The following is a 328221-nucleotide window of genomic DNA, read 5'->3' as shown; positions in this document are numbered from 1 at the left end:
GCGGACTCGGCGCTGTCAACGCCGAACTCACCCTCGCCGCGGCGGTGACCAACCTCCAACGACTGTTCACCACCAAGAACATCACCCGAGGCGCACTGCTCGCCTGATCGGCACGGGCCCTGCGGGCCCCCGGGCACCCGATGACAGGAAATACACCCCCCATCGGGCACCGAAACACCGCAGCCCTGCCGCAGGATCCATCACCGACAAAATAATTCAGCAACAGGCTCCCTGGGACGTATTTCCACTCACATGCGGCGAAGCCGCATTACTTGAACGCCGGCCTCGCGTAGAAGCACACTGCAACCGTGCCGATCACGAGGACGGCCGCAGGCAGGATCAGCGATTGCGCCATCGCCGTGGTGAATCCGTCGCGCAGCATCTCCGGAACCCGGCCGCTGAATTCGCTCGAACCCGACGATGCCGATCCCGGAATTTCGGCAGCAAGACGAGACTGGATGAGAGCACCGATTCCGGCGCTACCGAGGACCGAGCCGATCACGCGAGTCGTGTTGTAAATACCCGCGCCCGCGCCCGCCTGCGACATCGGCAGATTACGAGTCGCTGTGGCGGCCAACGGGGACCAGATCAACGCATTCGCGACGCCCATGAGCGCAACCGGCAGCAGCAACTTCCAGATCGCGGTGGTCGGGGTCATCACCGCAGCGAACGCAAGCAGCGCCACCGCCAACAGAAACAGGCCCGATCCCGCGATGTACCGCGGGTGCATTCGGTCGACCAGTTTGCCGACGTTCGGCGCCAAGGCACCTGTCAGCACAGCCATCGGTACGAACAGCAAAGCCGAACGCGTCGGGCTCAGCCCCGTGACGCTCTGCGCATAGAACATCACCGGAAGCAGCATCCCTGACATCGCGAAACCCATTGCAGCGATACCGACATTGGATATCGAGAAGTTCCGATCGCGGAACAGCGCAAGAGGGACGAGCGGCTCGTTCTTGTTCTTTGCCTGCCAGTAGAGAAACACCGCGAAGACGATGACGCCCGCGATGATCAGGGACCAGATGCGGCCGTCCCAGTCGTACTTCTGCCCTTCCTGAATTCCGAACACGACACAGAACAGGCCGACGGCGCTGAGGACGACGCCGGGGATGTCGAACTTGTGCTCGTTGGTCGGCAGCACGGGAACGAATTTGAGCGCCAACACAATCGCGACGACACCGACCGGCAAGTTGATGAAGAAGATCCATTCCCAGCCGAGCGAATCGACCAGGACGCCACCGAGAATCGGCCCGACGAGGGTGGCCACTCCGGCAACGGCACCCCACGCGCCCATCGCGGTGCCGCGCTTCTCGGCCGGGAAGACCCGAGTGATGACGGCCATCGTCTGCGGGGTGATCATCGCAGCGCCGATGCCTTGCACTGCACGGGCGGCGATGAGCATTTCGATCGAACCCGACAGCCCGCACCACGCCGACGCGAGCGTGAACACGACGAGGCCTGCGATATAGAGGTTGCGGGGTCCGAATCGATCACCGAGACGTCCCGTCACCAACAGCGGTACCGCATACGCCAGCAGGTAAGCGCTGGTCACCCAGATGACGTTGTTGATATCAGTCTGCAGGCCGGCGAGGATCGCCGGTTGTGCGACGGCAACGATCGTGGTGTCGACGAGAATCATGAAGAATCCGAGACACAACGCCCACAGCGCAGGCCACGGCTTGATCTCGGTATCACGTACTGCGACTTCGGCTTTCACAAGGCTCCCCCACTATCGATTCAATGATGGCCGGCCACGTCGGTAGCGCAGCACGCACGGGCGTCGGAGCCGCAGACAGCACAAAGGCCGGATATCAGGAGATTGCTCTCCGTCTATCCGGCCTTTGTTGGTACCTGAACTGAAGACAGCGTCAAGCCGTCAGCAATTTCGGGTGGCGATCCTTGAGGGGATCAGATAGCGCGAACGCCTGTGGCCTGGGGGCCCTTCTGGCCCTGGCCGACCTCGAACTCCACGCGCTGACCTTCGTCGAGCGACTTGAAGCCAGTTCCCTGGATCTCCGAGTAATGAACGAACACGTCAGGTCCGCCACCGTCCTGCTCGATGAAGCCGAAGCCCTTTTCGCCGTTGAACCACTTAACACTGCCCTGCGTCATACTGTAAACCTTCTGTAAGCGAGCTAGATCTTCACGTCGAAGCTCTAATCTCAAAAGCGATACTGCCATTGATCACGCCTCAGCGAAACACCGGGGCGAAAAAAGTCCAAAAGCTTGGTTTCAGAGGGCTCGTTATAGCCTTGTCACGGTGGATTCCCATCATCACGACATCATTCGCCTGGCGTGGTCCAGGCGCCTCGGCCTCGACGACTCTGCGTTGCGCCCGGGTTCCCGGCACATCGCCATCACCCCAGATGAGACCTCCGTCACATTCGTGCGTCTCGGCGACTCCAGCGTGCTGATCGGACCCGAGCGGGGCGTCGAATCGGCAAACAAATACACCGACGGAGAGCTCGCCGCGCGAGGGCGTCCCGGCCATGATCACTCTGTGCTGCATTTCGCGGGCGACATCAGTACCACCATCGCTCGGCACGACCCGCTGATCTCTCACGAACTGGCTCACGTGCTGGCCCTCGAAACCCTGTGCGCACCCGACGAGGTCGCCGTCGCGGATCTGACCCGCAGGCGATCTTGGTTCACTTTGCTCGACGACGACCGACCAGCCGATTCCGCAGCACCGTTGTCTTGCGCCGCGTATCTCGAATGGGAAGGCGTGTTGGCGGATGTAGGCGTACTGACCGCACCCGGCGCCCGGCGGCATGGAAATGCCCAGGTCGTCGGCCGCCTCGTTACCAACGACGCGTTCGACGAGGGAATGATTCCGCAGTGGCGTACGAGCTCCGAAAACGGAACCGCTCGACGACTCGCGGCACGACTGGGCTATCAGGAATGGGGCGTACAGGTCTCGATCGACGTCGACACATAGATCACCGCAGACGGTCGAGCCGGACGAGGCCGTGCCCGCACATCACGGGGTTCCCGCGTAGGTTCCCAGGCTCCAATGGACGCCCTCCGGGTCGCGGCAGGTGAAGCCGCGGCTCCCGTAGTCCTCCTCGCGCATCTCCCGCGTCAGGCGCCACCCGGCAGCGGTCACGCGGGCATATACGGCGTCGGGATCGTCGGTGACGATGTAGATCGACCCGACGCCTGCAGGCAGATCGTCGATTGCGCTGTCGTCACGAGATGCGCTCCCCAGCATCACTCCGCCACCCTCGGGCCAGCGCAGTTCGGCATGATCGACGCGGTCGCCGTCGCCATACGCAGCTTTCTCGGTAAATCCGAGCACGTCGACGAGGTATCGAATAGCGGCGTGGGCGTCGACGTACCGGAGTGTGGGCCAGATTTTCGTTGTGGTCATGGCACCGAATTGTGCTCGGGCTCCTCGTCCGCGTCTTGGACGAATGCGAACTTCTCCTCACGGCGCCACCGCGACGGCGACGCCCCCGCCAGATCCCGCCAGTCACGAGCCATGTGGGCCTGGTCGTAGTAGCCGCAGCGCGCCGCCACATCCGACAACCGCGGCATCTCGATCCTCCGAAGAAGCTGATGCGAGCGGTCGAACCGTGCGATTCTCGCGGAATCCTTCGGCGTGACCCCGAACTCGGCGGTGAACCGGTTGATCAGATGCCGACGGCTCCACCCGACCTCACGCGCTACGTCCCCGACACGTGCCGACCCACCGGCGTCGACAAGTCGGCTCCACGCCTCCGACAGCTGTGGATCCACATCCTGCTCGCGAAGAGACCGGCAGAGAATCTCGTCGACGATATCGAACCGTGAGTTCCAATCCGACCGATCGGCGACGCGATCGACCAGCTCCTTGGCGTCGGGAAGCACGTCGGAGAGATCGACCATCCAGTCGCCGAGCGCCGCAGCAGGGATTCCGAACAACGCCCGTGCGCCCGCGGGCGTGAAAGACAACTGGATACCGTGCTGATTGCCGTCGTGCGCAATGGTGACCGGCGCTACCGAGATCCCGCTGGCGAGAGTTTCGAACGCGCACGCACCCTGTCGCGGCGAACTGACTATCTCCACCTTCGAGTCGATCGCCAGAATGACGGTCAACCTCGGGCTCGGCATTCCGATGTGTGTGCCTGCTTCGAATCCGGCCATCCGGTATCCGTCGTACGACGCCAGGTACGGTCGCAAGCGCGCAGCAGGTAGAGCCCGCGCGCCTTCGGATCGACCCACACGATCGGTACCGGCCATCTACGCAGGGTAGAACCGTAGGCGAACGGGTACCAGCACTATGGCCGGGAATCGGCACGGACACGGATCGGAGCGCCGATGGCCAAGAAGAACGACAATGAGGTCGACGTCATCAAGGAAGGCGGGCGTCTGGAGAAGGCACTCGTCAGCATCCTCGACAACGGCAGCCGCATTCAAGGACCCGCCATCGAGAAATACGTCGCGTACATGCGTCGGGCACACCCGAAAGACACCCCGGCGCAGTTGATCGAACGCCTTGAGAATCGCTTCCTTCTCGCCGTGACCAGCAGTGGCAGCGCTGTCGGCGGCGCGGCAGCCGTACCGGCCATCGGAACGGTCGCCTCGCTTGCCGCAGTCGGCGCCGAGACGGCATTCTTCATCGAGTCCTCTGCCCTTCTGACGTTGTCGGTTGCTTCGGTGCACGGCATTCCGGTGCACGACCATCAGCAGCGGCGCGCATTGGTTCTCGCGGTAGCCCTGGGCGAATCCGGTATGCAGATCGTGGAGAAAACCGTCGGAACGTCCGCCAAGAACTGGGGCACTCTCGTCACGTCCCGGATTCCGGGCGGCGCGATGACGACGATGAACAAGTCCCTCGTCAAGAAGTTCGTCCAGAAGTACTTGGCCAAGCGCAGCGCCCTGTTGTTCGGGAAACTGCTCCCCGCGGGCATCGGTGCGGTCATCGGCGGCGCAGGCAATCGCATGATCGGCAAGGGCGTCATCCGCAACGCGCGTGATGCGTTCGGGCCTGCACCGAGAACCTGGCCCGAAACCAGGATCATCGAACCCGATGCCGATGGAATTCTCGAGCAATGACCCGGCGTTGACCCCGAGCATGACGACCGACACACCTGACCTCGGCACGCTCGGCATCTGGCGACACCACTCGGGAATTGCGCCCGAACTAGCCAGACTTATCGAATCGGCCGGCTACGGCACGATCTGGCTCGGTGGATCCCCTCCCGCCGATCTGACAACGTCGGAGGAGATTCTGGACGCCACCGAATCCGTCGTCGTCGCGACCGGCATCGTCAACATCTGGTCGGCTGCAGCTCCCGAGATCGCCGAGTCCTATCACCGCATCGAGAAGAAACATCCGGGACGATTCGTGCTCGGAATCGGTGCAGGACATCCGGAAGCCGTTCAGGAATACCAGAAACCGTACGACGCGCTGGTCGCCTACCTCGATGCGCTCGACGAGGGTGGCGTCCCAGTCGGTAGACGCGTGCTCGCAGCACTCGGCCCGAGGGTGCTGAAATTGTCCGCCGACCGAACGGCAGGCGCGCACCCCTACCTGACGACTCCGGAACACACAGCAGAAGCACGTGAGATCCTCGGCCCCGGCAAGGTGCTCGCACCCGAACACAAGGTGGTACTCGAAGCCGACCCTCAAAAGGCACGCGAGATCGGCCGTCCGCCCGTGAACAACCCCTACCTGCATCTGCGTAACTACACGAACAATCTGAAACGACTCGGATACTCGGACGAGGAAATCGGCGACGGTGGCAGCGACAGGCTCATCGACGCTCTCGTCGCACACGGCGATGCCGCTGCCATCGCCGCTCGGCTACGCCAGCACATCGACGCCGGTGCGTCGCACGTCACGCTGCATTCACTGCCCGACGACGCCGATCCCTCGGTCACCTACCGCGAAGTCGCCGCAGCGTTCCTGAACTGAGGGCAGGTTCCTGAACTGAGGGCAGGTTCCTGAACTGAGCGCAGCCAGGCGCCGAGACTGATACAGCCTGCGCAGGCATAATCTCGTACCGGGCCGGGGTTCATCCGGTCCGGTACTTTTTGTCGACGTCCCGGGGGAATCGCTGCATGACATACGGCTTCGGTATGAACGCGTTGGAAGCGCACGGCCTGACGAAGACCTTCGGAACGGTTCGAGCCGTGTCAGATCTGACATTCGCCGTTCCGCGCGGGTCGATCACGGGCTTCCTCGGACCGAACGGCTCAGGCAAGACCACAACTCTGCGTCTGTTGCTCGGGCTGGCGAAGCCGACCGCGGGCCTCGCACTCGTCGCGGGCGCCCCGTTCTCCAACCTCACACATCCGGCACGGACCGTCGGTGCCGTTCTCGACTCGCGGAGTCTTCACCCCAAACGGACCGCACTCGGGCACCTGCGAATCTTCACCTCGGCGATCGGCGTTGCCGACAGCCTGGCCGAGGAGGTGCTGCGGGTCGTGGGTCTGGCAGACGCCGCCAAGCGCAACGTCGGCGAGTTCTCGCTAGGCATGCGTCAACGCCTTGCGCTCGCGACAGCACTGCTGGGAGACCCCGAGATCCTGGTGCTCGACGAACCGGCCAACGGCCTCGACCCGGAAGGAATCGCGTGGCTGCGCGACTTCCTCAAATCGTTCGCTGCCGGGGGCCGCACCGTACTGATATCGAGTCACCTGCTCCGTGAGGTCGAAGCGACCGTGGACAATCTCGTCATCGTCAGTAGCGGCGCCCTTGTCTACCAGGGCACCATCGAGCAGCTGCGGTCGTCGCGGCCGAGCCGGACGCTCGTCGCGGTATCCGACCCTGCAGCCCTCGCGCTGGCACTCGCATCGAATGGAATCACCAACAGCCAACTGCTGCCCGACGGCAGACTCGGTGTCGCCGAGAGCAACGCCGACACGATCACCCGAATCGCACAGGAAAGCGAGCTGACGGTGTTCGGCACGAGTTACGAACACGTCGACCTCGAACAGGTCTTTCTCTCCATGACGGCCGGCCAGTACGCCGCACCGGTTCCTGGACAATTCCCGCCGCAGAGTTACGGTCCGCCTCCTGGATACGGACCACCACCTGGATACGGACCACCGCCGACGCAGTCCTACTGGGAGGGTGAACGACGATGACAACACTGCTCACCGCCGAGATCCGCAAAGTCACCACCCTCAACTTTTGGTGGGCACTCGCGCTACCGCCGATTTTCGTCGGTATCTGTGCGAGCGCTATTTCCTCGGCGGTCGCGAACGGAACCGAAGACCTGACCGGCGAACTCGACGGAGTCGCCGTCGTCGGACTGTTCGTCGCTCTGATGTTTTCGATGCTGTTCGCTGCCGTGTTCTCGGCCGTCAACACCGGAACCGAGTTCAGGCATGACACGATCACGACGTCGTTTCTCACAGCATCGAGTCGAGATCGCGTGATCGCCGCAAAAATCGCCGTTACCGCGCTGTTTTCGCTCGGCTACGGACTGATCGTTGCGATCTGCAGCCTCACGTGCCTTCTGCTGTTCACCGCAGGCTCGTTCTCGCTCGACAGCGAGACGATGGCATCGGTGGCATCGGGTCTGTTCGCGGTTGTCCTGTGGTCCCTCATCGGATCTGGGCTCGGGCTGCTGTTCGGGTCGCCGACGTGGCCGTCGATCGTCATCGTCGCGTGGTTCCCTTTCGGCGAGTTGATCGCGATCGGGATCCTGTCGGGCATCGGAATCGACGGAGCCTGGCACGTCACACCATCGGCACTGACCTTCTCCCTCGTCGCAGCAGGCCAGATCAACGACGACGGGGTTGTCACGTCGTGGGTACTGGCGGCCGTCGGCCTTTCGTTGTGGGCGGCAGTCTTGGTTGCCGCCGGCTGGCTTCGTACCCGCGAACGCGACATCAGCTGACGTTGGTGTCGGTGCCGAGGACTAGCGTTCGGTGGTGATGGTGAGACAAGGTAACGACAACCGCGAGACGGGGTGGATTTCTCGCCTCGTCGCTCAGTGCTGGATTCACCGCAAGACTGCACTCGGCGCCCTGACGGTCACGCTCGTAGCAGCCGTCATCGATATTTCGTTTCCACTGCTCACGCGCATCGCCGTCGACGATGCGAGCGCGGGAGAGAACGGCAAGATTCTCACGGTCGCCGTCGCAATCGGCGCGCTCGGGATCGTCCGGTTCGGGTGTCAATTCGGTCGAAGGCTTCTTGCCGGGCGCCTGTCGATCGACGTTCAGCACGACCTCCGGTTGGCACTGCTGGGGTCACTGCAGCGTCTCGACGGACGACGTCAGGACGAAATCAGAACCGGCCAGGTCGTGTCGCGGTCGATCACCGACCTTCAGCTCGTCCAGGGTCTGCTCGCCATGGTGCCACTGTCGGCAGGCGCGCTTCTGCAATTCGTGCTCGCCCTCATCGTGATGGCGTACCTTTCGCCGCTCCTGACGATCGTCGCACTGCTCATAGTTCCTGGGGTGTCGATGGTGGTCTACCGCGTCAGGCCCAGGCTGTACGCGGCTACCTGGTCGGCTCAACAACGGGCCGCCGACCTGGCGCAGCACGTCGAGGAGACCGTCACCGGAGTCCGCGTCGTCAAAGGCTTCGGCCAGGAGGCCCGCGCGGTGGACCTGCTGGAGAAACTCGGCCGCACTCTGTTCGCCGAGCGGATGCGCGCCGCCAAGATCAACTCCCGATTCGCACCGTCCATGGCGGCCATTCCGCAACTCGGACTCGTCGGCGTCATCGCGCTCGGTGGCTACCTGGCCATGCACGGACACATCACTGTCGGTACTTTTCTGGCGTTCGCCACCTACGTCGCAACGCTGTCCGCCGTCACTCGCACCCTGTCCTCGGTCGTGATCATGGCTCAGCTCTCGCGCGCCGCCGTCGAACGTGTCTATGCCGTTGTCGACACAGAGCCCGTCGTCCCGGAACCACACCAGCCACTGCATCTACCCGACGGTCCACTCGGCCTGGATTTCGACAGCGTCGTCTTCGGATTCGAACCGACGCGGGACGTACTCCGATCGCTCGACCTCAGCGTTGCCCCCGGCGAGTGCATCGCGATCGTCGGGCACGCAGGCTCTGGCAAGACCGCGCTGTCGCTGCTCCTCCCCCGCTTCTACAGCCCCGAGTCCGGCACGGTCGCGCTGACCTCGGACGGCCGACGATTCGACGTCGATCGGGTGAGCGCACAGCAGCTGCGGGGTGCCGTGGGGCTGGTGTTCGACGAACCGTTCCTGTTCTCCGACACCATCGCAGCGAATATCGCGCTCGGACGGCCCGATGCCACCTCCGAGGAGATCGAGCGTGCCGCAGGTCTGGCCGAGGCCGCGAAATTCGTCGAGGCATTACCCGACGGATACGACTCCATCGTCGGAGAACGCGGACTGACATTGTCCGGTGGCCAGAGGCAACGCATCGCCCTTGCCCGTGCGCTGCTCACCGACCCACGGGTGCTCGTGCTGGACGACGCCACCTCCGCCGTCGACGCTGCAACCGAAGCCAAGATTTTCGACGCCCTTCGTCGTCTCCGCGACCGCACCACCGTGGTTCTCGCACACCGCCGGTCCACGTTGACGCTCGCCGACCGCGTCGCCGTCCTCGACGGCGGTCGGATCATCGACGCAGGAACCGTCGCCGAGCTCGACGAACGGTGTCCTCTCTTCCGGCAACTTCTCGCGGGCGGCGATTCTGACGACACCTCGACTCCCGACGTCCTCCGTGTCCAGGACGAGCCCGCGCCTGAACCCGACGAAGCCACTTTGTGGCCCGAGGAAACGCCGCAGGGCGTCGATTCACGGAAGGTGAGCACCGCGGCGCCCGCACGGGCTCCCGGGGGTGGTGGCGGTGGTGGTGGCGGACACATTGCCGGCGCACTCGGCAGCACAGCATCGACCCCGCAGATGTCCGCAGCCGTCGACGCACTGCCACCGGCCACCGAGGACCCGCAGACGTCGGGCCCCGCGCTACGCGCAGCAGATCCGAACTTCCGCCTGTCACGGCTGCTCGCTCCCGTGCGCGCCCTGCTGATCGCCGTCGTCGTGTTGCTCGCGCTCGACTCCCTCTCATCGATCGCGTTTCCCTCCATCGTTCGATTCGCAGTCGACGACGGCGTGTCCGGTGGCGACTCCGGCGCGCTGTGGACGGCAACCGGCATCGGCATCGCGCTGGCCGTTGCTGGGTGGTTCGTCATTGCGGCGACGACCACCATCACTGCCCGTGCAGGCGAACGCGTGCTCTTCGGGCTCAGGGTCAAGAGCTATGCCCACATCCAGCGGCTCGGGCTCGACTACTACGAACGCGAACTGTCCGGCCGCATCATGACCCGCATGACCACCGATGTCGACGCCCTCTCGGCGTTCATCCAGACTGGGGCTTCGACAGCCGTGGTCAGCCTGCTCACTGTTCTCGGGATCGCTACGGCCCTGCTCGTCACCGATCTCTCGCTGGGGCTCGTGGCCCTCGCTGTAGTACCGCCGCTGATCATCGCGACCGTCGTTTTCCGCAGGATCTCGTCCGCGGCCTACTCCACCTCACGCGAGCGCATCTCGACGGTCAACGCCGACTTCCAGGAGAACATCGCAGGCCTCCGCTCGGCGCAGGCGTATCGGCGCGAGGAGTTCGCCGCCGACCGATTCGCCGAACGCGCCGATCACTATCGGGTCAGCCGAATGCGGTCGCAGCGCGCGATCTCCGTGTTCTTCCCGTTCATCACGCTTCTGTCCGACCTCGCCCTCGCTTTCGTCGTCTTCGTCGGTGCGCATCAAGTCGCGACAGGATCGACCTCGGCGGGCACCCTCATCGCGTTCGTGCTCTACCTCGGCCTGCTGTTCGGGCCGATCCAGCAGCTCTCCCAGGTGTTCGACGGATACCAACAGGCAAGGGTCGGCGTCAGCCGTATCGGCGATCTTCTCCGCACCCCGAGTTCGATCGAAACGGCTTCGAATTCGGAACTCGTACCTATTCGTGACGGACATCTCCGTAGTGATATCGAACTGAGAAACGTCGGTTTCCGCTATGCCGGAGCCGACACCGATGCACTCACTGAGGTCAATCTCACAGTGCCTCACGGGACCACCGTTGCACTCGTCGGGCACACCGGCGCAGGCAAGTCGACCGTCGTGAAACTGCTTGCTCGTTTTTACGATCCGACGTCCGGTTCGGTGCGTGTGGACGGAACGGATCTGCGCGATTATCGGCTCTCCGAGTACCGCCAGAGATTGGGCGTCGTGCCTCAGGAAGCGCATCTTTTCACCGGCGACGTCGCGAGCAACATCGCCTTCGGCAAACCCGATGCTTCCCGCGCCGAGATCGAGGCCGCAGCGCGGGCAGTGGGCGCCCTGGACACCATCGCCGCACTTCGCGGGGGTATGAGACAGCCGGTGGGTGAGCGTGGACAGGGTCTGTCGGCGGGTCAACGACAGCTGATCGCACTAGCCCGAGCAGAGCTCGTCGACCCCGACTTACTCCTTCTCGACGAGGCAACCGCGACGCTCGACCCCGCCACCGAACGCAAGGTTCTCGCCGCCAGTGACGCGGTACTCCACAAGAGAACTGCGGTGGTTGTCGCGCACCGGTTGGCCACTGCGGCACGGGCCGATCTGATCGTCGTCATCGACGGCGGACGGATAGTCGAGACCGGTACGCACGACCGATTGAGGGCCGCGGGTAGCTTCTACGCACAGTTGTGGGATGCGGCAGAAACGCCGAACGGGAATAATTCGATAGTCCAAGGAGTCGTCAGCACAGAAGCTGATAGTTACTCGTGAGTACATACCACAGCTTCGTCCCGGGCGTCGGTCTCCCCCGCCAGAGGTCTAGCCTGGATGTGTACGCGCGTTTGATCGGGAACGAAGAGAAGAATCGAGGCGAACTACTGCCGTGAGCAGCAGCTCTACTACCCAATTCGGACAAAACCAATGGCTTGTCGACGAGATGTACGAACGTTTCAAGGACGATCCGTCCTCTGTCGATGCCAGTTGGCACGAATTTCTCACCGATTACGACCCGGACGCACCGGTAGGTGACGGCACGGCGTCAGTTCCGAACGGGAGTAAAGCTCCGTCGAACGGTACGTCCGCGACCAACCCGAAGTCCGCAGCAACTGCCGCGCCGAAGGCAACTCCCAAGGCTGAGGCCCCCCCGGCTGACGTCCCCGAGACTGAGGCACGCAAGCCTGCCGCAGCTGCGACCAAGCCTGCTCCCACCTCGAAGCCCGCGACCTCGAAGGCCGCTGGAGCCGCTCCGGCCACCGCCAAGGCGAAGCCTGCCTCAGCGGCGACCCCGGCCGAAGAGTCGAACAAGGTTCTGCGCGGCGCCGCTGCTGCCGTCGCGAAGAACATGTCGGCCTCGCTTTTGATTCCCACCGCGACCAGCGTTCGCGCGATTCCGGCCAAGCTCATGGTCGACAACCGCCTGGTGATCAACAACCACCTCGCCCGCACGCGCGGCGGAAAGATCTCGTTCACTCACCTTCTCGGCTACGCCATCGTGCAGGCCGTGAAGGCGTTCCCGAACATGAACCGCCACTTCGCCGAGATCGACGGCAAGCCGAATGCAGTGACACCCGCTGCCACCAACCTCGGTCTCGCCATCGACCTTCCCGGCAAGGACGGCAACCGCACGCTCGTCGTCGCCGCGATCAAGAACACCCAGGAATACACGTTCACGCAGTTCTACAACGCGTACGAGGACATCGTTCGTCGTGCACGTGACGGCAAGCTGACCGGTGAGGACTTCCAGGGCGTCACGCTGTCGCTGACCAACCCCGGTGGCATCGGAACCGTGCACTCCGTCCCTCGTCTGATGCAGGGCCAGGGCGCCATCATCGGTGCAGGCGCAATGGAGTACCCGGCCGAGTTCCAGGGTTCGAGCGACGAGCGCCTCGCAGACCTCGGCGTCGGCAAGCTCATGACCCTGACCTCGACGTACGACCACCGCATCATCCAGGGTGCCGAATCGGGCGATTTCCTACGCACGATCCACAACCTGCTGATCAGCGACGAGTTCTACGACGAGATCTTCCACTCGCTGAAGATTCCGTACGAGCCCATCCGCTGGCGCAAGGACCTGCCCGAGGGCACCGTCGACAAGAACACCCGCGTGCTGGAGTTGATCGCGGCCTACCGAAACCGTGGCCATCTCATGGCCGACACGGATCCGTTGCAGTTCACCAAGGACAAGTTCCGGATGCACCCGGACCTCGACGTGATCAGCCACGATCTGACGCTGTGGGACCTCGACCGCGAATTCAAGGTCGGCGGATTCCACGGTAAGGACAAGATGCGTCTGCGCGACGTACTCAGCGTCCTGCGTGATTCGTATTGCCGGCACATGGGCATCGAGTACACCCACATCCTCGAAACCGATCAGGTCGCGTGGCTGCAGGAGCGCGTCGAGGCCACCCACGTCAAACCGACCGTGGCGCAGCAGAAGTACATCCTGAGCAAGCTCAACGCTGCCGAAGCGTTCGAGACCTTCCTGCAGACCAAGTACGTCGGGCAGAAGCGTTTCTCTCTCGAAGGTGCAGAGTCCGTCATCCCGATGATGGACGCGGTCATCGACCAGAGCGCCGAGCATTCGCTCGACGAGGTCGTCATCGGCATGCCTCACCGTGGTCGGCTGAACGTACTGGCGAACATCGTGGGCAAGCCCTACTCGAAGATCTTCACCGAGTTCGAGGGCAACATGAACCCGGCAGCCGCTCACGGCTCCGGCGACGTGAAGTACCACCTGGGCGCCGAGGGCACCTACATCCAAATGTTCGGGGAGAACGACATCGCAGTCTCGCTGACCGCGAACCCGTCGCACCTCGAAGCAGTCGACCCGGTTCTCGAAGGCCTGGTTCGTGCCAAGCAGGATCTCCTCGACAAGGGTGCAGGCGACGGCGGCTTCTCCGTGCTTCCGCTGATGCTCCACGGCGACGCGGCGTTCGCGGGCCAGGGCGTCGTGGCAGAAACGCTGAACCTCGCGCAGCTGCGCGGCTACCGCACCGGCGGCACCGTGCACATCGTCGTCAACAACCAGGTCGGCTTCACCACCGCTCCCGAGCACTCGCGCTCGTCCGAGTACTGCACCGATGTGGCGAAGATGATCGGCGCGCCGATCTTCCACGTCAACGGTGACGACCCGGAGGCTTGTGTTCGCGTTGCTCAGCTCGCCGTCGACTTCCGCGAGACGTTCAACAAGGACGTCATCATCGACATGATCTGCTACCGCAGGCGTGGACACAACGAGGGCGACGACCCCTCGATGACGCAGCCGGCGATGTACGACGTCATCGACACCAAGCGCAGCGTGCGCAAGAGCTACACCGAATCCCTGATCGGCCGCGGCGACATCTCCCTCAAAGAGGCCGAGGACGCACTTCGCGACTACCAGGGACAGCTCGAGCGAGTCTTCAACGAGGTGCGCGAGCTCGAGAAGTACACCCCCGAGCCCAGTGAGTCGGTCGAGCTCGACCAGCAGTTGCCTGCCAAGCTCACCACCGCAGTCGACAAGTCGGTCCTTCACCGCATCGGCGACGCCTTCCTCGAGGTTCCCGAGGGCTTCAACGTGCACCCGCGCGTCAAGCCGGTTCTCGAGAAGCGCCGCGAGATGGCATACGAGGGCAAGGTCGACTGGGCCTTCGGCGAGCTGCTCGCACTCGGATCGCTCGTGGACGAAGGGCGCAACGTGCGCCTCTCCGGCCAGGACACGCGCCGCGGAACGTTCACCCAGCGCCACTCGGTCATCATCGACCGCAAGACCGGCGCCGAGTACACCCCGCTGCACAACATCGGCAGTGCCGAGCCCGGCAAGTTCATGGTCTACGACTCCGCCCTCAGCGAGTTCGCGGCCGTCGGCTTCGAATACGGCTACTCGGTGGGCAACCCGGAAGCTCTGGTGCTCTGGGAAGCGCAGTTCGGCGATTTCGTCAACGGCGCGCAGCCCATCATCGACGAGTTCATCTCGTCCGGTGAAGCCAAGTGGGGACAGCTCTCCGACGTCGTGCTGCTGCTGCCGCACGGCCACGAGGGCCAGGGACCGGACCACACGTCCGGTCGTATCGAGCGCTTCCTGACGCTGTGCGCCGAGGGCTCGATGACCGTGTCCGTTCCGTCGACCCCGGCGAACTACTTCCACCTGCTGCGTCGTCATGCACGCGATGGAATCCGTCGTCCGCTCATCGTCTTCACACCGAAGTCGATGCTGCGCAACAAGGCCGCGGTCTCCAACATCGAGGACTTCACCGACGGCAAGTTCCACTCGGTGTTCGACGAGCCGACCTACGACTCCGGCACCGGTGATCGCAGCAAGGTCAAGCGCGTCCTGATGGTGAGCGGCAAGCTCTACTACGAGCTCCTCGCTCGCAAGCAGAAGGACAACCGCGAGGACGTCGCCATCGTCCGGATCGAGCAGCTGTACCCGGTCCCGACTCGTCGGATCACCGATGCAATCAACAGCTATCCGAACGCAACCGAGTTCCGCTGGGTCCAGGAGGAGCCGGCGAACCAGGGTGCGTGGCCGTTCTTCGGTCTGGCGCTTCCCGAACTGCTGCCCGACATCCTCAGTGGGATCAAGCGCGTGTCGCGTCGTGCGATGTCCGCCCCGTCCTCGGGATCGAGCAAGGTCCACGCCGTCGAGCAGCTCGAAATCATCGACGAAGCCTTCTCGGCAGTCGGCGAAGGCTAGATTTTCAGGCGCACCAGCCAATGGCGCATTCGGTCACATGGGTTTACAAGCCCACGGTGAGCGAATGCGCCATTTGGTATTTCAGGGCCACCCCGGCCCGGCATGAATGGACCCTTGAAGCCGTCTAACCGTTGCCATGGTCCATTCATGCGGAAGGCACGGAACTACTCGGTGGACGCACCGGCACCCAGGAGGGCGGCAATCATCCCCGGGGCAAGAGCGACAGCGGGGAGCGCACCCACATTCAGCTCGATCAATTCGTCGCGGGTGATCTGAGGGTCGCGAAGCCATGAGATCGTGGCTTCCTCGACGAAGGCGATCCAACCGCGAACGGCAAGTTGTGTGGCTGCGGTGGTCTCGACCTGCAGTAGGTGCAAATTCGCGACGGTGCGGTCCGCCATTGTCGTGCGCGTCTGCTCGAAGACCCCTCGCATATCGGGATCGCCGGTCGCCGAGCCGCGTAGTAGCGCGATAAAGGTTTCTCTGTTCTCGGAGACGTAGTCCACGTAATTCGCGATGGAATCGCGCAAGACCTCGTAGGGTCCACCCAAGGATGGGTCGGGAGCCGTGCGTTCGAGCATCGTCTGACTGGCTTCCTGCACGATGGCCAGGTGAAAGTCCTGCTTCGACGAGAAATAGTGAAAGAGCAGCCCCCGCGACACTCCGGCCTGGTCGGCGATGTCTTCGACGGACACCTGTTCGAGCGGCCGGTCGGTCAGCATCTCGGTGCCGAGCGCGATCAGCTGGGCACGCCGCTCTGCGGGGCTCATCCGAGTACGCCTGGCAGGACCGGAGCCTGCAGATCGACCGGATGTGGTGGTAACCGGGTTGTTCACACTGGCCATCAGAACACTCTACTGAATAGTAGTCAATAACTATTGACTCACACTCAATAAGCTTCTAGTCTCGTTTGCATGAGTCTTTCCGTAACAGATACTTCGGAGCGCGTGATTGCGCCGCGCCAGGTCGACACCGTGATCATCGGCAGTGGCTTCGCCGGCCTCGGCCTCGCGGTCAAGCTGACCCAGCAGGGCAAGACGAACTTCCTCGTGCTCGAACGCGGCGGCGACGTCGGCGGCACCTGGCGCGACAACACCTATCCCGGTGCTGCCTGCGACGTTCCGTCACACCTGTACTCGTACTCGTTCGCGCTCAACCCGGACTGGACGCGCTCGTTCTCCACCCAACCGGAGATCCAGAAGTACATCTCATCGGTTGCCCGCAAGTACAACGTGCTGGACAGGCACGTGTTCGGTTCGGATGTCACGTCGGTGACCTGGAACGAGAGCACCCACCGCTGGGATATCGTCGCCAGCACCGGCGAGTACACCGCAAAGGTCGTCGTCACGGCGGTCGGTGCATTGTGCGAGCCCAATCTGCCCCCCATTGCAGGTATCGAAGGTTTCGAGGGCGAGATCTTCCACTCCGCCCAGTGGAACCACGACGTCAGCCTCGACGGCAAGCGTGTCGCAGTCATCGGCACCGGAGCCTCCGCGATCCAGATCGTCCCGGCAATCGCCGGGCAGGTGAAACACCTCGACGTGTACCAGCGCACCGCCCCGTGGATCCTTCCTCGTTTCGACCGTGCGTACACCGGCATCGAGAAGTTCGCGTTCAAGCACATCCCCGGATTCCAGCGCTTGTCGCGAACGGGCATTTACGCAGCGCGTGAGACTCAGGTCGTCGGCCTCGCCAAGCAGCCGAAGTTGATGCGAATCCTCGAGGTCGTGGCCCGTCAGCAAATCACCAAGGGCATCAAGGACAAGTCGCTTCGCAAGAAGGTCACGCCGAACTTCCGCATCGGGTGCAAGCGAATGCTCATCTCGAACGCGTACTACCCGGCCCTGGATCGCCCGAACGTCGACCTTGTCACCGACGGTATCGCCGAGGTGCGCGCCAACTCGATCGTCAGCGCCGACGGGACCGAGCGTGAGATCGACGCACTGGTGGTCGCCACCGGTTTCCACGTCACGGATTCGCCTGCCTACCAGGGTATCTACGGCAAGGGCGGCAAGACCCTCGCGCAGACGTTCGACGAAGAGGGCCAGCAGGGCTACAAGGGCGCGGCCGTCGCGAACTTCCCTAACATGTTCTTCCTCGTCGGACCCAACACAGGCCTCGGCCACACCTCGATGGTCTTCATGATCGAGTCGCAGCTCAACTACGTGGTCGACGCGCTGAACACGATCGAGAAGCACGACATCGGCGTCATCGAGGTTCGCAAGGACGTGCAGGACGACTACAACGCGGACCTTCAGGATCGCATGTCGAAAAGCGTCTGGATGAACGGCGGCTGCGCCAGCTGGTATCTCGACAAGCACGGAAACAACACCACCCTGTGGCCCGACTTCACGTTCCGGTTCCGCAGCATGACCAAGAAGTTCGACCTTGCAGCGTACCGAAGCGTTGCTACAGGCGATCTTTCCATCAGCGGCAGCGCCGTAGCGTCCGCATCCGACAGCAAGGTCGTGGCACAGTGATGTCGAAAAGCACAGTGAGTTCCAACAGCGCGAGCGCATTCGCAGGCAAAGTCGCCGTCGTCACCGGTGCGGGCTCCGGTATCGGGCGCGCGCTCGCCCTCAACCTCGCGCAGCGCGGCGCCAAACTCGCACTGTCGGACGTCGACGTCGCAGGACTCGAAGAGACCGTGCGCCAGGTGGAAGCACTGGGCGGAGAGGTGAAGTCGGATTTCCTTGACGTCACCCAGCGCGAAACCGTTCTCGATTACGCCGACGCCGTCAAGGAGCGGTTCGGCAAGGTCAACCAGATCTACAACAACGCCGGAATCGCCTACCACGGTGACGTCTCGGAGTCGTCGTTCAAGGACATCGAGCGCATCATCGACGTGGACTTCTGGGGAGTCGTCAACGGCACCAAGGCATTTATGCCGCACATCGAGGCGTCCGGTGACGGCCACATCGTAAACATCTCCAGCCTGTTCGGTTTGCTCGCGATGCCGTCGCAGGCCGCCTACAACGCTGCGAAGTTTGCCGTCCGCGGTTTCAGCGAGGCACTGCGCATGGAGCTGCTCATCTCCAAGGCGCCCGTCAAGATGACCGTGGTTCACCCCGGTGGCATCAAGACTGCCATTGCGCGCAACGCAACCGTCGCCGAGAACTACGACCAGCAGTCCGTCGCCAAGTTCTTCGATGCGAAGCTCGCCAAAACCACACCGGATCAGGCCGCGAAGACGATCCTCAAGGGCGTGGAAAAGGGCAAGGGCCGCGTGCTGATCGGATCCGACGCAGTTGCACTCGATCTGTTCCAGCGGATCACCGGGTCGAAGTACCAGCGAGTGGTCGCGCTCATCGCCAACCGCGCGATGCCGCGAAAGAAGTGACGCAATGAAGACTGTGTACCTGCCGTTGCCGCTCGTCTCCGCTGCGTTGAAGCCGTTCTATCGGCTCGCCCTCGATGCCAGGCTTCCGTTCACCGTGCAGCGCAAGCTTCTCGACCTCGGTGCACCGCTGCAGACGATGCCGGAAGGCGCTGTGGTGCAGCGGCTTACCCTTGGTGGACGGCGGGCCGAACGCGTCACCGTCGGGGCCACCGAGCGCGACACAGCGGTGCTGTACCTGCACGGGGGCGCGTACACCATCGGGTCGATGGCAACGCACCGTTCGCTCGCAGCTCACCTCGCGCGCGAATCGGCAAGTGCCGTCTACGTTCTCGACTACCGCCTGGCACCGGAAAACCCCTATCCCGCCGGTCTGACCGATGCCGTCGCGGCCTACCGTGAACTGCTCAAGTCGCACGGTTTCACGGCGGATCGGGTTGCCATCGCCGGAGACTCGGCTGGCGGCGGACTCTCGGTCGCCACCGCTCGTCACCTCGTCGACGACGGTGTGAAACCTGCCGCCCTCGGCCTCATTTCACCCTGGGTCGATCCCGGTGCTCGTGATGCCCAGTTCGAACGCGATCTGGTGGTGAACACCGCATGGTCGTACACCTCGGCCGAGGCCTACCTGGGCGACGGCGACCCACTCGACCAGGGATTCGCACCGCTCCAGGGCGATCTCACCGGATTGCCGCCGGTCGTTCTGCACGTCGGAACGTCGGAGGTTCTCTACCCGCAGATCGTCGCGTTCCACGAAAAGCTTCTGCTCTCCGGTGTCGAGGTCGATTACGTCGAGTACGAGAAACTGTGGCACGTAGCGCATCTGCAGGCATCGATCCTGCGTGAAGCTGCGGACGCAGTGCACCACCTCGGCGCCTTCATCGGTGCCAGGGTCAGGGCCGGTTCAGAGGTTGTGCTCGCCGAGCCAACGAGCAGCGACATCGCCTGAGTCACCACCACTGCGGACCTCGCCGATCATATCGGCGAGGTCCGCAGTGGTCAGTTCGCCTGCCACGACACTGAGCGTCGCAAGAGCCGTGTCGTTCAACGAACCGTTTCGTAGCAACGGGACCACGTTCTGAGCCGGAAACACACTTTCGGTGTCCTCCAGCGTCACCAGATCGGCTGCTTCAGGCCCGAACGAGACTGTCGTGAAGGCCAGGACGTCGATCTCTCCCGACGCCAGAGCATCCACCGCGGTTCGCGCGTCGAGATATAAGACGACGTCGGTGAACCCGTCTCCGATTCCAGGTTCGAGCCGAGCGACAACTTCCTGTGGATCCGGCTTGGGAGGGTTCCCGAGAACGCCCATCCGCCGACCGTATAGGTCTGATTCGACGTCCGAGAGGGACGACGCATCCGCGAACGGCCCTGCCGGCGATACCGCGATAGCCGTTCGATCCTCGGCCAGCGCGTAGTCCCCCACCGTCAGCCCCTCGGGCAACGACCTGTTCAGATCGACGAACACGTCCTCCGATTCGGTTGCCCGCGACGTCGAGTCGAACTCGGACAGCAGTGCACCGGTGAAGTCCGGAATCAATGTGATGTCGCCGCGGTCGAGGGATTCGAGGTAGTCCGCCCGGCCGCCCAACCCGGACTCGACCTCCACTGCGGTACCTGCGGAGCGAATCGCGCCCGCGTAGATCTGAGCTAGCAGCCGGCTCTCGGCACTGTCACCCGCCCCGACTTTCACGTCGGTGGAATCGGTTGACTGCGCGCTGCAACCGGCCAGGACGACGACGCCTATCGCGGCTACGAGTGCCTTCGGACCCGACGCGAACACTCATACTCCATCCCACCCGTGGCACCACAGGTTTACCGGTTCCGGTCGCCGGGAACAAAGGCGAACGAGATGATCAACAAGCCAACCTTATGACTATGCTGTTTTTTCAGCACAATCCGAGTGCGGCCGAGAGATACCGGTTCGTCCATGCCGGAGCAGCCGAACCGATGTCATGCACCAGAGGCTCTGGAAAGGCCCCAATGAATCTCACCCGAACCACCCGCGCCCTTGCCGTTTTGTCCCTCTCGGTTCTGGCGCTGACGGCGTGCGGCGGCAACAGCGATCCGTTGTCCTCCGGCGGAGGTGAAACCAACACCGACCCCAACACGATTGTCGTCGGCTCGGCCAACTTTCCCGAGTCCGAGACAGTGGCGAACATCTACGCCGAGGCTCTACGAGCCAACGGCTTCGATGTGAGCACCAAGCTCAACATCGGCAGTCGTGAGGCGTACATCCCCGCGGTCAAAGACGGATCGATCGACATGATCCCCGACTACACGGGCAATCTTCTGCAGTACTTGGACGAATCGGCCACCGCGACTTCGTCCGCGGACGTCCTCGCAGCGCTGCCTGCAGCACTCGGCTCCGACCTCGCCGTGACGGCTCAGGCACCAGGTGAGGACAAGGACGCCGTCGTCGTAACGCGTGCCACGGCAACCGAACGCAACTTGAAAACGATCGGCGACCTCGCGCCGTTCTCGGCCGACGTCAAGTTCGGTGGCACCCCCGAGTTCCAGGAACGCGTCGGAGGCCTGCCCGGTCTGAGCTCGAAGTACGGCCTCGATATCGCTGCGAGCAACTACGTTCCGATCTCCGATGGCGGTGGCCCTGCCACAGTCGAGGCGCTCGTCTCCGGCCAGGTCAGCGCGGCCGACATCTTCACCACCTCCCCCGCCATCGCGGCCAACGACCTTGTCGTCCTCGACGATCCCGAGAACAACTTCGCCGCTCAGAACATCATTCCGGTGTTCAACAAGGCCAAGGCGTCGGACAAGCTCACCAAGGTGCTCGACGCGGTGTCCGCGCAGATCACCACCGAAGAACTGATTGCGCTCAACACCTCGGTGTCCGGGGACTCGAAGACCGAGCCTGCGGCCGCAGCGAAGGCATGGGTGGCAGACAAGGGCCTGGACAAGCCGGTCAGTTGATTCTCACGCACACGAACGACAGGGACCCACTGCAGTGATCACTTTCGAACGTGTCAGCAAGACGTATCCCGACGGAACCACCGCAGTCGATGCGTTGAATCTCGTGATCGAGCCCCAGTCCTTCACGGTGTTCGTCGGGCCGTCCGGCTGCGGCAAGACGACATCGATGCGGATGATCAACAGAATGATCACGCCCACCTCGGGCACGATCACCGTCGACGGGCAGGACATCGCCGAGACCGATGCCGTGAAGCTACGGCGCGGAATCGGATACGTCATTCAGAGCGCCGGGCTGCTGCCCCACCGGACCGTGGTGGACAACGTCGCCACGGTGCCGGTGCTTCGCGGTCAGTCGAGACGTGCGGCACGCAAGGCTGCACTCGGTGTGCTCGAGCGCGTCGGACTCGACCCGGCATTCGCCTCGCGCTACCCGGCACAGCTGTCGGGCGGTCAGCAGCAACGAGTAGGGGTTGCCCGAGCGTTGGCTGCCGATCCCCCGATCCTGTTGATGGACGAGCCGTTCAGTGCCGTCGACCCCGTGGTTCGCGAGGATCTACAGACCGAGATGCTGCGACTTCAGGCCGAGTTGAAGAAGACGATTGTATTCGTAACTCACGATATCGACGAAGCCGTGCGGCTCGGTGATCACATTGCCGTCTTCGGTCCTCAGGGACGACTTCAGCAGTACGACAGGCCCGAGACAATTTTGTCCGCTCCTGCAACGCCGTTCGTGGCGTCGTTCGTCGGCCGCGATCGTGGTTACCGAGGTCTGTCTTTCCGCTCGGCGGAGGCAGTCACCATGCACTCGATCGACACGGCCACCGAGAGCCAGATCGCGGATCTACGCTTGGGCCAGGGACAGTGGATACTCGTGGTGGACTCCGCCAGGCGTCCACTCGGTTGGATCGACGCCACCGGCGTCGAAAAGGTACGCGGCGGTGGAACTCTCGCTGACAGCACTGCAGCGGGTGGGTCATTGTTCCTCGAAGGTGGCGACCTTCGCCAAGCGCTCGACGCGGCGATCTCCTCACCCTCGGGCATCGGCGTCGCGGTCGATTCCACCGGAGCAGCGGTCGGCAGCGTCGATGCCGCGGAAATCCTCGAACATCTTGCCGTTCAACGTAAAGCCGAGGACGAAGAACGCAACCGCCACCACTTCACCACAGCGCGCCTCGGCAAGGACGACACCCAGTGAAATGGCTGGTCGACAACTTCGACGTCGTCCTCGGTTACACCAAGACACATCTTTATCTCTCGCTCGTGCCGCTCCTGATCGGGCTGATCATTGCGATACCGGTCGGCACCCTCATCCGCAACGTTCGCTGGGTGCGGCGAATCACGCTGACGGTGGCCAGCATCGCGTTCACCCTGCCCTCGCTCGCTTTGTTCGTCATGATTCCGGCGATCGTGGGTCTGCCCGTTCTGGATCCGCTCAACGTCGTCATTGCGCTGGCCGTGTACTCGACGGCTCTGCTGATCAGAGCGGTGCCCGAGGCGCTGGACTCGGTGCCGTTCGCAGTGATCGATTCTGCCGAGGCCATGGGTTATTCATCGCTACGGCGGGCAGTCTCCGTCGAGCTGCCACTGTCGCTTCCGGTTCTGATCGCCAACATCAGGGTCGTCGCCGTCACCAACATCTCGCTGGTGTCGGTGGGTTCGGTGATCGGCATCGGCGGTCTCGGCCAGTTGTTCACGCAGGGATACCAGCGTGACTATCCGGACCAGATCGTCGCGGGCATCATCTCGATCGTCTTCCTGGCGTTGGTGTTCGACGCCGCACTGTATCTACTCGGCCGCTGGCTGACGCCGTGGACTCGCCTCGGGACCACATCGAAGAGGACAAAGGTGCGAGCATGAATCTGTTCTCGCAGGCATTCAGCTATATCTTCGACGGTGGAAACTGGGCTGGGCCTACAGGAATCGGCGCCCGAATCATCGAACACATCTGGTACAGCCTGTTGGCGGTGGCCATCTCGGCCGCGATCGCCATTCCGATCGGCCTGCTCATCGGACATCTCAAGAAGGGCGAGGCCGTCATCGTCGGGCTTGTCAACGCACTTCGGTCCTTACCGACACTCGGCATCCTGGTTTTCCTGGTACTGGTGATCGGGCTTGGTCTGATACCCCCGATCATCGCGCTCGTCCTTCTCGGAATTCCGCCGCTGCTCGCCGGAACATACTCCGGCATAGCGAATGTCGACGCGTTGGTGGTGGACGCTGCGCGCGCGATGGGGATGACCGAGCTGCAAGTGCTCTTTCGCGTGGAAATCCCGAACGCGTTGCCGCTCATCCTCGGTGGACTGCGCAACACGACGCTGCAGATCATCGCTACCGCGACCGTCGCCGCCTACGTCAACCTGGGCGGGCTCGGGCGCTACATTTTCGACGGGCTTGCACTCTACGACTACGGACGGGTGCTCGTCGGCGCAATTCTGGTGGCAGTGTTGACTCTGATCGTCGACAGCTTTCTGGCCCTTGCCGTCTGGGCATCGGTTCCGGGGACGGCCCGCCTCAGGCGCATGCCGTCGCCGACGTCGCGAAAGAACGCACAAGGCCGGCTGGCGAAAACCGAAAGCCAGTAACAGAAAAACACCCCGAACCTTGCCCTGGTAGGGCAGGTTCGGGGTGTTTCTTTTCCCTGTTTCCTACGCGACACCCTCGGCTCGCGCTGCTGCCGCAACTGCGTCCGCAACGGCCGGGGCTACGCGAGGGTCGAGCGGGCTCGGCACAATCTTGTCCGCAGCCAGCTCGTCACCGAGAACCGAGAGGATTGCCTCGGCAGCGGCGAGTTTCATGCCTTCGGTGATGCGGCGTGCTCCGGCGTCGAGTGCGCCCTTGAACACGCCGGGGAAGGCGAGCACATTGTTGATCTGATTCGGAAAGTCACTTCGCCCGGTCGCGACGATCGCCGCGTACTTCGCCGCCCGTTCCGGGTGGATCTCCGGGTCGGGGTTGGACAGAGCGAAAACGATGGACTCCGGCGCCATCGAGGCGATGTAGGTCTCGTCGATCTGGCCCGCGGAGACACCGAGGAATACGTCCGCTCCCACGAGGGCGTCCGCCGCACTCCCGGTCAACGCCCTTGGATTGGTGCGGACTGCCAGATCTGCCTTCACGCTGTTGAGGTCGGTGCGATCGCTCGAGACGATGCCCTTGGAGTCCAGAACGACAACGTCCGGAGTGCCCGCCGCCAGAAGAATGTTGGCACAGGCGACGCCGGCAGCACCAGCTCCGGAAATGACGATCTTCAGTCCCGCGGTGCTTCGCCCCTGTACCTTCGCAGCACCGTTGAGCGCAGCGAGGACCACGATCGCGGTGCCATGCTGATCATCGTGCATGACCGGGCAGTCCAGGGCCTCGATGACACGCTTCTCGATCTCGAAGCATCGGGGCGCGGAGATGTCTTCGAGGTTGACGGCACCGAAGCTGTGACGCAGGTGCACGATGGTCTGGACGATCTCGTCGACGTCATTGGTGTCGAGGACGATCGGGATGGAATTGAGGCCGGCGAAGTTCTTGAACAGTGCCGCTTTGCCTTCCATCACAGGCAGCGATGCGCGCGGGCCGATGTCGCCGAGGCCGAGAACGGCAGACCCGTCGGTGATGACGGCGACGAGACGATTGGTCCAGGTGTACTGCTTGGCGAGCGAGGCATCCTGCGCGATAGCGCGGCTGACCTGGGCGACACCCGGGGTGTACGCGATGGAGAGGTCCCGCTGCGTCTCGAGCGGTGAGGTGAGTTCGACCGAAAGCTTGCCTCCGATATGGCCGAGGAAGATCTCCTCGTCCGTGATGGCGGACAGGTTGGCTGTGTTGCTCGGCGGTTCGGTCACAGTCGTCACGTTATAGCTCCTCAGACACAATCCGGTTGCAACCGGTAGGCAATTCGAAGAAGATGCCCGGAGCGCGCCCTTTCAATGGCTGCGACTGCCGGAAAACCTACGATGACGTGAGGCAGGTGAGCGTCACAGTCGAGCGTGGCGCTGTGGCGTCACCGCTGCATTGGCGCCAGTCTGCCACTGCACCAGCGCTACACGCAAACCCCTGTCCCCCATCGAGCCTCATCCCCACCATTGCGTCCACAGCAGCACCCCGGCAACGACCAACACCAGCAGTGACGCCCCCGCGGACAGCACCCGCCGACGGTGATCGGCGAAATGTTGGATGACGAGTGCCAGCACGGCAGCACCGATGTGCGCGGCAACCGACACCGTGCCCGGGCCGGGAAATCCTCGCTGAGATCCGAGGTACTGCGCCCCGGTAACGACGATCGCCAGCACGACAAGACCGGCTGCGACGGCTCCGCTCAAACCTCGTAGCACGGTAGTCAGCCTCCTGTGATGAATCCGCGGACGGAGTCCGCTATGAGCTGCACTGCGATCGCAGCCAGCAGCAGACCCGCGATCCTGGCCAGTAGCGTGATGCCACCTTCGCCGAGGATACGAATCAATACCGTCGAGAATCTGAGTACGAGAAAGAAGACCAGGTGGATGGTCACGATGGCGAGGGCAATGGCAATCAGCGAACCGACATTTCCATCGGCCTGGCTGACGTAGACGATGACTGCGGCGATTGCTCCAGGACCCGCCATCAGCGGTGTTCCGAGGGGTACGAGTGCGACGTTGACGTCCTCTGCCTCCGATCCCCCGCCCGCTCCGCGACCGGTGAGCAGCGAGAGCGCGATGATCAGCAACAGGAGCCCGCCTGCTCCCTGCAGCGCGGGGATGCCAATGTGCAGGTAATTGAGAATCGCCTGCCCGCCGATGGCGAAGACGGTGATGACCGTCAGCGATACCGCAGGCGCCTGCCAGGCTGCTTTGTTCCGCGCTTCCTTGCTCTTTCGCCCGACGAGCGAGAGGAACACCGGGATGGCCCCAGGAGGATCCATGATCACGAACAACGTGATGAGGACCGTCAGGTACAGAGTCGTATCGAAGATCACGCGGGCACGCCCGAGGCCTCGTCGAGGAGTCGCTCGTATTGGGCGACGGCCGTCGTGTGCTCGCCGAGTTTCAGCAGTTTGTTGCTGCCGTGATAGTCCGACGACCCGGTAGCGATCAGGTCGAGTTCGACTGCCAGTTCACGCATGAACAGGGTGTCCGCGGCGTCATGGTCCGCGTGCTCCACCTCGACACCGCCGAGACCGTGCGCGGCGAGTTCCCTGATGTGATCCGGATCGAGGAGTCGACCGCGCGTGCGAGCACGGGCGTGGGCGAGCACGCTCACGCCTCCCGCTGTTTTGATCATCTCGACCGCCCGCTCGAGCGGAGTGTCGATCTTGGCAACGTAATAGGGACTTTTCGTCGAAAGGTACCCATCGAATGCTTCCTGCACGCTGCGGACGGCGCCGATGTCGACGAGAGCCCGCGCCAGATGCGGACGGCCGGCGGATTCGCCCGTTGCCGCAAGGATCTCGTCGGGCACGATCTCAGGATGGTCGACGGCGAGGAGCTCGGCCATCACCCGGATACGGCCGGTCCGCTCACCGCGCAGCCGTTCCAACTCCTGAGCGAAGACCTCGTCTTTCGGGTCGAACAGGTAAGCCAGGAGGTGAACGGGCACCGGGTTTCCATCCACTCCGCGGCCGACGCAGGACATTTCCATCCCTCGCACCACAGTGAGTCCGGCAGGGGCAGCGCTCACGGCCTCGTCCCACCCCGCGGTCGTATCGTGGTCGGTGATGGCAACGACGTCCAGGCCCGTCTCGCGCGCGGCACGAACCAGCTCGGCCGGGGTGTCGGTGCCGTCGGAGACCGACGAATGGGTATGAAGGTCGATGAGCACGGAAGCCAGTGTCTCAGGCGCTCCGTGTGTTCGTAGCGCAGGCGTACCATTGCCGCCCGCACGCCCGAGAATTTTTTACAGACGTACACGTCAGGAGCGCAGCATGCCGTCACTGCCACCGAGGCCTTCGCTGCCGTCGCTGCATTCACTGCGCCCGTCGCAGAAGCCGCATGCCACCGGACCCAAGGTCCCGGTTCCGACCGCTCGCGCGATCGTCGACTGCGCTGTCTACGTCGACGGTGTTCGCCTGCACGGCAAGTTCACCCACTCCGCTGCGATCGCGGAGGTGCGCAGACGCGGCGAGGGGTTTGTCTGGCTAGGCCTTCATGCACCCGACGAGGGCCAGATGGACGGAGTCGCCGACAGCTACGGACTGCACGAACTGATGGTCGAGGACGCCGTCCAAGCTCACCAACGCCCGAAGCTCGAACGGTACGACGACGTCGCATTTCTCGTGCTCCGGACGGTCAGTTACGTCGAACACGAATCGGTGTCGACGGCCAACGAGATCGTCGAGAGCGGCGAGATCATGGTGTTCCTCGGCCGCGATTTCGTCATTACCGTCCGCCATGGCGAACATTCGGGACTGTCTGGGGTTCGCCGGTGGCTCGAGGACAATCCGGAACGTCTCGCGCTCGGGCCGTCCGCCGTTCTGCACGCTGTCGCCGACCACGTCGTCGACGAATATCTGGCGGTGACGTCCTCGATCGAACGCGATGTCGACGTCATGGAAGAGGAGGTGTTCTCGCCGAATCATCACGTGCCGATCGAGAACATCTATCTACTCAAGCGCGAGGTGGTCGAACTACGTCGTTCGGTCACTCCCCTCTCGACGCCACTGAGCAACCTGGTTCAGGGCGTGGACACTCCCGTCCCGAAAGCGGTGCGGCGCTATCTCCGCGACGTGCAAGACCATCACACGACCGTCGCGGAACGGGTTGCCGAATTCGACGAAGTGCTCAGCTCGCTCGTCGACGCTGCGCTCGCGAGGGTGACCATGCAGCAGAACATGGACATGAGGAAGATTTCGTCATGGGTCGCCATCGCCGCCGTGCCGACGATGGTGGCCGGCATCTATGGCATGAACTTCGACAACATGCCCGAACTGCATTGGCAGTACGGGTACTACATTGTCGGCGCGATCGTCGCCGTGGTGTGCACCGGATTGTTCGCTACGTTTCGCCGCAATCACTGGCTCTAGAGGTTGACGGCCGACCTGCCGGGGTCACGCACGTCGATGCCTGCTTCCTTCCAGGCGTCGCGCAATGCGTCGGCGCCGCGCAAGCGTACCCACGCAGCTTCGGTTCCGGTGATGGGAACGATTTCGAGAAACTCGACTGGATCGGCCGGCTCGGGTAACGGTAGATCCGAGATCTCGCTCGCCCCGAGCAACACTGCGGTGAAGGGCGAACCTAGCCACAGCGGTTCCCCCAGATCGAGAAGCAGATCTTTGCGTAGTACGACGCCTTCGACCGACGGTGTCGCCGCCAACTTCGCGATGTTCTGCAGGAAAGGTTTGTCGATGCCATCGAACACCCGACTGACGAGCATCAACTCCGCGCGAGGCCCACGGGTTGCATCGGCAATCATTTCGCTGGGGTCCGACATCGGATATCGCGAGCAGCCGAGGGTCGCGAACCTGATGAAGGGATCCTCACGCGGTAAGAACGTCAATACCTCCAGGGATTCGAGCCCCAGGAATGTCACCGAGTAGAGAGTTGGATTTTCGTCCCCGATCGCTGAGATCACATGTGCCCGGACCTCAGAAACGACCCTGTCACTGCCGCTGTCGCTCACGAAGTCCATCCAACACCACCGTTGCCCGGTAGCGTCGTCCGCGTGGTCTCCGTCCTTGCCGTTGCCGACGAAACAATCGAATCCTTGTGGAGTACACAGGTTCGATCACTCGACGTCGATCTGATTCTCGGAGCTGGCGACCTGCCGTTCGACTACCTCGAATATTTGACGGACGCCCTCAATGCCCCGTGCGTGTTCGTGCCGGGCAATCACGACGCCGACCTGACCGGTTATTCCGCAGGCCGCGCGGGCTGGATGCGCGCGGGGCTGCCGAGCACCTGGCCCGGCCCCGTCGGCGCCGTCAACGCCGACCGCAAGATCGTCTCGGCGGCCGGACTACGCATCGCCGGCCTCGGTGGCTCGATCCGCTACAACGGGGGACCGAACCAGTGGACGCAACGTCAACAGCGTCGCCGCTCGCGGTCGCTCACCCGAACCAAGGCCTGGGCCGAACGGGTGCGCGGCGATCAGCGGGGCATCGACATTCTGCTGACGCACAGCCCCCCGCTGGGGATCGGCGACGACACCGACACCGCTCACGTCGGCTTCGACTGCCTCGGTGACGTCGTCCAATCCCTGTCACCGCAGCTGATGCTGCACGGTCACATTCATCCGCACGGGCAGACGCCCGAGGACCTGGAGCTGCACGGAACGGCGATCATCAACACCGTCGGATACACGTTGCTGGAGATCGAACCCACCGGCGGCGCTGGCGAGTCTGCGGCTCCCACGATCCTGAGGCGACGCCATGGCACGTGACACCGGTTTCCCCGCGGCCGATGCAGAAAACGACTTCACCCGCCAACGCAGGCGTGCGGACATCGCTCGCCTGGTGGGATGGCTCCGCCGCCAGCCTGACGACGTCAACACGATCTTGCCGTTCGACGAGGTGGTCGCCGCTCTCGGCAAAGTGGGCGAGCGCCAACTCGGTGTGCAGGTGATTCGCGTCGACTCGATCGTCGGAAGCGTGGACCGCACACGGGACTTCGACCGTTTCTTCAGACCGACGTCGACGCGGATTCGTGAGCGCTGGCAGCGTCTTGCTGCGGCTCAGCGCCGCGGCGAATCCATGCCGCCGATCCAGGTTTATCGCATCGGGTCGATGCACTTCGTTCTCGACGGACACCATCGTGTGTCGATCGCGTTCGCGATGCACCGCACGACGATCGACGCGCTGGTCACCGAGATCATCACACGTATATCGCCGGAGGGAATCAATCGTCGCGGCGACCTCCTGATCAAGGATCACCGCAGAATCTTTCTGTCGAGGGTGCCCCTCGTCGGCAAGGCGCGCGAAGCGGTCACCGTCACCGATCCGTTCCAGTACGCGGAGCTCAGCGAATGCGTCGAGGCGTGGGGATTTCGGCTGATGCAGGAACTGTGTGAGTTCGTCGACCGTGCGACAGTGGCGCGACGCTGGTTCGGCGAGGAGTTTCTGCCGGTCGTTCGAATGGTGCGAGCCGCCGATATTCTCGAGGGTCAGACCGATGCCGAAGCATATCTATGGATGATTCGCGAACGGTATCGCCTGGTGCGCGAACACGTGTGGAACGACGAGATCGTCTCCGAGCTACGCGAACGGGCGAAAACTACACGGCCTCGGTGAAGGTGACGTCGTGCACCGCAGCTGTTGGGTTCGCAAATTTCGACATTCGGCGGCCTTCGGCCGCGACGGCCGCCAAGTGCGCTTTGGACAACTTTCGATAGGGCGTCACCACGACCGTCGACACGTCCTTGTTCACTTGTTGTTTCACCTGGCCTACCACCTGCCCATCAACGAGTACTACGGGCGGGAAGACTCCATTCGGCGTGAACAGCTTCGCGCGCGCTTCCGCCGATATGACACGAGAGCGATCCGCGTGCGAGAGCAGAAGATTGTCGAAGGCCGCGACGATCCGCACCGGGAGCCTGGTGTCGGCGTCGGGACGCGGCGCATCGGGTAGATCGAAGAGCAGTGCGCCGGCCTCGGAGGTGAAGGTGACCAGCTGTGGTCGCAGTCGATCCATCACCTCGCCGAGTCTGGTGAGTCCGGACCACGCCTGCACATCCGCCACCGATGCGGGCCCGAATGCCGTCAGATAGCGGAGCACCATCATCGAATGGGAGGGATTGCGCTCCAGAGCGAGGCCCGTCCACTGCTCTAACGTGCACAGCCGAACATGACCCGATTTTCCCCACACTGCGCGCGGCGGAACCTGGACGAGCGGAAGAAGGTTCCTCGCTGCATGCACGAGGGATGCAGGCGGGACACCGTCGAATGCCTCGGCCAGCACAGGTCCGAGATCGGCGGGAGCCAGAGGCCCTTCGCTCAGAATTTGCCGGGCCCGTGCTGCCACCGCGGCCGCGTCGACGTCGGCCAATGCCCGGCCGTGCAGAGGGTTCTGGGTGAGGTCCCGATCCATGATGGGCTGCACCAATGGTCGCAGGAAGGCCGCATCCTCGGCCGTCACCAGATGCACCGTTCCGCGCATCAGCACGATGCGGACCAGATTCCGGTGTTCGAGCAACGCGGAGAGGCTCTCGGGCCGAAACTTCTCGATCCGCGACCACAAACCGAAGTAGGGCGGGAACGGAGCCTGCGCCTGCATTCCCACCAGATGAGACACCATGTCCTCGGCGGGGAACTCCGCACGCTCGATCAGATGCTGACGCGCGAGAGTGGCGACGCACACAGCACGGTTGGACATCAGTGGTGAGAGGCCGTGTTGCTGCATCGTTGCCTTTCCCGTGCGCCTCGAACCTGATAAGTACTTAGGTGCAGACATCAATTTTTTTGCCTAGTGCGTAATAACGAAATGTAACGAGGTTTTTCTCCATGTCGACGGCGGCCCGCTCGAGCCAGCTCAATCCTGGACCGCTACTGCTTCCCGGACTGTGTTTCGTGGTCATGACTCTCGCGGTGCTGCAAACGATGGTGATCCCGATCGTCGGGACGATCGGAACCCAACTCGACGTCACCACCACCGCTGCCGGCTGGGTTCTGACAGCCAACCTGCTCGCCGCCGTCATCGCGACACCCGTGATCGGACGGCTGGCCGACCTGCACGGAAAACGCCCCGTACTGATGGCGGTACTTGCGCTGGTCCTCGTCGGATCCCTGATCGCTGCACTCACCCACTCTCTTGCATTGCTACTCCTGGGACGCATACTGCAGGGCGTCTCCTACGCACTCTTCCCCATCGCGCTTGCCGTCCTCCGTGACGAGATGCCACCCCGCAAACTCGTCGGGGCCATGGCCATTCTGTCCGGCACTCTGGGAGTCGGCGGTGGCTTCGGACTGGTCCTCACCGGTCTGCTGACCTCAGACGGGGCCGACTACCACCGAGTGTTCTGGCTGACAGCGGCGTTCGTCGCGCTCGCGATGACACTCGGATGGTTCGGGGTTCCGCGGCGTCCGCGCAGCGCCGAGGGCTCGGTCGATTGGTGGGGCGCCATCCTGCTGGCCGCCGCGCTGGTACTGCTGTTCCTCGCGCTCACCCAAGGCCGCTCCTGGGGCTGGGGATCGGCCGCAACGCTCGGGTGCGCCGTCATCGGGGCCGTCGTCCTTGCCCTGTGGTGGATCTTCGAGAACCGCACAGCAGCACCACTCGTCGCCCCGCGCATGCTCACCCACGGTCCGCTCCTGGCGACGAATATTGCCACCCTCTTCGTCGGCATCGGGATGTTCGTCAACTTCCTCGCCTGCTCATACTTCGTGCAAACGCCCCGCGAGGTTGCCGGCTACGGTTTCAGCGCCGACGTTCTCTCCGCCAGCGTCGTCTACCTTCTCCCCGGCGCCGTCGTCGGCGTTGTAGCGGCCACCCTGAGCGGTGGGCTGATCCGGCGCGTCGGTCCGCGTCCTGTCCTGGTGACAGGCGGAATCGTCGGCGTCGTCGGATTCACTGTCTTCGTCTTCTTCCACAACGCCACGTGGCAGGTCATCCTGGCGTCGGCAGTGATCAATGTGTTCGTGTCGCTGGCATTCGCGGCCATCCCGAATCTGCTGATGGCCGAGGTGACCGCGCAGGACACCGGAGTGGCGAACAGCGTCAACTCCATCGTCCGAACCGTCGGAACCTCGATCGCCAGCGCAGTATTGACCACGATGCTTGCCACGTACACGATCGCCGCGACGTCTATCCCACGCGAATCCGTCTACACCGCGGCGTTCATTGTGGGAGCCCTGGCCTGCGCAACAGTGACCTTGTCCGCGTTGGCGATTCGGATCACCCCCGCGCCGACGACTGTGGTGGCCACGTCGCGGCGTGCCGACCCGAGCGGACTCACAGACAACTGTGTGGATGGGGCGCGGATCCGCCCAGGGGAAACTCCAGCTCAGAGCGTGCTGGCAGAGGACTGCTGAGGTTCTGGGAGAAGCCGCCGGCGCTACAGCGTCAGATTGTCACCCGACGCCTGATCGAACACCGAGATCTTGGCCGGATCGAACCACAACTCGACGTCTCCGCCCTCGTGGGCCTTCGATTCTGCTGCCAGACGCGCAACCACCTGAGCGCCACCGGCATCGGTGAGCCCGGACTCGGCTGCGAGTTCCTGCAGTTCCGCCGACTGCACCTTGTCGCCCCTGGACTCGAAGTAGACGTACTTGTCGCTGCCCATCGACTCGAGTACCTCCACCTTGGCAGTGAACGTTGCGCCGCTGAGCTTCTGGTACGAATCGATGAGGCCTGCATCCTCGAAGTGCTCGGGTCTGATGCCGACCACGACATCCTTGCCCGAGTTCTTGTTCGCAATGGCGGCCCGCCGCTCCCGGGGAAGTTCGAACGTCCCGAGGTCGGTCGCAACACCATCGGCCGTCAGAGTTCCCGGCACGAAGTTCATCGACGGCGATCCGATGAAGCCTGCGACGAACAGGTTGCGAGGCTTGTCGTAGAGCTCCTGCGGCGATCCGATTTGCTGAACCAGGCCACCGCGCAACACGACGACGCGGTCGCCGAGTGTCATGGCCTCGGTCTGATCGTGCGTGACATAGACGGTCGTCGTGCCGAGACGCTTCTGCAGCCTCGAGATCTCGGCACGCGTCTGCACGCGCAGCTTGGCGTCGAGGTTGGACAGCGGCTCGTCCATGAGGAACGCCTTGGGCGTACGAACGATGGCTCGGCCCATCGCAACCCGCTGACGCTGACCACCGGAGAGGTTCGCTGGCTTGCGGTCGAGGTGCTGAGTCAGGTCGAGGATCTTCGCCGCCTCTTCGACCTTCTCGTTGATCTCGTTCTTGCTGAGCTTGGCGAGAGTCAACGGGAACGCGATGTTCTGGCGCACCGTCATGTGCGGGTACAGCGCGTAGGACTGGAACACCATGGCGATGTCGCGATCCTTGGGGGCACGCTCGTTGACACGCTCGCCCGCAATGCGCAGTTCCCCGGACGAGATGTCCTCCAGACCGGCGATCATATTGAGCGTCGTGGACTTTCCGCAGCCCGACGGTCCGACGAGAATGATGAACTCGCCGTCCGCGATGGTGATGTCGACATCGCTGACCGCTGCGGCGCCGTCCGGATAGAGCTTGGTTACTTTGTCGAGAACGATTTCGGCCATGACGGTTATCCCTTCACTGCGCCGGACGTCAAGCCCGCCACGATACGTCGTTGGAAGAAGAGCACGAAGATGATGATCGGAATGGTGATGACCACTGCCGCTGCGGCGATCGATCCGGTGGGCTCCTCGAACTGCGAGCTACCGGTGAACTGCGAGATCGCGGCAGGCACCGTGATGGATCGTTCGGTCGCTGTCAACGAGATGGCGAGCAGTAGGTCGTTCCACGCGAAGATGAACACCAGAATCGCGGCGGTGACGATGCCTGGTGCCGCGAGCGGGGCGATGACCTTACGAAATGCCTGGGCCGGTGTTGCGCCGTCCATCTTCGCGGCTTTCTCCAGCTCCCACGGGATCTCACGGAAGAACGCGGAGAGCGTGTAGATGGCGAGCGGCAGGGCGAACGTGATGTACGGGATGATCAGACCCAGCCACGTGTCGAACAGTCCGATCGCACGCTCGATGTCGAACAATGGCGTGACGAGCGAGATCTGCGGGAACATCGCGATGAGCAGCGCCGCGCCGACGAGCGCCTTCTTACCGGGAAATTCGAGCCTGGCAACCGCGTAGGCGGCCATGGTTCCGATTACGACGGCGATGACCGTGGTGATGAGGCCGATACCGATCGAGTTGATCAGCGCCGAGGTGAACTGGTTGGTGGAGAAGATGCCCTTGTAGTTGTCGAACGTGATCGACGTGGGGATGAAGTTGCCGTCCGCGATGGTCGCAGTCGACTTGAACGAGAGGCTGATGATCCAGGCCAGCGGGACGAGCGCGTACAGAAGTACGAGCGCGTTGATGACGGTCCAACCGACCTTCTTGCGGGGCGTCACGGTCGTCATTACTTACGGCCTCCGTCGTCCGAGCCCGGTGCGGATGCACCGAACAACTTGATGAACACGAACGCGATGATCGCAACGCAGAAGAAGATCAGAACGCTGATCGCCGAGCCGAGTCCGAGATTGAATGCACCGAACAGGTTGTCGTAGCCGAGAATCGACACCGAACCGGTGCCGTTGCTGCCCTTGGTCAACACGTAGATGTTGTCGAAGATGCGGAAGGCATCGAGAGTGCGGAACAGCACCGCTACCAGAATCGCCGGCTTCATCAGCGGAATCGTGATGCGCAACAATCGCGTCCATGCACCTGCACCGTCGACCTCCGCTGCCTTGAGCAGATCGTCGGGCACCAGTGCGAGCCCGGCGAGAAGAAGCAGCGCCATGAACGGCGTCGTCTTCCACACCTCGGCGAGTACGACGATCGCGAGCGACGGAAATTGCTCGGTGAGCGGCGCACTCCCGTCGGGCAGCAGGTTGGCGAGGTAACCCGTACCTGGTGTCCACGCGTAGTACCAGCTGTAGGCCGCGGCGACGGTCACGATGCCGTACGGGATGAGCACGACAGTTCGGATCAGACCGCGACCGAAGATGGTGCGGTGCATGATGAGTGCGACCGCGAGGCCGAGCACGAACTCGATGATCACCGAGATGATCGTGATGCCTGCGGTGACCCCGAATGCCGTCCACCAGTAATTGTCGGACAGCACGGTGATGTAGTTGGAGATGCCGACGAATTCACGGTCGTCCGGGAATGCCAGGTTGTACTTCTGCAAGCTGAGCCAGAACGCGTAGATGATCGGGTATCCGGTGACGGCCACCATCATGATCGCCGCGGGTGCGATCAACATCAGACCGAGCCTGCGTTCGGCCTTCTTGCCGTCGGAGACGTTCTTCAGTATTGCTTGTTTGTCCACTGTCTCGGTCCGAGTCGTTTCACTCATGGAATCAGCCCTTCGGAATTGACTGCCTTGGAGACGAGATCGGCGAGCTTGTCCACATCTGCCACCGGATCGATGTTCTGAGGTGGATTGAGAGCGTCGGCGAGAAGTATCGAAATACTCTGGTAAGCCGGGGAAACCGGTCGGACCGCGGCATTCTCGATCGAGTCGAGCACGCCCTCCCATGCTGGGTACACAGCCTGAAATTCGGGGTCCTGGTAGAGCTGCTTCAGGACTGGGGGCACGCCGCCGTCGACTGCGTTGTTGCGCTGATTCTGCTCGTTGGTGAGGCAGGCGACGGCTTCCCATGCCAAATCCTCGTGCTCAGTGGTCTTGGCGACCCCGATGTTGAATCCGCCGATCGTGACCTTGGCGGGCTTGTCTGGGTCCACCGCCGGGTACGGAGCGCTGCGGAACACCTCGGCGATCTTTGCATCCTGTTGATCGGCGGGCACATTGGTCAGGTCGAGGAACGGGACGGCACCTGCTGCCGCGTTCTCCTTGATGCCTGGAAGCACGAAGGGGTAGTTGACCTGGAACGCGGAGGTGCCCGCTTCCATACCCAAACGCGCGGTCGCCTCGTCGGTCTGCGAGATCGAGGGATCGCGGCCATCAGCGGTAGCGACCCGCTTCATGATCTCGAGCGTCTTCTCGGTTGCGGCACGGTGTTCCGGGGTGTCGTTGAGCGCGACGGTCGTACCGTCCTCACCGACGACTGCGCCGCCCGCACTGACGAGAAGGCTGTTGAACCACACCATCAGACCTTCGTACTGCTTGGCCTGAACTCCGATGTACGCGGGTTTGCCCTCGGCAGCATTGGATTCGGCCATGTCGATCATCTCGGTCCACGTCTGCGGCGGCTGGCCTCCGGGAACTTCGTCGGGGCGATACCACAGAAGCTGCGTGTTCGAGTTCAGCGGAACGGCGTAGAGCTGGTCCTGCCATTCGGCTGTCGCCAGTGGACCTTCGAGAGTGGAACCGTCCTTCAGCTTGGCGACGAGATCGTCCGGGACCGGCAACGCCCATCCTGCTTCGGCGAACTCGGCTGTCCACACGACGTCGAGCGTCATCAAATCGAGTGAATTGTCGTTACCCGCCAAACGCCGCGCGAGCTGCAGGCGCTGATCGTTGGCGCTCTTGGGGAGAGTTCTCTGTTCGACCTTGTATCGGCCACCCGATGCCGCCGAACACGCATCGGCCGCTGCCGCATACTGTTCGGCGCCGTCCGCTGCGGTGTAAAAACTCAACACCGGCGCGGCGCTGTCGGACGATCCGCAGGCCGCCAGCAACGGACTGGCGACCAGTGCCACCGCGGCCAACACGCCTATCCTGGTTGCGTTTGCCGGCCTCGGACCTCGTTGTCTCGGCACTTTCAGCCTCCGTATTTTCGATTACCTGTGTAGGGCCCCTTCTACTACTGCCCTACACGTCAAGAAACGTAACCGAACTACACGGACCAATGGGGATATTGGGACTATTCCGTAATCAATACCGATCAGATCGACAATTTTGCGAGCATGTCGCGAGCGGTTTCTGCGCTTTTCGGCTCGCAGAGAACGTCGTAGCGGCCCGCAACCAACTGCATGCTCGACGCGAAATCGCGCTGCCCGCGGGTGGCCGCGTACGGGATCGCCGTGGAGATCAGCCCGAAGATGATGCCACCGATGATGCCGATGATCAGTGCGCCGAGGATGTTTCCGTTGGTGAAGATGCCGAGCACGAGACCGAGGAACAATCCCAGCCACGCTCCCGAAACCACGCCGCCGCCAATAACTTTGGCCCACGTCAGTCGTCCGAGGACACGTTCTACCTGCATGAGGTCTACGCCGACGATGGTGACATCTTGAACCGAGAACTCTTGATCGGAAAGGTAGTCGACCGCCTTCTGCGCCTCGGCATACGTTGGGTAGGAGCCTATCGGCCAGCCGGACGGCGGCGTCGGGAGACCCTGGCCGCCGCGGCCGGGCTGCGAAAGTGGATTCGTCATTTCCCCATTGTGCCTGGCTCAGCCCCTGTTGGGAACGAACAACCCGCCGAGAGCGTCATTGTGTTTGGTCACTACGCAGCAAGCCTGCCGCCCGACCCTTCCCCGATATCACCAACGCCATCTTGCGACTTGCCTCGTCGATCATCTCTTCGCCGAGCATTACCGCGCCTCGGCCACCACCGGACTCGGAGGTGTGAAACTCGTAGGCCTCGAGAATCTGTTCGGCTTTGTCGAAATCTGCTTGGCGCGGACTGAAAATTTCGTTGGCCGCATCGATCTGCGTCGGGTGCAGCACCCACTTACCGTCGAACCCGAGCCCGGCCGTGCGCCCCGCGGCCCGGCGGAACGCATCGAGATCGCGAATCTGAAGGTAGGGACCGTCGATTGCCTGCAGACCGTGCGTACGTGCCGCGAGCAGAATCGTCATCAGTATGTGGTGGTAGGCGTCTCCGGTGTCGTACCCCTCCGGTTGCTCCCCGACCACGAGCGTGCGCATATTGACGCTCGCCATCATGTCCGCCGGCCCGAAGACGAGACTTTGCACGCGCGGGCTCGCCGTTGCGATCTCGTCGATGTTGCGCAGGCTCCGCGCACTCTCTATCTGTGGTTCGATTCCGATGGCCCCGATGGGAAGCCCGCTGATCTTCTCGACCTGTGTCAGTAAGAGATCGAGCGCCTGCACGTGCGAGGCGTCCTCGACTTTCGGGAGCAGAATCGCGTCCAGGTTCGCGCCTGCGCCACCGACCACATCGATCACGTCGCCGTGCGTCCAGGGCGTCGTCCAGTCGTTGACACGCACTACCTTGAGCTTGTCTCCCCACCCGCCGGAGTTGAGTGCCGACACGATTCGGCCGCGGGCCTCGGCCTTCGCGATCGGCGCTACTGCGTCCTCGAGATCGAGGAAGATCGCATCGGCGTCGAGTCCCTTCGCCTTCTCGATCATTTTGTCGGAACTGCCGGGAACGGCCAGTACCGATCGGCGAGGACGGGCGTGATCCACCGAACTCATGAGGTCCTTACTGCTTGTCGATTGTTTGGTTGGTACTTCGACGCTCTAACCTTGCCATCATGGCAGCTCTGAGCAAGGTATTCGCGGCCAGGCTCGCAGGTCTGGTCGTACTCGGCCCCGACGGCGAATCCATCGGTCGCGTGCGTGACGTCGTGGTCACCATGCGGATCGGTCGCGCCCAGCCGCGAGTGCTCGGCATCGTGGTCGAACTTGCCACGCGCAGAAGAATTTTCGTGCCGATGCTGCGCGTCACCAGCATCGAGCCCAACTCCGTGCAGTTGACCACCGGAAACGTCAGTCTCCGTCGATTCTCGCAGCGCGCCAACGAAATCCTGGTGTTCGCGCAGATCCTCGATTCCAAGGTGCGCGTCGACGATCCCGAACTCGAAGAGCTGCACGAGACCGATTCGATCGTGGTAGACCTCGGCATCGAGCTGACTCGAACGAGGGACTGGCTCGTTGCTCGCGTCGCGGTTCGCCGTCAGCGCGGCAGGCTCGCACGCCGCGGGGCCATCCATGTCATCGACTGGCAGCACGTGCAAGGTCTCACGCAGAACGAGCTCTCGATGCCGGGCCAGGGCGTCGCGCAACTGTTGATGCAGTTCGAGGACCTCCGCGCCGCGGACGTCGCCAACGCCATGCGCGAACTGCCCGTCAAACGACGGATGGAAGTTGCACTGGCCCTCGACGACGAGCGCCTCGCCGACATCGTTCAGGAACTTCCCGACGACGATCAGGTCGAGATGATGCACTACCTGGGCGTCGAGCGCGGTGCCGATGTGCTCGAAGCGATGGATCCCGACGACGCCGCGGACCTACTGGGCGAGCTGCCCGAACCCGAGGCCGAGTCACTGCTTCGCCTCATGGACCCGGAAGACTCGGCGCCGGTTCGCCGGTTGCTCGAGCACTCCCCCGATACAGCCGGTGGTCTGATGACGACCGAGCCCGTGGTTCTCAATGCCTCGACTACCGTCGCCGAGGCATTGGCACGTGTCCGCAACCCCGATCTGACGCCCGCTTTGTCGTCACTGGTGTTCGTCGTGCGACCGCCCACCGCGACGCCGACGGGCGCCTATCTCGGGTGTGTCCACTTGCAGCAACTACTCCGCGAACCGCCCGCGAGCCTGGTCGGAGGCATCATGGACAAACAACTTCCGCGGCTCGGTCCCGACGACAGCCTGACGGCTGTCACACGATATTTCGCAACGTACAACCTCGTGTGTGGCCCCGTGGTCGACGACGAGGATCATCTGGTCGGCGCGGTCACCGTCGACGACGTCCTCGATCATCTTCTCCCGGAGGACTGGCGAGATCAGGAGGTGGCAGGACAGTGAAGGACACAGCACGGCAGCGCATGGACACCCCGCAGGGATCCCGCCTGTTCAATTTCCACCTCGATGTCGACCTCGGCAAGTCGGGCGAGCGTGCGGCCCGGTTCCTCGGCACCGGCCGCTACCTGGCCATCCAAACGATGATCGTCATCGTCTGGATCTTCATCAACGTCACAGTCGTCGCTCTGCGGTGGGACCCCTACCCCTTCATCCTGCTGAACCTCGCGTTCTCGACCCAGGCTGCCTACGCAGCCCCGCTGATCCTGCTCGCGCAGAATCGTCAGGACGACCGTGACCGGGTCTCGCTGGAGGAGGATCGCTCCCGCGCACAGCAGACCAAAGCGGACACCGAGTTCCTGGCACGCGAACTGGCATCGCTTCGTATCGCGGTCGGCGAGGTCGCGACGCGCGATTACCTGCGCCGCGAGCTGGAGGAAATTCGAGAGTTGCTGGAACAGGCGACCGGACAGACCTCGACGCCGTCGAAGAAGTCACGAAAGAAGTCACGTCCGGCCCCCGTCGACGATTTCGAGGAATCCGAACCTGATCCGGATACCAAAATGTAACGTGTGCCACATGCGGCCAAGGCGACGGGCAGGAGTGCCACTCCTGGTATCCACCGTCGTCGTCACGGGTATTGCCGCCGCCGTGGCCGCGGCATCCCTACCGGCACAGTCATCGGTACCCGCGCAGCCATCGGCTGTCGTGCTGGCCCAACCCGCGCCTCTGCCGTCGTCGATGACCATCCCCGGTCTCGCGACCCCGGTGGAGACGCCTCCGCAGACGTTCAACACTGCCGCACCCGAGCCCGTACCCGAGCCCGCGACGCAGGAACCGGTTGTCCCGGTCGAGATCCCCACCCCTGTAATCGGCTCGCTCGGAATTCCCGAATCCGTGCTCGCCGCCTACCGGGCAGCCGAGTCTGCGATGGCCGAGCAGTCCCCGGCGTGCGGCCTGCCGTGGAACCTGCTCGCCGGGATCGGTCGAATCGAATCCGGGCACGCGCACGGCGGCCAGGTCGACGCCGCCGGTACGGCGGCGCCGATCCTCGGACCCGTCCTCGACGGCCATCTCGCCGGCAACACTGTGATTCGCGACACCGACGCCGGAAATCACGACGGCGATGCCGACCACGACCGAGCCGTCGGGCCGATGCAGTTCATTCCCGGCACGTGGGCGAAGTACGCATCGGACGGCAACGACGATGGGATCTTCGAGCCCAACAACATTTACGACGCCACGCTCGCTGCCGGAAAGTACCTGTGCTCCGGAGGGCTCGATTTGCGCGATCCGGCCGCCGAGAGCGCGGCAGTGTTTCGCTACAACAATTCTCCCGCCTACGTGGCCGACGTCCTGGCGTGGTCGGCCGCGTACGGTCGCGGCGCGCAAGCAGTGACCGATGCGCCGGTGACGGCGGTGAGCGCTCCCGTCAACGGCGCACCTACACCCGAACCACGGTCTCCCTCGAACACACCGTCTCCCTCGAACACACCGTCTCCTTCGAATACACCGTCTCCTTCGAATACACCGACGACACCTCCCATGCCACCCTTCGTGCTGCCGTCGCTGCCACCTTTGCCGTGCGTGATTTTCTGTCCCTCGGCACCGCCCGCGTAGCGCAAGGTCGGTTTGGATAACAGCCCGGTAACGGAAGCGTCTCGAATCAGGTACCCTCGACTCCGGTTCTAGTACGGAGGCCTCCAGATGTGGGGGCAACAGGAGGTATCAAGGCGTGGGACGTCACAGAAAAGCATCGAATTCCAAAGTTCGCCGGAACTCGGTGATCGCTCTGACCGGCCTCATCCCCGCTGGGCTCGTCACCGCAGCCACAAGCGCAGGCGCGACCGAGTACATCCCGTTCATGAACGCCGGTTCCACCACGCAGGCAGCCGATACAGTCGTCGAAACGCCGGAACCCATCGCGGACCAGACCGACGCGCAACCCGTCGCCGCCGCCGAGGCGCCTCTCGCCCAAGCAGCGCCCATCCCCGCGCCCGAGATTGCACCGACACCCGAGCTTCCGACGAACCTGGCAGCAAGCCCCATTGCAATTCCAACCGTCAACGTCGCCGCATACAAGAACGCCGAGAAGCTCCTCGCCGTGGCCCAGCCACAATGCGGGATCAGTTGGACCCTCATTGCGGGTATCGGCCGAGTCGAGTCCACCCATGCCAACAACGGCAAGGCCGACGACCTGGGCAAGCTCTTGGAACCCATTCTCGGGCCCCGGCTCGACGGCAGTCTCGCGGGCAACAACGTCATCGCCGACACCGACGGCGGAGCTCTCGACGGCGATCCGAACTTCGATCGCGCGGTCGGCCCTATGCAGTTCCTGCCCGAGACCTGGAATCGCTATCACGCCGACGGCAACGGCGACGGACTATCCGATCCGCAGAACTTGTACGACGCAGCACTGACCACCGGCGACTACTTGTGCGACGGCGGCCTGAACCTTCGCGACCTCGGACAGACCACGAAAGCAATCCTGCGCTACAACAACTCGATGGCCTACGTCGCCAACGTCCTCGCGTGGTCGACGGGTTACGCCACCGGAATCGTCCCCACCTCCGACGAGCTCCCACGTATTCACTAACATGACGCCCATGGCAGTACTGACGGAATCCGACGTTCGAAGCGCGCTCTCGAAGGTCATCGATCCGGAAATTCGTAAACCGATCACCGACCTCGGCATGGTCAAAGGCGTCACCATCGGGGACGGCGGCTCGGTCGACGTCGGGATCTACCTCACCACCTCGGGCTGCCCGATGAAGACCGAGATCAGCGACCGCGTCACCAAGGCCGTCGCCGACGTCCCCGGCGTCGGCACCATCACCGTCGAACTCGACGTCATGAACGACGAGCAGCGCACCGAGCTACGGAAGTCGCTGCGCGGCGATTCGGCAGAACCGATCATCCCATTCGCTCAACCCGGTTCGCTGACGCGTGTGTACGCCGTCGCGTCAGGCAAAGGCGGCGTCGGAAAATCCTCCGTCACCGTCAACCTCGCCGCATCGCTTGCTGCGCGCGGCCTTTCGGTAGGCGTGCTCGACGCCGATATCTACGGCCACTCGGTGCCCCGCATGCTCGGCAACGACGCCAAACCCACTCAGGTCGAGAAGATGATCATGCCGCCGCAGGCGTACGGCGTGAAGTTCATCTCGATTGCGCAGTTCACCACCGGCAATACACCGGTTGTCTGGCGCGGACCGATGCTGCACCGCGCGCTGCAGCAGTTCCTCGCGGACGTGTTCTGGGGCGATCTGGATGTGTTGCTACTCGACCTCCCACCAGGCACCGGTGACATCGCCATCTCGGTGGCACAGCTCATTCCCAGCGCCGAAATTCTCGTCGTCACCACTCCACAGCAGGCGGCGGCCGAGGTTGCCGAACGCGCAGGCGCCATCGCATTGCAGACCCGTCAGCGCATCGCCGGTGTCGTGGAGAACATGTCCTGGCTCGAACTGCCTGACGGAACCCGCATGGACATCTTCGGATCCGGTGGCGGACAAGACGTCTCGGATCGCCTGACCAAGGCCGTCGGCGCCAAAGTCCCTCTGCTGGGCCAGATTCCGCTGGACACCGCAGTGCGCGAGGGCGGAGATGCGGGCACGCCCATCGTGCTGACACACCCGGAAACTCCGGCTGCCCAAGCGCTGGAATCGGTTGCGAAGAAGCTCGCCGTACGTGAGCGAGGACTCGTCGGAATGTCGTTGAGCATAGATTCCTCGAGAAAATGATTGGTTCCACCAGAAAGTAGCGGTACCACCCGAACGTAAGTGTGTCGAGGGTTGGAGTCTTATGATTTGCCAAGAATCCAGTCCTCGATAGAGAGTGTCCTGCATGAAGAAGCCGCAACGGAGCAGGCCGGTACTCGTACCGATCGTGCTCGCACTGTTCGTCACCTTGCTGGGAGCGCTGCTCGGGCCTGGGGTCGCGTCCGCGCAACCAACCCCGTCCGGTCAGAACTACTCGATCGCAACCGATACAACGTTCGCTCCCTTCGAATTTCAGGACGAGTCCGGCAAACTCGTCGGAATCGACATGGATCTGCTGGCGGCGATCGCTGCTGACCAAGGCTTCACCTACGACGTCGAGCAGGTCGGATTCGACACCGCGCTGCAGGGCGTCACAAGTGGCCAGTTCAACGGCATGATCGCGGGAATGTCCATCACGGACGCACGCAAGGCGACATTCGATTTCTCGGAACCGTACTTCGACTCCGGCGTCCAGATGGCAATCCTGGACAGCAACAACGACATCGAAGGCTACGAGGACTTGCGCGGCAAGTCCGTGGCCGTCAAGAACGGCACCGAGGGTGCAACGTTCGCGACATCGATCGCCGACCAGTACGGCTTCACAATCCGCAGTTTCGACGACTCGGCGACGATGTTCGAGGAGGTCAAGACCGGCAACTCGGCCGCGGCGTTCGAGGACTACCCAGTGCTGGCCTACGGCATCAAGCAGGGCAATGGGTTCAAGACCGTGACCGACAAGGAGTCGGGTGCCAGCTATGGTTTCGCCGTCGCCAAGGGCACCAACGCTCAGCTGCTCGAGCAGTTCAATACGGGACTCGAAAATCTCCGTGCAAACGGCCAGTACGACGAGATCCTGAATACCTACCTCAGCGCGGACGCCTCGACATCCGACAACTCGATCCCCGGTCTGATCGCGAGCAGCTGGCAGTTGCTCCTCAAAGGTCTCTGGCTGACGATCGTTCTGACGGTCATCTCCATCGCGATCGCACTGATTCTCGGTGCGATCTTCGGCTTGTTTCGGGTCTCGACCAACATCGTCCTTCGCGGCATCGGCACCACCTACGTAGACATTTTCCGCGGCACACCGCTTCTGGTACAGGCCTTCTTCATCTACTTCGGCGTTCCGGCGGCGCTCGGCTTCCAGATGGGCGCATTCACCGCAGGCATCATCACGCTCTCGCTCAACGCGGGCGCTTACATGGCCGAGATCGTCCGCGGCGGCATCCTCGCCGTCGACAAGGGCCAGATGGAAGCGTCGCGGAGCCTCGGCATCAGCTACCTCAAGTCGATGCGTCGCGTCGTGATGCCACAGGCTATTCGCACGATGATTCCGTCATACATCAATCAGTTCGTCATCACGCTCAAGGACACGTCACTGTTGTCGGTCATCGGCATCGCCGAGCTGACCCAGACCGGCCGCCTCATCATCGCTCGCAACTTCGAGTCGTTCAACATGTGGCTGATCATCGGCGTCATGTACTTCATCATCATCATGGCTCTCACCAAGCTGTCGAACCGGCTCGAGAAGAGGATCAACAAGTGAGCAGTCAACCAGTGAACACTTCGGTCAAGATTTCGATCAAGGCGCTCGAAAAGGCTTTTGGCGACAACACTGTCTTGAAGGGCATCGACGCCGAGGTCGCCAACGGTGAGGTCGTCTGCGTGATCGGGCCGTCGGGCAGCGGCAAGAGCACGTTCCTGCGGTGTCTGAACAAGCTGGAGGACATCACTGCCGGGCACGTCGTCGTCGACGGCATGGACCTGACCGACAAAACCGTCGATCTGGACAAGGTGCGTCAGAACATCGGAATGGTGTTCCAGCACTTCAACTTGTTCCCGCACATGAGTGCGATCGAGAACGTCATGCTCGCGCCGGTAGAGACCAAGAAGATGTCGAAGTCTCAGGCCAAGGAAACCGCAGTGAAGCTGCTCGAGCAAGTCGGACTGTCCGATCGCGCGAACTACAAGCCCGCCAACCTGTCCGGTGGACAAAAGCAGCGCGTAGCTATCGCTCGGGCGCTCGCGATGAGCCCGTCGATCATGCTGTTCGACGAGGCCACTTCTGCGCTCGATCCCGAGATGGTCGGGGAGGTGCTCCAGGTGCTGCGCGATCTCGCCAAGGGCGGTATGACGATGGTCGTCGTGACGCACGAGATGGGCTTCGCCCGCGAAGTGGCGGACCGCGTCATCTTCATGGCCGAGGGCGTCATCGTCGAAGAGGGAACGCCGGAGCAGATCTTCGGGAACCCGCAGAACTCGCGGACTCAGGATTTCTTGAACAAGGTGCTCTAGCTCGCCCCCCCAACTTCAGCATGAATGGACCATCGCAACGGCTAGACAGTTGCGATGGTCCATTCATGCGTTCGGGGGCATCGGCATCAATGGCCCATAGCAAGGGTTAGACGGTTGCGATGGTCCATTCATGCGGGAAAAATACGGCCTACGTCGCGTCCGAATCGATCGGCGGCGTCTGGCCCGACGGAAGAGCGGTGTCCGACGGCTTCTTCTCCATCGACGGCTTCTTCTCCATCGACGGCTTCTGGACGGTGGGGCCACCCTCATTCTGCTTCTTCGTGTCGAAGTTGCCGGTGAAGATGGAGTCGTCGCCGTCGAGAAGGTGCTTGGTGATGACCGCGCGCGGAGTCATACCGCGCAGCTGGTTGAGATCGGCCAGCGGCTTACGCAGGTCCTCGAAATCGGTACCGAGCTCGTCCTTGAGTTGCTGGCTCGCGCCGTTGGCGTACTCCTTGACCTGACGGATCGACTTGGTGACCCAGGTGATGGCGCCGGGAAGGCGGTCGGGCCCGAGGATGACGAGTGCTGCTACCAGAAGAATGACGAGTTCTCCCCAGCCAATGTTGCCGAACACGTGCCTCAGCCTACTTCGGAAGTCCGGGAACCGGCGGTGCAAGTACTCGCAGCGCGCTCCGGAAGGTTGTCTGCGGCGTGAAGGTTGTCTGCGGCGTGGCCACGCACGTTGGCGGCCACCCTCAGTCCGACACAGGCGTCACGGTCACGTCGACCAGTCGACCCGAGCGCACGAGCTGCACGGGCGTGGATTCGCCGATCTTGCTGGACTGCACGGCAACGACGAGTTCGTCGGCGCTGGTGACCGCCCTGTCCCCCATTTTGGTGATGACGTCACCTTCGACGATCCCTGCCCGTTGTGCGGGGCCGTCCGCGCGGACGTTCGCCACTTCGGCGCCGGAGGTGGCGTCGTTGATAACCGAACGCGCGTTGATGCCGATGTCGGGGTGCTTCATCTCGCCGGTCTCGATGAGCGACTGGGCAACCTTGGTCACGTCGTCGATCGGGATGGCGAAGCCCAGTCCGACCGATCCGCCGCTCTCGCTGCGGATTGCCGAGTTGATGCCGATGACTCGGCCCTCGGCGTCGATGAGTGGTCCGCCCGAGTTACCGGGGTTGATGGCGGCGTCGGTCTGGACGGCGTCGATCACGGCGTCGGTGTCCGTTCCTTCGCCGGAGAGCCGCACCGGGCGGTCGAGGGCGCTGACGATGCCACGCGTGACGGTCTTGTTCAGCCCCAGAGGCGATCCGACGGCCACGACGTCCTCGCCGACCTGAACATCGGCCGAGTTGCCGAGCTGGGCCTCCGTGAGGTTTCCGACGTCGGTCTTGATGACTGCGAGGTCGGTCTTGATGTCGCGGCCGACGATCTTGGCGGGGACTTTGGTGCCGTCGGAGAACGTGACCTGCAGCGTGGCACGATCCGGATTGGTCGCTGCCATGGAGATGACGTGATTGTTCGTCACGATGTAGCCGGCTCCGTCGATGACGACACCCGAACCAGTTCCCGCATTCTCGCCCAGGGTCACTTGAATGGACACCACGGACGGGAGAACGGCGTCGGCGACCTTCGCTACCTGGCCCTGAGGCAGATCCTCTCCTGTCGCCTGCGTCAGATTCACTTTCTGGCTGGTGAGAGCACCTGTCACCTCGGCGGTTTCGCGGCCGATCAGACCACCGACAAGGCCGATTGCCAACGCCACCACAGCCAGAACGATCAGTGCCTTCGGCGCCACCTTTTCACCGAAGAGGACCTCGCGGACTCCGAGTTTCGGACCGACGGGCAGTACTGGAGAAGCGGGCGTTTCTGCGGCGGCGCCGCCGAGACGGACCTGCGACGACGGATCGCGCCATGGGTCCTCGGGCTCGGGTTCCGGCTGTGGGGGCCCGGCAGGAGCGTCGGGATCGCGCTGCAGTGTTTCCACCGCGTCATCGGGGCGACCGAATGCTTCGGCAAGAACCGGATCGGGTGCACGCGAGGTGATTTTCGGCGACGGCTGGACGCGCTTGTCCCTGGGGGTGAAGGAACCCTCTACATCGGACGGGCGCCCGAACGCTGCAGCCGATGCTGGATCCACCACAGGCCGATACACCGGCCGCGGCGGAAGCCTCGGTGCTTCCGGATCCCTTGGCGCATCCGAAACGGGCCCGTCTGGATCAGTAGATGTACTCACGCGTTCCCGGTACCCCTCGCTAACGTCGGTCACAGCGGCCAAGGTTACACAGCGGTGCGCTATCGGCGGCGTCTGCGAAGTCCTACAACCGACGTGACGATCACTCGACGCCGGCGTTCGGCGTCTTCCTTGGCGGAAGCCTGGGGTTCGCACATCGGAATCTGGCTGAGAAGTCCCAACAGGGACGTCGGCATCGATACGTCACCGGACTCCTTGAGAGCGGCACGGGCTTGCTGCTGGGCGTCGACTTCGGCGGCGCATTCGGGGCACTCGGCGATGTGGCGGGCGGCACGCAGATAGGCAGCCATCCGCAGTTCGCCGTCGGCGAAGGCTGCGACGGCCTCACTGGCCAGATGTTCGGTGGAGTTGAACCGCCGTGGCTCGTGGGCCTGCGCCATCCAACCCTCCTTGTAGCTAGTGGACACTTGCGTGACCCGAGTCGACCTTCCCGTGAACTCGAAGGTACTCGCGAAGCGCCGCACGTCCACGGTGGATACGGCTGCGGACCGTTCCGAGCTTCACCCCCAGTGTCGCACCGATCTCTTCGTATGACAGCCCTTCGATGTCGCACAGCACAATTGCTGCGCGAAACTCCGGTGCGAGCGAATCGAGAGCTGACTGTAGGTCGGGGTCGAGCCGTGCGTCGTGGTAGATCTGCTCGGGATTGGGAGTTTCCGACGGGACACGGTCGTAGTCCTCGGGCAGCGCTTCCATCCGAATGCGGTTGCGTCGACGGACCATGTCGAGAAACAGGTTGGTGGTGATGCGGTGGAGCCATCCTTCGAAGGTGCCGGGCTGGTAATTCGACAGCGACCTGAAGACACGGATGAACGTGTCCTGGGTCAGATCCTCGGCGTCCTGCGCGTTGCCGGACAGACGGTAGGCAAGCCGGTACACACGATCGCCGTGTTCACGGACCAGCTCGTCCCACGACGGCATGGTTGCCTCTTCACCGGTAGCGTCGAACGCGGCGGTACCAGTCAGGTCCTGCAGCGACTCGGTCTCGGGCGGCACAGCGGCGGTGACGGGCAAGCTCGGCGTGGCGAGATCTCCGTTGATCTTGTAGATGGCTGGATCCTCCTGCTCAGGAACACGTGCTGGTGCGTCCCTCGGTTACCGTGTACAACCATCGGCACCGCCGAGATGTTCCTCTTCGTGTTGCTTCTCGATCAAGCGATCACAAGTAGCTTCTCGCACCTGCGTGTGCCGCGCGTGTGAATATCCTGAGGTCCCGCTGAGAATGTAACCCGCGATCGACCGAGTCGCTCCGCGGCTCAGGCTGTGATCGCGATAACCTCGCTTCGTGCCGACAAATGCCGAGAAGATGCTCAGCTACGCCGAGGAATCCACCCAGGAAGACGAGGTACTCGTCGCGGCCCGTGAGCGAGCGATAGATCTGGGCGCAGCACCCGTGCCGCCGTCCGTCGGATCATTGCTCAGCATCTTCACTCAGATGCTCGGAGCGAAGACCGTCGTCGAGATCGGAACCGGCGCGGGCATCAGCGGTCTCTGGCTGCTCGACGGCATGCGCGACGACGGCGTCCTGACGACCATCGACACCGAGCCCGAACACCAGCGCGCGGCGAAGCAAGCATTCCGGGCAGCGGGCATCGCACCGTCTCGTACTCGGTTGATCAACGGCTGGGCACTCGATGTGCTCCCCCGGCTCGCCGACGAAGCCTACGATCTGGTGTTCGTCGACGCCAGCCCGGTCGACCACCTGCATTTCGTGCAGGAGAGCGTCAGATTGCTCAGGCCCGGCGGCGTGCTGGTGCTGCACAATGCACTGTTGGGCGGTCGGGTACCGGACTCCAATCAGCGCGACGCCACCACGGTGGCCGTGAGGGCCGCAGCCCGTGCAATCGCCGAGGACGAGCGTCTGACGACGGTACTGCTGCCGCTCGGCGATGGATTGATCTGCGCTTCGCGCATGTGAGTGGGAATACGTCCCCTGGGACGTATTTCCACTCACATGCGGCGGAGCCGCATCAGATCCAGACGCCCTTACCGACGGACACCACGCCGCCGGCGGAGACGTTGAAGCGTTCCTTGTCGCGTTCGAGGTCGACACCGATGATCTCGCCGTCGCCCACCACCACGTTCTTGTCGAGGATCGCGCGGCGCACCACCGCGCCCTTACCGATCTTGACGCCCGGCATCAGCACGCTGCCCTCGACGGTTGCTCCACTGTCGATCATCACGTTGGACGAGAGCACCGAGTTCCGTACGGTCGCGGCCGACAAAATACAGCCGGCTCCGACAACGGATTCTTGAGCGAGACCGCCCTGGACGAACTTGGCGGGCGGCAGGTTCTCGGCGGCGCCGCGAATCGGCCACCGGCGGTTGTACAGGTTGAAGATCGGATGAACGGACACGAGATCCATGTGTGCGTCGTAGAACGCGTCGATGGTCCCTACGTCACGCCAGTACCCGCGATCACGTTCGGTCGCACCCGGCACGACGTTGTCGTTGAAGTCGTAGACCGATGCGACGCCTGCCTCGACGAGGGCGGGGATGATGTCGCCGCCCATGTCGTGATCGGAATCGGTGTTCTCGGCATCGGCTTTGATGGCGTCGATGAGTACCTTGGTGGTGAAGACGTAGTTACCCATCGAGGCGTAGGTGACGTTGGGGTCGTCGGGGGTTCCCGGAGGTTGTGCAGGCTTCTCCAGGAACTGGGTGATGTTGCCGTTCTCGTCGCTGTCGATGCACCCGAACGCAAAAGCTTCGCTTCGCGGCACGCGAATCCCGGCGACCGTGACGCCTGCCCCCGAATCGATGTGCTGCTGCACCATCTGTTCCGGATCCATGCGGTACACGTGATCGGCACCGAATACGACGATGTATTCGGGATCCTCGTCGTACACGAGGTTGAGCGACTGGAAGATGGCGTCGGCGCTACCGGTGTACCAACGCGGGCCGAGGCGCTGCTGCGCCGGCACGGGCGTGATGTACTCACCCGCGAATCCGGACAGACGCCACGTCTGCGAAATGTGTCGGTCGAGCGAGTGCGACTTGTACTGAGTAAGCACGCACAGCCGGAGGTAACCGGCGTTGACGAGATTGCTCAACACGAAGTCGATCAGTCGATATGCGCCGCCGAACGGGACGGCTGGCTTAGCTCGGTCCGCGGTCATCGGGTAAAGACGTTTACCCTCACCGCCGGCAAGCACGATCCCAAGTACGTGCGGTTGTGTCCTCACACCGTAAACCTATCCGCACCGGGTGAACCTTGCTAGCAGTACACGCGTTTCGCCGAAGGAATGTAGGTTGACAGATGTGCGCGTGGCAATGATGACAAGGGAATATCCGCCTGAGGTCTACGGCGGCGCAGGTGTACACGTCACTGAACTCGCAGCGCAGTTGAAAGCGTTGTGCGAGGTGGACATCCACTGTATGGGCGCGCCGAGGGACACAGCGCAGGTCCACGATCCGGACCCGGCATTGCGCGGGGCAAACGCGGCACTGACCACACTGTCCGCCGAATTGCGCATGGCGAATGCCGCTGCAGGCGCCGACGTGGTCCACTCACACACCTGGTACACCGGCCTCGCCGGGCATCTGGCAGCCGAACTCTACGGAGTGCCGCATATTCTGACGGCCCACTCGCTGGAACCGAGACGACCGTGGAAGGCCGAGCAACTCGGCGGCGGTTACCGCATCTCGTCGTGGTCGGAAAAGAACGCGGTCGAGTACGCCGATGCCGTCATCGCGGTCAGCGAGGGCATGGCGAAGGATGTACTCGACGCCTACCCTCGCCTGGACCCGAAGCGTGTTCATGTGGTGCGCAACGGAATCGACACCCAGAATTGGCACAGCGGACCGGCAGCGGACCCGGACGATTCTGCGCTCGCTGCGATCGGCGTCGATCCGAGCCAGCCGATCGTTGCATTCGTCGGGCGAATTACACGGCAGAAGGGCGTCGGGCACCTCATCGCAGCGGCGCACATGTTCGATCCGGCGATTCAATTGGTTCTGTGCGCCGGTGCCCCTGACACCCCCGAGATCGCTGCCGAAACAGAGCGCGCGGTCGAGAAACTTCAGCAGACCCGCACCGGCGTGTTCTGGGTCAGAGAGATGCTCCCTACCGAAAAAATTCGCGAAATACTATCCGCAGCACAGGTATTCGTGTGCCCCTCTGTATACGAACCGCTGGGAATCGTCAATTTGGAGGCGATGGCCTCCGAGACCGCGGTGGTCGCGTCCGACGTCGGCGGAATCCCCGAGGTCGTCGACGACGGTGTCACCGGGCGACTCGTTCACTACAACTCGTACGAGCCCGACGTGTTCGAGCGCTCTCTGGCGAAGGCGGTGAACGAGGTCGCGCTCGACAGCGCAACCGCGACAGCCATGGGCAAAGCAGGACGCACACGCGCCGTTGCCGAATTCTCTTGGGCCGCTATCGCGCAGCAGACTCTCGACGTCTACCAGGCAGCCCTCGCACGCAGAGGCTGACCTCAGAGTGCGATGTAGCTCCCGACGACCACCGATGCCGTCACCTCGACCGATTCGGGGAGCTGAGCGATCGATTCTCTTCGCGACGCATCGGTGGAGTGCCTGGCTGACGGTCCCATCTCGACAAGGCTCGTGATACCGGAGTGCCCGAGTCTCATCGGGAACTCGACGGCCGTTCGGCTCTTCTGTTCGAACCGTCCGGCCAACGAGTCACCGAGCCGCCGGGCTTTGTCCTCGTCGACCCCGATGAGTCCGAGTGTGCCGATCAGTTCCTGCTGATGCCGCTGCGTCGGCGTCACCACCACGAGCGTGCCACCCGGTTCCAGAACGCGATGCAGCTCGGAGGCGTTCCTCGGCGAAAACACACACGTGACCGCGCCCAGTGAGCCTGAACGGACCGGGAGGCCGTGCCAGACGTCGGCGACCACCGATCCGATTCTCGGGTGTGCACGCGCTACCCGCCGCGCCGCCGCTTTCGAAACGTCGATACCGATGCCTCGTGCCCCGCTTGCCCGGACAACGGCGGCGAGGTAGTGCCCCGTCCCCGCACCGACCTCTAGGACGCTCGACCGATCACCCACCGCGTCTGTCACCGCGTGAACGATGGGATCGAAATGCCCGCCGCCCAAGAACTCGGCTCTGGCCGCGATCATCTCTGCCGAGTCGCCGACGATCTTTCCGGCGCCGCCAGGCAGCAGGCTGACGTACCCCTGCCTGGCGACGTCGAAGGTGTGCCCACGATCGCACAGCACAGCGCCATCCCCGAGGTCCAGGTCCGATGAGCAATGCGGGCAGCTCAGCAGATCGATCACGTCAGCGAGCACGACGTTGCCGTCCGGCACGGCCAACCATGGCGGGCATCACAAAGCCCCGCCTGTCCAGGACAGGCGGGGCTTGGCAGAGAAAACGAACGAGCAGTTAACCGGTGACGCCTTTCAGCTCTTCACCGAGTGCAGCTGCCTCGTCAGGGGTGAGTTCGACGACCAGGCGTCCTCCGCCTTCCAGCGGCACCCTCATCACGATCCCTCGTCCCTCTTTGGTTGCTTCGAGGGGACCGTCCCCGGTCCGGGGCTTCATCGCCGCCATCCTCTGCTCCCTCCAGATCTGCGCCGCCCAGCTCTGCGCCTCGGTCAAAAAAGATGTTCCCACCGCGGGGCGGCGGGGTTCTAGAGTCCTATTCTTCCCTATCGAGGTCGATACCGGGAACTGGAGTCGGTATTCGGGGCCGTCACGAAGCAACCCGACAGGTGATCGTCCACCATTCCGGTGGCCTGCATCAGCGCATACGCCGTGGTCGGACCGAAAAATCGCAGTCCACGGCGTTTCAGTTCCTTCGCCATGGCCGTCGATTCTGCGGTCACCGCGGGTACATCTGATATGTGATCGAGACGCATTGTTCGGGGCGTCGGCGCAAAAGACCAGAGCACGGCGTCGAGGTCGAAATTGTCGAGGACACGGGCGTTTCCGATCGCAGCCTCGATCTTGGCTCGGTTGCGGACGATCGACGCGTCGTTCATGAGGCGTTCGACGTCGACTGCACCGAAGTGCGCTACCTTTTCCGGATCGAACCCGGCGAACGCGGATCGGAAATTGTCACGTTTGCGCAGAATCGTGATCCAGGACAGCCCAGATTGAAACGCTTCGAGGCAGAGCCTCTCGTACAGCGCGTCACGGCCGTGAAGTTCGCGGCCCCATTCGGTGTCGTGATAGTCGCGATACAGCTCGTCGCCGGTGGCTCCCCACGGACAGCGCAGCAGGCCGTCGGGGCCCGGGACTGCAGTCATTTGTCGTCGGCTCGGTCGGAAGCTGAGAGATCAGAAATCTGGGCCGCAGAAAGCCTGGACCGCAGGAGGTCGATCTCCGCGCCCAGCCGATCGAGGACCCAATCGACCTCACTCTGCTTGTACCCCCTCAGCGTCTGCTGGAACCGAAGGACATCGACGTCTGCACCCGTCACACCTTCAGCGGGTAGAACCGTGGCCGTGGTTCCCTCCGGCAGGGGTTCGAGTTCCTCACCGCGTCCGAAGACAGCACTTGCCACGAAGAAAAGCAGGGCTGCAATGACGGCAATGATGACGACGTAGAGAAGAAGCGTCAGCATCGCGCAATGGTCTCATGCAGCCCCGCTCCTGATCCCCTACGGTCCCGTAATCACTACAGGGTGTTGATGGCCGGCCGATCCTCGAGCGAAACCTCGGTCGAGAACGGTACGAAAGAGTCGCCGTCGACACGGAACTGCATGAGCCCCGCTCCGGAATCGGCCATTCCGCACCGATTCAACATTGTCCCGACGATCTGGCGGCTCATCGCCCCCAGTTCGACGAGCGGGCGATTGCGGTGTTTACGAACGCCGAGGTTGACCTGGCCGATGGCGTTCAAGCCGAGGCGGTCGTATGTATCGAGCAGCAACCCGATCTCGACGCCGTATCCCGGCGCGAACGGAACTGCCGAGAGCAGTTCGCGGGTGCCCGCGTACTCGCCACCGAGAGGCTGGATGACGCCGGAGAGTTCGGGGCGCATCGCGGCCAACAGGGGGCGTGCGACGAGTTCGGTGACCCGCCCGCCTCCGTTGGCATCCTCGGTGCCGCTCGTACGCAGTGGACGGCGGTAATACCCCTTCACGAGGTGGATACCGTCACCCGTGAGCAGAGGCCCCAACAGTTTCGGGACGAAGGCCGGATCCGGGTTGATGAGATCGGAGTCGACGAAAGCGATGAGGTCGCCCGTCGAAGCTGCGACGGATCGCCACAGCACCTCTCCTTTGCCTTTCACCGGCGCGAGCCCGGGAATGGCTTCCTCGCGACTGATGACACGGGCACCTGCTGCCCTCGCGCGCTCGGCGGTGGCATCGGTCGACCCGGAGTCCAGGACGATCAGCTCGTCCACGAGTCCGCCGAGCAGGGGGTGGATGGTGTCCACCACCGCGGCGACGGTCTCTTCCTCGTTGAGTGCCGGAAGCACGACGGAGACCGTGCGCCCTCGCTTAGCCGCCTCGAGTTCTGCCAGCGACCAGGACGGAGTGTCCCAGCTGTTGGAGTCGGCCCACGATGTGTTCACCGATGTTCGATCTGCGAGCGTCATGCGAGCCCCCTTACAGTCCAGGCCGGAATCCTCGTCCCCTGTATTGCCGCCACCATGTCGACGACTCTTCTGGTCGACGCAACCTCGTGCACCCGGAACATTCGGGCGCCGCCTGCTGCGGCCAATGCTGTCGCTGCCAATGTTCCCTCCAACCGGTCGGCGAGTTCTACACCTAGAGTCTCCCCGATGAAGTCCTTGTTGCTCAGCGCCATAAGGACTGGCCATCCGGTGTTTACAAGAACGTCCACGCGACGCAACAACTCGAGCCCGTGATAGGTGTTTTTTCCGAAATCGTGGGTCGGATCGATGAGAATCGAGTCCTGGCGAACGCCGGCAGCAACAGCTTTTTCGGCCGCAGCGGTCACCTCGTCGACCACATCCGCGACTACATCGTTGTAGCGAACTCGGTGAGGGCGCGTCCTGGGGACGGCCCCGCCGGTGTGCGAGCAGACGATGCCAACGCCTTCTTCGGCGGCAACCGTCACCAGTTCCGGATCGGCGCCGGCCCAGGTGTCGTTGATCAGATCGGCCCCGACTCTGCACGCGAGGCGGGCGACTTCACTGCGCCAGGTGTCCACGGAGATGAGTAGCTCCGGGTATTGCCCCCGAATGGCTTCGACGAACGGAACGACACGCCTGATCTCCTCGGCAGCGTCGACAAGGTCGCCGGGGCCCGCCTTGACGCCGCCGATGTCGACGACGTCGGCTCCTTCGGCTACGGCACGATGAACCGACGCCATCGCGGCGTCATCGGTGAAATTTCTTCCCTTGTCGTAGAACGAATCGGGAGTGCGGTTGACGATCGCCATGACCAGGGCACGATCATCGGCGACCGGCTTACCGCAGAGAGTGCTCATGAATTCAATACTGGCACGGCGGCCGCCGGCACCTTATTTGCTGCTGGGGGCCTTGCCTGCCGCGACCTCGTCGACGTAGCCGTCGTAGGCCTTGTCGTAGCCGCCCGACTTACCGCGCAGCACGTACAGTTCGCTGTCCTCGTTGTCGCCGTACCCGAGCTTGCGCAATGCGACCTTCTGACTCTTGAACGTCGACGTCTGCTCCAGGGTCTCGACGACCCGCACGAACAGTGGCACCGCGTAGGTCGGCAGCTTGTCGTAGAGATGAGCCGCGACGGCCTTGCCGTCGAACGTCTCGCCTTCGCGAAGCGTGACCGCCGCCATGCCCGCCTTTCCGTCCGTGCCGTCGATGTCGACGCCGTAGACAACCGCACCGTCGACCGCCGGGTGGCCACCGAGAGCACCCTCGACCTGAGTCGTCGCGACATTCTCGCCCTTCCAGCGGAAGGTGTCGCCGAGACGGTCGACGAATGCGACGTGCATCCACCCCTGCTTACGGACCAGGTCACCGGTATCGAACCAGCAGTCGCCATCCTTGAAGCCGTCGCGAATCAGCTTCTTCTCGCTGGCGTCGTCGTCGGAGTAGCCGTCGAACGGAGCCCGGTCGGTGACCTTCGAGAGCAGCAGACCGACCTCGCCCGATCCGACCTTGAGGAGCTTGCCGTTCTTGCCGCGCTTGGCTTTGCCACTCTCCTCGTCGTATTCGACGACAGCGTACGGAAGCGGGCAGATCCCGGCGGTCTTCTTCATGTTCAGCGCGTTGACGAACGCGATGTTGCACTCGCTCGCGCCGTAGAACTCGGCGACGCGTTCGATGCCGAATCTTTCGGTGAACTCGTCCCAGATTTCCGGGCGCAGACCGTTGCCGACGACCAGCTTGATCGTGTTGTCGCGGTCGGAGTCCTTCTTCGGCTGGGTCAGCAGGTATCGGCAGAGCTCACCGATGTAGGTGAATGCCGTTGCCTTGTTGATCCGAACGTCTTCCCAGAAGTTACTGACCGAGAACTGCTTTCCGATGGCCATCGTCGCGCCGCCCGCGAGCACCGAAGACAGCGTCACCGTCAGCGCATTGTTGTGATAGAGCGGCAGCGCGCAGTAGATGACGTCGTCGCCGCGCAGTCGCACGCCCATGTTGCCGAGTCCCGACATGGACTTGAGCCAACGGAAGTGGCTCATCAGGCTGGCCTTGGGCATACCGGTGGTGCCCGAGGTGAAGATGTAGAACGCCTTCTCCTTGGCCAAGATCTCGGCGGTGACCGAAGGGTTGCTAGTCGACTGCTTCTTCGCGAGTTCGGCGAGCTTCTTCATGGGGAGAGCCTCGGGCGCGGTGTCCAGGGAATCGAGAGCGTCGTGCGCGCTCTCGTCGAGGACCAGTACCTTGGCCGACAGGATTTCGAGACTGTGTTCGAGGACGTCGCCGCGCTGGTTGTAGTTGAGCATCCCAGCGGTAGCGCCGAGTTTGACGGCGGCGAGTGCTGCAAACAGTGCTTCGGGGCGATTCTTGCTCAAGACTCCGACGACGTCTCCGCGCTGAACCCCAAGGTCCTCGAAGACGTGGGCGTACTGGTTGACCAGTGCGTTCGCATCCGCATAGGACGTGGACTCGCCTTCGAATCGCACGAAAGCGTGGCTACCGCGCTTAGCCGCGACGTCCTGGAAAACCTTGCCGATCGATGCTTTGTGAGTCGGCTTTCGGGTGAAGCCGGCAACCCCGCGTAGCAGGCTCGGCACCTCCGTCACCATTTTCGGTAACGCGATCGCGAGATCGGTTACACCAATTTTCTGACGGGCATCGACAGCCATGAACTCCCCTTGTGTACGGTGTGACAAAAATTACCCTACTCCAGAGTAACCTCTGTGCAAATGGTCACTCCACAGGCTCCGCTCCCGGCCATCAATGGTCACTCCGCAGGCTCCGCTCCCGGACCGGGCGAGGGCGAACAAGCGTCGAGCGCCTCCCCCACCGAAGTAGTTCTCACCAGTGCGTCCAGTGCCCGTTGTTGAACGAATCCCGTGGAGCTGAGCCCGTCGATCCACTGTAATAAACCGGCGTAATGGTCGACGGGATCGAGCAGGACGATGGGCTTGGCGTGCATCCCCAAATACCCGGCCGTCCAGGTTTCGAACAACTCCTCCAGCGTTCCGATACCGCCGGGCAGAGTGATGAACGCGTCCGCCCGATCCTCCATGATCTTCTTTCGCTCACGCATGGTGTCGGTGACGATCAATTCGTCGGCATCGACGTCGGCGACCTCACGATGGACCAACGCCTTCGGGATGACGCCGACGGTGAAGGCACCCGCTGCGCGCGCGGACTCGGCGACGGCGCCCATCATCGAGACGTTGCCACCGCCTGAGACAAGCTGCCATCCCCGCGCTCCGATTTCGGTTCCCAGTTCGCGGGCCAAGTCGATGAACGACGCGTCCACCGGACCGGACGCGCAGTAGACACAGACACTCAGACTCACAATGATTCCCCCGTAGTGCTCGTCACGATGCGGACTGCCTCCTCGACGCTGTCGGTGCAGTGGATCAGTTCCAGATCTGCCGGCGACACCTTGCCCTCGGTGACCAGAGTGTCCTTGATCCAGTCCAGCAGACCCGACCAGAATTCGGTGCCCAGCAGAACGATCGGGAACTTCGTGACCTTGCCCGTCTGCACCAGAGTGAGCGCCTCGAACAACTCGTCGAGCGTACCGAACCCACCGGGTAGACAAACGAACGCCTGGGAGTACTTGACGAACATCGTCTTTCGAACGAAGAAGTACCGAAAGTTGATTCCCAGATCCACCCAGTCGTTGAGTCCCTGCTCGAACGGAAGCTCGATTCCGAGACCGATGGAGAAGCCGTCGGCGCTGCTCGCGCCGCGATTGGCACCCTCCATCACGCCGGGCCCGCCGCCGGTGATGACTGCGAAACCTGCCTCGGCCAAGGCAGTTCCGAGTTCGCGGCTGCGCTGGTAGTCGACATGATCTCGGGGCGTACGCGCAGAACCGAAAACGGTGACCGCTTTGGGCACCTCGGCGAGAGCGCCGAACCCCTCGACGAATTCGCTCTGGATGCGCAGCACTCGCCAGGTATCGGAGTGAATCCAGTTGCCCGGCCCGCGCTGGTCGAGCAATCTCTGATCGGACGTGGTGGACTCGGAGTTGCGTCCGCGACGTAGAACAACCGGGCCCTTGTGCTTTACTGCCTTCTCCTCATCCATGCCGACAAGGCTATCCGGCGGTCGAGTTATCGAGTTGCAGATAACCCCTGAGGACGCGGGTGACGTCGGTGATCTGCGCCGTCGGCACTCGCTCGTCACGCTTGTGAGCAAGGTTCGGATCGCCTGGGCCATAGTTCACGGCGGGGATCCCGAGCGCGGAGAACCGCGATACGTCGGTCCAGCCGTACTTGGCCCGGAACTGCCCGCCCGCAGCCTCGATCAGTGCAGCTGCCGCAGGCGCCGACAAGCCGGGCAGCGCACCGGGAGAGGAATCGGTGACGTCGAATCCCAGATCCAGACCGTCGACAACCTCATGGACATGCTCGACGGCCTGCTCCACACTCCGGTCGGGAGCGAACCGAAAGTTCACATCGAGTTCGGCCGCATCGGGAACGACGTTGCCCGCAACGCCGCCGGAGATTCGGACCGCCTGCAATCCCTCGCGATATACACAACCGTCGATGTCGACTTGCCGTGCCCGATACGCCGCGAGCCTGTTCAGCACCGCCCCGAACTTGTGAATAGCGTTGTCTCCCAACCACGAACGCGCGCTGTGCGCACGAGTTCCCTTGGCCGAGAGCCGAACTCGCAAAGTACCCTGACAACCGGCTTCGATGTATCCGCCCGTCGGTTCACCCAGGATCGCAACGTCGGCCTTCAGCCACTCGGGAAGTTCGCGTTCGATCCGGCCGAGGCCGTTCTTGGCAGCCTCGATCTCCTCGCAGTCGTAGAACACGAGGGTCATATCGTGCACCGGTTCGGCGATGGTCGCCGCGAGATGCAGAAAGACAGCATCCCCTGACTTCATGTCCACGGTGCCACACCCGTGGATGACGTCGCCGTCGGAGTGTCCGGGTTCCCGGCGGCTCGGCACGTTGTCGGCGATCGGGACAGTGTCGAGGTGGCCTGCGAGCATGACACGACTGCCCAGTCCGCGGTTCGTCCGAGCAAGCACCACGTTGCCGTTGCGCACGATCTCGAATCCGGTGGTCTGGCCGCGAAGTGCCGCTTCCACGGCGTCGGCAATGACGGACTCGTCCTCCGAGACCGAGGGAATGTCGACCAGCGCAGCGGTCAGATCGATCGGGTCGGAATGCAGATCAAGCTCGGGAAAACTCACTCAGGCAGCTTAAATCCTTCCACCCGGGATCTCGTACACCGCGCCGTCGAAGCCTGCCCGGAACAACCGTCCGGCAGAGAATCCCTGGTCACCGCGCCCGTAGATGACCACGCTCGAGGTCGGGATACCGCTGCCGAGGACGCAGTACTGCCCTGGCGCCTCGATGCGGACGATCTGGCCGCGGACATTGAACGGAACGACCGCCTTACCCGCGGGATCGATGGTGAGACCATCGGGAGCACTCAGCGATTCGAGCCCGTCCAGATCGAGAATGCTCTCGGGAGCCGACGGGTTGGCGATCGGGATTCTGCTGACCCCCGAGTTCACGAACGTCCGGGACACGTAGAGGTACTGGCCCGCCTCGTCGAGCACGGCGCCGTTTGCACTGGGGAATCGAGCCCACGCCGGATTCACCGTGCCGTCGGGCTTGATCTGACCGATGAGACTACCGAAATCATTTGTGGCGTAGACGGTTCCATCTCTTGCAACCGCGAGCCCATTGGCCGCACTGAGCCCGGTGGCGAAGGTACTCGTCGCAAGGGTATCGACGTTCAACCGGACGATTCCTGCAGCCTTCACGACATCGCCGACGAGAACGAGCGGGTTGGCGCCGTAGCCGACGAGCAGGGTGCCGTCGGGCATCCAGGCGAGCGCTCCGCCTCCGCCGGGGACCGTCGCGATCGGATAGGGCGTAAGGCCAGGGGCGTCGATTCGGTAGACGCGGCTACTGAAAATGTCGGTGGTGTACATCCGGCCGAGCCCGTCGACCGCGAGGCCTTCCAGTGCAGCGCCGCCGATCTGCGCAACCTTCACCGGGGTCGCGCCCGCTCCGGCGCAGGTGGGCGCCGCCGACGCTACCGGAGACTGCACCACCGCCGCCCCAGCGCAGAGCATTGCAACAACGGCCGACCGTCGAATTATGGTCGAGATTTTCACAGCTGATCCCCCGGATCGATTAGGTTCCCCACTACCTCCCTCATGTCTACACCCCAACCCCGTATTCTCGTTTCCTGTGAGCGCACAGGGAGCATCTGCAATTGGAATTGCCAACATCACCACCGGCGGTGTCGTTCTCGACACCTGGTACCCGAGCCCCGAGCTCGGTGAATACGCCGAAAGCGGCACCGTACGGCTGAGCGGTTCGGACATCCCGACCGAGTTCGCCGAGCTGATCGGACCGGACGAAGCCCGTGGGGTCGACGTCGTCGCGGTGCGCACCACCATCGCGTCCCTCGACGACGCCCCGACCGACGCCCATGACGTCTACCTTCGCCTGCATCTGCTGTCCCACCGCCTGATCCAGCCGCACGGCCTGAATCTGGACGGCCAGTTCGGCTTCCTCGCCAATGTGGTCTGGACCAACTTCGGACCCGCTGCGGTCGAGGGATTCGAGACCGTCCGCGCCCGCCTCCGCGCACGCGGACAGGTCACCGTCTCCAGCATCGACAAGTTTCCTCGCCTGGTCGACTACGTCGTGCCTTCCGGTGTTCGCATTGCCGACGCCGACCGTGTCCGCCTGGGTGCGCACCTGGCCAGCGGAACTACGGTCATGCACGAGGGATTCGTCAATTTCAACGCCGGAACCCTCGGCAACTCGATGGTCGAGGGGCGGATCTCCGCCGGTGTCGTCGTCGGTGACGGATCCGACGTCGGCGGCGGAGCATCGATCATGGGCACTCTGTCCGGCGGCGGCAAGAACGTCATCTCCGTCGGTAAGAGCTGCCTGCTCGGCGCCAACTCCGGCCTCGGCATCTCTCTCGGCGACGACTGCGTCGTCGAGGCCGGCCTCTACATCACCGCAGGTACCAAGGTCAGCGGCCCCGACGGCACTGTCGTCAAGGCCGCCACCCTCAGCGGAAACAGCAACCTGCTGTTCCGTCGTAACTCCGTATCGGGTGCCGTCGAGGTCGTGCCGTGGAAGGGCACGGGCGTCGAGTTGAACGCCGCATTGCACGCGAACGACTGACCCCACCTGGCCGGGAGTCGGTCGAACCTCAATGTCATGAGGCATGATAAACATGTGAACATACCGACTCCCCGCTTTCGGTTACCGGTGTTCGGCGACGTCATCGACGAGAACTTGCGGCCGTGGCCGTCGGCGCCCACCTGCTTCCGAAAGGCCCGCAAGGACATCTCCCTCGCGTCCGGCACGGGTGTATGGAGGTGCATCGGACGCCAATTCGCGTTGCACGAATCGGTGTCGACTCTTGCAGAGTTGATGCGCGCGTTCGAATTCGAACTCGAGGATGGCTACCGACTGGATATCCAGGAGTCATTGACACTGAAACCGCAGAACACGCGGATGAAGGTGCAGCGGCGATGAGCGCCTCGCAGCCGGAGTGGGTTTTGATCGAGACACTGGTACCGGGCGAGATGAATATCGTCGCCAAGGGCGGAAGTCCCAGAAGCCTCGACGAATCTCTGTCCGTTCAGCGACTCTCGCCGGACTCGAAGATCGTGGTCGATGCTTTTTTGCAGCGCGCCTACGACGCTGCCACGCGCTACGAGGAAGTCGTCGACATTCGGCGCCGCAACGGGACGACGCCGATCAGACTCCTCGCGCACCCGGTAGTCGGGCCGACGGGGGCAACCCATGCTCTACAACTGTGGATCGGCCAGGCAGATCTCGATCCTGGCTTCCCGCGCACGGTCTCAGCAGTGAGTTGGCTGTTGGAGAAGGGTGTCATTGCGCAGACGCTGGAGGCCTCGATGATGTCGGGAGTCGAACCGGTCGCACACGTTCCGGAGCGAACTCCCGCCGAGTACTACGCGAAATCCATTCGGTTCGATGACACAGCGGGATTGTTCGCCCTGTGCCTGGCCCCCGCCGAGGGTGGTTTTTGGGAAGGCTCGTTCAGCGTCCTGCACGCCGACGGCCGAATCATGCGGTGGCACTGCCATGCTCGCGCGTGCCTCGATCCGGGTGAGATCGGTGTTCGGGTTCTCTGGCACGACGTCACCGACACCATCGAGCCGGACAAGCCGATCCTCGATGTCCTCGCACGGCAGCGGGGAATGGAGGCCCTCGGCATCTACCCGGCGCTGCTGGTCCCGGCCCGCGGGTATCTGGCGATGTGGCTCTGCGACACGACACCGCCGTGGGTGCAGTGGCGCGACGTCTCCTCCGGGGAGGACGTGTTCCACCCCGACGACCGACCTCTCATCGCGGCAGCGCACCAACGACTCCACAGAGGCAACGACCACGATGTGGTGGGTAACGACCACGAAGAGATCGCCGTGCGAACAAGGTCTCGCGAAGAGCCAGGCGGTTGGGCGCCGACGCGCATGCGCATCTCGTCCTATCCGGGAGACCTCGGTCGGTATCTCGCCGTGGTCGACATGTACCGCGACTAGCCGATCTTTGCGAGGGACTCCAGGGTGCGGGCGACGGCTCGCGCGGCCTCGGTGCCCTTCTTCTCCAGGTGGGACGAGAAGAACTCGTTGTGGTCGGCGTGCTCGTGGAAGTGGTGCGGCGTCAGGACGACGGAGAACACCGGCACATCGGTATCGAGCTGAACTCGCATGAGTCCGTCGATAACCGCAGTCTCCACGAACTCGTGACGGTAGATTCCGCCGTCGACCACGAGTGCTGCGGCGACGATCGCCGAGTACCGGCCGGTGCGCGCGAGACGCTGCGCATGCAGCGGTATCTCGAATGCACCCGGTACCTCGTACACGTCGACATCACCGTCGAATTCTGCGACAAATCCCTGACGGGCGCGATCGACGAGGTCGCTGTGCCAAGTAGCTTGGATGAAGGCAACTGTTCCAGAGGCAGGGGTTCGAGTAACAACAGTTTCGGGCATGGCGTTGGTCATTCCTTGACTTTAGTCATTCCAATAGGTCGAGAGTTCTTTCGTCCGGCACTGCGCCGAAGTATTTGTTCAGAACCCTGCCGAACACCGCGATGCCGGGTCCTGCCTCCGCGAAGAGCGTCATCGACGAGTGCAATTTCAGATCGTCGGGATACCCGAAAATCTCGCTGACCGTCTTCCCCTCGATCTTGTCCACCAGGTTCGCGGCCTGCTGCAGTCGCGGTCCGAGAACCTCGTGCGAAAGATATAGTTTCGCCTCGGTGAGGTCCGCGATCCCGTAATGCTGGGCGGTGGCGCTGAGGCCGAGACCGGACAGCTGCGGAAACACGAACCACATCCAATGAGTCTGCTTCTGCCCGGCTTTCAACTCTTTCCGCACAGCGGGCCACACGGCATCCTGCGCGTCGACGAATCGCTGCAGATCGTAGTCGGGCACGTCAGCGCGTCCGTCGGGAGTCGATGACACCCGTATCGAACCCAGCGAGGTGAAGCCCGCCGTGGAACCGCGCGTGCTCGATCTTGAGACACCTGTCCATGACGACGTTCAGTCCCGCGGCCTCGGCATCGTGCGCCACCTGCTCGTGCCAGAGCCCGAGCTGCAGCCAGATCGTTTTCGCCTCGGCCGCGATCACCTCTTCGAGCACCGCGGGGAGATCGTCGTACTTCCGGAAGACGTCCACCAGGTCCGGCGCCTCCGGCAGAGCTGCGAGCGTCGGGTACACGGTGGTTCCCTCGATCTCACTGACCGTCGGGTTGACCAGGAAAATCCGATAATCACTCGTCGACGAAAGGTACTTGTTGACGAAATAGCTTGCCCGCGAGGGGTTCTTGGACGCGCCGACAATCGCCACGGACTTGGTGGCACGGAGGATCTTCAGCCGCTCCGGAGCCGAAGGACCCTGCCATGTACGTTCGCTCATGATCGCTCCCGTCCTGTCGCCGCGCGAAGTGCCTGATCGAGATCCCACAAGATGTCCTCGACGTCTTCGAGACCGACGCTGATACGGACCAGTTCCGGCCCCACTCCTGCGCCGTGCAGTTGCTCGTCGGTGAGCTGACGGTGAGTGGTGCTTCCCGGGTGGATGACCAGCGTGCGCACATCACCGATATTCGCGACGTGACTGGCGATCTGCACGCTTTCGACGAACTTCTGACCTGCCTCCCGGCCACCGTCGATTCCAAATGCGAACACCGCGCCCGGACCAGCAGGAAGGTAGTGTTTCGCTCGATGAAAGTGCGGATGGTCCTGCAGACCAGCCCATTTGACGTACTCGATACGCGAGTCCGCCTCCAGCCATTCTGCGACGACCTGAGCATTGGCCGCATGGGCGTCCATTCGCTGCGGCAGCGTCTCGACGCCCTGAATCAGCGTGAACGCCGACTGCGCTGGAAGCGAACCACCGATATCACGTAGCTGCTCGCTGCGCAGCTTGGTGAGGAATCCGTACTCACCGAAATTGCCCCACCACGACAAACCTCCGTACGACGGCACCGGATCGGTCATCTGAGGGAACTTGCCGGAGCCCCAATCGAATCGGCCGGACTCCACGACCACGCCCCCGAGCGTCGAACCGTGACCACCGAGAAACTTCGTCGCCGAGTGAACCACGATGTCGGCGCCGAACTCGATCGGCCTACACAGCCACGGCGTCGCCATTGTCGCGTCGACCACCAACGGAATCCCGTTGTCGTGGGCGACCTTTGCAAGACCCTCCAGGTCTGCGATCTCACCCGACGGGTTGCCGATGACCTCGACATAAATCAGCTTGGTCCGGTCCGTTACCGCCGCGGCGTAGTCCGCCGGGTCGGTGCCGCCGACGAAGGATGTCTCGACGCCGAACCGCCGCAGGGTCACATCCAACTGTGTGACGGTTCCGCCGTACAGACCGGCGGCGGCGACGATGTGGTCGCCGCTACCGGCCAACGCTGCGAACACCGCGAATTCTGCCGCGAGACCGCTCGCGAATGCCACGGCCCCGATGCCGCCCTCGAGGCTCGCAATGCGTTCCTCCAGGGCAGCGACCGTGGGATTGGCGATGCGGCTGTACACATTTCCGTACTTCTGCAGAGCGAAGAGATCACCCGCATCCGCTGAGTTCTCGAACACGTACCCGGCCGTCTGATAGATCGGCACGGCACGCGAGCCGGTCGACGGGTCGGGGCGTGCACCTGCGTGGATCGCACGAGTACGCAGGCCGAATGATCTCTCGCTCACGCGTCAGTCCGTTTCGAGGGTTGTGTGGACGGGGGTCTGGTTACGGGTGAGGTCCAGAACCGGGCAGTGTGCATCGACTGCCTCGTGCAGCTCCACGTACTTCTCACGCGTTTCCGGGCCTGTCACCTTCACGACGACGCGAACCTCACCGAACCCGGCGCGCACGCTCTCGTCGAAGCCGAAGAAGCCACGTACGTCGAGGTCACCCTCTGCCCTGGCCTTGATGTCATCGACGACGATGCCGAGCTTGTCGGCCCAGACACGGTAGGTTACGACCTGGCACGACAACAGTGAGGCGAGGTAGAACTCGACCGGGTTGGGTGCCGTGTTCTCGCCGCCGAGGGCCGGCGGCTCGTCGACCTCGACACTGAACTTGCCGATGCCGATTGTGCTGGCAACCGCGTCGTGTGCCGTCGCGGTGGCCCTGAACACTGCGTGCGCGTTCTTGGAGTCTGCGTCGACGGCGTCCTTGGTGCCCGAAATGACCGATCCGAGATGGGATACAGCTGTAGACATGAAAGTGCCTTCCTGCGTTGATGAGCCTGGCCTGATTGGTTGGATCAGGTAAGGCGACAACGAGAAGCGCAGACGAACCCATAATCGATGGTGCGCCGCCGAATCAGCACGGAGGCTCTCACGTGGGTAGCGGTCACTCATCCGACAGTAGCAGCCTCGCCTGTCGCACCGGCCTTTCGGCATGAATGGACCATTGAAGCCGTCCAGCCGTTGTGGTGGTCCATTCATGCCGGGTCGGGAGATCCGGGGACCGTACCGAACCACCCGGTACATTCGAGCCGGTACATTTCAAGAATGAGCATCGAGTCCCCCACCCGTCCGCGCCGCCACATCGGCCGCTGGATCGCAGGGATCCTCGCCGCGGTGATCGTGGTGGCAGGCGCGGTGTTCTGGATCGCCCCCAGCCGCTACTTCCCGTGGGACACGACAGCATTTCCCGAAGTCGACACGGCATCGTTGACCCCGTCCCAGGCGCAGGTGGTAGATCTGTTGCGCGCCGAGCACGAGAAGCAGCGCCCGGGGACCTTCTACTCCGAGGGGGTCGACGAGGCTTGGTGCGCGAACTTCGTCAGCTGGATCATGCGTGAGGCAGGTCAGCCGCTCAGCAATCCGAACTCTGGCAGTTGGCGAATTCCTGGTGTCTACACGCTCACCGAGTACTACCAGCAGCAGGGCCGGTTCGAGCCCAAGGGGTATTCCCCGAAAGTCGGCGACGTGGTGTTGTACGACAACAGCAGCTGGATCGGCCAGCACACCAACATTGTCGTCGCAGTCGACGGCGACACCGCAACAACAGTCGGCGGCAACGAGTCCGGAAAGGTTCGAGTGCACACCGTCGATGTCGAATCGGATTCCGCGATAGTCGGTTTCGGCAGTCAAGCGTAGCCCGGCCGAACCAACTCAGCGCTCGACCCAACTAGCCCAGCTGTTTCTTCAGCACCTTACCCATTGCGTTTCGCGGCAAAGAATCGACGACGCGAACTTCCCGCGGGCGCTTGTGGTTCGAGAGCGCCCCGGCCACCAGGTCGATCAGGACCTGCTCGTCGATGTCGGTGCCGACCACGAACGCCACTATTCGTTGCCCGAGGTCGTCGTCCGCAATCCCGACGACGGCAACTTCGTCGACCGATGAATGACCGAGCAGCACCGTCTCGATCTCGCCTGCACCGACGCGGTATCCACCGGTCTTGATCAGATCCGTCGAGGCGCGACCGACGATCCAGTGGAAGCCGTCCGGTTCGATCGATGCGACGTCACCGGTGTCGAACCAACCGTCCTCGGTGAACGACTTCGCTGTCGCTTCCGGATTGTTCAGGTAGCCGTCGAACAGCATGGGGCCGCGGACCTGGAGTGCCCCGATCGCCTCGCCGTCGTGCGGCAGGATTTCCCCGGTCTCCCCGCACAACCGGGTTTCGACGCCCGCGACGGGCACTCCGACCGAGCCCGGCCTGCGGTCTCCGTCGGCACGGGTACTGAGGGTAATGAGGGTTTCGCTCATCCCGTATCGCTCGACCGGTGCCTGCCCGGTGAGTTCGCGAAGCTTGTCGAACACGGGAACCGGCAGCGCTGCACTACCGGATACCAGCAGCCGTGCTCCGCTGAGGGCACGGGCCGATTCTTCGTCGTCCGCGATGCGAGACCACACCGTCGGGACACCGAAATACAGTGTTCCGCGAGCGGCGGCATAACGCTCCGGCGTCGGTTTCACGGTGTGGATCACGGGGCTTCCGATGCGCAGCGGGCCGAGCAGTCCGAGAATGAGCCCGTGGACGTGAAACAGCGGAAGACCGTGGACCAGAGTGTCTTTCCAGGTCCACTGCCACGCCTGAGCGAGCGCGTCGATTCCCGCAGCGATGGCATCACGAGAAATGAGCACGCCCTTCGGCGGCCCTGTCGTTCCCGAGGTGTACAGCACGAAAGCGATCGACGACGGATGCGGATCGGGGTAACTGTGCCAGGACCGCGCATGCTGCCGGACCGGGAGAACCTGCAGTCCGGCGGTGTCCTCGGGCGCTTCGCCCAGCCAAGCCTGCGCACCGGAGTCGCGCAGGATGTGCTCACGCTCAACCTGCCCGGCGTCGGGAGGAATCGGCACCACCGTCACACCGGCGATGAGACAGCCGACAACAGCGAGAACCGTCTTGACCGACGGAGTCGCCAGCACGGCGAGCCGATCGGCTTGCGACACCCGCTCCGCAACCGACGTCGCAGCGCCGAGAATGTCGCCGCGGGAGAGCGAGACGTCGCCGATGGTGACGGCGTTGGGGATATCGTCGCCGCGCGCGACGGCAAGTGGGTTCAATGAACGAAGCAGCACATGGTTACCGTACATACATGGATGCGGATGGAATCGACACCGGCGATTACGCCGAATACATGACGGTCCCCGCCGGCGACCTGCAACCAGGGGTCTATCTGATCGGCACCGACGCCGAGCAGGACGCCGACACCGAGGAAGAACTGGATGACGATCTGGAGAACGACGACGACGTCGAGCATGTGACCGACGGCGCGCCCCGTTTGGTGTACTCGGTGCAATCGGACGACTTCTGGACGCGCGTCGAGCTGGCCGACCTCCGTGCGACGCAGATCTACGAAGAAGGCCACGCAGTGAATCCGAGCTCGAACGCCGAACCGAAACGATTCACCACTGTCGAGGCCTTCGGTAGCAGCGAACTGGTCTACATTCTGAGGATCAGGCGAGGAGGCTGGGACATCGGCTGACTCCGCCCCACGTGACGGTTCAGCGCCTGAGCAACTCGGTCAGCTCCTCCGCGTACGACAGCTTTGTGCGCAGGTTCTCGCAGGCGGCCAGCGCTTTGGCATGACACTGCTCGACGAATCCGGCGGCAGCGGCGATCCCCTCTCCCCCGGCCTCGATGATGTCGAGTGAATCGAGCAACCGTTTCATCTCGTCGAGAGTGAATTCGAGCGGCTTCATCCGGCGAATGACCATGAGCCGGGCGATGTCGACCTCGGTGTACAACCTGTACCCGCCTGCACTGCGCTCCGACGGCGGCACGAGAGAAACCTCGTCATAGTGCCGGAGCGTGCGAATCGACAGTCCGGTGCGCTCGGCCACTTCACCGATCTGCATGTGATTGGCCACGTCTTCAGCTCTCTTCGCCGAACTGGCCCGTCAAACGCTCGTGGCGTTCCTTGCTCGGTCCGCCTAGTCCCACGATGGAGACCTCGGTGCCGTACTTGGCGTACTTGGTCGTCACGGCATCGAGGGTAGCGACGGTCGACGCGTCCCAGACGTGCGCCTGCGACAGGTCGAGGACCACGTTGGCTGGGGCACTCACATAGTCGAATTGGTGGATCAGGTCGTTGCTGGAGGCGAAGAACAATTCGCCGCGAACCCCGTAGACGCGGGTGTTCTCGTCCGGATGGGCGATCTCGACTACTTCGGTGACATGCGCGACGCGGCGTGCGAACAGGATCATCGCGATGACGACTCCTGCGATGACACCGTACGCCAGATTGTCCGTCGCGACGGTCACCGCCACTGTCGCCACCATGACTGCTGTTTCACTGAACGGCATGCGCCGCAACGTCTTCGGTTTGATCGAGTGCCAGTCGAATGTGGCAAGACACACCATGATCATGACGGCGCCGAGTACCGCCATCGGGATCTGGGCGACGACATCGCCGAACACCACGACGAGCACGAGCAGGAAGACTCCCGACAAAAAGGTCGAGATACGAGTCCTGGCACCGGATATCTTGACATTGATCATCGTCTGACCGATCAGCGCACAGCCGCCCATTCCGCCGAACGCGCCGGTGACGATGTTCGCGATACCGAGGCCCGCCCCCTCTCGGGTCTTGTTCGACGGCGTATCGGTCACATCGTCGACAAGTTTTGCGGTCAGCAGAGATTCGAGCAGCCCGACGAGTGCCATCGCGAAAGCGAACGGCGCGATGATCTCCAGAGTGTCGAGGTTCCACGGAATATCGGGGGTGAACAGCGAAGGCAACGACGTCGGAAGTGCGCCCTCGTCACCGACATTGGGAACTGGCAGTCCGAACACGATGGTCACCAGTGTCAACGCGGCGACGGCAACGAGTGGAGCGGGAACGGCGGCGGTCAGTTTGGGAAGCACGATCATCACCATGATCGCGACCCCGGCAATCGGGAAGACGAGCCACGACACACCGATGAAGTACCGGATCTGCGCGATGAAGATCAGAATCGCGAGCGCGTTGACGAAGCCCACCATGACGCTGCGCGGAATGAAGCGCATCAGCTTGACCGCGCCCAAGGCCGTCAGCGCGATCTGGATCAGTCCTCCGAGCAGGACCGTCACGACGAGGTAGTCGAGCCCGTACTGGGGGACGATCGGAGCGATGACGAGGGCAACCGATCCAGTTGCCGCCGAGATCATGGCCGTGCGTCCGCCCACGATGGCGATGGTGACGGCCATGGTGAACGCCGAGAACAGGCCGACACTGGGGTCGACGCCAGCGATGATCGAGAACGAGATCGCCTCGGGAATCAGCGCAAGTGCGACGACGAGGCCGGCGAGAATCTCGGTCGCGAGAAGCTTCGGGGAACGCAGCGCCGTCAGAACATTCAGAGCGGCCGGAAAGTCGTTGGACACGTTGCGCAACCCTACCCTGACGTGAGGGTAGGGTTGCGGTCGATCGCTACTGGATGGACGACGCAACCGTCCCGATTCCGAGTGCAGCAAGGATTCCGGCACTGATGCGGTCGAGCCAATCGGTCACCTTCGGCCGCCGCAGCATGTCGACGGCTTTCGATGCCGCGACCGAGAACAATCCCATGACGATCGCTGCCACACACACTTCCACCATGCCGAGCGTCATCGCTCCGGCGAACGTGACGACGGTCAAGAACTGAGGCACCACCGCGAGGTAGAACAAGCCCACCTTGGGATTGAGGGCGCACGAGAGTATTCCCGCGCCGAACGCGGACAACGCCGACGCGGCAACCGGCTTCATCGGCTCGCCCTCGATCTTGTTCTTGCGCCGTGCCATGAACGCCCGAACACCGAGGTAGAGCAGGTAAAGGCCACCCAGGATCTTGATGATGCGGTAGGCCGTCGCCGACTGCTCGACGAGTGCGGCCAGCCCGACGGCAACCAGAACCGCCCAGAACAACCCGCCGATCGCGACGCCCATCGCGGCAGCAATACCCGGCTTGAGCCCGCCGATGCTGTAGCGCAACACAAGGAAGGAATCTGGTCCCGGCAGGATCGCCAGCAGGAAGCACACACCGGCGAAGCTGAGCAGCAGGGGCAGGGTCATGGGTGTATGAGAACACTATGGCCAGGATTTGCGCAAAGGGAATCGACCAAGCGAGCTTCAAAGCCGGTCTACGACGCTGTGAGACGCTCCGCCGCAGCGTGGATCCGCTCGTCGGTAGCGGTGAGCGCGATACGCACGTGCTGAGAACCCGAAGGACCGTAGAACTCCCCGGGCGCAGTGAGGATGCCCAGCTCGGCCAGCCAGTCCACGGTGTCGCGGCACGGCTGCCCGCGAGTTGCCCACAGGTATAGGCCTGCTTCGGAATGATCGACGGTGAAGCCTGCTTTTTCGACGGCAGCCTTCAACTCGGTGCGCCGTGCGCGATAGCGCTCACGCTGCAACTTTTCGTGTTCGTCGTCGGTCAGCGCGACGGTCATCGCTGCCTGGACCGGCAGCGGCACAATCATGCCTGCATGCTTGCGCACCTCGAGGAGATCCTTCACCAGGATCGGATCGCCTGCGACGAATCCCGCACGGTAGCTCGCGAGGTTCGAAGTCTTGGAAAGCGAATGCACGGCAAGCAAATTCGTGTGATCGCCATCGCTCACGCGCGGGTCGAGAATCGAAACTGCTTCTGCCTCCCAGGTCAACCCCAGGTAGCACTCGTCGGAGACCACGACGGCTCCGCGTTCCCGAGCCCACGCAACCACCTTGCGCAGGTGATCGATCGGCAGGACCTTGCCCGTCGGATTCGACGGCGAGTTGACGAACACCAGCGATGCGTTCTCGGGCCCGAGGCGGTTGAGTCCGTCGGCGCGGACGACTCGGGCGCCTGCCAGCAGCGCGCCCACCTCATAGGTGGGGTATGCGAGCTCGGGGATGACGACGAGATCGTCGCTGCCCAGACCCAGCAGGCTCGGAAGCCACGCGATCATCTCTTTGGTTCCGATGGCGGGAAGGACAGCATCGACGGAAATGTCGGTGACCGAGTACCTACGTGCGAGAGCCGCAACGGCTGCTTCTCTCAACGCACGAGTACCGACGGTGGTCGGGTAGCCCGGTTCGTCCGAAACCGAGGCAAGACCGTCACGAATGAGCTGCGCTACCGGGTCGACGGGCGTGCCGACCGACAGGTTGACGATCCCGTCGGGATGAGACTGGGCCTTTTCCTTGGCTGCGGTGAGCGAGTCCCACGGGAAGTCGGGGAGCCCGGACGCAACTGAGATTCGAGCCAAGGTCAGTGCTCGGCCATGGGAGGCAGCGCTTTGATGAACGGCGGGTCGTAGTCGGTCTTGCCGAGCTTTGCGGCACCACCGGGCGAACCGAGGTCGTCGAAGAAATCGACATTCGCGCTGACGTATCCGCTCCACTGATCTGGAACGTCGTCCTCGTAGAAGATCGCCTCGACGGGGCAGACCGGCTCACAGGCGCCGCAGTCGACGCACTCGTCGGGGTGGATATAGAGCATTCGATTGCCCTCGTAGATGCAGTCCACCGGGCATTCTTCGATGCATGCCTTGTCCAGCACATCCACGCACGGTTCTGCAATCGAGTAGGTCACTGCTGCTCTCCCTCCCTTTCGAAAAGTCGACATCGAGGCCCTGTCGATCGTGCCTCGAACGCCGAAGAGAATCCTAGTATCGCGTCGAAGTATTACGACAATCCGCGCAGGGTGGCCTCACTTGCGCAGAGTCGCCGGGTAATCCGACACGTCCGAGCGTACGGGGCGGATGGCTTTCTGGTCGGCCTCGACCCATCGGCGGCCCTCCTTCGCGGCTCGTGAGAGCGCACCACGTTCGCCGATGTAGCTCGCCACCGCTCCGAGCAGCGGGATCGCTGAGATCGCGCGGAAAACCGCTCGGCTGCGTGGTCGTTTCGCCAGCTCACCCGACACCTCCCGAAGCACCGTTGCGACGTCCCACATCGCGTGAAGCAGCGCGAAGGGACCACTCTGGCGCTCGGTCGTCGGTTCCGATTTCGGTTTCGATTCCGAGAGATCGATGTCACGTTCGCACAGCACGGATGCGAGCATCCGAACGTGCACGGACCTGTCGGTGACGCCGTTCTCGCGGGCTACGGCCACCAGAACCATCGCCTGGTTGGCAAAGCCCAGGAGGTCTTGCAGTGGCAGTCGATTGACCAGCACTCCGAAGACGCCCGGAAATGCGACCGCGACCGTATTCAACGCACCGATCCGGGCAACCCACCACTCCGACCGGGCGTTGCCGTCGAGCTTCTCCCACGCCTCGGTGCCGGGAAAATCGGTGACGTTCAGCGCTTTGGCCAGCGAGTCGAGGACCTTGTCCAGGACCGTGTCTTCCTCGGTCGGCCTACGGAACGTCCGAGCTTTCAGACCGACCGGATCCCGGTTGGCAAGTACGTCGAGGACAGGGTCGATGATGGCGACGGCTTTGGCAAGCGCCGACGCGACAGTACGATCTTCCATGCTCAGACGAGCCCCACTGTTGCTGGGACCTCGTCGACGAAACCGTAGGTCGTGGTGCGTTCGCGTGCAGGCCGTCCTATCCCGTTCGCAATGTCGTGCAGCTCGGCCACACTCTTCTCGGAACCGTTCTCCGATCCTGCCATCCGCGAAATCGTCTCCTCCATCAACGTGCCACCCAGATCGTTGGCACCACCATTGAGCATCACCTGTGTACCCGTGATCCCCAACTTCACCCACGACGTCTGAATGCTGTCGATACGCCCGTGCAGCATGATGCGCGCCAGAGCGTGCACCGCACGATTGTCACGGTTCGTCGGACCCGGACGCGACGCCCCTGCCAGATACAGCGGTGAGGACTGATGCACGAACGGCAACGGCACGAACTCGGTGAACCCACCCGTCTTGTCCTGAATACCCTTGAGCACATTCATGTGTCCGACCCAGTGCGAGGGATTGTCGACGTGCCCATACATCATCGTCGAGCTCGAGCGCAGGCCTACTTCGTGCGCGGTGGTGACCACTTCGATCCACTCCGCCGCCGGCAACTTCCCCTTCGTCAGCACCCACCGGACCTCGTCATCGAGAATTTCCGCTGCCGTACCGGGGATGGTGTCCAATCCCGCGGCACGCAGCTCGGTCAACCATTCTCGGATCGACTGCCCGCCGCGTGAGGCACCGTTGACGATCTCCATCGGCGAGAACGCGTGCACGTGCATCGACGGCACCCGCGCCTTGACCGCGCGGACCAGATCCGCGTAGCCCGTGACAGGCAGTTCGGGGTCGATTCCGCCCTGCATGCACACCTCGGAGGCACCCGCGACGTGCGCTTCCCATGCACGATCGGCTACGTCGGCCGTGGACAGCGTGAACGCGTCGGCGTCGCCCTTGCGCTGGGCGAACGCGCAGAACCGGCAGCCGGTGTAGCAGATGTTGGTGAAGTTGATGTTCCGGTTCACCACATAGGTGACGGTGTCGCCGTTGACCTGCTTACGCAGATCGTCCGCCAGAGCGGCGACGGCGTCCATTCCTGCACCCTCCGCGGTCGCCAGGGCCAGATACTGCTCGTCGGAACACCCCGCCGGATCGTTCTCCGCGGCCTTCAGAGCGGCTACCAGATCCCGGTCGACGCGCTCGAGACCGGCCAGATCGCGGACCTGCTCACGGATCGAGTCCCAGTCGCCGAACGCGTTCGCGAGATCGCTGCGTGTTTCGGTGTTGCGGCCCTCGGTATCGATCTCGGTGTTCAGATCGACACGCCCCGAGGACTCCCACTCCTCGTCCGGTTCCTGCCACGGCAGGCCCGACGGCTTGACCTCTACCCTGGCCATCCCGGTGTCCGGGTCCGCGAGGGCGCGCACGTGCGCGGAGATCCGCGGGTCGATCCACGGCGCGCCGGCGAGCACGTACTGCGGCTGGGCCGCCGTGCGCTCGACGAGGGTGTAGCCGGCAGCCTGCGACAGTTCCGCCAGCGTGTCCAGGTTCGGCCACGGACGCTCGGGATTGACGTGGTCGGGTGTCAGCGGCGACACACCACCCCAATCGTCGACGCCTGCGCCGAGCAGCGCTGCCGTCTCGCTTGCCTCCACCAGGTTCGGTGGAGCCTGGATACGCATCGAAGGCCCGACAAGAATACGTGTCACCGCGATGGTCGCGAGAAATTCCTCCATGCCCGCGTTGGGCGCCGTCCGCATGGCGGTGTCGTCCTTGGCGATGAAGTTCTGCACGATAATTTCCTGCACGTGCCCGAATGCCTTGTGTACTTTACGAATTGCCATGATGGACTCGGCGCGGTCACGAATGGTCTCGCCGATCCCGACGAGGATTCCGGTGGTGAACGGGATTGTGAGTCGACCGGCGTCGGTCAACGTCCGCAGACGGACTTCGGGGTCCTTGTCCGGGCTGCCGTAATGCGCTTGGCCCTTCTCCTCGAACAATCGACGGGACGTGGTCTCGAGCATCATGCCCATCGACGGCGCAACCGGCTTGAGCCTCGAAAGCTCCTGCCAGGACATGACTCCGGGGTTGAGATGCGGCAGCAAACCTGTCTCTTCGAGCACCCGGATCGACATCGCCCGAACGTAATCCAACGTCGAGTCATAGCCGCGGGAGTCGAGCCATTCCTTGGCCTCGGGCCAGCGCTCCTCGGGACGGTCACCGAGAGTGAACAGTGCTTCCTTGCAACCGAGTTCGGCACCCCGGCGCGCGACCTCGATGATCTCGTCGGGGTCCATGAACAATCCATGACCCTCGGCTTTGAGTTTGCCCGGCACCGTGACGAACGTGCAGTAATGGCACTTGTCGCGGCACAGACGAGTGATCGGAATGAACACCTTCCGCGAGTAGCTGACCGTCTTCGGCCGCCCCGCCGATTCGAGACCGGCATCACGGACCCGAGACGCCGACGCCATCACATCCACCAAGTCGTCGCCGCGCGCATGCAGCAGCACGGTCGCTTCGTCGACATTGAGACTGACACCGTCACGGGCACGTCGCAGAACTCTGCGCATGGCGGACGGGGCGGGTACTTTCTCGAGCGGGAGAGCAGTTGCAGCGGGATCAGGCAGCATGGTCACTACTCGATCATGCTCCTTCGACGCGTGCGCGTGCCACCGCAGGGTGTTCGGGCGCTGCTGAGCCGCCGCAACGCGGGAGGTAGAGCTGGAGGAACGGCACCGTTAGGTTTGTAGCCATGATCACGATGACCGATCCAGCGTGGCGTCCGAGTCCTCGAGCACAGCAGCTGTGGGCAATCAATGCGAGTCTGATGTGGATTCCGGCGTTCATCGCTCAGATAGTCTGGGCCGTCATCGCCGGAGCGTGGACGAGCTGGCCACACATCATGGTTTTCGTAGTCTCGGTCGTGCTGGCAGCCGTGCACATCGTCGCGGTTCCGCTGTGGCGATATCGGGTGCACCGCTGGGAAATCAGCGACACTGCCGTCTACACCTTGACCGGTTGGTTCGACCAGGAGCGGCGCATCGCCCCGATTTCCCGGATCCAGACGGTCGATACCGAGCGCGGTCCGATCGACCGGATGCTCGGGCTCTCCACCGTGACCGTCACGACGGCGTCGTCGGCCGGCGCCGTGAAGATCACGGCGCTCGACAAGGACGTCGCGGACAAGACTGTCGCGCAGCTCACCGAGATCGCCGGACGAACGCTCGGGGACGCAACATGAGTCCCGAGCAGCGCGACACGAGTTCGGATACCGAGCTGCTGGCCAGCGAGGAACAGCAGCCCTGGCTGCGTCTGGACAAACGAATGCTGCTCGTGCACCCGGTGAACGAGGCGGTCAAGGTGCTGCCGGTGCTGCTGGTGTCGTTCGTCCTGGGCAGCCAAAGTGGCAACCACTACTGGGGTTCGATCATCGTCGCCGCCGTGGTGGTGTTCGCGATACTGCGCTGGTTCACCACGAGCTATCGCATTGGACCCGTCCACGTTCAACTCCGAACCGGGGTGTTTCAGAAGAAGCTGCTGTCGGTACCGCGCAGCAGAATCCGGTCCGTCGACATCGAAGCCGGTGTGCTGCACCGGGTTCTCGGATTGTCGATCCTGCGTATCGGAACCGGGCAACAGGCGGGTAAGGGTGAGAAGTTCGAACTCAACGCTCTCGACGCCGGGGCCGTACCTGCGCTACGCGAGGAGTTGCTGCAGCGAGCGACAAGGACAGTGGATGCCCCAGGTTCGCCGCCGCCCGCGGAAACCGAGATCGCGCACTGGCGCACCTCGTGGGTTCGGTACGCACCCTTTTCGTTCACCGGGGTGGTCACCATCGCGGCGGCGGTCGGCGTGCTGTTCCAGTACGGGCTCGGCCAGAGACTCGCAGACTCGTCCGTCGTCTCGAACAGCATCGATTCGGCAGAGCATCTCGGCATCGTGGTGATCGTCGTCGTCGGGTTGGTGATCCTGCTGATCATCGCGAGCCTGTTCGCCTGCGCTCGATATCTGATTGCCTATGGCAATCTGACGGTCACCGACGACGGCACTCGCCTTCACGTCGACCACGGCTTGCTGAGAACGCGTTCGACCACGTTGGATCGCAAGCGTCTTCGCGGCACGTCACTCTCGGAACCGTTGCTTCTCCGCATCGCGAGAGGCGCAAAGCTCGACGCGATCATGACGGGAGTCAGCGCCGAGAAGAAAGAATCCTCACTGTTGCTGCCGCAGGCACCCGCGGCCGAGGCCCTGCGAATGATGACTGTCGTTCTCGGCGACGCAGGGTTGCACGCCGACGCTCAGAAACCGTTGCAGTCGCATGGCCCGGCGGCACGACGCAGGCGGTATACCCGAGCAGTCGGCCCCGCAGCAGCCGTGGGTGTGGCCGTCGGAGTAGCCGAGACGCTGGGCGCACCGATTCCGGCACTGGTGTGGGCGGCAGTCGTCGTGCTGGTCCTCGGAGCCGTGTTCGTCGCCTGGGACCGCTACCGCGGACTCGGTCACGCCGTCCTCCCCGGCTGGCTGATCACCCGCCACGGGTCACTGGACCGCACGCGCCACAGCCTCGAAGCCGCTGGAATCGTCGGCTGGACCGTCTCGCAGACCTTCTTTCAGCGCCGCGCGGGCGTCGCGACCATCATCGCCGCCACGCCCGCCGGAACCGGGCACTACGAGGTGCTCGACATCCCCATCGAACAAGCATGGGCACTCGTCGAGGCCGTCACCCCGGGAGCAGGCGACATATGGGCTCGATGAAGACGATCGACGAACTCGATCGCGCAGTCATCTCGTGCCGGGCATGTCCACGGCTCGTCCGATGGCGAGAGAAGGTCGCGGTCGAGAAAAAAGCCGAGTTTCGAGACGAACCCTATTGGGGCCGAGCAGTTCCTGCGTTCGGACCCGCGGATGCGCGGGTGCTGATCGTCGGGCTGGCCCCGGCCGCGCACGGCGCAAACCGAACAGGACGCATGTTCACCGGCGATCGCAGCGGCGATGTGCTCTACGCCGCGCTGAACGCCGTCGGCCTGTCCAACATGCCCACTTCGACGCACATCGGTGACGGCCTGACGTTGCGTGGTGTGCGAATCACAGCTCCGGTGCACTGCGCTCCACCGGACAACAAGCCGACCACGACCGAACGCGATCGCTGCCGAGGGTGGCTCGACATCGAACTCGAACTGCTGAAACCGACACTGCGATCGATCGTCGTTCTCGGTGGCTTCGGTTGGCAAGCCTTGCTGCCCGTACTGGAGAAGAATGGATGGCAGATTCCGCGACCGCGGCGGAAGTTCGGACACGGCATCGAAGTAGATCTGGGAAGCGTCCGACTGTTCGGCAGCTACCACGTGAGTCAGCGAAATACATTCACAGGGAGGCTGACTCCGACGATGATCGAGAATGTGCTCCGGGCTGCGGGTTCGCATGCAGGTTTGTCAGTGACTTCAGCCGCCAGCTGAACAGCAGGACTCCCGGGGGCACCAGACCGCCGACCAACAAAAAGGCAGTACGCCAGTCTGCGAGCAGTAGAACGTCGCCGCCAGGACCGCCGAACATGCACACCAGGACCGCCACACCCCAGCCGATCAGCGGGGACGCGATGGCGAGGGGCCGTTCAGCGACTTTTCGGGCGGCGAACAAGAGCATCACGTTGGCAATGCCCGCGAGAAGCGCACTGACCGGCATTTGCACGTAGCCCACATACGTGGGCAGGAAAACTACCGCCAGAATGCCGCACAGGAAACCGTCGAAGATCAGTACTGCAAGTGTTGCCCTCGAGACGAGGACGACAGTATTGGATGCGGCCTTCGAGATCATGCAACCAATACTGACGTATCCCTCTGGCGGTCAGGAGACCGGAGGGTATCCCAAAGAAGTCAGAAGCGAACTCAGCGCGGACGCGAGGTCGGTCAAGCCGTTCTGGTAGAGCATTTCCTGACGCGGAAAGTCCGGCATCAACGAGTTGACGAACGCAACGATGGCGTCCTGCACGATCCAGTTGTACATAGCTGTCCCACCCAATACTCGGCCGACCCGATGGATCTAGTGATCCAGCTCATACCTTAGTACGCCGGAAAACAGGTCGCACTCCCTACCCGACTCATCGAGCTCTCCGGGTTCTCCGCGGACCAGCACGTACTGCTCGTCGGCCAGGATGGGCTGCACGATGTTGTTCGACAGCGCGTACTCGGCGCCCGACGGCGCGACGGTCACCTGCGTGGCGTGCGCGCGCAGTGCCTCGCGCTTCTGCTCCAACACTTCCCGGATGTCCAGTGACGCGGTGACGACACTCTCGGGGACGCTCGGGAGCTCGCCGGGCACGGGCATCCGCCAATCGGACGGAAGATCCGCGATCGCCTCGATGCCTTCGGTCAGCTGACGCTCACCGGTGACGGTCCAGTAGAACTTCTGTGGCGCCCACGGCTGTCCTGCTTCGGGATAGCGATCGGTGCCCGCGACATCGAAAGCCTCGGTCACGAGAGTGTGTACCTGTTGGTGATCGGGATGGCCGTAGCCCCCCTCCGGGTCGTAGCCGACGATCACGTGCGGCCGCACCTCGCGCACGACGGACACCATCGCCGCCAAGGCCTCGTCGCGGTCGGCATTGACGAATGCGCGTGGGTTCAGCGAAGCAGGCGTTCCTGCCATGCCGGAGTCACGCCACCGTCCGGCACCACCGAGAAAACGAGGTTTTTCCGACCCGAGAACCTCCAGCGCCCTGTGCAATTCGAGTATCCGGTAACCCCCGAGCTGGTCGGCCTCGTCTGCGACGAGGCCGGCCCACCGGGGCCCGATGACCTCGCCTTCCTCACCGAGCGAGCAGGTCAGTACCGTGACTGTGGCGCCTGCACGCGCGTAATGCGCGATGGTGCCGCCGGTGGTGATGGTCTCGTCGTCGGGGTGGGCATGAACGAGCAGCAATCTCACTTGGTCTTGACTCTCATCCACTCGGCTGCATCACCGAAGATACCGACCTCGATCGGCCCTGCCAGCGATACTCCATCCACACCGTTGCCGACGGCAACGACCGACGAATCCTGCATGATCGGCAGCACTGCGGACAGCGCCCACAGTTTCGGTTCCGCTTCGGCAGTGAACTCCTGAGCCGTGAGTTCACCCCGCAGCGCACGATCGATCGACTGCTCGAGGTCGGGGACACACAGACCTGACAGGTTGCTGGGGGTGGGCGGCACGCTGTCGTTGCTCGACGACTCCACCGTTGGAGCAGCTGATTCCGTTGCTGCGCAACCGAACCTGGATGCGGCAACTGTCCCCGCATCGAGCCCGACGCTCGACCACCCGACAACAGCATCGACCGCAGGCGCGGTGAGAGCAGTGCCATACAACTCGTCCGGCGGCACAGGTGTCACGGTGGTGGTTATCCCTGCCCCGGTCAGTTGATCGGCAGCGGTATTGGCCACCGCCAGTGCCGTCGCATCGTTCTCCACCGCGCCGATCACGAACTCCACCGGCACATTTGCTCGTTGAAGGACACCCTCGGGCGTTGCCGTATAGCCGCTGCGCGCGAGTAGTGCCAGTGCGGCCTCACGACCGATCGGGGCGGGAGCCGTGGGCGCATACCCGCGATCCGACGGACTGGACAGCTGGGCGCGCGCAGGATGATCGACCGCGCCGGAACCTGCAGCAACCGTCGAGAGCAGTGAACTGTCCAGCAGACCCATCACGCCTTGTCGCACAACGGGATCGGCCAGCATGGGGGCTCGGCCGTTGAGCGTCAGGTCGAGAACGCGCGGCTGGAGCCGCATACCGGTGCGGACACCTGGTATCGCCGCAAGCTGAGCCTCGGTGGCCGTGCTGGACCGAACCTGTGCCGCCTGAGCATCTTTCGAGCGCAAGGAGTCGGCGAGTTGCGCGGCCGTGCCGCCGCGACGCATCAAAATACCGTCGGGACGTGCTGGTTCGTCCCAGAACCTGTCGTTGCGCTCGAGCAGAATCTCGTCGCGCCCCTGATCGATCGACTTGATGTTGAATTGCCCACCGGACACGGGAACGTTTTCGCTCAGACCGGTCTGGAACCCGCCTGGCGAATCCTTGAGCAGGTGGCTCGGCAGGAGATCGGTGAACAGCCTCTGCCAGTTGGGATACGGCGCACTCAACGTCACGTTCACCGTCTTACCGCCGCCGGAGGAGGCGACGTTGTCGATCAGTGCGTATCCGGCCGGATCGATCACGCCGGGCTGGGTGATCATCTGCTGCCAGAGGTAGCGGAAGTCCTCGGCGGCGATGGGAGCGCCGTCGGACCATTGGGCTTCGTTGCGGAGTTGGTACCTGATGACGAAGGGGTTCTGCGACGCCACCTCGGCCGAGATCAGCACCGTCGAATCGGGCATCCACACCGTGTTCGGCGGGTCTTCCTGATCGAGGGCGGGCCGGAACGGACTCGGCAGAACCAGCGAACTCACGGCCGAATTGGCGGGCGACTGGTCGGCGAGCAGATGAGGGTTGAATCCGATCCCCACGTCGTCGATCCCCACCACAACGGGATCACCCGTCTGGACCGGTGGCGCCGTCGTCGTCGTGAGAGGGGTCGGCTCGCTCTCGACGGGAGGGGGCGGGTTAGCGGTACACGCTGCGAGAACCAGTGCAATGGCTCCGATGCCCAGCACGTGAACCTGCCGCAATTGCCACTCCTTCGCGTCGAAACCCGTGTGCGTGTAGCAACACAGTGCTACACGCACACGGGTGAGTAGAACGTCTTTACAGAGCAGCCTTGTCACGCGACTTGCTGCGCGAACGCTCACGAGCGCGCTCGTTCGAATCGAGGTGCACCTTACGGACGCGTACGACCTCGGGGGTCACCTCGACGCACTCGTCGCCTGCGCAGAATTCCATGGCCATTTCCAGGTCCATCTTCTTCGGCTTGGCCAGAGTCTCCATGACGTCGGCGGAAGACTGACGCATGTTGGTCAGCTTCTTCTCGCGGGTGACGTTGATGTCGAGGTCTTCCTGACGCGGGTTGATGCCCACGACCATGCCCTCGTACGTATCGACACCCGGCTCGACGAAGAACGTCCCGCGGTCCGCGAGCTGGATCATCGCGAACGGCGTCACACTGCCGTGTCGGTCCGAGACGAGCGAGCCTGTGTGGCGCGCACGGATCTCCCCTGCCCACGGCGCGTAGCCGTGGAAGACGGCGTTGGCGATACCGGTGCCGCGGGTGTCGGTGAGGAAGTCGGTGCGGAAGCCGATGAGACCTCGCGAGGGAACGATGAACTCCATGCGAACCCAGCCTGCGCCGTGGTTCGTCATCTGAACCATCTTGCCCTTGCGAGCTGCGAGCAGCTGCGTGACGCTACCGAGGAATTCCTCGGGGGTGTCGATCGTCAGCTCTTCGAACGGCTCGTGGAGCTTGCCGTCGACCTGGCGGGTGACCACCTGAGGCTTGCCCACGGTCAGCTCGAAGCCTTCGCGACGCATCTGCTCGACGAGGATGGCGAGCGCGAGCTCGCCACGACCCTGGACCTCCCAGGCGTCGGGACGCCCGATGTCGAGGACCTTGAGCGAGACGTTACCGACCAATTCCTGGTCGAGACGGCTCTTGACCATGCGAGAGGTGAGCTTGTGTCCACTGACGCGTCCGACGAGCGGACTCGTGTTGGTGCCGATGGTGACCGAGATGGCCGGCTGGTCGACGGTGATACGAGGCAGCGCGACAGGATTCTCCAGATCGGCGAGGGTGTCGCCGATCATGATGTCCGGGAATCCTGCGACGGCGACGATGTCTCCGGCGACACCCTTCTCGCCGGGGACGCGCTCGACACCGATGGTGTTGAGCAGCTCGGTGATCTTGGCCTTCTGAACGACGGGCTCGCCGTCGACCTCACGCATCCAGCTGACCGTCTGGCCCTTGTTGAGCTCGCCGTTGTGGATACGAACCAGCGCGAGACGGCCGAGGAAGGCCGAAGCGTCGAGGTTGGTGACGTGTGCCTGCAGCGGTGCGTCGACGGTGCCCTTGGGGGCCGGGACGTAGCTCAGCAGTACCTCGAACAGCTCGTCGAGGTTCTCCGCGTCAGGTGCGTTGCCGTTCTCGGGCTGAACCTTGGACGCCTTGCCCTCACGGCCGGAGGCGTAGAGGACGGGAAGGTCGAGTGCGAGCTCGGCAGCTTCGGAGGCCTCGTCGTCGAGATCCGACGCGAGGTCGAGCAGCAGGTCGTGGCTCTCCGAGACGACCTCTTCGATACGCGCGTCGGGGCGGTCGGTCTTGTTCACGACCAAGATGACCGGCAGTGACGCGGCAAGTGCCTTGCGCAGCACGAAGCGGGTCTGAGGAAGCGGGCCCTCGGATGCGTCGACGAGAAGGACGACGCCGTCGACCATGGACAGGCCGCGCTCGACCTCACCACCGAAGTCGGCGTGGCCGGGGGTGTCGATGACGTTGATGACGGTCATGGTGCCGTCGGCGTTACGTCGGTGGACGGCCGTGTTCTTGGCCAGAATCGTGATGCCTTTTTCTTTTTCCAGGTCACCCGAGTCCATGACGCGGTCGATAGCTTCGGCGCGTTCCTCGAACGCTCCTGATTGACGCAACATGGCGTCGACCAGCGTGGTCTTACCATGGTCGACGTGTGCAACGATTGCTACGTTGCGAAACGTTGTGGTGCTGTCGATGTTGTCTGCACTGCTTGGGGCGCTCACGCGAAAAATTCTCCTGGGTCGAATGCGGGCTCTTGTTCGCTAGCGGGCTTATGTCGCTAGAGAGAAGCGCGCTGCACCGCGAGGTTCTCGCGACTGACCGAGTTTACCCGCTGCCGCAGGGTGACCTGCACCACGCAGTAGTCTTGGCTCTTAATTCACCTGAAATTCGACAAAACGCGGAGCAACTACATGGGCAAAATCAAGGCCAAGAACGTCTCGGGCCTCAAGCCCAAGAAGAAGTGCTGCCGCAAGAAAACGCGTTGCATCAAGTGCCCGGTCGTCATCATGCGGATGAAGAAGTTGGAGGATGCGGGCGTCAGTGGCAAGGACCTCAAAAAGGGTCTGGAGAAAGCTAGAGCGTCCTGAGCATTCCGCTCAGCTCGGGCAGCCATTCACGGTCTGCGTCCACGAGATCCATCTCGGACAGCTCCCGGGCGTCGACCCACCTCAGAGCCGAATGATCCAGCGCCACAGGCGTTCCCGAGATCAACTCGGCCCGGTACGCGCGCAGCGTCAAGCCCGAGGATAGCTCGACGTCGCCGAACAGCGCATCGCCGACGCTCGTCTCGACACCGAGCTCTTCGCGTAGCTCACGCACCAGGGCAGTTTCGGGCGTTTCGCCGGGTTCAACTTTCCCGCCGGGAAGCTCCCACAGGCCGGCGAGCTCGGGGGGCCGGGACCGCTGGGCGAGTAGCAGCAGCCCGTCGCGCACCAGGGCGCCTGCGACAACTACCCGACGCCGACTGTGTTTCACGCCACCCCCTACGGGCCATCCTTGATTCCATGAGTGAACTTCTATCCAACTCCGACATCGACGATGCCCTGTCAGGTCTACCCGAGTGGTCGCTGACGGGAACCTCGATCACCCGAACCGTCGAGTTGCCGACGTTTCCAGTGGCGATCTCCTTCGTCGCACGTATAGCCGAGGCCGCAGAGTCGGCCGACCATCACCCCGACATAGACATCCGCTGGCGAAAGCTCACCTTCACGCTGACCACGCATTCCGACGGGGGGATCACGAAGAAGGACGTGGCTCTGGCTCACGAGATCGACGGCCTTCTGCCCGACGACTGAGCCGGCCTCGCCCGAGGTAGATGATCCATCCGTAAACGAGAGCAACGCCGACAACGTCGACGGCTCCGAGCCAGGCCAACACGCCGGGACGTGACACGAGCCAGATCGATTCCTGGAAGAAGCTCAACACCCACGGAACTCCGACGACCGTGGTGACCAGCCAGTATCCGGCAACCAGCCGAGTGCCGAGGCGGCCACCATCGGGTCCGTGCAGCAGCCAGACCAGCAGCGGCAGAACCCAGACCCAATGGTGCGACCACGAGATCGGTGAGACGAGCAGGCCGAAGAGCTGTACGACGAGCAGAATGCCGAGTCGATCCGCGGACCGCAGCGCTCGCCACGCCGCGAACGCAAGAGCGGCCGCGATCAGCACGCAGACGATCAGCAACGGGCCGGATTCGACGTCGTGGCCGGCGATTCGGCTCAGCGCACCGCGAAGTGACTGATTCCAGACCGACCCGACGGGGCCGATACGGTCGGCGTCGCCCAGCAGGGTGGTGAAGTAGGTGCCGGCCTGATGGCCAAGGACGAGGTAGCTGATCGCCACCGTCGCAGCGAACGCGACCGCGGAGAACACCGCGGCCGTCCACCGCTTCGTCGCAAGGAAGTACAGCCCGGCGATCGCAGGGGTCAACTTGATGCCCGCGATGAAACCGATGATCCCACCGGCCACCCACCACCGGGAACTGCGGACGGCAACCAGTGCACCGAGCGCGAGGAAGACGTTCACCTGGCCGTAGTCGAGTGTCGTGCGGACCGGCTCGGTCCACAGAGCCAGCGCGGTCCATGCCATCGCGATCGAAGTCCACCGGGGTGATCGTCCCGTTGTTTCTCCCACGACCAGACACAGGCTGAGCCTGATCAGCATGAACATCGCGGCCATCGTCGCGATCTGCCAGCAGACGCCGACGAGCGTGAACGGCAGGTAATGCAGTGGAAAGAACACCAGGGCGGCGAACGGGGGGTAGGTGAACGGGAGCGGGAAGTCCGGGGTTTCCTCGGCGTAGGTGAAGTCGTACAGGTCGCCCTTCAGAAGCGACGCGGAACCGTCGACGTAGACGTGCAGGTCTACGAGGTTCATCCCGTTCTTCGTGCCGAAGGCCCAGGCAAATCTGGCGATCACCGAGAGGGCCAACAGAACGGGGGCGTACCGAACCATGCGGTTCACGTTGCGTCTGCTCCCGTTCGGTTCCGCCGGAATCGGGTGTTCGATTTCGGGTCGACCGCCGAGCTTATAGGGCTGGCCGAGAGGGCCCGAATCCATGCCTCACAAGGCAACCGATAGAAACTGATGCTTACTCACAAATAACATTTGCATCACCAACCACACTATTCACTTGCGTAACGCGCTAATCTCCGTTGGCGGTGAATGGCGAGACCGGCTGTACAAGCAACAGCCGGGTACATAGAGTGACCCCTCGAGCCAGCAACCGCCTCACGGCGAGCTTGACGATCAGGATGGGGAATATCAGTGTTTTTATCCGGGGTAACGCGGTCAAGTTTCGGCGTGACACGAAAAGTCGTCACCGCTGCTGCAGTCGTAGCAGCAGCCGCTCTCGCTGTGCCGACTGCCGCATCCGCAGAGCCGGCACCGGCTCCCGCGGTTCCACATTCCGACGTACCTCCCTTCTTCCTCCCTACGCCTGATCAGCCGCTCCCCGACTACGCGCAGATCCAGGCACTCGCGTCGTTCGCACCGGCAATCCTCGGTGCCGCGGCCGGCCCGACGGATGTAGCGGCCGGCCCGCAGGCAGACCTACTCGCTCAGGCACGCGCGTTCCTCGAGAACGCCGCGCTCCCCGACCAGGTCAAGTCCACGCTCGAAACCGTCATCACATTCCTCGACGGATCCGGTGGCGGCGGACCTGAACTGCCTCCCGCGGACGGACCGGTCATCGCTCAGTTCCTCTACCCGACCATCGGCAAGGCCTGCATCTCCGACAGTGCGGACTCGGTCGGAACCGCGCTCGCCGTACCAGGCCCCGCGACATTGCCTCCGCCCGGACCCGCAGCAGGCCAGACCGGCTTCGTGTTCACCGCGCTCGGAACATCGCCCATTGCCGCCGTGCAGGAATCCCCGCTGACGGCCACCTGGCTCAACCTCGACAACCGTCGTTCTGGCGCCGTCGACCTGACCGGGGCGTCCAACATCAACCCCGGCGGGCCCGCCACTGTCTCGGCCATCGCCGACACCGGCCCCGGCCGCGTTCTCGCTGTCGTCTCGGGATCGATCACCACCCAGTCGAAGGAAGATCCCGCTGCGCCCGCGCGCTCGTGTGGTTTCCTGCCGACCATCGGGACCGTCTACGTCCCCTGACTCAACTTCATGGTTGGTGCCGGAGGTGAGTAAGGTCTGCTCGTGAGCAGACCTCTGGCGTTCGTCGCGATCACCTATTCGTTCGCGATAGTCATGATGGGCACGACAATGCCCACTCCCGTGTACTCGCTGTACCAGGCGAAGTTCGGGTTCTCGGTCCTATTGGTCACCGTCATCTACGCCGTGTACGCGATCGGCGTGTTGACCGCCCTCCTCGCGTTCGGACGGTGGTCGGACTCGTTGGGTCGACGTCCGATGCTGCTGGCAGGCATTGCATTCGGGATCGCGAGCGCGGTGGTGTTCATCTCCGCGGATTCGGTCACCATGCTGCTGATCGGCCGCGTCCTGTCGGGCCTGTCGGCGGGAATCTTCGTCGGTACCGCGACAGTCACCCTCGTCGAGATGGTGCCGGAAAAATGGCGACCACAAGCTCCGGCCATCGCCACCGCGGCCAACATCGGCGGCCTCGGACTCGGCCCGCTGGTCGCAGGTCTGCTGGTCCAGTACCTGCCCCAACCACTGCATCTCACATTCGCAGTCGACATCGCACTGCTGTTCCTCGCAGCAGTGGTCGTGGTACTCGCGCCGGAGACTGTCGCCGTGGCGAAGGGCGCACGCCCGCACATGCAACGGCTGTCGCTACCCGCGCCGATCCGTGGAACGTTTCTGCGCGCCGCGACCGGTGGGTTCGCGGGCTTCGCGGTTCTCGGCCTGTTCACGGCCGTGTCTCCCGGCTTCATGAGTGGGGTTCTCGGCATCGACAACCATGCAGTCGACGGCGCCGTCGTATCCGTGATGTTCGCATCCTCGGCGGTCGCCCAGATCGCGTTACGCGGACTCGGAGCGTCCTTCGCGATGCGCGCCGGCTGCGCCGTCCTCGTGGTCGGCGTGGCCTTGCTGGGCTCGGCTCTTCTTGCCGCCTCATTTGCCGTACTGGTTGCCAGCGCAATCGTGTGCGGCATCGGCCAAGGAATCACCTTCAGCAAGGGAATCGCATCGGTGACAGCCGAGTTGCCCGCGGACCGCAGGGCGGAGGTGACGTCGACGTTCTTCGTCGTGCTCTACATCGCTATCTCGGTGCCGGTCATCGGGGCAGGCGAGGCGGCGAGCGCCTGGGGCCTCGTTACCGCCGGAGTGGTGTTCTCGGCCGCCGTCGCCGCGCTGGCGTTGATTGCTCTCGTTCTATTGGCAATAGAATCGCGCGGGAATCACGCGACAATCGGGTAGATTACATCGATGAAATTCAAGGTGTTCTCTTCACCAATTCACGACGGCTTTTCGGTCATTCAGGCGAGCGACCATTGGCCGTAATCCGGCTTCAGAATTACATTGATGTCGACGGCAATTCCGTCGATTTTCCCTTTGTCGATCTGCACCTGATGCAGATGCGCCGCAGGATGGCGGAAGCCTTTCGGGGTACCCCAATTGTGCTGCCAATACCACTGACCGAGGCCTGCGATGGAGGCGAGCTCGATGGTCGGTGAGTTGGCGTAGATACCGGTGTTCTCCGGTCCGACCACCGATTGCCAACCCAGAATGTACGGCGCGATCAGCGTTGCGAACTGGACGGCCGTCGGATTGTCGTCGATGGACGCGTAGATCGGACGATTCTCTGGCCCACCAGCAGCAAGGTGCAGTTCCAGACCGCGTTGTGCGTGTTTGACTCCGGCCGCGTAGCCGCCCTTCCAGTCCGAGGTGTCACCCTTGCCGAACTGGTAGTTGGACACGAGTTCGAGTCCTTCCCCGGTGAGCGCATCGGCCTCGTCGCGCTTCACGGGCTTGCCGAGCATCCATTCCGCGCCGGGACGACGATCGGACACATACCGAATTGCTCCGATGTGGCCGGCGGCCCGAATCGACTCGGCAGAGGGCACGCCGCCCGAATAGTCGACGAGAGTCCCGAGTTCATCTGCCTGCGCAACCGTCGAATTCACCGCGGCCAGGCCGAGGGCGGCAGCCGATCCCACGGCGGCGTACTTGAACAGTTCTCGTCGCGATACGTGCACGTGCAGTCCCCACATCAGATTTCGACTTCAGGCGGTCGGTGTTCGGCGTGTCGCTGGCATTTCAAGCCACCACGCTGATAGCTTTTCTCGTTTCGGTATTCCACCACACTCACTCCGGTACCGCTAGTCACATCATTCACTGCGGCGACTCTCGCCCCATCTTCACCAGGGACACCCCAAGCTCGCCATGACGCGAGCGGTACGGGTTCACCTACTGTGGGGTGCACGAGCACACACGAGTGAAGGAGATTTCTCTTATGGGCGTCACCCTTGCCAAGGGCGGAAATGTCTCACTGTCGAAACAAGCCCCCAACCTCACCGCCGTCACGATCGGCCTCGGCTGGGATGTTCGCAATACAACGGGCGGCGACTTCGACCTCGATGCGAGCGCTATCGGACTCGGAAGCGACAAGAAGTCTTTCGGCGACCTGTTCTTCGTCTTCTACAACAACCTGCGGTCGCCCGACGGCGCGATCGAGCACACCGGCGACAACAGGACCGGCGAGGGCGAGGGCGACGACGAGAGCATCAACATCGACCTGGCGGCACTGTCCCCCGAGGTCGAGTCCATCGTGTTTCCGGTGTCCATCCACGACGCAGACGCACTCGGCCAGAATTTCGGGCAGGTCGTCAACGCGTTCATTCGAGTGGTCGATCGCGCCGACGGCCGCGAATTGGCGCGCTTCGACCTCAGCGAGGACGCATCGACCGAGACTGCAATGGTGTTCGGCGAACTGTACCGACGGGGTCAGGAATGGAAGTTCCGAGCCATCGGGCAGGGGTACGCATCAGGCCTCTCGGGCATCGTTCGAGACTTCGGAATCAACGCAAGCTGACGTATCGATTGAATAACCGTGGCTCCCAGGGCTTGAGAAACCGACCAGACATGTGGTCGGATCACCACATTCGTAACTTTGGTCTCATCAGTCACAGGAGTCACACATGTCTCGTCGAATCAGTCGGGTAGCAGGAGCAGTCGCGCTGTCTTGCGCCGCGCTTCTCGCCGTTCCGGCGACGGCGACCGCGGATCCCGCACCCGCAGATCCGCTGTCCACCGCCGTCGCCAACCTTCAAGGCCAGGGCGCGTCCACCGCACTCTCCGCAGCCGAGGCCATTGCGGCATCGCGCACCGGCGTCGCCGAAACGACCGACGCGAACCCACTCGCAGCCTTGGATGCTGCGAACAAGATCTTGAGCGATCTCGGAATCACGCCGTTCTTCTACCCGACGGCGTCGATCAACTGCGCTGCAATCCCGGGCATCCCACTCGGCATTGCACCCGCCGTCGCCGGTGCGGCGGGCGGACCGTGGCCCAACATCAAGATTCCGCTGCTGCCGCAGCTGCCTGCATTGAACGCGGTGGAGAAGGGCGAAACCATGTTTGCCTTCGTCCCGGCAGGAGTCGTCGACGATTCGGCGAACAAGTCCGGCATGCAGGTCGCCTGGTTCAACGTCAACACGCTGAAGGGCGGATTCGCCGACATGGGCGGGGCCACCACCACTTTCGTGGATTCGGTGCTCTCCAACGCCAACCTCGATCCGTTCGTAGCCGAGATCGCTCGGACGGCCCTGAACTCCGTCGTCGCCCAACTGCCCGCCGCAGGCGCCCGCCTCGCGCCCGTCGAGACCGGTTCCGGCACCGTGCTGGCCGCGATCTTCGGTAACGTCACCCACAACACGGCTGAAGGCGAGAAGACCTGCTTCTTCTTCCCGACGGTCGGTCTGGCCAACGTCGGCTGACGGATCTCACTTCTCGAAAAGACTGTGCCACAAGATCGGCGCTTCCGATCTTGTGGCACAGTCTTGTGTGCAGTGGCCATTCGAACAGGCCTCCGATAGTCTCGCCCGATGCGAAGCAGGCTGCATCCAACCGACGCCCAGTCGTACTGGATGTCCGCGAAAATCCCCAACGACCAGTTTCTCCTGTTCTGCTTCGAGACCGACGCAGCGTTCGCATCGGTACGCGAGCCAATTCTTCACAACGCCCTCCTCGTCGAGGACCTGAACATCAGAATCGCCGATGTTCCGCTGACGCTCGGCTATCCACGCATCGTTCCCATGGCGGTGGGCACCGCCCACATCATCGATCACGATCCCCCTGGTACCTGGGACGCATGCACCGCTGCCGTTGCCGGATTGTTCGAGAAACAACTCGACCAACACGAGAGTCCCTGGCGACTACATCTTTTCGCGCAGGTGCAGGGCGCGCCTCGCTGCACCGGCTCCGCGTTGGTGGCGGTACTGCAGATCTCGCATGCACTCGGCGACGGCAGAGTTGCCACGTCGCTTGCTCGGCGACTGTTCGGCGACACCCGAGAACCTGCTCTTCATTTGCCCGAGCGCGCACGATGCACTCCCCGCGAAGCGATCGGACGAGCCCGTAGCGCCCGAGAACTCGACAAGCGACTAGCCGACGATGTCAGTGCGGGCCTCGTTCCACCCCAGGCTCCCGGCCGACCGAAAATCCGGGTCAACGTTGCACCGAGCGGGCCGACTTCCATCCGCACCATTGTCAGGCCGAGGTCGGACTTCACTGGCGTCAGCGTGACCGTGGGCGCGATCACCGCTGTCTCGCTTGCACTCTCGCGATACCTGGCGATGCTCGGCGACGGCGTGCCAACCGACCTCGGCGCCGAACTGACCCTCGGCAAGACGGGTGAACGACGCTCACGCAACCACTTTCGCAATGCTGGCATCGGCTTGCACCCCGATACACCGAACCTCGTCGACCGCGCCGAGCGAATCGCCGGCGATATCGCCGACCGCCGCGCTCGCGGCGATCATCCAGCACAGGCGGCACAATCACTCGCAACCGAGCTAGTTCCAGCGGCACTCCTCCATTGGGGAGTTCGGCAACTCGACACCACCGCAGTACCGGACACCGTCACCGGCAACACTGTTGTGTCCAGCGTGTCGCGCGGTGATGCGGATCTGTACCTCGGCGACGGGCCCGTTCGTTTCACCGCAGGATTTCCCGGCCTCTCCCCCATCATGGGCCTCACGCACGGTGTTCACGGCATCGGGAGCACGATGACATTGAGCGTCACCTCGTCGGAATCGGCAATCCCCGATCCCGATGTCTACGACGGATTGCTCCGGGCAGCGGTGGACGAAGTGAGCACGGCCCTGCAGCACTGAGCCCTGCAGTGTTGGGTCTGGTCAGCACGCTCCGGTCAGCTGTCCCTTGGCGGGTGCGCACGGTTCGCGCTCGCTCGACCGACAGTGCCAGAGTGTTCTCAGCATTCTTCGGGTATCTGTCTCAGACTCGCTGGGCATGATGGTTCCCATGACACAGGTGACGGTTCTGGCAGTCGGTGGCACCGGGGAATCCCACCCCGACGACCATCGGAATGTGGTGACCGGTCTCCTGAGCGGTGTCACCGACAATCTGGACAGCAGGTTTGCTGCACGGTGGGTCGGTTACCCGGCGTCGTACGGGCCTGTCGCGATCGGCGGATTGAGTTACCGGCAGAGTACGGACGTTGGGGTCAGGCGCTTGATTGCGGCGATCCGCGCGGTCGCAGGTCCAGTGGCGGTGATCGGGTACTCGCAGGGGTGCTCGGTGATTCGGGAAGTTCTCGGGAAAATCGAGGCCGGTGAGGTGTCGCTGCCCTCGGTTGTTGCTGCCGGGTTGATCTCCGATCCGCAGCAGCCTGCGGAAGCGGTGCCCGGGTGCACCGGCCGAGGCGTCGCCGGTACCGGTCCTGCACTTCCGAGTCAGGTTTCGGTGATGTGGGTCGGTCATCCGAGGGACATGATCTGCAATGCCAGCGACGACAGCTTGATCCGCGACATCGCCGATCTCACTCGGTGGATGTCGTTTCGCACTCCCAAGCTGTGGCTGCGCCAACTGTGGGCACTTATGCGCAGCAATGGATTTCAGAATGCTGCCAAAACCCGCCTCTCACCGAAGCAGTGGGTTCGCGATGCGGGGCGGCTACGCATCGCGGCGATCGAGCTCGGCGGTTACCTCCCTCGCACGCTGGTGTGGCGGCACGTTCGAGTGTCCAATCCGTCCGGTGACCGCCACATCGCGTATGCGAGCGAACCGCTCGACGACAGTGGACTGACCGGCTGCCAGATCATGGCCCAGTGGCTTCAGGTGCAGGCCACCTTCGGACCCTACGAGCTGGCCGCCTGACGTCAGGGCTTCTCGGCCTCGGTCTTCAGCTGAGCAAGCCCCTTCTCGAAATCTTTGCCGACGACCTTGTCCATGGAGAAGACCTTGCCCACGAGACGGAAGAGCAGGTTGTTCTGCCCCGTCATCGACCAGGTGACCTCGGATCCATCGGCGTCAGGATCGATGGTGAACGTGGTGAGGTTCTCTGCTTTGAACGGCTTGGTGAACACGAGGTCGAGCACGACGATCTGCCCGGGCTTCGAATCGGTGATGGTCATGTTGCCCGAGCCGGCCTTGCGGATTCCGGACCACGCGTAGGACGCTCCGACCCCTGCGTCGGGACCGCTGTAGGTGCGCTTCATATCGGGATCGGCACCTTCCCAGGGAGACCACAGTGTCCAGTTGCGGAAGTCTGCGATCAGCGCGTGAATCTTCTCCGGCGGCGCGGAGATCGTCGTTTTACGCTCGACGAGGAAGCTGTTGTCCTGTGGCATGGCGAAATCCTAGTCAGCTGCGCCGACACAGGCAGAACACATGACCGACCGGATCTCGGAACACCGTGAATCCCTGGTGATCCTCGTTTCCCTCGATTTTTGTAGCCCCAATTCCGAGAACATAGTGCTCGGCGGCATCCATGTCGTCGACGACGAGGTCGAGGTGAATTTTGATTCCGTCGGACGGCCAGTCGAGGGGCACGAAGTCGGTGGCCTGCTGAAATGCCAATCTCAGTTCCCCTGGTCCCTGGAGGGTGACCCAATCACTCTCGGATCGGCCCAAGTCCCAGCCGAGAACCTTGCTGTAGAACTCCGCCAGCGCCGCGGGGTCCGGGCAGTCGAGAACGGTGTAGTCCATCGCGATGTTGGGTGCGCTGTCAGGGCTGGGAGTTGTCATGGCGTCCAGTCTTTCCGCATGAATGGACCATGGCAACGCCTAGACGGCTTGAATGCGCCATTCATGCCGAAAGTGTTTCGAAAATTACTGCCCGAAAGCCGGGGCGAATGTGGTGAACCACGCGTCGTGCAGGTGCTCTTCCCAGAAGTTCCACCAGTGCGTGCCGGTTCCGGTGATCCGGACATCGGGGTTGACTCCGGCGGTGCGCAGCGCTGCGACGTAGGCGCGGCTGCTCAGTCCCGATGCTGTTTCCAGCGGAACCATCTGCGCGAACTTGACTGGGTCGAAGCGTGCACTGACCGGGTTGACGGTCGGGTCGGTCAGCGGGGAGCCGGTTCCTGCGGAAACGAAGACCTTGGTGTTGCGGAGTGCACCGACATTGAGCAGCGGGTCGTTGGCGAGCCACGTCGCCGATGGCCATGCGCCCCACATGTTGCGCGCATTTCCGCCCATTTCGCCGACGGACACCTGGATGCCCTGTGCGTACCCGGGGCTGCTGGCCGAAGGGTAACCGCTGAACGATGCAACTGCCTTGTAGAAGTCGGGGTGGTGCGCTGCCAGGTTGAGAGCCGAAGTGCCGCTCATCGACAGGCCGGCGACGGCATTGTTGACGCCGTCGCTACCGAACTGACCGGCCATGACGGGAGGCAGTTCCTGTGTGAGGAAGGTCTCCCATTTGACGACGCCGAGCTTCGGGTCCGGGCGTTCCCAGTCGGTGTAGAACGTGCCGCCGCCGCCGAACGGGATGACCACGTTGACGTGCTTGTCGGCAAAGAACTGCTCGACGTCGGTCTCGATGAGCCAGCCGTTGTTGTCCTCAGGTGCACGGAGTCCGTCGAGCAGGTAGATCGTTGGAGCGGGGCCTCCGCCTGCAGCCTGCAGGACCTTGACCGGGATGTCTTTGTTCATGGCGTCCGAGTGGACGTAGACCAGCGCTGAGTCTGCTTGCGCGACGCCGGTGCCCACGAATGTGGCGGCGAACGCCGCAATCAACACGGTCACGAGTCCCAGTACGAGGCTGCGGGCACGAGAAAACATCAAGAAATCCCTATCGTCCGATTCAGATCGACCTTCGTCGAGGCAGGGTAACAGGAAAATAACGAAGGTGCGCTTCGTCGTCAGATGATCCACCACGCGGCGTACGGCGGGATCCACTGTGTGCCGTCGCGAGCGAGAAGATCGTGCTCGGACAGCACCTCATGTGGGTCGTCGAGCCCGAGATCCGCCAACAAAGCATCTGAGAATGACCGATATTCATTCGTGACATTGAAGACTGCGACGAGGGTTCCGCTCGGGTGCCTGCGCACCAGAACCAACAGACCGTCGTCGGTATCGGTGAGAACCTGCACCGGCGCTTCCGAGTGAAGCATCGGTAGGCCCTTGCGCACGCGAGCGATGCGGGCGATGCCGTCGAACACCCGCTGGGCGTCGCTCCCCGGTTCGAATCGGCCTGCACGGTCGGCGTCGGTCACGGCCGGCCGGTGAACCCACCGGTTGTCGCCTTCGTGACCCTGCTCGCTCGCCCACCCCTGGTCTCCCGGCGACCCGAGTTCGTCGCCGCTCCAGACCACTGGGATTCCTCCCCAGGCCGCAACGATCGCGTGAGCGAGAAAAATTCTGGCAAACCCTCCGTCGGGATCCTTCCGTGTCGGGCCGAGGCCGCTCAGCGCAGCGGCGGTGCCACTGATTCTGCGGTCCCCGGAATCCGGATTATGTTGAAAGACAAGTCCTTCCGCCCATGATCCTTCGAATTCCCCCGCGTACCAATCGGCCAGAAAATGACGATGCCCGACGCCGGTGATACCGCGACCCGCCGCATCGCCGTCGTCGATCGCCCAGCCGATGTCATCGTGGCAGCGCACGTACGTCACCCACGTTCCACTCGGCGGGGTCGGCGGCAGGTTCGCGAGCGAATGTCGAGCCAAATCGGTACTGCCGGAGGCCAACATCGACCAAATATGGACCATCAGACTGTTGTGGTAGGCGATATCGGACACTCGGCCGGTGTGCCGCCCGAGCCCCAGGTACGGCATCAAATCCCGTGGACCGACGATCGCCTCGGCTTTGAACAACGTCGCGGGCGCGGCGAGCCTGCACGTACTGCGCAGCGCCTGAGTGACGGCGTGTACCTCGGGCTGATTCTGGCAGTTGGTGCCGAGCCGTTTCCACAGGAACGCGATGGCGTCGAGCCGGAGTACTTCGATACCGAGGTTCGCAAGGTGCATCACGATCTCAGCGAACTCCAGCAGTACGGCAGGATTGGACCAGTTCAAGTCCCACTGCCACTCGTTGAACGTCGTCCACACCCACCCACCGAGCTCCTCGTCGAAGCTGAAACTCCCCGGCGCGAAGTCCGGGAACACCTCGGGCAGGGTTCGCTCGTAGGCGTCGGGTGTCTCGCGGTCGGGATAGATATGGAAGTAGTCGCGGTACGCCGGATCACCGGATCGCGCCTCGATAGCCCAGTTATGTTCGCGTGCAACATGATTGAGTACCAGATCCACCACCAAGCTGATCCCACGCGCACGCAGATCCGTCGCGAGGTCTCGTAGATCCTCGTTGGTACCCAGATCCGCGCGCACCGCGCGGTAATCCATCACCGCATAGCCCCCGTCGTTGTCGCCGGGACGAGGCTCGAGCAGCGGCATCAGATGAAGGTAGGTAACGCCCAGGTCGGTGAGGTGATCCAACCGATCCCCCACTCCTTTCACAGTGGTGCCGTAGCGGTCGACGTAACACGCATAGCCGAACATCTCCGGTCGCTGGAACCAATCGGGCTGCAGGAGCCTACGTTCATCGAGCCGATGCAGCTCGTCGGGGCGGGCGGCAAACCCGCGGGCCGCGATGGCGACGAGGGCCGCAGCGACCTCGTCGGGATTCGGATACAAGGCCGTCACGGCGTCGTGCAGATCCGGCCACCACTGCTCCAGGCGAAGCTCGAAGCTGTCGCGGCGATGCGGCGGAACGGTGGCCAGAATCTCGCGATGCGCATCGGGTAAAGCCATGGTCGAATCATGGCATGGTTGATAACGGCCGAGGCCAGGTATAGAGGAGACATGACCTCCGTGACGAGCATCCTCGACAATCTCCTCGACCGAGCAGTGGTTCCCGGCTACTCACGGATCGGCGCGACCGTGCGAAGCAGGTTCTGGGGCGCTGACCCGGCGCCGTTCCCGGTGCCGATCGACATCGTCGTCACCGGTGGTAGCTCCGGCCTCGGCGCGGCGACGGCCACTGCATTGGCCAAGCTGGGCGCGCGCGTGCACCTCGTCGGACGATCCACCGAGAGGCTCGAGAAGTCGGCGGGACTGATCCGGCAAGCCGCGAGCGAGGCAACGATCGTCGTGCACGAGTGCGATGTGAGTGATCTCGATTCGGTCGCCCGATTGGTCACCGATCTGACATCGGAGCTGACCGGTATTCATGCTCTTGTGCACTGCGCAGGCGTCATGCCGCCCGAACGCACGGTCACTGCCCAAGGGCACGAGGCCGCGTTAGCGACGCACGTGCTCGGACCGGTTGCGCTGACCGTGGGACTTCGAGAATTGTTCGACGCCGGTTCTCGTGTGATCTTCGTATCGAGCGGCGGTATGTACCCCGTCCCGCTGCACACTCAGGATTTCGAGTTCTCGTCGGGCAAATATTCGGCAATGACGGCATATGCGCGGACGAAGCGGATGCAGGTGGTGGTTACCGAGCAGCTCGCCGAGCACCTCATAGAAGAGAACGATCCTGTCGTCCACAGCATGCATCCGGGTTGGGCTGCAACGCCAGGCGTGACGGATTCGATTCCGCTGTTCGGCAACATCATGAAACCGATTCTTCGCAGTGCCGAACAGGGCGCTGACACCATCGTGTGGCTTGCCGCAGGCGACGAGGCGCTGACCTGCACAGGGAGGTTTTGGCACGACCGCGCAACCCGTCCCACGCATTACCCGTCGTGGCGCAAGGATTCGCCGCAGGCGCGAGATTCGTTGTGGTCGAAGGTGGTCGAGGCGACGTCGGTCGAACTCTGATATTCGCGGAGCTGCGAATTGTTGACAGTTCGAATCCCCCAGCAGTCGCTAGCTCGGCGATACCTTCCGGATAGGGCGGGTCACCTGCTTCGCGACGCACGACGGGATACCCGCGGCGTCCTCGGATGCCAGGCGTTTGTAGGTGCTCGGCGGCATACCGAGCAATTCGGTGAACCGTGAGCTGAACGTGCCGAGCGAGGAGCACCCGACCTCGAAGCACACCTCGGTGACACTGAGATCGCCACGACGCAACAGTGCCATGGCGCGCTCGATACGCCTGGTCATCAAATAGGAATAAGGCGACTCACCGTATGCCAGCTTGAACTGACGACTGAGATAACCGGCGGAGACGTTGATCTCGCGCGCAAGCGCTTCGACGTCCAACGGCTGCGCGTAGTCGCGATCCATCCGGTCCCGAACGCGGCGGAGGCGCGCGAGGTCCCTCAGTCGCCCAAGATCCTTCGGTTGCCCAAGATCCTTCGGTTGCCCAGTTGAGGTCACGTGAGTGATCGTTCCACGGCCTGACGGGGTTGGCCAGGGTGCGTCAGACTGTCGGGGTGAAGATCACCGACGCGCAGCGCCGAGCCCACCTTGTCGCTCGGCATTTCGCGGACTCCCCCACTGTCGAAGATGTCGTGACGTCGTTGTTGGCGTTGCACGCAACTGACCCGGCGACGGTGTATCTCTCGGTTCTGGCGCGTGGTCGGTCGCTGTCGATCGAGGATGTGCGCGCCTCGATGTACGATCGCCGAAGCCTGGTGCGGCTCATGGCAATGCGGCGCACATTGTTCGTCGTCGCGCACGAGGATGTTCCGACAATTCATGCGGCTGCCAGCCTCGGAGTGGCCCGGACCATGCGCGCGAGGCTGATCAAGGAGGTCACGACGCTGCCGACGGAACCCGAGATCGACGACGTCGAGCAGTGGATCGCAGCGGTCGAGAACGCCACGGAGGCGGCGCTGCGTAAGGCAGGAACTGCGACGGGCGCAGAACTGTCCGCTTCGGTTCCGTTGCTGCGGACCGCGTTGCTCCCAACCACCGACAAGGCCTACGACGTCAAGCGATACGTGACGTCGCAGGTTCTGTCGATGATGGCCGCCGAGGGGCGAATGGTGCGCGTCGAACCCCGCGGCGCCTGGACATCGCGGCGGCACGCATGGGCTCCGATAGACCAGTGGTGGCCGGGCGGGATTCCGGAGGTCGACGAGAACGAGAGCAGGCGAGAGCTTGCGCGACGGTGGCTCGAGGTGTTCGGGCCCGCGACGTCAGAGGATCTTCAGTGGTGGACCGGGTGGAACAAGACTCAGACGCGGACGGCGCTTGCGGGGCTCGATACCGTCGACGTCTCGTTGGAGGTAGGTGCAGGAATCATGCTGGCGGACACTACCCTTCAGGAAGGCGGTTCGAGCGTGATGCTGCTACCTGCACTGGATCCGACGCCAATGGGCTGGAAGCAGCGCGAGTGGTATCTCGGCGAGCACAAGGCTCCACTGTTCGACACGTTCGGCAATGTCGGCCCGACAATCTGGTCCGACGGCCGCATTGTCGGCGGGTGGGCGGTGGGCCCGGAAGGCAGAGTGGCGACGGAGGTGTTCGACAAAGTCGGGCGGTCGGTTGTAGCTGAGGCGAAAGCCGAGGCCGGGCGGATCACGGACCTGCTCGACGGACGCGCGATCACCCCAAGCTTCCCGACACCGTTGGAGAAGCGGTTGCGCAAGGGACAATAGTTGGTAACTCGCAGGTGTCCTGCAGTAACATCAAAACATGACGATCAGTCTAGTTTCAGTCATCATACCGGTATACAACGGTGTACCCCACCTCGAAACTCAACTCGCGGCCTTGGCCGCGCAGGACTACACGGGCGAGTTCGAGGTAATCGTCAGTGACAACGGTTCCACTGACGGCACACGCGAATACGTGAGCCATGCCGCTTCTCCGTTTCCCCTGCGCTGGGTCGACGCTTCCGCAACAAGGGGTGTCTCCTACGCCAGGAACGTAGGCATCGATGCCTCGGAAGGAGAGTTTCTGGCAGTCACCGATCATGATGATGCTGTCCATCCAGGCTGGCTCACAGCGCTGACCCGCGAAGCCGAGAACTATGACGCAGTCGGCGGTTCGATCGAAGTGCATTCGCTCAATTCCAGCGAAGTGGCGTTGTGGCGAACCATTCCCCGGCCCGAACAACGGTTCGGATCCTATTATCTTCCCTGGGCACACGGTAACAATTTCGCCTTCTGGCGCAGGGTCGTGGACGAGGTCGGATATTTCGACGAAGACCTCATCGGGGGCGGCGAAGACGTCGACTACTCGTGGCGCATTCAGGAGGCAGGAATGACATTGGGCCACGTACCGGATGCCGTTGTCGCGTACCGCTTGAGGACTACCGTGCGCGCCTCATTTCGTCAGGGCAGCAACTACGGTGGAACAGCGTGCATGCTGACACGAAAACACCACTCGCTCGGCTGCCCCGATCCCTCCCATTTCCTGCAGATTCCTGCGCATCTGGCGACGATTGCATACCTTGCAACCATCAGGAATCCTTGGCTTCCGGGATGGCTCAACCCGCCACCGCGTGGGCTGTGGGCTCACCACATCGGCCTGCAACACGGCGCGCTGACGATGCGCCTACATTTCCTCGATCCTCGGACGCCACACCGACGCAGATCGTCCGGCATGATCGCCTCATGACGCAGCTGGCACTCGAATCGATACGGCGCGAGACTCTTGCGGTGATGAGGCGTCATACGGCCCCGGGAGATCGAATAGCCCTGCTGGACTTCCCCAGCCACCACAACGCGGGCGACTCACTCATCTATGCCGGCCAGGCAGCTTATCTCGACCAGCTGAAGGTCGGAGTCGACTATGTGTCCGATCTGCACACTCATTCCGACGCACTTCTCCGGGAACGGTTGACCGACCGGACCATTTTTCTGCACGGCGGCGGCAACTTCGGTGACCGGTGGCCCGCACATCAGGCGTTTCGCGAACGGATCGTCGCGCGGTTCCCGAACAACAAGATCGTCGCACTCCCCCAGGGCATCGACTACGCCGATCCCGATGCCTTGGCGAAGACCGCGGCGATGTATGCGAAGCACTCAGATCTCACGCTGATGCTGCGCGAGCAACGTTCGTACGACATCGCACGCGCCAACTTCCCGAGCAACAATGTCGAGTACTGCCCAGACATGGCATTCGGTGCGGAGATCGAGAAGAGCGTCGACGGTTCGGCCGTGGACGTCGTCAAACTCCTTCGCGTCGATTCCGAAGGGCTCGATCACGGAGCCGTCGACATCGACTACTCGTCCGTCCAGTACGACTGGGGCGTGCGCGGCAAGGACCTGGCCCTGTGGCAGGTGATCACGCTTCCAACGAGAATTGCCAACAACTATCCCAACACCACCCGGTTGCTCTATCCGGCGCTCGCCCGCTCCTATCGTCAGATCGCGGCACTCAATCTCCGTGTCGCTCAACGCATCCTGAACAAGGCTCCGGTTGTTCTGACGGACCGGCTGCACGCCGCGGTACTGGCCGCCATGATGGGCAAGCGGGTCGTCGCCATGGACAACGCGAACAAGAAGGTGTCGGGGATCTACAGCGCGTACCTGCACCGGTTCGACAACGTGCGCTTCGCAGCGACGAGCGCCGAGGCGGCCGATCTGGTCGCGCAGGCGGTGTTGGACGGGCGATAGCCGTCAGTCGCCACGGACCGAGGCTCCAGCGCACGCGAAGGCACGTGTGTTTACGATACATTTGAGACGTTACCCAAACCCACTGGCCCGTGTCATCGTGCAGGAGCGGCCCCCGCAAGCAACTCCCCGATCAACGTTCGGGCATGCACTGCGACTTCGCTTTGCTGCAACCAGAGTTCGATCGCAAGGTCCCTCACCTTCTCTGCCGAACTTCCGGCCAAAACTTCACCCATAACTTCAAAGACGAGTTGGTGTGACGCGCGACCCGCAACTTCCAGTCCGATACGAAGATCAGACACGGAAACGTGGAGCCGTTCCGCTGCAATCGATTCGGCTGATCGGAGACTGTCGAGGAGATCAATTTCAGGAACGCCCGCGCCCGGCAGAAAAAGCACACACTCAGTCGTGTACTTGCCCCTCTGATCGCCATCCAGCACCGCCATGGCGCGCAGCCGCTGGGAATTTTTGAATAGTCCTGCGCCGCGCACGGCGATATCCTTGCCGCCACTATCGATGACATCGAACTTATCGACGTCGTCCGGCGCAAGCAGGTTCATCATCGCTCGAACCACAGTGGATGCGAGAGCATCTTCGACGAAGACCAGCGCGCAAACCGGAACCCGCTCACGGCCCAGCGCGCGAAGCAATGCTCCTGTACCCGCAACCTCGGAAACGATCGCGCCATTGGAACTCTGTGTGACCTGCAGAAGAAGGGAGGACGGAATTCGTCGGACCATCGTGTCGGAGTGCGTGGCAATGATTGTCTGGCACCCCGCCGCCAATGTAAGGCGCGCGATCTCGTCGATAAATGCGCGATGACCCGGCTGCGCCAAGAAGGACTCTGGTTCATCGATGAGCACAACCGCGTCTTTGTCCGCAATGCGCAGATGTGCCAAGACGAAGTGAACCCAGAACTCTGACGCGCTCATCGAAAACATGTCGACCTCGTGCGACTGGCGGATGCCTCGGAAGAACGGTGCGTAGCCGTCGGGGCCGTCGATTCGGCCGTACTCCAAGGATTGGTACTCGTGACCGGTAATGTCGCGCACGGCATTGAGTCCGCCGCGCGTAATGTCCGTGAAGTCGACAAGTTTAGACCGGAAATTGTCTGTAGCGAAGGATAATTCGCTCAATGCCATGTACGGCGACAACGTCGTCAACCACAGCGGCTCCAGTATTGCATCGAATGCTTCGCGTTCTTCCCGATCGACAGGTCGCGTATAGCCGACTTCTCGCGGTCCATCCCCTGGTCTGAGGGTCAGTCCATACTTGCCACGTAGTTCGTCGACGTGACCATCCGATTCGATAGGCAGCTGCAGCTTTACTTGCCAGCCTGGAAGACCTGCCGCGAGCGTCGACAGCATGTAGCTTTTACCCGCGCCGTGCAGGCCGACCAGCGCAGTCAGTTGGCCGAACCGAACACACTGCGGCGCGAGCACAGGGGACGAATGGATCTGGAGTTGCTCCAGCGGGCCACTCCCTGCGCGGAGTTGTTCCCACACTGCCAGCCGAGGATCAGAATGTTTCGAAGTCACCGATGTATTCTCCCCTGCCACAGCCGATATCGAGCAAACTGAGGTTTACATCCTGATGTTCGATTCAGACGCAACCGGGACGTAGATTTGGGAGCACCCGGTCGCCACCGGATCTACGCCCCCGATTTGCGCCCGACGGCTCACTCCGCGCACAACCGGGTCTTGGATTTCGTCCGGGATCAGACGTTGAAGCGGAACTCCACGACATCCCCATCGGCCATGACGTAATCCTTGCCCTCGATACGCACCTTGCCCGCAGCCTTCGCTGCAGCCATGGAGCCTGTCTCGATGAGGTCGTCGAAACTGACGACTTCAGCCTTGATGAAGCCACGCTCGAAGTCGGTGTGAATGACGCCCGCTGCCTGAGGAGCGGTGTCTCCCTTGTGAATCGTCCACGCACGAGCCTCTTTCGGCCCCGCCGTGAGGTAGGTCTGCAATCCGAGAGTATGGAAGCCTGCGCGGGCCAGGGCGTCGAGACCCGGCTCTGTCTGCCCGACGCTCTCGAGGAGCTCGGCTGCAGACTCAGCGTCGAGTTCGAGGAGCTCGGACTCGATCTTTGCATCCAAGAACACTGCATCCGCCGGTGCGACGGAGCGAGCAAGCTCGCCGACCTTGACGTCGTCGGTGAGGATGGACTCGTCCGCGTTGAATACGTAGAGGAACGGTTTCGTCGTCAGGAGCTGGAATTCTTTCAGCAGCTCGAAGTCCAGCTTGCTCCGCTGAGAGAACAGCGTCTTGCCCTCGTTCAGTACAGCCTGAGCGGCGATGGCTGCGTCGAGCGCAGGCTTGCGGTCCTTCTTGATCCGCGCTTCCTTCTCGACGCGCGGAATCGCCTTCTCCAATGTCTGGAGGTCGGCAATTGCGAGCTCGGTCTCGATGACCTCGATGTCCGCAGCGGGGTCGACACGGCCGTCGACATGCACCACATCGTCATCGGCGAACACACGAACAACCTGGCAGATGGCATCGGCTTCACGAATGTTGGCCAGGAACTTGTTGCCGAGACCTGCACCTTCGGAAGCGCCCTTCACGATGCCGGCGATGTCCACGAACGATACAAGCGCAGGCACCAACTTCTCCGAGCTGAAGACCTCGGCGAGTTTGCCGAGCCGCGGATCGGGCAGCGGAACCACACCGACATTGGGCTCGATAGTGGCGAACGGGTAGTTCGCCGCCAGCACATCATTCTTGGTCAGCGCGTTGAAGAGGGTGGACTTGCCGACGTTGGGCAATCCGACGATTCCGAGGGTAAGGCTCACGGTCTATGGAGTCTACTTTGGCGCGACCACCAGCTCCGACAGCGCCCGGCCCGCGACCAGAGCCGTTGTCGCCAGCGGCGCGAGTACAACGTGGTCGGCACCGGCATCGAAGAACTGCTGAACGCGTCGACTGATGTCGTCGACGCTTCCCCACGCCACGACGGCGTCGACGAGTCTGTCGGCGAGTTGATCGACGTCCTCGCTGGTGAAGCCCATACGAAGGAAGTTCTGGCGGTAACCGGGAACCGACGCGAGGAAGGACAGTGGCTTTCGGGCGAACGCGCGGGCACGCTCCTGATTGGTTTCGAGAACGACGAAAAGATCGATCGCCAGGGACGCGTCGCCCAGGATCTTTCTGGCCTCGGCTGCGTACGCCGGCGTCACGAGCAGTGCGACGGCTCCTGCGGCTCTCTGACCCGCCAGCTCGAGCTTTCGCGGGCCGAGGGCGGCGAGGATCAAACGATCGGAAGGCACGTCGAGCTCGTCGAGATACGTGTTCAACCCGGCCAGCGGCTTCGCCGACTGAGGCCCGCCGAGCCCGACGACGAATCGGCCGGTCCCCTCGAGATCACGAAACAGTGCGCCCACCGAAGCGGCGTCGTAGACATCGACCGGCACGATCCCCGGTACGACGGTCACCGTCTCGGTCGCCAGCACCAGATCCGACAGCCTGGTCAAGCTGTCGATCTGACCTCCCGCCAGCCACAGCGACGTGTAGCCCAACGCTTCCAGCTCGCGTGCGTCGTCGAGGTACGAGTGGCTGACGTCGATCGAGATGCCGATTCTGCCGAGTCCGAGTGTGTCCATGAACCGACGATAAAACCTCGAGTTATCTCGAGGTCAAGGAGCTACGGACAGGCACGTGAGCGGAAATACGTCCCCTGCGACGTACTTTGGCTCACCTGCCACTCAGGCGCCCGACAATTCCGACGCCGCCCGCGCCAGATCGGCAACCGCATCCCAGTCCTCGTTCGCCAATAAGGCTGCGGGCGTGATCCACGATCCGCCGACACAGCCGACGTTCGGCAATGCCAGGTACGACGCCACGTTCGCCGGCGAGATTCCACCCGTCGGGCAGAAGCGGGCAGCCGGAACCGGCGCGTGAATGGACTTCAGGAAGTTGGCACCACCCGACGCCTCGGCCGGGAAGAACTTCAGTTCGGTGTATCCCGCTTCGAGCAGCGCAAGCACCTCGGAGACGGTCGCGGCGCCCGGAAGGTGCGGGAGTCCGGTTTCGCGCATCGCCTGTGTCAACGATTGCGTGCTGCCCGGCGACACAAGGAACTGCGCGCCTGCATCGGCGGCCTGCTTCGCCTGGCCCGGCGTGACGATTGTGCCGGCGCCGAGCAGGATCTCGGGAACCTCCGCAGCGATGCGTTCGATGGCGTCGAGTGCCACCGGGGTGCGCAGAGTCAGTTCGATGACGGGTAGGCCGCCTTTGACCAGTGCACGGGCGATCGGGACTGCGTGGTCGAGATTCTCGATCACGACGACCGGAATCACGGGTACGCGGTCGATGAGGGATTCGGTCATGACTTTCCTTTTCCGGCGCTACCGCGCCCGTGAGTGGTTGGAGACAGTTGGGTGTACCGAAACGCGCACGGGCAGTTCAGCGCATCACGAACATCGCACCCTCGTCGGCAGGGCCGACCAGAGCTCGCATTCCGGAGAACAGGTCGCGTCCGGTGCCCGCCCATTCGTCGTTCGTGAGCACTCGGCCGGTGACGGGCCGAGCCTCGAACTCGACTGTCGGCACGTCGATGTCGAGAGTCCCGGTCAACGAGTCGAGCGTGATCGTGTCGCCGTCGATAATCTTCGCGATGGGCCCGCCACTGGCCGCCTCCGGCGTGAGATGAATTGCTGCGGGCACCTTTCCGGATGCGCCGGACATGCGGCCGTCCGTGATCAACGCGACGCGGTAGCCGCGGTCCTGCAGGATCCCGAGCGCGGGCGTCAGCTTGTGCAGCTCCGGCATGCCGTTCGCCTGCGGACCCTGGTAGCGCAGCACGGCGACGAGGTCTCCTTCGAGCTGCCCGGCCTCGAACGCGGCGAGGAAGTCGGCTTGATCGTCGAACACCCGTGCCGGACCCGTCACCACACGGTGCTCGGAAGCAATCGCCGAGGTCTTGATGACGCACTTGCCGATCGGCCCGGTCAGCATCTTCAATCCGCCTTCGGCGCTGAACGCGTCTTCGGCGCCGCGCAGGACGGTGTTGTCGCCGCTGATTCGGGTGCCCTCGTGCCACAGAACTCCGTCACCGTCGAGCTTGGGCTCCTGCGTGTAACGCGCAAGGCCAGGCCCGGCAACAGTGTTGACATCCTCGTGCAGAAGTCCGGCGTCGAGCAGCGATCCGATCACGAAGCCGAGTCCGCCTGCGGCGTGAAAGTGATTCACGTCGGCTGTGCCGTTCGGGTAGATCCGCGCCATCAAGGGCACGACCGCCGACAGCTCGGACAGATCCTCCCAGGTCAGAGTAATTCCGGCTGCCTTCGCGATGGCGACGAGGTGCATCGTGTGATTTGTCGATCCGCCGGTGGCCAGCAGCGCGACGCATCCGTTGACGATTGCCTTCTCGTCGACCAACTCCCCTACCGGGGTGTAGTTGTCGCCGAGTGCGGTCAATCCCGTTACGACGTGCGCAGCTTCACGAGTCAGGGCTTCGCGCAACGGAGTTCCGGGGTTCACGAAGGAAGATCCCGGCAGATGTAGGCCCATGACCTCCATCAACAACTGGTTCGAGTTCGCGGTTCCGAAGAAGGTGCAAGTGCCACTTCCGTGGTAAGACGCCGCCTCGGCATCGAGCAATACCTCGCGTCCCACCTTCCCCTCGGCATAGAGCTGACGCGCCTTGGCTTTCTCACCATTGGGAAGTCCCGACGTCATCGGGCCCGCAGGGACGAACACCGCCGGCAAATGACCGAAGCTCAATGCACCGATGAGCATGCCTGGGACGATCTTGTCGCACACTCCGAGCATCAGGGTGGCGTCGAACATGTCGTGGGACAACGCAATTGCGGTCGACATGGCGATGATGTCGCGACTGAAAAGCGAGAGCTCCATGCCTGCTCGGCCCTGGGTGATGCCGTCGCACATGGCAGGGACTCCGCCAGCGAACTGAGCGATCCCGCCGGCGTCGATCACGGCGGCCTTCAGCGCTTTCGGGTACGTCTCGAACGGCTTGTGCGCGGAAAGCATGTCGTTGTATGCGGACACGATCGCGATGTTGGGCTTGACCATGCCGCGCAGGGCTTGCTTGTCGGCCTTGCCTGATGCGGCGAAGCCGTGGGCAATGTTGGCGCAGGCGAGGCGGCCACGGGCGGGGCCTCGGTCCCCCTCTGCGGCGATTCGATCGAGGTAGGTGGCCCGGGCGGACTGGCTGCGGGCTGCGATTCGGTCGGTGACCTGACGCAGAACCGGGTGGATCGTGTCCATGAGGTGTCTCCCTGTTCGGTCTCTCGTGAACTCAGCTTAGAGCCACTTACGTGGTTCGACAACCCAACTTAGGTATTTCAAAGTTATAAGTAGAGATTCTTGCGCTGTTGCCGCAAGGGTTGCGAGTTGGTTGAATGGCGTATATGCAACCGCCACGTCCGAGTGCGCCACCTGCGACAGCAGGCGAGATCTTCGCGCTCGTTCGGGACGGCGAAGCCGACACCCGCGCCGAACTCGGCAAGATCACCGGACTCTCCCGATCCGCCGTTGCATCCCGAGTTGCCTCACTGACCAGCCTCGGGTTGGTCATCGAAGCCGAGGACGCGCAATCGACCGGCGGCCGCCCGCCCGCACGGCTGTCGTTCGACGTCGACGCCGGCATCGTGCTCGCCGCAGCCATCGGGCGCAGCCGCTCACAACTCGGCGTGTTCACCCTCGGCGGCGAATTCCTGGCAAGCGACTCGGTCGACCAGGAAATCGGCATCGGCCCCGATGAGCTGATGCCTCAGATCACCAAACGCCTCGAAGCTCTGATCGACGACGTCGACCGCTCCGGCCATCGGATCCTCGGTGTCGGGCTGAGCATCCCCGGCACGGCCGACACCACCCGCGGCTGCAGTCTCGATTCGCCGATCATGCACGGCTGGGACGGTGTTCCCCTTGCCCCGTATTTCGCGGCTACGACTCCGGCTCCGGTATTTCTCGACAACGACGCCAACGCAATGGTGCTCGCCGAACGTCGCGACAACCGCGACCGTTTCCAGAACGCTCTGCTGGTCAAGGCATCGACCGGACTCGGAGCCGGCATCGTCGCCGGAGGCGTCCTTCAACGCGGATCACTCGGAGCGGCAGGAGAGTTCGGCCATACCAAAACGGCGGCAGCGGCAGGAGTCGCCTGCCGGTGCGGAGACAGCGGTTGCCTCGAGGCCATCGCGGGCGGCTGGGCACTCGTCCGATCCCTCCAAGAACAGGGGCGCAGCGTCGGTCACGTCCGGGGCGTCGTCGAGTTGGCAGTGAGCGGTGACCCCGAAGCACGTCGCCTCATCCGCGACAGTGGTCGTCAGATCGGCGAAACCCTCGCAGGAGCCGTCAACCTGCTCAATCCCGAAGTCTTGATCGTCGGCGGCGACATGGCCAAGGCCTACGACATCTTCGTCGCGGGGCTCCGCGAGACCGTCTACGGCAACGCAACGGCACTGGCCACCCGCGCGCTGACGATTCAAGCCACCACCCACGGCGACCACTCCGCCGTCATCGGCAGCGCAGCAATGGTATTGGACCGAGTTCTGAGTGAGCGAGCGGTGGACGAGGCACTGGGCGGCTGACACTCACGTCACTTGCGTACCACTCGACGCAAATCGATAACCTTTGACCGCATCGACCGGTAATGGGTGCCAAGCCGTCACCCCCAAGGCTTACAGTGATCGCTGTCACATAACGCGTCGGTCGAAAGCGGTTCCCCACATGACATTGAAAGCGGCGAACGATCCGCACATAGAGCTATTGAAGACGGACCCAGAACTACCCCCGGTCGGGGTCGTCGACAAGAGTCCGATGACGCCGACCAAGCGCGTCCTGTTGATCATCATCGGCCTGCTCGGCGGGATTGCCTGGACGGTTGTCGCCATCGTTCGCGGCGAAAATCCCAACGCCGTCTGGTTCGTCATCGCCGCAGTCTGCACGTACATCCTTGCGTTCCGGTTCTACGCCAGACTGATTGAGAACAAGATCATCCACCCGCGCGACGACCGCGCAACACCTGCCGAAATCCTCGAGAACGGCAAGGACTACATGCCGACGGATCGTCGGGTGCTGTTCGGCCATCACTTCGCCGCCATCGCAGGCGCAGGGCCATTGGTGGGACCCGTTCTCGCAGCCCAGATGGGCTACCTTCCCGGCACGATGTGGATCATCATTGGCGTCGTGTTCGCCGGAGCGGTCCAGGACTTCCTCGTTCTGTGGATCTCGACGCGCAGGCGTGGACGCAGCCTCGGTCAGATGGCTCGCGACGAACTCGGAGTCGTCGGCGGCACCGCTGCACTGATCGGTGTCTTCGTCATCATGATCATCATCATCGCCGTGCTCGCACTCGTCGTGGTGAACGCACTGGCCGAAAGCCCGTGGGGCGTCTTCTCGATCGCGCTGACCATTCCGATCGCACTCTTCATGGGTATCTACCTCCGCTACCTGCGCCCCGGCAAGGTATCGGAGGTCTCGCTCATCGGCGTCGCCCTGCTGTTGCTCGCGATTATTTCCGGCGGCTGGGTCGCCGACACCGAATGGGGCACCGACTGGTTCACCCTGTCCAAGGTCACCGTCGCCTGGTGCCTCATCGGCTACGGCCTCGCCGCATCGGTTCTTCCGGTGTGGTTGCTTCTCGCGCCGCGCGATTACCTGTCGACCTTCATGAAAGTCGGCACCATTGCCTTGCTCGCCATCGGCATTCTCATCGCCAGGCCCGAGATTCAGATGCCCGCGATGACAACCTTCGCGACCGAGGGCAACGGCCCAGCCTTCTCCGGTTCTCTGTTCCCGTTCCTGTTCATCACCATCGCCTGCGGTGCGCTGTCCGGCTTCCACGCTTTGATTGCCTCGGGAACCACACCGAAGCTGCTGGAGAAGGAAAAGCAGATGCGGATGATCGGCTACGGGGCAATGCTCACCGAATCCTTCGTCGCGATCATGGCCCTCATCACCGCGTGCGTCCTCGACCAGCACCTCTACTTCGCGCTCAATGCGCCGGCCTCGTTGACCGGCGGCACGCCGGAAACCGCAGCGGAATACCTCAACAACCTCGGACTCAGTGGTGGAGATGTTTCCGCCGAAGAACTTCGACAGGCAGCCGAAGCCGTCGGCGAAGAAACGATCATTTCCCGCACCGGCGGCGCACCGACCCTCGCCTTCGGTATGTCCGAGGTGCTGCACCAAGTGTTCGGCGGCACCGGACTCAAATCGTTCTGGTACCACTTCGCGATCATGTTCGAGGCACTGTTCATCCTCACCACGGTCGACGCCGGTACTCGTGTCGCGCGGTTCATGCTCTCCGACAGCATCGGCAACCTGCCCGGGCCCACCGCGAAGAAGTTCAAGGATCCGTCGTGGCGTCCCGGCGCCTGGGTATGCTCGCTCGTCGTGGTCGCCGCCTGGGGCGCAATCCTTCTCATGGGTGTGACCGACCCGCTCGGCGGGATCAACACCCTGTTCCCACTGTTCGGAATCGCCAACCAGTTGCTGGCTGCCATCGCATTGTCGGTCGTTCTGACGATTGTCATGAAACGCGGGCTCTTCAAATGGGCGTGGATCCCCGGCGTCCCGTTGGTGTGGGATCTGATCGTCACGATGACGGCGTCGTATCAGAAGATCTTCTCCTCGGTGCCTGCCATCGGTTACTGGAAGCAGCACAGCATCTTCGTCGACGCGAAGAATAAGGGCCTCACCGAGTTCCAGAGCGCCAAGACCTCCGAGGCAATCGATGCCGTCATTCGGAACACCTTCATCCAGGGCACACTGTCGATCATCTTCGCCGTGCTCGTGTTGATCGTCGCCGTGGCCGCACTGCTGGTGTGTATCAAAGCATTCCGGGCAGGGGGGCTCCCGGACAACGAGGAACCCGAAGTGCCGTCGAAGATCTTCGGACCCGCGGGCTTCATCCCGACCGCCGCCGAGAGGGAGATCCAGGGCGAGTGGGACAAACTCATCGCCGACGGCACCGTCCGCGCTCCCGGCGCCGCGCACGCAGGTCATCACTGACATGCGTGGTCTCTGGTGGTGGATCACCTCGGTGATGGGCGACAAGGACTACGAGCGGTACCTCGCGCACATGCGACGCGTCCATCCGGGCGAGCCTGTCCCATCGGAACGTCAGTTCTGGCGGGACCGGTACGCCGAAGCCGACACCAACCCGAGCGCCCGCTGCTGCTGACCGCCCGAAACCTACCTGTCTCGAGACACTGCCTGTCTCGATGCACCCCGCAGGCTGCGCGCACTGTGTCCGATTTCCGCTAGCACCGGACTCGGACCGGTGACACAGTGGAGCCCATGGAGTTGGATTTCGAACGGTGCTACCGGGCCGTATCAGCGCGAGACACTCGCTTCGACGGGCAGTTCTTCACAGCCGTACGCACGACGGGCATCTATTGCCGCCCGTCGTGCCCGGCCACCACGCCGAAAGCGAAGAACGTCACGTTCGTGCCCACTGCCGCCGCCGCTCAGCAGGAGGGTTACCGTGCGTGCCGTCGCTGCCAGCCCGACGCCACCCCCGGGTCACCGCGCTGGAACATCAATTCCGACTTGACTTCTCGGGCAATGCGGCTCATCTCGGACGGTGCCGTCGAACGCGGTGGCGTCGACTCCCTCGCCGATACTCTCGGCTATTCCACTCGGCAACTCACCCGAGTACTCACGAGCGAGATCGGCGCCGGACCGCTCGCACTGGCACGCGCCCACCGTGCACACACCGCCCGGACGCTGATCCAGACCACGGACATGCCGATGAGCGACATCGCATTCGCCTCCGGCTTCGCCAGCGTTCGACAGTTCAACGACACCGTGCGAGAAGTGTTCGCCGTCAACCCGACCACGTTGCGCGAGGAGGCCACCAGAAAGAAAACCATGTCATCGAACGGCACGGTCGTCGTGCGACTGCCCTACCGACAACCGATCGACAAGCAGTGGCTCAACTGGTTCCTCCAGGGTCACGCCGTCCCAGGAATCGAGTCGTTCATCGACGGTACCTACCGGCGTTCGCTCAGGTTGCCGCATGGCCATGCCGTCGTCGGCCTCCGCATCGAGGACGGGTATGTCGAGACAACTCTGAGCCTGAAGGACATGCGCGATCTCGCACCCGCGGTTGCTCGTATTCGTCATCTCCTCGATCTCGATGCCGACCCCGACGCAGTGGATACCGCGTTGAGCGAAGATCCCGCACTCGCGCCGAACGTGGCGCTTCACCGAGGAATTCGAGCGCCGGGAAACGTAGACGGCGAAGAATTGCTGCTACGCACAATGATCGGTCAGCAGATATCGTTACGCGCTGCAGCAACACACACCACACGACTGGTCGAGACGCTGGGAACCCCGATCGAGGACCCACTCGGCGGCGACATCACCAGGTTGTTCCCCGAGTCCTCCGTCATCGCCGAGCGCGGCCACGAAGTACTCGCCGGTCCGGTCGCCCGCGTGAACTCCATCATCGGAGTTGCCGACGCCTTGGCGTCGGGCAAGATCGTCCTGCACACGGCACGGCCAGCCGACGAACTCGAACGAGACCTGCTCGCACTCAAAGGAATCGGACCCTGGACGGCCCGGTACGTCGTCATGCGGATGCTCGCCGATCCCGACGTTCTGCTCGACACCGACCTCGTCGTCCGTCAGGGCGCCGAAGCACTGGACATTTCACTGACCGATTCGCACCGCTGGGCGCCGTGGCGTTCCTACGTCTCGATGCACCTGTGGAACGTTGCACTCGAAAGAAGGAGATCATGACCGGTATTTTCGCCACCACCGATACCCCGATCGGACCGTTCACGACCATCGTCGACGACGGCGGATCCGTATTGGCCTCGGGATGGACCGCCAATGTCCACGATCTCGTTCCGCTGATTCACAGGTCACTGCGGCCTGCGGACTTCTCCCCGGCGAAGCGCCTCGGCAGCATCACCGACGCCGTCGACGCCTACCACCGCGGTGAGCTCGGGGCCATCGAGGACGTGCCCGTTTCACAGCAGTCCGGAGAATTCCTCATGCACGCCTGGAAAATTCTGCGTGAGGTCCCCGCGGGCGAACCCGTGACGTACTCGGAGTTCGCTGCGCTGGCGGGGCGCCCGGCCGCGATCCGCGGGGCCGCGTCGGCCTGCGCGCGCAACGCTGCCGCCCTCTTCGTGCCCTGCCACCGGGTCTTTCGCATCGGCGGCGCGCTCGGCGGGTTTCGGTGGGGGTTGCCGGCGAAGACATGGCTCCTAGCGCACGAGGCCGTCGGAAGGTGAACGAGGCCGTCGGAAGGTAGCCACGGTTGAGGGAGTCGCCGGGCGGGTAGATCGGTGGTTCGAGAAGTTAGAGTCACTCGAGTACAGCGGGTGTCGGGCCCACTGACGGCTGCGAGAGCAGACGCGGAGAGAAGGACTTGTTACGTGACAGAGCAGGCAGTGCCCGATGTAAAGCCCGAACGTGATCGGGGTGACCTTATCGGAGTCGGCGGAGTGTGGTTGGCCAAGTGGTCACTCATTCTGGTGGCTGTGGCCGCCGGTGCGTGGGTTCTCGGCTGGCTGATTTCGGCACTGTGGGTGGTGATTCTGCCAGCACTGTTGGCGATCATCGTCGCGACCGTACTGTGGCCGCCGACCAAGTGGATGATGCGTGTCGGTCTTCCGCCTGCGGTGTCCGCTGCCGCGTCGCTCATCGTGTTCTTTCTCGTCATCGGCGGCATCATCACTTTGATCGTCCCGTCCGTCGTCGATTCCGCTCCTGAGCTCGTCGACAAGGCGTCCGCCGGTGTGTCTCAGGTTCAGGACTGGTTGAAGGGGCCGCCGGTCAATCTTCAGGACGACCAGATCGACAATGCCGTCTCCTCGATCACCTCGCGCTTGCAGGACAGTGGCACCGCGATCGCGTCGGGTGTGTTCAGCGGGGTTTCCGCTGCCGGCTCGATTCTGGTGACCCTCGCGCTGGTGCTGGTACTGACGTTCTTCTTCGTCAAGGACGGTCTCAAGTTCATCCCGTGGCTGCACGGATTCGTCGGCGGTCGCGCTGGAAGTCACCTTTCCGAGATTCTTGCGCGGATGTGGGCGACACTCGGCGGATTCATACGCACGCAGGCAATCGTCAGTCTCATCGACGCGTTCTTCATCGGTCTCGGATTGGTAATTCTGGGTGTGCCGTTGGCACTTGTCCTCGCAACCTTGACGTTCCTCGGTGGCTTCATTCCGATCGTCGGTGCCTTCGTGGCCGGGGCCCTGGCAGTGCTTGTCGCGCTGGTCGCTAACGGACCGACCACGGCGTTGATCGTGCTGGTCATCATCTTCGCGGTACAGCAGCTGGAAGGCAATGTGCTGCAGCCGCTCCTGCAGAGTCGCAGCATGAACCTGCATCCGGCGATCGTCCTGCTCGCCGTAACCGGCGGCAGCTCGGTATTCGGCATCATCGGCGCTTTCCTGGCGGTGCCCGCAACCGCGGTCGCAGCGGTGTTGATTCGGTATGTCTCCGAGCAGATCGACAAGCGCTCTAGCGAGGCAAACCAGGCCGTGCTGGAAAACGAAGCACCGGATGCCAAGGACCTTGCAACCGATGACGACGGCGACTACAAGGATTCGAAGAAAGCTCAGGACAAGACTGATCAGGATGCGGCGAAGAGCTGAAGTCTCGACCCATCCCGCTCGCGGATCACGTGCAGGCGGCTGGGAATGCGTTGGCGCATTTCGTCGACGTGACTGACGATACCGACCACTCGTCCGCCTGCACGTAGTTCGTCGAGCACGCCCATCACCGATTCGAGAGTGTCGGCGTCGAGCGTGCCGAAGCCTTCGTCGATGAACATCGTGTCCAGCACCACGCCGCCGGATTCCGCGGCGACTACATCGGCGAGGCCCAGAGCCAACGCCAGCGAAGCGAGGAACGACTCGCCTCCCGACAACGTCTTCGCCGACCGAACAACGCCGGTGTAGTCGTCGCGGATGTCGAGGCCCAGTCCACCTCGTCTCCCGCGGGATTCGGCATCGTCGGAATGCACGAACTCGTACCGCCCCGCGGACATTCGGCCCAGACGCGCCGACGCCGACTCGGCGACATCTTCCAACCGCGACGCCAGTACGTAGGAACGAAGCGACATCTTGCGTGCATTCTGCCCGCGCCCGGCAACGACGTCGGCGAGTGCGGCTAGCTCGTCGTGCTTGGCCTGCATCGGAGCAGCCCGATCGACAGCCGCCCACAGCTGCGCCGTCAGACCTTCGAGTTGCTCTGCGCGGCGCTTACGTTCGGCATGCGTCGCCACGGCAGCATGCAGTTCGGTTGCTGCGGCATCGACGGCCTCTGTCGGCGCTGACGTGTCGACGGGATCGGTGCCAGCGACGGCGGCGATCGCGGGTTCTGCGAGAACCTGTTCCGCATGCGCGCGACGATCGTTGGCCGAGCTCAGCAGCGTGTCGATCGCGTGCACTCTCGCCGGTGTCACCACGGCTCGCGCCGCCTCGTCGGCGGACTCGAACCCCGACTCCGCGATTCGAGCATCAAGCTGGCCGTTGATGGACCGAACATCCGCGGCGGTGTTCGCCTTGTCGGCGCGTCGATCCAACAGTTCCGTCGACAACGACATCAGCTTCTCGAGCCTGCCCGTTCGCTCGTCGATGGACTCCGTGCCCACGATGGCCGCAGCAATCCTGGCTCGCATCTCGTCGACGGACTTGCGCACCTGCGCGGCACGAGCCGACAGACCCGCGGCGGCGGCCTGCTGTTCACCGATGACAATGGACAGTCGCTCGTCCTCGGTACGCAGGTGACCAAGTTTGCTCCGCAGCGTCTCCAGCTGCGCTGACTCGGCGCGTGCAGCTGACAAAGCAGAGGTGACCGCGTCGAGGGCGCGGGCCAGCTCGGCGCTGTCCCGATCACCCGATTGCTGCGCGAGCACGTCATGAGTACGGACGAGTGCCGCGAGTTCTGCGGCCTTCTTCTCCAAGGCAGAAGCCGCCTTGTGCTCGCGCGCCGAGGCGTTCTCCTCGTCGTGCTTGGTGACGGAGGACTCGGATGCGTGAGCCGGATCGGGATGCGACGGCGACCCACACACGTCGCAGGGTTCTCCGGCGATGAGCCGGGCAGCCAGCTCGGCAGCCATCCCGGACAAGCGTTGCTCGCGGAGGTTCAGTGTGTGTGCCCGCGCATCGTTGTGCACTGCGCGCGCACTCTCGTGCGCCTTCTCCGCAGCCGTGATTCTCGTGCGGGTTTTCGCCAGTTCGATTGCAGCTTCGGCAGCCTGGGCAGTACGGGTCGATTCCGCTTCGAGGGCCGTGATTCCCGCGGCCGCATGTACCGAACCGTGCACAGCCTTCTCGACGGACACGATGGCGGCGGGCAGCGCGGATCGCTCCGCTTGGAGACTGACGACCAGTTTCTCGACGGATGCCTGCTCGGCGGCGAGCGTCGCCGCAGTGCGTTCCTCGGCTCCCGCACGCCGTGTGAGAGTTCGGAGTTCGTCGAGGGCACCGACCTCGGTGGTCCACTTGCGAACCGCACCGGCGACGACAGCACGATCGGCGAGAGTCTCCGCGCCGGACGCGGACAATCCGTCCAGTACCGCTTGCGCACCGCCGTGTTGCGCGAGTGCCGCGCGCGCACGGTCGGCGGCGCCGGCGGCAACCGTGTGCTTTGAAGTTGCGGCGTCGAGATCGGTGTCCAACGCTGCGATGGGACCGGCCGCAGCCGACCGTTCCAGCTCCAGGCGCATCGCCTCTCGCTCGGACGCACCCGCCTGAAACTCTGTGAGTTGTTCCAGCGCAGCGCTTCTGCGCCGTTGACAGTCAAGTGTGGTTTCGAGTGCCTTGAGCGTGGCGACCGCGGTGTCGGACGCTGTCCTTGCTGCGTTCAACGTGGCAGTGGCCTCAGCGAATGACTCACGAGCGGAATCGAGAACGTCGGATGCCCAGTCCATCGGCACCCGATCGAGCTGCTCGTCTTGACCCGAGGCCGTCGAAATTTGGCCCAGCAGTTTGTCGATCGAGATGCGACTCGATTCCAGTGTGACTGCACTGGTCCGTCGTGCGTCGGCGAACCATTCCTCGATATCGCCGAACCGGCTCGTGTCGAACAGCCTCTCTAGTAGGTTTCCGCGCTCGTCACTGTCGGCGCGCAGAAATTTCGCGAACTCACCCTGAGGTAGCAGGACGACCTGAAAGAACTGGTCTGCACTCATGCCAAGTGCTGCGCCGACGGCATCGCCGATTTCGTCGAGGCGCGTGAGGTTCTGGCCTACACCGTCGAGCCACGTCAGCGATGCTTTGGCATTCTGCTTCGTCGTTCCGGTCCCCCGCTTCTTCGGCCTGGAGAACTCGGGACTGCGGACGATGCGGACCCTCCGACCTCCGAGAGTCGCCTCCAGGGCAACCGTCGGGACGGACCCAGGTCCGGCGTGATCCGAGAGCAGACGTTTGCCCTCCTTGCGAGCACCGGGGACCGTGCCGTACAACGCGAATGCGACGGCGTCGAGGATGGTGGTCTTGCCTGCGCCCGTCTGACCGTGCAGCAGAAACAGGCCATCCGAGCCGAGAGCGTCGAAGTCCACGGAGTGCGAACCAGCGAACGGACCGAAGGCCGTGATCTCGAGCGTATGAAGTCTCACGCGGACTTCCCGAACAGTTCGTACTGCTCGGAGACGCTGTCAGCAGCGACCTCATCGGCCTGGACGCTCGTCAATGCGCGTTCGAGTAGACGAACCTCACTGGGCGACGGCGTACTACGCATATCGGTGACGAACGATGCCAGGATCTCACTGTCGGTCCGACCGCGAACCCTGTCGCGGTAGCGCAGAGTCGAATCACCGGCGGGACGATTCCATTCGAGGTGAACGGCGTGCGGGAACCTGGTGCGCAGCGAACGCATCGCATCGACCGGACGAACTGCATCGGTCAGTACAGCGGAGACGTAGTGCTCTTCCGCACCGGCGAAACGCTCCTCGCTCAACAACTCTTCTACTGTGCCCTCGATCCTGCTGAGCCCACGCACGACCGGCAGCTCGACACGATCCACCGCCGTCAGACCGTCCGCGTCGAGTTCCAGAATCCACACAGCCTTGCGATGACTGCGTTCGCCGAACGAATACGGAAGTGGTGAACCCGAATACCGGACCCGCTCGCTCAACGTCTGCGGAGAATGCAAGTGCCCCAACGCAACGTAATCCACGCCGTCGAACGCAGACGCAGGCGCAGTCTCGACGCCGCCGACCGAGATGGAACGCTCCGAGCCCGTCGCCTCGCCGCCGACGACGAAAGCGTGTGCCAGAACAACGGATCTCACCGTGGAACCATCGGCACGGCGATCATCCAGATCGGCAGTGACCCGGCCCATCGCAGCGGTGAGCACCTCGGCATGGGTGCGCGCCGAGGGAATGTCGAGTTCGGCTCTCGTGGTTTCCGGCTCCAGATAAGGGATTCCGTAGAACGCGACAGTACCGAACTCGTCGTCGATCACAACGGGACGACCCACGTCTGCGACCCGCGTCATCAAGTGAAGCCCGCCGGCAGCGGCGAACGCTGCGCCTGCACCGAGCCGTGCAGGAGAATCATGATTGCCCGACGTCGCGACGATGACTGCCCCCGCTGCACGGATGGCCTCCAGACCTCTGTTGCACACGAGAACGGCGTCCGCGCTGGGAACTGCGCGGTCGTAGATGTCACCGGGAACCACGACGACGTCGATGCCGTGCGCCGCAACCAGATCCGCGACGGCAGCCAACGCGGCAGCCTGGTCGGCCAGCAGATCGACGCCGTGGAACGTGCGTCCGATGTGCCAGTCCGAGGTGTGCAGGATCTTCATGTCCACGACGCTAACGCGAGCCACCGACAAACTCGTCCAGGCTCGCCTGCCGTCACCCGAGTGGCACCAAAAGGTCTGGCGAAATCGTCCGCATCCCCCGACCGTGTCGGTGCTCTCGTGCATCATCGTCGCTCATGAACGCACTTACTGCTCTGGGCATGGTTTTCGCCCTGTTGGTCGGCGGCGCCATGGGGTGGTTGCTGCACGCGTCGAGGGTCGGCGACCGGGCCGTGCGCGCCGAAGCGCAGTTGGCTGCACTGCGCGACAACGAGGCTTTGCTGAGGCGGTCGTTGGCCGCGGTCAACGAGGACTCCGCGCGCAGGCATTCGGGCGCCATCGGGCAACAGGTGTCGCATCTCGTCGAACCACTGCACGATGCAGTCGACGCACTCACCGAACACGTACGGCAGGTCGAACACAACCGCATCCGCGCCTACGCGGGCCTCACCGAACAGGTCTCGGGGATGCATCGCGCATCGGTCCAGCTGTCCACTCAAACGTCGCAATTGGTGACGGCACTTCGAGCCCCCCAGATCAGGGGCCGGTGGGGCGAGATGCAGTTGGAGCGCGTCGTGGAACTCGCGGGCATGGTCAAGCACTGTGATTTCGACACTCAGGTCACCAAGAACGGGATCAGGCCGGACATGATCGTGCGTCTCGCGGGCGGCCGACAGATCGTCGTGGACGCCAAAGTACCGTTCGCGGCCTACCTGGACGCCGCCCAGGAAGAGGATGCCGACCTGCGCGCCAAACAGCTCACACGGCACGCACGCCATCTGCGCACCCATGTGGACCAGCTCGCTGCCAAGGAGTACTGGCGATCGTTCGAGCCGACGCCGGAATTCGTCGTCCTGTTCGTACCGGGAGACCCGTTTCTCGACGCGGCACTCACGTCCGATTCGGCGTTGCTCGAATACGCATTCACGAGAAACGTGATTCTTGCCACCCCTACCACTCTGGTCGCACTTCTACGGACCGTGGCATACACCTGGAAGCAGGAGTCTCTCGCCGAGGACGCCGCTCGTATCCAACAACTGGGCCGCGAGTTGTACACGCGGCTGGGTGTGGTGTCTTCGCACCTCGACAAGCTCGGAGGCCATATCGGCAAGGCCGTGGAGTCGTTCAACGCCACGGTGTCCTCGGTCGACACACGGGTGGGAGTCACTGCACGCAAGCTGCACGAACTCGAGTTGTTCGACGCGGACGTGGTGGAGGTCAACCGGGTCGACACATGGCCGAGAACGTCCGATTCGTCGTACTCGTCGCGACAGTTCGGTCATGTCAACGACGCGGTGGGGTGAGCAGCCGCTAACCTCGAAGGGTGTCTACCTCCCAACGCGCCCGTTCCGGGGTACCGCTGGATCAACGTTCAGCTCTCGCATCCGTGCCCGGCGTCCCTGCTTGGGGGGCAGTGGCCATCGCCGTCGGCGCGAGTTTTCTCGGATTCGTCATCGACGCTGCCCGCGGGACCGAGCTGACGATTGCGTTCGCGTGCTTCTACATCATCGGAGTCGTCGCGGCTGCCGTGCTGGTCCGATACCGCGGACTGTTCACCGCGATGGTGCAAGCACCGTTGATCTTGTTCGCCGCCGTGCCGCTGTCGTACCAGTACTTCACCGAGAACCCTGGCACGAGCCTCAAAGACATTCTGCTCAATGTCGCGATCCCGCTGGTGAACCGCTTTCCGCTGATGCTTCTGGCGACGTTGCTGGCGGTGGCGATCGGCGCTGCCCGCGTATTCCTGAAGAGGCAGGCGAGCCACACACCTGCAAGCTCGGGCAAGCGCTCCGTCCGTGAGCGCGCCAAGGACACCCGCGACCGCGCCCAAGAGAACCGGGCCAAGTCTCAGAAGAACCGCGCCAAGGCCAAGCAGACTCGGGTTCGGGCAGCGGAGTCGCAACCACGGCGTGCGACCACGGAGCCCCGTGCAGGAGCCACCCAATCTCGCGCAGCCCACAGCAGAACCGCCGATCCGGCGCCCCGGTCACGCCGAGCAGATCGTCTGGACGCACCGGACGGTCGTCGGGCACGACGTGAGCGCGCAGAACCTCAGTTCGACAGGCCATCGGCCGATCCGTACCGCGCCGACCGCCGCGCAGCGTCGGAACCACCGCGGAGGCAGGCTCCACGCCCACAGACACCACGTGTGCCGCGACCACCCGAGGTGGACCCGTACTCGGCTCCCCGCGGCAGCACTCCCAGTTCGGTGGCCCCCGCCAGCACTCACATTCCGCCGCATCCGGTACCCCAGGTGAGATACCGGGACCGCGGGGACGCGTAAGTAGCCGTCAGGCTTTGGCGGGGCGCAATTCGCGTGGCAGCGAGAACACCAAGGTCTCGTTGGCGGTGGTGACCGGTTGGACGTCCCCGAATCCGTGCTCGGCCAGCAGTTCGATGACACCCTGAACCAAGATTTCGGGAACGGATGCGCCCGAGGTGATACCGACCGTCTTGATGCCGTCGAGCCAGGCGACGTCGACCTCTTTGGCGTAGTCGACGAGGTAGCTTGCCGCAGCGCCCGCAGTGAGGGCGACCTCGACCAGCCGAACCGAATTGGACGAGTTCTGCGATCCGACGACGATGACGAGATCGCATTCGGGCGCCATCGCCTTCACCGCTACCTGGCGGTTCTGCGTGGCATAGCAGATGTCGTCGCTCGGTGGATCCTGCAGCGTCGGGAACTTCTCACGCAGACGAGCGACCGTAAGCATGGTCTCGTCGACACTCAGTGTCGTCTGTGACAGCCAGATGACCTTGTTGGCATCGCGCACGGTGACGTTGTCCACTGCGTCCGGGCCATCGACGAGCTGTACGTGATCAGGAGCCTCACCTGCGGTTCCCTCGACCTCCTCGTGGCCCTCGTGACCGATCAGAAGGATGTCGTAGTCGTCGCGCGCGAATCGCTTCGCTTCCTGGTGCACCTTCGTGACGAGGGGGCACGTCGCATCGATTGTGCGTAGCTGGCGCTCGGCAGCCGATGCGTGGACTGCGGGCGAGACTCCGTGCGCGGAGAAGACCAGCAGCGAGCCCTCCGGAACCTCGTCGGTCTCCTCGACGAACACGGCGCCGCGGTCCGCAAGAGTCTCCACGACGTGCCTGTTGTGGACGATCTCCTTGCGCACGTATACCGGCGCACCGTGCTTCTCCAGGGCCTTTTCGACCGTTTCGACGGCACGGTCCACGCCTGCGCAGTAGCCGCGTGGCTCGGCGAGGAGAACTCGTTTGGCACCCGAGTACGAGGGCGCACCCGCGCCCGAGGGACGTGCAATACCAAGGTTCAGTGGAACAGCCGAAGACATGCCTACAGGATACGGGTCCAGAGCGACACACCTTCCATCTCGGAGCTCTCAGCTACCCAAACGCGTCGTCATCAGGCAGGCTGGAGACCATGACTCGTGTCCCGTTTGCTGCACGCGTGGCTGCTGGTGTGGCGGTGACGGTCGTCGAAGAGGCGCGCAAGCTGCCCAAAACCACCGTCATGTTCCCCATGACAGTCGTCAGCGAAGTCCTCGCCAGCTCGATGCGGTTCCAACAGCAGGTCACTGCCCTCGCCATCAAGGGCGACCAGGTGTTCGCGTCGCTGCCGCTCGTCGGAACTCCCGATCAGGAACAGCCGTCGTGGGCTGTCTTCGAGGAAGACACGGCCGGAACCGAAGGCGATGTCGACATCCCAGACCACGACAGCCCAGATCGCGACGCACCGCCTGCCAGCGGACGTTTTGCGCTGTACTCGACGCCTCCGGCCGAGAGTTCGGCTGCAACCGCCACCAATGCCGCGCCCGCCGCCCGCCCCGACACCGCTGATCGTCCGGACATCATCGACCTGGTGGACTACGACACACTCGCACTCGCGCAACTCCGCGCGCGGCTTCGGACGCTGTCGCTGGACGACCTGGAGACCCTGCGCGAATACGAGAGCGATTCGCTGCATCGTGCACCGTTCCTGACCATGCTGGAGAACCGGATCACCACAGCGAAAGCCAAGTGACAGCCAGCCACGTGACCTCCAGTACAGCCGAAGAGCCGTGGCCCGTACGCACCGTCGCGATGAAGGTCGCGGGGTGGATCGACCGGCTCGGCAGCATTTGGGTCGAGGGGCAGCTGACGCAGATCAATGCGAGGCCTGGCACCAGAACAGCTTTTCTGACCCTGCGTGATCCGTCCGCGGACATGTCGCTGTCGGTCACCTGTTCGCCGCAGTTACTCGAACGCTCCCCCATACCGTTGACCGAGGGCGCTCAGGTCATTCTGTATGGCAAGCTGTCGTACTACACCGGCCGCGGGACTATCTCGTTGCGTGCCACCGATATTCGTGCGGTCGGCGTCGGCGAACTGCTGGCCCGGATCGAACGTCTTCGGGCGTTGCTGGCAGCCGAGGGCCTGTTCGATCCACGACTGAAGCGGCCGCTTCCCTTCTTGCCGCGCACGATCGGACTCATCACCGCACGCGCGTCCGCTGCCGAGAAGGACGTCCTGACCGTCGCGCAGAGACGGTGGCCCGCAGTGCACTTCGAGGTCAGACACACGCCGGTGCAAGGCCCGACTGCCGTACCGGCGATTCTCGAGGCGCTGGGGGATCTCGACGGCAACGTCGACGTCATCATCCTGGCTCGCGGCGGCGGCAGCGTCGAGGACCTGCTTCCGTTCTCCGACGAGACCCTGTGCCGCGCGATCTCGAAAGCGACGACACCGATCGTCAGCGCGATCGGCCACGAACCCGACAGCCCGCTGACCGACCATGTCGCCGATCTGCGAGCCGCAACGCCGACAGATGCCGCCAAACTCGTGGTGCCCGATGCCGTCGCCGAGCAGAATCTTGTCTCCGATCTGCGCACCAGAACAGCTGCTGCCTTGCGTAACTGGGTCGCGCGCGAAGCCAGAGGGCTCGAAATGATCCGGCACCGGCCTGTTCTCGCCGATCCGATCGCCGGAATCGATTTCCGTAGCGAGGAGATAACCCGTCTCGTCGACGCCGGTCGTCGAGACGTAATGCGAGAACTCACGAAGCAAGACACCCTTCTCGAACATCTCCGCGCGCGGCTGCAGACACTCGGCCCCGCGGCGACGCTGGCGAGGGGCTACGCCGTCGTGCAGCGTATGGTCACCGGCGGCGATCCCGAGGTGCTGCGTTCGGTCGAGGACGCGCCCCCGGGAACCCAGATCCGAGTACGAGTGGCCGACGGCGCGATAACTGCTGCGGTCATGGGCAAAGTTCGATAGGAGGATCTCTTGAGCGAAACACCGATTACCGAGATGGGATACGAGGCTGCACGCGACGAATTGGTCGACGTGGTCAAGGTTCTCGAACAAGGCGGGCTGGATCTGGATGCGTCCCTTGCACTGTGGGAGCGCGGGGAACTCCTCGCCACCAGGTGCGAGGAGCACCTAGCCGGCGCACGCAAGCGCGTGGAGAACGCGCTTGCGCACATAGCCGAAGAGGGTTAGGGATTCAGGGCTTCAGGGGCTTCGCATTGGTCGTCGCCTCGGCCAGCGTCGTGAATTCATCGGTGGTTCCGCTACCGGTGATCAGCAGGCGTACGTCGCCGAGATCGGTGACCCACACCGATTCGCTGCCCTGCTGCTCGTAGAGGACCCAGTCGTAACCGTCGACCGGTTGCGCTCCTGACGCATAGCGCGTGCCACCGACCGCGAACGGCACGAGCACATCCTCGGTCGCGTTCGACTGGGCCAGCCTGATGAAGCGGCCTGCGCCGGAGATGAAGCCGACATTACTGACGTCTCCGCCCTGGTCCCCCGCTATGGACTTTCTGCTGCCCGAGTTGGGTGTCCAGTCCTCGGGGACGGCCGGATCACGGATCGGAAAGCTCAGCTCGGATGCGTCGTACTGCAGCGCGGCGTCGGCGTCGAAGTTCGGGATGGGGCCCTGCGTCGGGCCTCCAGGACTGAGCGTGCACTGGCTGGCGATGGCAGCGATAATCAAACACGCGACCACGAGCGGTATGAGCGACCACACCATGTCACGGTTGTTGTTCAAGATCCTGGGTTTGCTGTTCGCCACGACTCCAGTATCCCCGCTACGCGCGGGTGCACCGTCGGCGCATGCCCTCCGTCCCACGACCTGGCTGCCAATGAGATAATCGGCCCTGGGTAAGACCCCCATCTACCAGGAGGCTACAAACCGATGACGGCCAGCACCGAGTCCACTCGCGCCATGGCGCCAGATCGCAACCTCGCCCTCGAGCTCGTACGCGTCACCGAGGCCGGCGCTCTCGCCTCCGGTCGCTGGGTTGGCCGCGGCGACAAGGAAGGCGGCGACGGAGCGGCAGTAGACGCCATGCGTCAGCTGGTCAGCTCGGTATCGATGCGCGGCGTCGTCGTCATCGGCGAGGGCGAGAAAGACGAAGCCCCGATGCTCTACAACGGTGAGCAGGTCGGCAACGGCAACGGTCCCGACTGCGACTTCGCCGTCGACCCCGTCGACGGCACGACGCTGATGGCCAAAGGCATGCCCAACGCCATCTCCGTGCTCGCCGTCGCCGAGCGCGGCGCCATGTTCGACCCTTCCGCGGTGTTCTACATGGAGAAGATCGCCGTCGGCCCGGACTACGCCGACGTCATCGACATCACCGCGCCGGTCGCCGAGAACATCGCCCGCATTGCCAAGATCAAGAAGGGGTCCGCCTCCGACGTGACGGTGTGCATCCTCGATCGTCCCCGTCACGCCGAGCTCATCCAGCAGGTGCGCGACGCCGGATCCCGCATTCGCCTCATCTCCGACGGTGACGTCGCAGGCGCGATCGCCGCCGCTCGCCCCGACTCGGGTACTGATCTGCTCATCGGCATCGGAGGCACCCCCGAGGGCATCATCGCCGCCGCCGCGATGCGCTGTATGGACGGCGCAATCCAGGGCCGTCTCGCACCGACCGACGACACCGAGCGCCAGAAGGCCATCGACGCGGGCCACGATCTCGATCGCGTCCTCGACACCAAGGACCTCGTCTCCGGCGAGAACGTCTTCTTCACCGCCACCGGCGTCACCGACGGAGACTTGCTGCGCGGCGTCCGCTACTCGGGCGGCGGCGCCCACACCCAGTCGATCGTCATGCGCTCCAAGTCCGGCACCGTGCGCATGATCGATGCCTACCACCGCCTAGAGAAGCTGCGTGAGTACTCCTCGGTGGACTTCGACGCCGACGAATCCGGTCAAGCACCTTCGTTCTGATCCGCCCCTGACCTACCTCCCAATACCGAAACGACGACTGGCAAAGTAAGGCTCATGACGCAGACTGACGAACAGCAGTACCGGATCGAGCACGACACCATGGGAGAGGTTCGCGTCCCCATCAACGCGCTGTGGCGTGCACAGACGCAGCGCGCAGTGGAGAACTTCCCGATCTCCGGCCGCCCGCTCGAGCGCACCCAGATCCGAGCGATGGGCCTACTGAAGGCAGCCTGCGCACAGGTCAACAAGGATCTCGGGCTGCTCGACGGGGCACTCGCCGACGCCATCATCTCGGCTGCGAACGAAATCGCCGAAGGCAAGCACGACGATCAGTTCCCGATCGACGTCTTCCAGACCGGCTCGGGTACCAGCTCGAACATGAACGCCAACGAGGTCATCGCGTCGATCGCCAAGGCTGCCGGGGTCGAGGTTCACCCCAACGATCACGTCAACATGTCGCAGTCCTCCAACGACACGTTCCCGACGGCCACTCACCTCGCCGCTACCGAGGCTGCTGTCACCTCACTGGTGCCTGCTCTGAAGCACCTGCACGAAGCACTCGCGGCAAAGTCCGTCGAGTGGAAGACCGTCGTGAAGTCCGGCCGAACCCACCTGATGGACGCGGTTCCGGTCACGCTCGGTCAGGAGTTCGGCGGCTATGCCCGTCAGATCGAAGCAGGCATCGAGCGTGTCGAAGCAACGTTGCCGCGCCTGGGTGAACTGCCGATCGGCGGCACCGCCGTCGGCACCGGCCTCAACGCTCCCGACGGATTCGGACCGAAAGTCGTTGCCGCACTGGTGACGTCGACTGGTATCGACGCTCTCACAGCAGCGAAGGACTCCTTCGAGGCTCAGGCCGCACGCGACGGACTGGTCGAGGCATCGGGCGCACTGCGCACCATCGCAGTGTCGCTGACCAAGATCGCCAACGACGTTCGCTGGATGGGATCGGGACCGCTCACCGGTCTCGGCGAGCTCGCGCTCCCCGACCTTCAGCCCGGCAGCTCCATCATGCCCGGCAAAGTCAATCCCGTTCTGCCCGAAGCAGTCACCCAGGTTGCCGCACAGGTCATCGGCAACGACGCCGCCACCGCGTTCGGTGGAGCATCGGGCGCATTCGAGCTCAACGTCTACATCCCGATGATGGCGCGAAACGTGCTCGAGTCGTTCAAGCTACTCGCCAACGTCTCGGTGCTGTTCGCCGACAAGTGCATCAGCGGTCTCGTCGCCAACGTCGACCACCTCAAGACCCTCGCCGAGTCCTCGCCGTCCATCGTGACGCCGTTGAACTCCGTGATCGGCTACGAGGAAGCAGCAGCCGTCGCCAAGCAGGCGCTCAAGGAGAAGAAGACGATCCGCCAGACCGTCATCGACCGCGGCCTCATCGGCGACAAGCTGAGTGAAGAAGAGTTGGACAAGCGTCTCGACGTCCTCGCGATGGCGAAGGTCAAGGACTAACTACCTTCGGCAGGAGAACGGCCGACATGAATGGGCCATCGCAACGGTTAGACGGTTGCGATGGCACATTCATGCGTTCCCAGGGTGGATATCAAGCGAGATGCGCGAGCTCGTCCCGCGCCTTGTTGCCCTCGTCGCCGAGGTCGTCGCGGCTGAAGAAGTTCCAGCGCTCCAGTAGCGGCTTGAACACCTTCTCGCGCTGCTGATCCTCGTCGTAGATTCCCGCTTCTTTCAAGGCTTCAGTGCTGTTGGCCTTACTCGGCAGGTCGACGACCGGAATGGCGAAGCCCGTGACGCGGTCCGCGATGGCACGCGCGACCTGATCGGGCGCAACCCCGAACGCCTCGTTGACGACGTTCACGTAGAACGTTGCCTGCAGCGTGTCATCGGCCGCGATCTTGGTGAAGATCTTCGCCAGCACCTCATCGCCTCCGAGCGCGACGGTGTTGGTGTTACGCAGCGCCGCGGCGGTCTCGTCGATCGCAAAATGCGCGATGATGTCGAGGACGTGCAGGCTCGGGGCGTCGTAACCCTTGGTCATTTCTTCCATGCGCACACGCTCGAGCGCGACCGGATCGACCGCGCGGGTCAAGACCATATAGTCACGGAGAACGATTGCTTGACGGTTTTCCTCCGACGTCCAGCGACCGGTCCACTTCCACCAGGCGCCGAGGTCGGTGAGGGCGCGGGCCAGCTCGCGGTGGTACGCAGGCAGATTGTCGGCGACGAGAACGCCGACGGTTGCCGACAGGATCTCGACGTCGCTGAGGTGCGACTGCTCGGGAGACCAGTCCTCGCCGCCGAGAAATGCGAAGTTCTTACCCTCGCTCCAGGGCGCGAAGTCGTGAGGATGCCAGTCCTCGGCTTCCGCGATGTGTCGGTTCAGGTTTTCTTCGACGGCGGGCTCCAACCGGAGCAGCAGGTCACCGTCCGTCATATTCGTAGGCATTCCTCAACCGTAGCGTCTCGTTCTGCGCGGCCGACCGCGCGCCCCTGACCTCTGTGAATTCTCCCAAACCCCTGGACTCGCAGGTCTAGACTGATCCACCATCTACTCGGTCCACGGAAAGGACGCGAAAATGTTGCGGTCGGGTTGAAAAAGGACGTATTCCGGCGTCGCCGCGTCTGTGAAAGCTCTGGTCGGATACGCGTCCGGCACCGATGATTCGTCGAGCTGGCCGACGGGCACTTCGTGCGAGCTGACTCATTGCGACAGTGATATCTTCACGTTCGATCCGACCGGTGAGACGCACCGAAATCAACGTTCGGCGGCAACACGGCGCTGGAGAACTTCGACAACGATGGATTGGGGCGATTCACCAAGTGACCGATACCAAGCAGGCAACGGCAGTCGTGACGGAGATGTTCGATGCACTCGAAGATCGACGGATCGAGGACGTGATCGCACGTCTCGACGACACCGTGATCTGGCACAACGTCGGACTACCGAAGGTTCGCGGGATCAGCCGCGTCGGGAAGTTCATGAAGATGCTCGCCAAGCCGGGCTACGGATTCGACGTCACCATCCACAACATCGCGGCCAACGGCGACATCGTCCTCACCGAACGCACTGACGTCCTGATCTGGCGTCGGCTCCGCATCGAATTCTGGGTGTGCGGGACGTTCGAACTACGCGACGGCAAGATCGCGGTGTGGCGGGACTACTTCGACAATGTCGATTTTTTCAAGGGGTTTCTGAAGGGTGTGCTGCGCGCGCTTGTGAGTGGGAATACCTAGCCTGTCGTGCATTCCCACTCACGTGCGCGAAGCGCCTACGCCCCTGCCGGACCGAACTCTTCGAGCATCTCCGTCACGAGGGCGGCAATCGGTGAACGCTCGCTTCGCGTGAGGGTGATATGCGCGAAAAGCGGGTGACCCTTGAGCTTTTCGATGACCGCGGCAACTCCGTCGTGACGGCCGACGCGCAAGTTGTCACGCTGAGCGACATCGTGCGTGAGCACCACCCGTGAGCCGCTACCGAGCCGTGAAAGAACCGTCAGGAGAACATTGCGTTCGAGGGACTGGGCTTCGTCGACGATCACGAACGAGTCGTGCAGCGAACGTCCTCGAATGTGCGTGAGCGGCAAGACTTCCAGCATTCCGCGGGCAATGACCTCTTCCATCACCTCGGGACTGGCGAGGCCGTCGAGTGTATCGAAGACCGCCTGAGCCCACGGGCCCATCTTCTCGCTCTCACTGCCGGGAAGGTAACCGAGTTCCTGGCCACCGACAGCGTAAAGGGGCCGGAACACAACGACTTTCCGATGCGTACGACGCTCCAATACTGCTTCGAGTCCCGCCGTGAGTGCGAGCGCCGATTTACCGGTACCGGCCTTGCCGCCGAGCGAGACGATGCCGATGCTCTCGTCGAGCAGAAGGTCGAGAGCTACACGCTGTTCGGCAGAGCGACCATGCAGCCCGAACGCCTCACGCTCGCCGCGCACAAGCTGAACCTGCTTGTCCGGAGTAACTCGGCCGAGTGCGCTGGACCGTCCGCCAAGAAGGCGAACACCCGTGTGACACGGCATTTCCCGAGCTCCGTCGAGATCGATGACGCCCTCGGAGAAGAGCTGGTCGATGTCGGAGGCCTGCACCTCGAGTTCCGCCATTCCGGTCCAACCCGAATTGACGACGTCGTGGGCGTGGTATTCGTCGGCGGGGAGTCCGACGGCACCCGCCTTGACTCGCAGTGGGATGTCCTTGCTGACCAGGACCACGTCTTTGCCTTCTGCCGCGAGATTGAGCGCGCAGGCAAGGATGCGGGAGTCGTTGGAATCGGTACGGAAACCGACAGGCAGAACAGCTGGATCGGTGTGGTTCAGCTCGACTTGCAGTGTGCCACCGTCGGATCCGATGGGAACGGGCTGGTCGAGGCGACCGTACTCGACACGCAGATCGTCGAGCATGCGCAGTGATTCCCGTGCGAACCATCCCAGTTCGTGGTGATGCCGTTTGCCCTCCAACTCGCTGATGACTACCAGCGGGAGAACCACATTGTGCTCGGCGAAGCGAATGACAGCCCAGGGATCCGAGAGCAGAACCGAGGTGTCAAGCACGAATGTCCGAAGGGGGGCGGAAACGGAGCGTGAAGTGGTCACGTGGGGCTCCTATGTCTGGCGCGGCACCGCGCAGACGTGTCGCTCGGCCGGTCGGATTCGACGTGTCAGGTGACACGAGGACCGCGTACCGGCCCTCTCGCACTCACTAGCTCAGTCACGTATCAGAACCTCCCGCACAGACAGCTTCCCCGCTGCCTGTTATTGCCGACGGTACAGCCGAAATCAGCGGTTGGCTCGCCGAGTGAGGGGCGTGTCGGTGAACAACGCGTTAACCCGCCGGGGCTGCATCAGTGGCCTGAACGCGGCTGAATGAGGCGTGTCCGCCAGTGAAATGCGGCGCCCACAGGGCCAACATTCGTCGCGAATGCGTGCGAATGTTCCTCCTGCATTCTTACCACCGATCGCGGCCCGGCCGCGGGAATTTCCGGCCGACCCCCGAACGCATGAATGGACCATGGCAACCGTCTAACCGTTGCGATGGTCCATTCATGCGGAAAGGGGGCGGATAAAAATCAGCCCAGCAAACCCCAGTCTTCGAGCCCGTCATACAATGGCTTGCTCTGCGCGACCTTGACGACGCGCTCCTTGAGCGAATCGCTGGCCTCACCGGTGGCGAGGGCGGTTCCGATGATGTCGGCAACCTCGGTGAACTCGGCCTCGCCGAAGCCACGCGTCGCGAGCGCGGCGGTGCCGATCCGCAGGCCGGACGTGACCATCGGAGGACGGGGGTCGAACGGGACCGCATTGCGGTTGACGGTGATGCCGACCTCGTGCAGTAGATCCTCGGCCTGCTGCCCGTCGAGCTGACTGTTACGCAGGTCCACCAGGGCGAGGTGGACGTCGGTGCCGCCGGTGAGAACGGAGATCCCCTTGTCGGCGACGTCGCTGCCGTTGAGACGTTCCGCGAGAAGCGATGCACCGAGGACGGTGCGCTCCTGACGCTCCTTGAACTCGGGCGTCGCCGCGATCTTGAACGCGACGGCCTTGGCTGCGATGGCATGCATGAGCGGTCCACCCTGCTGGCCGGGGAAGACGGCGGAGTTGAGCTTCTTCGCCCACTCCTTCTTCGCGAGGATCAGGCCGGAGCGAGGTCCACCGAGCGTCTTGTGCACCGTCGAGGACACCACGTCGGCGTACGGCACGGGTGACGGGTGAACACCGGCGGCAACCAGGCCCGCGAAGTGAGCCATGTCGACCCAGAGCAGAGCACCGACCTCGTCGGCGATCGAGCGGAACGCGGCGAAATCCTGGTGACGCGGGTACGCGGACCAACCGGCGATCAGCACCTGCGGCTTGGACGCGATGGCCTGCTTGCGCACCTCGTCCATATCGATGCGGTGGTCTTCCTTGCTGACCCCGTAGGACTCGACCTCGTACAGTTTGCCGGAGAAATTGAGCTTCATGCCGTGCGTGAGGTGGCCGCCGTGGGCGAGGTCGAGGCCCATGATCTTGTCGCCCGGGTTGATGAGCGCCATCAGTACTGCGGCGTTGGCCTGCGCACCCGCATGCGGCTGCACGTTGGCGAACTCGGCACCGAACAGCTCCTTGGCGCGGTTTCGTGCCAGGTCCTCGACTACGTCGACGTGTTCGCAGCCGCCGTAGTAACGGCGTCCCGGGTAGCCTTCGGCGTACTTGTTGGTGAGGACGCTTCCCTGTGCCTGCAGGACTGCACGCGGCACGAAATTCTCCGACGCGATCATCTCGAGAGTGTCGCGTTGACGACCGAGTTCGCCCGCCATGGCTTCGGCGACCTCGGGGTCGAGTTCGGCCAGAGACAGGTTGTTGACATCGGTCATTTCAAAAATCTCCAAGGAATGCAGCGACGTGGGCGTATACAGCTTAGAAGACCCGGGCTAGGCCACCCGAAGTGCACTGGGAATCAGCGGTTCGTCGAGCAATCGGCCGAACAATGCCGTCCTCTCGGTGACCGTTGTGCCCTGATCCAGCCAACCGCCGAGAAGCTTGTATCCCTCGACGTAGGTGCTGATATATGCGCGCCACAGCGGCGAGGAAAGGAACTTGAGACTCTGACGTGCTCGTTTGGACGACGTCAGCGACCACTTCTCCAGATACGCGGCGACGTCGTCCTGACTCTTGTGCTGATCGTGCAGCAACAGCGCCGCATCTTGGCGCACGCCGAGCAGTTGACCCGACGCCGCGGACAATCTCTCGGCCTTCTCCCCGTCGAATCGAAGCCCCAGGTCCGCGTAGATCTCCTGCGCCCACAATCCCCATCCCGGCCCGACGATCGACTTCAACGCCAGATCGGCCAGCCCCTCCGCCATCAGGCACTGCGGGGTGTTGACCAGGAACAGTGTTTGTTCGAGCTGCCCGGTGGAGACCAATCCGGCTTCCTTCCTGCAGTGCTCGGTGTGGTGGCCGGGATACGCCTCGTGCGCAATGAGATGCGGCAGGTTGGCCATCTGCTGCTCGAGATCGGCGTTGATAGCCACCGTCGAGGAATAGTCGCCGAGGTAGTAATTGAAGCCAGACCACGGTTTGTCACCGACGACCTCGTAGTTCACCTGCTCGGACTCGGGCAATGTGTACTCGGCGCGCACCAGGTCGCGCAATGCGCTGGAAAATGCGTCGACGCAGTCCTGCAACCGGTCGGCGGGAATGACGTCGGACGAGCGGTGTGCGGCGAGTCTCTCAGCCAACGAGCCAGGTCCTGCGAGCACCTCGTCCATCTTTCGGTGCGCTTGCCGGTAGCCGTCCTGATCGCCGGGCTCGATGCGGACGTCGAAGTACGCGAACACCTCGTCGACGAATCCGATGTCATCGCCCGCGAACTTGCGCCCCGAACACTCGAGGGCACGCAGATGCACGTCGATGAACTCCGCGCGCTGGGCAGGTAGATCCGTGTTCGCCAGTTCACCGCGAAGCTCGGCGGCACGGCGAGCCAGCGCGTGAGGTTCGGGGGCCGGGGCATTCTCGACGGCTCGCCGCAACTCGGGGTCACCGGTGAAGGCGTCGACGAACCCTTCTTCGAGTCGGTCGAAACTCAGGCCGAGTGAGAGGTATTCACGGACGAAGGAATCGGCGTTCATGAAAGTCGACGATAGTGCGCACGCACAGGTGAACGTACGGTGAACCACCCCGCCCGTGCGAGTCGTTGTCGCACCGAGCACAATCTGAAGCCATGCGACTCGCGCTCCTCCGGAGCTCACGACTGCTGGGTCACTGCGTCCTGCGCTCGGCGCGGTATCGCGAATGAGCGAATCCAGCCCGTACGTCGAGTTCGATCGCGCACAATGGCGAACGTTGCGACAGTCCACTCCCCTCGTTCTGACCGAGGAAGAACTCGTCGGACTTCGCGGACTCGGTGAGCAGATCGACCTCGACGAGGTCGCCGAGGTGTACCTCCCGCTCGCTCGTCTGATCCACCTGCAGGTCGCCGCGCGTCAGCGGCTGTTCGCGGCGACGGCGACGTTCCTCGGCGAGAAGCACCCCGACCGTCAGGTCCCGTTCGTCATCGGCGTGGCGGGAAGCGTCGCCGTCGGAAAATCGACGACGGCTCGTGTGCTGCAAGCCCTTCTCGCTCGGTGGGAACACCATCCTCGGGTCGACCTGGTGACGACCGACGGATTCCTCTATTCGACAGCGGAGCTGATGCGGCGCGGAATCCTGCATCGCAAAGGTTTCCCCGAGAGCTACGACCGACGCAAGCTGCTGCGCTTCGTCACCGAGGTCAAGTCCGGCGCCGAAGAGGTTGCTGCTCCGGTGTATTCGCACGTGTCGTACGACATCGTCAAAGGCCAGTTCCACATGGTCCGCCAACCCGACATTCTCATCGTCGAGGGACTGAACGTGCTACAGACCGGTTCCAGATTGATGGTGTCCGATCTGTTCGACTTCTCGATCTACGTCGACGCCAGGATCGAGGACATCGAGGGCTGGTACGTCAAACGCTTTCTCGCACTGCGCAAGACGTCGTTCCAGGACCCTACCTCGCATTTCCACCACTACGCAGGCCTGTCCGACGAGCATGCCCGCATCGCCGCCGAGGACTTGTGGCACTCGATCAACCTGCCGAACCTCGTGGAGAACATTCTGCCAACGAGACCGCGCGCGACGATGGTGCTGCGCAAGGACAACGATCACGCCATCAACAGGTTGCGGCTACGGAAGCTGTGAGCGCCGCGCGCACGTGAGCAGAACTACGTCCCAGGGGACGTATTTCCACTCACAGGCGTCGAGGGCGCCTAGATCCCGAACCTCCGATGCCGCGCGGCGTAGTCACGCAGCGCACGCAGGAAGTCGACGCGGCGGAACTCGGGCCAGTAGGCCTCGGTGAACCAGATCTCGGAGTACGCGCTCTGCCAGAGCAGAAATCCCGACAGCCGCTGCTCTCCCGAAGTGCGGATCACGAGGTCGGGGTCGGGCTGACCCGAGGTGTAGAGGTGATTGTCGATCCCGTCGACGTTGATCGACGAGATCAGCTCGTCGCCGGTGACGCCTGCTGCGATCTTCTCGCTCAGCAGCGACTGGACGGCATCGGCGATCTCCTGCCGTCCGCCGTATCCGACCGCGACGTTGACGTGAGTTCCGGTTCGTCCGGCCGTGAGACCGGCAGCTTCCTTCAAGCGGCGAGCCGTCGGCGCGGGCAGAAGATCGAGAGTGCCGACGATCTTGACGCCCCAGTTCTGCTCAGGTCCGCAGATCTCCTCGACGACGTCAGTGATGATCTCGAGCAGGGATTCGAGCTCGTCGGGGTCCCGTCGCAGATTTTCGGTGGACAGCAGGTAGATCGTTGCCATCTCGATGCCGGCGGCGTCACACCAGCCGAGCATCTCGGCGATCTTGAGCGCCCCCATGCGATGTCCGTGCGCGACATCGGTGAAACCGTTCTCTCGCGCCCAGCGGCGATTTCCGTCACACATGACGGCAACGTGGCGCGGATGCGCCACGCCTTCGAGTTGGGAGAGCAAGCGCCGCTCGTACACGTTGTAGAGGACACTGCGCACCTTGGTCGGGAGAATCTTCACCGAGACATCACCACGGAGCACAACCTTACGCCGACACTCGATAGCTACTCGCCGGTACAGTGAGCACTGAACCTACGGTGCCGTAGGTTTCCCAGTACAGGAGGTTATGCGGATGACGATGTTCGGAATCGACGAGCTCCCCGTCAAACCACGGATGCGGGGATGGATTCATCTGTACGCCTTCGGTGTTGCCGTGGTCTCCGGCATCGTCCTGGTAACACTGGCGTTCGCCATGGTGTCGGTCAGTGCGGGAATCGCGACCGCGGTGTATGCAATCACCGTGTGCGGTGTCTTCGGAGTCAGCGCCACCTATCACCGCGTGCACTGGGACAACCCTGCTCACCGAACGTGGATGAAGCGGGCCGACCACTCGATGATCTTTCTGTTCATCGCAGGCAGCTACACGCCGTTCGCAATTCTCGGGCTCCCCACGAACACCGGCCGCACTCTGCTGATCGTCGTCTGGATCGGCGCGCTCGGCGGCGTCGCACTGAAGATGCTGTGGCCGGAGGCTCCGCGCTGGGTCGGGGTTCCGTTGTATCTGATGCTCGGGTGGGCCATCGTTCCCGTCGCGCCGACACTGATCGACCACGTCGGCTACGCACCGTTCGTATTACTGCTGGTCGGCGGCATCCTCTACAGCGTCGGCGCGGTGCTGTACGCGACCAAATGGCCCAACCCGTGGCCGAGGACCTTCGGCCATCACGAGTTCTTTCACGCCGCTACGGTTCTCGCAGCAATCTGCCATCTCGTCGCGGTGTGGTTGGTTCTGTTCTAGCCGACCGACCCCTACCCGGCCCCTGACCCGGTGCCCCTCGAACCTGCTTTGTCTCGGTACATCAGTGCGTCGGCTCGATTCACAAGGTCGCGGCTGTCCTCGCCGTCTCGCCGCTCCACCGCTCCGATACTGACCGAGACGACGAGCTGTTCCGTCGCCCACGGCACAGGTTCGCTGCACACGGCGCTGCGTAGGCTCGCCGTCAATCGCTCGGCCGACATCTTGTCTCCGGAGCAAGCAACGACGAACTCGTCGCCCGAGAATCGACCGACGACGGCCCAGGACGGTGCCCACGATCGCAAACGCCGAGCGGCAGCCTCCAGCACCAGGTCCCCAGCCCGGTGACCGTAGGTGTCGTTGATCGCCTTGAGTCGGTCGACGTCTACGAACGCCAGTGTCATCGGCAGATCGCGCTGCACCCACGCGTCGACCCGATCGAGAAAGGCTGCACGGCGCAACAAACCGGTGAGATCGTCACGCTCGGCCCGCTCGCGCCACCACCTGCTGTCACCGTCGACCGGATTGACCAGGTCGATGCACGCGACGATCACGCGCAGGCCTGCCAGATGCGCGATGCCGATCTGCATCCAGCACGATATGACCGAGCCGTCGCGTCGCACTACCCGCCGCCTGGCGATGATCGGGCGACCAGAGGCGGGCGATTCCGCCGGATACGCGTCGCCGAGCAAACCTGCCAATTCGCGAGCGGAGTCCCGATCCTCCGTAGGAATGAAATCGGCGACGAGCCGGCTGAGCATCTCCTCCGTCGTGTAACCGAGAACGTCCTCGCACAACCGATTTGCCGCCACCACCTGAAAGTCCATCGTGTGGACCAGGACGGCAGCAGGCACCGCATCGACGAAATTGGCCAGAATCGCTCCCTCTGCTGCAGAGATAGTCGTCATCGCGCAGTCACCGCCCCCTGTGATCGCACGCGGCCTGTCCGCAGAGTGCGATTGCGTCGGCAGTGACCATGCCACAACTTCTCGATTCGAGGACGAAAGTGCGACTATCGGCGCAGTTCCTCGATCAGATCGCGCTCGGTCGTGACCGGCGTGTGGCATACGGATCCCCGGCACACGTAGGCGGCGTCGCGACCGTCGACCGTCGGGCGGCCCTCGAACAACGGTGAGGAGTCGACGGCACCGGCCACCACCGTTGCCCCTCCCGGCGCGTGCGCGCGAGCGACCGCCAGCAGCGAACCGTCACCACTCGTCGCAATCGCCACCTGCAGCGGACCGTGCAGGGATGCCTCCGCAACAGCGAGCCAATGCCCGCCGGAACGCGGAGCGCGTTCGAGTATTGCTGCCGATCGGGCCAGACCGGCCGACGCCAGTTCGCCGTACCGCACCGCGCTCTGAACAGGAACAAGACCTTCTGCCGTGTGCAACGCCTCGGTGATGGTCGACGCGCCGGACGGTGTCGCGTTGTCCAACGGATCACGCGGCCTGCTTACCAGCATTTCTGCGTCGTCTGCGGTGTCGAACCAACTGCCGGGGTGATCGGGATCGGCGAAATGGTCCGCGGCCGAGTCGAGGATCCGCTGCGCTCGCCCCAGCCACACGGTCTCGCCCGTCGCCTGGAACAACGACAGCGAACCCACGGCAAGGCAGGCGTAGTCCTCCAGCACTCCGATCGCCTCGCCCACGTGGGAGCCGAGCGATGCCCGACGCACCCTGCCGTTCTCCTCGTGAGTAGCAAAGATCTGTTCCGCGCATTCGACTGCCGCGTCGACCCACTCGGATCGGCCGAGGCCTGCACCCGCTTCGGCGAGCGCGGTGATCGCCAGTCCGTTCCAGGCGGTGACAACTTTGTCGTCGCGGCCCGGTTGAGAACGCCGATCGCGCACGGCCTTCAACTCGGCGCACACTCGCTCGAAGCGACGTGCGTCGTCCGGATCCTCGGGCAGTTGCAGTACCGACATTCCGGACTCGAAAGTGCCCGCAGAGTCGACGGCGAACAATCCCGTTGCCCACACGCCGTCCTCGAAGCCCAACACCTCCACGAGCTGCTCGGGCGACCACGCGTACGTCAGACCTTCGACGCCCTCGGTGTCTGCGTCGAGCGCCGATGCGAAACAGCCTGTCTCGGTTCGCAGTTCCCGCAACATGAAACTTGCGGTGGCGTCGGCGACCCGGATTGCCAACGGGTCGCCGGTGACCCGGGCCAGGTGCCCGTAGAACCTCAGAAGCAACGCATTGTCGTAGAGCATCTTCTCGAAGTGCGGCACGACCCATTCGTCGTCGACCGAGTAGCGCGCGAAGCCACCGCCGATCTGGTCGTGGATTCCACCCCGCGCCATCGCGGCCGCGGTGCGATGTACCGCAGCGAGCACCTCAGCCGAGCCGGTGCGTTCGTAGTGCCTCAGCAGACCTTCGAGCAGCGCGCTCGGCGGAAACTTGGGGGCACCACCGAAGCCGCCACGATCGACGTCCTCGTCGCGCAGTACCGCTGCGACGGCGTCACCGAGCAGCTCGGCGTCGACCGGTCTCGCGGAGACCGGCAACTGACCAGAATTGCTGCGCAATGCATCGACGATCACAGCCGAGGCATCGAACACCTCGCTGCGACGAAGGGTCCACGTGTCCGAAATAGCCTCCAGCAGCTGGGGAAACGACGGAGTCCCTGCGCGTGGACGCGGAGGGAAGTACGTGCCGCAGTAGAACGGTTCGCCGTCGGGAGTCAGGAAGCAGGTCATCGGCCAACCGCCCTGCCCGGTCATCGCTACGGTTGCGTTCATGTAGACCGCGTCGAGATCGGGACGCTCCTCACGATCGACCTTAATGCAGACGAACCCGGCGTTCATCAGGGCAGCCGTCGCCTCGTCCTCGAACGATTCGTGGGCCATGACGTGACACCAGTGACAGGCCGAATATCCGATGGACAGCAATATCGGAACGTCGCGGTCACGCGCGGATTCCAAGACCTCCGGTGTCCACTGCTGCCAATGAACCGGGTTGTCCGCATGCTGGAGGAGATAAGGACTGGTCGCGCCAGCGAGCGCATTGGTGCCGAGCACAATCAGCTTTCGCCGGTCTTCGGTTCCTCGGCATTGTGTACAGCACCGTTTTCACGAACAGCACCGTTGTCACGAACAGCGCCGTTTTCACGAACAGCGCCGCGATCCGTGCCCTCGTCGAGTTCCTGGTCAGGGCCGGGATCTGCTTTTTCGAACGTCTCGGGCAGCTTCTTGATCTGCTTGTTCATCGACCAGATCAAGAGTGCGGTACCGACGAGCAGCGCCACGATGATGACCAAACCGATCGGAGACGACTTACCGAACTCCGGACCCGGCGCTCCCTGGGCGACAATCGAAACGATCACGCACTTTTCTCCGATTCGATACCTGCGAAGAGTTCCGTTTCCGGAATCGACGTCTTCACGCGTGTCCTCGCCAACTCGTATTCCTCGGTGGGCCACAGCTTGCGCTGGACTTCGACGGGCACTGCGAAGAAGGAACCGTTGGGGTCGATCTGTGTCGCATGGGCGCGCAGTGCGTCGTCACGCTGTTCGAAGTAATCCCCGACCGACACCTGGGTGGTGATGCGTTCCATGATCTCGTCGCGCTCGGTAGTCCACCGCTTCAGCCACTCCACAAAAGGGCTTTCTTCGCCGCGGTCGATGAACCAGTCGTGGAAGAGTTGCATCTTCTTCCGCAGAAATCCGTGGGAGTAGTACAGCTTGAGGGGGGTCCACGGCTCGCCCGCGTCCGGGAATTTCTCCGGGTCACCGGCGGCCTCGTACGCCGCCACCGACACTTCGTGGCACCGAATGTGATCGGGGTGCGGGTATCCGCCCTTCTCGTCGTACGTGGTGATCACGTGCGGCTTGAATTCGCGGATGACCTTGACCAGCGCCTCCGTGGACTCTTCGAGCGGAACCAATGCGAAGCAGCCCTCGGGGAGAGGAGGAAGTGGGTCGCCCTCGGGAAGACCGGAGTCGACGTATCCGAGCCAGGTCTGCCGAACGCCGAGGATCCTTGCGGCCTCGGCCATTTCCTCGCGCCTGACCTCGTTGATTCGATCCTTCACGCCCGGGATGTCCATCGCGGGATTGAGAATGTCTCCTCGCTCACCGCCGGTGAGCGTCACGACCAGAACATCGTTTCCCTCGGCCGCGTATCGAGCCGTGGTTGCGGCACCCTTGCTCGACTCGTCGTCAGGATGGGCGTGTACCGCCATGAGCCGTAGTCCGGACACGTTCTTTCCTCACCTCAGCTTCGACTGCTTCTTTCCCTGCCCCTATAGTTCCACTTGGCGCCGACACAGCTCGCACCGGCTGCCGTAGATCTCTCGCTGCTCCGCCTCTGACGAAAGCTCGGACGAAAACTCGTATGACTGCCACGCTCCCCGAAGGCCGATATCCCGCATCTTCGTCGCGTAACGGTGTCTCACGCCGAACCAGAAACATCCTGTTGGTCGTCGTGCTGATCGTCGGTCTCGGAGTCGCATACCTCGGTTACCTGCGATTCTCGGTCAAGGACGTCGAGGGGACTGCACTCTCGTTCGACCTCGTGAACGACACGACAGTGTCCATCCGACTCAGCGTCACCCGCGCAAACCCCGAGGACGACGCCGTTTGCATCATCCGAGCCCGCTCGCGCGACGGATCGGAAACCGGACGACGCGAGCTGCTCGTTCCCGGTGGGTCCGCGAAGGAAGTCGATGTGACGTCGGTAGTGCGAACCTCGCAACCTCCCGCCATCGGCGAGGTGTACGGATGCAGCCTGAACGTCCCCGACTATTTGCGCGCAGGCTGACCCACCTTCGCTTCGTGGTAAGATTCGTTTGTACACGGTTCCGCACTGGAACCGTGTATTGCTGCATTGACGGCCGGAGTGGCAGCTGACAGGCAGAGAAGTACATTCGTCGCTGCAACGGTTCATGAACTGCAGCGGATCAGTAACTGCAGCGGCTCAGGAATCGGGCAGGCTCAGAAACTGTGGGCATCAGAGGGGATCCACGAGGATTCCCTCTAATTGCGCGAGCCCGCCGTCAGCACAGACCGGGAGTCCACTACGGCTTCGACTACAAGGGAGTGATCGAGATGACCGAGACCCAGGTGACCTGGCTTACCCAGGAATCACACGACAGGCTCAAGAGCGAACTCGACCAACTCATTTCCAATCGCCCGGTCATCGCCGCCGAAATCAACGAGCGACGCGAAGAGGGCGATCTGAAGGAGAACGGCGGTTACCACGCCGCTCGCGAGGATCAGGGACAGCAGGAAGCCCGCATTCGCCAGCTCCAGGAGCTGCTGAACTCCGCGAAGGTCGGCGAGGCCCCCACACAGTCCGGCGTCGCGCTGCCAGGATCCGTCGTGAAGGTCTACTACGACGGCGACGAGTCCGACACCGAGACGTTCCTCATCGCCACCCGCGAAGAGGGTGCACGCGACGCCAAGCTCGAGGTCTACTCCCCCAGCTCGCCCCTGGGTGGCGCGCTCATCGACGCCACGGTCGGTGACACGCGTCAGTACACGCTCCCCAACGGCAAGACCATGAAGGTCACGCTGCTCAGCGCGGAGCCGTACCACAACTGACGGAAGAGTCTCTCGAAAGCCCCCGGTCGAATCAACGGCCGGGGGCTTTCGCTCTTCATCCCTGCTTCAAATTCTCCACCCTGAGTGTTCCGGAATCTCAGGCCGTGAGGGTTCTCTCGTATTTGCGCACCGACAGCGGGACGAAGATTACGAGAAGCAACACAACCCAGATCAAGGTGTACAGCACTGGATTCTGCAGCGGCCACGCCGTGGGCGGCGGTGCCATCGGATTGGTGTTACCGAACAACTCTCGCACCGCGAGTGTCACCGACGAAATCGGATTCCACTCCGCGATCGTCTTGAGGACCGGCGGAAACCCGTCGATCGGCACGAAGGTGTTGGCGATGAACGTCAGCGGGAAAATCACGATGAACGATGCATTGTTGAAGATCTCCGGTGAACGCACCGTCAGACCGACGAACGCCATCACCCACGAGATCGAGTAGGCGAACAGCAACAGCAGCAAGTACCCGGCCACTGCTTCGAAGAACGACGACGTGATGCGCCAGCCGACGATGAGTCCGGTGAGCGACATGATGGTGATGGTGACGATGTTGTTGCCGACATCTGCTGCGGTGCGTCCGATGACAACGGCCGAACGCGCCATGGGCAACGAACGGAACCGGTCCATAACGCCCTTTTGCAGATCCTCCGCGAGGGAAGACCCCGTGATCGATGCGCCGAAGACCATGGTCTGGACGAAAATCCCGCCCATGAGAAAGCTCTTGTAGTCGACCCCCGGGATATCGATGGCACTGCCGAACACGTACGCGAACAGCAACACGAACATGATCGGCGACAGTGTCGCGAAGAACAGCAGATCCGGAACTCGCTTGAGCTTGATCAGGTTCCGCTTGGTGATGATGAGGGAATCGTGAAGAACGCTCATTTCTCTTCCTCCACTGCTGCTGCTTCGTTTTCGGTGGCATGGCCGGTGAGGGTGAGAAATACATCGTCGAGATTGGGTCGTCGTAGGCCTACGTCGATGACGCGAATGTTCGCTTCCTTGAACTGGACCAGGACCGTCGTCAAATCGTCTGCACCGCCGCTGACCGGGACGCCGACGCGGCGCGTCTGCTCGTCATAAGACGGCGCGTCCAATCCTATGGGCGTCAAAATCTCCAGTGCCCGTCCCCTGTCCGAAGCATCGGTCAGTACGAATTCCAGACGCTCACCGCCGACCTGCGCCTTGAGTTGATCGGCCGTTCCCTCAGCGATGATGGACCCCTTGTCCAGCACGATGATCGAGTCGGCCAGGCGGTCGGCCTCCTCCAGGTACTGCGTTGTCAACAGAATGGTCGTGCCGTCTTTGACCAGGTCGGAGATGAAGTCCCACATAGTGTTTCGGCTGCGTGGATCCAGTCCGGTCGTAGGTTCGTCGAGGAACACCACTTTCGGTCTTCCGATGAGGCTGGCAGCGATGTCGAGTCTGCGACGCATACCTCCCGAGTACTGCTTGGCCGTCCGGTCGCGTGCATACTCCAGATCGAATCGGGAGAGCAGCTCGCCGGCGCGCTGGCGTGCCTCGGACTTCTTCAGACCGAAGAGCCGGCCGACCATCTCCAGATTTTCGTATCCGGTGAGGTACTCGTCCACTGCGGCGAACTGTCCGGTGAGACCGATGCTCTTTCGAACCTCGTTGGGTTTCTTCGCGACGTCGATTCCGTGCACGCGCGCCGTACCCGACGTGGCTCGTAGCAACGTGGCCAGAATGCGGACAGCCGTCGTCTTTCCGGCACCGTTCGGACCGAGCACGCCGAGGACCGATCCCTCGGGCACCTGGAAACTGATGCCGTCGAGGGCGACGTTCTTGCCGTATTCGAGTACCAAGTTTTCGACTTCGATGGCATTCGCCATGTTCTGTTTCCCCATTCGTTCGATGTGGTCGCAGAAAGAGACCCCAAACCCATCGAAGATTAACCGGTTGCGCCCGTACCGGCTGACCTCACGAGGGAAGACTACGTGCCGCTACCGACAGAAATGACCGGCATCACATCGTAATCGGGGCCCAGATGGTCGACCCGACGCGATCGGACACGACCAGTACGCCTGCATTGCTCGACACCGACATCTCCCGAGGGTCGACACCCTCGGGCCACAGGACCGACCACATCATCTGGCCGTCGGATGCGCGGAGCGCATGCATGCCGGTGTAGTCCCCGAACACGTAATGCTCCCCGTCCGTTACTCCCGATCTTGCCCAGTACGCGTCCTGCCACGGGGTTGTCCATGTTGTCTTTCCTGACGCGATGTCTATGCCCGAGAACGTCCTGGTTTCGGACGAACGCACGACGACGGTGCGGCCCACGACAGCCAGTACAGCAGAGTTGAGGCCTCCGTTGATCTCCAGTGTCTGGATTTCGCCAGAGCTCGGCGCCGGTCCTGGGGTCGTAGGCGCCGTCGCCCAGGAATTTCGGCAGGTCGTCGTCACCCAGATTCGGCCACGGTACGGGCGAGAGACCTGAGGTGGGCACGGCAACAACGGTGAGGGTCTTGCCGGTTCCGTCGAGGACCTCCTCCGTCAGCGACCCTTCCGGCGATCGTGTCACGTTGACGTACAGATCGTTCCCCAGGGGCAGGGGGTTTTCACCTGCAAATCGAAACCTCGGATCACCGGTGAAGATGTCGGCGATCAGATGTGCACCCGCGGAGTACACATCGACGATGTCGCGATCGGGAAGCACCGCCGGTGACGCAGGCTGCCCCGGAGTGGGTGAGTCGAAGGTCTTGTGCCAGTGCGTATCGAGTTCGGTGAACGACCCGCTGTACACGTCCGATACCAGCATGTCCTCACTACGTCCGGACACATAGCCGACGCCGTTCGCTGCTCGGACGTGATAGACGTAGAAGTCCGTCGAAATGTCACCGAGTATGCGGCCGTCGGCGACATCGATGTACACGACGCGGTGGTCGCCATAGCAGGCAAGGACATGGTCGTCGATCTCCTCGGCGCATTGTCTGATCGGTCCGATGTCGCGGAGCCACAGCCGTTCTCCGCTGTTCGGGTCGAGCGCCATCACTCGCAGCCCGCGCGGATTCTTGGAGTAGTCGCCGTCGCCGAGGCCGACCAGCATCGGCGCGTCATCTCCCGGAATCGAGGGAAGTGAGAACTGCAAGCCATGCGTGACGGTGCCGAGCGCGGCAGCGTCGAGAGACCATGCAGGCATCGGTGCTAACGCGAAATCACCGGTGCCGAACCGCGCGTCCACGGGTGGATCCGGCGGCGGACTCGAACTGCACCCGACGGCCAGAAATGCCAGCGCCACCACACTCGCCGACCACCTCGCATGCCTCATCAGGGCCACATTACGGGTCTTGTGCCGGCTCACCCGCGTGGTTGCTGTTGTCGGCGAGCCCCCGATGGGCCTGGAACAAAATGGTCAGTCCATGCCGATCACGTTCGATCACAACATCATTGCGCTTCCTCGACCCGGGCGGTAACTACCTGGGCTGAGCACATCACCGTACTTCTAACTTTCGACTGTGACCGAATATCCGCTGGCACCGAGCGCATCGAGCACGTCCTGACGGTGCGTCGGGCCGCGGGTTTCCACTGTCAACATCACGTCGACCTCCTCTAGCCCCAACTGCCCACCGGTGCGTGAATGAACCACGTCGACCACGCTGGCACCGAGCTTGCGGACGACGCCGAGCAGGTTGAGCAATCCACCCGGTCGATCCGACACCGTTACACGCACGGCGAGATAGCGACCCGCGGCACGCAGTCCGTGAGTGATGACGTGCGTCAACAATAACGGGTCGATGTTGCCGCCGGACAGGATGGCGCACACCGGGCCGTCGAGTAACAGATCGTCACGCGTCATCAACGCAGCGACAGCGGCCGCCCCCGCCGGCTCGACGATAAGCTTGGCACGCTCGATGCACAGCAGCAGCGCACGCGAGAGTGCGTCCTCGGACACGGTGACGACGTCGTCGACCCAGCTCGCCACGTGGTCGAACGGCACACTGCCCGGCAGCCCGACGGCGATGCCGTCGGCCATCGTCGACATCGACTCGGCCGCGATCGGGTGACCCGCCCTCAACGATGCAGGCCAGGCCGCCGCACCTTCGGCCTGCACGCCGATCACCCGCACGCCAGGCTTGTGCAGGTGCACCGCCGCTGCCACACCGGCGAGCAGACCCCCGCCGCCGGTGGGCACAACGATGGTTCCGACATCGGGCATCTGACCGAGCAGTTCGGTCCCCAACGTCGCTTGTCCGGCAACGATATCCGCGTGGTCGAACGGGTGAATGAGCACTGCGCCGGTCCGCGCCGCAAATTCACGCGCGTGAGCGAGCGCCTCGTCGACGGTCTGGCCGACGAGAGTGACATCCGCACCGTAAGATTTCGTGGCAACGAGCTTGGGTAGCGATACCCCCGTCGGCATGAACACCGTCGATGGAATCCCCAATTGTGTTGCAGCCCAAGCCACACCCTGGGCATGATTACCTGCGCTCGCGGCCACCACACCGAATTTGCGCTCGGCATCGGACAACCGTGCGATCCGGTTGTAGGCGCCACGCGGCTTGAAGGATCCCGTTCGCTGCAGGTTCTCGCATTTGAGCCGCACCTCGTGACCGGTGAGGTCGGAGAGGATTCGAGATGCGACGACGGGTGTGCGCCGCATGACGGGCTCCAGCAGAACTTCCGCGTCGGAAATGTCCGCTGCAGTCAACAACGTTCTATTCACGCAGGCTGGCCGATCTTCGCACGCATCTTCATGACCGCCCCCGCTTTACCCGCCCCGACAACTGCCGTAAGAATTCCGTCACGAACGTAGTATGCCAGGAACTTTCTGCCGTCGTCCTCATGGATCACGACGGAATCGTCAGGAGATGGCGTACCCAATGCCTGGATCTTGAGATCGAACTGGTCGCTCCAGAAGTACGGGACCACCGGACGCGACGCCCCTGGATCGACACCGAGCAGAGCAGGGGCCATGACGCGAACCTGGTCTCCGACATTGCTCCAGTGCTCGACGCGCTTCGGCTCGTTTCCTCTGGCCCAGGCTGCGACGTCGCCGACCGCCCACACGTGCCGATCGCTGGTTCGACCGACGGCGTCGGCGTGAACACCGTTGCCGACCTCGATCCCCGAACCTTCCAGCCAATCGACCACCGGCGTCGAGCCGATACCGATGACCACTGTGTCCGATTCGATCTCGGCGCCGTCGCTCGCGACCACGTGGGTCACCCGCCCGGACCCGCGCAACGTGTCCACCCCTACCCCGGTTCGAAGGTCGACTCCCTCGATGAGGTGCAACCTACCGATCAGCGCGCCGACCTCGGTGCCGAGCACCGACGCAAGCGGAGTCGGCTGCGGTTCCAGAACAGTGACATCGACGCCGAGGTGGCGGAACCCCGCCGCCAGTTCGCAACCGATGAAGCCTGCTCCGATGATCACCGCGTGCGTGGTACCGACGGCAGCGCTGCGCAGCGCCTCGGCGTCGTCGCGCGAGCGAAGCACGTGCACACCCTCCAACTCCGGCAGCGACGGCAGCCGCCGCGGCGTCAGTCCGGTGGCAACGACGAGATCGTCGTATTCCAGCGACGTGCCGTCGGCAAGCTGCAGAGTCCGCTGTGCGGGATCGACCGAGACTGCAGCCGAGCCCAGACGCAGCTCGATACGGTGCTCGGCGAAGTACTCCTCGTTCTCGAACGTCGTGTCTTCACGCTCCCCCCGAATGACCTCCTTCGACAACGGGGGTCGGTCGTAGGGCAGATGCTTCTCTTCGCCGACGAGGATCACCTCACCGTCGTATCCCAGCTTCCGCACTTCCTGTGCCGTCCGCAGCCCGGCAAGTCCAGCTCCTACGATCACGATGGTCATGAAAAGATCTCTACCAGAGAAAGAACCTGATCCAGTGAGGTACCTTCACTCGGCTGCGCGTCTACGATCTACACCATGAGTAGTGACCCCAGCTTCGCCGGTTCTTCTCGCACGGATGTGCCGGGTTCGGCTGCGCTGACAACCACGCAGGGTCGAACCATCGTCGCCGACGCGGTCGTTGCCAAGATCGCCGGTATCGCCACGCGCGAGATCAACGGCGTCTACGACGTCGGCGGCGGGACGGCACGCGCCGTCGGTGCATTGCGCGACCGCATCCCTGGCGCCCGGGTCAACCACAGCCAAGGCGTCGCCGTCCAGGTCGGCGAGAAGCAGGCCGCGATCGACATCGGCATCGTCGCCAACTACGGAGTCGCACTCCACGAACTCGCCGTCGGTATCCGGCGGAACATCATCACAGCGGTCGAACGGATGACCGGGCTCGAAGTCACCGAGGTCCACATCACCGTCCACGACGTAGCACTGTTCGACGAGGGCGACCATAGCGTCGACGCGGCTGTCCGGCCGCGCGTCCAGTGAACGCCGACGTGGACCTCGCCGACACGATCGCTGCTGCCGCACTGAGCGTCGCCGGTGTCGCTGCACTGCACGGTGGTGAATTCGGCGAGATCGCAACCTATTTACCGGGTCGCAAAGTTCTCGGTGTTCGCGTCGATGCGGTGCACTGCGACATCCACATCAGCGCCGAATATCCCAGTGACGTGAACGGCGTCGCCCGGGGAGTCCGGGCCGCCGTCCAACCACTTGTTTCGGTCCCGGTATCGGTGACCGTGGAAGACGTGATCGCCCCCAACGCAGGAGAATCGTCATGACCTACACGTTCGTCGGTCTGTTGACCGGCCTCCTTCTCGCGCTTGCCGGAATCATGGGCGGATTCGGCGGATTCGTTCTCGCACTGTTTCTCGGCGCCATCGGCCTCGCCATCGGTGCGCACTTCGACGGTCGCCTCGACCTGACCTCACTGTTGCGCAGCCGCGGCCGTGGTTGATATTGCCGTGGTTGATAGTGCTGGGGTTGATACTGCCGGGGTTGATAGTGCTGGGGTTGATACTGCCGGGGTCGACAACGGTGGTCCCGGCACCCTCGTCATCAAAGAGCGTGCCATCGAGCGGGTGGCCGTCACCGCAGCGTTGACGGTGCCCGCCGTCGTTCGCACCGTCGGCGGGATTTCTCGTCTGACCGGCCGGGAACTGCCTCGCGCCGACGTGTCGGTAGGCGAGCACTCGGTGTCGATCAATCTGTACGTGAGCGTTGCGTGGCCGAGCACCATTTCCGACGTGGCGGCGTCTGTGCACGCGGAAGTCGCACGCGCGCTCGGCGCCATCATCGGACTACCGCTGCATCGACTCAACGTCGTCATAGCAGCCACTACTCCCAGTACAGCTGGAACGCACCACGTCTCGGGCCAGGGCGCCGCGCCTGCACCGAGGCCGCGTCCCCCTACTGCCAGTCCAGCCGCACTACCCGTCGCGCTTGTCCTCGCCCTCGCTCTCCTCGGGGTTGCGTTCGTCGCCGGACGCGAATTTCTGATTGCACGCGAGACCATCGTCGGGGCGCCGTGGATCGGCAACGCCGTCGACTGGATTGCGCAACTCCACTGGGCCACCTGGATGATCCCCGCAGCCGCGGGAGCAGTGATCGCCGGATTGCTCCTCGTGGCGATCGGCCTCAAACCCCGAACCAAGACGCACACCGGAGCAATGTCTGCGACATCCCCCTCGCCGATGGTCTGGCTGCGCCCAACCGACGTGGCGCGCCTTTGCAGCGACCACGCAGGCGATGTCCAGGGGGCTGACTCGGCGCGCACGACAGTGACCAAGAAGCACGTCACGATCGAGGTGCGGAAGACGAGAGACGCCGACGAGGCCGCCATGACCGAATCGGTGCGCGACGCCGTAGCACCCACGCTGGCGGCGCTCGCCGACACGAGGAAGACCCGGATCCGCATTCGACAGGCCCGCTCGTGAAGCGCGCGACGGCGGTCGTCGACCGCCTGCTCGTCCTACTGCTCGGCATCGTCCTCTTGGGCGGAGGCGCCTTCGCGCTGGCCTGGCACTTCGACGTACCGATCGCGAAGGACACGCTGTCGCGATTCGATCGGGCGGTCTTCGCGGGGCTTCCGGCACAGAGCTGGTGGGAACCTGCGCTCGCGGGCACTGCCGTCGCCGCCACGCTCGCAGCGATAGCACTGCTCATCGGCAACCTGTCTCCGCGTCACACAGGGACGGTGCAGATCTCGACGGGAGAAGTGCTCGCGGTCCGCGTCGACCTCGGCGCGCTCGCCCGCGGCGTTGCTGCCGATCTGGCGACGTTCCCCGGCGTCGAATCCTCACGTGGGCGAGCAATCGACGACCGCGGAACCGCGACGCTGGCCGTCACGGTGTCGACGTCCCCGCACATCGACATCGACACCTTCACCCGCGTCGTCGAGACTGCGGCAGGGTTCGTTGCCGAAGCACTGGAGGGCGCACCCGTCGCCGTACGGGTTCAGGTGCACGCCAGTGCTCACAAACGCGGATCCACCGGCTCCGACTCCAACGCCAGCACAGCAAAGACCGCCTGATGCACACGCCACAGCGGCTCGCCGGCGACGTAGCGCTGCAGCGCTTCGATACCGAGCGCGTACTCGCGTAGCGCCATGGACTGCTTGTGAGCCAAGTTGCGCTCACGCAATACCTCGAGCTGCGCCGGCTCGGTGTAGTCCGGTCCGTAGATCAGTCGCAGGTAGTCACGCCCGCGAACCTTGATGCCCGGCTGCACCTTTCCGGTCGGACTATTGGCCGCAGGCTTGACCACCATCCCTTCTCCACCTCCCACGGTGAGGTTCTCCCACCACAGCGCACCCTCGCGTGCCGACTCGTCCGAGCCGAGGTCGACCGTGACACGTCGTGTTCTGGTGAACAGCGTCGGTACTGCGTCGGCCAACCGATCGGCGATACCGAGGTGCCACTCGTGTGGGCGATCGACGTGCACTCCCTTCGACGTGGCCAGAATCTGGAACGGTGCAAGCGTGACTCCTTCCAGACCCGTCGTCTCCCAGATATATCCGCGATAGGCGTCGGCGAACTCCGTGATGCTCGCCGATCGCCTGGAGTTCCGGTCGAGACGATCCTGTACCGGAAGTCCGCGTGCCGCAGCCCTGTTCAGAAGCGCTCCCTCGGCGGTGAGGTCGGCACCCGCTGCTGCCGCTACCGCCGCATACTGGGTCCGAATCAGACCTTCCGCCTTTGCGGACCACGGCATCAGTTCACTGTCGACGATGACCCACGAGGAATCGAGCTCGTCCCAGAGACCTGCTTTCTCGAACGCCGCCGATGCCGATGTGACGAGATCGCTGGTCAGATTCTCGTCGAACACCCTTCTGCCGGTGCGCGTGTGAGCCATCGAAGTCCCGTCGCGGTTCAGCACCAGCACGACCCTAGATCCCATGTGCTTCTCCTCGCACACGACAGCCTGAACTCCGACCTTGCGGTAGGCATCGAATGCCTCGGTCGGGTATTCGAGGTAGCCGTCCCGCGCCGAGGATGGACATGGCGCCATCGTCGGAGGAAGGTACCGTAGCCATTGTGGTGCCACCGCGAACCGGCTCATCACCTCGAGCGCACCCGCAGCGTTCTCGGCCCGGATGCTGACTCGCCCGCGAAGAGAAGTCTCGACACCCGTCGGCCCGATCACATCCGTCAGATCGAGCGAATCTTCCTCTCGAACATACTGATTCAGCGGCTTCGCCGGTGCATACCATTCCTTCTGCGCGGGAACCGACGTGATCTCCCGTTCCGGATATCTCAGCGCCGTCAGCTTCCCGCCGAAGACGCATCCCGTGTCGAGGCACAGGGTGTTGTTCAACCACTCCGGCTCAGGGATCGGAGTGTGGCCATACAGAACCATCGCAGTACCGCGATAGTCCTGCGCCCACGGGTACCGCACCGGAAGTCCGAATTCGTCCGTCTCGCCGGTGGTGTCACCGTAGAGCGCAAAGCTACGAACTCTGCCCGACGCCCGATTGTGGTACTTCTCGATCAGCCCCGCGTGCGCGAGCACGAGACGACCCTCGTCGAGCACCAGGTGCGCGACGAGGCCGTCACAGAATGTGAGGACCTCCCCTCGGAATTCCTCGGTTTCGGTATCGAGCTGCGCCAGCGTCTCCGCGAGACCGTGGGTGACGTTGACCTTTCTTCCGCGCAGTGCCTGCACCATCTTGTGTTCGTGGTTGCCAGGAACCGCGAGCGCCTCGCCTGCACCGACCATCCCCATGACGAGTCGCAGCACGCCCGCGGAATCGGGACCGCGGTCGACGAAGTCGCCGAGGAACACCGCTGTTCTGCCCGGTGGCGGGACTGCACCGACAACTCGGTCTTCGTCATCTCGACGGATCGAGTAGCCGAGAGTGACCAGTAGGGTCTCCAGCTCACCGAAACACCCGTGGATGTCGCCTATGACGTCGAAAGGCCCCCGTAGGTCGCGTCGATCGCTGCGCAGTGGTACACGGGTGAAGCTGGCCTCCTCGACTTCTTCGGTCCCCTCCAGCAGATGAACGGTGCGGAAGCCCTCCTTGGCCAACCCGCGCATCGACCTCGTCAGCTGCTGGTGCTGACGCCTGAGCACGTCCCTGCCGAAACTCCGGTCTTCCCGGCCGGCGTTGCGCCCCGCACAGACCGGTTCGGGAACATCGAGCACGACGGCCACGGGCAGCACATCGTTGTCCCTGGCGAGCTTCACCAGCGCCTTCCGAGCAGCGGGTTGCACATTGGTGGCATCGACCACCGTCAGTCGTCCAGCAGCAAGGCGCTTGGCGACGATGAACTCCAGCAACTCGAAGGCGTCCTTCGTCGCGCTCTGCAGATTCGGGTCATCGCTGACAATGCCACGGCACACGTCGCTCGACACCGTCTCGTACGGGCCGAAATGTTGTGCAGCGAAGGATGTTTTACCCGATCCGCTGATTCCGACCAGCACGATCAGCGCGAGGTCGGGAAGTTCGTACTGTGTCATGCCTTTACCTCTCGTCTGGTGAAGATTGCCATCTGAGTCGGTGCCCCGAGGGCGTCGTCGACAGGGCCGATGGTGCCGTGGCGGACGTCGTAGTCCGCTCGTTCGGCAACGGCCGCTGCCCACTCCGCGAATTGCGCACGGGTGAACTCGAATCGGTGATCGGGGTGCCGGAACTCGCCGTGTGCGAGCCCGTCGTAGAGGATGTTGTATTCGCTGTTGGGTGTTGTCACGAGCACCTTGGTGGGTCTGGCCTCCCGGAACACCGATCGTTCCAGCGCCGGAAGGCGATCTGGTTCGACGTGTTCGATCACCTCCATCAGCACCATGGCGTCGAAACCGCTCAGTCTGCTGTCGCGATAGGTGGCCGAGGACTGCCGAAGCTGAATTCTCGTTCGCTGTCTGTCGGGCAGATCCTGCAGCCTGAGCCGTTTTTCTGCCGTGGCCAGAGCCCGTGCGCTGACGTCCACGCCGACAATCGATTCGAACGAGCTGTCCGCGAACAATTCTCGGAGCAGACGGCCCTCACCACAGCCGAGGTCGACGACACTCTTGGCGCCCTGCAGTTCAGCGACGACAGCCTGCGCCCTTGACTCGCTCAGTCTCGGATCGCGTGGCGCCCGCTCGTCCGCCGCAGCGCCAGGAACAAGCCTGTCCACTACCGACGCTACGAGTTCGCGGCGGTGCTTGAGGTATCGCCCGGCAATGAGGTCGATCTGCGGGTGATCGCCGAGCCAATCCCCCGCTGCTCGCACTAGTTTGTCGGCTTCGTCCTCGCCAACCCAGTAGTGCTTGACGTCGTCGAGAACCGGAAGAAGAACGTACAGGTGCCTCAGCGCTGCCGAGACGGTGAACGTTCCGGTAAGTGTCAGATCGAGGTAGACCGAGTCGCCCCACCGTTCGATACGTGCGTCCAACGGGATCGGACGGGCATCGACAGTCCATCCCAACGGCTCGAAAAGTTCTGCAGCAAGCTCACTTCCACCGCGGCACGGCACCGACGGTAGATTCACCGTCATACTCAACGCCAGGTCGGGGAGTTCGGGCCGCGCGGTACAGGTCCCCGTCATCGCCTGCTTGAATACCCGCGAGAGCGCCACCGCCAGCAGCGAAGCCCCGGCATACGGCCTGTCGTTGACATAGCGACCGAGTGCGAATTCGCTCGACGAGTACCGCGGTTGGGTCTTGCCGAGTTCCGCCGAATCGACGTCGAGAATCAGCGCTACGCAGGTGGACTCGGGAGACGCCTCTGGATAGAGAACCGTCGCCGATCCGACCGAGAGCCCGAAGGCCTGCACCTTGTCGGGGTGCTTGTGCAACAGATACCCGAGATCGGTGGTGTCCGGGAAATCGTGTGTTGCAGCAACGGTCAGGGTCATGAGCATTGCGGCGACGTTACTTCACTGTCCGATGTGGCGCGCGGGGTTTTCGCTGGCTCCCCTGATGGCATGAATGGCGCATTCAAGCCGTCTAGGCGTTGCGATGGTCCATTCATGCCGGCGCAAGCAAAAGGGCGCCCACCTCCTTGCGGAGATGGGCGCCCTTTCAGGGTGAAGCTAGATCACTTGATGATCGCCGTAGGCGGAGCCTGCGGAGACTACTTGATGATCTTGGTGACGCGACCGGCGCCGACGGTACGACCACCCTCACGGATAGCGAAACGCAGGCCCTCGTCCATGGCGACCGGCTGGATCAGCGCGACGGTCATCTCGGTGTTGTCACCGGGCATAACCATCTCGGTGCCCTCGGGGAGGGTCACGACGCCCGTAACGTCCGTGGTGCGGAAGTAGAACTGCGGGCGGTAGTTGTTGAAGAACGGCGTGTGGCGGCCGCCTTCGTCCTTGGACAGGATGTAAGCGTTGCCCTCGAACTCCGTGTGGGGAGTCGTGGTGCCCGGCTTGATGATGACCTGTCCACGCTCGACATCTTCGCGCTTGATGCCGCGAACGAGCAGACCGACGTTGTCGCCTGCCTGGCCCGAGTCGAGCAGCTTGCGGAACATCTCGATGCCGGTGACCGTGGTCTTGGTCGAGCCGGGGCGGATGCCGACGATCTCGACCTCTTCGTTGACGTTGACCGAGCCGCGCTCGATACGTCCGGTGACGACAGTTCCACGACCGGTGATGGTGAAGACGTCCTCGACGGGCATGAGGAACGGCTTGTCCGTCTCACGGACGGGGTCCGGGACGGAATCGTCGACGGCCTGCATGAGCTCGAGAACGCTCTCGCCCCACTTCTCGTCGCCTTCGAGAGCCTTCAGTGCGGAGACCTTGATGACGGGGGCATCCTCGTCGAAGTCCTGCGCAGCGAGAAGCTCACGGACCTCCATCTCGACAAGCTCGATGATTTCTTCGTCGTCGACCATGTCGGCCTTGTTGAGTGCAACAAGGATGTACGGAACGCCGACCTGCTTGGCGAGGAGCACATGCTCACGCGTCTGCGGCATCGGGCCATCGGTAGCTGCAACGACCAGGATTGCGCCGTCCATCTGCGCAGCACCCGTGATCATGTTCTTGATGTAGTCAGCGTGGCCGGGAGCATCGACGTGAGCGTAGTGACGCTTCTCCGTCTGGTACTCGACGTGGGAGATGTTGATCGTGATACCACGAGCCTTCTCCTCCGGCGCCTTGTCGATCTCGTCGAAAGCCGAAGCTTCGTTGAGGTCCGGGTACTTGTCGTGCAGAACCTTGGTGATTGCTGCCGTCAGCGTCGTTTTGCCGTGGTCAACGTGACCGATGGTCCCGATGTTGACGTGCGGCTTCGTCCGCTCGAACTTCGCCTTCGCCACTGTGTGTCCTCCTGGACTGATCTGTGCGTGCCCCGAAAGGGCAGCACGTGTATGTGTTGATTCTTATTACAGGTCTAGCGTGGTCCAGCTTCGGCAGAGAATTATTCTCCGGTCGCCTTCGCGATGATTTCCTTTGCGACGTTCACGGGAACCTCGGCGTAGGAATCGAACACCATGGAGTAGTTAGCGCGGCCCTGTGTCTTCGACCGAAGGTCTCCGATGTAGCCGAACATCTCCGACAGCGGAACCAGTGCCTTGACGATACGGGCACCGCTGCGTTCCTCCATGGCCTGAATCTGACCACGGCGGGAGTTCAGGTCGCCGATGACCTCACCCATGTAATCCTCGGGCGTGATGACCTCAACGGCCATGACGGGCTCGAGAATGACGGGGCTGGCCTTGCGAGCGGCTTCCTTGAACGCTTGTGAGCCGGCGACCTTGAAGGCCATTTCCGACGAGTCGACGTCGTGGTACGCACCGTCGAGGAGCGTGAGCTTGACGTTGACCAGCGGGTATCCGGCAAGAACGCCGTACTGCATGGCGTCCTGTGCTCCGGCGTCGACCGAAGGGATGTACTCCCTCGGCACACGACCACCACTGACCTTGTTCTCGAACTCGTACGTCGCGCCGTCTTCGCCTTCGAAAGGCTCGAGCTTGATGACGACCTTCGCGAACTGGCCGGAGCCACCGGTCTGCTTCTTGTGGGTGTAGTCGTGCTTCTCGACCGTCTTGCGGATGGTCTCGCGGTACGCAACCTGCGGCTTGCCGACGTTGGCCTCGACCTTGAACTCGCGACGCATACGGTCCACGAGGATGTCGAGGTGAAGCTCGCCCATACCGCCGATGACGGTCTGGCCGGTGTCTTCGTCCTGCTTGACCGAGAAGGTGGGATCTTCCTCGGCGAGCTTCTGGATTGCTGTTCCCAGCTTCTCCTGGTCGGACTTGGTCTTGGGCTCGATCGAGACCTGAATGACCGGGTCCGGGAAGCTCATCGACTCGAGGATGATCTGATTCTGCGGATCGCAGAGCGTGTCACCCGTCGTCGTGTCCTTGAGACCGATGACGGCGTAGATGTGACCGGCCGAAGCCGCCGCGATTGCGTTCTCCTTGTTGGAGTGCATCTGGAAGAGCTTGCCCAGACGCTCCTTCTTGCCCTTGGTCGAGTTGATGACCTGAGCGCCGGAGTCGACCTTGCCCGAGTACACGCGGACATACGTCAGCTTGCCGAAGAAGGGGTGAGTCGCAATCTTGAACGCAAGAGCTGCGAACGGCTCGTCTGCGGACGGCTTGCGAGTGATCTCCTTCTCCTCGTCGCCGACGGCGTGACCGATTGTCTCGGCAACGTCGAGGGGAGACGGGAGGTAGTCGACAACCGCGTCGAGCATGGGCTGAACGCCCTTGTTCTTGAACGCGGAACCACACAGGATCGGGTACAGCTCGCTGTTGACCGTCATCTTGCGGATGGCGCCCTTGACCTCTTCGATCGTGAGCTCTTCGCCGCCGAAGTGCTTCTCCAGAAGCGCTTCGTCCGACTCGGCCACGGTCTCGAGGAGCATCGTGCGGTACTCGTCTGCACGCTCTTTGAGGTTTTCCGGGATCTCCTGGATCTCGTACTTCTCACCGAGCTTGGTCTCACCGCTCCACACGAGAGCCTTCATCTGCACGAGGTCGATTACACCCTCGAAATCGTTCTCGGCGCCGATCGGCAGCTGGATGACCAGCGGCGTGGCACCGAGACGATCCTTGATGGTCTGGACGGTGTAGTAGAAGTCAGCGCCCAGCTTGTCCATCTTGTTGACGAAGCAGATACGCGGAACGTCGTACTTGTCGGCCTGACGCCACACCTGCTCCGACTGCGGCTCGACGCCTTCTTTGCCGTCGAACACGGCAACGGCGCCATCGAGCACGCGAAGCGAACGCTCGACCTCGACCGTGAAGTCGACGTGGCCGGGCGTATCGATGATGTTGATCTGGTTGTCGTTCCAGAAGCACGTCGTGGCAGCAGAGGTGATCGTGATGCCACGCTCCTGCTCCTGCTCCATCCAGTCCATGGTGGCTGCGCCGTCGTGAACTTCACCGATCTTGTACGAGATACCGGTGTAGAAGAGGATGCGCTCGGTAGTGGTGGTTTTACCAGCATCGATGTGGGCCATGATGCCGATGTTGCGGACCTTGTTGAGGTCGGTCAGCACGTCCTGTGCCACGGAATTCATCCCGCCTTGTAAGTCGAAGAAGTGGGGCTGGTCGAGCTCCGAAAGGTGATCGGGGCAGGCCAGGTGCTACGTACAACGCCGGGTGGGTACCGAAAGTTTCTCAGTACCCCCGACAGGCAATCACCAGCGGTAGTGCGCGAACGCCTTGTTGGCTTCAGCCATCTTGTGGGTGTCCTCGCGACGCTTCACAGCGGCGCCGAGGCCGTTGCTGGCGTCGAGCAGCTCGTTGGCGAGACGCTCGACCATGGTCTTCTCACGACGTGCGCGAGAGAACGTGACCAACCAACGCAATGCCAGCGTGGTGGAACGGCCGGGACGAACCTCGACGGGCACCTGGTAGGTGGCGCCACCGACGCGACGGCTGCGAACCTCGAGGGCCGGCTTGACGTTGTCGAGGGCACGCTTGAGCGTGACGACGGGGTCGGTGCCGGTCTTCTCGCGAGCCTGCTCGAGCGCCTGGTAGACGATGCGCTCTGCAGTGGACTTCTTGCCGTCCATGAGGATCTTGTTGACGAGCTGCGTGACCAACGGCGATCCGTAGACCGGGTCGTTGATCAGCGGCCGCTTGGGTGCTGGGCCCTTGCGTGGCATATCAGCTCTTCTCCTTCTTGGCGCCGTACTTGCTGCGTGCCTGCTTGCGGTTCTTGACGCCCTGAGTATCGAGCGAGCCGCGAATGATCTTGTAACGCACACCCGGGAGGTCCTTCACACGACCACCGCGAACGAGCACCATGGAGTGCTCCTGCAGGTTGTGGGCTTCACCGGGGATGTAGGCAGTGACCTCCACCGACGTGGTCAAGCGCACGCGCGCGACCTTACGGAGAGCGGAGTTCGGCTTCTTCGGGGTGGTTGTGTACACGCGAGTGCACACGCCACGACGCTGTGGGCTTCCCTTGAGGGCAGCGGTCTTGAGCTTGCGCACCTTGTCGGTGCGACCCTTGCGGACCAGCTGGTTGATAGTTGGCATGAACCGGCTTTCTTCGTGTTGAAAATCAGGGATCTAGCAGTTGGAGCAAGAGAACACTGCTCCTCACCCGGTACTGCTACCGCAACACTGCAACTGCATTTCTGCCGCTCCGGTGCTGCTATCGCGGGTCTCTTGCACCCCGCGGTCGGGTGTGTCGCATACCCCCACACGTGCAGCCGATTACTCGCTCGTCAGTCGAGCGTGCGCACGGCTGTACCTCGCATAGGCACACAAACGGTCCGGTCAGCCCGGACACGACCTGTAACGATACCCGGCGGCGCGGCCTCGGGTCAAAACGCCCCCGGTCGTGCTACCTGCTGAGGTTGATCGTCAGGTCCATCAGTGTGGTTGCGGCCTCGCACGGGTCCGGGTGACCCGGCGACGGCAGATACTGCACCCACCACCCGACGATGCCGGACTCCGGCGACCCGGCGGTCACCCCGCACGACGCAGGATCATCTCGCGGCTGGCTTCGAATTGCCTTGCGACCCTGCACCGTTATGTCCGAGATCGTGTACATCATCTTCTCGTTCGTCTCCCGCTCGACGCCGAGGGATCCGTTCTCGAACCAGTTGAACGACACCTTCACAATGCCGTTGGGTCCCGCCACATCCCACCGGCAGATGGCCCCGAAGAAGCCGCGTTCGATGGCGTCGCCGCCCACCGTTGCAGCGATCTGGTCATCGGCGACGGCGTCGCATTCGGTGAGAAGGTCCCGAAGTTCCGAGTCGTCGGTTCCGTCGAACGACTCGGCGACAGGAGTGCCTGCCACCGTGGTACTGCACCCCGCGACGAGCAGCACCGACGCGAGAACGAGTGCTTTTCTCACTGGGCACGCTCCACCGTGAGCTCGGCGAGTTGCTTCGCCACTGCGCAGGGATCTGCCGGAGGCGGTTGGTCGCCGTACGTAACCGACCAGTGCATGAAATCCTTCCCGAACTGAACGCCCACCTCGCACAGGTAGCTCTCGGTTGCAGCGGAGAAACCGGGATGGCCGTCGAGCTCGATGTCTTCGGCGGGCCTACCGATCAGTTCCGATCCTGAACGCTCCCGCGCAATGGGGCTGCCCCGGTACCAGGAGAAGCTGACCGACGGCCCCGAGAAGCCGGCCACTTCCCATTCGCAGCCGATGGAGTTTCGAGTGATCATCGTGAATGCCGGGACCGCGAATGCCTTGACGACCTCGTCGTCGGTGACCGATCCGCACTGGCCGAAGAATGGTCCGGGGGCACCGGGATCGGCGGACGTACTGGTGGACTGATCCTGCGCGTCGCCGCCGGACCCGCACCCGACCAGCAGCGCCGCAAGGACCACCCCGAGTAGCACTGTCGCCCGCATGCCAAGGACTCTACTAGTCGAGATAGTCCCAGAACTGGAGCCACTTGATGGACGCGAAGACCGTCAACGTGAGGGCATAGACGAGCACCACCGTGAGCGCGCCGATCAGCGAGAGCCTCCGGCCTGCACCGTCGATCGGGTCGAGCCAGCGCCGAAACCAGCCGGTGACCGCGGGCATGAAGAAGTACGTCATAAGGCCGACGCTGAGGATCTGGCTCAGCCACATCGACAGCCACGGCGGGGCACCGACGTCGTCGAGTATCGGTCCGACGAATCTCGACAGCGTCATCACCGTCGGGTACAGCACGAGGAGGACGAGCATTGCCGTCTTCCAGTCCGGGGTGACCTGAGTCCGACCGTCCTCGACGCGGACGAGGGAACCGAACGGGGTGCTGTGGCTGATGGCCGAGAAGTCTCCGGTCAGCTGCTTGCGGGGTTCCGGCAGAGCGGCGCTCCTGACGTCCGATTGCATCCACGCCCACTCGAAGGACTGTGCCTCCGGCGCCGATATCCGCGCGCTGTCGAACCCTGGAGCGTTCTCCGCTCGGGCATGAAGCTCGGCTACCCACGACGCGAAGTTCTCCCCCACATCTTCTCGATGGAAGATGCTGACGGCGGTGGCGGGCGCGCTGAGCATCACGCAGTCCCGATGCGCCGGCCCTGGACATAGACCGCGGCGATCGCCGGTTCACGCATCGCCATCAACAGTGCGAACAGTGTCTGATCACGGGCGAGATTGGGGTCTTCGGCGCGGAAACCCTTGTCCATCAGACCACCCAGCGGCGGCCACGCGGCCGGATCGACGACGATGAAATCGGCTTCTTTGCCGACGTCGAAGTTGCCGATACGGTCTTCCATATCCAGCGCCCGCGCTCCGGCCAGGGTGCCGGTGAACAATAATTCTGCTGGGTGCAGCGAGATGCCGTCGTCGCCCGCCTCGGAGATGTGCACCTTGAAGGCGTCGCCCAGGACCCGTGTCAGCAGAAACTCGTCGCCGCCGCCGTAGTCCGAACCGATGGCGATGTTCACACCTGCCGCGACGGTCCGCTTCCACGGCATGGTGCCCGAGCCGAGGAACTGCTGCGACGTCGGGCAATGCGAGATCGACGTTCCGGTCTCGGCCATGCGAGCGAGTTCGGCGTCCTGGCAGTGGACCGCGTGCGCGAGGATGCTGCGTTTGCCGAGGAAGCTCTTCCCACCGACCTTCGAACCGGGGAGGAACTTGCCGTCGTAGGTGTCGAGGTAGGAATCGACTTGATACATCTGTTTGGTGGTTGCTACCTCGCCTGTTCCCGGTCGGTCGTTCTCGTTGAGGTGGCTGTGAAAGTACACCCCGCGGTGACGGACCGAGTCGTACAGCTCGCCCAGATTCTTCAAGGTCTCGGTAGTGACGGCCAGGGAGAACCGAGGTATGACAGCGACGTGCAGCAATGCCGTCGCGGCATCACCGGTGTCGGCGCCGTGCCACTTCTCGATTTCCTCGGAGACGAGGCGGATCGCGTCGTCCTCGCTGCTGATCAAGGCCGCTGCGGATTCCGGGCCGGTCGTCTGGACGCCGCGTCCGCTGACGACTCGCAGACCTCGCCTGCGGGTTTCCTCGAACAGTGCGTCCTGAGCGTGGGGGAACGCCGAACCGAACACCATCGCCTGCGTAGTACCCGCGGCGATGCGCCGATCGCAGAAGGCCACGGCAGCATCGGACGCGAAATCAGGGTCGGCGAACAGACTTTCGGAAGGAAAGATGCACGCATTGAGCCACTCGAGCAGCTGACCGCCGCCGTAGGCGTCGCCGATGAAAGTCTGCGGAAAGTGAACGTGGGTGTCCACGAAGCCAGGTAGAAGGAAGCCAGGCCGATGGTCGACGACGGTCCCGCGCAGACCCGGATCGAATTCTCCGACGTAGGTGATGACGCCGGAATCGTCGACGACGATCGCACCGTCGGGGATCGACACGAGCGCCGCGGCTGCACCTTCCACTGTCGGCGATCCTGCGATATGAAAGACATGTCCCCGGTGTGTTTTGCGGGAAGAACTGTGTGTCTGACTCACGTGAATCAGCGAACCACGGACGAACACTTCTCGCTCACCGAACGCCGCGGCTCACAAGCGGTGGGCCGCGATGTCGCCCTGATGAATCTTCAAGCTCGAGTCGAGTACGCCCGCCCAGGCACGCACGATTTCGCTGCGTCTGCGGGAATCGTCGCTCAGCACGTCGGCGAGTCCGAGTCCGCGGGCCAAGTCGAGAGTGGCCTGCACGAGCCGGTGAGTCTGAGGATCGCGATCATCGGCACCCAACTGTTCGACGGCCATTCGGTGCGCGACTCGGCCGAACTTGTCTTCGAGCGGCAACACCCGTGACCGCATCTCTGGATCGGCGGCTGCGGCCGTCCACACCTGCAGAGCCGCCTTGAACATCGGACCCGTGTAGTACTCGACGATCCGCTGCACGACAGCTTCCGTGCGGGCCGGGCCGAGCGGGAGACCCGTGGACTCGCGCCGCGCCTCGTCCATCCTTGTGTCGAACATGTAGTCCAGCGCCGCCGTGATCAGATCCTCACGCGTCGGGAAGTGGTGCTGTGTCGCGCCGCGAGAGACTCCGGCTTTCTCAGCGACCACGCCGACCGTCGTCGCTACCCAGCCTTGATAGGCGAGGGAGGAAATGGTGGCTTCGAGAAGTCGTTGGCGCGTGGCCCTACTTCGGTCCTGCTTGGGTTCACGCGCCGTCACCATCGTTGTCTACTTCTCCCAACTGGGTTGTCTCTTCTGCAGAAAGGACATCATCCCCTCTCGCGCCTCCTCCGATGCAAACAGCCTGGCCGACTGCGCCGCGAGTTCCTCCCCGCGCTCGTCGAGGCCGGCAAGGACTGCCGCTGTGACCAACTTCTTCGACTCGGCCAGGCCCTGCGGCGACGACGGTCTGAGGGAGGCGAGGATCTCCTCGACGGTGGACTCCGGTTCGGCGCTCGCCTCACTGATCAGCCCGATGGCCTCCGCCTCGTGCGCACCGAACTTCTCGCCGGTGACGAAGTAACGACTCGCGGCCCGAGAGTTCATCCGAGGGAGAAGAGTCAGCGACACGATCGACGGGGCAAGACCGAGCCTCGCCTCGGTCAGCGCGAAGGTCGACGCCGGGCCTGCGACGACGATGTCACAGGCCCCGACGAGGCCCATTCCGCCTGCCCGGACGTGACCGTCGATTCTGCCGATGACGGGTTTGGGGGTTTCGAGGATCGCCCGCAGCAATCCGAGCATCTCAGAAGTGCGACGCTCGATCGAACCACCCGCCTCGGTGAGGTCGGCACCTGCGCAGAACGTGCCGCCGCTGTGGGTGAGGACGATGGCACGGACGCCGGGATCCTTGCCTGCCTCGGCGAGGCCCGCAGTCAATTCCTGCACCAACTGCGTCGACAACGCGTTCCTGTTGCGCGGGGTGTCGAGCGTAAGTGTGGTGACCCGGTCGACGGTGGTTGTGGTGACTGCGGTGACGCCGACTGCCATCAGTAGGACCTCGGCAGCCCCAGCGAATGCTGAGAGACGAAGTTGAGGATCATCTCGCGACTGACCGGTGCGACGCGGGCGATCCGAGCGGCACCGAGCATCGCAGCCAATCCGTACTCCTCGGTGAGTCCTGCGCCACCGTGGGTCTGAATCGCCTGATCGAGCGCCTTGATGCTTGCTTCGGCAGCGGCGTATTTGGCCATGTTGGCGGCCTCGGCGGCACCGAAGTCGTCGCCGTTGTCGTACAGAACCGCGGCCTTCTGCATCATCAGCTTGGCGAGTTCGAGTTCGATCTTCACCTGCGCGAGCGGATGCGAAATACCCTGGTGCGCACCGATCGGCGCCTTCCAGACCGTGCGCTCGTTGGCGTACTTCACCGCGGCGTCGAGCGCGTACCGGCCCATCCCGACTGCCATGGCCGCACCCAGAATGCGCTCGGGATTGAGTCCGGCGAACAGCTGCATGAGGGCCGCGTCCGCTTCACCCACCAAGGCTTCCGCGGGCAACCGGACGTCGTCGAGGAACAGCGTGAACTGGTGGTCCGGCTCGATGATGTCCATCTCCATCCGAGTTTTCTGAAAACCCTCGGAGTCGGTCGGAACGATGAACAGCGCCGGCTTGAGCTTGCCGGTCTTGGAGTCTTCCGTTCTGGCCACGATCAGAACTGCGTCCGCCTGGTCGACGCCGGAGATGTAGATCTTGCTTCCCTTGACGATCCAGTTGTCACCGTCGCGTCTGGCTGTCGTGGTGATTTGGTGGGAGTTGGATCCGGCGTCGGGTTCGGTGATGCCGAAGGCCATGATCTTCGAGCCGTCGGCGAGCGCAGTGAGCCAGTTCTGCTTCTGATCCGCGGTGCCGTATTTACCGATGATGGTGCCGCAGATTGCCGGGCTGACCACCACGAGCAGCAGACCCGCGCCATGGGCTGCAAGCTCTTCCTGGACGAGAGCGAGTTCGTAGATACCTGCACCGCCGCCGCCGTACTCCTCGGGGAGGTTGACGCCCAGGAATCCGAGTTTTCCTGCCTCGTTCCACAATTCGGTGAGCGGCTCACCTTTTCGGGCGCGCGGTAGCACGTAGTCGATGTAGTTGTACCGCTTGCCGAGCGAGGAAACTGCGGCGCGCAGGCCCTTCTGCTCTTCGGTTTCGATGAAACTCATTCCTGGTCTCCTTCGTGACTTACCACTGCGAGCACTGCTCCGACTTCCACTTGCTGTCCGGCTACTACATTCAGCTCGGCGAGGACGCCATCGGCGGGCGCGGTGACGGTGTGCTCCATCTTCATCGCTTCGAGCCACAGGATCGGCTGCCCGGCCGTGACATTGTCACCCAGCGCTACTGCCACCCGGACGACACTGCCTGGCATCGGTGCAAGCAGTGAACCCGCAGCGACCTCCTCGGTGGGGTCGGTGAAGCGCGGCGCGCGTTCGAGCCGTACCGGGCCGAGCGGCGAGTCGACGAACACCTGGGAGCCGTACCGGCTCACAACGAAGGTTCGGCGAATCTTGTTGTCGTCGAGAACAACTCGCTCTGGGGTGTGCACCACCAGGGAGACTCCATCCAGATCCGTCGTCAGTCCGTAGCGCCCGAGCGTGTATTCGACGGTGACATCGCCGTACTGTTTGCGCTGGGGCTGAGACGGCAGGTTGCGCCAGCCGCTCGGCAGGCCCCTGTTCACCTTCGCGCTTTCTCGGTTGGCCGCGGCGTCGGACAACGCTGCCGCGAGCGCCGACAACTCGAGTGCCCGCCCCTGGGCAATCGGCTGTGACAGAACCGCGAGACCGTGCGTCTCGAAGAAGGCGGTGTCGGTGTCGCCCGCAAGGAACGACGGGTGCCTCAGGATGTTGACGAGCAAGTCGCGATTGGTGATCAGTCCGTGGATCGTGGCCTTCTGCAACGACTTCGCCAGCAGGTTCGCGGCTTGTTCCCGGGTCGGCGCAAATGAAATGACCTTTGCGAGCATCGGGTCGTAGTGCACACCGACGACGCTTCCGGTCTCGACGCCCGAGTCGACCCTGATGCCGGTCTTGTCGAGAACCTCGAACTGCGCACCCGGGATCTCGAACCGGTGAACGGTGCCACTCTGCGGCTGCCATTCCTGCGACGGGTCCTCGGCGTACAGACGCACCTCGATGGAGTGCCCGCGCGTCTGCGGCTGTTCGGCAGGCAGTGCGCCACCGCCGGCGACATGGATCTGCAGCGCTACGAGGTCGAGTCCCGTCGTGCATTCGGTGACAGGGTGCTCCACCTGCAGTCGAGTGTTCATCTCGAGGAAGAAGAAATTGCCCTTCTCATCGGCGAGGAATTCGACAGTGCCTGCGCCTTCGTACCCGATGGCTTCGGTGGCGAGCCTGGCGGCGTCGAACAGTCGGTCTCGCATGCCGGAGATACGTTCGACGAGGGGTGAGGGCGCTTCCTCGACGACCTTCTGATGTCGCCGCTGAATCGAGCACTCGCGCTCGCCCACCGTCCACACCGTGCCGTGACGGTCCGCCATGACCTGAACCTCGATGTGGCGTCCGGTTTCGATGTACCGCTCGACGAACACTGTGGAATCACCGAATGCAGACAACGATTCTCGCTGCGCTGCTTCGATTTCGGAGTTCAGGTCGGCGAGCGTCCTGACGATCCGCATGCCGCGGCCCCCACCGCCTGCCGAGGCTTTGATCAGCACCGGCAATTCGTTCTCGGTGATCGTCTCGGGATCGAGCTGGGTCAGGACCGGCACTCCGGCATCGGCCATCATCTTCTTGGACTCGACTTTGGAGCCCATCAGCTCGATGGCCTTCGTGGGCGGCCCGATCCACGTCAACCCGGCATTCTGGACCTGCTGCGCAAATTCGGCGTTCTCGGAGAGAAATCCGTATCCGGGGTGGATCGCGTCGGCTCCGGCCTGGACTGCGGCGGCGATGACGAGTTCCCCCCGCAGGTAGGTCTCCGACGAGGCATTGCCCGGCAAGCGGACTGCGGCGTCGGCGTCACGCACGTGGGGTGAGTCGGCATCGGCGTCGGAGAAGACGGCGACGGTGTCGATTCCCTCGCTGCGGCAGGAAGCGAAGACTCGGCGGGCGATTTCACCGCGGTTGGCAACTAGCACTGAGGTGATCATGCATCACATCCGGAAGACACCGAAGTTCGCGGTGCCTTCGATCGGGGCAGAAGCAATGGCCGAGAGGCACATTCCCACTACCGTGCGGGTGTCACGGGGGTCGATGACGCCGTCGTCGTACAGGCGTCCGGAGAGAAACATCGGCAGCGACTCGGCTTCGATCTGATTCTCGATCATCGCACGAAGTCCGGCATCGGCCTCCTCGTCGAACACCTGGCCCCTGCCTTCGGCCGCGGCCCGTCCGACGATCGAGATCACGCCCGCGAGCTGCGCACCGCCCATGACCGCTGATTTGCTCGACGGCCAGGCGAACAGAAATCGCGGATCGAACGCCCTGCCGCACATGCCGTAGTGGCCTGCACCGTAGGACGCGCCGAGCAGGATCGAGATGTGCGGGACCTTCGAGTTGGACACGGCATTGATCATCATCGAGCCGTGCTTGATCATGCCGCCTTCTTCGTATTCCTTGCCCACCATGTAGCCGGTGGTGTTGTGCAGGAACAGCAGCGGAGTATTCGAGCGATTGGCGAGCTGAATGAACTGCGTCGCCTTCTGCGATTCTTCGCTGAAGAGGACGCCGCGGGCGTTGGCCAGGATGCCGATCGGGTAGCCGTGCAGCTCTGCCCAGCCGGTGACCAACGATCCGCCGTACATCGGCTTGAACTCGTCGAAGTCCGATCCGTCGACGATGCGTGCGATGACCTCGTGCGGATCGAACGGGATCTTCAGATCCGTCGGGACGATACCGAGTAGATCCTCGGGGTCGGCAAGAGGCTCGATGACCTCGGCACGCGGTTTGGGGCCCTTCTTCGTCCAGTTCAGTCGCTTGACAATGCTGCGTCCGATGCGAATCGCATCCTGCTCGTCGACAGCGAAATAGTCGGCGAGACCGGACTTTCGGGCGTGCATCTCGGCACCGCCGAGTGATTCGTCGTCGGAATCCTCACCCGTCGCCATCTTCACCAGTGGCGGCCCAGCAAGGAACACCTTGGAGCGTTCCTTGATCATGACGACGTGATCGGACATGCCGGGAATGTAGGCACCGCCCGCGGTGGAGTTGCCGAAAACCAGTGCGATCGTTGGGATCCCTTGTGCTGAGAGCTGCGTCAGATCGCGGAACATCCGACCGCCGGGGATGAACACTTCCTTCTGAGTCGGTAGATCGGCGCCACCGGACTCGACGAGCGAGATGACCGGGAGACGGTTCTGCGTCGCGATGTCGTTGGCGCGAAACCCCTTCTTGAGCGTCCACGGATTGCTGGCACCGCCGCGCACCGTCGGGTCGTTCGCGACGATGAGGCATTCGGTTCCGCTGATCACACCGATACCCATCACGGTGCTTGCCCCGACCGGGAAGTCGCTGCCCCAGGCCGCAAGCGGGCACAGTTCCAGGAAGGCGGAGTCCTCGTCGATCAGCAGTTCGATGCGCTCGCGCGCAAGCAGTTTGCCGCGCTTGCGGTGTCGCTCGACGTACTTCTCGCCGCCACCGATCAGCGCCTTGCCGTGCTCGGCGTCGATTTCGGCGAGTTTCGTGTTCATCGCCTCGGTGGCACCGGTGAACTGCTCCGATGCGGTGTCGAGGGTGGACTTCAGCACACTCATGCCTGGTACCCCAATCGTTTTGCTGCCAGTCCGGTCAGAATTTCGGTGGTGCCTCCGCCGATCCCGAGGATGCGCATGTCACGGTACTGGCGTTCGACTTCGCTTTCACGCATATACCCGAGACCTCCGAAAAGTTGAACGGCTTGGTTGGCAACCCACTCGCCGGATTCGACAGCCGTGTTCTTGGCGAAGCAGACCTCGGCGATGAAGTCGTTGTCCGATTCGAGGGATCGCTCGACGAGGTAGCGCGTGTAGACCCGGGCCGTGTCGATCTTGCGGGCCATCTCGGTGACGGTGTTCTGCACGGATTGCCGCTTGATCAAGGGCTTTCCGAACGTTTCGCGGTCGCGGACCCACTGCAAGGTGAGGTCGAGGCACCGCTGCGCGCTCGCGTACGCCTGTGCAGCGAGGGCAATGCGTTCGGTCAGGAAAGCCTGGGCGATCTGCGCGAAGCCGGAGTTCTCGGCGCCGACGAGGTTCGCCACCGGGACACGGGCATCCGTGAACGACAACTCGGCAGTATCGGACGCGCGCCAGCCCATCTTGTCGAGCTTGCTCGTCACCTCGAATCCCTCGGTTCCCTTCTCGATCACCAGAAGGGAGACACCTCCCGCGCCGTCGCCACCCGTCCGCACCGCAGTGACGACGAAGTCAGCTCGGCAGCCGGAGGTGATGTACGTCTTCGAGCCGTTGACGACGTAGTGGTCGCCGTCCTTGACCGCCTTGGTGCGCAAGTGCCCGACATCGGAGCCGCCGCCCGGCTCGGTGATCGCGAGGGAACCGATCTTGGTTCCCGCCAAGGTGGGCCTGACCCACTTGTCGATCTGATCCTTGTCCCCCGCTGCGACGATGTGCGGTAACGCAATTCCGGAGGTGAACAGCGAAGCGAACAGCCCACCCGATGCCCCTGCCTCATGCATTTCCTCGCAGATGACAACAGCATCCGCGAGATCTCCACCGTCACCGCCGACCTCTTCGGGGAAACCTGCACCGAGAAGTCCGAGAGCTGCTGCTTTGGTGTGCAGATCGCGAGGGAGCTCGCCGTCGCGCTCCCAGTCGTTCAGGTAGGGCGCGATGTCCTGCTCGACGAAGCTGCGCACCGTCTTGCGGAGCTGCAGCCGCTCGGGAGTGGTCCAGATTGTCATGTGAAGTCCCCCTGGAAGATCAGTGTTTCGGGAATGTCGATGTGGCGAGACCGCAGCCATTCACCGAGTCCCTTGGCCTGTGGATCGAATCGAGCCTGGGATGCGACGCCTTGCCCGAGGATGCCCTCGATGACGAAGTTGACGGCACGCAGGTGCGGCAGGACATGCCGGGTGACGGTGAGGTCTCTCGTCTCCGGCAGTAGTTTCTTCAGCGCGTCGACGGTGAGAGCATGTACGAGCCAAGCGAACTCGTCGTCGGTGCGCACCCACACGCCGACATTCGCATTGCCGCCCTTGTCGCCGCTGCGTGCGGCCGCGATGGTGCCGAGGGGGACGCGGATGGTCGCCTCGTCGGGACGCGTTTTCGGGAGGTCGGGCTGCTGGAGGGGTTCGAGCTCCCTGGTGTCTTCGGCCGGCGCGATGTCATGACGCGATCCGTCGGGCAGCACTGCGATATGCGGAACCTCCACGACCGGCACGTAACCGGCGGTGAACACTCCGTACGGCGCTCCGTGCCCTGGAGGTGCCGTCAGCGAGAATCCCGGGTAGCTGGCCAGAGCAAGTTCCACTGCCACCGAGGAGAACTGACGGCCTACGATGTTCGCGTCACTGTCCCGAGCAACGCACCGCAGCAACGCGCTGGCAGTTTCCTCCGTCGGCGAATCGGGCTTGTCGGTGCGGACGAGTGTCCAGTCGAGTTCAGCAGGACGTACCGGCAACCAGGATTCGAACTGCTTCTGCACAAGTTCGGCTTTGGCGTCGATGTCGAGGCCCGTCAAGATCAACGTGAACTCGTTTCGAAAGCCCCCGAGGGAGTTCAGCGAGACCTTCGAAGTGGGAGGTGGGGCCTCACCCTTCACCCGAGAGATCCCGATGCGGTTACTGGATTCCCGAGTCAGTACCGCGGTGTCGATACGGGCGGTGACATCGGGGTTCGCGTACCGGCCGCCGGTGATCTCGTAGAGCAACTGCGCGGTGACGGTGCCGACGCTGACTGCTCCCCCGGTGCCGTCGTGCTTGGTGATGACCGAGGAACCGTCGGAGGAAATCTCGGCGATCGGGAACCCCGGGCGCGCCATGTCGGCGATCTCGGTGAAGAACGAGTAGTTTCCGCCGGTTGCCTGGGTGCCGCATTCGATTACGTGGCCTGCGACGACTGCGCCAGCCAGAGCATCGTAATCGGTTCTTGCCCAACCGAAATGATGCGCCGCGGGCCCGACGATGACGGACGCATCGGTGACCCTGCCGGTGACCACGACGTCGGCGCCGGACTCGAGGCACCGGGCGATCCCCCAGGCGCCGAGGTAGGCATTGGCCGTCAGGGGGCTGCCGAGCCCGAGTTCCTGCACCCGCCCCAGAAGATCGTCGCCTTCGACGTAAGCGATCTTCGCACCCGAGCCGAGCTTGTCGAGAGCCTCGGCCAAACCCGCCGGATTCAAACCGCCTGCGTTGGCAACGATCTTCACACCTTTGTCGAGCGCAAGTCCGAGGCAGTCCTCAGCTTGGCGGAGAAAGGTTTTCGCGTATCCGCGGGACGCATCTTTCATGCGATCGCGTCCGAGGATGAGCATCGTCAGCTCGGCCAGATAGTCGCCGGTGAGGTAGTCGAGTTCACCGCCTTCGAGCATCTCGCGCATTGCGACAAGCCGGTCGCCGTAAAAGCCGGAACAGTTGCCGATTCTGACGGCCGCATCGTGTGGTGTCACTGTTTTTCTCGTCCTGCTCCGGGAGGGCCTGCAAAGGCCTGGGCGATGGTGATCCAGTACTGCGCGTCGGGGCCTTCGGCGGTGATGTCGAGGTCGTCACGGTGGGCTCGCTGCGTGACGAGGCGACAAAAATCAGCAGCCGAACCGGTGACGCGCTGTGACGCGTCACCGGGGCCCCAGGTCCAGATCTCACCCGAGGGGGAGGTCAGCTCTATCCGGAACGGCTCGGTCGGCGGAGTCTGTTGGTTCACCGCGTAGGCGAAGTCGCGGGTGCGGACGCCGATGTGGGCGACGCCCTTGATGCGTTCGGTGGGCTCGGCGGTGATGCCGAGCGCGTCGGCGACGTCCTGGCCGTGCGCCCAGGTTTCCATCAACCTGGCGGTGGCCATGGACGCCGCGCTCATCGGCGGTCCGAACCATGTGATCTTCACACCCTGCGGCACGGCCACCAGCGCGTCGGCCATGGCGTGCCTGCGCGCGCGCCAGGTCGTCAGCAGCCCGGGAGCCCGCGATTCTTCCTCGGCGGCAACGGCGACGAAGCCGGTCGGATCGCTCCACGCCTGCTTCAGCACGACGTCGAATTGGGCGCTCGCCACGGAGTCTCCGGCGGCACCGGACGTAGTGCGTTCAGCGACGTTGTCGGTCCACGAGAGGTGCCCGATCTGGTGCGCTATGGTCCAGCCTTCGGCTGGGGTGGGCGTTGCCCATTGGTCTTCGGTCAGGTCTGCGACGAGCGCATCGAGTGCGTCGCCTTCAGCCCGAAGGTCATCGACGATCGAGTCGAGGTCGGCCATGCACATAGCTTCACATCCGCCATTCAAAAAAGCAAGCACGCCTGCTTGTTAATGCTGGACAGATTTTCGCGAAGTGTCCAAAGGGTCGATGTAAATGCGTTACCGTGTCGGCATTCCGATCGCCTTCAGTGCCGATCGGTCGGGGATGGGGAATCGTCGTATGCAAATCGGATCGAAAATCAGCGCGGTCGTATCCGCCGTCGTCGTGATTGTGGCGGCGCCCGGAGCGACGGCGACCGCCGACATCCAACAGTTCCTCGATGTCGGCACAGTCTCAGTCCCCCGCGCCGAGTGCGGCCCCGGCTCCAATCCCGAGACCGGACTTCAGGGCGACGTTCCCGCCGAGGATCGCAACTCTGGTCGCAGCGCTCAGGGATACAGCTGCAACACGCACCTCGTCGGCGGCTTTCGAGGACAGGGCGGCGCGATCACGTCGACGACGTTCGAGCACTGCTCGTACACGGGCTCGTTCTTTCCCGGAGATTTGCTCGGCCAGAACCGAGGCGTCCAGGTGGTCGACGCGTCCGATCCCACCCAGCCAGTGGTCACCACGAGCCTTACCGAGCCTGCGATGATCGGCGGCACCTGGGAGACTCTGAAGGTCAACCGATCGCGCAAGTTACTCGCTGCCACGGCCGTTCCCTTCGTCGCCGGTGGCGGCTACATCTCGGTGTACGACATCAGCGATTGCGCTCACCCTCGGCTGCTCAACCCTGGCCCCGGCACCAACCCGGCGATGCCGCTAGCCTTTCTCTCCCACGAGGGAGGCTTCTCACCGGACGGCAACACCTACTGGGCGGCCTCGAACGGCGGAGGAATGCTGACCGCGATCGATCTCGCCGACCCGTCGAACCCTCACGTGATCTGGCAGGGACTGACCGGCATCGAGAACCATGGCTTCGGCGTCTCCCCCGACGGAAACAGCCTGTATCTGTCGGCGGCTGCGGGAATCACGGTCCTCGACGTCAGCTCGGTGCAACGCCGCGACGCGTATCCGCAGGTTCCGCACATCGGCCGGATCTTCTGGACGGACGGGATTTTCACTCAACACAGTGTGCCGGTGACGTACGACGGTGTCCCGCACCTGTTCACCGTCGACGAGGCAGGTTCCGGCGGTGTGAAGCTCCTCGACGTATCGGACGTGGACGACATCGCGATCGACGCGAAGATCAAACTTGAAATCAATCTCCCTCAGAATGCCGAAGCAAACCTGCGGTCTTCGCAAGGCGGATCGTTGTTCGCATACGAATCGCACTACTGCGCGGCCGATCGGCCCGACAACCCGACCGCACTGGCCTGTGGCTGGATCTCGTCGGGCATCAGAGTGTTCGACGTGCGCGATCCCGACGCGATCCGAGAGATCGCCTACTACAACCCACCTGCACTCACCGGCCAGAACACCGCGTTGACCAACTCGGCGCATGCGATGGCGTCGATCATCGGAATCCCGGCCCTGAGCTTCCTCAGTCAAGGTAGAGCCGCGTTGGAGGGAGATTCGAATCCGGCGAACACCATTACTCGACGATCGGGGCAGGTGCTGTTCGGTGACCTGTCCTCCGACTGGTGTTTCTCCCCGCCTGAATGGCACGGCAACCAGCTCTGGACCTCCTGTAGCGACAACGGGTTCATGATTGTCCAACTCGATAACGACGTGTATTCCGTTCCGGCGGATCAGCAATCGACCGTGGGATCCTGAGCGATGCCACCTCGCTTGTATGCCCTGTTGATCTGCGCGGCGGCCTGCATGCTCCTGGTTGTCGGCGCAGCACTGCGGCCCGTGTTCGATTCGCCTGCACCTCCGCCGACGATGCTGAGTTTCGGCGAAATCGGTTTCGCCCAGGACATGGCGGTGCACCATGCACAGGCCCGCTCGATCGCCGCGAGCCTCTCGCCAAAGGCATCTTCCGAGGTAAAATCGCTCGCCCAGCAGATCGAAGCATCGCAGAGCATCGAGATCGGCATACTCCACGGCTGGTTGATGCTGCTCGACCAACCACTGGCATCGGATAGCCCCATGCAGTGGATGAGTCACGCCGACAGTCACTCTCACACCGTCGAGGAGAATTCGCCGATGCCAGGTCTGGCATCGTGGGACGAGGTCAACGCACTATCTACTCTGACCGGCGACGACGCCGAGATACGCTTCCTGCAGTTGATGATCCGTCACCACCGCGGCGGAATCGAGATGGCGACGGCAGGGGCAGCGATGGCCACCTCCGATGCCGTCGCTCGCGCGGCCCGCTCGATGGCCGACGAGCAGACCAAAGACCTCGGGTACATGACGCTGATGCTGGAGCAGCGCAGTGCCGCAGCTCTGCCGTATCCGTGAATCCGAGTTCCGAAACTGCGGTCGTGGTACCGCCGTCGCCGAGCCGGTTCTGATCCGCCACCGAGTGGAGCATTTCCGACGATGCACAAGTCGTTCGACGCCTGCAATCAACCTGATGGCCGGGTACACCTAGCCGGTGTAGCCGCTCATGTCGTAGACCGTCACTCCGTCGACGGTCATGGACGTGAAGTTCGTTGCGACCCACTCGGCAATCTCGGACGACGTGCCGTCCGAGCCACCTCCCATTCCGCCGCCCTGGCCACCGGAGATGTAGTATTTCACCTGGTGGTTGCTGACGTAGGAGATGAACTGGTCGAGAGTCGGAGCCGGGTCGCTGCTCCAGCCACCGATAGCGATGACGGCCGTGTCGGTGTTCAGCTCATAGGTAGACGCTGACTGTGAGCCGTTGACTGCTGCCGACCAGGTAGTGTCAGCCGATTCCAGAAGGGTGTTCAGCTGGTCGCTGGATTCGGAGGAGCTGTCTCCCGTGCCGCCGCCGTCGGTCGGGGCTGTGCCGTCGGCCGGTACCTCTCCGGTGGGGGCTTGGCCGCCGCCGCTCGGACCACCACTGCCCGTGCCCCCTCCACCCATGCCGCTGGAGTCCGAGGCTGCGCCGGTGGGGCCTGCTGTCGGAATCGACCCGCCGTGGGCGGTTGCGGACGTGGCGATGGCGTACGAGGCCCCTCCGCCGAGGCCCGCGATGGCTCCGACAATGATTGCCACTGCTGCGAGCTTCTTGTAGCGACCCGCTGCGAGGATCAATACCGCTGCGATCACAGTTCCGGCCAGGAGTACCCACTTCAGCGCGGGCAGCCAATCGGTGTTGCGATGCAGGAGAACCCAACTCCAGGCCCCTGCGGCGAGCATCATAGAGGCAAGTCCTATACGGCCCCAATTGGATTCGCGCTTCAGCCACAATGCGTAGCCGCCGGTTCCAACGAGCCCGGCGATGGCCGGGGCCAATGCAACCGTGTAATAAGGGTGGATGGTGCCGGACATGTAGCTGAAGATCAGAGCCGTCACCAAGAACCAACCGCCCCAGAGAATCAGCGACGCGCGCAGCAGGTCGGTACGCGGCGCGCGTCCCCGAGCGATCAAGCCGAAGACAAGTGCAACGAGCGCCGCCGGGATGAGCCACGAAATCTGGATGCCCATCTCGCTGCCGAACAGTCGGTCGAGACCGGTGCTACCACCGAAGCTCGATCCTGCCGAACCGCCGCTCATTCCGCCGCCGCCACCGCCGTTTCCGTCGGAACCAAAGATGCGTCCGAGTCCGTTGTAACCGAGGACCAGGTCCATCACCGTATTGTCGGTCGAGCCGCCGATGTACGGACGTGCGCTGGCCGGCCACAGGGCGACCGTCAGCACCCACCAGCCTGCGCCTGCGATCAACGCTGCGAAGGCTCCGGCGAGGTGCAGCAACCGAGCGCGAAGTCGTGCTTGTCCAGCAACGAGATAGGTAAGGCCGAACGCCGGCAGCACGAGAAGACCCTGGAGCATCTTCGTCAAGAATGCGAATCCCAGTGCGACACCAGCGAACGCGAGCCACATTGCCGCGCGACGCCCCGCCTTGGTCTGGAGCGCCCGGACGACGAAGTAGCCGCCGATCGACATGAGCAGCACCAGTAGTGCGTCCGGGTTGTCGAACTTGAACATCAGGGCAGCTGCGGGAGTTGCCGCGAGTGCTGCTCCGGCGAGCAATCCGGCCGTAGGCGTCGCAACCCTCTTGACCGCGGCGTACACCGTTGCGACGGCGCCGACGCCCATCAGGGCCTGCGGTAGGAGAAGGGAAAAGCTGGAGAATCCGAAGATACGAGCCGACAGACCCATCACCCACAGCGAGGCAGGCGGTTTGTCGACGGTGATGAAGTTCTCCAAGTCGAGTGACCCGAAAAACCACGCAGTCCAGTCCTTGGAACCGGCTTGCACGGCAGCGGCATAGAACGTGTTGGCGTAGCCGCTGGCTGTGAGGTCCCACAGATAGAGGACTGCCGTCACGGCGAGCAATGCGCCGAACAACAGAGTGTTGCGGTTCGGCCCGAACCTGCTGGTACGCCGATGTTTGGGCTGCGGGCTCGGCTGCGAGTTCGCAGACCGAGGTGGCAGAAGTGTTGTAGTCACAGTGGTCCTCCAAGACCTTTGAAAAGTTGGAGAAGATGTCGGGTACCACAGTGACTAGCGAGGTTCCGGCCACCCTGGGAGCAGGCTGCGTGGTTGCTGTGAACGTCTCCCGTCACAGCTCGGGCGCACTGAAGTGGTGGTTGCCGAGCGGATCAGTGAGGTGGACGACACCCTCGGGCAGGCGTTCGGTGGACCAGGCCTTGGCGGTTTTCAAGTTGTGATGCAGCCTGCAGAACGGACCGAGGTTGGTGCGGATGGTCCACCCGCCCGCGGCGGGATCGTCATGGTCGAACTCGACGATATGGTCCAGATCGCACCGAGCCGACGGTACCGAGCACCGTGGATGCAGGCACACCGGATGTTCGGCTCGCACCAGGGCAGCCAGCGTCGCTCCGGGCGCGTAAGTGAGGGCGCCAGGCGGTGGAGTGCGGTGGCCGCCATGCCCGTCCGGGTACACCGCGTGACTTTTGCTCGGATTCTTTTCGACGACCTTTCGCCAGTAGTCGATGAGTTTGCCTGCCCCTCGCCGCCTTTCGCTCGACGGGGTCAGGTCGGAGGGAAGGAACCCGGCCGGAATTTTTCGCGTACGCCCCAGCACGAGATCGCATTCGGTACCTGCTTTCTTCGCCTGTTCGTTCGCGAGTTCTCGGAGCCGCTGGATGTCCTCGCGTATCTGTTGCGCGGTGGGCGTGGTCACTCCGTCGGGAAATTCGGCAGCGGTATCGTTCTCGCGCCGCATCGCCTGGTCGAGAAAGTACGCGACGCGATCGTCGAACTCGGTCGCGGTGCAGTCGTGATCGCAGCAAGTGCATTCGCATGCTGCGGGTTGATCGGTATCCGGCGGAGGGTCTGGTCGATCCCAGTCGGAGTGGTCGTCGAGGCAGTCCTCTCCCCCGGTGAGTAGGTCGAGGTATTTTCGCGAAGCCGTGAAAGTAATCTGCCAGGTGGAGTCGGCCGCCATGGCCCTAGCCGTTGCAGCATCCACCGGGCCGTAACCATGCAGGTGCGCAGCGCGGTTCCCGATGCCGAGGATCGTCTCGAGGTCAGCTGAAATGTGGATGACGTAGGCGGTCGTCGGTGCACGGCGGCCGGCGGCGGCACCGGTGCAGCCCTGACTGGGCCCAGCAGCATTACCGGGCCGCGCCGAATCGCACGAACCAACCCCGGAGGTCGGCCCATCGCTTCCCGGCCCATCACCTCCCGGAGAGTCGGATGTCTTACGCTGTGCGACATCAGTTTTCGCGTCCGGAGACTTGCCTGGCTCTGCGTCGTCGTCTGGGACCGGGCTACCGGCGGCCCTGTCAGTCACCGGTTCGGAGAGTGTCAGCACGCAACCAGGCTCACCGCACTCGCAGCTCAGCGACCCCTTACGGAAGAGCTCGACTACCGCCTGCGCACGGAGTTGGTCGAGCGACCGTGGATCCCGAGGGCACACCTTTTTCAGTTCAGCTTCGATTCGATCGGCCATTTCGACACTCTCGGCACCGGTGACAGTGGTCGAGACACGACCCATTCCGCGCGCCAGTGGGGTAATCCGCACCTTTCGCTCGGTCGCAGCCGCGCGCTTCCGCGATTCCCGATCCCAATCGGGGTCCGCGTCGTTGAGCAAGCGGTCGATTTCGCGACCAAGTTCGGGTGGAGCGAGAGCGACCGCGCACCTGACGAACTCGGATTCCAGTTCGAAAATCAGCTCCGATCGCGCACCCAGTGTGTGTTCGCGGATCTTCCTGACCTCGGCCAAACCGATCCGGCCGTCGGCGAAGGCGTCGCGGACGAGCGGCGTGATCGACCACCACTGGCGGAGTAATTCATCGACCGTCTGATAGGTGGTAGCCAGTGCTGCGGCCAGCTCGGCGATTGCCGACGTGTGCACCGTCCGGTGGTCGAACTGTGCATCAGCAGCCGCTTCAGGGTATTCCGAACGAGACTCGTAGTAGCGGGCCATATCAGCCAGCGATGCCGCTACTGCTGCGTTCGCCGCACGGCCGGCGGCAAGCACGTCGGCAAGCACGGCTCTATCGTCGACGATTGTCATGCCACCCCCCGGTGTCGCGATTCCCAGCTACTCGAACTGATGTTCGAATATCAAGAGACTACCGCGGGCCACCGACAGGTTTCTTCGACGATCTCTAACCCTCCGCACTCGACACTTCGACTGCGTTGCTTGCTTCCCAGCCACCCCTCCGGCGTCGTCCATCTCGTGCCAACCAGCAGGACAGAACGGTCGCTTTCTTCCCGTGGATTCCTACCCGACGCCGTCGCATATGCCGTCGAACCTGCAAGAAAGTGTGCCCTCGACGGAAGATCAGAAATACTTCATTGTGAGTGCGAATACACACCCTGCTGTGTATTCCCACGCACACGCGGCGGAGCCGTCTACTCCAGGTCCTTCTTCTCGGCAGCGCTAGCGGCCTCGGCGTCTCGTTCCTGCTTGGCCGCGGCCAAGCCGGACATCGTTCGCAGCGGAACCTCCTTGACGAAGAGGACCAGTACGAAACCGACGACCATCAAGATCGACACCGCGAGGAAGACGTAGTCCATTGCGTCGGAGAATCCGATCCGGAACGGTTCGGCGAGCGCCGAGTCCAGTTTCTGGATGAACGACGAATCCACCAAAGCGCTACCGGCGATCGAGGGATCACGAGCAATCAACGCATTGGCGAACCCTGTTTCCAGGGGATCGCCGCTTGTCGACGCTGCCTTCACCGCGGCCTGAAACTCGGGCTTCTCCGCAGCAGCGGTCAGTGCGTCGGTTGTCTTCGGAGTGAGCTGCGTGAACAGCATCGACAGGAAAACGGCGACACCGAGGGTCGCACCGATCTGCCGGAAGAATGTCGCCGCGGACGTCGAGACACCCATGTCCTTCGGGGGCATCGCGTTCTGAATCGCAAGTGTCAGCGGCTGCATCATCGAACCGAGCCCGGCGCCGAACACACCCATGACGACCATGGTCTGCCAGAGCGGAGTATCGGCGTGCACGTAGTGGAAGGTGAACATTGCTATCGCCATCAGAGCGGTGCCGACGATCGGAAAGATTTTGTAGCGACCGGTTTTGGAGATCATCCGGCCGGACACGATCGAGCTGACCATCAGTGCACCGACGAGAGGAAGCGTCTGGTACCCGGCCAGTGTGGGCGACGAGCCTTTGACGACCTGGAGATACTGCGGCAGCAGGGATATCCCACCGAACATCGCGGCACCGGCGATGACGCTCACTGCGATACACAATGCAAACAATCGGTTGCGGAAGAACCGCATCGGGATGAGGGCGTCGTCGCCCATTTTGATCTCGGCCAGCACGAACGCGATGACGCCGACGATGCCGATCCCGAAGCAGGCGAGCGCGCGTGTCGAACCCCAGCCCCACACACGGCCTTGCTCGGCGATGATCAGCAGCGGCACCAGACCCACGCTCAGCAGCACCGCACCCCACCAGTCGACGCGGGCATCGCGGCGGTTCACCGGGAGGTTGAGCACTCGCCACACCACCGCGAGCGCGAGGATGCCGAGGGGAACGTTGATGTAGAAAACCCAGCGCCAACCGGTGATGCCGAGGATCGATGACTGGCCGGCGAGCAATCCGCCGACGACCGGGCCGAGCACGCTCGACGTGCCGAAGACTGCCAGAAAGTAACCCTGGTATTTCGCGCGTTCGCGGGGCGGAACGATGTCGCCGACGATGGCCAGCGCCATCGACATCAGACCACCGGCCCCTAGACCCTGCACTGCGCGGAAGGCGGCAAGCTCGTACATCGACGTCGAGATTCCGCAGAGCATCGAGCCGATCACGAAGATCGAGATCGCCGTCATGAAGAACGGTTTGCGTCCGTACAGGTCGGACAGCTTGCCGTACAGCGGCGTCGAGACGGTCGAGGTGATCAGGTACGCCGTGGTTACCCACGCGAGCACCGAGAAGCCGTTCAGATCGTCGGCGATCGTGCGCACCGACGTGGCAACGATCGTCTGATCGAGAGCCGCGAGGAACATTCCCATCATCAGCCCCGACAGGATCGTCATGATCTCCCGGTGGCTGTACTCGCCTGTCTCGGTCTTCGTCACATCAGATTGGGATACCACCGCTTGGTCACACCTTTACGATATGTTTGCTTACCGCACACAACTAAATTCGGACTACCAGCATGCGCGTCGGCACGTGAGAAATGCAACGTGGTTTCAGCGGTTCCTGAATCGGTGCAAAATTTCACGCATCGTGTGCGGATGGATGCCTTCATCGGCCAGTTGCCTTCGGGTCTTGCGACGAGTCAGCAGAACGCCGGTGATCGCAACGATCCACACCGGATATTGCACAAGAAACGCGACCCTGAACGCGTCGAAGGTGTACCCGCCCATGGCCTGGAGTACCCAGCCGATGGACGCGATCACCAGCAGCGATGCGAGGAATCCGCCGATATTGACCATGCCCTGCGCAGTGCCGAGGTTCGCACTCGGATTGAACGTGCGCGCGTAGTCGAATCCGATCACCGAGCCGGGACCGCCCACTGAAATGACCACGACCAGAAGCACGAGCAACCAGAGCGGCGCAGGCCCCGGCAGCGCCAGCACGATCGCCCACATCACGGCATTACTGACCATGACCGTCAGCACCATCCACGACCGCCTCATCGGATAGCGACCCGTCAGAATTCCCAGACCGATGCCGGACAAGATCGCCGACACGACCGACACCGAGAGCAGAGCACCCGCCGTCGATGCCGACAATCCCTGCGCCGACGTCAGATACGGAATCCCCCACAGCAACGCGAACACCGTGATGGAGAATTGCGTACCCATGTGGCTGAAGAATCCCAACCGCGTGCCATGACGCTTCCAGACCTGGCCGATCGTCGCCAACGTCTCGCGCAGCGAAGTCCTGTTCTCGACGATGTCCATCCCGGCGGGCACGTCGCGGATCAACGCCAATGCCAGTACGAACGCGACGAGACCGAGCGAGGCAGCGGTACCGAACGCGAACGTCCACCCGGGCCCGTTCAACAGAATGAGAAACGGAACCGCCGACAGTATCTGCCCCATCTGACCGAGCAGACCCGTCAACTGGGACACGATCGGTACCTGGCGAGGCTTGAACCAGCGAGGTACGAGTCGCAGCACCGAGATGAACGTCAGCGCATCACCGACTCCCACCAGCGCACGCGCCGCGACCGCCAACGGCAGCGACTCCGTCACCGCGAGCGTGACCTGCGCAATCGTCATCAGCAGGGCGCCGAGTGCGATCATCTTGCGCGAACCGACCCGGTCGAGAACTACCCCGGCAGGAATCTGCATCGCTGCGTAGACGATCACCTGCAGGACGACGAACGAGGACAGCAACGATGGGCTGATCGAGAACCGGTCGGCTGCATCGAGGCCCGCGACACCGAATGATGTCCGGTGGAGAACCCCGACGATGTAGGCGAAGACACCGGCGCCCCAGACCACCCACACAGTTCTCACTGGGGACATTCTGCCAAGGCCGCTGTGAAAAGATTGCACCCGGCAGTAATCGATCACCAGGAAAGTGAGCAATGACATGGCTGGACACATCTTGGTGATCAACGGACCGAATCTGAACATGCTCGGCACCCGGCAACCCGAGGTGTACGGCCACGAGACGCTCGACGACGTAGTCGCGCTATGCGAGAAGACCGCAGCCAAGCATGGCCGAACCATCCGCGCCGAGCAGTCAAACCACGAAGGCCAGATCATCGACTGGATCCACGAGGCACGTGGTCAGGCATCGGGCATCGTCATCAACCCGGGTGGATTGACTCACACCTCGGTCGCGCTCCGAGACGCTCTCGTCATCCCCGAGGTGCCGATCATCGAAGTCCACATCAGCAACGTTCACGCTCGCGAGGAGTTCCGCCACCACTCGTTCGTCTCCCCCATCGCCAGCGGAGTCATCGCAGGCCTGGGCATTGCCGGGTACGGGTTTGCCGTCGAACGGCTCGTTGCCCTCACCTGAGAGCGTCCGAGCACTCAGCTTGACCTCAGGCTTACCTGCCTATGCTGGCCGAGGACTTTTCGGCAGGCGAGCGAGGGACGACGCAGTGAGCGACAGCAGCAAGAAGAAGGCGCAGGCGGCCGCAGCCGCACTCCAAGGCAAGAAGGACAAGCAGCGCCGGACCCTCATCCAGGTTGCCGTCGCCGTCGTGCTGATCGCGCTGGTTGCCGTCGTCGGATTCAATATCGCGTCGAAAGACTCCGACGACACCACCGCAACACCGGCTGGCACGGCCACCGCCCCTGCCGTTACGCCCTCCTCGGTCACCGCGGACGGCGCCATCCGAGTCGGGGCAGCGGACGCGAAGGTTGTCGTCACGGTCGTCGAAGATTTCCAATGCCCGGCCTGCAAGCAGTTCGAATCCATCAGCGGTGAGACTCTCACCGATCTCGTCGCCGACGGGACCATCGCGATCGACTACAAGCCGATCGCGATCCTCGACCGCATGTCCTCGACCCAGTACTCCACGCGAGCGGCGAACGCGAGCATCTGCGTCGCCGACTCCAACAAGGACGTATGGCCCGCCTGGCACACGGCGATGTTCGAGCAGCAGCCCGCCGAGGGCGGCGATGGCCTGACCGACGACGAACTCGTCGCCATCGCCACGGCAGCGGGAGCCGACAGCCCGGAGGTGGCAAGCTGCATCACCGGCGGCACCTACATCGACTACGTCGCCAGCCAGACACAGTCCGTCATCGACGGCGGCGTCACCGGCACGCCGTCGGTGTCGGTGAACGGCACCGCAGTCTCCAACCCGACGCCCGACGGCCTGCGCGCAGCAATCACCGCAGCGCAGTGATCGAGACAGCACAGTGATCGAGACAGCACAGTGATCGAGGCAGCACAGTGAAGGCGACCCGGACCACCGCCTGGGTTCTGACCATCGGCGGCCTCTTCGGATTGACTGCGGCCCTGACGCTGACCATCGAACGCATCGAACTGTTGATGGATGCGTCGTACGTTCCGTCGTGCAGCCTCGATCCGGTGCTCTCGTGTGGCTCTGTGATGACGACCGATCAGGCGGCGTTGTTCGGATTCCCCAACCCGATCATCGGTATCGTCGCGTTCACCGTCGTGGTCGTCACCGGAATCCTGACGCTCGCGAAGATCGAACTTCCGCACTGGTACTGGCTCGGACTGTCTCTCGGAACACTGCTCGGTGAAGTGTTCATTCACTGGTTGATCGACCAAAGCCTCTATCAAATCGGCGCACTCTGCCCGTACTGCATGGTCGTGTGGGTTGTGACGATGCCGATCTTCATAGTGTCACTGTCACAGCTGGTCGACCGCGATCACAGCTCGAAGATCCCGCGGCTGCTTCTGGAATGGCGCTGGACCATCCTCGCCGTCTGGTACGCCATTGTCATCGCCCTGATCGGTATCAGATTCTCCGACTACTGGGCGTCCCTTTTTTAGAGAACAGCTACAGCGTCGATCTCGATCAATAATTCCGGCATCGCGAGACGAGAGACCTCGACGACGGTCTGTGCAGGCCTGGTCTCGGGAAACAACTCTCCGAGGATTCCGGTGTATGTGTCGAGGTTGCTCAGGTCCGCGAAGTAGACCGTCAGCTTGACCACGCCTTCGAGAGTTCCACCCGCGGCGTCCAGGATCAGACGAATGTTCTCGAACGACAGTCGAATCTGCGCCTCGACGTCCGAGGTACCCTCGAACTGCCCGTCAGCCGAGATCGCGGTCTGGCCGGACAGGTACAGCGTCTTGGCTGCGTTCTCCACGACGACGCACTGCGACAGCAACTGTGCGCCAGGATCCCACACAGTGTCGGGCGAGACGACATACTTCTTCATCGGGCTCCTTGGGCTGTCACAGTTGCACCGTAAACCTTCGCGCGTAAAACAGGTATGGACCCCACTCACCTTGTCGACCCGCGACGCCCTCGCGGCCGGCGTCACCGAGCGCGAATTCCGAGGTGACCATGCACATCGGCAGCTCGTTCGAATCCGCCGTGGGGCGTATCTGGCTGCATCGACTGCAGGAACGGTGGCACAGTCCCGAGGTGCCGGGTTCTGCACGCCACTTGGCAAAGAACGCGCCGTGGGCGCGATCCGTAGATGAGGTACGCGAATTCGAGACCACGGACCGCACCGACAGTGCATGATGATGTGAGTCAGCTCATGTGGGGATGAGCGGGCACGGAACGTTGGGGAGAGGTCCGAGCACCGGGAGTTGTTTTATGGCAGGTGATCCGATCGCAGTCATCGTCGCAGTGGTGATGTCTGCAGCAGGAGTAGCAGCAGGATCCGATCTACCCCCGCAGATACAGGACGGAGTCGCCGGAGCCGCGACAGCGGCCGAGGATTCCGTACCCGGTCTGCAGAAGCAACTCGACGACTTGCTCAAAGGGCTGCCCGCACCCGCGGCCGAGACTGCGAGCACCATGCTCGACGACGCAGCCACAGCGATCGAAACTGCAGCGGAGCCGATGCTGCCGCCGACGGCCGACAAAGCCGAGACACCCGAGGCAGCTGCGGCCGACGCTGCCGGTGCTGCAGTAGCGGCGGCAGCAGCAACGGCAGCGCTTCCGACCGTCTCCACTGCGGGACCCGTCGCCAGTACCTCGATTTCGTCGCTGATTCCGAGCTTCGGTGGGGCCCTTCAGTTCGGTGCATCGTCGTTTTCGCTCAGCGATCTGGCTTCCCAGACCGCGTTCATGCCCGCCGCGGAAGCACTGCGACGTGCTCTGTTCCCCGGAATGCCAGCGACATTCACCGGGGTGTCCAATTCGCCGATGGGCGCCATCACTGCATTCGTGCCGTGGCTGATGAAGGCCGGGGCGATCTGCGGCGGCGTGAAGGCACCTACCATCGCTGCCCTCTACGCCGCCGAGAACGGCTTCCGCTTCGGACCGACCTCACCGGTGTCGAGTACTGGAGCCCGCGGGCCGGGACAGTTCATGCCCGGCACCTGGAAGACCTACGGCAAGGACGCCGACGGGGACGGCATTGCCGACGTCAACGGCATAGCCGACTCGGTGATGGCATCAGGGAACCTACTGTGCGACATCAACGGCCAGGTCGAGCAGTGGAAGAAGGAAGGGAAGGTCTCCGGCGACTCGCTCGACCTGACGATCGCGGGCTACAACGCGGGCGCGGGAGCAGTGCTGCGATCAGGCGGAATGCCCTCGGGGACCGTAGATTACGAGACACAGACCAAGCCTTACGTGGCCCGCATCCGCGCAACGGAAACGCAGTTCTCCGCGATCATGAACCCGTTCGCCGGCCTCGATCTCGCCGGAGTCGGTTCACGCGCAGTCAAATCGGCGATGGACTACCTCGGGCTTCCCTACGTGTGGGGTGGCGGCAACATCAACGGGCCCTCCGGCGGCGGGTTCGACTGCTCGGGTCTGACGTCGTACGCCATCTTCAAGGCGTCGGACGGAAAGGTAACTCTCCCACGCACATCGGAGACCCAGTGGAACGTCGGCACCGAGATCCCACTGTCGATGACGCAACCCGGAGATCTCCTGTTCGGAAACTGGCAGGCAGGCGGCCCAGGCCACGTCGCCATCTACATGGGCAACGGGCAAATGGTGCACGCGCCGACCACGGGCGATGTCGTCCGCGTCGCGGAGGTGTTCGACGGCATGAAGGCGCGTCGAGTGCTCTGACGCGCGCCTCAGAGTTGATGGACGCGAGTGTGGGGGTAGGTTCGGAACCGACCGAATACAGCGCACGAGCAGAGGGGCCGAACCAAGTGGCACACGGAGCCGGCACTGAACCATTGGGCTTCGACGACGCGTTGGCTCCGGCTCCACCCGAGGGCGAGGGCTTCGAGACCGGGTGGACGGTGCGCACCGGTGACGTCGACCCTGGCAACCGTCTCCGGTTCGACGGCATCGCGCGTTATTTGCAGGACATCGGCTCGGACAACCTCGATGCGACGGCGCTCGGCGTCACCGACCCGTTCTGGATCGTGCGTCGCACCGTGATCGACGTGCACCGACCCGTCGAGTTCCCCGATCGCGTTCAACTGCGGCGTTGGTGTTCCTCGATGTCGACACGATGGTCGAACATGCGCGTGCAGATCACCAGCGACAAAGGTGCGTCGATCGAGACCGAAGGGTTCTGGATCAACATCAGCGCCACCACCGGCATGCCGACGCGTATCAGCGACGAAGCATTGGAGTTGCTGGCACGCACCACCGAACAGCACCGCCTCCGCTGGAAGCCTTGGCTCACCGAACCCGCCCCGTCGGAATCGCACACGGACATCCATTTTCCGTTGCGCGCCACCGATATCGACTCGTTCAACCACGTCAACAATGCCGCGTACTGGCATGCTGTCGAGGAGCTACTCGTCGATCAGCGTCCGCTGGTGACCGCCCCGCACCGGGCCGTCATCGAATACCTGTCACCGGTCCTCGGAGGCGAGCACGTCGCTATCCGGCACCGCTACGACAATGGGGCGCTCACACTCTGGTTCGTGGTCGACGGCGCCGTCCGCTCGGTCGCGAAGGTGGCGCCGAGAGCCTGACGGTCGAGCTTTCCTCGCGCCGTCCGAGGAAGCTGCGCGAGAGCGGTGATCACGGCCGGCATACTCGGACTCGGCAGCGAGTCGCGAAGCGCACGGCGAATCGCGTTCGAAGAGAGTGCATCCCCGTCGAGCACCACCGCAAGCGCTGGTACTTCGCCCATTCTGGCGTCAGGAATCGCGACGCACGCAGCCTCGGTGATTCCCGGAATCGCCAGTGCGGCAGCCTCGATCGGTGCAAGCTCCACATTGAGTCCGGATCGGATCAATGTCTCTACCTCGCGGCCGAACAGGGTCAGCTGCCGGCCGTCCAGGGAACCCCTGTCCCCCACCGCCATCCATCCGTCGACCGGGCCACCCGCGACGCCGCCTGAGGTGAGGTAACCGTCGAAGAGCATGTCGCTACGCACGTGCACGATGCCGCCGCGGACCTCGACGTCGACGCCGTCGAACAGCGTGCCTGCCGCGGGTTCGACGCCTCGATCGTAGGACACGAAACTCAGCTCGGACGCACCGTAGAAGTGCACGAGCGAGGCGTGCGGCAACACCTGCTGGAGCGCTTCGCGGCCCGCCGACGGCCAACGGGCGGCGCTGGAGAGCACTTCACGGACGCTCAGGAACGGGCCGGCGCCCGATCGTGCGATGTCCCAGGCGATCGTCGGAACCGAATAGAGGTGAGTGGCACCACTCCCGAGAGCATCCACCGCGGGACGCAGATCGATGGCGGCTCCTCGGGTCAGTCCGTGCACCGCGCCGTACAGAAAGTGGGTGTGATCGAGTGCGCCGGGAGCGGAGATTCGATCGCCCGTCCGCACATCGAACACTTCATCGCTGCGATCGAGTGTTTGCGCCCACGAATGCTGTTTTCGGACGAACAGTTTCGGCTCACCGGTGGTGCCCGAGGTGACTCCGACCAGAAGCTCCGAATCACTCTCGGCGCCGAAATGGCTGCCGTCGGCATCGAGTCGCTCGATCGGGTTCGTGCAGCCGAGCCGACGCATTCGCCGATGCTGGCTCGCCGACGCGACCACGGCGCCAGGGCCGGCGACCTCGATCACCTGTGCGTACTGCTCCGGCAGTAGGTGCCGATGCAGCAGCACAACCGACACACCCGCCGACATCGCCGCCACGACGGTAACGAGCGACCCGACATCCGACGTCGGGAGCACTGCAACGCGGCGCAGCCCTCGCATCCCCGCCGCCGACCGCTCTACCTGCGACCAGAACTCCCTGTACGACACCGATTCACGACGGTCGATCACGGCGACCGAATCTGGGACGTCCCTGACGCTGCGGGCGATCCGGTCGGCGATCAGCTCAGTCATCGTCGACCCCTCGCGCCACGAGGGCATCGCCGAGAGCGTCGGCGGTGCGCAGCGCCCGCACTATCACCGGGGTCGCGAGCGCGGTCATCGACCACTGCAGTCCACGGGCCTTCCGAGCCTCGGACACCTCGTGGACGATCGTTGCCAGGATCGGGATGCACCGGATCGCGAGGGCGAGCATCAGACCGATCCGCTCGGGGTCGACACCGAGGCGCCGAGTTGGACCCAAAGCACGCGTGACGGTGTCGAGCATGTCGGTCACACGGGTCGTCAACGTGACGAGCGCTGCGAGGGCCACCGAGATCAACAGCACCCCGCACACCACGATCGCCCGTTGCCACGTGGTGATGATGATCTGGAAGACACCGATGATCAAGAGCATCCACAGCACGGGACGCAGCTGCGCCAGAGCTATTTTCACCGGGATCCGAGCAACGCCGAAGAGGGCGGCGACCACCAGGGCCACCGCCGCGACCTCGATCGGTGTCCTGGCGAAGATGGTCGCGCACAGGATCGAGACGATCAGCAGCAGCAGTTTCAGACCGGCGGGCATCCGGTGCAGAAGGGATGTGCCGGGACGATACAGCCCGATCACGAGGTCCCTCCGGAGATCAGCGGGACCACAGGCTTGGTCTCGGGAACAACGAGTCCGATCACGAGGTCCCTCCGGAGACCGGCCTGATCACAGCACGAGTTCCCGATAGGCGGGCACGGCATCCGCCGGGGTGCCATCGAACGCAACGACGCCCTGGTCGATGACGACGACTCGCTCGAAGCTCTCCAGCAGCGCCAGCTGGTGCGTCACGACGATCACCTGCTGGTCGAGCGAATCCAGGGCTTCGGAGACGACGCGCGCATTCCGTAGGTCGAGCAGCGTCGTCGGTTCGTCGGCGATGACCACCTCGGGGCGTCGGATCAGCACGGCACCGATTGCCAACAATTGCTTCTGACCACCGGACAGCAGATGAGAGGGGTGCTCGGCATGCCCGTCGAGCCTGAAGCGCACCATAATTTCCTGCACGCGTTCCGCGATTTCCTGCTTGTCCAGCCCGGATCGACGAAGCGAGAATGCGAGATCCTCGGCCACCGTGGGCATCACGATCTGGGTGTCCGGGTCGGTGAAGACGAAGCCGACCTTCTTACGGACCTGCGCGCCCTTCTTCGACGCGTTCACTCCGTCGACCATCACGGTGCCGGAGGTCGGGGTAAGGAGTCCGTTGATCGTCCGTGCCAGCGTCGATTTTCCGGACCCGTTCGAACCGATGATGCCCACTCGCCGCTCGGTGATCGACAAGTCGATCCCTCGCAGTACTTCTCGTTCACCGAACGCATGTCGCACCGATTCGAACACGATCTCGCTCACCACGCACGCTCCACGATCATCGCAATACCCTGTCCGCCGCCGATGGCACACGCGGCAAGACCCAGCTCCGGGCCGCCGCCGGTGAGCATCTGAGCAGCCAAGCGCACCAACAGTATTGCCCCGGATGCTCCCCACGGATGCCCCATCGCGATCGCGCCGCCCTGCGGGCACAGCACGCCCTCATCGATACCCAGCTCGTCGGACACAGCGAGCACGACGGACGCGAAGGCCTCGGTGATCTCGATGATGCCGATGTCGGACAGGCCGACTCCGGTGCGCCGCAGAACCTTCTCGATGGCGGGCACCGGCCCAAGCCCCGGCAGCGCAGGATCGGATCCCGCGACGGCGCAGCCGAGCACCCGAAGCGCAGGCAGTTCCTTCGCACGCTTTTCGGTCGTCACTGCGAGTACTGCTGCGCCATCGGAGATGCCACAGGAGTTGCCTGCAGTCGCAGTGCCGTCGGAAGTGAAGCTCGGCCGCAGCCGCGCCAACCGCTCCCGCGTCATGTTCGGCCGGATGCGTTGGTCACGCTCGATGCCGCCGACCGCGACGATCTCGCTGCTGAAGTCGTGGGCCGCGGCCAGCGAATGCGAACGCGCCGCATAGGCATCCTGACGCTCTCGCGAGATGCCACGGATGCGCGCCAGATCGTCAGCGGCGACGCCCATATCCGGGTCGGGAAAATTGTTCGGCGCGAATGGTGCTCGCGTGTAGCGCACCGGATCGGAGTCGCCGAGCGGGGGCCAGAACCGCCACGGTGCAGTGCTGGCCGACTCGACCCCACCAGCGAGAATCAGCTGATCGTCACCGCTCCTCACGCGCAGGGCTGCCTGCATCACCGCATCCAGTCCGGAACCGCACTGACGATCGACTGTCACACCCGGCACGTCAATGCCGAGTCCTGCCGCCAGGGCTGAGATACGCGCAGGATCTCCGCCTGGACCGAGGCAGTTTCCCAATACGACGTCGTCGACCCCATCGGAGCAGCCCGACTCCCGCAGCGTTGTTGCTACCGCGCGTAGAACAGGCGCAGCCAGATCCGTCGTCGTCAGACCGGCGAAGCCGTGTCCTGCATTGCCGATCGGCGTCCTCCACGGAGCAACGAGCACCGGTGCGCTGCTGCTAGTCATTCAACGAGTCTTTCACCCGACCGCGAGCAACCTTTCCGCTGCCCGTACGCGGGAGTGTCTCCACGATCATCCAGCGACGTGGTATCGCCTCCTTGACCAGTCCGCTGCGCGCGTGGGCCTTGATCGCGGCCAGTTCGGCGTCAGGGTCGAGTTCGAGCACTGCCGTCACAGTCTCGCCGAGCACATCGTGTGGTGTTCCGATCACGGCGGCGCCGCGGACACCGGGAAACGATTCGAGAATCTGCTCGACGTCCTCGGCGATGACGGTAGTGCCTCCGACGTTGACGGCAGCACTGCCTCGGCCGAACACGACCAGCTCCCTGCCCTCATGAAGCTCGGCCAGATCCCCCACACCAACCCATTCATCGGTCCCGAGAACTGTGTACGGCGAGCGCACCCACAGCAATCCGCCCCTGATCTCGGCATCGATGCCGCGCAAGAGGCGCAGCGGCTGGGCGCCCCTGCGGGCGGCGACCAAAGACAACTCTGCGGCTCCGTAATACTCGACGATATCCATGCCACCGAGAAGTTGCTCGGCGCCGCCGCGGAGAGCTGTGCCTGCGACGACGGCCAGCCGGAGGTGCGGAGCGTGCTCGACAAGTGTCCGCAGAACACTAGGCACGGCATGGGCGACCGTGGCGTCGAGCTCGTTGTCGGTGACACAGGCTCCGAGCGTCAGGGCATGAACTGCGCCGAAGAGGTGCATCGTTGCGTGTAGCGGACCGGTGACGAGCACACGGTCGGACGCACCGATCTCGGTGATATTCGTGAACTCGGCGAAACTGTCGGTCCACGATCTCCAGGTGCGAGCCAGTGGCCTAGGCCTACCGGTGGACCCCGACGTGGCGACGAGCAACTCTGCTCCGCTGGGAACATCCGCACGCTCGGGACGCGCAGCAGGGTCCTCGACGTGGACCGGGACTCCCTGCCGCGCCGCGGCGAATACACACACCAACGCCTCGGGGACGGATAGAGCCGAGGCATCGTGCATCGGTGCATGCGGCCACCGACGAACCTCGCGCTCGACGTCGGCGTAGGTGAGAACAGTCCCGTGCCAGTCGATCGCGGGTTGCGACCCCGATCCGCCGAGCAGCAGGTTCATCAAAAAAACAGGGTCATCGAAAAATCAGGGTCACTTCGACATCAGGCCGGGATACGCCCGGTGCACCGATTTCGCGACGACGGTAGCGATGACGACCTTGACCAGGTCACCGGGGATGAAAGCGAAGTTCGTGGAGATCGCTGCCCACACCGACAAGTCGGTGCGCAGAAGCAGCCCGATGGTTCCGAAGATGTAGACGACCACGATGCCGCCGAGGATGTTGATCAGCAGACCGAGCACAATCGAGTACTTCGGGAGGACGCGCGCGGTGAGCAGGCCGATGACGAACGCGGCTGGGATCCAGCCGATCAGGTAACCGGCGCTGGGTCCTGCCATCGCGGTCAGACCGGTTCGTCCACCCGAGAGCAGCGGTAGTCCGATGAGCGTCAGGGCGATGAACACAACCACCGCAGCGGTGCCTTTTCGCGCTCCGAGGATTGCACCGGCAAGCATTACTCCGAGTGTCTGCAGCGTGATCGGCACGCCGCTGAATCCGACGGTGATGGCACCCGGCAGGCCGAGGGCGGCGATCAGTGCGGCGAAGACTGCGATCTGCGCCATGTCGCGAGCCGAGATTCGCATACCTGACATCCGTGCACCGGACAACGTGGACTCCTGTGTGCCGCCGAGACCTGTCATGACTACTCCTGAGTGTTTCCAACTTGAACGGCGTTCAAGGTAGCAGGTCGCAGGGCTCCGGCACAGCTCAGGCCTCCTTGGGCTGAACCAACCGACCGACACGTCACGGGAGAATGCCCGATACGGTGTCGACCATGACTCGAACCCTGGTACTGATGCGACACGGTAAGTCCGGATACCCCGAGGGCACCCCCGATCACGATCGGCCTCTCGCCGAACGAGGACAGCGTGAGGCAGCCCTCGGCGGGGAGTGGATCAGGAGCACGGTCGGCACGATCGATGCAGTGATCTGTTCGACGGCAGTTCGAACGCGCGAAACACTGGGGGCCACTGGCATCGACACACATGTTCGGTTCGAGCAGCGAATCTACGGTGGCGCGCCCGAGGAGATCGTCGAGGAGGTCGGATTCACCGATGATGCCGTATCCACCCTGCTGGTCGTCGGACACGCACCGGGAATCCCTTTCACTGCAGTGGAACTGGCAGTTGATCCGGACTCCGAGGTCGCCCAGGAGATCAGCCGACGGTTTCCGACGTCGGCGATCGCAGTGTTGACATTCGACGGGCCGTGGGAAGCGTTGGGACCAGGCACCGCCTCACTGACTGCGTTTCACATCCCACGCTAGCTGCGCATTTTGGCGACAACGAAACCGACGACGCCGAGTGCGATGAGCAGCAGCAACGCGGTACCGAAACCTGCCAACCACCAGACCACTGCAAAGACGACCAACGCAGGGGCGGCCGCGACGAGCGCGATGGCCGGGCTCTCACGCACCGTCTCGAGCGCTGACTGTGCACGAACCCTGTCGATCTTCTTGCCTGCCATGAGAGCCCCTTCCGATATGTCTGCTTCTACTGCTCCACAGTAGCGCGCATCGACTGGGTACCGATGACCCTGAGCAGGTCGAACTTCGCGCGCGCGTCGGTCCCCGGCAGCGGTGTGTAGACAAGTAGATGCTGACCTTGCTTCTGGGTCACGAGGGTCTCGCAGTGCACCGACACGAGTCCGACGTCCGCGTGCACGAAACGCTTCACCGCCGACGTCTTGAATGCGACGCGGTGCTCGCTCCAGATGTCCTCGAACTCCTGACTGTCTGCCCGGAGACGATCCACCAACGTGGCCACTTCGGCATCGCCCGCCCGCCTTGCCGACACTGCGCGCAGGTCCGCGACATGCTTGTGTCCCAGACGCTTCCAGTCGTCTTCCGGGAACAATGTGCGCGCCGATGGATGGGTGAACCAGCGCCACACGATGTACCGGTCGAGACCCGAGTACACGGGCGGCCCGCCGCACAATGCCACGTACATCTCGTTGTGCGCGAGGATCTCGCCGAGATCGGTCACCACACACGCCGGAGTGTCGTCCAGTTTGGTCAACAGGTGCATCAACCCTGGTCCGACGTGTTTGTCCGCTCCGACCCTCGTGGGGGGTGATTGCCCGGCCAGGATGTAGAGGTGATCGCGTTCGTCGTCGTCCAGCCGTAGCGCGCGGGCCAGCGAACTCAGGATCTGCGTAGACGGATGCGGTCCGCGGCGCTGCTCCAGTCGTGTGTAGTAGTCCGTCGACATCCCTGCCAGCAGCGCGACCTCGTCGCGGCGCAACCCTGGAGTACGGCGTCGGACTCCCAAAGAGATGCCGACGTCGGCAGGGGTGAGCACCTCTCGGCGTCGCCGCAGAAAATCCGCCAGTTCGTCTCGTTCCACACTCTCAGTGTGCGCTCTTACGCCGCGTCCCAGCCAGGGATCGGCAGTCCCCCGACAAGCGGTCTCTGCCGGTCGCCGCCGAAAGAGCCGACTGTGGGGTGCATGAACAAGACACAGCTGGGAACCACTGGTCCATCCGTATCGCGCATCGGCCTCGGCGGCATGGGCATGTCGGGCGCCTACGGCGCCTCCGACGAGAAGGAGTCGATCAGGACTATTCATGCGGCGATCGATGCAGGCGTCGACCTGATCGACACTGGAGACTTCTATGGGGCCGGCCACAACGAGATGCTGATCGGGCGAGCACTGAAAGAACGCAACCGCGAGGACGTCACACTGTCGGTGAAGTTCGGCGCGCTGCGATCCCCCGACGGCGGATGGCTCGGGTTCGATTCGAGCCCCCGCGCCGTCAAGAGCGCCGTGGCGTACAGCATGGCGCGACTCGGCGTCGAGTACATCGACATCTACCGTCCGGCCCGGCTCGACAGCGCCGTGCCCATCGAGGACACCGTCGGTGCGATAACCGAAATGATCGAGGCCGGATACGTTCGGCACATCGGTCTCTCCGAAGTAGGAAGCGCGACACTACGCAGAGCGGCTGCTGTACATCCGATCTCGGATCTCCAGATCGAATACGCACTGATCTCCCGCGGAATCGAGGCGGACATCCTGCCGACCGCACGGGAGCTGGGAATCGGCATCACCGCGTACGGAGTGTTGTCACGCGGATTGCTGAGCGACGGGTTCCTGACGCCGAAAACGTTCGAAGCCGATGACTTTCGTGCACACAGCCCTCGGTTCCAAGGCGACAATCTGGACCGGAATCGCGAGATCGTCCGGGTGCTCGCATCACTCGCGGACGAACGAGGCGTCGCCACCGCACAATTGGCGATCGCCTGGGTACTGAGCCGAGGCGAGGACATCGTTCCGGTGATCGGTGCACGCACCACCTCACGACTGTCCGAAACGATCGCGGCGCTCGACATCGAGCTGTCGGACGAGGACGTCGCTCGGATCGAGAAGGCAGTTCCCGCCCACTCCGCAGCCGGAGCGAGGTACGCCGACGCGCAGATGGCCCAGCTCGACAGCGAGGCCTGACCGCTAAGGCTAGAACAGTTCGATGAGTGCGGCATCGGCGTCGAGCAATGCACCGCGGTCGTACGTCGACGTCGATGCCAAAATCTCGTCGGCGCCGGTGCGCACGATCAATTCCTCCAACATGGCCAGCACGTGACCGGGTGTGCCGTGCACGGCTGTTGCGATCGATCGCTGGACACGGTCCCGAACCCGCTGCGGAGCCGCATCCAGATCGATGTCGGACGCCTGTTCCAGCGGAGGGAACTCCCCGGTTCTCCGCGACTGAGCCATCGCCCAAGCTTCGGACAACACGAGCTCGGCCGCATCTTCGGCGGTGTCGGCGATGGTGATGTCGAGCGAGACGATCACGGTCGGCTGCGGATTCTTCGCGGTGGCGCGGAAATTCTTGCGATAGATGTCGAGTGCAGCGCCGTCGCTCTTCAGCAGCGGACCCCCGACGACGACGGGCAGGCCCGCCTTCGACGCGATCGCGAGCCCCTGCCCGGTCGCGAGGAGATAGACCGGAGGCGCGGGGACGGCGGGGCGGACCTTCACCGGGCCGGTTCCGTCGAGAAAACCTCGAAGCTCGTCGAGATCGGCCACGAACGTGTCGGGGGCATCTCGCCGAGTGCGGAGTGCGGCGCGAACAGGCTCGGTGAACCCGAGCGATCGGCCGACACCGGCGTCGATGCGACCCGGGTACAACGCTTCGAGCATCGCGAACTGCTCGGCGACGACGAACGGCTGATGGTTCGGCAGCATCACGCCACCCGAACCGAGCCTGATCCGGGAGGTGCGGGCACCGATCGCGGCGAGAAGGATCGAGGGCGCACCACTCGCGATCCCGGGGACGCCATGATGCTCGGCGACCCAGAAACGGTGATAGCCCAGCCGTTCCGCGTTGATCGCCCGGTCGACCGTCGCGGTGAGAGCCGCGGCGTCGTCGAAACCCGTTCGGGTTCGGGAGCGGTCGAGGATGGACAAGAGCACCCCTGAGCCAACCACGGATCTGCTATGCATATTTCGTGTTCGGAAATTGGCCATTAGGACCGAAACTGTCCGCAATGAGGGGCAGTCTCGAACGCATGGACATCAAACTCGAGCTCGTCATCATCCCCGTCAGTGACGTCGACCGCGCTAAAGCGTTCTACACCGGAATCGGCTTCAATGCCGACTTCGACGAGAGCCCGTCGGAGGGCATCCGGTTCGTGCAGCTGACACCGCCCGGTTCGGCATGCTCGATTGCCCTCGGTCAAGGCATCACCACGGCGACCCCCGGCAGCGTGGAGGGCCTGCAGGTGGTGGTCGCGAGCGCCGAGGAAGCTCGCCGTCACCTTCTCGCCGCGGGACTGGAAATTGCTGAGGTCACAGACCTGGGGTGGGGAAAATTCGTGTTCTTCGCCGATCCCGACGGCAACAAGTGGGCAGTGCAGGAACTACCAAAGCATTAGGGCGTCAGAGAAGGAGGGAAGCTCGGATGCCGCGGTGATCCGAGCCGGGAAGGTCGACCAGGCCTACCTCGGTCACCGCCGCATCTCGAACCAGAATATGGTCGATAGCGATCAGGGGTGGTATCCGCAAGTCGGCGTGATAAGTCGCCAAGTGCCCGGCGCCGACTTCGATCGCGGCGTCCCGGTACCGGCCTGACACCAGGTCTCGATAACGCTTGTGGTCGAACGTGGCGTTGAAGTCACCGGCGACGACCACCGGACCGTCGTCATCGGGGACCTTGGCGAGCATCTGGCGGATCGCCGCCAACTCTCGCACCCACGCCTCCGGATGCCGCGGCCACGGCGGAACCGGATGCACCGCGAACACGAGCGGCTTCGGGCCCCCCGGCACCGCGACCCGACTCGACAGCAGTTCGGTGACGTAACCGTCGTGACGCTCCTCATCGGTAAGAGGATGCCGCGAGTAGATACCGGTGCCGTTGCCTCCGGCTGCAGTGCTGACGAACGAATAGGGGAGCCGCTCCCTCAGACCCGCATCGAGTAGTCCCCGGTGCGCGTGAGGTGTCAGCTCCACGATCGTCAGAACATCCGGTTCGTGGCGATCGACGAGAGCGACGATCGCGTCTGTGTCTGCCTTGCCGAGCAGAACGTTGGCGTGCAGGACCGTGAAGGGAATCTCGCCCACCTGCTTCGGTCGGAACCGATGCCTCCAGAGCGGAACCTGCGTCCCCGCGGCTGCTGCCAGGGCGGCCGCGCCGACCATACCGCCGATCCATCCGGCCGCCAGTGCGAGCAGAACCGCGCCCGGTACCGACATGAGCAGCAGTGGCCGCGCAAGCGCACCGGCCACGATCACGGCCTGATGCCTCGAGTCGACGATGTGAGATGCCGCTCCGAGGAGAGCAACTGTCACAAAAATGATGCCGAGGACGATGATCATTCGGTCGAGTCTCCCACCGCCACCTGTGGAGGACCTGGGAGAACTCACCGTTTCCAAACACTCGGTCGCTTTTCGGGCACCGAATGAGGAATGATGGCGCTCGAATGAAGAATGATGACTGTCGGGGTCGGGATCGGGATCAGGGGATATTGACAACGTGAAGCGCAGGCAACTGCTCCAATTGGCAGCCGCAGGTTTTGTTGGACTCACAGCTCCGTCGCTGGTTTCGGCGTCGCGTGCTGGAGCACTACCCATCGGTGTGGGGTCCATCCGGTCCCTCGTTCCCGAACTGTTCGCAGATCCGCCGCGCCCTCCCGATCACTCCCCCGTCATCGTCATCGGATCTGGATTCGGCGCCAGCGCCGCCGCGCTGCGTCTGGCGCAGTCCGGCAGCCAGGTCACGATCCTCGAACGCGGACTCCGCTGGCCGCGCGATCCGTTCCGCGAGATCTTCACCCCCGACATGACTGCGGACGGTCGCGGACTGTGGCGTCAAGGATCATTCACCAACATCACCGGCTTGCCTGTCGGGCCGGTCGATCATTTCGGCGGAGTACTCGACACCACTCGCTACGAGAATCTGTCCGTCTGGCGCGCAGCTGCCGTCGGCGGTGGCTCGGTGGTCTACACGGGCGTCACCATCGCCCCTGAGCGACGCTTCTTCGACCTGTCGTTCGGCGGCAGACTCGGCTACGACGAGATGGCGAGCACCTGGTACCCGAAGGCGCGCTCGGTCCTGCTGCCGTCCACCATGCCTGCCGACATCTACAACAGCCCCAATTTTGCGCACTCGCGCACCTGGGACGACCATGCTCGTCGCGCCGGCTACACACCGGAGGCCGTCGACGGCAACTGGAACTGGAACGTGCTGCGCGACGAGATGTCCGGACGGTCGCGTCCGTCCGCGACTGTCGGTGCCAGCACCTTCGGCAACTCGAACGGGGCGAAGCACGACCTCACCCAGAACTACATCCCGCAGGCAGAAGCAACCGGTCGCGCGATGGTATGCCACAGCCACGAAGTGGCGTCCATTGGAACCGAGTCCGGAGGGCGCTACCGCGTCGAAGTCAGGCGCGTCGATCCCGAAGGCAACGTCGTCGAAACCAGGACCCTGACGTGCGACAAGCTCGTGCTCGGTGCCGGTTCCATCGGCACCACGGAGCTGCTGCTGCGCGCCCAGGCCACCGGGGCTCTCGGGAACCTCAACGAGTTCGTCGGCCGCGGTTGGGGAACCAACGGCGACGCCTCGATGACGCGCTCGCTCGGACCCGCCGCCGGCACCCCTCAGGGCGCGCCGTGTGCGTCCCGCATCGTCGACGAATCGGGACTCCCGCTGACCGTCGAGAACTGGTACGTGCCGGGCGTTCCCTGGGACCTCGGCTTCCTCGGCTCACTCGGAATGACCATCGATCCGCTCCGCGCCGACTTCCGCTACGACGCGGGAACCGACGGCATCACGCTCAGTTGGCCGAAGGGCGGCAGCCGCGACACCGTCGAGGCACTGCGCGCCGTGCAGAACAAGATGGCCGCAGCGGGCGGAACCGTCGTCGCCGCAGAACCGTTCACTCGCGACGTCGACGACACCTTCACCGCGCACCCCCTCGGCGGTGCTGTGCTCGGCGACGTCACCGACTCCTATGGCCGGGTCAAGGGTCATGAGGGGCTCTACGTCATGGACGGTGCCCTCGTTCCAGGTAGCACCGGCGCGGCCAACCCGTCGCTCACCATCACCGCGCTGGCCGAACGTAACGTCGCACAGATCATTTCGCAGGGGCGGTAGCGCACCGTGAGTGATCAGTTACGTCGGGACGTAACGAATCACTCACGGTCAGCTCAGCTGGATTTCCGGGCGTCCGCTCGGGACGGTGACGGTCTGCGCCGTCCGGACAGCCGCACCCGGCGTCGATACTGCATCGAGAACTCTTACTTCTGAACGCCATTCGTTCGGAGTGAGACTTGCTCGCAGGTATCCGCGGCGCGCGTTGCCGTACTGCACGTGCGGTGACGCCGCCACGATGGCTGCACCCGCCGAGTCGACATCGGCCCCGTCCTTACCCGACGCGATCGACGTCGTCGCGATCTCGACGCCCACTACCGGCGACACCTGATCCTGGTAGTCGCGCCGAAGTTCCGAGACGATCGTGCGGTGGATGTCGCCGACGATGGACGCCACGTTGGTGACACCTCGATCCCTCGCGCCGTCCAGGATTCGGTGGCGCGACGCCTCGTAGCCGCTCCACGGATCCATCCCGACCTTCCGATCGCCCTCCAGCCCCTGGGCCAGATCGGAGATGACCGTCTGGTGCGCAAGGAAATTCCACGTCGACGGTGAATCGAACCCGTCGAGAATCCACTTCTCCTGCTCGGGACCGGTGATGGTCCGCGACGGATCCGCCGTCTCCGAGTCCTGCGCGTGTTGGCCGTCCCCGTGCGCCTGATCGCTGCGGTACTGACGGGTGTCCAGCACCGAGAAGTCGACGAGATCGCCGAACGAGAACCTGCGATAGACCGACATATCCGGGCCCTTCGGCCGCAGGTTGCCGCGCACCGGTGTATTTTCCCACCAAGCCTTGAAGGCATCCGCTCTGCGCAGCAGGAACTCTCGTGGATCGTCGTCGTCCTGGCTGATCTGCGATGCCCAGTTGTTGTCGACTTCATGGTCGTCGAACGTCGAGATCCACGGCGCCGACGCATGCGCGGCCGCTAGATTCTCGTCGGCCTTGTACATCGCGTAGCGATCGCGATAGTCGCCGAGCACCATGGTCTCCCGGTTCGCCGCATCGGGCCTCGGCTGGCCTTTGCGGGCACCCTCGTCCTTGATTGCGTACTCGTAGATGTAATCGCCGAGAAAGAACACGACGTCCAGATCGGACGCTGCGAGATCCTTGTAGGCCCCGAAATATCCGTCCTCCCATTTCTGGCACGACGCCCACGCGAAATCCAACTTCGGCAGCGGCTTTCCTACAGCGGGTGCTGTCTTGGTACGGCCTACCGTGCTCGCGTGTGGGCCGACGAGGAAGCGGTAGAAGTACTCGCGGCCGGGTTCGAGGCCCGCCGCGTCGACGTGAACGGACCAGCCGTCGAACTCGGTCGCCAGTTCCACCCCCTGAGCCGTGACGGACCGGAAGTTTTCGTCGGGCGCGATCTGCCACCGGACCGGAACCACACCGGGTCTCATGCCGCCGGCAGGGGCGAAGGGGTCGGTCGCGAGCCGCGTCCACAGCACCACTGAATCCGGGAGCGGATCGCCCGAGGCAACACCGAGACGGAACGGATAGTCCGGCGGAACAGAAGATTGTGCGTGCGCGACGGCACCGCTCAGTTCGGGAGTGAACGCCAGCGCACCCACCAGCGCACTCCACGTCAGAAACTGTCTGCGAGTGCTTCCCCCTCGCAACGAAATGTCGCCGCCGATTCGTATGTCGTTGCCTCGTCTCACCATTCTTCGAGACTTTCGCGCCGGTACCAACGGCACTTGTCGAGGGGCTGGAGTTCGGATGAACGGAGTGCGGCTAGGGCAGGGTGGTCGGTCTGCCCCAACTGACGACACGAAAAAGCCCCGCACCCAGGTGGGTGCGGGGCTCTTTGCGCTACTGGCTAGCGGTATTCGTTGGAGAAACCGTAGTCGTCGAGCGGCACTGCGGCACCGGTGTTCTGGCCGAAGCCGTCCGGGCTGTAGTACTGATCGTCGTACGACGGCACCGCGTATGCGGCGGCGCGTGCTTCCTCGGTCGGCTGCACCGTGATGTTCCGGTACCGGTTGATGCCGGTACCAGCCGGGATGAGCTTACCGATGATGACGTTCTCCTTGAGACCGATGAGCTTGTCGCTGCGGGTGTTGATCGCCGCATCAGTGAGCACACGAGTGGTCTCCTGGAAGGAAGCCGCCGACAGCCACGAATCGGTTGCCAGCGAAGCCTTGGTGATACCCATCAGGACCGGACGACCGGCTGCGGGCTCGCCACCTTCGGACACGACGCGACGGTTCGACGCCTCGAATTCGCTGCGCTCGGTAAGTGAACCGGGCAGGAACTCGGTGGAGCCGGAGTCGATGATCGTGACACGACGGAGCATCTGGCGAACGATCGTCTCGATGTGCTTGTCGTGAATCGACACACCCTGCGACCGGTACACCTCCTGGACCTCGTTGACGAGGTGGATCTGAACCTGACGGGGACCCATCACGCGCAGAACCTCGTGCGGATCGGCAGCACCTTCCATGAGCTGCTGTCCGACCTCGACGTGGTCACCGTCGGCGAGCAGACGCTCGCTGCCGTCCTCATGCTTGAAGACACGCAGACGCTGACGCTTGGAGAGCTTGTCATAGACAACCTCTTCGCCGCCGTCGTCCGGGACGATGGTGATCTTGTAGAAACGATCTCCGTCCTCGAGCTGAATGCGTCCCGACACGTCCGCGATCGGAGCCTTGCCCTTCGGCACACGTGCCTCGAACAGCTCCTGCACGCGAGGCAGACCGCCGGTGATGTCATCTCCGGCGACACCACCCTGGTGGAAGGTACGCATGGTCAGCTGAGTACCGGGCTCACCGATCGACTGAGCCGCGACGATACCGACGGCCTCACCGATGTCGACGAGCTTGCCGGTAGCCATCGAGCGGCCGTAGCAGGTTGCACAGACGCCGGTACCGGTGGTGCAGGTGAGCACCGAACGGACCTTGACGTTCGTGACACCTGCTGCGAGCAGTGCGTCGATTGCCGGGTCACCCAGATCGTGGCCGCGAGCGACAACGATGTTGCCGTTTCCGTCCACTGCGTCGGAGGCCAGCGTACGAGCGTAGGTGCTGGTCTGGACGTGTGCGTCCGGGATCATCGTGCCGTCGGCGAGCTTCTCGGCGATGGTCGTGTTGATACCGCGCTCGGTGCCACAGTCGGTCTCGCGAACGATGACGTCCTGCGACACGTCGACGAGACGACGTGTCAGGTAGCCCGAGTCGGCGGTACGAAGCGCCGTATCGGCCAGACCCTTACGAGCACCGTGCGTGTTGATGAAGTACTCGAGGACCGTCAGGCCTTCCTTGAAGGAAGACTTGATCGGACGCGGGATGAACTCACCCTTCGGGTTGGTCACGAGGCCCTTCATACCGGCGAGCGACCGCACCTGAGTCATGTTTCCGGCTGCGCCGGACTTCACGATCATCGGGATGGGGTTGTCGTCGGGGAAGTGAGCCTCCATGGCCTTACCGACCTGCTCGGTAGCGTCCTGCCAGATCTTGACCAACGCGGAGTTGCGCTCGACCTTGTCGAGTGCGCCACGCTGGTACTTCTTCTCGATCTGATCGGCCTGAGCCTCGAAGGTCTCCATGATCTGCGGCTTCTCCGGCGGCACGAGGACGTCGGAGATCGAGATGGTGACACCCGAACGCGTGGCCCAGTAGAAGCCTGCGTCCTTGAGCTTGTCGACCGTCTGTGCGACGACGATCATCGGGTAGCGCTCGGCGAGATCGTTGATGATCGTTGCCTGACGCTTCTTCGGCATCTGCTCGTTGACGAACGGGTAGTCCGCCGGCAGCAGCTCGTTGAAGAGGACACGTCCGAGAGTGGTCTCGGCGTTCCATGCCTCGCCGCGGTTCCAGCCGTTGGGGAACAGCTCCGTCTCGATGTCACGAGGCGGGCGCTGCGTCAGCAAACGGACACGAATCAGCGACTGCACGGTCAGCGAACCGCGGTCCACTGCCATCTGAGCCTCGGCCGGGCTGGAGTAAGCCCCGAACTCGGCGTGGTCGGTCTTGGCGTCGGCACGTTCACCGGTGGCACCGGCATCGAGACGAGTCAGGTGGAACAGACCCGTCACCATGTCCAGACGCGGCATGGCGAGCGGACGGCCCGATGCAGGCGAGAGGATGTTGTTCGAGGACAACATCAGCACGCGTGCCTCGGCCTGAGCCTCGGCCGACAGCGGGAGGTGGACAGCCATCTGGTCACCGTCGAAGTCGGCGTTGAACGCCTCACAGACGAGCGGGTGCAGCTGGATGGCCTTGCCCTCGACGAGCTGAGGCTCGAACGCCTGGATGCCCAACCGGTGCAGGGTAGGTGCACGGTTCAGCAACACGGGGTGCTCGGCGATGACCTCTTCGAGAACGTCCCACACCTGCGGACGCTGACGCTCGACCATGCGCTTGGCGGACTTGATGTTCTGCGCGTGGTTCAGATCGACCAGACGCTTCATCACGAACGGCTTGAACAGCTCGAGAGCCATCAGCTTGGGCAGACCACACTGGTGCAGCTTCAGCTGCGGGCCGACGACGATGACCGAACGGCCCGAGTAGTCGACGCGCTTGCCCAGAAGGTTCTGACGGAATCGACCCTGCTTGCCCTTGAGCAAGTCCGAGAGCGACTTGAGCGGTCGGTTGCCAGGTCCGGTGACCGGACGTCCACGACGACCGTTGTCGAACAGGGCGTCGACCGACTCCTGCAACATCCGCTTCTCGTTGTTGACGATGATCTCGGGAGCACCGAGGTCGATCAGACGCTTGAGGCGGTTGTTGCGGTTGATGACGCGGCGGTACAGGTCGTTGAGGTCGGACGTAGCGAAACGTCCACCGTCGAGCTGCACCATCGGGCGAAGCTCCGGTGGGATGACCGGAACGGCGTCCAGAACCATGCCCATCGGCGAGTTACGGCCTGCCTGGAACGCTGCGACGACCTTCAGACGCTTCAATGCGCGAAGCTTCTTCTGGCCCTTGCCGCTGCGAATGGTTTCGCGCAGGTTCTCGGCTTCGGCGTCGACGTCGAAGGTCTGCATGAGCTTCTGGATCGACTCGGCACCCATGGCGCCGGTGAAGTACTCGCCGTACCGGTCGATGAGCTCGCGGTAGATGAGCTCGTCGACGATCAGCTGCTTCTTGGCCAGCTTGGTGAAGGTGGTCCAGATCTCGTCGAGACGATCCAGCTCACGCTGCGAGCGGTCACGGAGCTGACGCATCTCGCGCTCGCCGCCGTCCTTGACCTTGCGCCGCACGTCGGACTTGGCACCCTCGGCCTCGAGCTCGGCGATGTCCGCTTCGAGCTTCTGGGCACGGGCCTCCAGGTCGGCGTCGCGCTGATCTGCGACGGACTTCTTCTCGACCTCCATCTCGGCTTCGAGAGTGGAGAGCTCGTTGTGACGCAACTCGTCGTCCACCGAGGTGATGACGTAGGCAGCGAAGTAAATGATCTTCTCTAGATCCTTCGGAGCCAAGTCGAGCAGGTAGCCCAACCGTGACGGCACACCCTTGAAGTACCAGATGTGGGTGACAGGAGCGGCCAGTTCGATGTGACCCATGCGCTCACGACGAACCTTGGCACGAGTGACCTCGACGCCACAGCGCTCACAGATGATGCCCTTGAAGCGGACGCGCTTGTACTTACCGCAGTAGCACTCCCAATCCCGAGTGGGGCCGAAGATCTTCTCGCAGAAGAGGCCGTCCTTCTCGGGCTTGAGCGTGCGGTAGTTGATGGTTTCCGGCTTCTTGACCTCGCCGTAGGACCACTGACGGATGTCGTCCGCAGTGGCCAGGCCAATGCGAAGTTCATCGAAGAAGTTGACGTCGAGCACGTAACTTCCTTTCCCCGTTATGGGTGTTGTGCCGAATCAAAACAAGAGTTACTCGCCCCGGTGGCCTGCAGCGATGCAGGCCACCGGGACCGTAGTACTACTGAGCTGGCTTCATGAACGCATTCACTGCGCTCACTGAGCCAAGTCGTCGACGGTTGCTGCCTCGTTGCGGGAGAGGTTGATACCCAGGTTCGCCGCGGCGCGCTCGAGATCCTCGTCGTCACCGTCGGCCATCGTGATGGCTGCGCCGTCCGAGGACAGCACCTCCACGTTGAGGCACAGCGACTGGAGCTCCTTGAGGAGCACCTTGAAGGATTCGGGAATGCCGGGCTCCGGGATGTTCTCGCCCTTGACGATGGCCTCGTACACCTTCACGCGGCCGACGACGTCGTCCGACTTGATGGTGAGGAGCTCCTGCAGCGTGTATGCAGCGCCGTACGCCTGCATGGCCCAGCACTCCATCTCACCGAAGCGCTGTCCACCGAACTGAGCCTTACCACCGAGGGGCTGCTGCGTGATCATCGAGTACGGCCCGGTCGAACGAGCGTGGATCTTGTCGTCGACCAAGTGGTGCAGCTTGATGATGTACATGTAGCCCACCGAAACCGGGTACGGGAACGGCTCGCCGGAGCGGCCGTCGAACAACGTGGCCTTTCCGTCGGTGCCGACCATCTGCTCGCCGTCGCGGTTGGGAATCGTGCTGGCCAGCAGGCCGGTCAGCTGATTCTCCTTGGCGCCGTCGAACACCGGGGTGGCGATGTTGCTGTCCGCAGGTGCCGAGAGCATTTCCTCCGGCAGACGCTCGGCCCAATCAGGCCTCGTGCCGTCCGTCGCGACTTGAACATTCCAGCCGGTCTTGCCGATCCACCCCAGGTGGGTCTCCAAGATCTGACCGATGTTCATACGACGCGGAACACCGTGGGTGTTCAGGATGATGTCGATCGGGGTGCCGTCGGACATGAACGGCATGTCCTCCTGCGGGAGGATCTTGCCGATGACGCCCTTGTTGCCGTGGCGGCCGGCCAGCTTGTCGCCGTCCTGAATCTTTCGCTTCTGAGCGACGTAGACGCGCACGAGCTCGTTGACTCCGGGAGGCAGATCGTCGTCGTCGTCGCGCGAGAACACGCGAATGCCGATGACCTTTCCGTTCTCGCCGTGCGGAACCTTGAGCGACGTATCGCGAACCTCACGTGCCTTCTCACCGAAGATGGCGCGCAGCAGGCGCTCTTCGGGGGTCAGCTCGGTCTCGCCCTTCGGCGTGACCTTTCCGACCAGCACGTCGCCGTCACGAACCTCGGCACCGATACGGATAATGCCGCGCTCGTCGAGGTCGGCAAGGACCTCGTCGGAGACGTTCGGGATGTCACGAGTGATTTCCTCGGCACCGAGCTTGGTGTCGCGGGCATCGATCTCGTGCTCCTCGATGTGGATCGAGGTGAGAACGTCCTCTTCCACGAGGCGCTGCGACAGAATGATCGCGTCCTCGTAGTTGTGACCTTCCCACGGCATGATTGCCACGAGCAGGTTCTTGCCGAGCGCCATTTCACCGTCTTCGGTGCATGGGCCGTCCGCGAGTACCTGGCCGGACTCGACGCGCTGACCCTCGTCCACGATCGGACGCTGGTTGGCACACGTGCCCTGGTTCGAGCGAGCGAACTTGCGCATCCGGTAGGTCTTGCGCGATCCGTCGTCGGCCATGACCGTGACGTAGTCGGCGGAAACCTCTTCGACGACACCAGTCTTCTCGCTGATGACGACGTCACCGGCGTCGACAGCGGCACGGAGTTCCATGCCGGTTCCGACGAGCGGCGATTCGCTGCGCACCAGCGGGACAGCCTGACGCTGCATGTTGGCACCCATGAGGGCACGGTTTGCATCGTCGTGCTCGAGGAACGGAATCATCGCGGTAGCGACCGAGACCATCTGACGAGGCGAGACGTCCATGTAGTCGATGTCGGAGGACGAGACGAACTCGACCTCTCCACCCTTACGACGGACGAGAATCTTGTCCTCGGTGAAGTGACCACCGTCGTCGACGATCGAGTTGGCCTGCGCGAGCGTGTGGCGATCCTCTTCGTCGGCGGTGAGGTAATCGACATCGTCGGTGACCTGGCCGTCGACGACCTTGCGGTACGGGGTCTCGATGAAGCCGAACGGGTTGACCCGCGCGTACACCGACAGCGAACCGATCAGGCCGATGTTCGGGCCTTCAGGGGTCTCGATGGGGCACATGCGGCCGTAGTGCGACGGGTGAACGTCGCGGACCTCAAGGCCTGCACGCTCACGCGAAAGACCACCGGGGCCTAGGGCGGACAGACGACGCTTGTGCGTCAGCCCCGACAACGGGTTGTTCTGGTCCATGAACTGCGACAGCTGGGAGGTTCCGAAGAACTCCTTGATCGCGGCGACGACGGGACGAATGTTGATCAGGGTCTGCGGCGTGATGGCCTCGACGTCCTGAGTGGTCATGCGTTCACGAACGACGCGCTCCATGCGGGACAGGCCCACGCGGATCTGGTTCTGGATCAGCTCGCCGACAGTACGAAGACGACGGTTACCGAAGTGGTCGATGTCGTCGACCTCGACGGGAACCTCGACGCCGTTGGGCGCGGTCATCGATGTTTCACCTGCATGCAGACGCACGAGGTACTCGATGGTCGCGACGATGTCTTCTTCGGCGAGAGTCGACGCCACGATCGGCTGGCCCGAGTTCAGGCCGAGCTTCTTGTTGATCTTGTAGCGGCCCACGCGGGCGAGGTCGTAACGCTTGTCCTTGAAGAACAGGTTCTCCAGGAGCGTCTGCGCGCTCTCCTTGGTCGGCGGCTCGCCTGGACGCAACTTGCGGTAGATGTCGAGGAGCGCCTCGTCGGTACCGGCAGTGTTGTCCTTCTCCAGCGTGGCCATGAGGATCTCGGAGAAGCCGAAGCGTTCCGTGATCTGCTCGGTGGTCCAGCCGAGTGCCTTCAACAGCACCGTGACGGGCTGACGACGCTTGCGATCGATACGGACACCAACGGTGTCGCGCTTGTCGACGTCGAACTCGAGCCATGCACCGCGGCCAGGAATAACCTTGACGCTGTGCAGATCCTTCTCCGTCGTCTTGTCGACCGAATGATCGAAGTAGACGCCGGGAGAACGAACGAGCTGCGAGACGACTACGCGCTCGGTTCCGTTGATGATGAAGGTGCCCTTGCCGGTCATCATGGGGAAATCGCCCATGAAGACCGTCTGGCTCTTGATCTCACCGGTGTTGTTGTTGATGAACTCGGCGGTGACGAAGAGCGGCGCCGCGTACGTCATGTCCTTGTCCTTGCACTCGTCCATCGAGGCCTTGACCTCGTCGAACCGTGGATCGGAGAAGGAGAGCGACATCGAGCCCGAGAAGTCCTCGATTGGGGAAAGCTCGGTCAGGATGTCTTCTAGACCGCCGGAGACATTGCTGTCTCCGCGCGCGGCGGCTTGGTCACGCCAACTCTGCGCACCTACCAGCCATGCAAAAGAATCCGTCTGTACATCGAGGAGACCGGGTACCTCCAACGGTTCGCGAATGTTCGCGAACGAAACCCTCCTCGGGGCTCCCGGTGTTCCGACAACTGCCTTGGTCTGGCTAGAGACTGCCAAGATGCGTCCTTCCAGCACCTCACGCGGGCCGCTCGTGCAGTGCGACCGCCGCTATATCTGCTTGCTTAATGTGGGGCGAATTCGCTGGTTACAACCAGACCGAATCCCCATCGCAATTTCTCCGAAGCAATCGCTTCACAGACACGGCAATCGAGAGGTGGACAGGAGGCAGCCAGCGCAACGTCCAAAGATACCCCAAATGTGCACAGGGGGCAACAGGGGCATCAAAAGTAGCACCCGGGATCAGAACCTGCGGCGCCTTCGAAAGCGGCGTGTCGCGGGTCGAGCGATCGAGTGTGACGATCGCTGCGGGGGTGCCTTCCGAGGACAAGACTGAACCTTGCACGCCCATGCGTCAAGAGGGAAGGCCCGGTAATTCCTGCGGCGTGCCGGTTTGCCGCGGTTGAGCGAAACCACCGAACCGGTCGGTCCTCGATGCGTGCCCGCGCCCCCGAGTCACACTCCCCCGACGGTCGTGCCGGCGCGACCCCTGAGGCCATCGTCCGCCGCCGGCCGCGCAGGTTCCAGGCGTTCGCGCCGTCTGCAACCTGCGCGGTCAGCTGGAACGTGCGCCGCACCCAACCGCCCCAGCCTCCTCACTACCCCAGCCTCCAACCGCGCAGGTTCCAGGCGTTCGCGCCGTCTGCAGTCTGCGCGGCCAGCTGCAACGTGCGCGAAATATACTGCCTACCAGACGATTCAGCTGAACTAAGACTTTTGGGATGCGAAACATACTGTGCAGCAACTCCTTCGAACACTCTCAGAATCCATCGGGCAAGCAGAGCGCTGGACATGGACCACGGCATAACTGCGAAAACTATTGAAAAATTGACCTTGTCATCGTTCGTTGAAACAACCGAAAATGACTGACAAGTATCGAAATTCACTATGGCGGTTCGCGGTCGAGTCTGGTTGTATTCATTCAGCGCAGGGGGCTCCGCGAACACAAGATCTCGCCACACGTGTCGATGTCGATTGGGTCGGCGCCCTCCGCGCATCACGGCGTTTCGGGGGGAACACGACGATCAGACCGCTCGAACAGAGCGCACGGTCGGCGATCTGTGGCCGCCCGAGGTCGCGAATCATCAGGCCGGCGGAGGATCAGGGGAGAGTCATGGTCGAGATTGCACTAGTCGGTATCGGGTGCCGGTTCCCGGGCGGAGTACACGACGGGAAGAGTTTCTGGGAGTTCATGATCTCGAAGGGTGACGGAATTGTCGACATCCCCGAGGACCGATGGAACGCCGACAGATTCTACGATCCAGACCCAGACGCACCAGGACGCATGTACACCCGCAAGGGTGGCTTTCTGACGCAGTCGCTGTGGGACTTCGACCCCGAGTTCTTCGGAATTTCTCCGCGCGAAGCATCGGTCACCGATCCGCAGCAACGGCTTCTGCTCGAAGTTGCGTGGGAAGCCCTCGACGACGGCGGCCATGCAGGACGCGTGTCCGGCCAGCCCGTCGGCGTCTACATCGGCGGATTCACCAACGACTCCGCAGGCCTGCGCGCGTCGTCGACAGGTCGCCCGTTCATCAACGCACACAGCGCAACCAGCAGCTCGCACACTCTGCTGTCCAACCGAATCTCCTACTGCCTCGACCTCGTCGGGCCGTCGATGACCATCGATACCGCGTGCTCGTCCTCCCTGGTTGCCGTGCACGAGGCAGTGCGCGCGCTCGAGCGAGGCGAGTGCGAAATGGCTCTCGTCGGCGGCGCCAACACGATGATCAGGCCCGAGACGTTCATCTCGATGTGCAAGGGTCGTTTCCTGGCCTTCGACGGCCGGTCCAAATCCTTCGACGCCGCAGCCGACGGATACGGCCGTGGTGAAGGCGCTGGAATGGTGTTGCTGCGTCCGCTTGCCGACGCGATCCGCGACGGCGATCGCATCTACTCGGTCATCCGCGGCTCCGGCGTCAACCAAGACGGCCGCACCATCGCCATCCCGGTCCCCAACCCGGTGTCGCAGCGAGCTCTCGCCGAGCGCGTGTGCGCCGAGGCAGGGATAAACCCCAAGGACGTCGGATACGTCGAAGCCCACGGCACCGGCACGTCCGTCGGCGATCCGCTCGAATTGGAGGCCCTCGGCGGCGCCTACGGCGCCGTCGACGGCCGCGAGAGTGCGTTGATCGTCGGCTCCATCAAGGCATCGATCGGGCATACGGAAGCGGCAGCGGGCATCGCGAGCCTCATCAAGAGCGCACTGTCCATCCACCACCGCACCATCGCTCCGCAGGCGTGGCTCGACACGTTGAACCCAGCGATTCCATTCGACGACCTGGCCATCCGCATTCCCACCGAAGTCGAACCGTTCCCCGACCACTACGACCGGCCGATCATTGCCATCAACGGATTCGGCTACGGCGGCACCAACGCACACGTCGTGATGGAGACTGCACCGGCAGCCGAGTCGCCGGCAGTCCGGCCACTCCCCGTGCGCCTGTTCCCTCTCTCGGCCCGCACCGATGCCGCGGTGCGCACACTGGCGACCTCGTTGGCGGACTCCCTCGACTCGCTCCTGGCAGGGACGGAACCGGACGACGTCGAACCGGACGACGTCGACCGCACTCTCAGGGGCTTCACGGCGGCCGCATGGACCAGGCGAGCCCACCACCCCGTCCGCGCATCACTGAGCTTCACTGACAGCACTGATCTTCTGTCGAAACTCCGTGACTTCGCAGCCGGCACCGGAACGACGTCGCACGTGGTGGATACCGCGGGCGCGGCCCCGGTCTTCGTCTTCAGCGGAATGGGACCCCAATGGTGGGGAATGGCACGTGAACTCCTGCACGCCGGTGGCGAATTCGCTCGCACCGCACAGATCGTCGACGACGCGTTCATCGAGATTGCCGGCTGGTCCATCATCGAAGAGCTGTGCCGGGACGAGGAACACTCACGTGTCACCAACACCGAAGTGGCACAGCCTGCCAACTTTCTCGTGCAGGTTTCCCTCGTCGCCGAACTCCGAGCAGCGGGAATCGAACCCGAGACGGTCGTCGGCCACAGCGTCGGTGAGGTCAGCGCAGCCTATGTCAGCGGCGCATTGAGTCTGCACGACGCCTTGCTTGTCAGTTGCCATCGCGCACGCTTGCAAGCGAGGACGGCGGGCAGTGGTTCGATGTTGGCCGTGGGCCTCTCAGAAGCCGACGCCGTCGCATATCTGGCGGCGGCGGGCGAGGACATGGTCGCGCACGTTTCGGTCGCCGCTATCAACAGTCCGACGGCGGTGACACTCGCGGGTGACGTCGAGCACCTCACAGTGTTGGCCGACAAACTCACCGACGGCGGCTACTTCGCCAAGCGGCTGCAGGTCGAGGTCCCGTATCACAGCCACCTGATGGATCCGATTCTCGCGGACGTGGCAACCAGCTTGAACGAGCTCGATCCCCGCGTTCCGAAACTGGCCTTGTTCTCGACGGTTACCGCCCACGAGGTCACCGATGCGAGTTGGGGCGCGGCCTACTGGTGCGACAACGTCCGCAAACCGGTGCGGTTCGCCGACACCGTCAGCGAACTGATCGGACGCGGACATCGGGTGTTCCTCGAGATCGGACCGCACCCCGTGCTGTCCGGCAACATTCGCGAAATTATCATTCGCACCGGCGATCCGGGCACCTCGATCGGCACATTGGTCCGCCGAGAGAGCGACGCGGTCTCGTTGAACATCGCCCTGTCGAATCTGTACTGCGCCGGTTCCTTCGACGGCCGAGTCTTCGCGGCCGAGAGTGCACTCGCATCGCCACACGTGTCGTTGCCTGCCTACCCCTGGCAGAAGACTCGGGTCTGGACCGAGGATGCAGCCTCGATTGCCGACCGGATGGGCTCGAACACCGTCTACCCGATGCTCGGTGACAGAACAAGCGCAGCAGCATCGGAATGGCAAGCCGAACTTGCTGTTTCGCAGTTGCCCTGGCTGCAGGACCACGTCGTCGACGGTCTCGTACTGCTCCCGGGCACCGCCTACCTCGATGCCGCACTCAGCGCGGCAGCTGTCCGGTCGGGTCGCGGCGAAGTCGGGCTAGAGCACGTCGAGTTCGTTGCACCGCTCGTCGTCGACAAGCACGACGTCCCGGTTCTTCAGGTCGCGGTCGAGGACAGCACCCGACGCTTCGTCATCCGCTCTCGATCTGCCGCCGACACCGTATGGACCACCAACGCGATCGGCCGACTCGTCGAAGGCCACTTCGATGCGCCCTTCGTCGATTCTTCGACGACCGATATGACCGCCGATATCACCGATATCACCGGAGACATTCTCTATCCACTGCTGAGCGCGGCGGGCCTGCAGTACGGACCGGCGTTCCAGGGCATCGAAACAGCACGAATCGGCGCAGACGTCGTGGTGGCCACCATCGACAGCTCACGCCACACGGGCAGTCGGCACCTCGTGCATCCCGCTGTCCTCGACACCGCACTCCAGTGTGTTGCGACGTTGGCCTCGCCGAACGCCGTGTCGGGTGCGGTCGTTCCGTTCTCCATCGCAGCGGTGCGCAGATTCGGGCCGATACCGCGCCGCGCCACCGTGATCGTCAGACGGACCAGCACCTACCCGATGCGAGCGGACATCGCCGTGACCGACGCCGAAGGACGTGCCGCAGTCACCCTCGGAAGCGTCGAATTCCGGCCGATCGCGCCACCGCAGTCGCTGCACACCAGGTTGGGCACAGTGTTCTACGAACCGACCTGGGAACTTCGGGACAATCGTGACGCAGACGCGATCGGAACCGAGGCAGCTCGCGACTTCGCACTCGTCGTGACGCTCGGAACACCGGATCCGAGTGCACAGCAGCGTGCCGAGGCCATCGCAGCGTCTCGGCCGGCCTCGAACATTGTGAACGCCGAAGGCACAACGGTGCCCGAACTCGTTGCAGCACTGCGCGAAGGAATGGCCATCGACGGCATCGACCGGGCCACGGTGATCGCCGTCGCGGGTACCTTCACCGACCCGGCGAGCGCAGTCTTATCGCTCCTCACCGTCGCGCGCACCGTGCATGTCGCCATCTACGGCGACGACACCGGGCCGGCCACCGAGCCGGGCAGCGTCTCGGCCGTGGTGGTCACTCAGCGAGCATTCTGCATGCCGGGCGACGTCGACGGAGCCGACCTGGCACACGCGAGTCTTGTCGGTGCCAGGCGGTCACTGCGCAACGAACAGTCCCCCGCTGCATGGCGATTCATCGACACCGAACCCTCGACAGCGGTGTCCGAGATCGCCGCCGAGACGTTCGCCTTCGGACCGTTCGGGTCCGACGTGGTCGATGAGGTCGCCCTCCGTCAGGGCTCTCGCTGGGTTGTCATCCTGCAGAACAACCTGAGTGAGCACCTCGCCGTCAGGGATCAGCCGACCGTGTCGAAGGACCCCGAGCAATCGTTCGCGGTGGAGGTACCGTCGACGAAGTTGCTGTCCGATCTGGCATTTCGCGTCCACGCGCGCCGCGCTCCCGGACACGGCGAGATCGAGGTGCGAATGGAAGCTGTGGGGCTGAACTACAAAGATCCGCTCAAGGTGATGGGCGTGCTCACCGACAAGGAGCTGTCGGGCACCTACTTCGGTACCACTCTCGGATTGGAAGGCGCGGGCACCGTCACCAGAATCGGAGACGGTGTCACCGATGTCGCGGTGGGTGACAAGATGGGGGTGTGCGCGCGCGAGATGATGCGCCGCTACATCACTCTCGGCGTCGACGAGGGCGGCACCATGAAGATTCCTTCCCGTTGGGAGTCCGGTTGGTGCTCCTCGATTCTGCCGTTCCTGTGCGCGGAGTACGGACTGGTGTACCTGGCCCGCGTGCAGCCGGGTGAAACGGTGTTGATTCACGGCGCAGCAGGAGGCATGGGTCTGGCTGCAGTCCAGGTTGCCCGGCTCATGGGCGCTCGGGTCATCGCAACCGCAGGCACCGAGGAGCGCCGAGAGGTAGCACGCGCGGCCGGTGCACACGAGGTGCTCGCGTCGAGGTCGCTCAACTATTCCGAAGAGGTGATGGCGCTGACCGACGGCCGCGGCGTCGACGTGGTCTTCAACTCGTCGCCCGGAGAGATCATGGCCCAGAACCTGCACGTGGCAGGCGAATTCGCGCGGATCATCGAACTCGGCAAAGCCGACATCTATTTCGGCGGCGTCATGGACCTGAAGCCGTTCGACCGCAACATCACCTTCTATGCGGTCGACATGGACCGTATGTTCGAACACAAACCCGATCTCGCTAGGCAGGTCACCCGCGAGGTACTCGACAAGATGTCGGCAGGCACATACCGGCATCTCCCGTACACGACGTACACGCTCGACCGCGTCGGCGAGGCATTCGACTCGGTGATCCGGTCCTCGCACACCGGACGAGTCGTGCTGAGCTTCACCGAGGACTCCCCCGTCGTCCGCCCCGAAATTCCGACCGTCGAGATCGACCCCGAGGCAACCTATGTCGTCACGGGAGGTTTCGGAGCATTCGGTACCGCGATCGCCAAGTGGCTCGTCGACGAAGGTGCTCGCACCCTGGTTCTGGTCGGAAGGAGCGGACCGACCACGGACCGCGCAAGGCAGACTCTCGCGGAGTTCGCCGAAGCCGGAGTGACCGTCGTACAGGAATTGCTCGACATCTCCGACTACGACGGGGTCCGCGGGCTACTCATCCGAGCGCAGGACAGCAATGCCCCTGTACGCGGCATCTTCCATACAGCCGGTCTGGTGGACAACTTCGCCATCAACGACATCACCGACGAGTCACTGCGAAACATATTCCTTCCCAAGGTCGACGGTGCCGTTCACCTCGACCGCGCACTCGACGAGCTGGGGATCGATTCGGACATCTTCGTGATGTTCTCCTCGATGAGCAGCCTCACCGGCGGCGCACCCCAGGTGTCGTACTCGGCAGCCAACTCGGTTCTCGACGCGCTGGCCTGGTCGCGGCGCCAGCGCGGCAAGGCTGCATTCACGGTCAGCTGGGGCTCCATGTCGGGCGGTGGCATGGCCGAGGCGAAACAACAAGTGGTCCGGTACCTGGACATGCTGGGGTTCAAGAATATCGACATGGATGAGGCGACGCGCTTCCTGCGCGAATGCCTCACCCTCGACATTCCACATGTCGCGCTCGTGGGCATCGACTGGGAGCAGTGGGGCCTCGCGAACCCCGCGTCCGCGTCGATTCCACGGTTCGCGGCCCACATCGCGGCCGCCAGCACCGGCGGATCCGGAATCTCCGCACTGCACGCCGAGATCCTCGCGCTTCCAGAGGATCAGCGGGCCGAGGTTCTCACGTTCATCCTGGCCGAACAGCTTGCGCTGGTGATGGACGTCGAGGCAGAAGCCGTCGACGTACAGACCCCTCTCCCCGAGCTGGGTCTCGACTCGCTCATGGCAGTCGAGTTCGCTGCCCGCGTCGGCAAGACCGTCGGGCTCGAACTCTCGGTTCTCGAGTTCGGGCGAGGACATGGGCTCGCCGCAATCGGCGCGAAGCTGGCCGCGGGCCTCACCGCACGCGGCGACGGCGCGGCGACGGCCGCGCCGGCAGCCGCTGCACCTGCAGGCGAACTGCTTGCCGTCGAGGTGATTCCGGCCTCGGACACCATCCTTGCCTCCGGCGTGCCCGCTTTGTCCTCGTCTGACTCTGCGGGAGGCAATTGAGATGACCACTGACTCGCGTGAGATAGCCAGGCGACTTCTGTCCAGGACCGGGTATTCGACGGTTCCGCTCGAGGATCCGGGTCCCGCGGCGGTCGCTTCGTCCAGTCCTGCGGTCACGGTTGCCAAGACTGGAGCGCACGGTTTGCTGGACCATCCGGATATCGTCTCGACCGTCGCGCAGTTCGACGGTGTGGACGCGATGTTCAGCGGTTTGGGTGTACCCAATCCGCTGTACCTGCCGCACGAGGGCAAGAGTGGCCCGATCATCAGGCAACTCGATCGCGACATGATCAACTTCGGGAGTTTCAACTACCTGGGGCTCAGCGCAGACACCCGCCTCGCCGACGCCGCCAAGGACGCGATCGATCGATACGGAACCTCCGTCTCCGCCAGTCGCATCGTGTCGGGAGAGATCCCGTTGTACGCGGACTTCGAGTCACGAATCGCGGGAATTTACGACGTCGACGACGCAGTGATCACAACGAGTGGGTACCTCACCAACGCAGCGGCGGTCGGATACCTGCTCGGCCAGGGTGACCTTGCGGTATGCGACGCGTTGGTGCACAGCAGCATCGTCTCCGGCACCGAATGGGCAGGGTGCCGCCGGGTGACGTTCCGGCACAACGATCCGGCCGCGCTCGAAGCGATCCTCAAGATGTCACGCGGCAGCTTCAAGCGTGCACTCGTAATTCTCGAAAGTCACTACAGCATGGACGGCGACGTCGCTCTGCTGCCGCAGTTGATTGCAGTCGCTCGCCAGTACGACTGCGCGGTGATGATCGACGAGGCCCATGCCTTCGGTGTGCTCGGCGAACACGGCCACGGAATCCGCGATCTGTACGGCCTCGACGGTGACGCCGTCGACGTATGGATGGGAACCATGTCGAAGGCACTCGGCAGCGTCGGGGGGTTCGTTGCCGGTAGCCGTGAGTTGATCCGCGCGTTCAAGTATTCGGCGCCGGGGCTGAGTATGTTCGCAACGGCCCCTGCGCCCGCGTCGATCGCCGCTGCACTCACCGCACTCGACATCATCGATGCCGAACCGGATCGCGTTGCTCGGTTGCAATCCAACGCGAAACGGGCATTCGCTCAGGCGCAATCACTCGGTCTACACACAGGATTGGCCGAGGGGACCCCCATTCTGCCGATCATCGTCGGGGACACCCAGAAAGCGGTGATCGCGGCCGTCACTCTGCTCGATGCGGGGATCAACCTCAATGCCATCACGTATCCGTCGGTGCCTGCGGGCGAGGAGCGGTTGAGGCTGTTCGTCTCCAGTGAGCACACGGTCGAGCAGATCGATCGAGCGATCACCGAGGTGGCGGGGGTATTGGAGCAGCTGTAGCACACCGCTGTAATGGTCCATTCATGTTACCCGACAGCATGAATGGACCATTCAGGTGTTTCAGGTCAGGTCAGGTCAGGTCAGGTCAGGTCAGTGAACCAGCACCATTGCACCCCAGATGAACCCTGCACCGATTGCCGCGATCACCGTCACTTTTCCTGCGCCGATCTTGCCCTCGCGCGACAGCTGCGCGAGAACTGTGAAAATACTCGCTGCTCCCGTATTTCCAAGTTTGTCGAGCGTGATGAGGGCGCGGGATCGATCGAGACCGAGCGTGTCCATCACATCCTCGATGATGTTCCGGTTCGCCTGGTGAAAGACGAAGTTGTCGATCTCGTCCACAACCAATCCTGCATCCTCAGCGGACTGACGAACCACCTCCGGCAGCAATGTGGTCGCCAATTTCCACACGCGCGGGCCATCCATGTAGATGTAATGATCGCCGCGAGCGACCGCATCGACAGTGAAGGGGTTGCGCGATCCACCGCCGCTGATTCCGACGGACATGTCGAACTCGGAGGCGAGCACCACCGACCGAATCCCCCTGTCTGCGTGAGTTTCCTGCACAACCAACGCTGCTCCGGCTGCATCGCCGAAGAAAACCCTGGTGGTCCTGTCTCGCGGATCGGTCTGCCGCGAGAACACTTCGACAGCGATCACGAGGATGGTCCTGTATCGATTGCCGATCATCGTGGACGCCACTTCCAACGCCAACAGTCCGCCGGCGCAGGCCGCCTGCGTCAGGTCGATGGGAAGCGCACGGCTCGCACCGAGGCCGTGCGCGACGGTGAGGGCCGTGGACGGAAACGGTTGGTCGGGATTCGCCGTGGCAAGCACGATTGCATCGATATCGATTGCAGCAGTGCCGCTCTCGTCGAGGACGCGTTTCGCGGCTTCGAGCGCAAGGTCCGACGCCGCACGCTGCGGTTCGAGGAATCGCCTGGTCGAGATTCCAGTCCTCGTCTCGATCCAGTTCTCGTTCGTATCGAGGTCGCGGCACAACTCCTCGTTGGTCACCACTCTCGAAGGCAGTGCGTCGACGAAGAATCGAGCGGTAGACGAGAGGGTTCGATGTCGATCCACGTGTATCCATCCTGGAGCAGTTGAATTGTTGACCATAGACGACCGAAAAACCAAGGAGGAGAACGACTTGCAACCACTGAGGCCGGACCAAGCCGTGGCCGATAGCGTAGCCGAACCTCGTACCGGTCGGCACCCTCGACGCCCTGCACAGATCGGTGTAATGTCACGGCGTCGAGGCTGCTCAGCGGCGCCACAGGGGGCTCGTTCGTCACCGCCGGGCAGGCCACGTCACGGTTCGTATTCTTCGCATGCCATTCGAGAGATCTGCGTTCGTCGACCGAAGAGGATTCTGCTTTGTCCACAGCACGCGACCGAGTCGTCGACGCCATCATCACGCACGCCCGGTACGTCCTCGCGACATGCGTGGTGGTCATTGTCGCCGCGGGCATATGGGGCGTCGAAGTCGTCTCGACCCTCAGCCTCGGCGGATACTCCGATCCCCATAGTCAAGCCGCGCAGGTCGATGACATCGTCGACGCGCAATTCGGGCGCACCGTCCCGGACGTTGCCATCGTTTACACCCCCACCGACGGCCGCGGCGTCGACGACATCGGTGATGTCGTCGCGGACAACCTCGCCCGGATCGACCCGGGGTTGCTCGTGCGTGCGCCGACGACCTACTGGAACGTGCCACCCGCGTTCACAACGGGGTTGGTGTCGTTCGACCGGCGTTCCGCTCTTGCAGTGCTGACGTTCAACGGCGACGAGGGCACCCGCATCAAGGCGTATCGCGATATCGCAGAGGCTCGTTCGATCGACGGAATCGACGTGCAGTTCGGCGGATTCTCCGTGATCGCCAACGCGTACAACACCGAAGCACGCGCCGACCTCATTCGCGCCGAGACCATCACGTTCCCGGTGTTGATGGTGCTGCTGCTGCTGATCTTCGGCGGAGTAACCGCAGCGGCGATACCGCTGTGCATCGGCGGGCTCAGCATCCTCGGCTCGCTCGCCGTGATGCGGGTCCTCACCATGTTCACCGAAGTGAGTGTCTTCGCCACCAACATCGCCACACTCGTCAGTCTCGGCATGGCGGTGGACTACAGCCTGTTCGTACTCACACGCTTTCGAGAAGAAATCCGCGACGGTGCATCGACAGCGGACGCGGTCCGTCGCACCATGAGAACCGCAGGCCGAACCGTCGCCTTCTCCGGATTGCTGCTGGTGTGCGGGTTCATCGGAATGCTCATCTTCCCGCAGGCGATGGTCCGGTCGCTCGGCTACGGCGGTATGGCAGCAGTGGCCGCAGCAGCATTCGTCTCTCTCACAGCACTTCCCGCTGCGCTTGCGCTGCTCGGCCCCAGAATCAACTCGCTCAGCTGGCGCTCAGGTGCCATCGAGCGCGGTGACGCACGCGCAGAACGATTCTGGGGTTCGGTGGCCTCGGCAGTGATGCGGAGGCCGGTCGTCGTCGCGGTCGCGATCATCGCGTTCCTGGCCTTGCTCAGCGCCCCCGTGTTCGGGGCAACACTGGGCGACCTCGACCACAAGGGCCTTCCGCAAGATTCACCGGCTCGAGTCGCTACGGACACATTGTTCTCGGACTTTCCCCTCGCCAATTCCGGAGTCACCGTGATGATTCAGTCGACCGACGGCGGGCAGCCGGATTCGCGTTCGGTCCAACTGGTGGTCGACGAGGTGAGCGACGTCGACGGCATCGCGGCCGCGGCCCCGGGCGGAGTTGCGGACGACTATGCCGTCGTACGCGCAATTCTGACATCACCGGACCGCACGCAGGGTGCGCTCGCCACCGTGGATTCGATACGCGAGATCGCTCCACCGGAGGGCACCGTCATCATGATCGGTGGACCCACTGCGCTGAGTCAGGACGGAATCGATTCCATCTACGGCACCGTGCCCTGGATGTTCGCCATCATGATCGCCGCAACATTCGTCGTGACCACCGCTGCGTTCCGGTCGATCGTGTTGTCCATCAAGGCAATCGTGATGGCAATGATCAGCCTTGCAGCAACATTCGGAGTACTGACCTGGATATTCGTCGACGGGCATGGTGCCGGTGCGGTGGGTATCACGCGCGGTCCACTTCAAGCGACGATGAGCATCCTGATACTTGCAGTGGTGTTCGGGCTCTCCACCGACTACGAGATCTTCCTTCTCTCACGGATCGTCGAAGCACACGATCGAGGCGCGAGTACACGCGACGCCGTCCGCATCGGCGCCTCCAGGACAGGGCGCGTGGTCACCGCTGCAGCTTTGCTGCTCATCACCGTCACGGCGGCGTTCTCACTGTCCGAGTTGGCGATGATGCGCTTGCTCGGCATCGGCGTCATCGTTGGGCTGATCCTCGACGCGACGGTGGTCCGAATGCTGCTCGTACCGGCGCTCGTGACACTGATGGGTGAGGCCAACTGGTGGCTGCACCCGAAAAAGTCTGTCCCCGAATCCGATACCACCGCCCGAGACAAGGACACTCAGAATGTCGGTTGATATCAGACTTGCCACCAAGGCAGACATACGAGAGATGTCGGCGATGATGGCCCGCGCCTTCCAATCCGACGACCCTGTCAGCGGATATTTCTTTCCAAAGGAGAAACGAAGGCCTACCATGCAGCGGAGAATGATGGCTGCGCTCATTCGGCACCGCTATCTACCGGTCGGCGGCGCAGATGTGGCGTTGCAGGCCGGACGGATCGTCGGCGTCAGCCTGTGGCATCCACACGGAGCGCGTCAGGGTCCGTGGTGGCGGGGGCTCGTCGCAGGCCCACATTTGCTGTGGGCGATGAAGCGCGGTGTTCGGGCCGGCATTCAGATGGATCGAATGCTGGACGATGGCGCTCCGAACGAGGACGCCGTGCTGTGGGTCTATCTGGGAGTGGAACCGAGCCTGCACCGCTCCGGTGTCGGCGCAGCGTTGACGAAAACCATCTTCGATCGCATGGACAGCCAGGGACGAACCACTTACGGCATTTGCAAGGACGGCAACATTCCGTTCTGGACCGCAATGGGATTCGAGGAGGCCGGAACCGCGACCATCGGACCGAAAGGACCACACGTGTACCGCATGAACCGCCCGCCGGCCCGCGTGAGCGGCGGGCCGGCGGAACGAACCGGTACCCAGGTCTAGCGCTGAGCCTCGCGCCAACGGGTAGCCTCTGCCAACTCGAACCCGTAGCGATCGGCAAGGAGTCCGAGCTGCTCGACGTTGGAGCTGTCGAGTGCCGTTCCGATACTGCGCAGCTCGAAGCGCTCCGACAGTGACAGCAACATGGTTTCGGCCATGCAGGCGTAGGTGAGACCCGGAGCCAGACCATATTCCAGCCCGAAGTCCGAACCTGCAGGCAACCGGACGATGCCGCCGTCGAACACCGTCACGTCGCGGCGAATCCGACCGACATCGTGCGGGATGTTCGGCGGCTGCGCCACATCGCACACGATGGCGTTCGGTGCCAGATCGGTTGCATCGATCAGCGAGCGTGGCGCGGACGTTGCGGCAATGACAACGTGCGCCTGCGCCACTCCCACGGCCGGATCATCGAAGAATTCGAGATGCCCGGAGGCGACCAGGTCGTCGACGGAGCCCCCCGAACGCTCGGCAGCAGCGGCGAATTCACCGGAGCCGCCTCGGGCGGCGGCCACGATTTCGCCTGCGGCAGCCCACAACTTGGGCGCTATCTGCCCGTGCTCGCCCGGACGCCCGACGAGTGTCACCGTGCCGACGTCCGGTGCCAATGCCCGAGCGATGGTCCGGCCGATGGCACCGGCCGCACCCAGGATGGTTACCCGAACGTCCTTCAGATCCATTCCTCGCTCCGAGCACACTCGTCGAACCGCACGGATGCTGGCCGCAGCCGTGAACGAGTTGCCGGTCGTGAGGACCCCTGCCATCTCACCGAGTGCAAGACCGTTTGCGGTGACCACGGACGAGTATCCGCCGAGACCCACGACAGCTGCGCCACGCTCGAACGCGAGGTTCGCCGCCGCTGTGACCGCGGCGACGGCTGCTTCGGCAGGGAGCATCAGCAGCGACTTCGACGTGAACGGAAGCCCGATCAGTGTGCCGTGCGCACTTCCGTCACGCACCGACACCGTCCGGCCGCTGCCGATCACGAGCGGCGACGGATTGACTTCGGAGGTACCGAAAGCGAAGCGGTTCAACAGTTCCGCACGTTCGGAATGCGATAGCTCGCGCAGCTCGGGGTCGAATGCCTCGAACACGTCGAGGTCCAACGGGTGTGCGATGAACGCGAAGAAGCGGTCGCCCGCGACCGGCGTTACGTGTGGCCGCCTCCGCGGCGTAGTCGGCACGGCCTTCGGTGCATTTTTCGGCGCCTTCCCAAGGAGATGGCCGATCAGGCCGATGAGATCGCCCGCCGCCGCGAATCCGAGTGCACGGTCGAGCGCCGCGACCAGGCGACGGCATTCGGAGTCGGTCACCGTGAGAGGCGGCTCGACCCGAAGCACACGAGCACCGAACAAGGTCGGCGCAATGCGGATGCCTTCGACCGCAGATAGATACGAGGACATCATTGCGGCTAGATTCAACTGAACCGCAATGGAGCCCAGCAATGCTTGCCTGCCGACGAAGTTGATGTCGTCGGTCAGTTCGACACCGAGAAGCAGACCCCTGCCCCGCACGTCGGTGACTACGGTCGGATACTTCAGCGCAAGCTTCTGCAATTCCATCTTCAGCATCTCACCGACGTCGGCCACCCGAGTGACCAGAGCGCTCTCATTCGCGGTGAGCTCGTCGAGCACTGCAATCCCGACTCGGGCAGTGAGCGCGTTACCCGCGAACGTGGACGTGTGGCGCAATGCAAAACTCTCGCCGACCAGCTCCGGTTTGCAGAGAACGGCACCGCTTGGCAGGACACCGCCGCCGAGTGCCTTTGCCAACGCCAGGATGTCGGGCACGACATCTTCGTGCTCACATGCGAACAGTCTTCCAGTCCGCCCAAGCCCGGTCTGAACCTCGTCGACGGCCAGGAGAACGCCGTGGGCGGTACAGATTTCCCGTACGCGGGCGAGGTAGCCCTCGGGCGGCGCCACGACTCCCCCTTCACCCTGGATCGGCTCGACGACGAAGACCGCGAACTCCCCGGGGGCTGCGGTCAACGCCTCATCGAGCGCACCGCTGTCTCCGAACGCAATGCTCTCGAAGCCGGCAACGGGCGCCCCGAATCCGTTTTGATACACGCTGTTTCCGGTCGCCGACAGTGCACCGAGGGTCTTGCCGTGGAAACTGTTGCGCGTACTCAGAACCCCGAGCCTGCCAGTGGCCGACCTGGCGATCTTGATAGCGATCTCCATCGCCTCGGCGCCGCTGTTCACGAACGTCACACGCCCGAGCCCGGACGGTGCAACCGCCACCAGTCTGCGTGCCAACTCCCCCGCCGGGAACAGCACCGACGGTTGAACGAACACCGCTTCGCCACGTTCGCGTACCTCGTCCATCGCACGCCAGACGCACGGAGGATTGTGGCCGAAGGGAAGCGCGCCATAGGCACCGGCGAAGTCGAGATGTGTCCGCCCCAAGGCGTCGTACAACTCGGTGCCCATTCCCGAGACGTATTCGACGTCCAGATCTACCGCGCCGAGGAGCCGAAACAATTCAGGATTGACATTTTCCGCGTACCCCTCGCGGCCGGGCGAAAATCGAGTTGTGATGTCTCCGATAGTGGTGCCGGTCATGTGTGCTCCGTATTCTCGCGAAACCGGCTCCGGCGACGCGAGCGGCCAGGAGGCGGATCTCGCGCAACCAGAGCTCGCCCCACAGTGGGACGCAAGCGCGATGTTAACTGCCACATCGGCCGCTATCCGAGCACGAACCAACTACGCATTATGAATAACGCGCAATAAACCACACCTACGGTCGGTTTATATAGTTTCTTACCCTCACGAGGTGTATCGGATATCACACTTCGATCAGCGAGGATCGATCGCCGACAGAAGCCATTTCCCGTCGACTTTCTCCATATTCACGATCAACGGAAGAGTGACGCTTCCCCGAGCGACGCCTTGCTGGGTGGTGCTGACGTTCATGTTGATGATCAACTCGGCACTATCGGACTCCAACCGACTGACGCCGATATCCATCATGTCGACCTCGGTCGCGGCCTGAGTCTGACGCGCCGAGGACTTGATCGTCTCGGCCTGGCTGTCGAACTCCTGAGCCATTTTCTCGGTCAGGAAAGCATCGACGCCGGAGAACTGATCATCCACGGTGTCGTAGCTGTAGCCGTAGATCGCAGTCAATGCATCCGTCGCCGACCGTGTCACCTCCGACGTCGCGCCCTGATCGACCCACGCCTCATTGTCGTTCCCGGTACCGGGCTTCAGGGCAGCCACCACCGCGAACACGACGAGGGCAAGCGCCACGAAAACCATCAGCAACGCGGGAGCCCAACCGATTCGGCGAGCGTGCGCACGAGGAGCAGCAGCCTCCGGCTGGGACGAAGACGTGCTCTTCGTCAGTGATGGCCCAGTACCATCCGAAGACACAGCCGCATCCGAAGACACAGCGGCAGGCTCGGTTGTGTCGGGCGCGGCAGGAAACTCTGTCGTCGGCTCGACGCCGGTATCGACTGCCTCTGACGCGGGGTCGACACCTGCAGCTTCAGGTGACGGTTTGCGCGTCGACCCCGCCATCTTCTTGCGAGACTGGCTCGTGGTGTTCGGGGGAACGATTTTCCGGCGCTGTGGGGGCACTGCGGAACTCCTCTGTTGCTACTGACGACCTCACCGAGGTGCGTCAGAAAATCACGTATGGCTGAACTGGGACTCGGCCTGGTCCTCTAGGGGCCTGCGGACGTGTCGGGAACCGCGGCAGGGGCGCTCGGATCAGCGGTCGCATTCGGGTCAGCGGGCGCGCTCGGGTCAGCGGGCGCGCTCGGGTCAGCGGGCGCGCTCGGGTCAGCGGTCGCATTCGGGTCTGTCGCAGTACCATCCGCAGGCTGGTTGTAGACCCTGGCGTTGTCGTCACCGATCGGTGCCCGGTCACCCACGGGGAGAAGCTTGTTGACCTTCCACGTGCCGTCGACGTCCTGCAGGAACATCCGCATCACTGCGCGACTCCGCTCGGGCGCTGTGTCGTCGGGACCCGTGGTGAGGTTGGCGACGATCAACACAGCCGTAGCTGTCTTGTCGTCGACGTTGAGTTCGGTGAGCGAGGATCCGATCACCTCGGCGGTGATCTTGCGCCCCGAGTTACGTTGCTCGTCGCTGATCGACGACCGAGTCTCGTCGAGGTAGTTGGTCATCTCGTCGCCGGTGACCGACGACATCATCGTGTCCAGCGAACCGTCGAGATTCGCAGAGTCCACCGAACTCAGATTGATAGCTGCCTGCTGGGCTCCCGCCAACGCTGAATCTCGTACATCGGCGATGTTCTGGTCGGTGGCGGCGGACTTCCACCCGATGCCGAACCACACGCTCGCGGCAAGTGCGATCACCGCAACAATGGAAGCGCCGATCAACACTGGTTTGGCTGGATTCTTCTTCGATTCTGGGTCCGTGAATTCCGGATCCCGAGCTTCGGTGTTTGACGTCACAGTACAACCTTACTCTTCGGTAACACGGGCACTTTCGAGTCCGAGGACCGAAGCTTCTATTCGAACGACGAGTGGCGACAATCCTCGCGTTCGACCAGGATTGTCGCCACCCGCACAGTCAGTGCTGTTCGTGGATCAGCTTTACTTCGGAGTCACCCCGAGCAGCGGCGCAAGCTGCGACGCGATCGGGTTGAGGTTGAGCTTCTCCGGATCTACCTTGGGCTTGCTGTCCCACGGCTGCGGAGTCTCCGGATCAGCGAAGACGATGCGATTTGCGCTGCGAACGCCCGTCACACTGCCCTCGGGTGTTGCGCAGTTGGCCTGAAGATTCAGCGGGTAGTTCTCCTCGGTGAGATCGAAGTTGGGGTTCTTCGCCTTCTCCTCGTCGAGAATCGCCTGCGAGCCTTCGTAGCCGACGGTGCACGGCGGCGGGTTGTTCGTCTCCAGCAACAGTCCCTGGTGAATCGTTCCGTCGCCCGGCACGAGCGTGCTTGCGCCGGCAGCAAGGGCAGGCAGGAAGATCAGCAGCGGCTTGAGCGCGAGCGCTCTCGGAGCAGCAAGCTCGGTAACCGAGTTGATGTTCGTCAAATCGGTCGTCAGTGCAGGTCCACCCTCGGCGATCAATGCACCGATCTGGTCACTGGCCGCAGTGCCCGTGTTGATGAGCCGCCTGATATCCGGATCACTGTTGCGCAGCTGGGCCGTCACCGAGTTCAGATCGGCACTGAACTGGCGGATGGCCGAAGATTGCTCGGATTGCGTGTCGAGCACCGTCCTGCTGTCCCTGATCAGAGCAAGCGTCTCTGGCAGCGCCTCGTTGCCAGTCTCCGACAGCGACCCGAGCGAATCGACCAGAACCTGCAGATCGTCGCCCTTACCATCGAATGCAGCGCCAAGTTCCTGAACCACCGTGGTCAGATTCTTCAGGGGAACCGTCTTCACGAGTTGATTGGTACTGGCGAGAACTTCCTCGACGGGTACAGGCGTTTGGGTGTTTGCCGTTGCGATCGTCGAACCGTCGACGAGGTACGGACCCTCGTCGCTTGTCGGCTGCAGATCGACGTACTGCTCACCGATTGCAGACCGGTTGGCGACGACAGCTTTCGCCGAATCCGGAATGTCCAGACCACCGCTGTCCAACAGCAGTTCCACGTTGATGCCGCTCTGGGTCAACGAGAGCTCACCGACGGTGCCGACGGGCACACCGCGGTAGGTGACCTCTGCGTTGGAGAAAATGCCACCGGAATCGGCGAACTCGGCGTTGACCCGATACTGACCGAACCCGAGCAGATTGTCGAGCCGAACGTATTTTCCGCCGACGTACACGATGCCCACGATGGCAACGATGACGAATGCAATGAGCTGAATCTTGACCAGCCGCGATCTCACAGCCCACCTCCGAGTTGCTCGAGTAGATCGTTCAGAGGTGCAAACGGAGTCGGAGCCGGAGCTGCCCCAGGTTCGCCTGCGACCGGTTCGACTCCCGGCGCGACCGGTACGCCCGGTGCCGGAACCGGTTTGGGAATGATCGGCGGCAATGGCAGCAGCGAGATCGTCGGCCAACCCGGACGCGGTCCGTTGCCGTTGTAGTAGGGATTCGACGGATCCACCAGCGGCAACGAGTCACCGTACTTCGGCGGAATGTAGACCGGATCGCCCTCTCCCACACCGAAGTTACGGAGTGCAGTACCAATGGACAGGTCGAGTGAGAGGAAGAGGTTCGCCGAGTCGCCCTGGGTGACCTCCTCGATGCCATCCGGGAACGGGAGCGTCGGAATCAGCGGCAACGTGGTGACGATGTCGTCACCCGATGCTGCCAGCGCCTGCAGAGTCGGCCGGAGTGCGCGAAGATCGGCGATCAGATCGTCTCTGGACTGATCGATCACGTTGGTGCCGACTGCGCCCAGACGGTCGAGCTGTCCGAGCATCTGAGTCAACTGCGGACGCTGTTCTTCCAGCACACCGGTAGCGATCGGAAGATCCTGCAGTACGCGATCAATCTTGTCCGTCTGCGCGCTCACCTGAGTGGTCAACACGTCGAGTCCGTCGAGTGCCCGTGTGATGTCGTTCTTTTGCTCTTCGAGGCCGCCGATCAGAGTGTTGGCCTCCTCCAACAGATTCCGAGTCGTGCCCTCGCGGCCTGAGAACGCAGCGTTCAACTCCTTGACGATCGGAGCCAGCTGACCGACGCCACCACCGTTGAGAAGCAACGAGAGCGCACCGAGCACCTGTTCGATATTGGTGGTTACACGCGTGCGGTCGAGCGGGATGGTGTCACCGTCGGCAAGCCTCTTCGGATCGGAATCACCCTCCGGGACCGTCAACTGGATGAACTTCTCACCCAGAATCGAGGTCTGTTCGACGGCTGCGGTGGCGTTCGCCGGAAGGTTCACCGAGTCGTTGACGATGACACCGACGTTCGCGGTCCATTCACCGTCGGGCACCGAAATCGAGTCGACCCTACCGACCTCGACACCGTCGACCTTGACTGTCGACTGCGGAACGAGATCGAGAACGTCCTGAAACTGAATCGTCAACCGAAGGGGATTGCTACCGGTGTCGGCACCGCCGGGGAGCGGAATGCCGTACACACCTTGTGAACACGCGGTGGCCGACAGTGCGATAACCGTGGCGCCGACGATGGCGGTCAAGTGCCGCCGCCGCGCAGCGGCCTGCGGAGCAACCCGACCCGCTTTGCTCGTCGGCGATGTCCTGATCGACAAGATCACTGTCCCCCTCCAAGCGTTTGCTGCAGACCGGGCATCTTGTTGTTTTCGCCGAGTCGTGGTGAGACGTTGCCGGGCACCGTGCCCGGGACGACGTTGCCCTGCTGGGTCTCGTTCGTCAGCACACCGAACGGAAGTACCAGTCCGGAGTCGCGAACCGGCCCCTGAATCAGCGAAGTGATCTCGCCGCATCGATCGATGACGGGTTGGATCTGCGCACCGAGCTGTTGGAAACGCGGATCTCCCGGGACCAGTTTGCCGAGGTCGATCAATCGGCAGACTGTTCCGAGCGGATCCTGAGTTTCGTTCTGCAGGTTCGCCCGCGATGCGAGAGTTCCGGACTCTGCGTCGTAGGAGTTCACCAGGTTGCTGATAGCGAGCGGAAGAATCGTCAGAGTTTCCACGATGGAATCCTTTCGATCCGACAGCGTCTGAGTCGGCTGTACCAGACCGTTTGCGGCCTGCACCAACTGATCTCGGTTGTCCGCCACGAATCCGGCGACATCACCGAGCGAAATGGACAGCTGGTTGAGCGCCGCTCCCAAATCGTCACGTTCCCCGTTGAGGAAACCCGTCAGATCGGCCAGCTGGTTGTTGAACTCCCTGACCTGCTGATCGTTCGCTGCGAGCGCAGAGACGAACGTCTGCAAATTCTTGACGGTGTCGAACAGGTCGCCGCGCGAGTCACTGAGCGTGCGCGAGGCGGCAGTCAGCTCGGTGATGGTGTCGCCTAGAGCCGCACCGTTGCCATCGAGGTTGGCAGCGCCGGTGTTCACCAGGTCGGTGAGTGCGCCGTTGGCATTTGCACCGTTGGGCCCGAGCGCGGTCGAGAGCTCGTCGATACTGGCGTAGATCTGATCGACCTCTACCGGGGTTGCCGTTCGTTCTCGCGGGATGACGGTATCGCCCGACATCTTGTCCCCGCCGGAGTAGGCCGGAGCGAGTTGCACGTACCGATCGGAGACGAGTGACGGGGTGATCTGAGCGGCCTTGGCGTCCGAGGGGATGTCGACGCCGCGCTGGACGCGCATCTTGACCTCGACCTGGTCACCCTGGGGCACCACCGAGGTCACATTGCCGACGGACACACCGAGAACGCGGACATCGGATCCTTCGTAGATACCGACGGACTTGTCGAAGTACGCGGTGATATTGGTTGCACCCGCACGGGTGAACACCCACCACAGTCCGCCGGCGATGACGAGTGCGGCGATGACGATACCCGCGATGACGGCACGGCGGCCGCCGGTCTTCTTCACGGTTTCTCCCGAATCACTCATCAGTTGCCTCCCAGGTCACGCGCAGGTTGGCGATAGCCCGGAATCAATGGCAAACCGGGGGGTGTGAGGTTGGCCAAGGTTATGTCCAACCAGCGGCCGTTTCCGACGACGTTGGAGTACAGCCGGACGAACGGCGCGTAGAGCTCCAAGCCCCGCGAGAGTGCGTCGTTGTTCTTGTTGAGAATGTCGATGACTCCGTTCAACTGCTCGAGCATCGGAGTGATCTGCTGCTCGTTGTCGCGAACCAATCCTGTGAGCTGCTGAGAGAGCCGTTGCACGCCTGTCAGCAGCTGCGAGATCGACTGCTGACGATTGTTCAACTCTTCGAGCAGCGGCCCTGCGTCGGTAATCAGGCGATTGAACTCCTCGTTCCTGTCCGCCAACACCTTCGTCGTCTTACCGGTTGCTTCGAACAGCTTCTGCAGTTCGTCGTCGCGGCTCGAGATGCTCTCGGAGAGTCGGCTGACTCCATCGAGGGAAGAGCGAATGTCCGCCGGAGTCTCCGAGAACGCCTGCGAAAGTGTCTCGAAGCTCGACGCCAGCTGGTTGGTGTCGATGTCTTCGATGGTCGATGCGGCATCGGAGAACGCATCGATGACGTCGTACGGAGATGTGGTGCGCTCCACCGGGATCGGCTCCTTCGGCTTCAGTACATCGTCACCACGAGGGTCGATCGCGAGGTACTTCTGTCCGAGCAGCGTCTTGATCTGAATCGACGCCGTCGAGTTGTTGCCAACCCACGCGTCCTGTACTCGAAAGTCGACATCGACCTTGTCCCCGTCGAGTTCCACGGAGCTGACCTGACCGACTTTGACACCTGCGATGCGAACTTCGTTGCCCGGCTTGAGACCTGCGGCTTCGGTGAACTCAGCGGTAAAGGTCGATCCGGCACCGACGATCGGAAGTTTGTCGAGAAAGAACACCGATATCGTGGCCAGCAGCACGATGGCAATGCCGAGTGCGCCGAGAACCACGGGGCTACGCTTCTTCATTCTTTGATCCCCCCAGCTTTGCAACGCGAAGCCGAATTCGTGTACAGCGGTTGATTCACGGTCGGCAAACCCGTCGGCAGATTGAGATTGGGCGAGGTTCCAGGTCCTGCCACAATGTCGATGCCGCATATGTAGAACGTGAACCACGAGCCCTGCTGCGCTGTGCGCACCAGTTTGTCCAGCTTCTTCGGCAATGTCTGAAGGACCTTGTTGACATCATCTTCACGCCTGTTCAACGTTGTTGCCAACGTGTTCAGAGCTGCGATCGAACCCTGGATGGACGGCCGCGTCGGCTCCAGGAGGCCCGCTGTGGCATCGGTGAGACCTGCCAGCGAGGTGACCGCAGAACCGACGACGTCGCGGTCCGCGGACAGACCGGAGACCAACTGCTGAGTGTTGACGATCAACGAGTCCAACTGGTCGTCGTTCTGATTGACCGTTTGCAGCACCGTGTTGAGGTTGGTGATGACAGCCCCGATCACAGCGTCCTTGTCGGCCACCGTGTTGGTGAGGCTCGCAGTGTTGCGCACTAGCTCCGAGATAGTTCCCGATTCCCCCTGAAACACCTGGATGATCTGGTACGACAATTTATTCACGTCGTCGGCGCTGAGCGTCTGGAAGAGCGGACGGAAACCGTCGAACAGGGTAGTGAGATTGACTGCGGGCTTGGTCTGCGACAGTGGAATCGTGTCACCGGGATTGATCTTGCCGCCCTGCTCTCCGACACCTTGCTCGATGGCAACGTACCGCTGGCCGACGAGATTTCGGTACCGCAGGTTCGCGGTGACGGTCGATGGAAGGTAGTCGCGGCCGTCGACCGAGAATTCGATCTTGGCCTCGCGCTCGTTGACGATCTCGATGTTCTTCACGTCTCCGACACGAACGCCTGCGATTCGAACCTCGTCGCCTTTGTTGAGCGAGGCGACATCACTGAAGATCGCGCTGTACGTCTTGCCGCCACCGCCACTGATGTTCGCGATGGAGAACGCCAGCGTCGCGGTAGCGAGAATTGTTATTACTGCGAACACGATCAGCTTGACGAGCGGAGCGATTAGTCCCCTCATTTGATGGTTACCTCCGCACCCCTGAGCGCCGGCGCACCGACGGACGTCAACCAGGAAGGAACATCATCGGGCGAAGTTCCTGTTGCCTCGCCGTAGATCACGGCAAGAGTGTCACGCTCGAAATCCGAACCCTCGTAATTTACAGGCGTCGACTCTGTTATCCCGGGCAACGGCGAGTACTGCGGCGCCGGAAGGTCCGGAATATCCTGCGGCCCTGGGTTTCTGGACGGAACCTGGTACGAGCCGTCGTTTGCCGAACCACCCGGATACTGAGGGAAGTACTCCCCGGCATCGGTGTTGGCCGGGGTGTAGCACCGAGGCCCGCGATTGTCGAACAGTCGCGGCTCGTCCTGATTGGGCAAGTAGCGTCCCTTGGGATTGACAAACGATGCCGTCACGTTGATGGCTCGGTATTCGTCGCCGACACCGATGACCTCCTGTGCACGTTCCACGACCGGAACGAACTGAGCAAAGGCGCACCCGAACGACGGTGAGTACTGCGCCAACAACTCCAGAGTCTCTCGTGAATCGGCCGAGATACGAATCAAATTGTTCGAGTTGGCCTGCAGGAAATCCGCCGTCGAGCTGCTCGTCGCCGTCAGGGACGAAATCAACGTGTCCACTGCAGGACGCTGCTCCACCAACGTATTTCCGGTGACGGAAAGGTTGTCCAACGCGTCGATCAACTGCGGACCGGCGTCGGCGTATGTTTGCGAGAAGTCGGCTAGACCACGCAGATCCTCCTGGATGTTCGGCAACTCGGTGTTCAGTCCCTTGAATATGTTGTCGAGCCGATCGATCGTCAGCCCCAATTCCTGACCGCGGCCGCTGACTCCCTGCGCCAGCGCGCCAAGCGTATTCGCCAGGTCCTGCGGCGGAATCGCCTCCAGAAGCGGAAGCAGGTTGTCCAGCAGTTCGCCGACCTCGATGGCACTGCCGCTGGTGTCCTGCTTCAGTACGGTGCCGTTGACGATCGGCGACGCGGTGTTGTTCTCGGGAATCATCAACGCCACATAGCGCTCACCGAACAGCGTCTTCGGCAGCAACCGCGCCGTGGCGTTCGACGGAATAAGTTCCGCCTTGTCCGGCTCGATGGCCAGATGGGCGGTAACGACACCGTCGTCGGTCGAGGCAGAGCGAACCTCACCGACGATCAGACCGCGCACTTTCACATCGGCATTGGACGGCAACGCATTTCCCACCGTGTCCGTGATCAGGTCGATGCTGACAACCTTCTTGAAGGTCTTGTTGAACGAGGTGATCGACCATCCTAGAAAGAGGATCAGCACCAGGAAGAACGCAAGACCGAGCAGCAGTCTCCTCAATCGCGACGTCGAGTCGATCATCCAGCAACCCTCACTGTGGTGGTGGTCCCCCAAATTGCGAGGCTGAGGAAGAAGTCCAGAACAGCTACCGTCACGATGGCTGTTCGCACGGCACTACCCACGGCCACACCCACACCTGCGGGTCCGCCGGAGGCGTGAAATCCGTAGTAGCAATGGATCATGATCAATACAAAAGCGAAGATCAACACCTTGAGGAACGAATAGAGAACGTCTTCCGGTGGCAGGAAGAGGTTGAAGTAGTGGTCATATGACCCGCTGGACTGCCCGTTGAAAATCGTGCTGATTCCCCGTGAGGCGATGTACGACGCGAGCAGACCGACGATATAGAGCGGGATGACGGCAACGAAGCCTGCGATCATGCGAGTCGTTACCAGGAACGGCACGCTGGGCACTGCCATGACCTCCAGGGCGTCGATCTCCTCCGAAATTCGCATAGCACCGAGCTGCGCCGTGAACCCCGCTCCGACGGTGGCCGACAGCGCAAGACCAGCCACGACGGGCGCGATCTCCCGGGTGTTGATGTATGCCGACAGGAAGCCCGTGAGAACCGAGCTGCCGAGCTGCTCGAGCGCCGCGTAGCCCTGTAGACCGACGACCACACCGGTTGCGCCGGAAAGCATCACGATGACGCCGATGGTGCCGCCGATGACTGCGAGAGCGCCGCTACCGAAGGTGACTTCGGCGAGTAGCCGTAGTACTTCCTTCTTGTAGTGGACCAGAGTGCGCGGGATCCACCCGATGGCGCGCACATAGAAGGACATCTGCTCGCCCGCGGTGTCGAGCACGGTCAGCGGAGCACTCACAATGCGCTTGGCGCGCATCAGAGTACGGTCGCCACGACTTTTGGCGATGGTCATTGCGGGTCAGCTTCCCTTCGCTGGCACAACCTGGAGGTACACCAGGGTGAGAATGAGGTTCGCGAAAAACAGCAGCAGGAAGGTGATGACAACCGTCTGGTTCACCGCTTCACCGACGCCCTTGGGTCCCGGGTTGGGATTGAGTCCCTTGTAGGACGCGATGATTCCGGCGATCACACCAAAGATCGCGGCTTTGAGTTCTGCGACATACAGGTCGGGCAGCTGCGCCAGCGCCGAGAACGACGCCAGGTAGGCACCGGGCGTACCGCCTTGAAGCACGACGTTGAAGAAGTAGCCACCCGCAATACCGACGACGGACACGAGGCCGTTGAGCAACAGTGCGATGAGGATCATCGCGAGAACGCGCGGAACGACGAGGCGATGCACCGGGTCGATACCCAGCACGCGCATGGCGTCTATTTCCTCGCGGATGGTGCGCGATCCGAGGTCGGCGGTCACAGCAGAGCCTGCGGCGCCTGCAATCAACAGTGCAGTCACGATTGGGCTGCCCTGTTGAATGACAGCGAGCACGCTGGCTGCACCGGTGAACGATTCGGCGCCGAGTTGCTTGATCAACGAACCGGTCTGTAGCGACACGACAGCACCGAAAGGAATGGCGACCAGCGCCGTCGGCAGAATCGTGACGCTGGCAATGAACCAGGCCTGCTCGATGAACTCACGGAACTGGAATGGACGACGGAACGTTGCCCGCGCGACCTCTACCAGTAGTTCGACGATATTTCCGGCTTGCGAAAGTGCTGCGCTCGCCGGTGCGAGAGCGGATTTCTTGGAACCTCCCATAGCCCTTACTGTCCCCGCCCTTGCGAAGGGCCGTGGCCCTGGTCGCTATATCCCGAATTGTCATAGCCGGAGTTGTCGTGGCCGGAGTTGTCGTACCCCGAATTGTCGTAACCGGAGTTGTCGTAACCGGAGTTGGTGTGGCCCGAGTTGTCCTGCTCCTGCTGGCCGGCATCACTGTAGGCCGGAGTGTGGTGACCCGGGTCGGTCGAATCAAGGCTTTCCTGAATAGCGACCTGTGCATTCTGCGGCAGCGTGTGCATGATCTGACGCACCCGCTCCTGCCGACGACCCACAGCCTGACGAACCGGAGTACCGGGCGTCGCCTTCATCTGCGGCACGATCCCCTCGACGTCCTCGACGCCACCCGCATGGTGACCTGCATCGACGAGGGCCTGTTCGTGCGCCATCTGCGCCTCGTCCTTCTCCTCCGACATACCGATCGGCCCGATCATCGTGCCGTTCAAGAACTGCTTGACCACAGGCTCGTCACTGGTCAACAACACCTCACGAGGACCGAACATCACCAACTGGCGACGGAAGAGCATCCCGATGTTGTCCGGCACTGTGCGCGCCAGATTGATGTTGTGGGACACGATCAGAATCGTCGCGTCGATCTCGGCGTTGATGTCGATCAACGTCTGCGAAATGTACGTGGTGCGAACAGGATCCAGACCGGAGTCGGGCTCGTCCACCAGGATGATCTCCGGATCGAGCACCAGCGCACGGGCCAACCCGGCGCGCTTACGCATACCGCCGGAGATCTCACCGGGAAGTTTGGTCTCGGCACCGATCAGACCGGTGAGCTCGAGCTTCTCCATGACGATCTTGCGAACATCGGATTCCGATTTCTTCGTGTGCTCACGAAGTGGGAACGCGACGTTGTCGTACAAGTTCATCGAGCCGAACAGTGCGCCATCCTGGAACAACACTCCGAACAATTTGCGGATCTCATAGAGATCACGCGAGGAGCACTCGAGGATGTCTGTGCCGTCGATGAAGATCTTGCCCTGCTCTGGACGCAGTAGCCCGATCAACGACTTCAAAAACACCGACTTGCCCGTACCCGAAGGCCCGAGCAATGCGCTGACCTCCCCCGAGGGCAACGTCAGAGAGACATCCTGCCAAATCTTCTGAACTCCGAAAGACTTGGTCAATCCCTCGACCGAAACCTCGACTCCCACGCTGACCTCCACAGTTCGTACACATCGACCCGGATGTGGGTTGGGTCACTCTATCGCACACGAGTGTCCGCTCCGACATAGGAGCTTACTGCCCGGTAAGAAGTCCCCCGACCCGGGCTGCGGTCCTGGACACAGTGTGGCGCATTTCACCGCGACACGCGTAGGACTCGCCCGATTTGTGACAGAACCCAATCTTCGAATGCTGTGAACCGGCACGAAAAAAACCTCGAACATAGAAGTTTCACGCTCCCGAGAACACACGAAGGGCCACCCCCAAAGCGGGGATGGCCCTTCGCGGTAGAACAGAAGAACTGACCGAAATCGGTCCGGCAAGAATTACTTGACGGAGACCTTCGCGCCGGCTGCTTCCAGCTTCTCCTTGGCAGCCTCGGCTGCGTCCTTGGCGACCTTCTCGAGGATTGCCTTCGGAGCGCTCTCGACGAGATCCTTGGCTTCCTTCAGGCCCAGGCCGGAAACGACCTCACGGACGACCTTGATGACCTGGATCTTCTTGTCGCCGGCCGACTCGAGGACGACGTCGAACTCGTCCTGCTCTTCGGCTGCCTCAGCCGGAGCGCCTGCTCCGCCTGCTGCGGCAACGGCGACGGGAGCAGCCGCGGTGACCTCGAAGGTCTCCTCGAATGCCTTCACGAACTCGCTGAGCTCGAGGAGTGTGAGCTCCTTGAACTGGTCGAGCAATTCATCGGTGCTGAGCTTCGCCATGGTGGCGGGTCCTTCCTATAAGTACTCCAGTCGCTGATCCGCGACATGGTGTGGGGTTGAGCTGTTCGCTAATGCCAGCGGATCAGCTTTCGGCGGGAGCTTCCGCCGGTGCTTCTGCTTCTGCAGGCGCCTCGGCTGCGGCGGGAGCGCCAGCAGCCTTCTTCTCCTGCAATGCAAACGCCAAACGGGCGAACTGCGATGCGGGAGCATTGAACAGGCCTGCAGCCTTCGACAAGTTGCCCTTCATGGCGCCTGCGAGCTTTGCCAGCAAGATCTCGCGGGACTCGAGGTCCGCGATCTTGTTGATCTCGTCCACGGACAGCGTCAAGCCGTCCATGTAGCCGCCCTTGACGACCAAGGCCTTGTTGTCCTTAGCGAAAGCCTTGATGGCCTTCGCAGCGTCGACCGGCTCGCCCTTGATGAATGCAATGGCGGTGGGTCCGACGAACAACTCGTCCAGCCCGGTGATGCCGGCTTCGGCAGCAGCGCGCTTGACCAGGGTGTTCTTGGCGACGGAGTAGGTTGCACTGTCTCCGAGCGCACGCCGGAGCTGTGTCAGACCGGACACCGACAGTCCGCGGTATTCCGTGACGACGGCAGCCGTCGATCCTTTGAACTGTTCGGTGATCTCCGCAACTGCGGAGATCTTTTCGGGCTTTGCCATACTTCGCCTCCTCTCGTGGGAAGTTATGTCGATCGCGAGAGGTCCTGAAAAACGACAAACGCCCCGGTGCAGAAGCACACGGGGCGTAGACATGGATGACAACCGCTGGTCTGATTAAGCACCGATAGGCGTCGAACAGGTCCCTTACCTCGTTCTCCTGCGTGGGCCGTCCGAACACTTCTCGAACCTTCAACCGCATACCTGTCGGGACTTCCTGCTAACAGGAGACCCTCGAAATTGCGGTGACCAACGGTCTTGGGTAGAACTTGATTGGGCGGTTCCGAACCGAACTTCCGATTCAGAGCCGTGGAGTACCGTACCCCAGGCCTACAGAGAATTCCAAAACGTCTCAGATGCGGGAACCGAACGCCACAAGATTCCGGCTGTAACTTCCCACGGCAGAATCGAAGTCGCCGGAACACGTGATCAGTCGGATTCGGTCGGCCGACGTAGCTCCGAAGACGTCCACCGTGGGAAAGTCACTCTTGGAGAGATCCCCCAGCGTTTCCACACGATAGTGCGCGGAATCTCCCGCGCTGCTCGTCACCGTCACCACGTCCCCGGCGTTCAGTTGACGCAGCTTGTCGAACACGGCTGGGCCGGTAACCGAATCGACATGGCCCGCAAGAACTGTGGGGCCGATTCCCCCCGGCCGTCCTCCTTCACTGAACCAGCCCACGTCCGAAATCCGATGGGACTTCCATCTGCAGTGGGAGCTGGAACGGTTCTAGGCGTCGACGCCGCTACCGACCGTCCCGCAACCGGACCTCCCGGCACCCTCGGCGCATTCGAACAGATCGAATTCATCGGCACGCCGGCAGGGACCGACATCGAAGGTGGACTCGTCGCACACACATGGGGTACCGAGACCGTCCTCGAAATGGACGGTGTTCCGGTCGCCGGTACCTACGAGGTGTACGTCGTCGATGGCTCCGGAGTCGAGCGCGCGTCCGGCACCTTCTTCGGCAGTGCCGTCGCCATCGACTGCCGAATGAACGCCGCAGTGATGCGCGAGAACGTGGACGGCATCGAAATCCGGAATGCCGATGGTTCCGTCTTGGCATTCGCAGACGTCCCGGACGCACTGTGACGGTGTGACCGACCACGAAATGTAGCGCCGCCTCCTGTCAGGTGGGACAACAATCGTGTCCCACCGGACAAACAAGCCTCGATGACTGTTCAATTAGATGTATGACGGCAGCGCAGCCACACCCTCTCCTGCGTCCGGGGCGTGACCCGAGCGGCGGTGAGGCAGCGCTGAGCTGGAGCAACATAGCCCGAGAACAGCCGCGCTACCCGAAAGTACTGGTCGCGGCCGACGTCCGGATTCCGATGAGTGACGGTGTGATTCTTCGGGCATACGTGATTCGTCCCGCCGACGCGTCCGGCCGAGCAATCGCGGGCGACTTTCCGACAGTCCTCAACATCACGCCCTACAACAAACTGCTGATCAAGAGCGTCGACACGATCCTCAATGCCCCCGTCGTCGGGCCGCTGCTCCGAGTCCTCTCGCGGCGCTTCGATCTGTCGGGGACGCCGTTCGATGGGATCACCGAGATCACCCGGGTCGTCGCGGGCGGTGCCGCCGATCTCCTGGCAGTCAACAGGCACCTTGTACGCAGTGGCTACGTACAGCTGTTGGTCGACGTCCGAGGCACCGGTTCTTCCACCGGAACCTGGAATGTTCTCGGACCACGTGAGCAACAGGATTCGTTGGAGGTGATCGAGTGGGCGGCCTCCCAACCGTGGTGCAACGGCCGCATCGGCATGTCCGGCATCTCGTACTCGGCAATAAACGCACTACAGACCGCAGCGAAGCGCCCTGATGGTCTCGACGCCGTGTTCGCCGTCGAAGGTTCGGTCGACATCGTTCGCGAGATCTTCGCGACCGGCGGCGCACCCTCGTTGTTCATTCCGCTGTGGCTCACGGCGGTCAACGGTCTCAAATGGGTTCCCTCCCTTCGGGATCTCGACGTTGCGACCTGGCTGCGCGACCGCCTCTCCTCCCCCGCCACCAACCTCCTCGATCTCGCCAAAGGCTTTGTCACCGGCGGTGATCGGAGGATCTACGACGATCCCTACTACGCCGAGATCGACGCCGAGATCGAGGAGATCACAGCTCCCACGTTCGTGTACGGATGCTGGCACGACATTTTCGGTGGTTCGGCCCCCGATATCTACAACCGCCTGTCCCTCGAGCGTGGCCACAAGCAACTCCTTGTAGGCGATGGCTACCATGGAAATCCAGGAATCGGATTTGGCGACCCTGGGTTCCCCCCTCGGCTCGACGTCCTCGAGCGCGCATGGTTCGATCGCTGGCTTCGCGACGAGGACAACGGAATCGAGAACTACGGCCCGGTGACGTTGAGGAGGCAGGGCGGCGGTTGGACTGCGCACGGCCGATTCCCCGCGCCGCAAGCGGAGCCAACCCGTTTGTATCTGTCGGCGGCATCGTCGGGTACAGCTCGCCACGCCGTTGCAGACGGAAGCCTCGAGACCCAGAACGACGGGTCCAGCGGCCACCTCTCGGTACGCCCGACGTTGCGGTCGGTCGTCTCTCGCGATACGACGCAGGTCCTCGCGGGGCTGCCTGCAGTGTTGGGCGGCGGCTTCACCTACGACAACCGCTTCGCCGAGAAAGGCGCGGTCAGCTTCACCACCGGACCTGCGCACTCGCCTACTGTCCTCTCCGGTCCGATGAATCTGCATCTGAGAGTGATTTGCCATGCACCCGAGGCGCTTTGGGCGATCATGGTGTGCGACGTAGCTCCAGAAGGTAAGTCGACCGTACTGACGAACGGTGCACTTCTCGCCACTCGGCGGGCAGTCGACGACGAACTGTCTCTCTTCGCCCCGAACGGGGACTACACCCGTCCGTACCACCCGCTGACCGAAGAGTCGCTCGAGTCGGTGCCACTGGGCGAACCCATCGAACTCGACATCGACCTGCTCACCACGGAAGCAGTGTTCGAGATAGGCCATCGACTGCGAGTCGACATATTCGCCACCGACGCACCGCGTTTCATGCCCATCCTTCCTGACTTGCTGCGCACTCGCGGGCGTAGGCAGGATATCGATATCGACACCGAGAACCCCAGCTACCTCGTCGCACCTCTGGTCGGCGATCCGGGCTGGTGAGGAGAAAAATGCAGTCACGCACGGGCTTCGCGCCGTCGAACGATATCGAACTCGCCTACGAGGACATGGGCAACCCCGAAGATCCGGTGGTTCTGATGATCATGGGTCTGAGCGCCCAGATGACACTGTGGCCGCGGGAGTTCTGCGAACGGATCGTCGAACAGGGTTTCCGTGTCATCAGATTCGACAACCGAGACATCGGATTGTCGACAAAGATGGACGGTCAACGCATCGAAGGCTCGTCGCTACTGCGGCTGCTCCGAACCGGACTCGGGGCGTCGAGCAGGGTTCCGTACACCCTGGAGGACATGGCCCTCGACACCAAGGGACTCCTCGACTATCTGGAGATTCCGCAGGTCCACGTCGTCGGCGCGTCGATGGGCGGAATGATCGCCCAAATCTTCGCTGGGCTGTACCCCGAGCGCGTGCTGAGCACTGCCGTCATCTTCTCCAGCACCAACGAAGCATTTCTGCCGCCGCCCGATCCACGGGCGCTGCTGCCCCTGATGAAGGGACCGGGCCCGACGGCGACGCGAGAACAGATCGTCGCGCACTCGGCCAACACTCGACGCATCATCGGCAGTCCCGCGTATCCGACACCGATGGACGAACTACTCGTCACCGCGGGCGAAATGTACGACAGGAACTACAACCCCGCCGGTTCGCTCCGCCAGATGGCTGCGGTGACAGGCACAGGAAGTCTTCGTCGCATCGCGGCGCAGATCGCGTCGCCTACCGTTGTGATCCACGGCCGCGCGGACCGTCTGATGCGCCCGTCCGGAGGCAAGGCGATCGCACGAGCGGTAAAGGGATCTTCACTGCACCTCATCGGCGGCATGGGCCACGATCTCCCGCGGCCGCTGTGGGACGAAATCCTCGGCGAGTTGGGGTCGAACTTCGCACGAGCGTGAGGTTGAGGTTCCCGGGCGGGTGACCGGATGGGGGATTCGGTCAGGGGCTCGGGCATCCGCACACAACAGAAAAGGCCGGCTCCCCGGGGCGCCGGCCGTGTCTGTTACCTGTTGCTTACGCGTCCGCGTCGTCCTCTAGGAGGTTACGGGTGCGGTTCGGATCGATCTGGATTCCGGGTCCGGTCGTCGTCGAGACGGTGACCTTCTTGACGTAGCGGCCCTTGGCCGAAGACGGCTTCGCACGCAGGATCTCGTCCAGCGCTGCGCCGTAGTTCTCCACCAGCTTGGTGTCGTCGAACGATGCCTTGCCGATGACAAAGTGCAGGTTGGACTGCTTGTCGACACGGAAGTTGATCTTTCCGCCCTTGATATCGTTGACGGCCTTGGTCACATCGTTGGTGACGGTGCCCGTCTTCGGGTTCGGCATCAGGCCACGCGGTCCGAGGACGCGGGCGATCCGGCCGACCTTGGCCATCTGGTCGGGGGTGGCGATCGCAGCGTCGAAGTCCAGGAAGCCGCCCTGGATGCGCTCGATCAGATCTTCTGCGCCGACGACGTCGGCTCCTGCTGCCTCAGCTTCGGCAGCCTTCTCACCAGCGGCGAAAACGATGACCCGAGCGGTCTTGCCGGTGCCGTGGGGAAGGTTGACGGTGCCGCGCACCATCTGATCTGCCTTGCGAGGATCGACGCCGAGTCGCACTGCGATCTCGACGGTTGCGTCGAACTTGCTCGACGCGGTGTCCTTGGCCAACTTCGCTGCTTCGAGCGGCGAGTACAGGTTGTCGGCGTTGATCTTTGCGGCCTGCTCGAGGTAGGCCTTGCTGCGCTTTGCCATGTGTTGCTGTCCTTTTTGTGAGTTCAGTGTGGTTGACGGGCCAGGCGGGCCCTCCCACGTCGTGCATGTGGTGGCTGAATCAGCCTTCGATCGTGATGCCCATCGAACGAGCAGTACCGGCGATGATCTTCGCGGCCTGATCGATGTCGTTGGCGTTGAGGTCTTCTGCCTTGGTCTTGGCGATCTCGCGGACCTGATCCATGGTCACCTTGGCGACCTTGGTCTTGTGCGGCTCGCCGGAGCCCTTGGCAACGCCTGCAGCCTTGAGGAGCAGCTTGGCGGCCGGAGGAGTCTTCAGCTTGAAGTCGAACGTACGGTCCTCGTAGACCGAGATCTCGACCGGCACGACGTTTCCGCGCTGCGACTCGGTCGCGGCGTTGTACGCCTTGCAGAACTCCATGATGTTGACGCCGTGCTGACCCAGTGCTGGGCCGACGGGTGGTGCCGGGTTTGCGGCACCGGCCTGGATCTGAAGCTTGATGATCCCGGCTAGCTTCTTCTTCTTCGGGGGCATTTCTTTTTCCTTGTATTCGCTCGGGTTTCTTGCGGTTACTACTGCAAGTTCTGTGCGGGCTCTAGATCTTTGCGACCTGGGTGAAGCCCAGTTCGACCGGAGTTTCACGGCCGAAGATGGATACCAACACCTTGAGCTTCTGCTGCTCGGCGTTGACCTCGCTGATGCTGGCCGGCAATGTCGCGAACGGACCGTCCATGACGGTGACCGACTCGCCGACCTCGAAGTCGACCTCGATGGTCGGCTTCGACGTGGACTCGGTGCCGTTCTCGCCGCCGGTGCCTGCAGCCTTGGCGTCCTTCTTCTGGCCCTGCTGCGGCATCAGGAATTTGACGACCTCGTTGATCGTCAACGGCGACGGACGCGAAGTGGCACCGACGAAGCCGGTGACACCGGGGGTGTTCCGGACAGCGCCCCACGACTCGTCGTTGAGTTCCATACGGACCAGGATGTAGCCAGGCAATACCTTGCGGTTGACCTGCTTGCGCTGGCCGTTCTTGATCTCGGTGACCTCTTCGATCGGAACCTCGACCTGGAAGATGTAGTCGCCGACGTCGAGGTTCTGAACGCGAGTTTCGAGGTTGGCCTTCACCTTGTTCTCGTACCCTGCGTACGAGTGGATGACGTACCAGTCACCGGGCGCGCGGCGCAGCGCAGCCTTCATGTCGGCGACGGGATCCTCGGACTCGGCGGAGATGTCGACGCCCTCTTCAGCGGTTGCGTCACCGGCTTCGTCAGGTGTCGAATCCTCACCAGCGGCAGCGGCAACGTCGGCTGCAATGGCCTCGTCGGTCGCGCGGTCCTGAGCGGCCTGCTCCGCCTCGAGGCCCTGTTTGGTCGCCTCGACATCGGCGTCGAATGCGGCCACTTCGGTGGCGTCGTTGTGCGGCGTGCTCACAGCAGGCACCCTTTCTGTCGTTTCATGCATGTCGAAATGTCATCCATGTCGAAAATTCACCGATTCCGGTAGACGAGAAGCGTCAGCCGAACAGCCAGCCGACACCCTTGATGAACGCCAGGTCCAGTCCACTGATGAAGGCGACCATGAACGCCACGAACACGAGCACGACGCTGGTGTAGGTGACCATCTGTTTCCTGTTCGGCCAGATGACCTTGCGCAGCTCCGCGATGACCTCGCGTAGAAACTTGCGAAGGCGCTTGAAGATGTTCATCCGCTTCGGCTCGCGCGACTTCTCGCGAGTAGCCACTGCAGACTTGCCAGATCCTGACGACTTGGTCATCGACACCGTGCCGGCTGAAGTGCTCGGCGACGTGGCTGATCGTGATCGGCGTGCTGCTCGCTTGCCGGACGGCCGTGCAGAAGTCTCCGAAGAAGAGGCGTCGTCGGTGCGGGCTGCAGCATCCTCGGACGTCGCCGAGTCTGACGCGTCGACGCCCTCGGACGTCTCGTCGCGCTTACCGCGCTCCTCGCTCACCGTCGTTCCTCTCAGTAGCTGACACCGTCGCCTCACCTCGCCGATCGACGAGGCATTGGCAACATGGGCAGGGGCGACAGGACTTGAACCTGCAACCTACGGTTTTGGAGACCGTTGCTCTACCAATTGAGCTACGCCCCTTCGGTCCGATCCGTCGTCGCAATCGGTCCGTCCTGCGGTCACACAACATACGCGCTACCTCGCACCCTCTTGCAGAGAGCGTCGAACTCTCCTACAGAGAGCGTCGGCAGCGCGCAGCGCTGAGCAACCCCAGAAATCTCAGTGTACTGCACAGGGTGTGGAACCTTGAAATCCCGCCGTCCGGAAACAGCAGGCACGATGGATACCAGTAATCAGGCCAGGCGGACGGTCGCTGTTGCACGACCGAAGATCTTCTTGCCTTCGGATTTCGCGGTGATCGCGATGACTGCCGACTTGGTTTCCGGATCCAGCGACTTGATTTTGCCGGTGTACTCCACTGATGCCGCAGCGTCGGCGGGGACGTACACGGAGCTAGTGAATCGCACGTTGTATTCGGTGACCGCACCCGGGTCGCCCAGCCACGACGTGACGAAGCCTGCACCAAGCCCCATCGTGAGCATGCCGTGAGCAATCACGTTGTCCAGACCCGCGAGCTTGACGACCTCGTCGCTCCAATGAATCGGATTGGGGTCGCCGGATACGCCCGCATAGTTGACGAGGTCACCGCGAGTGAGCTTCACGATCCGCTCGGGCAGTTCCTCGCCGACAACAACATCCGCAAAACTACGAAGCGCCATGCATGATCACGTCCTTGACTGCGTGGGCGATGTTTTCGTCGACTTCGCCGCCGGTGCGTGCAACGAGCGTGGTCCAGGTGGTCTGAACGAGCTCACCGTTCTGATCGGTCACGATGTTCTTGGTGGTGATGATGTCACTGCCGCTCATCTGGCGGAAGGAATCCAGGTACACCTCGCACGACAGTTCGTCACCCACCGAGATCGCCTTGTGAAACTGAAGACGCTGATCGGTCTGCAGGATCTGGCTCGGATCGTATCCGGTGATGAATTCCTTGAACATCCGCGACTGCGCGATGATGCCGACCAAAGAAATGAACGTCAGCGGCGCGACGAGGCCGTCGTAACCGAGGCCTCTCGCGGCCGCTTCGTCGTGGTGAGCGGGATGCCAATCTTGAACGGCTCGCGCGTACTCACGCACCTTTTCGCGGCCCACATCATAGGGATGCTCCACTTTGTAGTGGTGCCCCACCATCGAGGCCGCGTGTACCGCGGGGTCCTGCAATGAATCAGTCACGCGTTCAGTGAACCTTTTCTACCCAGGACGCGTATGCGGTTAGGGCAAGAAAAGTAAGCCTAACGCGTGGCGTCGACTCCGAACAAAAACCAGCAGCCGAAAAGGCCCGCTACTAGCGAGACTCGCGGTGCGCGCGATGCGTTCCGCAGTTCGAGCAGAACTTCTTCAGCTCGAGGCGGTCGGGATCGTTGCGACGGTTCTTCTTCGTGATGTAGTTACGGTGCTTGCAAACGTCGCAGGCCAAGGTGATCTTGGGCCGCACATCGGTGGAGGAGGCCACTGGATGCCTACTTTCGGGTAAATCTGATCCGGTTAATCAGGACTGTGCATTTTTCTTGTGTAGCGGTGACCGGACTTGAACCGGCGACGCAACGATTATGAGTCGTTTGCTCTACCAACTGAGCTACACCGCCTCAGGTGCTCACCCCTACACCTTCTCATTGACGAAGCAGTCTCGTCCACGAGGGTTGTCAGGCGAACCATCCAATCCAGCGAGCCCCCTAACGGAATCGAACCGTTGACCTTTTCCTTACCATGGAAACGCTCTACCGACTGAGCTAAGGGGGCGCAGCGACTGCGCGCGGCGAACCGTGCGCTGAAGCCTTCAAGAGGTTACACATTCTGAGCGCCGAGTACCAAATTGCATGCTCAGCACGTCTTCGCGTGTGTCCCTCACAGTAGAAACCCCAGCGAGAAATAGTTTCGCTGGGGCTCCTGTGTGGCAGATGTAGGATTCGAACCTACGTAGGCATAAGCCGACGGATTTACAGTCCGCTCCCATTGGCCGCTCGGGCAATCTGCCGTGATCGCTCCGAAGAGATTCTCTCTCTTCGACGCGGTGAGAAGAATACAACGAACGTGCCCCCTTGACGCAAACCGGGTGGATAGCGGGGGTGCGCGGGGGCTAACGTCGGGTGTGCAGACCGTGAACAATCGATTCGACACAGGAGTTCTAAGTGGCTGATTCTTCCTTCGATGTGGTGAGCAAGGTCGACCGTCAAGAGGTGGACAACGCTCTCGGACAGGCTGCGAAGGAGCTGTCGACGCGCTTCGACTTCCGCGGATCCGGCACCGTCATCGAGTGGTCCGGAAGTGGCGAGGCCGAGGTGATCGTCATTACCTCCGAAACCGAGGAGAAGGTGAAAGCCGCACTCGACGTCTTCAAGGAAAAGCTGATCCGACGCGACGTATCGCTGAAGGCTTTCGAAGCCAACGACCCGGCAGCGTCGGGCAAGGTTTACAAGGTCACCGGCAAGCTCGTTCAGGGCATCTCGACCGAGAACGCAAAGAAGCTCACCAAAAAGATCCGCGACGACGGCCCCAAAGGCGTCAAAGCACAAATCCAGGGTGACGAACTTCGCATCAGCAGCAAGAAGCGCGACGACCTCCAGGCCGTCCAGCAACTCTTGAAGTCCGAAGATTTCGGGCTTGCGCTGCAGTTTGTCAATTACCGCTAGGCGCTTCGGGCATGTGCGCGGAATTACGTCCCCTGGGACGTATTTCCGCGCACATGCGGCGTCAGCCGCCCCTCGCCATCCGCTCCAACCGCTCGATCCGATCCGCCATCGGCGGGTGCGAGGCGAACAGCCTGCCGACCTTCTCCCCTGCCCGAAACGGGCTGGCGATCATCAGGTGCGACTCGGCGGCGATACGAGGCTCAGGAGGCAGTGGGGCGAGCTGTACGCCCCTCTCCAACTTCGCCAGGGCCGATGCAAGCGCGAGTGGATCACCCGTGAGCTCGGCTCCCGACTGGTCGGCCTGATATTCGCGTGACCGTGAGACTGCGAGCTTGACGACCGTCGCAGCGATCGGCCCCAGCAGTGACACCAGCAGAAGCGCGACCGGGTTGGCCCCGTTGTTTCCTCGCCCACCGAACATCGAGGCGAACATCGCGAAGTTCGCCAGGCCAGAGATGACCGCGGCCATAGCGCCCGCGACCGACGAGATCAAGATGTCCCGGTTGTAGACATGGGACAGTTCGTGGCCGAGGACGGCTCGAAGTTCTCGTTCGTCGAGAATCTGCAGAATCCCGCTTGTGCAGCACACGGCGGCATTACGCGGGTTTCGTCCGGTGGCGAATGCGTTCGGATTGTGGGTCGGGCTGATGTACAACGCAGGCATCGGCTGGTGAGCGATGGTCGCGAGTTCACGGACGATCCGGTACATCGCCGGTTGCTCGACCTCGGTCACGGGCTGCGCATGCATCGACCGCAGTGCCATCTTGGCGCTGTTGAAGTACGCGTATCCGTTGACGCCGATGGCAAGTGCGACCGATAGAAACAGAATGGCCGAGCTGTTGAACAGCGAGCCGATGAAGACGATGATCGCCGACATCCCCACAAGCAGGCCGAATGTCTTTGCACCGTTCGCGTAACTCACGTCGAGCCTCTTCCAGCCTTGCCCCGCGGACCGTGGGGGATTCGTTGTTCTCTCCTACCGAAGAACGAGCGCATCCCCCATCAAGGTTCCCGAGTGTCAGCCCACCCGCTCGACCGTGTAGTCGACGAGCCGTCCCAACGCCTGGTTGGCTGCACCCTGAGGGAGCTTTTCGAGCTCGGCGTGTGCCTTTGCCGCGAACTCACCGAGTGTGGTTTTCGCCTTCGCCATTCCCGGCGAACGTTCCAGCAGCTTCAATGCCTCGTCGACGGCTGCGTCATCGGTGACCGGGCCGTCGAGCAGAACGCGCAAGCGGTCGCCGTCGGGACCCGAGTCTGTCAGCGCGTAGAGAACGGGCAGGGTGTGCACGCCCTCACGAAGGTCGGTGCCAGGTGTCTTGCCCGACTGCTCGGACGCCGACGAGATGTCGATGATGTCGTCGGATATCTGGAATGCGGTGCCGACGGCGTCGCCGAGTCGTTCGAGCGCGGCGACATGATCGGAATCCCCGCCGGAGAAGGTCCCGCCGAATCGGCCACATGCGGCGATGAGCGAACCGGTCTTCTCCCACACCACCCGCAGGTAGTGCGCGACGGGATCCTCGTCCTTCTTGACGCCGATGGTCTCGCGCATCTGGCCGGTGACAAGCTCGGCGAACGTCTCGGCGATGATGCGTACCGCCTCGGGCCCGAGGGTCGACACCAGCCGCGAGGCGTGAGCGAAGAGGTAGTCGCCCGCCAGGATCGCAACGCTGTTGCCCCACCGTGCATTCGCGCTCTCGGCTCCGCGGCGCATGCTTGCCTCGTCCATCACGTCGTCGTGATAGAGCGTCGCAAGATGAACGAGTTCGACGACGGTCGCCGCGGTGACGATGGAGTCTGCCGTCGGATCCGGTCCGAGCTGGCCTGTCAGGACAGTGAAGAGCGGGCGGAAGCGCTTGCCTCCGGCTTTGGCGAGATGAAGTGCAGCTTCGGTGAGGAAGTCCTCCCCGTCGGACAGCTCGGAGATCATCAATTGCTCGACGTTCTCCAGACCGGTCGCGACGATTCGTGCAAGCTCCGGATCCACGAGATCCACCCCGGCTACGACCGTCGATCCGACTGGCCAATCGGTTCGTTCCGCGGGCTCCACTCCCACGTCGTCTGTGCTCACGATTGTTCGTCCTGTCCTCTTCGGCTTCGGCGTTTGTCCGACAATCCCGACTTACTCGCTCCTACCGTAGTGAACCGGATGCAGCGCAGGGTCGGAAGGTGCCGTAGAGCACGGCGGAGGAGGCCGGGAGAAGGCGGACAGACTGCCGCTGATCACGTCGAATGTCGCTTCCAGCGCGGCGGTCGGTGAATCGGAGACTCTGACACGTCCGCACCACCGACGGTCACGAGGCGTCAACTTCGGGACAGGACCGAGGTCACAGTGCCCACCGCTGCTTTACTGGAGAGGTGACTGCCGAACGATCCACCGACGTGCTCGTCATCGGCGCTGGTCCGGCCGGGTCTGCTGCCGCTGCCTGGGCCGCGCGGGCCGGGCGCGAGGTCGTCCTCGCAGACTCCGCGACGTTCCCCCGGGACAAGACGTGTGGCGACGGCCTCACTCCGCGCGCAATCGCAGAACTCGACCGCCTCGGCCTCGGCGACTGGGTGCGCGGTCGCGCCGAAAATCGCGGACTGCGCCTGTCCGGCTTCGGCCAGGAATTGCAACTCGAATGGCCGGGCGGATCGCTCCCCTCCGTCGGCAGTGCAGTACCGCGTACCGAGCTGGACGACGGATTACGGCGCGCAGCAATCGAATCCGGCGCAACGATGCTGGAGGGGTACAAGGCAGCGGAGGTCACCAGGAACGGCAACAGGGTCACCTCGGTGACCTTCGCCGACGGCACCGAGATCGCCTGCGAGAAGCTGATCGTCGCCGACGGCGTTCGCTCCACGCTCGGTAAGAAACTTGGCCGTGAGTGGCACCGCGACACCACCTTCGGGGTGGCCGCTCGGGCGTACATCGGCTCCGATCGCTCCGACGACCCGTGGATCTCGTCGCACCTGGAACTGCGCGACGGCGCGGGCGCACTGCAGCCCGGTTACGGCTGGATCTTCCCGCTCGGCACCGGCGAGGTGAACATCGGCGTCGGGACTCTCGCGACGGCCAAGCGTCCGGGGCCGGGAGCGCTGCGGCCGTTGCTGGATCTCTACACCTCGCAGCGTCGTCGCGATTGGGCGCTCACCGGCGATCTTCGCGCGGTGGCGTCGGCGCTGTTGCCGATGGGCGGCGCGGTGTCGAACGTGGCAGGCGAGAACTGGGCGATCATCGGCGATGCAGCGGCGTGCGTGAACCCGCTCAACGGCGAAGGCATCGACTACGGTCTCGAAGGCGGCCGAATGATCGCGGACATGCTCGATGCGAAAGACCTCACCGACGCGTGGCCGACGGTGCTACGCGAGCACTACGGGCAGGCGTTCTCCATCGCCCGACGCCTGTCCGGGCTCTTGACGGTCCCCCGGTTCCTGCCCGCGACGGGTCCGATCGGGATGCGCTCACGCGCACTGATGACCATCGCTGTTCGAGTGATGGGAAACCTTGTCACCGAGGCCGATTCGGACGTTGTCGCGCGGGCGTGGCGGGCGTCGGGAAGCGCCTCACTCAAGGTGGATTCCCGGCCGCCGTTCACCTGAGAGTGCGGCTTCGCCGCCCGTGAGCGCTTTGTGACACGGGGGCGCGCCTGAACACGCACGGGCTGGTCAGCGACGCGCGCGATGCAGCGCGACAACTCCGCCAGTGAGGTTGCGCCACTGCACGTCCGACCAACCGCACTCGGCGATAGTGCCGGCCAACTGTTGCTGAGTCGGCCACGCACGGATGGACTCGGCGAGGTAGACGTAGGCGTCGGGGTTGCTGGAGACTGCGCTCGCCACGGCGGGCAGCATCTTCATCAGGTACTCCATGTACACCGTCCGGAACGGCGCAAGAACCGGCGTCGAGAATTCACAGACGACGAGGCGTCCACCGGGTTTGGTCACACGCGCGATCTCACGCAGGCCTGCCTGGAAGTCGGAGACGTTGCGGAGGCCGAAGGAGATGGTCGCGGCATCGAAACTCGCGTCCGCATACGGAAGGCGCATGGCATCGCCTGCGACCATCGGCACGGGTCGATTGGCACCTGCCTGCAGCATGCCCTTGGAGAAGTCGGTGGCCACGCACCACGCCCCGCTTCGCGCAAGTTCGACGGTGGAGACGCCGGTACCTGCTGCGAGGTCGAGAACCTTCTCCCCCGGTTTCAGGTTCAGCGCCGCGCGGGTCAGCTTGCGCCAGCTACGGTCCTGCCCGAAGGAGAGCACGGTGTTGGTGAGGTCGTAACGACGAGCGACGCCGTCGAACATCGACGCGACCTCGTGCGGTTCCTTGTCGAGAGTTGCACGCGAACTTGTAGGCACTGCTCAAGACTACTCAGGCCGTTCGTAGCGATCGACCGTTGTCCCAACCCCGCCGGGTCGCTCCGCGGGCTCCGCTCCCGCCGAGGACGTCGCCGTAGTGCCCGAGCAGCTCATCGCAGATGGCGGGCCAGGTTCGGTGCAACACCGACCGCCGCGCAGCTTCGCCGAACCGGGCACGGGTGACAGGCGAGGCAAGCGCGGCCACTGCACTCGGCAGCAGCTCGGAGAATCTGTCGACGGGCAGCAGGTAGCCGTTGCGGCAATGCGAGACGAGGTCGCGTGGGCCGCCCGCGTCCGGTCCGATCACCGGGACACCGCTGGCGAGAGCTTCTTGGACGGCTTGGCAGAAGGTTTCGTGCTCGCCGGGGTGGACGAAGACGTCGAAGCTTGCATAGGCCTGCGCGAGTTCGTTGCCGCCGAGTTGGCCGGTGAAGATCGCGTGAGGCATCAGCGCCTGCAGGGCGGCGCGATCGGGTCCGTCGCCGACGACCACCAGTTGGATGTGCTCACCGAGTGACGCGAGTCGTTCGACGTGCTTTTCCGGTGCCAGCCGGCCGACGAAGCCGACGATCAGCTTGCCCTCGGGCGACCAGCTCTGACGGAGCGACAGGCGCCGCGCCGACGGCGCGAATCGGATGGCGTCGACACCCCGGGCCCAGCGGTGGACGCGAGGGACACCGTGCGCCTCCAGCGCATCGACCGCCGAGGACGACGGCGCGAGGGTGCGAGCCGCCCCTCGGTGTACGCGACGAGTCCAGCGCCACGCGGCGCGGGAAGTCAGGCCGAGACCGTAGCTTTCGGCGAAACCGGCGACATCGGTCTGGTAAACCGCGACTGCAGGCACTCCGAGGCGGTGTGCCGAAGCCAGCCCGCCTGCCCCGAGCAGAAACGGCGACGCAAGATGCACGACGTCGGGCCCGAACTCACGGATCGTTGCCGTCAGTCCCGGGCCTGGAACGCCGACGGGCAGTGAACTGACCTTCGGGACCATGACGGCCGGGACGCGGTGAACCGGAATTCGCCCGTGTTCGACGGCTGCGCGCGGGCTTCCGGCAGGGGTGTCGGGAGCGACGACCATGGCGTCGTGCCCGGTTCGTTCGAGGTGCTCGAGAACTCGGAGGACCGAGCCCGTGACGCCGTTCATGTTGGGCAGGAAGGATTCCGCAACGATGGCTACTCGCACGATCCTCAGTGTGAAGTTGCACTCCGGCCACCGGGCAGCGGCAGAGTTACGAGCGGGCGAAGTTCACACGAATGGTCGACGGGAGGCCACCCACGTCGGGCTTGGGTTGCTGCGATGTTCGGTACCGCGGAACACCGTCGGGACCGTCTCGTTGCCGTCGTCGACAGTCCGAGAACGAAGAGCACCACCAGTGCCGCCAACACGGCAGACGTCACGACGTTTCCGAACGTCACGAGAGCGAATCCGCAGACTGCAGCAAGTCCTGCAAGCACCCACTTACTCACCGGAGTTCTCCCGTCGACGAAGTAGGTACAGCGTCGGCCCGGCGACGAGCCAGGTCCCGACGATGACCGACGCGGCCGGGATGATCGCGACCTTGGCATTACGCCCGGACACCCGAACCAGATCCGGATCGGCCCGTGAGTACTCGACGTCGATGCGTTGTCCGGCAATCAAGTTGGTGGGGTAGAGCACACCGAGCTGCGGATTGTGCGTGATGCCGTCGGGCGTGACGAAGCTGACCGCCGACCTCAACTTGCCTGCCGACAGTACCTCTGCGGTGGCAGTTCCCTCGTCGGAGGTGATGGTGCTGTCGTTCTGCCAGGCCGCGACGACGAGCAGAAACGACAGCACCGAAATCCCGATCGCGACGACGAGAACCGAGATCCGCGCGCGATGCCAACCTTTCGAGGTGCCCTTGCGGGTGTCGGGGGTGCTCACGCCGTTAGACGTTACTGTGCGTCTGCAGCATCTCGGCTCGGGTAGCCTCTGCTGCTATGTCTCGCGACTTCCAGTTCACGATCAACTCCACCCACACTCCGGCCGAGGTTCACGAGGCTTTGACGAGCGAGGACCAGTGGATGGCCCGGTTCGCCAAGGCGAAGAAGACCGAGGGCTACGAGCTGATCGCGCACGAGGACGGCGCGTTCACCGTCGACATCTCCGAGGAAGTCGGCACGTCCGAGCTGCCGGGGTTCGTCAAGAAAGTCATCAAGGGAAAACTGATGATCACGCGGACCGATCACTGGGGCCCGCTGAACGGCGACACCGCCGACGGCACTCTCACCGGCGGCGCGTCGGCCGTCTCGGCGAAGGTCGTGGGCACCATGGCGCTGCGGCCCGACGGCGACGGCGCAGTCCTGACGGTGGCAGGCCAGTCGACTGTGAAGATCCCGCTGATCGGCGGCAAGATCGAGTCGCTGATCAATGACATGATCCGCGACATGGTGGATCAGGAAACGCGCGAGACCGTCGAATGGGCCGAGGAACAGGAACAGTCCTAGAGCCTGGCCTTGATCCCGGCGTGGAGTTCGCGTAGCCCCGAGCGTTCGGTACTCACTTCGAGCACTCTGATTCCATCGGCGTTACCGAGCAGAGCTTCTGTGAGTTCGCTCGTGGTGACGCTGCGATGCGAGATCCGATACGCGGCGCAGAGCGCCGCCAGATCCATGCCGTGTGGGGTGCCGAACACTCGCTCGAACGCTCCGGCATACTGCGGATCGCCTTGCTCCAGAAGCTCGAAGATGCCTCCGCCGTCATCGTTGGCAACGACGATCGTCAGGTCTTTCGGCCGTGGTTCGCCGGGCCCGATCAGCAGGCCGGAGGCGTCGTGCAGAAACGTCAGGTCGCCCATCAGCGCAATGGTTCGGCCTTCGGCCGCCAGAGCAGCTCCCACTGCCGTCGAGACGGTTCCGTCGATGCCCGCGACGCCGCGGTTGGAGAGCACACGCACCCCCCGCGTCGGATAGCTGACGAGGGCCGCGTCGCGGACGGGGTTGGACGCTCCGAGGAGCAGCTGATCACCGTCACGCAGAGAGGACATCACCGTCGCTGCCACGTGCAGCCCGGTGGGCTTGGGGTGGGCGGCGAGTTGATCACGCACGGCACGGTCGGCGGCGGCCGACAACGACGCGCAGCGGTTCAGCCACTGCGCGCGAGGGCTTCCCGACGCCACCGCCCTGGTCCCCGTCGCGAGCACGTTGCCGGAGACATCGGGCCACCGCGGACCGGTGGTGAGCGCAATGACGTCGACTGCCGGATCGGCGAGCAACGACGACACCTGCCGGTGGAGCGTCGGCCTGCCGGTGATGATCGCCTGCCGCGGCTTCAGCTGCGAGAGCGCCATCGGATGCAGCGGCATCCCGTGTAGTGGAGCTGTCGGCTCGGCAACCGTCGGCAAGCCGGCCAACTCCGGTCGGAGCGCCGCGCCGTGGCCGGACACCACGATCGTGTCGACCGTCAGATCGATGTCGACGGGAACGTCGAGGGTGGCACGCTGCGTAGTGGTCCAGGCGGCGTCGTTGGGCCGTCCCGGCGGCGCAGGCGTCCTATCCGAGAGATCGGGGACAAGAGGTTCACGCAGGGGAATATCGAAGTGCACAGGACCTGCATTGCCGGAACGGGTGCCGCGTGCAGCCGCGAGCACTCGGCAGACGGCGCTGCGCCACTGACTGTTCTGACCATCGCCGTCCTCGGCGAGACCGAGGCTGATGGTCGCGCGCACCTGACTACCGAACAGACCTAGCTGCTCGACGGTCTGATTCGCACCCGTCCCCAGCATCTCGTACGGACGGTTCGCGCTCAAAACCACCAGCGGCATACGCGCATAGTTCGCTTCCAACACCGAGGGGCCGAGGTTTGCTACGGCAGTTCCCGATGTCATCACCACCGGTACCGGACGTCCACTTCCGAGAATCAAACCGATGGCCAGGAAGCCCGCCGTTCGCTCGTCGATGCGCATGTGCAGCCGGACTCGGCCTTCGACATCGGCTTGCTGCAACGCGAACGCCAACGGCGCGTTTCGAGATCCAGGGCAGAGCACGACGTCGCGAACACCACCACGAACCATTTCGTCGACGACGGCTGCGGCCTGAGCACTGGACGGATTCACTACTCCAGATTGTCAGAACACGAGCGCAGCAGCCCAGCCGCCCTGCTGAAGAGATGTTTGGCACGATAGAGATGTGCGTACTGTCTTCGATCCGTCCGAAATGCCGCCGAACGGCTTCTATTCCCTGCTCACCGCATCGGTGGTGCCACGGCCCATTGCCTGGGTGTCCACGGTGTCCGCAGACGGTGTGGCCAATCTCGCGCCCTACAGCTTCTTTTCGGTGTCCTCGTCCAATCCGCCTGTAGTGCAATTCACCTCGGTAGGACGCAAGGACAGCCTGAAGAACATCGAGGCAACGGGCGAATTCGTCATCAATCTTGCGACCGAGTCGCTGATCGAGAAGGTCAATCTCTCGTCGGCAACCTACGACCACGGGGTCAGCGAGCTGGAAGAACTCGGAATCGCGAGCGAGCCGTCCGAGAAGGTCGCCGCTCCTCGCGTCGCCGAATCCCCCATCGCGATCGAGGCCACGCTGCACCGGGTCGTCGAGGTAGGAAATTCGTTCGTCGTCATGGGCCTGGTCGTAGCCCTTGCTGTTCGTCCCGAATTTCTCGCTGAGGACGGCCTCCCCTCGTTCGAGGCGATCGCGCCGCTGAGCCGCCTCGGGCGCGCCGAGTGGGGCCTGCCGCCGCAGGTGCGCGTCCTCGAGCGCCCGGCACGTCCCTCCTGACCACGTTCGGAAGTCGCAGGTCATACAGTTCACCTATGCCCGATGCTCGCCTAGGCCATGCCGTAATACCCGAGTTCGGCGACGCGGACCGCAAATCCTTTGCCACGTTCCGCGCGCGGCCGACCCCGCGCGCCGAGCGATACCTGCTGGGCAAGAGTCTGCGCGAGAAAGTCTCCCGTGAATCCATGGGCGACTGGGCACCTCCCTCCGACCGCCCCGATCCGATTCGCCAGATCGAGTTCTCGCACGACGGCCGGATCGACTGGCTGATCCCGGTTCGGGTCGAACGGATGGCGGAGTCCCCGTACGGGTTCCTGCGCGGCACCGCGATCGTCATGGCTCGTGATGTCGCACTCCTGCCGTCGACAGGCATCACCCCGGTGATCAGCGGCGACTCGCACCTCGGAAACTTCGGGTTCTACGCATCCCCTGAGCGGGATCTGGTGATCGACCTCAACGATTTCGACGAAGCACACCCCGGCGGATGGGAGTGGGATCTACGACGCCTCGCCGCGAGCATCTGGGTGGCCGGCCGGCAGAACGGACGCACCGAGGCGCAGTGTGAGGAAGCCGTCACAGCGTGTGTGAGGGCGTATCGAATCGAGGTCTCGCGGCTGGCCGACGAGCCGCTGATGTCTCGCTCGTTCCAGCGACTCACGGCGGAGAAGTTGCAGGCCGACGCGACGGAGGGCTCACTCCGCAAGGAGATCAAACGCGCCACCAAGAAGGCCCGCACGCGGACGAATGACCGCGTGCTGCCCCGGTTGACCGAGGAACACGAGGGCAAACGCAGACTCGTCGAGGAACCGCCGATCACCACTCGGATCGGTGCACGCGACGAGGAAATGCTCGCGGTGGGACTCGACGAATACTTGACGACGCTCTCCCCGCACTGGCGTCGGGTGCTCGGTGGGTACACGTTGATCGACGTGGCGCACCGAGTGGTCGGAGTCGGCAGCGTCGGGCTGCGGGCCTACGTGGCGCTGTTAGAGGGCAGCAGTCCCGACGATGTGGTGTTCCTCCAACTCAAGCAGGCTCGGCGTTCGGTGTTGGCGCCGTACGTGCACGGCGAATCCGCGTGGCACTCGCACCAGGGGCAGCGCGTCGTGGAGTACCAGCAGGATCTGCAGACCGTCAGCGATCCGCTGCTGGGATGGACGACCATCGACGGGCGCCAGTATTACGTCCGGCAGTTCAGAAACATGAAGGGAACCATCGACCTCGGGTCGATCAACGCGCCCGCGCTGGTGGACTATGCGGGGGTGGTGGGCCGACTCCTGGCCAAGGGGCACGCCCGCACGAGCGGGGCCTCGATGATCGCGGGTTACGTCGGCGACTCCGATGCGCTCGACACCGCGCTGTGCCGCTTCGCGCGGCTGTACGCGGATCAGACCGAGGCCGATCACGCGCTGCTGGTGAAGGCTGTGAAGAAAGGTCGCTTCGCGACCACGTGAGTGAAAGTACGTCGCCTGGGACGTATTTCCACTCACGTGCGCGCAGCGCCTACCCGGCGTACTTGGTGACCAGCGCGCCCAGACGCGGGAGCGCCTCGGCGACGTTCTTCTGAGCCGAACCACGCAGACTGCCGTAGAACTTCTTGACGACGTTCTTGTCCGTGTCCTCGATGCGCGAGTCGGTGACCGACAGCAGTGCGTTGGACGCTTGGTCGGAGTTCGCGATTAGGTACTCGGAGAACGTTCCGCTCGGGGCGGCGTTGTAGGACTGCCAGAACGGATCGAGCTGATCCACGAACTCCGGCCACAACTGCTCGACGGCCTTCTCGATGTACGACGGTCCGACCTTCTTTACCGCGCCGTAGCCTGCCTTGACAGCCAGGCCGCTGGCGCCCTTCTTGTCCGAGACCTCGGCGTCGATCAGGGCCAGGACGTCGGGCAGCAGAACATCGCGCTTCGACTCGTCGAGCAACGATTCCTTGAGTGCAGCAACCACTTGTTCAATTCCTCCCACAGTTTCACTTATGGCGTGTGACCGCCGGAGAGTACCCCAGACGGCCGTTTTCCGGTCACGTCACCGGTTTCATGAGCGGGTGAACCCGGCGCACACGATCGTGCCACCATTCGACACGGTCCGGCGGGGCCGCGAGCGCCGTCAGACGCTCGGGATCGGGCTCGACGGCCCCTGCCGCCAGAGTGCCGTCGAGAAGTCCCGGACGCTCGCAGACGTCGTCGACGAACAGCGTTCCCGTACCGAGTCCGCAGGCGAATTCGAGTTTCGGGATGGCGGCGGCGGCGGCGAGGCCCGCCGACATTCCCACCGCGGAATCCAACGCGCTCGACACCACGACGGGGACGCCGTACTCACCGAGTTCACCGGCAAGCTCGAGTAGCGCCCGCATACCGCCGAGCGGTGCAACCTTGACGACGGCGACGTCGGCGCCCCCGGCTCGGACCACTCGCAGCGGATCCTCGGCGCGGCGGATGCTCTCGTCGGCTGCGATGCGCACCCCCGGCAGTCTCCGCCGAACCTCGACGAGTTCGGGCACGCTCGCGCACGGTTGTTCGGCGTACTCCAACGGGCCGTCCTCGCTCAACATGGTGAGCGCCCGAACTGCTTGTTCGACGGTCCAGCCGCCGTTCGCATCGACTCTCACCCTCGGCACGAGTGCGCGGACGGCACGGACGCGGGCCACGTCGTCGGCCATGCTCTTCTCGAAGCTGCTCTGGCCCTTCTCGGCGACTTTGACCTTCGCGGTATCGACGCCTGGGTACAAGGCCAGGATCCCGGGCACTTCGTCGGCGGAGACGGCAGGCACCGTTGCGTTGACGCGGACTCGTTCGCGGTACGGCGCGGGCGGCCCGTCCCAAGCCGCTTCGACGCCCGCACGCAGCCACGCCGCCGACTCTTGGTCGTCGTATTCGGTGAACGGCGAGAATTCTCCCCAGCCTGCTGGTCCACGGAAGAGCACGACCTCGCGGGTGGTGATGCCTCGAAACTTGGTACGCATCGGGAGCGAGAGGACGTGCGAGTTTCCCAACAGCTCGTCGACGGTCGGCATCTCCCCCGACGTCACTGCTGGCCCGGGAGCAGTTGGAGCATGAGCGCATCGCTGTCGGCGAGCACATTGCCCTCGGTGTCCTTCAGCACCGCGCTGATGAAGGTTTTTCGACCCTCGACACGGTCCACGCTGCCCTCGACCACGAGCTCGGTATCGAGTGGGGTGACCTTTCGGTAGTTGATGTGCAGGTATGCCGTGCGGCTGATCGGGCGGCCGTAGGCGTGCTGGATCATTCCGAACATGTCGTCGAACAGCAGCGGCAAAGTGCCTCCGTGCGCGGCACCGTTACCTCCGAGATGGAACCGACGGAACACGCCGCGGCTGCGCACGCCTTCGGCGTCGAACTTCTCGATGGTCCACGGCAGCATCAGCAGCGATCCGCGCCCGGGGAGTTTTATGGCTCGCCCTGCCGGCGACGCCCCCTCGGGCACCGTGAACGGCGCCAATTCCGCATTCAGAGCTTCCACTCGTTCCGCCAGTTCGGCGGTCACCTCGGGCGTCGGTGCGGTGCTGACCGCGAGATCCTGCAGGGTTCGGAGCGCTTCGATGAGCCGTCCATACTCTGGCCCGACGTCGGCCGGGGTGTACTTGGGGAACCCGCCGTGGTGCTCGTACTCGTCCTGGCCTGCGTTTTCGCTCATCCCAGCACCGTAACCGTTTCACGTGCTCCAAGGTCTTCGCACCATCGATGTCTGGGCAATCTATCGTGGCAACGGTGACCTTCACTCCTTCCCTCTGGCAGAGCGTTCCCGGTTTCGACGACCTGACCGACATCACGTACCACCGTCACATCACCGACGACACGGTCCGCATCGCGTTCGATCGTCCCGACATCAGGAATGCATTTCGGCCGCACACGGTCGACGAGTTGTATCGGACGCTCGAACACGCTCGGATGAGCTCGAACGTCGGCACGGTTCTGCTCACCGGTAACGGTCCCAGCTCGAAGGACGGCGGCTGGGCGTTCTGCTCGGGCGGCGACCAGCGTATTCGCGGCCGCAGCGGCTACCAGTACGCCGAGGGTGAGACAGCCGAGACTGTCGACAGGGCACGTGCCGGGCGCCTGCACATCCTCGAGGTACAGCGACTGATCCGCTTCATGCCCAAGGTGGTCATCTGCCTGGTCAACGGCTGGGCCGCGGGCGGCGGACACAGCCTGCACGTCGTGTGCGATCTGACCCTCGCGAGCCGTGAGCACGCCAAGTTCAAGCAGACCGATGCCGATGTCGGCAGCTTCGACGGCGGTTATGGCAGTGCGTATCTGGCGAAGATGGTGGGACAGAAGTTCGCTCGCGAGATATTCTTCCTCGGCGAAACGTACACGGCCGAGGAGATGCATCGAATGGGCGCAGTCAACCGCGTCGTCGATCACGACGAGTTGGAGAACGTGGCCATCGAGTGGGCCGCGAAGATCAATGCTAAATCTCCGCAGGCGCAACGGATGTTGAAATACGCCTTCAACCTTCAAGACGACGGCTTGGTCGGTCAGCAGCTGTTCGCCGGCGAGGCCACGCGCCTGGCATACATGACCGACGAAGCAGTCGAGGGACGTGACTCGTTCCTCGAGAAGCGCGAACCTGACTGGTCCCCGTTTCCTCGATATTTCTGATTAGGATTCATGTCGATCTCTCGAAATCCTCTGAGGCGTCGGCGGCACGCGCCCGACAGCGCGTGGTCCGCCGCCGCCGGCTGGCTCGTGCAGCCGCACGACTACGAGTGGATGACGGAGTTCCAGAACACTCACCCGTCGGGAAAAGTCATCCGGCTCATCGTGGCAATGTCGACGATCAACATCGCCATCATGTCGTTCATGTCCATCTTTGCCGTCGGTGGTCCTACCGGCCCCGGCGCCACGTGGTTGACGCTGACGCTGTGCACGACCAACCTGATCATCGCGGCACTGTGGGCTCTACGACCGTTCCCCGGTCGTCTCGGGGTCGTATCGTTCGCAGTGTATTCCGACGTGGGAGTGACAGCGGCACTGTCGATGCTCGACCTTCGCAATTCACTGCTCGGGTGCGTTCTGTTTGCCGTAGTCGGTGCGTTCGTCACGTTCTTCGTAAGCCCGCGCTGGGTGATGATGCATCTGGCGTTCGCATCGACGGTGACGCTGACGTTCGGCGCACTGCTGTACTTTCGCGGTGACGTCGACACAATCACGCTGATCGTGCAAACGAACGTGGTTCTGCTTGGAATCGTCAGTATCCCGGTCACCTCGCACATCTTCTTGACGACGCTGTCCGACGACGCACGCAGCTCGGTACTCGACCCGCTGACCGGTCTACTCAACCGGCGAGGACTCGACGCCGCGCTCGACGACTTGTGGGCGAGGGGCCGGCTCGACGGGCAGTGCGCCACCGTGGTTGTAGTCGACATCGATAATTTCAAGTCCGTCAACGACGTTTACGGCCACGACGAGGGTGACGCCGTCATCTGCCGCGTCGCGGACCGCCTCGTCGCCCATATCTCGCAGTACGGCGTACTGGGACGGACCGGCGGTGAGGAGTACCTGGCTGCGATAGTGACGTCGCGGCTTCACATCGACGCCCTCATCCACGGAATTCGGCGGGCGCTGCACGGCGACAACGACACCGTCCCGGTGACGGTGAGTGTGGGAGCAGCCATCCTCTACGCCGAGTCCAACCTGTGGTACAGCAGCGCAGACACCATGCAAACCGCGTCCCGTATTGCAGATTCGATGATGTACAAGGCGAAGTCGGCCGGCGGCAACAGAGTGGTCACCAAGCTGATTTGATTCCGCGGTTTCCGGCAATACAACCCGGTATGAGCAGCGACAGAGAGATGCCATCGCCGGAGCATCGACGCCCGGACGGTCTCGACAGCGCGACGGTTGCCGCCGTCGGCAAGGTGTCCGAGGCATTGGAGACCATCGAACGCGCTCGTGGACATCTGTACTCGTTCCATCAGTTGATGGGCCATGCCGACCTACAACTCGGCGACGCCGTCGATGCCCTCAGGGATGCAGGGTGCGGCGAGCAAGGCGACCGTCTGGCACACGAGATGATCGGACGCAATGCGATCGACGGACGATGGTCCTTCCAGATCGTCGAGGAGTTCGACGATCTGTACTGGTCGGAGTTCCGACACCAGGAGAAGTGTGTTCGTGAGGAACTTCAGGGCGGCCGACGTCATCTCTTCGAGGCCGAGATGAAGGAGAGCAGGCGAACCCACGGCAAGCCGGGGCACGAAGCAACCCCCTGACGTCCGGTTCCTGTGATATCAGTGTGCTGTGGAGATTCTGAGCGGGCGGACGATTCTGCGTCCAGTCGACTACGACCGAACTCTCGCGTTCTACCGAGACGAACTCGGTCTCGCAATTCATCGGGAATATGGGGCAGGCACGGTGTTTTTCGCCGGGCAGGCTCTCGTCGAGGTCGCAGCGCACGGCGGATCGGGAGCGTCCCGCACTTTCGACGGTGCAATCTGGTTGCAGGTCAGAGACATCGAGTCGGCCGAGGCAGAACTACGCGGGCGCGGAGTGCCGATCGACCGGGAGGCCAAGCAGGAAGCCTGGGGCCTGATCGAACTGTGGATTCAGGACCCCGATGGTGTACCGATCGTGCTGGTGGAGATTCCGGCCGAGCATCCGCTCCGGCGGGACGTGCGCGGGGACTGACAGCCTCGGTTGGATCCGAGCAACTCTTGAAGACTGCATCTCAGCTCGATGGCGGTGTCGGCGCCACTCACAGAGCCGGAAGCCGGGTGTGAAGCAGTCGGTGGCGCAGCACGGCGGCCGCCAACCGGATGCCGTCCGGGGACGGTGTGTCCGAGGTGAGGCCGCGTCTGCCGTCCGAGTAGGAGAACGCGCCGAGAGCGGTGAGTTCGGAGAGGACCGACTCAGCGAGAGGCTCGACCTGGTGATCGCGGGGCGGCGCTTCGAGATGCGTCCACCCTTCGGCCACGAGCAGTGCCGAGCACAATTCGGTGGTGTCGTGCGGTCGTTTTCCGCGGATGACCTCGGCGAGAACGACGTCGGCAGCAATGGTTTCCGGGTGATAGTCGGTACCGACCAGCCGCGCGACGAGAATGTTCCACAATCGGTCGGCGCTGACGCCACGGGACCGGGCAGTCGGCAGCAGCCGGCCGTGATACTTACGGACCAACCCCAGTCGGAGTAGTAGTCGCCGCACGGTCAGCACCGGGACGGTGTCTGGTTCGGCGCCGGACGGGAACGGCCATTCGCGCGGCGTCCACAGCGTGGCTACGGCCCTCTCGACGAGGGCGTCGGGAAGGTATCCACGCTCGGTCAAAGTGATGCCGTCGCCGACGAGCGCAAGCAGACCCTCCAGTCTGCGCACACAACCGTAGGCAGGTTCCGACGCGGCATGCAGCTCGTCCGACAGGCCTCGGTACAGCTCGACCCGCGGCGGACTGTACTGCGTCCACAAACCGATTCGGTGATCCACGAGCTGTTCGAGCAGAACCCCGCCCGCTCGTTCGGTACGCAGAACCGCGTCGACGACGCCTCGTCGCCTCGTCGAGAGCGTCTTCGTCCCGAGGGGTGGCGCGTTGAGTCTCGTCGGCGCGAATTCACCTGCGACGGTGGCAACTTCCAGAGTTTCACCGATGAGGTCGGCGATTGCACGCTCGGCACCCTCGGGCACGTCCTGCCAGGTGATCAGGTCGGTGTCCGTCGGCCCGATCCCGGAATCGGCGAGCGCCTCGTCGTAACGTTGCTGCCACAGTGCGTCGGGCGCCGCTGCGAGAAGCTCGTGGGTACGCGTGCTCCGTGCGATGCCGGCGTAACGAGCATGACCGAGTCGCTCCAGTAGGTCGGCCAGAGCGTTCGCGATGTCCTGGGCTCGCCCGGCATCCTCGGCGACGACTCTGAGGTGGACCCATAGAAAGGTCTGCACCGAGTTCTGAGTCGGTCCGGCAGTCGGTGAGGCCGCTCGAAGGCCGTCCCACCCGATCTGGGCGTCGGCAGCGGTGGCCGGGTCGACCGAGTCGAGATACGAGAGGGCCGCAGCGACCGCGTCGTCAAGACCGCTGCGATCACCGCCGATACCGTCATCGAATTCCACGACTTCCACTGTTGCACAGCGAGCGCATGTAAGGGTTGTCGACGCACGTGACTCACGCCATTCGCCAATCGGACATTTGCGACAGAAAGGTGAACGTGAGGTTAACGAAAGACATCGCGCAGGGACCCGAGAAGAACACTTCGAGCAAAATTATCGTTCAGGAGCCATCAGGCCTCACACTTTTCTTGTGAGCGCAGAATTCCTAGTCCTCGTGGTAGTCGTCGTAACGGCCCTGGCCTTCGACTTCACCAATGGTTTCCACGACACCGCCAACGCGATGGCGACGTCGATCGCAACGGGGGCACTCAAGCCCAAAGTTGCAGTCACGCTGTCTGCCGTACTCAACCTCGTCGGCGCATTTCTATCGGTGGAGGTGGCTGCCACTGTCGCAAAAGGCATCGTCAACCTCGGAGACACCGGCGGGCAATCTCTGCTGACCATCATCTTCGCCGGGCTCGTCGGCGGCATCCTCTGGAACCTCGCAACGTGGCTCCTCGGAATTCCGTCGAGCAGCTCGCACGCTCTCTTCGGTGGACTGATCGGCGCCACCATCGCCGGCCTCGGCACGTCGGGCGTCATCTGGGACGGTGTTTGGAGCAAGATCGTGCTCCCTGCAGTCCTCGCTCCCGTCGTCGCAGGTCTCGTCGCCACCGTCGGAACCTGGCTCATCTACCGCATCACCAACGCCGTTCCCGAGAAGTCGAAGGAACGCGGATTCCGCTGGGGCCAGATCGGTTCGGCATCGCTCGTATCACTCGCCCACGGCACCAACGACGCGCAGAAGACAATGGGAGTAATCTTCCTTGCCCTCGTCGCGTACGGCACCGTTACTCCTGACGCCGAGATGCCGTTGTGGGTGAAGGTCACCTGCGCGCTCGCCATCGCACTCGGCACCTACCTCGGCGGCTGGCGCGTCATCCGCACACTCGGCAAGGGCCTTGTCGAAATCGCATCGCCTCAGGGAATGGCCGCAGAGTCATCCTCGGCAGCAATCATCCTCACCTCCAGCCACCTCGGTCTCCCGCTGTCGACCACGCAGGTCGCTACGGGCTCCATCCTCGGTTCCGGCATCGGTAAGCCAGGCGCAGCAGTGCGGTGGGGCGTCGCCGGTCGCATGGCCGTCGCCTGGGTCATCACCTTGCCGCTCGCCGGCGTCGTCGGCGCGGCATGCTGGTATCTCGCCGACATCGTCGGTGGACTGCCCGGAATCCTGGTGGTGTTCGCCATCCTCGTCGCGCTGGCCGCCGTCATGTATCTGCGGTCGCGTCGCGAACCCATCGACCCGAACAACGTCAACGCCGAGTGGGACGGCGGACTGGTTCCGACCGACGCCGCGACCACTCCCGAAACCCCTGCGAAGGTCTGAGCCCAATGGAAACTCTCGAGCACACGCTGAACTCGCTCTGGCAGGTCGTACTCGTCGGACTACTCCTCGGTGCAGGCTTGCCCGCAATCTTCGCTTTCGGACTGAAGGCACTCTCGGTCGGCGAAGCACCGGACGAGGCAACCGGAACCACCAAGGTCGCCACAGGTCGGCCCGCGGTCGCCACCGCAGCCGCAGTCCTCTGCTTCGCCGTCGTCGTCGTCGCGATCGTCGCCGGGATCCTCTTCATCATGAAGAGCTTCCTCGACAGCACCTTCGGCATCTCTGTCTTCTGACCCATCTCCGTCTTCTGACCCACAAAAGGATCACTCATGACCGAGACCTCCTTCCCCGCATCCGTCCTGGAGTGGCTGCGCGCCGGCTATCCCGAGGGGGTTCCACCCAAGGATCGTTTCCCGCTAGTCGCACTGCTGCGTCGCGCAGAATTGACCGACTCCCAGGTCCAAGAAGTCGTCCTCTCCCTCGTATCGCCGGTCGGCGGCGCGCTGGGTGATGGCGCCATCACCACCGACGAGATCACCGAATTCATCCGTCAAACCGTCGACCACGACCCCACCACCGAGGACATCGCTCGCGTCTCGGCGCGCCTCGCTGCCGGCGGTTGGCCTCTCGCAGATCCCTCGTCTCTCACGTAGATGGCTTTACCTTCTTTCCTCAACTCGATACTCCACTGGTTGCGCGTCGGATATCCCGAGGGCGTGCCCGATGCGGATTACATTCCGTTGCTGGCACTACTGACCAGACGATTGTCCGACGACGAAGTCCAAGCTGTGATGGATGCGCTCATCGCGGGAGGGCAGCTACCGGTGGACAAAGCAAAAATTGCGGTGACCATCACCAAGGTCACCAACGAGATGCCTCGCGAGGAGGACATCGCACGCGTTCGTTCCAGAGTGGCTTCGGGCGGGTGGCCCCTTGCCGATCCGTTCACGATCGAGCCCTGCGACTAGGGTTTTTACGGTGATGCTCGAAGAACTACAGATTCCGTCGGGACGGGCCGTGGCAGAAATTTTGCCGCGGCTCGTTTCTGTATTGGAAGGCCGCTCCGATGCGGTGCTGCCGGTCCCGCTGGGCGACGAGCGTGAGACTGCCCGCCTCCGCAGCGCCCTCTCCCCCGGTACCCCGATCTCCGACGAAGTTGCACTCGTCGTCGCGACGTCGGGCACAACCGGCACGCCGAAGGGCGCCATGCTGTCCGCGTCGGCGCTCCGGGCGAGCGGCAACGCGACGCATGATCGTCTCGGTGGCCCCGGCTCGTGGTTGCTCGCACTGCCTGCCCACCACATCGCCGGGATGCAGGTACTTCTGCGAAGCGTGCTCGCAGGCACCGAGCCGGTGATCCTCGACGTGTCGGCGGGGTTCGACCCAGCTCAGCTTCCTGCCGCCGCGGCATCGATGACAGGAAGGCGCTACACCTCGCTCGTCCCAACCCAACTGATCAAGGCTCTCGACGATCCGGAAGCAACCGACGCTCTCGCCTCGTTCGACGCGGTACTGCTAGGCGGAGCCGCTGCTCCCGGTCCGTTGTGTGAGAAGGCTGCTGCGGCAGGCATCACCCTCGTGAGCACCTACGGCATGAGCGAAACAGCAGGTGGCTGCATCTACGACGGGGTTCCGTTGGATGGAGCTCAGGTCCGTGTGGATTCCGGCCGGGTCGTTCTGGGCGGGGAAACGGTTGCGCTCGGCTACCGGGGCATGCCGGAGCACCCCGCCTTCGCCGTACCAGGGTGGTTCCGTACCGACGATGCAGGAGTGCTCTCGGGCGGGGTTCTCGCGGTCCACGGCAGGCTCGACGAGGCCATCACCACCGGTGGGTTGACCGTCGTGCCTCAGGTCGTGGAAGCGGCGCTCGCGACGCATCCGGCGGTACGCGAGTGTGCAGTGGTCGGCCTTCCGGACGAACGCCTCGGGCACCGGGTCGTGGTCGCTGTGGTTGCTTCGTCCGCGGTCACGCTGGCCGAGTTGCGCACGCACGTCTCGGCCACTTTGGATCCCACTGCTGCGCCGCGTGAGCTGTATCTGGTGGATGCTCTGCCCGTTCGGGGTCCGGGCAAGCTCGATCGGGCGGCACTGCGGGGGTTGCTCGCGGATCTAGCACCTTCGGTGTGAACCGTGCACGGCTTTCAGGTCGGAGAACGACGTGCAGGTCGGCAAGAAGGGTGCTCCGTCCGCCCAACCGTCGCCCAGCCGTGGACGGTATTTCCGGTCGGCGGCACATTGCCTGCAGCCGATTGAGACGCCGGAGCACATCCGTGCAAGCATTTCCCGATGAGCACACTGGTCTGCTTTCACGCCCATCCCGACGACGAGGTCTTCACCACCGGCGGAGTCATGCGCCTCGCTGCGGACGCCGGCCACCGCGTAGTGCTGGTGACCGCAACGGACGGCGCACTCGGTGAATTTCCCGAGGGCATTCTGACCCACGGTCAAACGCTTGCGGAGCGCCGCCGAGGAGAGCTGGAGAAGTCAGCGGGCGTCCTCGGCGCGAGTCGTATCGTCATGCTGCACTACGCGGACTCCGGGATGGCGGGAACAACGGACAACGACGTCGAACATGCGTTCTGCAATGCCGACGTCGAGGAGGCCGCAGCCAAGCTTGCTGCAGTTCTCGAGGAGGAGAATGCCGACGTGCTCACGATCTACGACCCCAACGGTGGCTACGGCCATCCCGACCACATCAAGGTCCACTTCGTCGGGCTTCGCGCCGGTGAATTGGCCGGGACCAAGAACGTGTACGAAACCACAACCAATCGCGATCACATGAAGCGCCTGCTCGCAGCGAACCCGAACTGGTCGGAAGACGGCGCGACACCCCCGGATATCGATACGTTCGGGCTCCCCGAATCCGAGATCACGACGGTCGTCGATGTCAGCTCGGTGATGGCTGCCAAGCGTGAGGCGATGCAGGCGCACGAGACTCAGGTCGGCGATTTCGGACCGTTCCTTCAGATGCCCCCCGAGATACTGCAGGAGGCGTTCGGGCAGGAGTGGTTCCGTCGTGTCGGCGCTGGTCCAGGGCTTACGGAGACAAGACTGCCGCTCTAGTGTGGCTTCGCCGTCCGTGAGCACTCCAGTACTCACGTGCAGGTCAGGAGCTGTGAGTGCTGAGTGACCGTGAAACGTAACTTTCCGCGCACGGGCGTGGCGCAAGGCTCGTGCAAGCGCGATGCAAGCGGCCGGGTTCAGTGTTATCGCCATGACCCCAGCAATCGAGGCAGAAAACCTCGTCAAACTGTTCGGCACCCACCGCGCCGTCGACGGCATATCCCTGACGGTGCCCGCCGGCGCCGTTTACGGCGTCCTCGGCCCCAACGGAGCAGGTAAGACAACCACAGTCCGCATGCTCGCCACCCTCCTACGTCCCGACGGCGGCTCCGCTCGCGTCTTCGGGCACGATGTCGCGACTGAATCCACTGCAGTGCGCTCTCTCGTCGGAGTGACGGGGCAATACGCGTCGGTCGACGAAGACCTCTCGGCAACCGAAAACCTGATCGTCTTCTCGCGGCTCCTCGGTCTGAGCCGGAAGGACAGTCGTCGCAAATCGGCCGAGCTGCTCGAAGAGTTCGGTCTCGCCGAGGCGGCGACGAAACCGCTCAAGAACTTCTCCGGAGGCATGCGTCGTCGTCTCGATCTCGCCGCGAGCCTCATCTCGTCGCCTCCGCTGCTGTTCCTGGACGAGCCGACCACTGGCCTCGATCCGCGGACGCGCATGCAGATGTGGGACACGATCCGCCGACTCGTCGCGCAAGGTTCGACGGTGCTGCTCACCACGCAGTACCTCGACGAGGCCGACCAACTGTGCGATCGGATCGCCGTCATCGACCACGGCAAAGTGATAGCCGACGGCACTGCCGACGAACTGAAGTCCTCGGTTGGAACATCATCGCTTCAACTGACGCTGAAGGATCCGAGCCAGTTCGATTCGGCAAGGTCGATCGTTGCAGCCCACCTCGGCGTCGAGGTCGTCGCGTCTGGCGAGTCCGGAAGACTGAGCGCCCCGATGTCCGACCCATCGGCGACGCCGGAGATCCTGATCCACCTACGTGACAACGGAATCGCCGTCGAAGAAATCTCCGTTTCCAAGCCAAGTCTGGACGAGGTCTTCATGACCATCACCGGACACGACTCGATCGAGGCAGCATGACAACCACTCTCACGATGCCGACGACCGATCGGACAACCCCCACCCCCAAGCGGCACATCTCAGTCCAGCAGACCGTCACTCAATCGATGACGATGGCGTACCGCGGCCTCCTGAAGTTCAAGCACAACCCGGAACAGCTGTTCGACGTCGTGTTCCAGCCGATCATTTTCACGTTGATGTTCAGCTACATCTTCGGCGGAGCCGTCAGCGGTGACGTGACTAGCTACCTTCCGACCATCATCCCCGGAATTCTTGCGCAGACGGTGATCACCACGTCAATCGTCACCGGAACCCAGCTTCGTGAGGACATGGACAAGGGCGTCTTCGACCGCTTCAGATCCCTTCCCATTGCTCGTATTTCACCACTCGCCGGTGCTCTGACCGCCGACGTAGTTCGGTATTTCATTGCAACTCTCATCACCTTCGCCACTGGATTCGCGATGGGATATCGCCCCGATGGGGGCGTCCTCGGCTTCTTGGCCGCCGGTGCACTCGTCATCTTCTGCGCCTGGTCCATCAGTTGGATCTTCGCTCTGATGGGCGTTCTGATGAACAAGGCTTCATCGGTGCAGGGAATCTCGATGCTCGTCCTTTTCCCATTGACGTTCCTGTCGAATGCGTTCGTGTCCGTTGACACGATGCCAGGCTGGCTGCAGGCGTTCGTGAACATCAACCCCGTCTCGCACCTGGTGACCGCAGTCCGCGACCTCGCCAACAACGGACGCTTCGGAGTCGACGTGCTGTGGTCGTTACTCGGAGCGGCGATCATCGTCGCTGTCATCGCACCAATCACCGTCAAGGCCTACATGCGCAAAGCTTGATCGGTCAGGGCCGGAGCAACTCGAGTATCTCGGCGAGCGCTCCGGCCCTTGTAGTGTGTGCTACCGACTTGATGGCAACGTCGACCGCCCGGTCCCCCAGGACGGCCCGTGCGGCATCCAGGTGGCGCTCCGGACGCATCGACGGATAGTCTTGGCGCGCCTTGGCTTTGACGGATATCGCCAGGAGTCGAATCCCGCGATCCGGGTCACGACGGGACTGGATGTCGAACGATCCGATTGCGCAGGCGACCGCGCCGAGCTGGGGTAGATCGCGAAATCCACCCGGACCCATACGCGTCGACGCGACGAACTCGAGAACAGCAGCCGCGTCCACAATTGTGCCGGTTCCACCGTGCAGCGCATGAGCTGAGACCGACGCACTGGCGAGCATGGTCAGCGATGGATCGCCACGCGAGTCGCCGGCGAATCCTGCGATGTCGACTGCTCGGCGATGCTGGGCCAAACCTTCTTTGATCTTTCCCTCCGCGATATCAGCTTCGGCAAGGGTGGCCGTGACAGATGCGAGCCGCTGGTCCGTGGTGTCCGCGTCGATAGGGATGGACGACGCTGGTATCGGCGATTGCCCGCCCGCAGACATTTCCATCGTCTCCGCCATCGCACGGCCTTCGTCGATTCGGCCTGCCGCGATCAGTGCGCCACTGGCGTATCCGCGCATCTGGATACTCTCGTCGTACGCGTGCAGATCCCACAGCAGGTCTGCCGCCATCGTGTAGTTCGCGATCGCATCCTCGTGGCGCCCCGACTGGCCGTGGATACTGCCCAATGCTTGCGACGAGGATGCGACGATCCACAGGTCACCACGTCGCTCAGCCAAACACTTCGCGGCCTCGGCGTCGCGGGCCCCTTCGTGCAGACACCCTAGGTTCTCGTGCAGGGTGGCGCGAAACATCAGAGCCAAGTTGCGGACCGAAGCCTCCCGGTCACGAATTCCTCGTGCGAGTTTCCTGGCCAATCCGCGACCGTCGGATCGTCCCACAAGAATTTCCGCGACAAAACGCAAGCCCGGTTCGATGCGTCGACGCGCCGACAGACAACGGCGAATGCGGACGCGAATTCGCGCGGCTTCACGAATGTTCTCGTCGTGCGCCGCATGCGCGAGGATCACGAGGTTGGTCAGTACGACATCGTCGTCGATTATCTCGGCCGCTTCGGCGCCCTCTATCGGCGCACGGAGGAACCGAGGCGCCCAGTTCAGAACCTCGGTGTGCGCCCCACGCATCGACCAGAAGTAGGACAGCGCAGCAAATATCGCGTACGCCACTGGCCACCGGCGGGCGTGAAGAGCATGCCTTAGCACGTCGAGCAGGTTGTCGTGGTCCTCTTCGAGGATGCGAATCACCTCGATCTGTCGAGATTGCCGATAGCCGTCAGTCACGGTCCGCGCCAGGCTCGAACCCCACTGCAACATTCTCTCGGTGACGACAGCATCGTCGGCGTCGTCGAGCTGTTCCTCGCCGAACTCCCGAACGGTCTCTAGCATGTGGTAACGAATGTGATCACCCTCGTCGACCACAGTGAGCAGGGACTGACCGACGAGCCCGCCGATCGCGTCGAGGACGTCGTCGACACCGCCGAAGCCTGCTACATGTTCCGCGGCGTGGGCAGTGAATCCTGCTGGGAATCTGCACAATCGAGTGAGTGCCAGCTGCTGATCCTGCTCGAGGAGGTTCCAACTCCAGTCGATGACGGCGTGCAAGGTTCGATGCCGTTCAGGCCTGGTCCGATCCGAACTGCGCAGGAGCGCGAAACGATGCTCGAGCCGAGAGTTGATGTCTGCCACCGCCAGGGTCCTCACGCGTGCGGCTGCAAGTTCGATGGCGAGAGGGAGGCCGTCGAGCGTGCGGCACAATCGATCCACCTCGGCCGGATCGAACATGACGCCGGGGCGGACTGCACGCGCGCGCGCGACGAACAGTTCCGCTGCAGGCGACCCTGGTCCTTCCATGTACAGGGGTGGCAGCGGGTACGTGACTTCGGCGGTGATCGCCAGAGGGGATCGCGACGTCGCAAGAATCGTCACGTGCTCACTCGCCGAAATCAATTCATCCACGATGAGCGCAACGTCGTCAACGACGTGTTCGCAGTTGTCGAGGATGAGAAGACTCGGGCGCGCCGACAAAGCCTCACGCAGCCGTTCCTGAGCGGTGTGGACCCGCCCGATACCGAGGCGTCCGATCTTCAGTTCCGTTTCGCTGAGACCGAGCGTGCTCGTGATCGCAGCGGCCACATCCTGGCCCCGACGAAGTGACGCCAACTCGACCACGGCTACGGGAGTATTTTCACGCGCTCGCGCGCCGAGTTCGTGTGCGATTCTTGTCTTTCCGCTGCCACCCGGGCCCAGGATCGTCGTCGAACGCGATCGCGCCATCAGTGCTTCCAGCGCAGCGATGTCCGCCTCGCGCCCAATGAGTTCGTTGGGGGCCGCCCGCAGTCCGATGGCGACCGCTACTTTCGCGGGCGGCGCCTCGAGCAGTTCTGCGTTGAGTTCGACGAGCATGGCCGACGGATCGGTACCGAGCGCGTCGGCGAGGGATCCGCGAATGCGGGCGAACGCGGCGAGTGCATCGTTGGTGCGACCGAGCGCGTTCAAGCATCGCATCAAGTGTTCCGCTGCCTGTTCATCGAGCGGATCGTGGTGCACTGCGGCCCGAATCAGCGGCAGGGCGCGGTCGTGATCGCCCAGAGCCAGAAGTGCACCGATCTCGATTTCGTCGAGTGCGCGTGCGACTACTTTTGCCCGCCTGCCCAACTCCTCCGCGAGTCCCGATGCAGGCAAATCCGCGGCCGGCTCACCGCGCCACAGCGATCTGGCGGACGCCACGGAAATCAATGCCTCGTCGAATCGGCCTTCCGCGACGTTCGCCCGTGCGTCGGACGCTCGCGATTGAGCACACGTGAGATCGAACTGGTCGACTGTCAGAACCAAGCGATAACCCGCAGGCCCACTCTCGAGCAGACCAGGTGCAAGCGCCGACCTGAGCCTGGAGATCTGCGTCTGAAGCGCGTTCTTGGGCGACCGAGGTGCCTCGTCCGGCCAGACGTCGTCGATCAGGGCTGCCGCCGATCTGATGCGCCCCGGCGACGCACCGAGGGCGACGAGCAATGCGCGAGATCGGTTGCCTGGTAGCGGTGTCATCACACCATCGATCCGGGTCGCGACAGCACCGAGCACGCCGACTTCCACAGGAAGGACGGGGACTGACGCTTCTGGTTCACGGATGTCCGGCTGCACTGCTGATCATCGTAGGTGACCTGCCCATTCGGCACGAGATTCGCCGATCGGTCGGTTACGGGTCGGAAAACAGACCACAAGACGGTAGAGTGTCCGCCAAGGGGTGATGCAGTTGCCGGTTCAGCAGCGCATCTTCGTAGGGGATGGGAGGCCATGAGCAGCGATGGTTTCGTCAGTCGGCATGTCTATGGGCACGAGCGGTATCCGCGCTGTCCGGACCCTCGACGGGCGGTCGTTCACGGCCGAGTGGTTTCCTTCGGCAGGCCAAGTCCCCGATGCAGAGGACGTCGCTCACGCTATCCGTGCGATCGTCGATCGCCCCGACGCCCCACACTCGCTCGGTGTTGCATTTCCTGACCCCGACTACGCTGCTGCACTGAAGTCTGCGCTGGTCGAGGAATACGTGTCCGAGGTGCATGTCATCTCCGAGATCACCGGAACCATCGAGCAGCTGCGTTCGGATCCAGATTTTCGGTACCGCACCGTCGCGATCTACGACCTCGGCGCCACCGGGCTCGAGATGACTGTCGCCGATATCGACAGCGGCACCGTCTATGCCACCACCAGGTCCTCCGATTTCAGCGGCAACGGAATTGACGGCTCGGTACGTGACAACCTGATGACACTCGACATCCTCGCAGTTCCCCGCACCGACGAGGAGGCCCTCGAGCTTCTGGATTTCAGTCGGGAGATAAAGGAAGCGCTCTCGACGCACGAGGCGACCCAGACAACGGACGGCCAATTCCGTTTGCTGGACCGCAGAATGTTCGATCTTCAGATCATCCGTCCCACCGAGCGCTCGGCGATAGCACTTCGCGATCTGGCCGAGATGTCGGAGATTCCCCCGGAGGTCGTCGTTGCCATCGGCGGCGGCGCCCGCATTCCACTGCTGAGCGATGTACTGGGCCGCTATCTCCGGATCCCCGTGGTGGTCCCCACAGACCCCGAACTGATCTCGGCCAGGGGTGCAGCGCTGTACGCGACCCGTGTGGACGGCATGCGGCCCCCGGCACCGTCGACCGCGCGCCGAAACGCAAAGACCTTGTTGACTCCGCTTCTTCGCTTCGGGCTTCCGTCCATCCTCGCTCTTGGATTTCTGACGTGGATGCTGTTGCCGGACGCGGGTACCGATCGCTCGGATGCCGGCATCCCGGTGAGCACCGTTGCGGACACGGCATCCGGAGACGAGGTGGAGCAGACAACGATAATGACCGCCCCCAGCAGCACGGCGGTGCGCCCGACGACGCCCCCACCGGCCGATCCAACCGCAATAGCTTTCACGACCGTTGTTCCTGCACCGGATCCGCAGGCGCCCGACGCCTACATTCCGCGTTACAACACCGGCGGCAACGTGGCTCCGCCCGCGCCGGCACCTGCCCCGTTCCAACTCCCCCGCATCGTCCTTCCGCAGATCCAGTTGCCACAGTTGCCACGCCTGCCCTTTCCCTGACCCGCACGACCTCGGCGGGACACACAGGACCTCGGCGTGACGTAGCCGTCCTCGATGCGCAAAGATCAGGAAATGGCCACTGCAGCTCAATGGATCGAAGGCGCGCGCCCGCGCACGTTACCGAATGCGATCGCGCCCGTTCTGGTGGGAACCGGCGCTGCAGCTTCTCTCGGCGGCGCGGTCTGGTGGAAAGCTCTGCTGGCGTTGCTCGTATCGCTGGCGTTGATCATCGGCGTCAATTTCGCCAACGATTATTCCGACGGCATACGCGGCACGGACGACGAGCGGGTCGGTCCGATGAGGCTCGTGGGCTCCCGCGTCGCAACTCCTCGGGCGGTCAAAGCCGCTGCGATCGGGTGCTTCGTTGTCGGTGCCGTCGCCGGTCTCGTACTTGCTGTGACCACTGCATGGTGGCTAGTCGTTGTTGGAGCCGTCTGCATCGCCGGCGCGTGGTTTTATACCGGCGGCAAGAAGCCCTACGGCTACAGCGGGCTCGGCGAGATCGCCGTATTTGTGTTCTTCGGCCTAGTGGCGGTGCTGGGCACTCAGTTCGTTCAGGCGGATCGTGTCGACTGGGCCGGCCTGGTATCGGCGATTGCCGTCGGTTCGTTCTCCAGTGCGGTGCTGGTTGCCAACAATTTGCGAGATATAGACACCGACCCGGACTCCGGAAAGCACACTCTCGCCGTGCGTTTGGGCGACACTCGCACCCGGCTGTTGCATCTGGCGCTCGTCGTGGTGCCGTTCGCGGTCACCGTCGCGCTCGTCGCGAGGACGCCGTGGGCACTCGTTGCTCTGATTGCACTTCCACTCGCCGCCCGCGCGAACAAGCCGGTACGCACGGGAGCCCAAGGGCTCGCGCTCATACCGGCTCTGCGTGACTCGGGTTTGGCGATGCTGGTCTGGGGCGTGGCTACCGGCATCGCGCTTGCTCTCGCTTAACGCTTCTCGGGTACGAAAGCGCCAAGGAGAAAGTTGACGATCGAGATGATCAACGCGCCCCAGAATGCTGCAGCGAAACCGTCGATCAGCAATCCGTACTGAGTAGCCGTGGAAATCCATGCGGTCAACATCAGCATCAGTGCGTTGATGACGAGGGTGAACAGTCCGAGTGTAAGGATCAGCAGAGGCAACGACAGTAGTTTCACGAACGGTTTGATGAACGCGTTCACGATGGTGAACACCGCGGCGATTCCCGCGAGAACTATCAGGTCCCAGCCGGTTCCGCGGCCGGAGCTGGTGACATCGATTCCATCGACCCACTGTGCTGCCAGCCAGATCGCAACTGCATTGATGACGAGCCGTGCAAAAAATGTCATGCCAGAGAGACTAGTTGTTGGGCCACTAGGACGCGTCTTTCCCTAGCCTCTTACGCAAACGATCGGGCTCGGTCACGATCGCGGTGAAATCGTCGTCGGCGCCCCTGATCAGACCGAGCAGCAAGTGTTCGCAACGGATCTCGGATTCTTTGCGCGCGATGGCCTCGCGCAACGCGTGTTCGAGCGCCTTCTTCGACGCGGCCGCGAACGCGATGTGCCCGGCCTTTCGATGCAGCCAACCGTTCTTGGGTGGTGCAGGCTCATCCAACGCGCCTTCGCCGAAGGTCGATTCCAGGCTGGCACGAACGGACTCGAGGTCGATTCCGATCGATTCGAGAGCCTCCGCGTCCCGGCCTCCGAGCGCACTGCTCTCCGACAGCAGCCTGCGAACGGACTCGGCTGTATACCCCTCGTCCGTCAGCAGTGAAGCCAACTCGGGATCCGCCGCACCGATGACCCCTAGGAAGAGATGCACGGTCCCGATGCGGGTGGCGTGCACTTGACGCGCTTCCGCCTGGGCCGCGACGACGGCCTCGCGTGCGCCGCTGGTGAACTTCTCGAACATCTCTCACCTTCCTGATCTGTTGTGTTTCTTGTGCACCGCTTGCTTGCTCACCTCGAGCGAATCGGCGATCGCTTGCCACGACCAGCCTTGCCTGCGCGCGTTGGCAACCTGAATCGCCTCCAACCGTTCGAGCAAACGTCGAAGCGCCAGGACAGCGCGCAAACCCTCCTTGGGATCGGGGCTCCCTGCTGCGGCGGCGAGTGTGGTTGCTTCGGTCATGTCCGTCAATTTAGGTTGACATTATCGGTTTGTCAACCTTGATTGACACATCTGCGGACAGCTGAGCGGCATACCCTGGAAGCGTGAACACCGCGAATCTCTCCCGGACCGAGACCCGACGCCGATCACGCCATATCACCGGCGTCGGCTATCACGTGGAACTCGACCTCCGCGAGGCTGCTGACCTCTCCGCGGACACCTTCGGCACTCGAACCACGATCACGTTCGACGCCACCACCCACGCGACGTGGCTCGACTTCATCGGGCCTGAGGTCATGTCGGTGACACTGGACGGCACGCCGGTTCCGGTCGATCACGACGGTTCACGCATTCAACTGGTCGGACTCGGCGCACACAACACCGTCGTCGTCGATGCGCGCGGACGCTACAGCCGATCGGGAGAAGGGCTGCACCGCTTCAAGGACCCGGTAGACGATGCCGTCTACCTCTACACGCAGTACGAACCTGCCGATGCTCGACGGGTGTTCGCCAATTTCGAGCAGCCCGACATCAAGGCGCCCTTCATCTTCGAGGTATCGGCCCCCGAAACTTGGCAGGTTCTATCCAACCGGACTGGCAGCAGGTCCGCCGACACCGTGACGTTCGAACCGACGCTCCCCATCTCGACATACATCACCGCCATTGCCGCAGGTCCGTATCACCGGGCCGAATCTTCCTGGAGCCGAGGAGATCTGACTGTCCCGCTGGCTGCTCTGTGCCGCGCCTCACTCGCGGAGCATTTCGATCCCGAGGACATCTTCGAGATCACCAAGCAAGGCCTCGACTTCTATCACGACACGTTCGACTTTCCGTACCCCTTCGGCAAATACGACCAGATCTTCGTGCCCGAGTACAACCTCGGCGCAATGGAGAATCCAGGACTGGTGACGTTCACAGAATCCTACGTATTTCGTTCGGCCGCAACGCAAGCGCAGTACGAGCAGCGCGCCAACACGATCCTGCACGAGATGGCGCACATGTGGTTCGGCGACCTGGTCACCATGGAGTGGTGGGACGATCTGTGGCTCAAGGAGTCGTTCGCCGACTTCATGGGAGCCTTCACATCGGCGCATGCCACCCGGTTCACGGACGCATGGGTCAGTTTCGCCAATCGCCGAAAAGCTTGGGCGTATCTGCAGGATCAGCTTCCGACCACACATCCGATCGTCGCGGACATTCCCGATCTGGAGGCCGCGAAGCTCAATTTCGACGGCATCACGTATGCGAAGGGTGCAAGCGTTCTCAAACAACTGGCCGCATACGTGGGAGAAGACGCCTTCTTCGAGGCTTCGCGGACGTACTTCACCGAATTCGCCTACGGAAACACCACACTGGCAAATCTCCTCACCCACGCATCAGCGGCATCTGGACGAAACCTGGACGAATGGGCGGCCGCATGGCTGCTGACGTCGGGAGTATCGACGTTGTCGTTCACCGGCACTGCCATCGAGCAAACCGATCCCCGCCCGCATCGCCTGGCAATCGGTCTGTACAACGAAGATTCCGACGGCACCATCGTGCGGACCGAACGTCGAGAGATCGACATCTCGCAGACAAGCACACCGATCGAACTACCCACCGCTGCACTCGTTCTGCTCAACGACGACGATCTCACCTACGCCAAGATCCGATTCAATTCGGCCTCACTCGACACGATCAGATCCTCACTCGACCGTGTCGCCGATCCCCTTGCGCGCGGTCTGATCTGGTCGGCGCTCTGGAATTGCGCACGCGACGCGGATCTCGCGCCGAGTATCTACCTCGACATTGCGGAGAAGTTCGCAGTATCGGAATCGACGATCGCCGTGTTGAGTTCCATCGTCGCAAACACTCAGTATGCGATCGACAACTACGTAGGCCATGCCGAGGCTGCCGCCGGTCACTGGCTCGCCACCTGCTGGAGCCACCTCGAGACCGCCGATCCAGGAAGCGACGCGCAAATTGTCTGGCTGCGTGCGGTTGCCGCGGCAGCGCAGAGGTCCGATGCACGATCCGGGCAGATACTTCGGCTGCTCGACGGCGCGCTGCCGATCGAGGGAGTGGACCTCGCCCCTGAGCAGCGCTGGATGCTTCTCCGATCACTCAGCGCAACGGGTGACGTGACGACCGAGCAGATCGACGGCGAATTGATCACCGACAGAACATCATCGGGACGTAACTCGCACCGCGCCGCGATCGCCGCGCAACCGACTGCTGATGCGAAAGCTCGCGCGTGGGCCGACGTGATGGACTCCGACGATCTATCCAACGACGCGGTCGACGCCACCGTCTCCGGATTTCGGGCAGGTGGGCGACGTGACCTGCTGGCCGAGTACGACGATTCGTACTTCGAGAAGATCCTGGGGTTGTGGTCGAGTCGCAGCATCGAGATCGCCCGACGCCTGGTCATCGGGCTGTTCCCGCAACAGGATTCGACCGAAGCGGCCGAGAAGTGGCTGGCCGACCATGAATGGGCGCCGGCGGCGTTGCGCAGGCTCGTCACCGAACAGGCAGATCACCTCGGGAGCGGACTGAGGGTCCGCGCGGCGTTCCGGGGTTGAGGGTGGCGGCCCCGGGGTCATGACGCGGGCGAGTTACCGAGAAGTCGTTCCAACTCGGATTCGGCGTCAGCGCTTCCGGCGTCCGAAAGCCGCTGAAGTTCGAGCAGGTCGCTACGTTCGACGGCTCGGCGGGTGAGCAATCTTCCGGCGCGCTCACTGCCCTCGTCGAGGAGGTCGGAAAGAGCACTCGTGTCGCCACGAGCATCGGCCAGATCTGCGAGCCGGTCCAGGGCCGTCTCATTGCCCTCGTCGGCAAGTGCACGAAGGACATCTTCGTCGAAAGCGGGTTCGGTCATGCTGTAAGCATGCGACCCTGCCCCTGGGGCATGGTCAAGGCTCATACTCGAACCATGCTGACAATCGGGCAACTTGCGAGGCACATCGGCGTGTCGATCAAGACAGTTCGGGTCTATCACGCCAAGGGTCTGCTGCCTGAACCTCAGCGCGATGCTTCGGGATATCGACGCTACGGCGCCCAGGCGATCGTCGATCTGACACGTATCGTCACCCTCGCTCGGGCCGGCGTCCCCTTGGCCCGTATCCCCGACATGCTGCAGGCCGATACGGCCGAGGCCGCCGTTCAAATAGAGAGAATCGACGCCGAGTTGCGTTCTCGTATCGAGCAACTCGTCGAACAACGAACTCGACTCCGTCACCTCGATCAGCCGGATCAGCTATGTTTGCCGCCCGAGGGAATTGCATTCATGGACCGCCTGCGGTCGCTCGGGCTGACTGCGCGCCACGAGGACTCGATCAGGGACGGCTGGATTTTGGGCTACGCCCTTGCACCGGATCTGACCTGCACTATTCTGACGTTGCGTACCCCGATGCTCGACGATGTGGACTACATCGCAATGCTCCGCAGCTACGACGACGCCATAGAATGGTCCCCCGACGATCCTCGGCTGAGCGCCGTGGCCGAAGCTGCCGCCCGGCTCGCGCAGCGTATGACGATGCCCTCTGATCTCCCCGGTTTCGGAGGTGCACCTCCCGAGACTCTCGACATCCTCGCTGGGCACCTCGGCATCGACAGCCCCGCGTGGGATCGCCTCGACCAGCTACTCATGGAGCGCATGGCTACCAAGCACATCTAAGCGCGGCTTCTCCTGTTGCAAGCAAGAACTGCGCCATTCGGTGTTGGCCCTGCAACCGCGCACGTCCCCGAGTCCGGATTCAGCGCGCGTTCTTGTCGGTGCCGCCGAGTATCCTCGAACGTATGTTCGATACGGGGGTTTCGGCGGGGGACGCCGTGAATGGTTCGGCGGGAGTTGATGCCGCCTGCGCTCGGGCCGTCGATGACGCGGTTGCGGCGGGGTTGATCGGGTTTACCGCTCGGTGCCGGGTGGCGGAGAACATTGCGCGGGCGAGGGTGGTGGAGTCGGTGTGTGAGGTCACCGAGATCCGTCTTGCTGCCGCCGAGGACGAGGGCGGGGATCCGGCGACGGTGATGCGGTCGGTGGTGTGTGAGATCGCGGCGGGGCTCAATGTCTCGCAGATGGTGGCGCGGCCGTTCGTGGAGACGGGATCGGTGTTGGACCGGTTGCCGTTGACGGCGGTGCGGTTCGTGTACGGAAATTTGGATTGGGCGCGGACGCAGGTGATCGCGCAGGTACTGGGCAAGGCGTGCGATGCGACGATCAAAGCTCTCGAGTTCGAGGCGGTCGCGGCGGCGGAAGTGTGGGGTCCGCGGTCGTTGAAGTTGGAACTGTGGGCGTTGTGGGCCGAGTACGACGAGGAGGAGGCTCGGGCGGCGAAGGGGGCGGCGGTCAAGGGCGCCCGCGGGGTGTCGGTGCGCTGCGAGGGTGATGGGTCTTCGGTGCTGAAGGCGACGTTGACCGATATCGAGGGCGCGGAGGCGCAGGCGTTGGTGGAGGAGATCGCCGGGACGGTGTGTGGGCGGGATCCGCGGCCGGCGGTGCAGTTGCGGGCGGATGGGTTGTTGGCGTTGATTCATGGTGAGCATGCGCTCGAGTGCGCGTGCGATCTGGGTGAGCAGTGTCCGCAGTTCGGGGTGGCGGATCTGGTGGATGGTCGGCGTGGGCATCTTCTGCAGATTCAGATCGATGTGGAGACACTGTTGGGGTTGACTTCGACGCCGGCGCGGTTGGCGGATGGGACTGCGCTCGATGCCGAGGTGGCGCGGGTGTTGGCCGAGGATGCTCGGTGGCAAGCATTGTTGACGGAGTTGGTGGTTGCTCTCGATGCCCGCAACAGTGACTCCGGCAGCACCGGCAACGGCGGCACCGTAAACGGCAGCGGGGCAGAGAAGTCCGGTACCGAGACGGGTGAGGCCGAGACGAGTGGCGTTCGGAGACCCGATGCGGCACCGAAGCCTGCGTGCGCGACGCCGACCGAGACACCCGCCGGAGGTGGGTTGCGGGGTGGGATCAGGGTTCCGCGTTTGATCTTTCGGGGCCGGATACGACCGGCAGCGACAGTCCCACCCCGACCGAAACGTAGTGCCGGTTCACCGAATCGGCCTCCGGCCCGCGGGAAGGGTACGGCCAGTGAGGCTGCCCGCGCCCACGCGGTCGCCGTGCTCCTGGCGGCGATCGGGAAGGACCCGGCACTGGCGGCTGGGATCTTTCCCGACGGGCACGGCGGACTCACCGCACCACCGCCTGGTGCGTTGACTTACAAGCCCGGCGCCGAAGTGGCCGCGCGCGTGCGGATGCGTTATCGCACGTGCACTCATCCTGGCTGCGCGGTCCCTGCGGCGCGCTGCCAACTCGATCACATCGTTCCTTTCGATCACGACAACCCGGCGCGGGGTGGGTGGAGTATCGAGACGAATCTGCATCCGGCGTGTGGGGGTCATCATCAATTGAAAACCTCGAAGCTCTGGACTGTCGCCTACCTTGCCGGTGGTGCGATCCTGTGGACGAGCCGCACCGGGATCCGGTCCATCACGCTGCCGCGGCTCGGCTGCCCCGCACCGCCGCGCAGCCGCACACGCGGACGAAAAACCGAAGTGCCGGAACCCGATATCAAGGCACCGACCTGGTGGGAGAAACACATGGCCACCGACACACCGGAGCCGACCGCTGCCGATCAACGCGCCGCGGAAACCGATGCTGCCCGCACCCGAATCCGATTACTGCGCCGCCGATTCCGCGAACACAACACCATCCGGAAACTTCGCAAGAACGCCGAACCCCCACCCTTCTGAACGGCGGATTGAGCCAGAAACGGAGCCGAAACCCTCCCGCCTGACATGGAGATCGGCAAGAGGAGGCTGACCCACCGCTACGACGCGGACGCTAGGGTTATCTGCATGGACCAGAGCACATTCGCAACCTCGCCACTGGCTACATCAGCGCTTGCAGCCGGGGGTCTACTCGGCGGCTTCGCCATCGCGCGGACAACCAAGAACCGGCAGCTGGGCGGCGCGGTGCTCGCTGCCGTCGGCGTCGCTTGTACCGCCTCGTGGAATGCGTCGGCGGGACCGAAGGTGGCAGGCGCACTTCTGGGCACCTACCTCGTTGGCTTCGGTGCCTCGCACCCATTGGCGAAGAAGATCGGCGCGTGGCCGGCAGTGAGTGTTGCCGCGGGTGCAACAGCCGCGGCCTCCCTCGTCCTCACTCGGAGTTAAATCTGGAACTCACCGGTTCTCGCGAACCGCTCCAATGTCTCCGTCGGTCCGCTCAAGTCCATGCCTTGGGCGGCCACCCAGTCGTCGTCGAAGTAGGTTCCGGCGTAGCGCTCGCCGCCGTCGCACAACAGTGTGACGACGCTGCCACTCCTGCCGGACGCGATCATCTCGGCAATCAAACCGAATGCACCCCAGACGTTTGTGCCGGTCGATCCGCCGACCCGGCGTCCGAGCACGGCGGATGCGTGCCTGGCCGCGGCGACCGACGAGGCGTCGGGCACCGCGATCATTCGATCGATGACCTGCCCGACGAACGACGGTTCGACGCGCGGGCGGCCGATGCCTTCGATCCGTGAAGGTTTGCCCGTCGAGTAGTCGACGCTTCCGGTTTCGTATCCACCGATGAAGGCCGAATTCTCGGGATCAACGACAGCCAATCGTGTTGCGTGCCTTCGATATCGGATGTACCGGCCGATGGTCGCACTGGTCCCGCCGGTGCCTGCACCCACCACGACCCAAGTGGGAATCGGCGAGTCCTCATGCGTGAGCTGGTCGAAGATCGACTCGGCGATGTTGTTGTTACCACGCCAATCCGTTGCGCGCTCGGCGTGAGTGAACTGGTCCATGTAGTGCGTGTCCGGCTCGGCCGCGAGACGGTGCGCTTCGGAATACATCGCTGCGGGATCGTCCACGAACTGGCATGTGCCGCCATGCGACTCGATCAGGGCGATCTTCGCCGGACTCGTGCTACGTGGCATGACCGCGACGAAACGTAGCCCGAGAAGCCGCGCGAAATAGGCTTCGCTGACTGCTGTGGAACCCGAGGAAGCTTCCACGACAGTTGTGTTTTCGGTGACCCAGCCGTTGCAGATCGCATAAAGGAACAGCGATCTGGCGAGACGGTGCTTGAGACTTCCGGTGATGTGGGTGGACTCGTCCTTGAGATAAAGGTGGACGTTCCAGGCCGCGGGCAGCGGATAGCGAAGCAGATGAGTGTCGGCTGATCGTTGGGCGTCGGCGTCGATGAGCCGCACTGCGTTGTCCACCCATTCGCGTGACGCGGAATGGTCGACGACGTGTGTCATTATCGGCCGTCCTCGCCGCGCAATTTGGCCTGCAACTCCGCGCGCGCCTGCCTGCGGCCTTCGTCCACACCTGCGATCGACTCGTTGAGGCGAATCCGGAGGGATTTGAACAGCAACAGCGACAGGGGCAGCGAGATCAGGACCGCGAACACCGCGGCGACGAGTACCGGAATCTTGATCCCGGCAATCAATCCCACTCCGATGATGACGGCAGCGATGACGATGACGAGCAACAACCGGGCACCACTGTAGAGCGCCATGTTGCGGAACAGCTGTCCCTTGGTTGCGGTGGCTACGGTCGGTTTGTTGCGTTCGTTCACGAACCCCAGGTTACCGCCCTCTCGAACTGCTCGGTCACGACCTAGCATGCCCGACACGGCTCGCTGGAAATCGCCCTTTTCGGACAGCCTGACTTATCCGATTTGTCCATTACCTCCCCTTTACCAACGTTAGATCAGTCGAGTACCTAGGGGGTCGAGTGCCACCATGGGTGTCGAACACGAATTTGCTTCATCCACTGTTCGGCAAACACCAGCTCCCTGATCGTCGTCCCAACCGGGAATGCGCGAGCCGCGGGGAGGGACCTGATGTCCCACCGAACACCGCACGCAGGAGGACACGACCAAGATGAGCGCACCAACACTGCACAAAGCTCAGGATTCATTACTCACACCGGGGCAGGTAGCCGCGCTCTTCCATGTCGACCCGAAGACGGTGACCCGTTGGGCTCACGCAGGTCGACTCGGATCCCTTCGCACGCCGGGCGGACACCGCCGGTTCCGCGAGACCGAGGTCATGCAGCTCCTTTCGTCGCTCACCACCGAGGCGTCTCACCGCTAAAACCTGACCAGCGCGCCGAATTCTCAGGAAATTGCGAGCCGCGTGGGGTGCACACTGCATCCTCACGCGGCTACCCTCGTAGGAGGAGGTGCGTCGTGATCTATCTTTTGGCGTTGATCGGTTTGGTGGCAGTAATAGTTCTGTTCTGGAAGGCGTTCGGGCCCACGACGCAGGCGCCGGCCAAACGAACGGTCGGACCGGACGACGATCCGGAATTCCTGTGGAAAATGAATCGTGATGCCCGCCGCTCGGGCAACGACGGCAAGGACTCAGGCAAGCAGGACTCACCCGAATAGACTCGCGAAGACATGCAGCCCGTTTCACTCGAAGCGGGCTGCATTTTCATCTCTACTGTTGAGACTGCCCAACTCCGGGGCTTTGATCTCGTGGGACCGAGGCATGTCGGTCTTGAGCACATAGGACCTGGGCGTGTTGCACATCGTCCGGCCTGTTGCTCGGGAATCCCGATGCCATCGCCGCCGCCAACTCGAGCAGTGCCGTCCGCGTCCGCCGTTTCAGTCTGCCGAGGTCGATCTCGGCGCCTTCTTCCAGATGCGGATCGAACGGAATCAGTACGACCTGCCTGCATCGCTGCTCGAAGTGCTCCACCACCTTGGCCAGGTCGACCTTTCCTGCACGCGGACGGACGGCGTTGACAACGGCCACCGAGGAACTCACCAGATCACGGTGACCGTGAGCATCGAGCCAGTCCAGGGTCGCCGATGCGCTTCGCGCCCCGTCGACCGAGCTCGAACTGACGACCACGAGCGCGTCCGAGCCCTCGAGAATGCTGCTCATCGCCGAGTGCATCAATCCTGTTCCGCAATCCGTGAGGACGATGCTGTAGAACTTCTCGAGTAGCGCCACGGTTTTGTCGTAGTCCTGCCCGCTGAAGGCCTCGGACACCGCGGGGTCGGTGTCCGAAGCCAGTACTTCGAGTCGGAATTCGTTCTGCGAAGTGTACCCACGGACATCGCTGTAGCGCGTCAGAGTGTCTATGTCCCGCAACATGTTTCGCACGGTCGCCGGCGTTTCCAAAGGCACTTTCTGACTGAGAGTCCCCCGGTCGGGGTTGGCATCGACGGCGATGATTCGGTCACCTCGTATGTCCGCGAAGGTGGAACCGAGAGTCGCGGTCATCGTAGTTTTCCCGACGCCTCCTTTGAGGCTGAGTACTGCAATTCGGTAGCAGCCGACGAGGTGGCGATCTACCTGCTGCGTCAATCGGAGTAGTCGTTCGTCGCGGGCACTGTTTCCCAGGTTCACTCGTCCACCGGTGACGTTGTGCAGCCATTTTCGCCAACCCGACGCGGGCGCCGGGCTGACAGACCTCACCAGCAAGGCGTTGGTCAGGTCCAGTGCGGACGCGGCGGCGACGGGTGGCAGCAGGGATGCAGGCGCGGGGCCTGCGGGTTGGCTCGGTGAGTAGTCGGCGGGCATGGGCACCGGAGTCGACCGGAACGGCGGAGCGGGCTGGTCGGTCTTCGGGCGTGGATTGTCGTCTGCGATCGGTGTTGCCTTCGTGACCGGCTCGGCTGCCACAACCGGATCGACTTTCACTGTCGGCCTAGGTTCCGCTGCCGAATCGGCATTCGGGACCGGGTCTGATTTCGGAGCCGACATGATGTCCACCGGCCGGGTCTTGCCTGCGGACTGGTCGGCCGATGTGTCAGCGGCTCCGGAGCCGGCAGCATTTTGCCTCGTAGACTCTTCTGTTGCACCGCCTGTGTTCGAGCGAGCACTGCGACGCTCCCACGGCGAAGCCTGCTCGTCAGTTACGGGCTCGGGCTCTGCCGGCCGGACCGGTTGCCACGCACTCATCTGCCAATCGGCCACAACCGATCCCCCCACCGATTTTGGACTACCCCCATCGGTGCGCGCTCCCCAGCACGCACGTCCGCTTTCGGGGCGGACGTTACCAGTTAGGTCAGACCTGCATACGAGTGCAGACCCGAGACCACCATGTTGATGATGAAGAGGTTGAAGAGCATTGCGGTGAAGCCGCCGACGTTGATCCAGGCTGCGCGGGTGTTCCGCCAACCCGACGTCGCACGGGCGTGGAGGTACGCCGCGTAGATGATCCAGGTGATGAATGACATCGTCTCCTTGGGATCCCAACCCCAGAAACGTCCCCATGCTGCTTCGGCCCAGATGGCGCCGAGGATGACACCGGCACCGAACAGCGGGAACGCGATGATCGTCGTTTTGTAGGCGAGACGATCGAGAGACTGAGCGTCGGGAAGCCGCGAGGCGAACTTGCCCCAGAAGCTGCCGCTCTCCTCACCCGCGGGCTGCCTGATGCGCAGTAGGAACAGCAGGCTGGCGACGCCCGAGACGAGCAAGATGCCACTGCCGACGCTGACGATGGTGACGTGGATCGGCAGCCAGTAGGACCGAAGCGCAGGCACAACGGGTGCCGCATCGGCATAGAGCTTGGTTGCGGCGAGGAACATCAGCACGAGGATCGGCGCGAGCACGAAGACGATCATCGGACGCATCGTTTTCTTGCGGAGCAGCACGATCGACGTCAGTGCCGCTGCTGCCGTGGCCATGGTGACGAACTCGTACATGTTTCCCAGCGGGAAGCGGTGTGTGGCGAACCCTCGGAGCACGACAGCCGATACGTGAAGTATCAGCGCCAAGACGAGCAGCGCGTACCCCATGCCAGCGAGACGCTCGGACAGAGGCCGCTTCGGCGCCTGCACCACCCGTCCGGGAACACCGGCCGCCGCTACGGGTGCCCCACTGCCCACCAGTTCTTTCGCCTGCACAGCCGTGGCCTTGACCGAGGCGTACTGCGCGATGAGCATGATGAACGCAAGCACGTAGATCGTGAACGCGGATTCGAAAGACCAGTCGCTGTACTGCGAGATCGTCTCGTTGATCGGCATCGGTCAGTTCTCCTGATTGTTCTTGGCGACGGTGTGCGCTTCACCGGTCTCCACGTCGGCCATCAGCTTGGCGCAGAGCCTGTCGAACTCTTCTCCCCAACCGGCTTGATCGGTACGAGCGAGCCCACCGAGTTCTACTACAGTACGTCGTGAGTCCGAATCGGCGGTGAACCGGACCCACACTCGTCGACGTTTGATGACCAGCGAGACCAGCAGTCCGCCCATCATCGTCAGCGCGAACACCAGCACCCACGTCTGCGCGGGGTCGTGCGAGACCTGCAGGTTGACGAACTCTTCGGCGCCGTCGAACCGGACGTTGGTGCCGTCGGACAGCGTCGAACTCTCCCCCGGCTTCAAGTTGACGCGGTCTTGCTTGACCAGGCGTCCCTGATTCACCATCTCCTGGTTCAGCGAGAACAGCGATTGTGGGTACCCGGTGTCCAGACCGGTATCGCCCTTGTAGATATCGACCGCAACGGCCGGATCGTTCATGCCGGGGTAGCTCGACGACAGCAGGCTGCCGTGGAACAACGCTGTCGGCGCGAACAGTCCTTCGATGGCGATCTGGTTCTTGCGACGCTCGATCGGGTCCGGGTACAGGCCACCGGGCGGGTCGACTCGCAGCACGCCGCTAGAGAGGAACGTCGTCGCGTCGGTGGGCTGCCACTGGATGGTCTCGGTGCGGGTCTCGCCGTTGGGGAACGTCACGGTGAACGTCGGGGCGTAGCCGTGTCCCTGCAGGTAGACGCGATCTCCGGCAACGCGCAGCGGGTGGTTGACCTGCAGTACATCGTCCTGCCAGTTGTTGTTCGTCAGGTCGTCCCCGGCCTGGTACTGGATGTTCGACGTGAACTGCTCGGCCTGGCCGTTCTCGAGGTAGTCGGCTTCGAAGTCCTCGACGCGGATGCACAGCGGCACCATGTTGGTGCCGTCGACCAGTTGGCCGGCGCGGAACCCGTCGTACACGGCGGGTGAGGTACTACAGAAACCTGGCCCGTCGTTTGCGACGACGACGACGTTGCCCTCGTAGCCGAGGAGCTTTCCCATCGCGATCGCCGCCAGGAGCCCGACGAGCGAGAGGTGAAAGACAAGGTTGCCGAACTCCCGTATGTAGCCCTTTTCCGCTGACAGAGTGACCTCGTCACCGGAGGTGCGTTCAGCCACTCGCCAACCCCGCAGCTGCCCCCTGACCTTGGTTGCGGCTTGTTCGGGAGATTCGTCGACGCTGTAGCGCTGATGATGAGGTAGTCGAGCGAGATTGCGCGGCGTCGGAACCGGCTTGGTACGCAATGCTTTGGCGTGCTCGATGCAGCGAGGCGCAATGCAGCCGATCAGCGACACGAACAGCAGCGCGTAGATCGCAGTGAACCAGAAGCTGGAAAAGACGTCGAACAGTTCCAGTTTGTCCATCAGCGGGCCGAGAGTTGGCCTGTCCGCGATATATTGATCGACTTTGCCGGAGTTGAGACTGCGCTGCGGGACCAGCGCGCCTGGTATCGCGGCGAACGCAAGAAGGAAGAGCAACACCAGCGCTGTGCGCATGCTTGTCAAAGATCGCCAGGTGTTTCGCACCAACGCAAAAGCGCGGCCGGCGAACGACTGCCGCTGCGGCTTCTGCTCAGGACGAGTATCCAGGTCGGTCATCTGGCCACGCTCTTCACTCATATCGGCAGCACCACATCGGAGACGAAGGCATCGCGGACCCAGCTCACGAACACGTCCCACGCACCTGTGACGAGTGCAATTCCAACTGCTATCAACATGATTCCGCCGAACACCTGTATCTGTCGTGCATGGGTGCGGAGCCAGCCGACTCCGCGTAGAGCGTTCACCGAACCGAACGCGAGGATCACGAAGGGCAACCCGAGGCCGAGGCAGTACGCGATGATCAGAGCGACACCCCGAGCAGCCGTCGCACCTTCCGTTCCGGCGGCGAGCGAGATGACGCTGGCGAGCGTCGGGCCGAGACACGGGGTCCATCCGAGAGCGAAGACGCCGCCGAGCAGGGGTGCGCCGACGAGGCTACCGATCCTGCGTGGCTCGAAACGCACGTCGCGCTGCAGTGCGGGGACCAGGCCGATGAAGACGAGGCCCATCGCGATGGTGACGACACCGCCGATGCGCATCAACAACTCGCGATTGACGGACAACACGGAGATGGCGCCGAACACCGTCGCCGTCGCCAGCACGAACACGACGGTGAAGCCGAGAACGAACAGCCCGGCGGCACCTGCAACCCGAGCACGGCTCGATGCACGAATCTTGGTCGTCGCGGCCTCGGACGCGGTCACTGCCGGTTCGTCGGCGCCGACGACTCCTGCGAGGTAAGAAAGGTAGCCGGGAACCAGCGGCACCACGCACGGCGACGCAAACGATACGAGTCCGGCGAGAACGCACACTCCGAAAGCCAGAACCAGCGGTCCCGTCGCGGCTGTCGTCTGAAACGTCTCGCCTATCCCTGCCACATAAGAAACAGTCACTGCTGTTCGGACTCCTCGCCTGCGATCCGCTCGACGACGGGCTGCAGATCCTCGGTCAGAAGTTCACGCAGGAACACCGCGGCGACACGGTGCTGCTTGTCGAGCACGATGGTCGTCGGGACCACCGAAGTCGGGATGCCGCCGAGGGCTGCGAGAGTGCGCATCGGCGGGTCGTAGATCGACGGGTACGTCACCTTGTTGTCGACGACGAAGTCCTGCGCCTTGTCCTTGGCGTTGTCGCGCACGTTGATGCCGAGGAACTGCACTCCCAGATCCTTGGTGCCCTCGAACACCTCTTCCAGATCGTCGGCTTCACCGCGGCACGGTCCACACCACTGGCCCCACACGTTGAGCACAACTGCCTGGCCCTCGTAGTCCGAGAGCGTCGTCGTCTTTCCCTCTTCCATGAGGTCGGGGCCGGACAGCTCGCCCAGCGTGCCTCGATCGGACGGGGGGTCGTAGAAAATCTGAGTTTGACCGCCGGGTGAAACGAAGTCGAATGTTCCACCTGTCGACACCGCATCTTTTCCCGTTGCGCATCCGGAGACCAGCACAACGGCCGACACGGCGACTGCGGCGGAGACGAGGAACTTACGCACCGGAAACTCGTGGATCACTTGCGCCCGCCGGCTCGGAATAGACGATGTCGACGAGGGTGTCCCCTTCGTAGACGAGCGAGGTCAACGAGGCGAGGCCGCACTGACGGTTCCGCGGGTCGTGCCACAGGCGTTCGCCCTGCAGGAACCGACGAAGCGTCCAGACCGGCAACTGGTGGCTCACGAGCACTGCCTCGTGCCCGACGGCGGCGACGCGGGTGGCGTTGACAGCTGCGAGCATGCGGTGCGCGATCTGGAGGTACGGCTCGCCCCACGACGGAGTGAACGGGTTGCGCAGTTTCCACCAGTGGCGAGGCCTCCGAAGAGCGCCGTCGCCGACGGCCACGCGCAGACCCTCGAACTCGTTGCCCGCTTCGATCAGGTTCTCGTCGACGCCGATGGTGAGTCCGTGCGCGGCCGCGATCGGCGCTGCGGTCTCCTGCGCCCGCTGAAGCGGCGATGCAACCACGTGCGTGATGTCATGTCCGACAAAACAATTCGCCACGGCGGTAGCCTGCGATTGACCCGTCACCGACAGCCGGAACCCGGGCAGACGTCCGTAGAGGATGCCCTTGGGGTTATGGACCTCGCCGTGCCGAAGCACATGGACGATGGTTCGGGTCGTCTGGTGCGGATGGGTGCTGTTGGTGTCGGGGTTGGTGTCGGGGCTGCTCACTTGGAGGTTCCTGCTTCTGCTTTGGCGGCAGCTTCGGCCGCGTGAGGAAGGGCGTCGGCGATGACCTGGAAAGCATCGTCGTCGAGCGCAGCGGAGACGAACCATGCCTCGAACGCGCTCGGCGGCGGGTAGACCCCCCGGGCAAGCAAGCCGTGGAAGAACGCCGGGTAACGCCAGGTCTCCGCCGCTTTGGCGCCCGCGTAATCGATCACGGGACCGTCGGAGAAGAACACGCTCACCATAGTGCCCGCGAACTGCACGTGATGACGAACTCCGGCCTCGGCCAAGGCGTCGCCGAGCAGTCCGCCGAGCCGCTCCGAGTTCTTCTGCAGCTTCTCGTAGACGGCGGCGTCGGCCAGTTGCAGGCTGGCGAGCCCAGCTGCAACGGCGACGGGGTTACCCGAGAGCGTGCCTGCCTGGTAGACGGGTCCGGCGGGCGCAAGGTAGGCCATGATGTCGGCACGTCCACCGAAGGCAGCAGCGGGAAGGCCGCCGCTCATGACCTTTCCGAAGGTGTAGAGGTCGCCGGCCACCCCGTCGATGCCGTACCAACCCGCGGCGCTCACACGGAAGCCCGTCATCACCTCGTCCATGATCAACAACGCGCCGTTGTCGGTGGCGAGGCGCCGCAGACCCTCGTTGAACCCGGCGACGGGCGGGATCGCACCCATGTTGCCCGCTGCGGCCTCGGTGATGATGCAGGCGACCTGGCCGGGATTCGCGGCGAATACCGCTTCCACTGCCGCGAGATCGTTGTAGGGAACGACGATCGTGTCCGCTGCCTGCGCGCCGGTGACACCGGGAGAGGTGGGGAGGCCGAGCGTTGCCAACCCCGATCCCGCGTCGGCGAGAAGGGCGTCGACGTGGCCGTGGTAGCAGCCGGAGAACTTGAGGATTTTGGTGCGGCCCGTGAAACCGCGAGCCAAACGCACCGCGCTCATGGTTGCCTCTGTGCCGGAATTCACAAGGCGAACCTGGTCGACAGGGCCTACCCGACGGACGATTTCCTCGGCGAGGGCGATTTCACGCTCGGTTGGGGCACCGAAGGAGAGGCCCGTGGCCGCGGCCTTCTGGACAGCCTCGACGACGACGGGATGCGCGTGTCCGTGGATCATCGGGCCCCACGACGAAATCAGGTCGACGTACTTGTTTCCGTCGGCGTCGATCATCGTGTAGCCGCTGGCCTCGGTGATGAAGCGTGGGGTTCCGCCGACCGACTGGAAAGCGCGAACCGGTGAGTTCACCCCGCCTGGGATCACGGCGCTCGCGCGCTCGAAGAGCTGGGCGGAAATGGGGGCGTCGTCGCCAGCGGAAACAGTCACGAACTCCAGTGTCCCAGGTTTGCCGATATCTCCAACTACAGGGCGTAATAATCCGGCCCTGGTCGTTCTTGTCCTCGGGCCCATATCGGCCAGTAACTATTCGGTTCGGTTACTTCACCTGTGCTGCGTAGGCCTCTAGCCTGTTCGCCAATTCGAAGGGTTGCGACAGGGCAAGCAAGTGACCGCCCGGCATTTCGTCGACGTCGATTCCCAATCTCTGGGCAACGAGGCGACGTTGAAACTCGACAGGGAAGAAGCGATCGTCGACGCCCTGGAGAAATCGCGTCGGGACATCGGGCCACTCGTCCATTGGCCACGGGGCCGAGAACGGCCCATCGGATTGCTGCGGCTCACCGCGTGCCATGAGCTGCTCGACGACATCGCTCGGCACGTCGTGTAGAAACACGTCCACCAACAGGTCCTCGTTCTCGAGGTCTCGCCCGTCGCGACGGGCCTGCTCGACGCGAGCCTCCATGAACCCCGTCGAAGCCCACCACTCCCCCGGCGATTCGCCGCGGGCGGGAGTCATCGCGTTGAGCAGAACGATCAACGAAGCATTCACCCGTTCCGCGACCAGCGGGGCGGTGAAGCCGCCGAGGGACTGCCCGACGACTACGACGCCCCGGCGGTCACCGATTTGCCGGACGGCTGCTTGCGCATACTCAGACAGGCCTGCCGCCGGATCGGCGGCAGGCAGGTCGACCGCGACAACATCGTGGCCTCGTGACACCAGGTCCGCGGCGACCCGATTCCAGTACCAGCCGTCGCCGCCCGCACCCGGAATCAGCGCGAACGCGCACTGAGATAAAGGAATCGGACTTCTACCTGTCAGTTCGTACGGTGCTGACCGGTCTGGTCACGGGGATCGCTGGGGTCCACTGCTTCACGGTTGCCACCGAGGTCACGGTTGCCACCGAGGTCACGGTTGCCACCGAGGTCACGGGGGTCGTGCTGGTCACGGGGGTCCAGCGTGTCACGGACCTTCTGTCCCGCATTACGCCCATCGTTATCGCCGTGGTCCCGGTGACTGCCGTGGTCGCTATGAACGCCGGCGTCATCGTTTCGATCGACGATCTTTTCGGCGTGCGCCTTGTCGACGTCGCCGGAACGAGCCCGGTTCTTGACGTCGGGGTCGATCTTGTTGGCCCGCGCGAACTCGGCGTCCAATTCGTCTCGCGAAGTCGCGGCGTCGCCGCGGTGAGTGTCGGCCTTCAACGAGAGTTGCCTGGCCTCAGCTGCCTTGGCTTCGGCATCAGCCTGAGCTCGACGCGCTTTTGCCGCGCTCTCGTCGGCCACTGCCTGGCGCTGTTCTACTTCGGTTGTGCGCTCAGCGGCTTTCTCTCGAATGTGTCCGGCCTCGGCGCGCCTGGCGGACTGGCGCTTGCGGGTCGCGGCCAGAGCGATTGCCACGATGAGCAGAACTACTACTACTGCAATGACGATCCATACTGCTGTATTCATGTCGTGCCCCCAAAACCTAGTGCGGAAGGTTCGGGTACCCACCGCTCGATTCGGCAAACGGAAACGGGATATCTGCTGGTTCGATGTGGAAGATATCTGCGAGTGCCGGTACGTCGAACCAGGTTGGAGCTGCTGCTAGAAAATCGCTCCGGTTCAACTGTCCGACAGCTGCCGGTATCCGTCCGATGACCGGGGCCCCCGCGACATCGGGGAGTTCACCGAGGTTCGTTCGCGCCGCGAGACCGGGATCCGCAGGCCAGGAACCGACGATCAATCCGGCACAGAACACCCCGGCCGCCCCCAACGCCGAAGTCGTCAACGCGGTGTGGTTGAGCGTGCCCAGTTCAGCCCCGCACACCACGATCACCGGGGCTCCGAGATTGCGCGCGACGTCGAGCAGTGTGAAGTTGCCTTCCCCCAACCGCACGAGCAGTCCGCCGGCCCCTTCGACGAGTACGAGGTCGGCATCGAGAGAGCGCGCATCGGCCAGCACGGTGTCGAGTTCGAGCGGCGCCATCGACCGCAGCCGCGCCGCGACGTCGGGTGCGAGCGGATCGGGAAACCGCGCCGATTCCGCGGTGCGTGTCACCCCCGTCAGTCGACGAATATCCGCGAGATCGGCCGGCTCGCCGGGTTCGACACCGGTCTGCGCAGGTTTCGCAACTGCAACGGTGGCGCCGAGCCACATCGCGGTCGCCGCGAGTGCTGCAGTCGCAACAGTCTTGCCGACATCCGTCGACGTTCCGGTGACGACGAGAATGGTCACGCGGGCACACGGCTCAGGATCGAACCGAGGACATCGCCGATGACATCGAGTTCCGCGTCGGTAAGCGACGCCCTCGCTGTCAATCGCAGGCGCGATGTTCCCTCGGGAACGGACGGCGGCCTGAAACACCCAACGTGCACGCCCCGCCGAAAGGCCTCCTGGGCTGCGGCATAGGCCGTCGCGGCATCACCGAGTACGACCGACACGACGGCCGACTCGGGAACTTCGGTCCCGACGATCGACGAAAGCCTCAGTGCGCGGTCTCGCACAGCAAGGGCGCGTTCGGGCTCACGGATCAGCACGCCGAGGGCAGCCCGCGCCCCACCGGTGGCAGCGGGTGCGAGTCCGGTGTCGAAAATGAATGGCCGCGCAACGTCGATCAGATGATCGCGAACCATGGCAGGTCCCATCACCACTCCCCCTTGCGAGGCCAAGGACTTGGACAAGGTCGCGGTGACGACGATGTCGGGCGCACCGGCCAACCCCACCTCGTGCACGAGCCCTCGTCCTCCGACCCCACGGACGCCGATGCCGTGGGCCTCGTCGACGACGAGCAACGCCGAGTACCGGCGGCACAGGGCGTGCAGTTCGCGCAGTGGGGCGAGGTCGCCGTCGGCACTGAACACCGAATCGGTGACGACGAGTGCGCGTTGTTCCGTACGAGTCCGCAGGGCATGCTCGACGTCGAAAAGGTTCCGTCGGTCGTAGATCTCCACTCGTGCTCGCGACAACCGACAGGCGTCGACGAGGGACGCATGTGACGCCGAATCGGACAGCACGAGGGAACCGCGGCCCGACATAGCCGCGACGACACCGAGATTGGCGGTGTACCCCGAGGAGAACACAAGCGCCGACTCGGCGCCGACGAACGACGCCAACTCTTCTTCCAGCTTCTCGTGCAGTTCGGTAGTACCGGTGACCAGCCGAGATCCGGTTGCGCCTGCGCCCCAGTTGCGCGTCGCGGCGCAGGCGGCGTCGAGTATCTCGGGATGGCGCGAGAGTCCCAGATAATCGTTCGAGGCGAGGTCGATGACGTCGGTGCGCCGAGGCCTGAGAGTCCGGTGCAGCCCGCTTCGGGCACGTTCGTTCGCCGCTTCGGTCAACCAGTCGAGTGCCGCCACGTTCCCGACCATACTTGAACGGTGTTCAAGTTCGAGCGACAGCCCTCATTGCCGCCGTGATCCGTCCAACTTCGCCCGTAGTGCAGATGTACGGCGGCATCGCGTAGACAAGCTTGCCGAAAGGCCGAAGCCACACCCCTTCACCGACGGCGGCATCGGTGGCGCGCTGCATGTCGACGGCTTCGTGCATCTCGACAACCCCGATGCCGCCGAGCACCCGAACATCGGCGACACCCGGCATGTCGGCAACCCCGGCCAACCCATCACGCAGCGACTTCTCGAGCCCAGCCACCTCCGAGCGCCAGTCCCGGTTCAGCAATAGTTCGACGGCCGCCACCGCGACAGCACAAGCCAAAGGGTTGGCCATGAACGTCGGCCCGTGCATGAGCCCTCCCGCCTCCCCGGCACTGATGGTCGCCGCTACCTCGGCCGTGCACATGGTCGCGGCGAGAGTCATGTATCCGCCGGTCAGCGCTTTTCCGATGCACATCACGTCGGGCGTCACGCCCACGTGGTCGGCGGCGAACAGTTCGCCGGTACGGCCGAATCCGGTGGCGATCTCGTCGAACACCAGGAGCACGCCGTGCTCGTCGGCCATCCGTCGAAGCTCGGTCAGATAGCGCGGGTCATGGAAACGCATTCCGCCTGCACCTTGCACGATGGGTTCGACGACGATCGCCGCGACCTCGTCCCGATGCCGCGCCAGAATGTCCTCGAAAGCGGCCGCGTAGCCGGCCTCGTATTCACGTGGCGGAGCCGGCGCGAAGATCTGCCGGTTCAGCACGTTCGACCACAGCGAGTGCATGCCGCCGTCCGGGTCGCAGATGCTCATCGGAGCGAACGTGTCGCCGTGGTACCCGCCGCGCCACGTCAACAGACGACACTTGGCGGGCTTACCGACGCTGCGCCAGTATTGGATGCACATCTTTACGGCAACCTCGACCGAGACCGACCCGGAATCGGCAAAGAACACCGTGTCGAGACCATCGGGAGTGATGCCGACGAGCAACTCGGCGAGGCGCGCCGCGGGCGCGTGCGTCAATCCGCCGAACATCACGTGGCTCATCCGCCCGAGCTGCTCGTGTGCGGCCGCGTCCAGGACGGGGTGCCGGTAGCCGTGGACCGCGGCCCACCACGAGCTCATGCCGTCGATCAGTTCCCGGCCATCGGAAAGCCTCAGGCGGACGCCCTGAGCACTGTCGACGATGAGGGGTGTCGTCGTAGCAGGCAGCCCGCCGTAGGGATGCCAGACGTGCTGCGCGTCGATGCGGCGAATCTGTGAGGTGTCGATGGTCCGAGACCCTAACTCAGGACATCACGGTCACCGAAGTTTGTGACGCACATGTTAACTCTGCATTACACTGGCCGACATGGAGGCACAACACGAACCAGCGCGGTACTCCTGGCCGGACGGCTTCCAGGATTACTTGGTGGCGCAATTCGACGGCTACAGCCCACTCGTCACTCGCGCGCTAGAGGACAACGGCGCGTCGGTCTTCCGCGACGGACCCTACGGTCGCAGCAAGTTCTGGTCACGGCTACGGCACATCGGCCGAGAATATTTGTGGCCTTCCTGACCGCGACAGAATCCGCGCAGGTTACCGTCGAGTATGGCAACCACTTCGGAGCACCTACGTAACACGTTGGACGGTCGTTGGCGCGATGTGAAGAACGAGGCCCGCGCGCAACTCGTCCGTGACGAATTCCGTCCGCACTACACCCCGAATACCGTCATCGCGCGGACCAAGGCACTGGAGCAACTCAAGCTCCTGGCCAAGAGTGGTGCTGCCGACGACGGCTTCAAGAAGGAACACGGGGGCACCGGCGACGTCGGCGGAGCCGTCACGATGATCGAAATGCTCGCCATGTCGGATCTCTCGCTCATGGTCAAGGCCGGAGTCCAGTGGGGACTGTTCGGCGGCGCAATCGAAAACCTCGGCACCGAACGTCACCACGATGCGTACGTCCGGCGCCTCATCGACCTGGACCTGCTCGGCTGCTTCGCAATGACGGAGACCGGCCATGGCAGCGACGTTCAGTCACTGGAGACCACCGCGACATACGACGCCGAGACCGGCGAATTCGTCGTGCATTCACCGACACCGTCCTCACGCAAGGACTACATCGGCGGTGCCGCCGAAACTGCCACCGTCGCAGCAGTGTTCGCGCAGCTGATCACGGCAGGCCCTGGCGAGGAGTCCGACGGCCACGGCGTCCACTGCTTCTTCGTCCCGCTCCGCGACGAGAACGGTGACGATCTGCCGGGTGTCACCACCTCGGATTGTCAGTACAAGGGCGGTTTGCCCGGCGTCGACAACGGCCGGATCATGTTCGACCACGTCCGGATTCCGCGGGACAACCTACTGAACAGGTATGCCGACGTTGCCGCCGATGGCACGTACTCCTCCCCCATCGAGAACCAGAGTCGACGGTTCTTCACGATGCTCGGAACGCTGATTCGCGGACGTGTCACCGTCGGCGGCAGCGCTGCGGCAGCGGCGAGGGTCGCCCTCGACATCGCTACTCGATATGCGTTGCAGCGCAGGCAGTTCTCGGCACCGAAGTCCGAGGAAGAGGTGCTCATCATGGACTACCTCGTCCACCAGCGCCGACTGTTCCCCCTCATCGCGAAGTCGTACGCACTGCAGTTCGCGCAGAACGAGCTCGTCGCGAAGATGCACGAGCTACAGACGGCGGACGACCCCGACGCCGAAGAGCAGCGCGAGCTGGAATCACGTGCGGCGGGTCTGAAAGCCGCCAATACCTGGCACGCAACCAAGGCCATCCAGGAAGCCCGTGAAGCCTGCGGCGGTGCCGGCTATCTTGCCGAGAACCGGCTGATCTCCCTCAAGGCCGACACCGATGTGTTCACCACCTTCGAGGGCGACAATCACGTGCTGACACAGCTCGTTGCCAAGGAACTGCTCACGGCCTACGCGGACGACGTCAAAGGCATGAGCCCTGTCGAGTGGGTCCGTTTCGCCGCCGAGTTCGCAGGCGATCGCGTAGTCAAACGAACTGCGGCACAGACGATCATGCAAACCATCCTTGACACTCGCCAGAACACCGAAGAAGAAGGCTCGCTGTTCAACCGCGGCACGCAGGTCAAGATGTTCGAGGATCGCGAGGACTACTTGCTCTCCACGGTCGCCCGCCGCCTGCAGAGCAAGTCCAAGGAAATGGGCGCATTCGAGGCGTTCAACTCGGTGCAAGATCACGTGCTGCACGCCGCGAGCGCACACATCGATCGCATCATCCTCGAAGCCTTCGTCGCAGGCATCAACACCTGTGAAGACGAGGCGGCAAAGGAACTGCTCGGGCAGGTATGCGACGTGTACGCACTCTCGGTCATCGAAGAGGACAAGGCGTGGTTCATCGAGCACCGCTACCTCTCCACCGAGCGTTCCAAGGCCGTCACCCGCGGGATCAACGAGCGCTGCAAGACACTTCGGCCGCATGCACTCGAACTGGTCGAGGGTTTCGGGGTTCCCGAGCAGCTGCTCGGTGCCGCCATGCTCGGGCATCCGCAGTCGGGTAGCGACGAAGAGGAAGCTGCCCACCCCAGCAAGGCGTAGTGCGCCTTCGGCCCCGGTGAGTGCTTGGTTACGGCGGAACGTAACGAAACACTCACCGGCGGCTACGGAGTAATTCGCAAAACCTTGTCTGCCGAGCCGTTGTCGGTGGTGAGCAGGAAAGACCCGTCGGGCATGCTGGTCAGCGAACGTAGGCGACCGAACTGGTTCTCCAGTGCGACGTCCTCCTGCGCGACGGTCTTTCCGTCGTCGGTCAGCTTCAAGAACACCAGCTTCTTGCCCTGTTGGCTCGACACGACAGCAGCACCGGACCAGTCACCCCACGCAGGCCCGTCCACGAAGGTCAGCCCCGGCGTTGCGATAGTCGGCGATCCCGAACTCCACACTGCAGCAAGGGCACCCGGCACACGCTCGGGATCGGTCATCGGCACCGACTCGTCGTAGATCAGCGGGGTACGGTCAGGTTTGTAGCCATAGTTTCCGCCTGCCACGAGGAGGTTCAGTTCGTCGTCGCGACTCGTTCCCTGCTCTACCTCGTAGAGGCGGTCGGTTCCTGGCGCGAAGGCCAGACCCTGAACGTTGCGGTGGCCGAGCGTGTAGATCCGCCCCGGCGCATCGGCCGCGGCGGAGCCATCGGCGTTGACGTGTAAAACCTTGCCACCGAGCGAGTTCCGATCCTGCGGCACGGTCGGTGTCGCCGTATCGCCGGTACCGACGAACAGCGTGCCGTCGGGCGCAGCGAGGATTCTGCAGCCGCCGTGACGTCCCCCGTCGGCCACCGGAATGTCGCCGATCACCGTCTCGGTGCGTGTCAAACTCGTCCAGTCCTTGTCGACAGTCCACCGGAACACTGCGATGTGGTTCTCGCTCCCAGCGCCCGCACTACCCGGCGCAGCACTCCCGGCGCCCATTCCCCCGCCGCTGCTACTGCCGACGACACCCTGGCACGTATACAGGGCGCGTGAACTGACGAAATCTTGTGCCAGTTCGATACCCATGAGGCCGGTCTCGCCCTGGGCGTACAGATCGCTCAGATCCGCAGCGACCTCACCCACCGATCCATCGGGATGCTTGACGACGAAGCGTCCGTCGCGTTCGCCGGTCAGGAGTGTCCCGTCGGGAGCGGCAACCACATCCCACGGCTTGACCAGGCCGTCGATTTCGGTGGTGACTGTCAGGCCGGGCGCCTCGGAGCTTTGCTGCGCACCCGCTCCTGACGAACACCCGAGCGTCAGACAGACGCTCGATAGGAAAACTCCGGTTCCGGTCAGCAGTCTGTGCACAGTTCTCCTCGATGTGACTATCGGGATCGATCTATGATCTGTACCACAAGCGCCGGCAACAAAACTTCGCTACACCGAGAGTCGGTAACCTGCTTCGACAACGGCGGCGGCAACCGAGCTGTCGGCGATTGCACGCTCGCTACTCACCACTACCGCTCCAGATTCGACGTCTACCGTCACGTCGGTGACGCCGCCGATCTCCGATATCTCCTCCGATACCGATTCAGCGCAATGCCTGCAGGTCATGCCCTCGACGATGAAACTGCTTTCCACGATCGAATCCCTTCTTTTTCTCGGTGGACCGGGTCAGGATCGGACGAGTCGGGCAATAGCGTCCGACGCCTCTTTCACCTTGGCATCCGCCTCGGGCCCACCCTTCTTGGCAGCCTCGACCACGCACCCCGCAAGGTGCGCATCGAGCAGCTTGAGCGAGACGGACTGCAAGGCCTTGGTTGCGGCCGATACCTGAGTGAGGACATCGATGCAGTAGCGGTCCTCGGAGACCATCCTCGAGATGCCCGCGACCTGGCCTTCGATACGTCTCAGTCTTTTCAACAGGTCGCCCTGCTCGGTGGAATAGCTGCTCATAAAGCCAATGGTACCCCTACCGGGTATGGGAACGATGCCGAACGGTGCGCCGGACTGCATCGGCAGCCAGTAGAAGTGCCGCCGTCACGCACACGGTCAGTACGGCAATCCACGACCCGGAGTAGCCAGTCGAAACGAACTCGGGGGCTCCGCCGGAAACAGCCCGAAAGGTCGTCTCGGTCACGGCAATGTTCCAAATCGGAACCACCAGCGCGAGAAGCACGATCGCACCCACGGCCTCGAGAATCCGTTTCACGATTTCGCCGTCACAGCCTTCTCGAGAGCGTCACGCAATTCGTCGTCGTCTTTCGCCCAGGCTTGCACGAGGGTGCCTCCGACCAGACGCAGGCCGATGCCATGCCTGCGGCGCGGCACCCCGCTCAGTTCACCCAGCACACGTGCGGTTTCCCACTGCTTGGGTTCGAAATCGCCGTCCGAGTAGGCGGCTGCAGGCAGCACCGCCGCGATCTCGGAAAGATCCACGCTCTCGGTACCTTGCCGCAACTGGTGCCCGGTCAACTCCACGCTCACATGTCGCCGCGCTGCCGAGATCTGGACGTAGGTGAATCCGACAAGCAACACCGCGAACAGGCTCAGGGCGAACCAATGAATCACCGGTCCGGTGAACAGTTCGATTACCAGAGCAATTGCACAAAATATCGGCCCCCACGTCAGCGCGAACCACCGTGCACCCGGTTCATGGAACAACACTTCGTCTTCAGACACGGGCGAACCACCCGCGGGCACCCGGCCGGTAGACGAGAACGGAGGCGGCGAGCAGCACGAGCACCACGAGCAGCAATTCCTGGAACAGCATGAGCCCGAACACGACGAACATCAGGAGAACGGCGACGAGCACCGACGCTGCCACCAGAATCCGCCGCATGCGGGCGTGACCGGCACGCATGGGCCCGGCCAGGAGCCCCAGCGCGAGACCGAAGACTCCGCATACAACACCAACAACTCGAATCGTCGACAGATAGGAATCGATGTCCGGGCCCGTCGAACCCTGACCCTCGAGGGCGGTGCGCAGTTGCGCGAGCGGAACCGTCAGGACAACCAGCGCGACGAGTATCAACAGAATCGCCGCAACGAGCCACAGTGCGTAGGCAGCGGTGACGACGCGCGGTCGCTTCTCGGGGGGAATATTCTCGGGGGGAATATCGGTGCTCACGCGTCCATACTGCCCGTCGGCGACCGCGTCTCGACACAGAGGTTCATCGAAGGGCAGAACGTCAGGTCAGCCGGTGACGAGGGCCGGTAGAACGATCGCGGCAGCGGCGAGCATACCGAGGGCAACGACCAAAGCGATCAACAGCAACTCGCGCGCGATGCCGTGCTCGACATGGACGGTGCGCGACTCCCGCTTTTGCTGCATGCATCTCCTGAAGCCGACTGAATGTGACTCCCGTCACGGTACACCCCGGCCGTACATCGGGTCAGCCGGCTCAGCCAAAGTCAGGCGGCACTGAACCCGATCGTCATGATGAGCACAGCGATTGATACGGCCAGCAGCAGCCCTAGCAGCGCCCACACCGGCCTACCACTTTCGGTGGCGCTTCTGTCGACATCTTGTGCGACCTCGGGTTGCGTCATGGGCCGTCATCCGTTCACTCGAAGGTCCCCGCCTACGAGTGATACTAGTCACATGTTACTGAAGTGACGGATGTGACACGCCAAAGTTATCGCTTCCGAGATGCAAGAAAGTATGCGTTGGATTCCTTACGGTGCATCAGATAGATCGCGCCTGCTGCGAGCACGCCCTGCAGAATGCCGGCCACGGTCATGACAACCTGCAATGCGCCGCCGTCGACTCCCAAACCGAACAATTGTGGAATCGCCAGCACTACGGTGACGGTGCCGATCATGGTCAGCAGAGTCCGCGCCCACATGCGCCCGAATCGCATCTTCTTCACCCAGAAGACGAACAGAGCGCCGAATGCTGCCCCAATCAGAATCATGACCACGAGCGCGGCCGTCAGGTACGACTCCGCCGCGTCGAGTGACAGTGGCACGGACGAATCCTGCGCCCGCACGTCGTCGACGAGCTGCTGCGCGAAGTCCGACTTCTGTCCGTACACCACGAAGAGCGTCACGACCAGGTTGAGCATGCCGAGTCCGGCAACGCCCCACCAGAGATGCCGAGCGGTCTCGACGTCGACCGGCGCTGGTCGATGTTTCGGCTCCAGCGGCGGCGGCTCGACAGGGAACCCATGTTCGGCTTCCCACCGCGCCCAGTTCGGCTGCGGAGGCTGCTGTTCGTTCTCAGGTTGCCCGTCGCTCGAGTCCCATGTATTGCTCACAGCCAGCCCGCCGCTTCCGTCGCCCAGTAGGTCAACACCACGTCGGCCCCAGCACGACGGATGCTGGTCAGCGACTCGAGCACGGCAGCGTCACGATCGATCCAGCCGTTCTGCGCGGCCGCGGTGATCATCGCGTACTCACCCGAAATCTGGTAAGCCGCAACGGGAACCGGCGAGATGTTCGCGATGTCGCGCAGAATGTCGAGATAGGACATGGCGGGTTTGACCATCACCATGTCAGCGCCCTCGGCCAGGTCAAGCTCGACCTCGTGCGCCGCCTCGCGCCGATTGGACGAATCTTGTTGGTACGTCCGCCGATCGCCTTGCAACGAGGAGCCCACTGCTTCACGGAACGGGCCGTAGAACGCCGAGGCGTACTTGGCCGAATAGGCCAACTGCCCTACCTCGTGATGCCCGGCAGCGTCCAGTCCGTCACGGATCGCCGCGACCTGACCGTCCATCATTCCGCTCGGGCCCAGCAAGTGCGCGCCCGCATCTGCCTGTGCCACCGCCATGTCCACGTACCGCGCCAACGTTGCATCGTTGTCGACGACGCCGTCGGCCGTCAGAACTCCGCAGTGTCCGTGATCGGTGAATTCGTCGAGACAGGTGTCGGCCATGATCACGGTCGAATCACCCAGATCGCGTTCAAGCCTGCGGAGACCACGATTGAGGATGCCCTCCGGATCGGAGCCGCCCGAACCTTCGGCGTCCTTGTCCTCGGGCTTCGGCACACCGAACAGCATGACGCCCCCGACACCGGCCGCAACAGCTTCCTCTGCAGCTTTGCTCAACGAATCGAGGGTGTGCTGGAAGACGCCGGGCATCGACGAGATCTCGCGAGGCTCCGAAATCGAGTCGGCAACGAACATCGGCAGCACGAGATGCCTTGGCTGCAAAGAAGTCTCGGCAACCAGGCGCCGTAATGCCGGGGTGCGACGAAGCCTGCGTGGGCGATCTACGGGGAACAACGGATTTGCCTCACTTCGTTCGGCATGTGAGTGCGAATACACACCCTGATGTGTATTCGCACTCACATATGCGTCAGCGCCTACGACTCTTCTTACGCGGAGGAGGCAACGCTCCCTCGGCACGAAGGCGAGCGGCATGCTCGGCTAGTGCCTCGATGAGCGGTCCCACCTGCGCGGTTTCGGGCTGCACATCTACGCGCAGACCGAACTCGGCGGCCGTCTCGGCCGTCTTCGGGCCGATACACGCAACAAGAGTGCGCGCGTGCGGCTTCCCGGCGATTCCGACGAGATTGCGGACTGTCGAACTCGACGTGAAGCACACTGCGTCGAATCCGCCGGTCTTGATCATCTCGCGGGTCTCGGCGGGTGGCGGCGCAGCGCGAACAGTGCGGTACGCGGTGACGTCGTCGATTTCCCATCCACGTTCACGGAGGCCCTCGGCGAGGGTTTCGGTGGCAATATCGGCGCGAGGCAACAGAACTCGGTTGACCGGGTCGAACACCTCGTCGTACGGCGGGAAGTCCTCGAGCAGTCCGAGCGAGGACTGATCACCCGAGGGCAGTAGTTCAGGGTTGATACCGAACGAGCGAACCTTGGCTGCAGTGGCCTCACCGACACATGCGATCTTGACGCCGGAGAAAGCGCGGGCGTCGAGTCCGAACTCCTCGAACTTCTCCCACACGGCGCGGACAGCATTGGTCGAGGTAAAGACGACCCACTGGTAGCGGCCATCGACGAGCCCCTTGACCGAACGCTCCATCTGCGCCGGACTACGCGGCGGTTCGACGGCGATGGTCGGAACCTCGATGGGGATGGCGCCGTGCGTGACGAGTCGTTCGCTCATCTCGCCGGCCTGATCCTTGGTACGCGGCACAAGCACGGTCCAGCCGTACAGGGCGCGAGACTCCCACCAGGACATCTTGTTTCGGCCGGACACAACCTTGCCAACAGTCACGACGAGCGAGCCGACAAGCTCACTTCCTGCGTCGTTCAGCGTTGCGAGTGTCGCTTCGACGGTGCGCTGCTGACGCGTGGTGCCGCGGACGGTGATCGCGGCGGGCGTCTGCGGAGCAAGACCGTGTTCCACGAGTGCACTCGCGGTCTCGGCCAGATGGCCGGAGGTGGCGTGCAGCACCAGCGGGCCCGGCGCCGCGGCAAGCGCAGCCCAGTCGACCTCTCCGCGTACGTCCGCTTCGGTGTGTCCCGAGCCGAGCGCCATTCCGGCATAGCTGGGCACTGCCGATCCGGACGGCAGGCCGGGAAGGACCTCGAACTGGACGTGCGTGCGGGCAACAGCGCTGACTTCGGCGATGACCGAATCGGTGGTCAGCGGATCGCCCGAGACCAGACGAACAACGTCGTGGCCGTTCTTGGCCTCGGCGAGGAGTGTCTTGGCGACCTCGGCCGGTTCGCCGAGCGCCGGCCGGACGTCGACGCCGTTCTCCCCGGTTTCGGGGTCGCGTGCCAGGTCGTTGCCGACGAGGGCGACGACGCCCTTGTCGACGTCGGGATCGGTGAATGCGAGCTCGGCGGCTCCGAGGACCTCACGTGCTCGGACAGTGAGCAGCGCCGGATCACCCGGCCCGGACCCCACGAACAGGATCCTTCCGTTGGCGTTCTTGCGGACTGCGCTCATCGGTTGTTCTCCAGTGCTGTCTTGTGTGGGTAATGCAGTTCGATCGGGGTTGCCTGGCCCCGTTTCGGAATCAACCGTGCGGTGGCGATCGATTCGCCACGCACAGGGGGCCGAGGGGCCCTACGTTTGGCGCGTCCGCGTGTCGGTGCAGTGATCGACCTAGACATGGGTGGCTCCCCCGGTATGTGCAGTGTTGCCTGAAGATGCCGTATCGACAGCTGGTTCGGTGATTGCGACAAGTTCGCGGGCACCCAGGTCGAGTAGCTCGCGCGCGAGGTCGCGGCCTAGTTCCTCGGCGTTGTCGAGCGCTCCGACGATCGAGGCCCGGATCGAGTCACTGCCGTCGATGGCTGTGACACATCCACGCAGGGAGATCTCGTCGAAGATGCGTCCGTCCTCGTCGATGGACTCGACGACCTCGGCGATCGCACCGACCGGTGCGGTGCACCCGGCTTCGAGTTCGGCGAGCAATCCGCGCTCGGCAGCAACGGCCGCTCGGGAGTTCGCATCGTCGAGTGTGCGGACGACCTCGATCAGTTCGATGTCTGCCGAGCGACACTCGATCGCGAGCGCACCCTGGGCGGGAGCAGGCAGAAGCTGCACCGGATCGAGGGCCTCCGTGACGACGTCGAGGCGGCCGATCCGGGCGAGACCCGCGCGGGCGACGACGACGGCGTCGAGATCGCCCGATGCCACCTTGCCGATGCGGGTGTCGAGGTTTCCGCGCAGCGGCTGGATGTCGAGACCTTGGCCGAGCGCACGCAGCTGCGCAGTACGTCTGGGCGCGGACGTTCCGACTCGCGCACCCGCAGGAAGCTCACCGAGTACGAGACCGTCACGGGCGACCAGTGCATCGCGCGGATCCTCCCGCTGAGGAATCGCGGCGATGACGAAGCGCTCGTCGGGTGCCGTCGGGAGGTCCTTGTAGGAGTGGACGGCGATGTCGACCTCGCCGTCGGTGAGGGCTTCGCGCAGTGCTGCGGTGAACACGCCGACGCCGATGGTCTGCACCGGAGCTGCGGACAGGTCGCCTGCCGTCTTCACGATGACGAGTTCGGCCTTGAGGCCTGCGGCTATCAGTCCCTGACGGACCGTCTCGGCCTGCGTGGTGGCGAGAAGCGATCCGCGAGTGCCGATCCGAACGACGTCCGATTCGATATCGGTCACTCCGTTTCTCCCTTCCGGCCATCGGCGCGGCGGGAGGTGAAGTCGTCCACGAGTTCCATTCCGTTGATTTCTATCGGGCTCGCGACTGCCTCGACGGCACCTGGGCTGAGCTCGAAAAGCTCGCGCAACGCTGCCGCGTACGAGTCGCCACCCGGGGTGGTGGCCAATTGCTTGACTCGCACCGTAGGCGAGTGAAGTAGCTTGTCGACGACGCGTCGCACCGTTCGGGCCACCTCGTCGCGCTGCGGAGAGTCGAGGCCGGGAAGACGCGATTCGAGCCGCATCAGTTCGCCTTCGACCACCTCTGCCGCTCGCTGACGGAGTGCGGTGACGGTAGGGGTCACCTCGGCGAGACGCTGCCCTGCGAGGTAGCCGGACAGTTCGGAGGAGACGATCTCGCGTGCGGCGGAGGCGTCGGACGCTGCCGCGCCTGCCGCGGGATCTCGCTGAAGCGATTCCATGTCGAACACGCTGACCCCAGGGAGCCCGGCGACAGCGGGGTCGACGTCGCGGGGCAGACCGAGGTCGCAAATGGCGAGCGGACGGCCTGCTGCTCGCTGCGCGAGCGCTACATGCGCGTCTGCGAGGGAAACCACGGCACCGACCGCGCCGGTACAGGTGACCAGAACATCAGCGTCCGATAGTGCAGTCGCCATGTCGTCGAGATCCATCGCGGATGCTGCGACGCCTGCAGCGGTGGCGGTATCGGCCAACCGGTCGGCGCGCTCACGGGTGCGGTTGACCACGATAAGCCTGCCGATTCCTGCGCGCCCGAGATGCGCCACGGACAGTCCGCCCATTGCGCCTGCACCGAGAACGACGGCGGTGCGCCCGGCCAAGCTGCCGCCGTACAGTGCGGCCGCTCGGTCGAGTGCCACGGACACGACGGACGCGCCTGCGGAGTCGATTCCTGTCTCGGAGTGAACTCGTTTGCCAACTCGAAGCGCCTGCTGCGCGAGCTCGTGCAGAACACGGCCGGACGCCTGCTGAGTATCCGACGCCGCATAGGCCGCGCGGATCTGTCCGAGTATCTGCTGCTCACCGACGACCATCGAGTCCAACCCGCTGGCGACCGCGAACAGATGCTCTACAGCTGCCTCGCTGTAGCGGACGTACGCGTGCTTCGTGAGTTCGGGCACCTGCAGCCCCGAGTGCTCGGCGAGTATCTCGCCCACCGAGGCGAGTGCACCGTGGAAGGCATCGACTACTGCGTACACCTCGACGCGGTTACAGGTCGAGACGACCATGACCTCGGAAATGTTGCCGCTTGCTATCAGCTTGTCCGTCAGCTTGGGCCGATCCGTGTCGGTGATGGCGACACGTTCGAGGACAGCGACGGGAGCGCTACGGTGCGAAATCCCGACGAGGAGGACACTCACGGTGCAATCACCGATCCATTTCTTGTAGAGCTACTGCTTCTGGAACCACTGCTGTGCGAATTACTGCTGTGCGAGTTACTGCTGTGCGAGTTACTGCTGTGCGAATTACTGCTGGCGGGGTTGACCACTGCTGCCGCCGGAATCACACCCGCCGTCACTCGTGGGCCCCGACTCCGCCCCAGCCGGGGAGGCGGCGGCATGGCCGGCGTCGACACGTCCGGTGCGTGTCTCGCAGCCTCGTTGCGCGAGCTGTTGAACGAAAGAACCTGCATCTCCACGGCCAAATCGACCCGTCGGACTTCCACGCGATCCGGCACGTCGAGCATCACCGGAGAGAAGCTGAGAATGCATTCGACGCCGCCCGCGACGAATGCGTCGGCGACGCTCTGGGCAGACTCGTCCGGGGTCGCGATGACGCCGATCGTCGCTTCCAGTGCGCGGCACGCGTCCTCCAGATCGTTTACGTGCCGGACCTCGAGTCCGTCGATGTCCAACCCCACGCGATCCAAATTGCGGTCGAACAGGCCGACCATCGAGAATCCGCGGCGACCGAATCCGCCGTAGCGAGCCAGCGCTTCCCCGAGATTGCCGATGCCGACGAGCACAACCTTGTGCCCGCGGTCGAGGCCGAGTGCACTTTCGACCTTCGCGCGCAATCGCATGACTTCGTATCCGACGCCGCGCACGCCGTTCGGGCCGAGAAAAGAAAGGTCTTTCCGAAGTTTTGCCGAGCCGACACCGGCTGCGTTTGCCAGTTCTTCACTCGAGACGATGAGCACTCCGTCGTCGGCGAGGATTCCGAGGACCCGCAAGTAGGTCGCCAATCGGGTCACCGTAGCCTGTGGAATAACACGTTCGGCGGTAGACGAGTGACCGACGCCCGATGACCGATCGACACCAACCGGCATAGCGGGGCGTTCTTCGGTCACGGTCTTGGCTCCTCGTCCGAACGGCTACGACGGCCGATCTTCACGCTGATCCTGGGCAGGCCGCAGGATTGAGTTCCTGCGTTCGCACCACGGTAACTGCTTGTGAACGAATGAACAAAGTCGCTGGATCCGTGCTACAAGCGCCTTCACCTGCAAAGCGAGAGCTTGCCCATGCTCTTAGGGCGTCCTTCCGAGCCTCAGGTCAGCCCGCAATCTGGACTCGTCGACCTCCCAATAACTGTGTTCACGTCCTTCCAACAACACCACCGGGACTCTGTCCCCGTACTCCGCGCGCAGGTCAGGGTCCGTTTCGGCTGCTTCGTCGACGTCAATCGCGGTCGGTGTAATTCCGAAGTCGCCGCATATGGCCGTCAGGCGTTCGAACTCGACCACGCAGGTGTGACAACCGGCGCGGGTGAGAAGGACCACGGAGGTGTTGCTGGAATCCATATCGTCCACTGTCGCACTCGTCGTCGAGAGACGAACGTCACATCCCTCGTCGACGAGGTCGCATGCAGAGTTCTCATGTCCGTTGCACGGACTAGGGTTGTGGCAGTGCTCGAGCAGGGAGGTGCGCGCGATGTCCGACGGGGGATTCGAATTGCCCGAAGCTGAATTGCCTGAGGCCGACGTTTCCACATCTGGGGCAAATCCAGACAAGGCTGCGACCGATCCAGACAAGTCCACGATCGACCTACCGGTCTCCAAGGTTCCCGACGAAGACATGGTGGACACCGCGAAGCCGCACGCCGACAAGCGTCGCAAACGCAGGCTGCGCAACCCCCTCGGTCCGTCCGACGCCCAGGTACGTGCCAACGTTGCAGGCGAGGCGAGCGCCGATGCGGCGATCGCACTGCAGGCTGAGGGCGGCGGCTCGGTTCCGCTGGATCTGACGGCTGCCGCGTTTTTCGACGTCGACAACACCATGGTTCAGGGTGCGTCGATCATCCACTTTGCGCGCGGTCTCGCCGCACGCAAATACTTCACCAGCGGTGACCTCGCACAATTTGCGTGGCAGCAGGTCAAGTTTCGAGTCAGCGGTAAAGAGAACAGCGAAGACGTCGCGAGCGGACGTGAGAAAGCGCTGTCGTTCATCAGGGGCAGGCCCACGTCCGAACTTCGCGAGCTCGGCGAGGAGATCTACGACGAACTCATTGCCGACAAGATCTGGCCTGGCACTGCTGCTCTTGCTCAGATGCATCTCGACGCCGGTCAGCAGGTCTGGTTGGTCACCGCCACCCCCCTCGAGCTCGCGCAGATCATCGCCGAGCGGCTGGGTCTGACCGGAGCCTTGGGTACCGTCGCCGAGAGCAAGGACGGGGTGTTCACCGGGCGCCTCGTCGGCGACATCCTGCACGGACTCGGCAAGGCGCATGCCGTGCGCACACTTGCGGTACGCGAAGGACTCAATCTCAAGCGCTGTACCGCGTATTCCGACAGTCACAACGACGTACCGATGCTCTCGCTCGTCGGCACAGCAGTCGCTGTCAATCCCGACGCAGATCTTCGCGAGCTCGCGAAGAACCGCGGGTGGGAGATCCGCGATTTCCGAACCGGACGGAAAGCGGCCAAGATCGGGGTTCCGACGGCTCTCGCTCTCGGCGCCGTCGGCGGCGGCCTCGCGGCCGTGCTGGGGCGGCGCCGGGCGGCGTAGACCTTGCACCGCCGTACACACACGCACGTGTGTGTACGGCGGTGAAAAACATCTGTCAGAGTGTCAGTTGCATCAGGGTGAGATCGAGCCATCGATCGAACTTGACGCCCACCTCGGGCATCTGTCCGACAGTGACGAACCCGAATTTCTCGTGCAGCGCGATCGATGTGGTGTTCCGGGATTCGATGACGCCGATCAGCGCATGAATCCCTGCGGTCCGCGCTCGTTCGATCAGCTCGGTCAGAAGCAGGGTCGCGATGCCCCGACGGTGAAAGTCTTGGCTCACGTACACCGAATGTTCGACGGTGAGCCGATACCCGCTCTTGGGACGCCACTGGGCGTACGACGCATAACCGGCTACGTCCCCGTCGACGTCCGCGGTCAAGACGGGGTATCCGGCGCTGCGCCGCCCGTCCAGCCACGCGATGCGCTCGTCGAGTCCGACTTCGGTTTCGTCCCAGATCGCCGTTGTGTTCCTGATGGCGTCGTTGTGGATGTCGAGAATCGTCGGGAGGTCTTCGGTGATGGTGTCGCGGATCAGCACCGAACCAGCGTACTTTCCCTCAGCCCAGGTAGACGTTGCGACGCTGGGCGAGTAGCCGGTACAGCGTGTGCTGGATTGTCTCCCGAACGTGGTCTGTCAGCTCGAACAGCACCATCGGATCTTCCGATGCCTGCGCGTCGTAGGAGTCCGTATAGATCGGTTTGCCGAATTCTATGTACCACTTCGACGGCAACGGGATCAGACCGAGCGGCCCGAAGTGCGGGAAAAACGGGGTCACGGGGAAATACGGCATTCCCATCAATCGCGCCAAAGGAGTGATGTCGCCGATCTTGGGATAGATCTCTTCCGAGCCGACGATCGAGCATGGAATGATCGGCGCGCCCGTCCGCAGAGCTGCCGAGACGAATCCGCCGCGACCGAATCGCTGCAGTTTGTAGCGCTCGCTGAACGGTTTGCCGATTCCTTTGAAGCCTTCGGGAAACACTGCGGCCAATTCGCCCATGCGAAGCAATCGCTCGGCGTCCGGGTTGCACGCGAGCGTGTGCCCGGCTTTACGAGCAATGGTTCCGACCCCCGGCATCTCGAACGCCATGTCCGCAGCCAACATTCGGAGCGGCCGATGCGTAGGGTGGTGATCGCGGACGGCAACCGACGTCATCAGCGCGTCGACGGGAATGACACCTGCGTGGTTGGCAACCAGCAGTGCGCCGCCGTCGTTCGGAATGTTCTCGATGCCCTTGATCTCGACACGGAACCACTTGTCGAACAGTGGCCGCAGCAGCGGCAACCATAGAGCGTCGGCGAAGTGTGGGTCGTAACCGAATTCGTCGACTGTGTAGTCGCCGGAGAGCCGCCTGCGGACGAATTCCGCGGCGCCTGCGATCTGCTCGACCAACGAAGCCTTGACAGCATCGAGCGCATTCGGCTCCGTCGTGGCGGGCAGGGGCAGCGCGCCCGTCGACGGAACAATGGGTGTGGGCGGTCGAGATTCCGCATACGAAGACGGATGCCTGTTCCGGCTCTCCTCCGCCTGGCTCAGATCGGCGCGGTTCTGGTCGGCGCGGTTCTGGTCGGCGCGCCTGCGGGAGGACACACCGCGGCCGGAACCGGTGCCGTGCAGCGGAATCACCTTCGCCACCTCGTTCACCTTTCCCGTCCTGATGTCGTCGTAAGTTCTGATGCAGCGCCGAGCACTGTCTGTGCCACGCCTGTGCCCGCGTCGATCGCCGTCAACAGGCCCCTCTCGACCGAGTCGACCCATTCGGTTCTCAGTACCGGCCGTAGCGCCGCACCGCGCACGAAGTCGTCGAATGCCTGAACCGTAGTCCACCGTGGTTCGAATCCGAGGTCCGATCGCATTCGAGTGGTGTCGAGACCGCAACCGAAGTGAAAGTAGTCGAGTTGTTCGGTGGTGAACTCGCGCATCATGCCTCCCATCAACGCTCGGCCCACGCTCTTGAACAAAGCGAACGGAACCGGCACCTCGATACGACCCGCTCGCCTGATCGCCTGGCTGAGCATTATGGTGCCGTCGGCACCGATGTTGAAGGTTCCCGCCGGCCCGCTGACCGTAGCGCGTTCGAGCGCTGCAAGCGCGTCTTCCTCGTGCAGCAGTTGCATGCGGGCGTCGCGGCCGATGATGCTGGGGATCAGCGGGCTCGTCATGTACCTGGAGATCGAACCGTTGAGCCTCGGTCCGATCAGCGGAGCCATGCGCAGGATCGAGATCGCGATGTCCGGTCGCCTGCGGCCGAGTCCGCGGATGTATCCCTCGATGTCGATGGTGTCACGAGCGAAAGCTCCGGACGGAGGGCGACGCGCGCTCATCTCCTCGGTGAACTTGGCCGGATCCTTGGCGCTGCATCCGTATACCGACGACGAGGAACGGAGGACGACCTTCTGCACCGTCGGCGATTTTTGGCAGACGGCGAACAGTTGCATCGCACCGATGACGTTGAGGTCTTTCATCGTCGCACGCCCACCGGATTTGGGAGGCTTGGTGATAGTTGCCGCATGGACAACGGTGTCGACGCCTGCGTTGCGGATGACTTTGCCGATGAGCGGATTGCGGATGTCCGCGCGAACGAATTCAGCCCGACCCATTCGACGTAATAGATCTTTGCTCGGAGAACGAGTATCGACAGCGATCACTCGCTCGATCGCCGGATTCTGAGCCAGTCGAGTGACGAGGTACCCACCGAGAAAGCGACTTGCGCCGGTGACCAGGACTACTTTGGGCGCCGCTACGCCACGGTCGTTCGTGTTCACTCACACTCCCTGCACCTCATCGAAACCGGGCTGCGCTGCATCGAAAAGCTGGGCCGCACTGCGTAGCCTACTGGAATCTGAGGAAGATGCGAACGGTATGAAAAGCCGCTCTGTGCAGGAAAAATGTATGTACGGACAAGAAAACCTTGCCAAGTTTTCTATTCAACGAAAAAGCCCGCCACCGAACGGTGACGGGCTTTTCGTTGAAGTTTTACTTACCGAGTTTCCTACGCTGCACTCGCGTACGACGAAGCAACTTGCGGTGCTTCTTCTTCGACATGCGCTTGCGACGCTTCTTGATCACTGAACCCATGGCGGGTGTTCCTCACGTTCTTTTCTAGCGTTTTCGCGCACGCGAAGTTGCGTACGCCTACCTGGCATCCTCGAACTCTTCCGTGCATACGCAACAGAAGCCGCGACGCACCGATGATCCGTCGATCCCCAAGCTGGCGCTTCGGGCCTCGTTGGTCGAAGCTCAATGCAACTATCAGCCCCTTGCACGAGTGCCGATGTTACTCGGCCACGACAAGCGTCGACCTTACCGGGACCGCCGTCGATCCACGAAACCGGCCCGGCAAAGCTCGCGCAAGAGAGCGCTACTCAGCCTGCGTCGAAGTAGGAGGTCTCGAGGTAGTCGTGCACAGCCTTGGCGTGAACACGGAACGATCGACCTACTCGAACTGCAGGCAGTTCTCCGCCGTGTACCAGGCGGTACACAGTCATCTTGGACACCCTCATCAGTGTTGCCACTTCGGCCACTGTGAGGAATTGCGTTCCAGCCAGAGCTGGTTGTCCGTCCAGGGACGCACCCTTGGACGGCTTGTTTACAGGCGCCATCAATTCACATACCTCCGGCACGTCTCGCGCGGCAGGCTTCCCCTCCTGCCGAACAGACACGCACGTGCTACCTGTGAGCTTAACGTGACCCATGGGGTTACTGCGACGGGTGTAGGTAATCGATTTTTTATTCTGCTGTGACGCCCATCTCAGCGGCGCGGTCCTTTGCAGCACCCAATGCACCGAAAAATGCTGCTCGGAGGCCATTCTCTTCCAGTTTGCGCACCGCGGCAGCGGTTGTGCCGCCGGGAGAAGTCACCGCATATCTGAGGTCCGCCGGAGACTCGTCGGAGCGATCCAGCATCGCCGCGGAGCCGACCATCGTCTGAATGACGAGTGCCGAGCTCACTTCGCGGGTCAATCCGAGTCCGACGCCGGCGTCGATCATTGCCTCCGCGACGAGGAAAAAGTAGGCCGGTCCCGACCCGGAGACGGCGGTGACGGCGTCCAGTTGGCTTTCCTTGACGGTGACCACTTTGCCCACCGAGGACAGAATCGTCCGAACGAGTTCCAAGTGCTCAGCCTTCGCGTAGCGGCCGGGTGCCAGCACGCTGGCGCCTTCGCCGACGAGCATCGGAGTATTCGGCATCACTCGAACCACCGGGAATCCGGCGGGGAGCTTCGGTTCGAACTTCGAGGTCGGAACCCCGGCGGCGAGAGAGACGATCAGTTGCTCGTGTTCACCGTCGAGATCGGTTTTGGCGACCTCGGTGAGCGCCGCGTCCACGTCACCCGGCTTGACCGCGAGGACGATGACGTCGGCATTCTCCGACGCTTCCTTGATCGAGGCAGTCAGAATTCCGAAGTTGGACGCAAGCTCAGCCGCTCGAGCCTCGAACTTTTCGGACACCACCAGGTCGCGGACTGCATGCCCGGCCTCCAAGAGTCCGGCGATCAACGCCTCGCCGATCCGTCCGCCACCGATTACAGCAATTCTCGTCATGGGTTCAAGCGTAGGTATTGCGGCTTCGCCGCCGGTGCGTGGGTAGTGACTCCCCCGTGTCACTATCCACTCACGGGTCGTTCACAGCCGGCTAGCGCGGCACCATGGCAAGTTGCCTACTTTGCACCACGACGGCTCCGGTGGAGTCCAGCACCAGGTGATCCTCTTCGAACCAGGTTCCGCCGATGACCGTGCTGCTGGCGGCGACGCGCAGCCAACCCGGCGCGGGCTGCTTGCGGAGATACGCCGTGAGCTGCACAGTCGGAGCCCACCCGAACATTCCGCGGTTCATCGTCACGGGAGCGCAGATGTCGCCCGTCATGAGCGCGAACAGCACTGCAGTATCGATGTCTTCTTCATCACCGGGCCTGGGACGAACCCACATTCTGATTTCCGATTCGCCCTGATTTCCGGTGAGAAAATGCGCGGACGACGGCTCGATGCGCATGTCGCAACCCTTTCCGACGTGCACGATCGACGCCATCGGGTGGTCACCGCCAATCGCCCGCGTCGATTCCGGCGGCTCCACCGGCATCGATGCGAGCGATGACTCCACTTCGTGACGCGGCGGCTCGCCATCGGGCCGGCCAAGCGTGACAACGGCTCGCACCGCTGTACGTCCACCCTGCGTCATCTCGACATCGACGTTCGATACCTGCTTGCCGCGCTTGCGCACGATCGTCGTCAGCGCCACCTCCCCTGGGTCGGGTGCGTTGAGGTAGCTGACACTGACTGCGAGCGGTTGCAGATCGTCCTCGCCGAGCTGACGCTTCGCCGCGGCTGCGCAGATCGCGAGCATGGTGCCGCCGTGAACCTTGGGGCCGATAGTCCAGGTCGAGTCGATCGCGGCAGCGAAAGACCCCTCGCTCACCGAATGTTCCAGCGTCGTGAGCGTGGTTGCCGCGCGGAAGGGGCTGGTCATGAATGGTGCCTTTCGTCTGGCGTCGCGCCTCGTGCGGAGATGTCTTGATGGGCAAGGCGTCGCATGGCGGTGATGATCGGTTCGTATATTGCAGTTCCGAGGACCGCGTACTCGACGGCGGATTCCACAGAATCCGGCATCTTCGAGAGGTCGTATTCGGCGATGCCTCTAATATGCCGTCCGTAAATCTCGAGCCGTTCGTCGGTCATGGGAATGCCGACGTCCTCGGCCGCTCCGAGCGCTCGTTCGAGCTGCGCCACCGCCACGAAACGCGGATCGTAGATCTGACCGAGTTTCTCGATGACGGCCTTGGCCTGCGGATAGTCGACGACATCCGACGAGTCCAAATAGGGAGGCAGCTGAGCAATCGCTCGGCCGAGTGTCTCGAACAGCGAGCCGTCCTGATGTTCGATCAACCCGAGCACGGTCCTGATTCTGTCGATCGGAAGTCCGGTTCCCGCGAGCGCCTTGATCAGCGTCAGGCGCTCGAGATGCTCGTTTCCGTACTTCGACTGAGTGGCGCTCGTCGATTCGCCCGGCATCAGCAGGCCTTCTCGCAAGTAGTACTTGATGGTCGCGAGCGGCACACCGGAGGCTGAGACGAGCTCGGATACACGCACGCTCTTCTCCCTTGACCACAACCATTGGATACTTCTACTATCCAAGTTTAGATAGTAAAAGTATCCAGCAGACGTTACCGCATCGAGGAGGAACGGATATGAGCGCACTATTGATCATCGTCGCCGGAGCAACACTGCTCACCGTCATCGGAATTGCATTCGGCGGAACGTTTCTGCTCCGCATCAACACCGGCAAACGCGGAGCCAATCCGCTGCAGAAGACGTTCTTCCGCGCAGGTCACGCGCACGCAGGGGTACTCGTGAGCCTTGGACTCGTCGTAGCTCTCGTCACCACCGCTGCCGGTGTGTCCGATTTCTGGTCGGCCGTCGCGTCCATCGGAGTCCTGTCGGCTGCAATTTTCGTTCCTGCAGGTTTCTTCCTGTCGGTGCTCGGATCGGATCCGCAGAAACCGGGTCGAGCGATGGTGTCGGTGTGGGTGGGAGCAGCGACGCTCACGGCAGGCCTGATCGTCGCCGGGGTTTCGACTGTCGCAGCGGGTGTCGGGGCACTGTGACGTCAGCGCCGGACGGTTCCCGCCCGAACCCACTTCAGTGTCGATGCACAAATCCACTCCTTGATCCACGCGCCTGCGCGGCCTCCGATCGCAATTCGAGTGACACAGTCGGCCCTGTTCGTCACCTGGAAGAGACCGTCCCGACGCCCGAGACTGACGCACTGTGCGACGAACCGAAGCGACATCGGAGCAGGCTCCTCACCCGCGATCCGGGCGAGCACGGTGGCAGCTCCGTGTACGCCCAGCGTTTGTGCCGCTTGGCAACTCATTCGGACGGGCGAGTCGATCTGGGTTGCTCCGTCGCCAACGCCGACGATTGATGGGGCGCTGACGGAGGTGAGGGTCGAGTCGGTAAGTAGTCGTCCCCTGCCGTCGACCAGCAGACCACTGTCCCGCGCGAGGGTCGGCACCGCGAACGGACCTGCCCAGACGGTGCACCCCGAAACTTCGGAGACGGTGACACCTTGCTCGACGGCGACGTTCAGTTTCCTCAGGCCTCGCAGCAGCTTTCGTCGATTGGATTGTGGAATGGAGTGTGCCACCGGCGACGCACTTACCAATCGAACGGCAAGAGCTGGATAGGACTCAGCGATCTCGGCTGCGGTTTCGATGCCCGTGTATCCCCCACCTACCACGGTGACTCGTGCCCCCTCGGCCAGGTTCTTCAGCACTTCGGCGAGTTCGAGCGCACTCATGTAATCGTCGACGGTGTAAGCAGCCCCCATACCCTCCGGTTTCGCTGCCACACTTCCTGCCGCATAGACGAGATAGTCGTACGAGAGTTCCTCACCGTCGGTTAGAACAACGACGTCTCCGATGATCGCGGTCGCCTGTCCGACCCGCAGTGTCACGGCGGGATGCAGAACCTCGGCGAAGTCGACGGCCGCCGCCGATGTCCCGGCCGCCAGCTGATGCAGGCGAATTCGTTCTACGAACGTCCCAAGCCGATTGACCAGAACGACGTCTGCTCCCACGTCTGCGGACGCAATTCGATTCGCGGCCGCAACCCCCGCGTAACCCCCACCGATCACCACGACACGCACCGTTTGCGACATGATCTCACCGTAAGAGCCGTCTGCCGCCGGCCGGGCACGTGTGTGACATCCGTCTACGGTGAACCAACTCACCATCAGCTACCAGGCGATGAGCACTATTTCAGGTAGCGGCGGGCGAACTCCAGCGCCTGACCGAGCATCGAGGCCCGCTCGGGCAGCGTCCGTGCGTTCTGCGTGTTGATCTCGACGACAGCCTGACCACGGAAACCCCGACGCGTCAGTTCGGTGCAGACCTCCACGCACGGCTGGTCGCCGTGCCCGGGGATGAGGTGTTCGTCCACCGATGCGCCGCGCCCGTCCGCGAGATGCAGGTGCGCAAGGCCGTCGCCCATGCGGTTCATCATTTCGACAGCATCCGATCCTGCCGTGGCAGTGTGCGAAAGGTCGAGTGTGTAGTGCGCGTGCCCCGAGTCGGTGGGGTCGTACGACGGCGCGAACGCCGACAGTGCAGCACCGGGGCCCCCACGCTTGCGAAGACGGGCGGCCGACCCCTCCTTGCGGCCGAAGAACCTGTCGGCGCGCATCGGGAACATGTTCTCGACGGCAACGATCACGTCCGAGCCCATCTCGAGATCTGCGACTTGATCAGCGAATCCGTCGGCGTATTTCTTCTGCCACCTGAAAGGCGGATGAATAACGACAGTGGACGCGCCGAGTTTCTCGGCCGCTTCCACCGAACGCTCGAGTTTGACGGTCGGATCGGCTCCCCACACGCGTTGCGAGATGAGCAAACATGGCGCGTGGATCGCCTGCACAGGCACGGCGTACTTGCGCGAGAGCGCACCGACAGCATCGACGTCCTGGCTCACCGATTCGGCCCACACCATCAACTCGATGCCGTCGTAACCCAATTCGGCTGCATACCGGAACGCCGCCTCCGTGTTCTGCGGGTACACCGAGGCAGTCGACAGCCCCACCGCAACGTGCCCCTTCGACATTGAAATCCCTGTCAGCCCGTGCTCAATTGAAACGCCAATGGCCCCAGCGTGACGAACACTCCGACAGCGATCGCGATCACCATGCTGATCATGTCGTCCGTCCGGCGCAGGATGCGCACCACGGCAACGAGACCGACGATCACCAGGACGGCCAGTATCAACGCGACCCACGGAAGCATGTCCCACAGCCGTTCGAAGCCCTTGAACAGCAAGGCTCCGACAATGACGGCAACCACACCTTGACCGGCGAGTGCCAGCCACTGTTTGGCTGCTTCTTTCTTGCCCGGCCTGCGCCCGGATACGGAGTCTTCGACTGCGCCCTCAGCTGCGCTGTCATCGTCGACGACAGCGACCAACTCGGTGGGAGCATCGTCGCGATCGGAAGCAACCGATTTCGACGAAGCGGCCTTCGACGGCGCCGACTTCAACACTTCGGTCTCCGGGGAGGCCTCGCCGGCGGTACCGAGCTGCTCGGTCTTGGGCTGGTCGGTCTTGGGCTGGTCGGTCTTGGGCTGGTCGGTCTTGGGCTGGTCGGTCTTGGGCTGGTCGGTCTTGTCGAATGCCTGAGTCTCGGGTGGGACCGGCGACTTGGCCTGGATCTGCGTCTTCGGCCGGACGTTCTCCGGCGCAAGCTTTGCATCGACCGCGGGCTTCGGGGTGACGTCGGTAGCCGGTTCGGCATCCGCACGCTGACGGCTTCGAGGAACGAAGCCAGCGCTACGGGCAGGCCGTTCCGTCTCGTTGCTCGGCGACGCTCGTTTGCCAGTGGCCGGCACCGGGCGCTGCTCGGAGGGCCGCTGCGCCTCCTTCGAACCATATGGGCGTCGGGCGCTCTCGTCGTGCGCACGGTTGAGCAAATCTCCGGCGGCAGTGGTCGAGCCCGACAACAGCTCGGGTTCCTTCTGCGGCGCCGGATTCTTTGGTCGAGAATTCTTCGGCGCCGAAGCCTCAGGCACAGGGGCCTTCACTTCCGGAGCCTGCGCTTCGCTCGCGACCGTCACCGGCGCCGCGGGCGAGCTCGGCTCAGCCCTGATGATCGGGATCTCGCCGGTCAGTTCGGCGACCGAGATGCCGCCCTTGACGCCCCGTCGGCGGCGTCCGCCCGAGCTGGTGCCGGCTGTCGCCTGCCCATTACGTGCCAGCAGCTCGGCAACAGAGATCTGACCGGTGTCCTCCGGGTCAGGACTGTTGTCAGCCGATTGGGGCCTGTTGTCAGCCGATTGGGGCCTGTTGTCAGCCGATTGAGACTTGTCGGTCATGTCGAACGCACCACCAGATCGCCGTCCGTTTCGGTGTCCAGCTTCCGCAAAATCAAACCTTCCCTCAAAGCCCACGGGCAGATCTCGATCGAGTCGATCGACAGTGCTCGCATACTCGCCTCCGCTACCAGTGCCCCGGCCACCAATTGCGGTGATCGGTCGGCACTGACTCCTTCCAATTCTGCACGGTCTGCCGCCGTCATCCGCGAAATGAACGCAATGAGTTGTCTGAGACCGTTCGCAGTCAGTGTGCGGGTGACTCTCGGACCGGCTGCCGACGGTGCGGCCCCCGTCAGTCTCGCCAACGATCGAAACGTCTTCGAGGTTCCAACCGCGCGGTCCGGCTCACCGGCAGCGAGAAGCTCTTTCGCAGGCGTCGCGAGTTCCGCGTCGAGCCAGTCCCGGAGAACGGCGACGCGCCTCTTGCCCGGCGGGTCCACATCGAGCCAATCCCTGGTCAGACGGCCTGCGCCGAGCTGAAGCGAGAACGCGACATCCGGGTCCTCATCGCTCCCCGACGTCAGTTCGAGCGACCCACCGCCGATGTCGAGATTCAGGATCCGGCCAGCACTCCAGCCATACCAACGGCGTACCGCGAGAAATGTCAGGCGCGCTTCGTCGACACCGGACAGTGTCTGCAGGGCGACGCCCGTTTCGGTGAGAACGCGCGCTAGAACGGCATCACTGTTGTGTGCATCACGTACCGCCGAGGTCGCGAACGCCATCATCTCCTCGCATCCGGACTTCGAGGCGATCGATGCGAAGTCGCCGACCTCGTTGACCAGTCGATCTGCCCCCTCGCGGGTGATGTTGCCGTCCGCATCGGTGTTCTCGGACAGACGCAACGTTGCCTTGGTCGAACTCATCGGAGTGGGATGCCCACCGCGATGCGCATCGACCACCAGCAGATGCACGGTGTTACTTCCGACGTCGAGCACCCCTAATCGCACATAGCCACGGTACTGGGTCTAGCGTCGTATTCCGTGACAGCAGGTAGTAAGAAGCAGACATTTGCTGCAGAAGTCGACCTGGATTTCCCCCGCGAATGGGTGGAATTCCCCGATCCCGACAATCTCGAGCACATCATCGCGGCCGATTTGACGTGGCTGCTGTCCAACTGGACATGCGTGTTCGGCACTCCGGCCTGCCAGGGAACCGTCGCGGGCCGCCCCGACGACGGATGTTGCTCACACGGCGCATTCCTCTCCGACGACGACGACAAGAAGAAGCTCGACGCGTCGGTGAAGTTGCTCACTGCCGAAGATTGGCAGCTGATGGACAAGGGTCTCGGCAAGAAGGGATACGTCGAGTTCGACGATCCGGAGGACGATCAGTCGCTCCGAACCCGCCGCTACAAGGGTGCGTGCATCTTCCAGAACCGACCCGGATTCGCAGGCGGCATCGGCTGCGCACTGCACTCGATGGCGCTACGTAAAGGCATCGAGCCGCTCGAGGTGAAGCCGGACGTGTGCTGGCAGCTGCCGATCCGACGCACCCAGGAGTGGGTGACGCGCCCCGACGGCACCGAGATCCTCAGAACGACGATCGGCGAGTACGACCGTCGCGGCTGGGGCGAGGGCGGCCACGACCTGAGCTGGTACTGCTCCGGCTCACCCGACGCGCACGTCGGCAGTAAGCAGGTCTTCGAGTCGTACAAGCCCGAGCTGACCGAGCTGCTCGGGAAGCCTGCGTACGACGAGCTCGCGTCGCTGTGCAAACGTCGGCGCGGCTTGGGGCTCATCGCGGTCCACCCGGCCACCCGCGAGGCCCAGCGCACCAAATAACACGTGTGTGGAAGTACGTCCCAGGGAGCCTGTTGCTTAATTGAGGGTGTTTCGCTCGAGTGCTGGTGGGTGCGGGTTTGAGATAATCGTGTGGTGGCGCGCGATTACCGACCTTCGAATCTGGATCAAGGGTTTTTGATCCCACCCG

General features: G+C 63.3%; 319 protein-coding genes, 4 tRNA genes and 1 pseudogene. 121 read left to right on the top strand and 203 right to left on the bottom strand.

The genetic code is table 11. The features are described from left to right. Positions 1–268: 268 nt before the first annotated feature. A complete protein-coding gene (locus tag QMK17_RS03425) occupies positions 269–1717 on the bottom strand; it encodes a DHA2 family efflux MFS transporter permease subunit (protein WP_283507013.1) in 1449 nt (482 codons plus the stop codon). Between the two features lie 191 nt (positions 1718–1908). Then, positions 1909–2112, bottom strand: a complete 204-nt coding sequence (locus QMK17_RS03420) for a cold-shock protein (protein WP_068369974.1) — start codon at positions 2110–2112, stop codon at positions 1909–1911. Between the two features lie 148 nt (positions 2113–2260). Between QMK17_RS03420 and QMK17_RS03415 the strand changes: the two genes are divergently transcribed. Further along, positions 2261–2938, top strand: a complete 678-nt coding sequence (locus QMK17_RS03415; protein ID WP_283507012.1) for a GNAT family N-acetyltransferase — start codon at positions 2261–2263, stop codon at positions 2936–2938. A 42-nt stretch (positions 2939–2980) separates the two neighbouring features. On the opposite strand, the gene QMK17_RS03410 is transcribed toward QMK17_RS03415, so the two are convergent. Continuing rightward, positions 2981–3370 (bottom strand): VOC family protein, encoded by a 390-nt coding sequence (locus tag QMK17_RS03410; protein WP_283507011.1) that lies wholly within the window; start codon positions 3368–3370, stop codon positions 2981–2983. Further along, positions 3367–4221: a helix-turn-helix domain-containing protein gene (locus QMK17_RS03405; RefSeq protein ID WP_283507010.1), complete on the bottom strand. Its 855-nt coding sequence runs from the start codon at positions 4219–4221 to the stop codon at positions 3367–3369. Before QMK17_RS03405 ends, QMK17_RS03410 begins: the two co-directional genes overlap by 4 nt. A 78-nt stretch (positions 4222–4299) precedes the next feature. Between QMK17_RS03405 and QMK17_RS03400 the strand changes: the two genes are divergently transcribed. The 6 genes from QMK17_RS03400 (at position 4300) to QMK17_RS03375 (ending at position 15598) form a co-directional block, all read left to right on the top strand. Continuing rightward, positions 4300–5037, top strand: a complete 738-nt coding sequence (locus QMK17_RS03400) for a hypothetical protein (RefSeq protein ID WP_283507009.1) — start codon at positions 4300–4302, stop codon at positions 5035–5037. A gap of 19 nt (positions 5038–5056) precedes the next feature. Beyond that, entirely contained in the window at positions 5057–5899 is an 843-nt protein-coding gene (locus QMK17_RS03395; protein WP_283507008.1) for an LLM class F420-dependent oxidoreductase, read from the top strand. A gap of 146 nt (positions 5900–6045) precedes the next feature. Beyond that, on the top strand, positions 6046–7074 hold the full coding sequence (locus QMK17_RS03390; protein WP_283507007.1) for an ABC transporter ATP-binding protein: 1029 nt from the start codon (positions 6046–6048) through the stop codon (positions 7072–7074). Then, complete coding sequence (locus QMK17_RS03385; RefSeq protein WP_283507006.1) at positions 7071–7832, top strand: ABC transporter permease; 762 nt, start codon at positions 7071–7073, stop codon at positions 7830–7832. Before QMK17_RS03390 ends, QMK17_RS03385 begins: the two co-directional genes overlap by 4 nt. 37 nt (positions 7833–7869) lie before the next feature. Continuing rightward, positions 7870–11694, top strand: a complete 3825-nt coding sequence (locus QMK17_RS03380) for an ABC transporter ATP-binding protein (RefSeq protein ID WP_283507043.1) — start codon at positions 7870–7872, stop codon at positions 11692–11694. Positions 11695–11806: 112 nt separating this feature from the next. Continuing rightward, positions 11807–15598 (top strand): multifunctional oxoglutarate decarboxylase/oxoglutarate dehydrogenase thiamine pyrophosphate-binding subunit/dihydrolipoyllysine-residue succinyltransferase subunit, encoded by a 3792-nt coding sequence (locus QMK17_RS03375; RefSeq protein ID WP_283507005.1) that lies wholly within the window; start codon positions 11807–11809, stop codon positions 15596–15598. Between the two features lie 164 nt (positions 15599–15762). On the opposite strand, the gene QMK17_RS03370 is transcribed toward QMK17_RS03375, so the two are convergent. Next, positions 15763–16443 carry a TetR/AcrR family transcriptional regulator gene (locus QMK17_RS03370; RefSeq protein ID WP_442972683.1) on the bottom strand — a complete coding sequence of 227 codons (681 nt, stop codon included), beginning with the start codon at positions 16441–16443 and terminating at the stop codon, positions 15763–15765. A gap of 69 nt (positions 16444–16512) precedes the next feature. Between QMK17_RS03370 and QMK17_RS03365 the strand changes: the two genes are divergently transcribed. From QMK17_RS03365 to QMK17_RS03355, 3 genes are read left to right on the top strand one after another with little or no spacing between them, the layout of a single operon-like run. Beyond that, on the top strand, positions 16513–18078 hold the full coding sequence (locus tag QMK17_RS03365; RefSeq protein WP_283507004.1) for a flavin-containing monooxygenase: 1566 nt from the start codon (positions 16513–16515) through the stop codon (positions 18076–18078). Between the two features lie 14 nt (positions 18079–18092). Then, positions 18093–18938: an SDR family NAD(P)-dependent oxidoreductase gene (locus QMK17_RS03360; RefSeq protein WP_283507003.1), complete on the top strand. Its 846-nt coding sequence runs from the start codon at positions 18093–18095 to the stop codon at positions 18936–18938. A 4-nt stretch (positions 18939–18942) separates the two neighbouring features. Further along, on the top strand, positions 18943–19884 hold the full coding sequence (locus QMK17_RS03355) for an alpha/beta hydrolase (RefSeq protein WP_283507002.1): 942 nt from the start codon (positions 18943–18945) through the stop codon (positions 19882–19884). Here QMK17_RS03355 and QMK17_RS03350 read toward each other — a convergent pair. Beyond that, a complete protein-coding gene (locus QMK17_RS03350; protein ID WP_283507001.1) occupies positions 19840–20718 on the bottom strand; it encodes a glycine betaine ABC transporter substrate-binding protein in 879 nt (292 codons plus the stop codon). The two genes, QMK17_RS03355 and QMK17_RS03350, sit on opposite strands and share 45 nt — an antisense overlap. Before the next feature lie 200 nt (positions 20719–20918). Here QMK17_RS03350 and QMK17_RS03345 point away from each other — a divergent pair, with 200 nt between their 5' ends. The 4 genes from QMK17_RS03345 to QMK17_RS03330 are packed head-to-tail and all read left to right on the top strand — an operon-like array spanning position 20919 to position 24448. Further along, on the top strand, positions 20919–21866 hold the full coding sequence (locus tag QMK17_RS03345; RefSeq protein WP_283507000.1) for an ABC transporter substrate-binding protein: 948 nt from the start codon (positions 20919–20921) through the stop codon (positions 21864–21866). Between the two features lie 34 nt (positions 21867–21900). After that, positions 21901–23061 (top strand): ABC transporter ATP-binding protein, encoded by a 1161-nt coding sequence (locus QMK17_RS03340; RefSeq protein ID WP_283506999.1) that lies wholly within the window; start codon positions 21901–21903, stop codon positions 23059–23061. Beyond that, positions 23058–23723: an ABC transporter permease gene (locus tag QMK17_RS03335; protein WP_283506998.1), complete on the top strand. Its 666-nt coding sequence runs from the start codon at positions 23058–23060 to the stop codon at positions 23721–23723. The genes QMK17_RS03340 and QMK17_RS03335 overlap by 4 nt, the downstream gene beginning before the upstream one ends. Then, positions 23720–24448 carry an ABC transporter permease gene (locus QMK17_RS03330; RefSeq protein WP_283506997.1) on the top strand — a complete coding sequence of 243 codons (729 nt, stop codon included), beginning with the start codon at positions 23720–23722 and terminating at the stop codon, positions 24446–24448. Before QMK17_RS03335 ends, QMK17_RS03330 begins: the two co-directional genes overlap by 4 nt. A gap of 63 nt (positions 24449–24511) precedes the next feature. On the opposite strand, the gene QMK17_RS03325 is transcribed toward QMK17_RS03330, so the two are convergent. From QMK17_RS03325 to QMK17_RS03310, 4 genes are all read right to left on the bottom strand, one after another. Continuing rightward, positions 24512–25708 (bottom strand): NAD(P)-dependent malic enzyme, encoded by a 1197-nt coding sequence (locus QMK17_RS03325; RefSeq protein ID WP_283506996.1) that lies wholly within the window; start codon positions 25706–25708, stop codon positions 24512–24514. Between the two features lie 219 nt (positions 25709–25927). Further along, the gene (locus QMK17_RS03320; RefSeq protein WP_283506995.1) at positions 25928–26176 is read right to left on the bottom strand and encodes a hypothetical protein; all 249 of its coding nucleotides are present in this window, start codon (positions 26174–26176) and stop codon (positions 25928–25930) included. A gap of 17 nt (positions 26177–26193) precedes the next feature. Next, the gene (locus tag QMK17_RS03315; protein ID WP_283506994.1) at positions 26194–26808 is read right to left on the bottom strand and encodes a MarC family protein; all 615 of its coding nucleotides are present in this window, start codon (positions 26806–26808) and stop codon (positions 26194–26196) included. After that, positions 26805–27650: a PHP domain-containing protein gene (locus QMK17_RS03310; protein WP_283506993.1), complete on the bottom strand. Its 846-nt coding sequence runs from the start codon at positions 27648–27650 to the stop codon at positions 26805–26807. The genes QMK17_RS03315 and QMK17_RS03310 overlap by 4 nt, the downstream gene beginning before the upstream one ends. Positions 27651–27753: 103 nt before the next feature. Between QMK17_RS03310 and QMK17_RS03305 the strand changes: the two genes are divergently transcribed. Next, entirely contained in the window at positions 27754–28851 is a 1098-nt protein-coding gene (locus QMK17_RS03305) for a magnesium and cobalt transport protein CorA (RefSeq protein ID WP_283506992.1), read from the top strand. Here the strand turns inward: QMK17_RS03305 and QMK17_RS03300 are convergent. Continuing rightward, positions 28848–29456 carry a suppressor of fused domain protein gene (locus QMK17_RS03300; protein WP_283506991.1) on the bottom strand — a complete coding sequence of 203 codons (609 nt, stop codon included), beginning with the start codon at positions 29454–29456 and terminating at the stop codon, positions 28848–28850. The genes QMK17_RS03305 and QMK17_RS03300 overlap by 4 nt on opposite strands. A gap of 33 nt (positions 29457–29489) precedes the next feature. Here QMK17_RS03300 and QMK17_RS03295 point away from each other — a divergent pair, with 33 nt between their 5' ends. After that, positions 29490–30206 (top strand): metallophosphoesterase family protein, encoded by a 717-nt coding sequence (locus QMK17_RS03295; RefSeq protein ID WP_283506990.1) that lies wholly within the window; start codon positions 29490–29492, stop codon positions 30204–30206. After that, positions 30196–31053, top strand: coding sequence for a chromosome partitioning protein ParB (locus tag QMK17_RS03290; protein WP_283506989.1), 858 nt, complete (start codon positions 30196–30198; stop codon positions 31051–31053). The genes QMK17_RS03295 and QMK17_RS03290 overlap by 11 nt, the downstream gene beginning before the upstream one ends. Here the strand turns inward: QMK17_RS03290 and QMK17_RS03285 are convergent. After that, complete coding sequence (locus tag QMK17_RS03285; RefSeq protein ID WP_283506988.1) at positions 31037–32161, bottom strand: winged helix DNA-binding domain-containing protein; 1125 nt, start codon at positions 32159–32161, stop codon at positions 31037–31039. The genes QMK17_RS03290 and QMK17_RS03285 overlap by 17 nt on opposite strands. A 101-nt stretch (positions 32162–32262) precedes the next feature. On the opposite strand from QMK17_RS03285, the gene QMK17_RS03280 reads away from it, so the two are divergent. Continuing rightward, entirely contained in the window at positions 32263–33789 is a 1527-nt protein-coding gene (locus tag QMK17_RS03280; RefSeq protein ID WP_283506987.1) for an MFS transporter, read from the top strand. Between the two features lie 23 nt (positions 33790–33812). On the opposite strand, the gene QMK17_RS03275 is transcribed toward QMK17_RS03280, so the two are convergent. The 6 genes from QMK17_RS03275 to QMK17_RS03250 all read right to left on the bottom strand — a co-directional run bounded on the left by QMK17_RS03275 (position 33813) and on the right by QMK17_RS03250 (position 39752). Next, positions 33813–34982, bottom strand: a complete 1170-nt coding sequence (locus QMK17_RS03275) for an ABC transporter ATP-binding protein (RefSeq protein ID WP_283506986.1) — start codon at positions 34980–34982, stop codon at positions 33813–33815. 5 nt (positions 34983–34987) lie between these two features. Further along, a complete protein-coding gene (locus tag QMK17_RS03270) occupies positions 34988–35821 on the bottom strand; it encodes a carbohydrate ABC transporter permease (protein ID WP_283506985.1) in 834 nt (277 codons plus the stop codon). Beyond that, positions 35821–36759 carry a carbohydrate ABC transporter permease gene (locus tag QMK17_RS03265; RefSeq protein ID WP_283506984.1) on the bottom strand — a complete coding sequence of 313 codons (939 nt, stop codon included), beginning with the start codon at positions 36757–36759 and terminating at the stop codon, positions 35821–35823. Before QMK17_RS03265 ends, QMK17_RS03270 begins: the two co-directional genes overlap by 1 nt. Further along, on the bottom strand, positions 36756–38078 hold the full coding sequence (locus tag QMK17_RS03260; protein ID WP_336620119.1) for an extracellular solute-binding protein: 1323 nt from the start codon (positions 38076–38078) through the stop codon (positions 36756–36758). The genes QMK17_RS03265 and QMK17_RS03260 overlap by 4 nt, the downstream gene beginning before the upstream one ends. A 173-nt stretch (positions 38079–38251) precedes the next feature. Beyond that, entirely contained in the window at positions 38252–38743 is a 492-nt protein-coding gene (locus tag QMK17_RS03255) for a general stress protein (RefSeq protein WP_283506982.1), read from the bottom strand. 55 nt (positions 38744–38798) lie between these two features. Further along, on the bottom strand, positions 38799–39752 hold the full coding sequence (locus QMK17_RS03250; RefSeq protein WP_283506981.1) for an HpcH/HpaI aldolase/citrate lyase family protein: 954 nt from the start codon (positions 39750–39752) through the stop codon (positions 38799–38801). A gap of 59 nt (positions 39753–39811) precedes the next feature. On the opposite strand from QMK17_RS03250, the gene QMK17_RS03245 reads away from it, so the two are divergent. From QMK17_RS03245 to QMK17_RS03215, 7 genes are all read left to right on the top strand, one after another. Continuing rightward, the gene (locus QMK17_RS03245; RefSeq protein ID WP_283506980.1) at positions 39812–41086 is read left to right on the top strand and encodes a magnesium transporter MgtE N-terminal domain-containing protein; all 1275 of its coding nucleotides are present in this window, start codon (positions 39812–39814) and stop codon (positions 41084–41086) included. A gap of 20 nt (positions 41087–41106) precedes the next feature. Continuing rightward, positions 41107–41649, top strand: coding sequence for a DUF1003 domain-containing protein (locus QMK17_RS03240; protein ID WP_283507041.1), 543 nt, complete (start codon positions 41107–41109; stop codon positions 41647–41649). A 10-nt stretch (positions 41650–41659) separates the two neighbouring features. Next, positions 41660–42700 carry a lytic transglycosylase domain-containing protein gene (locus QMK17_RS03235; protein ID WP_283506979.1) on the top strand — a complete coding sequence of 347 codons (1041 nt, stop codon included), beginning with the start codon at positions 41660–41662 and terminating at the stop codon, positions 42698–42700. A gap of 115 nt (positions 42701–42815) precedes the next feature. After that, positions 42816–43676: a lytic transglycosylase domain-containing protein gene (locus tag QMK17_RS03230; protein WP_283506978.1), complete on the top strand. Its 861-nt coding sequence runs from the start codon at positions 42816–42818 to the stop codon at positions 43674–43676. Positions 43677–43686: 10 nt separating this feature from the next. Further along, complete coding sequence (locus QMK17_RS03225) at positions 43687–44820, top strand: Mrp/NBP35 family ATP-binding protein (protein ID WP_283506977.1); 1134 nt, start codon at positions 43687–43689, stop codon at positions 44818–44820. Between the two features lie 103 nt (positions 44821–44923). Continuing rightward, positions 44924–46381, top strand: a complete 1458-nt coding sequence (locus tag QMK17_RS03220; RefSeq protein WP_283506976.1) for an amino acid ABC transporter substrate-binding protein/permease — start codon at positions 44924–44926, stop codon at positions 46379–46381. Next, positions 46378–47130: an amino acid ABC transporter ATP-binding protein gene (locus QMK17_RS03215; protein ID WP_283506975.1), complete on the top strand. Its 753-nt coding sequence runs from the start codon at positions 46378–46380 to the stop codon at positions 47128–47130. The genes QMK17_RS03220 and QMK17_RS03215 overlap by 4 nt, the downstream gene beginning before the upstream one ends. Before the next feature lie 148 nt (positions 47131–47278). On the opposite strand, the gene tatB is transcribed toward QMK17_RS03215, so the two are convergent. From tatB to sigE, 4 genes are all read right to left on the bottom strand, one after another. Beyond that, the gene (gene tatB, locus QMK17_RS03210) at positions 47279–47707 is read right to left on the bottom strand and encodes a Sec-independent protein translocase protein TatB (RefSeq protein ID WP_283506974.1); all 429 of its coding nucleotides are present in this window, start codon (positions 47705–47707) and stop codon (positions 47279–47281) included. 121 nt (positions 47708–47828) lie between these two features. Then, the gene (locus tag QMK17_RS03205; protein WP_283506973.1) at positions 47829–49361 is read right to left on the bottom strand and encodes a S1C family serine protease; all 1533 of its coding nucleotides are present in this window, start codon (positions 49359–49361) and stop codon (positions 47829–47831) included. Between the two features lie 17 nt (positions 49362–49378). Next, positions 49379–49717 (bottom strand): hypothetical protein, encoded by a 339-nt coding sequence (locus QMK17_RS03200; RefSeq protein ID WP_283506972.1) that lies wholly within the window; start codon positions 49715–49717, stop codon positions 49379–49381. Between the two features lie 16 nt (positions 49718–49733). Further along, complete coding sequence (sigE, locus tag QMK17_RS03195; protein ID WP_283506971.1) at positions 49734–50351, bottom strand: RNA polymerase sigma factor SigE; 618 nt, start codon at positions 50349–50351, stop codon at positions 49734–49736. Between the two features lie 292 nt (positions 50352–50643). On the opposite strand from sigE, the gene QMK17_RS03190 reads away from it, so the two are divergent. Continuing rightward, entirely contained in the window at positions 50644–51255 is a 612-nt protein-coding gene (locus QMK17_RS03190; protein WP_283507040.1) for an O-methyltransferase, read from the top strand. Between the two features lie 52 nt (positions 51256–51307). On the opposite strand, the gene glgC is transcribed toward QMK17_RS03190, so the two are convergent. Then, entirely contained in the window at positions 51308–52522 is a 1215-nt protein-coding gene (glgC, locus tag QMK17_RS03185; RefSeq protein ID WP_283506970.1) for a glucose-1-phosphate adenylyltransferase, read from the bottom strand. Between the two features lie 76 nt (positions 52523–52598). Here glgC and glgA point away from each other — a divergent pair, with 76 nt between their 5' ends. Then, the gene (gene glgA, locus QMK17_RS03180) at positions 52599–53774 is read left to right on the top strand and encodes a glycogen synthase (RefSeq protein ID WP_283507039.1); all 1176 of its coding nucleotides are present in this window, start codon (positions 52599–52601) and stop codon (positions 53772–53774) included. Between the two features lie 2 nt (positions 53775–53776). Here glgA and QMK17_RS03175 read toward each other — a convergent pair whose 3' ends face one another. The 11 genes from QMK17_RS03175 to QMK17_RS03125 form a co-directional block, all read right to left on the bottom strand. Continuing rightward, a complete protein-coding gene (locus QMK17_RS03175; protein WP_283507038.1) occupies positions 53777–54598 on the bottom strand; it encodes a putative RNA methyltransferase in 822 nt (273 codons plus the stop codon). A gap of 94 nt (positions 54599–54692) precedes the next feature. Further along, a complete protein-coding gene (locus QMK17_RS03170) occupies positions 54693–54860 on the bottom strand; it encodes a DUF3117 domain-containing protein (RefSeq protein WP_068369835.1) in 168 nt (55 codons plus the stop codon). A gap of 98 nt (positions 54861–54958) precedes the next feature. Next, entirely contained in the window at positions 54959–55558 is a 600-nt protein-coding gene (locus QMK17_RS03165; protein ID WP_283506969.1) for a DNA-3-methyladenine glycosylase I, read from the bottom strand. Then, complete coding sequence (locus QMK17_RS03160; protein WP_283506968.1) at positions 55555–55875, bottom strand: DivIVA domain-containing protein; 321 nt, start codon at positions 55873–55875, stop codon at positions 55555–55557. The genes QMK17_RS03165 and QMK17_RS03160 overlap by 4 nt, the downstream gene beginning before the upstream one ends. Positions 55876–55928: 53 nt before the next feature. Continuing rightward, entirely contained in the window at positions 55929–56855 is a 927-nt protein-coding gene (locus QMK17_RS03155; protein ID WP_283506967.1) for a glucosyl-3-phosphoglycerate synthase, read from the bottom strand. Beyond that, a complete protein-coding gene (folP, locus tag QMK17_RS03150; protein WP_283506966.1) occupies positions 56852–57712 on the bottom strand; it encodes a dihydropteroate synthase in 861 nt (286 codons plus the stop codon). Before folP ends, QMK17_RS03155 begins: the two co-directional genes overlap by 4 nt. 33 nt (positions 57713–57745) lie before the next feature. Then, positions 57746–59515, bottom strand: a complete 1770-nt coding sequence (locus QMK17_RS03145) for a long-chain-acyl-CoA synthetase (RefSeq protein ID WP_283506965.1) — start codon at positions 59513–59515, stop codon at positions 57746–57748. 98 nt (positions 59516–59613) lie between these two features. Then, positions 59614–60180: a TIGR00730 family Rossman fold protein gene (locus QMK17_RS03140; RefSeq protein ID WP_283506964.1), complete on the bottom strand. Its 567-nt coding sequence runs from the start codon at positions 60178–60180 to the stop codon at positions 59614–59616. Continuing rightward, positions 60177–60920, bottom strand: coding sequence for a TIGR00730 family Rossman fold protein (locus tag QMK17_RS03135; RefSeq protein ID WP_283506963.1), 744 nt, complete (start codon positions 60918–60920; stop codon positions 60177–60179). Before QMK17_RS03135 ends, QMK17_RS03140 begins: the two co-directional genes overlap by 4 nt. A 10-nt stretch (positions 60921–60930) precedes the next feature. Continuing rightward, positions 60931–62040 carry a succinyl-diaminopimelate desuccinylase gene (gene dapE / locus QMK17_RS03130; RefSeq protein WP_283506962.1) on the bottom strand — a complete coding sequence of 370 codons (1110 nt, stop codon included), beginning with the start codon at positions 62038–62040 and terminating at the stop codon, positions 60931–60933. A 9-nt stretch (positions 62041–62049) separates the two neighbouring features. Then, positions 62050–62934 carry an SMP-30/gluconolactonase/LRE family protein gene (locus QMK17_RS03125; RefSeq protein ID WP_283507037.1) on the bottom strand — a complete coding sequence of 295 codons (885 nt, stop codon included), beginning with the start codon at positions 62932–62934 and terminating at the stop codon, positions 62050–62052. 118 nt (positions 62935–63052) lie between these two features. Here QMK17_RS03125 and dapD point away from each other — a divergent pair, with 118 nt between their 5' ends. The 3 genes from dapD to QMK17_RS03110 are packed head-to-tail and all read left to right on the top strand — an operon-like array spanning position 63053 to position 65394. Beyond that, complete coding sequence (gene dapD / locus QMK17_RS03120) at positions 63053–64006, top strand: 2,3,4,5-tetrahydropyridine-2,6-dicarboxylate N-succinyltransferase (RefSeq protein ID WP_283506961.1); 954 nt, start codon at positions 63053–63055, stop codon at positions 64004–64006. Between the two features lie 54 nt (positions 64007–64060). After that, complete coding sequence (locus QMK17_RS03115; RefSeq protein ID WP_283506960.1) at positions 64061–64363, top strand: cytochrome P450; 303 nt, start codon at positions 64061–64063, stop codon at positions 64361–64363. Next, a complete protein-coding gene (locus tag QMK17_RS03110) occupies positions 64360–65394 on the top strand; it encodes a GAF domain-containing protein (RefSeq protein WP_283506959.1) in 1035 nt (344 codons plus the stop codon). Before QMK17_RS03115 ends, QMK17_RS03110 begins: the two co-directional genes overlap by 4 nt. Here QMK17_RS03110 and QMK17_RS03105 read toward each other — a convergent pair. From QMK17_RS03105 to QMK17_RS03085, 5 genes are read right to left on the bottom strand one after another with little or no spacing between them, the layout of a single operon-like run. Further along, on the bottom strand, positions 65391–65858 hold the full coding sequence (locus tag QMK17_RS03105) for a 6,7-dimethyl-8-ribityllumazine synthase (protein WP_283506958.1): 468 nt from the start codon (positions 65856–65858) through the stop codon (positions 65391–65393). The genes QMK17_RS03110 and QMK17_RS03105 overlap by 4 nt on opposite strands. Positions 65859–65871: 13 nt before the next feature. Then, positions 65872–66291, bottom strand: coding sequence for a DUF1810 domain-containing protein (locus QMK17_RS03100; protein ID WP_283506957.1), 420 nt, complete (start codon positions 66289–66291; stop codon positions 65872–65874). A 1-nt stretch (position 66292) separates the two neighbouring features. After that, complete coding sequence (locus QMK17_RS03095; protein WP_283506956.1) at positions 66293–66775, bottom strand: CoA-binding protein; 483 nt, start codon at positions 66773–66775, stop codon at positions 66293–66295. After that, positions 66772–68070, bottom strand: a complete 1299-nt coding sequence (locus QMK17_RS03090; RefSeq protein ID WP_283506955.1) for an O-acetylhomoserine aminocarboxypropyltransferase/cysteine synthase family protein — start codon at positions 68068–68070, stop codon at positions 66772–66774. Before QMK17_RS03090 ends, QMK17_RS03095 begins: the two co-directional genes overlap by 4 nt. 3 nt (positions 68071–68073) lie before the next feature. Next, on the bottom strand, positions 68074–68586 hold the full coding sequence (locus QMK17_RS03085; protein WP_283506954.1) for an OsmC family protein: 513 nt from the start codon (positions 68584–68586) through the stop codon (positions 68074–68076). A 294-nt stretch (positions 68587–68880) separates the two neighbouring features. Between QMK17_RS03085 and QMK17_RS03080 the strand changes: the two genes are divergently transcribed. Then, positions 68881–69471: a CHAP domain-containing protein gene (locus QMK17_RS03080; protein ID WP_283506953.1), complete on the top strand. Its 591-nt coding sequence runs from the start codon at positions 68881–68883 to the stop codon at positions 69469–69471. A 31-nt stretch (positions 69472–69502) separates the two neighbouring features. Here the strand turns inward: QMK17_RS03080 and QMK17_RS03075 are convergent, their stop codons facing one another. Further along, positions 69503–70903 carry an acyl-CoA synthetase gene (locus QMK17_RS03075; RefSeq protein WP_283506952.1) on the bottom strand — a complete coding sequence of 467 codons (1401 nt, stop codon included), beginning with the start codon at positions 70901–70903 and terminating at the stop codon, positions 69503–69505. 17 nt (positions 70904–70920) lie between these two features. Between QMK17_RS03075 and QMK17_RS03070 the strand changes: the two genes are divergently transcribed. After that, the gene (locus QMK17_RS03070) at positions 70921–71310 is read left to right on the top strand and encodes a hypothetical protein (protein ID WP_283506951.1); all 390 of its coding nucleotides are present in this window, start codon (positions 70921–70923) and stop codon (positions 71308–71310) included. Positions 71311–71329: 19 nt separating this feature from the next. Here the strand turns inward: QMK17_RS03070 and QMK17_RS03065 are convergent, their stop codons facing one another. The 7 genes from QMK17_RS03065 to QMK17_RS03035 form a co-directional block, all read right to left on the bottom strand. Then, positions 71330–71683 carry a MerR family transcriptional regulator gene (locus QMK17_RS03065; RefSeq protein ID WP_283507036.1) on the bottom strand — a complete coding sequence of 118 codons (354 nt, stop codon included), beginning with the start codon at positions 71681–71683 and terminating at the stop codon, positions 71330–71332. Positions 71684–71699: 16 nt separating this feature from the next. Then, positions 71700–73190 carry a SulP family inorganic anion transporter gene (locus QMK17_RS03060; RefSeq protein WP_283506950.1) on the bottom strand — a complete coding sequence of 497 codons (1491 nt, stop codon included), beginning with the start codon at positions 73188–73190 and terminating at the stop codon, positions 71700–71702. A gap of 46 nt (positions 73191–73236) precedes the next feature. Further along, on the bottom strand, positions 73237–73857 hold the full coding sequence (locus QMK17_RS03055) for a LysE family translocator (RefSeq protein ID WP_283506949.1): 621 nt from the start codon (positions 73855–73857) through the stop codon (positions 73237–73239). A 68-nt stretch (positions 73858–73925) separates the two neighbouring features. Beyond that, complete coding sequence (gene dapC, locus QMK17_RS03050; protein WP_283506948.1) at positions 73926–75032, bottom strand: succinyldiaminopimelate transaminase; 1107 nt, start codon at positions 75030–75032, stop codon at positions 73926–73928. Between the two features lie 2 nt (positions 75033–75034). After that, on the bottom strand, positions 75035–75358 hold the full coding sequence (gene fdxA, locus QMK17_RS03045; RefSeq protein WP_283506947.1) for a ferredoxin: 324 nt from the start codon (positions 75356–75358) through the stop codon (positions 75035–75037). 117 nt (positions 75359–75475) lie between these two features. Further along, positions 75476–76243 carry a hypothetical protein gene (locus QMK17_RS03040; RefSeq protein ID WP_283506946.1) on the bottom strand — a complete coding sequence of 256 codons (768 nt, stop codon included), beginning with the start codon at positions 76241–76243 and terminating at the stop codon, positions 75476–75478. Between the two features lie 2 nt (positions 76244–76245). Continuing rightward, on the bottom strand, positions 76246–78810 hold the full coding sequence (locus QMK17_RS03035) for a bifunctional FO biosynthesis protein CofGH (RefSeq protein ID WP_283507035.1): 2565 nt from the start codon (positions 78808–78810) through the stop codon (positions 76246–76248). Positions 78811–78932: 122 nt separating this feature from the next. On the opposite strand from QMK17_RS03035, the gene QMK17_RS03030 reads away from it, so the two are divergent. The 3 genes from QMK17_RS03030 to QMK17_RS03020 are packed head-to-tail and all read left to right on the top strand — an operon-like array spanning position 78933 to position 81636. Continuing rightward, a complete protein-coding gene (locus QMK17_RS03030; RefSeq protein WP_283506945.1) occupies positions 78933–79421 on the top strand; it encodes a PH domain-containing protein in 489 nt (162 codons plus the stop codon). Beyond that, the gene (locus QMK17_RS03025; protein ID WP_283506944.1) at positions 79418–80935 is read left to right on the top strand and encodes a PH domain-containing protein; all 1518 of its coding nucleotides are present in this window, start codon (positions 79418–79420) and stop codon (positions 80933–80935) included. The genes QMK17_RS03030 and QMK17_RS03025 overlap by 4 nt, the downstream gene beginning before the upstream one ends. Continuing rightward, positions 80923–81636 (top strand): uracil-DNA glycosylase, encoded by a 714-nt coding sequence (locus QMK17_RS03020; RefSeq protein ID WP_283506943.1) that lies wholly within the window; start codon positions 80923–80925, stop codon positions 81634–81636. The genes QMK17_RS03025 and QMK17_RS03020 overlap by 13 nt, the downstream gene beginning before the upstream one ends. On the opposite strand, the gene QMK17_RS03015 is transcribed toward QMK17_RS03020, so the two are convergent. The 5 genes from QMK17_RS03015 to typA form a co-directional block, all read right to left on the bottom strand. Beyond that, positions 81545–81994 (bottom strand): hypothetical protein, encoded by a 450-nt coding sequence (locus tag QMK17_RS03015; RefSeq protein WP_283506942.1) that lies wholly within the window; start codon positions 81992–81994, stop codon positions 81545–81547. The genes QMK17_RS03020 and QMK17_RS03015 overlap by 92 nt on opposite strands. Positions 81995–82024: 30 nt before the next feature. Next, positions 82025–82183 (bottom strand): hypothetical protein, encoded by a 159-nt coding sequence (locus tag QMK17_RS03010; RefSeq protein WP_283506941.1) that lies wholly within the window; start codon positions 82181–82183, stop codon positions 82025–82027. A 36-nt stretch (positions 82184–82219) separates the two neighbouring features. Continuing rightward, the gene (gene mshB, locus QMK17_RS03005) at positions 82220–83125 is read right to left on the bottom strand and encodes an N-acetyl-1-D-myo-inositol-2-amino-2-deoxy-alpha-D-glucopyranoside deacetylase (RefSeq protein ID WP_283506940.1); all 906 of its coding nucleotides are present in this window, start codon (positions 83123–83125) and stop codon (positions 82220–82222) included. Next, entirely contained in the window at positions 83101–84819 is a 1719-nt protein-coding gene (locus QMK17_RS03000; RefSeq protein WP_283507034.1) for an ABC transporter family substrate-binding protein, read from the bottom strand. Before QMK17_RS03000 ends, mshB begins: the two co-directional genes overlap by 25 nt. A gap of 76 nt (positions 84820–84895) precedes the next feature. Further along, the gene (gene typA / locus QMK17_RS02995; RefSeq protein ID WP_283506939.1) at positions 84896–86833 is read right to left on the bottom strand and encodes a translational GTPase TypA; all 1938 of its coding nucleotides are present in this window, start codon (positions 86831–86833) and stop codon (positions 84896–84898) included. A gap of 189 nt (positions 86834–87022) precedes the next feature. Here typA and QMK17_RS02990 point away from each other — a divergent pair, with 189 nt between their 5' ends. Beyond that, positions 87023–87199, top strand: a complete 177-nt coding sequence (locus QMK17_RS02990) for a hypothetical protein (protein WP_283506938.1) — start codon at positions 87023–87025, stop codon at positions 87197–87199. On the opposite strand, the gene QMK17_RS02985 is transcribed toward QMK17_RS02990, so the two are convergent. Continuing rightward, positions 87186–87587 (bottom strand): (deoxy)nucleoside triphosphate pyrophosphohydrolase, encoded by a 402-nt coding sequence (locus tag QMK17_RS02985; RefSeq protein ID WP_283506937.1) that lies wholly within the window; start codon positions 87585–87587, stop codon positions 87186–87188. The genes QMK17_RS02990 and QMK17_RS02985 overlap by 14 nt on opposite strands. 29 nt (positions 87588–87616) lie before the next feature. Between QMK17_RS02985 and QMK17_RS02980 the strand changes: the two genes are divergently transcribed. Then, on the top strand, positions 87617–87907 hold the full coding sequence (locus QMK17_RS02980; RefSeq protein ID WP_283506936.1) for a 4a-hydroxytetrahydrobiopterin dehydratase: 291 nt from the start codon (positions 87617–87619) through the stop codon (positions 87905–87907). Here the strand turns inward: QMK17_RS02980 and QMK17_RS02975 are convergent. Then, positions 87849–89171 (bottom strand): mannosyltransferase, encoded by a 1323-nt coding sequence (locus QMK17_RS02975; protein WP_442972682.1) that lies wholly within the window; start codon positions 89169–89171, stop codon positions 87849–87851. The two genes, QMK17_RS02980 and QMK17_RS02975, sit on opposite strands and share 59 nt — an antisense overlap. A 243-nt stretch (positions 89172–89414) precedes the next feature. On the opposite strand from QMK17_RS02975, the gene QMK17_RS02970 reads away from it, so the two are divergent. Beyond that, complete coding sequence (locus QMK17_RS02970; RefSeq protein WP_283506934.1) at positions 89415–90224, top strand: Rv1157c family protein; 810 nt, start codon at positions 89415–89417, stop codon at positions 90222–90224. Between the two features lie 42 nt (positions 90225–90266). Next, positions 90267–91451 (top strand): MFS transporter, encoded by a 1185-nt coding sequence (locus tag QMK17_RS02965; protein ID WP_283506933.1) that lies wholly within the window; start codon positions 90267–90269, stop codon positions 91449–91451. A 59-nt stretch (positions 91452–91510) separates the two neighbouring features. On the opposite strand, the gene QMK17_RS02960 is transcribed toward QMK17_RS02965, so the two are convergent. Further along, positions 91511–92230: a DUF1906 domain-containing protein gene (locus QMK17_RS02960; protein WP_442972681.1), complete on the bottom strand. Its 720-nt coding sequence runs from the start codon at positions 92228–92230 to the stop codon at positions 91511–91513. Positions 92231–92487: 257 nt separating this feature from the next. Here QMK17_RS02960 and QMK17_RS02955 point away from each other — a divergent pair, with 257 nt between their 5' ends. The 4 genes from QMK17_RS02955 (at position 92488) to QMK17_RS02940 (ending at position 96371) form a co-directional block, all read left to right on the top strand. Then, a complete protein-coding gene (locus QMK17_RS02955; protein WP_283506931.1) occupies positions 92488–93066 on the top strand; it encodes a TerD family protein in 579 nt (192 codons plus the stop codon). A gap of 106 nt (positions 93067–93172) precedes the next feature. Further along, positions 93173–93970 (top strand): hypothetical protein, encoded by a 798-nt coding sequence (locus QMK17_RS02950; protein ID WP_283506930.1) that lies wholly within the window; start codon positions 93173–93175, stop codon positions 93968–93970. Positions 93971–94078: 108 nt separating this feature from the next. Further along, positions 94079–95368: a hypothetical protein gene (locus QMK17_RS02945; protein ID WP_283506929.1), complete on the top strand. Its 1290-nt coding sequence runs from the start codon at positions 94079–94081 to the stop codon at positions 95366–95368. Positions 95369–95516: 148 nt separating this feature from the next. Beyond that, positions 95517–96371, top strand: a complete 855-nt coding sequence (locus QMK17_RS02940; RefSeq protein WP_283506928.1) for a PE-PPE domain-containing protein — start codon at positions 95517–95519, stop codon at positions 96369–96371. A 2-nt stretch (positions 96372–96373) separates the two neighbouring features. Here the strand turns inward: QMK17_RS02940 and QMK17_RS02935 are convergent, their stop codons facing one another. The 4 genes from QMK17_RS02935 to QMK17_RS02920 form a co-directional block, all read right to left on the bottom strand. After that, positions 96374–96844 carry an SRPBCC family protein gene (locus QMK17_RS02935; RefSeq protein ID WP_283506927.1) on the bottom strand — a complete coding sequence of 157 codons (471 nt, stop codon included), beginning with the start codon at positions 96842–96844 and terminating at the stop codon, positions 96374–96376. A gap of 13 nt (positions 96845–96857) precedes the next feature. Next, positions 96858–97241: a VOC family protein gene (locus QMK17_RS02930; protein WP_283506926.1), complete on the bottom strand. Its 384-nt coding sequence runs from the start codon at positions 97239–97241 to the stop codon at positions 96858–96860. Between the two features lie 84 nt (positions 97242–97325). Further along, complete coding sequence (locus tag QMK17_RS02925) at positions 97326–98279, bottom strand: alpha/beta hydrolase (RefSeq protein ID WP_283506925.1); 954 nt, start codon at positions 98277–98279, stop codon at positions 97326–97328. A gap of 80 nt (positions 98280–98359) precedes the next feature. Further along, entirely contained in the window at positions 98360–100246 is a 1887-nt protein-coding gene (locus tag QMK17_RS02920) for an alpha-amylase family protein (protein ID WP_283506924.1), read from the bottom strand. Positions 100247–100297: 51 nt separating this feature from the next. Here QMK17_RS02920 and QMK17_RS02915 point away from each other — a divergent pair, with 51 nt between their 5' ends. Next, a complete protein-coding gene (locus QMK17_RS02915) occupies positions 100298–101257 on the top strand; it encodes an SDR family NAD(P)-dependent oxidoreductase (protein ID WP_283506923.1) in 960 nt (319 codons plus the stop codon). A gap of 48 nt (positions 101258–101305) precedes the next feature. Here the strand turns inward: QMK17_RS02915 and QMK17_RS02910 are convergent, their stop codons facing one another. Next, positions 101306–101665, bottom strand: a complete 360-nt coding sequence (locus QMK17_RS02910) for a helix-turn-helix transcriptional regulator (RefSeq protein ID WP_336620121.1) — start codon at positions 101663–101665, stop codon at positions 101306–101308. Positions 101666–101814: 149 nt separating this feature from the next. Here QMK17_RS02910 and QMK17_RS02905 point away from each other — a divergent pair, with 149 nt between their 5' ends. Genes QMK17_RS02905 through QMK17_RS02895 form a run of 3 tightly spaced genes read left to right on the top strand, consistent with a single transcriptional unit; the run spans position 101815 to position 104946 of the window. Further along, positions 101815–102984 (top strand): winged helix DNA-binding domain-containing protein, encoded by a 1170-nt coding sequence (locus tag QMK17_RS02905; RefSeq protein ID WP_283506921.1) that lies wholly within the window; start codon positions 101815–101817, stop codon positions 102982–102984. 37 nt (positions 102985–103021) lie between these two features. Continuing rightward, on the top strand, positions 103022–103945 hold the full coding sequence (locus QMK17_RS02900; protein WP_283506920.1) for a glycosyltransferase: 924 nt from the start codon (positions 103022–103024) through the stop codon (positions 103943–103945). After that, positions 103942–104946, top strand: coding sequence for a polysaccharide pyruvyl transferase family protein (locus QMK17_RS02895; protein ID WP_283506919.1), 1005 nt, complete (start codon positions 103942–103944; stop codon positions 104944–104946). The genes QMK17_RS02900 and QMK17_RS02895 overlap by 4 nt, the downstream gene beginning before the upstream one ends. Before the next feature lie 92 nt (positions 104947–105038). Here QMK17_RS02895 and QMK17_RS02890 read toward each other — a convergent pair whose 3' ends face one another. The 5 genes from QMK17_RS02890 to edd form a co-directional block, all read right to left on the bottom strand. Then, entirely contained in the window at positions 105039–106085 is a 1047-nt protein-coding gene (locus QMK17_RS02890; protein ID WP_283506918.1) for a hypothetical protein, read from the bottom strand. Between the two features lie 575 nt (positions 106086–106660). Next, entirely contained in the window at positions 106661–107740 is a 1080-nt protein-coding gene (ychF, locus tag QMK17_RS02885) for a redox-regulated ATPase YchF (RefSeq protein WP_283506917.1), read from the bottom strand. A gap of 12 nt (positions 107741–107752) precedes the next feature. Continuing rightward, positions 107753–108547: a TIGR03620 family F420-dependent LLM class oxidoreductase gene (locus QMK17_RS02880; protein ID WP_283506916.1), complete on the bottom strand. Its 795-nt coding sequence runs from the start codon at positions 108545–108547 to the stop codon at positions 107753–107755. 102 nt (positions 108548–108649) lie between these two features. Next, on the bottom strand, positions 108650–109273 hold the full coding sequence (gene eda / locus QMK17_RS02875; protein WP_283506915.1) for a bifunctional 4-hydroxy-2-oxoglutarate aldolase/2-dehydro-3-deoxy-phosphogluconate aldolase: 624 nt from the start codon (positions 109271–109273) through the stop codon (positions 108650–108652). Positions 109274–109349: 76 nt separating this feature from the next. Continuing rightward, positions 109350–111173: a phosphogluconate dehydratase gene (gene edd, locus QMK17_RS02870; RefSeq protein ID WP_283506914.1), complete on the bottom strand. Its 1824-nt coding sequence runs from the start codon at positions 111171–111173 to the stop codon at positions 109350–109352. A 143-nt stretch (positions 111174–111316) separates the two neighbouring features. On the opposite strand from edd, the gene QMK17_RS02865 reads away from it, so the two are divergent. The 6 genes from QMK17_RS02865 to QMK17_RS02840 all read left to right on the top strand — a co-directional run bounded on the left by QMK17_RS02865 (position 111317) and on the right by QMK17_RS02840 (position 118525). Next, positions 111317–112498, top strand: a complete 1182-nt coding sequence (locus QMK17_RS02865; RefSeq protein ID WP_283506913.1) for an ROK family transcriptional regulator — start codon at positions 111317–111319, stop codon at positions 112496–112498. Between the two features lie 139 nt (positions 112499–112637). After that, positions 112638–114923: a carbon starvation CstA family protein gene (locus QMK17_RS02860; RefSeq protein WP_283506912.1), complete on the top strand. Its 2286-nt coding sequence runs from the start codon at positions 112638–112640 to the stop codon at positions 114921–114923. Between the two features lies 1 nt (position 114924). Next, complete coding sequence (locus QMK17_RS02855; protein WP_442972680.1) at positions 114925–115095, top strand: YbdD/YjiX family protein; 171 nt, start codon at positions 114925–114927, stop codon at positions 115093–115095. A gap of 116 nt (positions 115096–115211) precedes the next feature. After that, on the top strand, positions 115212–116657 hold the full coding sequence (locus tag QMK17_RS02850; RefSeq protein WP_283506911.1) for a DNA-3-methyladenine glycosylase 2 family protein: 1446 nt from the start codon (positions 115212–115214) through the stop codon (positions 116655–116657). Next, positions 116654–117157, top strand: a complete 504-nt coding sequence (locus QMK17_RS02845) for a methylated-DNA--[protein]-cysteine S-methyltransferase (RefSeq protein WP_283506910.1) — start codon at positions 116654–116656, stop codon at positions 117155–117157. Before QMK17_RS02850 ends, QMK17_RS02845 begins: the two co-directional genes overlap by 4 nt. Before the next feature lie 144 nt (positions 117158–117301). Beyond that, complete coding sequence (locus tag QMK17_RS02840) at positions 117302–118525, top strand: AI-2E family transporter (protein ID WP_283506909.1); 1224 nt, start codon at positions 117302–117304, stop codon at positions 118523–118525. Here the strand turns inward: QMK17_RS02840 and QMK17_RS02835 are convergent. Both QMK17_RS02835 and QMK17_RS02830 read right to left on the bottom strand, forming a co-directional pair. Then, positions 118504–121494, bottom strand: coding sequence for an AAA family ATPase (locus tag QMK17_RS02835; RefSeq protein ID WP_283506908.1), 2991 nt, complete (start codon positions 121492–121494; stop codon positions 118504–118506). The genes QMK17_RS02840 and QMK17_RS02835 overlap by 22 nt on opposite strands. Further along, a complete protein-coding gene (locus QMK17_RS02830) occupies positions 121491–122687 on the bottom strand; it encodes an exonuclease SbcCD subunit D (protein ID WP_283506907.1) in 1197 nt (398 codons plus the stop codon). The genes QMK17_RS02835 and QMK17_RS02830 overlap by 4 nt, the downstream gene beginning before the upstream one ends. A gap of 134 nt (positions 122688–122821) precedes the next feature. Between QMK17_RS02830 and QMK17_RS02825 the strand changes: the two genes are divergently transcribed. Both QMK17_RS02825 and QMK17_RS02820 read left to right on the top strand, forming a co-directional pair. After that, on the top strand, positions 122822–123988 hold the full coding sequence (locus QMK17_RS02825; RefSeq protein WP_283506906.1) for a DNA recombination protein RmuC: 1167 nt from the start codon (positions 122822–122824) through the stop codon (positions 123986–123988). A gap of 20 nt (positions 123989–124008) precedes the next feature. After that, positions 124009–124968: a DUF6542 domain-containing protein gene (locus tag QMK17_RS02820; protein ID WP_283506905.1), complete on the top strand. Its 960-nt coding sequence runs from the start codon at positions 124009–124011 to the stop codon at positions 124966–124968. Positions 124969–124975: 7 nt separating this feature from the next. Here the strand turns inward: QMK17_RS02820 and QMK17_RS02815 are convergent, their stop codons facing one another. Beyond that, the gene (locus QMK17_RS02815) at positions 124976–125986 is read right to left on the bottom strand and encodes a 4-hydroxy-3-methylbut-2-enyl diphosphate reductase (RefSeq protein ID WP_283506904.1); all 1011 of its coding nucleotides are present in this window, start codon (positions 125984–125986) and stop codon (positions 124976–124978) included. Between the two features lie 89 nt (positions 125987–126075). Between QMK17_RS02815 and QMK17_RS02810 the strand changes: the two genes are divergently transcribed. Genes QMK17_RS02810 through QMK17_RS02800 form a run of 3 tightly spaced genes read left to right on the top strand, consistent with a single transcriptional unit; the run spans position 126076 to position 128132 of the window. Continuing rightward, a complete protein-coding gene (locus tag QMK17_RS02810; protein ID WP_283506903.1) occupies positions 126076–126675 on the top strand; it encodes a lipid droplet-associated protein in 600 nt (199 codons plus the stop codon). An 11-nt stretch (positions 126676–126686) separates the two neighbouring features. After that, positions 126687–127907, top strand: a complete 1221-nt coding sequence (xseA, locus tag QMK17_RS02805) for an exodeoxyribonuclease VII large subunit (protein WP_283506902.1) — start codon at positions 126687–126689, stop codon at positions 127905–127907. 9 nt (positions 127908–127916) lie between these two features. Then, positions 127917–128132 carry an exodeoxyribonuclease VII small subunit gene (locus QMK17_RS02800; protein ID WP_283506901.1) on the top strand — a complete coding sequence of 72 codons (216 nt, stop codon included), beginning with the start codon at positions 127917–127919 and terminating at the stop codon, positions 128130–128132. A gap of 4 nt (positions 128133–128136) precedes the next feature. On the opposite strand, the gene QMK17_RS02795 is transcribed toward QMK17_RS02800, so the two are convergent. Further along, complete coding sequence (locus QMK17_RS02795) at positions 128137–128706, bottom strand: DUF4245 domain-containing protein (RefSeq protein ID WP_283506900.1); 570 nt, start codon at positions 128704–128706, stop codon at positions 128137–128139. A gap of 123 nt (positions 128707–128829) precedes the next feature. On the opposite strand from QMK17_RS02795, the gene glpX reads away from it, so the two are divergent. Both glpX and QMK17_RS02785 read left to right on the top strand, forming a co-directional pair. Continuing rightward, the gene (gene glpX, locus QMK17_RS02790; RefSeq protein ID WP_283506899.1) at positions 128830–129870 is read left to right on the top strand and encodes a class II fructose-bisphosphatase; all 1041 of its coding nucleotides are present in this window, start codon (positions 128830–128832) and stop codon (positions 129868–129870) included. 54 nt (positions 129871–129924) lie between these two features. Next, positions 129925–131328 carry a class II fumarate hydratase gene (locus tag QMK17_RS02785; protein ID WP_283506898.1) on the top strand — a complete coding sequence of 468 codons (1404 nt, stop codon included), beginning with the start codon at positions 129925–129927 and terminating at the stop codon, positions 131326–131328. A gap of 91 nt (positions 131329–131419) precedes the next feature. On the opposite strand, the gene QMK17_RS02780 is transcribed toward QMK17_RS02785, so the two are convergent. Beyond that, the gene (locus QMK17_RS02780; protein WP_283506897.1) at positions 131420–132277 is read right to left on the bottom strand and encodes an acyl-ACP desaturase; all 858 of its coding nucleotides are present in this window, start codon (positions 132275–132277) and stop codon (positions 131420–131422) included. A 374-nt stretch (positions 132278–132651) separates the two neighbouring features. Between QMK17_RS02780 and QMK17_RS02775 the strand changes: the two genes are divergently transcribed. Beyond that, positions 132652–133065: a limonene-1,2-epoxide hydrolase family protein gene (locus QMK17_RS02775; RefSeq protein WP_283506896.1), complete on the top strand. Its 414-nt coding sequence runs from the start codon at positions 132652–132654 to the stop codon at positions 133063–133065. A gap of 35 nt (positions 133066–133100) precedes the next feature. Here the strand turns inward: QMK17_RS02775 and QMK17_RS02770 are convergent, their stop codons facing one another. The 3 genes from QMK17_RS02770 to QMK17_RS02760 form a co-directional block, all read right to left on the bottom strand. After that, positions 133101–134426: a PhoH family protein gene (locus QMK17_RS02770; RefSeq protein ID WP_283506895.1), complete on the bottom strand. Its 1326-nt coding sequence runs from the start codon at positions 134424–134426 to the stop codon at positions 133101–133103. Between the two features lie 473 nt (positions 134427–134899). Then, the gene (gene glyA, locus QMK17_RS02765) at positions 134900–136183 is read right to left on the bottom strand and encodes a serine hydroxymethyltransferase (RefSeq protein ID WP_283506894.1); all 1284 of its coding nucleotides are present in this window, start codon (positions 136181–136183) and stop codon (positions 134900–134902) included. A gap of 57 nt (positions 136184–136240) precedes the next feature. Further along, positions 136241–137437 carry a DUF885 domain-containing protein gene (locus QMK17_RS02760; RefSeq protein ID WP_283506893.1) on the bottom strand — a complete coding sequence of 399 codons (1197 nt, stop codon included), beginning with the start codon at positions 137435–137437 and terminating at the stop codon, positions 136241–136243. A 163-nt stretch (positions 137438–137600) separates the two neighbouring features. Between QMK17_RS02760 and coaA the strand changes: the two genes are divergently transcribed. Then, positions 137601–138524, top strand: a complete 924-nt coding sequence (gene coaA, locus QMK17_RS02755) for a type I pantothenate kinase (RefSeq protein WP_283506892.1) — start codon at positions 137601–137603, stop codon at positions 138522–138524. Positions 138525–138592: 68 nt separating this feature from the next. Here the strand turns inward: coaA and QMK17_RS02750 are convergent, their stop codons facing one another. Continuing rightward, entirely contained in the window at positions 138593–139375 is a 783-nt protein-coding gene (locus QMK17_RS02750; protein ID WP_283506891.1) for an isoprenyl transferase, read from the bottom strand. 112 nt (positions 139376–139487) lie between these two features. Between QMK17_RS02750 and trhA the strand changes: the two genes are divergently transcribed. Beyond that, positions 139488–140153, top strand: coding sequence for a PAQR family membrane homeostasis protein TrhA (gene trhA, locus QMK17_RS02745; protein ID WP_283506890.1), 666 nt, complete (start codon positions 139488–139490; stop codon positions 140151–140153). 11 nt (positions 140154–140164) lie between these two features. Here trhA and QMK17_RS02740 read toward each other — a convergent pair whose 3' ends face one another. From QMK17_RS02740 to mca, 4 genes are all read right to left on the bottom strand, one after another. Further along, complete coding sequence (locus QMK17_RS02740; protein ID WP_283506889.1) at positions 140165–141058, bottom strand: sensor domain-containing diguanylate cyclase; 894 nt, start codon at positions 141056–141058, stop codon at positions 140165–140167. Positions 141059–141162: 104 nt separating this feature from the next. Beyond that, positions 141163–143172 (bottom strand): thioredoxin domain-containing protein, encoded by a 2010-nt coding sequence (locus QMK17_RS02735; protein ID WP_283506888.1) that lies wholly within the window; start codon positions 143170–143172, stop codon positions 141163–141165. Positions 143173–143174: 2 nt separating this feature from the next. After that, positions 143175–143477, bottom strand: coding sequence for a hypothetical protein (locus QMK17_RS02730; protein ID WP_283506887.1), 303 nt, complete (start codon positions 143475–143477; stop codon positions 143175–143177). Further along, on the bottom strand, positions 143474–144352 hold the full coding sequence (mca, locus tag QMK17_RS02725) for a mycothiol conjugate amidase Mca (RefSeq protein WP_283506886.1): 879 nt from the start codon (positions 144350–144352) through the stop codon (positions 143474–143476). The genes QMK17_RS02730 and mca overlap by 4 nt, the downstream gene beginning before the upstream one ends. Before the next feature lie 134 nt (positions 144353–144486). Here mca and QMK17_RS02720 point away from each other — a divergent pair, with 134 nt between their 5' ends. Together QMK17_RS02720 and greA are read left to right on the top strand one after the other, a co-directional pair. Then, entirely contained in the window at positions 144487–144912 is a 426-nt protein-coding gene (locus QMK17_RS02720; protein WP_283506885.1) for a DUF4307 domain-containing protein, read from the top strand. 287 nt (positions 144913–145199) lie between these two features. Beyond that, entirely contained in the window at positions 145200–145694 is a 495-nt protein-coding gene (greA, locus tag QMK17_RS02715; RefSeq protein WP_283506884.1) for a transcription elongation factor GreA, read from the top strand. A gap of 97 nt (positions 145695–145791) precedes the next feature. Here greA and QMK17_RS02710 read toward each other — a convergent pair whose 3' ends face one another. The 3 genes from QMK17_RS02710 to QMK17_RS26445 form a co-directional block, all read right to left on the bottom strand. Continuing rightward, complete coding sequence (locus QMK17_RS02710) at positions 145792–146583, bottom strand: ABC transporter permease (RefSeq protein WP_283506883.1); 792 nt, start codon at positions 146581–146583, stop codon at positions 145792–145794. Continuing rightward, positions 146580–147551, bottom strand: a complete 972-nt coding sequence (locus QMK17_RS02705; protein WP_283506882.1) for an ATP-binding cassette domain-containing protein — start codon at positions 147549–147551, stop codon at positions 146580–146582. Before QMK17_RS02705 ends, QMK17_RS02710 begins: the two co-directional genes overlap by 4 nt. Positions 147552–147684: 133 nt before the next feature. Further along, positions 147685–147984 carry a hypothetical protein gene (locus QMK17_RS26445; protein WP_442972687.1) on the bottom strand — a complete coding sequence of 100 codons (300 nt, stop codon included), beginning with the start codon at positions 147982–147984 and terminating at the stop codon, positions 147685–147687. Positions 147985–148429: 445 nt separating this feature from the next. Between QMK17_RS26445 and QMK17_RS26440 the strand changes: the two genes are divergently transcribed. Together QMK17_RS26440 and QMK17_RS26435 are read left to right on the top strand one after the other, a co-directional pair. Then, the gene (locus QMK17_RS26440) at positions 148430–148801 is read left to right on the top strand and encodes a hypothetical protein (RefSeq protein WP_442972679.1); all 372 of its coding nucleotides are present in this window, start codon (positions 148430–148432) and stop codon (positions 148799–148801) included. A 16-nt stretch (positions 148802–148817) separates the two neighbouring features. After that, entirely contained in the window at positions 148818–149135 is a 318-nt protein-coding gene (locus tag QMK17_RS26435) for a hypothetical protein (protein ID WP_442972678.1), read from the top strand. A gap of 29 nt (positions 149136–149164) precedes the next feature. Here the strand turns inward: QMK17_RS26435 and ilvA are convergent, their stop codons facing one another. Continuing rightward, positions 149165–150322 (bottom strand): threonine ammonia-lyase, encoded by a 1158-nt coding sequence (ilvA, locus tag QMK17_RS02695; RefSeq protein ID WP_283507032.1) that lies wholly within the window; start codon positions 150320–150322, stop codon positions 149165–149167. Positions 150323–150381: 59 nt separating this feature from the next. After that, a complete protein-coding gene (locus QMK17_RS02690; protein ID WP_283506880.1) occupies positions 150382–151524 on the bottom strand; it encodes an NAD(P)/FAD-dependent oxidoreductase in 1143 nt (380 codons plus the stop codon). Between the two features lie 75 nt (positions 151525–151599). Between QMK17_RS02690 and QMK17_RS02685 the strand changes: the two genes are divergently transcribed. The 5 genes from QMK17_RS02685 to QMK17_RS02665 are packed head-to-tail and all read left to right on the top strand — an operon-like array spanning position 151600 to position 154105. Then, positions 151600–152061, top strand: a complete 462-nt coding sequence (locus tag QMK17_RS02685; RefSeq protein WP_283506879.1) for an Asp23/Gls24 family envelope stress response protein — start codon at positions 151600–151602, stop codon at positions 152059–152061. After that, the gene (locus tag QMK17_RS02680) at positions 152058–152354 is read left to right on the top strand and encodes a hypothetical protein (RefSeq protein WP_283506878.1); all 297 of its coding nucleotides are present in this window, start codon (positions 152058–152060) and stop codon (positions 152352–152354) included. The genes QMK17_RS02685 and QMK17_RS02680 overlap by 4 nt, the downstream gene beginning before the upstream one ends. Beyond that, complete coding sequence (locus QMK17_RS02675; protein WP_283506877.1) at positions 152351–152530, top strand: DUF2273 domain-containing protein; 180 nt, start codon at positions 152351–152353, stop codon at positions 152528–152530. The genes QMK17_RS02680 and QMK17_RS02675 overlap by 4 nt, the downstream gene beginning before the upstream one ends. A 7-nt stretch (positions 152531–152537) precedes the next feature. After that, complete coding sequence (locus tag QMK17_RS02670) at positions 152538–153509, top strand: DUF6286 domain-containing Asp23/Gls24 family envelope stress response protein (protein ID WP_283506876.1); 972 nt, start codon at positions 152538–152540, stop codon at positions 153507–153509. Next, positions 153506–154105: a hypothetical protein gene (locus QMK17_RS02665; RefSeq protein ID WP_283506875.1), complete on the top strand. Its 600-nt coding sequence runs from the start codon at positions 153506–153508 to the stop codon at positions 154103–154105. The genes QMK17_RS02670 and QMK17_RS02665 overlap by 4 nt, the downstream gene beginning before the upstream one ends. Here the strand turns inward: QMK17_RS02665 and QMK17_RS02660 are convergent. The 18 genes from QMK17_RS02660 to QMK17_RS02575 form a co-directional block, all read right to left on the bottom strand. Beyond that, complete coding sequence (locus QMK17_RS02660; RefSeq protein WP_283506874.1) at positions 154048–156534, bottom strand: polynucleotide kinase-phosphatase; 2487 nt, start codon at positions 156532–156534, stop codon at positions 154048–154050. The two genes, QMK17_RS02665 and QMK17_RS02660, sit on opposite strands and share 58 nt — an antisense overlap. Next, entirely contained in the window at positions 156531–157916 is a 1386-nt protein-coding gene (locus QMK17_RS02655; RefSeq protein WP_283506873.1) for a 3' terminal RNA ribose 2'-O-methyltransferase Hen1, read from the bottom strand. The genes QMK17_RS02660 and QMK17_RS02655 overlap by 4 nt, the downstream gene beginning before the upstream one ends. A gap of 212 nt (positions 157917–158128) precedes the next feature. Continuing rightward, the gene (gene tuf / locus QMK17_RS02650) at positions 158129–159319 is read right to left on the bottom strand and encodes an elongation factor Tu (protein ID WP_283506872.1); all 1191 of its coding nucleotides are present in this window, start codon (positions 159317–159319) and stop codon (positions 158129–158131) included. Between the two features lie 101 nt (positions 159320–159420). Then, positions 159421–161523, bottom strand: a complete 2103-nt coding sequence (gene fusA, locus QMK17_RS02645) for an elongation factor G (protein ID WP_283507031.1) — start codon at positions 161521–161523, stop codon at positions 159421–159423. Between the two features lie 129 nt (positions 161524–161652). Next, on the bottom strand, positions 161653–162123 hold the full coding sequence (gene rpsG / locus QMK17_RS02640; RefSeq protein WP_072690599.1) for a 30S ribosomal protein S7: 471 nt from the start codon (positions 162121–162123) through the stop codon (positions 161653–161655). 1 nt (position 162124) lies between these two features. Next, positions 162125–162499 (bottom strand): 30S ribosomal protein S12, encoded by a 375-nt coding sequence (rpsL, locus tag QMK17_RS02635; protein WP_283506871.1) that lies wholly within the window; start codon positions 162497–162499, stop codon positions 162125–162127. Positions 162500–162809: 310 nt separating this feature from the next. Beyond that, the gene (locus tag QMK17_RS02630) at positions 162810–163328 is read right to left on the bottom strand and encodes a DUF3558 domain-containing protein (protein ID WP_283506870.1); all 519 of its coding nucleotides are present in this window, start codon (positions 163326–163328) and stop codon (positions 162810–162812) included. Then, on the bottom strand, positions 163325–163837 hold the full coding sequence (locus tag QMK17_RS02625) for a DUF3558 domain-containing protein (protein WP_283506869.1): 513 nt from the start codon (positions 163835–163837) through the stop codon (positions 163325–163327). The genes QMK17_RS02630 and QMK17_RS02625 overlap by 4 nt, the downstream gene beginning before the upstream one ends. 13 nt (positions 163838–163850) lie before the next feature. Beyond that, the gene (locus tag QMK17_RS02620; protein WP_283506868.1) at positions 163851–164474 is read right to left on the bottom strand and encodes a hypothetical protein; all 624 of its coding nucleotides are present in this window, start codon (positions 164472–164474) and stop codon (positions 163851–163853) included. Then, on the bottom strand, positions 164474–165892 hold the full coding sequence (locus QMK17_RS02615) for an amidohydrolase family protein (RefSeq protein ID WP_442972686.1): 1419 nt from the start codon (positions 165890–165892) through the stop codon (positions 164474–164476). The genes QMK17_RS02620 and QMK17_RS02615 overlap by 1 nt, the downstream gene beginning before the upstream one ends. A 45-nt stretch (positions 165893–165937) precedes the next feature. After that, on the bottom strand, positions 165938–166567 hold the full coding sequence (locus QMK17_RS02610; protein WP_283506866.1) for a TetR/AcrR family transcriptional regulator: 630 nt from the start codon (positions 166565–166567) through the stop codon (positions 165938–165940). A 6-nt stretch (positions 166568–166573) separates the two neighbouring features. Then, positions 166574–167335, bottom strand: coding sequence for an enoyl-CoA hydratase family protein (locus QMK17_RS02605; RefSeq protein ID WP_283506865.1), 762 nt, complete (start codon positions 167333–167335; stop codon positions 166574–166576). Next, positions 167335–168495: an acyl-CoA dehydrogenase family protein gene (locus QMK17_RS02600; RefSeq protein WP_283506864.1), complete on the bottom strand. Its 1161-nt coding sequence runs from the start codon at positions 168493–168495 to the stop codon at positions 167335–167337. Before QMK17_RS02600 ends, QMK17_RS02605 begins: the two co-directional genes overlap by 1 nt. After that, on the bottom strand, positions 168492–170444 hold the full coding sequence (locus QMK17_RS02595) for an acetyl/propionyl/methylcrotonyl-CoA carboxylase subunit alpha (protein WP_283506863.1): 1953 nt from the start codon (positions 170442–170444) through the stop codon (positions 168492–168494). Before QMK17_RS02595 ends, QMK17_RS02600 begins: the two co-directional genes overlap by 4 nt. Positions 170445–170447: 3 nt before the next feature. After that, positions 170448–172046 carry an acyl-CoA carboxylase subunit beta gene (locus QMK17_RS02590; RefSeq protein WP_283506862.1) on the bottom strand — a complete coding sequence of 533 codons (1599 nt, stop codon included), beginning with the start codon at positions 172044–172046 and terminating at the stop codon, positions 170448–170450. Beyond that, the gene (locus QMK17_RS02585; protein ID WP_283506861.1) at positions 172043–173191 is read right to left on the bottom strand and encodes an acyl-CoA dehydrogenase family protein; all 1149 of its coding nucleotides are present in this window, start codon (positions 173189–173191) and stop codon (positions 172043–172045) included. Before QMK17_RS02585 ends, QMK17_RS02590 begins: the two co-directional genes overlap by 4 nt. After that, complete coding sequence (locus QMK17_RS02580) at positions 173188–174897, bottom strand: acyclic terpene utilization AtuA family protein (protein WP_283506860.1); 1710 nt, start codon at positions 174895–174897, stop codon at positions 173188–173190. Before QMK17_RS02580 ends, QMK17_RS02585 begins: the two co-directional genes overlap by 4 nt. Continuing rightward, positions 174894–175691 (bottom strand): TIGR03084 family metal-binding protein, encoded by a 798-nt coding sequence (locus QMK17_RS02575; protein WP_283506859.1) that lies wholly within the window; start codon positions 175689–175691, stop codon positions 174894–174896. Before QMK17_RS02575 ends, QMK17_RS02580 begins: the two co-directional genes overlap by 4 nt. A gap of 160 nt (positions 175692–175851) precedes the next feature. On the opposite strand from QMK17_RS02575, the gene QMK17_RS02570 reads away from it, so the two are divergent. Both QMK17_RS02570 and QMK17_RS02565 read left to right on the top strand, forming a co-directional pair. After that, positions 175852–177387 carry an LVIVD repeat-containing protein gene (locus QMK17_RS02570; protein ID WP_442972685.1) on the top strand — a complete coding sequence of 512 codons (1536 nt, stop codon included), beginning with the start codon at positions 175852–175854 and terminating at the stop codon, positions 177385–177387. A gap of 3 nt (positions 177388–177390) precedes the next feature. Next, on the top strand, positions 177391–178020 hold the full coding sequence (locus QMK17_RS02565) for a DUF305 domain-containing protein (protein ID WP_283506858.1): 630 nt from the start codon (positions 177391–177393) through the stop codon (positions 178018–178020). A 129-nt stretch (positions 178021–178149) separates the two neighbouring features. On the opposite strand, the gene QMK17_RS02560 is transcribed toward QMK17_RS02565, so the two are convergent. From QMK17_RS02560 to QMK17_RS02545, 4 genes are all read right to left on the bottom strand, one after another. Next, entirely contained in the window at positions 178150–180141 is a 1992-nt protein-coding gene (locus QMK17_RS02560) for an ArnT family glycosyltransferase (protein WP_442972677.1), read from the bottom strand. Between the two features lie 112 nt (positions 180142–180253). Continuing rightward, positions 180254–182176 (bottom strand): HNH endonuclease signature motif containing protein, encoded by a 1923-nt coding sequence (locus tag QMK17_RS02555; protein ID WP_283506857.1) that lies wholly within the window; start codon positions 182174–182176, stop codon positions 180254–180256. Positions 182177–182517: 341 nt separating this feature from the next. Then, on the bottom strand, positions 182518–184200 hold the full coding sequence (locus tag QMK17_RS02550; RefSeq protein WP_283506856.1) for an MDR family MFS transporter: 1683 nt from the start codon (positions 184198–184200) through the stop codon (positions 182518–182520). Positions 184201–184314: 114 nt separating this feature from the next. Continuing rightward, positions 184315–185601: an MFS transporter gene (locus QMK17_RS02545; protein WP_283506855.1), complete on the bottom strand. Its 1287-nt coding sequence runs from the start codon at positions 185599–185601 to the stop codon at positions 184315–184317. Between the two features lie 67 nt (positions 185602–185668). Between QMK17_RS02545 and aroQ the strand changes: the two genes are divergently transcribed. The 3 genes from aroQ (at position 185669) to QMK17_RS02530 (ending at position 187558) form a co-directional block, all read left to right on the top strand. Then, entirely contained in the window at positions 185669–186103 is a 435-nt protein-coding gene (gene aroQ / locus QMK17_RS02540; RefSeq protein WP_283506854.1) for a type II 3-dehydroquinate dehydratase, read from the top strand. 85 nt (positions 186104–186188) lie between these two features. Next, positions 186189–186941, top strand: coding sequence for a DsbA family protein (locus QMK17_RS02535; RefSeq protein ID WP_283506853.1), 753 nt, complete (start codon positions 186189–186191; stop codon positions 186939–186941). A gap of 47 nt (positions 186942–186988) precedes the next feature. Beyond that, the gene (locus tag QMK17_RS02530; RefSeq protein ID WP_283506852.1) at positions 186989–187558 is read left to right on the top strand and encodes a vitamin K epoxide reductase family protein; all 570 of its coding nucleotides are present in this window, start codon (positions 186989–186991) and stop codon (positions 187556–187558) included. Here the strand turns inward: QMK17_RS02530 and QMK17_RS02525 are convergent. Further along, a complete protein-coding gene (locus QMK17_RS02525) occupies positions 187555–187950 on the bottom strand; it encodes a RidA family protein (RefSeq protein ID WP_283506851.1) in 396 nt (131 codons plus the stop codon). The genes QMK17_RS02530 and QMK17_RS02525 overlap by 4 nt on opposite strands. A gap of 128 nt (positions 187951–188078) precedes the next feature. Here QMK17_RS02525 and QMK17_RS02520 point away from each other — a divergent pair, with 128 nt between their 5' ends. The 3 genes from QMK17_RS02520 (at position 188079) to QMK17_RS02510 (ending at position 190636) form a co-directional block, all read left to right on the top strand. Next, positions 188079–188261 carry a hypothetical protein gene (locus QMK17_RS02520; RefSeq protein WP_283506850.1) on the top strand — a complete coding sequence of 61 codons (183 nt, stop codon included), beginning with the start codon at positions 188079–188081 and terminating at the stop codon, positions 188259–188261. A gap of 75 nt (positions 188262–188336) precedes the next feature. Next, on the top strand, positions 188337–189770 hold the full coding sequence (locus tag QMK17_RS02515) for a C40 family peptidase (protein WP_283506849.1): 1434 nt from the start codon (positions 188337–188339) through the stop codon (positions 189768–189770). Positions 189771–189883: 113 nt separating this feature from the next. Beyond that, positions 189884–190636: an acyl-[acyl-carrier-protein] thioesterase gene (locus tag QMK17_RS02510; protein ID WP_442972684.1), complete on the top strand. Its 753-nt coding sequence runs from the start codon at positions 189884–189886 to the stop codon at positions 190634–190636. Here the strand turns inward: QMK17_RS02510 and QMK17_RS02505 are convergent. The 6 genes from QMK17_RS02505 to QMK17_RS02480 form a co-directional block, all read right to left on the bottom strand. After that, positions 190555–191958: an AMP-binding protein gene (locus tag QMK17_RS02505; protein ID WP_283506848.1), complete on the bottom strand. Its 1404-nt coding sequence runs from the start codon at positions 191956–191958 to the stop codon at positions 190555–190557. The two genes, QMK17_RS02510 and QMK17_RS02505, sit on opposite strands and share 82 nt — an antisense overlap. Further along, entirely contained in the window at positions 191951–192553 is a 603-nt protein-coding gene (locus tag QMK17_RS02500; protein WP_283506847.1) for an energy-coupling factor transporter transmembrane component T family protein, read from the bottom strand. Before QMK17_RS02500 ends, QMK17_RS02505 begins: the two co-directional genes overlap by 8 nt. An 87-nt stretch (positions 192554–192640) precedes the next feature. Next, positions 192641–193321, bottom strand: a complete 681-nt coding sequence (locus QMK17_RS02495) for an energy-coupling factor ABC transporter ATP-binding protein (RefSeq protein ID WP_283506846.1) — start codon at positions 193319–193321, stop codon at positions 192641–192643. After that, complete coding sequence (locus tag QMK17_RS02490) at positions 193318–194451, bottom strand: thiolase family protein (protein ID WP_283506845.1); 1134 nt, start codon at positions 194449–194451, stop codon at positions 193318–193320. Before QMK17_RS02490 ends, QMK17_RS02495 begins: the two co-directional genes overlap by 4 nt. Then, positions 194444–195553, bottom strand: coding sequence for a class I adenylate-forming enzyme family protein (locus QMK17_RS02485; protein ID WP_283506844.1), 1110 nt, complete (start codon positions 195551–195553; stop codon positions 194444–194446). Before QMK17_RS02485 ends, QMK17_RS02490 begins: the two co-directional genes overlap by 8 nt. 30 nt (positions 195554–195583) lie before the next feature. Further along, complete coding sequence (locus QMK17_RS02480) at positions 195584–196114, bottom strand: biotin transporter BioY (RefSeq protein ID WP_283507027.1); 531 nt, start codon at positions 196112–196114, stop codon at positions 195584–195586. A gap of 212 nt (positions 196115–196326) precedes the next feature. Here QMK17_RS02480 and QMK17_RS02475 point away from each other — a divergent pair, with 212 nt between their 5' ends. Next, positions 196327–196818, top strand: a complete 492-nt coding sequence (locus QMK17_RS02475) for a SixA phosphatase family protein (RefSeq protein ID WP_283506843.1) — start codon at positions 196327–196329, stop codon at positions 196816–196818. Here the strand turns inward: QMK17_RS02475 and QMK17_RS02470 are convergent. Then, entirely contained in the window at positions 196815–197018 is a 204-nt protein-coding gene (locus QMK17_RS02470; protein ID WP_283506842.1) for a hypothetical protein, read from the bottom strand. The two genes, QMK17_RS02475 and QMK17_RS02470, sit on opposite strands and share 4 nt — an antisense overlap. 26 nt (positions 197019–197044) lie before the next feature. After that, on the bottom strand, positions 197045–197896 hold the full coding sequence (locus QMK17_RS02465) for a helix-turn-helix transcriptional regulator (protein ID WP_283506841.1): 852 nt from the start codon (positions 197894–197896) through the stop codon (positions 197045–197047). Between the two features lie 102 nt (positions 197897–197998). Here QMK17_RS02465 and QMK17_RS02460 point away from each other — a divergent pair, with 102 nt between their 5' ends. Continuing rightward, positions 197999–198994 (top strand): aldo/keto reductase, encoded by a 996-nt coding sequence (locus tag QMK17_RS02460; protein ID WP_283506840.1) that lies wholly within the window; start codon positions 197999–198001, stop codon positions 198992–198994. Positions 198995–199003: 9 nt separating this feature from the next. Here the strand turns inward: QMK17_RS02460 and QMK17_RS02455 are convergent, their stop codons facing one another. Continuing rightward, positions 199004–199963 (bottom strand): MsnO8 family LLM class oxidoreductase, encoded by a 960-nt coding sequence (locus tag QMK17_RS02455; RefSeq protein WP_283507026.1) that lies wholly within the window; start codon positions 199961–199963, stop codon positions 199004–199006. Between the two features lie 95 nt (positions 199964–200058). On the opposite strand from QMK17_RS02455, the gene QMK17_RS02450 reads away from it, so the two are divergent. Then, positions 200059–200424 (top strand): VOC family protein, encoded by a 366-nt coding sequence (locus QMK17_RS02450; protein WP_283506839.1) that lies wholly within the window; start codon positions 200059–200061, stop codon positions 200422–200424. A 4-nt stretch (positions 200425–200428) separates the two neighbouring features. On the opposite strand, the gene QMK17_RS02445 is transcribed toward QMK17_RS02450, so the two are convergent. Further along, complete coding sequence (locus QMK17_RS02445; protein ID WP_283506838.1) at positions 200429–201364, bottom strand: endonuclease/exonuclease/phosphatase family protein; 936 nt, start codon at positions 201362–201364, stop codon at positions 200429–200431. A 157-nt stretch (positions 201365–201521) separates the two neighbouring features. On the opposite strand from QMK17_RS02445, the gene QMK17_RS02440 reads away from it, so the two are divergent. Continuing rightward, the gene (locus QMK17_RS02440) at positions 201522–203144 is read left to right on the top strand and encodes a GMC oxidoreductase (protein ID WP_283506837.1); all 1623 of its coding nucleotides are present in this window, start codon (positions 201522–201524) and stop codon (positions 203142–203144) included. Between the two features lie 48 nt (positions 203145–203192). Here QMK17_RS02440 and QMK17_RS02435 read toward each other — a convergent pair whose 3' ends face one another. The 3 genes from QMK17_RS02435 to rpoB all read right to left on the bottom strand — a co-directional run bounded on the left by QMK17_RS02435 (position 203193) and on the right by rpoB (position 212557). Continuing rightward, the gene (locus QMK17_RS02435; protein ID WP_283506836.1) at positions 203193–204806 is read right to left on the bottom strand and encodes an alkaline phosphatase D family protein; all 1614 of its coding nucleotides are present in this window, start codon (positions 204804–204806) and stop codon (positions 203193–203195) included. A 155-nt stretch (positions 204807–204961) separates the two neighbouring features. Beyond that, entirely contained in the window at positions 204962–208918 is a 3957-nt protein-coding gene (locus QMK17_RS02430) for a DNA-directed RNA polymerase subunit beta' (RefSeq protein WP_283506835.1), read from the bottom strand. 132 nt (positions 208919–209050) lie between these two features. Next, the gene (gene rpoB, locus QMK17_RS02425) at positions 209051–212557 is read right to left on the bottom strand and encodes a DNA-directed RNA polymerase subunit beta (protein ID WP_283506834.1); all 3507 of its coding nucleotides are present in this window, start codon (positions 212555–212557) and stop codon (positions 209051–209053) included. A 1096-nt stretch (positions 212558–213653) separates the two neighbouring features. Here rpoB and QMK17_RS02420 point away from each other — a divergent pair. Then, complete coding sequence (locus QMK17_RS02420; protein ID WP_283506833.1) at positions 213654–220160, top strand: type I polyketide synthase; 6507 nt, start codon at positions 213654–213656, stop codon at positions 220158–220160. Between the two features lies 1 nt (position 220161). Continuing rightward, positions 220162–221505 carry an aminotransferase class I/II-fold pyridoxal phosphate-dependent enzyme gene (locus QMK17_RS02415; RefSeq protein WP_283506832.1) on the top strand — a complete coding sequence of 448 codons (1344 nt, stop codon included), beginning with the start codon at positions 220162–220164 and terminating at the stop codon, positions 221503–221505. Between the two features lie 90 nt (positions 221506–221595). Here the strand turns inward: QMK17_RS02415 and QMK17_RS02410 are convergent, their stop codons facing one another. After that, positions 221596–222588: a 3-oxoacyl-ACP synthase III family protein gene (locus tag QMK17_RS02410; RefSeq protein WP_283506831.1), complete on the bottom strand. Its 993-nt coding sequence runs from the start codon at positions 222586–222588 to the stop codon at positions 221596–221598. A gap of 294 nt (positions 222589–222882) precedes the next feature. On the opposite strand from QMK17_RS02410, the gene QMK17_RS02405 reads away from it, so the two are divergent. Together QMK17_RS02405 and QMK17_RS02400 are read left to right on the top strand one after the other, a co-directional pair. Then, the gene (locus QMK17_RS02405; protein ID WP_283506830.1) at positions 222883–225036 is read left to right on the top strand and encodes an MMPL family transporter; all 2154 of its coding nucleotides are present in this window, start codon (positions 222883–222885) and stop codon (positions 225034–225036) included. Next, entirely contained in the window at positions 225026–225673 is a 648-nt protein-coding gene (locus tag QMK17_RS02400; protein ID WP_283506829.1) for a GNAT family N-acetyltransferase, read from the top strand. Before QMK17_RS02405 ends, QMK17_RS02400 begins: the two co-directional genes overlap by 11 nt. Here QMK17_RS02400 and QMK17_RS02395 read toward each other — a convergent pair. The 15 genes from QMK17_RS02395 to QMK17_RS02325 all read right to left on the bottom strand — a co-directional run bounded on the left by QMK17_RS02395 (position 225670) and on the right by QMK17_RS02325 (position 242409). Beyond that, positions 225670–228237, bottom strand: coding sequence for an aminotransferase class III-fold pyridoxal phosphate-dependent enzyme (locus tag QMK17_RS02395; protein ID WP_283506828.1), 2568 nt, complete (start codon positions 228235–228237; stop codon positions 225670–225672). The genes QMK17_RS02400 and QMK17_RS02395 overlap by 4 nt on opposite strands. Positions 228238–228471: 234 nt before the next feature. Next, a complete protein-coding gene (locus tag QMK17_RS02390; protein ID WP_283506827.1) occupies positions 228472–229254 on the bottom strand; it encodes a hypothetical protein in 783 nt (260 codons plus the stop codon). 86 nt (positions 229255–229340) lie between these two features. Further along, on the bottom strand, positions 229341–230096 hold the full coding sequence (locus QMK17_RS02385; RefSeq protein ID WP_283506826.1) for a hypothetical protein: 756 nt from the start codon (positions 230094–230096) through the stop codon (positions 229341–229343). 141 nt (positions 230097–230237) lie between these two features. Then, positions 230238–231485: an MCE family protein gene (locus QMK17_RS02380; RefSeq protein WP_283506825.1), complete on the bottom strand. Its 1248-nt coding sequence runs from the start codon at positions 231483–231485 to the stop codon at positions 230238–230240. Continuing rightward, complete coding sequence (locus QMK17_RS02375) at positions 231482–232747, bottom strand: MCE family protein (protein ID WP_283507025.1); 1266 nt, start codon at positions 232745–232747, stop codon at positions 231482–231484. Before QMK17_RS02375 ends, QMK17_RS02380 begins: the two co-directional genes overlap by 4 nt. Before the next feature lie 74 nt (positions 232748–232821). Continuing rightward, the gene (locus tag QMK17_RS02370; RefSeq protein ID WP_283506824.1) at positions 232822–234102 is read right to left on the bottom strand and encodes an MCE family protein; all 1281 of its coding nucleotides are present in this window, start codon (positions 234100–234102) and stop codon (positions 232822–232824) included. After that, entirely contained in the window at positions 234102–235094 is a 993-nt protein-coding gene (locus QMK17_RS02365; RefSeq protein WP_283506823.1) for an MCE family protein, read from the bottom strand. The genes QMK17_RS02370 and QMK17_RS02365 overlap by 1 nt, the downstream gene beginning before the upstream one ends. Next, positions 235091–236158, bottom strand: a complete 1068-nt coding sequence (locus QMK17_RS02360) for an MCE family protein (protein WP_283506822.1) — start codon at positions 236156–236158, stop codon at positions 235091–235093. The genes QMK17_RS02365 and QMK17_RS02360 overlap by 4 nt, the downstream gene beginning before the upstream one ends. Beyond that, positions 236155–237504, bottom strand: coding sequence for an MCE family protein (locus QMK17_RS02355; RefSeq protein ID WP_283506821.1), 1350 nt, complete (start codon positions 237502–237504; stop codon positions 236155–236157). The genes QMK17_RS02360 and QMK17_RS02355 overlap by 4 nt, the downstream gene beginning before the upstream one ends. Continuing rightward, positions 237501–238361 carry an MlaE family ABC transporter permease gene (locus QMK17_RS02350; protein ID WP_283506820.1) on the bottom strand — a complete coding sequence of 287 codons (861 nt, stop codon included), beginning with the start codon at positions 238359–238361 and terminating at the stop codon, positions 237501–237503. Before QMK17_RS02350 ends, QMK17_RS02355 begins: the two co-directional genes overlap by 4 nt. A 6-nt stretch (positions 238362–238367) precedes the next feature. Beyond that, entirely contained in the window at positions 238368–239162 is a 795-nt protein-coding gene (locus tag QMK17_RS02345) for an MlaE family ABC transporter permease (protein WP_283506819.1), read from the bottom strand. Between the two features lie 5 nt (positions 239163–239167). Next, positions 239168–240343, bottom strand: coding sequence for an ABC transporter ATP-binding protein (locus QMK17_RS02340; protein ID WP_283506818.1), 1176 nt, complete (start codon positions 240341–240343; stop codon positions 239168–239170). Positions 240344–240679: 336 nt separating this feature from the next. Next, positions 240680–241066, bottom strand: coding sequence for a 50S ribosomal protein L7/L12 (gene rplL / locus QMK17_RS02335; RefSeq protein WP_283506816.1), 387 nt, complete (start codon positions 241064–241066; stop codon positions 240680–240682). Positions 241067–241148: 82 nt separating this feature from the next. Then, on the bottom strand, positions 241149–241730 hold the full coding sequence (gene rplJ / locus QMK17_RS02330) for a 50S ribosomal protein L10 (protein ID WP_283506815.1): 582 nt from the start codon (positions 241728–241730) through the stop codon (positions 241149–241151). Positions 241731–242079: 349 nt separating this feature from the next. Beyond that, on the bottom strand, positions 242080–242409 hold the full coding sequence (locus tag QMK17_RS02325) for a class F sortase (protein ID WP_283506813.1): 330 nt from the start codon (positions 242407–242409) through the stop codon (positions 242080–242082). Positions 242410–242421: 12 nt separating this feature from the next. Here QMK17_RS02325 and QMK17_RS02320 point away from each other — a divergent pair, with 12 nt between their 5' ends. The 3 genes from QMK17_RS02320 (at position 242422) to QMK17_RS02310 (ending at position 245779) form a co-directional block, all read left to right on the top strand. Next, complete coding sequence (locus QMK17_RS02320; protein WP_283506811.1) at positions 242422–242820, top strand: hypothetical protein; 399 nt, start codon at positions 242422–242424, stop codon at positions 242818–242820. A 101-nt stretch (positions 242821–242921) separates the two neighbouring features. Next, complete coding sequence (locus QMK17_RS02315; protein ID WP_283506809.1) at positions 242922–244868, top strand: CocE/NonD family hydrolase; 1947 nt, start codon at positions 242922–242924, stop codon at positions 244866–244868. Between the two features lie 8 nt (positions 244869–244876). After that, positions 244877–245779: an alpha/beta fold hydrolase gene (locus QMK17_RS02310; protein WP_283506807.1), complete on the top strand. Its 903-nt coding sequence runs from the start codon at positions 244877–244879 to the stop codon at positions 245777–245779. Positions 245780–245894: 115 nt separating this feature from the next. On the opposite strand, the gene rplA is transcribed toward QMK17_RS02310, so the two are convergent. The 11 genes from rplA to QMK17_RS02255 all read right to left on the bottom strand — a co-directional run bounded on the left by rplA (position 245895) and on the right by QMK17_RS02255 (position 250659). Beyond that, positions 245895–246614: a 50S ribosomal protein L1 gene (gene rplA, locus QMK17_RS02305; RefSeq protein ID WP_283506805.1), complete on the bottom strand. Its 720-nt coding sequence runs from the start codon at positions 246612–246614 to the stop codon at positions 245895–245897. Positions 246615–246693: 79 nt separating this feature from the next. Then, a complete protein-coding gene (gene rplK / locus QMK17_RS02300) occupies positions 246694–247128 on the bottom strand; it encodes a 50S ribosomal protein L11 (RefSeq protein WP_283506803.1) in 435 nt (144 codons plus the stop codon). A gap of 61 nt (positions 247129–247189) precedes the next feature. Continuing rightward, positions 247190–248026 (bottom strand): transcription termination/antitermination protein NusG, encoded by an 837-nt coding sequence (nusG, locus tag QMK17_RS02295; RefSeq protein WP_283506801.1) that lies wholly within the window; start codon positions 248024–248026, stop codon positions 247190–247192. Positions 248027–248108: 82 nt separating this feature from the next. Then, complete coding sequence (secE, locus tag QMK17_RS02290; RefSeq protein ID WP_283506799.1) at positions 248109–248564, bottom strand: preprotein translocase subunit SecE; 456 nt, start codon at positions 248562–248564, stop codon at positions 248109–248111. Between the two features lie 68 nt (positions 248565–248632). After that, a tRNA-Trp gene (locus QMK17_RS02285) sits at positions 248633–248705 on the bottom strand. Between the two features lie 212 nt (positions 248706–248917). Next, entirely contained in the window at positions 248918–249343 is a 426-nt protein-coding gene (hadB, locus tag QMK17_RS02280) for a (3R)-hydroxyacyl-ACP dehydratase subunit HadB (RefSeq protein ID WP_283506798.1), read from the bottom strand. Beyond that, positions 249330–249815 (bottom strand): (3R)-hydroxyacyl-ACP dehydratase subunit HadA, encoded by a 486-nt coding sequence (gene hadA / locus QMK17_RS02275; protein WP_283507024.1) that lies wholly within the window; start codon positions 249813–249815, stop codon positions 249330–249332. Before hadA ends, hadB begins: the two co-directional genes overlap by 14 nt. Before the next feature lie 154 nt (positions 249816–249969). Then, complete coding sequence (gene rpmG / locus QMK17_RS02270; protein WP_075839256.1) at positions 249970–250137, bottom strand: 50S ribosomal protein L33; 168 nt, start codon at positions 250135–250137, stop codon at positions 249970–249972. A 60-nt stretch (positions 250138–250197) separates the two neighbouring features. After that, positions 250198–250270 (bottom strand) — tRNA-Met (locus QMK17_RS02265). Between the two features lie 81 nt (positions 250271–250351). Beyond that, positions 250352–250424, bottom strand: a tRNA-Thr gene (locus QMK17_RS02260). A 152-nt stretch (positions 250425–250576) separates the two neighbouring features. Beyond that, positions 250577–250659, bottom strand: a tRNA-Tyr gene (locus tag QMK17_RS02255). Between the two features lie 154 nt (positions 250660–250813). Here QMK17_RS02255 and QMK17_RS02250 point away from each other — a divergent pair. Beyond that, entirely contained in the window at positions 250814–251314 is a 501-nt protein-coding gene (locus tag QMK17_RS02250; protein WP_283506794.1) for a YajQ family cyclic di-GMP-binding protein, read from the top strand. Positions 251315–251375: 61 nt separating this feature from the next. Here QMK17_RS02250 and htpX read toward each other — a convergent pair whose 3' ends face one another. Together htpX and QMK17_RS02240 are read right to left on the bottom strand one after the other, a co-directional pair. After that, positions 251376–252236: a zinc metalloprotease HtpX gene (htpX, locus tag QMK17_RS02245; RefSeq protein ID WP_283506792.1), complete on the bottom strand. Its 861-nt coding sequence runs from the start codon at positions 252234–252236 to the stop codon at positions 251376–251378. 96 nt (positions 252237–252332) lie between these two features. Next, positions 252333–253385 (bottom strand): polyprenyl synthetase family protein, encoded by a 1053-nt coding sequence (locus QMK17_RS02240; protein WP_283506790.1) that lies wholly within the window; start codon positions 253383–253385, stop codon positions 252333–252335. Between the two features lie 287 nt (positions 253386–253672). Between QMK17_RS02240 and QMK17_RS02235 the strand changes: the two genes are divergently transcribed. After that, a complete protein-coding gene (locus QMK17_RS02235; RefSeq protein ID WP_283506788.1) occupies positions 253673–254896 on the top strand; it encodes a geranylgeranyl reductase family protein in 1224 nt (407 codons plus the stop codon). 66 nt (positions 254897–254962) lie between these two features. Here the strand turns inward: QMK17_RS02235 and QMK17_RS02230 are convergent, their stop codons facing one another. The 4 genes from QMK17_RS02230 to QMK17_RS02215 form a co-directional block, all read right to left on the bottom strand. Next, the gene (locus QMK17_RS02230) at positions 254963–255601 is read right to left on the bottom strand and encodes a demethylmenaquinone methyltransferase (RefSeq protein ID WP_283507023.1); all 639 of its coding nucleotides are present in this window, start codon (positions 255599–255601) and stop codon (positions 254963–254965) included. A gap of 67 nt (positions 255602–255668) precedes the next feature. Continuing rightward, complete coding sequence (locus tag QMK17_RS02225; protein WP_283506787.1) at positions 255669–256838, bottom strand: glycosyltransferase family 4 protein; 1170 nt, start codon at positions 256836–256838, stop codon at positions 255669–255671. 5 nt (positions 256839–256843) lie between these two features. Continuing rightward, positions 256844–257122, bottom strand: a complete 279-nt coding sequence (locus QMK17_RS02220) for a hypothetical protein (protein ID WP_283506785.1) — start codon at positions 257120–257122, stop codon at positions 256844–256846. Then, complete coding sequence (locus tag QMK17_RS02215; RefSeq protein WP_283506783.1) at positions 257115–257558, bottom strand: DUF3592 domain-containing protein; 444 nt, start codon at positions 257556–257558, stop codon at positions 257115–257117. Before QMK17_RS02215 ends, QMK17_RS02220 begins: the two co-directional genes overlap by 8 nt. A gap of 56 nt (positions 257559–257614) precedes the next feature. On the opposite strand from QMK17_RS02215, the gene QMK17_RS02210 reads away from it, so the two are divergent. Then, complete coding sequence (locus QMK17_RS02210; RefSeq protein WP_283506781.1) at positions 257615–258121, top strand: DUF2505 domain-containing protein; 507 nt, start codon at positions 257615–257617, stop codon at positions 258119–258121. Here QMK17_RS02210 and menD read toward each other — a convergent pair. Further along, positions 258118–259728, bottom strand: coding sequence for a 2-succinyl-5-enolpyruvyl-6-hydroxy-3-cyclohexene-1-carboxylic-acid synthase (gene menD, locus QMK17_RS02205; RefSeq protein ID WP_283506779.1), 1611 nt, complete (start codon positions 259726–259728; stop codon positions 258118–258120). The two genes, QMK17_RS02210 and menD, sit on opposite strands and share 4 nt — an antisense overlap. A gap of 73 nt (positions 259729–259801) precedes the next feature. On the opposite strand from menD, the gene QMK17_RS02200 reads away from it, so the two are divergent. Further along, positions 259802–260398, top strand: a complete 597-nt coding sequence (locus QMK17_RS02200) for a flavin reductase family protein (RefSeq protein ID WP_283506777.1) — start codon at positions 259802–259804, stop codon at positions 260396–260398. A 35-nt stretch (positions 260399–260433) separates the two neighbouring features. Next, entirely contained in the window at positions 260434–261852 is a 1419-nt protein-coding gene (locus QMK17_RS02195) for a DUF2252 domain-containing protein (RefSeq protein WP_283506775.1), read from the top strand. Positions 261853–261901: 49 nt separating this feature from the next. On the opposite strand, the gene QMK17_RS02190 is transcribed toward QMK17_RS02195, so the two are convergent. From QMK17_RS02190 to QMK17_RS02180, 3 genes are all read right to left on the bottom strand, one after another. Then, the gene (locus QMK17_RS02190; RefSeq protein WP_283506773.1) at positions 261902–262348 is read right to left on the bottom strand and encodes a DUF6918 family protein; all 447 of its coding nucleotides are present in this window, start codon (positions 262346–262348) and stop codon (positions 261902–261904) included. Positions 262349–262421: 73 nt separating this feature from the next. Continuing rightward, complete coding sequence (locus QMK17_RS02185; protein WP_442972676.1) at positions 262422–263414, bottom strand: o-succinylbenzoate synthase; 993 nt, start codon at positions 263412–263414, stop codon at positions 262422–262424. Between the two features lie 11 nt (positions 263415–263425). Then, a complete protein-coding gene (locus QMK17_RS02180) occupies positions 263426–264055 on the bottom strand; it encodes a PaaI family thioesterase (protein WP_283506770.1) in 630 nt (209 codons plus the stop codon). A gap of 47 nt (positions 264056–264102) precedes the next feature. Here QMK17_RS02180 and QMK17_RS02175 point away from each other — a divergent pair, with 47 nt between their 5' ends. From QMK17_RS02175 to QMK17_RS02160, 4 genes are read left to right on the top strand one after another with little or no spacing between them, the layout of a single operon-like run. Beyond that, positions 264103–265023: a 1,4-dihydroxy-2-naphthoyl-CoA synthase gene (locus QMK17_RS02175; protein ID WP_442972675.1), complete on the top strand. Its 921-nt coding sequence runs from the start codon at positions 264103–264105 to the stop codon at positions 265021–265023. 9 nt (positions 265024–265032) lie between these two features. Further along, a complete protein-coding gene (locus QMK17_RS02170) occupies positions 265033–266169 on the top strand; it encodes a GGDEF domain-containing protein (protein ID WP_283506766.1) in 1137 nt (378 codons plus the stop codon). A 29-nt stretch (positions 266170–266198) separates the two neighbouring features. Beyond that, complete coding sequence (locus tag QMK17_RS02165; RefSeq protein WP_283506763.1) at positions 266199–266636, top strand: hypothetical protein; 438 nt, start codon at positions 266199–266201, stop codon at positions 266634–266636. 28 nt (positions 266637–266664) lie between these two features. Further along, positions 266665–267051: a VOC family protein gene (locus QMK17_RS02160; RefSeq protein WP_283506762.1), complete on the top strand. Its 387-nt coding sequence runs from the start codon at positions 266665–266667 to the stop codon at positions 267049–267051. A 67-nt stretch (positions 267052–267118) separates the two neighbouring features. Here the strand turns inward: QMK17_RS02160 and QMK17_RS02155 are convergent, their stop codons facing one another. After that, positions 267119–268459 (bottom strand): hypothetical protein, encoded by a 1341-nt coding sequence (locus tag QMK17_RS02155; protein ID WP_283506760.1) that lies wholly within the window; start codon positions 268457–268459, stop codon positions 267119–267121. A 187-nt stretch (positions 268460–268646) separates the two neighbouring features. On the opposite strand from QMK17_RS02155, the gene QMK17_RS02150 reads away from it, so the two are divergent. The 8 genes and pseudogenes from QMK17_RS02150 (at position 268647) to QMK17_RS02115 (ending at position 274808) form a co-directional block, all read left to right on the top strand. After that, positions 268647–269825 carry an inorganic phosphate transporter gene (locus QMK17_RS02150; RefSeq protein ID WP_283506757.1) on the top strand — a complete coding sequence of 393 codons (1179 nt, stop codon included), beginning with the start codon at positions 268647–268649 and terminating at the stop codon, positions 269823–269825. A gap of 5 nt (positions 269826–269830) precedes the next feature. Then, positions 269831–270118, top strand: coding sequence for a hypothetical protein (locus QMK17_RS02145; RefSeq protein WP_283506755.1), 288 nt, complete (start codon positions 269831–269833; stop codon positions 270116–270118). Between the two features lie 36 nt (positions 270119–270154). Next, positions 270155–270478: a DUF3349 domain-containing protein gene (locus tag QMK17_RS02140; protein ID WP_283506753.1), complete on the top strand. Its 324-nt coding sequence runs from the start codon at positions 270155–270157 to the stop codon at positions 270476–270478. Beyond that, a complete protein-coding gene (locus QMK17_RS02135; protein WP_283506751.1) occupies positions 270479–270793 on the top strand; it encodes a DUF3349 domain-containing protein in 315 nt (104 codons plus the stop codon). 13 nt (positions 270794–270806) lie between these two features. Further along, complete coding sequence (menE, locus tag QMK17_RS02130) at positions 270807–271952, top strand: o-succinylbenzoate--CoA ligase (RefSeq protein WP_283507022.1); 1146 nt, start codon at positions 270807–270809, stop codon at positions 271950–271952. A gap of 159 nt (positions 271953–272111) precedes the next feature. Next, entirely contained in the window at positions 272112–272888 is a 777-nt protein-coding gene (locus tag QMK17_RS02125) for a PIG-L family deacetylase (RefSeq protein WP_283506749.1), read from the top strand. 205 nt (positions 272889–273093) lie between these two features. Then, a pseudogene (locus tag QMK17_RS02120) lies at positions 273094–273987 on the top strand (ATP-binding cassette domain-containing protein); the annotation flags it as partial. Further along, positions 273984–274808 carry an ABC transporter permease gene (locus QMK17_RS02115; RefSeq protein WP_283506745.1) on the top strand — a complete coding sequence of 275 codons (825 nt, stop codon included), beginning with the start codon at positions 273984–273986 and terminating at the stop codon, positions 274806–274808. The pseudogene QMK17_RS02120 and the gene QMK17_RS02115, both read left to right, overlap by 4 nt. A gap of 4 nt (positions 274809–274812) precedes the next feature. On the opposite strand, the gene QMK17_RS02110 is transcribed toward QMK17_RS02115, so the two are convergent. Continuing rightward, complete coding sequence (locus QMK17_RS02110; RefSeq protein ID WP_283506743.1) at positions 274813–278061, bottom strand: BTAD domain-containing putative transcriptional regulator; 3249 nt, start codon at positions 278059–278061, stop codon at positions 274813–274815. A gap of 163 nt (positions 278062–278224) precedes the next feature. Between QMK17_RS02110 and QMK17_RS02105 the strand changes: the two genes are divergently transcribed. Then, a complete protein-coding gene (locus QMK17_RS02105; RefSeq protein WP_283506741.1) occupies positions 278225–279511 on the top strand; it encodes a hypothetical protein in 1287 nt (428 codons plus the stop codon). Between the two features lie 72 nt (positions 279512–279583). Then, complete coding sequence (locus tag QMK17_RS02100; RefSeq protein ID WP_283506739.1) at positions 279584–280453, top strand: 1,4-dihydroxy-2-naphthoate polyprenyltransferase; 870 nt, start codon at positions 279584–279586, stop codon at positions 280451–280453. On the opposite strand, the gene QMK17_RS02095 is transcribed toward QMK17_RS02100, so the two are convergent. From QMK17_RS02095 to QMK17_RS02085, 3 genes are read right to left on the bottom strand one after another with little or no spacing between them, the layout of a single operon-like run. Beyond that, on the bottom strand, positions 280450–280830 hold the full coding sequence (locus tag QMK17_RS02095; RefSeq protein ID WP_283506737.1) for a phage holin family protein: 381 nt from the start codon (positions 280828–280830) through the stop codon (positions 280450–280452). The two genes, QMK17_RS02100 and QMK17_RS02095, sit on opposite strands and share 4 nt — an antisense overlap. A gap of 25 nt (positions 280831–280855) precedes the next feature. Next, the gene (locus tag QMK17_RS02090; protein WP_283506735.1) at positions 280856–281395 is read right to left on the bottom strand and encodes a Clp protease N-terminal domain-containing protein; all 540 of its coding nucleotides are present in this window, start codon (positions 281393–281395) and stop codon (positions 280856–280858) included. A 3-nt stretch (positions 281396–281398) separates the two neighbouring features. After that, complete coding sequence (locus tag QMK17_RS02085) at positions 281399–281614, bottom strand: helix-turn-helix domain-containing protein (RefSeq protein ID WP_283506733.1); 216 nt, start codon at positions 281612–281614, stop codon at positions 281399–281401. A gap of 83 nt (positions 281615–281697) precedes the next feature. Between QMK17_RS02085 and pepN the strand changes: the two genes are divergently transcribed. Beyond that, on the top strand, positions 281698–284154 hold the full coding sequence (pepN, locus tag QMK17_RS02080) for an aminopeptidase N (protein ID WP_283506731.1): 2457 nt from the start codon (positions 281698–281700) through the stop codon (positions 284152–284154). A 17-nt stretch (positions 284155–284171) separates the two neighbouring features. Here pepN and QMK17_RS02075 read toward each other — a convergent pair whose 3' ends face one another. Further along, positions 284172–284450 (bottom strand): hypothetical protein, encoded by a 279-nt coding sequence (locus QMK17_RS02075; protein ID WP_283506729.1) that lies wholly within the window; start codon positions 284448–284450, stop codon positions 284172–284174. Positions 284451–284504: 54 nt separating this feature from the next. Between QMK17_RS02075 and QMK17_RS02070 the strand changes: the two genes are divergently transcribed. The 3 genes from QMK17_RS02070 (at position 284505) to QMK17_RS02060 (ending at position 287746) form a co-directional block, all read left to right on the top strand. After that, positions 284505–285248 carry a MerR family transcriptional regulator gene (locus QMK17_RS02070; RefSeq protein WP_283506727.1) on the top strand — a complete coding sequence of 248 codons (744 nt, stop codon included), beginning with the start codon at positions 284505–284507 and terminating at the stop codon, positions 285246–285248. A 122-nt stretch (positions 285249–285370) separates the two neighbouring features. Then, positions 285371–287323, top strand: coding sequence for an HNH endonuclease signature motif containing protein (locus tag QMK17_RS02065; RefSeq protein ID WP_283506725.1), 1953 nt, complete (start codon positions 285371–285373; stop codon positions 287321–287323). Positions 287324–287428: 105 nt separating this feature from the next. Continuing rightward, positions 287429–287746, top strand: coding sequence for a hypothetical protein (locus QMK17_RS02060; RefSeq protein WP_283506723.1), 318 nt, complete (start codon positions 287429–287431; stop codon positions 287744–287746). Here QMK17_RS02060 and QMK17_RS02055 read toward each other — a convergent pair. Together QMK17_RS02055 and QMK17_RS02050 are read right to left on the bottom strand one after the other, a co-directional pair. Next, entirely contained in the window at positions 287743–288831 is a 1089-nt protein-coding gene (locus QMK17_RS02055; RefSeq protein WP_283506722.1) for a PLP-dependent cysteine synthase family protein, read from the bottom strand. The genes QMK17_RS02060 and QMK17_RS02055 overlap by 4 nt on opposite strands. Beyond that, positions 288831–289151 carry a DUF4229 domain-containing protein gene (locus QMK17_RS02050; protein ID WP_442972674.1) on the bottom strand — a complete coding sequence of 107 codons (321 nt, stop codon included), beginning with the start codon at positions 289149–289151 and terminating at the stop codon, positions 288831–288833. Before QMK17_RS02050 ends, QMK17_RS02055 begins: the two co-directional genes overlap by 1 nt. A 307-nt stretch (positions 289152–289458) precedes the next feature. On the opposite strand from QMK17_RS02050, the gene QMK17_RS02045 reads away from it, so the two are divergent. Continuing rightward, complete coding sequence (locus tag QMK17_RS02045; protein WP_283506720.1) at positions 289459–289671, top strand: BldC family transcriptional regulator; 213 nt, start codon at positions 289459–289461, stop codon at positions 289669–289671. 95 nt (positions 289672–289766) lie between these two features. Further along, a complete protein-coding gene (locus QMK17_RS02040; protein ID WP_283506719.1) occupies positions 289767–289967 on the top strand; it encodes a hypothetical protein in 201 nt (66 codons plus the stop codon). Between the two features lie 52 nt (positions 289968–290019). On the opposite strand, the gene QMK17_RS02035 is transcribed toward QMK17_RS02040, so the two are convergent. The 12 genes from QMK17_RS02035 to QMK17_RS01980 form a co-directional block, all read right to left on the bottom strand. Then, entirely contained in the window at positions 290020–291111 is a 1092-nt protein-coding gene (locus QMK17_RS02035; RefSeq protein WP_283507020.1) for a MinD/ParA family ATP-binding protein, read from the bottom strand. Between the two features lie 482 nt (positions 291112–291593). Beyond that, on the bottom strand, positions 291594–292562 hold the full coding sequence (gene ccsB, locus QMK17_RS02030; protein ID WP_283506718.1) for a c-type cytochrome biogenesis protein CcsB: 969 nt from the start codon (positions 292560–292562) through the stop codon (positions 291594–291596). Between the two features lie 3 nt (positions 292563–292565). Next, positions 292566–294206, bottom strand: a complete 1641-nt coding sequence (gene resB, locus QMK17_RS02025; RefSeq protein WP_283506717.1) for a cytochrome c biogenesis protein ResB — start codon at positions 294204–294206, stop codon at positions 292566–292568. Between the two features lie 17 nt (positions 294207–294223). Next, positions 294224–295042, bottom strand: a complete 819-nt coding sequence (locus QMK17_RS02020) for a cytochrome c biogenesis CcdA family protein (protein ID WP_283506716.1) — start codon at positions 295040–295042, stop codon at positions 294224–294226. Then, positions 295039–295641, bottom strand: coding sequence for a TlpA disulfide reductase family protein (locus tag QMK17_RS02015; RefSeq protein WP_283506715.1), 603 nt, complete (start codon positions 295639–295641; stop codon positions 295039–295041). The genes QMK17_RS02020 and QMK17_RS02015 overlap by 4 nt, the downstream gene beginning before the upstream one ends. Continuing rightward, complete coding sequence (locus tag QMK17_RS02010; RefSeq protein WP_283506714.1) at positions 295634–296314, bottom strand: histidine phosphatase family protein; 681 nt, start codon at positions 296312–296314, stop codon at positions 295634–295636. Before QMK17_RS02010 ends, QMK17_RS02015 begins: the two co-directional genes overlap by 8 nt. Further along, positions 296311–297636, bottom strand: coding sequence for a glutamate-1-semialdehyde 2,1-aminomutase (hemL, locus tag QMK17_RS02005; RefSeq protein WP_283506713.1), 1326 nt, complete (start codon positions 297634–297636; stop codon positions 296311–296313). Before hemL ends, QMK17_RS02010 begins: the two co-directional genes overlap by 4 nt. Positions 297637–297745: 109 nt before the next feature. After that, positions 297746–298420, bottom strand: a complete 675-nt coding sequence (locus QMK17_RS02000) for an alpha/beta fold hydrolase (RefSeq protein WP_283507019.1) — start codon at positions 298418–298420, stop codon at positions 297746–297748. A gap of 44 nt (positions 298421–298464) precedes the next feature. After that, positions 298465–299097, bottom strand: a complete 633-nt coding sequence (locus QMK17_RS01995) for a hypothetical protein (protein ID WP_283506712.1) — start codon at positions 299095–299097, stop codon at positions 298465–298467. Positions 299098–299113: 16 nt separating this feature from the next. Beyond that, complete coding sequence (gene bioD, locus QMK17_RS01990) at positions 299114–299863, bottom strand: dethiobiotin synthase (protein WP_283506711.1); 750 nt, start codon at positions 299861–299863, stop codon at positions 299114–299116. Next, positions 299860–300996: an 8-amino-7-oxononanoate synthase gene (locus QMK17_RS01985; RefSeq protein ID WP_283506710.1), complete on the bottom strand. Its 1137-nt coding sequence runs from the start codon at positions 300994–300996 to the stop codon at positions 299860–299862. Before QMK17_RS01985 ends, bioD begins: the two co-directional genes overlap by 4 nt. Positions 300997–301009: 13 nt before the next feature. Further along, a complete protein-coding gene (locus QMK17_RS01980; RefSeq protein ID WP_283507018.1) occupies positions 301010–302275 on the bottom strand; it encodes an adenosylmethionine--8-amino-7-oxononanoate transaminase in 1266 nt (421 codons plus the stop codon). A 79-nt stretch (positions 302276–302354) separates the two neighbouring features. On the opposite strand from QMK17_RS01980, the gene QMK17_RS01975 reads away from it, so the two are divergent. Together QMK17_RS01975 and QMK17_RS01970 are read left to right on the top strand one after the other, a co-directional pair. Continuing rightward, positions 302355–302561, top strand: coding sequence for an inositol 2-dehydrogenase (locus QMK17_RS01975; RefSeq protein WP_283506709.1), 207 nt, complete (start codon positions 302355–302357; stop codon positions 302559–302561). A 33-nt stretch (positions 302562–302594) separates the two neighbouring features. Beyond that, positions 302595–304559: an acyl-CoA dehydrogenase family protein gene (locus tag QMK17_RS01970; RefSeq protein ID WP_283506708.1), complete on the top strand. Its 1965-nt coding sequence runs from the start codon at positions 302595–302597 to the stop codon at positions 304557–304559. A 62-nt stretch (positions 304560–304621) separates the two neighbouring features. Here QMK17_RS01970 and QMK17_RS01965 read toward each other — a convergent pair whose 3' ends face one another. The 15 genes from QMK17_RS01965 to QMK17_RS01895 all read right to left on the bottom strand — a co-directional run bounded on the left by QMK17_RS01965 (position 304622) and on the right by QMK17_RS01895 (position 315223). Beyond that, positions 304622–305800, bottom strand: a complete 1179-nt coding sequence (locus QMK17_RS01965; protein ID WP_442972673.1) for a PQQ-dependent sugar dehydrogenase — start codon at positions 305798–305800, stop codon at positions 304622–304624. 69 nt (positions 305801–305869) lie between these two features. Further along, entirely contained in the window at positions 305870–306073 is a 204-nt protein-coding gene (locus QMK17_RS01960; RefSeq protein ID WP_283506707.1) for a heavy-metal-associated domain-containing protein, read from the bottom strand. A 33-nt stretch (positions 306074–306106) separates the two neighbouring features. After that, the gene (locus QMK17_RS01955) at positions 306107–306388 is read right to left on the bottom strand and encodes a metal-sensitive transcriptional regulator (protein ID WP_283506706.1); all 282 of its coding nucleotides are present in this window, start codon (positions 306386–306388) and stop codon (positions 306107–306109) included. Positions 306389–306404: 16 nt separating this feature from the next. Then, complete coding sequence (locus QMK17_RS01950) at positions 306405–306644, bottom strand: hypothetical protein (RefSeq protein ID WP_283506705.1); 240 nt, start codon at positions 306642–306644, stop codon at positions 306405–306407. After that, a complete protein-coding gene (locus QMK17_RS01945; RefSeq protein ID WP_283506704.1) occupies positions 306641–307114 on the bottom strand; it encodes a hypothetical protein in 474 nt (157 codons plus the stop codon). The genes QMK17_RS01950 and QMK17_RS01945 overlap by 4 nt, the downstream gene beginning before the upstream one ends. Further along, on the bottom strand, positions 307107–307562 hold the full coding sequence (locus QMK17_RS01940; RefSeq protein ID WP_283506703.1) for a hypothetical protein: 456 nt from the start codon (positions 307560–307562) through the stop codon (positions 307107–307109). The genes QMK17_RS01945 and QMK17_RS01940 overlap by 8 nt, the downstream gene beginning before the upstream one ends. A 66-nt stretch (positions 307563–307628) precedes the next feature. Further along, complete coding sequence (locus tag QMK17_RS01935; protein WP_283506702.1) at positions 307629–307766, bottom strand: hypothetical protein; 138 nt, start codon at positions 307764–307766, stop codon at positions 307629–307631. Positions 307767–307846: 80 nt separating this feature from the next. Then, the gene (locus QMK17_RS01930; RefSeq protein WP_283506701.1) at positions 307847–307984 is read right to left on the bottom strand and encodes a hypothetical protein; all 138 of its coding nucleotides are present in this window, start codon (positions 307982–307984) and stop codon (positions 307847–307849) included. Positions 307985–308070: 86 nt separating this feature from the next. Further along, positions 308071–308691 carry a hypothetical protein gene (locus QMK17_RS01925; RefSeq protein ID WP_283506700.1) on the bottom strand — a complete coding sequence of 207 codons (621 nt, stop codon included), beginning with the start codon at positions 308689–308691 and terminating at the stop codon, positions 308071–308073. Further along, a complete protein-coding gene (gene hemB / locus QMK17_RS01920; protein WP_283507016.1) occupies positions 308688–309662 on the bottom strand; it encodes a porphobilinogen synthase in 975 nt (324 codons plus the stop codon). The genes QMK17_RS01925 and hemB overlap by 4 nt, the downstream gene beginning before the upstream one ends. A 73-nt stretch (positions 309663–309735) precedes the next feature. Continuing rightward, the gene (locus QMK17_RS01915) at positions 309736–311298 is read right to left on the bottom strand and encodes a bifunctional uroporphyrinogen-III C-methyltransferase/uroporphyrinogen-III synthase (protein ID WP_283506699.1); all 1563 of its coding nucleotides are present in this window, start codon (positions 311296–311298) and stop codon (positions 309736–309738) included. 159 nt (positions 311299–311457) lie between these two features. Beyond that, positions 311458–312465 (bottom strand): hydroxymethylbilane synthase, encoded by a 1008-nt coding sequence (hemC, locus tag QMK17_RS01910; protein WP_283506698.1) that lies wholly within the window; start codon positions 312463–312465, stop codon positions 311458–311460. Next, complete coding sequence (locus QMK17_RS01905; protein ID WP_283506697.1) at positions 312462–313844, bottom strand: glutamyl-tRNA reductase; 1383 nt, start codon at positions 313842–313844, stop codon at positions 312462–312464. Before QMK17_RS01905 ends, hemC begins: the two co-directional genes overlap by 4 nt. Next, positions 313841–314752 (bottom strand): redox-sensing transcriptional repressor Rex, encoded by a 912-nt coding sequence (locus QMK17_RS01900; RefSeq protein ID WP_283507015.1) that lies wholly within the window; start codon positions 314750–314752, stop codon positions 313841–313843. Before QMK17_RS01900 ends, QMK17_RS01905 begins: the two co-directional genes overlap by 4 nt. A 198-nt stretch (positions 314753–314950) precedes the next feature. Beyond that, on the bottom strand, positions 314951–315223 hold the full coding sequence (locus tag QMK17_RS01895; RefSeq protein ID WP_283506696.1) for a glutaredoxin family protein: 273 nt from the start codon (positions 315221–315223) through the stop codon (positions 314951–314953). A 274-nt stretch (positions 315224–315497) separates the two neighbouring features. On the opposite strand from QMK17_RS01895, the gene QMK17_RS01890 reads away from it, so the two are divergent. Continuing rightward, positions 315498–316427 (top strand): HAD family hydrolase, encoded by a 930-nt coding sequence (locus QMK17_RS01890; RefSeq protein WP_283507014.1) that lies wholly within the window; start codon positions 315498–315500, stop codon positions 316425–316427. 55 nt (positions 316428–316482) lie between these two features. Here QMK17_RS01890 and QMK17_RS01885 read toward each other — a convergent pair whose 3' ends face one another. From QMK17_RS01885 to QMK17_RS01850, 8 genes are all read right to left on the bottom strand, one after another. Next, positions 316483–316971, bottom strand: a complete 489-nt coding sequence (locus QMK17_RS01885) for a GNAT family N-acetyltransferase (protein ID WP_283506695.1) — start codon at positions 316969–316971, stop codon at positions 316483–316485. Between the two features lie 19 nt (positions 316972–316990). Next, entirely contained in the window at positions 316991–318079 is a 1089-nt protein-coding gene (locus QMK17_RS01880) for a lysophospholipid acyltransferase family protein (protein WP_283506694.1), read from the bottom strand. Continuing rightward, the gene (locus tag QMK17_RS01875; RefSeq protein WP_283506693.1) at positions 318076–319200 is read right to left on the bottom strand and encodes an NAD-dependent epimerase/dehydratase family protein; all 1125 of its coding nucleotides are present in this window, start codon (positions 319198–319200) and stop codon (positions 318076–318078) included. The genes QMK17_RS01880 and QMK17_RS01875 overlap by 4 nt, the downstream gene beginning before the upstream one ends. A 211-nt stretch (positions 319201–319411) precedes the next feature. Further along, positions 319412–319513 (bottom strand): 30S ribosomal protein bS22, encoded by a 102-nt coding sequence (locus QMK17_RS01870; RefSeq protein ID WP_003402602.1) that lies wholly within the window; start codon positions 319511–319513, stop codon positions 319412–319414. A 287-nt stretch (positions 319514–319800) separates the two neighbouring features. Beyond that, positions 319801–320037 carry a helix-turn-helix domain-containing protein gene (locus QMK17_RS01865; RefSeq protein WP_068380116.1) on the bottom strand — a complete coding sequence of 79 codons (237 nt, stop codon included), beginning with the start codon at positions 320035–320037 and terminating at the stop codon, positions 319801–319803. A 127-nt stretch (positions 320038–320164) separates the two neighbouring features. Continuing rightward, positions 320165–320980, bottom strand: coding sequence for a pyrroline-5-carboxylate reductase (proC, locus tag QMK17_RS01860; protein ID WP_283506692.1), 816 nt, complete (start codon positions 320978–320980; stop codon positions 320165–320167). A gap of 91 nt (positions 320981–321071) precedes the next feature. Beyond that, the gene (locus QMK17_RS01855; RefSeq protein ID WP_283506691.1) at positions 321072–321902 is read right to left on the bottom strand and encodes a thioesterase family protein; all 831 of its coding nucleotides are present in this window, start codon (positions 321900–321902) and stop codon (positions 321072–321074) included. Next, positions 321899–322522 (bottom strand): MerR family transcriptional regulator, encoded by a 624-nt coding sequence (locus tag QMK17_RS01850; protein ID WP_283506690.1) that lies wholly within the window; start codon positions 322520–322522, stop codon positions 321899–321901. Before QMK17_RS01850 ends, QMK17_RS01855 begins: the two co-directional genes overlap by 4 nt. A 98-nt stretch (positions 322523–322620) precedes the next feature. On the opposite strand from QMK17_RS01850, the gene QMK17_RS01845 reads away from it, so the two are divergent. Continuing rightward, positions 322621–323037 (top strand): hypothetical protein, encoded by a 417-nt coding sequence (locus tag QMK17_RS01845; RefSeq protein WP_283506689.1) that lies wholly within the window; start codon positions 322621–322623, stop codon positions 323035–323037. A gap of 2 nt (positions 323038–323039) precedes the next feature. Here QMK17_RS01845 and QMK17_RS01840 read toward each other — a convergent pair whose 3' ends face one another. The 4 genes from QMK17_RS01840 to QMK17_RS01825 all read right to left on the bottom strand — a co-directional run bounded on the left by QMK17_RS01840 (position 323040) and on the right by QMK17_RS01825 (position 327239). Further along, positions 323040–324092, bottom strand: a complete 1053-nt coding sequence (locus QMK17_RS01840) for an NAD(P)/FAD-dependent oxidoreductase (protein ID WP_283506688.1) — start codon at positions 324090–324092, stop codon at positions 323040–323042. Between the two features lie 95 nt (positions 324093–324187). Beyond that, on the bottom strand, positions 324188–325030 hold the full coding sequence (locus tag QMK17_RS01835; protein WP_283506687.1) for a sugar phosphate isomerase/epimerase family protein: 843 nt from the start codon (positions 325028–325030) through the stop codon (positions 324188–324190). An 11-nt stretch (positions 325031–325041) separates the two neighbouring features. Continuing rightward, a complete protein-coding gene (locus QMK17_RS01830) occupies positions 325042–326289 on the bottom strand; it encodes a hypothetical protein (RefSeq protein ID WP_283506686.1) in 1248 nt (415 codons plus the stop codon). Further along, positions 326286–327239, bottom strand: coding sequence for a Ppx/GppA phosphatase family protein (locus tag QMK17_RS01825; RefSeq protein ID WP_283506685.1), 954 nt, complete (start codon positions 327237–327239; stop codon positions 326286–326288). Before QMK17_RS01825 ends, QMK17_RS01830 begins: the two co-directional genes overlap by 4 nt. Positions 327240–327272: 33 nt before the next feature. Here QMK17_RS01825 and QMK17_RS01820 point away from each other — a divergent pair, with 33 nt between their 5' ends. Further along, complete coding sequence (locus tag QMK17_RS01820; protein WP_283506684.1) at positions 327273–328073, top strand: hypothetical protein; 801 nt, start codon at positions 327273–327275, stop codon at positions 328071–328073. The last annotated feature ends 148 nt before the right edge of the window (positions 328074–328221 follow it).

Source organism: Rhodococcus sp. G-MC3, assembly GCF_030063335.1.
GTDB lineage: Bacteria > Actinomycetota > Actinomycetes > Mycobacteriales > Mycobacteriaceae > Rhodococcoides.
This window is presented reverse-complemented; position numbering and strand designations above follow the sequence as displayed.

What these genes read in the sequence shown, in the direction of transcription:
- QMK17_RS02740 (WP_283506889.1), bottom strand. Translation starts at nt 141,058, where the DNA reads ATGACGACTATCTCTGCAGCAGAGGGAGCGATTCTGGCCAATTTCGTC.
- QMK17_RS02060 (WP_283506723.1), top strand. Translation starts at nt 287,429, where the DNA reads ATGGACCAGAGCACATTCGCAACCTCGCCACTGGCTACATCAGCGCTT.
- folP (WP_283506966.1), bottom strand. Translation starts at nt 57,712, where the DNA reads ATGAGCACTCTCTGCGGTAAGCCGGTCGCCGATGATCGTGCCCTGGTC.
- QMK17_RS03170 (WP_068369835.1), bottom strand. Translation starts at nt 54,860, where the DNA reads ATGGCGGCGATGAAGCCCCGGACCGGGGACGGTCCCCTCGAAGCAACC.
- rplK (WP_283506803.1), bottom strand. Translation starts at nt 247,128, where the DNA reads ATGCCCCCGAAGAAGAAGAAGCTAGCCGGGATCATCAAGCTTCAGATC.
- greA (WP_283506884.1), top strand. Translation starts at nt 145,200, where the DNA reads ATGACCGAGACCCAGGTGACCTGGCTTACCCAGGAATCACACGACAGG.
- rpsL (WP_283506871.1), bottom strand. Translation starts at nt 162,499, where the DNA reads ATGCCAACTATCAACCAGCTGGTCCGCAAGGGTCGCACCGACAAGGTG.
- QMK17_RS03145 (WP_283506965.1), bottom strand. Translation starts at nt 59,515, where the DNA reads ATGGCTGTCGATGCCCGTCAGAAAATTGGTGTAACCGATCTCGCGATC.
- QMK17_RS02565 (WP_283506858.1), top strand. Translation starts at nt 177,391, where the DNA reads ATGCCACCTCGCTTGTATGCCCTGTTGATCTGCGCGGCGGCCTGCATG.
- QMK17_RS03240 (WP_283507041.1), top strand. Translation starts at nt 41,107, where the DNA reads ATGGACACCCCGCAGGGATCCCGCCTGTTCAATTTCCACCTCGATGTC.
- QMK17_RS02605 (WP_283506865.1), bottom strand. Translation starts at nt 167,335, where the DNA reads ATGGCAGTCGGCGTCACCGCAGTCACCACAACCACCGTCGACCGGGTC.
- QMK17_RS02655 (WP_283506873.1), bottom strand. Translation starts at nt 157,916, where the DNA reads ATGCTCATGACCCTGACCGTTGCTGCAACACACGATTTCCCGGACACC.
- QMK17_RS02360 (WP_283506822.1), bottom strand. Translation starts at nt 236,158, where the DNA reads ATGAGGGGACTAATCGCTCCGCTCGTCAAGCTGATCGTGTTCGCAGTA.
- QMK17_RS03165 (WP_283506969.1), bottom strand. Translation starts at nt 55,558, where the DNA reads ATGACTGCAGTCCCGGGCCCCGACGGCCTGCTGCGCTGTCCGTGGGGA.
- QMK17_RS02570 (WP_442972685.1), top strand. Translation starts at nt 175,852, where the DNA reads ATGCAAATCGGATCGAAAATCAGCGCGGTCGTATCCGCCGTCGTCGTG.
- QMK17_RS01890 (WP_283507014.1), top strand. Translation starts at nt 315,498, where the DNA reads ATGGTGGACACCGCGAAGCCGCACGCCGACAAGCGTCGCAAACGCAGG.
- QMK17_RS02460 (WP_283506840.1), top strand. Translation starts at nt 197,999, where the DNA reads ATGAACAAGACACAGCTGGGAACCACTGGTCCATCCGTATCGCGCATC.
- QMK17_RS02520 (WP_283506850.1), top strand. Translation starts at nt 188,079, where the DNA reads ATGCACATCGGCAGCTCGTTCGAATCCGCCGTGGGGCGTATCTGGCTG.
- eda (WP_283506915.1), bottom strand. Translation starts at nt 109,273, where the DNA reads ATGACCGAATCCCTCATCGACCGCGTACCCGTGATTCCGGTCGTCGTG.
- QMK17_RS02210 (WP_283506781.1), top strand. Translation starts at nt 257,615, where the DNA reads ATGTCTCGCGACTTCCAGTTCACGATCAACTCCACCCACACTCCGGCC.
- QMK17_RS02935 (WP_283506927.1), bottom strand. Translation starts at nt 96,844, where the DNA reads ATGCCACAGGACAACAGCTTCCTCGTCGAGCGTAAAACGACGATCTCC.
- QMK17_RS03235 (WP_283506979.1), top strand. Translation starts at nt 41,660, where the DNA reads ATGCGGCCAAGGCGACGGGCAGGAGTGCCACTCCTGGTATCCACCGTC.
- QMK17_RS03055 (WP_283506949.1), bottom strand. Translation starts at nt 73,857, where the DNA reads ATGACCCTGCCCCTGCTGCTCAGCTTCGCCGGTGTGTGCTTCCTGCTG.
- QMK17_RS03200 (WP_283506972.1), bottom strand. Translation starts at nt 49,717, where the DNA reads ATGGCGCAGGCCCACGAGCCACGGCGGTTCAACTCCACCGAACATCTG.
- proC (WP_283506692.1), bottom strand. Translation starts at nt 320,980, where the DNA reads ATGACGAGAATTGCTGTAATCGGTGGCGGACGGATCGGCGAGGCGTTG.
- QMK17_RS01930 (WP_283506701.1), bottom strand. Translation starts at nt 307,984, where the DNA reads ATGACGCAACCCGAGGTCGCACAAGATGTCGACAGAAGCGCCACCGAA.
- QMK17_RS01870 (WP_003402602.1), bottom strand. Translation starts at nt 319,513, where the DNA reads ATGGGTTCAGTGATCAAGAAGCGTCGCAAGCGCATGTCGAAGAAGAAG.
- QMK17_RS02705 (WP_283506882.1), bottom strand. Translation starts at nt 147,551, where the DNA reads ATGGCGAATGCCATCGAAGTCGAAAACTTGGTACTCGAATACGGCAAG.
- QMK17_RS03390 (WP_283507007.1), top strand. Translation starts at nt 6,046, where the DNA reads ATGACATACGGCTTCGGTATGAACGCGTTGGAAGCGCACGGCCTGACG.
- ccsB (WP_283506718.1), bottom strand. Translation starts at nt 292,562, where the DNA reads ATGCCGATCAACGAGACGATCTCGCAGTACAGCGACTGGTCTTTCGAA.
- QMK17_RS03300 (WP_283506991.1), bottom strand. Translation starts at nt 29,456, where the DNA reads ATGGACTTCGTGAGCGACAGCGGCAGTGACAGGGTCGTTTCTGAGGTC.
- QMK17_RS02090 (WP_283506735.1), bottom strand. Translation starts at nt 281,395, where the DNA reads ATGTTCGAGAAGTTCACCAGCGGCGCACGCGAGGCCGTCGTCGCGGCC.
- QMK17_RS02690 (WP_283506880.1), bottom strand. Translation starts at nt 151,524, where the DNA reads ATGACCATCGTGATCGTAGGAGCTGGACTTGCCGGGCTGCGGACGGCA.
- aroQ (WP_283506854.1), top strand. Translation starts at nt 185,669, where the DNA reads ATGGCTGGACACATCTTGGTGATCAACGGACCGAATCTGAACATGCTC.
- QMK17_RS02930 (WP_283506926.1), bottom strand. Translation starts at nt 97,241, where the DNA reads ATGACAACTCCCAGCCCTGACAGCGCACCCAACATCGCGATGGACTAC.
- QMK17_RS02400 (WP_283506829.1), top strand. Translation starts at nt 225,026, where the DNA reads ATGTCGGTTGATATCAGACTTGCCACCAAGGCAGACATACGAGAGATG.
- QMK17_RS02625 (WP_283506869.1), bottom strand. Translation starts at nt 163,837, where the DNA reads ATGCGGGCGACAGTGCTACTCGGGGTGGTCCTTGCGGCGCTGCTGGTC.
- QMK17_RS02320 (WP_283506811.1), top strand. Translation starts at nt 242,422, where the DNA reads ATGGGACTTCCATCTGCAGTGGGAGCTGGAACGGTTCTAGGCGTCGAC.
- QMK17_RS03330 (WP_283506997.1), top strand. Translation starts at nt 23,720, where the DNA reads ATGAATCTGTTCTCGCAGGCATTCAGCTATATCTTCGACGGTGGAAAC.
- QMK17_RS02045 (WP_283506720.1), top strand. Translation starts at nt 289,459, where the DNA reads ATGAGCGCACCAACACTGCACAAAGCTCAGGATTCATTACTCACACCG.
- QMK17_RS03085 (WP_283506954.1), bottom strand. Translation starts at nt 68,586, where the DNA reads ATGTCTACAGCTGTATCCCATCTCGGATCGGTCATTTCGGGCACCAAG.
- QMK17_RS02480 (WP_283507027.1), bottom strand. Translation starts at nt 196,114, where the DNA reads ATGGCGCAGATCGCAGTCTTCGCCGCACTGATCGCCGCCCTCGGCCTG.
- QMK17_RS03370 (WP_442972683.1), bottom strand. Translation starts at nt 16,443, where the DNA reads ATGGCCAGTGTGAACAACCCGGTTACCACCACATCCGGTCGATCTGCA.
- QMK17_RS02855 (WP_442972680.1), top strand. Translation starts at nt 114,925, where the DNA reads ATGCGTGGTCTCTGGTGGTGGATCACCTCGGTGATGGGCGACAAGGAC.
- QMK17_RS02955 (WP_283506931.1), top strand. Translation starts at nt 92,488, where the DNA reads ATGGGCGTCACCCTTGCCAAGGGCGGAAATGTCTCACTGTCGAAACAA.
- QMK17_RS02350 (WP_283506820.1), bottom strand. Translation starts at nt 238,361, where the DNA reads ATGACCATCGCCAAAAGTCGTGGCGACCGTACTCTGATGCGCGCCAAG.
- QMK17_RS02825 (WP_283506906.1), top strand. Translation starts at nt 122,822, where the DNA reads ATGAACGCACTTACTGCTCTGGGCATGGTTTTCGCCCTGTTGGTCGGC.
- QMK17_RS02785 (WP_283506898.1), top strand. Translation starts at nt 129,925, where the DNA reads ATGACGCAGACTGACGAACAGCAGTACCGGATCGAGCACGACACCATG.
- QMK17_RS02415 (WP_283506832.1), top strand. Translation starts at nt 220,162, where the DNA reads ATGACCACTGACTCGCGTGAGATAGCCAGGCGACTTCTGTCCAGGACC.
- QMK17_RS03255 (WP_283506982.1), bottom strand. Translation starts at nt 38,743, where the DNA reads ATGACGAATCCACTTTCGCAGCCCGGCCGCGGCGGCCAGGGTCTCCCG.
- hadA (WP_283507024.1), bottom strand. Translation starts at nt 249,815, where the DNA reads ATGGTGGGGCACCACTACAAAGTGGAGCATCCCTATGATGTGGGCCGC.
- QMK17_RS03155 (WP_283506967.1), bottom strand. Translation starts at nt 56,855, where the DNA reads ATGACGCTCGCAGATCGAACATCGGTGAACACATCGTGGGCCGACTCC.
- QMK17_RS01845 (WP_283506689.1), top strand. Translation starts at nt 322,621, where the DNA reads ATGAGCGCACTATTGATCATCGTCGCCGGAGCAACACTGCTCACCGTC.
- QMK17_RS02595 (WP_283506863.1), bottom strand. Translation starts at nt 170,444, where the DNA reads ATGATCACCTCAGTGCTAGTTGCCAACCGCGGTGAAATCGCCCGCCGA.
- ilvA (WP_283507032.1), bottom strand. Translation starts at nt 150,322, where the DNA reads ATGCGGCGCACACCCGTCGTCGCATCTCGAATCCTCTCCGACCTCACC.
- QMK17_RS02230 (WP_283507023.1), bottom strand. Translation starts at nt 255,601, where the DNA reads ATGTTCGACGGCGTCGCTCGTCGTTACGACCTCACCAACACCGTGCTC.
- QMK17_RS02065 (WP_283506725.1), top strand. Translation starts at nt 285,371, where the DNA reads ATGTTCGATACGGGGGTTTCGGCGGGGGACGCCGTGAATGGTTCGGCG.
- QMK17_RS02780 (WP_283506897.1), bottom strand. Translation starts at nt 132,277, where the DNA reads ATGCCTACGAATATGACGGACGGTGACCTGCTGCTCCGGTTGGAGCCC.
- QMK17_RS02990 (WP_283506938.1), top strand. Translation starts at nt 87,023, where the DNA reads ATGGGCAAAATCAAGGCCAAGAACGTCTCGGGCCTCAAGCCCAAGAAG.
- QMK17_RS03400 (WP_283507009.1), top strand. Translation starts at nt 4,300, where the DNA reads ATGGCCAAGAAGAACGACAATGAGGTCGACGTCATCAAGGAAGGCGGG.
- QMK17_RS02675 (WP_283506877.1), top strand. Translation starts at nt 152,351, where the DNA reads ATGACCTACACGTTCGTCGGTCTGTTGACCGGCCTCCTTCTCGCGCTT.
- QMK17_RS02370 (WP_283506824.1), bottom strand. Translation starts at nt 234,102, where the DNA reads ATGAGTGATTCGGGAGAAACCGTGAAGAAGACCGGCGGCCGCCGTGCC.
- QMK17_RS03030 (WP_283506945.1), top strand. Translation starts at nt 78,933, where the DNA reads ATGATCACGATGACCGATCCAGCGTGGCGTCCGAGTCCTCGAGCACAG.
- QMK17_RS02545 (WP_283506855.1), bottom strand. Translation starts at nt 185,601, where the DNA reads ATGTCCCCAGTGAGAACTGTGTGGGTGGTCTGGGGCGCCGGTGTCTTC.
- QMK17_RS02105 (WP_283506741.1), top strand. Translation starts at nt 278,225, where the DNA reads ATGGTTTCGTCAGTCGGCATGTCTATGGGCACGAGCGGTATCCGCGCT.
- QMK17_RS02865 (WP_283506913.1), top strand. Translation starts at nt 111,317, where the DNA reads ATGCAACCGCCACGTCCGAGTGCGCCACCTGCGACAGCAGGCGAGATC.
- QMK17_RS03035 (WP_283507035.1), bottom strand. Translation starts at nt 78,810, where the DNA reads ATGCTGCCTGATCCCGCTGCAACTGCTCTCCCGCTCGAGAAAGTACCC.
- QMK17_RS03365 (WP_283507004.1), top strand. Translation starts at nt 16,513, where the DNA reads ATGAGTCTTTCCGTAACAGATACTTCGGAGCGCGTGATTGCGCCGCGC.
- QMK17_RS03125 (WP_283507037.1), bottom strand. Translation starts at nt 62,934, where the DNA reads ATGCTCTGCGCTGGGGCGGCGGTGGTGCAGTCTCCGGTAGCGTCGGCG.
- QMK17_RS01855 (WP_283506691.1), bottom strand. Translation starts at nt 321,902, where the DNA reads ATGACCAGCCCCTTCCGCGCGGCAACCACGCTCACGACGCTGGAACAT.
- QMK17_RS02620 (WP_283506868.1), bottom strand. Translation starts at nt 164,474, where the DNA reads ATGCTCAGCGCGCCCGCCACCGCCGTCAGCATCTTCCATCGAGAAGAT.
- QMK17_RS02355 (WP_283506821.1), bottom strand. Translation starts at nt 237,504, where the DNA reads ATGATCGACTCGACGTCGCGATTGAGGAGACTGCTGCTCGGTCTTGCG.
- QMK17_RS01995 (WP_283506712.1), bottom strand. Translation starts at nt 299,097, where the DNA reads ATGAATACAGCAGTATGGATCGTCATTGCAGTAGTAGTAGTTCTGCTC.
- QMK17_RS02310 (WP_283506807.1), top strand. Translation starts at nt 244,877, where the DNA reads ATGCAGTCACGCACGGGCTTCGCGCCGTCGAACGATATCGAACTCGCC.
- QMK17_RS03015 (WP_283506942.1), bottom strand. Translation starts at nt 81,994, where the DNA reads ATGATCTCGAAGGCCGCATCCAATACTGTCGTCCTCGTCTCGAGGGCA.
- QMK17_RS02850 (WP_283506911.1), top strand. Translation starts at nt 115,212, where the DNA reads ATGGAGTTGGATTTCGAACGGTGCTACCGGGCCGTATCAGCGCGAGAC.
- QMK17_RS02195 (WP_283506775.1), top strand. Translation starts at nt 260,434, where the DNA reads ATGCCCGATGCTCGCCTAGGCCATGCCGTAATACCCGAGTTCGGCGAC.
- QMK17_RS03285 (WP_283506988.1), bottom strand. Translation starts at nt 32,161, where the DNA reads ATGCAGCAACACGGCCTCTCACCACTGATGTCCAACCGTGCTGTGTGC.
- QMK17_RS03070 (WP_283506951.1), top strand. Translation starts at nt 70,921, where the DNA reads ATGGATGCGGATGGAATCGACACCGGCGATTACGCCGAATACATGACG.
- QMK17_RS03020 (WP_283506943.1), top strand. Translation starts at nt 80,923, where the DNA reads ATGGGCTCGATGAAGACGATCGACGAACTCGATCGCGCAGTCATCTCG.
- rplA (WP_283506805.1), bottom strand. Translation starts at nt 246,614, where the DNA reads ATGGCAAAGCGCAGCAAGGCCTACCTCGAGCAGGCCGCAAAGATCAAC.
- QMK17_RS01970 (WP_283506708.1), top strand. Translation starts at nt 302,595, where the DNA reads ATGGCAACCACTTCGGAGCACCTACGTAACACGTTGGACGGTCGTTGG.
- QMK17_RS03010 (WP_283506941.1), bottom strand. Translation starts at nt 82,183, where the DNA reads ATGTACAACTGGATCGTGCAGGACGCCATCGTTGCGTTCGTCAACTCG.
- QMK17_RS02915 (WP_283506923.1), top strand. Translation starts at nt 100,298, where the DNA reads ATGACCTCCGTGACGAGCATCCTCGACAATCTCCTCGACCGAGCAGTG.
- QMK17_RS03355 (WP_283507002.1), top strand. Translation starts at nt 18,943, where the DNA reads ATGAAGACTGTGTACCTGCCGTTGCCGCTCGTCTCCGCTGCGTTGAAG.
- QMK17_RS01985 (WP_283506710.1), bottom strand. Translation starts at nt 300,996, where the DNA reads ATGGTCGGGAACGTGGCGGCACTCGACTGGTTGACCGAAGCGGCGAAC.
- QMK17_RS03410 (WP_283507011.1), bottom strand. Translation starts at nt 3,370, where the DNA reads ATGACCACAACGAAAATCTGGCCCACACTCCGGTACGTCGACGCCCAC.
- QMK17_RS01895 (WP_283506696.1), bottom strand. Translation starts at nt 315,223, where the DNA reads ATGGATTCCAGCAACACCTCCGTGGTCCTTCTCACCCGCGCCGGTTGT.
- QMK17_RS02525 (WP_283506851.1), bottom strand. Translation starts at nt 187,950, where the DNA reads ATGAAGAAGTATGTCGTCTCGCCCGACACTGTGTGGGATCCTGGCGCA.
- QMK17_RS02720 (WP_283506885.1), top strand. Translation starts at nt 144,487, where the DNA reads ATGACTGCCACGCTCCCCGAAGGCCGATATCCCGCATCTTCGTCGCGT.
- QMK17_RS02585 (WP_283506861.1), bottom strand. Translation starts at nt 173,191, where the DNA reads ATGACAATCTGGACCACTCCCGAGCGGCTGCAGCTCCGCAAGACGGTG.
- QMK17_RS02475 (WP_283506843.1), top strand. Translation starts at nt 196,327, where the DNA reads ATGACTCGAACCCTGGTACTGATGCGACACGGTAAGTCCGGATACCCC.
- QMK17_RS02115 (WP_283506745.1), top strand. Translation starts at nt 273,984, where the DNA reads ATGACAACCACTCTCACGATGCCGACGACCGATCGGACAACCCCCACC.
- rpsG (WP_072690599.1), bottom strand. Translation starts at nt 162,123, where the DNA reads ATGCCACGCAAGGGCCCAGCACCCAAGCGGCCGCTGATCAACGACCCG.
- QMK17_RS02125 (WP_283506749.1), top strand. Translation starts at nt 272,112, where the DNA reads ATGAGCACACTGGTCTGCTTTCACGCCCATCCCGACGACGAGGTCTTC.
- QMK17_RS01975 (WP_283506709.1), top strand. Translation starts at nt 302,355, where the DNA reads ATGGAGGCACAACACGAACCAGCGCGGTACTCCTGGCCGGACGGCTTC.
- QMK17_RS02610 (WP_283506866.1), bottom strand. Translation starts at nt 166,567, where the DNA reads ATGGTGACGGCGCGTGAACCCAAGCAGGACCGAAGTAGGGCCACGCGC.
- QMK17_RS02085 (WP_283506733.1), bottom strand. Translation starts at nt 281,614, where the DNA reads ATGACCGAAGCAACCACACTCGCCGCCGCAGCAGGGAGCCCCGATCCC.
- QMK17_RS03380 (WP_283507043.1), top strand. Translation starts at nt 7,870, where the DNA reads ATGGTGAGACAAGGTAACGACAACCGCGAGACGGGGTGGATTTCTCGC.
- QMK17_RS01915 (WP_283506699.1), bottom strand. Translation starts at nt 311,298, where the DNA reads ATGAGCGCAGTCCGCAAGAACGCCAACGGAAGGATCCTGTTCGTGGGG.
- QMK17_RS03105 (WP_283506958.1), bottom strand. Translation starts at nt 65,858, where the DNA reads ATGACCAACGCCATGCCCGAAACTGTTGTTACTCGAACCCCTGCCTCT.
- QMK17_RS02685 (WP_283506879.1), top strand. Translation starts at nt 151,600, where the DNA reads ATGAGTAGTGACCCCAGCTTCGCCGGTTCTTCTCGCACGGATGTGCCG.
- QMK17_RS02945 (WP_283506929.1), top strand. Translation starts at nt 94,079, where the DNA reads ATGCGAAGCAGGCTGCATCCAACCGACGCCCAGTCGTACTGGATGTCC.
- menE (WP_283507022.1), top strand. Translation starts at nt 270,807, where the DNA reads ATGCTCGAAGAACTACAGATTCCGTCGGGACGGGCCGTGGCAGAAATT.
- QMK17_RS02910 (WP_336620121.1), bottom strand. Translation starts at nt 101,665, where the DNA reads ATGGATCGCGACTACGCGCAGCCGTTGGACGTCGAAGCGCTTGCGCGC.
- QMK17_RS02895 (WP_283506919.1), top strand. Translation starts at nt 103,942, where the DNA reads ATGACGCAGCTGGCACTCGAATCGATACGGCGCGAGACTCTTGCGGTG.
- rplJ (WP_283506815.1), bottom strand. Translation starts at nt 241,730, where the DNA reads ATGGCAAAGCCCGAAAAGATCTCCGCAGTTGCGGAGATCACCGAACAG.
- QMK17_RS02485 (WP_283506844.1), bottom strand. Translation starts at nt 195,553, where the DNA reads ATGAACCTGCTGCTCGGCGGATCGGGGTCGCAACCCGCGATCGACTGG.
- QMK17_RS03220 (WP_283506976.1), top strand. Translation starts at nt 44,924, where the DNA reads ATGAAGAAGCCGCAACGGAGCAGGCCGGTACTCGTACCGATCGTGCTC.
- QMK17_RS03065 (WP_283507036.1), bottom strand. Translation starts at nt 71,683, where the DNA reads ATGCAGATCGGTGAAGTGGCCGAGCGCACCGGACTGTCGATTCGCACG.
- QMK17_RS02555 (WP_283506857.1), bottom strand. Translation starts at nt 182,176, where the DNA reads ATGACAATCGTCGACGATAGAGCCGTGCTTGCCGACGTGCTTGCCGCC.
- QMK17_RS02490 (WP_283506845.1), bottom strand. Translation starts at nt 194,451, where the DNA reads ATGACTAGCAGCAGCGCACCGGTGCTCGTTGCTCCGTGGAGGACGCCG.
- QMK17_RS02815 (WP_283506904.1), bottom strand. Translation starts at nt 125,986, where the DNA reads ATGTCTTCGGCTGTTCCACTGAACCTTGGTATTGCACGTCCCTCGGGC.
- QMK17_RS02600 (WP_283506864.1), bottom strand. Translation starts at nt 168,495, where the DNA reads ATGAGTTTCATCGAAACCGAAGAGCAGAAGGGCCTGCGCGCCGCAGTT.
- QMK17_RS03265 (WP_283506984.1), bottom strand. Translation starts at nt 36,759, where the DNA reads ATGAGTGAAACGACTCGGACCGAGACAGTGGACAAACAAGCAATACTG.
- QMK17_RS02445 (WP_283506838.1), bottom strand. Translation starts at nt 201,364, where the DNA reads ATGATCATCGTCCTCGGCATCATTTTTGTGACAGTTGCTCTCCTCGGA.
- QMK17_RS02145 (WP_283506755.1), top strand. Translation starts at nt 269,831, where the DNA reads ATGGAAACTCTCGAGCACACGCTGAACTCGCTCTGGCAGGTCGTACTC.
- QMK17_RS01900 (WP_283507015.1), bottom strand. Translation starts at nt 314,752, where the DNA reads ATGCCGGTTGGTGTCGATCGGTCATCGGGCGTCGGTCACTCGTCTACC.
- QMK17_RS02165 (WP_283506763.1), top strand. Translation starts at nt 266,199, where the DNA reads ATGAGCAGCGACAGAGAGATGCCATCGCCGGAGCATCGACGCCCGGAC.
- QMK17_RS02095 (WP_283506737.1), bottom strand. Translation starts at nt 280,830, where the DNA reads ATGACATTTTTTGCACGGCTCGTCATCAATGCAGTTGCGATCTGGCTG.
- QMK17_RS03420 (WP_068369974.1), bottom strand. Translation starts at nt 2,112, where the DNA reads ATGACGCAGGGCAGTGTTAAGTGGTTCAACGGCGAAAAGGGCTTCGGC.
- QMK17_RS02925 (WP_283506925.1), bottom strand. Translation starts at nt 98,279, where the DNA reads ATGTTTTCTCGTGCCCGCAGCCTCGTACTGGGACTCGTGACCGTGTTG.
- glpX (WP_283506899.1), top strand. Translation starts at nt 128,830, where the DNA reads ATGACGGCCAGCACCGAGTCCACTCGCGCCATGGCGCCAGATCGCAAC.
- QMK17_RS03305 (WP_283506992.1), top strand. Translation starts at nt 27,754, where the DNA reads ATGCCGTCACTGCCACCGAGGCCTTCGCTGCCGTCGCTGCATTCACTG.
- QMK17_RS02470 (WP_283506842.1), bottom strand. Translation starts at nt 197,018, where the DNA reads ATGGCAGGCAAGAAGATCGACAGGGTTCGTGCACAGTCAGCGCTCGAG.
- QMK17_RS02505 (WP_283506848.1), bottom strand. Translation starts at nt 191,958, where the DNA reads ATGACTGAGCTGATCGCCGACCGGATCGCCCGCAGCGTCAGGGACGTC.
- QMK17_RS01935 (WP_283506702.1), bottom strand. Translation starts at nt 307,766, where the DNA reads ATGCAGCAAAAGCGGGAGTCGCGCACCGTCCATGTCGAGCACGGCATC.
- QMK17_RS02760 (WP_283506893.1), bottom strand. Translation starts at nt 137,437, where the DNA reads ATGAACGCCGATTCCTTCGTCCGTGAATACCTCTCACTCGGCCTGAGT.
- trhA (WP_283506890.1), top strand. Translation starts at nt 139,488, where the DNA reads ATGACGATGTTCGGAATCGACGAGCTCCCCGTCAAACCACGGATGCGG.
- QMK17_RS02055 (WP_283506722.1), bottom strand. Translation starts at nt 288,831, where the DNA reads ATGACACACGTCGTCGACCATTCCGCGTCACGCGAATGGGTGGACAAC.
- QMK17_RS01955 (WP_283506706.1), bottom strand. Translation starts at nt 306,388, where the DNA reads ATGAGCAGCTATTCCACCGAGCAGGGCGACCTGTTGAAAAGACTGAGA.
- QMK17_RS02180 (WP_283506770.1), bottom strand. Translation starts at nt 264,055, where the DNA reads ATGAGCGAAAACGCAGGCCAGGACGAGTACGAGCACCACGGCGGGTTC.
- QMK17_RS01835 (WP_283506687.1), bottom strand. Translation starts at nt 325,030, where the DNA reads ATGTCGAAGGGGCACGTTGCGGTGGGGCTGTCGACTGCCTCGGTGTAC.
- hadB (WP_283506798.1), bottom strand. Translation starts at nt 249,343, where the DNA reads ATGGCGCTTCGTAGTTTTGCGGATGTTGTTGTCGGCGAGGAACTGCCC.
- QMK17_RS03385 (WP_283507006.1), top strand. Translation starts at nt 7,071, where the DNA reads ATGACAACACTGCTCACCGCCGAGATCCGCAAAGTCACCACCCTCAAC.
- QMK17_RS02175 (WP_442972675.1), top strand. Translation starts at nt 264,103, where the DNA reads ATGTCTGGGCAATCTATCGTGGCAACGGTGACCTTCACTCCTTCCCTC.
- QMK17_RS02860 (WP_283506912.1), top strand. Translation starts at nt 112,638, where the DNA reads ATGACATTGAAAGCGGCGAACGATCCGCACATAGAGCTATTGAAGACG.
- QMK17_RS03345 (WP_283507000.1), top strand. Translation starts at nt 20,919, where the DNA reads ATGAATCTCACCCGAACCACCCGCGCCCTTGCCGTTTTGTCCCTCTCG.
- QMK17_RS03040 (WP_283506946.1), bottom strand. Translation starts at nt 76,243, where the DNA reads ATGGAAGATCGTACTGTCGCGTCGGCGCTTGCCAAAGCCGTCGCCATC.
- QMK17_RS03190 (WP_283507040.1), top strand. Translation starts at nt 50,644, where the DNA reads ATGCTCAGCTACGCCGAGGAATCCACCCAGGAAGACGAGGTACTCGTC.
- coaA (WP_283506892.1), top strand. Translation starts at nt 137,601, where the DNA reads ATGAGCGAATCCAGCCCGTACGTCGAGTTCGATCGCGCACAATGGCGA.
- QMK17_RS02365 (WP_283506823.1), bottom strand. Translation starts at nt 235,094, where the DNA reads ATGAAGAAGCGTAGCCCCGTGGTTCTCGGCGCACTCGGCATTGCCATC.
- QMK17_RS02940 (WP_283506928.1), top strand. Translation starts at nt 95,517, where the DNA reads ATGACACAGGTGACGGTTCTGGCAGTCGGTGGCACCGGGGAATCCCAC.
- QMK17_RS03250 (WP_283506981.1), bottom strand. Translation starts at nt 39,752, where the DNA reads ATGAGTTCGGTGGATCACGCCCGTCCTCGCCGATCGGTACTGGCCGTT.
- QMK17_RS02710 (WP_283506883.1), bottom strand. Translation starts at nt 146,583, where the DNA reads ATGAGCGTTCTTCACGATTCCCTCATCATCACCAAGCGGAACCTGATC.
- glyA (WP_283506894.1), bottom strand. Translation starts at nt 136,183, where the DNA reads ATGACCGATGTCAACAACCTGTCTCTGGCCGAACTCGACCCCGAGGTC.
- QMK17_RS02890 (WP_283506918.1), bottom strand. Translation starts at nt 106,085, where the DNA reads ATGGCATTGAGCGAATTATCCTTCGCTACAGACAATTTCCGGTCTAAA.
- QMK17_RS02140 (WP_283506753.1), top strand. Translation starts at nt 270,155, where the DNA reads ATGACCGAGACCTCCTTCCCCGCATCCGTCCTGGAGTGGCTGCGCGCC.
- QMK17_RS02900 (WP_283506920.1), top strand. Translation starts at nt 103,022, where the DNA reads ATGACGATCAGTCTAGTTTCAGTCATCATACCGGTATACAACGGTGTA.
- QMK17_RS02810 (WP_283506903.1), top strand. Translation starts at nt 126,076, where the DNA reads ATGACTCGTGTCCCGTTTGCTGCACGCGTGGCTGCTGGTGTGGCGGTG.
- QMK17_RS02315 (WP_283506809.1), top strand. Translation starts at nt 242,922, where the DNA reads ATGACGGCAGCGCAGCCACACCCTCTCCTGCGTCCGGGGCGTGACCCG.
- QMK17_RS03405 (WP_283507010.1), bottom strand. Translation starts at nt 4,221, where the DNA reads ATGGCCGGTACCGATCGTGTGGGTCGATCCGAAGGCGCGCGGGCTCTA.
- QMK17_RS02920 (WP_283506924.1), bottom strand. Translation starts at nt 100,246, where the DNA reads ATGGCTTTACCCGATGCGCATCGCGAGATTCTGGCCACCGTTCCGCCG.
- QMK17_RS02100 (WP_283506739.1), top strand. Translation starts at nt 279,584, where the DNA reads ATGGCCACTGCAGCTCAATGGATCGAAGGCGCGCGCCCGCGCACGTTA.
- QMK17_RS02070 (WP_283506727.1), top strand. Translation starts at nt 284,505, where the DNA reads ATGCTGACAATCGGGCAACTTGCGAGGCACATCGGCGTGTCGATCAAG.
- QMK17_RS02395 (WP_283506828.1), bottom strand. Translation starts at nt 228,237, where the DNA reads ATGACCGGCACCACTATCGGAGACATCACAACTCGATTTTCGCCCGGC.
- QMK17_RS02435 (WP_283506836.1), bottom strand. Translation starts at nt 204,806, where the DNA reads ATGGTGAGACGAGGCAACGACATACGAATCGGCGGCGACATTTCGTTG.
- QMK17_RS03225 (WP_283506977.1), top strand. Translation starts at nt 43,687, where the DNA reads ATGGCAGTACTGACGGAATCCGACGTTCGAAGCGCGCTCTCGAAGGTC.
- QMK17_RS02980 (WP_283506936.1), top strand. Translation starts at nt 87,617, where the DNA reads ATGAGTGAACTTCTATCCAACTCCGACATCGACGATGCCCTGTCAGGT.
- QMK17_RS03245 (WP_283506980.1), top strand. Translation starts at nt 39,812, where the DNA reads ATGGCAGCTCTGAGCAAGGTATTCGCGGCCAGGCTCGCAGGTCTGGTC.
- QMK17_RS03160 (WP_283506968.1), bottom strand. Translation starts at nt 55,875, where the DNA reads ATGCTGACGCTTCTTCTCTACGTCGTCATCATTGCCGTCATTGCAGCC.
- QMK17_RS02420 (WP_283506833.1), top strand. Translation starts at nt 213,654, where the DNA reads ATGGTCGAGATTGCACTAGTCGGTATCGGGTGCCGGTTCCCGGGCGGA.
- QMK17_RS03110 (WP_283506959.1), top strand. Translation starts at nt 64,360, where the DNA reads ATGAGCGCCTCGCAGCCGGAGTGGGTTTTGATCGAGACACTGGTACCG.
- QMK17_RS02845 (WP_283506910.1), top strand. Translation starts at nt 116,654, where the DNA reads ATGACCGGTATTTTCGCCACCACCGATACCCCGATCGGACCGTTCACG.
- QMK17_RS02515 (WP_283506849.1), top strand. Translation starts at nt 188,337, where the DNA reads ATGGCAGGTGATCCGATCGCAGTCATCGTCGCAGTGGTGATGTCTGCA.
- QMK17_RS01840 (WP_283506688.1), bottom strand. Translation starts at nt 324,092, where the DNA reads ATGTCGCAAACGGTGCGTGTCGTGGTGATCGGTGGGGGTTACGCGGGG.
- QMK17_RS02975 (WP_442972682.1), bottom strand. Translation starts at nt 89,171, where the DNA reads ATGGATTCGGGCCCTCTCGGCCAGCCCTATAAGCTCGGCGGTCGACCC.
- QMK17_RS02880 (WP_283506916.1), bottom strand. Translation starts at nt 108,547, where the DNA reads ATGGACACACTCGGACTCGGCAGAATCGGCATCTCGATCGACGTCAGC.
- QMK17_RS01865 (WP_068380116.1), bottom strand. Translation starts at nt 320,037, where the DNA reads ATGGCGCCTGTAAACAAGCCGTCCAAGGGTGCGTCCCTGGACGGACAA.
- QMK17_RS02590 (WP_283506862.1), bottom strand. Translation starts at nt 172,046, where the DNA reads ATGAGTGTGCTGAAGTCCACCCTCGACACCGCATCGGAGCAGTTCACC.
- QMK17_RS02660 (WP_283506874.1), bottom strand. Translation starts at nt 156,534, where the DNA reads ATGACACAGTACGAACTTCCCGACCTCGCGCTGATCGTGCTGGTCGGA.
- QMK17_RS03280 (WP_283506987.1), top strand. Translation starts at nt 32,263, where the DNA reads ATGTCGACGGCGGCCCGCTCGAGCCAGCTCAATCCTGGACCGCTACTG.
- rplL (WP_283506816.1), bottom strand. Translation starts at nt 241,066, where the DNA reads ATGGCGAAGCTCAGCACCGATGAATTGCTCGACCAGTTCAAGGAGCTC.
- resB (WP_283506717.1), bottom strand. Translation starts at nt 294,206, where the DNA reads ATGACCGACCTGGATACTCGTCCTGAGCAGAAGCCGCAGCGGCAGTCG.
- QMK17_RS01830 (WP_283506686.1), bottom strand. Translation starts at nt 326,289, where the DNA reads ATGACCGACAAGTCTCAATCGGCTGACAACAGGCCCCAATCGGCTGAC.
- QMK17_RS02575 (WP_283506859.1), bottom strand. Translation starts at nt 175,691, where the DNA reads ATGGCCGACCTCGACTCGATCGTCGATGACCTTCGGGCTGAAGGCGAC.
- QMK17_RS03270 (WP_283506985.1), bottom strand. Translation starts at nt 35,821, where the DNA reads ATGACGACCGTGACGCCCCGCAAGAAGGTCGGTTGGACCGTCATCAAC.
- QMK17_RS02185 (WP_442972676.1), bottom strand. Translation starts at nt 263,414, where the DNA reads ATGCCGACCGTCGACGAGCTGTTGGGAAACTCGCACGTCCTCTCGCTC.
- QMK17_RS02450 (WP_283506839.1), top strand. Translation starts at nt 200,059, where the DNA reads ATGGACATCAAACTCGAGCTCGTCATCATCCCCGTCAGTGACGTCGAC.
- QMK17_RS02830 (WP_283506907.1), bottom strand. Translation starts at nt 122,687, where the DNA reads ATGAAGATCCTGCACACCTCGGACTGGCACATCGGACGCACGTTCCAC.
- edd (WP_283506914.1), bottom strand. Translation starts at nt 111,173, where the DNA reads ATGGACACGATCCACCCGGTTCTGCGTCAGGTCACCGACCGAATCGCA.
- QMK17_RS02950 (WP_283506930.1), top strand. Translation starts at nt 93,173, where the DNA reads ATGTCTCGTCGAATCAGTCGGGTAGCAGGAGCAGTCGCGCTGTCTTGC.
- QMK17_RS02170 (WP_283506766.1), top strand. Translation starts at nt 265,033, where the DNA reads ATGTCGATCTCTCGAAATCCTCTGAGGCGTCGGCGGCACGCGCCCGAC.
- QMK17_RS03395 (WP_283507008.1), top strand. Translation starts at nt 5,057, where the DNA reads ATGACGACCGACACACCTGACCTCGGCACGCTCGGCATCTGGCGACAC.
- QMK17_RS03025 (WP_283506944.1), top strand. Translation starts at nt 79,418, where the DNA reads ATGAGTCCCGAGCAGCGCGACACGAGTTCGGATACCGAGCTGCTGGCC.
- QMK17_RS02345 (WP_283506819.1), bottom strand. Translation starts at nt 239,162, where the DNA reads ATGGGAGGTTCCAAGAAATCCGCTCTCGCACCGGCGAGCGCAGCACTT.
- QMK17_RS03290 (WP_283506989.1), top strand. Translation starts at nt 30,196, where the DNA reads ATGGCACGTGACACCGGTTTCCCCGCGGCCGATGCAGAAAACGACTTC.
- QMK17_RS02035 (WP_283507020.1), bottom strand. Translation starts at nt 291,111, where the DNA reads ATGCCCGCCGACTACTCACCGAGCCAACCCGCAGGCCCCGCGCCTGCA.
- QMK17_RS03275 (WP_283506986.1), bottom strand. Translation starts at nt 34,982, where the DNA reads ATGGCCGAAATCGTTCTCGACAAAGTAACCAAGCTCTATCCGGACGGC.
- QMK17_RS03080 (WP_283506953.1), top strand. Translation starts at nt 68,881, where the DNA reads ATGAGCATCGAGTCCCCCACCCGTCCGCGCCGCCACATCGGCCGCTGG.
- QMK17_RS02135 (WP_283506751.1), top strand. Translation starts at nt 270,479, where the DNA reads ATGGCTTTACCTTCTTTCCTCAACTCGATACTCCACTGGTTGCGCGTC.
- QMK17_RS02075 (WP_283506729.1), bottom strand. Translation starts at nt 284,450, where the DNA reads ATGACCGAACCCGCTTTCGACGAAGATGTCCTTCGTGCACTTGCCGAC.
- QMK17_RS03135 (WP_283506963.1), bottom strand. Translation starts at nt 60,920, where the DNA reads ATGGATGAGGAGAAGGCAGTAAAGCACAAGGGCCCGGTTGTTCTACGT.
- QMK17_RS03095 (WP_283506956.1), bottom strand. Translation starts at nt 66,775, where the DNA reads ATGAGCGAACGTACATGGCAGGGTCCTTCGGCTCCGGAGCGGCTGAAG.